The sequence below is a fragment of the Pseudomonas saudimassiliensis genome (assembly GCF_000939975.1).
GTDB lineage: Bacteria > Pseudomonadota > Gammaproteobacteria > Pseudomonadales > Pseudomonadaceae > Halopseudomonas > Halopseudomonas saudimassiliensis.
The window spans coordinates 2,804,534-3,265,906 of record NZ_LK391969.1 but is presented as its reverse complement, the minus strand read 5'-3'; the positions used below and the strand labels follow the sequence as shown (position 1 = coordinate 3,265,906).

The window sequence follows — 461,373 nt, the reverse complement described above, 5'->3', positions numbered from 1 at the left end:
CTCGCGGATGTGATCCGCTATCAATCCCAGAGCAGTCTGTATCTGGTCAATGCCATCTTCAATCGCCAGTCCGTCAACGAGCTGCAGAGCCTGGTGCCGGATGTCCGGGCGACCTTCGTGCGCATGGTCGAGGATGACGCCAGCGCCCATATGATCGGCAGCGCCATGTCGAGCATTGGCCGCAGTTTCATCCAGCGCCTGGTGGACCTGGCCGAGGCGCAGCTGGGACCGCCGCCGGTGCCCTACTGTTTCATGGTGATGGGCTCCATGGCCCGGGACGAGCAGTTGATCGTCACCGATCAGGATAACGCGCTGATTCTGGACGACAGCTTCGACCCTGACGTCCATGACGACTACTTCCTGCGCCTGGCCACCTTCGTCACCGACGGCCTGGCCGCCTGCGGTTATAAATACTGCAAGGGAGACATCATGGCGACCAACCGGCGCTGGCGCCAGCCGCTGACCGTCTGGAAGAGTTATTTCAGCGACTGGATCGAGCGCCCCAATCCCGAGACCCTGCTCAACAGCAACATCTTCTTTGACCTGGAGGCGGCGAGCGGCCAGGCCGATTTCGTCGAGCAGCTACGGGAACTGATCGTGGCAAAAGCCAGCCGCAACCCCCGCTTTCTCGCCCTGATGTCACGGAACGCGGTCAATCGCACGCCGCCGCTGGGGTTCTTCCGCACCTTTGTCATGGAGCAGGACGGTCGGCAGAAGAACATCATCAACATCAAGGGGCGTGGAACGGCGCCGCTGACCGACCTGATCCGCATTCACGCCCTGGCCTGTGCTTCCACCGCCCAGAGCTCAGTCGACCGGCTGGACGATATCGCCAAGACGCGCCTGATGCCCCCCGAGTCCGTGGATCGATTGCGCTATGCGTTGGAGTTTTTGTCCCTGGCGCGGATCCGCCACCAGGCGCTGGACCTTCAAGAAGGGCGGGAGCCCGACAACTATATCGAGCCGGAAAACGTCTCCGCGGCGGAGCGGCACGGGTTGAAGGACGCCTTCCAGGTCCTCAGCAATGCGCAGAAATTCCTGCGTTACCGGTATCCTCCTGCCGGCGGCGGCAAGCCATGAAGCCAACTACTGCGCCACGCACGGGCGATTGGCCGGAATACCTGGCCAGCATGGCCGCCACCAGTGCACAGCCCGCCCTGCAGCGCTTCTACGCAGCCGACTGGCCAGCCGCCGATACGCCCCTGGCCGAGGTCGAATTCGTGGCGCTGGATATCGAGACAACCGGGCTCAACGCCAAGCGCCACTCCATCCTGAGCATTGGCGCCATTCCCTTCACCCTCCAGCGCATCCGCAGCAACCAGGCTTGGCAGCAGCTGGTTCGGCCGCAGGGGGACCTGATGCCCGAGTCGGTGGTCTTCCATCGCATCACCCATTCGGACATCCAGCAGGCGCCGCGCTTCGCCGAGATTCTCGACGACCTCGTGGACCAGCTAGCGGGCAAGGTGGCGGTGGTTCATTACCGCAATATCGAACGTAATTTCATTGACCAGGCGGTACACCAGGCCTGCGCAGAACGCCTGCTGTTTCCCATGATCGATACCATGCAGATCGAGGCCAACCAGTATCCACAGCGCCAGCCCGGCTGGCTGCGGCGACTGCTGGGGCGCGAGCCGATCTCCATTCGCCTGGCCGACAGTCGCAGCCGTTACGGCCTACCCCTGTACCAGGCGCACCATGCCCTGACCGATGCCCTGGGCACCGCCGAGCTGTTCCAGGCGCAGGTGGCGACGCATTTCTCGCCACAGCAGCGCCTGGGTGATTTCTGGTGCTGAGCCGCTAGCGCGGCTCGCTCATCAGTCCCTTCACTACCGCAACACAGCCGACCAACAACACCAGGGTAAACGGCAGGCCGGTGGACACGGCCATGGCCTGCAGGGCCACCAGGCCACCACCCAGCAACAGCGCAATGGCTAGCACCCCTTCGGTTATCGCCCAGAAGATGCGCTGCGACACCGGTGCGTTGATCTTGCCGCCGGCAGTGATGGCATCAATCACCAGCGAGCCTGAATCGGACGAGGTGATGAAGAACATGATCACCAGCACGATGCCGATGAACGAGGTAATCGCCGCCAGCGGCAGCTCGCCGAGCATGACAAACAGCTGCAGCTCCAGCGCCGCATCCTGCACCCCGGTAAAGCCATCACCCAGCACCTGGTCGATGGCCACGCCACCGAAGGAGGTCATCCACAGCACCGAGACCAGGGACGGTACCAGCAGTACCGCCGCCAGGAACTCGCGCACGCTGCGTCCGCGACTGACCCGGGCGATGAACATCCCGACGAAGGGTGACCAACTGATCCACCAGGCCCAGTAGAACCCGGTCCAGCCTTGGCTGAAGTTGGCATCGTCACGTCCCACCGGGTTGGATAGCGCTGGCAGGTAGCTGATATAGGCGCCCAGGTTGTTGAAGAAGCCCTTGAGGATCTCCAGGGTCGGACCGAAGACGATGACGAACAACAGCAGCGCCACCGCCAGCAGCAGGTTGATCTTGGATAGCTGTTGCACACCCTTGTCGACTCCGGCCACCACCGACCATAGCGCCACCACGGTGATGGCGATGATCAGCAACACCATGGTCAGGTTGCCGGTCGGGATGCCGAACAGGTGCTCCATACCCGCGCCAGCCTGCTGCGCGCCCAGGCCCAGCGAGGTCACCAGGCCGAACATGGTGGCGAACACTGCCAGAATGTCGATCACGTGACCAGGCCAGCCCCAGATGCGCTCGCCCAGCAGCGGATAGAAAATCGAGCGTACGCTCAGCGGCAGCCCCTTGTTGAAGGAAAAGATCGCCAGGGACAGGGCCACGATGGCGTAGATCGCCCAGGGGTGCAGGCCCCAGTGGAAGATGGTCGCCGCCATACCCAGGCGTACCGCCTCCTCCGCATTACCGGCAGCGCCACCAAGCGGCGCCCAATCGGTACGGACCCCATCAGCCCCAACTACCACGCCGTCAAACGCCGCGGTGAAATGCGACATCGGCTCAGCCACCCCATAGAACATCAACCCGATACCCATGCCGGCGGCGAACAGCATCGAGAACCACCCCAGGTAACTGTAGTCCGGCGTGGCGTCCTTGCCGCCAATGCGGACCTTGCCCAGGGGCGAGACAATCAGCGCCAGGCACAGCACCACGAAGATATTGGCCGCACCGATGAAGAACCAGGCCATTTTGCTCGTCAGCCAGCCCCGCAGGCCGGTAAACACCTCCGCGGCCTGTTCCTGCAGGGCCAGGGTCAATAGCACGAACAGCAGGATGGTGCCCGCCGAGATCAGGAAGACCTTGCTGTGTATATCCAGGTTGATGGTCAACTTCCCGGCGAAGTTATCCTGCCCCACAACATAATCGGTATCGATCAGGTTGGCGTCGCCGGATGGCGCGGGAATGCCATCCTCACTGTCCTTGATAGTCGGGTCGGTTTCATTCGTGGGCTGGGTTCCCATGGAGTTACTCCTTGCATGTCATACTCAGCAGCACACTGAGGAAGGGGCAATAGCTATTGCCGACGATGCCCGTAGGCATGAGTAGCAGACTCAGGTCTAACCTTAGTCGCTAGTAAGAAAAATTGCTGGCAAGCCAGCGCAAGCATGGCCTGTGACGATGGTTGCACGGGCCTGGGCGAGCATGCCCGTAGCTAAAACTGCCGGTCAAGCGGAAAGTGCAGCGGTGGGCGCGGTCAGGAGGCCGAGCGGATGATCCCCAGAACATCCGCTGCAGACAAGCGATAGTTTTTCATCAGTGTCTTGAGTTCATTGTTGAACGCCTGTTCTTCCGATATATGTTCAGCTTCTTTCTTTGCTTCAAGTTGCGCCAGACTTTCTGCCAGTTTGCGTTCGATTTCCCGAAACGTCGCGTTCTTGGTCATGATTAACCTATCAGGAATGGGAATTGAGCCCCGTTGCATATCGGGCAGCATCCAATGGACGATGCCGCGGTCAACGGCTAGCCTTGTCATACAGGTCAATGCTTGTTCAGGGTTGCACACGGAGGCGCCTACCCGAGGAGCGAAAACACCCCTCAGCTCCGCTTCATACGACACATGGAATTGACGATGCTGTTGTCGTGGCTGGAGTCGCTAGCGCAAGCTACCGCGGAAACTATGACAACCCAACCGGATGAAGTTCCGGACGAGACAGCCGGGACGCCGGACCGCCGGACCGCCAGAAACGGAGCAGAGCGATTCTATCACGCCGAACCTAACCTGGGACCAGCCTGAAAAATGCCGATATTAGCCGCGCCACCCGCACTGCCCACCCGCAGCCATACCGATCAGGGAATCATGCGCCGCGTTGGGGTGGAACTGGAAATGAACGGCCTGGACATCGACCGGCTTACCGCCATCTGCGGTCGCTATCTGCAGCTGGCGCACCAGATCACCGGCCGCTATGAACGACAGCTGGTGGGCGACCCCGCCGGCGACTGGCGCATCGAACTGGACTTCACGCTGCTGCGGGAGATGGGCCGGGAGCAACGCTCCGCCGACGATCTCGGCGATGACCTGCGCGCCTCGGTGGAGGAGCTGCTCAAATGGGTCACCAACGACCTGGTTCCCCTGGAGCTGATCAGCCCACCGCTACCCATGGACCGCCTGGGCGAGATCGACGGCCTGATCGAGCTGTTGCGCGCCGCCGGCGCCAAAGGCACCTCGGGCAGCCTCGTCAGCGCCTTCGGCATGCAGTTCAACCCCGATCTGCCCAACCTCCAACCCGCCACCATCACGGCCTACCTCAAAGCATTCGCCTGCCTGCACGACTGGCTGGCGCCGCGGGCGCGGTTCAGCCTGACCCGGCGGCTGTCGCCCTTCGCCGATCCCTTTCCCCCGGCCTATATCCGCCAATTGGTAGCGGTTGACTACTGGCCGGATCAGCACCAGTTGATCGCGGATTATCTGCAGGCCAACCCGACCCGCAACCGCGCCCTGGACATGCTGCCGCTGTTCAAGCATCTGGATGCCGAGCAGGTACAGGCGGCTACCGCCGACCCGCTGATCAAGGCCCGCCCTACCCTGCACTACCGGCTGCCGGACAGCCTGATCGATCAACCCGGTTGGGGAATAAGCGCCACCTGGCAGGATTGGCTGCAGGTGGAAGCCCTGGCCGCCGACCGGGCACGCCTCGATGCCTGCTGCCGCGCCTATGGCGACCATCTGGAGCAGGGGTTGGGGCGGCTACTGGACAGCTGGAAGGCACAAGTGGAGCGCCAATGGCTGAGCCGGACCTGAACAGGCCGCCGGTCATTGCGGTAACCGGGCCCACACGCGGCGCCTTCGGGCCGCGCTTTCTGGTCGGCTGTGCCATTCGCTGGTATGGCGGCAAACCCCTGCAGCTGCGCCCCGGCGACCCTTGGCAGGACTATCGTTACGATGGCGTGGTCATTACCGGCGGGCATGATATCGACCCGGTGCTCTATACCGCCGAACCGGAGGTCGTGCCCAAATACGACCCGGAGCGGGATGCGCTGGAAGCTGCGATCATCGATGATGCCCTGGCGCACCGGTTGCCCTTGCTGGGCATCTGCCGTGGCGCCCAGCTGCTCAACGCCCGTCGCGGCGGCAACCTCTACCAGGAGCTGCGCTCCCAGCGTCGCAAGACCTCCAACCGCCGCACTGTGCTGCCGCTCAAGACTCTGGATATCGTTCCCGGTAGCCGGCTCGCCGAGCTGTTCGGCACCGAACGGGCGCAGATCAACAGCCTGCATAACCAGGCCATCAACCAGCTCGGCCAGCAACTGCAGGTGAGCGGCAGGGACCTCGACGGCATCATCCAGTCGATCGAAGACCCGGACCACCCTTTCCTGCTCGGCGTACAATGGCACCCGGAATTCCTGCTGCTGGTGCGCCGCCAGCGCCGGCTGTTCCAGGCGCTGATCGAAGCAGCCATCCAGTTTGCGGCGCGCCGTTAATCCGCCGCCAGATCCAGCCCGCTCACGCGCCGCACCGGCTGCGCCACCGCCGCCTCGAACACTCCGGCGCGGGTCTCCAGCAACGTGAAGTCCCGGCTGGCACGGGTGATGGCGGTATAGACCAGCTCCTTGGTCAACAAGGGGCTGCGGCTTTCCGGCAAGACCAACAGCGCATGGGCAAACTCCGAGCCCTGGGATTTGTGCACCGTCATGGCAAACACCGTTTCCACGTCGGTCAGGCGGCTGGGCAGGACGAAGCGCAGCCGGCCCGTGCCGTCGTTGCGCGGGAACGCCACCCGCAGCACCATCCGCTCCGCCTCCCCGGCATGCAGCGGTCGGTCGCGGATCATCAGGGCGATGCCGATATCGCCGTTCATCAGGCCCAGCCCGTAGTCGTTACGGGTAACCAGTACCGGGCGTCCTTCATACCAGCCCTGGGCCGCCGAGAGCAGCCCCCGACGTTGCAAGAGCCCGGCCAGATGCCGGTTCAGCGACTCCACCCCCCAGGGGCCCTTGCGCACTGCACAGAGCACCTGGAAACGGTCAAAGGCCTCCAGCACCGCCTTGGCCCAGGCTTCCCAAGCCGGATCGTCGGCCGGCAGGTCCGCCGCCGGACGCTGCTGCGCCAGTACCTGGAGGTAGTCGCCGTACCCCGGCAGTTGTGCGGTCGTACCACCCCCGAGTACCAACGCGGCGAACCTGGCGTCATCCAGTCCGGAGGCCAGGTGATTGTGCAGATCGCGGTAGCCTGGCTGACCCAACGTCTGCCGCGCACCCTGGGCATCGCCCCGGTTGACGCAACGGGCCAATTCACCAATGCCGCTGTCAGCACCGAAACGGTGGGAATGGCGCAACATCACCGTCTGCTGGGCGAGGGGATGGCGGCGGGCGTCGCCCGGCTCCAGCCCGGTACCCTTGAGGGAATGACCACCGACCTGCTCCAGCCACTGGCGCGTGTCCTCATCATAACGACCAGCCTCGGCATCCCGGCACAGGTCACCCAGTACCGCACCGGCCTCCACCGAGGCCAACTGGTCCTTGTCGCCCAGCAACACCAGGCGCGCATGGGCGGGTAACGCCACCAGCAGACTGGCCATCATTTCCAGGTCGATCATCGAAGCTTCATCCACCACCAGCACATCCAGCGCCAGGGGATTACCCGCGTGGTGGCGAAAATGCCGGGTGTCCGGCCGGCTTCCCAACAGCCGGTGCAAGGTGGTGACCTGGGTCGGAATCTGCCCCCGCACCGCTTCGCTGACCTGCAGACCTCCGACCTGCCGGCCAATGGACTCGGTCAAGCGGGCCGCCGCCTTGCCAGTGGGCGCCGCCAGGCGGATACGCAGCGGCTGGCCGGCTTCAACCGCCGGCTCCTGCAATAGCGCCAGCAGGCGTACGACGGTGGTGGTCTTGCCGGTGCCGGGGCCACCAGTAATGATGCTGAAGGCGCCGCGGGCAGCCAGCGCGCAGGCGAGCTTCTGCCAGTCGGGCTGCTGACGGCTGTCGGCGAAGAGGCGCTCCAGCCCGGCGGTCAGCCCTCGCGGCAACGGCGGACGGGCCCGCAGTCGACGCCCCAGGGCCGCCACCACCTGGCGCTCGTGGCGCCAATAGCGCCGCAGATACAGCCGCTGCCCATGCAGTACCAGGGGCCGCTCGCAATGGTTGCTGTCCGGCGGCGTATCGACCAGGGGGCTGGTCGCCAAGGCCTGCCGCCAGGCTGCTGGTGTGATGCCCCGCAACAACTGTGAGGGCAGCAGGATGTCGCGCCCCGCCTCCTGGCCTTCGGGCGGCAGGGACAGGCTCAGGTCGGGCGCCGCCAGCGTCGCGTCCAGATCAAGGCAGACATGGCCATGCCCGAGCTGATGGCTGGCCAGCGCCGCGGCCAGCAGTACCAGCGGTTCGGTATCCGGTATCAAGTCCAGCAGGAAGGCCGCCAACGCCCGGTCCAGCGCGCGCAACCAGCCGACCGCCACCCACTGCTCCAGCTGGTGCAGTACATCCGGGGCCGCGGCCGGCTCGGGCTCGCGCTCCGGCAACTGCGCCAGCAGGTCCAGCTGTTCAATGCTCATGTGTCATCTCCCCGGCAAACAACTGGTCCAGCGATTCGATCAGCGCCCGCGGCGGGCGGTCGTGCCAGATTCCCGCGTTGTCCGCCTCGGCGCCGCGGATGAACCAGTACAGCGCTCCGCCCACGTGGCGGTCGTAGTCGTATCCGGGCAAGCGGGCGCGGAGCTGGCGATGCAGCGCCAGCACATAGAAAACGTATTGCAGGTCATAGCGGTGCTCCAGTACTGCCGCCTGCATGGCCGCGGTGGAGTAAGCCTCGGTATCAGCGCCCAGCCAATTGGACTTGTAGTCGATCACGTAGTAGCGCCCGTCCCACTCCAGGACCAGGTCCATATACCCCTTGAACAGGCCGTTCAGACGCTCCGGCGGCAATGGCGGTCGGGGCGCGCCCGGGATAATGGCACGCTGCACCAGCTCATCCAGGGCGCGAACATCCACGCCGCTGGCGGCGAACAGAAACTCCATTTCCGGCTGGTACTGCCCACGGGGCAATTGCGCCAGGCTGAACACCGCCTGACCCCCCGCCAGTGGCAGCGCTCGGGTGATCAGCGCGCCGAGCCACTCACTCAATGGCTTTACCCAATCGGCCAAGCCGCGGCGCAGGCAGCGGGGCCGCAGCCACTGAACACAAGCCTCCGCGCTGGCCAGCTGGGTAAAACCTTCATTGCCGGCCAGCTCCAGTAACCCATGCAGGAAGGTGCCCGGATTGGGGCCGCGGGGGAACCGATGGATGCTGGGTGTTTCGCCCGGCCGCAGCGGCTGGAAGACCGCCCGGCGATCATCATCCACCGCCTTTTGCGCGGCCGGGCTATCCGGTGCGGTGTCTTCGCTGCGGGTGCGCGGGATGGCAGTGTCGTCCGGGCGCAAAGCACTATAGGAGGCAATCCACCAGTGTTCGGCGGGCCGGCGCTGGGGCTGCCGCGCCTGGAGCTGCGGCTGCTCCCGCTGCGGCGCCGCGTAGCTTGTCTCGTCCTGCTCCGGTGCGGGCAATACGGCGATGCCGGGGGCCTGCCAGCGGGCCAACCAGGCGGCCAGATCCCCTGACGCAGATAATGCCTCGCCGCCGCCCAGCAACTGCCCGACCGCCGAGCGGTGCAGCACCGAGGTGCCCTTGTTGCCATAGCGCAAATCAGCCATGCCCAGCCAACAGGCATGTTGCGCCCGGGTCAGCGCCACGTAGAGCAGGCGCAGGTCTTCGGCCAGGCGCTCATCATCGGCACGCTGCACCTGCGCTTCACTGGGTTGCAGCACCACCTCGACGCCCCCCTCACCCTGGATCGCCAGGGGCTTGTCGCCCTGGGTGACCCGGGCATTGCAGATGAAAGGCAAGAACACCAGGGGATATTCCAGCCCCTTGGATTTATGGATGGTAACCACCTTGACCAGGGCGGCGTCGCTTTCCAATCGCAGCACCTGCTCATCCTGGGTGTTATCACCGGGGCGGATCACCAGCTCCTCGAAGTGGCGGATCAATGCCTGTTCACCATCCAGTTCCCGTGCGCCCTGTTGTAGCAGTTCGGCCAGGTGCAGCAAGTTGGTCAGCCGCCGTTCGCCATCGCTGCCGGCCAGCAACTGCGCCGGCAGATCGAAGTCGTGCAGCAGGCGGTGCAGCATCGGCAGTACGCCCTGCCGGAGCCAGATGCGCCGATAATCGCGGAACTGGAAGACCCGGTGCTCCCAGATGCGCTCATCCTGGTTGAGCGCATCCAGCACCTGCCAATCCAGATCCAGCGTGGGGCTGGCCAGCGCGGCCCGCAGCAGCCGGTCGTTGTCCGGCTCGGCGCAGGCACGCAGCCAACGCAGCACGTCGGCGGCTTCGGCGCTCGCGTAGACCGAGTCCTTGTCCGACAGGTAGACACTGCGCACCCCGCGTGCGACCAACTCGTCGCGGATGGCCTGGGCCTCGCGAAAATCCCTGACCAGCACCGCCATGTCCGCCGGGCACACCGGCTGCAAACCCTGCTCCGGGTGCAGGAAGCCGGCCTGCCCCTGCTGGCCGAGATTCAGCAACCGCACCATTTCCGTAGCGCAGCGCCCGGCCATTTCGGTGCGATAGCTGCCGCTGGGCAGTGGCTTGTCACTTTCCAGGTGCCAGGCGCTCAAGGCCGCCGGGGCCTGCCCCTCCACTACCCATTGTTCCCGCCGCCCGCGCGCGCCCACCTGAATGAACGGCAACGGGTTATCGCCGTCGCGGGCAAACAGGAAGGCGCCGCGCCCGGCAGGACGCTCCTCAGCCAGCCGGAACACATGGTTGACCGCGGCGACCATGGATTCGCTGGAGCGGAAGTTGGTATCCAGGTTGTCGTGCCGCCCGGCGGTGGCATGGCGGGCCTTGAGGTAGGTGAAGATATCCGCGCCGCGGAAGGCGTAGATCGCTTGTTTGGGATCACCGATCAGGAACAGGCCATGTTCCGGATCATTGGCCTCGACCCGGTAGATGCGGTCATAGATACGGTATTGCAGCGGGTCGGTATCCTGGAACTCGTCGATCATCGCCACCGGAAACTGCCGGCGGATGACCTCCGCCAGACGCTCGCCATTCACCCCCTGGAGGGCCTGGTCGAGCCGCTCGAGCATGTCGTCGAAGCCCATTTCCGCGCGCCGCCGTTTCTCCTGTTCGAAGCGCTGGCGAATCCACCAGGCGGCATGCCGCAACGCCTGCAGGCCGGGGTCTGGCAGGCAGGCCAGGGCCTCGCGCAACTCACCCATTGCATCCAGTGCCGGGTGGGTCGGCACCTCGCCGGTTTTCCAGCCTTCCGCCAGGCCATCGTAGCTGAGGCGGTGCCAGGCAGAGTCGGGAAGTTTGAGTTCGGTCAACGCCGGATCGGCCGCCCAGCTGCGCAGGATGTCGAACCAGGGGCGATAATAGCGGCCGTGGATTTTCTGCTTGTTCACCGCCCCGGCCTCGAATGCCTGATCGAGCAATTGCTCGAGCTCGTCGGCCCAGCTGGCCCAGGGCTGCTTGAGTTCGGCCAGCCGTTGGCTGCATTGTTCCAGCACCGGTTCGATCAGCTCCTGCAGCTGCTGCCCCGCCGCGTTGGGCTGTTCCCGAAACAGCGCCCGGGCCCGCGCCAGCAGGCTGTCCGGCTGCTGCCATTGCTCTACTACCCAATGCAGCGCTGGGCCTTGCAGGCTGTAGCATTGCTCGCGCCAGTAATCGCGGGCGACGTCCGCCAACAGCTCGCTGTGATCGGTCTCCAGCTGCTGGGCAAAGAGGCTGCCGCTGTCGAAGGCGTGCTCGCGGAGCATGCGCTGACACCAGCTGTGGATGGTCGATACCGCCGCCTGGTCCATCCACTGGGCGGCGATGTCCAACCGCCGGGCACAACCGGCATGCAGCTCTGCCGGGTATTCGTCCAGCAGTGCCTGCAGCAACGGATCCGGATCTGCCAACTCGCCGCGAAACGCCTGTGCCGCTTCCACCAGGCGAGCACGGATGCGGTCGCGCAATTCTCGAGTGGCCGCATCGGTAAAGGTGACCACGAGGATTTCCGGTGGCAGCAACTCGCGCTGGAAACGGGTTTCGTCGCTACCGTGGCCCAGCACCAGCCGCAGGTAGAGCGCCGAGATGGTGAAGGTCTTGCCGGTGCCGGCGCTGGCCTCGATCAGGCGGCTGCCGCGCAACGGGAAGCGCAGCGCCAAGGGCAGGGTCTGGTTGCTCATGCCGGTTCCTCCATGTCCTGTACCAGGGTCATCAACTGGTCACGCCAGGCCTCCAGCAGCGGAGCATAGAGCTGGTAGCTTAGCTCGGGGAACTCGCCCGATTGGCTGAGACTGGCGAAGTCCGGGTATTGCCGCCGCAGCGCTGCGCTTTTGTCGACCTCGCCGGTGGACTTGAACCCGCCTTCGTACACCGCTTGCGCGGCGCTGGTCGCTTTCGCCTCGTTATCCGCCGCCTCGAGCCAGGCGAAGGCGGTCTCCGGTGCGCACGGCAAGGGGCGGTGCAACCCTTCCAGCCAGGCCGCCAACCAGACTTCCATCAGGTTCTGGGCCTGGGGCATGGTCAACGGCTTGAGGTGCAGCGTCGCATCTGCGGCGACAATCCAACTGTGCAGCTGGTGACCACTGGCCGACGCCAACACGTGAATGACCCAGTCGGGTAGCAGCTGGCGCCAACGCAGCGAGCCGCGCTTGCCGAGCCGTTTGCCCGGCACCAGATTGATCCGCGCGAGATCCGCGCTTGCCTGCGCCTGGCGGACACCGCTCAGCCAACTGGTTAGTTGCACCTGATGCTGTCCGGCCTCGAGCGCCAGCGGGTGCTCCAGTATCTCGGGCCAGTCGGCAGCCAATCGGTGGAAGCGCCGCAGCTGATCGCCCAGCGGCAGAACCAGTTGCTCGCGAGCCAGTTCGCCGAAGCCGGCCAGCGGAAAGCAGCCCTGGCCCTGCAGGCGGGTGGCAAGCTGGGCCAGGGCCTGGTCGACATCCTGCTCCACCGGCAACGGCAGACAGGCTTCCAGCAGCCCCTGGCTGAGCTGGTGATGCTGCAGGGCGTCCAAGGCGAAGGGTTCGTGGTCATCGAGGCTGTCGTTGCGCTCATCCAGGAACACCTTGAGCCGGCCGGTGAAGAAATGCCCGGTCGGGTTGCGCAGAAAGCGCTGCAGCTGCTCCACCTCAAGCGGCGCATCGGGCAGCAGATCCGGCAAGCGCTGTTCGGTGGCCGCGGCAGCGGCGCCGGAATGCATGGGCAACCATTCCCGTGCATAGCTGAACAGCGCCTGCGTCCCGGTAAAGTAGGCCTTGCTGAAGGGTTGCAACGGATGCTCCAGGGTCAGCATCGACAGCAGCTCGCTACCATCGGCCGTGCGCCAGCCGCTGCTCAGGTGATCGCGCAACTGGCCCACCAGCACCGATGCGGGACGTTCGCTGTTATCACGGATGCTGCGCCCCACCCAGCTGATGTACAGACGTTCGCGGGCGGACAACAGGGCCTCCAGCAACAGATAGCGGTCGTCTTCACGGCGCGAGCGGTCACCGGGGCGGTAGTCCCGGGCCATCAGGTCGAAGTCCAGCGGCGGCTGGGCCCGTGGGTAATCACCGTCGTTCATGCCCAGCAGGCAGATACGGCGAAAGGGAATGGCGCGCATGGGCATCAAAGTGCAGACGTTGACCGCGCCGGCGAGAAACCGCTGGCCCAGCTGACTCTGCTCGACGCCTGACAGCCAGGCCTCACGGACCACATTGAGCGGCAAGGGGTCGTCCAATTCTACCGCCGCGCACAGCTCCAACCACTGATCCAGGGCGTCGTCCAGCTGGCCCAGCAGGCGCTCGTCGCGCTCATTGGCCGGCAGCAGGAAATCCGCCAGCAACATGCGCAGCCGCTCTCCCCAGGTGGCTATTGGCGCGGGGTCTGCCAATATAGCGCAGGCGTCGTCCAGCGCTTCCAGCAAGGCCACCAGCGGACCGATCAGCGCCGCATCCAGCCCACCCACTTCGTCGTAGGGTTCGATGCCGGAGCAGGCATCGCCCGCCCCGACCGCATAGCCCAACAGCATGCGCCGCAGGCCGAAACGCCAGGTATTGGCTTCCAGCCCCGCCGGCAAGCCCTGGGCGGCGCGGCGCTCGGCATCCATGCCCCAACGAATGCCAGCCCCTTCAATCCAGCGGCGTAGCGTCGGCAACTCGCTCTCCTGGATGCCGAAACGCGCGCGCAGCGCTGGCACATCCAGAAGGCTGAGCACCTCGCTCACCGGCAGCCGGCTGTCGGGCAGACGCAGCAGGGATTCCAGGGCGATCAACAGGGGCTCGATGCCGCGCTGGCCCTGATCGGCCAAGGTGAAGGGAATATGGCGCAGGTCATCCGGCGGGTATTGGCCGAACACCGCCTGCACCGAGGGGGCATAGGTATTGACGTCGGGGACCATGACGATGATATCCCGCGGCCTGAGGCTTGGATCCTCGTTGAACCAGGCCAGCAACTGGTCGTGGAGGATTTCCACTTCCCGCTGCGCACTGTGGGCGAGATGGAAGCGGATCGACTGATCGTCCACCGCAACGGCTGGCCACTGCTCGCGGGTTTCGGCCAGGGGCCGCAGGTCCAGGATATCGGACTGCAACTGACCGAGCAGGTGGCCGGTATCCGGTTCGTCGAACAGGTCGATGCGCCCGCCACTGATCGCCTGGAACTGGGCCTCGTAGCTGGCGCGGTCATCGTGGCTGTCGAGCAGGTTGATATAGTCGCGGCCCTGCTTGCCCCAGGCCGCGAGCAGTGGATGCGCGTGCTGGTGCAAACTGTCGTCATCCAGCTCCAGCGGCATGCCGGGGCGGCGCTGCTGGCGCTGATACTGGTGCCGCAGCAGGTCCTGGTCGCCGACGATATTGCCCCAGTGGTGCTGGCAGGGATTGAGCACGCAGAGCAGCACCTGGCTGAACCGGCCGATGGCGGCCAGCGCCTCCAGCATCTGCGCCGGCAGGGAGGAGATACCGAAGACGATGACCCGCCGCGGCAGGCCCGCGGGCCGCTCATCCAGCTCGGCGAGGCGCCGGATGAAGCGGGGATGGATACCGGCGCGGCTGTCTGCCAGTCGGGCCGCACCAACATCCTCCAGCAGGGCGCGCCACAGTGCCGGCTGCCAGCAATCGGCCCGCTCCAGGGTTTTGATGCCGTCGCGGGCGTGGCGAATCTGGTCACGCCCCTCGGCCCAGTCACCCAGCCAGTCGGCGCGGTATACCTGATACTGGTCAAACAGGTCAGCCAGTCGCTCGGCCAGTTGATAACGCTTGCGGCAATCCTGGTCGTCGGCCAGGAAGCGCTGCAGGGGTTCAAATACGGGCTCATCCATCACCGCTGGCAGCAGCCGCATCAACCGCCAGGTCAACGGGGCCTTGTCCAGAGGTGAGCTGACCGGCACGGTGTCGGCGCCAAGCACGCTACGGTAGGCATCCCAGAGAAAGCGTGCCGGCAGCGTCACGTCAACGGCCGCGGCAATGCCGCACCCGCTGGTCTCATCATCGGTGACGTCTGCCGCCAGCGCCTGCTTGAGCCATTGGGCGATACCGTTGCTCTGCACCAGTATCACGTCGTTTTCCAGCGGCCTGAGCGGGTAACGGGCGACCCAGTTGACCACCAGCTGGCGCAGGCTCTCCAGCCGGTTGCCGTGGATGATCATGAAACCCGGTGCGAGTGAATCAGCGTCGGCCATGCCAGCTCCTGTGCAACTATGGGCGGCCGGCAAGCGCTACCGGCCCGTCAGGGAGATAGTATCAGCCCGCCGCACCCGGCGCGTGGCCACGGAGCGGGAAACACGTGCCTGGTCAGATGACGCTGCCGAGGAAACGGCGCTCCCACGGACTGATCTCATCCATGAAGTTATCCAGTTCCATGCGCTTGCAGGCCAGGTAGCCCTCGATGAACTCCTCGGCGAACATTTCACGCGCCATACCGCTGCGCTCCAGCCGCCGGATAGCACGATGCAGCGTACAGCTCAGCCGCAGATCGTCCGGCACCTCGAACTCGCCCTGGGCCGGCAGATCCGGCTCCAGGCGGTGTTCAATGCCGTACAGCCCCGCAGCCAGGCTTGCGGCCACGGCCAGGTAAGGGTTGGCATCGGCGCCGGGCACGCGGTTCTCCACCCGCCGCGCATCCGGCTCGCTGGCCGGCACCCGCAGCCCGGTGCGACGGTTGTCATTGGACCAGCAGAGGTTGTTCGGCGAGGCGTAGACGTGGCAATAGCGCTGGTAGGAATTGATATTTGGGGCCAGCAACAGGATCAGGTCGCCCAGGTGGGCCTGGAGCCCGCCCAGGTAATGACGAAACTCTGCTGACGCTTCCTGGTTGGCTGCAGTAAAAATGTTGCGCCCTGCCTGATCCACGACGCTCTGATGGATATGCATCGACGAACCCGGCATGCGGGATAACGGCTTGGCCATGCAGACGGCAATCAGGCCGTGCTTGAGCGCGACTTCGTGCAGCAGGTACTTGAACAGGAAGGTCTGGTCGGCGATCAGCAGCGGATCATCATGGGTGAAATTCACCTCGTACTGGCTGAGCCCCATTTCATGCATCACCGCCTCGCAGGGAATACCCACTGCCGCCATGCTGCTCTTGAGTTCGGTGAAGAAGGGTTGCAGGCCGGTCACCGACCCCACCGCAAACGCCTGGTTACCCACTTCCCGGCGCCCATCCAACCCGACCGGCGGGCGAAACGGCTGCAGCACGTCGGCATTATGCTCGAACAGGTAGAACTCCATCTCGGTGGCCACCTTCGGCGACCAGCCACGGGCCTCATACCGCTCTACCACCTGCCGCAGCATGCTGCGCGATGACAGCCTGGCGGGGGTGCCATCCATCTCCACCGCTTCGCACAGGGCCAGCGCCCGTGGCGTCGCGCTCCAGGGCGTCCGGTGCAATTGGCCCGGGATCGGCCGGAGGATGAAATCGCTGTCATCGTAGCCGTAGTAACGGGGGTCGGGATACTCGCCGGTCAGGCACTGGGTCAATACCCCGTGGGCCATCTGCACCCGCCGCCCATTGATGACGTTGCGGGCATGGATGACTTTGCCGCGGGGGATTCCGTTCATATCGGGAATCACGAACTCGACCTCGCCAATACCGTCCAGGCGTTGGGCCAATGTGGGATCTGCGGATAGTGAGGTCATGGAAACGCCCTGTTGCGACAGCAGCCTGCCCGAAAAGGGGACGATATTACCCCATCGGCCCGGCGCTGAATAATCGTGCGGTCGATTGGCGAGGCCGCAGACAAAAAAATCCCCGGCCATGGCCGGGGACTGTCGGTGTCGACCCGCTGTCAGAAACTCAGCGGGTGGTCGCCCTGCTCGTCCTTGATCCGGGTCGGCAGACCCATCTCGTTGAGCAGATTGATAAAGGGCTTGCAGTCCAGCTCTTCGACGTTGACCATCTTCTGCACATCCCACTCGCCCTGGGCGATCAGAATGGCAGCGGCCACTGGCGGGACACCCGCCGTGTAGGAAATACCTTGGCTGCCGACTTCCTGGTAGGCCTCGGCATGGTCGGCGACGTTATAGATGAACACCTCCTTGTCCACGCCGTCCTTCTTGCCCTTGACCAGATCACCGATGCAGGTCTTGCCCTGGTAGTTCGGCGCCAGGGACGAAGGATCAGGCAGCACCGCCTTGACGACCTTCAGCGGCACCACTTCCAGTCCTTCAGCGGTAGTCACCGGTTTCTCGGACAGCAGCCCAAGGTTCTTCAGCACGGTGAAGACATTGATGTAATGCTCGCCAAAGCCCATCCAGAAGCGGATGTTGGGTACATCCAGATTCTTCGATAGCGAGTGCAATTCATCATGTCCGGTCATGTAGCTGGTCTGCTCACCGACGACCGGCAGGTCATCCGTGCGCTTGACCTCGAACATCTTGTTGCTGGTCCACTGACTGTTCTGCCAGGACCAGACCTGACCGGTGAATTCGCGGAAGTTGATTTCGGGATCGAAATTGGTCGCGAAATAGTGCCCGTGGCTACCGGCGTTGATATCGATGATGTCGATATCGCTGACGCTGTCGAAATACTCATTCACGGCGATGGCCGCGTAGGCATTGACCACGCCCGGGTCGAAGCCGACACCGAGAATCGCCGTGACGTTATTCGCCTCGCACAACTCGCGGCGCTTCCATTCGTAGTTGGCATACCACGGTGGCGTTTCGCAGATCTTGTCCGGGTCTTCGTGAATAGCGGTATCCAGGTAGGCGGCACCGGTCTCGATGCAAGCCTGCAGTACCGACATATTGATAAAAGCCGATCCGACATTGATGACCAGTTGCGACTGTGTCTTGGCAATCAGTGCCTTGGTTGCCTCGATATCAAGGGCATCCAGGGCATGGGCTTGCAATTCACCGGCAGTTTTCAGACTGCCCTTTTCCCGCACGCTGTCGACGATCTCCTGACACTTCTCGACAGTACGCGAGGCGATGTGGATGTTACCCAACACGTCGTTATGCTGCGCACATTTATGCGCGACGACCTGGGCCACCCCTCCGGCACCAACAATCAGAACGTTTCTCTTCATTTCTCTTCCTCTGAACGCCTCCTTGGGCTAATTCATGACCTCAGGAGAGGGCACTTACAAAATCGTCAAAGCCAAACTCGCGTACCAGTTCTACCTGGCCGTCGAGTTGACGCACCGCGATGGACGGCATCTTCACGCCGTTGAACCAGTTCTTCTTGACCATGGTGTAGCCCGCCGCGTCGATGAATGACAGACGATCACCTACCTGCAGGGGCTGGTCAAACTTGAACTCGCCGAAAATATCGCCGGCCAGACAGGACTTGCCGCAGACCATGTATTCATGGGGGCCATCGCACGGCTCCATCCGCGCTGATTGCCGGTAGATCAGCAAATCGAGCATGTGAGCTTCGATTGAGCTGTCGACCACCGCCAACTGTTTGCCGTTGTACAAGGTATCCAGCACCGACACTTCAAGCGAGGTGCTCATGGTAATGGCCGCTTCGCCTGGTTCCAGGTAAACCTGGACACCGTACTGCTCGGAGAACTGCTTGAGGCGCGCGCAGAACTCATCGAGGGGATAACCTTCGCCGGTGAAGTGGATACCACCACCCAGGCTGACCCACTCAACCTGCTTGAGCAGCTCGCCAAAGCGTTCCTCGATCTGCCGCAACATGCTGTCAAACAGGGCGAAATCACTGTTCTCGCAGTTGTTGTGGATCATGAAGCCGGAAATCTGGTCGATCACCTGCTCCACCTTCTGCGCATCCCATTCACCCAGACGGCTGAAAGGCCGCGCCGGATCAGCGATCAGCCAATCGGAGCTGCTGACCTGCGGATTGAGTCGCAGGCCGCGGGTGTGATTGGCCGAAGCATCGGCAAAACGCCGCAGCTGGCTGATGGAGTTGAAGATGATCTTGTCCGAGTGGGCCAGCACCTCGGCGATTTCGTCATCGGCGTAGGCCACGCTATAGGCATGGGTCTCGCCGCCGAACTTGAGGTGGCCCAGCTTGACTTCATACAGCGAGGAGGAGGTGGTGCCATCCATGTACTGCTGCATCAGGTCGAAAACCGACCAGGTCGCAAAGCACTTGAGCGCCAACAGCGCCTTGGCTCCGGAATGCTCGCGCACGTAGGCGATCTTTTCCATGTTGCGCTGCAGCTTGATCTTGTCGATCAGGTAATACGGCGTCTTGATCACGGTGTCATGGCCCTCGAATCCGCCCGGGGCAAACCGGGCAATACGCAAACGGGCGATTATAGTGCAAAGGGGTCGGTGCTTGGGGAAAATTTGGTGGGTCGCAGGCCTGGTTCACTACCAGGTGTTGCGAGCCCGCCCGGGCCTGGATAGCCCGGGCGGGATGTCTCAGAAGTTGTAGCGCAGGCCGATGGAGGCCAGATCAACGTCCGCCTCACCGGTGCTGTCTTCATCACCTACATCCTGATAGCGCTCGAACTCCGCAACCAGTTCAAATTGAGGCGTAAGCGCATACGTCGCGCCGATCGCGAATGAAGTGACATTACTGTCGTCATCACCCTTCGCGAAAGTGTCACCACCGAGCTTGACCCGCCAGTCAGATTCCATCTGGTGATAGCCTACCTTGCCGTATACCTTGAACCGGTCGAACGGCAAAGAGCCCACAAGGTTAGCGCCAAAGCCCTTGGCACCAATCTCTGCTTTCAGGCCGGGGACGTCGGCGCTGACTTCTCCCAGATCGACGTACTGAAATTCCACACCAATATGTCGGTTGAGCTGTACACCCGCCCCTACCTTGTAAGCCGTAGCCTTTTCATCGGTAGAAAGCCCCATATCTTCGAGATCGGAAAGATCGGTTTCCGATTGGCCAACATTACCAAACAGATAACCATTGATCTGACTATCCGCCGCCTGCACTCCGGTTACCATCAGACCGGACACCAGCACAGCCAAAAGCGATTTGCGCAACATGAAATATCTCCATCCTTTTTATAAGAGCCGCCGACCTGGCAGCCTCCCTTTGACTACATCCGTAGCTGCTGGATAGTAATCCAGGGCGCATTGCGCTGTCACGCTGATATCAGATCATCGCCGCGGGATCGTCCATTTCACCGCTCTGCCACCGAATCGCCCCCGGCGTCCGGTCATCTTTCTCGAATACGTGGGCGACCCCGGGCGCTGCATAACAGAGATCGCCCCGGGCCGGCTGCCAACTATTGAATTGCGCGTGGGTAATACCAACCTCCCAGTGCCCATCGGCATCCCAACCACGGGGAGACAATTCCAGTCGTACTTCGGCACCGACCAGGCTGATGGACTCGATGCACAGCGGCAGATGCGCATGAACCGCGGGGATGCTCTGCAACGCCACCTCGTGGGGGCGCATATAGAGTTGCGCCCGGCCGGTCTGCTCCCGGGAGCCGGGAGGCAGCTTCACCCAGGCGTCCCCCTGGCTCACCCGGGTGCCCTGCTGCTCGCCGGCGAAGACGTTCACGTGACCGAGAAAGTCGAACACGAAGCGACTGTTTGGTTCGGCATAGAGGTGCTGCGGGTTGTCCACCTGCTCGATGCGCCCGGCGCTCATCACCGCGACCTGGTCAGACAGCTCCAGCGCCTCTTCCTGATCATGGGTAACGAAGACACTGGTGAAATGAAACTCCGCATGCAGTGCCCGCAGCCAACGGCGCAGATCCTTGCGGACCTTGGCATCGAGTGCACCAAAAGGCTCATCCAGCAGCAGGATCTGCGGCTTCATGGACAGGGCACGGGCCAGCGCGATGCGCTGCTTCTGCCCACCGGACAGCTGGGCGGGGAAACGATTGGCCAGATGGCCGAGCTGCACCATTTCCAGCAGCATATCAACGCGCTTGCGGATCTCCGCCGCTGGCGGCCGTTCCCGGGCGGGCATGACCTCAAGCCCGAACGCGACGTTCTGCGCTACCGTCATATGGCGGAACAGGGCGTAATGCTGGAACACGAACCCGACCTTGCGCTCGCGCACGTGCAGATTGGTGACGTCTTCACCATGGAACAGGATGCGCCCCCGGTCGGCGGTTTCCAGCCCGGCGATGATCCGCAGCAAGGTGGTCTTGCCCGACCCTGACGGGCCAAGCAGGCCCACCAGCTGGCCATCCGGGATGTCCAGCGAAATGTCTTTCAGCGCCTCGAAGGAGCCGAAATGCTTGGTGATACCTTCGATGGAAATACTCATCAGCGACTATCCGATTGGTCATCGAGAGGGGCGCGTTGCCGGGCTTGGCGCCACTCCACAAAACTTTTCACCACGATGGTGATCAGGGCAATGCCCGCCAGCAGCGACGCACTGGCAAAGGCGCCCACGACGTTGTAATCCTGGTACAGCAGCTCGACATGCAATGACAGGGTATTGGTCTCGCCGCGGACGTTGCCCGAAACCACGGAGACCGCACCGAACTCGCCCACCGCGCGGGCGTTGGTCAGCACGACGCCATAGAGCAATGCCCATTGGATATTGGGCAGGGTAATTCGGCGAAACAACTGCCAGCCAGTCGCGCCCAGCACCACGCCGGCCTCCTCTTCCTCCCGACCTTGCTGCTGCATCAGCGGGATCAGCTCGCGCGCAACGAACGGGCAGGTCACAAAAACGGTCACCATGACGATGCCCGGCCAGGAGAACATCAACTGCACATCCTGGTCCCTCAGCCAACTGCCCAACCATCCATTACTGCCGTACAGCAGCAAATACAGCAGACCGGCAACGACGGGCGATACGGCGAAGGGAATGTCGATCAAGGTGATCAGCGCCTTGCGGCCGGGAAAGTCGAAGCGAGTCACCAGCCAGGCGAGCATGACGCCGAAGACCAGGTTGATGGGTACCGTCAAGGCGGCCACCAGCAGGGTCAGTCCAATGGCGTGTACCGTATAAGTATCCGTCAGGTTTTCCCAGTAATTGGCTCCGCCCGCGGAGAAGGCCTCCATGAAGATGATCACCAGCGGAATGACCAGCATCAAAGCAGTCACCAGCACCGCCAGGAGGATCAAGGACCATTTCACCCAGGGCTGGTCGCCGGCGCGCATTGTCTTGCGTTCGTGCATGGCGTTCACCGTCCGTGCAGGCGGCGCAGATAGCGCGCCTGCCACAGGTTGATGATCAGCAGCAGCGCCAGGGAGGCGATCAGAACCACAGAGGCGATCGCACTGGCGGCGGCATGGTCGAATTCCTGCAGGCGGACGAAGATCATCAAACTGATGATCTCGCTGACATAGGGCATGTTGCCGGCAATGAAGATCACCGCGCCAAACTCACCCAGGCTGCGAGTAAAGGACAGTGCCACACCGGTCATCAGCGCCGGCCACATCGCCGGGAACAGGATACGCCGGAAGACCGTCCAGTCGGAGGCGCCGAGACTGACCGCGGCCTCCTCGTCCTCTGGCGCCTGGTCTTCCAGTACGGGCTGCACAGTACGGACCACAAAAGGCAGGCTGGTGAAAGACATCGCCACGATGATGCCCAGCGGAGTGAAAGCGACCTTGATGCCAAACAGATCAAAGACCTGACCGTACCAGCCATCGGCGGCGAACAGCGCAGTCAGGGTAATGCCCGCCACCGCAGTCGGCAGGGCAAATGGTAAGTCGATCAGGGCATCCATGATGCGCTTGCCGGGAAAATCATAACGTACCAATACCCACGCCAGCAGGAGACCAACGACACCATTGATCAGCGAAGCGATGGCCGCGGCCCAGAGGGTGACCTTGTAGGAGGCGACAACCCGCTCGTCAGTAACGACCGCCCAATATTGCGACCACCCCATATCAGCGGTTTGCATGATCAAGCCGGTGAGGGGCAGCAGCAGGACGATACTGATGAAGAACAGCGAAACGCCAAGGCTCAAAGCAAAACCCGGCAAGACACGCTTGCCGGGTTGGCTGGAACGTCCCGGCTTGAGGCCGGAGAGTAATCGATTCATGTGAAGATGTTTTTACCGACGCTGGAGTTGATCCAGTTTACCACCACTGGCGAAATGTTCCTTCATGACATTCTCCCAGCTCCCGCCGATCTCCTCGACCGGCAGCAGCTCGACTTCCGGGAACTGGTCGGCAAATTCGGCTTTGACCTTCTCGTTGTGGACCCGGTTATAGAACCCGGCGATCAGACGCTGCGCATCTTCGGAGTACAACCCTTCGAGGTAGGCCTTGGCCAGCTCTTCGGTACCGTTGTGCTTCACGCTCTTGTCGATCCAGGTGACCGGGAACTCGGCAAGAAAGCTGATCTTCGGCACCACTACTTCATAACCTTCGTTCTGGGCAGCGATATTATTCACTTCGGACTCGAAGGTCAGCAGAACATCACCAATGCCCCGTTCAACGAAAGTAGTAGTCGCGCCGCGACCGCCGGTATCGAACACCGCCACGTTACCCAGGAAGGTGCGCAGGAAGTTGTCGATCGCCGCCTGGTCATTCCCATAGGTCTTCTGGGCGTAGCCCAGGGCAGCCAGATAGGTGTAACGGCCGTTACCTGAGGTCTTCGGGTTGGGCAGTACGGAACTCACGTCATCGCGCGCCAGGTCGTCCCAGTTCTGGATATTCTTGGGGTTGCCCTTGCGCACCAGAAAAGCCATGGTCGAGTAATAGGGCGAACTGGCGTTGGGCAGGCGGTCACGCCAGTTTTCCGGGATCAGGTTGCCGCGTTCATGCAGGATATCCACATCGGTCACCTGATTATAGGTAACCACATCGGCCCGCAATCCCTGGATGATGGCCTGCGCCTGACGTGAGGAGCCCGCATGTGACTGCTTGATCTCGACAGTCTTGCCCGTCTCCTTCTGCCACTGCTCGGTGAACAACTCGTTATAGGCCGAGAACAACTCCCGAGCGATATCGTAGGAGGAGTTGAGCAGCGTTTGATCTGCCGCCTGGGCATGCCCGAGGGACAAACCGGCACTCAACATCAATGCACCACCCCAACGGCTGGCTCTTTTGAACAGGGAACGGTGATTGGCCATACATCCTCCAGTAGTGGTACATCGCTAAATCGAGGAGAACAGAATAACGAAACCGGTTCTATATAACAATATTATAGTTATACCGATTTGCTTAGCACTCAAAACAATAAGGAATAAGCTGATCGCTGGAAGGCAACAGTAGAATGGAGTCGCAAGATTGAGTTAAGAAGAGTACGCCTTTTTAGTTTCCACGCGCCAAAAGAAACGCCCCGACCTGTTTCCAGATCGGGGCGTTTCGGTATAGCGCTTGACGATGACCTACTCTCACATGGGGAAACCCCACACTACCATCGGCGATGCATCGTTTCACTGCTGAGTTCGGAATGGGATCAGGTGGTTCCAATGCTCTATGGTCGTCAAGCAATTCGTTGCTATGCGGCTGTTAGTCCACACGGCGTAAAGGGTGGGAAAAGTGATAGTGTTGGGACAAGGGGTAACGGTAATCTCGTGCAGTTCCAGACTGTCGTTCAATGCGTCAAGCCATAGGCCCAAATTGTTTGGGTGTTATATGGTCAAGCCACACGGGCAATTAGTACTGGTTAGCTCAACGCCTCACAGCGCTTACACACCCAGCCTATCAACGTCGTAGTCTTCGACGGCCCTTCAGGGGGATCAAGTCCCCGGTGAGATCTCATCTTGAGGCAAGTTTCCCGCTTAGATGCTTTCAGCGGTTATCTTTTCCGAACGTAGCTACCCGGCAATGCCACTGGCGTGACAACCGGAACACCAGAGGTTCGTCCACTCCGGTCCTCTCGTACTAGGAGCAGCCCCTCTCAAATCTCAAACGTCCACGGCAGATAGGGACCGAACTGTCTCACGACGTTCTAAACCCAGCTCGCGTACCACTTTAAATGGCGAACAGCCATACCCTTGGGACCGGCTTCAGCCCCAGGATGTGATGAGCCGACATCGAGGTGCCAAACACCGCCGTCGATATGAACTCTTGGGCGGTATCAGCCTGTTATCCCCGGAGTACCTTTTATCCGTTGAGCGATGGCCCTTCCATACAGAACCACCGGATCACTAAGACCTACTTTCGTACCTGCTCGACGTGTTGGTCTCGCAGTCAAGCGCGCTTTTGCCTTTATACTCTACGCACGATTTCCGACCGTGCTGAGCGCACCTTCGTACTCCTCCGTTACTCTTTAGGAGGAGACCGCCCCAGTCAAACTACCCACCATACACTGTCCTCGATCCGGATAACGGACCAGAGTTAGAACCTCAAAGTTGCCAGGGTGGTATTTCAAGGTTGGCTCCACGCGAACTGGCGTCCACGCTTCACAGCCTCCCACCTATCCTACACAAGCAAATTCAAAGTCCAGTGCAAAGCTATAGTAAAGGTTCACGGGGTCTTTCCGTCTAGCCGCGGATACACTGCATCTTCACAGCGATTTCAATTTCACTGAGTCTCGGGTGGAGACAGCGCCGCCATCATTACGCCATTCGTGCAGGTCGGAACTTACCCGACAAGGAATTTCGCTACCTTAGGACCGTTATAGTTACGGCCGCCGTTTACCGGGGCTTCGATCAAGAGCTTCGCCGAAGCTAACCCCATCAATTAACCTTCCGGCACCGGGCAGGCGTCACACCCTATACGTCCACTTTCGTGTTTGCAGAGTGCTATGTTTTTAATAAACAGTTGCAGCGGCCTGGTATCTTCGACCGGCATGAGCTTACGGAGCAAGTCCTTCACCCTCACCGGCGCACCTTCTCCCGAAGTTACGGTGCCATTTTGCCTAGTTCCTTCACCCGAGTTCTCTCAAGCGCCTTGGTATTCTCTACCTGACCACCTGTGTCGGTTTGGGGTACGATTTCTAGTTACCTGAAGCTTAGAGGCTTTTCCTGGAAGCATGGCATCAACCACTTCATGTTCTAAAAGAACACTCGTCATCAGTTCTCGGCCTTGATTTCCCGGATTTACCTAAGAAATCAGCCTACCACCTTAAACACGGACAACCAACGCCGTGCTGGCCTAGCCTTCTCCGTCCCCCCATCGCAGTAACCAGAAGTACGGGAATATTAACCCGTTTCCCATCGACTACACCTTTCGGTCTCGCCTTAGGGGTCGACTCACCCTGCGTCGATTAACGTTGCGCAGGAACCCTTGGTCTTCCGGCGTGGGAGTTTTTCACTCCCATTGTCGTTACTCATGTCAGCATTCGCACTTCTGATACCTCCAGCCAACTTCTCAATTGACCTTCACAGGCTTACAGAACGCTCCTCTACCGCACATCTTACGATGCACCCGTAGCTTCGGTGTATGGTTTGAGCCCCGTTACATCTTCCGCGCAGGCCGACTCGACTAGTGAGCTATTACGCTTTCTTTAAAGGATGGCTGCTTCTAAGCCAACCTCCTAGCTGTCTAAGCCTTCCCACATCGTTTCCCACTTAACCATAACTTTGGGACCTTAGCTGACGGTCTGGGTTGTTTCCCTTTTCACGACGGACGTTAGCACCCGCCGTGTGTCTCCCGTGCTCGCACTCACTGGTATTCGGAGTTTGCATGGGGTTGGTAAGTCGGGATGACCCCCTAGCCCAAACAGTGCTCTACCCCCAGTGGTGATACACGAGGCGCTACCTAAATAGCTTTCGAGGAGAACCAGCTATCTCCGAGCTTGATTAGCCTTTCACTCCTATCCACAAGTCATCCGCTAACTTTTCAACGGTAGTCGGTTCGGTCCTCCAGTGCCTGTTACGGCACCTTCAACCTGCCCATGGATAGATCGCCCGGTTTCGGGTCTATACCCAGCGACTAAACGCCCTATTAAGACTCGGTTTCCCTACGCCTCCCCTAGACGGTTAAGCTCGCCACTGAATATAAGTCGCTGACCCATTATACAAAAGGTACGCAGTCACCGAACAAGTCGGCTCCCACTGCTTGTACGCATACGGTTTCAGGATCTATTTCACTCCCCTCACAGGGGTTCTTTTCGCCTTTCCCTCACGGTACTGGTTCACTATCGGTCAGTCAGGAGTATTTAGCCTTGGAGGATGGTCCCCCCATGTTCAGTCAACGTTTCACGTGCGCCGACCTACTCGATTTCACGGCAAAGAGTCTTTCGTGTACGGGGCTATCACCCACTATGGCCGCCATTTCCACAGCGTTCCACTAAACTCAATGCCGCTTAAGGGCTGCTCCCCGTTCGCTCGCCACTACTTGGGGAATCTCGGTTGATTTCTTTTCCTCCGGGTACTTAGATGTTTCAGTTCCCCGGGTTCGCCTCACACACCTATGTATTCAGTGTGTGATACCCAGCTTATGCTGGGTGGGTTTCCCCATTCAGAGATCTCCGGATCAAAGGTCGTTTGCCACCTCCCCGAAGCTTTTCGCAGGCTACCACGTCTTTCATCGCCTCTGACTGCCAAGGCATCCACCGTATGCGCTTATTCACTTGACCATATAACCCCAAACAATCTGCTTGCGCTGATTGCTGGCAGCCATAGGTCTTGACATGATTTCACGACAATCCGGAACTTGCACTTGAGATTACAAGTTACCTTAGCCATAACGTGTGCAGTGAAACACCCGTTATGTCTTGTCTACTTCTATCACTTTTCCACATTGTTAAAGAGCGACTGATCAAAGATCAGACATCAATCATCCCGCCTGGCGGAATCATTCATGTATGAACTCTTATCGAGTACTGGCGATGGTGCCCCTGGGCCGTCCTGGTGGAGCCAAGCGGGATCGAACCGCTGACCTCCTGCGTGCAAGGCAGGCGCTCTCCCAGCTGAGCTATGGCCCCGTTCAGACCTGACACCTCGACAATTGGTGGGTCTGGGCAGATTCGAACTGCCGACCTCACCCTTATCAGGGGTGCGCTCTAACCAACTGAGCTACAGACCCAATTATCTCGGCCTGCTACCTGTTGCTTAGTGCTACAGACCTAATCGCCTTTCTTTCGGAATCAAGTAATTCGTGTGAGTGCTTGAAGAATGTCGAGATCTGTCGATTAAGGAGGTGATCCAGCCGCAGGTTCCCCTACGGCTACCTTGTTACGACTTCACCCCAGTCATGAATCACACCGTGGTAACCGTCCTCCCGAAGGTTAGACTAGCTACTTCTGGTGCAACCCACACGAATTACTTGATTCCAATTTGTTAAAGAGCGATTCGGTCCGCGTTTCCGCTTAACCAAGGCCGCGCATTATACGCCAACCTTCTGATCCGTCAAGCTTTTTTGTGAGGCTTTTCAGCGCTGCACCGCTTGGCAAACCTGCCTGGAACGCTGCTGCTGTTCCGGGCCAGGGAGGCGCATTCTACAGGAGTCAAACCCCTTGTCAACGCCTTCCTGAAAATCCTTTCTCACCGTGAAGAAGCGATCTTGCCAGCCTCTTCAGTGAGCGGCGCATTCTACGCCGTTTCGCTTGCCTGTCAACCCCCAAGTTATCGCTAACCTATTGATTGGACGGGGCTTTTTGAAAAGCGCCGCGACGTGCGAGGGGCGCATTATAGGCCCCTCACATTTGCCGTCAAGGGGTTTTCAGGGTGATTCTGGCAAATTTCTTCTTCCCGGCCTGGCATACGTATACCGAGCCCACACGGAACATGAAATCCCGATCTACCACCTCACCATCCACCTTGACCGAGCCTGCACTCAACAGGTCCCGCGCCGCCGCCGCATTCTTGGTCATCCCCGCGCGATTCAGCACAGCTGACACCGGCAGATCAGCCTCTGCCTCAAGCTCGACTTCAGGCAGATCCTCCGGCAACTCCCCTTCCTTCAACCTGTTACCTGCCGAACGATGGGCGTTTGCCGCCGCCTCTTCACCATGGAAGCGCGCGACCAGCTCCTCGGCCAGCTTGATCTTGATATCCCGCGGATTGGCACCCGCCTCGACATCGGCGCGCAGCCCATCGATCTCTTCCATGCTGCGGAAACTCAGCAGCTCGAAGTAGCGCCACATCAGGGAATCTGGCATGGAAACGATCTTGTTGTACATCACGCCCGGCTGGTCGTTGATGCCGACATAGTTGCCAAGGGACTTGGACATCTTCATCTCGCCATCCAGGCCAACCAGCAGCGGCATGGACAGAGTGATCTGCGGCTCCTGCCCGTACTGACGCTGGAGCTCGCGCCCCATCAGCAGGTTGAATTTCTGGTCGGTGCCGCCCAGCTCGATATCCGCGCGCATTGCCACCGAGTCGTACCCCTGGATGAGCGGGTAGAGAAACTCATGGATGGCAATGGACTGATTGCCTTTATAGCGCTTGTCGAAGTCGTCCCGCTCGAGCATCCGCGCTACGGTGTACTTGCCGGCCAGCTGGATCATCTCGGCGGCGGAGAACTTGTCCATCCACTCGGAGTTGAACACCACCTTGGTCCGTTGCGGATCGAGAATCTTGAAGACCTGCTCTTTATAGGTTTCCGCATTGGCAAGGACCTGCTCGCGGGTGAGCGGTGGGCGGGTACTATTCTTGCCGCTGGGATCGCCGATCATCCCGGTGAAGTCACCAATCAGGAACAGCACCTCATGCCCCAGCTCCTGGAACTGGCGCAACTTGTTGATGAGCACGGTATGGCCCAGGTGCAGATCGGGTGCAGTGGGGTCAAAGCCGGCCTTGACGCGCAGCGGCGTGCCACGCTCCAACTTGGCGCGCAGCTCGGCTTCCACCAATATTTCGTCTGCCCCGCGCTTGATCAGCGCCAACTGTTCGTCAACCGGTTTCATGCGATTCCCGCCTATGAGGTTTGAGGAAAATCAAAGAATAAAAAGGGCGTCAACGATACAACATTGATGATCAAGATCAAGCATGGTTAGCCGACAGCGGGCCATATGCTACCTAGCACAGACTGAATAATGGCGCCGAAAACCTGACAAGCGGGCACGCAAAGGCTTGCCTTGAGGCACTTTCAGTTATAATTTAGCAAGTTACTTCACATTTCACAGAATCAACCAGAAGAGCGCACATGGGTCATCACAAGTCAAAGTCACCGCGCTACCCGAAAAGCCATCTGATGGCTGCCAGTGGTATCGCCGCCGCGCTGAGCATTTTCCTGCTCGTTATCCCCACAACCGAAGTTGAAGCCAAGCGAACTCTGGTTCAACTTGAGCTGCAAGAAGTGCAGCTCGACGATACAAAATCCGCACTCTCTGAAGAGTTGGATGCCCTGATCAGCGAAACGGTCACAATCAGCTCGCCGTTGGAAATGACCAGCACCGCCGAGTCCTTGCATACCGCAGCCTCGCCCGAAGTCGTGCAGGCCGGTATCAACCTGCAGCCGCTGGCCGCGGAAGCAGATGTTGCCGAGCCTGTGGCAACCGCTCCCGAATGGACCAGCGTGACTGTGGACAGCGGCCAGACCCTATCCATTCTGTTCCAGAATGCCGGTCTGTCGGCCAATACCCTGCATTCGGTACTCGACAGCAGCAAGGAGGCCAAGGCCTTTACGCGCCTGCGCGCTGGCCAGGAGCTGGAGTTCAAGCTTGACGAGCAGGGCGACCTGCTCGGCCTGCGCTCCAAGGTGAACAGTCTCGAGACCATCCATATCGAGCGCGACGGCGACAGCTATGTGTTCAGCAAGGACGTCATCGAGCCCGAAGTCAGCACCCGTTTCGCCAGCGGCAGCATCACCAGCTCGCTGTTCGTGGCCGCGCAGAATGCCGGCCTGTCACATAATCTGACCATGCAAATGGCCAATGTGTTCGGTTATGACGTGGATTTTGCTCGGGAAATTCGCCAGGGGGACAAGTTCGATGTGCTCTATGAGGAGAAGCACGTTGGCGATCAGCGCGTAGGGACCGGCAATATTCTCGCCGCCCGCTTCACCAACCGCGGCCGCATCTATACTGCGGTGCGCTACACCGACAGCCAGGGCAACAGCAGCTATTACCGCGCCGATGGCACCAGTATGCGCAAGGCGTTCATTCGCACGCCAGTGGAGTTTGCCCGGATCAGCTCCCGTTTCAACCCCGGCCGGCGCCACCCGGTACTGAACAAGATCCGTGCACATAAGGGTGTGGATTACGCCGCCGCTACGGGCACCCCCATCAAGGCGACCGGCGACGGGCGTGTCGTTCATGTAGGGCGCAAGGGCGGATACGGTAATACCGTGGTTATCAAGCACGGTCAGACCTACCAGACGCTGTATGCCCACATGAGCCGCTATGCCAGCGGCCTCCGCGTCGGGAGCAACGTTGCCCAGGGCCAGGTTATCGGCTATGTCGGCGCCACCGGCCTGGCTACCGGGCCGCACCTGCACTATGAATTCCAGGTCAGTGGCCGCCATGTCGATCCGCTCAGCGTCAAGCTGCCAGCATCGGACCCCATCGCACCGAGCGAACGGGCCCGCTTCCTGGCCTTGAGCAAGCAGATGATGGCCAGCCTGGATCAGCAGGGCGGTACCCAACTGGCCCAGCTGGACGACTGAGTGGAGCACCTGTATGTCGGTATCATGTCAGGCACCAGCCTGGATGGTATCGACATCGCCCTCACCTCCTTTTCCCCTTCCACCCCACGCGCCAGCATGATTGGCGCGCGGGGTGTGCCTTTCCCCCCTTCCCTGCGTGATGAACTGCTTGCCCTGTGCCAACCCGGTGCGGATGAAATTCGTCGCGCCGGCATCGCCGGTCAACACTGGGCCCGACTGGCAGCGCAAGGCGTCAACGAGCTGCTGCGCCAGCATGACCTCCACCCCAGCCAGGTGGCAGCGATTGGCAGCCACGGCCAGACCATCCGCCATCACCCCGAATCCGGCTTCAGCGTCCAGATCGGCGCACCCGCCCTGCTCGCGGAGCTCTGCGGCATCGATGTCATCTGCGACTTTCGCAATCGGGACCTGGCCGCTGGGGGCGAAGGTGCACCTTTGGTGCCGGCCTTCCACGCCTGGCTACTGGGCGACCAGCAACTGCGCGCCGTGGTGAATATTGGCGGCTTCGCCAACCTGACCTTGCTGGGCGAATGCGTCAGCGGCTTCGACAGCGGCCCTGGCAATGTCCTGCTGGATCATTGGATGCACCGGCATAACGGTCAACTGTTCGACGCCGACGGCGCCTGGGCGCGCTCGGGCAAGCCGATCCCCGAACTGCTGGGCGAGATGCTGGCCGATCCGTATTTCGGCCGCAGCGCGCCGAAGAGTACGGGCCGCGAGTATTTCCACCCGGCCTGGCTCGAGCAGCACTTGCGCGGGCGCCTTCATGATCCTGAAGATGTGCAAGCCACCCTGCTCGAACTCACCGCCCGGACCATCGCCGACGCCCTGGAGCGTAGCCAGCCACAGACCCAGGAGGTCTATATCTGTGGCGGCGGGGTACGTAACGGTCGGTTGATGGAGCGCCTGCAGCAGCTGCTGGCACCCCGGCAGGTAGTCAGCACCGCGGCGCTGGGTGTCGATCCGGACTGGATGGAGGCGATCGCCTTTGCCTGGCTGGCATGGCGCTGCCAGAGCCGCCAGCCAGGCAACCTGCCGGCGGTGACCGGTGCCCGCGGCGAACGCGTGCTAGGGGCAGTGTATCCGGCCTGAAGCGAGCAACGCCGCTTCAGCAAATGGAAGCCGCCGTGGCCAGGAGCCGCGGCGCTGAGTCAGATGGAAAACGATGAGCCGCAGCCACAGGTGGTGGCCGCGTTGGGGTTGTTGATGACGAAACGCGAGCCTTCCAGCCCTTCCAGATAGTCCACTTCCGAGCCCGCCAGATACTGGAAGCTCATCGGGTCAACCACCAGCCTGACACCACCACGTTCGATCACGGTGTCGTCTTCGGCCATTTCATCATCGAAGGTGAAACCGTACTGGAAACCGGAGCAGCCACCGCCTGTCACGAATACGCGCAGACTGAGACGCTCATTACCCTCTTCCTCGATCAGTGCGCGCACCTTCGCAACCGCACTATCGGAAAACTGCATCGCAGCAGGGGTGAAAACTTCAGCACTAGACATACAACCTCCGGCGGCAGTGCCGCAGCACAACAAGCCGGCTATTATCCGTTTATCCGACTCTTTTGGTCAACTACTCTTGAATTCGCGGGATGCGGCCTGGACGTCCAACCCCGTACCCGATCCCTCACCGAGGTAGTGGAGCTGCCCATTGATCTGGGCCCCGGACACCATCTCCAGGAAGCGATAGTAGAGATCACCATCCACCCGGGCGGCCGCATCCAGCTGCAGATGTTCGAAGGCGTGCACATCACCCACCACCACTCCGTTGATCACCACGCTGGGCGCCTTGATGATGCCCTCTACGTAACCTTCCTGGCCAACGCTGACCGCGCCTTCCTCGGTATTGATATTACCGATCACCCGACCTTCGATCTTCACCGCGCCACTGAAGCGCAGATCACCACGCAGCTCGGTGTCATCCGCAATGAGGGTGGTCTTGCCCGCAGGACGATTGACGCCCGGCTTCTTGCGCTTATCCATCTTGAACATCAGGATCTTACTCCCGTTTCGGTCCATTCCATGGTCTGTTCGAGTAGCAGCTTGCCATCCTGCTCGGCACGCAGGTGCACGGTCTCCGGCACGAAACCCACCGGCAACATCAACTCCGCTTCGCTGCCATTTTCCGGTACTACCTGAAAATAGCGGAAATTCAGCGCCAGACTGCGGGCGCGACCGCCGGTCATCTCGGCAAGCGATACGCTCGCTGGCTTGCCTGCCAGCTGTCCTCTCACCTCCAGACTCAAGTCCGCCTGCACGGTGTCGCTCTCATTGCCGACCCGACTCACCATGACCTTGTAGCGGTACACACCCGGTACGTCGGTACGCTGGACCTCAAAGGCCTGGAAGCGCACCCCGGGAGTAGTGGCGTCAGGCGCCAGGGCGCCCTGATACTGCACCAGATCCTGCTGCAGCTTGAACAGCTGCTGCTCCAGGTCGGTGATGGTGTCCTGACCATCTTCCACCGACTGGCGCGCCACCAGCAAATCCACCTCGAGCTGGTGATAACGCAGGCGGGTTTCCTCAAGCTCGGCCTGTATCCCGCTGCGCTCATCGCGCAGGCGCTGGTACTCATGCATCTGTTCGGACTGCATGGCGGCCGTCCAGCCCAGCCACCCGCATAACGGCAAGGCTGCGACCAGGCCCCAGATCAGCAGCCGCGGCGGCCGCGAAGCCGAGGCGGCGGGTAACAGGCTGAACGGGGCCTCGTCAGCGGGGCGATCGGGCTTTTCGCTCTCCATCAGGGCATGAGCGCCGGGTGCGCCAGCCCCATGTCTTCGGCGAGCCCCAGGGCAATGTTCATGTTCTGGATGGCTTGACCGGACGCGCCCTTGACCAGGTTATCGATGACCGACAGCACCACCACCAGGTCGCCGCCCTGGGGCCGGTGGACAGCCAGGCGGCAGACATTGGCACCGCGCACGCTGCGGGTTTCCGGGTGACTGCCGGCGGGCATCACGTCGACAAAAGGTTCATTGGCATAGCGCTCGGCGAACAGCTTCTGCAGATCAACGCTGTGGTCCGGCACCTGGGCGTACAGGGTGGAATGGATGCCACGGATCATCGGCGTCAGGTGCGGGACGAAGGTCAACCCCACCGCGCCGCCAGCCGCCCGCTGCAGGCCCTGGGTAATCTCCGGCAGATGCCGATGCCCCGCCACGCCGTAAGCCTTCATGCTTTCCGTCGTTTCGCCGAACAGCGACGCCACCTTGGCGCCCCGACCGGCGCCGCTGACGCCGGACTTGCAGTCGGCGATCAGGTTGTCGGTACGCGCCAGCCCGGCCTCGAGCAGGGGGATCAACCCCAGCTGGACGGAGGTCGGGTAGCAACCGGGCACGGCGATCAGCCGCGCGCCACGGATCGCTTCGCGGTTGACTTCCGGGAGGCCGTACACCGCTTCACCGAGGAGCTCGGGGGCGCCATGGGGCTGGCCGTACCACTCGGCCCAGACATCGGCATCGCGCAGCCGGAAGTCCGCCGACAGGTCGATGATGCGGGTGCCGGTGGCCAGCAGTTCGGCGGCCAGCGAATGGGCCACACCATGGGGCGTAGCAAAGAACACCACATCGCACTGGCCGAGGCTCGCGGTATCCGGCACGCTGAAAGCCAGGTCATCGTAATGGCCGCGCAGATTGGGATACATGTCCGCCACGCGAACGCCTTCCTCCGATCGGGACGTAATGATCTCGACATGCGCCTCCGGGTGCACTGCGAGCAAACGCAGCAATTCGACACCGGTATACCCGGTCCCCCCCACAATGCCTATCTTGATCATTTTGCGCCTCGAATCGATTAACATGGCTTACCAGCCCCCTATGATAAAAGCGCTGAGGGAAATTACCAGCATAACCCTGGGGCGGCCGCCGTTTCCTTCCCGATTTGAGGAGTCACCCGTGTATCTGTGGATCAAAGCCTTCCATATCATGGCCGTTGTCACCTGGTTCGCCGGGTTGTTCTACCTGCCGCGCCTGTTCGTTTACCACGCCATGAGCGAGGACCAGATCAGCCGCGATCGCTTCACGGTCATGGAGCGCAAGCTCTACCGCGGCATCATGACCCCGTCGATGCTGGTCACCGTCGGCCTCGGCATCTGGATGCTGATGCTGGCCCCCCATTGGCTGCAACAGGGCTGGCTGCACGCCAAGCTGACCCTGGTCGTGCTGTTGGTCATCTATCACTTTATCTGTGGCGCGCAGCTCAAGCGCTTCGCCAGCGGCAACAACCAGCGCTCCCACGTGTTCTATCGCTGGTTCAACGAGGCGCCCGTATTGGTGCTGGTCGGCGTCGTATTGCTGGTGGTCCTCAAGCCGTTCTGATCAATCCGCCATGACCGCACGGTGGCGGGCCCAGTCCCGCAGGGCCTGGATCCGCTCGGCCATGACCACCGACAGGGGTGAGGTCTGGTTCAGCGCTTCCACCAGGTGGGCGGTGTCCACCTCCTCCTGCCGGGCCGCGGCGCAGTACACCGCGGAGACCACCACCTGCTCGATCTCCGCCCCTGCAAAGCCGGCGCTGGCCTCGGCCAACAGCGGCAGGTCGAACCGCTCGACCGCCAGCTCGCGGTTACCCAGGTGAATGCGGAAGATCTCCTCACGCACCGCCGTATCCGGCAGGTCGACGAAGAACAGCTCATCCAGTCGACCCTTGCGGATCAGTTCCGGCGGCAGCTGCATCACATTGTTGGCGGTGGCGACCAGAAATACCCGACTGCGGCGCTCCGCCATCCAGGTCAGCAGGGTGCCCAATATCCGCCGCGACACGCCCTGGTCGGCGCTGTCTTCCCCGAGCCCCTTTTCGATCTCATCAATCCAGAGCACGCACGGCTCCATCGCATCGGCCATGGCCAGGGCATCGCGCAGGTTCTTTTCCGTTTCGCCAATGTACTTGTTGTAGAGCGTGCCAAAATCCAGCCGCAGCAGCGGTAGCCCCCACAGGCCAGCCACCGCCCGCGCCGCCAGGCTCTTGCCCGAACCCTGCACGCCGGCCAGCAGCACGCCCTTGGGCGTGTCGCCCTTGCTCGACGGCTGATGAAAGGCCGCCTGCCGGTCGGCCAGCCAACGCTTGAACTGGGCTAGGCCGCCGACATCGGCAAAACGTGCGGTGTCCTGCTCGAAACTCAGCACGCCCTGCATGTCCAGCAGGCTGAATTTGGCGCGGTTCAGGGCGGGCAGGTCCTCCTGGGTGATGGCACCATCGTCCACGATCAGCTTGCGCGCCAGCAGCCGGGCTTCGCCGAGGGTGACCCCGCGCAGATTGCGCACCACCTGCTGCAGGGTGCGGTTGTCGGTGCGCACCCGCTGCCCCTGGTTGCGCTCGGTCCAGCGCGCCGCCTCTTCGCGGATGATGGCGGCCAATTGCTCGTCCGACGGCATGCTCAAGCTGATACGCGCGGCCAGTCGCCGCAGCTCCGGCGCCAGCGTCAGCTCATGGCTGACCAGGAGCAAGGTCGGCGCGGCGTCTGCTGGGTCCATAGCCAGCATCTTCAGCAGGCGGATCAGCCGCGGGGAGTGCAGGAAGGGATGCAGATCGCAGAAGACATACAGCGCCGGCTCGCGGTGCTCGCGGATGTGCGCCAGCGCCACCTCCGGATCGGTGGTATCGGCGGCGTCACCTACCCCGCTGCCGAACCCGAGCCGCTGCAAGCCGTCGACCTGGTTCCAGGTGTACCAGGTCAGCCCCCGCTTTACCGCCAACGTCCCGATGGCTTCGAGTACGCGCAACTCTTCCCAGGACTCGATTACCACCAGGCGGACCCGGGAATCCAGCACCAGCCCCAGATCATGGATATCATTCTTCATCGCGCATCCCTCGCTGTTACATTGTGCCGGCGGTTGGTTACACTGGCGCTATCAATAGCCAAACCAGGAGCATGCCGTGGACTGTTTGTTCTGCAAGATTGCCGAAGGCAAGATCCCGTCAAAGACGATTTTCGAGGATGACCGCGTGCTGGCCTTCCACGACATCAATCCCCAGGCCCCGGTGCATTTTCTGGTGATCCCGAAAAAGCATATCGCTACTCTGAACGACATGACAGAGGAGGATCGTGAACTGGTTGGCCATATGACCTTCGTTGGCCAGCGGCTGGCCCTGGAGCTGGGCTGCGACGGCGGCTTCCGTACCGTCTTCAATTGCAAGGAAATGGGCAGCCAGACGGTCTATCACATTCACCTGCACGTCCTGGGGCAACGCCAGATGGGCTGGCCACCGGGCTGATCTGGGGCAAGGCCGGCCGCGGTAGCAGCCGCTATACTGAGGACAGTTTCAGGAGAAAGTTATGAGTACACGTCAATACAGCCTGCTTGACCGCCTGCTGAGCCAGTCCGATCAAGCCATGCGCACCCTGGTGCCCGGCGCCGCCCTGGCCGCCCGGCCCTCCCCCGCCCAGCACCTGCGTACCGATACGGTGGCCGACGCGCAGCGTCGGCATATCGCCGGGCTCATGCGCATCAACCATACCGGCGAAGTCTGCGCCCAGGCGCTGTACCAGGGCCAGGCGCTGACCGCCAAGTTGCCCGAAGTACGGGGCAAAATGGAGCAGGCCGCTGCCGAGGAAGTGGACCACCTGGCCTGGTGTGAACAACGCCTGCGTGAGCTGGACAGCCGCACCAGTGTCCTGAACCCGCTGTTCTACGGTCTTTCCTTCGGTCTCGGCGCGGCCGCCGGCCGGATCAGCGACCGCATCAGCCTCGGCTTTGTCGCCGCTACCGAGCAGTTGGTGGAACGGCACCTGGATGATCACCTGCGCCAGCTGCCCGAGGATGACCTGAAATCCCGGGCGATCCTCGAGCAGATGCGTGAGGACGAAATCGAGCACGGCAGCCAGGCCTTGCAGGCCGGCGGCGTGGTCTTCCCGCGGCCGGTGAAGGCGGCCATGAAATTGATGTCCAAGGTCATGACCTCGGCCACCTACCGCATCTGAGCAGCGCGGCCCGGCCCGGGCCGCACCTCAGTCGATCTCGACTATCTCGTAGTCGTGGGTGATCTCTACGCCGGCGCGGCCAAGCATGATCGAAGCTGAGCAGTATTTCTCCGCCGACAGCTCTACCGCCCGCTTGACCTGCGCTTCCTTCAGCTGTTTGCCCTTGACCACAAAGTGCACATGGATCTTGGTGAACACCTTGGGCTCGCTGTCGGCGCGCTCGGCTTCCAGTACGGTATGCACGTCGCGAATATCCTGGCGGCCCTTCTTGAGAATGCTCACCACATCGTAACTGGCGCAGCCGCCCAGGCCGATGAGCACGGTTTCCATGGGGCGCACGCCCATGTTGCGGCCTCCCGATTCCTCCGGCCCATCCATGACAATGGTGTGCCCGCTGCCCGACTCGCCGAGGAACATGGCACCGTCCACCCACTTGATATGCGCTTTCATCTGGCTCTCCTGCAAATGCGTTGATCTGGCGGCGGAGAATAGCACAGCGCCAAGGCGCCGCCGGCATGACTGGCCATTGCCCCTAAAACTGGACATAATCGAATTTGGTCTCGCATTGAGGCTGCAAGGATGCCATGTTTGCCATGGTCTGAACGATCATTTCTGCCAGGATGACAACAATGGATGCCAAATTGCCGACATTGAAAACAAAAAACCTCGAGGCGTTTCTGGAACACTGCGACCGCCGCCACTTCGCCCCGCGCAGCACCATCATCCATGCCGGGGACGCTTGCGACAGCCTCTTCTATATCGTCAAGGGCTCGGTCACCATATTGCTGCAGGATGCCCCAGGGCGCGACATGATCCTCGCCTATCTCAACCAGGGAGAATTCTTCGGCGAAATGGGGTTGTTTGACGAGGACCACACCGAGCAGGACCGCAGCGCCTGGGTAAAGGCCAGGACCGAATGCGAAGTAGCGGAGCTGCCCTATGCCGAATTCCGCGCCATTACCGCTCGGGACCCCGAATTGCTGTATGCGGTGGGCCGCCAGATGGCCGACCGCCTGCGCCGCACCACCCGCAAGGTCGGTAACCTGGCCTTCCTCGACGTGACCGGTCGCGTCGCCGCCACCCTGCTGGACCTGTGCAAGCAGCCCGACGCCATGACCCACCCCGATGGCATGCAGATCAAGATCACCCGCCAGGAAATCGGCCGCATCGTCGGCTGCTCCCGGGAGATGGTCGGGCGGGTACTGAAGATCCTCGAGGAACAGGGCCTGATCAGCGTCAAGGGCAAGACCATGGTGGTCTACGGCACCCGCTAGCGTTCTGCAGCCAGCACGCCGTAGGGTACAATCGCCGGATATCTTCTCCGGCGAGGTCATCATGAGCTTGAACAACAAATGGATGCAGCGGGACATTTCGGTACTCTGGCACCCCTGCACCCAGATGAAGGACCACGAGCACATGCCCATCATCCCGGTTCAGCGGGGTGAGGGTGTGTGGTTGTACGACTTTGACGGCAACCGTTACCTGGATGCCGTGAGCTCCTGGTGGGTCAATGCCTTCGGCCACGCCAACCCCTACATAAATCAGCGGATCAAGCAGCAGCTCGACACCCTCGAGCATGTGATACTGGGCGGCTTTTCCCACCCGCCGGTGATCGAGTTGTCCGAGCGCCTGGTCGCCATCACCCCGGCCCCGCTGACGCGCTGCTTCTACGCCGACAACGGCTCTTCCTGTATCGAGGTAGCGCTGAAGATGAGCTTTCACTACTGGCTCAACCTCGGCCAACCGGAGAAGAAGAAGTTCATCACCCTGTCCAACAGCTATCACGGGGAAACCCTGGCCGCGCTGGCCGTCGGTGACGTCGCACTGTACAAGGAGACCTACAAACCCCTGCTGATGGACGTGATCACCGTGCCCTCCCCCGACTGCTACGACCGCGAGCCGGGCAGCACCTGGGAAGAGCACAGCCGGCTGATGTTCGAGCATATGGAACGCGCCCTGGCAGAGAACCACGGCCAGGTTGCCGCCGTTATCATCGAGCCGCTGATCCAGTGCGCCGGTGGCATGCGCATGCACCATCCGGTGTATCTCAAACTGCTGCGTGAAGCCTGCGATCGCTACGGCGTCCACCTGATCCACGACGAAATCGCCGTCGGCTTCGGCCGCACCGGCACCATGTTCGCCTGCGAGCAGGCCGATATGAGCCCTGATTTCCTGTGCCTGTCCAAGGCCCTGACCGGGGGCTATCTGCCGATGTCCGTCTGCCTGACCACCGATGCGGTCTACCAGGCGTTCTACGATGATTACGACACCCTGCGCGCCTTTCTCCATTCCCACAGCTATACCGGCAACCCGCTGGCCTGCGCCGCCGCGCTGGCGACCCTGGATCTGTTCGAGCGTGACAATGTCATTGCCAACAACCGTTCCCTGGCAGCACACATGGCCCAGGCCACCGCCCATTTCGTCGATCACCCCCATGTCGCCGAGGTGCGCCAGACCGGCATGGTCCTGGCCATCGAGATGGTGCAGGACAAGGCCAGCCGCACGCCCTACCCCTGGCAGGAACGCCGCGGCATCCGCGTCTATGAATACGGGCTCAAGCACGAAGCGCTGTTGCGCCCGCTGGGCAGCGTGGTGTATTTCATGCCGCCCTATGTCATTACCCCTGACCAGATAGACCACCTTGCCAGTGTCGCCTGGGAAGGCATCGAACAGGCCACCAGGAACTGACCATGCGCGTTTCCCGTTTCTATCTGGACGCCGCGCTGGACCAAGGCGAACAGCTGCTCGAAGGCGATCTGGCCCACTATATAAGCCGGGTGCTGCGCCTGGGTCCCGGCGCACCGGTGCAGATCTTCAATGGCAGCGGCCAGGAATGGCCCGGCAGCGTGCTGGAGGCCGGCAAGCGCCAGGTGCGGATCGCCCTGGATGCGCCGATCGCTGGCCTAGCCGAGTCCCCGCTCAGGGTGCACCTGGGGCAAGCCATGTCGCGTGGGGAACGCATGGACTGGGCCATTCAGAAAGCCGTCGAGCTGGGGGTGGCCGAGATTACCCCGCTGTTCACCGAGCGTTGCGAAGTGCGCCTGCAGGGCGAACGGGCGGACAAGCGCCAGCAGCACTGGCAGCAGATCGCGGTCAGTGCCTGTGAACAGTGCGGGCGCAGCGTGGTGCCGGTGGTGCATCCGCCGCTGGCCCTGGCCGAATGGCTCGGCCAGCTCGATACCGATCTGAAACTGGTGTTGCATCACCGTACCACCCAGAGCCTGACCAGCCTGACGACGCCGCAGACGCTGGGCCTGCTGATCGGTCCGGAAGGCGGGCTCAGCGCCACGGAAATCGACCAGGCCGAGGCGTCCGGCTTCCACGCCGCACGGTTCGGCCCCCGCGTCTTGCGCACCGAAACCGCCCCGGTGGTAGCCCTGAGCATCGTCCAGCAGCTCTGGGGCGATCTCTGACCCCGGCGCCGAGCTGCAATTGACCGCACCCGCCGGCTTGGGTAATGTTCAGCGGTTTTCCCATCTTCATCGCAACCGAGGTAGCTGCCCCATGGCCCGAAAAAAAACTGCAGTCGATTTCGAGCAATCGCTGGGCGCCTTGCAAACCCTGGTTGAGCGGTTGGAAAGCGGCGACCTCAGCCTGGAGGAGTCGCTCAGCGCCTTCGAGCAGGGCGTGGCCCTGACCCGCGAGTGCCAGCAAGCGCTGACCCAGGCTGAACAGAAAGTTGCGCAACTGCTGGAGCAGGACGGCCAGCTCACCACCGCGCCTTTCGATGGAGAGGTGGAATGACTCCTTTCGAAGACTATCTCAAGGCCTGCCAGCAGCGCATCGACGCCTATCTGGAGCAGCAGTTCGACAACCAGCACCCGGGGCTGGAGCGGCTCTACGCCGCCATGCGCTACAGTGTCACCGGCGGCGGCAAGCGGGTACGCCCGATGCTGGCCTACGCCAGCTGCGAGGCCTTCGGTGTTACCGAGACGGCAGTAGACGTCGCCGCCGGGGCGGTAGAACTCATCCATGCCTATTCGCTGATCCACGATGACCTGCCGGCCATGGACGACGACGACTTGCGCCGCGGGCGCCCGACCTGCCATCGCGCCTTCGACGAGGCCACCGCCATCCTGGCGGGCGACGCCCTGCAGGCGCTGGCTTTCGAATGGATCAGCAGCGAAGGCAGCTGGCAGGCACAGACCCGTCTGCGCATGACCGCCTTGCTGGCGCGCGCCGCCGGCCCCCAGGGCATGGTCGGTGGTCAGGCCATCGACCTGGCCGCGGTGGGCACCCAGCTGGACCAGAGCGCCCTCGCGGATATGCACCAGCACAAGACCGGCGCCCTGATCCGCGCCGCGGTGCAACTGGGTGCCCTGGCCGCCGAACGCGCCGACGCCACCCAACTGGCCACCCTGGAACAATATGCCAGCTGCATCGGCCTGGCCTTCCAGGTGCAGGACGACATCATCGATGTCGAGAGCGATACCAGTGTGTCGGGCAAGCAGCAGGGCGCCGACAGCGCCCGGGACAAGCCGACCTACCCCGCCATCCTCGGGTTGGACGGTGCCCATGCCCTGGCCCGCTCCCTGTGTGACGAGGCGATCGCCACGCTGGAGCCCTTCGGGGCAGATGCCGAGCGCCTGCGCCAGGTGGCCCGCTATATAGTGGAACGGCAATTCTGAGCACCCGTTCCCACCGCGCGGCGCCACCGGAGTTGGGCTATCGACCCTCATCGGTTAAACTGCGCCCTTGTTTCCTGCCGCAGCCCTGCGGCACCCAGAGCCTTGTTTGATGCCTAGCACTTTCCACGACATACCCCGCGAGCGTCCCAGCACCCCGCTGCTGGACAGCATCGACACCATAGACAGGCTGCGCGAGCTTGACGAAGCACAGCTGCCTGACCTGGCGGACGAATTGCGCCTGTTCCTGTTGTGGACGGTCGGCCAGACCGGCGGTCACTTCGGTGCCGGGCTCGGCGTGATCGAGCTTACCGTTGCCTTGCACTACATCTACCAGACCCCGGAAGACCGGCTGCTCTGGGATGTGGGGCACCAGGCCTATCCGCACAAGATTCTCACCGGCCGCCGCGAGCAGATGGCTACCTTGCGCCAGAAGAATGGCCTCTCGGCCTTCCCGCGGCGCAGTGAAAGCCCCTTCGACACCTTCGGCGTCGGCCACTCCAGCACCACGATCAGTGCTGGCCTGGGCATGGCCATCGCCTCCCGCCTGCAGGGCCTGGACCGGCGTACGGTTGCCGTCATTGGCGATGGCGCCATGACCGCCGGCATGGCGTTCGAAGCACTCAACCATGCCGGCGAGGTCGATGCCGACATGCTGGTGGTGCTCAACGACAACGACATGTCGATTTCCCACAACGTCGGCGGACTGTCCAATTACCTGGCCAAGATCCTCTCCAGCCGCACCTATGCGCACATGCGCGAGGGCAGCAAGAAGGTCCTGTCGAAGATCCCGCCCGCCTGGGAACTGGCGCGCAAGACCGAAGAGACGGCCAAGGCCATGCTCGCCCCCGGCGTGCTGTTCGAAGAGCTGGGCTGGAACTACATCGGCCCGATCGACGGCCATGACCTGCCAACCCTGATTACCACGCTGCGCAACATGCGCCAGCTGAAGGGGCCGCAGTTCCTGCATGTGGTCACCCGCAAGGGCAAGGGCTTCTCCCCGGCCGAAGCCGATCCCATCGGCTACCACGCCATCACCAAGCTGGAACCCAAGCCCAGCAGCGGCGGCGCGAGCAAACCGAAATACTCCAACGTGTTCGGCCAGTGGCTGTGCGACATGGCCGAAGCCGATGCGCGGCTGGTGGGCATTACCCCGGCGATGAAGGAAGGCTCCGACCTGATCGCCTTCAGCGAGCGTTTCCCGCGGCGCTATTTCGATGTAGCCATCGCCGAGCAGCATGCGGTCACCCTGGCTGCAGGCATGGCCTGCGAAGGCGCCAAGCCGGTGGTGGCGATCTATTCGACTTTCCTGCAGCGCGCCTACGATCAGTTGATCCATGACGTTGCCGTCCAAGACCTGGATGTGCTGTTTGCCATCGATCGCGCCGGTCTGGTCGGCGAAGATGGCCCGACCCACGCCGGCAGCTTCGACCTGAGCTACCTGCGCTGCATCCCCAACATGCTGATCATGGCCCCGGCGGACGAAAACGAAACCCGGCAGATGCTCACCACCGGCTTTTTGCACAATGGCCCCGCCGCCGTGCGCTACCCCCGCGGCACCGGACCGGGTGTGCCGGTTGATCCGGTATTGGAACCACTCCCCATCGGCAAGGGCGTGATTACGCGCCAGGGCAGTCGGGTCGCCATCCTCAGTTTCGGCGCCCTGCACGCCAATGCCATGGCCGCCGCCGAGCAACTGGACGCCACGGTAGCCAACATGCGCTTCGTCAAACCGCTGGATACCGCACTGCTGCGACAATTGGCCGGCAATCACGAGCTGCTGGTCACCGTCGAGGAAAACGCCATCATGGGTGGCGCCGGCAGCGCGGTGAACGAATGGCTGCTGGCCCAGGGTATCCAGATTCCGGTACTCAACCTGGGGCTGCCCGACATCTATGTCGAACATGACAAGCCCGCCAATATGCTGGCCGAGTGCGGTCTGGATGCTGCCGGTATCGAGCACGCCATCCGCCAGCGACTGCCAGCCCAGTCCAGCCCTCAATAACGCGTCGGGAACTGCCCCTCGTCGGGCAGCTTCCCTTGACCGGCCCCCGATGAATCCTTAGAGTGCCTGCACCCAAACGTCCAGGGTACCCACAGCGCCAAGCGCCTGAGGGTGAAACGGGAAGTCGGTGCAAACCCGACGCTGCCCCCGCAACGGTAAGGAATCGCAGGCACCACGCCTGCAGGTAGGGTCATTGCCACTGTGCGCATGCATGGGAAGGCGACACTATCTGTATTCCGAGCCCGGAGACCGGCCCTGGACGCCAGCCTGACACTGCCCCGCAGTGCGGGCGAGCTGAGGTGTCGCGGAGGGCGTCACCGGTCAGCATGGCTGTCCGTGCCGTACCCGGACGCCATCCACTGACTCCCCGCCCTCCTCAAAAGAAGACTTTTGAGGATTTCCAGTAATGAAATTTACCCCCCTGGCCATCGCTGCCGGCCTGACCGTCGCCAGTCACAGCCTGGCGCAGACCTCCATCGAAGATTCGTTGCAGCTCGATGATCACGTCATCACCGGCTCACGTTTCGCCCAGCAGAGCGCCAGCGTCACCAACGCCCATACGGTCTTCACTCGCAGTGACATCGAGGGCCTGCAGGCCCGCAGCGTGCAGGACCTGTTGACCCGGGTACCCGGCGTCCAGGTGCGCATGAGCGGCGGTATCCCCACCTACAACCTGCGCGGCACCAACTCCAACCAGACCTTGGTGCTGGTGGATGGCCAGCGGCTGGCCGGCGCCAATGATGGTATTGCCCGCATCGACTTCCTGAATATCGACAATATCGAACGGGTGGAAGTGGTCCGGGGCCCCCGCGCCTCGGTGTACGGTGCCGACGCCCTCGGTGGCGTGATCCAGATCTTTACCCGCCAGGGCGAAGCCGGGCTGCACCCGGAAGTGCGCCTGGCGGCCGGCACCGATGACACCTTCGAGCGCCAGGCGCTGCTGCGCGGCGGCAATGAGGCAACCCGCTTCAGTCTCGGCGCCAGCCTCAACGAATCGGCGGCGGTCAACTACACCACCGATGGCGTGGGGCGCGACCGGGACGACGACCTGCAGCGCAGCAAGGGTCTGTTCCTGCGGGTCGATCACCGCTTCGATGAGCGCATCAAGGCCGGGCTCAACATCAATGACCAGCGCGGTGTCCAGCATTACGACGATGCCTATGACCTGCCCCCCGGCAATCCACGCAACCAGTTTCGCCAGAGCGCCTACAGCGCCTATTTGGAAGCGGCCGTGACCGACCGTTTGAGCAGCCGGCTGGAAGCCGGCCGAAGCTCGACGCGGATCAAGGCAATCGGTGCAGCGCAGCCCTGGAACCGCAACAGCAATGAAACCGAACGCGATTCGCTGTCCTGGCTCAACCTGTTCCGCCTGTCCGACAACCAGAGCCTGACACTGGCGGCCGACTGGTACGAGGACCAGCTGGAATCCGACCAGAGCTACACGGAAACCTCCCGGCACAATCGCGGCCTGTTTGCCCAGTACCAGACCCGCATCGACCAGTTCGGTATCGAGCTGGGCCTGCGGCATGACGACAACGAGCATTTCGGCCGCGAGAACAGCGGCAACCTGGCCCTGAGCTGGTTCCAGTCGCCCGCCAGCCAGTGGACCCTCAGCTACGCCCAGGCCTACCGGGCGCCCACCTTCAACGACCTGTATCACCTGGGCTGGGGCGGCAACCCCGAGCTGCAACCGGAAACCGCCCGCGCCGCCGAGCTGCAATGGCGCGGCCAGGTGGCTGATACCGAATTGCAACTGTCGGTCTACCGTAACGACATCGATGACATGATCGCCGCCGATAGTACGTGGACGCTGCAGAACGTCGACCAGGTGCGGATCCATGGTTTTGAAGCCAGCGCCCAGCAGCATTGGGGCAACCTCAGCGGCGCGGTGAATCTGAGCTTGCTGGATCCCCGGGACCGTGGCACCGGCAAGACCCTCAGCCACCGCGCCAAACGCCAGCTGAGTACGGACCTGGATTACCGCCGCGGCGATGTGAGCGTCGGCGCCACCTGGCGGGTACTCAGCCAGCGTTACGCCGATGCCAGCAATGACACCACCCTGGCCGGTTATGGCACCATCGACTTGCGCAGCAGCTGGTCCATCAGCCCCGAGCTGCGCCTGGAGCTGCAGCTCACCAACCTGCTCGATCGGGAATACCACACCGGCGCCTACCAACGCAGCTGGCCAACCAATGAGTTCTACGGTGAGATGGGGCGCCAGGCACTTGTCGCCGTCAGCTGGACCCCGCAGCTTTAGCACACTTGCGCCCTTGGACCGCTTGGGTCCAGGGGCGCAAGTGAACGTGGGCTAGCACTGTAAATCCGCACGACAACCGTCACATCACTCGGCAACAAAACGCCTTTCCCCCAGCGCATGCGGCATAATACCCGGCTGATTCACCAGCTCCGGACGCCCCATGTTCTTTACCGATCAGCGCCTGCAGTTCTTCAAGCCACTGACCAGCAAATACCGCGAACAGATCGTCGAATGCCTGCGCCTGCTGCACGAACGCCTGTACAGCGCCAGCGCCGATTACGGCGAGTCGCTCAAGCGCGAACAGGTGCTAGATATCTTCTGCGAGGCACTGGAGCGGGCGCCGCTGCTCGATGGCGACGACGATGAGCAGGGCCGCTTCCGCACTAACCGTGAACAGGCCGGCTGGGTTCTCACCAACCTGATCGATTACGGCTGGCTCGAGCGTCAGGTGGACCAGGCCACCTTCCAGTCCACCTACCCCTTCAGCCGCCTCGGCCGCCTGTTTACCCAATCGCTCACCGAAGCGGCCGGCCACAGCGTACGGACGCGGCATCGCAACACCCGCAATACCCTGAACGCCCTGACCGCCTTTGCCGAGCATGCCGAAGTCTATGATCTGCTCGATGCTTACGAGTATTCCGAGCGCATCATCGCCGACTTCACCGACATCATTGCCGAGCTGGAAGAGCGCAAGCGCCAGCTGGTGCGTGAGGTCGAAGCCCAGCAACTGGTGCAGCAGGCCAGCGACCAGTTCTTTGACTTCATGGAGCGGCGCTTCCAGCCCGACGTTTCCGTCCGGCTCTCCGCCGACAGCGTGGAGAAACACCGCGACCGCATCCACGAAGTACTACGGCGCATCCGGCATAAACCCCGGGAATGGAAGGCCCAGGCCGAACGGGAGCTGCGCCGCCTGGCGCCTGATCTGATTGTCGATGACCGCGCTTCGGTACTCTGGCAACTGCTCGACACCATCGACAACCGCCTGCGCAATGCCTCGGAAATCATGCTGCCGGCCCTGCGCCGCACCCTGCAGAGCTTTACCAAGCGCGCCGACATTCTCATTCGTCAATTGAGCTATCTGCAGAGCCAGCAGCACAACGATATGGTCGGCCTGTGCCGCGACCTCAGCCAGCTCGATGCAGCCGCCTATGAGCAGCGTCTGTCCGCTGCCGGCGAGGCCATGGCGCGTATCCGCCTGGAACTGATCGACCCCGCCCAGGTACGCCTGCGTGAACGCCAGCAGCGCCAGCCGGTACACAGCCAGATGGAAGACCCCGGCCAGCCGGATGACCAGACCCTGCGCTCGCTGGCCGTTACCCAACTGCTGGAGCGCGCCTTCCATATCAACGCCAGCGGTATGCGCGACTACCTGCGCAGCGCCCTGGGCGACGGCCGCCGCATTGACAGCCGCGACCTGCCGATCCGCGACGCCAGCGATCTGCTCGCCGTCAGCCATGTCATTGCCCTGGGCAGTGCCGACCAGGCCGCGGCCGGCTTTCGCGTGAAGATCGAGCCCACCGGCCAGCCGGTTACCGACGACACCTACTTCAACCGCCGCGACGGATTCATCATCGAATTGGAACAAGATAGCCATGCGTGACGCCCTGGAAAACCAACTGCAGCAATACGGCGTGAGCGCCGACGACTTTTCCGACCTGATGATCCGGCTGCTTGATCGTGGCGTGCTGTGCCGTGACGAAAGTAAACGCGAAACCGAACTCTATGACCGCTTCCTCCAGGTGCAACCGCTGGTCGAGGATTACCTGTGGGTGCTGCGCATTCGGCTGCTCCACGAGACCCGCTTCAATATGGTGCGCATCTTCCCGCCGGGCGCGGAAGTGCCTGGCCTGGCCGACAGCGATGAGAGCTTCAACAGCGGCCTGCGGGAACGCCTGAGCCAGCAGGAAGTTTCCCTGGTGCTGGTGCTGCGCGCCGAGTATGACAAGGCTCTGCGCGACGGGCAGGTGGATGAGCTGGGGCAGGTGATGCTGTCACTGGAAGCGCTAAGCCTGAGCCATCGCAACCTGCTGGGCCGCCCGCTGCCGGAACAGGCCAGTGAACGCGAAGCCCTGCTGCGGCGCATGCGCCAACTACGGCTGATCCGCAGCCCAGGCGAAGGCACCCTGGAGGACGGTGAAGGTTGGCTGATCATTCGCCCGGGCATCATCAGTCTGGTGACGGATGCCGCCCTCAGCCAACTGGCCGGCGGCGTGGCAATGGATAAAGCAGACCCTCTGGACGAACCCGTTGATCACCTCGAAGGAGGCCACTGAGCATGTACCTGAAACGCTCGATTACCGCCAATTGGGGCAACCTGCCCGTTGAAGAGATGGAGTACGGCCCGATCAACCTGTTCTCCGGCGGCAACGGCTCCGGCAAGACCACCGCCGCCGACGCATTGCAGACGCTGATGACTGCCGCCCACGATAACCTGTTCAACTACAACCCGGGCCAGGACGAAACCACCCAGCGCGGCCGCGGCGGCAAGCAGGTGCGCACCCTCGCCTCCTACGTGCTCGGGTGTGACGATGGCGCCTTCGCCCGTCCCTGGACCACCGATGGCTATATTGCCGGGGTCTTCCACCCGACCCTGGGGGAAACCGCCGAGCCCTTCACTGCCGTCATCGGCGTGCGCGCGCACCTGGACACCGCTGGCAGCAGCCGTCAGGCCCGCCAGGATGAACTGCTGTTGATGATTGTGCCCGGCGAAATGCTGTCGCTCAGCGACTTTGTCCGCGACGCGGAAGACGGTCGCCACGTCATCCCCTTGACCGAACTTCCCGCCCTGCTGCGCAAGCAGTTCGGCACTCAGGGAGTGGAGACCTACGACCGCAAGAGTGCCTACCTGGCTCGCCTGTATGGCGCCCTACGCGGCAAGGGTGAAGCGGTCTCGGTTCGTGAAGCGAAGAATGCGGCGCGCACCTTCGCCAACTTCATGGCCTACAAGCCGGTGCGCTCGATCGATCAGTTCGTCGCCGGTGAAGTACTGGAAGCCCGCGAGTTCGGCGATACCATCAAGCGCATCCGCGACCTGCTGCGGACCGTCCATGGCATGGAGCAGGAAGCGGCGCGGGTCCGTGGCGCTGTCGGCCTGCTGGAGCAAGCCCGCCAGCTGACCGAGGATTACCAGAACAGCTGGCTGGAACGCACCGGGCTGGACTACGCCGCTGCCGCACAGAACTGGCAGCAAAATCGCAAGCAATACGTGGTTGCCAAGAACCAGCAGCAGGAGCTGCAGGCGCGCATCGAAGACCTGAGCGCCGAACAGCAGCTCAACGATGAGCGCACCCAGCAGGCCCACCGCGACCTGGTCCAATTGGAGGCGCGCCGTCAGGGTATTCCCGCCTTGCAGGGCAAGGACGAGCTGGAAAGCCGTCAGCGGCAGCTCGGCACGCGGCTGCGCCAGGGTGTCGCACCACTGCTGGAACAGGCGCACCAGCGGGATGTAAACCTGGAAGCCGTGCGTACCATCCAGCATCTGGTCGCTACCGGCGTGGGCGGGGAAATCCCCGAACTGACTACCCATAACTGGAAGACCCTGGCTAACGAAGTGCTGGCCGCCGAGCAGCAGCCGGTGGCGGAACTGCACCAGTTGCTGTCCAACGACTGGATCGACCTGAGCCCGCTGCACAAGGGTTTGGACAATGTGCGCCAACAACAGCAAAGCCATAACCGGCTGGCTACCCTGCTCGCCCAACCCGGGACCGACGGCATCAGCCTGACCCAGCGGGTGGATCGGCTGAACCAGGAACGGGCTAACGCCCGGGCCAACCTCGAACGCCAGATCACCGCCAGCGAACGCCAGATCAGTGCCCTCCAGCAAAGCCGGGTAACCTACCCAGCCTATGTCGAGGAAGCGCTGGCAGCCATCCGCCAGCAATGCCCCGAAGCAGACCCACGGGTGCTGTGTGATCACGTGGAGGTCACCGACCCCGAATGGCAGATGTCCATCGAAGGTTACCTGGGCGGCTCTCGCTACGGCATTCTGGTGGAGCCGGACCATGAGGCCGAGGCTATCCGCATCGTTCGCCAGCTCAGCGCCCGGGACCGCAACCGGGCGCGGGTGATTCAGGGCAACAAGGCCCGGCAGGACGCCGAGCGAATCAGCCTGCCGCCGGATTCGGTGGTACATGTGCTGCGTTTCAGCCACCGGGTAGCCGAGCATTATGTACGCGCCTCCTATGCCAACCTGGTACGGGTCGACAGTGCCGAAGGTCTGCGTCAAACCCGGCGTGGCATCACCCGTGAGGGCATGGGCTCAGGCAACTATTCCATGTTCCGCTGTGATATTGATGACAGCCAGCTGGTCTTCGGCGCGGCAGCCCGCGAGCGCAGCCTGCGCGCCCAGCAGAAACAACTCGATGAGCTGTTGGCACAGCGCCATGCCCAGCGCCAGCTCGGTGAAAATCTGCAACACTTGGCAGCTGCATTCCAGCGCATCAAGCCGCTGGACTACGTTAACCAGGCCAGCCAACTACTGGAGCACCGCCAGCAGCTGCACGACATCGAGCAACAGTTGGCCAGCCTGGACCTGAGCGCCTTCCAGGATGTGGAGCAGGAGCTGCACCGGGTCACAGAACGCCACGCTGACTGGGTGACGCGCCAGAGTGAGCTGCAGAACGAGCTCGGCGGCCTGAACGTTCAGCTGAACCAGATCAATCAGCGCATCCGTACCCTCTCCGACCAGGGCGATACCCTCCAGGACCAGCGTGACGAGGCCGAGCAGTTCCTGCTCAACGCCGCCGCCCGGGTCAGTGGCCTGGATCCGCAGCAGCGGCTGACCCAGATTGATGAGATGCTGACCCGCGCCAGCGATGACTTCGACTTCGCCGCCGACGCCAAGAGTTTGACCGACAGCCTGTATCAACTGGCCGTGGCGCTGGACCGCAGCATCAAGGAGTACAATCAGCAGGCCCAGCCCGCCGACAACCTGCTGCACGACACCGGTGCCGCGGTGCATAGCCTGGACTTCTTCACCCATATCTGTAGCCTGCGCCTGCAGCTGGACAACCTGCACAACCGGCTACGCAATAACGTGCTGCTGGAAAAGCAGGAACAGTTGATCAAGCTGCGCGATAGCTTCAACACCACCTTCATCAGTGACCTCTGCCATGAGATCCACCAGGCCATCAATGACGGCGGGCGCACCCTGGACGGCTTGAACAGCGAGCTGCAGCACCACCGTTTCGGTGCTGACCGCGAAAGCTTCCAGTTCGAATGGAGCTGGGTACCGGAGTACAAGGAGTACTGGGAGTTCTTCCGCGAGGTGACCCAGATGCCCAATCTTGGCGATGGCGCCAGCTTGTTCGATGCCACCCTGTCAGGCAAGGGCGCTGCAATACGCGACCAATTGCTCGGGTTACTACTCGATGGCGACGAGCAACAGGCGTTACGGGAACTGGAGCGGATCAGCGATTACCGGCGTTACCGCCGCTATGACATCCTCAAGCATCCTGAAGGCAAGGCACCGATCCGGCTCAGTGAATACGGCACCGGCTCCGGCGGCCAGCTGGAAACCCCGGCCTACATCATTCGCGCCGCTGCCGTGACCAGCGCCTTCCGCTTCAATGAAGGCGACAGCCATCTGCGCATGGTCATCGTTGACGAAGCCTTCATGCACATGGACGAAACCCGCTCGCGGGAGGTGATCAACTACCTGACCGAAACCCTGGGCCTGCAGCTGATCTTCATCATGCCCACCAGCAAGGCCGGCCCGTTCCTGGAACTGATCAGCAACCAGTTCGTGTTCAGCAAGGTGCCCAGTGCCCGCCCGGTGGGCGAACTCAATACCCGGGTGTTGCTCGACCGCCAGCAGCTCAACCGCGAGCGCATCACCGAGCTGTGGGCCAACCACCGCCGGGTGATTCGCCAGCAGGGGGCGCTGGATTTCATGGAGATGGTGTAAGACGAGGCGCCGCTCCCGCAACGGGGCGGCGCATGGGGAGCCGGCTTAGGGTAGCGGCGTGGATCCGGCAGGAGCCCGCCTTGGGGCGATGCCGACCGAAGGTCGGCATGGACTTACCCCAAAACGCCTGACATCAACCGAAACGCGCGCTCGGTGGCCGATACAACAACATCGCCCCCTGGCTGGCCAACACCAGCAGAATCAGCGGAGTCAGCTCCAGGGTACAGACGTAGTGCAGCATGCCCACCCAGCCGGGCAGTTTGGCGTGGGTCAGGCCCAGCAGCTGCTGGTGGTGCAATCGGGTCCAGGCTTTTTCCGCATCGGGTGCCGCCTGCTGGGCATCGGCTTCGATGACCGCCTGGCGGAAGTGGCGAAAGCGCCAGACGCTCAGCAGCAGTGTCAGCAACCCGGCGATGAACAGCGGCAAGGCCACTTCCGGGTAGGCGCCCTGGCGATCATGGAAAAACCAGACCACTGCGATCGGCAGGATCAGCGACGCCAGACACTGCATCCGCCAGTTTCGCCGCATGGCCTGCCAATGGGGGCGGGTATCGAACATCATTCTGCCTCGGCCTGATGGATGGTGCCAAGCAGATGCCCGAGCTTGCCGGCCTTGGTGACCAGATAATTGCGGTTGTACGGGTTGAGGCCGGTTTTCAGCGGCAGGCGCTCGGCCACAGTGATGCCGAAATCTTCCAGCGCCTTGACCTTGCGCGGGTTGTTGGTCAGCAGCTTGAGACTGGAGATACCCAGGTGCGCCAGCATGGGTCGGCAGATGCCGTAGTCGCGCTGGTCCGCGCCGAAGCCGAGCAGTTCGTTGGCTTCCACGGTATCGGCGCCGCCGTCCTGCAGGTGGTAGGCACGGATCTTGTTCATCAGGCCGATACCCCGGCCCTCCTGCCGCAGATACAGCAGCGCGCCGCGGCCCTCTTCGGCGATCGCCTTGAGCGCCGCCTCCAACTGGAAGCCACAGTCGCAACGCAGGCTGAACAACGCGTCGCCGGTCAGGCATTCGGAGTGCAGACGCCCGAGCACCGGCTGGCCGTCGCTTACGTCGCCCATGGTCAGTACCACGTGCTCCTTGCCGGTACCGGGCTCAAGGAAGCCGTGCATGGTAAAAATGCCCCACTGGGTGGGCAATTGGGATGACGCAACAAAGGTGACTGGCACGCTGTCTCCTGTACGACCACGCTGATATGAAGGGCCGTTATCTTAACAGCACATGGGCCCTGCAGTCAGCGCCGATGTGCCTTCTCAGGTCAGACCGGGAATGGCCGCCAGTGCCAGCAGCACCAGCAGTGCCATGGCACCGGCGAGAATGTCGTCGAGCATGATGCCCAACCCGCCGCTGACCCGGCGATCCGCCCAGCCAATCGGCCAGGGCTTCCAGATATCAAACAGACGGAACAGGAGAAAGCCGATCACCAGCCACCACCAGCCGGGCGGCGCCAGCCAGAGGGTGATCCAGACGCCGACGAACTCATCCCAGACAATGCCGCCGTGGTCGTGCACACCGAGGTCCGCGGCGGTCCGATGACACAACCAGATACCCAGCAGGGTGCTGAAAACCAGCACCAGCGTATAACCGCCGGGGGGCAGTTGCTGCCAGAGCAGCACAAAGGGCAGCGCTACCAGCGAGCCCCAGGTACCCGGCGCCTTGGGCATGGCACCGCTGCCAAAGCCGAAGGCCAGAAAGTGGATGGGGTTGCGCCATACCGATGCCGGGGTGGGCTCGCGGGGTTCAGCCATGCTTGGATTCCTCGAAATGTTGATAGCCGCCAGCGCCGGTAACCGCCTGGCCGTCCAGCCAAACCCCGTCGCCGACGGTTATCTCGCCAATCACGCTGACCGACCAGCCCTGCTCCGCCCACTGCGGCAGCAAGGCGGCCTGCGCCGGCGGCAGGGTAAACAACAGTACGTAATCATCACCGCCGCTCAGCATCCAGTCCAGTTGCTGGGCCGCCGGCCAGGCTTGCAGGGCTGGCGAAGACGGCAGCGCGGCACGGCGCAGTTGCACGGCCACCCCGCTAGCGCGAGCAAGATGGGCAGCGTCCTGCAGCAGCCCATCGGATATATCCATCCCGGCAGTGGCAACCCCAGCCAGCGCCGCGCCCAGCTCACACTGGGCCCGGGGCCGCCAGAAACGGTTGAGCAGGTAGTTGCGCGCCGCCTCGGTCAGGCTCCCGGGCAGCTCCTGCCCAAGCACCACCGCCAGGCCCGCGGCCCCGTCGCCCAACGGGCCGCCGACACACAGCAGATCACCGGGGCGCGCACCGGCGCGGCGCAGTGCGCGCCCCGATACTGCCTCACCATAGACGGTAATGCCGATATTCAGCGGGCCGCGGGTGGTATCGCCGCCAATCAGGCTGATGCGATGATCGGCGGCGCAGGCGGCCAGTCCGTCGGAAAAACCCTGCAACCAGCCATCGTCCACCGCTGGCAAAGTCAACGCCAGGGTGAAGCCCACCGGGGTGGCCGCCATGGCCGCCAGATCACTCACGGCAACCGCCAGGGCACGATAGCCAAGGTCAGCGGGGGAATAGGGTTCGGGAAAGTGAACGCCCTGCACCAGACTGTCCGTGGAGATAACCCATTGACAGCCCGGCGTGGGGTCCAGCAGGGCGGCATCGTCACCGATGCCAAGGGCCACCTTCGCCTGCCCGCCCGCCCGTTCCAGCGCCTGGCGCTGAAAGTAACGGCCGATCAATCCGAATTCGCCCAGCGGCATGGCTGCCTCCTGCCGTGGCTCAGCGCCCCTGACGGGACGCATTCACCTCGACGCTGCGTAGGCGCGGCGCCAATTTATCGAGGATGCCATTGATGTACTTGTGTCCATCGGTGGCACCGAAGACCTTGGCCATCTCGATACCCTCGTTGATGACCACCTTGTAGGGCACATCAACACGCTGGGTCATCTCGAAGACGCCAATACGCAAAATGGCCAGCTCGATGGGATCAACTTCGGCTACCGAACGGTCGAGTACCTGCCGCAGCTGTTCGTCGATCTCGTCCAGATGGGCCGGCACGCCATGCAGCAGTTCCCGAAAATAGCCACTGTCGGCGCTATCGAAATCGTACTCGGGATCGCTGCGCAGTTGCGCTTCGATGTCGGTCAACGATTGACCGGCCATCTGCCAGGAGTACAGCGCCTGCAAGGCCAGGCTGCGCGCCTTGCGCCGCATGGCGCTGCGCGACTGGCCGCCGGAACGCTTGGGTTTTGCGTCGTGATCAGCCACTCAGGCCTCCAGCTGCTTGATGACGCTGACCATTTCGATTGCCGAGAGGGCGGCTTCCGCGCCCTTGTTACCTGCCTTGGTACCGGAACGTTCGATGGCCTGCTCGATGCTGTCGACAGTCAATACGCCAAATGCCACCGGAATACCCGACTCCAGCGATACTGCGCCGACGCCCTTGACGCATTCGCCAGCAACATATTCGAAGTGGGGAGTGCCGCCACGGATAACCGCACCCAGGGTGATGATGGCGTCGTATTGCTTGAGATCAGCAACCTTGCGCACCATCAGCGGAATTTCAAAGGCACCGGGAACCCGGACGATAGTGATGTCGGATTCCTTGACCCCGTGGCGCTTGAGGGTGTCGACAGCGCCGTCGACCAGGCTTTCAACGACAAAGCTGTTGAAGCGGCCGACAACCAGGGCGTAGCGACCCTGTGCAGCGACGAAGTCGCCTTCGATGGTACGGATAGCAGTCATATCAATCTCTCTTAAAGAACCGGCGGGGCTCGCTGGCGCCGCCGTCAATCCAATGCGTTTATTCGCAGGGCAGGTATTCTACTACTTCCAGGTCGAAGCCGGATATGGCATTGAACTTCATCGGCATCGACAGCAGGCGCATCTTGCGCACACCCAGGTCACGCAGGATCTGCGAACCGGCCCCTACGGTATTGTAGGTGGCGGGGCGGCGCGCTGCCGGCTCATCGCCGGTCATCTGCTGTACATGGCGTAGCAGCTCGTCGCCTTCCATCTGGTTGCCCAGCAGCAGCACCACGCCGTTGCCCTGTTCCGCCAGCTTGGCCATCGCGGCACGCAGGCTCCAGCGGCCCGGTTGCTTGACCATGAACAGGTCACGCAGCGGGTCCATGTTATGCACCCGCACCAGGGTCGGTTCTTCCGGCTCAATCTCGCCCAGGGTCAGGGCCAGATGCACGGCGTTTTCCAGACTGTCCTTGTAGGTCACCAGGTTGAAGGTGCCCAGCTCGGTATCCAGCGGCTGCTCGGACACCCGCTGCACGGTGCGTTCATTGAGCAGGCGGTAATGGATCAGGTCGGCAATGGTGCCGATCTTCAGGCCATGTTCTTCGGCGAAGGCTTCCAGTTCGGGGCGGCGGGCCATGCTGCCGTCCTCGTTCATGATTTCGCAGATCACCCCGGACTCGCCAAAGCCACCCATACGCGCCAGATCACAGGCGGCTTCGGTATGGCCGGCGCGGGCCAGTACGCCACCGGGCTGGGCCATCAGCGGGAAGATATGACCGGGGCTGACGATATCCTCGGCCACCGCATCCGGCGCGGCGGCCGCCTGCACGGTGCGCGCGCGGTCGGCGGCGGAGATGCCGGTGGAGACGCCTTCGGCGGCCTCGATGGACACGGTGAACTTGGTACCAAAACCCGAGCCGTTGCGCTGCACCATCAGCGGCAATTTCAAGCGCTCGCAGCGCTCCAGGCTCATCGGCATACAGATCAGGCCACGGCCATAACGGGCCATGAAGTTGATGTCCTCGGCGCGGCAGGCTTCCGCGGCCATGATCAGGTCGCCTTCGTTTTCGCGGTCTTCGTCATCCATGAGGATGACCATCTTGCCGGCGCGGATATCTTCAATCAGTTCTTCAACAGTATTCAGTTTCATGCGGCCCTCCCGGGCACGGAAATCAGGACTTCAAAAAGCCGTTTTCAGCGAGAAAGGCCATGCTGATGCCCGTGGCGGTACCGGGCTCGGCCGCCTTGTCACCCAGCAACAGGCGCTCCAGGTAGCGGGCGATGACATCGACCTCGAGATTCACCGGGCGGCCCGGTTGGTAGTCGCCCATCACGGTTTCCTGCAGGGTGTGGGGGACGATGTTCAGGTCGAAGATGGCGCCATCCACCCCGTTGACCGTCAGGCTGGTGCCGTCCACCGTGATCGAGCCCTTTTCAGCGATATAGCGGGCCAGCGCAGCGGGCGCCTCGATACGAAAGCGTACCGAGCGCGCTTCCTCGGTGCGGGACAGCACCTTGCCGACGCCGTCGACGTGGCCGCTGACCAGGTGGCCGCCCAGGCGCGTGGTGGCGGTCAGGGCCTTTTCCAGGTTCACCCGGCTGCCAACGGCCAGCTCGGTGAAGGCGCTACGGCGCATGGTTTCCTGGCTGACATCAGCCCAGAAGCCATCGCCCGGCAGCTCCACGACGGTCAGGCAGACGCCGTTGACGGCGATGCTGTCGCCCAGTTTGACGTCGGCCAGATCCAGCTTGCCGGTCTTCACCTGGACCCGCACATCACCGCTGCGCGGCTGCAGGTTGTGGATCTGTCCCACTGCTTCGATTATCCCGGTAAACATGATTGCCTCGATTACATGTGCATTGTGCCGCACCGGTCAGCCCTGGGGGCGGGATACCGACGGCGGACCAATTATAAGCAGGGAACCCCTCCCACCGACAGCACAAGTCGGCCCGACTGCCCGGTGACGGGAATTCTGGTATGGCTGGACGGCGGAGACGAAGACCAGCACGCCGGTGTTGGGCGCGCCTGTCAGCGCTGGGCGGGACGCGCGGTAATCCGCCAGTCGCGGCCGACCGCGCGCATGTCGGTCACGTCCAGATCCAGGGCTTCGGCCATCTGATCGAAGGGCAGCTCCAGTAACGGGCGCGCCCGGCTACCCAGCAGCCGCGGCGCCATATACAGGATCAGCTCATCCACCAGGCCAGCGCGCCAGAAGGCGCCGGCCAGCGCCGCGCCGGACTCGACCAGCACCTCATTGCAGCCGCGCCGACCAAGCTCCTGCAGCAGCGCGGCGAGATCGACCCGTCCCGCCTCGCCGGGCAGTGCCAGCAGCTCGACATTGCTCTGCAGGTACTGCGCGCGCTGCTGCTGCGGATCGGCGCACACCACCAGCACGGGGCCGGCTTCGCGGAACAGGCGCTGGTGCAGCGGCACCCGCAAGCGGCCATCGATCAGCACTCGCAGCGGCTGCCGGGCCGCCGCGGCCTCGGCCAGCGACGGTTCCAGGCCCAGCTCCGCCGGCCGCACCGTCAGTGCAGAATCGTCCAGCAGCACGCTGTCAGCACCGGTGATGACCGCCCCGCTACGCGCACGCCAGCGCTGCACATCAGCCCGCGCCTGGGGCCCGGTAATCCATTGGCTTTCGCCGCTGGCCATGGCGGTACGCCCATCCATGCTCATCGCCAGCTTCAGCCGCACCCAGGGCAGCCCCTGCTGCATGCGCTTGATGAAGCCCGGATTGAGCTCCCGCGCCTCGGCTTCCAGTATCCCGCAGTCCACCTCGATACCGGCAGCGCGCAGCCGCGCCAGCCCCTGGCCGGCGACCTGCGGGTTGGGGTCCTGCATGGCGGCCACCACCCGGCTGACGCCCGCATCGATCAGCGCGTTGGCGCAGGGCGGCGTCTTGCCGAAGTGGCTGCAAGGTTCCAGGGTGACATAGGCCGTGGCGCCGCGGGCTCGATTACCGGCCTGGGCCAGGGCATTCACTTCCGCATGCCCTTCGCCGGCGCGTATGTGCCAACCTTCCCCAACGATATCGCCGTCACGCACCAGCACGCAGCCCACCCGTGGGTTCGGCTCGGTCGTGTACAGGCCCCGGGCGGCCAGTTCGATGGCCCGCGCCATGAAGCCCCGGTCAAACCGCTGCTCAGGCATCCCCGGCTCCCGGCTCGCCCCGGGACAGCCGGTCAATCTCTTCCCGGAACTGATTGAGGTCCTGGAACCGCCGATACACCGAAGCGAAACGGATATAGGCCACTTCATCCAGCTGCTTGAGCTCATTCATGACCATCTCGCCCACGACCATGGCCTTGATCTCGCGCTCACCGGTGGCCCGCAGCTGGTGCTTGATACGGCCCAATGCCGCCTCGATCTGCTCGACGCTGACTGGCCGCTTCTCCAGCGCGCGCAGCAGGCCGGCTCGCAGCTTCTCTTCATCGAAGGGCTGGCGGCGGCCGTCCTGCTTGATGATGCGGGGTAGCACCAGCTCGGCGGTCTCGAAGGTGGTAAAACGTTCCTGACAGGCCAGGCACTCCCGACGGCGACGCACCTGGCCGCCATCCGCCACGAGTCTGGAGTCGATTACCTTGGTGTCATTGGCGCCACAAAAGGGACAATACATATGCGCATCCGATGCTGGTCTGATAGCCGCGGCACGCAGCCATGCTGGGTTGATCAAAGATCCCTAGCATACTCGCTGGTCCTGGGTTATTAAAGTAAGCCCGGATTCACCGGCACGGCGGATGCGGCTACAATCCAGGCCCTTCTTTGCCACGGTAATCCGCCATGCCTGTTCCTGGCTCCCTTGACGATCTGCACCGGTTTTTGCAGGAAACATTGTCGGACGCCCGACTGCTGGCCACGCCCCTGCCGGGGGTGCCCGAATTGCAACTGTGGCTACTCGATCCGGCCAATCTTGATCGCGCCTTTTCCAGTGACGAAACCCGCCGGCTACTGGAAACCCCGCCCTATTGGGGCTTCTGCTGGGGCAGCGGGCTGGCCCTGGCGCGCTGGGTGCTTGACCATCCGGAGCAGGTCCGGGGCAAGCGCGTGCTGGATTTCGGCGCTGGCTCGGGCGTGGTCGCGTTGGCCTGCAGTGCAGCAGGCGCCAGCCGCAGTATCGCCTGCGATCTCGACCATCCCGCGCGCCTGGCCAGCGCCCTGAATGCCGATCTCAATGGGCTGGCGGTGGAACTGGCAGCGGATTACTTTACGGTGACGGGCGAACTCGACCTGATCCTTGCCGCCGACGTGCTCTACGACCGCGACAACCACGGCTTTCTCGACCACTTCCTCGACCGCGCCGATCAAGTGCTGGTGGCCGACTCCCGGGTGCGCAACCTGCAGCATCCCCGCTATCCCAAGATCGCAACCCTCAGCGGGCAGACCTGCCCCGACCTGGGCGAACCATTGGACTTCAGACAAGTCTCGCTGTATCGGGCCACGACTTGATAAGCCCATCGCCCCGCCCTATATATGAGGCCATGCCAACCAATCGGGAGCGCCATGAACCAGCCAAGCATATTCGACGTCACGGCGGAGACCTTCGATCAGTTGGTGCGCGACGCATCGGCTGAGCGGCCGGTACTGGTGGATTTCTGGGCGCCCTGGTGCGCGCCGTGCAAGGCGCTGCTGCCGATGCTGACTGCCATCACCGAGAGCCACACAGGCCAAGTGCTGCTGGCCAAGGTCGATTGCGACGAGCAACCGGCCCTGGTGGAGCGCTTCGGTATCCGCAGCCTGCCGACGGTGGTGCTGTTTCGCCATGGCCAGCCGGTGGATGGCTTTGCCGGCATCCAGCCGGCGAGCATGATCAAGGACATGCTGGCACCTTATGTAGATGCACCAGCTAATTAGCGATTAACCACCCTCTCCTTCCTGCAATTCCCCCTGCGGGTCATCTGCTACGCCGCTTTTGGCCGTTATCCGCGCACCAACTTAGTGCACTTAAAAGAGCAAACATGCATGCTAGAGCCTTCGACTCCTTCCGCTAAATATTAATTCGAATTCTTGTCAATAAAAGTTTGACCATTCGGCAAAACATGACCTAATCTAATTTTACCGACTGGTAAAACCAGACCTAAAGACTCCACAAGAAAAATAACGGAGGCAGTGGTCAGCATGTTGACCCGTTCACAGGCACTAGCGCTTGAAAGAGCGCCCGACAGCGAATTCATTGAACTGTCCAAACAAGCAGCCAGCATTCGAGATTTACATTGGGGCCGTGCCTTAAGTTATTCGCGCGCTGTTTTCGTTCCGCTTACCAACATGTGCCGTGACGATTGCGGTTATTGCACTTTTGTACAAAAACCCGGGTCACCTAATGCGCGCCTGATGACTCCTGCTGAGGTCATGCAAATTGTTCGTGATGGCGAACGCATGGGGTGCAAGGAGGTGTTGTTCAGTTTGGGAGAAAAACCCGAACTACGTTATCCAGAGGCCCAGGCAGCGCTGGCCCGACAAGGGCATACCAGCATGATCAGCTATCTCGCTGAGATATGCGCCATGGTATTGAGTGAAAGCAACATGCTTCCCCATGTGAATGCGGGCACGCTCTCGGAGGCGGACATCAGGCTTCTCAAGCCCCATAGCGTAAGCATGGGCATGATGCTGGAAAATGTCAGCCGCCGTCTGATTGCCAAGGGTGGCGCCCATTATGCCTGTCCCGATAAGGTGCCGGTGCAGCGTATTCGAACCCTGGATCGGGCTGGCCGTCTCGGTGTTCCCTTCACTACTGGCATCCTGATCGGCATAGGTGAAACCTGGGCAGAACGCGTGGATAGCCTGTTGACGATCAATAATCTGCATCGTGAGCATGGCCATATTCAGGAAGTCATCGTACAGAACTTCCGGGCCAAGCCCGGCACTGCAATGGCCAACCATCCCGAGCCAAGCTTGGACGATATGGTCCGCACCCTGGTACTTGCACGGTTACTACTGGAGCCGTCCATCAGTTTGCAAGCGCCACCCAATCTGGAAGCCCGATTCGCCTCCTATATAGCAGCGGGGATTAACGATTGGGGCGGTGTCTCTCCCTTGACCATCGACCACATCAATCCGGAACGCGCCTGGCCCCAGATAGAAGCGCTGCGCCGTGCGACGGCAGAGTGTGGCTACGGCTTACAGGAGCGACTTGCGGTATATCCGAGCTACCTCGAACGCCCCCAGCATTTCTTTGCTGGCGATATTGCTCCCCGGTTATCTGCCATCGCCCGCCCCGACGGTCTGGCTTTACAACAGTGCCTGTCATGAGGAACTCCCAATGAACATACAAGTATCAGGGAAAATTGCATTACATGAGCCGGTTAAGGAACTGTATCAACCAGGCGTAGGCACAACAGTACGGCATATTCTTGAGAGTGTATTAGCGGGCCGGGAACTTGATGAAGCGGATGCCATTATCTTATTCGGGACCGAAGGTGCAGAGTTAAATGCATTAACCGCCTGCGCTGATCAACTCCGGCGTGCCACTGTCGGCGACACGGTGACCTTCGTAATCAACCGCAATATCAATTACACCAATGTATGTTACATGGGGTGCCGTTTCTGCAGCTTCGCCAAACGCAAAAATGATCCCGAGGCGGAGTTCTTTGATCTTGATGAAATTGTCGCCCGTGCTCAGGAAGCCTGGGACCGCGGCGCCACCGAGGTATGCATTCAGGGTGGACTGCATCCCGATATTCCCGGCCATTTCTACCGCGATATGCTCAAAGCGATCAAGGCCAGACTGCCGGACATGCACATCCATGCCTTCTCACCTTTTGAAGTCTGGTTCGGCGCCCGCAAAAGCAAAATGTCCTACGCCGACTTCATCCAAGACCTGATCGATCACGGGCTGGGCTCGATGCCGGGCACCGCAGCTGAGATCCTCGACACTACCATCCGCAAGCAACTGACCCGCGACAAGCTGACTACGGAACAATGGGTGGAGATTGTCAAAACGGCCCATCAGCTAGGCCTGCCTACTACCTCAACCATCATGTACGGCCATATTGATGGACCGGAACATTGGGCCGCCCATTTAGCCTTGCTACGCGATATTCAGAAAGAGACAGGCGGCTTCACCGAATTTGTGCCATTGGGGTTCATCCATCACAAGACGCCCCTTTATCTGGAGCAACCCGGAGTAAGGCCCGGCCCGACGCGGGCGGAGCATATCCGCATGCATGCCATCGCCAGGCTCATGCTCAATGGCTGGATTGATAACATCCAGGCGTCCTGGGTCAAGCTGGGGCCGGAGCTGGCTCAACAAATGCTCTCCGCGGGGGTGAATGACCTGGGCGGTACCCTCATGAACGAAAGTATCTCCCGGGCGGCCGGCGCTGAACATGGCCAGGAGATGCGTCCTGACAGCTTTATCCAGATCATGCGCAACATGGGGCGTCAGCCGGTCCGGCGCAACACGCTGTATCACCACCTTACCACCTATGACAGCCCCGAACTGGTCCCTGTCGTGCAGCTGCCCCTTGTCGCCGGAGGCCAGCAATGAGCAGCCTTTACCCGCGTATCACATTGCTCGCTGGCGGAGTCGGCGGCGCCAAGCTCGCGCTTGGCCTGGCGACTATTTGTGAGCCCGGTCAGCTCAGCATCATCGGTAATGTCGCTGATGACCAGGAGTTTCATGGGCTTTGGGTGTCCCCGGATATAGACACACTGACCTATACCCTGGCCGGTCAGATCGACACCGAAAAAGGCTGGGGGCTGGCAGATGAAAGCAACCGTGTACTGGATAATCTCAAACGCCTGGGCTGCGATAGCTGGATGTATCTGGGCGATCGAGATCTGGCCACCCATATCCTGCGCACCCAATTACGCCAGCAGGGTGTTCGGCCCAGCATTATTGCCCAGCGCATCGCGGAATCCTTTCGCGTGCACAGCAATATCATTCTGCCAACCGATGATCGCCTGCAAACCCGGATTAGAACGCCCCAGGGGTGGCTGTCATTCCAGGAATATTTTGTTCGCGAACAATGTCAGCCCGAGATCCTGGAGATCCAACTCGAGGGCCGGGAGCGTGCCAAGGCAACACCGGAGGCGCTCGCAGCCATTCGGGAGGCAGATATCCTGATCATTGCACCCAGCAATCCGATTGTCAGTATTGGCCCGATTCTGGCCGTGCCTGGGCTGGGCCAGGCATTTGCCCTGTCCAACGCCGTCAAAGTCGCCGTCTCACCGCTCATTGGGGGCGCCGCGGTCAAGGGCCCCGCCGCCCACATGCTGCGCGCCTGTGGTTATAGCTGCACCAATCTCGGCATTGCCGATTGTTATACCGACCTGATCGACGGGATGGTCATTGACCATCAAGACCAGTCAGAGGCCGAAGCCCTGAAACAGCTGGGTCTCAACGTCATGGTCACCCAGACCTTGATGCAGCATACCGCCGAGAAGGTACGCCTGGCTCGCGAACTGTTGCGCTTTGCCCAAGACCAGGCCACTGCGGAGAAATTGGCATGCTGATGAAAACTCTGGTGGTCATCCCAGTGAAGGATTTTGCTGACGCCAAGTCCCGGTTGGAGCCCGTGCTTGGGCGCCAGCGGCGGGCCGCGCTGGCTCGCTGGCTGTGCGAGCGCACCTTGAAGTTCTTCCGCGACCAGATGCCTGATCAGGATGTGCTGGTGGTCACGGCCTGCGAAACCATTGCCCAGCTGGCCAGCAGTTACGGTGCAACGGTGTTACGCGAATGTTATCCGAGGGGGCTGTCAGCAGCGGCGCAACTGGCAGCCGAGTGGAGCTACGCGCAGGGCTACGACTCGCAACTGCTGATCCCTGCAGATATCGCCGAACTGGATGAAACCGAACTACGTACATTGATCAATCACCCCCGGCCCGTGCCTTCGGTACTGATCAGCCCTGCACATGACCGCGGCACCAATGCCTTGCTGAGCACCCCGCCGAATGTCATGCCCTTTCATTTCGGTCCTCATTCAAGTGACCAGCATTGGCAAGCAGCGCACCGCAGAGGTATTACCTGCAGCCTGATACACCTGAGCAAGCTGCGCTTTGACATTGATACACCGGATGACTTTTCCAACCTGGTTATTCGGTCCAGCGAGCCGACCGGCGAAGCCTCCACCGCACGCCGGGAACTGCAATCAGGCTCGCTACTAGCGCTTCGGACGACGCACACTCAGGAGGCGGTATGTTAAACCACTCTCAACAACTCACCATGACCGCTCTGACCGGCATCGCCGATATCCGGCCCGGCGATGACCTGGCCGACATCTTGGTCAAGGCGATTAGCCACAACCATATCGCGCTGAATGATGGCGACATCTTGGTGATCGCCCACAAAGTGGTCTCCAAGGCAGAGGGTCAGGTGGTTTCCCTCGGGACGATTGAACCCCGCGAAGAAGCTCGAGAACTGGCGGCACAACTGAATAAGGATCCGCGCAAAATCGAAGTCATTCTGCGCGAGTCTCGCCGTCTGGTACGCACCTTCAAGCATCCCCAACAAGCCGAAGGCATTCTGATTGCCGAGCATCGCCTGGGCTTTATCTGCGCCAATGCGGCGGTAGATGAATCCAATGTGGGCGAGGAAAACACGGTCATTCTGCTCCCCAAGGATCCGGACTACAGTGCCCGAAAAATCTGCGCGGCGCTCGAGGAAGCTTTTGCAGTGCGCCTGGGCGTGGTGATCACCGACACCTTTGGCCGGCCTTGGCGCATGGGCTTGGTCAACGTCGCCATCGGGCTGGCCAATGTACCCGCCCAAGTCAGCCTGATCGGTGAGCACGACGCTTTCGGGCGAGCGCTCGCCGTTACCGTTCCAGCTCTGGCCGATGAAATAGCTGCCGCGTCGGGCTTGCTGATGAGCAAAAACGGCAAAACACCCGCGATTCTTTTTCAAGGCGTGGATTGGGAACCCGCCCCTAGCTCGGCAACTGACCTGATAAGACCACAAAAAGAGGACGTTTTCCGATGACAATTGCAATTCTAGGTGGTACCGGTCCGCAGGGCCGAGGACTGGCGTTACGTTGGGCTGGTGCTGGCGTGCCGGTGGTGATTGGCTCCCGCGATGCTGAGCGGGCCAACGCCGCAGCGCAAGAGCTCAAGACGCTACTGCCCGCCTCGGCCGCGCCTATTCGGGGTATGGATATCCGTGACGCCGTGGGTGCAGCCGACAAGACCGTCATTTTGGCCGTGCCCTATGCCGCCCATGACGCCACATTGGACTCCATTGCCGACTTGCTGCAAGACAAGATCCTGGTCGACATTGTTGTGCCCCTGGCGGAAGGTAACCCTCGTGCGATTGCCATGCCCCCAGCCGGTTCGGCTACGGAAGCAGCCCAGCAGTTGCTGGGGGAGGCTATTCCCGTTGTTGGCGCACTGCATAACGTGTCCGCGACAACCTTGAATAATCTCGACCACTCCATCAACTGCGACATATTGGTCTGCGGTGACAACGTGTCAGCCAAGGATCAAGTTATCGAACTCATCAGCAGGATGGGTGTAACCGCCTATGACTGCGGCCCGGCATCCAACGCCCGCTGTATCGAGGCCATCACCCCCATCTTGATCCGTTTGAATATCTCAAAGAAGGTCCCCTTCAGTCACGCGGGAATCCGCATCTGGGCGCCTGGCGCCTAACGTAGCAACAAGTACCTACCGACACAGGAGAATAACAATGGAATTCGGTATTTGCTTTAAAGGGTTCGTCAGCCCCGAACGGGCTCGTAATCTGGTCAAACAGGCCGAAGAGGCCGGCTTCGCCTATTGCTGGTTTTATGACTCGCATATTCTTTGGCGAGAATGTTACCCCGCGATCGCCATGTGCATGGAGCACACCAAGACAATGCGTTTTGCGCCGTGTGTCACCAACCCCAACGCCCGAGACTGGTCGTTGGCTGCCAGCCTGTTTGGCAGTCTCGCCAAGCAGAGCGGCGGCCGCTTTGATATCGGCCTGGGCCGCGGTGACAGTTCGGTAAGGGTAATGGGCAAGAAGCCCGCTTCGCTGGCTCGCGTGGCTGAATTCACCACCAAGGTCAAAGCCATGATCCGGGGTGAGGAAGTGATGTACGGCGAATGCCCTGAACCGGTCAAATTTCCCTGGGCCGATGGCTACGAATTGCCTGTCCACATCGGAGCATACGGTCCCATGGCGTTAAAAACCGCCGGGGAAGTGGGCGATGGCGTGATTTTGCAGATCGGCGAGCCGAGTATCGTCAAGTGGCTGGCCGAGCAAAGCATCACTGCGGGCAAAGAAGCCGGCCGCAACATGGACAATTACAAGGTGATCGTCGCTGCCCCCGCTTACTTCGGCAGTCGGGAGCAGTGTATCGAGGCCACCAAATGGTTCCCGGCCATGGTCGGCAACCACGTCGCCGACATCGTTGAAAAATATGGTACCGACAGCGGCACCGTGCCCTCCAGCCTGACCGACTATATCGAGAAGCGTAAGGGTTACGATTATTCCAAGCACGGCCAGAGCGATAATCCTTTCCTCGACTTCATCACCCCGGACATTGTGGAAAGCTTCTGCGTGCTCGGTGAAGCCGACCAACATGTCAGCAAGCTCAATGAGCTGAAAGCAGCCGGAACGACACAATTCAACATCTATCTCGACAATGGCGATGAGGAAAACATCATCGCGCAGTACGGCGAACACATCATCCCCAAATTCCGGACCTGAGCTGACACCGGTGGCGCCTGCGCCACCGGTTGGCAAAAACCTGCGCTCTCGGTCTAGCCGGGCGCCTGCAACCCGGTAAGGACTGGGGCAACCAAAACAATAAATGACCGAATGAGGCAATCACAATGCAGAAAACCATGATCAACCAGGCACGGCTGTGGCAGAGCTTGATGGAAATGGGCGAGATTGGCGGAACGGAAAAAGGGGGGGTCTGCCGATTGGCCTTGACCGATCTGGACAAGCAGGGCCGTGATTTGTTTGTGCGTTGGAGCAAAGAGGCGGGCTGCACCATTCGCATCGACAAGATGGGCAATATCTTCGCGCGCCGTGCCGGGCTCGATGATTCCTTGCCCCCTGTGGTAATGGGCAGCCACCTGGATACCCAACCTACTGGCGGTAAGTTTGATGGTATTTACGGCGTGTTGGCCGGCCTGGAGGTCATTCGCACACTGAATGACAACGGGATGGAAACCCGCGCGCCCATTGAAGCCTCGGTATGGACCAATGAGGAAGGCTCACGCTTCCCACCGGCCATGGTGGCGTCCGGCGTATTCGCCGGGGTGTTTGACCTGGATTACGGGTTGAGTCGCGCTGATCTGGACGGCAAGACCATGGGCGAGGAGCTGGCACGCATCGGTTATAACGGCACCGAAGACGTTGGTGGCCGTCCTTTCAAGGCGTTTTTTGAGGCGCATATCGAGCAGGGCCCGATTCTGGAAGATGAAAAGAAACAGATCGGTGTCGTGACTGACGCGCAAGGTCAACGCTGGTATGAAATCACCCTCACCGGCCAGGAATCCCATGCGGGGCCCACACCGATGAATCGTCGGCGAGACGCCTTGGTGGGTGCGGCTCGCTTGATTGACCAGGTCAACAAGATAGGCCTCGCCCATCAGCCTAATGCCTGCGCCACCGTAGGCCTGGTACAGGTCTTTCCCAATTCGCGGAATGTGATTCCGGGCGAGGTATTCTTTACCGTAGATTTTCGCCATCCGGATGCGGATGTCCTGCAAAAGATGGATCAGGCCCTGCGTGAGACAGCCGACTCGGTATCCACGGAGTTGGGGCTGGAAATGGCTTTCGAGCAGATCTGGTACTCCCCGCCGGTGCCTTTCGACCGTGACTGTGTCGAGCTGGTACGCCAGGCTGCAAAGGATTTTGGTTATAGCCACCGGGATATCGTCAGCGGAGCCGGACATGACGCCTGCTATATCTCTCGCGTAGCACCAACGGCCATGGTGTTTGTACCCTGCGAAAATGGTATTAGCCATAACGAAGCTGAAAATGCGACGCCGGAAGATCTGGCAGCCGGCTGCAACGTGCTGTTCCAGGCCGTAGTGGAGCGTGCCAATAGTTGATCTGAGCGGGCACCGCCGCCCTGAAGGAGCATGCACTGGCTCTCTTCAGGGCAACGGATAACGCGCTATTCGCTCAGCCCGACACCTTTGAGAATGATATGGGTGAGGAAGCGTCCGGCATCTTCATAGTCAGTAGTTTCCAGACTGTCCTTATGCATCACCAATGCAATCTGGGTCGAAAAATCAGCATAGGTCTGGGTCGTAGCCCAAATTGAAAAGAACAGATGGTAAGGATCTACCGGGTCCATCAGGCCATCGGTAATCCACTGTTTGACCAAGGCAATATCGGTGTCGAGTTTGGGCAATAGCTTCTGCTGCAGATATTCCTTGATGTGAGGCGCGCCATTGATTATCTCATTGGCAAATATTTTCGAACCATTTGGCCGCAAACGTGACAGTTCCAGTTTACCGAGAATATAGCTGCGCAACTTGCTGGCGGGGGTGTCCCCCGCTTGCTCAAATAGCGCCATCTTGTCGATCCAGAGATCGAGCACGTTTGTCAGCACATGGTGATACAGGTATTCCTTGGAAGGAAAATAATAAAGCATGTTTTGTTTGGAGAGGCCGGCTTGCTCAGCGATCGCCTCGATGGAGACCCCGTTATAGCCATATTGAGCGAACAGCATCTCAGCAGCTTCAAGGATGCGAGATTCCTGGGCTTTTCTCGCCATTGAACGCTTGCGGGGTTTAGCCGTATCGCCATCTGAGGAGGCCTTCATAGCTAAACGGTGAGTGTTTTCGTCCAAGGGGTACCCTCTTGGTTGGGTCATAAAACGGCGACAGCGCTCCAGCCCCGGCGACTGTGCGGTGCTGGAGCATGAGGCGCACAAGTATACACGTCGGCAATCCTGGCACCTAACGGGCCAGACAGGATTGTCTAGGCTTCGACCAACAGAGCGATGTGTGAGACAGAAATTAACAATAAGGAGCGCGAAATGAATACCCAAGCTCTATATACCAATGTGCAGATGGGGCAAGTACTGGTACATCAGGACGAAGTTTATCTGGCTGGCCGATTTGCCGATGCCACGCCAACCGGAAGTGATCTGCACATGCAAGCGAACAATACCCTGGCGGCCATTGAACAACTACTGGCGGACGCCGGTAGTGACAAGTCCAAACTGTTATCTGCAACCATATACCTCCAGAACCCCACCTCTGATTTTGAAACCATCGACAGGATATGGGAGCAATGGTTGCCCGAGGGGGCGGCGCCCGATCGCACCATGTTAAAGGCGGAATGGCTCACACCGGATGTCCTGGTGGAAATCGCCATCGTCGCCGCTCTCTAAATAGCCAACCCCGAGAATGAAACCCATGCGTCCAGCCCATGCATTGATCGATCTTGGCGCTTTGCGTCATAACTACCAATTGGCCAGGCAACTCTACGGCAACAAGGCGCTGGCAGTCATCAAAGCCAACGCCTACGGTCACGGCGCCATTCGTTGCGCCCAAACCCTGGCGGAGTCCGCAGACGGCTTTGCCGTCGCCTGTATTGAGGAAGCCCTGCTCCTGCGCCATGCCGGTATTCAAAAACCTATCTTGTTATTGGAGGGATGGTTTGACCCAACGGAATTGCCCTTGATTCAGCAATACGACCTCTGGGTCGTCATTCATCATCATGGACAGCTGCGCGATCTGGATGAAGCCCATATCGAGCACCCGCTCCAAGTCTGGCTAAAACTGGACACCGGCATGCATCGGGTGGGCTTCAAACCTGAAGAATACGGGGAGATCTGGCGCACATTGCAAGCCACGGACAAGGTTTCCAGCCTGGTAAAGATGACCCACTTCTCCCGCGCCGATGAACCGGACTGCGATACCACCATGCAGCAATTACTCTGCTTCAACGAGACCACGGCCCAGCTGCAAGGCCCATCCAGCTTGTGCAACTCCGCTGGCGCACTGGCCTGGCCCCAGGCTCAGGGTGACTGGTTGCGGCCGGGTATCATGTTATATGGCGCCTCCCCCTTCGCTCCTGGTCAAAAGAATGCCGCCAGGCTGAAACCCGTAATGCAACTGAACTCACGGGTCATTGCTGTGCACAACGTTAGCTGCGGCGAGTCGGTCGGCTATGGCGCACAGTTCATCAGCAGGCGTCCCACCCGCATCGGCGTGGTGGCCATGGGGTATGCGGACGGCTATCCCCGTCACGCCAAGAGCGGTACCCCAGTGCTGGTCGACAACCAGCGCACTGAGCTGATCGGTCGGGTCTCCATGGATATGCTGACAGTCGATCTCACCGACTTGCCGGCAGTTGGCTTGGGCAGTTCCGTGCAGCTATGGGGCGAAGGCGTGCTGGCCAGCGAGGTAGCCAACTGGGCTGACACCATTCCTTACCAGCTGTTCTGCAATCTGAACCGGGTGCCGCGGCATTATCTCAATTAGGCGTTACCACGGTTACATGCGAAAGGCCGGGGCAAATGATCCGGCCTTTTGCTTATGCCAGGTGTAGCTTGGATAGATATGAACGGAGACCAACCAAGGTCGCGTTTCAAAAAACGCCCGGTACTGTGCACCGGGCGCTCCGAAACAAATAGCTTCAACCTATGCCAAGCCCTTGTTCAAGAAGGGAAGGAAAATTGCGCTCCCTCCCGTACCCCGGCTGACGGCCAGCGCTGGGTAATCGTTTTGCGCTTGGTATAGAAGCGCACCGCATCAGGTCCATAGGCGTGCAGGTCACCAAACAGTGAACGCTTCCAGCCACCAAAGCTGTGATAGGCCACGGGTACCGGCAAGGGCACGTTGATGCCAACCATGCCCACCATGATGTTGTCGCTGAAATAACGCGCCGCTTCACCGTCACGGGTAAAGATACAGGTACCGTTGCCGTATTCATGATCGTTAATCAATTGCATGGCTTCCTCCATGCTGTTGACCCGCATGACCAAGAGTACCGGCCCAAAAATCTCTTCTTTATAACAGGTCATCTCAGCGGTCACGTTGTCAATCAAAGTGCCGCCGACATAAAACCCCTGTTCGTAACCCGTCACCGTCGGCTTACGACCATCGACCACCAGCGTGGCGCCTTGCTCCTCGGCGCTCCTGATATACCCACGGACCTTTTCCTGATGCGCACGGGTAATGAGCGGGCCAAAGTCGTTGCTCTTGTCGGAAAACGCCCCGACCTTGAGCTTTTTCATCTGCTCGGACATCTTGCTGATCAGCGCATCCGCCGCCTCGTCACCAACCGCCACGGCAACTGACAGCGCCATGCAACGCTCACCGGATGAACCGAAGGCAGCACCCACCAGTGCCGATACCGCGTTGTCCATATCAGCGTCCGGCATCACGATAGCATGGTTCTTCGCGCCACCCAGCGCCTGGCAGCGCTTACCATGGGCACTCGCCGTGGTGTAGATATATTCTGCAATGGGCGTCGAGCCTACGAAGCTCACTGCCTGCACGCGCGCATCGGATAGCAGTACATCCACTGCTTCCTTGTCGCCATTGACGACGTTGAGCACACCCGGCGGAAGACCAGCCTCATGCAGCAGTTCAGCAATAAAAAGCACCGCCGACGGGTTGCGCTCAGACGGCTTGAGTACGAAGGTATTGCCGCAGACAATTGCCATGGGGTACATCCACAGGGGTACCATGGCCGGGAAATTGAAGGGCGTGATACCCGCCACCACGCCCAGTGGCTGGAACTCGCTCCAGGAGTCGATCGCTGGACCGGCATTCTTACTGAATTCACCCTTTAACAATTCCGGGGCGCCACAGGCATATTCGACGTTTTCGATCCCCCGCTGCAGCTCTCCCATGGCGTCATGGGCAATCTTACCGTGCTCTTCACCAATCAAACGGCAGATCTCTTCGGCATTTCGCTCCAGCAACTCCTTGAAGCGGAACATCACCTTGGCGCGCTTGAGCGGCGGAGTATTGCGCCAGGCGGGGTAAGCGGCCTGGGCCGCTGCAATGGCCGCTTCCACAGTAGCCTTACTCGCCACCGCCAGATGTTTCGACACCTCGCCAGTGGACGGGTTGTACACCTCCTGGGTCCGGCTGGATTGCGTGTCGATAGCGCCGTTGATCAAGTGTCCGATTGTCTTCATCGTCTCTTCTCTCTGCCAGTTATTATTGGTAATTCAGTCCAGTTCGCTGATGGCGTCGCCGATCGCATTGACGACGCGATCAATCTCTTCCCGTTCCACGATGAAGGGCATACCCAACTGAATGGTGTCGCCGCCGTAGCGTACGTAAAAGCCTTTCTCCCAGCATTTCATGGCAATTTCATAAGGGCGGCGTGCCGGCTCCCCGGGGTAGCTTTCAATTTGCAAAGCGCCAGCCATTCCATAATTGCGGATATCCGTGACGTAACGACTACCCTTGAGCCCGTGCAGTGCATCCTCGAATACCGGGCTCATTTCCTTGACCCGATCAACCAGGCGGTCATTCTGCAGGATATCCAGGGAAGCCAGTGCTGCGGCGCAGGCTACCGGGTGGCCGGAGTACGTATAACCGTGGGGCAGTTCGATCGCATATTCCGGGCCGCCCTGCTCCATGAAGGTCTGATAGATCTCACGCTGCACAATCACCGCACCCATCGGCACAGCACCGTTGGTAAGCTGTTTGGCCACGTTCATCATGTCCGGGGTGACACCGAACTCTTCAGCGCCAGTATTTGAGCCTACTCGTCCAAAACCGGTTATGACCTCGTCAAATATCAGCAGAATCTCATGCTGATCGCAGATCTCCCGCAGACGTTGCAGATAACCTACCGGCGGCGGCAATACCCCCGCAGAGCCCGCTAACGGCTCGATAATGACCGCAGCAATATTGCATGCATCGTGCAGGGCGATCAGTTCAAGCAGATCTTCGGCGCGCTCGACGCCACGCTCGGGCATGCCGCGACTGAAGAGATTTTCCTTGAGCAGGGTATGCGGCAGGTGGTCGGCGTCAATCCCTTGCCCGAACAAAGTGCGGTTGGCGCCGATACCGCCGAGACTGATACCGCCGAAGTTAACGCCATGGTAGCCCTTGGCCCGCCCGATCAGCTTGGTTTTCGTTGGTTTGCCTTTCTTGCGCCAGTAGGCCCGGGCGATTTTCAGCGAGGTGTCCGCAGCTTCTGATCCCGAGTTGGTATAGAACACATGATCAAGGCCCCGCGGAGTCAGCTGGGTAATCCGTTCGGCCAATTCGAAGGCTTTGGGATGGGCGTACTGGAAGGCGGGAGCATAATCCAGCTCACGCAGTTGCTTGGCGACTGCCTCGGCAATTTCCGGACGATTATGGCCGGCACCGCAGCACCAGAGGCCAGACAGACCATCAAAGATCTTGCGACCATCAGCATCGAAATAGTAACTGCCTTCCGCTCCCACGATAATGCGCGGATCGGCTTTGAACTGGCGATTGGCAGAGTATGGAAGCCAGTAAGCGTCAAGCTGCTCGGGGGTCAGTCCGGCAGGGCGCTGAGTATTGAGATCAGACATTACATCACCCCTCACGGTTATCGGTAGCAGCCAGTCTCGTCAGTCCCACGTGAAAGTAAAACCCCAACTTATTTATCTTCAAGCAAGTGATTACTTAACATATCCAGCCTCCTCCGCTATCCTGCTAGCCGTTGATTCTCGTGAGATAGCAGATGAAAACCCGTAAGCTGGCCCTGCCTGGTCAAATCAGTGATACCGATCTGCGCTTGTTACGTATTTTTCGCAAGGTGGTCGAATGCGGCGGCTTTTCCGCAGCCGAAGTGGAGCTGAATATCAGCCGCGCCGCGATCAGCATTGCCATGAACGAGTTGGAGGGCCGTCTTGCATTGCGGCTTTGTCAGCGGGGACGTAGCGGCTTTTCTCTGACCCAGGAAGGCGGCGAGGTCTACCAGGCCACCCTGCAGATGCTAGCCGCCATCGAAGGCTTCCGCACCCATGTGAACAGCCTGCATGACCATCTGAAGGGCGAGCTGAATATCGGCATCACTGACAGCTTGGTCACCATGCCGCAGATGCTTATCACCCAGGCGTTAAGTGCGCTGAAGGATCGCGGGCCAGATGTGCGGATAAATATCCGGATGATTCCACCCAATGATATCGAACTGGGTGTGCTCGATGGCCGTTTGCATGTCGGTATCATCCCCGCGCTGAAGTCCCTGCCAGGACTGTATTACCGGCCGTTGTACGAGGAAGTGTCGCAGTTGTATTGCAGTTCGAGCCATCCGCTGTATCACCATACGGGTTCGGAGCCGGTAGAGCTCAGTGGCTGGGATGCCGTCCTGCCAGCCTATGCTCAGACCCCGGAAATCAAGGCATTGCACGAGCCGCTCAAAGCAGCCGCATCGGCAACGGACCGCGAGGGAATCGCCTTTCTCATCCTGACAGGCCGCTATATCGGCTATCTCCCCACCCACTATGCGCAACGCTGGGTGCGCGAAGAAGCCATGCGGGCGATCGATCCGCTAGCCAACCGATACGTCACCCATTACAGCGCCATTACCCGTAAAGCTGCGCCCCCTAATCTGGTGCTTGAAAGCTATCTCGAAGAGCTCGATCGGCTGGCGCAGTAGTTCTCGGGTGATAAGGCCCACCCGGATAGCCGAGCCGGCGTCTCCCCCTGATTATGCACATCACCTAGCGCCGGCAGCGGCCTGCGTTGCATGAAAAAACCAGGCTACTAGTAGATATAAATTTTTTACCTATTGGAAAAATAATGCTTGACCCCCTCAAAACTTGCTTGTAGGTTTGCGAATAACGGCACTTACATACGGTTACGTTACGCATTATCCCTATTACCAAAACATGGACGAACCGTTGTTAAGAACAACTAGCCGTTCTTGACGCAGTGAGCGCTGAATCGTTGTACTAGCATTCGATTTAAAATATCTCGACTCGAGACGGTGATAAGAGGATGAAATCATGTGCAGCAACTTTTCCAACTACTGCTTCCTCGATCCAGAGAGCACTGGTTTAGTAAACAGCTAACTAGCAGCTTACCCGGGTCTAGATACCCGGAACCAATTTAACCTACGCATGGAATAACCCCGTACTGCGCACCTCTTAGTGCAGGGAGTTGCTACACCTGTTTTTCGAACAAGATATCTGAGGCATTCACTAAGTAACATCCTGTGTGGCGCGGGATATAGAGACGTGCAAAATAAAAACAATAGATTAGAGGCACAGTTCAATGCAGACTCAAGCTGATTCACTCTTGTACGATGCCGCTGTGAGTACTACTCCCAGTGCAGATCTCTGGAATGAGGATCTCGCACCCGCAAAAGCAGAAGACAGGACCTGGTCCTGGCAAAGCATTTCCGGTTTGTGGGTCGGAATGGTCGTTTGTGTTCCCACTTATATGATGGCCGCGGGCCTGGTGGCAGAGGGAATGTCCTGGTGGCAGGCGGTCCTGACCGTTCTGGCCGGCAATATCATCGTGTTGATCCCGATGATTGCCATCGGCCATGCGGGCACCAAACATGGCATCCCGTTTCCCGTCTTGCTCCGTTCTTCCTTCGGTACTGCTGGAGCAAAGCTTCCCGCCATGCTGCGCGGCCTCGTGGCATGCGGTTGGTTCGGAATCCAAACCTGGGTAGGCGGCTCCGCAATCTACATCATCATCAACATAATGACCGATAACGCCATCAGCGGAAGCCTCATCAGCTTTCTGGGTATTGATTTAGGCCAACTGGTTTGTTTCCTGCTGTTTTGGGCCCTCCATGTATTTTTCATTGCTCGCGGCACTGAATCAATCCGCTGGCTGGAGACCTACGCAGCACCCTTTCTCATTGCCATGGGCCTTGCGTTGCTCGGCTGGGCTTACTTCAAGGCCGGGGGATTTGGCTCGATGCTGTCTACCCCATCGCAATTTGTTGCCGGAGGTCCACGTGAAGGCCAGTTCTGGTCAGTGTTCTGGCCAGGCCTTACGGCGATGGTGGGTTATTGGGCCACCATGGCGCTGAATATTCCCGACTTCACCCGTTTTGCCCGATCGCAAAAGGATCAGTTTATTGGCCAGGCTCTGGGGCTTCCATTGCCCATGGCGCTTTTTGCCTTTATCGGTGTCGCGGTCACATCGGCAACCGTGGTGATTTATGGCAAGGCTATCTGGGATCCCGTCGAGCTAACCAGTCACATGGGCGGGTTCGCCGTTATTGTTGCCTTGATCGCGTTGATCCTGGCTACGCTGACCACCAATCTCGCGGCTAATGTTGTCGCACCGGCGAACGGCTTCTCCAACCTCAGCCCCAGCAAAATATCCTTCAAGATGGGCGGCTATCTAACCGCGGGGTTGGGCATCGCGATCATGCCATGGAAGCTGCTCGAATCAACCAGTGCTTATATTTTCACCTGGTTGATTGGCTATTCTGCCCTGCTCGGCCCAGTCGCCGGCATTATGGTCGCCGACTATTTCGTCATCCGCAAAACCCGTCTGAATCATCGAGATCTTTTCCGAAATGATGGGGAATACAGCTATCGCAAGGGCTGGAATCCGGTTGCCCTGATCGCGCTGGTGATAGGTATTCTGCCCAATTTGCCAGGCTTCCTGCATGTCGCCGGTTTTATCGATACCGTGCCCTCTGTGTTCCAGCAAATCTATACCTATGCCTGGTTTGTCGGCCTGATAATCGCCAGCAGCATCTACCTGATCCTCATGCGCAACAGCTTGAAAAAACCAGCATGACTGACTCGGCCACCTATCAACCCGGAAAACAATTTCAAATACGACTCGCCAAGACCAGTAAGGAGAACCAGAAATGTCCGTACTCATAAAAAACGGTACCGTGGTCACAGCTGATAAGACTTATCGCGCCGACGTCTATTGTGACGAGGGAAAAATTATTGCGATCGGAGAGAATCTAGATGCCCCTGCTACCGCAGAGGTTATAGATGCCGGTGGCCAATATGTAATGCCCGGGGGCATTGACCCCCACACTCATATGCAGCTGCCTTTCATGGGGACTGTAGCCAGCGATGATTTCTATACTGGTACCGCCGCCGGGCTAGCAGGAGGCACCACCAGCATCATCGACTTCGTCATTCCATCGCCCCAGCAATCCCTGCTCGAGGCTTTCCATCAGTGGCGTGACTGGGCCGCCAAAGCGGCAGCGGACTATACTTTTCACGTGGCCATTACCTGGTGGGATGACTCGGTCCATGAGGAAATGGGCGAACTGGTGCGTGAACATGGAGTGAACAGTTTCAAACACTTCATGGCCTACAAGAACGCCATCATGGCTGATGATGAAACCCTGGTGAAGAGCTTCCGCCGCTCTGTCGAGCTAGGGGCGATGCCAACCGTCCACGCCGAGAACGGCGAGCTGGTTTTCCAGCTGCAGCAGGAATTGCTCGCCAAGGGCATGACCGGCCCCGAAGCACACCCGCTTTCCCGCCCACCGGTGGTTGAGGCCGAGGCAGCCAACCGGGCCATCCATATTGCGCAAGCTATGAACGTCCCAATTTATATCGTGCACGTGTCCTGCAAGGAGTCGCTGGAAGCGATTACCCGCGCCCGCAATAACGGCAACCGTGTATATGGCGAGGTGCTGGCAGGTCATCTGGCCATTGACGACAGTGTTTATCGACATCCTGATTTTGCCTTTGCCGCCGCCCATGTCATGAGCCCGCCGTTTCGCGCCAAAGAACACCAAGAAGCCCTCTGGCAGGGTCTGCGCGGAGGTAACCTGCAGACCACCGCAACCGATCATTGCTGTTTCTGCGCTGACCAGAAGGCCGCCGGTAAAGACGATTTCACGCGGATTCCCAACGGCACCGCCGGCATCGAGGATCGGCTGGCCATCATGTGGGATGAAGGCGTCAACAAGGGCCGCCTGACCATGAATGAGTTTGTTGCAGTGACCTCAACCAATACCGCCAAACTGTTCAATATGTACCCACGCAAAGGCTCTATCTCGGTAGGTGCCGATGCCGACCTGGTGGTATGGGATCCGACCGGTACGCGCACCATCTCTGCCAAGACCCACCACCAGAACATCGACTTCAATATTTTCGAAGGCCGCACGGTGACCGGTATTCCCAGCTACACGTTGAGCCGCGGGAAAATCGTCTGGCGCGAAGGGCAACTCCTCGCGGTAGAAGGCGCCGGACAATACATTCCGCGGCCAGCCTTCGGCCCGGTGTTTGATGCCATCGCCCGTGAAAACGAATTGAACGCACCCCAGCCGGTGGCGCGCCAAGGTTAGCAACAGCGAAAGACCACCTCTGCCCGGAGAAGCTAAACAGTGTGGATTTATATACTCATGGCGCTCGCGGCAGGGGCGGTCCTACCGCTGCAGGCGGGATTAAATTCGCAGTTGGCGCTGAGTGCAGGGAATGCGCTTTGGGCATCCTGTATTTCCTTCGCCATCGGCCTGCTGCTATTGATTCTGGTCTGCGTCGTTGTTCGCTTGCCCCGTCCGATCTGGGGTGATCTCGCGTCGATGCCCTTATGGCTGTGGAGCGGCGGTATCTTGGGCGCTTTCTTCGTCACGGCAATGGTCACGCTCAGCCCCCGGCTGGGTGCGGCCACCATGCTGGCCATGGTATTGGTCGGACAAATGACTGCCGCGGCCCTGATTGACCATTTTGGCTTGGCGGGATTTACCCCGCACTCCCTCAGTGTGGGGCGAGCTGTGGGTATCGCGTTGCTAATCGTCGGAGGCATCGTCGTCCGTTTGAACTGACACCCAGAAGCTCGCCGGCCATAAATGGAACCACCCCAACCGGGAGTGACAATTGTGTCCCGCCATACCCGTAGGGCCCAGTAAAACAACAACAATAATCAGGATTGAAGCATGAAAAACATAACCACATCTTGCCTTGCTCTTATTGCGGGCGGGGCGATCGCAAGTCCGACTTTCGCTGCTGATCTTGTGCAATGGCACACCAATAGCCTGACCTACCTATACGGCAAGGACTTCAAAATAGATCCGTCAATCCAGCAAACGCTCACGTTCGAACATGCTAGTGGCTGGGCTGTAGGCGATTTGTTTCTCTTCGTTGATCAAATCAACTTCAACGGCAAGGGAGCCAATGACGGTAATGATGACCGGACCCATTACGGCGAATTCTCTCCCCGTCTGTCTTATGCCAAACTCAGCGGCACCAATATTACTATCGGGCCCGTCATTGACATATTGCTATCCATGACCTATGAGTTTGGCAAAGGCGATACGGAAGCCTACCTCATCGGCCCCGCCATTGATCTGGCCATACCCGGATTTGATTTCTTTCAACTTAACACCTATTTACGCAAGAGCGATGGTGGACGGCCCGGTGACAATGTCTGGCAGATAACACCTGCGTGGAGCTATACGCTTCCGGTCGGTCGGTCGGAGCTGGTGATCGATGGATATATCGATTGGGTAGTGGATAACGATGAAAACAGTCAGGGCGAATATCACGCCAATGTGCATATCAACCCGCAGATCAAATATGACCTCGGCAAGGTGTTGGGCTGGAAGGAAAAGGTATATATCGGCATAGAGTACGATTATTGGAAGAACAAATTTGGTATTGAAGACGGCGGTTATGTCAGCACTGAACTTGTTGGATCCACGAACCAGAACACCGCCAGCCTGCTCTTAAAAGCCCACTTCTGACGGCAACCTACAAACAGAATCCACGGTACCACCGGGGGAGGCCGCTTGACCGCAGGAATAAGCGTTATAAGATAACGTTAAATTTCTGCTGGAACATCGCATGTCTACCCCTGTTATACAGCTGCACCATGTCAGCTTCGCCTGGCCCCGCCAGCCCACACTGCTGGATATCGCCAGCCTGACGCTGCAACCCGGCGAGCGGGTGTTCCTGAAAGGTCCCTCCGGTAGCGGCAAGACCACGCTGCTCAGCCTGATCGGCGGCGTCCAATTGCCAGACCATGGGCAGATCCGCTTGCTGGGGCAGGATCTCGCAAGGTTGTCCCGCTCGGCTCGGGATCAATTCCGCGCCGACCACAGCGGCTACATCTTCCAGATGTTCAACCTGCTGCCCTACCTGTCGGTGATTGAAAACATTGCGCTGCCTTGCCATTTCTCGCGCCTGCGCCGCCAGCGCGCGGCGGAGCGCTACGGCTCCGTTGCCGCCGCGGCCACCGCTCTGTTGGAGCAGTTGGGTTTGAGCCAAGCGGTAGTGGGTGAGCAACCGGTCGCCGAGCTATCCATCGGCCAGCAGCAGCGCGTCGCCGCGGCGCGGGCGCTGATTGGCAGTCCGGAACTGATCATCGCCGACGAGCCTACTTCGGCGCTAGACGCCGATACCCGCGAAGCTTTTCTGGAGTTGCTGTTTGCCGAATGCCAGGCTGCGGGCAGCGCTCTGCTGTTCGTCAGCCATGACGGTGCGCTGGAAGGGATGTTCGACCGTAGTCTGGCACTGGGCGATCTCAATCGCGCCGCCTCCCTGCAGGAGGCCAGCTGATGTTTCTGCTGCATCTGGCATGGCGCAGCCTGGCCAACCGGCGGTTCTCCGCCCTGCTGACCATCTTCGCTATCGCCCTGAGTGTGACCCTGTTGCTCGGTGTGGAAAAGGTCCGCACCGAGGCTCGCGCCAGCTTCGCCGGGACCATCGCCGGCACCGACCTGATCGTTGGTCCGCGCACGGGCTCGGTACAGCTGCTGTTGTATTCGGTGTTTCGCATCGGCAACCCGACCAGCAGCATGACCTGGGACAGTTTCCAGAAGGTGGCGGACCATCCGCGGGTGGCTTGGGCCATCCCGATTGCCCTGGGCGATTCGCACCGCGGGTATCCGGTGCTGGGCACTACCACCGATTACTTCGACCATTACCGCCATGGTCGTGACCGCGCACTGGCTTTTACCCAGGGGCAGGCCTTTGCTGGGCTCTACGATGCGGTGATCGGTGCCGACGTAGCCCGGGAGCAGAACTACCGCTTGGGGGATGAGCTGGTGCTAGGACACGGCACCGGTTCGGTGAGCTTCATCGATCATGCCGACCAACCTTTCCAGGTCAGCGGCATCCTGGCTCCTACCGGCACGCCGGTGGACCGCACCGTGCATATCAGCCTGGCGGGCCAGGAAGCGATCCATGCCCACTGGCACCACGGCATGCCGCCGCGTCCGCAAGCCCGTGGTCACGCCGGGCATGGCCATGATCACTCCCATGACCATGACCATGACCATCATCAGCCTGGCGCCGAACAACAGGATGTCACGCCAACCACCATCAACGCTGCGCTGCTGGGCTTGAACAGCCGGGTGGCCAGCTTCGCGGTGCAACGGGATATCGACCGCTTCCCCGATGAGCCTTTGATGGCAATTATTCCGGGCGTTGCGCTGCAGGAGCTCTGGAGCTTGCTCGGTGTGGCGGAACAGGCGCTGTTCATCGTCTCGGTGTTCGTCGTATTGACCGGGCTGATCGGCATGCTCACTGCCATCCTCAGCAGTCTCAACGAGCGACGCCGGGAGATGGCCATCCTGCGCTCGGTAGGCGCGCGGCCCCGCCATGTGTTCAGCTTGCTGCTACTGGAAGCCGCCAGCCTGTCCGGCCTGGGCATACTGTTGGGGTTGGCGCTGATGTACGGGGTGCTGTGGTTGGCGCAACCGCTGATTGTCGCCCGGTACGGCGTATTCATCCCGCTGACCACGCCGACTACCCGTGACTGGAGTCTGCTCGGCCTGATCCTGCTGGCGGGCGTCAGCATGGGCTGCGTGCCGGCCTGGCGCGCCTATCGGCAATCGCTGGTCGATGGGCTGTCGATACGTACCTGAGGCCGGCCGGCTGCCGTATCCAGCAAGCGGGCATCAGGCCCGGTTACCGAGCTCCTGGTGCAGCTAGCTGTTATCTTCCATCGCCAGGCGGGCATAGCCCTCCCACTGGCGAATCAGCTGCCGCTGCTGGCTGCTAGCACCGCTCTGCGCCCGCTTGAGGGTGGTCAGCAGGTCCGGCCACTGCCCGTCTTCCAATTGAATACTCGCCAGCCGCAGCCAGTGGTCAGCCCGGCCACTGCCGTTGGCCACGGCAATCCAGGCATCACGCGCCCGCGTGCGGTCGCGTGCCAGGGTCCAGAGTTGTGCCAGTCGCTCCTGGCGCGCCGCGTCGGTCGGCAGCAGCTTCTGCGCCATCAGCTCTTCCAGCAGCCGTGCTGCCTGCCAGGGCGCACCTGCATTCATCTGCAGGGCCACCAGATTATCCAGATCGGTCTGGGTCAGCCCCACCCCCGCTTCATGGGCCAGTCGCAGCGTGGCCGCCGCCGCGGGTTGTTCGCCGGCCTGGCTCTGCAGGCCCGCCAGTTGCCGCCAATGCTCACGATTCTGCGGGGCGCGCTTGAGCAGCACCTTCTGCCATTGGGCCGCGCTGCTATAGCGTTCCTGCTGGTAATTCATGCCGACCAGCAGTTGGTACCAGACATCGCCAACGCCAGGATCGGCGCGGACCACCTGTTCTGCCAGCGGAATGGCCTTGGCATAGTTCTGCGTCTGGCTATAGCACTGCACCAGCAACTGTTTCTGCTCCAACGTCAGGGCACCCTTCGCCTGCACGGTCTCCAATAGCCTGGCCGCGTCGCTGTACTGCCCCTCAGCCGCCAGCAGTTGCGCCAGATTCAACTGATCTTGGCGGGCGACGGTCGCGTCCAGCTTGCCGTGGGCCAGGGCCTTGCGCAGCCAGTCGATGGCCTGGCGGTTCTGCTGGGCGGCAATCGCCACATAGCCCAGCCGCTGCTGGATCAGCGCCAGCTCCAGGCTACCCGCTTCGACGTCGTCCAGCGCCTGGTTCAGGGCACTGCGTGCCTTGCCCAGGTCCCCGCCCTGCTGCGCCTTCTGCGCTGCCGTTAGGGCCTGGAATACCGCAGGGTTGATTGCCTGTTGCGCCATCACCAGGCCCGGCGCCAGCAGCAGCGTCAGCCCCAGTGCGGCGCTGCGATAGAGGTTTGCGACACACATGGTCATCTGTCCTCCAGACGGAAATACAAGGTTTTGGTTGCCTCACGGGCAACCGGCTGGCCATTCTCCCGGCGCGGTGCAAAACGCCAGCGACCGGCGGCACGGCGCGCCTCGCGCTCGAACACGCCCTTGGGTTTGGCCGAGGTCACCCGCAGATTGTCCACCCGCCCATCAGGGGTGATGGTGAACGCCAGGGTCACTTCACCTTCAATGCCCGCCGCCAATGCCCGTTGCGGATAATTGGGTGGAATATCCACCAGCGGGGTGACTTCCTCGGCGGTGCTGGGACTGCTCGAGGTGGCCGGTGCCGCTGGCGCTGCAGGTGCGGGAGTGGGCGCGGGGGCCGGCGCCTCTGCCGCGGTAATCCCGGCCAGCGTCGGCGTGACCGCCACGTTCACACCCGGAGTCGGCAGGTTCGGTACGCTGATGTTCAGCTGCACGTTGGTCGCGACCTGCGGCTGCGGCGGCGCCGGCTGGGGCGGCGGCACATCCGGCGGTTGCGGCTGCTCCGGCGGCTGGCGCGGTTGCCGCTGACGGCTGTCACTTGGGGTGTCCGCCACGCTGCGGACAAAACTGACCCGAGCCAGCTCCTCGCCCAGATCCCGGTTGTCCCGTGGCGGCATGACCATGATCATCATCAGGGCGAACAGCGCCAGCGTCACCAGCAAGGCGCCGGCAAAGCTGACCAGCAGGCGCATCAGTTGGCTCCCGCCGTGGCCGCCAGGGCCACATCCTGCACACCGGCCATGCGCACCTGGTCCATGACCTGAATCACCAGGCCACTGCGTGCGTCCTGGTCTGCCTGCACTACCACGGTGCTATCCGGTTGATCCACCCGCATGCGCTCCACCGCGGCGCGCACCGCCCGGATGTCGACCTGCTGGCGGTCGATCCAGATCTCACCGTTGGGGTCCACGGCGATCAGGATGTTGCCTTTGGGCTGCTGCTCGGAGCTGTCCGCCGTCGGGGTATTGACTTCGATACCGGTGGTCTTGATGAAGGTGCTGGTCACGATGAAGAAGATCAGCATGATGAACACCACGTCGAGCATGGGGGTCAGGTCGATGCCGGCTTCGTCGTCGTTGCCTGCCGAGTGTCTGCGCATGCGCATGATCAAGTATTCCTATTCGTGACGCAGGCGGTCGGTGAGCCGCTGCAGGGCCAGCCGCGACGCTGCATCGAGTCGCGCCAGGCAAAATAATCCGCTGATGGCGATGACCATGCCGGCCATGGTCGGCATGGTGGCGCGGGAGACGCCCGCCGCCATCGCCCGGGGGTTGCCGGTTCCGCTGATCGACAGCACGTCGAATACCTGGATCATGCCGCTGACAGTACCCAGCAGACCAAGCAAGGGACACAGGGCGATGAGCACCCGGATCATCGGCATGAAACGATTCAACCGCTGACGCGCCATCGACAACCAGGCCTCGCGGATATGGCGCGCCGCCCGGCTGCTATGGTCGCCGCGGCGCAGCCAGCGTTTTTCCAGACTGGCCGAACGCAGGGGAAAGATCCGCCACAGGTACCACAGGCGTTCGACCATCAAGGTCCACAGCACTATGGTGAAGCCCAGGATGGTCCACAGCACCCAGCCGCCGCTGTCGAGAAAATCCCTGAGCAACCAGAGGGCTTCACTCACCGCGCCGCTCTCCGGAATCCAGATGCAGCGCGATCAGGCCCGCGCTCTGCTGTTCCAGCACCTGGATGACCGCCTTGCTGCGCGACGCCAGCATGCCATGCAGGAACAACAACGGGATGGCGGCCACCAGTCCCTGCACCGTGGTAACCAGCGCCTGGGAAATGCCGCCGGCCATCAACTTGGGATCACCGGTACCGAACAGGGTGATGGCCTGGAAAGTAGCGATCATGCCGGTGACGGTACCCAGCAGGCCCAGCAGCGGCGCCACTGCCGCCAGCAATTTGATCAGGCCGTTGCCCCGCTCCAGGGCTGGGGTTTCCCGCAGGATGGCCTCATCCAGTTTCAGCTCCAGGGTGTCCAGCTCCTCCAGTCGAGGCTTGCTGCCGATCACGCCGAGAATACGGCCCAGGGGGTTGTCGTTACGCAATTGATCCAGACTGTTGGCCTGGCGCTCGACCTTGCGGGAAATACCCAGTAGCCAGACCAGTTTGGCCAGCGCCAGCAGGATGCCGATGATCCCCAGGGCGATGATCACATAGCCCACCAGGCCACCCTGGCGGACCCGATCCATGAAGGACGGCGTCAGCTGCATCTGCCCGATCACGGTGCCCCGCGTAGGATCGACCATCAGATCGGCCAGCTCCGTGCGCGGCGCCAGGAAATCACCGATCAGCGCGCGGCCTTCAGGTTGCTTGTCCGCTACCTGCAAGGTGCCGGCCTCGGCCTGATAGGTGAGGTACTCCTCTCCGGCGAGGGCGACAAAGGGCCCAACCAGCACGACCGGCGTGTCCTGCTGCTGGCCGTCGCGGCCAATGACCGACGCCGTCACCCGGCTGATCTTGCCGCTGGCGGTCATGTCTTCCTGCAGCATGAACCAGAACTGCTCCAGGGTCTCCACCGTTGGGATCTGGGCGGTAGCGGCCAGACGATCGAGCTGTGCCAGGCGCTGCGGGAATTGCACATTCAGCAGCGAATCCTGCCATTGACTGCGGGTGTCCCCCGCCATCTGCCGCACCACGCCAAACAGCTCACCGAGGTTGCCGCTGCGCTCGCGCATCTGCGTCTCGGTTGTCGCCAGCTGCTGCTCTAGTTCATCGAACTCGGCCTTGAGCCGATCGGCTTCGGCCTTGATTGGCGCCAGCTCGCGCTCGGCCTGGGTCAGCAGTGCCTCCTGGTTATCCCGCTCGCGCAGGAATTCTGCTTCGCGCTCGCGCATGGCCGCCTGCTCGCTGCTGCGGATCTCGCGAATATCCTGCAGCAATTGATCAAGCGAAGCGGGTTGGGCGAGAACGATCGGGCTGCTCAGGGTCACAGCCAGGGCAATCAAGAGGCGCTTCATTGGGCAGCTCCCTGTTCACTGACGGGCGGCAAGGGCAAACGCAGCATGACCGGCGTCTGCTGTTGGCGGGCAATCTTTAGGCCCTGCGCCAATGTGCGGTGATAGCCGGCCGGCAGCGGTTGCCACTGCCGGGCCTCGGCATTCCAGTAACCCTGGATATGACCGTCCAGGCTCTGGTAGAACAGCGCCAGCCGTCCCAGCCGCAGGAACTCGACCACTCGCTGGTTACCATCGACGTCCAACGTGCCGCGCCAGGCTTCCAGGGTGCGGCCATAATCGCTTTCGATCTGATAGGCCTCGAGTACGCGGCGGTATTTCTCGGCCACCGTCACTTCCGGGCGGATCATCAGCGCCTGCAGCTGCGCCAGACGGTCGGCCCGCTCATCTTCGAGAAACGGCAGGTCCAATTCGATGAACTGTTCCAGGGAGCGGACCATGCGTTGCAGCATGGGCACGACTTCAGCCTGGGTTTCCTCGATGGTGGACAGCTGCGCCTGCAGGTCTGCCAGCTCGCTGCGCTGGGATTCGACCATCTTGCTCAGCTGCTGGTTGTATTCGGCCAGTTGATCCTTCTGCTGGATTGCCTGGCGGTAGCGGTTCAGGGCATCCCGGGTGGCGTTGTCCAGCTGGTCAATACGCTGCTGGGAACGTTGCGCCTCGGTCATCAGCGCCTCCCCTTCCGCCAGCGCGCGCTCCGCTGCGCCCTGACCCAGCGCCATGGCTGGCAGCAGCCCTGCCATCAAGAATATCCAAACCGCTCTCATCCAGTTCCTCCCGGGGGGCACGGCGAGTCCTATCGAATTCGCCACAAAAGAGAAGCATTATCATCTCCTCACTCACATAATTCAACCGCGGCATCCTGTCGCGATACCTATTCCCAAACACTTGCTCCAGATCAATAAACGTCTTGCTCCACACGCCTACAGTAGAGCCATCAAGACACCAAGGAGACATTCAATGTCGCGCACTGTATCCAGAATTACCCTCGGCCTGCTGCTCGCTCCCGCTCTGCTGGCCGCCTCCATTGCCCAGGCCCACCAGGCTGGCGACATTATTGTGCGGGCCGGTGCGGTGACAGTGGATCCGCGTGAAGATAGTGGCCTGGTTGAAGCAGGTGGTGCCGCCCTAGCGGGGACTGGCGCCACGCTGGATAGCGATACCCAGCTGGGTCTGAACTTTGCCTATATGTTGAGTGACAAGGTTGGCGTCGAGCTGCTGGCAGCCACACCGTTCAGCCATGATGTTGGCGTAACCGGCGTAATCGACAAGCTAGGTAGCATCAAACATTTGCCCCCGACCGTTAGCTTGGTCTACTACCCGCTGGACAACGCCTCCGCCTTCCAGCCCTACGCTGGCGCCGGCGTCAACTTCACTTGGTTTTTTGATGAGTCTCTGAGCAGTGCCGCCAAAGGCGATTTCGATGGCTTTAGCCTGGAGAATTCCTGGGGGCTGGCAGCGCAAATCGGTGCAGACTATATGCTGGACGACAACTGGATGGTCAACGCACAGGTTCGTTATATCGATATCGAAACCACCGGCAAGACCAGCCTGAACGGCACTCCGGTCAAGGTCGACGTCGACGTCGATCCCTGGGTCTACATGGTTGGCCTGGGCTACAAGTTCTGAGCCCACCCGCAAACCAAACGGCCGCTTTCGCGGCCGTTTTTCATTCAGTGTCTCAGCCTCAGCCGGTCAGCTCATCCAACAACGCTGGTAACTGGCTGCGCCAGGACCGCGGCTTGATGCCAAACACCATCAGCAACTTGCGCCCCATCAGCGCCGCGTTCTGCGGCTGGCCCCGCAACTCTGGCCGGCTGGCAAAGCTCACCGGCTGGATGGCCACATCCCCGGTCAGCGTCCCGCGCCCGATCAACTCCTGGACCACGCAATGGGCGAAGCTGATCCAGGTGGTCGCCTCGCTGCTGCCGTAGTGATAGGTGCCGAACAGGGGCGCGGCACAATCCAACTGTTTGAGCACCGACAACAGTACTCGGGCCGCATCACCCACGGGCGTCGGGTTACCGCGCCACTCCTCAGCCAGTTCAAGGGGCGCATTCACCTGCAGGCCCGCTACCAGCCGTGCCAGCGGCGCCTCGGCGGCGCCGTCGAGCAGCCAGCCAAAACGCAGGATAAGGTGGCGTGGGCATTGGGTGCGCAAGCTCTGCTCCAACTGCGCCTGCAGGCGGCCGAGTGAGCCGGTGGGGTTCACTTCGTCCTTTTCGGTATAGGAGGAAGCCTTGTCGCCATCGAATACCCGCGCGCTGGACAGCATGACCAGGGTGACGGCGTTGGCGGCGCAACCATGGATCAGCCGCTCATCGAAGTTCTTCTGCTGCTGCAGCGTCGGCGTATCGGCCACCCCCAGCTGAAACTGTTCCCGATAGAACGCCAGATTCAACACCAGATCCGGCTTGGCGCCGGCCAGCAGCTGATCGGCCATCTCCGGCTGCCAGCCCTGGTCCGGGCGCTCCACGGCCTCGAGCTGGATGAACTCGGCGGCCGCCTGGGCCAACAGCGCCTGCCCCAGCGAACTCTCCGCACCGAGCAGTAATACCCGCATTCGCATTCACGTGAACCTGTTGATGATGTCGTCAGGCTGCATTGTGCAATGTTCAGCCGCTCACGTCATCAGCGCAGCGCATCGAAAAAAGCGCCCAATGCAACTGGCAACTGAGTAATCAGGTATAGGTAATCATCGCCTGCCGGTCGAGCCGATCCAGATGGGGCACGTTATTGAAGCTGCTCAGGCGCATGCTATGGCTATTGAACCGGCAGTGGGTCACGGCTGTGTTGCGAGTCTGCAGATTGAGATCGACCATGGTCGACTCCGGCGCCTGCAGCAATTGACGCACCAGCATGGCGATGGCCCCGCCGGAGCTGACCACCAGCAATCGCTCGCCGGCATGACGCTGCTGGACGCCCTCGCGGAAGGTGCTCAGTCGTTGTTCGAAGTTGGCCCAGGTTTCCGGTAGCTCACCTTCCAGCTCACCGGTTGACCACAGCAGGATGCCCTTTTTCAGACGCAGGAAGAAATCCTTGGCTACCGGTTTCTCCGGCAGCGCATGCTCGGGAAACTGCGTGGTGTAGGCGCGCAATACCGAGTGGAAGTCGAATTCGTTCAGCTCCGGGTACACTGCGAAATTGTGCTTGTCCAGCCCCAGGCCGTGGCAGATGCCTTCGGCGGTTTCCCGGTGGCGGACCATGTCACCGGTGATGATATGGTCGAAACGCATGTCCCGCTCGCGGAAATACTCCCCCAGCAAACGCGCTTGCTCATGCCCCAGCTCCGACAGCTGGTCGTAGTTGCTGGTGCCGAACGAGGCCTGGCCGTGACGTACAAAATAGATTTCCGACATGCAGGGTTCCACTTGTTGTTCTGGGTAGGCGGGCACGCACGGCCCGAAGATTCCTGATGCTAGCGGCAAGGCGTCGCTGCCGGCAACCGGGCACGGGTCGCATCACGCTGGCTGATGGGCAGGCATTGTCAGGCGGAAGGTTGTTGGCTGAAAGCCGGTGCGGGGACAAAAAAGAAACCCCCGACAGGGCGGGGGTTCCAGATGCAGCTTGCAGATTCACTATCCGTCAGAACGGGATGTCATCATCGAAGCTGTCGTAGTCAGGCATCTGCTGGGCCTGCGGCTGGGCCGGCTGCTGCTGTTGCTGCTGCGGTGCCGGGCGCTGGGGCGCGGGGCGTGACGGCTGCTGGGCACGCGGGGCCATACCCTCGCCACCGCCCTGACCACGGCTGTCGAGCAGCTGCATCTGCCCTTGCATATCCACTACGATTTCGGTGGTGTAGCGCTTGACGCCGTCCTTTTCCCACTCGCGGGTCTGCAGGCGGCCTTCGATGTAGAGCTTGGAGCCCTTGCGCACGTATTCACCGACGATTTCCGCCAGGCGACCGAAGAACACCACCCGGTGCCACTCGGTCCGTTCCTGCTGCTGACCGGTCTGCTTGTCCTTCCAGCTGTCGCTGGTCGCCAGGGTGACGTTGGCCACCGCATTGCCGTTGGGCAGGTAGCGCACTTCCGGGTCACCGCCCGCGTTACCGATCAGGATTACTTTGTTGATGCCTCTGGCCATTTCACTCTCCTCGGGTGTCTGGTGGGTTCAGACCGGGTTGACGACCCGCTCCAGTTGTTCGCGATCCAGCACCTGTGTATCGACTTTGATATAAGCGGCTGCTTCCTCAGCCACGATAACTGCCTCGGCCACTCCCGGTACGTCCAGAATTCTCCGGTGCAACGCCTCATCCCGAACCTGGGTCGGGGCCAACGCCAGGCGGAGGCTGGTGACGTACGGAGGCTCGGCCATGGTAACACCAATCAGGAGCCAGGACAGCGCCAGCATGGCGCAGCAGACGAACACCCCGACCAGGCCGAAGCTCCCGTAAACCGCGCCACCGAGCATGCCGCCGAGGGCCGCGCCAGCGAACTGGCTGGTGGAATAGATCCCCATTGCCGTGCCCTTGCTGCCGGGCGGGGCAATCTTGCTGAGCATGGACGGCATGGTCGCTTCCAGCACGTTGAAGGCGACGAAGAACAGCACTATCGCCAGCACCAGCCAGGGCAGCGATGCCATGCTCAGCCACATCATCGGCTGCACCAGCGCCAATAGGGCGACCGCGCCCAACACCACCCGCTTGATCCGGCGCTGGCGTTCGGCATAGATGATCAGCGGCACCATGCCGATGAAGGACAGCAGCAGGGCCGTCAGATAGACCCACCAATGGCTTTCCCGGGGCAGTCCAGCCTGCTCCTGCAGCGCCAGCGGGATCGCCACGAAGCAGGCCATCAGCAGCGCATGCAACACCGCGATGCCATAGTTCAGCCGCAGCAGATCCGGGTTGCGCAGCGCCGGCAAGAAGGCGCCCTTGGCCACCCCGGCGTCCCGGTGCTGCAGCGCTTGCGTGGGTGTCGGTACGACCAATGCCACCAGTGCAATCCCCACCAGCGCCAACACCGCCGTGGTATAGAAGACCCCCGGCAGCCCGGCGGCGCCGGCAATCAGCGGCCCCGCCACCATGGCGACGGCAAACGACAGCCCGATGCTCATGCCGATCATCGCCATCGCCTTGGTGCGGTGTTGATCCCGGGTCAGGTCGGCCACCAGCGCCATGATCGCCGCGGCGATGGCACCGGCGCCTTGCAGCACGCGCCCGGCGATCACGCCCATCATGCTGTCGGCCTGGGCTGCCACCAGCCCACCCAGGGCAAACAACAGCAGCCCGCCGATGATCACCGGCTTGCGGCCGATCCGGTCCGACAACATGCCGAAGGGGATCTGCAGGAAGGCCTGGGTAATGCCGTAGGCGCCAATGGCCATGCCGATCAACAGCGGCGTGGCGCCCTCCAAGTCCTGACCGTAGGTCGCCAACACCGGCAATACCATGAACAGACCGAGCATGCGGAAGGCGAACACCGCAGCCAGGGACGAGGCGGCGCGGCGCTCTTCGGACGACATGGTATCTGCCGGGTACATGAAATCTCCGCTGCGGGACAAAAGGCGGCATTTTAGCATGCTTGTACGGTCGAAACAGGAGTTCGACGCCGAACCGGCGTTGACTCCCATGGTGGACCCAGGCAGCCGCGCCAGCGCGACCTTTCGGCCGGCGTTTTTTGCGGGGACCACCCCGAAACACGTATACTGTCGAGCTTTGCTGGCTGCGGGTAATCTGCTGTGGATACAATTTCGATACGTGGGGCACGCACCCACAACCTGAAGAACATTGATCTGGATCTGCCCCGCGACAAGCTGATCGTCATCACCGGCCTGTCCGGCTCGGGCAAATCCTCCCTGGCCTTCGATACGCTGTACGCCGAGGGCCAGCGCCGCTACGTCGAGTCGCTGTCGGCCTATGCCCGGCAGTTCCTGTCAATGATGGAAAAGCCCGACGTCGACCACATCGAAGGGCTGTCACCAGCGATTTCCATCGAGCAGAAGTCCACCTCGCACAACCCGCGCTCCACCGTCGGCACCATTACCGAGATCTACGATTACCTGCGCCTGCTATTCGCCCGGGTCGGCGAGCCGCGCTGCCCGGACCATGATCTGCCGTTGGCCGCCCAGACCGTCAGCCAGATGGTCGACCAGGTGCTGGCCCGCCCCGAAGGCAGCAAGCTGATGCTGCTGGCTCCGGTGATGCGCGAGCGCAAGGGTGAACACCTGGCGCTGCTCGACGAGCTGCGGGCCCAGGGGTTCGTGCGCGCCCGGATCAATGGCCGCATCCATGACCTGGACGAGGCCCCGGCCCTGGAGAAGACCCGCAAGCACACCATCGAGGTGGTGGTCGACCGCTTCAAGGTCCGCGAAGATCTGCAGCTGCGCCTGGCCGAGTCCTTTGAAACCACGCTGAACCTGGCCGATGGCATCGCCATCGTAGCCCCCATGGAAGGCGAGGAAGGCGAGGAAGTGGTATTCAGCGCCCGCTTTGCCTGTCCGGCCTGTGGCCATTCGATCAGCGAGCTGGAACCGCGACTGTTCTCCTTCAACAACCCGGCCGGCGCCTGCAGCGGCTGCGACGGCCTGGGGGTGAAGCAGTTCTTCGATGCCCGCCGCCTGGTCAACGGCGAGTCGACCCTGGCCGAAGGGGCCATCCGCGGTTGGGATCGACGTAACGTCTACTATTTCCAGATGCTCAGTTCGCTGGCCAGTCATTACGGCATCGACCTGGACCAGCCCTTCGATGACCTCAACGAAAAACACCGCAAGCTGATTCTCCAGGGCACCGGCAGCGACAAGGTTCCCTTCCGCTACCTCAATGACCGCGGCGACATCGTCAAGCGTGAACACCCGTTCGAAGGCATCCTGCCCAACCTGGAGCGGCGCTATCGGGAGACGGAGTCCCAGAGCGTACGCGAGGAGCTGAGCAAGTACCTGAGCACCCAGCCCTGCCCGGACTGCCACGGCACCCGCCTGCGTCGCGAAGCACGCCATGTGTTCATCGACGGCCGCAACCTGTCCGGCATCACCACCATGCCGGTCGGCGCCGCCGCGGAATACTTCGAGCAGCTCAAGCTGCAGGGTAGCCGCGGCGAGATCGCCGAGAAGATCCTCAAGGAAATCCGCGCCCGGCTGATGTTCCTGGTCAACGTCGGCCTCGATTACCTGGCCCTGGACCGCAGCGCCGATACCCTGTCCGGCGGCGAAGCCCAGCGCATCCGCCTGGCCAGCCAGATCGGTGCCGGCCTGGTAGGCGTCATGTACATCCTGGACGAGCCGTCCATCGGCCTGCACCAGCGCGATAACGAGCGCCTGCTTAGCACCCTGGTGCATCTGCGGGACCTGGGCAATACGGTGATCGTCGTCGAGCATGACGAGGACGCCATCCGCCTGGCGGATTATGTGGTCGATATCGGCCCGGGTGCCGGCGTGCACGGCGGCCAGATTGTCTCCCACGGCACGCCGGAGCAGGTGATGAATGATCCGGCTTCGCTGACTGGCAAGTACCTGTCCGGCACGGTGAAGATTCCGGTGCCGGCCGAGCGTACACCGGTCCGCAAGGACCAGTGGCTGCGCCTCAAGGGTGCCTGCGGCAACAACCTGCAGAAGGTCAACCTGGAGATTCCGGTTGGCCTGTTTACCTGCGTCACCGGCGTATCCGGTTCGGGCAAATCGACCCTGATCAACAATACCCTGTATCCGATCACGGCCACCGCCCTGAACGGCGCAACCACGCTGGACCCGGCGCCCTATACCAGCTTCGATGGCCTGCAGCACCTGGACAAGGTGGTCGATATCGACCAGAGCCCGATCGGCCGCACGCCCCGCTCCAACCCGGCCACCTATACTGGCCTGTTCACGCCCATCCGCGAGCTGTTTGCCGGCACCCAGGAGGCCCGCTCCCGTGGCTACAAGGCGGGTCGCTTCTCCTTCAACGTCAAGGGCGGGCGTTGCGAAGCCTGCCAGGGTGACGGGTTGATCAAGGTAGAAATGCACTTTTTGCCCGACATCTACGTGCCCTGCGATGTGTGCAAGAGCAAGCGCTACAACCGCGAGACGCTGGAGATCAAGTACAAGGGCAAGAGCATCCATGAGGTATTGGAGATGACCATCGAGGAGGCCCGCGCCTTCTTCGATGCGGTGCCAGCCCTGGCGCGCAAGCTGCAGACGCTGATGGATGTGGGGCTGTCCTACGTGCGCCTCGGCCAGTCTGCCACCACCCTGTCCGGCGGCGAGGCCCAGCGGGTCAAACTGGCACGGGAGCTATCCAAGCGCGACACCGGCAAGACGCTCTATATCCTCGACGAGCCCACCACCGGCCTGCATTTTGCCGACATCCAGCAACTGCTGGACGTACTGCATCGCCTGCGCGACCACGGCAACACCCTGGTGGTCATCGAACACAACCTGGACGTGATCAAGACCGCGGACTGGATTGTCGACGTCGGCCCCGAGGGCGGCTCCAAAGGCGGCAAGATCATCGCCACCGGTACGCCCGAGCAGATTGCCGCTGCCCCGCACTCCCATACCGGGCGCTTCCTCGGGCCGCTGCTGGAGCGCGACCGGGCCAGCTGAGGACAGGGCCCGCTGGCCCTTGTCCGCTTTCATTTACCCCTATCAGCGAACAGAGACGTGATTGAATTTCAGCAGGTAACCAAGGCCTACCGGGTCGGCAACCAGGACATCCCCGCCCTGCATGCGACCGACCTGAGCATCGAGGCCGGTCAGGTTTTCGGTATTATCGGCCACTCGGGCGCGGGCAAGAGCACGCTGCTGCGGCTGATCAACCGCCTGGAGGAGCCCAGCAGCGGCCGGATCGTCGTCGCCGGGGAAGATATCACCGCCCTCGACGCCCCGGGCCTGCGGCGCTTTCGCCAGCGCGTGGGCATGATCTTCCAGCATTTCAACCTGCTGTCCTCCGCCACGGTGGCCGATAACGTCGCCCTGCCCCTGCGGCTGGCCGGTCTCGCCGACCGCGCGCAAATCGCCGCGCGAGTGGCCTCCCTGCTGGACCGGGTTGGCCTGAGCGAGCATGCCGACAAGTATCCGGCGCAGCTGTCCGGCGGCCAGAAACAGCGGGTCGGCATCGCCCGGGCGCTGGCCACCGAACCCAGCATCCTGCTGTGCGACGAGGCCACCAGCGCCCTCGATCCGCACACCACCCGCCAGGTGCTGCAACTACTGGCGGAGATCAACCAGGAGCTCAAGCTGACCATAGTGCTGATTACCCACGAGATGGACGTGATTCGCCGGGTCTGCGACCAGGTGGCGGTCATGGACGGCGGCCATATTGTCGAGCAGGGCAAGGTCAGCGAGGTGTTTCTGCATCCCCAGCATCCCACCACCCGCAGCTTCGTCTTCGATGATGAAAGCGATGAGGACCAGGCCGAGTACTTCGCCCATGTGCCCGGACGCATCCTGCGCCTGACCTTCCTCGGCGAAGCCACCTTCGCCCCGTTGCTGGGTCAGGTGGCCCGCGCCACCGGGGTGGATTACAGCATCCTTGCCGGACGCATCGACCGCATCCGCGACGAGCCCTGTGGCCAGCTGACCCTGGCACTGATTGGCGGCGATGTGGATGCCGCCATGCACCAATTGGCCGCAGCCGAAGTTCATGTTGAGGTACTCCGCGGATGAGCGAACTGTTCAGCAATATCGACTGGTATGACATCTGGATCGCCACCCTGGATACCCTGCTGATGCTGGGTGGCTCATTGTTCTTTACCGTACTGCTCGGCTTGCCACTGGGCATACTGCTGTTTCTGACCGGCCCCCGGCAGATGTTTCAGCGCAACGGCCTGTATGCGGCGCTGTCGCTGCTGGTCAACGCGCTGCGTTCCCTGCCCTTCATCATCCTGTTGATCGTGATGATTCCCTTCACCAAGCTGATCACCGGCACGTCCCTCGGCGTGGCCGGCGCGATCCCACCACTGGTGGTGGGTGCGACACCCTTCTTCGCCCGGCTGGTCGAGACCGCGCTGCGCGAGGTGGATCGCGGCATTATCGAAGCCACCCAGGCGATGGGCGCCAGTACCCGTCAGATCATCACCCGGGCCCTGTTGCCCGAGGCGCGGCCGGGCATCATTGCCGCGGTCACCGTGATCGCCATCACCCTGGTGTCCTATACTGCGATGGCCGGTGTGGTCGGCGGTGGCGGTCTGGGCGATCTCGCCATCCGCTATGGCTATCAGCGCTTCCAGACTGATGTCATGATAGTGACCGTCGTGCTGTTGCTGGTGCTGGTGCAGATTCTGCAAAGCGTCGGCGACCGCCTGGTTGTGCACTATTCACGCAAGTAAGCAGGACGATAACCTGCGTTCCCGTACATTCTGGAGTATTCAATGAAGAAGATTCTTGCTGTTCTGGCTCTGACCACTGCCTTTGGCGCCCATGCGGCAGACAAGCTGAGCATCGCCGCCACCGCTGTTCCCCATGCCGAGATTCTCGAGTTCATCAAACCAGCACTGGCCAACGATGGCGTGGAGCTGGATATCAAGGTTTTCAACGATTACGTACAGCCCAACCTGCAGGTTGCCGAAGGCCGCCTGGATGCCAACTTTTTCCAGCACAAGCCCTATCTGGATGAATTCAACAAGGGTCGCGGTACCGATCTGGTCAGCGTGGCGAATGTGCACGTGGAGCCCTTCGGCATCTATTCCAGCAAGCTGAAGTCGCTGGATGAGGTGACCAATCGCGCCACCGTGGCCATCCCCAACGACGCGACCAACGGCGGTCGCGCACTGCTGCTGCTGGACCGCGCCGGCGTCGTCACCCTGAAAGACAAGAGCAATATCCTCGCCACCGCCCGTGACATTGCCGAGAATCCGAACAAGGTCCGCATTCGCGAACTGGAAGCGGCCACCCTGCCTCGCGTGCTCGACCAGGTTGACCTGGCGCTGATCAACACCAACTACGCCCTGGAAGCCGGCCTCAACCCGACCAAGGACGCCCTGGCTATCGAAGGCGATGACTCGCCTTACGCCAATATCCTGGTGACCCGTGCGCAGGATGCCGAGGACGAAGCCGTACAGAAGCTGGTAAAGGCGCTGCAGAGCAATGAGGTGAAGGAATTCATCGAGGAGAAATATAAGGGCGCTGTTGTTCCGGCGTTCTGATTAATCGATAGCTGTTTAACAAGCCTCTGCCGCGGTGACGTGTCAGGGGCTTTTTTGTTGGTCGCACTCCATCGGGCAACGTTGCTGCCATGTAAGTGTCGGCGTTTTTGAATATCTGCAGGCCTCCTCGCTGGGACGCCCCTGCTACGACACGCCGTGAATACATCCCTGTAAGCTCGTTGATGTCATCCCTGACATCAAACGGTCGTATCAGGGGTGTCCCAACGCTGCGGCAGAAACTTTTTGGCGCTGAGGGTTCTCGAACAGCGGCGCGGAGATTGCCGGCGTGCTGGGGGTGCAGGGTTGCGCCGACCGTCGGTTTTCAGGGATGAAAACCGCGAGCCTACAGGGACGTATTCACGGCGTGTCGGCACGGCCCTGCACCGCCAGCGCTGCCTTGCACGGAAAGGAACGCACCACCGCAATGGCCTGCCTCAACCTCAGGCACTCACAAACCCCAGACACAAAAAACCCGCGACTAATACCACGTCGCGGGCTGTTTCCAACCACCGGTTCTTATCAGACCGGCACTTCCGACATCGATACACCCAGGGCAGCTGCCACACCTTTGCCGTAAGCCGGATCGGCCTTGTAGCAGTGGGTGATGTGGCGAATCATGATGTGTCGCTCAACCCCGTTCATTGCCCGCGCGGTGTTCTGGAACAGCCGCTGCTGCGCGTCTGCCGACATCAGGCGGAACAGGTTACCCGGCTGGGTGAAGTAGTCAGCATCGTCCGCACGGTAGTCGTAACGGGCTGCTGCACCTTCCAGAGCCAGCGGCGGCTCGCTGAAGTCGGGCTGTTCCTGCCACTCACCGTAGGTATTCGGCTCGTAGTGCAGCCGGCTGCCGTGGTTGCCATCGACCCGCATGGCGCCGTCACGATGGTAGCTGTGGACCGGGCAACGGGGCGCGTTGACCGGGATCTGATGATGGTTGACCCCCAGGCGGTAGCGCTGGGCATCGCCGTAGGAGAACAGCCGACCCTGCAGCATGCGGTCCGGCGAGAAGCTGATGCCAGGCACCACGTTGGCCGGGGTAAAGGCCGCTTGCTCCACATCCTGGAAATAGTTGTCCGGGTTGCGGTTCAGCTCCATGTAACCCACCTCGATCAGCGGGTAGTCCTGCTTCGACCAGACCTTGGTCAGATCGAACGGGTGGAAGCGGTAGGTGGCCGCATCGGTCTCCGGCATGATCTGCACATACATGGTCCAGCGCGGGAAGTCGCTATTCTCGATCGCCTCGTACAGATCCCGCTGGGAGCTCTCGCGGTCGCTGGCAATCAGCGCACCAGCTTGCTCATCGGTCAGGTTCTTGATGCCCTGCTGGGTCTTGAAGTGGAACTTGACCCAGTAACGCTGGTTGTCCGCGCTGATGAAGCTGTAGGTATGCGAGCCGAACAGGTGCATATGGCGGTAGCCAGCCGGGATACCCCGGTCGCCCATCACATAGGTAATCTGGTGCAGCGCTTCGGGCAGCCCGGTCCAGAAGTCCCAGTTGTTGTTGGCGTTGCGCATGTTGGTCCGCGGGTCACGCTTGACCGCATGGTTCAGGTCGGGGAATTTCAGCGGGTCGCGGAAGAAGAATACCGGCGTGTTATTACCCACCAGATCCCAGTTGCCCTGTTCGGTATAGAACTTCAGCGCAGCGCCGCGAATGTCGCGCTCGGCGTCAGCTCCGCCGCGCTCCCCGGCTACGGTAGAGAAGCGAGCGAACATCGGGGTCTTCTTGCCCACCTCGGCGAAGATACGCGCCTTGGTGTATTTGGTAATGTCATGGGTCACCACGAACTCACCGAAGGCGCCGGAGCCCTTGGCGTGCATGCGGCGCTCGGGGATCACTTCGCGGTCGAAGTGGGCAAGCTTCTCCAGGAACCAGACATCCTGCAGCAGCATCGGGCCACGGGGGCCTGCCGTCATCACATTCTGGTTCTCGGATACCGGCGCACCGGCCACTGTAGTGAGTCTGGGTTTATCGGTCATAGCGTACTCTCCTGGATCAATTCGGCGGCCAGCGGTATCGAACCGGTGGCGTTGGCGTAATGATAGAGAGTTGACGGGTATAGACCCAATGAGTTGACTCAAACCAAACGATAGGATTTACGTATAACGAGACGGATAATCAACCAGCCCCCCTGGCCCGCGTACGGACATAAAAAAACCGGGCCTAAGCCCGGTTTTTTCAGAACCGTCCGCTACTTACTCGTCGGCAGTAGCAGCCAGCTCAGGGCGGTCAACCAGTTCCACGTAAGCCATGGGAGCGGCATCACCAGCGCGGAAACCGCACTTCAGGATGCGCACATAGCCACCGGGACGGTCTGCATAGCGCTTGCCCAGGTCGTTGAACAGCTTGCCTACAGCTTCTTTGCTGCGGGTGCGGTCAAACGCCAAACGGCGGTTGGCTACGGTATCTTCTTTCGCCAGGGTGATCAGCGGCTCTGCAACACGGCGCAATTCCTTGGCCTTGGGCAGAGTGGTTTTGATCAGTTCATTCTCGAACAGCGACACCGCCATGTTCTGGAACATGGCCTTGCGGTGCGAGCTGGTCCGACTCAGGTGACGACCACTTTTACGATGACGCATCTCTCAATTCCTCGGTGTCAGACGATCAGGCCGTAACCTTGTCGTCCTTCTTCAAGCTAGCAGGCGGCCAGTTGTCCAGGCGCATACCCAGTGACAGACCACGAGAAGCCAGAACGTCCTTGATTTCAGTCAGGGATTTCTTGCCCAGGTTCGGGGTCTTCAGCAGTTCCACTTCGGTACGCTGGATCAGATCGCCAATATAGTAAATGTTTTCAGCCTTCAGACAGTTGGCCGAACGAACAGTCAGCTCCAGGTCGTCAACCGGGCGCAGCAGGATCGGATCGATCTCATCTTCCTGCTGTTCCACTACAGGCTCCTGGTCGCCCTTCAGATCAACGAAGGCGGCCAGCTGATGCTGCAGAATAGTTGCGGCGCGACGAATCGCCTCTTCCGGGTCCAGGGTACCGTTGGTTTCCAGGTCGATGACCAGTTTGTCCAGGTTGGTACGCTGCTCGACACGAGCGCTCTCGACCACATAAGCCACACGGCGAACCGGGGTGTAGGTGGCGTCGAGCTGCAGGCGACCGATCGAACGGCTTTCGTCTTCGTCCGACTGACGCGAATCGGCGGGCTCATAGCCACGGCCGCGCGCGATAGTCAGCTTCATGTTCAGGGCACCGTTGTCAGACAGCGTGGCGATGTGGTGATCAGGGTTGATGATCTCCACATCGTGATCCAGCTGGATGTCGCCAGCGGTGACCACACCCGGACCCTTCTTGGAAAGGGTCAGGGTGACGTGATCACGACCATGCATCTTGATCGCTACACCCTTGAGGTTTAGCAGGATCTCGATGACATCTTCCTGGACGCCTTCGATGGCGCTGTACTCATGCAAAACGCCATCGATTTCCGCCTCTACCACGGCACAACCGGGCATGGACGAGAGCAGAATGCGACGCAGCGCATTGCCCAGGGTATGACCAAAACCACGTTCCAGCGGCTCAAGAGTGATCTTGGCGCGTGTGGACGAGGTTTCTTGAACGTCGATATGACGTGGTGTAAGAAACTCGGCAACCGAATTTTGCATGAAAGGCACCTTTTGCTGACTATCGCTTACTTGGAGTAGAGCTCGACGATCAGGTTCTCGTTGATGTCGGCGTACAGATCACTCCGTGCGGGCAGGCTCTTGAAGACACCTTCCTTCTTGGCAGCGTCCACTTCCAGCCATTCTGCCTGGCCGCGTTGGGCTGCCAGTTCCAGCGAGCCATTGATGCGCAGCTGGTTCTTGGCCTTCTCGCGAACGGCAACCACATCACCCGGGGAAACCAGGTAGGACGCAATGTTCACGGTCTTGCCGTTGACACTGATGGCCTTGTGGGAAACCAACTGACGAGCTTCGGCACGCGTGGCACCAAAACCCATACGGTATACAACGTTATCCAGGCGACGCTCGAGCAGCTGCAGCAGGTTCTCACCGGTAGCGCCCTTCAGACGGGCAGCTTCCTTGTAGTAGTTGCTGAACTGACGTTCGAGGATGCCGTAGATACGACGAACTTTTTGCTTCTCGCGCAACTGAGTGCCGTACTCGGAGAGACGACCGCGACGCTGACCATGCACGCCAGGAGGGCTCTCCAGCTTGCACTTGGAATCAAGAGCGCGTACGCCGCTCTTGAGGAACAGATCAGTGCCTTCGCGACGAGACAGCTTACATTTGGGACCAATATATCTAGCCATTTAACCGTCTCCTGATTACACGCGGCGCTTTTTAGGCGGGCGACAACCGTTATGTGGGATGGGGGTGACATCGGTGATGCCGCTGATCTTGTAACCACAAGCATTCAGCGCGCGTATCGCAGACTCACGACCCGGGCCAGGGCCCTTCACATTAACGTCGAGGTTCTTCAGACCATATTCCAGGGCCGCTTGACCAGCGCGCTCGGCAGCCACCTGGGCAGCGAACGGCGTGCTTTTACGCGAACCACGGAAACCGGAACCACCGGAAGTCGCCCAGCTCAGAGCGTTGCCCTGACGGTCGGTAATGGTGATGATGGTGTTGTTGAAAGACGCGTGGACGTGGGCGATACCATCAACCACCGTCTTTTTGACTTTTTTACGAACACGAGCAGCAGGCTTAGCCATATCTGTATATTCCTTCGCGATTACTTACGGATCGGCTTGCGCGGACCCTTACGGGTACGAGCGTTGGTCTTGGTGCGCTGGCCGCGGACCGGAAGGCCACGACGATGACGCAGACCACGATAGCAGCCAAGATCCATGAGACGCTTGACGTTCATGTTGATCGCGCGGCGCAGGTCACCTTCGGTGTTACTCTTGGCAACCTCGTTACGCAGCAGATCAATCTGCTCCTCGCTCAGATCCTTGATTTTTGCACTGGGCTCAATGCCAGTGGCGGCACAGATCTGCTGTGCCTTGGTTTGACCGACACCAAAGATATAGGTCAAAGAGATAACAGTATGCTTGTTATCCGGGATGTTGACGCCTGCAATACGGGCCATCCAAATTACTCCGTCTGACAGCTACCTGACTCAACCCAAACGTAACAAGGTTGCGTGAAAAAGGGTGCAGTAGGGTAGCGCTAACATATAAAAAAATCAACCACCCGACCAATTAACTGGCCGGGCGGCGGTTATCCTGAGACGTAGTCTTCAATCAGAGCAGGTTGAAAGATCAACCTTGACGCTGTTTGTGACGGGGCTCAGCACTGCAGATAACCCGTACGCTGCCGTTGCGACGGATGATCTTGCAGTTACGGCAAAGCTTCTTGACTGATGCTGCAACTTTCATAACGTTCTCCAGAATCCTGAAATATCAGCGCAGCATGCCGCTGCCGTAGCCTTTCAGGTTCGATTTCTTCAAAAGAGACTCATACTGCTGAGAAACGAGGTGCGATTGTACTTGGGACATGAAGTCCATCACAACCACAACAACGATCAACAGCGAAGTCCCACCCAGGTAGAACGGCACGTTGGCCGACACCACCAGGAACTGCGGCAACAGGCAGACCGCAGTCATGTACAGGGCTCCGAACATGGTCAGGCGGGTCAGTACACCGTCGATATAGCGGGCGGACTGTTCACCCGGGCGGATACCCGGAATGAAAGCACCAGACTTCTTCAGATTGTCAGCCACATCCTTGGGATTGAACATCAGCGCTGTATAGAAGAAGCAGAAGAAAATGATCCCTGCACTGAACAGAATGATGTTCAACGGCTGACCCGGAGCGATAGCCTGGGACAGGCTCTGCAGCCAACCCATGCCGTCGCCCTGGCCGAACCAGGTCCCCAGCGAAGCCGGGAACAGCAGGATGCTGCTGGCGAAGATCGCTGGAATCACCCCAGCCATATTCACCTTCAACGGCAAATGGCTGGTCTGGGCAGCGAACACCTTGCGGCCCTGCTGCCGCTTGGCGTAGTTCACGGTAATGCGCCGCTGGCCACGCTCGACGAAGATCACGAACGCGATCATGGCCACCGCCAGCAAGGCAATGGCGATCAGGGCGAAGATATTGATATCACCCTGACGTGCCGCCTCGAAGGACTGCCCGACAGCGCCCGGCAACCCGGCAACGATACCGGCGAAGATCAGCATGGAGATACCGTTACCGATACCCCGCTCGGTGATCTGTTCGCCCAGCCACATCATGAACATCGCACCCGCCACGAAGGTGGTGACTGCTATGAAATAGAAGCCAAAACCGGTAGCGAAGGCCACGCCCTGGCTGGCCAGGCCAACCGACATCCCCACCGCCTGGATCAGGGCCAGTACCAGCGTCAGATAACGCGTGTACTGACTGATCTTGCGGCGTCCGGACTCGCCTTCCTTCTTCAACTGCTCCAGCGATGGGCTCACGGCCGTCATCAACTGCATGATGATCGATGCAGAGATATACGGCATGATCCCCAGAGCGAAGATACTCATCCGCTCCAGGGCACCACCGGAAAACATGTTGAACAGGCTAAGAATGGTCCCCTCATTCTGTCTGAACATATCCGCCAGGCGATCAGGGTTGATACCGGGCACCGGTATATGAGCACCGATTCGGTAAACGATGATTGCCAGGAACAGGAAGCGCAAGCGCCCCCATAGTTCCGTCAGGCCGCCTTGATTCATTCCAGAGAGAGCGCCTTGCTTAGCCATGTAGTCCTTATTCCTCGATCTTGCCGCCAGCTGCTTCGATCGCTGCACGAGCACCTTTGGTTGCCTTCAGGCCTTTGATAGTGACCGCTTTGGTCATATCGCCGGACAGAACAACCTTGGCCCGTACAAACTTTTCACCAATGATATTGGCGTCTTTCAGCGCTTGCAGGTCGATTACATCAACATCCAGCTTGTTCAGCTCGCTGGTGCGGATCTCAGCGGTCACCATTGCGATCTTGGAGGTGAAGCCGAACTTGGGCAGACGGCGGTGCAACGGCTGTTGACCACCCTCAAAACCCGGGGCGACTGTACCACCAGAGCGCGAGGTCAAACCTTTGTGGCCGCGGCCGGCAGTCTTGCCCAGGCCGCTACCGATACCACGACCGACGCGCAGCTTGGCTGGGCGTGAACCGGGCGCGGAACGCAGATCATTCAGTTTCATGTCTTAACCCTCAACCCGCACCATGTAGGCGACCTTGTTGATCATCCCACGAACAGCCGGAGTATCTTCGACTTCAACGGTATGACCGATACGACGCAGGCCCAGACCCTGGATGCAGGCCTTGTGGCTCGGCAGACGACCGATCACGCTCTTGTACTGGGTGACTTTGATTTTTGCATTAGCCATGTCAGCTTACCCCACGATGTCTTCAACGGTCTTGCCACGCTTGGCCGCCACGGAATCGGGAGACTGCATGGACTTCAGACCCTTGTAGGTAGCCTGAACGACGTTGACCGGGTTGGTGGAACCGTAACATTTGGCCAGTACGTTGTGGATGCCAGCGGCTTCCAGAACGGCGCGCATCGCGCCACCGGCAATAACACCGGTACCTTCGGAGGCCGGCATCATGAACACCTTGGAGGCGCCATGTGCAGCCCGCAGGGGGTACTGAATGGTGGTGCCATTCAGATCCACCTGGATCATGTTACGACGTGCGGCTTCCATGGCCTTCTGGATAGCGGCAGGCACTTCACGCGCCTTACCACGACCGAAGCCCACGCGACCGTTGCCGTCGCCAACTACTGTCAGCGCTGTGAAGGCAAAGATCCGACCGCCCTTAACTACTTTGGCGACGCGGTTAACCTGAACCAGTTTCTCGATGTAACCTTCGTCACGCTTTTGATCGAAATTAGCCATAGCTCTACCCTTAGAATTCCAGCCCGCCTTCACGAGCGGCGTCGGCCAGCGCTTTCACGCGGCCATGATACTTGAAGCCGGAACGGTCGAAGGAGACCTGAGTTACACCGGCGGCCTTGGCACGTTCGGCGACCAGAAGACCAACCTGTTTGGCGGCTTCGATGTTGCCGGTACTGCCACTGCGCAAGCTTGCGTCAAGGGTGGAGGCACTGGCCAGAACCTTGGAACCGTCGGCCGAGATCACTTGTGCGTACATGTGCTGCGAAGAACGGTACACGCACAGACGTACGGCTTCGAGCTCGCGCAGTTTCAGACGCGAACGACGAGCGCGACGGAGACGAATAACTTTTTTATCGCTCATTTTCTATGCCCTACTTCTTCTTGGCTTCTTTACGACGCACGATCTCATCGGCGTAGCGGACACCTTTGCCCTTGTAGGGCTCCGGACGACGGAAATCACGAATTTCCGCGGCTACCTGACCGACCAGTTGCTTGTCGATGCCTTTGATGACGATGTCAGTCTGGCTCGGGGTTTCCACGGAAACGCCCTCGGGCAGCTGATAGTCGATCGGGTGGGAGAAACCCAGGGCCAGGGACAGAACCTGTCCTTTGGCCTGAGCCCGGTATCCTACACCAACCAGCTGCAGCTTGCGCTCGAAACCTTGGCTGACGCCGACAACCATGTTGTTGACCAGTGCACGAGTAGTGCCGGCCATGGCTGCATTGACACTGCCAGGACGAGGAGCGAAACGCAGAACGCCCTCTTCCTGAGTAACTTCAACGGCCGGATGCAGGCTCAGTGCCAGGGCGCCCTTGGGGCCCTTGACGGAGACATCCAAACCATCGATCTTGACTTCTACACCCTGTGGCAAAGTGACAGGGTTCTTAGCGACGCGAGACATCGTAACCCCCTATCAGAATACGGTGCAGAGTACTTCACCGCCGATACCGGCAGCGCGAGCAGCGCGATCAGTCATGACACCTTTGTTGGTGGAGACGATCGAGACACCCAATCCACCCTTGACCTTGGGAAGCTGGTCAACGGACTTGTACTGACGCAGGCCGGGACGGCTGATGCGTTTCATTTCTTCGATAACCGGCTTGCCTTCGAAGTACTTGAGCTCGATAGACAGCACAGGCTTGGCATCGCCCTGCACTTCATAACCAGCTACATAGCCTTCTTCTTTAAGTACTTTGGCGACAGCCACCTTCAGCTTTGCCGAAGGCATGCTGACACTGGACTTTTCAGCCATCTGGGCATTACGGATACGGGTTAGCATATCGGCTAACGGGTCCTGCATACTCATGGGCTTTGTGCTCCTGAAACTGAGTAATTGAGGTCTTGTTTACCAGCTGGCCTTGACCAGACCGGGTACATCACCGCGCATAGCTGCTTCACGCAGCATGATGCGCGAAAGACCGAACTTGCGGTATACGCCGTGCGGACGGCCAGTGATACGGCAGCGGTTACGCTGACGAACCGGGCTCGCGTCACGCGGCAGTTTCTGCAGAGCGACCTGGGCGTTCCAACGATCTTCAACAGATGCATTGACGTTGCCAACGGTAGCCTTGAGCTCAGCACGCTTGGCAGCGTACTTGGCAACCAGACGAGTCCGTTTGGCCTCGCGGTTTTTCATGCTGATTTTAGCCATTGCCTGATTCCTAGTTGCGGAACGGGAAGTTGAACGCACGCAGCAGCGCGCGGCCTTCGTCGTCAGTCCGAGCGGTAGTGGTCAGGGTGATATCCAGACCGCGCAGAGCATCAATCTTGTCGTAATCGATTTCCGGGAAGATGATCTGCTCTTTCACGCCCATGCTGTAGTTGCCGCGACCGTCAAAGGACTTGGCATTCAGACCACGGAAGTCACGTACACGCGGCAGCGAGATCGACAGCAGACGATCCAGGAATTCGTACATCTGCTCACGACGCAGTGTCACCTTGACACCGATCGGCCAGCCGTCACGAATCTTGAAGCCGGCGATCGACTTGCGGGAGTAGGTCACGATGCCTTTACGGCCAGTGATCTTTTCCAGGTCAGCCAGTGCGTTCTCAATGACTTTCTTGTCACCTACTGCTTCACCAAGGCCCATGTTCAGGGTGATCTTGGTGATCTTCGGGACTTCCATCACGTTCTGCAGGCCAAGGCTTTCCTTGAGCTGCGGAACCAGGGTAGTCCGGTAATGTTCTTTCAATCTTGCCATGGTAAGCACCTAGATTCTCAAGCGTCGACCGCTTTTTGGGTCGACTTGAAAATACGAACCTTCTTACCTTCTTCGACCTTGAAGCCGATACGATCGGCCTTGCTGGTCTCAGGGTTGAAGATAGCCACGTTGGAGACGTGGATTGGCGCCTCCTTTTCAACAATACCGCCCTGCACACCAGCCATGGGGTTCGGCTTGGTGGCGCGCTTGATAATGTTGATACCGGTGATGACCAGGCGGTTGTCGGCCAGGACCTTACGGACCTTGCCACGCTTGCCTTTGTCTTTACCGGCGATGACGATTACGTCGTCGTCACGTTTGATCTTTTGCATGACCGGGCTCCTTACAGCACTTCGGGCGCGAGGGAAACGATCTTCATGAACTGCTCATTACGCAGTTCACGCGTCACTGGCCCAAAGATGCGGGTACCGATCGGCTCATTCTTGTTGTTGAGCAGAACAGCAGCGTTGCCATCGAAACGGATCAGCGAACCGTCGGTACGGCGAACGCCGTGACGGGTACGCACGATGACCGCAGTCAGCACCTGGCCTTTCTTTACTTTGCCGCGCGGAATCGCTTCCTTCACGGTCACTTTGATGATATCGCCAATGCCGGCGTAGCGACGGTGAGAACCGCCCAGAACCTTGATGCACATAACGCGGCGTGCACCACTGTTGTCAGCCACATCCAGCATGGATTGAGTCTGAATCATAACTTTCTCCGACCCTTGAAAATTCCGCTATAACAGCGCGGGGCTTATACTTGCGCCGCGCGCTCGTCGATCTGCACCAGGGTCCAGCTCTTGGTCTTGGCCAAGGGGCGGGTTTCCCGGATAGTAACCAGATCGCCGATGCGGCATTCGTTGTTCTCGTCGTGGGCGTGCAGCTTGGTAGAACGACGCATGTACTTACCGTACAGCGGATGCTTTACCTGACGCTCGACGAGCACAGTAACGGTTTTGTCCATCTTGTCGCTGACCACACGGCCAGTAACGGTACGAACTGTAATGTTCTCGGCCATGATCAGTTACCACCTTTCTGATTGAGCACGGTCTTGACTCGAGCGATGTCACGTTTGGTCTGCTTGAGCAGATGACTCTGACCGAGTTGACCGGTTGCCTTCTGCATGCGCAGATTGAACTGGTCCCGCAGCAGGGTGAGCAGCTGCTCGTTCAGCTGCTCGGCAGATTTTTCACGAAGTTCTGTCGCTTTCATCACATCACCGTCCGCTTAACAAAGGTGGTTGCGAGGGGCAGCTTGGCAGCGGCCAGGGCAAAAGCCTCACGCGCCAGCTCTTCGGAAACACCTTCAATCTCATACAGGACCTTGCCCGGCTGAATCTGGGCTACCCAGTATTCGACGTTACCCTTACCTTTACCCATCCGCACCTCGAGAGGCTTCTTGGAGATCGGCTTGTCAGGGAAGACACGGATCCAGATTTTACCGCCACGCTTCACGTGACGAGTCAGAGCACGACGAGCCGCTTCAATCTGACGGGCGGTCAAACGACCACGGCTGACGGATTTGAGTGCGTATTCGCCAAAGCTCACTTTACTGCCGCGATGGGCCAGACCACGGTTGTGGCCGGTCATCTGCTTGCGGAACTTCGTACGCTTGGGTTGTAACATGTGCGTACCCCTTACTTAGCAGCTTTTTTCTTGGTCGCGACGGTTTTGACTTCTTCAGGCTGACCACCAATGATCTCGCCTTTGAAAATCCAAACCTTCACACCGATCACACCGTACGTGGTGTGGGCTTCAGCCGTTGCGTAGTCGATGTCGGCACGCAGAGTGTGCAGCGGCACACGGCCTTCACGGTACCATTCGGTACGGGCGATCTCGGCGCCGCCAAGACGGCCGCTAACCTGGATCTTGATACCCTTGGCACCAATACGCATGGCGTTCTGTACAGCACGCTTCATCGCGCGGCGGAACATGACGCGACGCTCGAGCTGCTGGGCAACGCTCTGGGCAACCAGGGCACCGTCGAGCTCCGGCTTGCGGATCTCTTCGATGTTGATGTGCACCGGAACGCCCATCTGGCTGGTCAGTTCCTGACGCAGCTTCTCGACGTCTTCACCCTTCTTGCCAATCACGATGCCCGGACGGGCAGTGTGAATGGTGATACGGGCGGTCTGGGCCGGACGCTGAATATCAACGCGGCTGACAGAAGCGCTTTTCAATTTGTCCTGAATGTACGCGCGTACTTTCAGGTCAGTGTTCAGATAGTCCGCATAGGTGCGGCCATCTGCATACCACACCGAAGTGTGCTGTTTAACGATACCGAGGCGAATGCCTGTCGGATGTACTTTCTGACCCATGTGATCGACTCCTACTTGTCAGCAACCTTGACCGTGATATGGCAAGACCGCTTTACGATGCGATCAGCGCGGCCTTTGGCACGCGGCATGATGCGCTTCAGAGAGCGACCTTCGTTGACAAACACGGTGGAGACCTTCAGGTCATCCACGTCTGCGCCATCATTGTGCTCAGCGTTGGCAATTGCCGACTCCAGCACTTTCTTGATGACATCAGCGGCCTTCTTGTTGCTGAAAGTCAGCAGATTCAGGGCCTCGTCCACCTTCTTCCCGCGGATCTGATCGGCGACCAAGCGAGCTTTCTGGGCAGAGAGTCGGGCGCCCTTAACGGTAGCGGCTACTTCCATCTTCCTAACCCCTTAGCGCTTGGCTTTCTTGTCTGCCGCGTGACCGCGATAGGTACGCGTAGCAGAGAATTCGCCCAATTTGTGACCGACCATGTCTTCGGTAACGATAACCGGAACATGTTGACGACCGTTGTGTACTGCGATGGTCAGACCAACCATCTGCGGCAGAACCATTGAGCGGCGCGACCAGGTTTTAACCGGCTTGCGATCGTTCTTTTCTGCTGCAACTTCGACCTTCTTCAACAGGTGAAGATCGATAAAAGGACCTTTCTTCAGAGAACGCGGCACGTCGTTTCCCCTCTAATTACTTGCTGCGACGACGGACAATCATATTGTCAGTGCGCTTGTTGGACCGAGTCTTGGCACCCTTGGTGGGGAAGCCCCACGGCGACACCGGATGACGACCACCAGAAGTACGCCCTTCACCACCACCATGGGGGTGATCAACCGGGTTCATGGCAACACCACGAACGGTCGGACGTACGCCGCGCCAGCGAGTGGCACCGGCCTTGCCCAGGGAGCGCAGGCTGTGTTCACCGTTGGATACTTCACCCAGGGTGGCACGGCACTCGCCGAGGACCTTGCGCATTTCGCCGGAACGCAGGCGAACGGTTACGTAGGAACCTTCACGGGCAACCAGCTGCACGGAGGCGCCGGCGCTGCGAGCAACCTGAGCACCCTTGCCGGGCTTCAGTTCGATCGCGTGAATGGTGCTACCCACCGGAATATTGCGCAGCGGCAGACAGTTACCTGCCTTGATCGGCGCTTCAGCACCCGATACCAGCTGATCGCCAGCAGTCACGCCCTTCGGCGCGATGATGTAGCGACGCTCGCCATCGGCATACTTCAGCAGAGCAATATGAGCGGTACGGTTCGGATCGTATTCGATACGCTCAACGATGGCGGGAATGCCATCCTTGTTGCGACGAAAGTCGACCAGACGGTAGTGCTGCTTATGACCGCCCCCACGATGACGCGTGGTGATGCGACCATTGTTGTTACGTCCACCGGACTTGCCTTGCTTCTCGAGCAGGGGCGCATAAGGAGCACCCTTGTGCAGGTCCGAGCTAACGACCTTTACGACGAAGCGGCGGCCAGCGGAAGTAGGTTTACATTTAACAATTGCCATGATGTACCCCTTTCTTATTCAGCGCTGGCGAAGTCGATGTCCTGACCGGGCTGCAGGCTGACATAGGCCTTCTTCCAGTCATTACGCTTGCCCAGGCCGCGAACGGTTCGCTTGGTCTTGCCTTTGACATTCAGGGTCGACACGCTGTCAACCTTGACGTTGAACAGTTGCTCAACGGCTTTCTTGATTTCCAGCTTGGTCGCAGTGGTATCCACCTTGAACACAATCTGGCTATTGCTTTCAGCCAGCACGGTAGCCTTCTCGGATACATGCGGGCCAAGCAGTACTTTGAAAATGCGCTCTTGGTTCATCCCAGCATCTCCTCGAACTTCTTAACAGCAGGTACGGTGATCAGTACCTTGTCGTAAGCGATCAGGCTGACCGGGTCTGAACCCTGCACGTCCCGTACGTCGACGTGTGGCAGGTTGCGTGCAGCCAGATACAGGTTGGTATCCAGGCTGTCGGTAACGATCAGCACGTTTTCCAGGTTGAGCTCATTGAGCTTGCCAACCAGGGCCTTGGTCTTGGGCGCTTCAACGGAGAAGCTCTCAACCACGACCAGACGATCAAGGCGAACCAGCTCGGACAGGATCGAGCGCATGGCGCCACGATACATTTTCCGGTTCAGCTTCTGCTCGTGATCACGCGGACGGGCTGCAAAAGTGGTACCGCCCCCACGCCAGATCGGGCTGCGGATAGTACCAGCACGTGCACGGCCGGTACCCTTCTGACGCCAGGGCTTCTTGCCGCCACCGGACACTTCAGAACGGGTCTTCTGCTGCTTGGTGCCCTGACGACCGCCAGCCATGTAGGCGACAACGGCCTGGTGTACCAGGGTCTCGTTAAACTCGGTGGCAAAGGCCAGATCGGATACTTCGATCGCGTTTGCACCAGCTACATTCAGATTCATGCTAACTCCCCCTTAACCCTTGGCCTTGACTGCCGGGCGGACAACTACGTCACTGCCTGGCGCGCCGGGCACTGCACCCTTGATGAGCAGCAGATTACGTTCGGCGTCAACGCGTACGATTTCCAGGGTCTGCACAGTCACTTGTTCAGCGCCCATGTGACCGGACATCTTCTTGCCCTTGAATACGCGACCCGGGGTCTGGCACTGGCCAATGGAACCTGGAACACGGTGGGATACGGAGTTGCCGTGAGTGGCATCCTGTCCGCGGAAATTCCAGCGCTTGATGGTACCGGCAAAGCCCTTACCTTTGGACTGACCGGTAACGTCTACTTTCTGGCCCGCTTCGAAAATGCTTACGGTGATTTCTGCACCAGCTTCGAATTCAGCACCGTCTTCCAGGCGGAATTCGCATACGCTGCGGCCTGCAGCAGTATTGGCTTTGGCAAAATGCCCGGCCATCGGCTTGCTGACGCGACTGGCGCGACGCTCACCCACGGTGATCTGAATAGCTTGATAGCCGTCCGAATCAAGGGACTTTACTTGAGTGATACGGTTAGGTTCGACTTCAACCACCGTAACAGGAATGGAAACACCATCTTCAGTGAAAACGCGGGTCATACCGCATTTCCGGCCGACTACACCAATAGTCATGTTGTAAACCTCATGAGTGCACGGGGCTATTACCCGCTATGGCCGCCCATTTCAGGGCGTTACACGGCTGGATAGCCCCCGTCGTGTGGGGCTATCAGCCGAGGCTGATCTGAACCTCAACGCCAGCTGCAAGGTCCAGTTTCATCAGCGCATCGACAGTCTTGTCGGTAGGCTGAACGATATCCAGCACCCGCTTATGGGTACGGATTTCATATTGATCCCGGGCATCTTTGTTGACGTGCGGAGAAATCAGCACGGTAAAACGCTCTTTGCGTGTCGGCAAAGGAATTGGACCACGCACCTGAGCCCCAGTACGTTTCGCGGTATCCACGATTTCCTGGGTTGATTGATCTATCAGGCGATGGTCAAAAGCCTTTAACCGAATACGAATCTGTTGGTTCTGCATTTGACCAGAAACTCCAAGCTTCTATTCTTCCGAGCACACCCAAACGCGGGCACGCCCATCAAGGGAGGCGCAATTCTACTGATGCGCCAGTCCAGTGTCAACCATAATACAAAAGCCCCCGATCTCTCGGGGGCTTTTGCGTATGGCTCAGATCATCAAGCGATGATCTTGGCAACCACGCCGGCGCCAACGGTACGACCACCTTCGCGAATAGCGAAGCGCAGGCCGTCTTCCATGGCGATCGGAGCGATCAGGGTAACAACCAGTTTTACGTTGTCGTAGCCCTTGGAGGTGCCAGCGCTGCCGAATACTTCGGCGCAAACGCGGGTCAGAGCAGCGGTCAGAGTGGTCTTGCCATGGTCAACGTGACCGATGGTGCCCACGTTCAGGTGCGGTTTACTGCGTTCAAACTTTTCTTTTGCCACGATTAGTAACCTCTTCAATTAGCCAGGAAGCAATCAGCCTTGCTTCTTGATGATAGCGTCAACGATATTCGAGGGAGCCTCGGCGTATTTGGAGAACTCCATGGAGTAGCTGGCACGTCCCTGGGACATGGAGCGGACATCCGTGGCGTAACCAAACATTTCACCCAGCGGAACCTCAGCACGGATCACCTTCCCGGAGGGAGAGTCTTCCATACCCTGAACCAGACCACGACGACGGTTGAGGTCACCCATCACGTCACCCATGTAGTCTTCGGGCGTCACTACTTCAACTTTCATGATCGGCTCGAGCAGAACAGCACCGCCTTTCTGGGCCAACTGCTTGGTGGCCATGGAAGCGGCGATCTTGAACGCCATTTCGTTCGAGTCAACATCATGATAGGAACCATCAAAGATGGTTGCCTTGAGGCTGAGCAGCGGGTAGCCGGCGAGAACACCGTTCTTCATCTGCTCATCAATGCCCTTCTGTACCGCAGGGATGTATTCCTTGGGTACCACACCACCAACCACTTCGCTGGCGAAGACCAGACCTTCAGCGGCCTCATCAGCCGGCTCGAAGCGGATCCAGACGTGACCGAACTGGCCGCGACCACCGGACTGGCGCACGAACTTGCCTTCGATTTCGCAGGTGTTGCGGATGGCTTCACGGTAGGCCACCTGCGGCTTACCGATGTTGGCTTCAACATTGAACTCGCGCTTCATGCGGTCAACCAGAATGTCCAGGTGCAGCTCGCCCATACCACCAATGATGGTCTGGCCGGACTCTTCGTCGGTGCGCACACGGAAGGAGGGATCTTCCTGGGCCAACTTGCCCAGTGCAATACCCATTTTTTCCTGGTCAGCCTTGGTCTTCGGCTCAACGGCAACGTGGATTACCGGCTCCGGGAAGTCCATCCGCTCGAGCACGATCTGCTTGTCCAGATCACACAGGGTGTCACCGGTGGTGACGTCCTTCATGCCGATCAGGGCAGCGATATCGCCCGCGCGAACCTCCTTGATCTCTTCGCGGTTGTTGGCCTGCATCTGCACCATACGGCCGACGCGCTCCTTCTTGCCCTTGACCGAGTTCATCACCGAGTCACCGGAAGACAGCACGCCGGAGTACACGCGAACAAAGGTCAGGGTACCAACGAAGGGGTCGGTAGCAATCTTGAATGCCAGGGCAGCAAAGGGCTCGTCGTCGCTGGAGATACGCTGGTCGGTCTTCTCGTCGTCGTCCGGGTGCACGCCGTTGATAGCGGCCACTTCGTCCGGAGCCGGCAGGAAGTCGATAACAGCGTCCAGTACCAGCGGCACGCCCTTGTTCTTGAACGAAGAACCACAGACAGCAGGAACGATCTCACTGGCCAGGGTACGCTGACGCAGACCAGCCTTGATCTCTTCGAGAGTCAGCTCGCCCCCTTCCAGATACTTGTTCATCAGCTCTTCATTGGCTTCAGCGGCGGCCTCTACCAGCTTCTCACGGTATTCCGCAGCCAGCTCGGCCATATCCTCAGGGATCTCTTCCTCACGGAAAGTCATACCCATGTCGGCATCGTTCCAGTAGATCGCCTTCATGCGCAGCAGATCTACCTGGCCAACGAAGTTTTCTTCAGAGCCGATCGGCAGCTGAATTGCCACTGGCGTGTGGCCAAGGCGCTTCTTGATCTGCTCGACGACGCGTAGGAAGTTGGCACCCTGACGGTCCAGCTTATTCACGTAAACGATGCGCGGCACGCCGTACTTGTTGGCCTGACGCCATACGGTTTCGGACTGAGGCTCAACACCGGAGGTGCCGCAGAACACCACGACCGCGCCGTCGAGTACGCGCAGCGAGCGCTCTACTTCAATGGTGAAGTCTACGTGGCCGGGGGTGTCGATGACGTTGACCCGGTGCTGCTTGTACTGCTTCTCGGAACCCTGCCAGAAGGCGGTTACAGCAGCAGAGGTAATGGTAATACCACGCTCCTGCTCCTGAGCCATCCAGTCAGTGGTACTGGCGCCATCATGGGTCTCACCCATCTTGTGGTTGACGCCGGTGTAGAACAGGATCCGCTCCGTGGTTGTGGTTTTGCCCGCATCGACGTGCGCACAAATACCGATATTTCGGTACAGATTGATCGGGGTTGTACGAGCCACGATAGTCTCCTGAGTCGTTGTTTAGAAGCGATAGTGAGAAAAGGCTTTGTTGGCTTCAGCCATACGGTGCACGTCTTCACGCTTCTTGACCGCAGAACCTTTGCCTTCAGAGGCGTCAAGCAGTTCGCCGGCAAGGCGCAGATCCATCGACTTCTCGCCACGCTTACGGGCAGCATCTACCAGCCAGCGCATTGCCAGGGCATTGCGACGGGAGGGACGCACTTCAACCGGAACCTGATAGGTGGCACCACCAACACGGCGGGACTTGACCTCGACCAGGGGGGCAATGGCATCCAGCGCCTTTTCGAACAGCTCTACTGGATTATCAGTCTTGGTGCGCTCTTTGACCTTGTCCAGGGCGCCATACACGATGCGCTCTGCGGTCGACTTCTTGCCGCTTTCCATTACATGGTTCATGAATTTGGCGAGAATCTGGCTGCCATATTTAGGTTCTGGCAGGATCTCGCGTTTTGCCGCTACACGACGTCTTGGCATGATAAGCCCTCAAACGGTCTTCAGGTTAGCTCAGGACTGCAACACTTTCGTTACGCCTGACCTTACTCTTATCGACTCAGGTTAGATGAATTCAAATTTACTTAGGACGCTTGGCGCCATACTTGGAACGACCCTGCTTACGGTCTTTGACACCGGAGGTGTCCAGCGAACCGCGAACAGTGTGGTAACGCACACCCGGCAAGTCCTTCACACGGCCGCCGCGAATCAGAACGACGCTGTGCTCTTGCAGGTTGTGGCCTTCACCACCAATGTAGGAAGAAACTTCAAAGCCGTTGGTCAGGCGTACGCGGCAGACCTTACGCAGAGCCGAGTTCGGCTTCTTCGGCGTGGTGGTATATACGCGAGTACATACTCCACGACGCTGCGGGCAGTTCTGCAGCGCGGGCACGTCGCTTTTTTCAGCAACACGCTTGCGCGGCTTTTGAACCAGCTGGTTGATTGTTGCCATCTAGCAAAACTCCACTGATGTCCCTGGGACATATTAAATAAAACGGCAGGGCAAAATGCCCCGCCTATTTTAGGGGTACGGAATTCTATAGAGACCTCCCCCCATCGTCAAGCGCACCCGCCGTGGTCCACGACGGGTGACACTGATCAGTTACCGCTGGAATTCAGCGCATCCGACAGCGCCTGCTCCACTTCACTGGCGCTGACCTTGGTCGGCTTGTCAGCCATGCGCTGACGCTTACGCTCGGCATGGTAGGCCAAACCGGTACCCGCCGGAATCAGACGACCGACCACCACGTTCTCTTTCAGGCCACGCAGGTGATCGCGCTTGCCGGTAACGGCAGCCTCGGTCAATACCCGGGTGGTCTCCTGGAAGGAGGCCGCGGAGATGAACGACTCGGTCGACAGCGATGCCTTGGTGATACCCAGCAAGACGCGCTCGTACTTGGCCGGGAACTTGTCCTGGGCAGCCAGGGCTTCGTTCTCTTCCAGCACCTGGGTCAGCTCAACCTGGTCACCCTTGATGAAGCTGGAGTCGCCGGACTCGGTGATCTCGACCTTGCGCAGCATCTGGCGAATGGTCACCTCGATGTGCTTGTCGTTGATCTTCACACCCTGCAGGCGGTACACGTCCTGGATCTCGTTGACGATGTACTTGGCCAGCTCGCTGACACCCAGCAGACGCAGGATATCGTGCGGGTTGCTCGGACCGTCGGAGATAACTTCACCCTTGGTAACCTGTTCACCTTCGAACACGTTCAGGTGACGCCACTTCGGAATCAGCTCCTCGTACGGATCGCTGCCATCGACCGGGGTAATGACCAGGCGACGCTTGCCCTTGGTTTCCTTGCCGAAGGAGATGGTGCCGCTGACTTCTGCCAGAATCGACGGCTCCTTCGGACGACGCGCTTCGAACAGGTCGGCAACACGCGGCAGACCACCGGTGATGTCGCGGGTCTTGGACGTTTCCTGGGGAATACGTGCCAGCACGTCACCGATAGTCACTTGCGCGCCATCGGACAGGTTGACCTGGGTCTTCTCGGGCAGGAAGTACTGCGCCGGCACGTCAGTGCCCGGCAGCATCAGTTCCTTGCCGTCGGCGCCGACCAGCTTCATGGTCGGACGAATGTCCTTACCAGCGGACGGACGCTCATGCACCGCCATCACTTCGATGTTGCTCAGACCGGTCAGCTCGTCGGTCTGGCGGCGGATGGTGATCCCCTCCTCCATGCCCACAAACTGTACGGTACCGGCGATCTCGGTAACGATCGGGTGAGTGTGCGGGTCCCACTTGGCCACGACCTGACCGGCCTGGACCTGGTCGCCTTCGTGAATGGAGATCACCGCACCGTAGGGCAGCTTGTAACGCTCGCGCTCGCGACCGAATTCATCCGCCAGAGCCAGCTCACCGGAACGCGATACCGCGACCAGCTGACCGTCATCCCGAATCACGTGCTTCAGGTTATGCAGACGGATGGTACCAGCGCTCTTGACCTGGATGCTGTCCTGGGCCGCTGTCCGGCTTGCCGCACCCCCGATGTGGAAGGTACGCATGGTTAGCTGGGTACCCGGCTCACCGATCGACTGGGCTGCGATAACACCGACCGCCTCACCGATATTGATCTGGTGACCACGTGCCAGGTCGCGACCGTAGCAGGTGGAGCACACGCCGTAGCGGGTTTCACAGGTGATCGGCGAGCGGACAATCACTTCGTCGACACTGTTCATCTCGAGGAACTCGACACCCTGCTCGTCGATCAGCGTGCCGGCGTTGACGATGACATCATCGGTGCCAGGCTTGACCACGTCACGGGCGATCACTCGACCCAGTACGCGCTCACCCAGCGGCTCAACGATGTCGCCGCCTTCGATATGCGGCTTCATGACCAGACCCTGGTCGGTGCCGCAATCCACCTCGGTGATCACCAGATCCTGGGCCACGTCAACCAGACGACGGGTCAGGTAACCGGAGTTCGCCGTCTTCAGTGCGGTATCGGCCAGACCCTTACGGGCACCGTGGGTCGAGATGAAGTACTGGAGTACGTTCAGACCTTCACGGAAGTTGGCGATAATCGGCGTTTCGATGATCGAGCCGTCCGGCTTGGCCATCAGGCCACGCATACCTGCCAGCTGACGGATCTGGGCCGCGGAACCCCGGGCACCGGAGTCAGCCATCATGTACATGGAGTTGAAGGACTCCTGCTCGACCTCATTGCCATCGCGATCCAGCACGCGGGTGGACTTGAGGTTGTCCATCATCGCCTTGGAGATCTCGTCGTTGGCCTTGGACCACAAGTCGATAACCTTGTTGTACTTCTCGCCAGCGGTAACCAGACCGGAGGCGTACTGGTCCTCGATTTCCTTCACTTCAGCGGTAGCGCCTTCAATGATGTGCGCCTTCTCATCGGGGATGACGAAGTCGTTCACACCGATGGAAGTACCGGAAATGGTCGAGTAGGCAAAGCCGGTGTACATCAACTGGTCAGCGAAGATCACCGTCTCTTTCAGACCCACGACCCGGTAGCTGGTGTTGATCAGCTTGGAGATCGCCTTCTTCTTCAGCGGCTGGTCAACCAGCTCGAAGGGCAGGCCCTTGGGCAGGATCTGGAACAGCAACGCGCGGCCGACAGTGGTGTCGACGATGCGGGTTTCGGTGGTCCAGCTCTCGTCCTTGTGCTTGATGGTCTCTTCCAGGCGCACCTTGACCAGCGAGTGCAGCTCGACGTGGCCACTGCGGTAGGCCATTTCGACTTCGGCAATACTGGTGAAGCGCATGCCTTCGCCGCGGGCGTTGATCCGCGAACGGGTCATGTAATACAGACCCAGTACCACGTCCTGCGACGGCACGATAATCGGCTCACCGCTGGCGGGGGACAGGATGTTGTTGGTGGACATCATCAGCGCACGCGCTTCCAGCTGGGCTTCCAGCGTCAGCGGTACGTGCACGGCCATCTGGTCACCGTCAAAGTCGGCGTTGTAGGCAGCACAGACCAGCGGGTGCAGCTGGATGGCCTTACCTTCAATCAGGACCGGCTCGAACGCCTGGATACCCAGACGGTGCAGGGTCGGTGCACGGTTCAGCAGGACCGGGTGCTCGCGGATAACCTCGGCGAGGATGTCCCACACTTCCGGCAGCTCGCGCTCGACCATCTTCTTGGCGGCCTTGATGGTGGTCGCCAGGCCACGGTGCTCGAGCTTGCCGAAGATGAACGGCTTGAACAGCTCCAGCGCCATCTTCTTGGGCAGACCGCACTGGTGCAGACGCAGGGTCGGACCGACCACGATCACCGAACGACCGGAGTAGTCCACCCGCTTACCCAGCAGGTTCTGACGGAAACGACCCTGCTTACCCTTGATCATGTCAGCCAGGGATTTGAGCGGGCGCTTGTTGGTGCCGGTGATGGCACGGCCACGACGGCCGTTGTCCAGCAGCGCATCAACCGATTCCTGCAGCATGCGCTTTTCGTTGCGCACGATGATGTCCGGCGCCGACAGGTCGAGCAGGCGCTTGAGGCGGTTGTTACGGTTGATCACCCGGCGATACAGATCGTTCAGGTCGGAGGTCGCGAAACGGCCACCGTCCAGTGGTACCAGCGGACGCAGGTCCGGCGGCAGCACAGGCAGTACGGTCATGACCATCCATTCCGGCTTGTTGCCGGAACCCTGGAAGGCTTCCATCAGCTTCAGCCGCTTGGACAGCTTCTTGATCTTGGTTTCCGAGGTGGTCTGCGGAATCTCTTCGCGCAGGCGACTGATCTCGTGATCCAGATCCATGGCGGTCAGCAGTTCGAAGACCGCTTCGGCACCCATGCGGGCGTCAAACTCGTCACCGAATTCTTCCAGCGCTTCGAAGTATTGCTCGTCGTTCAGCAGCTGACCTTTCTCCAGCGTGGTCAGACCGGGCTCGATCACGACGTAGCTTTCGAAATACAGCACCCGCTCGATGTCGCGCAGGGTCATATCCAGCAGCAGACCGATCCGGGACGGCAGGGATTTCAGGAACCAGATGTGGGCAACCGGCGAGGCCAGTTCGATGTGGCCCATGCGCTCACGGCGCACCTTGGCCAGCGCGACTTCGACGCCGCACTTTTCACAGATGACGCCACGGTGCTTGAGGCGCTTGTACTTGCCGCACAGGCACTCGTAGTCCTTTACCGGGCCAAAGATCTTGGCGCAGAACAGGCCGTCACGCTCCGGTTTGAAGGTACGGTAGTTGATGGTTTCCGGCTTTTTCACTTCGCCGTAGGACCAGGACCGGATCATCTCCGGGGACGCCAAGCCGATTCGAATGGAATCGAACTCTTCAACTTGTCCCTGGGACTTGAGCAGGTTCAATAAGTCTTTCAAGGCCTATACTCCTCGCAGTGTCTCAAGGGCGGCGGATCACGCCGCCCGAGACGTGGGCAGTCGGGGGTTATTCGGATTCCAGGTCGATATCGATGGCCAGAGAACGAATCTCCTTGACCAGCACGTTGAAGGACTCGGGCATGCCGGCCTCCATGCGATGGTCACCGTCCACGATGTTCTTGTACATCTTGGTCCGGCCATTGACGTCATCCGATTTGACGGTAAGCATTTCCTGCAGGGTGTAGGCGGCACCATAGGCTTCCAGTGCCCAGACCTCCATCTCCCCGAAACGCTGACCGCCGAACTGAGCCTTACCACCCAGCGGCTGCTGTGTTACCAGGCTGTACGAACCGGTCGAACGGGCATGCATCTTGTCGTCGACCAGGTGGTTCAGCTTGAGCATGTACATGTAACCGACGGTGACCGGGCGATCGAAGGCATTGCCGGTACGACCATCGTACAGGCGCATCTGACCACTGTCCGGCAGGTCCGCCAGGCGCAGCATGTGCTTGATTTCGTGTTCCTCGGCACCGTCGAAGACGGCGGTAGCCATAGGTACACCGGCACGCAGGTTGTTCGCCAGGTCGATGATTTCCTGATCGCTCAGGGCATCCAGGTTTTCCTGACGGCCACCCACCTTGTTGTACACCTCGTCGAGGAACTCGCGCAGCTCGGCGATCTTGCGCTGCTCATCGAGCATGCGGTTGATCTTCTCGCCCAGACCCTTGGCCGCGAGGCCCAGGTGGGTTTCCAGAATCTGCCCGACGTTCATCCGCGACGGTACACCCAGCGGGTTGAGGACGATGTCCACCGGCGTGCCGTTCTCGTCATGGGGCATGTCTTCGATCGGCATGATGACCGAGATGACACCCTTGTTACCGTGACGACCCGCCATCTTGTCACCCGGCTGGATGCGACGCTTGATTGCCAGGTACACCTTGACGATCTTGAGTACGCCCGGCGCCAGGTCATCGCCCTGCTGCAGCTTGCGCTTCTTGTCTTCGAACTTCTCGTCGAGCAGCTTGCGGCGGTCGATCAGGTAGGCCTGGGCGAGCTCCAGCTGTTCGTTGAGATGATCTTCGCTCATGCGCAGCTTGAACCACTGGCCGCGCTCGATACCGGCGAGAATCTCGGCGGTCAGCTCGGTGCCCTTCTTGACGCCAGCACCGCCTTCGGCAGTGTGGCCGATCAGCGCAGCGCTGAGACGCTCGAAGGTCGCGGTTTCGACAATGCGGAACTCTTCCTGCAGGTCCTTGCGGATCTCGTCCAGCTGTTCCTTCTCGATGGCCAGGGCGCGGGAGTCGCGCTCGACGCCATCACGGGTGAACACCTGAACGTCGATGACCGTACCCTTGGTACCGGTCGGCACGCGCAGGGAGGTGTCCTTGACGTCAGACGCCTTCTCACCAAAGATCGCGCGCAGCAGCTTCTCTTCCGGGGTCAGCTGGGTTTCGCCCTTGGGCGTGACCTTGCCGACCAGAATGTCGCCGGTGCCGACTTCGGCGCCGACGTAGACGATACCCGCCTCGTCCAGCTTGCCCAGCGCGGCTTCACCGACGTTGGGGATATCGGAGGTGATTTCCTCTGGCCCCAGCTTGGTGTCACGGGAAACGCAGGTCAGTTCCTGGATGTGGATAGTAGTGAAACGGTCTTCCTGCACCACCCGCTCGGAAACGAGGATGGAGTCTTCGAAGTTGTAGCCGTTCCACGGCATGAAGGCCACACGCATATTCTGGCCCAGGGCCAGTTCGCCCATGTCCACGGAGGAACCATCAGCCAGGATGTCACGAGCAGCGATCACGTCACCTTTCTTCACCAGCGGACGCTGGTTGATGCAGGTGTTCTGGTTGGAACGGGTGTACTTGGTCAGGGTGTAGATATCCACACCGGCCTCGCCCGCTTCCACTTCGTCGTCGTTGACGCGGATAACGATACGGCTGGCATCGACCGAGTCGACCACACCACCACGACGGGCGGTGACGCAGACACCGGAGTCCAGTGCCACGTTGCGCTCCATGCCGGTACCTACCAGCGGCTTCTCGGCACGCAGGGTCGGCACGGCCTGGCGCTGCATGTTCGAACCCATGAGGGCGCGGTTGGCATCGTCATGCTCGAGGAACGGGATCAACGAGGCGGCGACCGACACGACCTGACGTGGTGATACGTCCATCAGGGTGACTTCTTCCGGCGCCTTGACGCTGAATTCGTTCATGTGACGCACGGCCACCAGCTCTTCAACCAGCTTGCCATCACGCACTTCGGCACTGGCCTGGGCGATGACATGGTCGGCTTCTTCGATGGCGGACAGGAACACGATCTCGTCGGTAACGACGGTATCCTTGACGCGGCGGTACGGGCTTTCCAGGAAGCCATACTCGTTGGTCCGCGCATAGGTCGCCAGGGAGTTGATCAGGCCGATGTTCGGACCTTCCGGCGTTTCGATCGGGCAGACGCGACCGTAGTGAGTCGGGTGCACGTCACGCACTTCGAAGCCGGCACGCTCACGGGTCAGACCGCCTGGCCCAAGCGCGGAGACGCGGCGCTTGTGGGTGATCTCGGACAGCGGGTTGTTCTGGTCCATGAACTGGGACAGCTGGCTGGAACCGAAGAATTCCTTCACCGCCGCCGCAACCGGCTTGGCGTTGATCAGATCCTGCGGCATCAGGCCTTCGCTTTCGGCCATGGACAGACGTTCTTTCACCGCGCGCTCGACTCGCACCAGACCTACGCGGAACTGGTTCTCGGCCATCTCGCCGACGGAGCGGATACGACGGTTACCCAGGTGGTCGATATCGTCAACCACGCCCTTGCCGTTACGGATATCAACCAGGGTCTTGAGAACCTCGATGATGTCTTCCTTGCTCAACACGCCAGGACCTTCGATCTCTTCACGACCGATGCGGCGGTTGAACTTCATGCGGCCAACGGCAGACAGATCGTAACGATCGCTGCTGAAGAACAGGTTGTTGAACAGGGTCTCGGCAGCATCCTTGGTCGGCGGCTCGCCGGGACGCATCATGCGATAGATTTCCACCAGGGCCTCGAGCTGGCTGGTGGTATTGTCGATGCGCAGGGTGTCGGAGATGAACGGACCACAGTCGATATCGTTGGTGTACAGCGTTTCGATATGATCGACCTGGGCCTTGACCAGCTTGTCGATAAGGTCAGCGGTCACTTCGACGTTGCACTCAACCAGAATCTCGCCGGTAGCCGGGTGCACCACAGCCTTGGCGATGGTACGGCCAATCAGGTAGTCGTAGGGGACTTCCAGGCTGGTGATGCCGGCCTTCTCGAGCTGGTTGATATGGCGCGCGGTGATCCGACGGCCTTTCTCGACAATGACCTTGCCCTTGCCATCGCTGATGTCAAAGGTTGCGATCTCGCCGCGCAGACGCTGGGGTACCAGCTCCAGCTGCAGGGTGTCGCCATGCACTTCGAACTTATTGGTGTCGTAGAAGATATCGAGGATTTCAGAGGTCTGATAACCCAGCGCGCGCAGCAGCACCGATGCCGGCAGCTTGCGGCGGCGGTCGATACGAACGAATACGGCGTCCTTGGGATCAAACTCGAAGTCCAGCCAGGACCCACGGTAAGGAATCACGCGGGCGGAGTACAGCAGCTTGCCGGAGCTGTGGGTCTTGCCACGATCGTGGTCGAAGAACACCCCCGGGCTGCGGTGCAGCTGGGATACGATTACGCGCTCGGTACCGTTGATGACGAAGGTACCGTTTTCAGTCATCAGGGGGATTTCACCCATGTAGACTTCCTGCTCCTTGATATCCTTGATCGCCTTGCTGGCCGATTCACGATCAAAGATGATCAGGCGCACTTTCACCCGCAGCGGGACCGCATAGGTCACGCCGCGCAGCACACATTCCTTGACATCGAAAGCCGGCTCACCTAACCGGTAACCGACATATTCGAGCGCCGCATTACCGGAATAGCTGATAATGGGGAAAACAGATTTGAAGGCCGCGTGCAGACCGATATCACGAACGTTGTCCTTATCCGTGCCGGCCTGCAGGAATTCCCGGTAGGAATCCAGCTGGATTGCCAGCAGATAAGGAACATCCATCACATGCGGCAGTTTGCCAAAGTCCTTGCGGATACGTTTTTTCTCAGTATATGAGTAAGCCATCAGCGTTCCCCAGCTTGGTCACCTGCTTGATTGGCTCCCCCTGACGGGACAGCCTGAAAATGCTTGCAAGACCTTGTCTTGCTCACTCTCTCGGAGTGGATCCGATCGGCCCGAGATCAGGCCGGAACGGAAAAAGGCCGGTGGCACACAGGCCACCAGCCATCAATCTGACCTGCGATCAGATTGTCGACGCAAGGTCGCGCAAGCTTACTTGAGCTCGACCGCTGCACCAGCCTCTTCCAGCGACTTCTTCGCGGCTTCGGCTTCGTCCTTGGAAACGCCTTCCTTGATGGTAGCCGGAGCGCCATCAACCATAGCCTTGGCTTCTTTCAGGCCCAGACCGGTCAGTTCACGTACTGCCTTGATCACGTTAACTTTCTTCTCGCCAGCGGCGGTCAGAATAACGTTGAACTCGGTCTGCTCTTCAACGGCAGCAGCGCCGCCGGCAGCCGGGCCAGCAGCAACAGCTGCAGCAGCGGATACGCCGAACTTCTCTTCCATTGCGCTGATCAGTTCAACGACCTGCATAACGGACATTTCGGATACTGCGTTGATGATATCTTCGTTGGTCAGAGCCATGACTCTATATTCCTGTATTGGGGGACGGCGTTCTGCGCCGTCAAAACATTAAAAGCAAACGAGTAAAGCGTCAGTCGACCAATCAGGCCGCCTCGGCTTCCTTCTGATCGCGGACAGCAGCCAAGGTACGAACGAACTTGCTGGTAGCGCCTTGAATCACGCTCATCAGCTGGCTGATCGCCTCGTCGTATGTTGGCAGTGTGGCCAGAATGTCGATCTGGTCAGCTGAAAGGTAGTTGCCTTCAAACGCAGCTGCCTTGATCTGGAACTTGTCCTGACCCTTTGCGAACTCCTTGAACAGACGGGCAGCGGCGCCCGGATGCTCGGTGGAGAATGCAATCAGAGTCGGACCGACAAAGACTTCGTTGAGGCAGTCATACTCGGTGCCTTCAACCGCACGGCGCAGCAGGGTGTTACGTACGACACGTACGTAAACGCCAGCTTCGCGTGCATCTTTGCGCAGACCAGTCATGGCAGATACGCTTACACCGCGGGCATCAGCCACAACGGCAGACAGCGCACCTTTGGCAGCTTCGTTGACTTCAGCGACGATGGCCTTTTTGTCTTCGAGCTTAATTGCCACGGGTTCTACTCCTGGATTTACCATTGATCGCCCTGGGGCGATATGTTTTGGTGTCTGATCCAGCCTGCACTGAATCGTGAGCACCATCTGCGTAGGCCCGGGGATCACTCCCCGATTTGAGGCTCGCGCCACCTACGGTCTTGGATAGCCCCCAACCGGCAGGGACCCCAATAAGTAGCGCGCTGCGGGCAGCGCGCCATTGAATCAGATATTCAGAGAAGCGTGGTCAACCTGAACGCCCGGACCCATGGTGGTGCTCAGGGATACGCGCTGCAGGTAGATACCCTTGGAGGTAGACGGCTTGGCCTTTTTCAGGTCAGCCAGCAGGGCCTCGACGTTCTCTTTCAGCTTGACCGGCTCGAAGCCGACCTTGCCGACGGAGCAATGAATGATGCCGTTCTTGTCGGTGCGGTAGCGAACCTGACCAGCCTTGGCATTCTTCACGGCAGTACCCACGTCAGCGGATACAGTGCCAACCTTCGGGTTCGGCATCAGGCCGCGCGGGCCCAGCAGCTGACCCAGCTGACCCACAACGCGCATGGCATCCGGAGAAGCGATGACAACGTCATAGTCCAGGTTGCCGGCTTTCATATCGGCAGCCAGGTCGTCCATACCAACCTTGTCAGCGCCGGCAGCCAGTGCGGCTTCAGCGTTGGCACCCTGGGTGAACACAGCAACGCGAACGGTCTTGCCAGTGCCGTGGGGCAGCAGGGTAGCGCCACGCACGACCTGGTCGGATTTGCGCGGGTCAACGCCGAGGTTGACGGCAACGTCAACGGACTCAACAAACTTGACGCTGGATACTTCAGCCAGCAGGGCTGCGGCTTCTTCGAAGCTGTAAACCTTGGTGCTATCAACTTTCTCGTTGATTGCCTTTTGACGCTTGGTGAGCTTAGCCATTTACACACCCTCCACGGTCAGGCCCATGCTACGGGCGGAACCCGCGATGGTGCGCACAGCAGCTTCCAGATCAGCAGCAGTCAGATCAGCTTCCTTGGTCTTGGCGATCTCTTCGATCTGGGCACGGGTAACAGTGCCAACCTTCTGGCTGTTGGGACGAGCGGAACCGCCCTTCACACCAGCAGCTTTCATCAGCAGAACGGCAGCAGGTGTACTTTTGGTTTCAAAAGTGAAGCTGCGGTCGCTGTATACAGTGATGATCACGGGAGTCGGCAGACCTGGCTCAACGCCCTGGGTCTTGGCGTTGAACGCCTTGCAGAATTCCATGATGTTCACGCCGTGCTGACCCAGGGCCGGACCTACCGGTGGACTCGGGTTAGCCTGACCGGCCTTGACTTGCAGCTTGATATAAGCCTGAATCTTCTTTGCCATCTGTTTTCTCCAATGGGTAATAGCGCCTTGCGGCTCCCCGACTTAACGTAGTGCCCACTGACAACAAAACCCCGCACTGCCTTCAGGCACTGCAGGGTTCAGGCGGGCGATGGAACTCAGCCTTTTTCGACCTGGCTGAATTCGAGCTCCACTGGCGTGGGGCGACCAAAGATGAGAACAGCCACCTGAACACGGCTTTTCTCATAATTAACTTCTTCAACAACACCATTGAAGTCGGCAAAGGGCCCGTCGGTAACCCGAACAACCTCACCCGGCTCAAACAGTGTCTTCGGCTTGGGCTTATCGCTGCCGTCGGCAACGCGGCGCAGGATGGCTTCAGCTTCGCGATCGGTGATGGGTGCCGGCTTGTCCGCCGTACCACCGATGAAGCCGAGTACGCGGGAGGTATCCTTGACCAGGTGCCAGGTGCCTTCGTTCATTTCCATCTGAACGAGCACGTAGCCCGGGAAGAATTTGCGCTCACTCTTGCGCTTCTGACCGTTGCGCATTTCCACCACTTCTTCGGTGGGCACAAGGATCTCACCAAACTGATCTTCCATTCCGGCCAGCTTGACCCGCTCCTGGAGCGAGCGCATCACGTGCTTCTCGAATCCGGAGTAGGCATGTATGACGTACCAACGCTTAGACACGGAGCACCTTTAGCCAATGAACTTAGAAATAATCCAACCCAGCAGGGTATCGAGCCCCCAGAGGATCAGGGCCATGACCAGCACAACGGCTACGACGATCAGCGTTGTCTGAGTGGTTTCCGTACGAGTTGGCCAGACGACCTTGCGGATCTCGATGCGTGCTTCTTTGAGCAGCGCCCAGAAGGCCTTGCCTTTTTCGGTCTGCAGGGCAACAAAGCCCGCCACCAGGCCGAGCGCAACCAGCGCTACGGCACGATACAAAACAGATTCGGCTGCGAAATAATGATTACCGTAAACGCCGACAAAAACGAGTATAGCCACGACGATCCACTTGAATACATCTAAGCGGCTATCGTGAGTTTCTGCCTTGGTGCTCATCAATCGTAAAATCCTGTTTTGTCTTTGCCAGATAATCTGGCAGGCCAGGAGGGAATCGAACCCCCAACCTGCGGTTTTGGAGACCGCCGCTCTGCCAATTGAGCTACTGGCCTGTAATCGCAGTTGAGCCGGCAATGATACCGGCTCAACAGTTCAAGATCAATTACTAATTAAGCGATGATCTTGGCAACCACGCCGGCGCCAACGGTACGACCACCTTCGCGAATAGCGAAGCGCAGGCCGTCTTCCATGGCGATCGGAGCGATCAGGGTAACAACCAGTTTTACGTTGTCGCCCGGCATAATTAAGCGATGATCTTGGCAACCACGCCGGCGCCAACGGTACGACCACCTTCGCGAATAGCGAAGCGCAGGCCGTCTTCCATGGCGATCGGAGCGATCAGGGTAACAACCAGTTTTACGTTGTCGCCCGGCATAACCATTTCCACGCCTTCCGGCAGTTCGCAGGAACCGGTCACGTCAGTAGTACGGAAGTAGAACTGCGGACGGTAGCCCTTGAAGAACGGAGTGTGACGGCCGCCTTCGTCCTTGCCCAGCACGTACACTTCAGCTTCGAACTGGGTGTGCGGCTTGATGGTGCCCGGCTTGGCCAGAACCTGACCACGCTCAACGTCTTCACGCTTGGTACCGCGCAGCAGTACACCGACGTTCTCACCGGCACGACCTTCGTCGAGCAGCTTGCGGAACATCTCGACACCAGTACAGGTAGTCTTGACGGTGTCCTTGATACCAACGATTTCCACTTCTTCCTGGACCTTGACGATACCGCGCTCAACACGACCAGTCACAACAGTACCGCGACCGGAAATGGAGAACACGTCCTCGATCGGCATCAGGAACGGCTTATCGATGGCACGCTCGGGCTCGGGGATGTACGCATCCAGAGTCTCGACCAGGGTCTTGACCGCAGTGGTACCCATGCCGTTGTCGTCACGACCTTCCAGCGCCATCAGCGCGGAACCGATGATGATCGGGGTGTCGTCGCCCGGGAAGTCGTAGGTGCTCAGCAGATCACGCACTTCCATCTCGACCAGTTCCAGCAGCTCTTCATCGTCAACCATGTCGGCCTTGTTCAGGAACACGACGATGTAAGGAACGCCAACCTGACGGGACAGCAGGATGTGCTCGCGGGTCTGCGGCATCGGGCCGTCAGCAGCGGAGCAGACCAGGATCGCGCCGTCCATCTGGGCAGCACCGGTGATCATGTTCTTGACGTAGTCAGCGTGACCGGGGCAGTCAACGTGCGCGTAGTGACGAGTCGGGGAATCATACTCAACGTGGGACGTGTTGATGGTGATACCACGAGCCTTCTCTTCCGGCGCGTTGTCGATCTGATCGTAGCCCTTGGAGGTGCCAGCGCTGCCGAATACTTCGGCGCAAACGCGGGTCAGAGCAGCGGTCAGAGTGGTCTTGCCATGGTCAACGTGACCGATGGTGCCCACGTTCAGGTGCGGTTTGCTGCGTTGTCGATCTGATCGTAGCCCTTGGAGGTGCCAGCGCTGCCGAATACTTCGGCGCAAACGCGGGTCAGAGCAGCGGTCAGAGTGGTCTTGCCATGGTCAACGTGACCGATGGTGCCCACGTTCAGGTGCGGTTTGCTGCGTTCGAACTTCTCTTTAGCCATCGAGAGATCCCCTCTGCTGAATGCAATGCGCGAGTCACGCGACCATTAAATAAAAGGCAGATATTTGCATATCTGCCTTGATATTGGAGCTCATGAGCGGATTTGAACCGCTGACCTCACCCTTACCAAGGGTGTGCTCTACCAACTGAGCTACATGAGCTTACACCGTCGCATTGCCGGACTGGAGCGGGTAGCGGGAATCGAACCCGCACCATCAGCTTGGAAGGCTGAGGTTCTACCGTTGAACTATACCCGCCAAGAGCACCGTGCCCGGCAATACTAAATCTGGTGGAGGGGGAAGGATTCGAACCTTCGAAGGCTAAGCCGTCAGATTTACAGTCTGATCCCTTTGACCGCTCGGGAACCCCTCCGTAAAAGAGGCGCCATTTTCTTCACTTGGCGCCACTCTGTCAACACTTTTCTTAGAAAAAACCGCAACTTGTGTTGGTTCAGAGCTTCGCTTCCGCGTGCCGGCCCGGTTTTTCACGGAGCCCCGACTGAAGCGGCCGCCATTCTAGGGGATACGCCAGCGATTGGCAACGCCTGACAGAGCTCATATTGGTGCTGCAGACCGGGAAAGTCAGCGCGCAGGCGGGTCAACATCGCCTGATCCACCAACCGCCGGGCCTTGCTGCCGACTTCCACGACATATTGCCGCTCTGTCTTGTTGAGCACATGCAGGCGAACATCAAGCCCCGCCTGCTGCAACTGCTCCTGCCTCACCTGGGCGTGGTCCTCCCGTGAAAACACACCCAGCGACAGACTGCCGGCCATCTCTCCCCGCGTGATCAGGAAACTGTCTATGCCCTGCTCCTGCAGCGCCGACAATTGGATTACCGCATGGCGCTCGCCGCCCACCACGGGCATCACCAGCCAGTAATCAGCACCGACCACCACCTCTCTGGTTTGCAGCCTCGACTCGATATCCAGGACCAGCAGGCGCTGACGCAGTTGCTCGGCCACCCCCTGATCGGTGAACTTGCCCAGGGTAACGCACAAGGCTGCGGCGTCGGGTTGTGTGGGCTCGCGCGAGGATGGAGGAGCAGCCGCCGGCGCGGGCGGCGGCTGGGGCCGAGCGGTATCGGTGACATCGAGCGTCGCATTGCCCTGCAGCTGCCATAGCCCATAGAGGATATTGAGCAACACCAACGACAGGAACAGGTATTTCACGGGCCGAACTCCATCGGACAGGCCAGGGCCAGACCGCGGAATACCAGATCGCCTACCACCTCGCAGCTCTCCGGTAGCACCGCGCTCATGCTGGCGGCATCGCCACCGGTGAGGATCACTGCCGGGTCGTCGCCCAGCAGCTGCCTGGCGATGCGCAACTGCTCCCGCACAAAGCCCGAGAGCATCAGCTCGCAACCGAACTCTACCGCCTCGGCCGTGGTGGTTCCCGGCTGCGGGGCGCGCAGGTCGCCCTGGACAGTTCCTTCATAGCGGATCAGGCGAGTATGACTGAGGAGGCTGCCCCGCAGCAGCTTGCTGCCTGGCGCAATGAAGCCACCTAGATGCCGCCCCTGAGCATCGACGAAGTCGGTGGTGACCGCCGTACCCAGATCGATCACCACGCAGGCGCGCTGACATAACTGGTATCCGGCCACCAGGGCCAGCCAGCGGTCCATACCCAGACGGGTGGCATCAGCATAACCATTCTGCACACCCGCGAGGTGGAGACCCGGACGGGCGAGCATAGGGTGCCGCTTGAGCCAACTGGTCAGCTGATCCACGATGACCTGGGTCTCGTCTGCCGACCGCACACTGACCAGCCGGCAACCGTGGATCTCACGCTCCTGGCCACCCAACAGACGCTGAAGCTCGACCAGATCCGGCGCCATATCGCCATCCCTGACCCGCCCTTCCCGGTCCAGCAAGCGCCATTTGATCAGGGTATTGCCGCAATCGAGTTCAAGAATCATGGTTTAGCCTCAAACTGACTTCACCACCGTTGAGTACCACCTGCCCGTGCATCGTATCCAGCCGCAACGCACCCCGGCTATCGACACCGCGCTCGATGCCCTCGGTAACGACTGCGCCCGAACGCACCACAACCGGCTTCCCATACCAGGCATCATGCTGCTGCCAGGCCTGTGCAAAAGGCGCAAACCCTTCTTCACGGAAAATGGCTATGGCTGCGAACAGCCGCTGAATGAACACGGCGATGAGGCTGTTACGATTCAGAATACCGTCCTGACGGGATAACAACAGGGAAGTCCAGGCCTGGTCGATCGCTGCGGCAGCATCATTCATCAACACATTGATACCTACACCGATGATCGCCACACAGTCGGATGTCAGATCTCCGCCCAGCTCGATCAGGATCCCGGCCAGCTTGCGATCATCCAGCAGCACATCGTTGGGCCACTTCAGACCACAGCCACGATAGCCGCTGCTCTCCAACGTCTGCACCAGGACCAGACCAACCAGCAGGCTCAGCCCTTCCAGCCGCTGCGCGCCCCCGGAGAACGGCAGGGCCAACGAAAGATAGACATTCTGGGCATAGGGGCTGACCCACTCGCGCCCACGGCGCCCCTTGCCCGCCAGCTGCTGCTCGGCCAGACATATCTGCGGTATGAGTTCCCGCATTGAAAGCTGCTTGAGCAACAAGGCGTTGGTGGAATCGACGGTATCCAGCAGCTGCCATTGGATCTGGCCTGCCAGCTCAGCGGGAAGCGCCGCAGTGATCTCCTCCAGGTCCAGCAGGGCAGCCCCACGGGGGATGCGATACCCTTTGCCACGCACACGCTGGATAGGGAACCCCTGGTCTTCCAGGCGCTTCAGCGACTTCCATACCGCCGCCCGGCTGACGCCCAGCGCCTTACCCAGCTCTTCACCAGAGTGGAACTGCCCATCGGACATCATCTTGAATAACGCAGCTAACATGAAATGTCGATCTTCGGAAATGAACTGCGCATGATAACGCGCCGCACCGGCTTTATGAATGAGAATGTAACGACGCCAGTGCAGTTGTGCGACAGGTTGCGCATGCACGCTGGGCAGATAGGTACGGGAGGTCTTTTGTGGGCAGACCGGAGTGCTGGGCCAGGAGCAATGCCGCAGCCCGAGGTTTTTCCCGCGCAAAGAGAAACGCCCCGACCTGTTTCCAGATCGGGGCGTTTCGATATAGCGCTTGACGATGACCTACTCTCACATGGGGAAACCCCACACTACCATCGGCGATGCATCGTTTCACTGCTGAGTTCGGAATGGGATCAGGTGGTTCCAATGCTCTATGGTCGTCAAGCAATTCGTTGCTATAGCGCTTGACGATGACCTACTCTCACATGGGGAAACCCCACACTACCATCGGCGATGCATCGTTTCACTGCTGAGTTCGGAATGGGATCAGGTGGTTCCAATGCTCTATGGTCGTCAAGCAATTCGTTGCTATGCGGCTGTTAGTCCACACGGCGTAAAGGGTGGGAAAAGTGATAGTGGTCGGACAAGGGGTAACTGTAATCCCATGCAGTTCCAGACTGTCGTTCAATGCGTCAAGCCATAGGCCCAAATTGTTTGGGTGTTATATGGTCAAGCCACACGGGCAATTAGTACTGGTTAGCTCAACGCCTCACAGCGCTTACACACCCAGCCTATCAACGTCGTAGTCTTCGACGGCCCTTCAGGGGGATCAAGTCCCCGGTGAGATCTCATCTTGAGGCAAGTTTCCCGCTTAGATGCTTTCAGCGGTTATCTTTTCCGAACGTAGCTACCCGGCAATGCCACTGGCGTGACAACCGGAACACCAGAGGTTCGTCCACTCCGGTCCTCTCGTACTAGGAGCAGCCCCTCTCAAATCTCAAACGTCCACGGCAGATAGGGACCGAACTGTCTCACGACGTTCTAAACCCAGCTCGCGTACCACTTTAAATGGCGAACAGCCATACCCTTGGGACCGGCTTCAGCCCCAGGATGTGATGAGCCGACATCGAGGTGCCAAACACCGCCGTCGATATGAACTCTTGGGCGGTATCAGCCTGTTATCCCCGGAGTACCTTTTATCCGTTGAGCGATGGCCCTTCCATACAGAACCACCGGATCACTAAGACCTACTTTCGTACCTGCTCGACGTGTTGGTCTCGCAGTCAAGCGCGCTTTTGCCTTTATACTCTACGCACGATTTCCGACCGTGCTGAGCGCACCTTCGTACTCCTCCGTTACTCTTTAGGAGGAGACCGCCCCAGTCAAACTACCCACCATACACTGTCCTCGATCCGGATAACGGACCAGAGTTAGAACCTCAAAGTTGCCAGGGTGGTATTTCAAGGTTGGCTCCACGCGAACTGGCGTCCACGCTTCACAGCCTCCCACCTATCCTACACAAGCAAATTCAAAGTCCAGTGCAAAGCTATAGTAAAGGTTCACGGGGTCTTTCCGTCTAGCCGCGGATACACTGCATCTTCACAGCGATTTCAATTTCACTGAGTCTCGGGTGGAGACAGCGCCGCCATCATTACGCCATTCGTGCAGGTCGGAACTTACCCGACAAGGAATTTCGCTACCTTAGGACCGTTATAGTTACGGCCGCCGTTTACCGGGGCTTCGATCAAGAGCTTCGCCGAAGCTAACCCCATCAATTAACCTTCCGGCACCGGGCAGGCGTCACACCCTATACGTCCACTTTCGTGTTTGCAGAGTGCTATGTTTTTAATAAACAGTTGCAGCGGCCTGGTATCTTCGACCGGCATGAGCTTACGGAGCAAGTCCTTCACCCTCACCGGCGCACCTTCTCCCGAAGTTACGGTGCCATTTTGCCTAGTTCCTTCACCCGAGTTCTCTCAAGCGCCTTGGTATTCTCTACCTGACCACCTGTGTCGGTTTGGGGTACGATTTCTAGTTACCTGAAGCTTAGAGGCTTTTCCTGGAAGCATGGCATCAACCACTTCATGTTCTAAAAGAACACTCGTCATCAGTTCTCGGCCTTGATTTCCCGGATTTACCTAAGAAATCAGCCTACCACCTTAAACACGGACAACCAACGCCGTGCTGGCCTAGCCTTCTCCGTCCCCCCATCGCAGTAACCAGAAGTACGGGAATATTAACCCGTTTCCCATCGACTACACCTTTCGGTCTCGCCTTAGGGGTCGACTCACCCTGCGTCGATTAACGTTGCGCAGGAACCCTTGGTCTTCCGGCGTGGGAGTTTTTCACTCCCATTGTCGTTACTCATGTCAGCATTCGCACTTCTGATACCTCCAGCCAACTTCTCAATTGACCTTCACAGGCTTACAGAACGCTCCTCTACCGCACATCTTACGATGCACCCGTAGCTTCGGTGTATGGTTTGAGCCCCGTTACATCTTCCGCGCAGGCCGACTCGACTAGTGAGCTATTACGCTTTCTTTAAAGGATGGCTGCTTCTAAGCCAACCTCCTAGCTGTCTAAGCCTTCCCACATCGTTTCCCACTTAACCATAACTTTGGGACCTTAGCTGACGGTCTGGGTTGTTTCCCTTTTCACGACGGACGTTAGCACCCGCCGTGTGTCTCCCGTGCTCGCACTCACTGGTATTCGGAGTTTGCATGGGGTTGGTAAGTCGGGATGACCCCCTAGCCCAAACAGTGCTCTACCCCCAGTGGTGATACACGAGGCGCTACCTAAATAGCTTTCGAGGAGAACCAGCTATCTCCGAGCTTGATTAGCCTTTCACTCCTATCCACAAGTCATCCGCTAACTTTTCAACGGTAGTCGGTTCGGTCCTCCAGTGCCTGTTACGGCACCTTCAACCTGCCCATGGATAGATCGCCCGGTTTCGGGTCTATACCCAGCGACTAAACGCCCTATTAAGACTCGGTTTCCCTACGCCTCCCCTAGACGGTTAAGCTCGCCACTGAATATAAGTCGCTGACCCATTATACAAAAGGTACGCAGTCACCGAACAAGTCGGCTCCCACTGCTTGTACGCATACGGTTTCAGGATCTATTTCACTCCCCTCACAGGGGTTCTTTTCGCCTTTCCCTCACGGTACTGGTTCACTATCGGTCAGTCAGGAGTATTTAGCCTTGGAGGATGGTCCCCCCATGTTCAGTCAACGTTTCACGTGCGCCGACCTACTCGATTTCACGGCAAAGAGTCTTTCGTGTACGGGGCTATCACCCACTATGGCCGCCATTTCCACAGCGTTCCACTAAACTCAATGCCGCTTAAGGGCTGCTCCCCGTTCGCTCGCCACTACTTGGGGAATCTCGGTTGATTTCTTTTCCTCCGGGTACTTAGATGTTTCAGTTCCCCGGGTTCGCCTCACACACCTATGTATTCAGTGTGTGATACCCAGCTTATGCTGGGTGGGTTTCCCCATTCAGAGATCTCCGGATCAAAGGTCGTTTGCCACCTCCCCGAAGCTTTTCGCAGGCTACCACGTCTTTCATCGCCTCTGACTGCCAAGGCATCCACCGTATGCGCTTATTCACTTGACCATATAACCCCAAACAATCTGCTTACGCTGATTGCTGGCAGCCATAGGTCTTGACATGATTTCACGACAATCCGGAACTTGCACTTGAGATTACAAGTTACCTTAGCCATAACGTGTGCAGTGAAACACCCGTTATGTCTTGTCTTACTTCTATCACTTTTCCACATTGTTAAAGAGCGACTGATCAAAGATCAGACATCAATCATCCCGCCTGGCGGAATCATTCATGTATGAACTCTTATCGAGTACTGGCGATGGTGCCCCTGGGCCGTCCTGGTGGAGCCAAGCGGGATCGAACCGCTGACCTCCTGCGTGCAAGGCAGGCGCTCTCCCAGCTGAGCTATGGCCCCGTTCAGACCTGACACCTCGACAATTGGTGGGTCTGGGCAGATTCGAACTGCCGACCTCACCCTTATCAGGGGTGCGCTCTAACCAACTGAGCTACAGACCCAATTATCTCGGTCTGTTACTTTGCTGCCCGGTCGCCTCGACCTCACCCTGCCCTTTATAACATCAGGGGGTGCGATCCAACCAACTGAGCTACAGACCCAATCGCCTTTCTTTCGGAATCAAGTAATTCGTGTGAGTGCTTGAAGAATGTCGAGATCTATCGATTAAGGAGGTGATCCAGCCGCAGGTTCCCCTACGGCTACCTTGTTACGACTTCACCCCAGTCATGAATCACACCGTGGTAACCGTCCTCCCGAAGGTTAGACTAGCTACTTCTGGTGCAACCCACTCCCATGGTGTGACGGGCGGTGTGTACAAGGCCCGGGAACGTATTCACCGTGGCATTCTGATCCACGATTACTAGCGATTCCGACTTCATGGAGTCGAGTTGCAGACTCCAATCCGGACTACGAGAGACTTTATGGGATTAGCTCCACCTCGCGGCTTGGCAACCCTTTGTATCCCCCATTGTGTTAGGCCTGCCGCCAGCGTTCAATCTGAGCCATGATCAAACTCTTCAGTTAAATACTGATCGGGTTTTGAGAAAACCCTAAACTTGGCTCAGCCGTACAAATAAACTCGATGAATTCACAGAGTAACTTGCTTTGGCTGATAATCTTGCGATCATCGCGCACCCAGCAAGCACCCACACGAATTACTTGATTCCAATTTGTTAAAGAGCGATTCGGTCCGCGTTTCCGCTTAACCAAGGCCGCGCATTATACGCCAACCTTCTGATCCGTCAAGCTTTTTTGTGAGGCTTTTCAGCGCTGCACTGCTTGACAAATCTGCCTGGAACGCTGCTGCTGTTCCGGGCCAGGGAGGCGCATTCTACAGGAGTCAAACCCCTTGTCAACGCCTTCCTGAAAATCCTTTCTCACCGTGAAGAAGCGATCCTGCCAGCCTCTTCAGTGAGCGGCGCATTCTACGCCGTTTCGCTTGGGTGTCAACACCTTGTACTCAAATTGATAACTCAATCCAAGTCGGCGCGTGATCACTGGCTTTTGGTTCATCGCGAACCCAGAGGTCCACTCCCCCACCCACCAGTTGTTTCGAAATCGATGGGCTCAGCAACAGGTGATCTATGCGCAATCCGGAGTTGGTTTGCCAATGCTGGCGGAAATAATCCCAGAAGGTATATACCGGCTTGTCCGGATACAACCGACGTATGGCATCGACCCATCCCTGCTCCAGCAATCGCTGAAAGCACTCCCGACTCTCGGGCTGGAGCAGCGCATCCTTTTTCCAGGAGCGCGTGCTATAGATATCTTCGTCAGTCGGCACCACATTATAGTCGCCAGCAAGCACCACCGGATGCCCCGCCTCCATCAGCGAGCCAGCATGGTCGATCAATTTTTCAAACCAGGCGAGCTTGTAATCAAACTTTGGCCCCGGCTGCGGATTGCCATTGGGCAGATAAAGACAGCCGATCACCACGCCCTGCACCACCGCTTCTATATAGCGACTCTGCTCCGGATGCGGCTCACCAGGCAGTCCGCGCCGACTCAGCAACGGTTCGGCATCCCGGGCTAATATCGCGACGCCGTTCCAACTTTTCTGACCATGCCAAACGGCGCCGTACCCCGCCTCCCTTAGCGCCTCGACAGGAAAGACATCATTCCCCGCTTTCAACTCCTGGAGACACGCCACATCCGGCTGCTCGCGCGCCAGCCACTCGAGCAAGGCTGGGAGACGGGAGCGGATTCCATTGATATTGAAGGTCGCGACTTTGAAGTTAGCCATGCAGCGTCTTCCATCTTGAGCACTCAAGGTTTATGAAAGAAAGGCAGTGGAATAGTTCAGCCCCAAAGCCCAGACCCGCGACCGTGGCTTGATGGCAATGGTGGGCCAGCTCTGCGGAACCAGAGCTTATATACGGCCTGGGGAGAATGCCCGAGTCTCAAACCGCAGGCATAAAAAAACCCAAGCATTTGACTGCTTGGGTTTTGGGGATTTTTGGTCGGGACGGAGTGATTCGAACACTCGACCCCTTGCACCCCATGCAAGTGCGCTACCAGGCTGCGCTACGCCCCGACTATGCTTTGCGGTTCCTGCCAAAGCGGGACGAACTATACATTAACTGACTGAAATGCGAAAGGTTTTTTTCATATTTCCATCAATTCGCCTTGAGCACCTGCAACACCTCCTCCAATTCGACAATCGTTTGGCGAATCAGCTGTTTGTAATGGCTGCCATCGTCCTTCGCCTCGTCGCCGGACAGACGCTGGCGGGCTCCGCCGATGGTAAAACCCTGGTCATACAGAAGAGAGCGAATCTGTCGGATCATCAGTACATCCTGACGCTGATAATAGCGGCGATTGCCGCGACGCTTCACCGGCGATAGCTGGGGAAATTCCTGCTCCCAATAGCGCAGCACGTGCGGCTTGACGGCGCACAGCTCGCTTACCTCACCAATGGTGAAGTAGCGTTTTCCGGGAATGGCCGGCAGTTCATTGTTATGGCTGGGTTCCAGCATAGGCTTCTACTCGCGCCTTGAGTTTCTGACCGGGGCGGAAGGTGACCACGCGCCGGGCCGTGATAGGTATCTCTTCGCCGGTCTTGGGATTGCGACCGGGGCGCTGACGCTTGTCGCGCAGGTCAAAATTGCCGAACCCGGACAATTTGACCTGCTCGTTATTCTCAAGCGCGTTGCGGATCTCTTCAAAAAACAGTTCTACCAGTTCCTTGGCTTCACGCTTGTTGAAGCCGAGTTCCTCGTAGAGACGTTCCGCCATTTCTGCTTTTGTCAGAGCCCCCATAGCATCCTATTTCCGTAGTGTGGCGTTGAACCCCTGCTCCAGCGAGCTGAGCACCTTGTCCATAACTGCGTTGACTTCATCATCAGTAAGAGTGCGCGATGAATGCTGTAAGGTCAAGCCGATCGCCAGGCTTTTGCTAAGGGGATCAATACCTTTCCCTTCATACACGTCAAACAGCCTGAGGTTCTTCAGCGCTTCGCCTGCCTGCTCGCGGATATCTGCGAGCAAATCCCCGGCCGCTACGCTCTTGTCGACCAGGACGGCGATGTCCCGTCGGACTTCAGGGAAACGGGAGAGTTCGCTAAACTGCGGCAACCGCCCTTCGGTGATCTCTGCCAGACTCAGCTCGAATACGAAAACCGGCCCCTGAAGATCCAGCTCGTTGACCAGTTGCGGATGCAGCGCACCCAGCCAGCCGACCAGCTTGCCGTCTCGCGTGATACGAGCGCACTGGCCCGGGTGGAGCGCAGGATGTTCCGCCGGCTCGAAGATAAAGGAGGCCAATGCACCGCCCTGCCCCAACACCGCCTCGACATCACCCTTCACATCATGAAAGTCGAGCTTGTCGTTGCCGTTAGCCCAACCCTCCGGCAGGCGCGTACCACAGGCGACGCCGGACAGCATCGGTTGTTGCAGCAGTTCACCGTCCGCCTGGGGCACAAACCGCAAGCCGCTTTCAAACAGCCGCACCCGCGCCTGCTGGCGGTTCTGGTTGTACTGCACCGCCTTGCTTAAACCCGGCCACAGGGAAGTACGCATGACCGCCATGTCGCTGGAGATGGGGTTAGCCAGTGCCAGGGGCTCGCTTTCAGGATCGAACAGTTTGTTCAGGCCCGGTTCGACGAAGCTGTAGGTGATCGCTTCCTGATAGCCACGGGCGACCAGCAGGCGACGCAGAATGGGCAGCTCGCCTCTGGTTTCGGGCTTGGGGGTGAGGCTCAGCGCCGCGGTCGGCGCGCTGACGGGAAGATGGTTATAGCCATACAGGCGGGCCAGCTCTTCAATCAGGTCGATCTCCAGGGTGATATCGAAGCGATGGCTGGGCACGTCTACCTGCCATTCGCCCGCACCCGTGGCGGCCACCTTCAACTCCAGCCCACGCAAATAAGCTTCGATGTCAGCGGCCGGGATATCCAGGCCGAGCATTTGCGCTACCCGCTCGCTACGCAGGGTGATACTCACCGGCTTGGGCAGGTGCGCAGAGTCGACCGCCTCGATGACCGGCCCCGCTTCACCGCCGACAATATCCAGCAGCAACGCCGTGGCACGTTCCGCCGCTTCGCGCTGCAACTGCCAGTCCACGCCCCGCTCGTAACGGTGCGATGCATCGGTATGCAGTCCATAATTACGCGCCTTGCCAGCGATAGCAATCTGGTCGAAGAAGGCGCTTTCCAGGAACAGGTCCGTGGTGCCTTCACTTACGCCACTATGCTCACCGCCCATGACGCCCGCCATCGCCAGAGGCCGTTCATGGTCGGTAATCACCAGTGTATCGCTGCGCAGAGTGATTTCCTGCCCATCGAGCAATACCAGTTTCTCGCCCTCTCCTGCCATACGGACGCGGATACCGCCACGAATCTGCGCCAGATCGAAGGCATGCAGCGGCTGGCCCAGCTCCAGCATGACGTAGTTGGTGATATCCACCACGGCGTCGATGCTGCGAATATCACTGCGGCGCAGGCGCTCTACCATCCATAGTGGCGTCGGCCGGGACAGGTCGACATTGCGAATGACCCGGCCGATGTAACGCGGACAGGCGGCGGGAGCCAGCAGCTCGACCGCGCGTGTATCGTCGTGGGTTGCCGCAACCGGCTCGATGACCGGCCGGGCAACCGGAGCAGCATAATTGGCGCCCACTTCACGGGCGAGGCCGGCAATCGACAGGCAGTCTCCCCGGTTGGGCGTCAGGTCCACTTCGATAATGGCGTCGTCCAGCCCCAAATACTCGCGCAGGCTCTGACCGGTCGGTGCATCTGCCGGCAGCTCGAACAGGCCGTCGTGATCATCGGACAGCTTCAGTTCCGAGGCCGAGCACAGCATGCCGAAGGATTCGACACCGCGCAGCTTGGCCTTCTTGATCTTGAAGTCATCGCCGAGTACGGCGCCAACCATGGCAAAGGGGATCTTGATCCCGGCACGGGCATTGGGCGCCCCACACACTACCTGGAACTCCTCGCTGCCATTGCTCACGCGGCACACCCGGAGCTTATCGGCATCCGGATGTTGCTCGGCGCTGAGAATCTCGCCCACCACCACACCGCTGAACTCACCGGCGGCCGGCGTTACGCTGTCTACCTCAAGGCCAGCCATGGACAGGCGCGCAACGAGGTCGTCCCGGGAAACCTCAGGGTTCACCCAACTGCGCAGCCACTGTTCACTGAATTTCATGTTCTCTTCCTGCTATCAAAGGGGTTTGCGGTTACGGTGTCAGCGAAACTGGGCAAGGAAGCGCAGATCGTTGTCGAAGAACAGGCGCAGATCGTTCACGCCGTAACGCAGCATGGCCAGACGCTCCACGCCCATGCCAAAGGCAAAGCCCTGAAACTGCTCGGGGTCGATGCCCGAGGAACGGAATACGTTCGGATGCACCATGCCGCACCCCATGACTTCCAGCCAGCCGGTCTGCTTGCATACCCGACAGCCGCAACCGCTACACATCACGCACTGAATATCCACCTCGGCGGACGGTTCCGTGAACGGGAAGAACGAGGGCCGGAAGCGCACCTGCAGGTCCTTCTCGAAGAACACCTGCAGGAACTCGGCGATGGTGCCCTTGAGATCAGCAAAACTGACCTGGCGATCCACCAGCAGCCCCTCGACCTGATGGAACATCGGTGAATGGGTCAGATCCGAGTCGCAGCGATAGACGCGACCAGGGCAGACGATACGAATCGGCGGCTCCTGGCTTTCCATGGTCCGCACCTGTACCGGCGAGGTGTGGGTGCGCAGCAAGGTGTTGGCGTTGAAATAGAAGGTGTCGTGCATCGCCCGGGCCGGATGGTGACCCGGAATATTGAGCGCCTCGAAGTTGTGGTAATCGTCCTCCACCTCGGGGCCTTCCGCCACGGCGTAGCCGATGCGGGAAAAGAATTCTTCAATCCGCTCCATGGTGCGCGTGACGGGATGCAGCCCGCCAGTAACTTGCCCGCGACCCGGCAGGGTGACGTCCACCCGCTCGGCAGCCAGCTTGGCATTCAGCGCCTGGGCTTCCATATCGGTCTTGCGAGCGTTCAGTGCTGTTTGCACCCGCTCCTTGGCCTCGTTGACCATGGCCCCGACCTTGGGCCGCTCCTCGGCAGGGATGTTGCCCAGGGTCTTCATCACCTGGGTAAGCTCGCCCTTCTTGCCAAGATACTGGACGCGAAGCTGCTCCAGCGCATTGACATCAGCCGCCTGCTGCACGGCCTCCAGGGCCTGGGAGACCAGCGCGTCTAGGTTTTCCATTTCACACTCCAGAAACAAAAATAGGGGAAGAGCGATGAGGCTCTTCCCCTATTAATGACGTTGCCAACTGGCGCCGGAGCGCCAGTGATTGTCGTAACGAGGGCTTAAGCCAGGCTAGCCTTTGCTTTTTCGACAATCGCAGTAAACGCCGCTTTTTCGTTCACAGCCAGATCGGCCAGAACCTTACGGTCGATTTCAACGGACGCCTTTTTCAGGCCAGCAATCAGACGGCTGTAGGACAGGCCATTCTGACGAGCACCGGCGTTGATACGGGCAATCCACAGAGCACGAAACTGACGCTTGCGCTGCTTGCGGTCACGATAGGCGTACTGACCTGCCTTGATGACCGCCTGCTTGGCAACCCGGAATACACGCGAGCGCGCACCGTAGTAACCTTTGGCGAGTTTCAGAATCTTCTTGTGACGCTTACGCGCCATTACACCACGCTTAACACGAGCCATTCTTTAAATCCTCAACCTTGATTAACGGAGGCGCAACATGCGTTCAACTTTCTGGACGTCTGCAGCATTGAGCTGAGAAGTACCACGCAGTTGGCGCTTACGCTTGGTGCTCATCTTGGTCAGGATGTGGCTTTTGAAAGCGTGCTTGTGCTTGATGCCACTGCCAGTCACTTTAAAGCGCTTGGCGGCACCGCTCTTGGTTTTCATCTTTGCCATGTTCAGGTACTCCAAATAGAGTGGATAAGATAATCACAAGGCCTGGCGTTGCCCTGGAGATTACTTTTTCTTCTTGGGTGCAAGGACCATCATCAATTGACGACCTTCCATCTTCGGGTGCTGTTCAACGGTGCCGTATTCGGCGAGGTCAGCTTCGACCCGCTTCAACAACTCCATGCCCAGCTCCTGATGGGCCATTTCGCGGCCACGGAATCGCAAGGACACCTTGGCTTTGTCACCCTCGTTGAGGAACTTGATAAGGTTGCGCAGCTTGACCTTATAGTCCCCTTCCTCCGTCCCTGGACGAAACTTGATTTCCTTGATCTGAATGATCTTCTGATTCTTCCGGGCAGCAGCCTGCTGCTTCTTCTTTTCGAAGATGTGCTTGCCGTAATCCATGATTCGGCAAACAGGCGGCTCTGCATCGGGGGAGATTTCAACCAGGTCGAGCTTGGCCTCCTCAGCGGCGGCCATGGCTTCCTGAATGGACACGATACCGATTTGTTCACCTTCGGCGCCGATCAGGCGCACTTCCCGCGCCGTGATGTTCTCGTTGATCGGCGGGCGTTGTGCGGCTCTTTTGTCTTGTCTCATCTCGCGTTTAATCTTTATTGCTCCGAATTCGGGCGGCCTCGTTGTGCGACGGCGCGGGCAAGAAACTCGGAGAACTCGGCAATTGTCATCGTACCCAGATCTTTACCCTCCCGCGTGCGCACGGCCACAGTGTGCGATTCGACTTCCCTATCCCCGATTACCAGCAGGTAGGGTGTCTTGTGCAAAGTATGCTCGCGGATTTTAAAGCCGATCTTCTCGTTTCTCAAGTCCGCAACAGCGCGATAACCCATTTCATTGAGAGATTTCTCGACTTCCTGACAAAAATCGGCTTGATTATCGGTGATATTCAGCACCGCCACCTGGGTGGGCGCCAACCAGGCCGGGAAATCCCCCGCGTAATGTTCGATCAGGATACCGATAAAGCGCTCGAAGGATCCGAGAATCGCGCGGTGCAGCATGACCGGCGTCTTCCGGGCGCCGTCTTCAGCCACGTATTGCGCACCCAGGCGGCCCGGCAGCATGAAGTCCAGCTGCAGAGTACCGCACTGCCAGACGCGACCCAGGCAATCACGCAGGGAAAATTCGATCTTCGGACCGTAGAAAGCGCCCTCACCCGGCTGCAGTTCCCACTTCAAGCCGGCTTCGTCCAGCGCCTCTTCCAGCCCGCGCTCGGCCTGATCCCAGTCGGCATCATCACCCATGCGATCTTCCGGACGAGTGGACAGCTTCAGCTCGACATCATCGAAGCCGAAGTCGCGGTAAACCTGCAGGGTCAGCGCGATAAAGTCAGCTGCTTCGGATTTCACCTGCTCATCGGTACAGAAGATGTGGGCGTCGTCCTGGGTAAAGCCACGTACACGCATCAGACCATGGAGCGAACCGGAGGGTTCGTTGCGATGGCAGGAGCCGAACTCGGCCAGGCGCAGCGGCAGCTCGCGGTAGCTCTTCAGCCCCTGGTTGAACACCTGAATATGGCACGGGCAGTTCATCGGCTTGATCGCGTAGTCACGACTTTCCGACTCGGTGGTGAACATGTTCGACGAATAGTGCTCCCAATGACCGGAGCGCTCCCAGAGTACCCGATCCACTACCTGCGGGGTGCGGATCTCGCGATAACCGGAACCCCGCTGCACCTGGCGCATGTACTGCTCCAGCACCTGATATACGGTCCAGCCGTTCGGGTGCCAGAACACCATGCCCGGGGCTTCTTCCTGGGTATGGAACAGGTTCAGACGCTTGCCGATCTTGCGATGGTCGCGCTTCTCGGCCTCTTCGATACGCTTGATATAGGCCGCCAGCTGCTTCTTGTCCGCCCAGGCGGTGCCATAGATGCGCTGCAGCTGCTCGTTCTTGGCATCACCGCGCCAGTAGGCACCGGAAATACGGGTCAGCTGGAAGGCCTTGAGAAAGCGGGTATTGGGCACGTGCGGGCCGCGGCACATGTCGACATATTCTTCGTGATAGTACAGCCCCATGGCTGTTTCATCGGGCATATCCTCGACCAGGCGCAGCTTGTACTCCTCGCCCCGCTCGGAAAACACCTTGATGACTTCGTCACGCGGCGTCATCTTCTTGATGACGTCGTACTCGGTGGCGATCAGCTCACGCATGCGCTTCTCGATGGCCGCCATATCTTCCGGCGTGAAGCTGCGCTCGTAAGCGATGTCGTAATAGAAGCCTTCATCAATGACCGGACCGATCACCATCTTTGCAGTGGGATACAACTGCTTGACGGCGTGCCCAACCAGGTGGGCGCAGGAATGGCGAATGATTTCGAGCCCTTCTTCATCCTTTGGCGTGATGATCTGCAGCTGGGCATCGCGATCGATGATGTCACAGGCATCAACCAGGCGACCGTCGATCTTGCCCGCCACGGTGGCTTTCGCCAGACCGGCACCGATAGACTGGGCCACCTCGGCAACGCTTACGGGATGATCAAAAGTGCGCTGACTGCCGTCAGGAAGAGTAACGATGGGCATGTGCCGCTCCTCTCAGTGGTGACCGCTACGTAAGGCCACGTGATGGAAATAGCCGGCGAGGCAACGACTGCTGCCCGCTCGGCGCAGAAAGAAAAAAAGCCCGATCACAGGGTGATCGGGCTTTAATTTGGTAGGCACGATTGGATTCGAACCAACGACCCCCACCATGTCAAGGTGGTGCTCTAACCAACTGAGCTACGTGCCTGCGATGGAGGCGAACTATACGGATCACCCCGGAACCCGTCAACCCCTAAGTCACTGAAAAAGTGCAAAATCTCCAGATTCCTTCAGACGTTGACCAGTTGCTTGCGCAGTTGCTGGATATCGTCGCGCAGCTGGGCCGCCGCTTCGAATTCCAGATCCCGGGCATGCTGGTACATCTTCTCTTCCAGCTGCCGAATACGCTTGGTGATTTCCGAGGGTGACCGCAGCTTCTCCACTGCGTACTCCCCTGCATCCTCCGCCGCCTTGAGTTGACGCCGCTTGTTCGAGCGGCTGCCGGGCACCACGGCGCCCTCGAGGATGTCCTGCACGCTTTTTACCACCCCTTTGGGCGTGATGCCATGCTCCAGGTTGAAGGCGATCTGCTTGGTGCGACGCCGTTCGGTTTCGCCGATGGCGCGCTCCATCGAGCCAGTCATCCGGTCCGCATAGAGGATGGCCTTGCCGTTCAGATTTCGGGCAGCGCGGCCGATGGTCTGGATCAGCGAGCGCTCCGAGCGCAGAAAGCCCTCCTTGTCGGCGTCAAGAATGGCCACAAGGGAAACTTCAGGCATATCAAGGCCTTCGCGCAACAAGTTAATACCCACTAGCACATCGAAACCGCCGATACGCAAGTCGCGGATGATTTCCACCCGCTCTACGGTATCGATATCCGAGTGCAGGTAGCGCACCCGCACGCCGTGGTCGGCCAGGTAGTCGGTGAGGTCCTCGGCCATGCGCTTGGTCAGCGTCGTCACCAATACCCGCTCGCCCTGGGCGACCCGCAGGCCGATTTCCGAGAGTAGATCGTCCACCTGTGTCGTCGCCGGACGCACTTCGATGAGCGGGTCCACCAGACCGGTCGGCCGCACTACCTGCTCCACCACCCGCCCGGCGTGAGTTTCTTCATAGGGGCCGGGCGTGGCCGAGACAAAGATCGTCTGGGGCGAGATGGCTTCCCACTCGTCAAAGCGCATGGGGCGGTTATCCAGTGCCGACGGCAACCGGAAGCCATATTCCACCAGCGTCTCCTTGCGTGAGCGGTCACCCTTGTACATGGCGCCGACCTGGGGCACCGAGACGTGGGACTCGTCGATGATCAGCAGGGCGTTCTGCGGCAGATAGTCGAACAGGGTCGGCGGCGCCTCACCCTGTGGCCGGCCGGACAGGTAGCGGGAGTAGTTCTCGATGCCGTTGCAGTATCCCAGCTCCATGATCATTTCCATATCGAAGCGGGTCCGCTGTTCGAGGCGCTGGGCTTCGAGCAGCTTGTTCTGGCTATTGAGCACCGCCAGGCGCTCCTTGAGCTCGACCTTGATTTCCTCTACCGCCTCCAGCAGTTTCTCTCGCGGCGTCACATAATGTGATTTGGGATAAATAGTTACGCGCGGAACCTTACGTAGCACTTCACCTGTTAACGGGTCGAAGAAGCTGATCGTTTCGACCGTTTCGTCGAACAGCTCGATGCGAATGGCTTCCAGGTCGGATTCAGCCGGATACACATCGATGACATCGCCGCGCACCCGGTAGGTCGCTCGAGACAATTCCATATCGTTGCGCGTGTACTGCAGCTCAGCCAACCGACGCAGCATGGTGCGCTGGTCGAGGATGTCGCCCCGGTCGATATGCAACACCATCCGCAGGTAGGACTGGGGATCACCCAGGCCGTAAATCGCCGATACCGTGGCGACAATGATTGCGTCCGGCCGCTCCATCAGCGCCTTGGTGGCGGATAGCCGCATCTGCTCGATGTGGTCGTTGATCGAGGCGTCCTTCTCGATAAAGGTGTCCGAGGCCGGTACGTAGGCCTCGGGCTGGTAGTAGTCGTAATAGGAGACAAAATATTCCACCGCGTTGTTCGGAAAGAACTCGCGAAACTCGCCGTACAACTGGGCGGCCAGGGTCTTGTTCGGCGCCATGATGATCGCCGGGCGCTGGACCCGCTGGATAACGTTGGCGATGGTAAAGGTCTTCCCTGAACCGGTAACCCCAAGCAGCGTCTGGTGGGACAGGCCGGCTTCCAGACCTTCCACCAGTTGCTCGATGGCAACTGGCTGGTCTCCGGCGGGTTGGAAACGGGTTTGCAGTTTGAACTGGGTCATGAGTCGACGGCACCGCGAATGGACAGACAGCCCTCATCATAGCATTGCTCGGCCCGGCGTCCGGTTCCGGCGGCATTTACTCGCCGCACCCCGGAGGGCAGACTCGCGCCGCGCGCCGGTCTCTGTTTATAATAGTCGGCCGCCCGCGGCACAGCCCGACACTTACATTCACCTGTTTCGAGTCTGCCCATATCATGAGTCTGTTTTCCCCCGTTGAAATGGCGCCACGCGATCCCATCCTTGGCTTGAACGAAGCCTTCAATGCCGATCCGCGTACCGCAAAAGTCAATCTGGGCGTTGGCGTCTATTACGACGAAAACGGCAAGGTTCCTCTGCTGCGCGCCGTTCAGGCAGCAGAAGACGCCCGCGTTGCCGAGCGCGCGGCGCGCACCTATCTGCCCATGGAAGGCCTGGCACCCTATGATCTGGCAGTGCAGAAGCTGCTGCTGGGCGCCGAGTCCGCGCTGCTGTCATCCGGCCGCCTGGTCACCGCGCAATCACTGGGCGGCACCGGTGCCCTCAAGCTGGGTGCGGACTTCCTCTACCGCCAGGCCGGCAAGCGCCTCGTAGCGATCAGCGATCCTAGCTGGGAGAACCACCGCTCGCTGTTCGAGACCGCGGGCTATGAGGTGGTGACCTACCCCTATTACGATCCGGCCACCCACGGGCTGAATCTGCAGGGCATGCTAAAGGGCATCGAAGCCCTGCCCGAAGGCAGCGTAGTGCTACTGCACGCCTGCTGCCACAACCCGACCGGCGTCGATCTGGATGCGCAGCAGTGGCAGCAGGTGATCGAGGTCGTGCGCAAGCGCAACCATGTGCCTTTCCTGGACATCGCCTACCAGGGTTTTGGCGATAATCTCGAAGACGATGCCTTCGCGGTGCGCCTGTTCGCCGAGGCGGGCCTGCCGTGCCTGATCGCTAGCTCCTTCTCCAAGTCCTTCTCGCTCTACGGCGAACGTGTCGGCGCCCTGACCCTGATCACCGAGACGCCTGAGGAAGGCGAGCGGGTCCTGTCCCAGCTCAAGCGGGTCATTCGCACCAACTATTCCAATCCGCCAACCCACGGCGCCAAGGTCGTTGCCGAGGTACTGAACAACGCCGAGCTGTACGCCATGTGGGTTGAAGAATTGGCGGAGATGCGGGTACGCATCAAGCAGATGCGCCAGGCCCTGGCAGAAAAGCTGCGCGCCGCTGGCGTGACCCAGGATGTCAGCTTCATCGAACAGCAGCGCGGGATGTTCTCCTACTCCGGCCTGAGCCGTCAGCAGGTAGCCCGACTGGCCGAAGAGTTTGCCATCTATGCCGTTGGCAGCGGTCGCATCTGCGTCGCGGCGCTCAACCAGAAGAATATCGATCTGGTCGCCGATGCCATGGCCAAGGTCATGCTCGAGGCGTGAGCTGGAACCTGCGCACACTTATTGAAAAGCGGTTCAAGGTATTGACTTGGATGAATTTTTTGGTAAAGTGCGCGCTATCCGATCCGCGATAGCTCAGTCGGTAGAGCAAATGACTGTTAATCATTGGGTCCCAGGTTCGAGTCCTGGTCGCGGAGCCAATATCGAGAAACCCGGCTATTGCCGGGTTTTTTGTGCCTGGAAGAAAGTCATTCGGGCGCGCAATCAATATTCACCCGAACGCGAATGATCTGCCGGGTAAACTCATGGGTCACTACCACCTCCTCCCCCGGCGCCAGGCGCAACCGTCTGGGCAGCGGCCGCTCCGGCCCGTTGACGAAGGTAGCCGCGCAGCGCAACGGCACCTGCGCATGGCTGGTCAGCTTGACCGCAGCGATATTGCTCAGATCGGTAGTGGTCGCCGACACCTCGGCAGCGCCGGGCTCCAGATGAATATCGATAGGGAACGGCGCCGCGAGTGCGGGCCCGGCCAGGGCTATCCCGACAGACAGTAAAAGTTGGTACATTGCACCCTCGGATCGGCAGTTCGGATCACTTAACGATAGGCCAGAGGCTCCCCCGATGAAAGCACCACGCGTCACCCTGGACCAATGGCGCACCCTGCAGGCCGTCGTCGACCATGGCGGCTTCGCCCAGGCGGCCGAGGCACTGCATCGTTCGCAGTCGTCGGTCAGTTACACCGTAGCCCGTATGCAGGAGCAGTTGGGCGTGCCGCTGCTGGAAATTGCCGGGCGCAAGGCGGTTCTGACCGAAGCAGGCGCCGCGCTGCTGCGTCGCTCCCGTCAGTTGGTCAAGGAAGCCAGCCAACTGGAAGAGCTGGCCTGGAACATGGACCAGGGCTGGGAGGCCGAGGTGCAGCTGGTCGTCGATGCCGCCTACCCTACCGAGCGATTGGCCCGCGCACTCCGGGCCTTCATCCCGGAAAGCAAGGGTTGCCGCGTGCAGCTTCGCGAAGAGGTGCTCTCAGGCGTGGAGGAATATTTGCATGACGGCACCGCCGACCTGGCGATTTCCGGCATCACCATTGCCGGCTACCTGCCCCAGCAACTCGACGACATCGAGTTCGTCGCCGTAGCGCACCCCGACCATCCGCTGCATCAGCTCAGCCGGGCATTGACCCACCATGACCTGCAGTCCCATCTGCAGGTGGTCATCCGGGATTCCGGGCGGCGCCAGCCCCGGGACGCAGGCTGGCTGGGCGCCGAACAGCGCTGGACGGTCACCAACCTGAACACCGCCACCAAGCTAGTCATGTGCGGGCTGGGCTTTGCCTGGCTTCCCGAGCACGAGATCGCGGAACGGTTGACCCGGGGCACCCTCAAGGCGCTGCCGCTGGCCCAGGGCGCCCGGCGCGCCGCCAACATGTTTCTCTATGCCAACAAGGACAAGCCCCTGGGCCCTGCAACCCAGATCCTGGCCGACCTTATCGTCGAGCACTCCCAGCGCTGATGCGCGTGCCACGACGGCGTTGTGCCCGCCCGCGGTTGTGCTTACACTCGATGCCCACCTGAATCTGCAACGGCGTTCCGCGCCCTGCCATGGAGACGAACATGCTGAAGAAACTGATCGGAACCTGTGCCCTGCTGCTGGCCAGTACCGCCGCGCTGGCGGACAACCCCCGCGTCCTGCTGAATACCAGCCATGGCGATATCGAGCTGGAGCTTAATGCGGAAGCCGCGCCGGTGTCCGTGGAAAACTTTCTGCGCTATGCCGACGCTGGTCATTATGACGGCTTGATCTTCCACCGCGTCATCCCGGGTTTCATGATCCAGGGTGGCGGCTTCGATGCGGACATGCGCCAGCGCGCCGTCGGCAAGCCGATCAAGAACGAAGCGGATAATGGCCTGAAGAACGATCGCTACACCGTTGCCATGGCACGTACCCAGGTACGCGACAGCGCCACCAGCCAGTTCTTCATCAACCTGGCCAACAATGACTTCCTCAATCACGGCAGCCGCGACTTCGGCTATGCAGTCTTTGGCAAGGTGGTCAGCGGCGAACATGTGGTGGAAACCATCGCCAAGGTGCCAACTGGCAGCCAGGGCGGCCATCAGGATGTGCCGCGCAATCCGGTCACCATCATCAGCGCCAAGCGGGTCGAAGCGGCCGAGTAAAATTCCCGGTCAGCCCCTCCTGCTTCCTACTCAGGGGCTGACTTCCTGGCGATAGGGCAGATAGCCCGCCGCCTCCTGCTGATAGGCCTGGATGTCGTCCCGCTCGTGGCCGAGAAAGTCCGCCACCGCCTCGTGCAGGCCGGGCTGCAGGCGGTGCCAGGACTGGGTCAATACCGGCTCGAACCCCCGCAGCAACTTCTGCTCCCCCTGGGCGCCGGCGTCAAAGCGGGCCAGCCCCTCGGCCATGCACCGCTCCATACCCTGGTAAAAGCACACCTCGAAGTGCAACCGGTCATATTCTTCCAGGCACCCCCAATAGCGACCGTAGAGGGTGCCAGCGTCAGCCAGAAACAGCGCGCCGGCCACATCGCGACCGGCTTGCCGGGCAAAGATCAGCCGCACGGCGTCGGCCATGCCTGTCGACAGCAGCTGGAAGAACGCCTCGTTGAGATAGGGGTGGCGGCCGCGCTTGAGATAGGTGGCAGCATAAAAGGGATAGAAGCGCTCCCAGTCGCCCATGCCAATCTCGCCACCCGCCAACCACTCGAACTCGATCCCCTGTCCGGCCACGCTCTGCCGCTCCTTGCGGAAGTTCTTGCGCTTGCGCGAGTTGCAGGCCGCGAGAAAGTCATCGAAGCAGCTGTAGCCCCGGTTGAACCAATGGAACTGGCAGCCGAACCGCTGCACCCAGCCGGCAGCAGCCAGCGCGTCATTCTCCCGGCCATCGTTGAATAGCAGGTGCGCGCCGCTGACCTGCCGTGTCGCCACCGCGCGGTTGAGCCAATCGATGATCAGCTGCCGGCTGCCGGCGCAGCGCGCCAGCAGGCGCGGCCCCTGTACCGGCGAGTAGGGAATCGCCGCCGTCAGCTTGGGATAGTACCGCTGCCCTGCCCGCTCCCAGGCGTCCGCCCACTGGAAGTCGAAGACGTACTCGCCCCAGGAATGCTGCTTGCGATACAGGGGTAACAGCGCCTGCAGGCTGCCGTCGGGGTTTTCCACCACCAGGTGGGCGGGCTGCCAGCCATGGGCCGGGCTCACCGAGCCACTGGACTCCAGGGCATTCAGAAAAGCGTGGCGGAGGAAGGGATAATCCGTCGCCAGCAGCCCGTCCCAGGCGGCGGCGGAGATGTCGTTGATGTGATTGAGTTGGCGTATCTGCATGGCGACAAGCATGCCACAGCGGACAGGCCGGCGGGAGGCTTGTCTGCCTCCCGTGGAGAGCAGAACCTTACTGCTGAGCCCACTCCAGGAAGGCAGCGCGGCTGTCCTCACCCAGCAACTGCCACATTTGTTGCAGCGTGCTCAGGGTTGCATCGTTATGGGGCAGGGTTGCCGCAGCCGCTGTGCCCGGCAACGGTGTAACACCTTGTGCCGGAACGGCCTGTGCGGCGGCTGGGGCAGCACCCAGCGGCGCCACGGTGGTTTGCTCGGCTACCGAATCGGTGCTGCCTCCAATCAGGTTGTTGATCAAAGAGTCGTTACGCTGACCAGCTACAGCGGACCGCCGCTCACCGGTACGGGCATTGACGGCCCAGGCCACAAACTCGGTTTCAAAGGCCTTGGCCTGCTGCAGATTCTCGGGGCGATCGAAGTCCAGTTGCCACAGTTCACCGGCCTGGCCATCGATAGTGAATACCGCCGTACGCCCACGCACGACCTCATGGCTTATACCGCCATCAATGTCGAAGCCGTTCTTGTAGAACGCGTTGATCTGGTAGGCCCCTGGCTGCAGTTCCAGGCGCTTGTCAGCGTTACCAAAACTCCAGTTGGCGGAGGGGATCTGCCGGCCGTTGATACTCTGCACTTCGAGTTCATTGGGCACCACCACGGTGAGCACCTGCGCGTCGGATAGCGGCGAACCAGGATAGAGCTGCACCTGGGATTGCTGAGCGCAGGCCGATAACAGGCAGGTAATGGCAATGACGAAAAGACTACGCATGGAAACTCCTTGATGCGGTTGGGCAGGCTGGGTGGTTGCGGCCACCCAGCAGGGTGGCAGGCGAAACAAGAATAAGAACAAATGATTTCAATTCGATGACACGCCAGGGGCGGTCGACCTGGAATCGCGCATCCGCGCGCCGCGAACAAAAAACCGGGTTGCTCGTGGCGAGCAACCCGGTTCGGCTATTCCGTTCCCATCAGAGGGATCAGAAGTCGTAGCGCAGACCTACGGTGAAACCAGTGGCCTTTTCACCCGATGCGTCAGCATCGTCCGGATCGGCACTACGCGCCTGGCTCCACGGTGTCAGGGCGACATTGTCGTCATTATCCACGACGGCATAGTTCGCATAGACTCGAACAGCCTTGTCCAGCTTGTGCTCCACACCCAGGACCCACATGTCGCTATCAGCGTTGTCAGCGTCGGCGTCACGGGTCATGTACATCGCCTTCAGTGCGGTATTGGGGGCAAATTTGAACTCACCACCCAGGCCAAACACGTCGGCAGTCCACAGGTCACGCTGCTCGGCCGTGGCATCGGCATCGTCGTATTCTGTAGTCTGGTAGAAACCGACCATCTTGAATGCATCAGTCAGCTTGTAGGCTGCCGCGGCACGAATACCGTCGCGCTCGCCGCGGCCGGTATCGGCTTCGGCAGTCTCATAGGCAAGGGAGCCTTCGAAAGGGCCGGAAGCATAGTTCAGCGAGGTGCTGAAGGCATCGGAGTCTTCGTCTTCAACTACCGACTGCCCTTCGTACACCGAATAAGCCAGCTTGATATTGAAGCCGCCAAGGCTCGGGGTGGTGTACTGCACGGTGTTGTCATAACGCTCATCGAAACGGGCGTTGCCGACACGCGTCAGGTTGCGCATATCGCCCACCTGGTCACCGAACAGGTTGGCCGGACCACGGGCTACCTTGAACGGGCTGTCGAAACGACCCAGCTGCACGGATCCCCAGTTGCTGCCCTCAAGACCAACGAAGGTGTCACGGGTAGCGAAATTGGTGCTGTCATCATCGCTGCTGCCGCTGGAGAAGTTGATCTGCTGCTCAATCTGGAAGAACGCTTTCAGGTTCGGGTTGATCTGGTGATCACCTTTGAAGCCCAAGCGTGAAGAGTTGCTGGAGATGTTGGTTTCGGAATAATCGGCGCCATCATCCAGGAAGTCGGTGGAAACGTGGGCACGACCGTAGATGCTCACGTCAGCCATGGCCAGGGCGGGCATGACAGCTGCAGCACCGACAACAATCGCAATCAACTTCTTCTTCATCGGGAAAAACTCCTTCGGGTTTGTAAAACGCCATCCTGCGTAACTGACGTTGTTTTGTTTCGACGGGAGCGATTATGGAAACCCGATGTGACAGGGAGCTTGCGGGAATATGAAGATTCGAAGTCAGGGGGAACTTTTTCAGATCGATTGCGACTAGGCCGCAGCAAGAGCACTGTTGCAGGAAGAAGTGCCGTGTTGGGGGAACTGCGCTGCCCCGCGGCAGGATTGCCGGGGGCAGCAGGACGGGCGTTATTACCGCTTGCGAACGATGACGCTACCGATGGAGTAACCAGCACCGAAGGAGCAGATAACCCCATGGCTGCCGGAGGGCAGATCGTCCTGATATTTGTGGAAGGCGATGATCGAGCCGGCAGAACTCGTGTTGGCGTATTCGTCCAGCACCACCGGGGCCTCTTTCTCCAGGTCCGGGTCGCGGCCCAGCAACTTGCGGGCGATCAGCATGTTCATGTTCAGGTTGGCCTGGTGCAGCCAGAACCGGCTCACGTCGGCAACCGAGAGCTTGACCTCCTCCAGATGCTTGCCGATCAGCTCGGCGACCATCGGGCACACTTCACGGAACACTTTGCGGCCTTCCTGGACGAACAGTTTGTCTGGATGATCAATACCGCTCTCATCGGCCCGGTTGAGGAAGCCGAAGTTGTTGCGGATGTTGTTGGAGAACTGGGTCAGTAGCTTGGTGCCGACGATCTCGAACTGATGCTCGGACACCGCGTCCTCGGCACGCTCGACAATCACCGCCGTGCAGGCATCGCCAAAGATGAAATGGCTGTCCCGGTCGCGGAAGTTCATATGCCCGGTGCAGATTTCCGGGTTGACCATGAGCACGGCACGGGCCTGGCCGGTACTGACGGTATTGGCCGCGGTCTGGATGCCAAAGGTGGCGGAAGAACAGGCCACGTTCATGTCGAAGCCGAACCCCTGGATACCCAGGGCAGCCTGCACCTCAACGGCAATCGCCGGGTAGGGACGCTGCAGGTTGGAGCAGGCGACAATCACGCCATCGATATCGGCAGCGGTGCGCCCGGCACGTTCCAGGGCTTCGGTGGCAGCCTTGACCGACATCTCGCAGAGAATCGACCACTCGTCGTTGCTGCGCTCGGGGATGTCCGGAACCATGCGGTCGATATCGAGAATACCGCTCTTGTTGATCACGTGGCGGCTCTTGATACCGGATGCCTTCTCGATGAACTCGCTGCTCGACAGGGGCGCAGGTGCCAACTCGCCGGCGGCGATGGCCTCGGCATTGTCCTGATTGAACCGCTCGGCCCAGGCATTGAAGCTGGCTACCAACTCGTCGTTGCTGATGCTGTTCGGGGGGGTGTACAAACCTGTGCCGCTGATGACTACTTTCTGCACGGTCGGACCTCTTCATATTCGATGTAATTGACTGCGTCGCGCGTAGGGGCGGCACGGCCTCTGGGTGGTTTTGCTATGGCGTCTGGACGTCCGTCTGGCGCGCCAGCCAGGACAATATCAGTGGAAAATGGTCATCCATGGCCTGGGGGTGCGTCAGCACATCACGGTGGCCATAATCACGGGAGCTGCCGGCGCCTCGCTGCAGCTTCAGCAACTGCGCGTCATGCCGCCCCAACTCCCGGGCAAATGCCTTGACGTCGGCAAAGTGCCCCATGCAATGATCCCCGCGGCCAGCCAGATACAGACTGCTCGGCCAGGTGATCCCGTCCAATGCCGCAGAATAATCGAAACCGTCCTGCGGATCCCGCCAATTGCCGCCATTTTGCCACAGTTGGGCATCAGCATGCAGCCTCAGGGATATATCGGCGGTGCCCAGGCCAAGTCGGCTCAGCGGTACATATCCGAGGCGCCGTCCCCACAGGGGCGCCAGCCGGTTCCATAACAGATCCAGCTGCAGCCAGCGCTGCCAATTGCGTTGTGCGCAGACGCGCCGCGCACCGATATGCACCACTCCCGCAACATGGTCCAGCCAGGTCGGCTCCCGGCACAGGGCACAGGCCAACAGCACGCCGCCCCACCCATGGGCGATGACGGCAAAACGCTCCGCGGGATGCTCCCCGGCGATCAGCTGGAACAGCGCCGGCAGATCCTCGCAGATCAATTGCGTCTGGGAAATATCGGGCAGCGGCGAGCTCTGGGTAGCGCGGTCGCGCAGGTCTGGTACATAGACGTCATACCCCACTTCGGCCAACCAGGGCGCCAGCCCGGCCCCGGCCGCGGGGCGGAACACCTCGCCCCGCTCGCCCAGGCCGTGCAGCAGCAGGATGGCGGGGCCGCCAGCCAGTGGAGTAAAGCGCCGTAACGCTATCGAGGCGTCCGCTGCCCCGGACACGGCGATGGAGACCATCCGCTCTTCAATCACCAGACAAGTCCTTTTTTATAAAAAACCGAGGGTCGGGCTCGCTGCTCAGGCAATAATTTCCTGCCAGAGCTTCTTCAGGCGTTTGTCCGATACCGGCACGCGAGTACCCAGCTGCTGGGCAAACAGGGACACCCGGTATTCTTCCAGCATCCAGCGCCACTGTTCAAGGCGGTCGTCCTGCCGCCCTTCCAGCCGGTAGCGCTCGGCCCGGGTACGGTACAGCTCGTTGAAATGCTGGATTTCCTCGGTCCATACCCGGTCACGCTGCACCTGTCCGGGCAGTTTGTCCAGCCGCTGTTCGATTGCTGTGAAGTAGCGCGGGTATTGCGCCAGCCATTCCGCCGGTACGCTGCGCACGAACCCCTTGAACACCAACCGACCGAGCTGGTCGCGGATATCATTCATGGCGATCGCACGGGACAGGTCGATCTTGCCCTTGAGGCGTTTTTGCAGACCATGCCAGCCCTTGAGGATGGCCAGCACCTGGGCGGCGAGCTGCTCGGCGTTCGGTACGAACTCCGCCCGCCCCGCTGCCGCCCGCGCCTGCAGCTCGGCGGGACTGCGCGGCAGCGGCTCGCCGGCCGGTAGACAGGCCCGGTCGACCGCCGCCAGCAACACATCGTCGGTCAATTGCTGCTGGTTACCCAGTTCGCGGTAGTAGATAGCCGCTTCCTTCACCGCGCCCAGCTTCTGCCGCAGGAATTTGGCCTGCTCGGACAACGCCTGCAGCAGCAGCCGTTGCACCCCGAGCCGATGGGCCTGCTGGGCCTGGGCCGGGTTGTCGAACAGCTGTTCCACCACCCCATCGCCCTGCTCCACCCAGGCTGGCCAGAAATCGACATCGATACCCGCCTGGCGTTGGCTGACCTTCTCCGGCAAGGCGGTCTGGCCGGCGGGCGTGGATGGGCTCACAGCGGGCGCGGCCTCAGCCGCCGGACGGTCCACCAACTGCCCGCTCAACTGGCTGCACAACGCACTGTAATCACGGCCCGCCGCTATAAGTTTACCATCCGCATCAACCACCTCGATACGCATCCGCAGATGCTCATCCAGGTTGATATCGGCCCAGTCGTCCTCGTTCAGCCGCACACCCGTCATGCGGGTAAGCTCGCGGCCCAGAGCCTGGGTCAACTTGCCTTCGCCAAAGGGCATGCGCTCCAGCGCCGCCCGGACAAAATCGGGCACCGGCACAAAGTTCTTGCGCAGCGCCTTGGGCAGACCGCGCACCAGGGCCACGCACTTGTCATACAACAGGCCCGGCACCAGCCACTCCAGACGCTCCTCTGGCAACTGGCGCAGCAATGCGGCAGGCACCTTCAGGGTCACCCCGTCGGCGGGATGGCCCGGCTCGAAATGATAGCTGAGCGGCAGGGCCACACGCTGCCAGCGCAGGGTATCGGGATACTGCTCGGCACTGACCTCATTGGCTTCACGCTGCAGCAGATCCTCCCGGGTCATGTGCAACAGGTTGGGCTGCTCCTGGCTGGTGCGCTTGAGCCAGCGTTCAAAGCTGGCCAGCTGATAGATGTGTTCCGGGATCCGTTGGTCGAAGAAACGGTACAGGGTCTCGTCATCGACCAGGATGTCACGCTTGCGCGCCTTGGCTTCGAGGGCGTCTAGCTCCTCCAGCAGCGCCTGGTTGGCGCGGTTGAACGCCGCCCGGCCATGCCAGTGGCCTTCAACCAGGGCGTGGCGAATGAACAGCTCGCGGGACACCACCGGATCGATCGGACCGAAGTGCACCTTGCGCCGCGGCACTATGATCAGCCCGTAGAGGGTGACCTGCTCGAAGGCCACCACCTGGCCGCGCTTTTTCTCCCAGTGGGGCTCGCTGTGACTGGTTTTGGTCAGATGGTCAGCCAGGGGTTCGACCCACAGCGGGTCGATCTTCGCGGCCAGGCGCCCGTAGAGTCGCCGGGTCTCGGTCAGCTCAGCGACCATCACCCATGGCGGGCGCTTCTTCGCCAGGGCGGAGGACGGATGCAGCATGAAGCGCCGCTGCCGGGCACCGAGGTAGTCGCCCTCCTCGGTGCGGTTACCCAGGTGGCTCAGCAGGCCGGCGAGCAGCGCCTTGTGCACGGGATCAGCCCCCGCCGGCTCGTTATTGATCTGCAGTCCCATATCCCGGCAGGTCAGCAGCAGTTGCCGGTGGGTCTCGCGCCATTCGCGCATGCGCAGGTAGTTCAGGAACTGGCGACGGCACCAGCTGCGCAGCTGGTTCTGCGACAACGCCTGGCGCTGCTCCTCGAAACCGCGCCACAGATTGACGAAGGCGGCGAAGTCGGATTGGTCATCACGCCACTGGGCATGGGCCTGGTCCGCCGCCTGCTGGCGTTCAATGGGCCGCTCGCGCGGGTCCTGCACCGCCAGCGCGCTGGCAATAATCAGTACTTCCTGCAGGCTACCCAGGCTCGCCGCTTCGATCAGCATGCGGCCAATACGCGGGTCCACCGGCAGGCGCGCCAATTGCCGGCCCACCTCAGTGATGCAGCCATCACGCTCGACCGCCCCCAGCTCCTGCAGCAGGTTGAAGCCATCGCTGATGGCGCGGCCATCCGGCGGCTCGATAAAGGGAAAGTCCTCGATCCGCCCCAGGCGCAGGTGCAGCATCTGCAGGATTACCGCGGCCAGGTTGGTGCGCAGGATTTCCGGATCGGTGAATGCCGGGCGGCTCAGAAAGTCCGCCTCGTCATACAGGCGCACGCAGATACCCGGCGCTACCCGGCCGCAGCGGCCCTTGCGCTGATTGGCACTGGCCTGGGAGACCGGCTCAATCGGCAGCCGCTGCACCTTGGAGCGCGGACTGTAGCGGCTGATCCGCACCTCACCGGGGTCGATCACATAGACGATACCGGGGACGGTGAGCGAGGTCTCGGCCACGTTGGTCGCCAGGATCACCCGGCGCCCGGCGTGGCTGGAGAAGATCTTCTGCTGCTCGGCCACCGACAACCTGGCGTACAGCGGCAGTATTTCGGTGTGGCGCAGATTGGCCTTGCGCAGGAAATCGGCGGTATCGCGAATCTCCCGCTCCCCCGGCAGAAACACCAGCGCGTCGCCTGGCGGCTTGCCGGAAGCCCGTTCGTGCGTCTCCAGCTCCCGCAGTGCCGCGAGGATCCCCTGATCGATACTCAGGTCTTCCTCGACCCGGTTGCCCTCCTCGTCCACTTCCGCCGACAAGGGCCGGTACCAGACATCCACTGGGAAGGTGCGCCCGGACACTTCGATGATGGGGGCATCGTCGAAATGGGCGGAGAAACGCTCCAGATCAATGGTGGCCGAGGTGATGATGACCTTCAGATCCGGTCGCTGCGGCAGGATGGTCTTCAGATAGCCGAGCAGGAAATCGATGTTGAGACTGCGCTCGTGGGCCTCGTCGATGATCAGGGTATCGTAGCGCGACAGGAATCGATCATTTTGGGTTTCCGCCAGCAGGATCCCGTCGGTCATCAGCTTGACCAGGGTGCGCTCGTTGCTCTGATCGGTAAAGCGCACCTGGAAGCCGACCAGCTCACCCAGGGGCGTGCCCAGCTCATCAGCCACCCGACTGGCGACGCTGCGGGCGGCCAGGCGCCGCGGCTGGGTATGGCCGATCAGGCCATGGGCACCCCGGCCCAGTTCCAGGCAGATCTTCGGCAACTGGGTGGTCTTGCCCGAGCCGGTTTCCCCGGCGATCACCACCACTTGGCTGCCGGCAATGGCGCGCTTGATCTCGTCGCGTTTGGCGGCAATCGGCAGGCTGTCATCATAGTGCACCTGCGGCACGCTCGCCCGCCGCGCGGTCATGCGGGCCGCGGACGCGGTCATCCGCGCCAGCCACTGGTCCAGCCGCGCCGGCTCCGGGTTACGCCCCAGCGATTGCAACTGACGTTGCAATTTGGCGCGGTCGGCGGACATGACGTGGTCAAGATTGGCGGCAAGGGTGTCGAGATCGGTCATGCGGTCCTGTCTGTCAGAGGTTTCATCACGCGGGGCACAAGCGCAGTACGAAAAAGCCCCGCCCGGAGACCCGGGCGGGGCTTATTGTCGCAAAGAATCGCGCGTTATGCTGCGCCGAGTTTCTTCAGCTCCTCGTCCCGCAGCTCGCGGCGCAGGATCTTGCCAACGTTGGTGGTCGGCAGGCTGTCACGGAACTCCACGTCCTTGGGCACCTTGTAGGCGGTCAGTTTCTCACGCATATGGCTCTTGACCTGCTCGGCCGTCAGCTGCGCGCCCGGCTCCTTGACCACGAATACCTTGATTGCCTCACCGGACTTGTCACTGGGCACGCCGATGGCGGCACACTGCAGCACACCCGGAATCGCCGCCATCACGTCTTCCAGCTCATTGGGATAGACGTTGAAGCCGGACACCACGATCATGTCCTTCTTGCGGTCGACGATGCGCATATAGCCGTCTTCCTGGATGATCGCGATATCACCCGTCTGCAGCCAGCCATCGGCACTTAATACTTCGTCGGTGGCGTCCTGGCGCTGCCAGTAGCCCTTCATCACCTGTGGGCCCTTGACGCACAGCTCGCCACGCTCGCCCACCGGCAACTCCTGGCCGTCCTCGTCGATCACCTTGCAGAGGGTCGAGGGCACCGGGATGCCGATGGTACCCAGCTGGGTAGCATCGGCCGGGTTGACCGAGACCACCGGACTGGTTTCAGTCATGCCGTAACCTTCGGACACTTCGCAGCCGGTGACCTTGTGCCAGCGCTCGGCGGTGGCCTGCTGCAACGCCATGCCGCCGGACAGGGTCAACTTCATACCGCTGAAGTCCAGCTTGCGGAACTGCTCGCTGTTGCACAGGGCGGCGAATAGTGTGTTCAACCCGACGAAGGCGCTGAACCGGTACTGGCTCATTTCCTTGACGGTGGCTGGAATGTCCCGCGGGTTGGTGATCAGGATGTTCTGGCCGCCCAGCAACATGACCGACATGCAATGGAAGGTGAAAGCGTAGATATGATAGAGCGGCAGCGGGCAGATGATGACCTCTTCACCGTCCTTCATGTTGGTCGGCATCATCACCTTGCACTGCAGCATGTTGGCGATCAGATTGCGGTGGGTCAGCATCGCACCCTTGGCCACACCGGTCGTCCCGCCGGTGTACTGCAGCACAGCGGTATCTTCGGCGCTGGGGTTGGCTTCCTTGAAACTGGCCTTGGCGCCCATCTTCATGGTTTTGGTGAAGGGGACCGACCCGGGAATAGACCAGGCAGGAACCATCTTCTTCACATGCTTGACCACGGCATTGACCAGCATCCGCTTGAGCGGCGGCAGCATGTCGCCGACCTCGGTGACGATGACATGCTTCACATCGGTCTTGGGTACGACTTCCTCGGCCAGATGCGCCATGTTGGCCAGGCACACGAGCGCCTTGGCGCCGGAATCCTTGAACTGGTGCTCCATCTCCCGCGCGGTATACAGCGGGTTGGTGTTGACGACCACATAGCCGGCGCGCATGGCGCCAAACACGACGATCGGATACTGCAGGACGTTGGGCAGCTGCACGGCGATGCGATCGCCCGGCTGCAAGCCGGCATGGTTCTGCAGGTAAGCGGCAAATTCGCCGGACAGGCGATACATCTCACCCCAGGTAATGGTCTTGCCCAGGTTGGTGAACGCCGGCTTGTCGGCAAAGCGTTCGCAGGAAGCCTTGAGTACCGCCAGGACGTTGGGGTATTGATCGGGATTGATTTCCGCTGGGATCCCTTCCGGATACTTATCGGTCCAAAAACTCGCGTGCATGTATACCCCCTGTAATGCGTCCGGTTGCAATTACCGCTGCTATTGTCTTGTGATTGTTCGGAACCCTGCTCTGCCCGACCTTGCGGTATCAGGCGACTCAGGCGCTCCTTTTTTAAGGCAGAATTGGTTCGACCTTTTGTGAATATTTCAGTGCTTCCGGTCGAAAAGTGGCTGAAGCCTAACAGCTTTTTCAAGCTCAGACCATAGGTCACAGGCACCTGGCAGAGAGAGGGGAAAGCGGTACGGAGGAGCCAGAAACCGACTGATCAGTCAGCCGGTTTCTGGCTCCTCACTCATCAGCTCATCACTGGTCGCGCAATTCCCGACGCAGGATCTTGCCAACCGGGCTCATCGGCAGGGAGTCGCGGATCTCATAGTACTTGGGCACCTTGTAGCCGGTGAAATTCGACCGGCAATAGGCTTTCAGCTCCTCTACCGTCAGGTCGGCTGCCGACGGCACGACGAAGAGTTTCACCGCTTCCCCGGAGCGCTCGTCCGGCACCCCGATGACCGCCGCGCTGGCCACCTTCGGATGGGCCGAGACCACATCTTCGATCTCGTTGGGATAGACGTTGAAACCAGAGACGATCACCAGATCCTTGATGCGGTCAACGATGCTGACAAAGCCATCCTCATCGATCACCGCCACGTCACCGGTGCGGAACCAGCCTTCGGCGTCCATGGCCTCCGCAGTCGCCTCGGCACGTTGCCAGTAGCCCTTCATTACCTGTGGGCCCTTGACGCACAACTCGCCCCGCTCGCCCAGCGGCAGCTCGACGCCATTTTCGTCAATCACCTTCAGCGCCGTTCCGGGCACCGGCAAGCCAACTGTCCCCAGCCGGGCCAGGCCGTCACCGGGGCTGGAGCAGACCACCGGAGAACACTCGGTAAGACCGTAGCCCTCGCCGATGCCGCTGCCGGTCCTGCCCTGCCACCGCTCGGCGGTCGCCTTGACCAGGGCAGTGCCACCCGAGGTGGTGCTCTTGAGTTTGGAGAAGTCCAGCTGGTCGAACTCCGGGTGATCCATCAGTGCGACGAACAGGGTGTTCAGCCCGACGATGGAGGAAAACTGCCACTTCTTGAGCTCCTTGATGAAGCCCGGAATATCCCGCGGGTTGGTGATCAACACGTTGTGGTGCCCAGCCAGCATCATGCACATGCAATTCACGGTAAAGGCAAAGATATGGTACAGCGGCAGCGGCGCGATGATCACTTCACCGCCGTCCGGCAGCAGCCGCTGCCCGTCCTGCCCCACCTGCTGGAGGTTGGCGTACACCTGCAGCATGTTGGCGACCAGATTACCGTGGGTCAGCATGGCGCCCTTGGCCACCCCGGTGGTGCCGCCGGTATATTGCAGCACCGCGAGGTCATCCAGGGTACGGGTAACCGGAATGGGGGCCATGCTCCGGCAACGCGCGAGGGCTTTATTGAAAGGAATCGCCTGGGGCAACCGGTAAGGCGGCACCATTTTCTTCAGGTGCTTGACCGCGGCATTGATGAGCAGTCCCTTGACCGGCGGCAGCATATCGCCCATGCGGGCTTCGAACAGATACTTGATCTCGGTATCGGGCAATACTTCCTGCACCAGGTGGCCGAACAGGTTCATATAGACCAATGCCCGGGCACCCGAGTCGGTGAACTGGTGGCGCATTTCCCGGGCGGTATACAGCGGGTTGGTATTGACGACCACCAGGCCAGCACGCATGGCGCCGAAGACGGCGATCGGGAACTGCAGGACGTTGGGCATCTGGATGGCGATGCGGTCACCGGGCTTGAGGTCGGTGTAGTTCTGGAGATAACTGGCGAAGGCTGCGGATTGCTGTTCCAGCTCGCCATAGGTCAGGGTCACGCCCATATTGGTGAAGGCAGGCGTGTCGGCGTACTTTGCACAGGATGATTCGAATACTTCGGTGATCGAGCTGAACTGGCTCAGGTCGATATCCGCAGCCACCCCCGGAGGGCGTTTGTCATTCCAGAACGATGCTTCCATTTTGATCCATCTCTCCCGTTGGGGCGCCAGCCTGTCGGCTCGAACACCTCCACTGTTATTATTCAGGGGTACCGCGTACTCGGGGCAAAATTACCAGTAATAGCGAAAAATACAAAATCGCGTTCTGTTTCATCAATTGTCTGAATACGGTTGCATGCCGACCCAGACACCAACGGAGTTTTCCCATGTCCATGCTAGAAAGCCGCACCTACGATGAAGTCAATGTAGGCGACACCGCCAGTGTCAGCCACAGTGTCAGCGAACGGGACCTGATCCTGTTCGCCACTGTATCCGGCGATGTCAATCCGGTGCACCTCGACGAGCAATTTGCCCAGACCACCCCCTTCAAGGGCCGCATCGCCCACGGCATGCTTTCGGGCGCGCTCATTTCTGCCGCCATCGCCTGCGAATTACCCGGGCCGGGGACTATCTATATCGGGCAGGAGCTGAGTTTTTTGCGGCCGGTGCGGCTGGGTGACGAGATTCGGATCGAGCTGGAGATCCTGGAGAAGCTACCGAAGAACCGGCTGAAGATTGCCACCCGGGTACTCAATCAGGACGGCAAGAAGGTGGTCGACGGCGCCGCCACGGTCATGGCCCCTACCGAGAAGGTGCGCCTGGAGCGTATCCAGCTACCTGAGGTCAACTATTGACCTGCCCTTAACGACAAAGCCGCCTTCAGCTGGGCTGAAGGCGGCTTTGCTCAGGAACTGCAACTGGTTCAGATGCGGTTCTTGGCCTCTCTGATCAACTCGTCAGCAGAGCGCTTGCGCGTACGGATCCAGCTCGCAGCGATGGCAATGATCAGCACCAACCCAACCACACCCAGCATCGGGTAGACAGTGCCCACCAGCTTGGTGAAGCCGACCTGACTCAAAGCCAGACCGACCACGGCGAATATCGCGCTCAGCACCTTGAAGCGAACGGTGTCAGGCACGGCGAAACGCGCGCTGAAGGCAAAGAACATTCCCACCGCCGTACTGTAGATCATGGCCACCAGCGCCAGCGACAGCAGCACCGCCAGCCATGGATGGATATCCTGCGCCAGCATCAGGGTGGGAATCTCGATACCCTGCAGCTTGTCCAGGTTGGCAAACAGACCGATGTTCAACAGGATGATCAGAAAGCCCAGACCCAGGCCACCTGCCACACCACCGCGCCCCGCTGCCCGCGGCGATGCAGTCAGACCGCCGATGACCGCCAGCATGGGGAAGCCCACGGCGATATTGAAGGAGGCATAGAGCAAGCCGCTCAAGGCCCAGTGAGGCACATCCGCGCCGAGGAAAGTAATGACCGGCACCTCCGCCGCTACCCGGTTCAGCTCGTCAACCGACCCGGTACTGGTGACGATGGAATAGACCATGATCGCCAGTACCATCACCAGTAGGAATGGCATGACGGAACTGATCAGGTTGATGATGCCCTTGACGTTGAGACACAGCGTCCCTATCACCAACACCGTCATCAGGATGGAGCCGATCAGTGGATCGAGTCCGAACTGCTGGGCCAGGGTCGACCCGGCGCCCGCCAGCATGACCACGCCGACACCGTAGAGGAAGAAGGACAGGATCAGATCGACCACAAATCCCGCTTGCTTGCCGAAGATGATATACAGCACCTGCTTGTGCGAGCCGGCCTGCATGATCGAGCTGATGCGGGCGATCTGCATGCCCAGGAAGGCAAACAATACCGCCGCCACCACGGAGCCGGCGATGCCGGCCAAGCCATAACCAGTGAAGAATTGCAGGACCTCGTTGCCGGAGGCAAAGCCACCGCCAATGACCACGGACATATAGGCCAGGGCTATCTGCAAGGAATGCTTGTTCATTTACTTATCTCAACTTGTTGGAGTTATAGGTTGTCGGGCCGCGTTATCTCAGGCAGTGCGGCAACTACTGACATTTCGACCAGAATGTCCGATTCGCACATTCCAGCTTCCACTGTGGCGCGCGCCGGGGCAACACCCTCGGGCAGCCAGCGATCCCACACGGCATTCATGCCGGCGAAATCGCGCGCGATATTCTTCAGGTAGATGGTTACCGAAAGTATATGCCTTTTATCACTGCCCGCCTGGGCAAGCAGCTTTTCTATTTCCTGCAGGGTTTCGAGGGTCTGTTGCTCGATACCCGCGTCCATGTTCTCACCCACCTGCCCCGCCAGATAGACGGTATCGCGGTGGATGACGATCTGACTCATGCGCTTATCAGTGTGCAGTCGCTGGATGGGCATCCCGAGTAACCTCCTGCTTGTCGCCGTAGCGCGAAATATCGAATCCGGCGGTGCTGATGGCGGAGGGTTTCTTCGCCATCAAGTCAGCCAGCAGGCGCGCCGAGCCACAGGACATGGTCCAGCCGAGGGTACCGTGCCCGGTATTGAGGAATAGATTGCGGTAGCGGGTCTTGCCGATGATCGGCGTGCCGTCCGGCGTCGCCGGGCGCAGGCCAGTCCATAGATCGATGGTGGACGTATCGGCCCCTTCCGGGAACAGGTCCTCGACAATCATCTTCAGCGTCTGCCCCTTGCGCGGATCGATCTTCAGATCGTAGCCACGGATTTCCGCCATGCCGCCGACCCGGATGCGGTTGTCGAAGCGGGTGATGGCCACCTTGTAGGTCTCATCCAGCATGGTGGAAACTGGCGCCATGTCCGGGTTGGTGATCGGCACAGTGATCGAGTAGCCCTTGAGCGGATAGATCGGTGCAGTAATCCCCAGCGGCGCCAGCAGGTGCGGGCTATAGCTGCCCAGCGCCATGACGTAGCTGTCAGCGGTTTCCAGCTTGCCGTCGATCCAGACGCCATTGAGACGGTCACCGGTGTAGTCCAGGCGCTCAATGGTCTGGTTGAAGCGGAACTCAACGCCCAGCTCGCGCGCCATCTCGGCGATGCGGCGGGTGAACATCAGGCAATCGCCGGTCTGGTCGTTGGGCAGACGCAGCCCGCCGGTCAGCTTGTGGGAGACCTTGGCTAGGGCCGGTTCGGCGGTCGCCAGGGTATTGCGATCCAGCAGTTCATAGGGCACGCCCATTTGCTCGAGCACGGCAATATCCTTGGCCGCGCTGTCCAGCTGGGCCTGGGTCCGGAACAGCTGGGTGGTCCCCCGCTGGCGGCCCTCATACTGGATACCGGTCTCCGCGCGCAGTTCGTCCAGGCAATCGCGGCTGTACTCGGACAGCCGGACCATGCGCTCCTTGTTCACGGCGTAACGGGCGGCAGTGCAATTACGCAGCATGCGGGCCATGAACAGGTACTGGTTGATGTCACCGGTCGGCTTGATGCTCAACGGGGCGTGCTTTTGCAGCATCCATTTGATGGCTTTCAACGGCACACCGGGAGCGGCCCAGGGCGACGCGTAGCCGGGGGAAATCTGCCCGGCGTTGGCATGACTCGTCTCTTCGGCCACGGCCGGCTGACGGTCGATCACCGTCACTTCGAATCCTTCCCTGGCCAGATAATACGCACTGGTAGTTCCGACAACACCACCACCAAGAACCAGAACACGCATGATTAATCTCCTCGCCGCTTCCGGGCTGATCGCTTTGCCCGGATTATAGGAGAGCCACTACAGTTGAATTCACTGTTTAATCCGCTATATTTGGCGTTAATTTCCGTTCAATTAGCCAAAGGTCTAGTGAGATCCTCCAATGAGAACCAAGCATCGCGCCCAGAGAGAACTCGATCGCATTGATCGTCAGATTCTCCGAGAGCTGCAACAGGAAGGCCGTCTGGCCTTCACCGAACTAGGCGAACGCGTCGGCCTGTCCACCACTCCCTGCACCGAACGGGTTCGCCGTCTGGAACGCGAGGGGGTGATCATGGGCTACAGCGCCCGCCTGAATCCTGCCCATCTGGAGGCCGGGCTGCTGGTCTTCGTCGAGATCAACCTGTCCTACAAATCCGGTGATATCTTCGAGGAGTTTCGCCGCGCCGTACTCAAATTGCCCCACGTCCTGGAATGCCACTTGGTGTCGGGCGATTTCGACTATCTGATCAAGGCTCGGATCAACGAGATGGCCTCCTACCGCAAACTGCTCGGCGACATCCTGTTGAAGTTGCCCCACGTCCGCGAATCGAAAAGCTACATCGTGATGGAAGAAGTGAAGGAATCACTGGCTCTGCCAGTGCCTGAACAATGAGGCCGCCGCGCGCGGCGACCTATATAGAGGAAGACCGGTAGGAACGGAAAATGTTCAGCCGGCTGGCTGCTCGATAATGCCCATTTCCTTCAGCCCCGCCAGTTGTTCAGCGGTCAGGCCCAGACGCTCCCGCAGCACCGCTTCGGTATCCTGACCCAGCATTGGCGCCGGGCGCTGGTATTCCACCGGCGTCTCGGACAGCTTGATCGGGCTGCCGACCATGGTGAACCCGGGATTCAGCGGATGCGGGATATTGACCAGCATGTCACGCGCCGCCACCTGCGGCTCCGCCAGCGCCTGGGCAATATTATTGATGGCACCCACCGGCACCTTGACCGCGTGAATCTTGCCGACCCACTCATCCGCCGTAGCGCCGAGAAAATGCGCCGACAGAATCGCGATGATCTGCTCTCGATGCTGAACCCGGTCGGCATTGCGCGCAAAACGCGGATCCGCCGGCAGGTCCGGTAGGCCGATAGCATTGCATAGCGCAACGAACTGGGAGTCGTTACCGCAGGCAATGATGAAGTCCCGGTCGGCGGCGCGGAAGACCTGATAGGGCACGATATTGGCGTGGGCATTACCATAACGTCCCGGCACCTTGCCGGACGCCAGGTAGTTCATGCTCTGGTTGGCCAAGGTAGCAATCTGTACATCCAGCAGCGCCATATCACAATGCTGGCCGCGGCCGGTCTTTTCACGGTTGATCAGCGCCGCCTGGATGGCGATGGTGGAATACAGGCCGGTCATCAGGTCGGAGAATGCCACACCGGTTTTCTGCGGGCCACCGCCCGGCAGGTCGTCACGCTCACCGGTAATGCTCATGAGCCCGCCCAGCCCCTGGATGATGAAGTCATAGCCCGGTTCGGCGGCCCGGGGGCCGGTCTGGCCGAAGCCGGTGATCGAGCAATACACCAGCCGCGGGTTGAGCTGCTCCAGGGTGGCATAATCCAGGCCGTACTTCTTGAGCGAACCGGCCTTGTAGTTCTCGATCAGCACGTCGCAATCCGCCACCAGTGCGCGGACCAGTTCCTGCCCCGCGGTGCTGGCCAGATCGATGGCGACCGACCGCTTGCCCCGGTTGGCCGACTGGTAATAGGACGCCTCGGCGGTCCACTCCCCTGCCGCATCCTTCATCCAGGGCGGCCCCCAGCCGCGGGTATCATCACCACTGCCAGGGCGCTCGACCTTGATCACCTCTGCCCCGAGATCGGCGAGGATCTGGCCACACCACGGCCCAGCTAAGACCCTGCTCAGATCCAGTACCCGAATTCCAGTCAGCGCACCCATTCAGTTTTCCTGTTGCATTGGAAGCCGACCAGCGGGCGGCCTCGTTCCAGCGATTATTCCACTGCCCAGCGGGTTGTTACCCAGCCGCGGCTCGGACCTTGTGATGTTCATCGACGTTACACTGCATCCAGTCGCACCATGACAAGAACACCTCGGTCCGCCCTACCGCGACCGACCAACCGGGCGTTGAATCATGTTCCACTATGCAGTATAAGATTCTGCAATATGCGGTCATCATAGTTATGTAGGAAATATGAGTAAAGCCTCGGCGCGTAAAACCGCCATATGGCGGATTAGCCGCCCTCCCAGGAGCGGAACATCCACCCGGCCATGAGCCGGGCGTTTCGCACAGCAGTATTGTATTTTGTTTTGTTGATATTTAATGAAAACTGGAGATACCATGCGTGCCAGTAACAACCCGCCGGCAGGCGATGCGATCGACCGGAAGGGCGATTCCGAGAGCTTCGACGCCCAGATGCTCGATCCGATGAGCGCCTTCGATGACGCGCCGAAGGACCGCCATTTTGTCACCGCCTTGGCGCGGGGCGTGGAAATCCTGCGGTGCTTCACCCCGCGGGACACTATGTTGGGCAACCAGGATCTGGCGACGAAAACCGGCCTGCCAAAAGCGACGGTAACGCGACTGACCCATACGCTGACCCGGCTGGGCTGCCTGAAACGTCAATCGCAGACCGGCAAGTATCAGCTGGATGTTGGCGTGATGGGCTTTGGTTATGCGCTGCTGTCGAATCTGTCGGTACGCGCCTCATCCCATCCCTTGATGGAAGAGATGGCCGCCTACGCCCAGGCGTCAGTGGCCATGGCAGCGCGGGATCGGCTGCAGATGGTTTATCTGGATGTGGCCTATGGCAAGGCCAATATGAGTACGCGCCGGCATATAGGGACCTATCTGCCGATGCACCTGACATCGGTAGGCCGGGCCTGTCTGGCGGCCATGCCGGAAGACGAACGGGAATTCATTCTCGATCACCTGCGGGCCACGTACCAGGATGACTGGCCGCTGATCCGCAGGGGGCTGGAGCGCGCGTTCAGGGATTACGCGGACTTCGGCTATTGCATGTCGATTGGGGAATGGCAGCGGGATATCAACTCCGTGGCCGTCCCCATGATCCATGCGCAACACGGCCTGCTGGCATTCAATTGTGGCGGCCCGAGCTTTCACCTGCCCCGGGAAAAGCTCGAAGACGACATCGGACCGCGTCTGGTGAACATGGTAAACAACATAGAGGCTGCCACCCGCTGACGCGTTCCGGGTGATGGATCTCTGGACAACCGGCCTGTCATCAGGCTACTCAGGAGAGCATATGATTCGTGATCCGGAAACACTGCAGATTCTGCTGGACTCCATCCATCAATTTGTCAGTCAGGAACTGATACCGCGCGAGCATGAAGTCGCCGAAACCGACAACATTCCTGCGGATATCGTCGAGCAGATGAAGGAAATGGGGTTGTTCGGCCTGACCATTCCCGAGGAATTCGGCGGGCTGGGCGTGACCATGGAAGAAGAGGTGAATATCGCCTTCGAACTGGGCCGCACCTCCCCCGCATTCCGCTCCTACATCGGTACCAACAACGGCATCGGCTCCATCGGCATCCTGCTGGATGGTACCGAAGAGCAAAAGGCTCACTACCTGCCCAAATTGGCCGCCGGTGAATTCCTCAGCTCCTTCTGCCTGACCGAGCCCGATTCCGGTTCCGATGCGGCCTCCCTGAAAACCACCGCGGTGCGCGATGGCGACGAGTACGTGATCAACGGTACCAAGCGTTTCATCACCAACGCCCCCCATGCAGGCATCTTCACCGTAATGGCCCGCACCAACCCCGAGATCAAGGGCGCGGGCGGCATCAGCTCCTTTATCGTCGAGCGCGGCACCCCGGGCCTGACCATCGGCAAGCCGGACCAGAAGATGGGCCAGAAAGGCGCACACACCGCCGACGTGATCTTCGAGAACGTCCGCGTACCGGCCGCCAACCTGATCGGTGGCAAGGAAGGGGTCGGCTTCAAGACCGCGATGAAGGTCCTCGACAAGGGCCGCCTGCACATCGCCGCCCTAGCCGTCGGCGCCGCCGAGCGCATGCTGGCCGATTCGCTGCAATACGCCGTCGAACGCAAGCAGTTCGGTCAGCGTATCGCCGACTTCCAGCTGATTCAGGGCATGCTCGCCGACAGCAAGGCGGAGATCTACGCCGCCCGCTGCATGGTACTGGACGCCGCACGCAAGCGTGACGAGGGGCTGAATATCAGCACCGAGGCCTCCTGCGCCAAGATGTTCTCCACCGAGATGTGTGGCCGGGTTGCTGACCGCGGCGTGCAGATCCATGGCGGCGCCGGCTACATCAGCGAATACGCCATCGAACGGTTCTACCGCGACGTGCGCCTGTTCCGTCTGTACGAAGGCACCACGCAGATCCAGCAGGTCATCATTGCCCGCAACATGATTCGCGAGATTCAGGACTGAGCCGCACTGGCCTCACATCACTAGATCAGAGGGGCCCCGCCCCTCTTCCACCAGGTAAGATTATGCATTCTACCGCTCAGGCTGGCGTGGTTGCGCCGGTCAAGAACAACATCTGGATCATTGTTTTCATCTTCTGCTTCCTCGGTCTGCTGATCGATGGCGCGGACCTGATGTTATTGTCCTACAGCCTCACCAGCCTCAAGCAGGAATTCGGCCTGACCAACATGCAGGCAGGCAGCCTGGGTAGCTTCACCCTGGCCGGCATGGCGATTGGCGGCATCTACGGCGGCTGGGCCTGTGATCGCTTCGGCCGGGTAAAGACCGTGGTCTGGACCATCGTCCTGTTTTCCATCGGCACCTGTGTCTTGGGCCTGACGCAGAACTACTGGCAGTTCGCGCTGTTCCGTTTCGTTTCATCCCTGGGCCTGGGCGCGCTCTATGTAGCCTGTAATACCCTCATGGCCGAATACGTGCCGACCAAATACCGTACCACGGTGCTGGGCACCCTCCAGGCCGGCTGGTCCGTGGGCTATATCGTCGCCACCCTGCTCGCCGGCTGGCTACTGCCGACCTACGGCTGGCGCTACCTGTTCTACGTCGCCATCATCCCGGTGGTGCTGGCAATACTCATGCAGCGCCTGGTTCCCGAGCCGCCTGCCTGGGTCAAGGCCAAGGCCGAGCGTGCCAGCAAGGCGGCCGCTGACCTGCGTGACAACATCAAGGCCCCGGAAAAGCGCGAGAGCGCCTACAAGATGATCTTTGGCGATCCCCGTGCCCGCAGCATGTTCATTTTCTGGTGCCTGACCGCAGGATTCCTGCAGTTCGGCTACTACGGGGTGAACAACTGGATGCCGGCGTACCTGGAAACCGAGCTGAACATGAACTTCAAGTCCATGACAGCCTATCTGGTGGGTACCTATACCGCGATGATCCTCGGGAAAGTGCTGGCCGGCATGGCGGCAGACCGCTTCGGACGTCGCGTTGTCTACGCCTTCGGCGCCCTGGGTACCGCCCTGTTCCTGCCGATCATCGTGCTGTTCCATAGTCCGGACCATATCCTCTGGATGCTGGTGGTATTCGGCTTCCTGTACGGGATTCCCTATGGCGTGAATGCCACCTACATGACCGAGAGCTTCGCCACTCAATACCGCGGCACGGCGGTGGGCGGGGCCTACAATATCGGTCGTATCGGTGCCGCCATCGCCCCGGCCGCCATTGGCTTCCTGGCTACGCAGTATTCCATCGGCCTGGGCTTCCTGGTCATGGGCGCGGCCTACTTCATCTGCGGTGTCATCCCTGCCCTGTTCATCAAGGACAAGCAGTACGACCCCCAGCAGCAGTAACCAAAGCGGCAATAAAAAACCGGAGCCTGGCTCCGGTTTTTTATTGCTGGTGGCGCTTCATTCCCTCGGCATGACCGCATTGATATCGACCAGCGCCAGGTGGCAACCGGACCTTGCCAGTTCAACCGCCAGGGCCCGTCCGATTCCGCTGCCCGCGCCGGTTAGTACGGCGACACGTCCACTGATATCCATGCCACCTCCCTGTTGCTATTTATGAAATTGCAGCACACCGTCGTCCAACCGCGCGTATTGAATGAGGTATTTGTCTTTCAGGTAATTCTGATGAACCTGCCATGGCGCTCGATCCCCCTGCTTGGGCAGCAGACCATGGGCGCGCTGCACGTATCCAGACGTAAAGCTCAGGAAGGGTCGCTCCCTGACCTCCGGGGCGCGACGCGCCACGGCCGTGCGATAGCCGTGGCGATCCATGTAGCGCAGCAGACGGCAGGTATAACGGCTGGTCAGATCGGCCTTGAGCGTCCAGGACGCGTTGGTGTAACCGAATGTCTGGATCATGTTGGGCACGTCGCTGAGCATCATTCCCTTATAGGACATGCAGTCGGCAGGCCGCACGGCCACGCCGTCCACGGACAGTTGCATGCCTCCCAGCACATTCAGCTGCAACCCGGTGGCGGTGACAATGATGTCGGCCTCCAGCTCCGCACCAGAACTCAGCCGAATCCCGCCCGGCGTGAAGCCTTCGATGGTATCGGTTACCAGCTCGACCCGCTTGGCGCGCAGCAGATGAAACAGGTCACCGTCAGGCACCGCGCAGATCCGCTGGTCCCAGGGGTTGTAACGGGGCGTGAAGTGTTTCATGTCGATGTCCGCCCCGACCTGCCGCCGGAGCAACTTCTGCAGGTGCTGGGCTACCTCTTTTGGTTTGCGGCGCGAGAGGCGATAGAGATATTGGCCAAGCAGCACGTTCTTCCACCGGGTCAGGTGATAGGCCAGCGGCATGGGCAAGCATTTCTGCAGGCCCTGGGCGAGACCGTCTACCGAGGGGCGTGCTGCCACATAGCTGGGTGAGCGCTGCAACATGGTTACCTGCGCCCCCTGGTTGGCAAGGGCCGGCACCAGGGTGACCGCGGTCGCCCCGCTGCCAATGACCACTACCCGCTTGCCCCGACAATCCAGGTCCTCCGGCCAGAACTGCGGATGAACGATGCGCCCGGCAAAGGCGGACTCGCCGGCAAACGCCGGACGGTAACCTTCGTCATAGCTGTAATAGCCCGAGCAGGAGGCAATAAAGCGCGTCTGGTAGCGCTCTTCCCGCTGGCCGCCGGCCCCATCTGCGGCCATGACGACCACCGTCCACAGCGCCTCATCGCCGGACCAGTTGGCGGATACCACGTGACGATCGAAGCGGATATGGTTATTGACCCCCGCCTCCTCCGCGGCCTCCTGGATGTAACGCTTGATATCCGCGCCGTCGGCGATGGCCTTGTGGCCGGTCCAGGGCTTGTCGCGATAGCCCAACGTATACATGTCCGAATCGGAGCGAATGCCCGGATAGCGGAACAGATCCCAGGTGCCACCGATGGCCTGGCGACGCTCCAGAATGAGATAACGCTGGTCAGGGCAATGCCGGGCCAATGCCCTGGCGGCACCGATACCCGACAGTCCCGCGCCGATGATCAGCACATCCAGAGGTGCGGGTCGATATTGTTGTTGTCCCTTGCCCATGCTTGCATCCCCGTAGTCGGCATTGGTGACAATCTAGATTGTCAGATAATATCTGACAACCGTTATTTTCAGAATCCGCCATGACCGATAAGACCATCTCACCCCGCGGCTACCGCGGCGCTTCCCTGGAACAGCGCCGCGCCCAGCGGCGCCAATGCCTGATCGATGCCGCCATTGAGGTATACGGGGGTGTGGGCTATCGCCACGCGGGGGTCAAGCAGGTATGCGAGGCGGCAGGACTGACCCAGCGCTATTTCTACGAATCCTTCAGTCACAGTGATGAGCTGCTGATCGCCTGCTACGAGCAGGCCACCCAGCGGGTGCGCGAGCACAACATGGCCGCTGCCGAGGCAGCCGGAAGCGATCCGGTGCGGCGTAGTCGCGCCATGCTGGACGCCTACTTCCAGCTGTTGAAAGACGAGCCCCACATGGCGCGATTACTGCTGGTGGAGATTCGCGGGATCAGTCCTGCCGTAGACCGGGCCATCGAAGCGGCCCTGCGCGCCAGCACCGCGGACATGACCCGCGCACTCGCCCTGTCCGGACGGCAGTTTGATGGAATGTTGCAGGCGGGAGTGCTGGGCGGAGTGATCCATATCGCCCTACACTGGATGGCAACAGGCTATGCGGCGCCGGTAGCGACAGTCACCGAGACCGCCTTGAAGCTGGGGGCAGCACTGTTGAATTGAAAAACCCGCCAACCACCGCTGCGTGAACAGCCGGATTGACGGGTTTTATTGGTCAGGCAGGCCGGAGCGGCAGCTCCGGCCCCGGTATCCGGGGGTTTATACCCGCTCGAATACCGTAGTGATGCCCTGACCCAGACCGATACACATGGTCGCAATACCGACAGTACCACCCTTCTGCTTCATCACGTTCAGCAGGGTGCCGGAGATCCGCGCGCCGGAACAACCGAAGGGGTGGCCCAGGGCAATGGCGCCGCCGTGCAGGTTGACCTTCTCGTCCATCTTGTCGAGCAGCTTGAGGTCCTTGAGCACAGGCAGGGCCTGGGCTGCGAAGGCTTCGTTCAGTTCGACATAATCGACGTCATCCATGGTCAAGCCGGCGCGCTTGAGCGCCTTCTTGGTGGACGGCACCGGACCGTAGCCCATGATCGACGGATCACAGCCGGCCACTGCCATGGAGCGGATCACCGCCAGGGGCTCCAGGCCCAGGGCCTGGGCGCGCTCGGCGGACATCACGATCATGCAGGAAGCACCATCGGTGATCTGCGAGGACGTACCCGCCGTCACGGTACCGCCCTTGGGGTTGAACGCCGGGCGCAGTGCGGCCAGGCTTTCCAGGGTGGTTTCCGGGCGGATGGTTTCATCCTCGGTGAACACGCGCAGGAAGCCGTTCTCGTCGTGGCCTTCCATCGGGATGATTTCATCCTTGAAGTTGCCTTCAACGGTGGCCTTGTGCGCCAGCTGGTGTGAACGCACACCGAACTGATCCTGCTGCTCGCGGGTGATGCCATGCATCTTGCCGAGCATTTCCGCGGTCAGGCCCATCATGCCGGCAGCCTTGGCGGCATACAGCGACAGCGCCGGGTTCGGATCCACACCGTGCATCATGCCGACGTGGCCCATGTGCTCGACACCACCAATGACGAACACATCACCGTTACCGGTCATGATCGCCTGGGCGGCAGTGTGCAGCGCGCTCATGGAGGAACCACACAGACGGCTGACGGTTTGCGCCGCGCTGGTGTGCGGGATCGGGGTCATCAAGGAGGCCATGCGGGCGATGTTCCAGCCCTGCTCCAGGGTCTGGTTCACACAGCCCCAGATGACATCTTCCACTTCTGCCGGATCGATCTTCGGGTTGCGCTCGAGCAGCCCGGTGATCAACTTGGCGGACAGGGTCTCGGCACGGACATTGCGGTACATCCCGCCCTTGGATCGGCCCATGGGGGTGCGGCCAAAGTCGACAATTACAACGTCTCTTGGATTGAGGCTCATAAATTCACTCTCGCTCTGTACGTTCCGCGGTTAACCGAAGAATTTCTTGCCGGCAGCCGCCATCTCACGCAACTTTTCAGTCGGGTGATACATCGGGCCAAACTCGGCGTATTTGTCTGCAATGGCCACGAATTCAGCCACCCCAATGGTGTCGATGTAGCGCAGCGCGCCGCCCCGGAAGGGAGGGAAACCGATACCGTAGATCAGACCCATGTCGGCGTCCGCGGCGGATTCGACGATGCCATCTTCCAGGCAGCGTACGGTTTCCAGGCACAGCGGTACCATCATGATCTCGATGATCTCTTCATCGGTCAGCTCGCGCTGCTCCTGCACGATCGGCTTGAGCAGTTCGTAGGCCTCGGCATCGACGACCTTCTTCGGCTTGCCCTTCCTGTCCACTTCATAGGCGTAGAAGCCCTTGCCGGTCTTCTGGCCCAGGCGGTTGGCTTCGTACATGACGTCGACCGCAGTCTTGGTCTTGTCGGCCATGCGGTCGGGGTAACCCTCAGCCATCACGTCACGACCGTGGTGGCCGGTGTCCATGCCCACTACGTCCATCAGGTAAGCCGGACCCATGGGCCAGCCGAACTTTTCCATGACCTTGTCGACGCGCTGGAAGTCGGCACCCATGCCGATCAGGCGGGCAAAGCCACCGAAGTAGGGGAACAGTACGCGGTTGACCAGGAAGCCCGGGCAGTCGTTGACCACGATCGGCGTCTTGCCCATCTTCTTGGCGTAGGCAACGGTAGTGGCCACGGCCTTCTCGCTGGACTTCTCGCCACGGATCACTTCCACCAGCGGCATCATGTGTACCGGGTTGAAGAAGTGCATGCCGACGAAGTTTTCCGGACGCTTGAGCGCCTGGGCCAGGTAGGTGATGGAGATGGTGGAGGTGTTGGACGCGATGATGGCGTCTTCCTTCACGTGCTGCTCCACTTCGGCCAGCACCGCGTGCTTGACCTTGGGATTCTCGACCACGGCTTCGACGACGATGTCGACGTTGCCGAAGTCGCCGTAGGACATGGTCGGGCGGATCGCATTCAGCGCCTTGGCCATATCGGCCGGCTTCATGCGGCCCTTCTCGACGCGCTTGCCGAGCAGCTTGGAGGCTTCGTCCAGACCCAGCTGGATACCCTCTTCGCGAATATCCTTCATCAGGATCGGCGTGCCCTTGGCGGCGGACTGGTAGGCAATACCCCCACCCATGATCCCCGCGCCCAGCACCGCAGCCAGTTTCACGTCACCGGCCTGCTTGTCATACTTCTTCGCCTTGTGCTTCAGGGCTTGGTCATTCAGGAACAGACCGACCAGCGAGGCGGCAACCGAGGTCTTGGCCAGCTTGGCGAAACCGGCGGCTTCGATTTCCAGCGCCTTGTCGCGGCCGTGGTTGGCGGCTTTCTGGATGGTCTTGATGGCTTCAACCGGGGCCGGGTAGTTCGGGCCAGCCTGGCCAGCGACGAAACCCTTGGTGGTTTCGAAGGCCATCATCTGCTCGATGGTGTTGAGCTTGATCTTTTCCAGCTTGGGCTGGCGCTTGGCGCGGAAGTCCAGCTCGCCGGCAATGGCGCGGCGCACCAGGTCCAGCGCGGCATCACGCAGCTTGTCGTCGGCGACGACGGCGTCAACGGCGCGGACTTTCAGGGCGTTGTCGGCACGCTGTTCAGCACCGCCGGCAATCCACTCGACCGCGTTGTCCACACCGATCAGGCGCGGCAGGCGCACGGTGCCACCGAAACCGGGATAGATACCCAGCTTGGTTTCCGGCAGGCCGATCTTGGTGCTCTGGGCCATGACGCGGAAATCGCAGGCCAGACACATCTCCAGACCGCCGCCCAGGGCCAGACCATTGATCGCGGCCACGGTGGGCACGTTCAGGTCTTCAAAGGCATTGAAGATGCGGTTGGTTTCCAGGTTGGCAGTGACCAGTTCCTCTTCGGACAGCTGGAATGCCTGGACGAATTCGGTGATGTCGGCACCCACGATGAACACATCCTTGCCACTGGTGACAATGACGCCGGTGATATCGCTGTTGGACTGGATGCTGTCGACGGCCGCCTTGAGCTCGGCGAGGGTGGCCTGATTGAACTTGTTGACCGACTCGCCCTGCAGATCGAACCGCAGTTCGGCGATGCCGTCGTCAAGGATTTGAACCGTGATGGCTTTACCTTCGTAAATCATCAACTGATCTCCACGCTGTGAAAGCAGATGAGAAAACACCGCCCGACCGTTCTGGCGGGTGGTGTCATGATAGTTCCCGACTACACTGGAATAATGCCTGGCCCGGCAAAATTCATACGCTCGTTTGATTCGGGTACGCACACCTTCATGGAAAAACGCGCCATTGTCAATCTGCCACCCTGGCGATAGCAGTAAAAAATGGCGCGGCTACCCGCACGCTCAGCTCAGGAAGCGGAATCTTTCAGCGGGGCCAGCGCCCGCGCCAATTGGGTCAGCACCGCCGGGTCGTCGGGCTCGCGCCAGTACACCACCGCCGACAGGCTCTGCCGATCAATGCCTCGGACCTCTGGCGGGAGCTGTGCCAACACGTCGCTGCAACCAGGGGTGGCAGCGGAGCCGATCAGCCAGGTCCATTCACCCTCGGGCTCCCGGCGGCAGCTGAACTCCCTCCCCAACGGCGCACGCTCCAGCGGCATGCGGTAGGCAATGCAACCGACCAGTTGGTTCACCCGTTGCGACTCGCGCAGCCACTCCACCGCAAAGCCATGGGTTCTGGCCAGCTCCCGTAGCCGATGCAAATGCCGCTCCCGCCCCCGCGGCATCAGCTTGGCCAGATTGGCGACCAGAATGGCTGCTACCACGCCGACTATTACCCAAGTGATCATCGAGGTCGTTCCCATTTGTGTGAAAAGTGGTGAATTTGATCGGCCTCCAGGCTTTCACTGTAGACCTCTTGCCAAAGACTGCTAAGATCAGCGAAAAGCAAGGAGAGAACCCACATGCTCTACTCACATGTGCTGGTCGCAGTCGACCTGATCGACGAATGTCGCGCCGTGGCGGACCACGCCCGGCGGCTGGCCCAGGCACTGGATGCCAAGCTGACCATTGTTCATGTCGTCGAACCCCTGGCCATGGCCTACGGCGGCGACGTTCCCATGGACCTGTCCATGTTGCAGCAACAGCAGTTCGAGCAGGCCCGCGAACGCATGCAGCTGTTTGCCGGCGACTTCGGCCTGCCCCAGGAACAGCTGCAGATCGCCTTCGGTCATCCCCGGCAGGAAATCCACCGCGTGGCAACCGAGTATGGCTGCGACCTGATCGTGGTGGGCAGTCATGGCCGGCACGGCCTGGCGCTGCTGCTTGGCTCCACCGCCAATGACCTGCTGCATGGCGCCCCGTGCGACGTCATCGCCGTGCGCTTGCACAAGAAAGAGGCCGGCTGACACCCAGGCTGTCCTCATCACCCGCATTCTTGGAAGCGGCGCCCCGCCGCGATAGCGTCCTGCAAGGACACTCCGCGGCAGCGCCAACCACAGCCTACCCCTGCATCTCTTCCAGCTCGGCCCAGCGCTCCAACGCCTGATCCAGCTCGGCCTGTTTGGCGTCCAGAGCCGCCAGTACCGGCGCGGTCTGCTCGTGGGGCTGAAGATAGAAGTCCGGATCACTCACCTGCTGTTGCAAGGCTTCCAGCTCGGCTTCCAGCTTTTCCAGCAACGCCGGCAGGGCGTCCAGTTCGCGCTGCAACTTGTAGCTGAGCTTGGCCTTGGACGCGCTCGGCGCTGCCTTGACCGGCTCCGGTTCCGGTTCCGGCTCGCGCGGCGCGGATGCCGGCTCGACAACATCATCGCCCCACTCCGCCAGCAGCTCCACCCTGCCACCCTGACGCAGCCAGTCGGCATAACCGCCCACGTACTCGCGAACATTGCCGTGCCCTTCGAATACCAGACTGCTGGTGACCACGTTATCCAGGAAGGCCCGGTCGTGGCTGACCAGCAGCACAGTGCCGTCGAAGCCGGCCAGCACTTCTTCCAGCAGCTCGAGGGTTTCCACGTCCAGGTCGTTGGTCGGCTCGTCCAGTACCAGCACGTTGGCCGGCTTGCTGAACAGCCGCGCCAGCAGCAGACGGGCGCGTTCGCCACCGGACAGGGCCTTGACCGGGGTGCGCGTGCGCTCGGGTGAAAACAGGAAGTCGCCCAGGTAGCTGATGACGTGCCGCCGCTCGCCGTTGATCTCGATGAAATCCCGACCCTCGGAGAGGTTGTCGATCACGGTCTTTTCCAGATCCAGCTGGCCGCGCAACTGGTCGAAGTACGCCACTTCCAGCTTGGTACCATGCTTGATGGTGCCGCTGGTGGGCTCAAGCTGACCGAGCATCAGCTTCAGCAGGGTACTCTTGCCGGAGCCGTTGTTGCCGATCAGGCCGATACGGTCTCCACGAATAACGTTGGTGGTGAGGCTGCGCACCAGCGGCCGCTGACCCGGCCAGGCAAAGCTGACCTTGTCCAGTTCTATAACGCGCTTGCCCGAGGCGTCGGCCGTTTCCATCTGGAAGCTGGCCTTGCCCTGCCGCTCGATACGCCGCGCGCGCTCGTCCCGCATCGCCTTGAGCGCACGGACCCGGCCTTCGTTACGGGTACGGCGGGCCTTGATGCCTTGGCGGATCCAGACCTCTTCCTGGGCCAGCTTCTTGTCGAACAGGGCGTTGGCCGTCGCTTCGGCGGCCAACTGCTGCTCCTTGTGTTCAAGGAAGCTGCGGTAGTCGCCCTGCCAGTCGATCAGCTGACCACGATCAAGCTCCATGATGCGGGTTGCCAATGCCTGCAGGAACTGGCGGTCGTGGGTAATGAACAGCACCGCACCGCGGAACTCCAGCAGCACCTGCTCCAGCCAGGCAATGGTATGGATGTCCAGGTGGTTGGTGGGCTCATCCAGCAGCAGCACATCCGGCTCGCCAACCAGCGCCTGGGCCAGTAGCACGCGCCGCCGCCAGCCGCCGGACAACTCGGCCATGGTCTTTTCCGCCGGCAGCCCCAGGCGGGTCAGGGTGGTCTCGACCAGCTGGTTCAGGCGCCAGCCGTCCTTGGACTCCAGCTGGCCTTGCACCTTCTCCAGTTGCGCCAGCTCGGCATCACCCATCTCGCCGTGCACCAGGCGGTGATATTCTGCCAGCAGCTCACCGACGCCTTCCAGGCCTGCGGCGACCACGTCATACACTGTCGCCTGCCCCGCTTCGGGCAGCTCCTGGGGCAACTGGCCGATCTTCAGCCCGGGCGCAAACCACAGCTCGCCCTCGTCCGCCGGCTGCTCGCCTGTGACCAGGCGGAACAGGCTGGACTTGCCGGTGCCGTTGCGGCCGATCAGACAGACCCGCTCGCCGCGGTCGAGCTGGAAGCTCACCTTGGCGAGCAGCGGGTTCAGGCCGTAGGCCAGGGAAACATCGGTAAAGGAAAGCAGCGCCATATCACACCTTTTGAGCAATCAGGCCGGCATTCTACCTGCCGCGGTCCGCACCTGCATGTTTATTGCGACTGATGACTTTGAAGCCGCGGGCCAAACGGCTAAGCTGGGGCGCAAGAGCCTAGGATGGGCATTGTCAGAAACACAGTCTTACGCCCAGCCGGGCAGGATGGTCAATGCGTTACCCCCTGAAACACTATCTCCTACGATCTGCGGGCTGGTTGTGCGGCGCTTTGCTGGTGGCCAGCCTGCCGGTGCAGGCTGATCGCCTCAGTGAACAGCGGCGCCACTACGACCAAGCCCAGAGTGCCCTGGCCAAGGGCGATCATGCCCGCTTCCAGCAGCTGAAAGCGGGGCTGGGCGACTATCCGCTCTACCCTTATCTGTTGCTGGAATCGCTGCGCAAGCGCGTCGACCATGCACCCCACAGGGAAATCGAGCAGTTTCTCAGTGCCCATGGCGACCTGCCCACCGCCAGTGGCTTGAAGCGCAGCTGGCTCGCGCGGCTGGCCAAGGAGCAGGATTGGGACCGGCTGCGCCGGCATCTGGATGAGGACTCCGCCACCGCAGAGCTGCAATGCCCACTGGTGCTGCAGATGTGGCGCGACGGGCAGACCGAGCAGGCGATGGCGCGGGCCCGGGAACTGTGGACGGTAGGCCAGTCGCAGCCCGCCGCCTGTGATCCGCTGTTCGAGCACTGGATGGCCGCCGGTGGCCTGACCGAAGATGTCGCCTGGGAGCGCATCCGCCTGGCCCTGCTCTACCGCCAGGATGGCCTGGCCAAGTACTTGACCCGTTACTTGCCGACCCAGGGCGCCTTGGCCGAGCGCTTTGTCGCCACCGCCGGTGATGCCAAGCGACTCAACCAGTTCAGCCAGTACCAACCGGGCGCCGGTCAGCCGCTGGACAAGCTCACCGACATCGTCACCGTCGCCCTGCGCCGGCTTGGCCGGGACGATCCCAACGCCGCACTCGCCCTGTGGCCGCATTACCAGCACCTGCCCTTCAGCGAAGAACAGCGCCTGGCCCTGACCCGGGACATAGGCGTGCGCCTGGCGCGGCGCCATCAGCCGGAAGCGCTGCCCTTCATGGCCGCCAATGATCCGCAGATGAAGGACGACACCATCACCGAGTGGCGCGGCCGCCTGGCGCTGCGCACCGGCCGTTGGCACACCGTACAGGAGCTGGTCGAGCACATGCCCGACCACCTGCAGCAGCAGAGCCGCTGGCGCTACTGGCAGCTGCGCAGTCGCCAACTCGCCGACTCGGCTACCGGCGACCTGCTTCCGGAATATGCCCAACTGGCGGGAGAACGCGACTTCTATGGCTTCCTGGCGGCCGAGCGCAGCCGCCAGCCCTACGCGACCAATCATCAACCGGTGCCGATCGACCCGCGTGCCGCCGCCCGGGTGCAGAACACCGCCGGCATCATCCGGGCCCGGGAGTTCTTCGCCCGCGGCGAATATGTCAATGCCCGCCGCGAGTGGTACCACGCCGAACGCCTGTTCAGCCGTGAAGAGCTGATCGCCCAGGCCGCCCTGGCGCGTCAGATGGAGTGGTACTTTCCGGCGATCCGCGGGATCAGCAAGGCGCAGCACTGGGATGATCTGGAGATTCGTTTCCCGCTGGCCTACCGCGAACCCATTCTCCAGCAGGCGCGACTTCGCCAGCTCAACTCGACCTGGGTCTATGCCATCACCCGCCAGGAAAGTGGTTTCATGACCGACGCCCGCTCCCACGCCGGCGCGCTGGGATTGATGCAATTGATGCCGGCCACCGCCCGGGAAACCGCGCGGCGCTACAGCATCCCGCTGGGTAACACCCATGAGGTATTGCAGCCCGAGCGCAACATCGCCCTGGGCACGGCCTATCTCTCCCAGTTGTACAGCCTGTTCGAAGGCAACCGGGTGCTCGCCTCGGCGGCCTACAACGCCGGCCCGGGTCGGGTGCGCCAATGGACCCGCGACATGCCGGCCATGCCCTCGGATATCTGGATCGAGACCATACCCTTCGACGAGACGCGCAACTACGTCCAGAGCGTATTGACCTATGGGGTGATCTACGGGGAAAAACTGGGGATACCGCAGCCGGTAATGGAGCAGAGCGAACGCTACGTGGAATAATGCGGCACAGACCAGGAGAAACGGCGCGGCAACCGCGCCTCGGGCTGGCCCGGCCGGGACCTTGGCCAGCCCCGGCCCTATCGTCGATCAGTAGTAGGCGTTTTCCTTGACCGTATGGTCGGTCACATCCCGCACACCGGTGAGCTCGGGGATCCGCGCCACCAGGGTTTTTTCCACGCCTTCCTTCAGGGTCACGTCAACCATGCCGCAGCCCTGGCAACCACCACCAAATTGCAGCACAGCGATACCACCATCGACTACGTCGATCAGCTTGATCTCGCCGCCATGACTGGCCAGACCCGGATTGATCTCGGTCTGCAACAGATAGTTGATGCGGTCGTTCAAGGGGCTGTCGTCATTGACCATGGGCACCTTGGCGTTCGGCGCCTTGATGGTCAACTGGCCACCCATGCGATCGGTGGCGTAATCGACTACAGCGTCTTCCAGGAAGGGTTCGCTGGTAGCGTCGACCCAGACGCGGAAAGCGTCCAGCGCGATAACGGTGTCTTCGGGCTTTTCTTCACCGGGCTTACAGTAGGCGATGCAGGTTTCCGCATAGGGCGTACCGGGCTGGGTGATGAACACCCGAATACCGATGCCGTCAGTGTCCTGCTTGGATAACAACTCCGCCAGATAGGTCTGGGCAGCCTCGGTAAGGTGTATGCCTGCCATGAAATGCCTCGTGTTCGATGACTTGATGCCGGCTATTGTACGGGATACGCGCCCCCGAATAAAGTCCCACCGTTTTACTTGGTTATTATCCGGCCGAGCGCAAAGCCGCTGCCCAGACGACTCGATTCCGCATGCAGGCGGCGTTTATCTGCAGCTGCTTGAATCAAATGAAAGATGCCCTTGAGTTCCTTTCATTCAGCCACCTCTCCGCTTCTGGTAGACTGACCGGCTTTATTTACCTTGATTCCGGAGTCTTCATGTCTGACCTGACCACCCGCCTGACCGCTCTGAATGATGCTCTGCGCCAGCGCATTCTGATACTCGACGGTGGCATGGGCACCATGATCCAGAGCTACCGACTGGAAGAAGCCGATTTTCGCGGCGAGCGCTTCGCCGACTGGCCGCGCGACCTCAAGGGCAACAACGACCTGCTGGTGCTGACCCGCCCCGATGCCATCGCAGCCATCGAGAAGGCCTACCTGGATGCCGGCGCCGACATCATCGAGACCAACACCTTCAACTCCACCCGCGTCTCCCAGTCCGACTATGGTATGGAAGAGCTGGCCTACGAGCTGAACCTGGAGGGCGCGCGCCTCGCCCGCCGCGTATGTGACGAGAAGACCGCTGAAACGCCGGATCGTCCGCGCTTCGTTGCCGGGGTACTCGGGCCAACCAGCCGCACCTGCTCGTTGTCGCCGGACGTGAACAATCCCGGCTACCGCAATATCACCTTCGATGCGCTGGTGGAAAACTACAGCGAAGCTACCCGCGGCCTGATCGACGGCGGCGCCGACCTGATCCTGATCGAGACCATTTTCGATACCCTCAACGCCAAGGCGGCGATCTTTGCCGTGCAGGGCGTGTTCGAAGAGCTGGGTGTCGAGCTGCCGATCATGATCTCGGGCACCATTACCGATGCCTCCGGCCGTACCCTGTCCGGCCAGACCACCGAAGCCTTCTGGAACTCGGTGCGCCACGCCAAGCCGATTTCCGTCGGTCTGAACTGCGCCCTGGGGCCCAAGGAACTGCGCCCCTACCTGGAAGAGCTGTCCGGCAAGGCCGATACCTATGTATCCGCCCACCCCAACGCCGGCCTGCCCAACGCCTTCGGTGAATATGACGAGTCGCCGGAAGACATGGCGGAGATCGTCGGCGAATTTGCCGCCTCCGGCTTCCTGAATATCGTCGGCGGCTGCTGTGGCACCACGCCGGCCCACATCGAAGCCATCGCCAACGCCGTGAGCAGCTACCCGCCGCGGCAGATCCCCGATATCCCCAAGGCCTGCCGGTTGTCCGGCCTGGAGCCATTCACCATCGACCGCAGCTCGCTGTTCGTCAACGTCGGTGAGCGCACCAACATTACCGGCAGCGCCAAGTTCGCCCGCCTGATCCGCGAGGACAACTACACCGAGGCGCTGGAGGTCGCCCTGCAGCAGGTCGAGGCCGGCGCCCAGGTGATCGACATCAACATGGACGAGGGCATGCTGGATTCGAAGAAGGCGATGGTGACCTTCCTCAATCTCATCGCCGGCGAGCCGGATATCTCCCGGGTGCCGATCATGATCGACTCCTCCAAGTGGGACATCATCGAGGCCGGCCTCAAGTGCATCCAGGGCAAGGGCATCGTCAACTCCATCTCCATGAAGGAAGGGGTCGAAGAATTCAAGAAGCACGCCCGCCTGTGCAAACGCTACGGCGCCGCCGTTGTAGTCATGGCCTTCGATGAGCAGGGCCAGGCCGATACCGCCGCGCGCAAGAAGGAAATCTGCCAGCGTTCCTACGACATCCTGGTCAACGAAGTCGGCTTCCCCCCGGAAGACATCATCTTCGACCCGAACATCTTTGCCGTGGCCACCGGCATCGAGGAGCACAACAACTACGCGGTGGATTTCATCGAGGCCTGCGCCTTTATCCGCGACCACCTGCCCCATGCCCTGACCTCGGGCGGCGTGTCCAATGTGTCCTTCTCGTTCCGCGGCAACAACCCGGTGCGCGAGGCGATCCATTCGGTGTTCCTCTACCACGCGATTAAGGCCGGCCTGACCATGGGTATCGTCAACGCCGGTCAGCTGGAGATCTACGATGCGATCCCCGCCGACCTGCGCAACAAGGTCGAGGACGTCATCCTCAACCGCCACCCGGGGGCGACCGAGGCGCTGCTCAATATCGCCGAGGACTACCGCGGCGACGGTTCGGTTAAGGAAGTGGAAAACGAGGAATGGCGCAGCCTGCCCGTCGACAAGCGCCTGGAGCACGCTCTGGTGAAGGGCATCACCGCCTTCATCGTCGAAGATACCGAAGAGGCGCGCCAGCAGGCTAACCGCCCCATCGAGGTCATCGAGGGTCCGCTGATGTCCGGCATGAACGTGGTCGGCGACCTGTTCGGTTCGGGCAAGATGTTCCTGCCCCAGGTGGTCAAATCCGCCCGGGTGATGAAGCAGGCGGTGGCGCACCTGATCCCCTTCATCGAGGCGGAAAAAGGCGACAAGCCGGAAGCCAAGGGCAAGATTCTCATGGCCACGGTAAAGGGCGACGTGCACGATATCGGCAAGAACATCGTCGCCGTGGTGCTCGGTTGCAACGGCTACGACATCGTCGACCTGGGCGTGATGGTGCCGGCGGACAAGATCCTCAAGACCGCCATCGAGGAAAAGTGCGACATCATTGGCCTGTCCGGGCTGATCACCCCCTCGCTGGACGAGATGGTCCACGTCGCCCGGGAAATGCAGCGCCAGGACTTCCACCTGCCGCTGATGATCGGTGGCGCGACCACCTCCAAGGCGCACACGGCAGTGAAGATTGACCCGCACTACAAGAACGACGCCGTGGTCTACGTCACCGATGCCTCCCGCGCCGTCGGCGTTGCCACCACGCTGCTGTCCAAGGAGATGAAGCCCGAGTACACCGGCAAGATTCGCGAGGAGTATGCGGTCATCCGCGAGCGTACCGCCAACCGCGCCTCGCGCACCGAGCGGCTGAGCTACGCCAAGGCCCTGGCCGCCGGGCCGCAATTCGACTGGTCGGAACACTCCCCGACCAAGCCGAGCTTCCTGGGCCGCAAGGTGCTGGAAGACATCGACCTGCGCGTGCTCGAGCAATACATCGACTGGACGCCTTTCTTCATCTCCTGGAACCTGGCCGGCAAGTATCCCCGCATCCTGGAAGACGAGGTGGTCGGCGAGGCTGCCACCTCCCTATTCAACGACGCCCAGGCGATCCTGCGCAAGCTGATCGACGAGAAACTGATCCGCGCCAAGGCGATCTTCGGCTTCTGGCCGGCCAACCAGGTCGACCATGACGACATCGAGCTGTATGACGAGCAGGGCCAGCCGATCAGCCGGTTGTTCCACCTGCGCCAGCAGACGGTCAAGACCGACGGCAAACCCAACTTCTGCCTGGCCGACTTCGTGGCGCCCAAGGACAGCGGCGTGACCGATTATGTCGGCGGCTTCATCACCACCGCCGGGATCGGCGCCGAAGAGGTGGCCAAGGCCTACCAGGAGGCGGGTGACGACTACAACTCAATCATGGTCAAGGCGCTGGCCGACCGCCTGGCCGAGGCCTGCGCCGAGTGGTTGCACCAGCAGGTGCGCCGTGAATACTGGGGTTACGACCCGGAGGAGCAGCTGAGCAACGATGAGCTGATCAAGGAAAAGTACAAGGGTATCCGCCCTGCCCCCGGCTACCCGGCCTGCCCGGACCACACCGAGAAGGGCACCCTGTTCGACTTGCTCGACCCCGAGGCCAACTCCGGCGTGACGCTCACCGAGCACTACGCCATGTTCCCCACCGCAGCGGTCAGCGGCTGGTACTTCGCCCATCCCAAGGCGCAGTACTTTGCCGTCGGCAAGATCGACAAGGACCAGGTGGAAAGCTACAGCAAGCGCAAAGGCCAGGATATCGAGACCACGGAGCGCTGGTTGATGCCGAACCTGGGTTACGACATCTGATCGACCGGCCGGTAGCTGCATGGATAACGCAGTTGCCGGCCTCCCCTTTCCCCCTGCCACTTCGGCTGCAATGACCCTATTCGAAACTATCGCTGCGTTGCTCGGCATCCTGTCGGTCTGGCTGACGGTGCGGCAGAACCCCCTGTGCTGGCCCGTCGGGCTCGGCATGGTGTCGATGTACGCCTGGTTCTTCCAGTCCACCGGACTCTATTCCCAGGTGTTGCTGCATCTCGTCTACGCGGCGGTGCAACTCTACGGATGGTGGCGCTGGACGCGCGGCGGCGACCAGCAGCCGCTGCGCGTGACATCGGTCTCCCGGGGCGAGCTATTGGTGAGTGGTGGCATTGCCTGCCTGATCAGCGTGGCGCTGGGCGCAGCCATGGCCGGCTTTACCGACGCGGTTTATCCGCGGCTGGACGCAACCCTGGTGGCCTTCAGCTTGCTGGCGCAACTCTGGATGGCGCTCAAGCGCCTACAGTGCTGGCCGCTGTGGCTGGTATTGGATATCGCCTACGTGGCGCTGTTTCTATACCAGGGCTATTACCCCACCGCCGCGTTGTATTGCGTGTTCGTGCTGCTGGCCGCGCTGGGTTGGCGGCAATGGCGCGCCGCACAGCAGGCGGCGGCACTGTGAAGGCCCTGGTGCTGACCGGTCCCGAGTCCACCGGGAAAAGCTGGCTGGCCGGCGAACTACAGCGGCATTTTGGTGGCCAGCTGGTCAGCGAGTACGTGCGCGAGTATATCGACCAGGTCCAGCGCGATACCTGCTATGACGATGTCCCGCTGATCGCCCGTGAGCAACTGCGCCGGGAGGATGCGGCTCGCCAGCAGCATCCGCCCTTGCTGATTCTCGACACCAACCTGTTGAGCAACCTGCTGTGGAGCCAGAGCCTGTTCGGTCGTGCGCCGGACTGGCTGCAAGCTGCCCTACTGACCCGCCACTACGACCGCTACCTGCTGCTGTCACCGGAGGGCGTGCCCTGGGTTGCGGATGGCCAGCGCTGCCAACCGGCACTGGACGAGCGGCTGGTGTTTCATGCGGCCTGCAAGCGCTGGTTGACCACGCATGATCAACCCATGGTGGAAATCGGTGGCGATTGGTCGGCGCGCCGCAGCACGGTCTTGTCCAGCGTGGGTCAACTGCTCGGCAACTAGTCACCCCGCCGCATCTGTTATAGTCAACCGCCTCGTCAGTAAAAGCCTGCCATCCAGGCCGCTATACAGTCACCTGCAACCGGTACCCCGATTCTTGAGTAAACGTCGATTCCACCTGCTGCCCAGCCCCGAGCGCTTCAAGAGCATTACCCTGCTGGGACTGCCGATCATGGGTGGCATGCTCAGCCAGAGCCTGCTGAACCTGGTGGATGCCGCCATGGTCGGCTCACTGGGCGAGGCCGCGCTGGCGGGCGTGGGATTGGGCGGCTACGCCAACTTCGTGGTCATTGCGCTGGTCATGGGGTTGGGCGTTGGGGTGCAGGCGACCGTGGCCCGCCGGCGCGGCGAAGGCCGTGACGACCAGTTGGCCGCCCCGCTCACCCACGGTCTGTTCATCGCCGCCCTGCTGGCGCTGCCGCTGAGCTTGCTATGCTGGCTCAACGCCGACGCCATCATTGGCTTCCTGAGCGACGACCCGGCAGTCGTCGCCATCGGCAGTGACTACTTCGGCTGGCGGATGCTGGCGGTCATCGCCGTGGGTTGCAACTTTGCCTTCCGCGGCTACTGGAACGGCATTCGCCAGACCGGGCGCTATCTGCAAGTGCTGGTGGCCATGCATGTGTTCAATGTCATCATCAGCTATGGCCTGATCTTCGGCCATTTCGGCCTGCCGGATATGGGCGCCGCCGGGTCCGGGCTGGGCACCACCATTGCCATGTTCCTCGGCACCGGCATGTATTTCCTGCTGACCTGGCGCACGGGCCGCAACCATGGCTTCCTGCGCAGCCTGCCGCGGCGGGCTGAGCTGCTTTTCATGTTGCGGCTGTCCATGCCCAACTCCCTGCAGCAATTCTTCTTCGCTACCGGCGTTACCGCCCTGTTCTGGATCATTGGCCAGATCGGCACCGCGGAACTGGCCATTGCCCATGTGCTGGTCAACCTGGCGCTGCTATTGATCCTGCCCGGCGTAGGTCTGGGCATGGCGGCCACGACGCTGGTCAGTCACAGTCTTGGCGAGCAGCGCCCCCATGAGGCCTATCGCTGGGGCTGGGACGTGGTGCGGGTCGCGGTGGTGGTGTTGTTCGTAATGGGCCTGCCCTTCTGGCTCGTGCCCGAACTGGTCCTGCAGCTGTTTACCCGGGACCCGGACCTCCTGGCCCTGGGTACCTGGCCTCTGCGCATCACCGGCCTGGGCATGACCCTGGACGCCATCGCCCTGGTGCTGACCCAGGCGCTGTTGGGTGCGGGCGCCAGCCGCACGGTCATGGGGGTGAACCTCGGCAGCCAGTGGCTGATATTCCTACCCTGCGCCTACCTTGCCGGCCCGGTCCTCGGAGGTGGGCTGCTGGCTGTCTGGCTGCTGCAGAGCCTGTATCGCACCATGACTTCTGTTATCTTTGCCATAATGTGGGAGCGCAAGCACTGGGCTGATATTCGAATATGATGATCGAGCCGGCTGACGGACCTGGTCCCAGCCGCGCCAGCGAGCGAGGCAGCGATGACCAATAACAAGAAAGATGAACAGCAGGGCCAACCGCGGATGCGCCGGCGGGACATGATCAGCACCGTTCTGTTCGGTGCCCTCGGGGTGCAGAGCAACAAGGCCAGGGAGCGGGATTTCACCCATGGCAAGCCTAGCCACTTCATCTACTTCGGGATTGGCTTCATGCTGGTGTTCGTGCTGGTGCTGGTGGGTATCGTCAAGCTGGTTACCCACCTGGCAGGTTAATGCTGGCTGATCCAGAACACCGCAGCAGCGACCGCGATCAAGATCAGCGCCACCGCCGCCAAGGCATCGAGGGCGCTGTTTTCGTCACCACCGGTGTGGATATCGTCATGGTCCATGTCTGTTCCTCTTGTTTTGAAATGGGAATCATCTGTCGGTACAGTTAAGTCCAGGTCGCCTAAATTCACAAGTTATACATCATCCAGCCCCTGTTATTCGATCTAAGCATATAAATAAACATTCCTTTTAAGCATAAAGAAAAACTGATATTGTCTGCGCGCTTCCTTGGGCCACGCCGGGTTGTGCATCCGTAGTCACGGGCAGTCATGCCCTACAACAGGTTGTCAGAATGTATATTTACGACGAGTACGATCAACGCATCGTCGAGGACCGCGCCAAGCAGTTCCGCGATCAGGTACGCCGCTACCTCGCCGGCGAATTTTCCGAAGCGGAGTTCCTGCCGCTTCGCCTGCAGAACGGTCTGTATGTCCAGCGCTACGCCCCGATGCTGCGTATTGCCGTTCCCTACGGCGTGCTGTCCGCTGAGCGCCTGCGCAAGCTGGCCTACATTACCCGTCACTATGACAAGGGTTACGCGCACATCACCACGCGCCAGAATATCCAGCTGAACTGGCCCAACCTGGAAGACGTGCCGGATATCCTGCAGGAGCTGGCATCGGTCCAGATGCACGCCATCCAGACCAGCGGCAACTGTATCCGCAACACCACCACCGACCAGTTCGCCGGCGTGGCTGCGGATGAGCTGATCGACCCGCGGCCCTGGTGCGAGATCGTCCGTCAGTGGTCGACGTTCCACCCGGAATTCGCCTTCCTGCCGCGCAAGTTCAAGATTGCCATCAACGGCGCCGAAGAAGATCGCGCCGCCATCGGCGTGCACGACATCGGCCTGAACGCCGTGCGCAATGAAGCCGGGGAGCTGGGCTTCCAGGTGCTGGTCGGTGGCGGCCTGGGCCGCACACCCATGGTCGGCGCGCAGATTCGCGCCTTCCTGCCCTGGCAGCACCTGCTGACCTACCTGGAAGCCATCCTGCGTGTGTACAACCGCTATGGCCGCCGGGACAACAAGTTCAAGGCCCGGATCAAGATCCTGGTCAAAGCACTGACGCCCGAGGTCTTCGGCGAGAAGGTCGAAGCCGAATGGCAGAACCTCAAGGATGGCACCGCCACCCTGACCGAGGCCGAACTGCAGCGCGTTGCCAAATACTTCGTCACCCCGGAACTGGAAAGCTTCCCGGGCGACGACGCCGGCTATCTGGACAAGCGTGGCAGTGACAAGGGTTTCAGCAACTGGGCCAGCCGCAACGTGCACCCGCACCGCGCGCCCGGCTACGCCGCCGTGACCCTGTCCCTGAAACCCAACGCCGTGGCGCCCGGTGACATCACCGCCGAGCAGCTGGATGCCGCAGCGGACCTGGCCGACCAGTACAGCCTGGGTGAGATCCGCTCCACCCACTACCAGAACCTGGTGTTGCCCTACGTGCGCCAGCAGGATCTGTTCGAGCTGTGGCAGAAAGCCAAGGAAATGGGCTTTGCCACCCCGAATATCGGCCTGCTGTCAGACATCATCTGCTGCCCGGGTGGCGACTTCTGTTCATTGGCCAACGCCAAGTCCATCCCGATCGCCGAATCCATCCAGGCCCAGTTCGATAACCTCGACTACCTGTACGACATCGGCGAACTGGAACTGAACATCTCCGGCTGCATGAACGCCTGTGGTCACCACCACATCGGTCACATCGGCATCCTCGGTGTGGACAAGAAAGGTGAGGAGTTCTACCAGGTGTCCCTGGGTGGCAAATCCGGCCGTGACGCGGCCATCGGCAAGATCCTCGGCCCCTCCTTCGCCGCCGACCAGATGCCGACCGTGGTGCAGAAGTTGATCGATGTTTACATCGAGAACCGCACCCCGGAAGAGCGCTTCATCGACACCTACGAGCGCATTGGTATAGCCCCGTTCAAGGAGCGTGTGTATGCGGCAGATAATTAAGAGCAATCAGGTCGTCCCGGATACCTGGGAGCTGCTGCCCAAGGACGCGACGCTGGAACAGTTGACCAACGCCGGGGACATCATCGTCCCGCTAGCCATGTGGCTGGAGCACGCCCACGCGCTGAAAGCCCGTGACGGGCGCCTGGGCGTCTGGCTGGATGCAGACGAGGAAGCAGAAAGCATCGCCGATGACCTCGAACATTTCGCGGTCATCGCCTTGAACTTCCCGGTCTTCAGTGACGGGCGCAATTACTCCAACGCCCGCCTGTTGCGCGACCGCTACCAGTACCAGGGCGAGCTGCGCGCCATCGGCGACGTGTTGCGCGACCAGCTGTTCTTCATGCGCCGCTGCGGCTTCGATGCCTACGCCCTGCGCGAAGACCACGACCCGCATGCCGCACTGGCCAGCCTGAACGACTTCTCCGAGGTCTATCAGGCGGCGACGGATCAGCCCCTGCCGCTGTTTCGGCGGCGTTGATCAGATAAAAAACCGGACGCTCAGGCGTCCGGTCTGCTTTTCACCCGATGACGCGCCTTGCGCAGCGTCAGATTGATCCGCTGCCGGCCGAGTTGCGGATGCGGCATATCCCCCACCGGCAACACCCCGTGAAACCGCATCCGGTCTACCCCGCCCCAGACCACCACGTCTCCATGATTGAGCACCGTCCTGGCCGGGCGGTCGGAGCGCTGGTAGCCACCGAACAGGAAAGTCGCGGACATGCCCAGGGACACCGAGACGATGGGCGCGGCCAGGTCGCTTTCATCCTTGTCCTGATGCAGGCCGAGCTTGGCACCAGGCAGGTAGCGGTTGATCAGGCAGGTGTCGGGGACAAAGTGGTCGAAGCCGGCCTCCGCGGCGGCACGCTGGGCCAGCTCGCGAAAGCTCTCAGGCATGGCGGGCCAGGGTTGGCCGCTGCCGGGGTCGATGGTGCTGTAGCGATAACCCTGTTCAGCGGCTATCCAGCCCAGGTCGCCACAGGTGGTGCTCTGCACGGACATCCGCCGCCCGCCCCGGGTGCTCATCTGTCGAAACGGTGCCTGGCGCTCGATGGCCTCCAGCGCCGGGAGTAACTGGTCGAGCCACGGCAGGGCGTAGCCGGGGAAGATGAACGCCTGCTCGCCCATGGCTATGCGCTGCCCCGGCTGCGCCTCGTTGAACAGATCGAGCGTGCTCATCGCCCGTCAGCCAAGATTGACCACGGCGCGGCCGACCATGCCGCCGGCAAGAATGGTCTCGATATAGTCCGGCAGCGCGTCCAGGGTAATTTCCTGCTCCAGCTGGCTCAGGTCGGTTTTCCACTGTAGCGACAGCCGATCCCACATGGAGGCCTTGGCGACCAGCGGTTGTTCCACCGAGTCGACGCCCAGCAGGTTGACGTTGCGCAGGATGAACGGGAATACACTGGCCTGGAACTGGCCGCCGGCGGTGAGACCACAACAGGCGACGCTGGCGTCATAGCGCAGGGACTTCACTACATTGAACAGGATATCCCCGCCGACGGTGTCCACCGCTCCCGCCCAGCGCTCGCCCAGGAGCACCTTGCCGGTGCCCGCCTGCAGCTCCTCCCGGCTGAGCACCTCCTTGGCACCCAGGCCGCGCAAAAAATCGACCCGGTCGGCCTTGCCGGTTACCGCGACCACCTCGTGTCCCTGGTGCGCGAGCATGGCGACGGCGATGCTGCCGACGCCACCGGTGGCGCCAGTAACCAATACCGGACCCGAGCCGGGCGTCAGGCCGGCCCGCTCCAGTTTGTCGATACAGAGCGCGGCGGTCAGGCCGGCGGTGCCCAGCACCATGCTCTCGCGCAGGGTCAGGCCAGCCGGACGCTTGAGCACCCAGGCAGCGGGCACCCGAATGTACTGACCAAAGCCGCCCGGGGTGTTCATGCCCAGGTCGTAGCCAGTCACGATAACCTCATCACCCACGGCCAGCTCCGCCACCGAACTGGATTCCACTACCCCGGCCGCGTCGATGCCGGGCGTGTGCGGGTAGCTGCGGGTAACGCCCTTGTTGCCGCTGGCGGACATGGCGTCCTTGTAGTTCAGCGACGACCAGTGCACGCGGATCAGCACCTCGCCAACCGGCAGCTCGGCCAACTGCCGGGTGACGACGCGACGGACGTAGTCACCCTGTTCCTCGGACACCAGTAACGCCTTGAATTCGGACATGACAGCCTCCTACCAGAAACGTTGATTATGCAGCCGGGACGCCCAGGTCAGCAGCACACGATCCAGTGCCGCCGACATGCTGGATGTCAGACGGTCCTGCAGGCGCTTGGGCCGAGCATAGTGCACCTCGAACACGTCAGCCTGACGGATGCGCCGGTTGACGTAGTCATCGCTGGTATTGACCTCGTCGGCCAGGCCGCGCTCCAGCGCTTCGGTGCCGAACCATACCTCGCCGGTAGCCACCGCATCCACATCCAGCACCGGGCGATAGCGGCCGACAAAACGCTTGAACAGATGATGGATATTCTCCAGGTCCTCCTGGAATTTCTCCCGGCCCTTGTCGGTGTTTTCACCGAACATCGTCAGGGTCCGCTTGTACTCGCCGGCGGTGAGCATCTCGTAGTCGACGTCATGCTTCTTCAACACCCGGTGGAAGTTCGGCAATTGGGCGACCACACCAATAGAACCGAGCATGGCGAACGGCGCCACCAGAATGCGATCGGCGATACAGGCCATCATGTAGCCGCCGCTGGCCGCCACCTTGTCGACGCACACGGTGAGCGGCACGCCGGCTTCGCGCACACGGGTAAGCTGCGCCGCCGCCAGCCCATAGGAGTGCACCATGCCGCCACCGCTCTCGAGCTTGACGATCACCTCGTCCTGCGGGGTCGCCAGTTCCAGCACGGCGGTTACCTCATGGCGCAGGTTCTCCAGGGCACTGGCCTTGATATCGCCATGGAAGTTCAGCACAAAGACCTTCTGCCGCTCGGCGCTCTGTTTGGCGCGCGTCTTGAGTTCCTGCTTGCGGGTTTTCTGCAGCGCCTTGAGCGCCGGCTTGTCCAGCACCGCCTGGCCCAGGCGTTCGGTCATACGGGCCAACTGATCGTTCAAGCGGGTCACGGTCAGCGCGCCTTCGCCCTTGCGCTGGCGACCCTTGAGCGAGGCGATCAACAGCAGCACGAACACCACCGCCAGCAGCACCGTCAGCGCCTTTGCGGCAAACATTCCAAACTCGGCCATCCACTCCACAGGCATCTCCAGATGATTCGATTCTATGACTGACCCAAGCATACAGGATCAGCCCGCAACCTAGACAGACGGGCAAGATTCAAACGACCGTATGATTTTTGTTGACAGCTTCCCTGGCCCACCCTACCCTCTGACCAGTTACATCATTCTTGCGTTGCAACGATTGCCGTTGCCCCTATGAAACATCCGATAAAGGAAGAATCCATGACTACCGTTGCTGACATCATCAATAACATGGAAGGCAAGTTCAATCCGGCCGCCGCAGCTGGCCTGGACCTGGTTTTTCAATTCAACATCGAGGATGATTCCAACTTCTACGCCGTCATCAAGGACGGCACCTGCAACGTGCAGCAAGGCGATGCGGAAGACCCGAACGTAACCCTGATCATGGACTCCGAAACGCTGAACGGTGTCATCACTGGCGAGACCGACGGCATGCAGGCGTTCATGGGCGGTAAACTGCGCGCTGAAGGCGACATGATGCTGGCCCTGAAGCTGGGCGAACTCTTCCCGGTCTGATCGCCGTACCCATGAGAAACCGGAGCCTGGCTCCGGTTTTTTTATGCCCGGCGCCGGGCCGGCCGGAATAACCCCTGTTGATTGACGCAACCAATCCACCAACAACACGCTGCCTGATAAGCAACGTCCGTGGTTGGCAGCCCTGGCGCCCTGCATTAGATTGACCCGGAATCGGTAACTTCACTCAAGGACAAGACCCATGCAGAAGACCCAACTGTTCGATCTAGACGGAAAAATTGCGCTGGTAACTGGCGCCAGCCGTGGTATCGGTGAAGCCATCGCCAAGCTGCTGGCCCAGCAAGGCGCCCACGTCATCGTCTCCAGCCGCAAGATCGACGGCTGCCAGGAAGTGGCCGATGCCATCGTCGCCGCGGGTGGCAAGGCTACCGCCCTGGCCTGCCATATCGGCGAGATGGATCAGATCAAGGCAACCATCGAGGCGATTCGTGGCCAGTTCGGCAAGCTGGACATCCTGGTCAACAACGCCGCCACCAACCCTTACTTCGGCAACGTGCTGGACACCGATCTGGATGCATTCCAGAAGACAGTCGACGTGAATATTCGCGGCTACTTCTTCATGTCGGTCGAAGCCGGCAAGCTGATGCGCGAGAACGGCGGCGGCGCGATCCTCAATGTGGCCTCGGTCAACGGCCTGGTTCCGGGGATGATGCAGGGCATCTATTCGATCACTAAGGCGGCGGTGATCAACATGACCAAGGTCTTTGCCAAGGAATGCGCCCAGTTCGGCATTCGTTGCAATGCGCTGCTGCCGGGCTTGACCGACACCAAGTTCGCCTCGGCGCTGGTGAAGAACGACAGCATCCTCAAGCCCGCGTTGCAGCGTATCCCGCTGGGCCGTCCGGCTGACCCGAGCGAGATGGCGGGCACCGTGCTGTATCTGGTGAGTGACGCATCAAGCTACACCACCGGTACCGCCATCAATGTGGACGGCGGCATGCTGTCCTGATGGGCAGGTCCCATCCGGTGCGCCGTGCACGCCCGGGTGGGACTACTCGAACCCCTTCAAGGCGGACAACGCCTGGGGACTCATCGCCACCGGCGATAGTCCGGTCGCACCGATCTCGATAGCGTAGCGGGCACCATCCACTGCGGGCATGAAGCGGATGGCGAAGGCATCGGCATAGAGCCAGTGCATATCCAGCCGGTCCAGCCAGACCCAGGCATCGCGCCATGGCGGCGTAGCATGCGGGGCCCTGCTCTGCGCTGCGGTCTCCCGCTGCTGTTCCAACGCGAGGTAACGCCCGCTGAGCCCGGTCAGGCGATAGCCGTCTTCCAGCCCAAGGGCATGGGCCAGTCCCTGCCAGCGCAGCACCTGCACTTCCAGCTCCCAGAGATCACCTTCGATCGACATCTGCTCGGTGCGGTCGGCGGCGCGCAGGACGGCGTTGTACTTCTGCGGCGCGCTTTCCCGCAGTTCCAGGATGGCGATCTGTTGACCGTCGATGATCGGCCGGAATTGATACAGCTCCCAGGCCACCAGTGCGATGGCCGCGCAGCCGCCCAGCATGGCCAACAGCAGCATGCCCTTGAGCCAGCCGAGCAGCCATTCCAGGCGCCAGCCCAGACGTGCCAGCAGAAACAGCAGCAAGAGTGCGAGGCAGCCCACGAGCACTGCCAGACCAGCGTATTGCATGACGACTCCTTGTCATTTCAAGCCGGGACGGGGGGCTGCGGCTGGCCGGCCAGCCGCGCCAGATAACAGTCGATCAGCCAACGGGAGATGGTGCCCGGGGGTGGTATGGCGGGCAGCTGATGGATGTTCCACCAGTGCGCCTCTTCGATCTCGCCCGGTTGGGGCACGATCTCGCCGCCGGTATAGGTGGCATGGAAACCCAGCATCAGGGAGTTGGGAAACGGCCAGTTCTGGCTACCCAGATATTCAATATGATCGACGGTGACCCCGACCTCTTCCATGACCTCGCGGCGCAGCGCCTCCTCCGCCGATTCGCCGGGCTCGATGAAGCCGGCCAGAGTGCTGAAGAACCCTGCGCGAAAATTCGCTGAGCGGGCCAGCAACACTTCCTCACCGCGGGTGACCAGCACGATGATGCAGGGCGCCAGCTTCGGATATTGCCGATTACCGCAGCCGCTGCACTCCATCGCCCGCTCATCCGCACGGACCTGGGTCGGCTGGCCGCAGCGGCCGCAGAACCGGTGGGTGTCGTGCCAGATATCCAGCTGCTGGGCCACCCCGAGCAGGCGAAAGGTGACATCATCCACCTGCCCCAGCAGGCTGCGCAGCCCATGCCAGGACAGCCCGGGCAGATCGATCTGCTCCCTCACCCGCACCAGCCGGCACGGCTGATCATCCACCAGCCCCAGGGTCAGCTGGTAATCCGCATCGCCGAGGTACCGCGCCATGTCTGGATCATGCAGCAGGTTGCCCTGATACATGGCAAAGGACTGTTCATGGCGGATGAGTACCCAGCCACCGTCCTGGGTTTCAGCGGTAAGCGAGGCGGTGAAGCGGGTGAATCTGTGCACGTTGTCAGGCTCCGACGCCGTAGCCGAGTTCAGCGAGACTGTCCTCGGCCAGACGCAGGACATCACCCGTCCCGACCGATGAGCGTTCTGCCGACTCGAGATAGAATTCGATGCTGGTCAAGGCATCCGCCAGCACCTCCAACTGTTGCGTGTCCGGGACAGCCTGCTGTTCGAGCATCGCTTCGCGGATGAAGCGCGACGCGCTGCGAATGATATTCGCCGCCCGGGTCATGCCCAGGAAGATCAGCCCGCCGCGCACGGCTTCCAGTGTCGCGGGTACATTCAGCAGGTGCATCCGGTCGCTGCCCGATTCGATATAGGCCGTGATGGCCCGCCGGGCCAGGGCCAACCCGGCCTGGGACTCTTCCACCAGGACGATATGTGCTTCCTTGAGTTCGACCGGCCCAGCGACGCGCTCGCCGTCGAGGGCAGCGACCACCTCGCCTTCACTTTCCAGGCGGTTGATCCTGAGCTCCGCATGCAGCACCGCGTCGGCGACCTGCTCAAGCACGCCATTATTGCCGGGCTGCCAACCCTGCAACTGGCCGGCTGCCTGCCGGATCCGCGCCGCGATCTCCTGCAGATCAAGCATCTCCAGCGTCTTCCACAGGCGCTGCAGCGCAGTATCCAAGGTGTCCAGGGACTGGTCCGCATCGCCCGCGTTGCGGGCCAGCAAGTCCAGCAGATCCTTCACGCCGGCGATTTCCTCGTGCAGCGCCTCGGCCACCGAGCGCATGACATCGGCGCCCGGCCCCTGCAGGGCGCCGAAGCTGCGCTCCAGAGTCGCCTCGGTATAGCCCGGGTCCGGCAGATCGAAGGCGCGGCGCACCTCCGCGCCCAGCACACCCCCGGCATCACCCAGGGCAATCAGATACAGCAGATCCCGATACAGCGCCGCACCTTCGGTGCCCTCCTGCCCGGCGACCAGCCGCTTGATCTCACGATCCAGCCGCGCATACAGGCGCTTGCGTTCCATGGTCAGTTGCAAGGGCGCGCCACTGATGGCTTCAAGGGAGGCAGCGGCCACCCAGCACAGGGTGGCCGGCCGATCAGCCAAGCTGGTTTCCAGACGCTGCAGGGCCCGTTGCATCAGGCTCATGCCTGCCGTCGGGCGCTCGTCGCGCAACATACCCAGCAAGCCGATCTGATACATCTGCCGCAAGCGGGAGAAGGTTCGCTTGTCCAGGGGTTCCTTTGCGCCGTCACGCAAGGCCAGGGGCACACGCTGCGGATCGAGCGGGTAGAAATGGCTTTCGGGCAGCGGCGGCGTGTCCGGGCGGTGGGCCCGCAGCTCATTGATGGTCGGCAGCAGCAACTCGGGGCGCTCGGCGCCCTGCTGGCGACACAGGTGCAGGTACCGCTGCAGCAGGAACAGGCTGTTGCACAGCGCCGACAGCGGCTCGTTGCGACTCTCACCCTCGTGCTCCGGAATATCGGTCGCCAGGGCGATCATTTCTTCCAGCAGCAGCGCCGCCCCGTCCAACTCGATCAGGTTGAGCGTACCCCGCAGTTGTTGCAGGCCTTCGATGGCCCGCTGCAGCAAGCTGCCGTTGTGTCTTTCCTCGAGAAATTGCTGTAGCAGATCCTCAACGCCAGCGACACTGGCGAAAAGTTCATCCTTGACAAGATCGAGTGATGTGGCACCAGTTAACATCGCTTCAGTCTCCTTCGTCCCTGCAGTCAGACTGGTACGCTCAATCGGCGAACTCGGCTGGTTTTCTGCTCATATGTGCCGCCATGGCCAGCTTGAGGTCTTCCGACTGGAGCATGGCCGCGTTCCAGGTGGCGATATAGTTCAGCCCATCTGCAACGCTGTGATCACGGCTGTAGCGAATCATTTCCTTGGTTCCGCGAATGGCCAGTGGGGACTTCGCGGCAATCTCGCCGGCAATGGCCATCACGCCTTCGATCAACTGCGCATGATCGGCATAGGTACGATTGACCAACCCCAGCTCCCGCGCCTCGTCACCCATGACAGCGCGACCGGTGTAGGCCAGTTCCCGCATCATGCCATCACCGATAATGTGCGGCAATCGTTGCAAGGTACCGACATCGGCCGCCATCCCCATATCGATCTCCTTGATCGAGAAATGGGCGCTGGCCGTAGCATAACGCATGTCACAGGCGCTGATCAGATCAATCGCACCGCCAATGCAGTAGCCGTGCACCGCGGCGATCACCGGCTTGCGGCATTCCTCGACCGCGTTGAAGGCGGCCTGCAGGCGCAGGATATTACGCCGGATGCGCTCGGCGTTGCGGCCGATGTCCTGCACCATTTCGCCCGCTGCCTGGGCGAGCATCGCCAGATCGATACCCGCGGAAAAATGCTCACCCGCTCCGGAAATGACCACAACGCGAATACTGTCGGTGCGGTCCACCCAATCGAACACCTCGACCATCTCGGTCCAGAATGCCTGGTCCATGGCGTTGGCCTTGGCCGGGCGATTGATCAATACGTGGGCAATGGCGCCCAACTGTTCGACTTTCAGCGACTGGTACTGATGCATCTGCTAGCTCCCTGATATTGTTCTTGATGCCTGCGCCGAGACAAGCTGACAACTATAACAAAGCCTGCTAGCCGCGGTATAACCGTAGCCAGCGCCGTGGCCCTTACAGGGTCTCCGCGACCACTTCCGCAGCCCGCGGCCAGGCGACAAACCCCGCCGCCTTCTCGATCGCCGCCAGACGTTCTTCATGGGCCTGCAGCTCGACAGCGCTGGCATGTATTACCGGCAACGGCGGGCGCGCCGGATCCAGCCGGCGAATTACCCCGATCTCGCCGCCGGCGGTATCGCTGCTGCCCTGGCTGGATAGCAGCAGCGCGGTCTGGCCACCGGTCATGATCAGGTAGACGTCTGCCAGGATCTCGGCGTCCAGCAGGGCGCCGTGCAGATCGCGCTGGGAGTTGTCTACGCCGTAGCGTTTGCACAGCGCATCGAGGCTGTTGCGCTGGCCGGGGTGCTTGTCCCGGGCGAGGCGCAGGGTATCGACGACCGAGCAATGATCCGTTACCTGCCCATGCCGCCCCCCCAGGCGCTGCAGTTCAGCATCAATGAAGCCGACGTCAAACGCTGCGTTGTGGATGACCAGGCGGGCGCCGCGGATGAATTCCATGAAATCATCCACCACCTCGGCAAATCGGGGTTTATCCGCGAGGAAGGCATCACTGATGCCGTGGACGGCGAAGGCGCCCTCTTCCACTTCACGCTCGGGATTGATATAGACGTGGAAGTGGCGCCCGGTCAGGCGCCGGTCCAGCAGCTCCACACAACCGATCTCGATGATCCGGTGGCCCTCACGGACCTCAATACCGGTTGTCTCGGTATCCAGTACGATTTCACGCATCCTGCACTGCCCCTCTGCCCAATACCTGATCCACACCCCGGTTGGCCAACGCGTCGGCCAGGTCGTTTTCCGGATGCCCGCTGTGCCCCTTGACCCAGCGCCATTCGACCTGATGCTGATTGACCAGGGCGTCCAGCTCCTGCCAGAGATCGGCATTCTTTACCGGCTGGCGGCTGGCGGTCTTCCAGCCGCGCTTCTTCCAGTTGGGCATCCACTCGCGGATGCCCTTCATGACGTATTCCGAGTCGGTGGTCAGGATCACCCTGGCCGGCTTCTTCAACGCTTCCAGCCCGCGGATGGCTGCGGTCAGTTCCATCCGATTGTTGGTGGTGTTGAGCTCTCCGCCAAACAACGTTTTCTGGTGCTCACCGAGGCGCAGCAACACGCCCCAGCCGCCCGGCCCCGGATTTCCCTTGCAGGCGCCGTCGGTAAAAATCTCGATTGTGTGACTCATTACTCATTCCGTTTATGTGCCCGCCGGTTGCCGGCAACCAGCGGCGGGAGATGCAGGGCCGGGAAAACGATTCCCCGCTGGCGTCGCGGAGTAAGGCCCAGCGCCTGGCGCCGCGCCAGCAGAAAGTAGAAGCCCCCGCCGGGCATGCGATGCCGCTGACCGAGGACGTCGAGGCGCTGGAGCCGTTCCAGCCAGGCTTGCGATTTGAGGGGCGGAAGATAACATCCATCCACGCGTTTCTCCACCGCAAAACCGAGCAGTTCCAGCCAGTCGGTCAAGCGGGCAGGACTGATGAACCCGGCCTCGCTGAACCAGTCGCGCCCGGCGAAATGGTTGAAGCCCCAACTGCTCCAGGGGTTGAAACCGAATACCAGCAAGTGGCCGCCGGCTCGCACCGCCTGGCCGGCCTCACGCAGCAGGCTGCGCGGCGACAGGCAGAAGTCCAGCCCGTGGTGGAGGATCACCGCATCCAGGGAATGGGGGGCGAAGGGCCACTGGGTTTCCTCCACCGGCAGCACGGCGGGGCCGGCCAACAAGTCCAGTTGCCAGTGATTGCGCAGCACCGAGCGCTGCTGGTCAAGCAGTTCGGCCGCCAGGCCATACTGCACCAGATGCTGACCGAAGCAGGCCGGCAATTCCCGGCGTATCACTTCCCGCTCGGTCTCCAGCAACCAGCGGCCCGGCGGGCTGGCCAGCCAGTCGCGGGCCACGCCCAATAGTCTGAGCAGGTCTTCCTGGCTGATGGAGCGTGACGACTCTGTAATCACCATGGGATCTCCGGGTTGGCCTGGGTCACATTACCTCCTATAAGATACTGACCACCATTCAAGGAAGGTACGATGCCCATGCCACAGTTCATTGCCTTGCCAGCATTCCAGGACAACTACATCTGGCTGCTGCTGGACGAAACCACGCTGCAGGTTGCGGCGGTCGATCCGGGTGATGCCCAGCCGGTGATCACCTGGCTGAGTCGCCATCCGGAATACCAGCTCAGCACCATTCTGCTGACCCATCACCACCGCGATCATACCGGCGGGGTACTGACCCTCAAAGCCGCCACCGGCTGCAAGGTCTGGGGGCCGACGAACGACAGCATCAAAGGCGTCGATCGCCAACTCGAAGACGGTTTCCAGCTGTGCCTGTTCGAACAGGAGATCCAGGTGCTGGCGGTACCGGGCCACACCCTGGATCACATCGCCTACTTCTGCGACCACCCCGAGAACCCCTGGCTGCTCAGTGGCGATACCCTGTTCGCTGGCGGCTGTGGCAGGTTGTTCGAGGGTTCTGCGGAGCAGATGTACGCTTCGCTGCAGCGCCTCGCCGGCCTGCCAGATCACACCACCATATATTGCACCCACGAATATACCCAGTCCAACCTGCAATTTGCCCGGGCGGTAGAACCGGAGAACCTGGATATAAAGGTGCGCCTCGAAGTCGTGGAAGACCTGCGCCGCGCCGGTCGTATCACCCTGCCCACTACCCTGGCCCTGGAGAAGCGCACCAACCCCTTCCTGCGCTGCGACGACGCCCATGTACGGGGCGCCGCGGCAGCCCACAGTGGCAGCATGCCAGACAGCCCGGCACAAACCTTCGCGGCAATCCGCGCTTGGAAAGACACATTCTGAAACAGTCTCTGTGCTAGTATCCGCGCGTGGCCGCAGGGGCATTCGCGCGGATTTCCCCAGCGGTGCGACATAAGGTCCGAGTGCCATTTCCTTGACCCTCCGGGAGAGGCTCCCTAGAATCGGGCAAATTTCAACGGACCCGCCCATGTTCATGTCGCCCAACGCTCTCAGAAACGGATTCCTGACGCTGTGGCTAGTCGTACTTGTCGGCTGTCAGACCACCACCGGCCCAGCCGGTCATTCCACCGTCACCAAATCGCCCCCAGCCCCTGCGGCGCAGACCTCGGCGGACGCCCGCTCCAACGCCAATTCACGCTGGCGCATACCCCAGCGGATCGACGAGCCACGCACGCTATGGACTCGTATCCGCGACGGCTTCCTGCTCGAGCCCGCCGTGGAGACCAACCCCCGGGTTGACCAGCAGCGGCTGTATTTCGCCTCCCAGCCCCGCTATTTCGAGATCACCTCCCGGCGCGCCCAGCGTTACCTGCATTATGTAGTTGAGGAGCTGGACAAGCGCGGCATGCCGCTCGAGCTGGCGTTGCTGCCCTTCGTGGAAAGTGGCTACAACCCCATGGCCTATTCCAAGTCGCATGCCGCCGGTATCTGGCAGTTCATCCCCTCCACCGGCCGGGTATTCGCCCTGCGCCAGGACGACTGGTATGACGGCCGCCGGGATATCACCGCCTCGACCGCCGCCGCTCTGGATTACCTGACCAAGCTCAACAACATGTTCGATGGCGACTGGCTGCTGGCCGTCGCCGCCTACAACTGTGGTGAAGGTTGCGTGGGGCGCGCCGTCAAGCGTAACCGCGAGCTGGGCCTGCCGGCCGACTACTGGAACCTGCAGCTGCCCAACGAAACCATGAACTACGTGCCCAAGCTGCTGGCCCTGGCGCAGATCATCAACAGCCCCGAGGAATACGGCACCGTGTTGCCGGTGTTGAATGACGAGCCCTACTTCGCCCAGATCACCATCAAGCGCCCGCTCGACCTGATCAAGGCTGCCGAGCTGGCCAGCATTTCCAGCGACGAGATGAAGTACCTGAACCCGGCCTTCAAGCACCGGGTAGCCTCGCCGGGCGGCCCGTATCAGTTGTTGATCCCCGTTGAACAGGCCGAACAGTTCAGCTCGGCACTGGCCAAGCTGCCGGATAACGAGCGGGTATCCTTCACCCGCTACACCGTACGCCGGGGCGACACCCTGACCCAGATTGCCCAGCGGCATAACCTGAGCGTGAACATGCTGCGCCAGGCCAATGAGATGCAGGGCAGCCTGATCAACGTCGGCCAGACCCTGATCGTACCCCATGGCCCCGCCACGCAGATGGCCCGCACGCCCAGCGCCCCGGCAAAGCGGACCTACACCGTGCAGTCCGGTGACTCGTTGTACAGCATCGCCCGCCGCTTCAATGTGGAGATCAAGCAGCTGCGCGCCTGGAACGGGGTCGACAGCAACCTGCGGCCGGGGCAGCAGCTGACCCTGCATGTGAAGTAACGCAGCAGGGCCTGCGCTTTCGCTTGGCGCCGGGGAATGTTAGCTTAGGGCCTTCCCCGGGTTGCGCGATAGTCCATGATCTTACCGCTGAAACTGTTCCATGCCCTGCTGTTGATCGCCCTGCTCTGCCCCGCAGCCAGTGCCGCCGTCGTCAAGCAACACGGCTACGCAGTGTTCGGCCAGCCCAAGTACAGCAAGGACTTCACCCATCTCGATTACGTGAACCCGGACGCCCCCAAGGGCGGCACCCTGCGGATCATGGGCAGCGGGACCTTCGACACCCTCAACCCTTATACACTCAAGGGCACCAGCCCGATCAGCACGGGTAATTTCTATCAGTACGGCATCAGCGAGTTGAACGAGCCGTTGATGGTGGGCAGTGGCCTGTATGACCCCTCGGGGGACGAACCCTACTCCGCCTACGGCCTGATTGCCGAGACCCTGGAGTTTTCCGACGACCGCAGCTGGGTGGTATTCAACCTGCGCCCCGAAGCCCGCTTCCATGATGGCCGGCCGATCACTGCCCACGACGTTGCCTTCAGTTACCGATTACTCAGCGAACAGGGCCATCCCAATTACCGGGCGATGCTCGGGGAGGTCGAACGTATCGACCTGCTTGGCACCCATCGCATCCGCTTTATCTTCAAGAGCAGCAACAACCCGCTGTTGATCCTGCGCCTGGGCGAGTTGCCGGTGCTGCCCGAGCATTACTGGCGCAACCGCAATTTTGCCGAGACGACTTTCGAGCCGGCCCTGAACAGCGGCCCCTACCGCATTACCCAGGTGGTGCCGGGGCGCCGGCTGGTCTTCGAGCGGGTCCGTGATTACTGGGGGCAGGACCTGCCGATCAACCGCGGCAAGTACAACGCCGATCGCATGGAAGTCGAGTTCTACCGCGACAACAACGTCGCCTTCGAGGCGTTCAAGGCCGGGGAGTTCGACATCTATCTGGAGCACAAGGCGAGCAACTGGGCCAACGCCTATGACTTCCCCGCGGTCCACAGCGGGGCCGTGGTCAAGCGCGCTATCGAGCACGAGATCCCGGCGTCCACTCAGGCGCTGTTCTTCAATACCCGGCGCAGCCCCTTCGACCAGCGTCTGGTGCGCAAGGCGCTGGGCATGCTGTTCGATTTCGAATGGACCAACCGGGTACTCTTCTACGACGCCTACCAACGCTCGCTCAGCTACTACCCCAACAGCCCCTTCAGCGCGACGGACCTGCCCGCGGGCCAGGAATTCCTCTACCTGGAGCAATACCGGGACCAACTGCCGCCGGAGCTGTTCCTCGAGCCTTTCAGCCTGCCGACCACCGATGGCCGAGGCATTCCCCGGGATACGCTGCGCCGCGCAGTCGAGCTGTTTGCCGAAGCCGGCTGGACCCTGCGCAACGGGCAACTGCAGAACGCCCAGGGTCGACGGCTCACCTTCGAGGTGTTGCTGGTCAACCCCAGCCTGGAGCGCATTCTGCTGCCCTGGAGTACCAACCTTGCCCGCCTGGGCATCGACCTGCGCATCCGTACGGTGGATCGCGCCCAGTACAAGGCCCGGCTCGATCAGTTCGATTACGACATGATCCTCACCACCCTGCCCCAGAGCCTGTCCCCCGGCCAGGAGCAGGCGATCTACTTCCACTCGGCCCAGCGCGACATCAAGGGCAGCCGCAACTACGCCGGGATCGCCCATCCGGTAGTGGATGCACTGCTGGACACGCTGCAGCGGGCGGACACCCGCACCAAGCAGATCGCCGCCGCCAAGGCGATCGATCGGGTGTTATTGTGGGAGCACTATACAATTCCAAACTGGTATATAAACTACCATCGCATTGCCCATCGCAATACGCTGCGGTCACTCACGACGCCGCCTTATTCATTGTCCATCCGCAGTTGGTGGATAGATAACAAGACCGACTGAACAGGAAGGCCACCGCGATGTTCGATACCGTCAAGACCTGTCTCGGATGCCTGCTGCTGGCAGCCTCGGCGTTTGCCGCCGCTGCGCCGGGCAGCCATGCGTTGACCCTCTACGGCGAGCCGCCGAAATACGCGCAAGACTTTGCCCATTTCGACTACGTCAATCCCACGGCACCCAAGGGCGGCACGCTGCGCCTGTCCGGGTTCGGCAGCTTCGACTCCTTCAACGGTTTCATCAGCCGGGGTACCGCAGCGGATGAGCTGGGGCTGATCTATGACACCCTCACCGTGCAGTCACTGGACGAGCCCTTTTCCGAGTACGGGCTGCTGGCCGAGCGCATCGAGCGCCCGGAGGACAACACCTGGGTGCGCTTTCACCTGCGCCCCGAGGCACGCTTTCATGATGGCGAACCGGTTACCGCCGCCGATGTGGTCTTCACCTTCAACATCCTGGTGGATCAGGGCGCGCCTTTCTACAAGGCCTATTACGCCGACGTGAAGGAAGTGGTGGCCGACAGTGAGCGCAGCGTGACCTTCCACTTCCACCATGGGCGCAACCGCGAACTGCCGCTGGTGCTGGGCCAGCTGCCGGTATTGCCCGAGCATTACTGGGCGGAGCGGGACTTCACCCGCAACGGTCTGGAGCCGCCGCTGGGCAGCGGCCCCTACCGCATCGGTCAGGTGCGGCCGGGGCGCTCGGTGGCCTTTGATCGCGTCAGCGATTACTGGGCGGCCGATCTGCCGGTACGCCGTGGCTTCTACAATTTCGACCGGGTGGTGGTGGATTACTACCGCGATACCGGGGTGGCACTGGAAGCCTTCAAGGCCGGACAGCTGGACTTCAACCTGGAGGTCAGTGCGAAGAACTGGGCCACGGGCTATGACAGCCCGGCCCTGAACGAAGGCCGCATCATCAAGGAAGAGATCGCCAACCATAATACCCAGGGTATGCAGGGCTTCATCTTCAATCTGCGCAAGCCCTACTTCCAGGACATCCGCGTGCGCCAGGCGATTGCCCTGCTGTTCGATTTCGAATGGGCCAACCAGCGCCTGTTCCACGGTGCCTACACCCGCAGCGTCAGTTACTTCGGCAACTCGGAACTGGCTGCCGAAGGCCTGCCCGGGGACGCCGAACTGGCGCTGCTGGAACCATTGCGCGAACAACTGTCCAAGTCCGTGTTCGACAGCGCCTACATTCCGCCCCAGAGCGACGGCAGCGGCAATATCCGCGAGCTGCGGCGCCAGGCCTATGAACTGTTGCAGGCGGCCGGCTGGCGGATCGAGAACGACCAGTTGATCAATGCCGAAGGCGTACCGCTGAGCTTCGAGTTCCTGCTGATCCAGGCGGATTTCGAGCGGGTACTGTTGCCCTTCAAGCGCAACCTGGCATCCCTGGGCATCGACATGCAGCTGCGCCGTATCGACGTTTCCCAGTACATCAACCGGCTGCGCTCGCGGGATTTCGACATGGTAGTAACCAGCTTTCCCCAGTCCAACTCACCCGGTAACGAGCAGCGTGAATATTGGCATTCCTCCAGCGCCGACAACCCCGGCAGCCGCAACCTGATCGGCCTGCGGGACCCGGCCATCGACCACCTGGTGGAGGGCCTGATCGTGGCTGACTCCCGGGCGGAGTTGATCACCCATACCCGCGCCCTGGACCGGGTGCTGCGCGCCGGCCACTTCATGGTGCCCAACTACCATACTCCGGTCTACCGGGTGGCCTACTGGGACAAGTTCGCCCATCCGGCGCAGCCGCCCAAGTACGATGTCGGCCTGTATACCTGGTGGGTCAAGCCCAATGCGCCGGACCCGCTCACCGTGCTGCCCACCGGGCAGGAGCCCTGATCCATGCTCGCTTACATCATTCGGCGCCTGCTGCTGATCATCCCTACCCTGTTCGGCATTCTGCTGATCAACTTCCTGATCATCCAGGCCGCGCCGGGCGGCCCGGTAGAGCAGATGATCGCCAACCTGGAAGGCTTTGAAGGGGCCACCAGCCGCATCGGCGGCAGTGTCCAGGGGGAAGTTTCCAGCGGCGGAAACTACCGCGGCGCCCAGGGCCTGGATCCGGAAATCATCGCCGAGATCGAGCGCATGTACGGCTTCGACAAGCCGGCCCATGAGCGTTTCTGGCTGATGATCAAGGGCTACATGACCTTCGACTTCGGCGACAGCTTCTTCCGTGATGCCAGCGTCATCGACCTGATCATCGAGAAGATGCCGGTGTCCATTTCCCTGGGGCTGTGGACCACCCTGCTGACCTACCTGATCTCGATCCCGCTGGGGATTCGCAAGGCCATCCGCCACGGCTCGGCCTTCGATGTCTGGACCAGTTCGCTGATCATTGTCGGCTACGCCATCCCCGGCTTCCTGCTGGCGATCCTGCTGATCGTGCTGTTCGCCGGTGGCAGCTATTTCGACTGGTTCCCCCTGCGCGGGCTGACCTCCAACAACTGGGAGGAACTGGATACCTGGGGCAAGATCACCGACTACCTCTGGCATCTGGTGCTGCCGATCTCCGCCATGGTGGTGGGCAGCTTCGCGACCCTGACCATGCTGACCAAGAACTGCTTCCTGGACGAGATCGGCAAGCAGTACGTGACCACCGCCCGGGCCAAGGGCCTGTCGGAGAACCGGGTGCTGTACGGCCACGTATTCCGTAACGCCATGCTGCTGATCATCGCCGGCTTCCCCTCGGCGCTGATCAGCGTGTTCTTTACCGGCGCCCTGCTGATCGAGGTGATCTTCTCCCTCGACGGCCTTGGCCTGCTGGGCTTCGAGGCGGCCATCAACCGGGACTACCCCCTGATGTTCGGGACCTTGTACATCTTTACCCTGCTCGGTCTGGTGGTAAAACTGATCGGCGATATCGCCTACACCCTGGTCGATCCGCGCATCGACTTCGAAAGCCGGGAGGGTTGAGCGATGCCGCGTTTTCAGTTGTCGCCCCTCAACCGCCGCCGCTTCGCCCGCTTCCGGGCCAACCGCCGGGGCTGGTGGTCGCTGTATATCTTCCTGGTGCTGTTCGTGCTCAGCCTGGGCGCCGAGTTCCTGGCCAATGACAAGCCGCTGCTGCTGAGCTACCAGGACGAGCTGTATGCTCCGGTGTTCAAGCGCTACGCGGAAACCGAGTTCGGCGGCGAGTTTCCCATCGAGGCCGACTACCGTAGCCCCTACGTACGCGAGCTGATCGAGGACGCCGGCGGCTGGATGCTGTGGCCGCCGATCCCCTACTACTACGACACCATCAACTATGACCTGCAGGTGCCGGCGCCGGCGCCGCCCTCGGCGGATAACTGGCTGGGTACCGATGACCAGGCGCGGGATGTCATGTCGCGGGTTATCTACGGCTTTCGCATCTCGGTGCTGTTCGCCCTGACGCTGACCATTCTCAGCTCGATCATCGGTGTCGTGGCCGGGGCCATCCAGGGGTTCTATGGTGGCCGGATCGACCTTTTCGGCCAGCGCTTCATTGAGGTCTGGTCGGGACTGCCGGTGCTCTACCTGCTGATCATCCTGGCCAGTTTCGTGCAGCCGAACTTCTGGTGGTTGCTGGGAATCATGCTGCTGTTTTCCTGGATGGCGCTGGTGGATGTCGTGCGCGCCGAGTTCCTGCGCGGGCGTAACCTGGAATACGTGCGGGCCGCGCGCGCCCTGGGCGCGGGTAACGGCACCATTATGTTCCGCCATATCCTGCCCAACGCCATGGTCGCCACCCTGACCTTCTTCCCCTTTATCCTCACCGGCGGGGTCATTACCCTGACGTCGCTGGACTTTCTCGGCTTCGGCCTGCCACCCGGCTCACCTTCGCTGGGCGAGCTGATTGCCCAGGGCAAGGCCAACCTGCAGGCGCCCTGGCTGGGGCTTACTGCCTTCGTGGTGTTGTCGGTGATGCTGTCGCTGCTGGTATTTATCGGCGAAGCCCTGCGCGATGCCTTCGACCCGAGGAAATGACATGACCGACCAGCCATTGATACGGATCGACAATCTCAGCGTGGCCTTTGCCAGCGAGCACCAGGAAATCCAGGCCGTGCGCGGCGTGAGCTTTGATATCCGCCCCGGCGAAACCCTGGCCCTGGTCGGGGAAAGCGGCTCGGGCAAGTCGGTAACGGCCCATTCGATCCTGCGCCTGCTGCCCTACCCCCAGGCCCGGCATCCCAGCGGCCGCATTCTCTACCAGGGCCAGGACCTGCTCAACGCACCGGAAAAACAGCTACGCAAGGTCCGCGGCAACCGTATCTCGATGATCTTCCAGGAGCCGATGAGCTCACTGAATCCGCTGCATACGGTGGAGCGGCAGATCAACGAGGTGCTATTCCTGCACAAGGGGCTCGACAAGAAAGCTGCCCGCGCGCGCACCCTGGAGTTGCTGGAGCTGGTCGGCATCCCCGATCCGGCCAGCCGCCTGAAGGCCTATCCCCATGAGTTGTCCGGCGGGCAACGCCAGCGGGTGATGATTGCCATGGCGCTGGCCAACGAGCCGGAGCTGCTGATCGCCGATGAGCCCACCACGGCGCTGGATGTGACGGTTCAGCTGAAGATCCTCGAACTGCTCAAGTCCCTGCAGCGCAAATTGGGCATGGCCCTGCTGCTGATCAGCCACGATCTGAACCTGGTGCGCAAAATAGCCCACCGGGTATGTGTCATGTACCAGGGTCAGGTCGTCGAAGAGAACGATTGTGCAGAACTCTTTGCCCGCCCCCAGCATGAATATACCCGCCAGTTGCTGGCGGCGGACCCGTCGGGGGAGCCGGTGCCGGCCGATCCGGCGGCGCCGGTGGTGATGCGCGCCGAGCAGTTGCGGGTGTGGTTTCCGATCCGCCAGGGCGTTTTCAAGCGTACCGTGGATCATGTAAAGGCGGTCACGGACGCCAGTTTCAGCCTGCAACGGGGGCAGACGCTGGGGATCGTCGGTGAAAGCGGCTCGGGCAAGACGACCCTCGGTATGGCCCTGCTACGCCTCACGGACAGCCAGGGCCTGATAGAATGCAACGGTCAGCGGCTGGATGGCCTCGACCAGCGGGCGGTTCGTCCGGTCCGACGACAGTTCCAGGTGGTGTTCCAGGACCCCTTCGGCAGCCTGAGTCCGCGCATGTCGATTGCGCAGATCATCAGCGAAGGCCTGGAGATCCACCAGATCGGTACGGTGGCGGAGCGCGAGCAGATGGTGATCCAGGCGATGCAGGAAGTAGGCCTGGATCCGGATGCGCGGCATCGCTATCCGCATGAGTTTTCCGGCGGCCAGCGCCAGCGCATCGCCATTGCCCGGGCGCTGGTACTGAAGCCGTCGCTGATTCTGCTGGACGAGCCGACCTCGGCGCTGGACCGGACGGTGCAGAGCCAGGTGGTCGAGTTGTTGCGCGAACTGCAGCGCAAGCACAATCTGAGTTATCTGTTTATCAGCCACGACCTGGCGGTGGTCAGGGCCCTCAGTCACCAACTGATGGTCATACGCCGGGGTGAAATCGTAGAACAGGGACCGGCCGAGCAGATTTTCGCCTCACCGCAGCATGACTATACCCGTCAGCTGCTCGAGGCGGCCTTCGCTCACCCGGTATCCGTTAAGTCGGCCTCGGTGTGAGGCCCTTTGCAAAACAGGAAATGAACATGGGATTTCTAAGCGGAAAACGCGTACTCATCGTTGGCGTCGCCAGCAAACTGTCCATCGCTTCGGGCATTGCCGCAGCGATGCACCGTGAGGGCGCTGAACTGGCCTTCACCTACCAGAACGACAAGCTCAAGGGCCGCGTTGAAGGTTTCGCCAGCGATTGGGGCTCCAGTGCCGATATGTGTTTCCCCTGTGATGTCGCCGATGATGCGCAGATCGAGCAGGTGTTCGCCGAGCTGAGCAAGAAGTGGCCCGACGGTATCGATTGCATCGTTCACTCGGTGGGCTTTGCACCGGGCGACCAGTTGGATGGCGACTTCACCGAGGTGACCACCCGCGACGGCTTCAAGATTGCCCACGATATCAGCGCCTACAGCTTCATCGCCCTGGCCAAGGCCGGCCGCGAGATGCTCAAGCAGCGCAACGGTAACCTGCTGACCCTGACCTATCTAGGCGCGGTGCGCACCATGCCCAACTACAACGTCATGGGCATGGCCAAGGCCAGCCTGGAAGCCGGTGTGCGCTACCTGGCCAACAGCCTGGGCGAAGACGGCATCCGTGTGAATGCCATTTCCGCCGGTCCGATCCGTACCCTGGCGGCCTCGGGCATCAAGAGCTTCCGCAAGATGCTGGCCTACAATGAGGCCCGCACCCCGCTGCGCCGCAACGTGACCATCGAGGAAGTCGGTAACGCCGGCGCGTTCCTCTCCTCCGACCTGGCTTCGGGCATTTCCGGTGAGATTCTCTACGTGGACGGTGGTTTCAACATCACGGCCATGGGTAGCATCGATCAGGAATAACCTGTAGCAGTCGCCCTGTCGGATGCTTCTGGCGGGGCGGACCTGACGGCTGGGAGGCGCGACCTTCCTGCGAGGAACAGGTTGATCATCAGGGCCGTGCCGACACGCCGTGAACCCGTCCCTGGGGGCTCGCGGCTGCCATCCCTGGCAACCGACGGTCGGCACAACCCTGATGACCAACCTGTCCTGCTCCTCCTATGCCGCTGAGGGTTTAGAACCCCTTAACAACTGTCTTCCCTGCCCCATCTGCGATTGTTGTAGTCAGCAAACATCCTTCATTGTTCGCCCGTCACCGACTGGATGACCGGGTCCTCCAGATCCCACCCGCCGCCGATGATTGCGGCCAACTGCACGGTAGCCGCCAAGCGCTCGGCCTGAAGATCCACCGCCACCCGCCGGGTGCTCAAGGTAATGTCCTGCGCTGTCGCCACTTCCAGGAAGGATACCTGTCCGGCCCGGTAGCGATTGGTGATAACCCGCTCGTTCTCCAGCGCCAGTTCCAGCAGCGCTTCCTGCTGCTGGGTCTTCTCGGCAAGAATCTGCAGGGTCGCCAGGGCGTCTTCCAGCTCCTGCAGGCTGTCGAGTACCGTCTGGCGATAGAAGGCCGCCTGCTCATCGTATTGGGCCACCGCCAGATCCCGGGTCGCCGCCCGCTGGCCGCCATCGAACAGCGTCAGGGCCAGGCTCGGGCCCAGTGACCAGACCCGGGCCGGGGCGTCGAACAGACCACTGAAACTGTCGCTCTGCACGCCGCCCCAGAGGTCCAGCGTCAGGTCCGGCAGCCAGGCGGTCTGGGCGACGCCGATCCGTGCGTTGGCGGCGGCGACCTGTCGCTCGGCCACCACCACATCGGGCCGGCGGGCGATCAGCACGGCTGGCAGGCTTTGTGGCAGCACCGGCACCGCTGGTAGCTGTCCGCTTTGCGCCTCCAGCACGAGCTCGGCAGGTGCCACTCCGAGGAGCGCAGCGAGGGCATTCTGCTCCCGCGCGCGGGCGGCCTCAAGGTCGTACATCTCGGTTCGAAGCGACTGGCGCTGGGTCTCGGCTTGGATGACATCGGAGCGGGACACGATCCCGGCTTCATACTGGTTGCGGGTTAGGCTCGTGGAGCGATCGAAGGTGGCCATGGTCTCGTTGAGAATCTCCTGTTGCCGATCCAGCGCACGGAGATTGATATAGGCGTTGGCCACCGCTACCTGCACCGCTAGCCGGGCGGCAGCCAGATCCGCGGCGCTGGCCTGCAGCCCGGCGCGGTCGGCCTCGATCTCCCGGCGCACTCGGCCCCAGAGATCGGGCGCCCAGCCGATCTGCAGGCGGGCGTCGTACTGTTCGGCGGCGTTGCGGCCGGTATCGCCACTGCCGCCGCTGCGGCTGCCGCCGACACTGGCACCCACCTGGGGGCTCAGCCCGCCGCGGGTGAGACGCCACTGGGCTTCGGCGGCGCGATAGCGGGCCTCGGCCTGGGCCAGGGTCTGGTTCGCCTGGATGCTCTGCTCCACCAGGGCGGTCAGGCGGTCATCTGCGAAGGCCAGCCACCAGGCGCCGCTGGCTGCCCAGCTCTGTGCCGGTACCGGTCGCCAACCGTCCTGGTGCCGGACGGTGCTGGTATTCACCGCGTCGGGCTGGACATAGTCCGGCCCTAGGGTGCAGGCGGAAAGGAGGACGGCAAGCAGCGGAATGGACAGGGAAGATATTTTCATGGCGATGGGTTCACTGATTCGACCGGTTGCTCCGGTTTACGCAGCACCCGCTGACGCAGGCGCTCCAGGTAAAGATAGATGACGGGGGTGGTATACAGGGTCAGCAGCTGGCTGACTGCCAGCCCACCGATGATGGTGATGCCCAGCGGCCTGCGCATTTCGGCGCCCTCGCCGAAGCCCAGCACCAGCGGCACTGCACCCAGCAGGCCGGCCAGGTTGGTCATCAGGATCGGTCGCAGGCGCAGCAGCGCCGCCCGGCGAATCGCTGCCGCCGGCAGCAGGCCGCCCCGCCGCTGCGCATCCAGGGCGAAGTCGATCATCATGATGGCGTTCTTCATTACCACGCCGATCAGCAGAAACAGCCCCAGCAGCGCGATCAGGCTGAAATTGGTGTTGCTCAGATTCAACGCCAGCAGCGCGCCGACGCCCGCCGATGGCAGGGTCGAGAGAATGGTCAGCGGGTGCAGGGTGCTTTCATAGAGCACGCCCAGCACCAGGTACACCGCCAATACTACCCACAGCAGTAGCCATGGCTGGCTGAGGTTGACGCTGAAGTCCGGGTTGCTGGATGAGGCCGGCACCGTATGGACGCTGGTGGGCAGCATGATCTCCGCGAGCATGCGCTCGATCGCCTGCTCCGCCTCCAGGGCGGTTACACCCGGTGCCAGTGCGTAGCCGACCCCGACCGAAGCAAACTGGCCGTCATGGCGCACCCGGTCGCTGGCCATGCCGTAGTCCCAGCTGGCAAAGGCCGACAGCGGCACGCGCGTCCCCGTGTCGGTGATCATCTCGATCTGCCCCAGCACCGCCGGATCCGCGGTGAACCGAGGATCGAGTTCCATGACCACCCGATACTGGTTCAACTCGTCGTAGAGGGTGGCGACCTGGCGCTGGGAAAAGGAGTTGTTGAGCACCGAGGCGATGGTGGCCATATCCACGCCCAGGCGGCGGGCCGCCTCGCGGTCGATATCGAGCATCACCTGGCGCGTCTCCTCACCCCCGGCGGCATCCACATCCACCAGCTCGGGCAGCTGCTGCATGGCCTCGGATACCCGCCGCGACCAGAGCTTCAATGCCTCCAGCGAATCGGAGCGCAACACCACTTCATGCTCGCTGCGGCGGAACGGTGAACCGAGGTAGATATCCTGGTCGACCATGAGGAACATGATCGCGCCGGGGATCTGCGGGGCGTTTTCTCTGAGCCGCTCGATCACCTGTTGCGCCGATACGCCCCGCTCTTCCAGCGGCTTGAGGTTGATCGACAGCTGGGCGTTGGTGGTGCCACCGGCACCCCCGCTGGTGCCGGTCAGGTCCTGCACCGCCGGGTCGGTGAGGATGTACTGCCGGTAGGCTTCGATCTTCGGCTGCATGACCTGGAAGGAGAAGCCATCATCCCCGCGGACAAAGCCCCGGATCTGGCCAGTGTCCTGTTGCGGCAGGGTTTCCTTGGTGATGCTGACGTACAGCCAGACGTTGCAGGCGATGACCGCTGTCAGCGCCAACAGCACCAGCACGCCATGGCGCAGCGCCCAGTCCAGGCTGTCCCGGTAGCCGTCACGCAGGGAGCCGAACAGGCTGTCGCTGTACCGGGCCAGTGCAGTAGGGGCCTTCTGCGCCCGTCCCTTGAGACACAGGGCACACAGGCTCGGCGTCAGGGTCAGAGACACCAGCAGGGAGATCAGCATGGCCGCCGCCAGGGTAATGGAGAACTCGCGGAACAGCCGCTCGACCACCCCGCCCATGAACAGGATCGAGACGAACACCACCACCAGCGCCACGTTCATCGCCAGCAGCGTGAAGCCCACCTCCCGGGTGCCTTGCAGGGCCGCCTGGAAGGGCGTCAGCCCGTCCTCGATATGCCGCTCGACGTTCTCCAGCACCACGATGGCGTCATCCACCACCAGGCCGGCGGCGACGATCAGCGCCATCAGCGACAGGTTGTTCAGGGAAAAACCGTAGAAATACATCACCACGAAGCTGCCCACCAGCGATACCGGCAGCGCCACCGAGGGGATCAGCGCGGTGCGGGCACTGCCGAGAAACAGCCAGACCACCAGTACCACCAGCAGCGACGCCAGGACCAGGGTGAACTGGGCTTCGTTGAGGGTCGCGCGGATCACCGGTGAGCGGTCCATCACCACGACCAGTTCGCTGTCGGTCGGCATCAGTGCCTGCAGTTGCGGTAACTGTTCGTGGATGGCATCGATGGTGCGTACTATGTTGGCGCCGCTCTGACGGCTGACCATCAGGATCACCGCCGGCCGGTCGTTGTGAAAACCGCTGGTGTAGCGGTTCTCCACCGAGTCGCTGACCTTGGCCAGGTCACCGAGTCTGACTACCGCGCCATTGTCATGGCGGATCACCAGTTGGCGGTACTGCTCCGCGGTGCGCAGGGAATCGCTGATGCCCACCCGCCAGCGGTGCCGGTCCTCCTCGACAAAGCCCAGGGGATACAGCGCGGTGCTCTGGGTAATGGCGTTGCGTACCTCATCCAGGGCGATGCCGTTGTGCAGTAGGGCGCCGGGGTCCAGCTGCACGCGCACGGCGGGCAACGAGGCACCGGTGACCGTGACCTCGCCCACCCCGGTGATCTGCGCCAGTTTCTGCGCCAGGATGGTCGAGGCCGCGTCGTAGAGCGCGCTGGAGTCCAGGTTGGCGGAGCTGAGGGCCAGGGCCATGATAGGTGCCTGGGACGGGTTGACCTTGCGGTACTCGGGGTTGCCGGGCATGCCGGCGGGCAATTCGCCGCGCACCGTATTGATCGCCGCCTGCACTTCCCGGGCCGCCTCGTCGATATTTCGGTCCAGCTCGAACTGCAGCATGATCTGGGTCGAGCCCTGGTTGCTGCTGGAGGTGATGGCGACCACGCCGGAAATACTGCCCAGGGCGCGCTCCAACGGGGTGGCGACGGTCGTCGCCATGCTTTCCGGGCTGGCGCCGGGCAGGTTGGCGGTGACGGTGATTACCGGGAAATCCACCTCCGGCAGCGGCGCCACCGGCAGCAGCCGCCAGGTCAGCAAACCGCACGCCAACAACGCCAGGGCCAGCAGGCAACTGGCGATGGGGCGACTGACGAACAGCTGCGCGGGATTCATCAACCCTGACTCGCCAGGTCCGTATCCGCTGCCCGGCGCCGGCTCAGTCGGTCAAAGAACAGATAGACCACCGGCGTGGTGAACAGCGTCAGCACCTGGCTGACCAGCAGCCCGCCCACCATGACCAGCCCCAGGGGCTGGCGCAGCTCGGCGCCCGAGCCGCTGGCGAGCATCAACGGCACCGCCCCGAACAGCGCCGCCAGCGTGGTCATCAGGATCGGCCGGAAACGCAGCATGGCCGCGCGGTGGATCGCCTGCCGCGGCGCCATGCCCTGGTGGCGCTGGGCCTCGAGGGCAAAGTCCACCATCATGATGCCGTTCTTCTTCACCAGGCCAATGAGCAGCACCACCCCGACCACGGCGATCATGTCCAGCGACCGGCCAGTGACCAGCAGGGCCAGCAGCGCACCGACCGTGGCCGAGGGCAGTGTGGAGAGAATGGTGACCGGGTGGATGGTGCTCTCGTAGAGCACCCCCAGTACGATGTACATGGTCAGGATCGCCGCGAGTATCAGCCACAGGCTATTGGCCAGCGAGGCCTGGAAGGCTTCGGCCGCCCCCTGAAAGCGGGTCTCGATCTCGGCCGGCATGGCCAGCTCCTGTTGCACTTGCTCGATCGCTGCCACCGCCTGGCCGAGGGAGGCGTCCCGCCCCAGGTTGAAGGACACCGTCGCCATCGGGAACTGGCCCTGATGATTGATCATCAAGGGCGTGGCGCGCTGGTGCAGCCGCGCCACGGTCGCCAGTGGCGCTTGACCGCCCGCCGCGGTGGGCACATAGAGGCTGCGCAACGCGTCCGGCCCCTGGGCCAGCGCCGGATCCATCTCCAGCACCACCCGATACTGGTTGGCCTGGGTAAACAGGGTGGAAATCTGCCGCTGGCCGAAGGCGTTCTGCAATACCTCGGCAATGGTCGATACGCTTACCCCGAGCCGGGCCGCGGCGTCACGATCGATCTCCAGATACAGCTCCTGGCCCCGCTGTTGCAGGTCCGATGCCACATCGGACAATTCCGGCCGCTGGCTCAGGGCGTCCACCAGGCGCGGCGCCCATTCGCCCAGGGTCTCGCTGTCGAGGCTGGTCAGGGTGAACTGGTACTGGGTGCGGGCCACCCGGTCCTCGATGCTCAGCTCCTGCACCGGCTGGAACCAGGCCTGGATGCCATCCACCTCGCCCGCCCGCTCCCGGAGCCGCTCGATGACGGCGAAAACCGTTTCGCTGCGCTCGCTGTGCGGCGGCAGGTTGATGAACATGCGGCCGTTGTTGAGGCTGGTGTTGGTGCCGTCCACTCCGATGAAGGAGGACAGGCTGACCACCCCGGCATCCTCCAGCAGCGCGGCGGCCAATGCCTGCTGCCGCTCACCCATGGCGCCAAAGGAGATATCCTGGGGCGCCTCGGTGACCACCTGGATCACGCCACTGTCCTGCACCGGGAAAAAGCCCTTGGGCACGGCAAGATACAGCAGTGCGGTCAGCGCGATGGTCGCCAGCATCACCAACAGCATCAACGGTTGACGGTCCAGTACCCAGTCGAGCAGCTCGCCATAGCGGCGGATGGTCCGGCTCATCAGGCTGCGGCCTTCGGCCTCCTCGTCGTGAACCAGCGGCTCGCGCAGCATGCGCGCGCACATCATCGGCGTCAGGGTCAGCGACACCACCAGGGAGATGGCGATGGCCACCGCCAGGGTCACGGCAAACTCGTGGAACAGGCGGCCGACCAGGTCCCCCATGAACAGCAGCGGGATCAGTACCGCGATCAGCGACAGAGTCAGTGAAATCAGGGTAAAACCGATCTGCGCTGCGCCCTTGAGTGCCGCCTCCAGCGGCGAAGCCCCCTGCTCCCGGTGCCTGGCGATGTTTTCCAGCATGACGATGGCATCATCGACCACAAAGCCGGTGGCGATGGTCAACGCCATCAGGGTCAGGTTGTTGATGGAGAAATCCATCACGTACATGAAGCCGAAAGTGCCCACCAGTGAAAGCGGCACGGCGATACTGGGGATGATGGTCGCCGGAATACTGCGCAGGAAGGCAAAGGTCACCAGCACCACCAGCAAGATGGCGAACAGCAGTTCATGCTGCACATCCCGGACCGAGGCGCGGATACTCTGGGTGCGGTCGGTGAGCACCATCACATCCACCGCTGCCGGCAGCGTCGCGGTCAGCTGCGGCAGCAGGGCCTGGACCCGGTCCGCCACCTCGATGACATTGGCGCCCGGCTGGCGCTGCACATTGAGCAGCACCGCCGGCTGGGTATCGGCCCAGGCTGCGAGGAAGCGGTCCTCCGCCCCATCGACGATGCTCGCCACATCACCGAGGCGCAGCGCTGCGCCATCCTGCCAGGTGAGTATGAGCTGACGGTAATCCTCGACCGAGCGGATCTGATCGTTGGCGTCGAGCATGGTGGTGCGGTGCGGGCCGTCGAAACTGCCCTTGGGCTGGTTGACGTTGGTCGCGGCAATGGCCGCGCGCACATCATCGAGACTCAAGCCATGGGACGCCAGCGCCGCCGGGTTGGCCTGCACCCGCAGCGCTGGGCGTTGGCCACCGGCCAGGCTCACCATGCCGACGCCGGACAGTTGGGCCAGCTTCTGCGCCATGCGCGTGTCCACCAGATCGTGGATCTGCGGTAGCGGCATGGCATCCGAGGTGATCGCCAGGGTGAGAATCGGCGCATCGGCCGGGTTGACCTTGCGATAGATCGGCGGTGCCGGCAGCTCATTGGGCAGCAGGCTGTCGGCAGTATTGATGGCCGCCTGCACCTCCTGCTCCGCCACCCCCAGGTCCACCTCCAGGCCAAACTGCAGGGTGATCACCGAGGCGCCGGCGGAACTGGTGGAGGACATCTGCTTGAGTCCGGGAATCTGCCCGAGATGCCGTTCCAGCGGCGCGGTAATGGTGCGGGCGGTGACCTTGGGCCCGGCGCCGGGCTGGAAGGTGAACACCTGGATGATCGGATAGTCGACCTGGGGCAGCGCTGCCACCGGCAGCAATCGCCAGGCAATGACCCCAGTAATCAGGAAGGCCAGCATCAGCAGCGAGGTGGCTACCGGCCGCAGGATAAAGGGACGTGACAGGCTGTTCATGCGTGCCGCGCCTCAGCCGCTTGCCCGTTGCGCAGCAGCACGGCCCGCCGGGTCCGGACCATCAGCCGGCGTCCTCGTCGCTGATAACCACGTCGCGGCCATCACGCAACCGGTCGAGACCTTCCAGCACGACCAGTTCCTGCTCCGCCAGCCCGTCGGTAACCGCTACCCGGCCATCGGCGGTGGCGCCGAGTGTGACCTGACGGGTGTAGGCCTTGCTCTCTTCCGCATTCACAACATAGACATAGGTGCCGCGGGAGCCGAACTGCACCGCATCCGAGGGAATAGTGACCACCGAAGGCAGGGTCTGCAGGCGCAGCCGCACGTTGACGAACTGGTTGGGGAACAGCTCGTCGTCCGCGTTATCGAACACCGCCTTGACCCGCAGGGTGCCGGTGGCAATGTCGATCTGGTTATCCAGAGTAAGCAACTCACCGGTGGCCAGCACCTGCTGTTCGCTGCGATCCAGCGCCTGTACCGCCAGGGTCTCACCGCTGTTCACCGCTCGGCGCAACGCGGGCACGTCCGGTTCCGCCACGGTGAACTCGACGGTAATCGGACGCATCTGGGTGATGGTCACCAGGCCCTCCGTATCACTACTGCTCACCAGGTTGCCGGCATCGACCCGGCGCAGCCCCAGTTTGCCCGCGATAGGCGCCGCGATACGCGTCCAGGACAATTGCAACCTGGCGTCCTCGACCTCGGCGGCGTTGGCCTTGAGGGTGCCGCGCAGCTCCTCCACCAGGGCGCGCTGGCTGGTCAGTTGCTGGCGGGCGATGGAATCCTGTTCATACAGCCCCTCATACAGCTCCAGGTCCGCCTGGGCATTGGCCAGTTGCGCCTGGTTCTGCTGCGCCAGGCCCTCGGCCTGGGCCAGCCGGGCCCGGTAGGGGGCCGGGTCGATCTCGGCCAACAGGGCGCCTTGCTCCACCTCGGCACCTTCGGTAAACAGCACGCGGGTTAGCTCACCGTCGACCCGGCTGCGGACCGTGACCGTGTTCAGCGGCGTGACGGTGCCGATGGATTTGATCTGCACGTCCAGACTGCCGCGCTCCACCGGAATCACCCGCACCGGGGTCGGCTGGTTCCATGCGCTGCGCTGGGGCGGCGGCACCGAGGCGGGGCTTCTGATCAGCAGATAGCCGATACCAATCAGGATCAACAGCAGAACCAGAACACCGATCAGACGTTTGTGGCGCACGGACAGGGACGGGGAATCGGTCATGTAGAAAGCAGAACCCGGAAATTGAGAAGGAAACGATCAGCGCCGGCCGGTCCAGATGGTCTCTTCCACCCGTGGTAAGCAGGCCGCGCCGGGCACCGGCAACAGTAAATGATCGCTATAGGGCATGCAAACGGTTCTTCTTACCGCGGCGCCGGGTGCGCGCTTTCGGTCAGGCATAAAAAAACCGCATAGCCGAAGCCATGCGGTTTCTGGTACTGCTCAGCGCGTCAGAAGCGTTCGATATCCGCCTCTTCCTCCAAGAGTTGCTGGACGCCGGCAAAGTCCTGCTCGCCCGTCTGCCCGGCGATGTAGGCGCCGTACATGGGAGAATCGGCTTCGGCCAGAGCTTCCTCGGGCGTGGATACCCCGCGCAGCTCTACCAGCCACTGGCTACCGTCGGGCTGGCGGAAGTGGCCATACACCGGCTTATCCTCAGGCTTGGGCATCGAAAACACACTGCGCAGCAATGCCGGTGGGATATCCCGATCGGAACGACCCACGGCCTCGTGTACCTGCCAGTCGCTGCCCAGTTCCGCCGCTACGGCCTGGCTGTCCACCTCACCCTGCTCCAGCTTGGCTGCCAGTTGCGCCGCACGCTCACCTGCCAGCTCGCTGGATTTGCGGAACTGCAGCAGATCGGCGATTTCGGCACGCACCTCATCCAACGGACGCTGCTCGGGCCGCAGATGCTCCTTGACTCGCACTACCGCGACGGTATCGGCATCCAACTCTATCAGCTGGCTGTTGCGCCGATCCAACAGCACATCGTCGCCAAAGGCGGCTGCCATGACCTTGGGATTGGCGGTCAACCCTTCGCCACCCGAGCGCTCGAGCGGACCATGGGTTTCCACTTCCAGGTCCAGCGCCCGCGCCGGCTCAGCCAGGTCTTCGGACTCATAGGCCAGGTTGGCCAGCTCGCGGGACGCCTCGACAAAACGACGCTCGACCTGCTCGGCCTTCAGTTCCTGCTCCAGGGTGGCCCGCATGGACTCCAGGGAAGGTACTTCCGGCGACTGCAGGTCGGTCAGCTTGATCAGGTGCACACCAAAGCGGCTGCGCACCGGTTCGGATACCTGGTTTTCTTCCAACGCAAACAGGGCATCGTCGAAGGCCGGGTCGAAGCTGCCGTGCTCGACATAACCCAGGTCGCCACCGTTATTCAGGGTGCCCGGATCCGCCGACAGCTCCTTGGCCACGGTGGCGAACTCTTCCCCGGCGTCGATCCGCGCCTTGGCGGCCGCTGCCTGCTCCAGGGCGGCAGCCTCGTCATCGCCTTCGACTTCAAACAGGATGTGCGAGGCCCGGCGCTGCTCGGTCAGGTTGCCGACCTCACGCTGATACAGCGACTCCAGCGCTGCCTCGTCCACCTCGGCATCGTCGAAGAAATCACTGCGCGACAGCGTCAGGGTTTCCAACACTACCTGTTCGGGAGTCAGGAAGTCCGCCTGGTTCTCGTTGTAATACTCCTCCACTTCCGCCTCATCCACCTCGACGCCGGCGACATCGGTATCCAGCTCAATCACCGCGAAATCACGGCTCTGGTTTTCCAGGCGGGCGAGCATCTGCCGCTCGGCCGGGGTGGCAAAGGCAGTGGCCTGATAGGCATTGCGCAGCTGCGCGAGCATCAGCTCCTGGCGGACCAGCTCACGGAAGGCCATGCGCGAGCTCAGGCCCATATTACGAATCACCACATCGAAGCGGTTGGCGTCGAACTGGCCATCGGTCTGGAAGTCTGGTGTATTGAGCAGCATCTGGTCGATCATCTGCTCAGAGATGCGCAGGTCGGCATCCTGGGCGCCCTCCAACAGCACGGCCCGTTGGATCAAGCCCTGCAGCACGGATTCGCGCAGCAACTGCTCATCGATCATGTCCGGATCGAACTGATCACCCAATTGCTGCAATTGCTGCGTCAGTTGGCGGCGCTGCAGGGAAACGGCCTGCTCCAATTCCGCCGTGCTGATGACGGTGCCGTTGACTTCGGCTGCCTTCTGGTCATTGCTGTTGAAACGGCTGATGGATTCCCAGCCGGTCATAGCGAAAACCAAAACAATGACGCCCACGATCACTTTCGCGACCCAGCTTTGCGCCTTGTCCCTCATGTTTTGCAGCATCGTGCCCCCAAATCTGCTTTTCAGTCGCCCGGACTACCGGGCGACAGGGCCAGCGCGGCTCGCGCCACGCAGCCCATCCTTATTCTGAACCACAAAAAAAGGCGCACCGGATTGATGCGCCTTTCGGGAACTGACTGAACCACTGTGTCTTTCCTGCTGACCAGGAGTCCGAAAGCATGCCGCGACTGGTGTCATGGCGGCATGTCCTGTCAGTTGCAGGACGCTATCAGTTGACGGCGTCCTTGAGTGCTTTACCAGCCTTGAAGCCAGGAATCTTGGCAGCGCTGATTTCAATCGGCTCGCCAGTTTGCGGGTTGCGGCCAGTACGGGCAGCGCGCTCTTTGACGGCAAAAGTGCCAAAGCCTACCAGAACAACCGAGTCGCCTTCTTTCAGAGCACCAGTAACGGACTCGATGACGGCGTCCAGAGCACGACCGGCGGCAGCTTTCGGAATATCGGCAGATGCGGCAATGGCATCGATCAATTCAGACTTGTTCACTCTAAGTCCCCTTATATATTTCAATGAGTTGTTTAGTCGTTATGTAAGCTTGTGGTTCTAGCAACGCTGTAGCCAGTCAGCATACCTGCTTGGGTCGAAGCACGCTTTATATCAAGCGCTCAAAAACCGTGTCAAGGAATGCTTGCCGTCTCGCCAGCATGCAGCTGGGCCGGGCTTGACCGCCCGGACCCAATGCCGGCTAGCTTAACATCAATGAGTGCTGATGCGCCCTTTCGCGTCAGCATTATGAGGCTCTTCCTTGGTGACGATTTCATTCCCTTGATCCTTCAGGGGCTCCGGCATGTATTGCAGCGCAATCTGCAGCACCTCGTCAATCCATTTCACCGGCACAACCTCGATATCCTGCTTGATGTTGTCGGGGATCTCCTTCAGATCCTTGATGTTGTCATGGGGGATCACCACGGTGCGGATACCGCCCCGGTGCGCTGCGAGCAGTTTCTCCTTCAACCCGCCAATCGGCAGCACCTGCCCGCGCAGGGTAATTTCCCCGGTCATGGCAACATCGGCGCGTACCGGAATCCGGCTCAGCGCAGACACCAGGGCCGTGCACATCCCGATCCCGGCACTGGGGCCATCCTTGGGCGTGGCGCCCTCGGGCACGTGAATGTGGACGTCATGCTTCTCATGGAAGTCGGCAGTGATACCCAGGCTCGCCGCCCGGCTGCGGACTACCGTCATGGCAGCACTGATGGATTCCTGCATCACATCGCCCAGCGAGCCGGTCTTGATCTGCCGGCCCTTGCCCGGCATGACGGCGGCCTCGATGCTCAACAGCTCACCACCGACCTGGGTCCAGGCCAGACCGGTGACCTGACCGATCTGGTCCGCCTCTTCGGCCAGGCCGTACTTGAACTTGTGCACGCCCAGGTGCTGCTCGAGCAGCGCACCGTCGACCACCACAGCCGCCTGGGTGCCCTTCTCGGCCTGCTCACGGACCACCTTGCGGCAGACCTTGGCGATTTGCCGTTCCAGCCCACGCACCCCTGCCTCGCGGGTGTAGTAGCGGATCAGGTCACGCAGTGACTCGGTGGTGAAGGTCAACTCGTCCTTCTTCAGACCATTGTTCTTGATCTGCTTGGGCACCAGGTAGCGCTGGGCGATATTGATCTTCTCATCCTCGGTGTAACCCGGGATGCGGATGACTTCCATGCGGTCGAGCAGCGGCGCGGGAATGTTCATCGAGTTGGATGTACAGATGAACATCACGTCCGACAGGTCGTAGTCCACCTCCAGGTAATGGTCGCTGAAGGCGTGGTTCTGTTCCGGGTCCAGCACCTCGAGCAGCGCCGACGACGGGTCGCCACGCATGTCCTGGCCCATCTTGTCGATCTCATCGAGCAGGAACAGCGGGTTCTTCACTCCCACCTTGCTCATCTTCTGGATCAGCTTGCCGGGCATGGAGCCGATATAGGTGCGACGATGGCCCCGGATTTCCGCCTCATCGCGCACGCCGCCCAGGGCCATGCGCACAAACTTGCGGTTGGTTGCCCGGGCGAGGGACTCACCCAGGGAGGTCTTGCCCACACCGGGCGGCCCTACCAGGCAGAGCACCGGCCCCTTGAGCTTGCGCACGCGCTTTTGCACGGCCAGGTACTCGAGAATCCGCTCCTTGACCTCTTCCAGGCCATAGTGGTCGTTCTCCAGTACCTTTTCCGCATGCTGCAGGTCGTGGCGAACACGGCTGGTCTTGGTCCAGGGCACGTTGCTCAGCCATTCGATGTAGGAGCGCACCACGGTGGCCTCGGCGGACATGGGCGACATCATCTTCAGCTTGTTCAGCTCCGCGTTGGCCTTGTCCAGCGCTTCCTGGGACATGCCGGAGGCGTCGATCTTGCGCTGCAGCTCATCCAGCTCACTGCTGCCCTCGTCGAGCCCACCCATTTCCTTCTGGATGGCCTTCATCTGTTCGTTCAGGTAGTACTCGCGCTGGCTGCGCTCCATCTGCTTCTTGACGCGGCCGCGGATCCGCTTCTCGACCTGCAGCAGATCGATCTCGGTATCCAGTACCCCCAGCACGTGCTCCACCCGCTCACGCACCGCCAGGATTTCCAGGATGGCCTGCTTCTGCTCGACCTTGAGGTTGAGCTGCGCCGCCATGGTGTCGACCAGACGACGGGGATCTTCGATGCCGGCCAGGGCGCTCACCGCTTCGGCCGGAATCTTCTTGCCGAGGTTGACGAACTGCTCGAACTGGCTCATCAGGCTGCGGACCAGCACCTGGGCCTCGCGCTCATCGAGCGTGTCCTCTTCCAGCAGGGTGACGCTTGCCAGTTGATAGCCGTCGAGCTCATCAATGTGCTCGACCCGGGCGCGCTGCTCGCCTTCCACCAGTACCTTCACGGTACCGTCGGGCAGTTTCAGCAGCTGCAGGATGGTGGCCACGGTGCCCAGTTCGTAGAGGGCATCGCGGCCCGGATCGTCGTCGGCCGGGTTGCGCTGGGCCAGCAGCAGCACCTGCTTGTCGCCGGCCATGGCCGCTTCCAGGGCCTCGATGGATTTGTCGCGGCCCACGAACAGCGGAATGACCATGTTGGGGTACACCACCACGTCACGCAGTGGCAATAACGGATAATCGCTGGGAGTCGTCATGACTTAGGCTCGCTCGCAGAGGGGTGAAGCCGCAGGCTTGCACCCGGAATTGAAATGTCCATGACACAAAGATGAGGGCGTATGGACCAGATTACAAGATGCAGTTACCGGCAAAATCGAAGGATGTGGATCAAGGCAACAACGGAAGGGAACCGCGCCGCCAGGACGGCGGCGCGGGTATCACTCAGTCTTCGGGCATGGCCTTGGGCGGCTGCTCGACCGACTCGTAGATCAACAGCGGCTTGGCATTACCGTTGATCACGTTTTCATCGATGACGACCTTGCTCACATGCTCGGCTGACGGGATCTCGTACATGGTATCCAGCAGCACGCTTTCCAGGATCGAACGCAGACCACGGGCACCGGTCTTGCGTGTCAGCGCACGCTGGGCGATCGCCTTGAGGGCGTCGGTACGGAACTCCAGCTCCACGTCTTCCATCTCGAACAACCGGCCGTACTGCTTGGTCAGCGAGTTCTTCGGCTCGGTCAGGATCTGGATCAGCGCTTGCTCATCCAGCTCGGTGAGCGTGGCGATGACCGGCAGACGACCGACAAACTCGGGAATCAGACCGAAACGCACCAGATCCTCGGGCTCGACCGCCATCAGGGTGTCGCCCACCTTCTTGCCTTCATCCTTGCTGCGCACACTGGCGTTGAAACCGATGCCGCTCTTCTCGGAACGGTCACGGATGACCTTCTCCAGACCGGCAAAGGCGCCACCACAGATGAACAGGATGTTGCGGGTGTCCACCTGCAGGAATTCCTGCTGCGGATGCTTGCGCCCACCCTGGGGCGGTACCGACGCAACGGTGCCTTCGATCAGCTTGAGCAGCGCCTGCTGCACGCCCTCACCCGAGACGTCACGGGTGATCGACGGGTTGTCGGACTTACGGGAAATCTTGTCGATCTCGTCGATGTAGACAATACCCATCTGGGCCTTTTCCACATCGTAATCGCACTTCTGCAGCAGCTTCTGGATGATGTTCTCGACATCCTCACCCACGTAGCCCGCTTCAGTCAGCGTGGTCGCATCGGCGATGGTGAACGGCACATTCAGCAGCCGCGCCAGGGTTTCCGCCAGCAGGGTCTTGCCCGAACCGGTAGGACCGATGACCAGGATATTACTCTTGCCCAGCTCGACCTCATCCTTGCCGTCACGCTGGTGCAGACGCTTGTAATGGTTGTATACCGCAACCGACAGCACCTTCTTGGCCTGTTGCTGGCCAATCACGTACTGGTCGAGGATGGCGCAGATCTCCATCGGCGACGGCAATTTCTGCTCGCCGTTGTCGTTCTGGCTTTCCTGCACTTCCTCACGAATGATGTCGTTGCACAGATCGACACACTCGTCACAAATAAATACGGAGGGGCCGGCAATCAGCTTGCGCACTTCATGCTGGCTTTTGCCACAGAAGGAGCAATACAGCAGCTTGCCGTTGTCGTCACCCTTCCCAGTCATATCTGTCATCTAAAACCCCTGCTTGCAGATCTCTCTTGAAAACAAAGATGAGGGCTGCCAAGCCTCTTTGCAAGTGCAATCCGATCACCCGTACCGGCAACGCGGTCAGGTAAGCGGAACATTGAGGAGCCCGGGGGCGAACCCGGGCGGTTAACCGACGTGCCGGCTGTCAATCGACAACGGGACGATTTTCCAGCATCTGATCGATCAGACCATACTCGACCGCCTCGGCGGCACTCATGAAACGGTCCCGATCGGTATCGCGGGCAATCACGTCCAGCGGCTGGCCGGTATGGTGCGCCAGCACCTTGTTCAGGCGCTCGCGGATATACAGGATTTCCCGGGCGTGGATCTCGATATCCGAGGCCTGACCCTGGAAGCCACCGAGCGGCTGGTGGATCATCACGCGCGAATGGGGCAATGCGAAGCGCTTGCCCTTGGCGCCACCGGCCAACAGGAAGGCGCCCATGCTGCAGGCCTGGCCAATACACAGGGTGCTGACATTCGGCTTGATGAATTGCATGGTGTCGTAGATCGCCATGCCCGCAGTTACCGACCCGCCGGGCGAGTTGATATACAGGTGGATATCCTTGTCGGGGTTTTCCGACTCAAGGAACAGCAGCTGAGCCACCACCAGGTTGGCCATGTAGTCTTCAACCTGACCGACCAGGAAAATCACCCGCTCCTTGAGCAGACGCGAATAGATGTCATAGGAACGTTCGCCCCGTGCCGACTGCTCGACAACCATGGGCACCAGACCGCCAGCGGCCTGAATTTCCGGCGGTAGCCCGGTATAGCTGTTATGAATCATGCTCTGGTGTCACTCCGATTTAGCCTGTCGCGTAAAACCCCGAACCCATGCCGCGGCAGAAGATTCGGGGTTTCCATAAGCATTGAGCCAGCCCGAAGGCTGGCTCAATGTGCTGCGCAAGATCAATGACGAAAATTATTCGTCAGAGCTGCTATCCGCTTCGTCGTCCTCAGCCTGGGCGGGCTGAGCCGGCTTGACGGCATCTTCGTAGGCAACCTGCTTGTCGGTTACCTTGGCCTTCTGCAGCACAGTATCCACGACTTGCTCTTCCAGCACAACAGACTGGATCTCGGCAAGCTGTTGCTCGTTCTGCATGTACCAGTTCACCACCTGCTCCGGTTCCTGGTAGGCAGAAGCCAGGTCTTCGACCATGGCGCGGACGCGGTCGTTGTCCGGCTTGATGTCGTTCTGCTTGACGATTTCGGCGACGATCAGGCCCAGGCTGACGCGGCGCTTGGCCTGTTCTTCGAACAGTTCGGCCGGCAGCTGGCTCGGATCGATGTTGGCACCGCCGAACTGCTGTACGGCCTGCTGACGCAGACGATCGATCTCGCTGCTGATCAGTGCCTTGGGCACTTCGATGTCATTGATCTTCAGCAGACCGTCCATGACCTGGTTCTTGGTCTTGGTCTTGATCGCCTGACGCAGTTCGCGCTCCATGTTCTTGCGCACTTCAGCGCGGAAACCGTCGATACCGCCTTCTTCCACGCCGAAACGGGCGAAGAACTCGTCATTCAGTTCCGGCAGGGCTGCTGCGGCAACGCTGTGCACGATGATTTCGAACTCGGCGGCCTTGCCGGCCAGATCCAGGTTCTGGTAATCCTCGGGGAAGGTCACGCTGATGGTGCGGGTTTCACCGGCCTTGGCGCCCACCAGGCCAGACTCGAAGCCCGGGATCATGCGGCCGGAACCCAGCACCAGGTTGGTGTTGGTGGCGGTGCCGCCCTGAAAGGCTTCACCGTCGATGCGACCGGTGAAATCGATGGTGACCTGGTCGCCATCTTCCGCCGCACGCTCAACCGCTTCGTAGCTGGTGTGCTGCTTGCGCAGGATTTCCAGCATGTTTTCCAGATCGGCGTCGGTCACTTCGGACTCGATACGCTCGACTTCGATTTCAGCGAAATCGCCCAGTGCTACCTCGGGGTAGACTTCGAAGGTGGCGATATATTCGAAATCCTTGCCTTCGTCCAGGGACTTGGGCTCAACGCTGGGCGCACCCGCCGGGTTGAGCTTCTCCTGGACAATGGCTTCATAGAAGGAGGACTGGATGACTTCGCCAATGACTTCCTGGCGTGCGGAGGCGCCGAAACGCTTGCGAATGACGCTCATCGGCACCTTGCCCGGCCGGAAACCATCAACACGGGCACGGCTAGCGGTCTGCTGCAGGCGCTTGTTGACTTCGTTTTCGATGCGCTCGGCAGGAATGCCAACAGTCATGCGGCGCTCAAGGCCGGAGATGGTTTCAACCGAAACTTGCATGTAGAGTCCTCGTTGAACAGACGTAATGATGAATGAATAAAAGGCGGACATTCTAGTCGCTTGTGCGGCAGAAGTCATCATTGCCGATGCATCCCGCAGCGCCATCCGACTGACCGGTGGCCGGGCAAGCGAGTCCGCCGCGCAGCATACGCCTACCGGTGGCCGCACACCACACCCCGGCCCGATCACAGGTCCCTCCGTCGGCTCGGGGCGTGATTTATTGAATCATTCCAACCGCACCGGCTCGAAATAATCAGCGAATGACATTTTCGAGGCGGATGATGCAGTACCGCAATCGTCCGTCGGCACTAGCCCTGAACAGGACAACGACATGCCAACGTTGAAGACACCGACTCGACAGACCTTGCCCACCCCATCGTCCCAGCGGATCAATCCAAGGACGCTCTATCATGGGCTGCTGCAGTCGCCTTCCGAGCACCTGGGTGCCGCCCGGGACTATCTCCAGGAAAATCTGCGCAGGGCGGCGGCCCTGCCCTGCGACCTGCCGGAAGACCCCAGTCAGCTCAGCCAATGGGTGCATGACAGCAGCGGCAAGGTCGCCGATGCCTATAATGCCTATCTGGCCGCCCGCAAACAGGGCCAACCCCGGCGTTTCTTCACCAACCGCGCCCACGCGCTGTATTTCCTGCGTGGTGTGGCACCCACCAAACTGGTGGACGGCGCCTGGCTCTACGGTATCGTCTCCCAATGGCAGGATTGGCGCTTCCATGGCCTGGTACGCACCTACCTGGAAGAGCTGGGCGATGGCGAACCCACACAGAACCACGTCGCGCTCTACAAGCAGCTGTTATACACCTACGATCTGAATGACACCGACAACCTGTCGCCCGATCACTACATCCAGGGCGCCCTGCAGCTGGCCCTCGCCCACCAGGCGCGCGACTTTCTTCCCGAGCTGATCGGCTACAACCTGGGCTATGAACAACTGCCCCTGCACCTGCTGATCAGCATCCGCGAGCTCAGCGAGCTGGGCATCGACCCGTATTATTTTCAGCTCCATGTCACCATCGATAACGCCGATACCGGCCATGCGCAGAAGGCCGTCGATGCGGTACTGAACAATCTGCCCACCAATGGCGACACCGATGCCTTCCTGCAACGGGTTCGCGCCGGCTATCTATTGAATGAACTGGGCACCTCCTCGATGGACGTCATCGAAGGCTTCCGCCTGGAGCATGAAGTGCAGAGCATGCTGGAACACAAAGCCGTGGTCGCCCGCAACATCCACTCGGACCGCTGCCGCATTGAGGGCCGTACCGTGAATGAATGGCTGGCTACGCCGGGGCAGATGGGCGCCATGCTGGCCGCACTGGAAAAACGGGGTTGGATCCGCCGCCACACGGATCCGGAAGAGAGCCGTTTCTGGCAACTGGTCCACGGCAACCGCGCCCCCATGTTCGGCGTGTTCAGCGGATATGAACTGCAGCTACTGCACGACTGGATCGCCGGCGAGTGGGCCGCCCCCACCAGCCCCCGACGCCCCCAACCGGCACCGCCCATGGCGACCACGGACGACTTTGCCGAGGAGCAGTCGCTGCTCCGCCAGCAACTGAACGCCCTGCCCGCCGAGGAACAGATGGCCGCACTGATCGAGCTGATGGGGCCAGCCACCCACTACACCCCTGCCGGCTTGCTGGCGACCCGACTGTTCACCCGTGGGATGGGCCACCCCAGCGGCTTCTAGCAGATTAGATCAACTGGGCGGTAGCAGCTACCAGCAAGAGATAGCGGCCGCCCTTGGCCAGGGTAACGATCAGCAGGAAACGCCAGAGCGGTTCACGGAGCACCCCTGCGATCAGCGTCAGCGGATCGCCAATAAAGGGGGCCCAGCTCAGCAGCAGTGACCAATAACCGTAACGCCGATATACCTTCTGCGCCCGCTCCAATTGCTCGGGCGACACCGGAAACCAGCGGCGATCACGCCAGCGTTCGATATAGCGGCCCAGCAGCCAGTTGATCAGTGAGCCGAGCACATTGCCAACGGTTGCCACCAGCAGTAGCAACGCCAGGGAATGCTGCCCGGCCAGTTGCAGCCCCACCAGGACCACTTCCGACTGCATCGGCAGGAACGTCGCGGCGACCAGCGCCGCCAGAAACAGCCCGAAATAGCCGGACAACTCCCACATCAGACGACCTCCACCTAAGCGCAATTCCGCAGGGCTTATCGACGAAGGGCCGGACCGGCTTCGCCATGACCTTCCACCTTAATACAGATGGCATCGCTGGCGGCGGCCGATAGGCCGGAAAAACACCCAGACACAAAAAAGCCCCGACAAGTCAGGGCTTTCAGCGCATCCACGGCTAACCGCAGAGCTAATCGATGGTGCGGACGGAGAGACTCGAACTCTCACACCTCGCGGCGCCAGAACCTAAATCTGGTGTGTCTACCAATTCCACCACGTCCGCAAACCGGTACAGATACAAAAACGCCAGACCGAAGCCTGGCGTTTTTGCTGAAATGGGGTGGACGATGGGGATCGAACCCACGACACCAGGAGCCACAATCCTGTGCTCTACCGACTGAGCTACGCCCACCATTACAGCTGCAACACTAACACGACTTCGCAGAACCATACCATATGCGCTTGGCGCGCCCGGCAGGATTCGAACCTGCGACCACCCGCTTAGAAGGCGGGTGCTCTATCCAACTGAGCTACGGGCGCCGTATGCACATTATCAATCCCGAAGGCCTGAAATGCTGGAGCCTGATTCGCCTTCCAAACCGACTTCGTTGTGTTTGTGAAGCGGGGCGAATAATACTCAGCCCTCACTCCCCCGTCAACGATGAATTCACATTTTTTTCAAATATTTGAGTAAGTTAAGAATCCGCAGCGCCCTGCCCTTTTGCCAGACCCCGCCCCATGCGACAATTGCCGCATTCTATGTACTCCCCCAGGAACGTCATGAAAGCCCAACTGATCGATGGCAAACAGATTGCCGCCAATCTCCGGCGCGAAATCGCCGACAAGGTCCAGCAGCGCAGCGAACAAGGCCTGCGCATCCCCGGCCTCGCTGTCATTCTGGTCGGCAGCGACCCCGCCTCCCAGGTGTATGTGGCGCACAAGCGCAAGGACTGTGAAGAAGTCGGTTTCATCTCCCACTCCCACGACCTGCCCGCCGAAACCGGTCAGGAAGAGCTATTGGGGCTGATCGACTCCCTCAATGAAGACCCCACCATCGACGGCATCCTGGTGCAGCTGCCCTTGCCGGCGCACCTGGACGCCTCCCTGCTGCTGGAGCGTATCCGGCCCGACAAGGACGTCGATGGCTTCCATCCCTACAACATTGGCCGCCTGGCCCAGCGTATGCCGCTGCTGCGCCCCTGCACCCCGCTCGGCATCATCCGGCTGCTGAAGAGCACCGGCGTCAGCCTCTACGGGCTCAATGCTACCGTGGTGGGCGCTTCCAATATCGTCGGCCGGCCGATGGCCCTGGAGCTGCTGCTGGCAGGCTGCACCACCACTGTGGCGCACCGCTTTACCCATGACCTGGAAGAGCATGTGCGCCGCTCGGACCTGGTGGTGGTTGCGGTTGGCAAGCCCGGACTGGTCAAGGGAGAGTGGATCAAACCCGGCGCCATCGTCATCGACGTGGGGATCAATCGCATGGAAGACGGCCGACTGCGCGGAGACGTCGACTTTGACGCGGCCGCCGAACGCGCCGCCTGGATTACCCCGGTACCCGGCGGCGTGGGCCCGATGACCCGCGCCTGCCTGCTGGAGAACACCCTCACCGCCTGCGAAAAGCTGCACAGCTGAGCAGGCGGCAGGGCGGTTACAGACTGGCGGTCGCGCCACCGTCCACCGGCAGGTTGGTGCCGTTGATATAGGCCGCTGCCGGTGCGGCAAGAAAGCCTACCGCATTGGCAAACTCCTCCGGCTCGGCGAAACGCCGGGCCGGGATGCCCGCCAGCAAGGCTTGCTCCATCTCCTGTTCGGTCTTGCCCGCCGCTTCCGCGCGGTAGGTCAACAACCCTTCCAGCCGCGCTGTACGGGTCAGCCCCGGCAAGACGTTGTTGACCGTCACCCCGTCCGCAGCGAGTTCCGTCGCCAGGGTCTTCGCCCAGTTGGCCATGGCGGCACGGATGGCGTTGGACACCCCCAGGTTGGGCAGCGGGGTTTTCACCGAGGTGGACAAGATATTGATGATCCGACCGTAGCCTTGTTCGCGCATGCCGGGCAGCAATAGCTGCAGCAGGGTCTGGCTGCTCAAGAGATGCTGATTGAACGCTGCAGCATACGCCTCGGACGCCGCCAGGTGCGCCGGTCCCGGAGCTGGACCGCCAGAGTTGTTGACCCAGATGCAGATCGGGCCCGCACGATCAATTTCCGCCTGAACCGCCACCGCCAGGGCTGGCAGATCACCGGAATCAACGCAGATATAGCCGTGCTGCTGTCCTTCGGCAGCAGGAAGCTCTCGTACTAACTCGGCGAGCTTGTCCTCGCTGCGCGCCATGACCAGCACCTCTGCGCCCTGCAGTGCGAGCTGCCGTGCACAGGCCGCACCGAGGCCCTGGCTGCCACCGCCGACCAGGGCGCGTTTCCCGGCAAGATTCAGATTCATCGTTCACTCCAATCCAGTTAGAAGACTATGGCACTGGAGGATATGCGATCGGGCAGCCGTCTTCCATGCCGAATGGTCACGTCGGCGCTGGTCAAAACGACAGAGCCCGCTGGGCAGCGGGCTCTGTTTTACTTCTCAAACCGGTGCGCAAACTTAGAGAATATCTCCCGGCACCCGCACCCAGCCCTCCATCAGAATGCGCGCGCTGCGGCTCATGATGGCCTTGGTGACCGTCCAGCTACCGCTCACCTGCTTGGCTTCCGCGCCAACGCGCAGCGTACCGGAGGGATGGCCGAAGCGCACTGCCTCCCGGTCACCACCGCCTGCGGCCAGGTTGACCAGCGTACCCGGCACTGCCGCAGCAGTGCCGATAGCTACCGCACAGGTGCCCATCATCGCGTGGTGCAGCTTGCCCATGGACAGCGCCCGGACCAACAGGTCAACGTCGGCGGCCATGATCGGCTTGCCGCTGGAGGCCAGATAATCCTTTGGCGGGGCCACGAAGGCGATCTTCGGGGTGTGTTGACGCTTGAGCGCTTCTTCCGGGGTCTTGATCAGTCCCATGCGCAGGGCGCCAGCCACCCGAATGGCCTCGAAACGCGCCAACGCCTCGGGATCGGAATTGATCTGCTCGCGCAGCTCGGTGCCCTGGTAGCCGATTTCCTCGGCGTTGACGAACACCGTGGGAATACCGGCGGCAATCATGGTCGCCTTGATGGTGCCGATACCCGGCACCTCCAGGTCATCAACCAGATTACCGGTGGGGAACATGCTGCCGCCCTCTTCCCCGTCATCGGACGGGTCCATGAACTCCAGCACGATCTCCGCCGCCGGAAAGGTGACCCCATCCAGCTCGAAATCTCCGAGCTCCTGGACCTGGCCGTTACTGACCGGCACATGGGCAATGATGGTCTTCTGGATATTGGCCTGCCAGATGCGCACCGTGCAGGTGCCGTTGTCCGGAATACGCGCCGGGTCCACCAGCCCCGCATGAATGGCGAATGCGCCCGCCGCGGTGGACAGGTTGCCACAATTGCCGCTCCAGTCGACGAAGGGACTGTCAATGGAGACCTGGCCGTAGAGATAGTCCACGTCATGGTCGGGCTGGCTGCTCTTCGACAGGATCACGCATTTACTGGTGCTGGAGGTTGCACCGCCCATGCCGTCGATGTGCGCCGAGTATGGATCGGGACTGCCGATCACCCGCATGAACAGCCGGTCCCGCGCCTCGCCCGGCACCTGGCAGGATGCGGGCAGGTCATCCAGGCGGAAGAACACGCCCTTGCTGGTACCGCCACGCATGTAGGTGGCGGGGATTTTGATTTGTGTTGCCTGGGTCATTGCGAATTCCTGATTGCTTGCCCCCCTGTCCTTTCGAAAAAGGACAGGGGGTAGGGTTTATACCTTCCCTTCCAAAAAATCCTGCGCAAACCGCTGCAACACCCCACCGGCCTCATACACAGTCACTTCCTCGTCACTGTCCAGTCGGCAGGTCATGGGTACTTCGACGCGTTCGCCGTTCTTCCGGTTGATCACCAGGGTCAGGTCAGCCCGGGCGGCGGGTGTACCCATGACGTCGTAGGTCTCGGTACCATCGAGTTCCAGGGTCTTGCGGGTGGTGCCCGGCTTGAATTCCAGCGGCAGCACGCCCATGCCGATCAGGTTGGTGCGGTGAATGCGCTCGAACCCTTCGGCGGCGATCACCTCCACCCCGGCCAGACGCACGCCCTTGGCCGCCCAGTCGCGGGACGAGCCCTGGCCGTAGTCGGCGCCGGCGATGATGATCAGCGGCTGCTTGCGGTTCATGTAGGTTTCGATGGCTTCCCACATGCGCATCACCTCGCCTTCCGGCTCGACCCGGGCCAGCGAACCCTGCTTCACGCTGCCGTCTTCGTTCAACACCATCTCGTTAAACAGTTTCGGGTTGGCGAAGGTGGCGCGCTGGGCGGTCAGGTGGTCGCCGCGGTGGGTGGCGTAGGAGTTGAAGTCCTCCTCCGGCAGGCCCATCTTGTGCAGGTATTCCCCGGCGGCGCTGTCCATCATGATGGCGTTGGACGGCGACAGGTGATCGGTGGTGATGTTGTCCGGCAGGATCGCCAGCGGGCGCATGCCTTTCATGGTGCGCTCACCAGCCAGCGCGCCTTCCCAGTACGGCGGGCGGCGGATATAGGTGGACATCGGCCGCCAATCGTACAGCGGGCTTGCCGCCTCGGTAATGGTGCCCAGGTCGAACATGGGGATGTACACCTGATTGAACTGCTCGGGCTTGACGCTAGACGCGACGATGCGGTCGATCTCCTCGTCGCTCGGCCACAGGTCCTTCAGGGTAATCGGCTGACCGTTCTGGTCATGTCCCAGCACATCCTGCTCGATATCAAAGCGCACGGTACCGGCAATCGCATAGGCCACCACCAGCGGCGGCGAGGCGAGGAAGGCCTGCTTGGCGTAGGGGTGGATGCGGCCGTCGAAGTTGCGGTTACCGGACAGTACCGCGGTGGCGTACAGGTCGCGGTCGATGATTTCCTGCTGGATCTTCGGGTCCAGCGCGCCGGACATGCCGTTACAGGTGGTACAGGCATAACCGACGATGCCAAAGCCCAGCTTCTCCAGCTCCGGCAGCAGGCCGGACTCTTCCAGGTACAGCTTGGCAACCTTGGAGCCTGGCGCAAAGGAGGTCTTCACCCAGGGTTTGCGGATCAGGCCCAGTTCGTTGGCCTTTTTTGCCACCAGACCGGCCGCCACCACGTTGCGCGGGTTGGAGGTGTTGGTGCAGCTGGTGATGGCGGCGATGATCACCGCGCCATCGGGCATCAGCCCCTCGGCTTCTTCGGCACGGGCCGCTTCCAGCTGCGCCGAACTGGCAATGCCCCGCTCCTGCAGCGCACTGGTGGGCAAGCGGCGATGCGGGTTGGACGGGCCCGCCATGTTGCGTACCACGCTGGACAGGTCGAACTCCAGCACCCGCTCGTACTCGGCGGTGGTCAGCGCACTGCTCCACAGACCCAGCTGCTTGGCATACTGCTCGACCAGCGCCACCTGCTCCGGCTCGCGACCGGTCAGTTTCAGGTAATCAATGGTCTGACTGTCGATGTAGAACATCGCCGCCGTGGCGCCGTACTCCGGACACATGTTGGAGATGGTCGCGCGGTCGCCGATGGTCAGGCTGTCGGCCCCTTCGCCGAAGAACTCGACATAGGCGCCCACCACCCGCTCCTTGCGCAGGAATTCGGTCAGGGCCAGGACGATATCGGTCGCGGTAATACCGGGTTGACGCTTGCCGGTCAGCTTGACGCCGACGATGTCGGGCAGGCGCATCATGGACGGGCGACCGAGCATCACGGTTTCCGCTTCCAGGCCGCCGACACCAATGGCGATCACGCCCAGCGCATCCACATGCGGGGTGTGCGAGTCAGTACCCACGCAGGTATCCGGGAAGGCGACGCCATCGCGGGCCTGGATCACCGGGCTCATCTTCTCCAGGTTGATCTGGTGCATGATGCCGTTACCGGCGGGGATCACGTCCACGTTCTTGAACGCGGTCTTGGTCCACTCGATAAAGTGGAAGCGATCCTCGTTGCGACGGTCCTCGATGGCGCGGTTCTTCTCGAACGCCTCGGGATCGAAACCGGGCGCTTCCACCGCCAGCGAGTGGTCGACGATCAGCTGGGTCGGTACCACCGGGTTGACCCGGGACGGATCACCACCGGCCTCGGCGATGGCATCGCGCAGGCCGGCCAGGTCGACCAGGGCGGTCTGGCCGAGGATGTCATGGCAGACCACGCGAGCCGGATACCAGGGGAAGTCCAGGTCGCGCTTGCGGTAGATCAGTTGCTCCAGCGCGGCGGTGAGCTGCGACGGCTCGCAGCGACGCACCAGCTGCTCGGCCAGTACCCGGGAGGTGTAGGGTAGCTTGGCCCAGGCGCCGGGCTCGATGGCGTCCACGGCGGCCGGGGCGTTGTAGTAGTCCAGGTCGGTGCCCTGGAGTCTTTCGCGGTACTTGGTGTTCATGGTTTTGCCTGTGTCTGGTTGCGCGTGGCTCACCCTCTCCCCAGCCCTCTCCCGTCAAGGGAGAGGGGGCAGCCCGTGCGGCAAATTCGCCCTGTGCACTTGCTGAAGCCCCTCTCCCCTCGCGGGAGAGGGGTTGGGGGCGCCCGGCGAGGGAGAGGGGGAGGCCCCAAAAACTTACTTACGATCCTTCAACGCCACAAACTCCAGATCCTCCGGCCCAACATAGTTGGCGCTCGGGCGGATGATCTTGCCGTCGATGCGTTGTTCAATCACGTGGGCGGACCAGCCGGCGGTGCGGGCGATCACGAACAGCGGGGTGAACATGGCCGTGGGTACGCCCATCATGTGGTAGCTCACCGCGCTGAACCAGTCGAGGTTGGGGAACATCTTCTTGACTTCCCACATGGTGCTTTCCAGGCGCTCGGCGATGTCGTACATCTTGCGGTTGCCCTGCTCGTCGGACAGCTCCAGCGCGACCTTCTTGATCACTTCGTTGCGCGGATCGGAGACGGTGTAAACCGGGTGGCCGAAGCCGATGACCACTTCCTTCTTCTCGACCCGGGCACGAATATCGGCCTCGGCCTCGTCCGGTGTGTCGTAGCGCTTCTGGATCTCGAAGGCGACTTCGTTGGCGCCGCCGTGCTTCGGCCCGCGCAGCGCGCCGATGGCACCGGCGATGGCGGAGAACATGTCGGAGCCGGTACCGGCGATGACGCGGCTGGTGAAGGTGGAGGCGTTGAACTCGTGCTCGGCATACAGGTTGAGCGAGGTATGCATGGCGCGCACCCAGGACTCGCGGGGCTTCTCGCCGTGCAGCAGGTGCAGGAAGTGGCCGCCGATGGAGTCATCATCGGTTTCCACGTCGATGCACTTGCCGTTGTGGCTGTAGTGGTACCAGTACAGCAGCATGGAACCCAGCGACGCCATCAGCTTGTCGGCGATGTCACGGGCACCCGGGTGGTTGTGGTCGTCCTTCTCGGGCGTCAGACAGCCCAGCACGGAAACGCCTGTGCGCATCACATCCATCGGGTGAGCGGACGGGGGGAGCTGCTCCAGAGCCGTCATCACGGCGGCGGGCAGGCCGCGCAGGGCCTTGAGCTTGGCCTTGTAGGCGCGCAATTCGGCTTCGGTCGGCAGCTTGCCATGGACCAGCAGGTGAGCGATTTCCTCGAATTCGCAGGTAGTGGCGATATCCAGGATGTCGTAGCCGCGGTAGTGCAGATCGTTACCGCTGCGGCCCACAGTACACAGGGCGGTATTGCCGGCGGCGGTGCCGCTCAGGGCAACGGATTTCTTCGGCTTGAAGGTCGGGGTGGTCGATTCGTTGGCGCTCATGGCGTTCTCCTCACTGGTACCCGTTCGGGTGCTTTATTGTCTTTGTGATCACTTCTTGCCGGCGGCAAACAGCGCGTCGAGCTTTTCTTCGAAGGCGTGGTAACCGATACGGTCATACAGCTCCATGCGGGTCTGCATGCTGTCGATGACATTCTTCTGATGGCCTTCGGTGCGAATGGCGTTGTAGACATTCTCCGCGGCCTTGTTGGCGGCGCGGAAGGCGGACAGCGGGTACAGCTGGATGGCCACGCCGACCGAGGCCAGCTCTTCGCGGGTGAACAGCGGCGTCGCACCAAACTCGGTGATGTTGGCCAGCACCGGTACGTTCAGCTCCTTGACGAAGCGCTCGTAGGTGGGCAGGTCGTAGGCGGCTTCGGCGAAGATGGCATCGGCGCCGGCTTCCACGTAGCGCTGGCAGCGTTCCAGGGCCGCGTCCACGCCTTCAGCCTGGATGGCATCGGTACGGGCGATCAGGAAGAAGTTCGGATCGGTTTTCGCATCGGCAGCGGCGCGCACACGATCCATCATTTCCTCGGTGGAAACGATTTCCTTGCCCGGGCGGTGACCGCAGCGCTTGGCGCCGACCTGGTCTTCGATATGGGCAGCGGCCGCGCCAGCCTTGATCAGACTCTTGACGGTACGCTCGATGTTGAAGGCGCTCGGGCCGAAACCGGTGTCGATGTCTACCAACAGCGGCAGGTCGCAGACGTCGGTGATGCGGCGCACGTCAATCAGCACGTCTTCGAGGGTGTTGATGCCCAGATCTGGCAAACCCAGGGAACCTGCGGCAACGCCGCCACCGGACAGATAGATAGCCTTAAAGCCGGCACGCTTGGCCAACAGCGCATGGTTGGCATTGATGGCACCGATTACCTGCAATGGGCTTTCTTCGGCGATGGCATCACGGAAACGCTGGCCTGGGGTCTTGTTCATTGGGTACTCCCTCCTGAGGATTGGATGGCGTCACGCTGTTCCAGCATGCGACGCTCGATATTGCGGCGAGATGCGCTGATATGACGACGCATCAGCATTTCCGCGAGTTCACCATCGCGATCAGCAATGGCTTCAATGATTCGGTGGTGTTCGGCAAAGGCTTGCTGGGGACGCTTGGGCGTCGAAGAAAACTTGTAGCGATACATGCGCACCAGGTGATAGAGGTCACCGCACAGCATGTTGCTGAGAGTCTGGTTCTTGCAGCCCTGGATGATCACGAAATGCAGGTCCAGGTCCCCTTCCTGCTGGTAATAGGATTCGTTGGCCTTGAGACCGGAGTGGCGCTCATGGGTGGCCAGCACATCGCGCAGGTTGGCCACTTCCTCGTCGGTCATGTTCTGCGCCGCCAGCCGACACGCCATCCCCTCCAGGGCTTCCCGCACATGGTAGAGCTCGATCAGCTCTTCATAGCTGAGCGATACCACCCGCACGCCCGCGTGGGGAATCCGCACGACCAGCCGCCGACCTTCCAGTCGACGGATAGCTTCGCGCAGCGGACCACGGCTGATACCGAAGGTCGTCGACAGGAATTGTTCACTGATCCGCGTGCCCGGCGGGATCTCGCCTTTGACAATGGCAGTCTGCAGGCGCTGGAAGGCACCATCAGAAAGCGTTGCAGCCGGAAGGGAGTGTTCTGAATCAGGCAATTGTTGACAACCTTATAAGTATTCGTGAACTAAATAGGGCTTTATGGGCCAGATGATGCCCTCCCCTCCACAGGATTGTCAACAATCCAATGAAACGGTGTTTTTGACAAGATAACCCAAGGGGAACTTAAGCCTCTGGGTGCCGGTCTGCTTGGCATGCTACTATTCCGCCTGCCTAACGCTGCCTTTTCCATCACACCCAGGGAACGGAGCAGCCGTCTGAAACTGCTGCTGAGAACACTATGCAATCTATCAACACGCATCTAAAAATCCTGATTGCCCTGATGGTCAGTCTGGGACTCCTGATTACCGGCTACCAGATATATGTACTCGACATCCCCGTGCGGGAGGATGAGACCGACGATATCTGGAGTCTGGATGCGAAAATCGATTTCCAGGCCAGCACTGGCGTACCGGTCAAGGCGCAGCTGTTCATCCCGCCGCTGAACCAGGAATTCATCAGCCTCAACGAAAGTTTCATCTCCAATAATTACGGTGTCAGTGTCAACCAGCAGGACGGCAATCGCCGGGTGACCTGGTCGGCCCGCCGCGCCGGTGGCTCCCAGACCCTCTACTATCGTCTGGTCCTGACCAAGCGTTACGGCACCGAGCCCGTCGAAGCACGGCCGCCGGCACCCCGCCAGCCGATCCCCCTGGACGGCCCCGAGCAGATCGCCGCCGACGCCCTGATCAACCCGATTCGCCAGCACTCGGCTGATATCGAGACCTTCATCAGCGAGACCATTCGCCGGGTCAATGACATCACCGACGACAATGTCCGCCTGCTGCTCGGCGGCCAGAGCACCCCGCTGAACAAGGCACGGGTGATCGACGTCCTGCTGTCCAACGCGCGCATCCCGCTGGAGCTGGTGCATACCATCCGTCTCGAGCCCACCCCGAACCAGGAGCCGGAACTCTGGCTGCGCAGCCACAACGGCGAGCGCTGGCTGTATTTCCATCCGGAAACCGGACAGCAGGGTATTCCTGAGAACCGACTGGTCTGGTGGACCGGCAATACGCCTTTGCTGCAGCTGGACGGCGGACGTAACGGTAATGTGAGCTTCACTATCAACAACAGTGAAATGAACGCCCTGCGCCTGGCCAAGATGACCACCGAGAACAGCCCCTCGGCCCTGCTGGAGTACTCCCTGTACGGCCTGCCGCTGCAGGCGCAGCAGGTATACCAGGTGATGATCATGATCCCGATCGGCGTCCTGGTGATCCTGGTACTGCGTAACCTGATCGGCATCCAGACCCTGGGCACCTTTACTCCGGTATTGATTGCACTGGCCTTCCGCGAGACCCAGGTAGGCTGGGGTATCGCCCTGTTCACGCTGATCACCGCCCTCGGCCTGTCGCTACGCTCCTACCTGGAACACCTGAAGCTGCAGATGCTGCCGCGGCTGTCGATCGTGCTGACCTTCGTGGTGATCATCATCGCCGTCATCAGCCTGTTCAGTCACAAGCTGGGTATCGAGCGGGCCCTGTCCGTGTCGCTGTTCCCGATGGTGATCCTGACCATGACCATTGAGCGCCTGTCCATCAACTGGGAAGAGCGCGGTGGCGGTCACTCCTTCAAGGTCGCCCTGGGTACGCTGATCGCAGCAACCCTGTCGCACCTGTTGATGACGATTCCGGAACTGACCTACTTCGTCTTCACCTTCCCGGCCGTGCTGCTGGTGCTGGTGGGCTTCATGCTGGCCATGGGTCGCTACCGCGGCTACCGCCTCACCGAACTGATGCGCTTCAAGGCGCTGACCAAGCAGGGCTGAGGAGACGTCATGTTCTGGAAGACCTGGAAAGCGCTCAGTGACTTTGGCGTCATGGGCATCAACCGACGCAACGCGGACTATGTACTCAAGTACAACAAGCGCCATCTGTACCCGGTCGTGGATGACAAGATCCTGACCAAGGAACGGGCGATTGCCGCGAACATCAATGTGCCGGAGCTGTACGGCATCATCGATACCGAGCGGGACATCAGCAAGTTCGATAAGCTGGTGGAAGGCCATAAGGACTTCGTCATCAAGCCGGCCCAGGGCGCCGGCGGTGACGGCATCATGGTCATCGGTGATCGCTACGAGGGCCGCTACCGGACGGTATCGGGCAAGATCGTCAGCCATGACGAGATCGAGCACCACCTGTCCAATATCATCTCCGGACTCTACTCACTGGGCGGCCACCGCGACCGAGCGCTGATCGAATATCGGGTCAAACCCGACCCGATATTCAAGAGCATCAGCTACGAGGGTGTGCCGGATATCCGCATCATCGTGCTGATGGGCTACCCGGTCATGGCCATGCTACGCCTGCCCACCCGGCAGTCCGGCGGCAAGGCCAACCTGCACCAGGGCGCTATCGGCGTCGGCGTGGACCTGACCACAGGCATCACCCTCAAGGGCACCTGGCTGAACAACAAGATCACCAAGCACCCCGACACTGCCAACCCGGTCGATGGCGTGCAGCTGCCTGACTGGGACGGTTTCATGCGTCTGGCCACCGCCTGCTACGAGTTGTCCGGGCTGGGTTATATCGGCGTGGACCTGGTGCTGGACGAGAAGAAGGGCCCGCTGATCCTGGAGCTCAACGCCCGCCCCGGCCTCAATATCCAGATCGCCAACGACGCCGGCCTGACCCACCGCTGCCATACGGTGGAGCGGCACCTCGCCGAACTGAAGAAAGCCGGCCGCACCGAAAGCGTTGACGAGCGCATGGCGTTTTCCCAGCAGCACTTCAGCAAGCCGGTGTTCCTCAGCGCCGACGAGGCGCCGGTGGAGCCCGACCCCGCCGCATGACCCCCTACCACATCACCGAACTGCCCTGGCATGCGGATCCGCTGCCGGGGTTGCTCGCCATTCGCGAGTTGGGCCAGCCGGTGCTGCTGGATTCGGCGGCCAGCGGTGATCCGCTGGGCCGCTACAGCATCCTCGCCGCAGACCCGATCACCACCATTACGCCTCAGCGCGATGAACCCGGTAGGCAGACCATCGCCCGCCTGCGCCAGGCAATACAGGCGCTGGGCCCGGCGAGCTGGCTGGACCAAGCATTGCCCTTTGGCGCCGGTGCCCTGGGCTATATCAGCTACGATTTCGGCCGCCACCTGGAAGACCTGCCTACGCTGGCCCGTGAGGATATTCACTTGCCGGCGCTGCAACTGGGCGTCTACCGCTGGAGCCTGATCAGCGACCAGCAACTGCAGCGCCGCTGGCTGGTCTGCCATCCCACGGTGGAAGAGGACTATCGCCACGCCCTGCTCGCCCGGCTGAGCGGGCCGACTCCCACGGTTGGCTCTTTCTCCCTGCAGCAGGCCTTTGCTGCCGAGCAGACCCGGGCGGCCTACCGCCAGTCCTTTGATCGGATCCAGCACTACATCAAGGCTGGCGACTGCTATCAGGTCAACCTGGCCCAGCGCTTCTCCGCGCCCTGCCAGGGCGACCCGCTCGCGGCCTACCAGCAACTGCGCGAGCGCTGCCCCACTCCCTTTGCCGCCTACCTGGAGTCAACGGATCACGCCATGCTGTGCCTGTCGCCGGAGCGCTTTCTTAAGGTGGCCGATGGCACTGTGGAAACCCGCCCGATCAAGGGCACCCGTCCCCGCGGCGCGACACCCGAGCAGGACGCGGCCCTGGCCGAGGAGCTGCGTAACAGCCCGAAGGACCAGGCGGAAAACCTGATGATTGTCGACCTGCTGCGCAACGACCTGGGCCGTAGCTGCGCCTTCGGCAGCGTCCGGGTGCCCGAGCTGTTCAGCATCGAAAGCTACCCCAACGTACACCATCTGGTCAGCAGCATCACCGGCACCCTCGCCCCCGATCAGGACGCCCTCAGCCTGCTGGCCGGTGCCTTCCCCGGGGGCTCCATTACCGGCGCCCCGAAGATTCGCGCCATGCAAATCATCGAAGAACTGGAACCGGTCAGGCGCAGCCTGTACTGCGGCAGCATCGGCTATATCGGCTGCGAGGGTCAGATGGACATGAACATCGCCATCCGCAGCCTGGTGCACCAGAACGACCGGCTTTATTGCTGGGGCGGCGGCGGCATAGTCGCCGACTCGGATGGGGAAGCGGAATATCAGGAAAGCCTGACCAAGGTGCGGGTGTTGATGGAGAGCCTGAGGTAGCTCGGTTTTAGTTGCTGGTTGCTGGTTGCTGGTAGATCGCGGTTGGGCTGGAGTGGGTATGACCCATTGCAGGACGCGCACCCCGCCATCCATGGCGCTCGTCTACGGCCGTCCCTGGCCGCAGACGGTCCCGCAATGGGTCATACCCACCCCTGCCTACTAACAATGGCGCCGTTGTCAGCTTGGGCTTTTCCCGCAGCAGCTCAGAAGCCGGCGGCGAAGCTTAGGGGGCGGGTTAGCTCGACCGTCGTGTCGCCAGGGATGGCGACCGCGAGCTTACAGGGATGTACTTGCAGCGTGTCGAGATAGCCCGCCCCCTAAGCGCAGTCCTTGCACAGGACACGCCAACCCAGCAACAACCATCCTTACAAACTCAAATTCCGATTCGACGCCTTGATGAATTCCTGCTTCAGCTCCTCGAAGGTATGCACCGCTGGGAACTGCGGGAACTCGGCGATCACGTTGTCCGGCGCGTGGAACAGGATGCCCGCATGGGCTTCGGAGAGCATGGTGGTGTCGTTGTAGGAGTCGCCGGCGGCAATAACCCGGTAGTACAGGCTCTTGAACGCCAGCACTGACTGACGCTTGGGGTCCTTCTGGCGCAGCTGATAATCCACTACCCGATCATTTTCGTCGGTGATCAACTTGTGGCACAGCAGCGTCGGGAAGCCCAGCTGGCGCATCAATGGCTGGGAGAACTCGTAGAAGGTGTCGGACAGGATCACCACCTGAAAACGCTCACGCAGCCAGTTGACGAACTCGACCGCGCCGTCCAGCGGCTTCAGGGTGCCGATGACTTCCTGGATGTCACCCAGCTTGAGGCCATGCTCGTCGAGAATACGCAGGCGCTGCTTCATGAGTACATCGTAATCCGGGATATCCCGGGTGGTCGCGCGCAGTTCGGCGATACCGGTTTTCTCGGCGAAGGCAATCCAGATTTCGGGGACCAGAACACCTTCGAGGTCAAGGCAGGCGATTTCCACAAATTACTCCTGAAGCAGTGATTGAACTGGCGGCACAATCTACCGGCTCCGCCTGATGGGCGCAACGCCGGGCTGATGGCCAGTACGTTATTGATAACCTAACGGCATAAAACTATAACGAAATAAAGGCAGAAGTACTAAGCGACCCTTGATAAAATGCCGCGATTCGAGATGGCCCGCATGACAGGGCCACATAGCGGGAGCGCCTGATGTCCACCAATCTGTTTGATGTAGCCACCCTGGCGGCGGAATACGCCGAAAAGTCGCCCCAGGAGATCCTCAAGCTGGCGATGCAGCATTTCGATGACCTCTGGCTGTCGTTCAGCGGCGCGGATGACATCGTCGTGCTGGACATGGCCTGGAAGATCAACCCGGGGATCAAGGTCTTCACCCTGGATACCGGTCGCCTGCATCCGGAAACCTATCGCTTTCTGGAAGAAGTGCGCAAGCACTACGGCATCAAGCTCGAGGTACTGTCCCCGGATCAGCGCACGCTCGAGGCCTACGTCAAGGAAAAGGGACTGTTCGACTTCTATGAGAGCGGCCATGGCGAGTGCTGCGGTATCCGCAAGATCGCCCCGCTGCGGCGTAAGCTCGCCACCGTGGACGCCTGGATCACCGGCCAGCGCCGCGACCAGAGCCCGGGCACCCGCAGCCATGTACCGGTGGTCGAAATCGACGGTGCCTTCTCCACGGCGGACAGGCAGCTCATCAAGTTCAACCCGCTGGCAAACTACAGCAGCGTCGATGTATGGAACTACATCCGCATGCTGGAGATTCCCTACAACAGCCTGCATGAACGGGGTTTTGTCAGCATCGGCTGCGAGCCCTGCACCCGCCCGGTGCTGCCCAACCAGCATGAACGCGAGGGGCGCTGGTGGTGGGAAGAAGCTACCCAGAAGGAATGCGGGCTGCATGCCGGCAACTTGATCGCCAAAAGCTGAGCCTCGCTATCGCGCCGAGGCGGCGCTCCTACGAAGGATGAGCTCCTCGGGCCGCCGTTTCCGAGGACTCGCTCCCTGGGAGCGTTCGAGCATCAGCTCGTACCAACGCGCTGGCGGCCCGCCCGCTCATCGAGCTGGTGCTCGACGTTCCCAGGACCAGCCCCTGAGAGTCAAACTGTAGGAGGCCCGCCTCGGGCCGATTGGCGTGCAGAGCACGCCTGGGTTTTCCGCACCACAGCCACTCAATAAACCGGCAACTCCACCGCTTCGAACAACGCTTCGATTTCCTGCCGGCTCTGACACTTCAGCACCTCTTCGATGCGCTCTCGGGTCAGGTGCGGGGCGAAGGCTTCGATGAAGTCGTACATGAAGCCCCGCAAAAAGGTGCCGCGGCGAAAGCCCAGGTGCGTCACGCTGGACTCGAACAGGTGGCTGGCGTCCAGCACCACCAGGTCATCATCCATCTCCGCATCCACGGCCATTCTGGCGACGATCCCCACACCCAGCCCCAGCCGGACATAGGTCTTGATCACGTCAGCGTCGGCCGCAGTGAAGACCACCTTGGGGGTCAGGCCGTGGTGACTGAAGGCGTCGTCCAGCTTGGAGCGCCCGGTGAAACCGAATACGTAGGTGACCAGCGGCTGTTCGGCGAGCAGTTCCAGCGTCAGCTTGCCGACGTCGGCCAAGGGGTGCCCCTTGGGCACGATCACGCAACGGTTCCAGCGGTAACAGGGCATCATCACCAGTTCGTTGAACAGCTCCATGCCTTCGGTGGCGATGGCAAAGTCGGCGGTGCCATTGACTGCCATTTCACTGATCTGCGTCGGCGTGCCCTGGTGCATGTGCAGCGAAACTTCCGGATAGCTCTGCATGAAGCGGCTGATAACCGGCGGCAAGGCGTAGCGCGCCTGGGTATGGGTGGTGGACAGGGTGAGTACGCCCTTGCGTTCATGGCTGAATTCCTGGGCGATCTGCTTGATGCTCTCACATTTGCGCAGTATCTCCCCCGCCGTCTCGATGATCCGTTCCCCCGCCGGCGTGATCCGGGTCAGATGCTTGCCGCTGCGGGAGAACACCTCTACCCCCAGCTCATCCTCGAGCAGGCGGATCTGTTTGCTGATGCCGGGCTGGGAGGTGTACAGGCTCTGGGCTGTCGCCGATACGTTGAGGTCGTGGTGTGCCACTTCCCATATATAGCGAAGCTGCTGCAATTTCATCGAGTTAGGCCTCCTGGATATCAAGCGGGGTATCATGAACCCTTTATAACCGGATTCATAGATACACGCCTGATGTTAGACCAGAAAAGCCAGAAGCGACGGATTTAGCGCGCCGCCGGTCGGGTAAGGGGCAAGGCCCCGCCACGGAGGATGGCGAGGCCGGTCCAGGCGCTTATTCGGCCAGGTAGCCTGCCTCGATAAACCGTAGCATCTGCAACAACGTCTCGGTGCGCGGCATGTTACAGCCAGCCGCAGCGGCCAGGCTTAACGCCTCGCCGTAGAGCGCGTCCAGCTCCATGGGCCGCTTGTGCAGCCAGTCGTGATACATGCTGGGCAGATAATCGGGAATCCGCTGGGTACCGGCCAGCAGCTTATCCGCCAGCGCCTCGGGCATGCGGTGCCCGCAGGCCTCGGCGGCATCCACGACCTCCTGCATCAGCTCGCGGATCAGCTGGCGACTGGCCTCGTTGGCCAGCAGCGCCTGGGTACCGGCGTTGAGCACCACCGAGACGCCATTGAAGGGCGCATTCCAGATCAGCTTCTGCCAGCGCGCCGTGTCCAGTTCCGCCATTTCCCGGGCCTTGATACCCGCCTCGCGAAACAGCGCCGCGCCGGCTGCGATGAGCTCCTGGCGTTGCTCCCCGGTCGCCGGGCCGGAGTGGTAGCCCAGGTCGATCATGCCGTTATCCTGGTGCACCACCACGCCCGGGGCCTTGCGATAGAGGCAGACATAGCAGAGCCCGCCGATAAGGTGCAGGTCCTCAGGCAGCCATTGGCGCAGCTGCTGCTCGTTGTTCAAGCCGTTCTGCAGCAGGATCACCCGGGCGCTAGGCGCTGCCGCCTGGGCGATCAAGGGTGCCAGGGACTCGTTAGATGTTGATTTGGCGCCTACCAGCAGCCAGTCACAGGGCGGCATGTCCGCAGCATCGGCGTAGGCCTGTACCGGGTGCAGGTTCAGTTCACCGTGCACCTGGCTCTCCACGGTGATGCCCTGCTCGCGGACCGCCGGGTATTCACTGCGCAGCAGAAAGTGCACGTCATGGCCGGCTCGCGCCAGCATCAGTCCATAGAAGCCACCGATGGCGCCGGTGCCGATGACGCCGATACGCGGTTTTACCTGTTGCATACCTACCCCTTGTGTCTGAACGATGCGCGAAACTGAAAAAGTATGCCGGCCATGGTAAACGCTGAATGCACCGGACAACAGTCAGCCGGGCGACAAACGCCGCTACCCTTGCCGCCTTCGTGGTTTTACCATCAATAGCGTCAATCCCCCGCCGACAGGGTAGCCGGAGCCGCGCTCCATGCTTTAAGCTGTCCCCCACACATCCAGAGGCCGACCGGTTGGTGGCCCGAAAGACTCGCTGGGAAGGAAGATGGCCGATTTACCTATCAATGATCTGAACGTTGCTTCCAACGAAGTAATGATTACCCCTGCCCAACTCAAGGCCAGGATTCCGATGAGCGACACCGCGCGGGCGACCATCGTCGAAAGCCGGCAGGTCATTCGCAATATTCTCGATGGCAAGGATCACCGCCTGTTCATCGTTATCGGCCCCTGCTCTATCCATGATGTTGAAGCTGCCAAGGATTACGCCCGGCGCCTGAAGGCCCTGGCCGAAGAAGTCAGCGATACCCTGTATCTGGTCATGCGGGTGTACTTCGAGAAGCCGCGCACCACCGTCGGCTGGAAGGGGCTGATCAACGACCCCTACCTGGACGACTCCTTCAAGATCGAAGATGGCCTGCACATCGGCCGTCAATTGCTGTGCGACCTGACCGACATGGGTCTGCCCACCGCCACCGAGGCGCTGGACCCGATTTCGCCCCAGTACCTGCAAGACCTGATCTCCTGGTCGGCCATTGGCGCGCGCACCACCGAATCCCAGACCCACCGGGAACTGGCCTCCGGCCTGTCCTCCGCGGTCGGCTTCAAGAACGGTACCGACGGCAACCTCGGCGTGGCGATCAATGCCCTGCAATCCACCGCCAGCCCGCACCGTTTCATGGGTATCAACCACGAGGGCCAGGTGTCCATCGTGACGACCCGCGGTAACCGCTATGGTCACGTGGTGCTGCGTGGCGGCAATGGCAAGCCCAACTACGACTCGGTCAGCGTCGCGCTGTGCGAGAAGGAACTGGAAAAGGCCGGCATCCAGCCCAACATCATGATCGACTGCAGCCACGCCAACTCCAACAAGGACCCGGCCCTGCAGCCGCTGGTGATGGACAACGTCGCGAACCAGATCGCGGAAGGCAACCGCTCCATCGTCGGCCTGATGGTGGAAAGTCATATCGGTTGGGGTAGCCAGGCAATCAACAAGGATCTGTCCCAGCTGGAATACGGCGTTTCCATTACCGATGCCTGCATCGACTGGGATACCACCGTTCAGGCGGTTCGCAGCATGCACAGCAAGATTGGCGACGCCCTGCGCACCCGCAAGCGCGGCTGATGATCTGACGATCACCGCAGATACGAAAAAACCGCTTCGGCGGTTTTTTCGTATCTGTTCAGCGGGTCAGGACTGATCAGGATGGCGCTGGATATAGCTTTCGACGTACGAGCAGGACGGAATGACCGTATAGCCCTCCTCCCGGGCAAATTTCAGCGCCTCGGCGGCCAGGCGGGCGGCGAGCCCCTGGCCCCGGAGGGTATCGGGCACATAGGTCCGGTAGATATCCAGCGTCTGCTTGCCCAGGTCCATATAGGCAAGGTAGGCACGCCCACCCTCAGCCTCGATGTAGAACTGCTTCTCTTGGGGGTCATGCTGGACCGGAGCAGCGGAGGTCATGGCGGTTTCCTTCTGGTGCATCGTGAATGTTCAGTAATTGACCTGCGGCAGCGGTAATTAATTCCACCGCTGCCGCCCTGGTCAGGCCGGCGGCGTTACACCCATTCCCAGGGCCATCAGCAAGCCGATGGCCAGCAGGCAGGCTACCACCGGCACTACCACGGTAACCACAAACATATCCTTGTAGGCTTCCTTGTGGGATAGCCCCATGATCATGAGGGTGGCAATGACGGCGCCGCAATGGGGCAGCGAATCCAGACCGCCGGCGGCGATAGCGGCAATGCGGTGGAGGATTTCCGGCTGGATACCCATTTCCAGATAGCTCGGCGCCAGGGTCTGCATGAAGATCTGCAGGCCGCCGGAGGAAGAACCGACGATCGCCGACAGGGTGCTGATCGAGGCGAACACGGACAGCAGCGGCGGCATCTCAACGCCCAGGATCCACTGGGCAAACTCACCGAAACCGGTCGTCTGGGTTACCACCCCGCCAAAACCGATCACCGCGGCGGTATTGAGCAGCGGCATGACCGAGTCTTCCGCGCCCTGGCCAAAGACCTGGCCCAGTTTGCGCCGGGCGCTGACAAAGAGCACGCCGCAGGACAGCGCCCCGATCACCAGCGCAATGCTGGGCCAGATGATCGGCTGGGCAGCGCTGAAGCGCAGGATGGCGGCGAACATGCCTTCGGTTTCCGACCAATCTGCCAGGCCCAGGATCAGCCGCGGCAGCATGATCACACCCAGCACCAGCAGCAGCGGCACCAGGGCCAGCCCCCAAGGCGGCGCGTCGTTCGGATCACCGATCAGTTGCTCCATCCGCAGGTCCTGGGCGTTCTCCACAAAGCCCTCGCCGTTGGCTCTGGCCAGCCGCCACTCGCGTTCGACATACCACATCCCCAGCCCGGCCATGATCGCGGCGGCGAACAGCCCGATCCAGCCACCGGCGAACAGATCGGTGCCCAGGGCACTGGCGGAAATCACGTTGTGGATGGACGGCGTGCCCGGCAAGGCAGTCATGGTGAAGGTACCGGCCCCGAGGGCCGTGGCCGCACACCAGATCCGCTTCGGCAGGTTGGCCTCGCGCATCAGGGTGATGCCCAGCGGGTACATGGTGAACACCACCACAAACACCACCACCCCGCCGTAGGTCAAGAGAGCGCAGACCACCATGCCCACCAGCAAGGTGTGCTTGACGCCCAGCCCGCGGGTAATGGCCACGGCGATACTCTTGGCCGCCTGGCTGGTGGCCATGGCCTTGCCGAAAATAGCGCCACAGAGGAACAGCAGGAAGAACTTGCCGGCGAAGGTAAAGGCGCCGAGCGCCCCGAAGGGATAATGTTCAAGCAGCGCCGCCGGCAACAGAATGCCATTGGGAATCGCCACCACCAGCGCGCAGATAATCGACGCCAGCAAGATATTCACGCCGCGGAGCGCGAACCAGATCAAGAGTACCAGCCCGCCAATCAATCCCAGATAACCCAGCATCAAATGCCATCCTTTTTTGTATTTATCGCGGGAATCACCTTAACCCAGACGGCCCCGGGAACAAACTGCGGACGCGCCCAGTCAATGAGCTGAATATCACCAAGCCGTCACCGTTTATGACGCTCGTCAATCTCCATTCGTCGGGATTACTGCTAAAATGAACCGGTCGGCAAAAACGACACTATCGTTAACCAAAGGGGTATCACGATGAACATTGCACTGAAACTTTCGGCCCTGTCTCTGGCTGGCCTGCTGGCAGTCGGCTGCAGCAGCAATCAGTATCAGGAAGAGACCAGCACCCGCCTGTCCGCCAACGAAAACGCCACCGCGCGCGCCCAGTCCACCGCTGACGAAGCGAACCGCAAGGCCGACGAGGCCCTGGCTGCGGCGCAGCGTGCCCAGCAGACTGCGGATGAAGCCAACGAGCGCGCCCTGCGCATGCTCGAACGAGCCAGCCGCAAGTAAGCTCGGGGCCGGCGTCCAACCTCGTGTTGGACGCCCACTCCCGCCCCGTCAGTAACCGCCGAAGGGTTCGCCGATCACCGCCGGAACACCCTCCTCGGCAAATACCATATCGCGGATCTTCTGCCAGTCCAGTCGGTATTGGCTGACCAACTCGTTGCGCGCCTGCAGCAATTCCTGAATCGCCGCCTGCTTGTCCAATGCCGATGGCAAGCCATGCTCATCCAGCGGCGTGTGCACCTCCAGATAGAGCTTGCCGTCCAGCACCCCCAGCTTGTAGGGCTGGTTGACGATAGTCACCGGGGTGCCCACGGGGACGCGGGGGAAGAGTTCGGTGACATCGGCATTGTTCATGCGAAAGCAGCCGTGACTGACCCGCATGCCGATGCCGAAGGATTTGTTGGTGCCATGGATCACATAGCCACTCATGGCCAGGTTCATCTTGTACGGCCCCATAGGGTTATCCGGCCCCGGCGGCACTACCGCCGGCAGCGGATCACCCGCAGCGGCGTGTTCCTCACGGATCGACTGGGGTGGATACCAGGCGGGGTTGGCCTCCTTGCGGGCGACCCGGGTCTGGCCGATGGGTGAGGACCAGCCTTCCCGACCGATGCCCACCGGCCAGGTGCTGACCATGGTGCCATCTGCCGGGTAATGGTAGAGCCGGTATTCGGGCAGGTTGATGACGATACCCTCGCGCGGCGCATCCGGCAGGATGTGCTGGCCGGGCAGCCGTATCGTCGTGCCTTCGCCGGGCAACCAGGGGTCGACCTCGGGGTTGGCCGCCTGCATTTCGAGAAAGCCGAAACCATGGGTGTCGGCCAGATCGGCAAAGGTGTCCTCGAACACCGCCGTCACCGAATGCACCGCGCCTACCACCTCCTGGCCGGGGACCAGGGGATAATCAGCCGCCCACACCCCGCCGGCCAGCGAGATGGCCAGCACCCCTACCGTGATCTTGTCTGCCAGGTATTTCACCCCTTCAACCTCCTGCCGGCGCGTACAGGTCGAATTGCTGGCCCATCACCGGCACCGGCGTTACCCGCCGGGTCGTCGCCTTGCGGCCAGCGCCCCGTAAGGTCTCTGCCGCGTCCCGGCAATGGGGACAAAGGCTTTTCAGCGATTGCCGGGTCAATTCCCGATAGACCGGCCGCGACGGCAGCAGGTCCCCACACAACGACCGCTCCAGCGGTGCGTCCAGACGCAGGTTGATATCAACCAGATGGAAATGCCAGGGATCGCCCACGAACAGATCCTGCTGCTCATCCTGCTCCACCACACACCACCGTCTGGAAATCCAGGACATCGTCACCCAAGCTGCTCCTCATACCGAATAAATGCCATCACTCCAGGGCCTGTTTGATGGCCGGCCAGGCATTATCCAGCAAAAGTGGCTGCGCTGCAGCGGTTGGGTGCACTCCATCGCTCTGCATCATGCCTTTCACCCCGCCGACACCCTCCAAAAGGAAGGGCACCAGGGGCACATCGTGCTCCTCGGCCACTGCCACGAAGGCCTGTTCGAAGGCCTTCGAGTAACGCGGGCCGTAATTCGGCGGAATGCGCATCCCCAACAGAATGACCTCGGCGCCGGCCTCACGGGACAGCGCCACCATCGCCGAAAGATTCTGTTGCATATTCGTTACCGGCAGCGCGCGCAGGCCATCGTTGCCGCCCAGCTCGATCACCACCAGCTCCGGCTTCACCTCGGCCAACAGCGCCGGGAGCCGGGCCAGGCCGCCTGCGGTGGTATCCCCGCTCACCGATGCATTGACCACCTCGTAGCGTAGATCTTCCTCAGCCAGGCGCTGTTCCAGCAGCCTGACCCAGCCCTGGTCGATTTCCAGACCGAAAGCGGCACTGATACTATCGCCGACCAGCAGGATATTCCGCGCCGAGGCCGGCATCGCCAGCAGGCACAACAAGATCAGAGCCGCGCTCTTCTTCCAGATATTCATCAAGGCCGATACCCATGTCAGACAGCGTTATCATTGCTCGCCACCTTAGCAAAGTCGTCGATGCCCCGGAAGCAACGCTGACCATCCTCGATGACGTCGGTCTCGGCATCCCGCGCGGCGCCAGCGTGGCCATCGTCGGCGCCTCCGGGTCGGGCAAATCGACCCTGTTGAGCCTGCTTGCCGGCCTCGACCTGCCGAGCAGCGGCGAGGTGCTGTTGGGAGGCGTAAATCTCAACAACCTGGATGAGGATCAGCGCGCAGCCCTGCGCGCCGAGCAGGTGGGCTTCGTGTTCCAGTCGTTCCAGCTGCTCGACAGTCTCAATGCCCAGGAGAACGTCATGCTGCCCCTGGAGCTGGAAGGCCGCCGCGACGCCGCCGCCCGGGCCCGCGAACTGCTGGAACGGGTGGGCCTGGGCCATCGCCTCACCCATTATCCGCGCCAGCTGTCCGGTGGCGAGCAACAGCGGGTGGCCATCGCCCGGGCCTTCGCCTGCACCCCGGCCATCCTGTTTGCCGATGAGCCCACCGGTAACCTCGACGCGGTCACCGGCGCGCGGATCACCGACCTGCTGTTCGAACTCAACCGCGAACAAGGTACCACCCTGGTGATGGTCACCCATGATGAGCGTCTGGCGCTGCGCTGTGACAGCGCCTTGCATCTGGAGGCCGGACGCCTCAAGGCGGACCAGGCATGAGCCGCGACCTGCCCTTAGCCTCGCGCCTGCTGCTGCGCGAATGGCGCGCCGGCGAGCTGCGCATCATGCTGTTGGCGCTGGTCATTGCGGTGCTGGTCAGCACCGCAATCAGCTTCTTTACCGATCGCCTGCAACGGGGCATGGCTACCCGCGCAGCGGAGTTCCTCGGCGCCGACATGCGCATCTCCTCCCGGGAGCCGTTACCGCAAGAGTTTCTTCAGGAAGCCATCAGGAACAACCTGCAACACACTGATCTGGTTGACTTTTCAAGCGTAACTTCAAGTGCTTCCGAGATGCAGCTGAGCAGCATCAAGGCGGTCGCGCCCGGTTACCCCCTGCGCGGCGAGGTACGCACCAGCCAGCAGCCCTTCGGCGCCGACCAGCTCGCCGAGGGCATTCCCGAGCGCGGTACGATCTGGATCGAGCCACGCTTGCTCAATGTGCTCGGCCTCAACATCGGCGACCCCCTCGAAATCGGTTACGCCGAGCTGCGCATTGCCGCCCTGCTCACCCACGAGCCAGATCGCGCCGGCGACTTCTACAGCCTCACGCCCCGGGTGCTGATGAACCTGGCTGACCTGGAGGCTACCCAGGTCGTGCAACCCGGTAGCCGGGTACGCTATCGCCTGCTGCTCAGTGGCAGCGAAGCCGACCTGCAGACCTACCGGCAATGGTTGGAGCCGCGCCTGGAGGCGCACCAGCGGCTGACCTCGGTCGCCGATGACAACCGCCAGATCGGCAGCGCCCTGGAGCGGGCCAACCAGTTCCTCGGGCTCGCCAGTATCGCCGCCGTGGTATTGGCGGGGGGCGCCGTGGCGCTGTCCGCCAGCCGCTTTGCCACCCGCCACTACGACACCAGCGCCCTGCTGCGTTGCCTGGGCGCCAGTCGCCAGCGCACCCTGCGGCTGTTCCTGATCCAGCTGTTGGGCCTGGGTCTGGTTGCCACCCTGATCGGTCTGCTGCTCGGCTGGTTCATGCAATGGGGGCTGGTATACCTGCTGCGCGAGCTGCTGCCGCCCGACCTGCCCCCGGCCGGCCCCAAGCCCCTGCTGGTCGGTGCGGCCACCGGCCTGATCGGCCTGTTCGGCTTTGCGCTGCCGCCATTGCTGCGCCTGGGGCGGGTGTCACCGCTAAGGGTACTGCGCCGCGAGCTCACGCCGCTGCCGGGCAGCGCCTGGCTGATCTACGGCCTGGCCTTGTCCGGCCTGAGCTTGCTGATGTGGCAGTTTACCGGCAACCTGCCCATGACCCTGGCGGTGATCTTTGGCGGCGCCCTGGCCGCATTGCTGCTCGGCAGCCTGGCCTGGTTGCTGCTGCGCGCCAGCGCCAATCGACTGCGTAATGCCGGGCTGGCCTGGCGCCTGGGCAGCGGTCAGCTGCTGAAACAACCCAGCGCCGCCGCCGGGCAGATTCTCGCCTTCGGCCTGATCCTGATGTCCATGGTGGTGATCTTCATCCTGCGCACCGAGTTGCTGGATAGCTGGCAGGCCCAGTTGCCGGACGATGCACCCAACCACTTCGCGCTGAATATCCTGCCGGAGGAAGAACCGGCGTTTCGCCAGGCCCTGGCGGACATCGGCGCGCGCAGCGCCCCCCTGTACCCGGTCACCCCGGGACGCCTGGCAACCATCAATGGCGAGCCCGTGCGCGAACACGTGACCAAGGACAGCCCCGGCGAGCGGGCAATCAACCGGGACCTGAGCCTGACCTGGGCGGCAGACCTGGCGGCGGACAATGTGCTGCGCGAAGGCCTCTGGTGGAGTCAACCGCCAAGCGGCGAGCAGCACCAGGTGTCCATCGAGGCAGAACTGGCTGATAGCCTAGGCGTGGCCCTGGGCGACCGGCTCGGCTTCCTGGTCGGCGGTCGCAGCCTGGACGCCGAGGTCACCAGCATCCGCGAGGTTAACTGGGACAACTTCACGCCCAACTTCTATATGGTGTTCTCGCCTGGCGCCCTGGACGGCGCGCCTACTACGCTGCTGACCAGCTTCCATCTGCCCCCTGAGCAGCGCGACGGCCTGCGCGAGCTGACCCGGGCCTTCCCCGCCATGACGCTGCTGGAGGTTGAAGCCATTCTCCAGCAACTGCGGGAGATCCTCGATCAGGTCACCCTGGCGGTGGAGTACGTACTGGTATTTGTTCTGCTGGCCGGCTTCACGGTGCTGTTCGCGTCATTGCAATCCACGCTGGACACCCGGCTCTACGAGGGCGCCCTGCTACGCACTCTTGGGGCTCGACGACAACTGCTGCGCCAGGCCAACCGGTTGGAATTCAGCCTGCTCGGCGCCCTGGCCGGCCTGTTGGCCATCGTTGCCGCCGAACTCATCACCTGGCTGCTCTATCGCTTTGCCCTGAATCTGGACTGGCAGCCGCACCTGCTGCTGTGGGTACTGGTGCCGCTGGCGGGGGCGCTGCTGATCGGCGTCACCGGTGCCCTCGGCACCCGCGCGGTGGTCAACCAGAGTCCGATGAAACTGCTCAACCGGGGTGGCTGAACGCTGGCTCAGAGAAAGCCACCGCTCCCTGGCCCGGCGCGGTGGTTCTCAGTTCGTCTCAGCCCTTCTCATATTCGATGGCGTTGATGTACCACACCGTGGTCCCCGCCTCGGTGGTCACCTCGGCCTCGTCATCCACTTCCTTCTTCAGCAGCGCCCGGGCCATCGGCGAGTCGATGGAGATGTAATCCCGGCGACCGAAGATCTCGTCGTAGCCGACAATGCGCAGTCGCAGCTGCTTACCCTCCTCGCTTTCGATATCCACCCAGGCGCCGAAGAACACCTTGCCCTCCTGCTCGGGCCGGTAGTCCACCACCTTGAGGTACTCCAGGCACTTGCGCAGATAGCGCACCCGACGGTCAATCTCGCGCAGGCGCTTCTTGTTGTACTGGTAGTCGGCATTCTCACTGCGGTCGCCCAGGCTCGCCGCCCAGGTGACCTTTTTGGTGATATCCGGGCGCTCGACCCGCCAGAGCTCATCCAGCTCCCGACGCAGGTTCTCGTAGCCCTGCCGGGTAATCAACGGCGTCTTCAATCCTTGCTCCTGATGTCAAAGTCCCAACCACGACGCCAGCGGCTCACCGCGGCCATGGGCGGCGGTCAGATCCTGACCTTCGCCCAGCGGTACGATGCGCGTGGGGTTGATGGTGTCGTGGCTGTAATAGTAGTGCTGTTTGATGTGCTCGAAGTTCACCGTCTCGGCAATGCCCGGCCACTGGTATAGCTCCCGCAGGTATCCGGAGAGCTGCGGGTAGTCCTGGATACGCCGGATATTGCACTTGAAATGCCCGTGATAGACCGGATCGAACCGCACCAGGGTGGTGAACAGCCGCCAGTCCGCCTCGGTAACCCGCTCCCCGGCCAGGTAACGCCGCTCGGCCAGCAGGCCATCGAGCCAGTCCAGGGCGGCGAAGAGGGTGGTGCATTCCTTTTCGTACACCTCCTGGGCGGTGGCGAACCCGGTCTTGTAGACGCCGTTGTTCACCTCGTCGTAGATGCGCGCATTCAAGCGGTCGATCTCCGGCCGCAGCACCTGGGGATAATAATCCTCGGTATTGCCGGTCAGCCCGTTGAAGGCGCTGTTGAAGATGCGCACGATATCTGCCGACTCGTTGTTGACTATGGTCTGCTCCTGCGTGTCCCACAGCACCGGTACCGTCACCCGGCCGGTGTAGTCCGGCTTGGCCAGGGTGTACAGCTGATGATGACACTCAAAGCCATACAGTGGCTCTGCCGGGTCATAGACCCAGCCCCGGTCGGGCATGTGCGGATGCACGGCGGTGACCCCGATATGGGTTTCCAGGCCCTTGAGCTTGCGCAGGATCAGCGTGCGGTGCGCCCAGGGGCAGGCCAGGGATACATACAGGTGATAGCGACCGCTCTCAGGCGGGAAGCGCCCGCCCTCCTCGATCTGCTGGCGAAACCCCGCGTCCTCGCGCACGAAGGCGCCGCCAGTGGCGCCCGTGTCGTACCATTCGTCATGCCAGATGCCATTTACCAAGCGTCCCATAGCGATGCTCCTGAGCGAAGTTGGCCTTGAGTGTGCCAGATAGAGGGACAGATAAAAAATCGATGCAGTAATTACGTGGCAATACAGGTATACTACGCGATCTTCAATCCCCCAAGGTTTACTCCAAGTATGTCCGATACCGCTCCGGCGGCACCGCAGTTTGCCGATCTCGGCTTGCCTGCACCGCTGCTTGAGGCTCTGAACAGCCTCGGCTATGAAACACCCTCCCCTATCCAGGCCGAGGCTATTCCGACTCTCCTTGCCGGCGATGACCTGCTGGGCCTCGCCCAGACCGGCACCGGCAAAACCGCTGCGTTTGCGCTGCCCGTACTGGCAGGCATCGACGTCAGCATCCGCGCCACCCAGGCGCTGATACTTACCCCTACCCGCGAACTGGCCCTGCAAGTGGCGGAAGCCCTGCAGCGCTACGCACAGAACATGCGCGGCTTTTCCGTGTTGGCCCTGTACGGCGGCTCCCCCTTCGCTCCGCAGTTCAAGGCGCTGGAGCGAGGCGCCCATGTCGTCGTCGCCACACCCGGCCGCCTGACCGACCATATGCGTCGCGGCAGCATCAAGTTCGAGAACATGCGTTTCCTGGTGCTCGACGAAGCCGATGAAATGCTCAAGATGGGCTTTGCCGACGACCTCGATGCCGTATTCGAGAAAGTACCGGAAAACACCCAGAAGGCCCTGTTCTCCGCCACCATGCCCGCCGGCGTGCGCACTGTCGCCCGCAAGCACATGCGTGACCCGAAGGAAATCCGCCTGCACAGCGGCAAGAGCAGCAGCCTGGACACCATTACCCAGAAAGTCTGGGAAGTGGCCAACCACCACAAGCTGGACGCCATGACGCGCCTGCTGGAAGTCGAGCCGGTGGAGGCGATGATCGTCTTCGTCCGCACCAAGACCGCCAGTTTGGAGCTGTCCGAGCGCCTGGAAGCCCGTGGCTTTGCTGCCGCAGCATTGAACGGCGACCTCAGCCAGCAACTGCGTGAGCAGGTGGTAGACCGCCTCAAGCGTGGCCTGCTGGACATCGTTGTCGCGACCGACGTGGCCGCCCGTGGTCTGGACGTGGAGCGTATCTCCCACGTACTCAACTACGATCTGCCCCACGACAGCGAGTCCTATGTTCACCGGATCGGCCGTACCGGCCGCGCTGGTCGCTCCGGCACCGCCATCCTGTTTGTCACCCCACGCGAACGGCGTATGCTCGGCATGCTCGAAAAGGCCACTGGCCAGAAGATCGAGCAACAGGCCCTGCCGACCGCCGATGCGGTACGCAGTGGTCGCCTGAGCAAGCTGGGTACTCGCCTGCAGACTGCCGCCGAGTCCACCGGCTCGCTGCATCAGCAACTGGTTGACGACCTGCTGCAGTTGACCAGCATGGAACCGCTGGAGCTGGCCGCTGCGCTGCTGGCTATCCTGCCCGGTGCCAAGACGCTGGTCGAGCCAGTCGCTGACCTGCCGGTCGCCCCGCCGCGCCGCGAGACCACCGATGACCGCGACAGCGGCCTGGTGCGCTACAAGGTGCAGGGCGGTCGCTCCAACAACCTGATGCCCAAGCCGCTGGTGGATGCACTGGTCAAGCACGGCGGCCTGCGCCGCCAGCAGATCGGCCATATCAAGATGTTCACCGAGCATACCGGTGTCTTCCTGCCGCAGCTGGATTCCTCGGTACTCAGCAAGCTGGCCGGCATCGAAGTCAATGGCGTCGCGCTGCAGATCCGCGAATGGCCGCTGCCGCCCGGTGAAAGCGAGCGTCCGCGCAGCCCGCGTCCGCCGCGCAAGGACTTCGCCAGCAAGCCCCGCGCAGCCAAGCCACCCCGGCAAGGCTGAGTAGGCGCGACTTCATGGAATGGGTCGATATCGGCGTCAACCTGCTTGACGCCGCCTTTGACAAGGACCGCGAAGCCGTTCTGGAACGGGCCTGGGCGGCCGGTATCAGCCAGATGATACTGACCGCCACCTCGGTGGATCATTGCGCTGCCATTCAGGCGCAATGCGCCGAGGACCCGCTCCGGCTGTTCTGCACCGCCGGTGTACACCCCCACGAAGCCCGTCACTGGACTGCCACCCAGGCAGCTGACCTGCGATTGCTGGCGGGGGCCGATTGCGTACGCGCCATTGGCGAGTGTGGCCTGGATTTCAACCGCGACTTCTCCCCCCGCCCGCAACAGATCAAAGCCCTTGAACAACAACTGGAACTGGCCGTCGAGCTGGGCTATCCGGTGTTTCTGCATGAGCGCGAGGCCAGCGACACCCTGGTAGGTATCCTGCGTGATTTCCGCGACCGGCTGCCGGCTGCGGTCGTGCACTGCTTCACGGCGGACAAGGCGTCTCTGTACGGCTATCTCGATCTGGACCTGCATATCGGCATCACCGGCTGGATCTGCGACGAACGCCGGGGCACTCACCTGCAGTCGCTGGTCGGGGATATTCCGAGCGGGCGGCTGATGCTGGAAACCGATGCCCCCTGGCTGCTGCCGCGGACCCTGTCACCCAAACCGAAGAACCGGCGCAATGAGCCATGCTGGCTGCCCGAGGTAGCGACCATGGTTGCGCAGTGCCGGGGTGAGACGCTGGCGCAGTTGGCGGAGCACACGACGGCGACGGCGCGGGGCTTTTTTCGGTTGGGTTGAGCCAACCATCAGTAGTTTTCCCCCACTTCCTTACGCTATCCTGTCACCAACCGGCTGTAACCCCGGGAATGGATGCTCTCCACACAGCCCACCACCCGCTTTTCCCTGGGAGTCGCGCTCAATGCTGCGTCTGAAAAAACTATCCCTGTATTGCCTGATTCCCCTTGCCGGCCTGTTTGCCGGCGGCGACCTGCTCGCCCAGAGCGATCGCGGCACACTGCCCGCCAAGGTGAGTTCGGCCCTGGCCGCGGCGAAGATTCCCGGCGATGCCATGGCCCTGGCGGTCATTCCCCTGGAAGGCCAGGGGCTGGCACAGTTCGTCAATGCCGACCAGCCGGTCAACCCGGCGTCCACCATGAAACTGGTCACCACCTACGCCGCCCTCGAACTGCTCGGCCCCAACTACCAATGGCAGACCGATCTCTATGGCACGGGCGCCATCAAGGGGGGCGAGTTGGAGGGCGACCTGATCTTCCGCAGCAGCGGCGATCCCAAGCTGACCATGGAGCGCGTCTGGTTGTTGTTGCGCGATCTGCGCGCCGCCGGGGTGCGGGAGGTACGTGGGGATCTGGTGCTGCAGCCGGCAGACCTGCGGGTGCCGCAGGATGCGGGGAGCTTTCAGGATGACGGCAACGACCCGAGCAAGCCCTTCCTGGTCGAGCCCGACCCGCTGCTGACCAATCTCAAGCTGCTGTCGCTGAAAACCTTCGCTGATGGCGATGGCATCCGCACCCACCTGGAACCGGCACTGCCGGAGGTGACCATCAACAATCAATTGACCACCCTGCCGGCGGTCAAGAGCTGCCCCTGGCCCAACGTGGCCTACAACATCCAGGACGATGGCAAGCGCGCGACCATCACCCTCACCGGCTCCCTGCACCAGGGCTGCCATGCCGAACGCTATCTCTCGGTGCTTGATGCCCCTGTCTATACCGCCAGCCTGATCCGCACCCTGTGGCACGAAATGGGTGGCCGAATCCACGGCGGCAACCGCATCGGCCATTCCTCGAGCAATGCCCGGCTACTGGCCCGCAATACCTCTCCGGACCTGGTCAGTGTCGTGCGCGACATCAACAAGTACAGCAACAACACCATGGCCCGGCAGCTGTTTCTGACCATAGGCCGGGAGCAGCGCAGCGCCGCGGACGCCGACGACCACAAGGCCGCCAATCGCATCATCAACCAGTGGCTGGCGGATAAGGATATTCAACCCAACGGGCTGGTGCTGGATAACGGGTCAGGCCTGTCCCGGCTGGAGCGGATGACCGCGCGGGACATGGCAAACCTGCTGGCCCAGGCCTGGCAGAGCCCCTACGCCGCGGAATTTGTCGCCTCCCTGCCCCTGGCAGCGATGGACGGCACCATGCGCCGGCGCATGCGCAACACCCCGGTCGCCGGCCAGGCGCATATCAAGACCGGCTCGCTGCGTAACGTCCGGGCCATTGCCGGTATCACCCGGGACAACAACGGCCAGAGCTGGGCCGTCGCCGCCATCGTCAACCACCCCGCCGCCGGCGCCAGCCGCCAGGCCTTGGACAACCTGCTCGGCGACGTCTACCGGCGTGGTCCGACGGATGTGGCCGACAGTCGCTGACGCGGAGCGTTAGCGATTATCGGCAGCTGGAAGCTAGAAGCCTGAAGCTGGAAGCTGCCCGCAGTCAGGCGGCTCACCCTGCGCGGGACGGTGCTTTTGCTTCTAGCTTCTAGCTTCCAACTCGCGCCGCTCAGCGGCGCGCCAACCTCCAAGTCCGGTGAATGCGGCTGTTGCGCTGGAAGTCTTTGTCCAAGGTCTGGGCTGAGATATCCTCCACCTGGTACTTCTCGGCCAGCGCCGGGTCCAGGCGGAAGCGGCGGAAGTTGTTGGAGAAATACAGCACGCCGCCCGGCGCCAGGCGCGCCATGGCCATGTCCAGCAGGCGTACATGGTCGCGCTGCACATCGAACACATCGTCCAGGCGCTTGGAGTTGGAAAAGGTCGGCGGGTCGATGAAGATCAGCTCGTACTCGCCACGATCCTGCTCCAGCCACTTCATCACATCGTCCTGCACCAGTTGGTGCAGGTCCGACAGCCCATTCAGCGACAGGTTGCGCCGCGCCCAGTCCAGGTAGGTTTTCGACAGATCGACGCTGGTGGTCTTGCGCGCGCCGCCCACCGCCGCGTGCACCGAGGCGCTGGCGGTATAGCAGAACAGGTTGAGGAAACGTTTGCCCCGGGCCTCGTCGGCGATGCGCAGGCGGATCGGCCGGTGGTCGAGGAACAGCCCGGTGTCCAGGTAGTCCGTCAGGTTGACCAGCAGCTTGACCTGGCCTTCGGTCACCGTCATGAACTCGCCGCGGCGGTCCATGCGCTGGTACTGCTGCTTGCCGGTCTGACGCTGGCGCTGCTTGAGCACTACCTGGCTGGCCGGAATCCCCAGCACCTGGGGTAGCGCCACCAGCACATCCTGCAAGCGGGCCTGGGCTTTCTCTTCACTGATACTGGACGGCGCGGCATATTCCTGCACGTGGGCCCAGTCGCCATAGAGGTCGATGGCCACGGCAAATTCGGGCATGTCGGCGTCATACAGCCGATAGCAGCTGATGTCCTGCTGACGTGCCCATTTGCCCAGGGTCTTGAGGTTCTTCTTCAGCCGGTTGGCAAACATCTGTGCCGACTCGCTGAGCCGCGCGGCGGACTCGACCGGGGCGCTGGGAGCGCGCCCCTGTTCGCTGCTCTCGGTCGCCTGGGGCGCGCCGCCGGTGATATAGCGTTCGGGCTGCAGGTCCATCATCAGCAGCTTGCAGGGCAAGGCACCATTGAACAGGGAATACTGCTTGTGGCTGCGGATACCCATGCGCCGACCCAGTTCGGGGTTGCCGGTAAAGATCGCCGCCTGCCAGCCGGTGCACTCATGGCGCAGCACATCGCCCAGTTTCTGGTAGAGATAGACCAGGCTCGCCGCATCGCCCAGACGCTCACCATAGGGCGGGTTGCAAACGATCAGCCCGGCCTGCCCCCGGTCCGGGTTGGGCGCAAAGGTCGCCAGCTCGCCCTGGTAGACCTTGATCGGCGGTAGCCCGTTGCTGCGCCTCGGCATGCAGCCGCTGCCACAGCGCCGGCACATGCTGCAGCCAGTGGCTGAAGCCCCAGTGCTGGCGATGCAGGTTCGGCGCAATGTCCGCGGCCATCAAGCCCGCTTCGACCAGGAAGGTGCCCGAGCCGCACATGGGATCGGCCAGCGCTGCGCCCTCGGCCGCCAATGCCGGCCAGTTGGCCCGGATCAGCACGGCGGCGGCGAGGTTTTCCTTGAGCGGTGCGGCGCCCTGCTGCAATCGATAACCACGCTGGTGCAGGCTGTTGCCAGACAGGTCCAGCGCCAGCTGCACTTCCCCGTTGCGGCAATGCACATTGACGCGCAAATGCGGGCTTACCTTGTCCACCGAAGGCCGGGTACCGTCGGCGGTGCGCAAGCGATCGACTATGGCGTCCTTGACCCGCAACGCGCCGAAGTGGGTATTGTCCACGCCCGCCAACTGGCCGGTGAAGTCCACCGCCAGGCTGCCATCCGCCGCCAGATGCTCCGCCCAGTCGATGCGCGCCACGCCGTCGTAGAGTCCCTGGGCATCGCTGGCAGGGAAGCGATCCAGCACCAACAGCACACGGTTGGCCAGACGCGACCACAGGCAGATCCGGTAGCCCAGCTCCAGGTCGCCCTGGGCGAAAACACCGGCTACGGTTTCCCGGGCCGATTCGGCACCCAGGCCGCGCAGCTCGTCGAGCAGCAGCCCCTCGATGCCCTTCGGGCAGGTGATAAAAAATTCAAGGGTGTCGCGCATCTGATTGATTTCCAGAACAGTATTACGTTTATGTTGCAACACGGCTTCTAAACAATGAAGCCGCTATGCCAATTTGATCTTTCTAACCCGGTACCAATAGGGTACAACGGGCCTCATGACTTTGCGTTGGTAACCGAATAAGGAATCCGCAAAACGCGGTTTCCGGGGTGCGGGGGCTGTTCCCCTGCACCAAATCCCGACCGGGAACGGAGGTCGGGTTGTCATACCACACGAGGGCTGTACTTTATGAGAAGACTAAAGCGTGATCCGATGGAACGAGCATACTTGCGCGGATATCAGAACGGCGTCCAAGGTAAGTCTCAAGACTCCTGCCCCTTCAACAGCATCAACGCCAGGCAGAACTGGATCAATGGCTGGCGTGAAGGCAGAGCCGATCACTGGGCAGGATTCACCGGTATTTCAGGCGTCCATCGACTCAACGAGATGCGCGCCGTAGGGTAATCCCCTCTTCACCCCTTTCTCCCAAGGCGCTTACTCCAAGCGTCGGGCCTGCGAGGCCCCAGGCCCCCGTTTACGGGGGCCATTCAATTCAGCTCCCGACCTGTTCCGCGGCGCCCGACTTCAGGGCGGCAATGGCGTCCACGCATTCGCGCACCAGATCCGGCCCCCGGTAGATGAAGCCGCTGTAGAGTTGCACCAGGCTGGCCCCGGCGGCGATCTTCTCTGCTGCGTGGGCGCCGGTCAGGATGCCGCCCACGCCGATGATCGGCATCGCGCCTTGCAGCTCACTGGCCAGCACCCGAATCACCTCGGTGGAGACATCGGTCAGCGGCCCGCCGGACAGCCCGCCGGCCTCGTCGGCATGCTGCAGGCCGGCAACCCGGGCGCGATCCAGGGTGGTATTGGTGGCAATCACCGCATCCATCCCCTGCTCCTTCAGGGTCCGGGCCACCATGGTCAGCTCCTCGGGGGTCATGTCCGGGGCGATCTTGATGGCAATGGGGACGTAGCGGTCATACAGGCTGGCCAGTTCCTGCTGGCAGGCCTTGATATCGGCGAGCAGCAGCTTCAGGGTGTCGCCGTACTGCAGCGTCCGCAGGCCAGGCGTATTCGGCGAGGACAGGTTCACCGTCACATAGCTGGCATGGCTGTAGACCTTGCGCAGGCAGTACAGGTAGTCGTCCACCGCCCGGATTACCGGCGTGTCGGCGTTCTTGCCGATGTTGATACCCAGCGGCCCCCGATAGCGCGTCCGGGCAAGACGCTCCATCATTGCCTCCACCCCCAGGTTGTTGAAGCCCATGCGGTTGATGATTGCATTGGCTTCCGGCAGGCGGAACAGCCGCGGCTTGGGGTTGCCCGCCTGCGGCCGGGGGGTCACCGTGCCGACTTCGAGAAAGCCGAAGCCCAGGCCCGCGAGTCCGTCGACCGCCACCGCGTTCTTGTCCAGCCCTGCGGCCAGCCCGACCGGGTTATCGAAGGTCATCCCCAGCAGTTTCACCGGATGGGATTGCACCGGCCGTGCCAGCCGGGACGCCAGATGCAGGCGGCCAGCGGCGCCGATCATGTCAAGTGCCAGATCGTGGGAGGTTTCTGCAGGCAGGCGAAACATCAGGGAACGCAGGTTGGAATACATGGAGAGGCCCCGGTAATGAATGGCTGCGCGGGAGTATACCGTAAAAGGCCCCGGATCATGCGCCGCAATCGGCCTGAATCGCCGGCGGGCCTGTTGCTGAGAATGCCACTCGGGATGCGGCGGTGATGCGCTGGATCAGACCAGCCGTTCCAGCGACACCAGCTTGCCCTGCGCGGTGAACCGCATGACAAAACTGCCGTACACCCCTTCATGGGTCAGGAAGGGGCGCAGGTGATGGGCCGGCAGGCTGATGCTGCGGCCATCACGGCTGCGCATCATTACTCGCCCGGCCTGGCCCCGGTACCAGGCCAGGTAGCGCTCGGCGGGCAGCGCCAGGTCAATGATCAGTTCCTGCATGTTGCTCCAGAGGGGGCGCTTGTCGGACGGTGCTGGCAAGATCGCCCAGTTCACGCATGGCCACCGCAATCATGGGGTAGTCGTTCTGACCGCTGTTGCGCAGATCGCCCAGCAAATCCTGCCAGCGACGTACCCGCGCCGCGTAGCGCTCCAGCCAGTCAGCCATCAGCAGCTCGGTAGCGATATCGCGCTCGCCGAGCTGCAGCACGGATATTGCCATGCTCCCCATCTGGTTTTCCAGCTCGTCGCGGTAGGCCTCCCGGGCCAGCGCCTGCCAATGGGACTCGACTGGCAGGGCATTGATCTGGCCGGCGAACCAGGGCATCTGCAGTTCGCTGCCCAGGGCGAAGAGTACCTCCGCCACCCGGCGCGGGGGCTGGCCGGTGGCATCCGCCGCTTCGATCACCCCCAGCATGGTATAGGAATGGGCCGCCCCGGCGACCCGCTGGGCGATCTCCATCGGAACGCCGGCTGCGGTGTAGTACTCGCAGCGCGCTTCCCAGAGCTGGCGCACCGAGCCATCGAATATCTCGTCGAAATGCTCATTGAGTGCCTGCAACTGCTTGCCGAAATGCTCCACCAGCTCGGCGGTGCGAGGCTGCTGCCCAATGGGCTGCTGGCCGCTGCGCCGGATAAACCAGCGGGTAGCCCGGCGTGCCAGGCGCATCAGCTCGTCCATCATCTCCAACTGGATATCCGCCGACACCTGATGGTCCAGGCGGGCGATGCCGTCGAACTGTTCCATCAGCCGGAACACGTCCCGCGCTACCACGTACGCCGCCATGATCTCGCCGGCCCCGGCACCGGTGGCCTGCTCCAGACGTCGCACAAAGGTCACCCCCATGTGGTTGACCAGGTTGTTGGCCAGTTGGGTGGCGATGATTTCCCGACGCAGCCGATGCCGGGCCAGTGCGGCGGTGTAGTCCCGGACCAGCTGCGGCGGGAAGGCCGTGGCCATTTCCCGGGCCAGCCAGGGATCTTCCGGTGCATCGGAGGCGACCAGCTTTTCCTTCAGATCCGCCTTGGCATAGGAAATCAGGATGGACATTTCCGGGCGCGTGAGGCCGAGGCCCTTGGCCGAGCGCTCCGCCAATTGGTCATCCTCGGGCAGGAACTCCAGGGCGCGATTCAAGCGGCCGCTGGCCTCCATGACCGTAATGAAACGGCGGTATTCGCCCATGGCCCGGTGCGCCTGGCGCTGCACCAGGCTGATGGCCTGGGTCTGCTGGTAGTTGTTCATCAGCACCAGCCCGGCCACGGCGTCGGTCATTTCTGCCAGCAGCTGGTTGCGCTGCTTGACGGTCATGTCGCCGGCCGCCACCACTTCGTTGAGCAGGATCTTGATATTCACCTCGTGGTCGGAGCAATCCACACCGCCGGCGTTGTCGATGAAGTCGGTGTTGGCCGCACCGCCGTTGAGGCAATATTCGACCCGACCCAGCTGGGTCATGCCGAGGTTGCCGCCCTCGCCTATCACCTTGCAGCGCAGCTCCCGACCATCTACCCGTACCGCATCATTGGCCTTGTCGCCGACATCGGCGTGGCTTTCGGTCGACGCCTTGACGTAGGTGCCGATGCCGCCATTCCACAACAGGTCCACCGGCGCCTTGAGCAGCCGATTGATCAGCTCCGCCGGAGTCAGCTGATCCTCGTCGATGGCGAACACCTCCTTCATCTGCGGCGTCAGGGTGATCTGCTTGAGACTGCGGGGGAACACGCCGCCGCCCGCGGAAATCAGCTGGGGATCGTAATCCTGCCAGCTTGACCGCGGCAGCTCGAACAGGCGTTGGCGCTCGGCAAAGCTGCGCTCCGGGTCCGGGTCGGGATCGATGAAGATATTCAGGTGGTTGAAGGCGGCCAGCAGCTTGACTGAGCGCGAACGCAGCAGGCCATTGCCGAACACGTCCCCGCTCATGTCGCCGATACCGATCACCGTGATCGGGTCCTCCTGCACGTTGATACCCAGCTCGCGGAAATGCCGCTGTACCGAAATCCAGGCGCCGCGCGCGGTAATGCCCATCGCCTTGTGGTCATAACCGGCGGAGCCGCCCGAGGCGAAGGCATCGCCCAGCCAGAAGCCATAATCAGCGGCGATGCCATTGGCGATATCGGAGAAGCTGGCGGTACCCTTGTCCGCCGCCACGACCAGGTAATAATCGTCCTCGTCGTGGCGAATGACCTGGGCCGGCGGCACCACCTGGCCGTCGACCAGGTTGTCAGTCAGATCCAGCAACCCCTGGATGAATAGGCGGTAGCAGGCAATGGCTTCCTGCTGGATCGCCTCTCGGCCGGCAGCCACCGGCAAGCGCCGCGGCACGAAACCGCCCTTGGCACCGACCGGCACGATCACCGCGTTCTTGACCTGCTGCGCCTTGACCAGACCGAGTACCTCGGTGCGGTAGTCCTCTTCCCGATCGGACCAGCGCAAGCCCCCGCGGGCCACCTTGCCGCCCCGCAGGTGCACCCCTTCGAAGCGGGGCGAATAGACGAAGATCTCGTACATCGGTCGGGGCAGGGGCAGTTCCGGAATGGCTGAAGGGTCGAACTTCAGGCTGATGTAGTCCTTGGGCTGGCCCTGGGCGTCGGGCTGATAGAAGTTGGTCCGCACGGTCGCCTTGATCAATGCCAGGAAGCGGCGCAGGATGCGGTCCTCGTTGAGCACCGCCACCTCCTCCAGCGCCGCGGTGATGGCCTGCTCCAGCTTGTCCTCCAACTCCCCGGCGGTGGCCTTGCGCGCCAGGAAGAAACGAGTCTTGAACAGGCGCGCTAGCTCCCGGGCAATGGGCGCGTGGTTGATCAGGGTGGCGGCAATGTAGGGCAGCTCGAAACCCATGCGGATCTGCTTGATATAACGCCCGTAGGCGCGCAGCATGGCGACTTCACGCCAGTGGATGCCCGCCAGCAGGATCAGTCGGTTGAAGCTGTCATTCTCCGCCTGGCCGCCCCAGATCGCGGCGAACGCCTCCCCGAACAGTTGGTTGACGTCCTGCATTTCCATGGCGGGGTCCAGCGTCGAGCTGAACACGAAATCGTGGATCCAGTAGCTCTGGCCGTCCTGGCTGCGCAGCTCGAAGGGGAACTCGCCCAGCACGCGCAGGCCTAGATTTTCCAGCACCGGCATGACATCCGACAGCGGCAGCGGCTCGCCCAGGTGATACAACTTGCAGTGCAGTTGCCCTGGCTTGTGTTGCAGCGGCTGGTAGAAACTCATCGCCAGGGGGTTGTCCTGATCCAGCGCTAGCAGATGGCGAATATCCACCACGCCCGTGGCCGGGTTGAAACGCTCGCTGTATCCCGGCGGAAAACCCGCGCCAAACCGGGCCAACGCCTCGCTGCCAGCGGCCTCGCCCAGCGTTGCGCGTACTTGTTCGTTGAAGTCATCGGCCCAGTTACGGCAGGCCTGGGTTACATCCCGTTCGATTTTCACGTAGTCAACTTCCAGATTGCGCCGCGGGTCCACACTGAGGATGAACTGGACCCGGATCAGCTGTGATTCGGAAAAGAGCGTCCAGAACTCACTGTCGGAGGCCTCCAGACGCGACATCAATACCTGCTGTATCTGCTGGCGGACGGCGGTGGAATAGATCTCCCGCGGCACGTAGACCAGGCAGTAGTAGAACTGGGCGTAATTGCCCCGGCGCAGGAACACCCGGACCCGATTGCGTTCCTGGATCTGCACGATGCCTAACGCCGTCTCGCCGAGTTGCTGCTGCGAGACCTGGAACAGGTCGTCCCGGGGCAATTCCTGCAGCACCTGCTCCAGTTCCTTGCCCAGATGGCTGCCCGGCTCGAAGCCGGCCTGACGGCGCACCTCGGCCACCTTGCGGCGTAACCAGGGGATGCTGGTGACGTCCGCATTGGCCACGCGGGAGGTAAACAGCCCGGCAAAGCGGTGTTCCAGCACCACCTCACCATCACCGTTTATTTCACGGATGGACACGTAGTCGGGATAGGCCGGCCGGTGTACGCGGCTTTTCTGCGCACCCTTGGCGAAGGACAGCAATTTGGGCGACTGCAGGTACTCCAGCACCTGCGCCGGCATATCCGCAATATTCTCGTCCGGCGGGTCCAGCGCGGCGATGCCCAGACTGTGTTCCGGTTGGATCCCGAGACGCCCCTCCTGCTTGCCCTCGCGCAGGGCAAAGCGGGTGTAGCCCAGCAACACGAAATGCTCCTGCAGCCAGTCGAGAAACAGCGCCGCCTCCTCACGGTCATCGGCGTCGAACCAGCCGATATCCCCTTCCCGCAGGCGCGTGCCCAGCTCCCGCGCCCGTCCCCGCATCGGCTCGAAGGCGGCCACTGCCGCCTCCACATGGCCCAGCGCCTCCTTCAGTCCCGCTTGCAGAGCCAGCAGATCGGTCGGCGTCGCGCAGCGGCTCACCTCGATATGCATGACCGACTCACCGCGCAGCCCCTCGCCCCGGGCCGCAGCCGGATGCAAGGCGCGCAGCTGTCCGCCGGCATCGCGGTCGACCATGAAGGTACTGTTATACAGCGCATGGATCGCATGCCCCTGCCGGCTCAACTCAATTCGCACCGAGTCCACCAGGAAGGGCGAATCCAGATGCAGCAGCTGCACCACCGTGTGGGGCGAGTGCCAACCGTGGTTCTGCACCTGGGGATTGAACACATGGACACTGCCCCGATCCCCGTCAAACTGCTGCAGCATCCGCCAGCCCGACAACAGGGCGCCCAGCAGGTCGGTGTCCTGCCGGGTAAGCAGCTCGTCGAGGGTGGCAATACCGAAGAAGGATCGGGCAAACAGGGCCAGGGGCTCGCGCTCCGCCGGCTCGACCAGCGCCTGCAGGCGCTGATCGATGATCTGCAGAAACTCGTTCCGGTCGCTGGCAACAATAAACGCCATGGCACCTCCTGGCAGGCCGTGGATCAAAGGACAACTCACCCTAGTCTAGACCACGGCCTTTTCGGTAAAGTGGCAGCCATTGCAGGAAGTACCGATCAGCCAAGGAATTCGCTACATGTCCCATCGCCAGTCACTGCTCCAGCTGAAAGCTTTCATGGCCCAGCAGATCTTCGGTCAGGAGCAGCTTATCGACCGCATGCTGATCTGCCTGCTTGCCGGCGGCCATGTGCTGGTGGAAGGCGCGCCGGGGCTGGCCAAGACCAAGGCGATCAAGGTGCTGTCCGAGGGGATCGAAGCGGACTTCCACCGCATCCAGTTCACCCCGGACCTGTTGCCGGCGGACATCACCGGCACCGAGATCTACCGGCCGGAGACGGCCAGCTTCAGCTTTCAGCAGGGGCCGATCTTCCATCACCTGGTGCTGGCGGACGAAATCAACCGGGCGCCGGCCAAGGTGCAGTCCGCCCTGCTTGAGGCCATGGCCGAGAGGCAGGTGAGCATCGGTCGGGAGACCTGGCCGCTGCCGGAACTGTTCATGGTGATGGCGACCCAGAACCCCATCGAGCAAGAGGGCACCTATCCCCTGCCCGAAGCCCAGCTGGACCGCTTCCTGATGCACGTGCGCATCGGCTTTCCCGATGCGGCCCTGGAACGCGAGATCCTCCACCTGGCCCGGGGCGAAGCCAAGGGTTTCGAGCCGCGCATTGGCGAACGGGTCAGCCAGGCGTCCATTCTTGCCGCCCGCCAGGAGGTGCTGGGGCTGTTCATGGCCGATGCCGTGGAGGAATACCTGATTCAACTGATCATGGCCACCCGGCGCCCCGAGCTGTACAACCCGCAGCTGGCCGAGTGGCTGCAGATGGGCGCCAGCCCGCGGGGCACCATCGCCCTGGATCGCTGCGCCCGCGCCCACGCCTGGCTGGCCGGCCGCGACTTCGTCAGCCCCGAGGATGTCCAGGCCATTGTCCATGATGTGCTGCGGCACCGGTTGATGCTCAGCTTCGAGGCCGAAGCAGCGGGTATCGATGCCGACCGGGCAATCACCTTGCTGGTCGAATCCGTTGCCGTGGTCTAGGGCCGGCGGCCAGCATGACTGACTCGGTGTACGTCACCCTCGACGCCCTGCTGGAGGCGCGGCGGCACTGCCGCGAGCTGCCCCTGGCGGGTCGCCCGCTGCATCCGGGGCGCCAGGCGGGCCAGCAGCTGTCACGGTTGCGCGGGCGGGGTATCGATTTCGACCAGGTGCGCCTGTATCAACCCGGCGACGACATCCGCAACATCGATTGGCGGGTCACCGCGCGCACCCGCAAGGCCCACACCAAGGTGTTCAACGAGGAACGCGAGCGGCCGGTATTTGTCATTTGCGAACAGAGCGCCCGGCTGTTCTTCGGCACCCAGCTGCGCTTCAAATCGGTGCTCGCGGCGGAGGCCTGCGCCTTGATCGCCTGGATGGCCCTGGCCCATAACGACCGCATCGGCGGTATGGTCTTCGATGCCAGCCAGTGTCACGAGGTGCGCCCGCGCCGCAGCCGCCGGGCGATCCTGCAGCTGTTCAGCGAGGTGCTCAAGGGCAATCATGCATTGCAGCCGGGCGCGCTGCCACCGGACCACGAGCCGCTGAACCTGGCCTTGCGCCACAGCCGCGAGGTGGTCCGCCCCGGGAGCATTCTCTATCTGTTATGTGATCACGCGGCCATCGACCGGCTGAGCCAGCCATTGCTCAATGCCCTGGGCGCCCACAATGACCTGGTGCTGCTGCCGATCTTCGATCCGCTGGAGGCCAGCCTGCCCAGCAGCCCCGGGCTGGAGTTCATCCAGGGTGAGCAACGGCTGACCCTCAACACCACCAGCCCACAGCTGCGCGAGGCCTGGGCCGCACAGTTCCTCACCCGGCAACAGGGCTGGCAGCGACTGGCCAGCCGTTCCCGTTGCGGACTGCTGCCGCTGGATACCAGCCGTAGCGCGATCGATCAACTGCAATTGCTGCTCAGCATGCATGCCCGGCGGAAACACTGATGGAACAGACCCTGCAGGCGCAACTGACGCACCCCGCCGCCCCGCCGCCGATCTCCTGGTGGCCGCCGGCGCCCGGCTGGTGGTTGCTGGCCATCGCCCTGCTGCTGCTTGCCCTGGTACTGCCCTGGGCGGTGCGCCGTGTGCGGCGACGCCAGCGCCGGCAGCGGCGCCCGGGGTGGCGGGTGTTGGCCGATGTGCCGGCCAATTTGCCGGATGCCCTGTGGCTGGCGGCGATCAACACCCGGCTCAAGCAACTGCTGAAGCAGCGTGGTGAAATTGAGGCCACCCGGCTGTTCGGCGAAGCCTGGCTCGATTACCTGTGCCAGCGCTATCCGCAGGCCCAGCGCCAGGCGCTGCAGCCCCTGGCCGCCGATCTGTATCGACCGCAGGTTGAACTCAGCCCGGCCCAGCGCCAGGCACTGGTCGGCGAACTGCGCCGCTGGATGCGTCACCATGATGTTTGAATTCCACTGGCCGCTGTGCTTTTTGCTGCTGCCGCTGCCCTGGCTATATCGCCGTTGGTTGCCGCCGGCGCAGAATCGCTCCGCCGCCCTCCAGGTCGGCTTCATGGAACGGCTGCAAGCCCTGCAGCCCCTGGCCGATCAGCCTGCGAGTGCCGGGCGCAAATGGCCTTTTGTCGTGGTGTGGTTGCTGCTGCTGTGCGCTGCGGCGCGCCCGCAGCTGCTGGGCGAAAGTCTGCCCACCGCAGTCACCGGGCGGGACATGATGCTGGCCCTGGATCTGTCCGGCAGCATGGAGTTTCGTGACATGCAGCTCGCGGGCGAAGCGGTCGACCGGCTGACGCTGGTCAAGCACCTGCTCGGCGAGTTCATCGACCGGCGCCGGGGGGACCGCCTGGGCCTGATCCTGTTTGGCTCGCAGGCCTACGTCCAGGCGCCCCTGACCCATGACCGCCAGGCGATCGGCGACTGGCTGGAGGAAAGCTTCATCGGTCTGGCCGGTCGCGAAACCGCCATCGGCGATGCCATCGGGCTGGCGATCAAGCGCCTGCTCGACGAGCCGGCAGCCAGTCGCGTGTTGATCCTGATCACCGATGGCGCCAACACCGCGGGTACCGTCAGCCCGCTGCGGGCGGCCCGGCTGGCGGCGGACCACGGTATTCGCATCTTCACCATCGGCGTGGGCGCCGATACCCAGGCCCAGGACGGCGTGAGCGTCAGCCTCCGGGGGCTGCAGTTCGATCCCTCCATCGAGCTGGATGAAGGCAGTCTCCAGGAAATTGCCCTGCTCACCGGCGGCAGCTACTTCCGCGCACGCAGCGAGGCTGATCTGCAGGCGATCTATGCACAGCTGGACCAGTTGGAGCCGGCACTGCGTGACGGCCTGCCCGACCGCCAAGCCACCCCGCTGTATCCCTGGCCGCTGGCCCTGGCACTGCTGCTGAGCCTGTCGCTGTCGGCCAATATGGTCCGCCGGAGCCGCGCCCATGCTTGAGTTTTCCAGCCTGTCCTTCGCCCGGCCCGTTTGGCTGCTTGCACTGCTGCCCGCTGCAGTTGTGCTGGTGCTGCTATACCGGCGCGGCTGGCGACTATCGGGCTGGGAGCCACTGCTGCCCGCCGCGCTGCGCCCCTGGCTGCTGCAGCAGCATGCCGGCGGCACCCATGCGCTGCGCTTCGCCATCCTCGGGCTGGTCTGGACACTGGCTATCCTCGCCCTCGCCGGGCCGCTGGTGCACAGCAACGCCCAACCCCACCGGCTATCCGACAACGCCGTGGTGATCGTGCTGGAGGTGTCGCGCAACATGCTGTCCGATGATCTGGCACCCAACCGGCTGCAGCGCAGCAAGCACAAGATCCGCGCGTTGATGCAGGACTACCCCGACAGCCAGTTGGCCCTGGTCGCCTACGCCGGCAGTGCGCATCGGGTCAGCCCCCTGAGCCGCGACCGTAATACCCTGCGCAGCCTTTTGACCGCGCTGGAGCCCGAGATCATGCCGGTCGATGGCCAGAACCTCGATCAGGCCATGACCCTGGCGCGGCAGATGCTCGATGGCCAGCCCCAGAGCGCCTCCCGCATCCTCCTGGTGACCAGTGGACTGGACGGCGAGCAGCGCAAGATACTGGACGGCCACGCCCGGGAGCTGGGCGCCCAACTGGCGATTCTGGGTGTCGGCACCAGCGCCGGCGCCCCGGTGCCGCTGGCCGAAGGCGGCTTCATGCGCGACAGCGAGGGACGTATCCTGCTGCCGCGGCTCAATGGCCAGCAATTGGCAGCGGTAGCTCGCCAGCATGGCAGCCGCTATCACGGCATTACCGTCGGCAACCGGGATCTGGATTACCTGCTGCAACCCATGCGCACAGTCGCCACCGACCCCGGTGAAGGGCGCCTGCCGCTGGATCAGGGGCACTGGCTGGTGCTGCTGTTGCTGCCACTGGCAGCGCTGGGTGCCCGCCGGGGCTGGCTCGGCGTGCTGCTGGTCGCTGCCCTGCTGCCGCCCCCCGCCCAGGCCCTGAGCTGGGCCGACCTGTGGCAGCGCCCCGATCAGCAGGCCATGCAATTACTGGAGCAACAGCAACCCGGCGCCGCCGCGGAGCGGTTTGTCGACCCGCAGTGGCAGGCCTGGGCGCTGTACCAGGCCGGCGACTATGAACAGGCCGCGGCGCGCTGGGCCGAGCTGTTGGCTGCAGCACCGGACAACCCCGAATATCATTTCAACCTGGGCACCGCCCAAGCCATGGCCGGTCACCTGCCCGAGGCGCTCGAGGCCTATGAGCAGGCCCTGACCCGCGACCCCGATCACACCGCCGCCCGACACAACCGCGGGGTGATCGAAGCCCTGCTCGAACAACTCCGCCAGCAGCAGGAGCAGCAAGCCGCCGGGGCAGACGAGGCCGCCGACGGGGCTACCCCGGAGGTACCCGGCGGCGCCACTCCTGCCGATACCAGTCCGCCGGGCAACGGCAATGGCGACACTGGCGCAAGCACCCCACCGCCTGCCGACGAGGGGGCCACGGCGGGCGGTCCATCGGCGGCGACCGACCCGGCCCCGGCCGGCGGCACCGCTGGCCAGGCGCAGGATCTAGCCGCAGGCAAGCTGGGCGAAGCTGGTGGCGAATCCTCAGCCGGTAGCGCTCCCGCCCAGCCCAGCGGGGCCGCCCTGGAACAACGCCAGGCATTGCAGCAGTGGCTCATGGAAATCCCGGACGATCCGGCGGAGCTGCTGCGCCGCAAGTTTCTTTACCAACATCTGCAGCAACAGGAACCGCCGCGATGATCAGATGGATACTACTGTGCCTGCTGGCGCTGCTCAGCCCCCTGGCGCAGGCCGCCCTCGACGCCAGCGTTGACCGCACGCGCCTGGTGGAAGGCGAAGCCCTGGAGCTGACCCTGGAGACCCCCACCGCCAGTCGCCTCAGCGACCTGGACCTCGCCCCGCTGGAAGAGAACTTCGAGGTGCAGCGCACCCGGCAGCTCAGCCTGGTCAGCCAGGTCGGCGGCAAGACCACGCCCGTCACCCGCTGGGTCATCACCCTCCTGCCGCTGCGGACCGGCTTCGTGGTGATCCCGCCTTTGCAACTGGCCGGGGCCAGCAGCCAGCCGATCACCCTGCAGGTGCTGTCGGCCGCCCAGGCCGCCAACGACAGCAGTGCGCAACTGGCGCCGGTGTTCATCGACAGCGAAGTGGACATCGAAACGCCCTACGTGCAGGCCCAGGTGTTGCTGACGCTGCGCATTTACCACTCGGTCTCGCTGTTCGATGATTCCAGCCTGAGCGGACTGGACATTCCCAACGCGCGGGTGGAAAGCCTGGGGCCGCCACGGCACTTCGAGCGCACCATGAATGGCGTGCGCCACGGCGTGATCGAAATGCGCTACGCCATCTTCGCCCAGCAGAGCGGCGAGCTGGATATCCCCTCCCAGCTGTTCAGCGCTACCGTGTTGCAGCCGACCAGCAACGAACGCTTCTCGGCGCGCACCGGCAGGCTGGTCCAGGTGCGCTCACCCAGTATCCGCCTGCAGGTGCAGCCGGTACCGGACAGCTATCCCCCGGGCGCGCCCTGGATCCCCGCCGCGGCCCTGAGCCTTGGCCAGACCTGGCAACCCGACCCGGGCATTGACCTGCTCAGCGGCGAGCCCCTCACCCGGACCCTGATCCTCGAGGCCGAGGGCCTCAACGCCAGCCAGTTGCCCGCATTGCAAAGCCTGGTGGGCGAGCCGATTGATGAGCTGCGCCAGTACGCCGACCAGCCGCGGTTGGAAAACCGCACCAGTGACACCGGCGTCAGCAGCGTGCGTCACGACAGCGCCGCCCTGGTGGCCCTGCAGGAAGGCTCCTACACCTTGCCGCCCGTCGTGGTGAATTGGTGGAATACCCGGGAAGACCGGCTGGAAACCGCCACCCTGGAGGCCGTCACCCTGAACGTCAGCCGCAGCGGCGACTTCGCCACCAGCGGCGGGCCCCTCGCCTTCCCCACCGGCGAGCCCAGCGTGCTCTGGCCCTGGCAGCTGGCTACGGCACTGCTGGCGCTGGCCCTGGCGGTGAGCCTGTATTTCCTGCGCCGGGCGCGACTGGCGCTGGTGGACTTCAGCCTGCCGGAGGCCCAGGAGGACCTGGGGGACGAGGACCAGGGCAACCCCCTGGCGGACCTGCAGGCCGCCTGCCGCACCAACCAGCCGGCAGAAGCCCGCAAGGCGCTGGAAGCCTGGGCGCGTCAGCAGCACAGCGAAGGCCTGATCGGTCTGGCGCACAACTACCTGGAACTGGAAGAAGCCCTGGACGACCTCAATGCCTGCCTGTTCGGCCGCGCCCACCATACCTGGCGCGGCAAACCCCTGTGGCGCGCGGTGCGCATGGTCATCCAGAGCCGCCGCCGGGAGGCCGAGGAAGACCAGGCCGCCAAGCCTGAGGGGCTGTACCCGGACGTGTAAGGGTCGGCTAACGCCCCAACAAGGCCCCTGCCCCGGCTCCACCACCAATACCCGACAATGAAAAAGGCCGCTCGGTTACCCGAGCGGCCTTCTGGTCGTGCTCCAGCTATCAGCTGCGCATCTTCTCCGGACGGATCAGGAAGCGCGCCAGGGCCGGCAGCAGCCACAGGGCACCGAACATGTTCCACAGGAACATGAAGGTCAGCAGAATACCCATATCAGCCTGGAACTTGATTGCCGAGAAGATCCAGGTCGCCACGCCAATGGCCAGGGTGAAGCCGGTAAAGGTCACCGCCTTACCCGTGGTCTTCAGCGTTTCGTAGTAGGCCTCCTGCAGCGGCAGTCCTTGACGCAGATAGGTTTCCAGACGGCTGTAGATATAGATACCGTAGTCGACCCCGATGCCCACACCCAGGGCGATAACCGGCAGAGTCGCCACCTTCACGCCGATGCCCAGGAAGGCCATCAGAGCGTTGGCCAGGACCGAGGTCAGCGCCAGCGGGATGATGATGCAGAGCACCGCACGGATCGAGCGGAAGGTGATCAGACACATCAGGATCACCACCGCATAGACGGTCAGCAGCATCTTGGTCTGGGACTTCTCGATCACGACGTTGGTCGCCGCCTCGATGCCGGCGTTACCCGCTGCCAGCTTGAAGGTGATGTTCTCGGTGTTGTATTCCTCGGCAAACTCTTCCACCGCAGCGGTAGCGCGGCTCAGGGTGTCAGCCTTGTGGTCATTGAGGAAGATCATCACCGGCGCCAGCGAACAGCTGGCATTGAACATGCCTTCCGGCGCCCGGCTGATGGCGGTGTTGAGGTTGTCCTGGTTACGCGACAGCGCCTGCCATTTCAGGCTGCCCTCGTTGTTCCCCATGATCACCTGCTTGGCGACGGTCACCAGCGACATCGCCGACTGTACGCCCGCCAGGTTGCTCATGCGCCATTCCAACTGGTCGATCGCTTCCATGGTCTCGTAGGCCGAGCACATTTCCGGCGGCGTGCTGACCATGACCACCAGCACGTCGGAACTGGTCGAGTAGTTGCGAATGATGAAGTCGTTATCCAGGTTATAGCGCGAGTCGGCACGCAGCTCCGGTGCACCCGGGTCCAGATCGCCGATCTCGACGTTCTTGCCGTAGTAGATACCAAAGCCGAAGGCCAGGATCGCCAGCACCACGGAAATCGGTGCTACCGCGGGGTGGGCAAAACCGGAGATGGTTTGCCACAGCTTCTGCGGACGGGAGGCCAGGTCGCGGTTGCGATCAACGGCGCGCTTGCTGATACCGATGTAGGACATCAGGATCGGCAGCAGCATCAGGTTGGTCAGGATAATCACGCCCACACCCACCGAGGCCGCAATACCCAGCTCACGGATTACTTCGATCTCGATCAACAGCAGGGTCACAAACCCCACGCCATCCGAGACCAGGGCGACGATACCAGGGATGTACAGCGAGCGGAACGCACGGCGGGCCGCAGTGTAGGCATCATCCGCACCGGCGTACTCGATCGCCATGGCGTTGATGATCTGCACCCCGTGGGAGATACCGATGGCAAAGACCAGGAAGGGCACCAGGATCGAATAGGGATCCAGGCCGAAACCCATGGTCCGCAGCAGTCCGAGCTGCCAGATCACCGCAATGACCGAACATACCAGGGTGGTCAGCGAGCTTTTCAGACAGCGGGTGAAGATCAGCAGCAAGACAAAGGTGATCAGCAAGGCGCCGGCGAAGAACATCACCACCTTGATGATCCCGTCGATCAGGTCACCCACCTTCTTGGCAAAGCCAATGATGTGGACGCTGATATTCGGGTTTTCACTCTGGAACTCGTTGCGGATCTTCTCCTCGAGCAGCCGGGAGAATTCACCGTAATCCAGGCGGATCTGCTCCGACTGGTTTTCCGGGTTGGGATAGGACTCCTGCAGCGGCACGTCAATGATGGTGGACTTGAAGTTGTTCGCCACCAACCGACCGATCTCCCCGGACTTGAGGATGTTGATGCGCAGCTCTTCCAGGTCCTCCTCGGTCAGGTAGGCCGGGCGACTGGCCACCGGACCGCCGTCGAAACCGTATTCGGTTACTTCGGTCCAGCGCACGTTGGGCGTCCATAGCGAACGCAGGTTGGCGCGATCCACACCGGGCAGGAAGAACACCTCATCGTTGATACGCTTGAGGGTCTCCATGTACTCGGTGGAGAAGATGTCGCCGTCCTTGATGGCAACGGCAATCCGGATCGAGTTGCCGAGATTGCCCATATCGTCCTGGTGTTCCAGCATGTTGACGATATAGGGGTGCTCGAGAGGAATCATCTTCTCGAAACTGGTGACGGGGCGTACCTGGGTCGCCTGATAACCGAAAAACAGCGTCAGCGCTGCGAAAATCAGCAGCATGATCAATCGGTTGTTGAAGATGATCCGCTCCACAAGCGGACCGGTCTCCTGATGGTGTCTGGACATCCAGATTCTCCTGCCTTCAATTCTTCTTATGCGCAAACGTCACCGAATGCTGCGAATTATTCTTCTTCTGCCGTTGGCACGGGCAAGGTAAGGGCGGTTCCACCCGCCGCCGACAGGCCTTTCTCGTCGGCTTTCATGACGCCTCGCTGACCCACCAGCAGGACACCGCCATCAGCCAGGCCGGTGGCATTGGCCAATGCCACCCGATCCGGACGCACCGTGACCTCGAAACTGCGGCCACGGTCTTTGCTGATGGCAACCACGCCACCTGCCCCGACCACGATGATCCGGCCGTCTGCGGTCAACTGGCCACCGGCCAGGGTCGCTTCCAGCTCACCATTGTTCGGGCTCTGCAACGTGACCTGTTCCCAGGTATCGCCGAAGTCGGTCGAACGGAACATGTTGCCACGCAGCCCCCAGGCCAGCACGCCGCCGGGTTCACCGGTACCGGTGACGCCGAACCAGGAACCGTCATAGGGCATGTCGGTCAGGGTTTCCCAGGTGTCGCCGAAATCGGGCGAACGGTACATGGTGCCCATCTCGCCAACCAGGAACAGGCCGGTGTCCTTGACCATGGTCAGGGCGTTGTAGTGGAAACCGTCGGGGTTATCGATGTCGAAGGACACGTCTTCCCAGGTCTTGCCGCCGTCCTCGGTGCGCAGGAACAGGCCGTAGGCGCCCACGGCAAAGCCGGTGCGGGCATCGCGGAACCAGACGTCCATCAGGGGTTTTTCAAGGAAGTCGAAGCCTTCTGCGGAGGCATCGATCTCGGGATCGCGGTACTGGACCGACCAGCTTTCACCGCCATCGGCGGAATGCAGGATCAGCGAATCATGACCGACGGCCCAGCCGTGGCGCTCATCGACAAAATCCACCGCGGTCAGCAGCTGCCGAACCGGGGCCGGCGCCTGCAGCCAGTTGCCGCCCTGGTCATCGGAATAGACTATATGCCCACGGGACCCGACCGCGATCAGGCGCTCGCCGGCCTGCTCGACATCGAGCAACAGGGTCTTGCTCGCCTTGAGCGAAATGATCGACGGTTTCAGCTCTTCTTTGGCAACATCCTGTGCCATGGCCAGCGATGCGCTGCCCATCAACGCGCCAGACAACCCCAGCGTCATGATGATGCGACGCGACAACGCCGTTATGTTCCCTCTGCCGGGCTGTGTTGCTCCAGCCGCTCCAAAGGATGAAACGCGCCAGGAATTTGGCTCGTGCATAGTCCTTCCCCTTGTTTTTATAGATACTCTGCCAATTGGCATGCCTGCCGATATTATCGGGCTTTACCGAGGCGCGCCAACCGGGCTTGGTTATCTTTTGTTAATCATGAAAGTGATGATGATCCCGGCTCATCATCACTGCAGATGAGCCAGGATCAGTGTTTTCTCGTATTTCCTTCAATGCTGCAGAAAGGAATCCTTCTTGTTGCGGATCTTTTCGGGATTGATGAGAAAGCGCGCCAGGGCGGGCAACAGCAGCATGGCACCGAACATGTTGACGATGAACATGAAGGTCAGCATCAGCCCCATATCCGCCTGGAACTTGATCGCCGAGAAGATCCAGGTCGCCACGCCGATGGCCAGGCACAGGCCGGTGAACAGTACGGCCTTACCGGTCGAGCGCAGGGTCTGGTAGTAGGCTTCCTGCAGCGGCATGCCGGTTTTCAGAAAGCTTTCCAGGCGACTGTAGATATAGATGCCGTAGTCCACGCCGATGCCGACACCCAGGGCGATGACCGGCAGCGTGGCCACTTTCATGCCGATCCCCAGGAACGCCATCAGCGCATTACCCAGCACCGAGGTGAGGATCAGCGGCAGCACGATGCAGATGGTCGCCGGAATGGAGCGGAAGGTGAACAGGCACATGGCGCCTACCCAGAGGTAAACCAGCACCAGGATGGTCAGCTCGGAGCTGGCGATGATCTCGTTGGTCGCCGCCTCGATGCCGGCATTACCCGCCGCCAGCTTGAACTTCAGCGTATCGGTATCGTATTCCTCGGCAAAGGCCTTGACCTCATCGGTCGCGCGTTCGAGGGTCTCGGCCTTGTGGTCGTTGAGATAGACCAGCACTGGCGCCAGCGAGCAGCCACTGTTGAACATGCCCTCTGGCGCGCGGCTGATGGCGGTATTGAGGTTATCCTGGTTGCGCGACAGGCTCTGCCACTTCAGGTTGCCCTCGTTGTTGCCCATGATCACCTGCTTGGCCACGGTCACCAGCGACACCGTCGACTGCACGCCGGGCACGTTGTTCATGCGCCACTCGAGCTGGTCGATGGCTTCCATGGTCGGGTAGGCCGAACACATTTCCGGCGCGGTTTCGACCATCACCACCAGGATATCGGAGCTGGTGGAATAGTTGCTGATGATGAAGTCGTTATCCAGGTTGTAGCGGGAGTCGGCACGCAGTTCCGGCGCGCCGGGGTCCAGGTCACCGATCTGCAGGTTGGCCTTCTGGTACAGGAAGCTGCCCACCCCGGCCACCAGGCCCAGTACCACGATCACCGGGGCCAGACGGGGATGGGCAACATTGGACAGGGCCCGCCAGAACGGGTGCTCGCGCACCGCATCGCGCTTGCTGCGCTCAACGGCCCGCTTGCTGATACCCATGTAGGAGATCGCCACCGGCAGCATGATCAGGTTGGTGAACACAATCACCGCCACACCCACGGAGGCGCCGATCGCCAGCTCGTGGATCACGCCGATATCCAGGATCAGCAGCGCGATGAAACCCACCGCGTCGGCCAGGATGGCAATCATGCCGGGCAGGAACAGCTGGCGGAAGGTACGCCGCGCCGCCATCAGCGCGTTGTCGGCGCCGCTGGACTGCAGCGCGATCCCGTTGATCTTCTGCACACCGTGGGAAATACCGATGGCGAAGATCAAAAAGGGCACCAGCATCGAATAGGGATCCAGCCCGAAGCCGATCAGGTGGATCAGCCCCAGCTGCCAGACCACTGCGATCAGGGTGGTCACCAGTACCGACAGGGTGCTGCGGATACACCAGGTGAACCAGTACAGCAGGCAGAAGGTGATACCCACCGCCACCGCAAAGAACAGCATGACCGCCATCAGGCCATCGATCAGGTCGCCGACCTTCTTGGCGAAGCCGACGATATGGATCTGGATGTTCGGGTTCTCGTTCTGGAACTCGCTGCGGATCTTCTCCTCCAGCAGGTCGGAAAACTGACCGTAATCCAGGCGCAGCAGCTCGGACTGGTTGTCCGGGTTGGGATAGTATTCCTGCAGCGGCACTTCAATGATGGTCGATTTGAAGTTGTTCGCCACCAGCCGGCCGATCTCGCCGGACTTGAGCACGTTGATCCGCAGCTCGTTGAGATCGCCCTCGGTTTCGTAGGCCGGCCGGCTGGCGACCGGACCGCCGTCGAAGCCGTATTCGGTCACCTCGGTCCAGCGCACGTTCGGCGTCCACAACGAACGCAACCCCGCCCGGTTCACGCCCGGGAGGAAGAACACCTCGTCGTTGACGCGCTTGAGGGTTTCCATGTACTCGCTGGAGAAGATATCGCCGTCCTTGATCGACACGGCGATACGGATCGAGTTACCCAGGCTGGCGAGGTCGTCCTGATGCTCGATCATGTTGACGATATAGGGGTGCTCGAGGGGGATCATCTTCTCGAAGCTGGTATCGGGTCTGACCTTGGTCGCCTGATAGCCGAGAAAGAGGGTAACCAGCGCGAACAGCACCACGACCGTCAACCGATGGTTGAAAACCAGACGCTCCATGAAGGTAGCTTGTTCCTGATCATTCTGGGACATCCAGACTCTCCTGGTTGTAATTGTTTTTGGGTCAGATCAAAGAAAGGTGGGCGCTGCAGAGCCCGTCAGGCGGTCAGGACTCGGTACGGACACGGCCAGACAGCCGCATGCCGAGACCGGATACGGGCCCGACCCAAGAATGCAGGACGAACAAGGACAAGAAAGGAGATCGGCTCCGCTGGAGCGAGATGGATAGCCGTCATCGACAGCGCCGCGCACACCTGTTCCTTCAGGACATTACGCATGGGAACCCCTTGTTGTTATTGATCACCCTGGATGGTCGGGTGATTCATATTAGAGCGAATCCGGCAAGGCACCAATGCCGGATCGGTAATCTTTTGTAATCAGTTTACCGAGCCGGACAAAGAGGCATTCTGTATCAATACCGGGTGCCAGGCAACCGCTCCGAAGCGGGCTGCAAGCGCCGCCCGGAGCCGCCTCGCTCAGGCCAGCGACTTGCTGACCACCTCGTACACATCTGGCGATAGTGCGTCGGTTGCCATGATCCGCGCCAGCTCCGCTTTCATCAGTTCCTGGCGAGCACCATCGAACTTGCGCCAGCGGGTCAAGGGCGTCAGCATCCGCGAGGCGATCTGCGGGTTGAGCTTGTTCAACTCGATGATCCGATCGGCAACAAACCGGTAGCCGGCACCGTCGGCGCGGTGGAAGTTGGCCAGGTTCTGGTTGGCAAAGGCACCGATCAATGCCCGCACCTTGTTCGGGTTGCGGATGTTGAAGGCGGGATGCTCCATCAGCTTCTGCACCCGCTCCAGCCCACCGGGCAGCGGGCTGGCCGCCTGGATGCTGAACCACTGGTCCATGACCAGCGGATAGGCGCTCCAGCGCTGGGCGAACTCCTCCAGGGCAGCCTGCTTCTGCTGCTCATGGGACGAGTTGACCAAGGCCACCAGCGCCGCCTGGCGATCGGTCATGTTACCCGCCTCGACAAACTGCTGGACGCAGGCCGACAGGGCTGCGGACGACTCGGTCAGCATCAGGTAGCCCAGCAGCGTGTTGCGCAGGCTGCGCCGGGCCATGGACGCTGCATCGGCACTGTAGGCGCCACGGGGCTCGGCCAGTTGACGGAAGCGCGCCCACATCGGTTCGGCCAGGGCGGTGGCCAACTCTTGGCGCACCCAGTCACGCACATGGTGGATGGCGTCGACATCGGCGACCTCGGCCAGCTCGACCAGGTAGGCCTCCGATGGCAACCGCAGGATCTCGGCCACCATCGCCGGGTCCAGTGTCAGGTCTTCCAGTACCGTGCGCTGCACCTCCAGCAGACGCTGGTCGAGCAGCAGCGGCCGGCCGGCCTGGTGGATCTCGATCAGGCCCTGGAGCACGTCCACGGCCAGGGACTGGGCCGCTTCCCAGCGGTTGAAACCGTCCGGATCGTGCTTGGCGAGAAACACCCGGTCATCCCGGGAATAAGGGTAGACCAGCTTCACCGGGGCGGAAAAACCGCGCAACAGCGACGGCATCGGCGCCTCGCTGATGTCCTCGAACACAAACAGCTGTTCGGCCTCGGTCACCGCCAGCACGGTCTCGGTGCCGCGGCCCTGCTGCTCGCCCGCCAGCTGCAGCGGCATTTCCCGGCCTTCGCCATCCAGCAACGCCAGGCGCAGGGGAATCACGAAGGGCAGCTTTTCCGCCTGCCCGGGGGTGGCCGGGCAGCTCTGGCGGCACAGCAGCTGGAAGGTCGAGGTAGCCGCGTCATAGCGGCCATCGACCTGCAGCACCGGGGTGCCGGCCTGGCTGTACCAGCGCTTGAACTGGGTGAAATCCACGCCGTTGGCATCTTCCAGCGCAGCGATGAAGTCGTCGCAGGTAACCGCCTGGCCATCATGGCGCTCGAAGTACAGATCGGTCCCCTTGCGGAAGCCCTCGGGCCCCAGCAGGGTGTGCAGCATGCGCACCACTTCGGCACCCTTCTCGTAGATGGTCAGGGTGTAGAAGTTGGAGATCTCCATATAGGAGTCCGGCCGTACCGGGTGCGCCATGGGGCCCGCATCTTCGGCGAACTGGTTGGCCCGCAGGAAGGTGACATCCTCGATGCGCTTGACCGTGCGCGAGTTCATGTCGGCGCTGAACTCGGCATCACGAAATACCGTGAAGCCCTCCTTCAGCGACAGTTGGAACCAGTCGCGGCAGGTCACCCGGTTGCCGGACCAGTTATGGAAGTACTCGTGGGCGACCACCGCCTCCACCCGCTGGAAGGCCATATCGGTGGCGGTGTCCGGATGGGCCAGCACACAACTGGAGTTGAAGATGTTCAGCCCCTTGTTCTCCATGGCGCCCATGTTGAAATCGTTCACCGCCACGATCATGAAGATGTCCAGATCGTACTCGCGGCCGTAGACCTCCTCGTCCCAGCGCATGGAGCGCTTGAGGCTGTCCATGGCGTGCCCGCACTGCTCACGGTTCTCCGGCTCGACATAGATGCGCAGCTCGACATTGCGGCCGCTCATGGTGGTGAAGCTGTCATCGATGCGGTACAGGTCCCCGGCGACCAGGGCGAACAGGTAGGCCGGCTTGGGGAAGGGATCTTCCCAGGTCGCCCAGTGCCGGCCGCCCTCGTGCTCGCCACTGGCGATCAGGTTGCCGTTGGACAGCAGCACCGGATAGGCGCCCCGCTCCGCCATCACCGTGGTGGTGAAGCGGCTCATCACATCGGGGCGGTCCAGGTAGTAGGTGATCTTGCGAAAGCCCTCGGCCTCGCACTGGGTACAGAACATGCCGCCGGACTTGTACAGGCCCTCCAGGGCCGTATTGTTCTGGGGCTCGATGCGGGTGGTGATGGCCAGCTCGAACTCAGCGGCCAGCGGCTGCAGCGTCAGGCTATGCTCGTCCACCTGCCAATCGGCGCTGGCCAGGGCCTGCTCATCCAGCGCGACGCTCACCAGGGTCAGCTCCTGGCCATCCAGCACCAGCGGCGGCAACCCGCTCTCCCCTGCCTCGGCATTGCGCCGCATCGCCAGGCGGCTGTGCACCAGCGCGTGGTCCTCGAACAGCTCGAAGGTCAGGTGGGTCTCGTCGATCAGGTAATCGGGCTTCCGGTAATCCGTGAGGCGAATGGTCTGGGGTTGTTCTGTACGCATGGGGACTCCTCAGGAAGCACTGAAAGCCAGAGTGTAGGCGGTGTACTTGCGAATATTGATGACAGCGGTATCCAGCAACAGATATTGACCCTTGATGCCGAGCAAGGTGCCTTCCAGCACCGGCTCCTTGTCGAGGTTCGCCGATTGCGGCTTGGGGCTGTATTCCAGCACTGGGTAGCGGATGTCCTGCACCTGGGCAGCGGGCAGCGGCTGGATCGCCTGCAGGCCGAAGCGGGCTTGCAGCGCTTCGAGTCCTTCCCGGGCACCGGCCAGCAGCCGGTCACGCTCGGCCAGCAGATCGATCGGCTCAGGCTCGCCGCGCAGCAATGCGCGCCAGTTGGTCTTGTCCGCCACCTGGCTACGCAGCAGGTCTTCCACCAGCCCCGACTGCTGCCGGGTCGCTACCCGCAGGATCGGTAACGCCTGGCTGGCACCCTGGTCGATCCAGCGGGTGGGAATCTGGGTGGCACGGGTAATACCGACCTTCAGGCCCGAAGAGTTGGCCAGGTAAACGATATGGTCAGTCATGCAGAACTGCTCACCCCAGGCCGGCTCGCGGCAGGTATTGTGCTCGAAGTGGCAGCGCTCGGGGCTGACGATACAGACGTCGCAGCGCGCGAGCTTGGTCATGCAGGGGTAGCAGTAGCCCTGGCTGTAGCTTTTCTTGGTGCGCCTGCCGCAGTGCATGCAGTGGATTTCACCCAGTGCCTGGAGGCGTACCGTGCGCCCCAGCAGGGCGTTGAGCGGCACTTGCTGCTCGCCCAGGGGCAGACTGTAATCGACCACCGGCTCACCGAGGTTGCCCAGCAGCTTGCGGACGCTGCCTTCACCAATGACCAACGACATCAGTGCAGGGTGCCCTTGGCCGGTGCGAACAGCGATTCATCCAGATTGGTCGGGGCCTTTGCCTGGTTCTTGCAGGTCTGGCCGATATAGCCGGTGCGCTGCTCCTCCGGCAGGTTATCCGTCTCCCAGGCGATGATCGCCTGCAGGCAGAGTTCCTTCTGCTCCTGGGTCAGCTTGCGACCGTCGGACCACTTGCCCAGCTCGATGGCCTGCTTGAGGCTCTCATACACCTCGGGAGAGATATTGCGCAACATGTCGATAAAGGTATTCATGGGTTCTCCGCAGCATGATTCGGGATTAGCCGGCTATTGTACCCTGCGCTGCAGCCCCCCGGCGATTGCACCGCACAGGCAGCCGATGACCAGCCCGCCGACGTGGGCCGCGTTGGCGATAGCACCAAAGCCGAGCATGGTCACCAGCCCGGTCAGACAGAGCACTAGCCAGCCAAGCATCATGACCACCACGCCCCGGGGCAGATCAAAATGCACGTTCGGCGCCAGCAGCTGGTATAGCCAGCAATAGCCCAGCAACCCATAGAGCACGCCGGACAGCCCGCCAAACACACCCGGCCCGCCGAACAGCCACTGGGCGGTATTGGAGATCAGCGCAAACAGCAAGGTCAGCCCCAGCAGCCAAACACTGCCTGAACGCAGTTCGATACGCCGGCCCAGCTCCCAGTACCAGAGCGCATTGAAGGCCAGGTGCAACCAGCCAAAATGCAGCAGCATCGGCGCCACCAGACGCCACCACTGCTGCATATCCGGCGCCGCGGCGATGTAGCCGTTCGCCGTCACCGGGGTGAAGGTGAACAGGGCGATGGCCTGCACGTCGGTACCCAGCCGGGTAACCAGTGCCACCAGCGCCGTCACCAACAGCACCAGCATGGTCACCGGGATCAGGCGCAACATGCGCCGCCAGTCCAGCTGTGGCGTCGCCCGCCGCGGGCTTGGCCCGGCCAGCGGCTCGGGCACGCCCTGGGCGTACAGCTCGCGCACCACCTTGGCTGCGGTTTCATCCCGGGTCCACACCACCTGCTGCCCGCGCTCCTCGGTAATCCGGTGGGGCACTCCGTGGCTACGCAGGAACCGGGTCAGGTTGGTCAGGTCTTCATCCAGCCCGCATTGCAGCGCCCGGCATTTGCTCATCGTACATTCACCCAGACGAAGTGATCCCGCAGCAGCCGCGACTCACCGCTCCAGCGGTAGGCCGCCAGCTTGCCGAACTTGACCGCGCTGTAGTCGAGGCAGGCCAGGTTGCCCCGGATCGCCCGCGGCTCGCCCTCCTGCCAGTAATGCCCGACGAACAGGGGTGGTTCATCAGCACCGTAGACCAGCAGCTCGGACTTCTGCCGGTCGGTCAGCGGCCGGATCGCGATGTGTTCCGGTAGGCCATCGGGCTGGAAGACGATATCGCCGTAGGTTTCCGGGTCCTCTTCCCAGAACTTGGTGCGGAACATGGCCCGGGTGAAGCCATCGCGGCCGGTCATGGTCAGCCCGTGGGGCAAGGGCATGCCGGTACCGCGCAACAGGCGATCGAACACCTGGTCGGCGAACCCGTCCCGCTCCACCGAGGCCTGGACGAATTCGATATCCGGGCAACCATCCGGATACTGCGACTGGAAGGACTCGATCAGCCCCTCATCCCAGCAGGCATGCACCAGGCGAAAATCGCCCATGTCGAGATACAGCGGCAGGGTCCAGAACCAGTCGATGAAGTCATCCCATTCGGCCTGCCGGGAGGCGAACTGGTCCAGGGTGGCCTGGATCTGCCGGCGGTTGCGATCGGTGTGCTCGCGCACGTATTGGCGGCCGCTGCCGGCGGGGGCCGGGGTCACCCAGCCCAGGGCGTTGAATTCGTGGTTGCCCATGATGCAGCGGGCCGCGCCCGCCTCGACCATGTCCCGCACCATGTGCAGCGCCTCGCGGATGCGCGGTCCGCGGTCGATGATGTCGCCCAGGAACAGCGCCTGACGCTGCCGATGCCGCCACACGCCGCCGATGCGCGCATAACCCATCTGCTCCAGCAGGGCTTCCAGCGTGCGGGCACAGCCATGCACGTCGCCGATGATGTCGTACCCCTGCCACTGATCCGCCATAGTCATCGCTCCGTCAGGCGGCTGCTCCAGCCCAGTTTGCTACGGCAGATGGCGTAAAAGTTGTGGTCCAGCGGGTGGATCAGGCGCAGTTTCTGCGGCTTCTTGCGGATCACCAGGGTGTCCCCCGGCGCGCAGGCGATGTGTACCTGCCCATCGCAGCTGACCTGGGGATAGATACCATTCTGCTTGGAAATGCGCACCCGCAGCTCGCTGTTACCGTCCACCACGATCGGCCGGCTCGACAGGGTATGGGGGAACATCGGTACCAGCACCACGGCGTCGAGCTTGGGATGCATGATCGGCCCGCCGGCGGACAGGGAATAGGCGGTGGAACCGGTCGGCGTGGCGACAATCAGGCCATCGGACTTCTGGCTGTAGACGAACTGGCCATCCACATGCAGCTCGAATTCGATCATCCGGGCCGACTTGCCCGGATGCAGCACCACATCGTTGAGCGCCTCGCTGGTGCCGAGCTGCTCCTCGTCGCGGCGGACGAAGGCGTCCAGCAGGAAGCGCGACTCGACCAGGTACTTGCCGTCGAGCACTTCGCCGACCCGCTCTTCCAGCTCGTCAGGGGAAATGTCGGTCAGAAAGCCCAGACCGCCGCGGTTGACGCCGAGCACCGGCACGTCGAAGCGACACAGCGCCCGCGCCGCGCCCAGCAGGCTGCCGTCCCCGCCCACCACAATCACCAGATCGCATACCTCACCCATCATCTTGCGGGTACAGACCTGCTGCTGATGGCCGGGTAGCAGATCTGCCACGGCATCTTCCAGAATGACGGTATGGCCTCGGTCCAGCAGGAAGCGCTTGAGCCGTCGCACGGTATCCACGACCTGGCCACTGCCCAGACGCCCGATCAAGCCGATGTTGCGGAATTGCTCCATAACCACTCGCTAATGTTGGCTGAGAAAATCCGCGCAAGTGTTCAGGAGTTGACCCGCTGCCGCAGCGGCTCCTCGAAGCACGGAGAGTGCTTCAATTATCCGCAGCCTGTCGGGTTCTGGCAAATCAGCCGGTATCGGCCGCGGTGCGGTTCTGCAATCGGCTCAGTTCACGGCGCATCAGCGCGTTGAGCCGCTGCTGCTCGGCAAGCTCCTGCTTGATATCCAGCAACTCGCCCTGCCCCACCGCCAGCTGTTCGGCATGCTCCTCGCGCAGCGCCGCCAATTGCTGCCGGTGAATCTGTTCCTGGACGCTCAGGCGACTGTTCAGCTCCATGATCTGCCCCAGATACTCGGCGACCTCCCCGGCGTGGGCCGCTTTCAGTGCGTCCAGCTCGGCTGTCGGGTCCGCCACTGTGGCCGCAGCCTCGCCCACCGGCACCGGGTTGCCACCGTACCAGGCATCCTCGGCGGCCATCTGCAGCTTGTCGGATTCCAGCACCGCCCGCGCCTCCTCATCCTCACCGAGGATCCCCAAGGCGTTGCGGGTGACCGCCTGCTTGATCAGGCTCAGGTCCGCCTTGCCGCCGCGCTGGCCCGGCTTCCACATGCCGGGGAGATAGGCGCTGGCCGTGCAGAAGCCGAGGCAGGCCAGGCGAATCGGGCCGCCGCCCATGTCCGGCCCGCGCCCAGCCTTCTCCGCCAATTGGCGCAACGGCATGTTCCACAGCCGGTTGACGTAGCCATCCATGTCGAAATCGAGGGTAAAAAACACCGCAGCGCGCACATGCAGCCGGTGATTGATCTGCAGGAAGACTGCCTCGATGGTCTCATCGGCGCATTCAGGCGCGGCGACCAGGCCATCGAGCAGCGCTTCGAACTCAGGGAACAGCATTTCCCGCGAGATGCCCTGATCAGAAAAGAACATCACCGCCTCGGTCAATAGCGGTTGCTGTGTTCTGCCCGTCTCGCCTGCGCTCATCGGTCCGTCCCCTGGATTATTGTGATTCCGCCAACTTTGCCCTTTTTTTCGACCGATTGCATCAGCCCAGGCCTACCGGCGGGATCACGAATTACTACCCTGTGACGTATTTGGCAGTTACAGGGCAGCTGCCAGCCGCGAGCCCTGGTCTATGGCGCGCTTGGCATCAAGCTCGCTCGCCACGTCTGCCCCGCCGATCAGGTGCACCGGCTTGCCCATCGCCTCCAGTCCCGCCTGCAACTCCCGCAGCGGCTCCTGGCCGGCGCAGAGAATGATGGTATCGACCGGCAGCACGCTGACCTCGTCACCCCGGCGGATATGCAGGCCCTGGTCGTCGATCTGCAGATAGTCGACGCCATTGAGCATCCGCACCTGCTTGCTGGCCAGGCCGGCGCGGTGGATCCAGCCGGTGGTCTTGCCCAGCCCGGCGCCCACCTTGCTGGCCTTGCGCTGCAGCAGGTAGACCTCCCGTGCCGGCGGGTGCGGCTGCGGCTGGACCCCGGCAATGCCGCCGCGGGCCTGCAGCTGCGGATCGATACCCCACTCCTTCCAGAACAGACCGGTATCGGTACTGGCGCTCGCGCCGGCATGACAGATGAATTCGGATACATCGAAACCGATACCGCCGGCACCGATGACCGCAACCTTCTGCCCCACCGGCTTGCGCTGCAGGATGGCGTCGAGATAGCCGATCACCTTCGGATGCTCCACACCGGGGATCGCCGGCACCCGCGGCACGATGCCGGTGGCCAGGATCACCTCGTCGAACTCTGCCAGATCGCTGGCCGCGACCCGGGTATTGAGCTGCAGCCGCACGCCGGTGGCCTCGATGCGCTTGGCAAAATAGCGCAGGGTTTCGTAGAACTCTTCCTTGCCGGGGATCAGCTTGGCCACGTTGAACTGGCCGCCGATCTGCGCCGCCGCATCGAACAGGGTCACCTCGTGGCCCCGCTCGGCCGCCACGGTCGCCGCCGCCAGACCCGCCGGACCGGCACCGACCACGGCGATCCGCTTGCCGCTGGCCACTGGGATATAGTTCAGCTCGGTCTCATGACAGGCGCGCGGGTTGACCAGGCAACTGGTCAGCCGGCCGCTGAAGGTGTGGTCGAGACAGGCTTGGTTGCAGCCGATACAGGTATTGATCTCATCTGCCCGGCCAGCCGCGGCCTTGTTGATGAACTCCGGGTCGGCCAGGAACGGGCGGGCCATGGACACCATGTCCGCATCCCCTTCGGCCAGCACCTGCTCGGCCACCTCCGGCGTGTTGATGCGGTTGGTGGTGATCAACGGGATGCTGACCTCACCCTTGAGCCGCGCAGTCACCTTGGTGAAGGCGGCCCGGGGGACCTTGGTGGCGATGGTGGGAATACGCGCCTCGTGCCAACCGATACCGGTATTGATGATGGTCGCCCCGGCCTTCTCGATCTCCTTGGCCAGCAACACCACCTCGTCCCAGCTGCTGCCGTCTTCCACCAGGTCGAGCATCGACAGGCGATAGATGATGATGAACTCGGGGCCGACCGCGGCGCGCACCCGGCGGACGATTTCCAACGGCAAGCTCATCCGATTTTCATAACTGCCGCCCCAGCGGTCGGTGCGCTTGTTGACCCGCTCGACCAGGAACTGGTTGATGAAATAGCCCTCGGACCCCATGATCTCGACGCCGTCGTAGCCGGCCACCTGGGCGAGCGAGGCGCAATTGACGAAATCGCTGATCTGCTTCTCGATCCCCGCCTCGTCCAGCTCCCTGGGCGTGAACGGGTTGATCGGTGACTGCACCGGGCTGGCCGATACCTGCTCCGGAGTAAAGGCGTAGCGGCCCGCATGGAGAATCTGCAGGCAGATCTTGCCACCCGCCTCGTGCACCGCCTGAGTCACCACCTGGTGCTGCTGGGCCTCCTCAGGCGTACTCAGCTTGGCGGCGCCCTTGCCCACGCTGCCCTCGGTATTGGGCCCGAAGCCCCCGGTCACGATCAGCCCCACCCCACCACGGGCACGCTCGGCGAAGAACGCGGCCATGCGCTCGAAGCCCTGCGGGCGCTCTTCCAGCCCGGTATGCATCGAGCCCATCAGCACACGGTTGCGCAGGGTGGTGAAGCCAAGGTCCAGGGGGGCCAGCAGGTGGGGGTAAAGGGTTGCGGTGGTCATGCTCATGCTCCAGGGATCATCATCAGGTCGTCGGCTCATGGGGCGACGTTGGTATGGAGCTGACAATAGGCGGGTCTCCCACCCCACTCAATCACCCTAAATGACATTTTCATAACCCTGGGTTACATTCTGCTTCCCTTGGCCCCGGCTCCATGACGATGAAACTTGGTGATCTCTCGGTAGGATTTCTCTACAGCCTGCAGGCGACCCTGCGCAGCCTCGGCCATGACCCGGACCCGTTGCTGCAGCGCTACCGCATCACCCCCGCGCTGCTGAACCAGGCCGGCGCACGCATCAGCATCCCGCGCTTCATGCGCCTGGGCCATGCCGCCATCCAGCTCAGCGGCCGGGCCGACTTCGGCCTGCTCATGGGCCTGCATAGCCAGCCGGCCCACCTCGGGTTGCCGGGCATCACCGCCCAGTGCGCGCCCAGCCTGGGGCAGGCCTTCGACGTCCTGGTGCGCTTCGAGCGGCTGATCAGCCAGAACTACCGGGGCCATTCCAGCTTTCTCCCCCCGGCGACCCGCTTCTATTCGATCAGCCCCTATAACGCCTTCAACCTGTTCGTGGTGGACTCGGCCCTGGCCTCCCGCCTGCAACTGGCCCGGCAACTGACCGTCGGCGCAGCAAGGGTGAGAGAGGTCCACATCGAGTTCCCCGCGCCGGATTACGCCGACCGGTACGAAGCGCTGTTCGGCTGTCCGGTATTGTTCGAGCAGGAGCACAATCAACTACTGTGGGAGCCGGCCAGCCTGGAACTGCCACCGGTGCAGCAGGCGGCGACCACCCACGCCCAGCTGCTGGAGTTATGCCACGGGCAACTGCAGGAACTGACCCGCCACCGCCGGCTGCGGGAACGGGTGGAAGAAATAGTCTCGCCGCAGCTGCATAGCCGCCTGCCGACCCTGGATGAGGTAGCCCGCCAACTCGGCCTGCCCGGCTGGACCCTGCGCAGGCGGCTGAAGATCGAAGACGGCACGCGGTTTCAGGACATTATTGATGACATCAGGCGGGATCTGGCGCTGAGCTATATCCGCGATACGGAAACAGCCTTAGGGGAGGTGTCGTTCCTGCTGGGGTTCTCGTCCCCCGCAGCCTTTCAGCGCGCCTTCAAACGCTGGACCGGCGTGGCGCCAGGGCAGTTTCGGCGGCAAGGTCGGGAGGGGCATCGAGTACCATGAGTGGACCGCTGCTCCCTCCGTCAGCAGACAGCTACATCTCCTGCGCGTCTTCTACCTCGTGATCCCAATCCTGGGCACGCTGCTCCAGCAATTCTTCTTCGTAGTCGTTCATCTTGTTTTCCTCCGTTTCCCTTAAGCAGGGGTGACGTGCATAAAATCACCCTATGCCCCCTGCATTACAATCAGATGAAGGCCCCGGGAAAAAGTTCAGGCTAGCGTGCCGGCCATCTGCATGCGAGCCCTCGGCAGTGCGGTTTCCACCCGCTTGGCAGAGCTTTGATAACCAGCTAACCAAGAGGTAAAAAGCCGATTGACCTTGCCATGGTGTCAGGGTTGAAACTGCATCTGACCCAACATTTCAGGAGCAAAGCACCATGAGTTCCATCCAGTTGAACGTGCAGGACATGACCTGCGAAAAATGCGTCACCCACGTTACCGAGGCCCTCTCCGCCGTTGCTGGCGTGTCTGACGTCAAGGTCAACCTGGAAAAAGGTAAAGTCAGCGTCACCGGCAATGCCGACAGCAAGGCACTGGTTGCCGCCCTGGACGCGGCAGGCTACCCCGCCGCACCGGCGCCGGCCCACGATGGCCACACCACCTGCTGCGGCGGTTGCAGCTGATTTTGGGCCTGACGAGGAAACCTGGTATGCGCAAGAGTGTACGCTTCATCGCCCTGGCCGCCCTGCTGGCGGGCGGCATGGCCCAGGCGGCGGACAGCCTGGTGATCGACGTCCATCGCGACGCCAACTGTGGGTGCTGCAAGGACTGGATCAAGCATCTGGAAAGCAACGGCTTTACCGTCAATGATCACGTCGAAGCCAACATGGCCGAGCTGAAACAGGAGGTCGGCGTGCCCCCGCGCCTGGGTTCCTGCCACACCGCGTTGATCAACGGCCAGTTCGTTGAAGGCCACGTACCCGCCGCCCAGGTAATGGAGCTCAAGGAGCGCCCCGACCTGCTGGGTATCGCCGTACCGGGCATGCCGGTGGGCTCGCCGGGCATGGAATACGGTGACCGCCAGGATCCCTACCAGGTGGTCGGCCTGACCAAAGCCGGTGAGCTGGAAGTGGTTGCAGAGTATCCCGGTAACTGAGCTAGGCCCCTGGCGGCTGAGTCGCCAGGGGAACGATGCTTATGCCGCAGCAATAAGGCTCCGTAGGGAGTCTGTCTTTTCCGCGTGAACAACTCGGCCCAGTCCCTTCCAATACTCCGTTGTTATCATCAGACTCGACGATAGCGAGTCACTTGGTTAAGAGGCTCTGCGGCTGGCTGATAGCTATTTGTGGCACACCGTCACGCATCTGTACCGTGCCTATAACGCAAACCTGACGATTCACGAGATTGCTCGTCAACGCATCACCGAAATTGCTTCTGTCGTCTCCCCAGACCACTACCGCCAAGCGATTTTTCTGCGGGTACTTTGTGCCCAGATTAATCCAGGTTGGCGAGCCATTCACGTTTGGCATGTAACGATATTCTGCTACCGGCCCTACTACGGCGACCTCCTGATCAGCAAAATCTCGTGCGTTGCGCCAATCGATCGGCGCAGCGCACGACTGGCCAGCCTGGACCGCAGATACCGTTGAAGCAGACGAAGCTGCGATCTGCTGAGGCCGGGCAGCAACAGGCGCAGACTGAGCTGCTAACACCGCAGTTTGGGGCGGGGCAACCGAGACATTGGCGGTAACCGGCACGCTGTTATTTCTCCCACCTAATACATAAGCCCCCGCCGCTATTAGAAAACCGATAATCAGCGTAAATGCCCAAACGGTTGTTTTCATGGTCGAATTCTCACCACCCAATATCTGTGATTGTTTTTCCAGCTTGTTTTTTTCATGTTTCAGCTCGCGGTTTTCTTCCTCAAGCCGAGTTACCAGTTGTTCCATTTCCCGTCTGTCACGCTCAGTCAGGGGCTGAGCGCTTTGCGCTATCAGCAACTGGTTTTTCAATAGATTGATCTGTCGAGTGAGACGGCCCACCTGGTCTGCGGTACCCGCCTTGCGCTGGGCCGCTTCCAGCTCCCTACTCATTTGGGCAATGGCTGATTCAAGGCTACTCTGGTGCTGGCTTTTGCTGCGCTGATCCCTGAGCAGGAGTTCAATGTAGCGTTTACAGCGACCAGGGTGATTACATACATCGCGGTTGGCAAAGCGCAGTACATGCCAGCCAGCTGAAGTCAGCGCAGCCTGACGACGCTGCCAATCGACAAACTCCTCATGAGTCATGCCACTTCCGCGGTTTTTCTTGTCGTAACCATCAACCTCGATGGCGATACGAATGGAGCCTTCCTGGATGACGAAGTCGCAATAGCGGGTCTTGTTGTCCAGATCCCTGAACTGATACTGGGTTGCAACCGTACTCAGATCCAGCCCATCCACCCCCACCAGCACACGCTCTGCGAACATTTGCTCATAAGGGCTATCAAACCTCTCTTTGTTTAATGCAATCCAATGCCGTATATCCATTACGCTTTACTTCCCGCTAAGGCTGCCGTTTCCCCATCAGATAGATACTACTCTGCCACCACCTCAAAGCCACGCTTCACACAACGTCTCCGCCTGCGCCAGGACCAATTGCGCTGCTTCTTCCTGCTGATCCGGCGGGTACTTGTACTTGCGCAGTATGCGCTTGACCATCAAGCGCAGTCTGGCGCGAACGCTTTCGCGGTTGTTCCAGTCGACGGTGACGTTCTGCCGCAGGCTGGACGTCAACTCGTGGGCAATCTTCGCCAGAATCTCATCACCCAGCTCGCGCACTGACGCCTCGTTATTGGCCAGAGCATCATAAAAGGCCAGCTCATCGTCGTTCAGGCCCAACAGATCGCCGCGCTTGCTGGCTGCAGCGAATTTCTTCGCCATTTCGATGAGTTCTTCGATGACCTGAGCGGTTTCGATGGAGCGGTTCTGATAGCGTTTGATCACACTGTCCAGAAGCTCGGAAAACTTCTTCTCCTGAGCCAGGTTGCTGGAAAACCGGCTCTTGATCTCCCCTTCCAGCAGCCGCTCCAACAGTTCTACCGCCAGGTTCTTCTCCGGCAGGTTGCGCACCTCGGCGAGAAACTCATCATCCAGCAGGCCGATATTGGGCTTATCCAGTCCGACCGCCTCGAAAACATCCACCACCTCACCGGACACCACAGCATTACCTATGATCTGGCGGATAGCGAGCTCACGTTCTTCATCGGTCTTCTTCCGCGCGCTGATCTCACGCTTGGTCAATAACACCTTGATGGCCTGCATGAAAGCCACCTCCTCGCGCACGGCCCTGGCTTCATCCAGGGTGCAGCACAGGGTAAAGGCCTTGCTCATCGCCAGGGCGTTGTCAGCGAAGCGCTTCTTGCCATCGTCCAGCCCCAATACATGGTTCGCCGCTCCAGCCAGCAGCTTGTGCCCACCCGCCAGGTAGTCGCCGTAATCAAAGCCGTGTAACAGACTCCGCAGCACATCCAGCTTTTCCTCCAGCACGGCGTAGGCCTCATGGGCATCAACCGTCGGCCGCCCTCTGCCCTTGCTGGCGGTGTATTCCTTCAGCGCCGCCTTCAATTCGTTGGCGATGCCGATGTAATCCACCACCAGACCACCCTGCTTGTCCTTGAACACCCGGTTCACCCGGGCGATGGCCTGCATCAGGTTGTGGCCTTTCATGGGTTTGTCTACGTACATGGTATGTACTGAAGGCGCATCAAAGCCGGTAAGCCACATATCCCGCACAATCACCAGCCGCAACGGGTCATGGGGATCCTTGAAGCGCTTCTCCAGGCGTTTCTTGACCTGGCTCGGGTAGATATGCGGTTGCAGCAGCGCCTTGTCCGACGCGCTGCCGGTCATGACGACCTTGATCGCCCCCTTGTCAGCATCATCGTCGTGCCACGCCGGACGCAGCGCCACAATCTCGTTGTACAGGTGCACACAGATTTCGCGACTCATCGCGACAATCATCGCCTTGCCAGGCTGGGCGTGATTGCGCTCCTCAAAATGCGCGACCAGATCCGCCGCCACGCTTCTGATCCGCGGCTCGGCACCGACGACCTTCTCCAGTGCCGCCCAGCGCGATTTGAGTCGCGACTGCTGGTCTTCCTCTTCATCCTCGGCCAGCTCGTCGACCTCGTCATCCAGCTGTTCCAGACCGACGTCCTTCAGCGACAGCTTGGCCAGCCGAGATTCGTAGTAGATGGCAACCGTCGCGCCATCTTCCTTGGCCTGCTGCATGTCATAGACGTGGATATAGTCGCCGAATACGGCGCGGGTATCGCGATCCTCACTGGATACCGGGGTGCCGGTAAAAGCCACGAAAGTGGCGTTAGGCAGAGCATCGCGCAGATGCTGGGCATAGCCGACCTGATAACGTGCGCTGGGCTCAGCTGCCTGCAGGCCCGGCGCTTTCAAGGTGGCGCTGAAACCATACTGGGTGCGGTGCGCCTCATCAGCCACCACCACGATATTGGAGCGTGTGGACAGGATCGGGAAGCTGTCTTCATCCTCCCCCGGCATGAACTTCTGGATGGTCGCGAAAACGATGCCACCGCTGGGCCGGTTGCCGAGTTTCTCGCGCAGATCACCGCGCGTTACAGCCTGTACCGGCTGCTCGCGCAACAGATCCTGGGATAGTGAAAACACCCCGAACAACTGGCCGTCCAGATCGTTGCGGTCGGTGATCACCACAATGGTCGGGTTCTCCATCGCCGCTTCCTGCATCACCCGCGCTGCAAAGCAGGTCATGGTGATGCTCTTGCCCGAGCCCTGGGTATGCCAGACCACCCCGCCCTTCTGCGAGCCACCGGGGCGCGAGGCATGCACCACCTGTTCAATCGCAGCCCGCACCGCATGAAACTGGTGATAACCAGCGATTTTCTTCACCAGCCTGCCGTCGTCCTCGAACAGCACGAAGTAACGCAGGTAATCCAGCAGCATCGTCGGCTGCAGCACACCCCGTATCAGCGTCTCCAGCTCATTGAACTCACCCAGCGGATCGACCGTAACCCCATCGATGGTGCGCCAGCGCGAGAAGCGCTCAATGTCCGCCGACAACGAACCCATCCGCGCCTCGCTGCCATCGGTGATGATCAGGATCTCGTTGTAGTTGAATACATCGGGGATCACATCCTTGTAGGTCTGGAGCTGGTTGAAAGCCTTGCCCAGATCCGCATTCAGATCAGCCGGGTTCTTCAGCTCGAGCAGTACCAGCGGCAAACCGTTGACGAACAGGATGATATCCGGCCGGCAGGTACGCTTCGGCCCCTGGATACTGAACTGATTGACCGCCAGCCACTCATTGGCGCCTTGATCGACCCAGTCAATCAAGCGCACGAAATCACCGCGGGTTTCACCATCCTTCTGGTATTCCACCGGCACGCCGCCGACCAACAGTCGATGGAACAGGCGATTGGCAGACAACTGCACAGGCAAGCCCAGATCCAGCACCTGCCTGACTGCGTCCTCCCGGGCCGCAGCTGGAATCTGCGGATTCAGCCTGGCCACCGCCGAGCGCAAGCGCATGCTCAGCAGCACATCGCGGTAACTCTCACGCTCCGGATCGGCCCCATCATGGGCGATATCCGGGCCATAGAGGTGCCTGTATCCCAGCTCACCCAGCCAGCCGAGGGTTTCCTGTTCCAGTTGGTCTTCAGTCATTCTTATCGGCCTTATCTGGCAATTGCTGCTGCATATGCTTGATCGCTTACTTGTACGGTTACTTGATCGGTGTGCTTACCGGCCAACGGAATATCGGCAACATCTGCATCCAACAGTCGATCACTGTCTAGGTCAAAAGGTAAAGCCCACAGGCTCATCCCCTGCCCGTAATCAAACGTGGGCAGCGCCTTTGTCAGGCCTGACCAATAGGGATAAATCAGCACCAGCTTCGGCGTACCCCTGTTGATGCGGTATTTATGACCATAGGCAAACAGCTGATAGAAGTCGCTCTGGCTGAGGTCGTAATTCTTCTCGGGTTTTCCTGTGTCCACCCGCTTCCACTTGGTATCAAGAATCCAGCGCTGCTCAGCAGTATCGATCAGCAGATCCGGCTTCAGGCAGAACATCCGCCCCTGGCCATGCTCACACAAGTAAGCGCGGCTGGCCTGGCTGGTTAACCGCGCAGCAGGTGCTAACTGCTTACGCAACCAGCCTTCCACATAGCACTCGAACAGCCTTTCCATGGGGAACAGCATACTCATGCCGCGCCACTCGCCAGTCACTGCAATGGGCATCTGTTGATTGAGGATCAACTCACACCAGGGTTTGACCGCCTGGTAATGCGCCATTAACCGATCGCGGCTCCATGCCCGCAAGTCCTGACTCACCTGCCGGCTGGCTGGCAACTCCGCGAGCATCGCCCGCAACTCGTTGGCCAGACGCCAGTTGGCGGCATCCTGAGTGGCTTTGGCTACGTGCTCCAGCGCCAGCTTGAGCAAGCGGTTTTCGGGGCGGTCCGGCAGAAACACATCGTGGCGGATCTGAAAGTGATGCTGCCGCCCCGGTGGCTGACGCATCTGCGCCACCACGTTGAGCTGGCCGCGCAGGAACCGCTTTTCCTCCTCGATACGCTGATAGTCGAAGCGCACCCCACGTTTCACCAGCAGATCCAGCTCCGTCAGAAACTGCCCCATCACCCACTCACTGAGCGGGGCGTCAAACAATTCGAGGCTTGCCACCGACGCCTCGCGTGGTTTGAGTTGCAAGCCGTGCTGAATTAGCTTGCGCAGCAAACGCCGGCTTTTCAGCACGCAATCATCCTGCTCATGGTGCTTGGGCAGAATCTCCAGACGCGTACCGCAGGGTGTTTCCAGCACACCCACGTAGGAGTCCCACCTTAACGAACGGCGTCCTTCCAGCTGCAGCAGCGTGGCACCGTTGCGATTGAAGCTGGCGCTCAGCTCACATAACCACTCGAAGGCACTTTCGGTAATTTGCGCGCAATCAAGGTTGCCGGGCGCGACAGCGGCCGTTGTCAGGCGAGCATACTCACGAACGCTAACGAGTGCGCTCAAGCACCCGTCTCCTCAAGCACGGCGGGAATGTCGTCTGAGGAAGGCACCCCGAGAACCCCCCTATACGCAGAAATCCGTTTGAACGCCGCATCATTGATCCGCCATACCCCTCCCTGCGCAGGCACGCTGATATCACCGAACAATCCCGCCAGATCCTGGGTATCCTGTTGCACGAAGCGATCAATCACTGGCTTACGGTGATCATTGAGAACCCACTGAATGCGCTGCCAGTCGTCAAAGAAATATTCCTGCAACAGCGGCAAAATCTCGTTGCGCAAGATACCCTCCAGACGCGCCAGCGAGGCGTCCTCTTTCAACGGCATGAAGTAGGCGTGCCCCAGACAATGCTCTCGGTCAAATAGCACCTCAATGCGCTGATTCATCACCCGCAACAGCTGGCCGATGTTGAGCCCCTGCACCTCCACGCTATCCAGCAACTCTGGCTTTGGCGGCATTTCACGGAATACGAAGCGCCGGCGCAGGGCAATATCCAGCCCTGCCAGCGAACGGTCGGCGGTGTTCATGGTGCCAATGAGATAGACATTGTCTGGCACACTGAACCGCTCCTTGGAATACGGCAGCACCACCGACAACGCTTCATCAGCACCCGCCCGCTTGGACCGCTCGATCAGAGTGATCAGCTCGCCGAAGATGCGGGAAATATTACCGCGGTTGATTTCATCGATGATCAGCACGCGCGAATCAGGCGCAGTACTGACTTCAGTTCCAGCGGCCAACAGCGCTTGCAGCTTGTCCTTGTTCAAGGTTGGGCTGCGCAGCTCATACAAGGTCATCTGACTGAACTGGGCATTGAGCAATTCAGTATGGGGCAACGACGGTTGATATTGGCGCAACCACTTGACCGGTCGCAGTTGAGCGTAACCATCTTCAAATTCAGCGTGGGGCTTGAACTGGTAATCACCCATCACCTCGCCAATGGCGCGAAACTTGAAGTTGCCATCGGACACTACAATCAGATCGCCCACCCTCATCTTCGCGACGAAGGCCGTCACGCTGGTAATGCCGTAATCCGTAGCAGGGTTCTCCGGCACCACGCCAGCATCAGCAAAGCGCGCCTGTACCTGCTGGCGATTGGTGCAACCGGCGAAATCGACGCTTCCACCATAACCCAACAAAACATAACCACCGGCCACACATTCCTGGTAAATGCTGGCATCCTCGCCCAGAGTATTACCCAGCGACATTTTCCAGACGCGGCGCTGGTCCAGCTCGTTCGGCGCGGCGGCCTGCTGTGTAACCTTGACTGCTGCAGCATCGCACAACGACTTGAAAACCCCATCCACCACTTCATAACGCAGCTGCCCGCTGGCGTCGTCAGTGGTCGCGCGTAGCCCTTCGACAAAGTCCTCGTAACTGAAGCTCTGGTGAAAGGTCACAAAGCGAATGCGGTCTTGTTGTACCAACTCATCGAAGCGCTGCTTCAACTCGCTGCGGTGACGCAACGGCTCGCGGAGATAATCGGGATCGAGTACTTCAAGCGCCGCCTCGACAGTGGCATACGTCTTACCTGTGCCGGGCGGGCCAAACAGAATCTGGTTAAGCGGCACGAGAGAACTGTCCATGCTCGGACTCTCCTTGAGTGGTTTTACCGTATGCGCCTTCATCGCCAGCCGCTCCAGACCGGCAGCAAACGTCAGCACGTCCCGCTCGCCACGTTGACTTAACAAACGCTCCTGTAACGCCAGAGGGCTACCTGATGCATCAGCACCCGCAACCCACTTCAACCGCTTGACTGTGTAGAACGGCAGAACCTGTGGGCGGGCCTCGTCCTGATAAAGAAACATCAACTTCCAGACCAACGCGCCCGGTGCAGTCTTGCGCCCAACTATCGAACTCAACTCGCCACTGCGCACAGCCTCTACAGCTATCAACAATTCCTGCTTGAGGTGCTCAAAAGCTTCTTGCGCGCTATTGCCCAGAATGGTGTACCAGATATACCGCTCATCGGCCTGCATCCCTGCCCCCGGCTCGCCAATGGCATTGCGGCCACGCGGGCGCACACCAGCACTCAAAATACCCTCCTTGAAGTGCCCCAGCTTGGCCGTATGGTCACGAAGCCAGCTATAAAAACTATCATCGCCTTCGGCGCCGTAGTATTGGTCCAGCGTCAAAGCCCGCAGCTGGTCCACGGGCCAGCGCGCCAGAAAAGCCTGCCACTGCTGGCGGCCCTCCACCGGGTCAATACTGGGGTCTTCTTCGGCTTGCCACAGTCGCTGATATTCCAGCCACTGCCTGAGCCCGCTGTGCACATTACCGCTGTTGCTGGTGCCGACCTCTGCATGTTCACCCTTCGGGCCATACTGTCGGTAGAGTCGCTCCAGTTCATGAAGATCTTCAATCTGGAACACATCACGCCCGCAATGCTTCGAGACAATATTCACCCCGGTAAAGTAGTTGCTGGCGGTGTTTTTGGATTTGCCCGTGGCAATCATCCAGTCCTTGAATAATTGGCTGATGGTGTCGCTCACAGAGCCTTCTCCAATATGGTTTCGGCTTCCGGCAAGCGCAGCTTGCCGGAGATCAGGCGGGGTAAGAGAGTGTCGCGGAGCTGGGTTAGGGTTTGGGCTTGTTCATGACTTTCAGTAAGCCGCACAAATAGTGTTTTAGCAATCTCATGGAATGCCATAAGGATCTGAATAGGTGGTAGCACCGTACTCAATCCAGCTACTACCTCTGGCCGTACAGCCGGATAGGCACCCCCATCGGCGATGTGAGTTAAGTGATCAATACTGGCGTCTAAAGTTGCCGCCAAGTAGACAAACTCTGTGTTCTCGGTGCATTTCGGACGTAAAACTGCGAAACCGGTACTGCCTGTCAGATTCTCAGCCGCGTTCGCAATAAAAGCGAATGACCTATTACCAGGACGAACGGTGCCAACTATCGTGTCACCATCACGCAAAACCCGACGCGCCCGGCTTGGGGCATCATCAAACGGGTAGTCTGTAATCTCTGCGATCACATTTTCCTTAGCATTTGCCAAATCAATATATGCCACTGTTTCAGGCCGACGCTTGGCCGACCAGGACTCAGGGTTAAGATCAGCAAGGTCGCCCAATACTCCGAAGCCCCACCCTTTCGGCACCAAGGCCAGTTCGGACTCTTCGAAGCTATCGGGAAACAGGGCAGCAGTGGCAGCGTCCATGCCTTCAGGCTGGCGGCCTTCGGCCTTGGCGCGCACGGGGTCGAAATCAACGAACCAGGATTTGAACAGTGCCTGGGCGATGGCTTCCAGGGTGGCGTTGGTTTCGCGTAGCAGGGTGATGCGGTCGTCGAGAGCGCCAAGCAAAGAGACTATCGCCCACTGAGTTTTAAGTGGAGGAAGAAAAAACTTTGCCTTCCTCAACTCCCCAAGGCTGAAATTCGCCTGTACAGACTGGACAGTCTTACTTTGTGCGTTCCGCGTGAAAGATGGATTACTAAATACATATCGCAGAAACTTCGGAATTATTATATCCGTAACCGGCCGAACTATCGCGACTGCCTGATTCGTATTCGCAGGCAAGTACCTAGAACCCACAATCCCTGTGCGACCGATCGTGCCCGCAATAGTAAACAAAACGTCATTCTCTCGAAGTTGCGAGCGAGATAATATCGAATGGGCTTGTTCAGAAATATATGCGAACTTGTCATCAATGAATCTGCCTTCATCAGTCAATGTCTCGACTTTAACGAACCTCACCCCTGCATCTTTAAAAGAGTGGCCAACAGTCGTCGGCGTTGTACCTTTTGTAATAACTAATGACACTTCACCGACAGTTATCTCCTTCCACTCAGAACTCATACCCCAGCCCCCCCAGCTTCTGCCGGATCAACTGATCGAGTTCCGCGCCTTTCTGCATCTGCTCGCCCAGTTTTTCGGCGAGCTTCTGCATCTTCTCGGCAAAAACTTCGTCGTCATCTTCCACCGCTTCGGCACCAACATAACGGCCCGGTGTAAGTACATGGCCGTGCTCTGCGATTTCCGCGAATTTGACGCTGCGGCAGAAGCCGGGGATGTCCTGGTATTCGGCGATCTCGCCACCGACATCCAGCGGCTCGCCGCGCCAGCTGGCGACGGTCTGGGCAATGCGTTCGATATCGGCGTCGGTCAGTTCGATCTGCACTCGGCTGACGTTGGTGCCGAGTTTACGCGCGTCGATAAACAGCACTTCGCCGGGGCGGGCGGTTTTCTGTTTGGTGAGGAACCACAGGCAGGCGGGAATCTGGGTGTTGAAGAACAGCTGGCCGGGCAGTGCGACCATCACCTCCACCACGTCGGCCTCGACCATGGCTTTACGAATCTCGCCTTCGCTGTTCTGACTGGAACTCATGGAGCCGTTAGCCAGCACGATGCCGGCGCGGCCGTTGGGTTTCAGGTGGTAAAGCATGTGTTGCAGCCAGGCATAGTTGGCGTTGCCTTGTGGCGGCGTGCCATATACCCAGCGCGGGTCGCCTTCCAGGCTGCCGTGCCACCAGTCGCTGATATTGAACGGCGGGTTGGCCAGTACAAAGTCAGCACGCAGGTCTGCGTGCTGGTTGCGTATAAAGGTATCCGCCGGCTCCTTGCCGAGGTTGAAGTCGATGCCGCGAATGGCCAGGTTCATCGCCGCCAGGCGCCAGGTGGTGGGGTTGGATTCCTGGCCGTAGATGGACACGTCGCCCAGCTTGCCGCCGTGGGCTTCGATGAATTTCTCTGATTGCACAAACATGCCGCCGCTGCCGCAGCATGGGTCATATACCTTGCCGTGGTGCGGGTTGAGCACCGCTACCAGGGTTTTGACGATGCTGGCCGGCGTGTAAAACTGGCCGCCCTTCTTGCCTTCGGCGCTGGCGAACTGGCCAAGAAAGTATTCATAGACCTGGCCAAGCAGGTCGCGGGCTTTACTGGTGTCATCGCCAAAGCCGATGGTGGAGATAAGGTCTACCAGTTCGCCCAGCTTGCCGTCCGGCAATTGAGCGCGGGCGTAGCGCTTGTCGAGGATGTTCTTCAAGCGTGGGTTTTCTGCCTCGATGGCGGCCAGGGCGTCGTCGATGCGCTTGCCGATATCCACCTGCTTGGCGGCGGCGCGGATCGACTCCCAACGCGCTACCTCCGGCACCCAAAACACGTTCACTTCGCGGTAATAGTCGCGGTCTTCCAGCTCGGCATTGAGCACTTCCGGATCATCGTCGCCCAGATAGTAGTCGTCGCTCTCATCCAGCAACTTGCCTTTCAGCTCGGTGCGACGGCCGGCGAAGCTGTCGGAAATGTATTTGAGGAAGATCAGCCCGAGCACAATGTGCTTATACTCGGCGGCGTCCATATTGGCGCGCAACTTGTCGGCGGTGGCCCAGAGGGTCTTCTGCATGTCCTCGATGCTGGTGGCCGGTTGAGTCTTGCTGGGCTTGGCCTTGACGGCGCGGACGGCCTCGGCCAGATAACCTGCCGACACCTCCTTGACCAGCGCGGCAGCGGCCGGCGCAGCGGGTGTAAGATGCATCGCAGTATTCTGGGCACGCAGCACCGAACCACCGCGCCCGCGCCCCTTGACCAGCACACCCTGCTCGACCAAGGCATCGCGCGCTGCCCACAGCTGTTCGCCCGTCACTTCAGGAAAGCGCGCTCTCAAACGCTCAAACAAGGTCTGATTACCAATACTGCTGCCATCAACCGGCACCTCGGCCAGCACAGCACTGCCGAGTTCAGCCAAATCAGTCATCCAACACTCCTCACGCGCACAAAGAATGGCTGTGCGCAACCGCATTCGGGGATGGCAGCCGCTGGATGAGAGGGACGTGGGGTGACTGGCAGAGCAGATCTGCCGATATCTTGAAGCGCCGTCCCTGGGATGCCGCGAACTGCCATTACATGATGTTGTTCACATTATCCATTGGCCGCCGGGGAGTAAAGCTCGGCACGCGCCTGTCAGGGTGACATCCGCGCGGTCAGACGCCGGAACTCTTCCTTCATATGCTCGCTCTGGAATTGACGTACGTCAGGCATCTGCAGGGAGATGAGCTGTTCGAAGGTATTGGCACCCTCGCGAATCATGCCCACCACTGCCGAGCTGAGAGACACCGTGTTGTAGGTGTTGCTGGCAACCCGGATTTCCTTCTCGGTTACTTGCAGCGCCTTGCCCACCTTGTCCTTTTGGTCATTCAGAAGCTTCTCGTAAAGTTTGACGACCCGAATGGTCATTTCGTTGGCTTCGATATTGCTTCTCATCATCTCGCGATTGGCCCCAGCAGCCATCAGGGCTTGGGCCTCTTTCAGGTTGTCATTGGCAGTGACGCGGAATTCCGCCAGCTTGGGCAGATAGTTGCCATTCACCTCGGTCAGAAACTGCTTCTGCATGGTTCCGGTGAGACGGTGCAGGACTACCACCATGCCGTAGTATCGCTTGGCGTGCTCCAGATCTTCCCCGGACTCTTGGGTGAGTACGCTGAGCTGTACGGTCAGATCCTTGATGGCACTGAAAACCACCGCCATGCTCATGATGTCGTTCCCGGTGACGGATGACATCATGGTGTCGAGCTGTTCGCTCGTGAGATTCACATCAATGGCGGCCAGCGCAGCAGTCATTTCATCCAGGGTGCGTGTCTTCTCTTCTTCGTAGCTCTCGATATTGCTCGCGGTCGCCTCAATCAACAGATCGTAGTCTGCCCGCGTAGAAGCCACCCATTGCTTCAAGGTCTCACCGGGCATGATATTGATGCTCAAGCTGCGCCCATCGCTGGGTGCCAGCACCCGTTCCCGTCGCAACTGGGTAAGACGCCGCTTCTCGGTTGCAATCCGGTCTTCCAAGCGTTGATACTGGCTTCTCAACTGGTTGATGCCATCGGATTCAAGGAGTCCGATGGCCTCCTGAATGAGCTCGTCGAGGTCGCTTTCTGCCGACTTCTGGTCGCGGCCCAGGAGCCTGGACTTCTCCAGTGTAGGGATCTCGTCTTGCACAGCGAGGGCCTTTTGAAGCTGGCCAAGCACCTTGCGCGTATCAAAGGAAAGCACCCTCTCACGAGACCACTCCTCGGCATAAGCGGACATGCTGATCAAGGTGGAGATCAGCAATAAACCAACTAGAAACTTGTTCTTCATATTCACAACACTGTTAGCCAAAAAAATACTGGCCCGATGATGCGACAGTTTGGCGTCCAGGGGAAGGGTTATCGGGCTGGCTTAAAACCCATCTTCAGAAACGAAAAAACCCTCGCATCTTTCGATGCAAGGGTTTTGGATATGGCGCAGTGGACGGGACTCGAACCCGCGACCCCCGGCGTGACAGGCCGGTATTCTAACCAACTGAACTACCACTGCGCATCTACCTGATAACAGCGTTGTTACCGAAGCAGGCGCGCATTTTAATCGTTTGCACACCCAAGTCAAGCCATAAGCTGCTCACAATTTCAAACGCAGCTGACCGCTGCAATTGCCTTCCCGCCAACTCTTGGCCATCCTCTCTGTACGAACCCATCGCCATGGAGCACTCCCTATGTCCCCTTTCGGCTGGATTTTCCTGTTGATCATCATTGCCACTGTCATCGGCGGGCTCTATATGCTGCGCAAGACCGCCAACAAGATGCCCATTGGCGACGAGCAGATGAAGCGCATCAAGGAGCGGCAGGCGGAACTGGAGGCCGAGGATCGGCGGCGAGAGCGGTGAGCGATCGCCGGAAAGGCCCGAGACGCAGATAAGACAGCAGATAAGCCCCCTTTGGTCCCGGGTTGCGTTGCTGAAAACAGGAACCGCCCCTAGAATGCGCTTTCCATTTCTCGCTGTCACAGGTAGCCCAACGCATGGTCAATTCACTACAAGCCCAGTTGCTCAAGGCTGGACTGGTTGATGAAAAGAAACTCAAACAGGCTCAGCGGGCCAAGAAAAAGGCCGTAAAGAATACCCCCGAGAAGGTGCATGACACCGCGGCGGCGGTAGAAAAGGCCCGTGCCGAGAAGGCCGAGCGTGACCGTCAGTTGAACCTGCAACGCCAGGAAGAAGCGGCCCGTAAGGAACGCGAAGCCCAGGCCAAGCAGCTGATCGAACAGGCCAAGCTGGACCGTACCGGTGGCGAGACCGCGTACCAGTTTGTCGCCAAGAACAAGATCAAGAAAATCTATGTCACGGCCGAGCAGTTCGACAAGCTCAGCCGCGGCAAGCTGGGTATCGTGCGGTTGTCGGGCCATTTCGAGGTGATCCCGCTGGAAGTGGCGGAAAAGGTCGCCGAGCGCGCCCCGCACTGGCCGGTGATCATTGCCAAGGTGGAAGCCGCCCAGCCCGATGAAGACGATCCCTACGCCGACTTCAAGGTACCCGACGACCTGATGTGGTAACTCCCCTGATGGACCCGAGGGCCGCGCCATGAAGCCAGCCGTTTCCCCGGTCGATTCTGCAGCCGGCAACCGTCCCTGGTCCGTCTTTCTGATCTTTTTGCGTTTGGGCCTGACTTCCTTTGGCGGGCCCGTGGCGCACCTTGGCTACTTCCGTGACGAGTTTGTCGTCCGCCGCCGCTGGCTGTCCGAGCGCAGTTACGCCGATCTGGTCGCCCTCTGCCAATTCCTGCCCGGTCCAGCCAGCAGCCAAGTCGGACTGGCGCTCGGGTTGTCCCGGGCCGGCTACCGGGGCGCTTTCGCCGCCTGGGCTGGCTTTACCCTGCCGTCCGCACTGATCCTCATCCTGTTTGCTACCTCGCTGGCGTTCCAGGGCTCCCTACATGCAGGCGTATTGCAGGGCTTGAAGGTAGTGGCCGTGGCGGTGGTGGCCCAGGCCGTCTGGGGCATGGCGCGCACCCTCTGCCCCGATCGTCTGCGAGTCACCTTGATGGCCGCCAGTGCGGTGCTGGTATTGCTGCTGCCCTTCATCTGGAGCCAACCCTTGGTATTGCTGGGCGCGGGCCTGCTTGGTGTGCTGCTGATCAAGCCGACTACCGAAGAACAACAGGATGACCTGCCCGTGCGGGTCAGCCGCCGGGCAGGCAGTCTGGCGCTTGGCCTGTTCCTGGTGCTGCTGGTGGGTCTGCCGTTGCTGGCCAGTCTGTTCCCCAGTCAACTGCTGAGTATCGTAGATAGCTTCTACCGGGTCGGCGCCCTGGTATTTGGCGGGGGTCACGTCATGCTGCCGCTGCTGGAGGCCGAGACGGTCCAAGCCGGGCTGCTCGATATCGATACCTTCCTCGCCGGTTATGGTGCGACCCAAGCCATACCCGGCCCGTTGTTCACCTTCGCCGCCTTCCTCGGCACGGCAATAAATACCGGCCTGCCGAGCTGGCTCACCGGGCTGGTCTGCCTGGCCGCCATTTTCCTGCCGTCCTTCCTGCTGGTGGTGGGTGCCCTGCCGTTCTGGGCACAGCTACGCCACAGCCCACGGACCCAGGCGGCCCTGGCGGGCATCAACGCGGCGGTGGTGGGGTTGTTGCTGGCGGCGCTGTATCAGCCGGTATGGTCCAGCGCCATCAAGAGTTCGCAGGATTTTGCCCTGGGGCTGGCGGCGTTGATTGCGCTGGTATTCTGGAAGCTGCCGCCATGGCTGGTGGTACTGGCCACGGCGGCGCTGGGCTGGCTGGCAGCCTGACTCGGCGCGGGGGTAATTACTCCCCGGATTCCTGCTCGTCGTCTTCCTCTTCAGGCTCGGACGGCACGTCCATCTGGCTGTCGTCGACCAGCTCGGCATCGTCCTTCATCTGTTGCTGCCGATCACGCTCTTCCTCGCTGGCCGCATCCGGGCACTCCAGCGGCAGCATGAAGGTGTTGGATACATCGATCAGGCCGATATGCTCGATGGTGCGACGGCCCAGCAGTACCGGATAGGTCATGTCGCTGCGGTCGCGCAGGGAGAACTGTTCTTCGAAGATGCGATTGCCGATGCACATGCGCATCTTCACTACCGGCCGGTAATCCTCACCACCGGCGCCGCGTACGGTCATCTGGCGGTACACCGGACGTTCGAACTGCAGGGTGACCTTGTTCCCGGTCTCGGCATCGGTCACCGGCACGTCATAACGCACCCAGCGCTTGCCCTTGCGGGTAAAGCGCTCCATGTTCACCGCGTGCATGGATGAGGTCAGGGCGCCGGAATCGACCTTGACCTTGACCACCGCCTCTTCCGGGAGGATCAGGCCCTTCTCGACCCAGCCCACCACCACCTTGCCAGCGACGTCTTCGGTAAGAACGGCATTTTCCGACGGCTCGATTGCTTCCTTGCCATCGGCCATGAGGCCAGGGGATACCACGGCTGCACTCAGCAGGGCCGCAAGGGACAGGCTCTTGATAGATAACTGCATAAAATATCCTTTGGGAAACAAACAGATAGACCGGAGCGCCGGCGGAAAGTGCCATCCCTGCCGAATTGCGGCGGCAATTTAGCACGCGTTGGGTATTGCCGGAAGGGGCCAACCCCCCTGAAACACCGCCTCTGGTCTATATCCGAGATTCAGCTGACCAATAGTGGCGACCAGCCACTGACACCGGGAAAAAAGTCCTTCAGTATCGGCGGGCTCGACCGATACAGCACTAGGTAGTCTGGTTTGACCAGACCGCAGTTACCAGAAAGACAGTTGTCGGAGAGGGAATAATGGACCTGTTGCGCAAAATAAGAATCAACCAACGGATGTGGCTTATCCTCATCGTCTCGCTCGCCAGCCTGTTGGCGCTCACCTTCATCTCGCTCAATCATCTGCGCAATGAAATCCACAGCGCCCAGGTCACCAAGGCGACCCACCTGGTAGAAACCGCCCATGGTTTGCTCGCCCACTTCCATGCCCGCGAGCTCAAGGGCGAGCTGACCGGCGAGGAGGCTCGCCGGCAGGCCCTGGAGGCCCTGCGCGGCCTGCGCTATGCCGGCAACGAATATTTCTGGGTCAATGACATGAACTACGTCATGCGCATGCACCCCTTCGCCCCGGAAACCGAAGGCGTGGACCTCAGCACCCTGAGCACGGCCAATGGCCCCAACGTCATCAAGGAAATGGTCGACATGGCCCGCACCCAGGGCACCGGCTTCCACGAATACCTGTGGGTCAAGCCCGGCGGCGTGGTCGGTGAAGGCGACGGGGTACGACGCCTGGCAGCCTTCACCCATTTCAAGCCCTGGGATTACATGGTCGGCACCGGCGTATTCCTCGCCGATGTGGAGAGCCGCTTCCGCAGTCAGGTCATCTGGGCCCTGTCGGTGGTCGCGGTCATCATCCTCATCATGTTCGCCAGCCTTTACCTGATCGGGCGCAGCATCACCCGCCCACTGAATCAGGTGGTACGCGCCCTGGGCGACATCGCCCACGGTGAAGGCGACCTGACCCACACCCTGGATGCCAACGGTCAGGATGAGCTTGCGCAGCTGGCTCGGCATTTCAATACCTTTACCGGCACCTTGCGCACCCTCATCCAGCAGCTGGGTGATGGCGCCAACCAGATGATCAGCGCCAGCCAGCAACTGGACCAGATCAGCACCGCCAGCCTGCACGGCATGACCCGCCAATCCGAGCGCATGGAGCTGATGGCCACCGCGGTGAACGAGATCACCTACGGCGTACAGGACGTGGCGCAGAATGCCAACGCCGCCGCCCAGGAAGTGGAGAACGCCAACGAAGGGGCGGATGTCGGCCGCAACCAGGTCAAGCGCACCATCGAGCAGATCGAGCACCTGTCCAGCAGCGTCAGCACCGCCGTCAGCCACATGCACACCCTCTCCAGCGACGCCAAGGACATCGCCACCGTACTGGATGTGATCCGCGCCATCGCCGAGCAGACCAACCTGCTGGCGTTGAACGCCGCCATCGAAGCCGCCCGCGCCGGCGAAATGGGCCGCGGCTTCGCTGTGGTGGCGGATGAAGTGCGCAACCTGGCCCAGCGCACCCAGAAATCCACCGAAGAAATCCACAGCATGATCACCCGGCTGCAGACCAACACCGAGTCGGCGGTGAATGTGATCAATGAAAGCAGCCGCTATTCAGAGCTCAGTGTCGAGCAGGTCAACGCCGCCGGCCAGGCACTGGAGCAGATCGCCAACTCCATGGCCCACCTGGTCAGTCTCAACGCCTCGATCGCCAGCGCCACCACCCAGCAGTCGACCGTGGTCGAGGACGTGAACCGCAACGTCACCGAGGCGGCCGAATTGGCCCGGGAAACTACCGAAGGTGCCCAGCAGACCGCCGAGGCCAGCCAGCACCTGGCGCGCATCGGCCAGCAGATCAGCGGCTTGATCGGCCGGTTCCGGATCTAGCCAGCTGTAGAGAGGTCGGCCTGACGGCCGGCCTCGCCCCACTCATGCCGACTACCGCCATGCTGGCAATTTCATCCAGAACTTTTGACAGCACCCAGGCCATCCGGCAGAGTACGCGCCCTCCCCCTTGTGAATGATTTATCGAACAGGACGTAACCATGAACGCAGTGGTCGTTGCAGTTGCAGTAATGCTCATCCTGAGCCTGTGCCGCGTGCACGTAGTTGTGGCGTTGATCATCGGCGCCGTCACCGGCGGTCTGCTCGGCGGGCTGAGCCTGGACGACACGCTGCAGGCGTTCCAGAGCGGGTTGGGCAAGGGGGCGAACGTCGCCCTGAGCTATGCGTTGCTGGGCGCCTTTGCGGTGGCCATCGCCAAGTCCGGCACCGCCCACGCCCTGGCTGACCGCGCCCTGCGCCTGATCAACGGCCAGCGTGGCGGCGGCACCGGCAAACTGCGGGCCACGCTGCTCATCATGCTGCTGGCCGTGGCCATGGCTTCGCAGAACATCCTGCCAATCCACATCGCGTTCATCCCGCTGCTGATTCCGCCGCTGCTGTTTGTCATGGCCAAGCTGCATCTTGATCGCCGGCTGGTCGCCTGCGTACTCACCTTCGGCCTGATCACGCCCTACATGTTCCTGCCGGTCGGTTTCGGCGGCATCTTCCTCAACGACATCCTGCTGGCCAACGTGCAGGACGGCGGGCTGGATGTGGCCGGCCTGAGCGTCATGCACGCCATGGCGTTGCCCGCGCTGGGTATGCTGTGCGGCCTGCTGGTGGCCTTCTTCAGCTACCGCAAGCGTCGCGACTACGCGGCAGTGGCCGTGGGCGATAGCGGCAAACCCGCCGACGCGGACGAGGCTGGCTACACCCCGAAGACGCTGCTGGTGGCGCTGGTTGCCGTGATTGCCGCCTTCGCTGTCCAGCTGTGGCTGGACTCGATGATCATGGGCGCGCTGGTCGGCTTCGTGGTGTTCTCCGTCTCGGGGGTGGTGCGCTGGCGGGAAGCGGATGACCTCTTTACCGAGGGCATGAAGATGATGGCCATGATCGGCTTCATCATGATCACCGCCAACGGCTTTGCCTCGGTGATGCAGGCTACTGGCGACATCGAAGCCATGGTAACCAGTTCCGCCGCCGCCATCGGCGACAACAAGCCCCTGGCAGCCCTGCTCATGCTGCTGGTCGGTCTGCTGATCACCCTGGGGATTGGCTCGTCCTTCTCCACCATCCCGATCATCGCCGCCATCTACGTGCCGCTGGCCATGCAGCTGGGCTTCAGCCCGCTGGCGATCATTTCCCTGGTGGGTACCGCCGCGGCCCTGGGTGATGCCGGCTCCCCCGCTTCGGACTCCACTCTCGGGCCAACCGCTGGGCTCAACGCCGACGGTCAGCACAATCACATCTGGGATACCGTGGTGCCGACCTTCCTGCACTACAACCTGCCGCTGATTGCCTTCGGCTGGTTCGCGGCCATGGTGCTCTGATCCCGACCGGCTTGCCTGCCCTCCAGGCGGGCAAGCCGAACGTCAGTCAGCCAGGGTTATCGGCGCGCCACCGGCAGCACCACCCACACCGCCAACCCACCCAACTCGCTGTCGCCCAACGTCAGCTCACCGCCATATACCTCCACCAGATCGCCCACGATTGCCAGCCCCAGGCCATGCCCGGTCACGCTCTCATCCAGTCGGCTACCCCGGCGCAGCACGTGATCACGGTGCTGCTGGTCGATGCCCGGACCGTCATCCTCCACCTGCAACAGCAATGAATCCGCCGCCAACTGCCACTCCAGGCGCACGGCGGTGCGCGACCATTTACAGGCGTTATCCAGCAGATTGCCTAGCAATTCCAGCATGTCTTCGCGCTCGAACGGCCATTCCTGCAGCGATTCACGGGGATAGTCGATGGCGAGCCCAGCCCCGTGGATCTGCCGCAGTGAATCGATCAGCCAGGGCAAATCCTGGGCTGGATTGAAGCGGCTGCCCGCCTGGCTTTCCGGCGCCAGGCGCGAACGCTGCAAGGCGCGCTCCAGCTGCCGACGCATCTCTTCCAGTTGGGCGGTGATCGCCTGCTCGCTCTGCTGATCCAGTGCCGCCTGCCTAACCAGGCTTTCGGTCACCGCCAGCGGGGTTTTCAGGGCGTGCCCCAGATCGCCGACGCCCTTGCGCGACCGCTGGATGATCTGGTCCACCTGGCTGCCCAGGTGATTGATCTCACCCACCAACGGTAATAATTCCTGGGGAACGTCGGCACTGAGCACCAGGCGCTGGCCGCTGCGCCATTCGGCGAGCTCCCGGCGGGCCCGGTGCAAGGGCCGCAGGGCGCGCCGCAGCAGCCCCTGCTGGATCAACAGGGCAAGCACCACGGCCAGGCCGCCCAGCCCCCAGATCCACAACCGGGCCCGGCCAAAGGCGGCCAGCAGCGGTTGATAGTCCATCGCCACGCTGATGGTGACCGACTGGCCGAGCTTGTTGAAACGACCTGAGCGCACCAGCAGCTGCTGCCCAGCGGGCCCCGGCACCAGGCTGTTGTCCAGCCCCTCGGCATCCAGCGGCAGGCGCTGGTCCCATAGCGAGCGGGAGCGCCAGCGCTCGGTGGTCTGCACCACGAAGTAACGTCCCGAAAAAGGCCGCTGGTAGTCGGGGCTAACGCGCTGCAGGTCCAGGTAAAGCCCTTCCGGGCCGGGCGTCAGGGCGGCCAGCAGCGCATCGGTTTCACGCTGCAGGTCGGTGCTCAGGTAGTCGCGCAGGGCCCGGTCGAACAGCCAGACGCTGCCCTGCCCCACCAGCATGACGGTCAGCAGTAGCACCAGCAGCAGGCCCGCGCCCAGTTGGCCGCCAATGGACCTCACGCCTGCCGCCCCACCAGCACATAACCCTGGCCCCGGCGGGTCTCGATCGTCTGTTTGCCAAGCTTGCGGCGCAGGTGATTGATCTGCACCTCGATGACGTTGGAATCTCTTTCGGCTTCGTAGTCGTAGAGGTGCTCGGCCAGGCGACTCTTGGAGACCAGTTGTCCCGCATGCAGCATGAAACAGCGCAGCAGGCGAAATTCACTGGCCGACAACTGGACCGCGTCCAGGCCCGGCCCGGACACCTGCTGGCTGGCCTCGTCCAACACCAGGCCAACGGCGCGCAACTGATTCTGCGGTTCGCGGCCGTGGCTGCGGCGCAGCAGCCCCTGGATGCGCAACAGCAGCTCCTCGGGGTGAAAGGGCTTGGTCAGGTAATCATCGGCACCGGCGCGCAGCCCTTCGACCCGCTCCGTCCAGCTGCCGCGGGCAGTGAGCACCAGCACCGGCAGGGCCAGCCCCTGCTCGCGCCAGGCCTGCAAAACCTCCAAGCCACTGCGCCCGGGCAGGCCCAGGTCGAGAATACACAGGTCGTAGGGTTCCTGCTCACCGAGCAGCTGCACATCGCGCCCATCGGTCCGCCAGTCCACCGCGTAACCGGCCTGGCGCAGGCTGGCACACAGGCTATCGGCCAGCGCCACGTTATCCTCAGCGAGCAGCAGCCGCATCAATCATCCTCATCCACATCGAGCAATGCGCCGGTGACGGCGTCATATTCCAGTTCCAGCACCCGCCGGTCGCGGGTGACGATTTCCATCTCATAGATATAGCGCCCGTCATCGCGCTCCAGGTCGGCCTCGAGAAAGCGCCCCGGGTAACGCCCCAGCGCGTCCTGGATCAGGGTCTGCAACGGCAGGATTACACCTTGCTCGGCCAACTCCAGCGCTTCATCGTGATCAATGTCCTCGGCAATGACCGTCCAGGGCCACCCGATCAGCATGCCAAAACACAACCAGCCGCACAGGGCGGCTGGTTGCAGTACCGACAAGCGTTTAGTCATCCTGTTCGGTTTTGAGGACTTCACCACTGGTGGCGTCCAGATCGATGTCCCATTCGGTACCGTCTTCCTGGCGAATATCCAGCTTGTAGATGTAGCGGCCATATTCATGCTCCAGATCGCGGTCGGTGATCTCACCGGCCTTGACTGACAGGGCCTTTTCCTCGAGGCTATCCAGCGCCTTGATCTTGCCCTCTTCGACCAGTTTCGCTGCCTCAGCAGAGCTCACATCGTCATCGGCGAACACTGCAGCTGAACCCAGACCCAGGAAAGCTGCGCAAGACAGTGCAATAAGTTTTTTCATATCATGTCGCTCCGTTGTTTGAACACAACTGAATAATAGACCGACATCCTGAATTGAACCTTAAAACATACCAATGAGCCGAACCGCGCAGGGAATCGCATGACCGCCATCCATATTTCCGCACCCGCCCTCTGCCTGCGAGCCGGTCAGCGCGCCCTGCAGCATATCCGCGACCAGGGGCTGCGGCCGGCGGATGTGCACCTGGTGCCCGGCGCCGCCGGTGGGCCCAAGGCGCTGGGCATCCAGGGGCTGGACATGGCGATCTTCGGTGACTGGCTGCCCCGCGCCGTGCAACCGCGCAGCCTGGTCGGCGCCTCGATCGGCAGTTGGCGCTTCGCCAGCATCTGCCTGCCAGACCCGGTTGCCGGTCTGCGCCGCCTGGGCGAACTCTATACCGCGCAGCGCTTCCCCAAGGGCATCAGCGTGGCCGAGATCAGCCGCCGCTGCGCCCGGATGCTGGACGAGCTGCTGGCGGACCAGGACCAGAGCATCCTCGACAACCCGCATTACCATCTGAACATCGTTGCGGTGAAAAGCCTGCGGCTACTGCAGCATGACCGGCCAACGCACCTGGGCCTGGGGCTCGGCGGCGTTATCGGGGCCAACCTGCTCGGACGTCGCCACCTGCGTCGCTGGTTCGAACGCGTTATTCTGCATGACCAGCGCCTGCTGCCACCGCTGGCCGACCTGGACGACTTCGTCACCAGCTTCGTCGCGCTCAGTCGGGACAACCTGCGCCCCGCCCTGCTCGCCTCGGGGTCCATACCCATGGTCATGGAGGCGGTACGGGACATTCCCGGCGCCAGCCAGGGGGTGTATCGCGACGGGGGCTTGCTGGATTACCACCTGGACCTGCCCTGGCGCGCACCGGGCGTGGTGTTGTATCCGCACTTTCTCGATCGGGTGGTGCCTGGCTGGTTCGACAAGGGCCTGCCCTGGCGCCGGGCCAATGCGCAGCAGATGGGCGATGTACTGCTGGTCGCGCCGTCCCCGGTGTACCTGGCCAGCCTGCCCTACGGCAAACTGCCGGACCGGCGCGACTACCGCCGTTTTCTCGGGGATGACGCCGGCCGCGAGCAATACTGGCGGCGGGCAATGGATGAGAGCCAGCGCCTGGGTGACGAATTTCTCGAACTGATGGAAAAGGATCGGCTCATCGACCGGATCAAGCCGCTCTAGGCGTCAGTCCAGCACCCGCCGCGCGCTGGCATAGGCGCGCTGCCAGTAGCTGGCATCCAGGGCGTCCACCCGCACCCGGCCGCCGCTGCTGGGCGCATGCAGGAAGCGGCCCTCACCGATATAGATACCCGCGTGGTCGACCCGCTTGCCGCGGGTAGCGAACAGCACCAGATCGCCGGGTTTGAGGGCGTCGACCGCGGTAGTACCCGGCAACGCGTTCAGCCCCGCCGTGGTGCGCGGCAGGGTCAGCCCAGCGGATTCACGAAACACGTAATTGATCAGGCCACTGCAGTCGAAACCGGTATCCGGCGAACTGCCGCCGTAACGGTAGGGCGTGCCCACCAGGCTGAAGGCGTGGAACAGCAGCTCGTCATGGCCCGCAGCGGGTACCGGCGCCGGCGGCGCGATGACTGCGGTGGGAGCCGGTGGCGGAGGCGCACTGGCGCAGCCGGCCAATACCGCCAATGACAGTACCATAAGCAAATGACTGACGCGCATGACCTGACCTCACCCCGAACAGGAGAATACCTTGCCCGTACAGGGACTTGAGGTCAAGTATCTCGACGTAGGATCATGATCTGCGTGTAACTCAATGATTCACCGTGAAGGCCAGCATCGCCGACAGCTGGCCCAGCGAGCGACCACTCTCCTGCGCCAGCTGGTTGAACGCGCCCTGCACCAACGCCAGGTCCCGCTGGCTGGTCGCCTTCGCCTGGTCCAGCACGCCCATGCCCTTGAGCGCGGTCAGCACATCGTCGGTGGTAACGAAGGTGTCCTTGCCCACCATCCGCAGAAAGCGCGGCACCGATAGCCCACCCAGCTGGTTGCCCCGCTTGGCCAGCAGTCGCCACAGCCCGACGATATCGTCACCCGGCCAATCGGCAATCAACTGGCCCATGCTGCCATATTCCCGGCTGAGATCCAGCACCATCTGCGCATTGCGCGGCACGCTGCGCAGCTTGGCCAGGTGGCGGATCAGCAGCGTGTTCTGCATCAGCCGTTCGATATGTTCGGCGCTCATCAGCACCACCTTGTGCGGGTCGAAGCCGAAGAAGGCCTCCTCGAAGGCCGGCCAGCGTGCATCCACCACGCTGTGCTTGAGCCCGGCGCGGAACACCCGCAGGGCGATGGTCGACAGGTACCTGTCATCGCTCAGCTCGCGCAATTGCTCGACGGGGCGCGGTACCGGCAGCCGGGCCTCCAGCGCCGCCCGTGAGCCGAAGCGGTTCAGGCAGTATTCTTCCAGCCATCGGTAATCGCGCATGGGTATCCGGGTCAGAGGTTCATGAGATCGACAAAGCGCGGCGCGGCACTGGTATCGATCGTCAGACTGGCGAAGTCGAACAGCTTGGCATCCGCCAGCTGCGAGGGCTGCACATGGCGCAGCGCGCGGAAGATATTCTCGACCCGGCCGGGGGTTTCCCGATCCCAGGTTTGCAGCATGTCCTTGACCACCTGGCGCTGCAGGTTTTCCTGGGAGCCGCACAGGTTGCAGGGGATGATCGGGAATTCACGCAGCTGGGCGTAGACCTCGATGTCCTTCTCGCTGCAATAGGCCAACGGCCGGATCACCACGTTGCGGCCGTCATCCGAGCGCAGCTTCGGCGGCATCGCCTTGAGGTTGCCACCGTAGAACATGTTGAGGAAGAAGGTCTCGACGATATCGTCCCGGTGATGCCCCAGCGCCATCTTGGTCGCGCCGATCTCGTCGGCGAAGGTATACAGGTTGCCCCGACGCAGCCGCGAACACAGCGAGCAGGTGGTCTTGCCCTCCGGCACCTTTTCCTTCACTACCGAATAGGTGTCACGCTCGAGGATGTGATAGTCGATACCCAGTTCATCGAGATAGGCCGGCAGCACATGCTCCGGAAAGCCCGGCTGCTTCTGGTCCAGGTTCACCGCCACGATATCGAACCGGATCGGCGCCACCTTCTGCAGATGCAGCAGCATATCCAGCAGGGTGTAGCTGTCCTTGCCGCCCGACAGGCACACCATGACCTTGTCGCCATCCTCGATCATGTTGTAATCGGTGACAGCTTCCGCGGTCAGGCGGCGCAGACGCTTCTGCAACTTGTTCTGGTTGACACTCAGACTGGACATGGAGGAGACCCGGCTATCAAAACCCGGCATTTTACCTTTAAACCGCCGCCAGGCAACGGCGCCAGGGGCAGATCAGGGAGATTCCGATGGACCGGCGAACAACCCGTAAACGAAAGGGGCACCGCAGCTAGCGGCGCCCCGTGGAACTTGCTCCCAGCGCAGATGGAGTTAGCGAAGATAGATGGGCCCGATGCCCAGCCCCCAGAAGATCACGGCCGTGGCCATCATGCCGACCAGGACCACCAGGCCTACCGCCAGGATTGAGCTGGCGAACAGGAAGCCCTCTTCCTCGGGAATCTCCATGAAGATCGGGATGCCCTGGTACAGCAGATAGACGGTGTAGCAGATCGCCGCCGTACCGACAAACATCGCCAGCCAGAGGTTGGGATACAGCGCCGCCAGGCCCGCCAGGAACAGCGGTGTCGCCGTGTAGGCCGCAAATACCACGCAGTCGCCGATGGTCGGGTTGGAGTCATAGGTGCGCGACATCCAGTGGATGAAGGCGCCCATGATCGCCACGCCGGCCAGCATGGCCAGCCAGGTCAGGGCAGTCATCTGCAGCGCACTGGCCTGGGTCAGGCGCACGGGCTCCAGCGTGCCTATGGTCCAACCGACCTGGGTGGTGCCGATGTAGGCGGATACGGCGGGAATGGCAGCGAGCACCAGCACGTGGACCAGATAGAGCGGCCCGATAACAGTCTCCTCGCCCTTGATGGTGCGCCAGGCGCGGTCGGGATTGGTGAACAGCCCCAGTACGTTATGGATCATTGTCTGACCTCCTGATTATTATCGTCCCGCAGCGCTGACCAAGGAGTCCGCTGCGGCAGAGAGGTGCGACATCCTGCCGCATCTATCGTGCCTTGACTATAGTCAAATCCGGATGAAATTTAACCAGGCCCATTAGAGTGTTTGGCGACTTCGGGGCTCGCGGTAATAGCGATTCAGAATTAGGTAGGCTTGGTTGATTTCGCTGCCCCGCTCACCATCGCCGCCCCGGTCGGGGTGATGCAGCATCATCAGCCGGCGGTAGCGCCGCTTGATGGCCAGCATATCCTCCCCTTGGCCTACCCCGATTACCTCCCGCGCCCACTGTAGCTGCCGGTTCGTCACCGGCGCTGCCCGGTGGCGCCAGAACTCATCAAGCAGCCGGCGCACATCATCGGCGCTGGTTTGCAGCCACTGGTTCCAGTCGAGGTAGTAGGCGCGCAGCGGATCGACCACGGCCAGGTCGGGCCTTAGGGTTTGCCGGGGCAACAGACGGATGCATAGCGCATGGATGGCCAGTTCGCGCCGGGACCCGGCCAGGTGATCGGAGAGCGCGTACAACCGGTGAAACAGTAGAAAATGCAGCTGGAACAATTGCAACGGCTCCCCCAGCGCCCCAGGCGTGGCGAACAGGGAGTCGGGAAAGGCGTGCGCCAGGTGCTTCAACAGGGCGAACTCACTCACGCCTTCGGGGTTGGCTTCGAGCACCTGCAGCACACAATCATCAAACCCCGGCGGCAACAGATCCTCTGCGGTTGGCTTGTCCATGGTCCGAGTGTAGCCATCCCCGGCGTCATAAAACAGCCATCAGGTTGCCATGGAATTGCAACACGTCAGGCGTATGACTATCTGGCCATTCACCAACCCTGGAACCCGACAATGAACAGATGGACCCTGACCGTTGTGGCCACCGCCGTGGCCGTGAGCCTGACCGGCTGCCTGGACAGCAGCAGCGACAATGATCGCGATGACAACGGTGTCAGCGCACCGATCGCCGTCGAGCTGACGCGACTGGGCGGCTACGCCACCGGCGAGTTTGGCAAGAGCGCAGCGGAGATCCCCGCCTTCGATCCGGTCAACCAGCAGATCTTCGTGGTCAACGCCCTGTCTGGCGCAGTGGACGTGCTCGACGCAGCCGATCCGGCCAACCCGGTATACCTGCGCTCCCTGGTGGCCAGGGTCGATAACGCCACCGTCAACAGCGTTGCCTGGCATGACGGGCTGCTCGCGGTCGCCGTCGAAGCCACGCCCAAGACCAGCCCCGGCACCGTGGAGCTGTACGACGCAACCACTCTGGAGCTGTTGGACAGCGCCCCGGTCGGCGCCCTGCCAGACATGGTCACCTTTACCCCGGACGGCCGCCATGTGCTGGTCGCCAACGAGGGCGAGCCCAATCACGACTATTCGCAGGACCCTGAAGGCTCCATCACCCTGGTCGAGATCCTGGCTGATGCCAACCGCTTCGGCGCCATACGCACCGCCGGCTTCGCCCAGTTCGACGACCAGCGCGACGCCCTGCTCACCGCCGGCGTGCGCCTGTTCGGGCCGGCCGACAATACCCGCCCCTACGGGCCGGACAATATCGCCAGCGTCGCCCGGGACCTGGAGCCGGAATACATCACCGTATCGGCCGACAGCCGCACCGCCTGGGTTGCGCTACAGGAGAACAACGCCCTGGCCAGACTGGACATCGCCAGCGCCACCGTCACCGATATCCTGCCCCTCGGCTTCAAGGACTATGGCGCGGAAGGCAACGGCATTGATGCCAGTGACGAGGAGGATGGCCTGATCCGCATCGAACCCCGTCCCGGTGTGGTCGGCATCTACCATCCTGATGCCATCAGCAGCTACAACGTCGACGGCAAGACCTATATCGTCTCGGCCAACGAAGGCGACGCCCGCGCCTGGGGTGAGGATGACGATGCCTACTGGGCCGGGGATGCCAGCAAGGGCTTCGTCGAGGAATTCCGCGTCAAGCATCTGGTCCACAGCAGCGGCTTCGGCAGACGCGCCGGTGACGACCTACCGCCGCAACTGGCCGCCCTGGCAGACGGCGCCCTGCTCAACCCGGACACCTTCAGCTACTGCGGCGCCACGGTCGCCGACCCGGGCGCCTGCCGGGACGATGATGAACTGGGCCGGTTGAACATCAGCTGGGTCAATGGCTATCGCCAGAATGCCGACGGCAGTCCGTTGCTGTTCGATGCCAGCGGCGTCGCCAACCCCGCCGGGAATCTGCTGATGTATGACCAGCTGTATTCCTACGGCGCGCGCTCCTTCTCGATCTGGGACGAGGACGGCGCACTGGTGTGGGATTCAGGGGATTTCTTCGAGCGTTTCCTGGCCAACCAGACCGAGCATGACTGTCAATTGCGCGCCGCCCGGGACATTCCCTGCGACCTGTATTTCAACAGCGGTCACGACGAGCCCGGCAACCTCGACAGCCGCAGCGACGCCAAGGGCCCCGAGCCGGAAGGCATTGCCCTGGGGCGCATCAATGACCAGACCTTTGCCTTCATCGGGCTGGAACGCATGGGCGGCGTCATGGTATTCGACATCACCGACCCCACCGCTCCCCGGTTCCAGGATTACCTGAATACCCGGGAGGATTGGGAGGTGGACCTGGAAGTCAACCCCGAGCTGCTCGCCCAGGCGGGTGACCTGGGCCCGGAAGGCCTGGTGTTCGTCGCTGCCGGGGACTCGCCCAACGGCGAGCCCCTGCTGATCGTCGGCAACGAGGTCAGCGGCACCACGGCCATCTATCAGGTCAACCGCCGCTGAGCCTGTCAGCGGGCGATGTCTCATCGCCCGCGCCAGTGGCTGCCGGCTCGGCACCAGCCTCGGCCGAGCCCGGCACCGCGTCCGCCTCGGCCATCGCCGTCTCGTCCGGCTTCTGCTCATCCACCACCATTTCCAGCGCCTCGGGGGATGTACCGACCATGCTCACGTGGCGGGCCGGCTCATCGACGATGCGGTCGCGGCGATCGCGCCAGCGCAGCATGGCAAACAGGGCCGCAGCGGCGAACATCATGGCGAAATACAGCGGCAACATCAGCGTCGAGGTCACACCCATCAACCAACCGGCCAGCGCCGGGCCCATCGCCGAGCCGGTGCCATGCAGCATCAGCATGCCGGCGTTACCGGACAACACCTCTTCCTTGCGCAAGTGGTCGATAAGGTGTGCCACCACCGTCGGATAGACCGAAAACGACCCAGCCCCGAAAATGGCCGCGCCGATCAGCAACCCGGTCGCCGAGCCGCTCAGCAGCGCCATCAGCACACCGCCCACGGCCGCGACCCCACAGACAATCGCCAGCGCCAGGCGCCGGTCGATGCGATCGGAAACCACCCCCATGGGCCACTGGAACACCGCCCCGGCGATAATGATCAGGGACATGAAGCTGGCGACCTGGCTGGTATCCATGCCCACCCGACCGGCAAAGAGCGCGCCCAGCCCCCAGAAGGCGCCCATTGCCAGGCCGGCGAGCATCGCGCCGGCACAGGCCACCGGCGCCGCGCGCCAGAGCGCCTTGAGCGACAGCGTCGTTGTTTCGACCATCTCCGGCTGCGGCAAGCGCGTCGCCACCACCGGCATGATGGCGATGATGACAAAGAACGCCGCGATACCGAAGGTCAGGTTGGCGAGCGGATTCTCCATCTGCAGCAACTGCTGGGCCAGGGCCAGCGCGCCGAGGTTGACCACCATGTACACGGCAAACACCCGCCCCCGCTGTTCCTTTGGCGCGCCGGTATTCAGCCAGCTTTCAATGGAGGTATAGACCCCGACCAGCACCGTCCCGGTGGCCAGGCGCAGCAGCAACCAGAACAGCATATCGATATGGATCACATGGAGGATGATGCAGGCCGCCGCGGCCGAGGCAAAGAAGGCAAAGGCACGTATATGCCCCATGCGCCGGATCAGCTTGGGACACAGCCAGGTGCCCAGCATGAAACCGGCAAAATACGCTGAGCCGAACAGGCCGAGCGTCTGGTCGGAAAACCCCTCCACCGCCCCGCGTAGGGGCAACAGTGTATTGAGCAAGCCGGAGCCCACCAACAACAGGGCAATACCGGCCAACAGCGCACTGATGGTTGTAACAATCCGCAGCATGCAAGCCTCTGATTCTGATTGGGATTTTGAAAGCTTCCTAACCAACCTATATCAGGATCGCGCATCTCGCCAATCGGGCGCCCCGCCGTCTACACTGGGCCCCATCTCTACTTGCCGCGTCGGAAGGAGAATCTACGATGCCGAAAAAACGCCTGCTGATCGTCGCCCACGCCCCCTCGGACAACACCCGCAAACTAGCGGAAGCCGCGCTGCGCGGTGCCTCCAGCCCCGATATCGAGAACGTCGATACCCGCTGGGTCGCCCCCCTCGATGCCACCCCTGCGGATGTACTACAGGCCGATGGCATCCTCCTTGGCACCACGGAAAACCTCGGCTACATGAGCGGCGCGCTGAAGGACTTCTTCGACCGCTGCTACTACCCGGTACTGGAAAAGAAACAGGGCCTGCCCTGCGCGCTCTACATCCGCGCCGGCATGGACGGCACCGGCACCCGCCGCGCCATCGAAAGCATCGTCACCGGTCTACGCTGGACCTGGGCCCGCGACCCGCTGGTGCTGCGCGGCGAATGGCAGGAGCGTTTTATTGATGATGCGGAAGAACTCGGCCTGTATATGGCCGCAGGGTTGGATAGCGGGATTTTTTGAGTTTAGGTGCCGCGCCGGCTAACAACGTGCCTGCTGATATTGGCTGTCCTGCGGCCAGCATCGCCGCGGGCGATGCGGCGATCCGATCGCGCCTCCTACAACACCTCGTGCAGCGGGCAAGGTTTTGGTAGGAGGGGCGCCGGATCGCCGGACCGCCTCGCCGCGATCGGCGCCCATCGGGCGCCCTGGGGTTAGAATACCAACCGCCATCTCCACACTCCCAACCTTACCGCCACCCATCAATCCCCCTATAATGCCCCCCATGGATCAGATACTGCACCGCCTGGAACACTGCTACCAGCTCGCCGAACAACGTTTCTCCCGCCCCTTCGACCGCCCCGAGGTAACACTGGACCTGCGCGGCCAGAAGGCCGGGGTGGCTTATCTGAATCGCAACCTCCTGCGCTTCAATGCCCAGCTGTACCGGGAAAACCACGACGACTTCCTGCACCAGACCGTGCCCCACGAAGCGGCCCACCTGATCGCCCACGCGCTCTATGGCGGCCAGATCCGTGCCCACGGCCGGGAATGGCAGGCACTGATGACCGATCTCTACGGCCTGCCCGCCCACCGCTGTCATAACTATGCGGTTCTCCCTAGACGCGGCACGCGTTACCTCTACCGTTGTGGCTGCCCGGAACGCATGCCCTTCACGCCCCAACGCCATGCCCTGGTGCGCCGGGGCCGGCGCTACCAGTGTCGGCGCTGCGGCGACCTGTTGCATTTCACCGGGCAGCAGCACGCCATCGGCTGAGCCTAGGGGCCGGGGTTATCCCCGGCGCGGCGCAGCTCATTGATATAGGGCATCAACGAGTACCCCAGGGCCGGCTCCAGCCCGGCCGCCCACTCGACCATGGCCGCGCGATCCGTCGCCAGGGGCGGGTCGCCCAGCGCCGGGACAAACAGGATGATGTTGCCCTCCTCCACCTGCACCTGCAGATACTGATCGCCAAACAGATCGCGCAGCAGCGGCGCCGCATAGGGCAATCCGGTTTCGCCCATCTGCCACTGGTTGATCACCAGCACGCCACCGGGGCGCAGCGCCCGTTGGCAGTCGAGGAAGAACTCCCGCTGCATCTGCAACCGGGACAACCCGCCCTCCATGTACAGGTCCACACCCAACAGATCGCAGCTGCCTGGCGCAGCGGCCACATGCTTCTCGGCGCCGCCGATATCCACCTGCAGCCGCGGATCGGTCGACAGCGCCAGCCATTCCCGCGCCAGCGCCAGCACCTCCCCGCGCAGCTCCACCACCCGCACCCCGGCCGGGGCAAAGTGCCGCACCAGACAGTTGGCCAGCGCGCCGCCGCCCAGCCCGAGCAAGGTGATTTCCGGCTCCGGTCGGCACCAGAACGCCCCCAGCAGCATCGCCCGGGTATAGTCGTATTCCAACCAGGCGGGATCGGCCATGAAAATGCAGCTCTGCTCGGTCTGCTCGCCGAAATAGAGGAAGCGATAGCCCTCCCGGTTCTCGGTGATGCGCAGCGTGCCGTAATCGTCACGGCGCTTTTCCAGCAGGGTTTCTCGATCAATCATCAACAACATTCCCAACAACGTGTTCCACCAGGACATGGCTCACCTATGACCTGAATCATTCAGGGCATTGTGGAGCACCGCCCGGCAAAAGTCTCCCGGCCGGCGCCGCGCCGCCTGCTCCGTCACTTGAGCCAAACGCCCCTTGGCGCGCATAATGCCCAGCCTTTGCTGGTTCCCACAGGCTGCTTCCATGTTCCGCTGGTTTGAACGACGTCTCGACCCCTTCCCCGCTGAAGAACCCACCCAACCGCCGCGCACCTTGCTGGCCTTCTGTCTGCATTACACCCGCGGCTCCTGGCCCTTCCTGATCACCGCCGCGGTGCTGATGGCCGCCATCGCCATCACCGAGGTCTGGCTGTTCAGCTTTCTCGGCAATATCGTCGACTGGCTGTCGAACCAGGACCGCAGCACCTTCCTGCAGAACGAGGGGCTCAAGCTCACCGGCATGTTCCTGGTAGTGATGGGCCTGTTGCCGCTGCTGATCCTGGTCAACTCCCTGTTCAGCTACCAGACGCTCATGGGCAACTACCCGATGCGCATCCGCTGGCTGGTCCACCGCTACCTGCTCCGGCAGTCGATGGCCTTCTACCAGGACGAATTTGCGGGCCGAATCGCCACCAAGATGATGCAGACCGCCCTGGCGGTACGCGAGTGCGTCATCAAGCTGATCGACGTGCTCAACTACGTGGTGGTGTACTTCCTGGGTACCCTGCTGGTGGTGGGCCTGGCCGATTGGCGGCTGATCATTCCCCTGGTGGCCTGGGTGATCGGCTATGGGCTGATGATGCGTTTCTTCATTCCCCGCCTGGGCAAGGTCGCTGAAGTGCAGGCCGACGCCCGCTCGGTGATGACCGGCAGCGTGGTCGACAGCTACACCAATATCCAGACGGTGAAACTCTTCTCCCATGCCCGCCGCGAAGCCACCCATGCCCGGGAAGGCATGACCGATTTCATGGACACGGTCTACCGGCAGATGCGGCTGGTGACACTGGTCAACCTGTCGCTCTACCTGCTCAACGGCATGCTGCTGGCGAGCGCCACCGGCATGGCGCTGTGGTTGTGGGTGCAGGGCGAGATCAGCGTCGGCGCCGTGGCGGTGGCCGTAGGCCTGGTGCTGCGCCTGTGGGGCATGTCCCAGTGGATCATGTGGGAGATCTCCGCGCTGTTCGAGAACGTCGGCACCGTGCAGGACGGCATCAACTCCATCTCCCGTCCGCAGCTGATCACCGACCGGCCCGATGCCAAGCGCCTGGAAGTTACCCAGGGCGAGATCCGCTTCGACCATGTGCAGTTCCATTACGGCAAGGGCCATGGGGTGATGGATGACCTGCATTTGCATATCCGCCCCGGTGAACGTATCGGCCTGGTCGGCCGTTCCGGCGCCGGCAAGTCAACCCTGGTGAATCTGCTGCTGCGCTTCTACGACGTGGAAGGCGGCCGCATCCTGATCGACGGGCAGAATATCGCCGAGGTCAGCCAGGACTCCCTGCGTGAACACATCGGCATGGTGACCCAGGACACCTCCCTGCTGCACCGCTCCGTACGGGACAACATCCTCTACGGCCGCCCCGATGCCACTGAGGACATGTTGCTGCAAGCCGCCCGCGACGCCCATGCCGACGGCTTCATACCGGACCTGAGCGACGCCAAGGGCCGCCGCGGCTTCGATGCCCATGTGGGCGAGCGCGGCGTGAAACTGTCCGGCGGCCAGCGCCAGCGCATCGCCATCGCCCGCGTCATGCTCAAGGATGCCCCCATCCTGATCCTCGACGAAGCCACCTCGGCACTGGACTCTGAAGTCGAAGCCGCAATCCAGGAGAACCTCAACAAGCTGATGCAGGGCAAGACCGTGATCGCCATCGCCCACCGCCTGTCCACCATCGCCGAAATGGACCGCCTGATCGTCATGGACCAGGGGCGCATCATTGAAGATGGCAGCCATGCGGAATTGATCAGCCGGGGCGGGTTGTATGCCCAGTTGTGGGCACGGCAGTCGGGTGGGTTTTTGGGGGAGGATTTGTAGCTTTTCAAACTGCCTTTCAACCGGCAAAGAGGTTTCCGCTCAGCCCCACCAGGATCACCAGCCGGTAGTGGGCCGTGGCCCTTGGCGAACCGTGTGCGGCCAGGGACGGCCGCACACGAGCGCCACGGACGGCACGGGTGCGTGTTCGCCAAGGGCCACGGCCCAGTACCGGCAGACTCGCCGCTCTCAGCACGCTAAACACGCCAGCGCACCTGCAAGCGCCCAACCCCACCCAAGCGACGAACTACCCTCACCCCTCCGCCAGCAAATCGCGCAACACATAATGCAGAATCCCACCCGCCTTGAAGTAGTCCACCTCATTGCTGGTATCAATCCGGCACAGCACTTCAAATTCCATCTGGCTGCCGTCCGGCCGGTGCGCAATTACCTTGAGCATCTGGCCGGGCCGCAGGTTGTCGTCGATCCCGGGGATATCCAGCACCTCATGCCCATCCAGCTGCAGTGTGGGGGCATTCTGGCCGTTGATGAATTGCAGCGGCAGTACGCCCATGCCCACCAGGTTGGAGCGGTGGATACGCTCGAAGCTCTCGGCAATGACCGCTTTCACCCCCAACAGGTTGGTGCCCTTGGCCGCCCAGTCGCGGCTGGAGCCGGTGCCGTATTCCTTGCCAGCCAGCACCACCAGCGGCGTACCCTCGGACTGGTAACGCATGGCCGCGTCGTAGATGGACATCCGCTCGCCACTGGGCGCATGGATGGTCAGCCCGCCCTCCTCGCCACCGAGCATGCGGTTACGGATACGGATGTTGGCAAAGGTGCCGCGCATCATCACTTCATGGTTGCCGCGGCGCGACCCGTAGGAGTTGAAGTCTTCCGGCCGCACACCCAGCCCCTGCAGGTATTCCCCTGCAGGGGAACTGGATTTGATATTGCCCGCCGGGGAAATGTGGTCGGTGGTGATGGAGTCGCCAAACACCGCTAGCACCCGCGCCTGGTGGATGGGTTGCAGGGGCTCCAGCGGCTGATCGATACGGTCGAAGTAAGGCGGGTTCTGCACATAGGTCGACTGGCTGTCCCAGGCATAGGTATCGCCGCCCGACACATTGATCGACTGCCAATGCTCATCGCCGGAGAACACGTCGGCGTAGCGGCTGCGGAACATGCTGTCCTCGACCAGCGCCACCGCCTCGGCGATTTCCGCGTTGCTTGGCCAGATGTCGCGCAGGTACACCGGGTTATTATCCGCATCCAGTCCCAGGGGCTCTTCCTGCAGGTTCAGTCGGCTATCCCCGGCCAGGGCATAGGCCACCACCAGGGGCGGCGACGCCAGCCAGTTGGCCTTGACCTGCTGATGCACCCGGCCTTCGAAGTTGCGGTTACCCGAGAGCACCGCAGACACCACCAGATCATGCTCGCTGATGGCCTGGGCGATAGGCTCGGGCAGCGGCCCCGAGTTGCCGATGCAGGTGGTGCAGCCATAGCCGACCAGATGGAACCCCAACTGATCGAGATGATCGATCAGCCCGGCCCGCTCCAGGTAATCGGTCACCACCTTGGAGCCCGGCGCCAGCGACGACTTGACCCAGGGCTTGCGTTGCAGCCCCCGCTCCACCGCTTTCTTCGCCAGCAATCCGGCGGCCATCATCACGTTGGGGTTGGAGGTGTTGGTGCAGGAGGTGATGGCTGCAATCACCACCGCGCCGTTTTTCAGCACATGCTCCTCACCATCAAGAGTCACGGTTACCTCGCCGCTCGGGCCGCCCACGGCGGTACCGCCACCGCCCTCGTCTTCCAGACGCTCGACGTCGGTAGCAATGGTCTTGGTCTGCAGCGACATCAGCTCCTCGAACACACGGGGGACCTGGCCCAGCGGCACCCGGTCCTGGGGCCGGCGCGGCCCGGCAAGGCTGGGCTCGACTTCGCCCATGTCCAGGTGCAGGGTGTCGGTGAACACCGGCTCGTGGCCGGGCTCGCGCCACAGCCCCTGGGCCCGGCTGTAGGCCTCCACCCGCTCGATCACCTCCTGCGGGCGACCGGTCAGGCGCAGGTAGCCGATGGTTACCTCATCAATGGGGAAGAAACCGCAGGTCGCGCCATACTCCGGCGCCATGTTGGCGATGGTGGCGCGGTCAGCCAGCGGCAGGTCCGCCAGGCCGTCACCGTAGAACTCAACGAACTTGCCGACCACCCCGTGGGCACGCAGCATCTGGGTGACCGTCAATACGAGGTCGGTAGCGGTCATGCCTTCGCGCAGCTTGCCGGTCAGCTTGAAACCCACCACCTCGGGGATCAGCATGGATACCGGTTGCCCGAGCATGGCGGCCTCGGCCTCGATGCCGCCCACGCCCCAGCCCAGTACCCCCAGACCGTTGACCATGGTGGTATGCGAGTCCGTCCCGACCAGAGTGTCGGGGTAGGCCCACCACTGGCCGTCGATTTCCGAGGCCCAGACGCTCTGGGCCAGGTATTCCAGGTTCACCTGGTGGCAGATACCGGTGCCCGGCGGCACCACACGGAAGTTGTCGAACGCCTTCTGCCCCCAGCGCAGGAAGGCATAGCGCTCGCCGTTGCGCTCCATTTCCATCTGCACGTTGTCATGGAAGGCCGAGGGGTCGCCAAAGCGGTCCACCATCACCGAGTGGTCGATCACCAGGTCCACTGGCGACAGCGGGTTGATCCGCTGCGGGTCAGCCCCGGCCCGGGCCACGGCGTCACGCATGGCCGCCAGATCCACCACCGCCGGCACGCCGGTAAAATCCTGCATCAGCACCCGGGCGGGCCGATACTGGATCTCCCGGTCCGAGCGGCGATGAATCAGCCAGTCGGCCATCGCCTGGATATCATCGCGGGTGACCGTCTCGCCATCTTCATGGCGCAGCAGGTTCTCCAGCAGGACTTTCAGGGACATGGGCAGCCGGTTAATCTCGCCCAGGAGTTCGCCAGCCTTGGGCAGAGAATGGTACTGATAGGTTCTGCCGCCCACCGGCAGGCTGCTCAAGGTGTGCAAACTGTCAATCGACATCAGGTGTCTCCTCTTTTCCAGCGAGATGCCGGCGGGGCATTCAAGATGCCCACCCGCCGGCCGATACCCTTCAGAGTAGTTCAGATACGAAAAAATTCAGAATCGGCCCCACCGCCTCAGGATCACAATGCGCAAAAACCTGCCCGTCACCCAGCGGGAAAAAACCTTTCACCGCGATCAGCGACTGATCTCCACCACCTCCGTTAAAGGAGTGATCACCTACTGCAACGATGCCTTTGTCGAGGTATCCGGGTTCAGTCGCGAGGAGTTGATGGGCCAGGCCCATAACCTGGTACGTCATCCGGACGTGCCCCCGGCGGTCTTTGCCCATCTGTGGGCCGACCTCAAGCAGGGCCGCAACTGGATGGGCGTGGTCAAGAACCGCTGCAAGAATGGCGACCATTACTGGGTCAATGCCTTTATTGCGCCGATTCGCGAAGAGGGTCAGGTGGTGGGCTTCGAGTCGGTGCGCACCTACGCCTCCCCGGAGCAGGTAGCCCGGGCGACGCGGCTCTACGCGCGCCTGAATGCCGGCAAGGCGGTGCTGGGTACCGACTGGGCGGGGCTGGCGCAGGCAACACTTCCGATTGCGCTGCTGGCAGCGCTTGGCGGTCTGGCCGGTCAATTGCTGGGCCCCTGGGGCTTGCTGGTAGCTGCGCTGGTGGGCGCCGGCGCTGGCCTGCTGCTGAAGCAGTTACGCGACCGCAGCCTGCTGCGGGTGCTGGCCGACAGCACCGAGACCAGCATCACCGATCCGCTGCTGGCCCGCATGTACAGTGATGACCGCGGCCCCCTCGGGCGGCTGGCCATGGCGCTGCACAGCCAGCAGGCGCAACTGCGCACCTGCATCACCCGGGTCGCCGACAGCACCGACCAGCTTCGCCGACAGGCCGAAGAACTCAGCCAGCTGTCGCGCAACAGCAGTGAGCAACTGGACCGCCAGCGCAATGAAACCGACATGGTGGCGACCGCGGTCAACCAGATGGCAGCCGCCACCCAGGAAGTGGCCAGCAACGTACACCGCGCCGCAGATGCCGCCCAGAGCGCTCACCAGCAGGCTGAACAAGGTAAGCGCCTCGCCGGGAAAACCCGTGAGTCCATTGAACTGCTGTCCGCCTCGGTCAGCTCCGCCGCCACGGTCGCCAGCCAGTTGGCCACCGATGCCAGTGACATCGGCAGCGTGGTGGATGTCATCCAGAGCATTGCCGAGCAGACCAACCTGCTGGCGCTGAACGCCGCCATCGAAGCGGCCCGCGCCGGTGATCAGGGCCGCGGCTTCGCCGTGGTGGCCGACGAGGTGCGCGCCCTGGCCAAGCGCACCGCCGACTCCACCGGGCAGATCCATACGCTGATCGCCAACCTGCAACAGGCCACCAGTCGCGCAGTGGCGACCATGCATGCCGGGCAGGAGCAGGCCGACCTCGGCGTGGCCCAGGTGATTCAGGCCGATGAGGCGCTGGATCGCATCCGCCAGGCCATCGAGCAGGTCAACGACATGACCGGCCAGATTGCCAGCGCAGCGGAGGAACAGAGCGCTGTGGTGGAGGAAATCAACCACAACGTCAACAACATCGCCCTGCTGTCTGACCAGACCGCCACCCAGGCGCGGCGCAGCAGCGAGCTCAACCTGGAACTGGCGGCCACCGCCAATCACCAGAACGATCTGGTGCAGCGTTTCAACCGACGTTAATGGATGGGTGCTGGGCAGCCGGGTTGACCGGCGGGCTCACACCCGGAAGATAATGTGCTCTTCCCAGTCGTCCTCGGGCACGCTGCCCTCGGCGAGCATCCGCCCGGCCTGGGAAATGCGCGCATGGTGCACCCCCTTGGGGTCGCCCGAGATCAGGTGATGCCACGGCGGCAGATCCTCGCCCTCCGCCACCAGTCGGTAGGCGCAGGTGGGCGGCAGCCAGGCGAACGCCTCGGCGGTGGCCGGGGTCAGCTGCACGCAGTCAGGCACAAGCTGGCGACGGTTGGAATAATCGCTGCACCGGCAGGTATTCAGGTCCAGCAGCTTACAGGCCACCCGCGTGTAGTAGATCGACGCCGCGTCATCCTCGTCCTCCAGCTTCTGCAGGCAGCACAGGCCGCAGCCGTCGCACAGCGACTCCCACTCCTGCTGGTCCATCTGTTCCAGGGTCTTGCGCTTCCAGAACGCTGTCACACGCTGTGCCATATCAGGCCTCCTCGCCCAGGGCGTCCGCCAGCCAGTCGAGCAGCTGCCCGAGACTGAACGGCCAGTCCAGTTCCGCCCCGGTGTCCTCGCGGCGCAGCACCGGAATACGCAGCTCATAGCGCGCCAGCAACTCGGGCGATTCAGTGATATCCACCTGCCGCACGACAATGCCGTTGCCCTCCAGCGGACGGGTCAGGTGCAGGCATTCCTCGCACAGGTGGCAGGCAGTGGTTCCAAACAGGGTCAGGACAGTCATGGTCTTTCCGAAAACAGGCGGGACAGCGCGCATTCTACCCCGGAACCGCCCCCGGCTGAATCGCCGGCCGCCCTTGGCAGCCCGACGGCGTTGTCACATACTCGACGGCTCTGATTGGAGGCTCTATGGATTGGCAAACATTGTTGTGCCGTGAGCGACTGGGCAAACCCGTCGCCAGCGCCGAGGAACTCGGCCGTACCCCTTTCCACAAGGACCATGACCGGGTCATCTTCTCCGGCGCCTTCCGCCGGCTGGGCAAGAAGACCCAGGTCCATCCGGTATCCAGCAACGACCACATCCACACCCGTCTCACCCACAGCCTGGAGGTAAGCTGCGTCGGCCGCTCCCTGGGCATGCGCGTCGGCGAGATGCTGCGCAGCGAACTGCCCGACTGGTGCGCTCCGGCTGACCTCGGGGTAATCATCCAGGCCGCCTGCCTGGCCCACGATATCGGCAACCCGCCCTACGGGCATTCCGGCGAAGACGCCATCCGCCACTGGTTCCACAAGGCCGCCCGGGATGGCTGGCTCGACCCGTTGACCGATGCCCAGCGCCTGGACTTTCTCAATTTCGAAGGCAACGCCCAGGGCTTCCGGGTGCTGACCGAACTGGAATACCATCAGTTCGACGGCGGCATGCGGCTGACCTACGCCACCCTGGGTGCCTACCTGAAATATCCCTGGACCTCCCAGCACGCTGCCAGCCAGGGTTACAAGAAACACAAGTTCGGCTGCTACCAGGCCGAATACCCGCGGCTGCTGCAGATCACCAACAAGCTCGGTATGCCGCTGCAAAGTGACCAATGCTGGGCCCGTAGCCCGCTGGTCTACCTGGTCGAGGCCGCGGACGATATCTGCTATGCGCTGATCGATCTGGAAGATGGCATGGAGATGGAGCTGCTGAGCTACAGCGAGGTGGAGCGGCTGCTGCTGGATCTGGTGGGGGACGACTTGCCGGAGACCTATCGCCAGCTCGGCCCGCGGGACTCAACCCGGCGCAAACTGGCTATTCTGCGCGGCAAGGCCATCGAGCACCTGGTCAACGCCGCCGCCGAAACTTTTATCGCACAGCAACCCGCGCTGCTGGCGGGTACGCTGTCGGGCGATCTGGTCAGCCATATGCCCCACGCCGCCCAACGCTGCGTACTGGAAGCCAAGAGCATCGCCCGCGACCGGATCTTCCAGGACAAGCGCAAGACCCTGCACGAGATCGGCGCCTACAGCACCCTGGAAACCCTGCTGGAAGCCTTCTGCGGCGCGGTGAACGAACAGCAGTCCGGGCAGAACCTGAGCTTCAAGCACCGCCGGATCCTGGACCTGCTGGGCAACAACGCCCCGCGGGAGGACTGGGGGCTATACGCCAGCTACATGCGCGTGATCGACTTCATCGCCGGCATGACCGACCTCTACGCCGCCGACATGGCTGCTAGGATCAGGGGCATCAATCCAAGCTAAGCAGGCTCCTGGAAGGGCCGGGTTCCATCCCGGCCTGCGTGTCTCAGGGCAGCACCTCATGTCGAGATGGAACTCGTCCGGGTCGCGCTCGACCGGGTCGCGGTCGACAATCCCAGGAGCCAGCCCCCTGGGAGTGTCAAGCACCAGCTTGACACAGGCGTATCCGGCAGATCCGCAGTCGAGCTGGTGCTCGACCATCCCAGAGATCAATCCCCGCGGCTGGGCGAGAGCAGTTCGATCTTGTACCCATCCGGGTCTTCCACGAAGGCCAGGATGCTCGCCCCGTGCAGCATGGGGCCTGCTTCGCGCACTACCTTGCCGCCACTGGCCTTGATCTGCTCACAGGCCTTGTACACGTCATTCACTTCGATCGCGATGTGGCCATAGCCATTGCCCAGGTCGTAGCTCGGGGTGTCCCAGTTGTGGGTCAACTCCAACACCGAGTTCTCCGCTTCATTGCCGTAGCCAACAAAGGCCAGGGTAAAACGCCCATCGGGATAATCCTTGCGACGCAGCAGGGTCATGCCCAGTACGTCGGTGTAGAAGGCGATGGACTTTTCCAGATCACCCACACGCAGCATGGTATGTAAAAGACGCATATTCAGCTCCTCACAATCTAAAAAAACAGCCCCGGCACGAACCGGGGCTTTTCTCTTCCAGCTTCCAGCTTCAAGCTCACAGCTGCTTCAGATCAGCTTACGACCTTTGTTGGCCGCGATACGCAGGCGCAGAGCATTGAGCTTGATAAAGCCCGCTGCATCGGCCTGATCGTAGGCGCCAGCATCATCTTCGAAGGTAGCAATATTGGCGTCGAACAGCGAATCGTCGGACTTGCGGCCGACCACGATGACGTTGCCCTTGTACAGCTTCAGGCGCACCACACCGTTCACGTTCAGCTGGGAGGCATCGATCATTTCCTGCAGCATGACGCGCTCCGGGCTCCACCAGAAGCCGTTGTAGATAAGCTCGGCGTACTTGGGCATCAGGCTGTCTTTCAGGTGCGCGACTTCGCGGTCCAGGGTGATGGACTCGATGGCGCGGTGACCCTTGAGCATGATGGTGCCGCCGGGGGTCTCGTAGCAGCCGCGGGACTTCATGCCCACGAAGCGGTTCTCGACGATGTCAGTACGGCCAATGCCGTTCTCACCGCCGACCTTATTCAAGTACGCCAGCACCTCGGCCGGAGTCATCTCCTTGCCGTCGATGGCAACGATGTCACCCTTGCGGTAGCTCAGCTCGATATAGGTGGGCACATCAGGCGCCGCTTCCGGCGACTTGGTCCAGCGCCACATGTCTTCTTCGTGCTCGGCCCAGGTGTCTTCCAGCACGCCGCCTTCATAGGAGATGTGCAGCAGGTTGGCGTCCATGGAGTACGGCGACTTCTTCTTGCCGTGGCGCTCGATCGGAATATTGTGCTTCTCGGCATAATCCATCAGCTTCTCGCGGGACAGCAGGTCCCACTCGCGCCAGGGCGCAATCACCTTCACACCCGGCTTGAGCGCATAGGCACCCAGCTCGAAACGTACCTGGTCGTTACCCTTGCCGGTCGCGCCATGGGAGATGGCGTCGGCACCGGTTTCATTGGCGATCTCGATCAGGCGCTTGGCGATCAGCGGACGGGCAATGGAGGTACCGAGCAGGTATTCGCCTTCATAGACGGTGTTGGCGCGGAACATCGGGAACACGAAATCACGCACGAACTCTTCGCGCAGGTCGTCGATGTAGATTTCCTTCACGCCCATCGCCTGGGCCTTGGCGCGCGCCGGTTCGACTTCCTCGCCCTGCCCCAGATCAGCGGTGAAGGTCACCACTTCGCAGCCGTAGGTATCTTCCAGCCACTTGAGGATTACCGAGGTATCCAGACCGCCGGAATAGGCCAGGACGACTTTTTTCACATCAGTCATTACGCGCTCCATTGATGAAGGTTACCGGCGCAGCGAAGGGCACCAGCCAAAGGCAGTCATTCTACCGCCCGGGCCGAAGTAATTACAGGGGGGAGTTCGTTACTCGCGCTCAAGGCGCAGGGTCACCCGGCGATTCTTGGCCCGGCCGGCGGCGCTGTTGTTCGCCGCCACCGGATAACGCTCCCCGTGGAAGCGGGTGCTGATCAGTTCCGGGTCTACCCCGCGCTCGGTCAGGTACGCCTGCACCGCCAACACCCGCTGGCGGGACAGCTCGCGGTTGCGCAGGCGGTCGCCCACATTGTCCGAATGGCCGTCCAGTTGAATCCGACCTACCGCAGGGTCCGCCTCGATATAGGCCAGCGCCACGTCCAGCATGCGCTGCGCCTGGGCATCCAGCTCGGCACCGCCGGAGGGAAAGCCGATGGCGCTGCGGCTGATCTGGTCGATATTCATCGGCAGCAAGCCATTGGCGCAGGTCTGGAACTCGTCCCAGGCCTGACGGTAGCCGACGCTGGACACCACCACGGTGACCGGGCCCGCATCGCTCAGGCTGCTGCGCTGGATGGTGGGCTGCAGCCCTGCCGAGAGGCCGGCCAACATCTGCCCCGCCTGTTGATAGGGCAGCTGCAGCGCCTTCGCGCCACTGGCGACCGTGCCCGCCCCCACCACCTGGGGCCGCAGCTCCGGGCGCCAGGGCGGTGCGGTATTGAACACCTGCGCCGGGCCCGGCCGCATCAGATTGCTCCAGGCCGACAGCTCGAAAACCGGCCGCTCCCCCGCCCGGCGCACGAACATGGCCTCGCCATAGCCGTCGATCTGCTGGCTGAGCCGGCATTCAAACTGGTCGCCGGCCACCGTCCACTGCACCTTTTCCATCCGGGTCTGGAAAGTGAGGGCCTGGGCAGGCGCAGCCAGGGCCAGCAGCAGGATCAGGAACAGGCGCACGGGTTACTCCGCAGATGAGGGTGACAGCAAACGGATCGGCGGGAACAGGGGAAACTTTAGAGTCAAGCCGCCCGATATACGACCATGGTCGCCTGTGATCGCCTGGCCACTGCTCTAGAGTGCCCATAACAGAGCGTATACAACAGGAATAACAAGATGCTCGAACTGCATAACGTGCGTGCCCTACCGGCTCGCCGCGGGCCCCGGCATGGGCGCCTGGTATGGATCTGTACCCTGGGCCTCGGCGCCCTGTACCTCATCTTTCTGCTGCTGGTCGCCTTTCGCCCGGCCAGCCTTGGCACTGCCCTCCCGGACCCGGACCTCGTCCTCTGGGCCGGTGGACTGCTGCTGCTATCCCTGACCTTTACTCTGGCTACCCTCCACTTCCGGCAGGCCAGTCACGAGTTTGCCCAAGCAACTAGCGGGTCCATGGCAATGACAAAACCAACAAAAAACCAGCAACAGGGGGAATAACAATGAAAAAAGACATAGTGGCCGAGGTGCTCAAGCACCCCAAGTACCAGGAACTGGTGCGGCGACGTACCCGAGTGAGCATGGGCTTCTTCGGGATAACGTTGTTGATCTACGCCAGCTTCATCCTGACCATGGCCTACCTGCCCGAGGTATTCGCCCAGCCCCTGGGCGGAAACTGGACCATGAGCGTCGGGCTCTTCGTGGGCCTGCTCGTGGTGTGCAGCGCGGTGCTGCTGATTGCCCTCTACACCTACTTCTCCAACAAGGTGTTCGACCCCCTGCTGGAAGCCATCATGAGGGACGTGGAATGAACAAGTATCTCGTAGGTGCCCTGCTGGCCCTGGCAGCCCCAGCGGCCCTGGCCGAAACCGGCCAGGGTGCGAACACCGAAGCCATCATCATGTTCCTGCTGTTCATTGCCGGCACCATGGCGATTACCTGGTGGGCGGCGCGCAAGACCCAGACCACCTCCGACTTCTATACCGCCGGCGGCGGCATTACCGGGTTCCAGAACGGCCTGGCCATTGCCGGGGACTATATCTCCGCGGCCTCGTTCCTGGGCATCGCCGGCATGGTCTATGTGTCTGGCTACTATGGTGTGATCTACGCCATCGGTTTCCTGTTCGGCTGGCCGGTGGTGATGTTCCTGGTGGCCGAGCGCCTGCGTAACCTGGGGCGTTTCAACTTTGCCGACGTCACCGCGTTTCGCCTGGAGCAGACACCGGTACGCATCCTCGCGGCCAGCGCCTCGCTGCTGATCATCGCGCTCTATCTGATCGCGCAGATGGTCGGCGCCGGCAAGCTGATCGTGCTGCTGTTCGGTATCGAGTACAAGTTCGCCGTGGTGATCATCGGCGCGCTGATGATGATCTATGTGTTCTTCGGCGGCATGACGGCCACCACCTGGGTGCAGATCATCAAGGCCGTGCTGATGCTGTCCGGCGGCACCCTGTTGTCGGGGCTGGTGCTCTACGCCTTCAACTTCAGCCCCGATGCCATGCTCGCCGAAGCAGTCACCGTCCACCCCTATGCCGAGCAGCTGATGGCCCCCGGTGAAGCGGTGACCAACAATCCGTTAAACGCCCTGTCCCTGGGGCTCGCCCTGGCCTTCGGTACCGCCGGCCTGCCGCACATCCTGATGCGCTTCTTTACCGTCTCCAGCGCCCAGGAAGCGCGTAAATCGGTGATCTGGGCCAGCAGCTTTATCGGCTACTTCTATGTTCTGACCTTCATCATCGGCTTCGGCGCCATTGCGCTGCTGGTGCGTCATCCGGAGTTCTTCCACCTCGGTGCCGACGGCAGCTTCAATATGCTCACGGACCTGATCGGCGGCACCAATATGGCGGCGGTGCATCTGTCCAACGCCGTGGGCGGCAGTTTGCTGCTGGGCTTCCTGGCGGCGGTGACCTTCGCCACCATTGTCGCGGTGGTGGCAGGGCTGGCCCTGGCCGGCGCGGCCTCGATTGCCCATGACCTCTACGCCAACGTGATTGCCCGGGGCCGCTCCACCGAGAAGCAGGAGATGCGCATCTCCAAGATCTCGATCCTGGTGCTGGGGGTATTGGCGATCCTGCTGGGTATCGTCTTCGAAGACCAGAACGTGGCCTTCATGGTCGGCCTGGCCTTCGCTATCGCCGCCAGTGCCAACTTCCCGGTGCTGGTGCTGTCGATCTCCTGGCGCGGCTGTACTACCCGGGGTGCGGTGTTCGGCGGCTTTATCGGCCTGCTGGTGGCCACCGTCTGGGTAGTCCTGAGCAAGACGGTATGGGTGGACGTGTTCGGCAATGCCGAGCCGATTATCCCCTTCCCCAACCCGGGTATCGTCTCCATCCCACTGGCATTCCTCTCCATCTGGTTCTTCTCGGTCACCGACCGGACCGCCCGAGCCGACCGCGAGCGTGATGCCTTTGATGCCCTGACCGTACGCAGCCAGACCGGTATCGGTCGCAGCGGCGCCGCTGTGCACTGATCCACCTGGCCTTGACCCATCCCCCGCCAGCCGCTGCGCTGCCGGGGGGTTTTTGCTGATACAGCGATGGCAGGCCTGCAACACCGCCAATCCCGCGTCGATCGGTCACGTTCGACTATCGCCAGCCGGTTAGCTGCGTGTAAAGCCACGGCGTTTCCGGTAGCATGACGCCATTGCAATAGCCTGGAATTTCACCCATGACCGATCGTATTACCCTGGTCCGCCCCGACGACTGGCATATCCACCTGCGTGACGGGGCAGCCCTGCCGCACACGGTCGCCGACGCGGGGCGCCATTTCGCCCGCGCCATCATCATGCCCAACCTGGTGCCGCCGGTGCGCGACGGTCAGCAGGCGGACGAATACAAGGCGCGCATCCTGGCCGCCCGCCCGCAGGGCAACGGGTTCGATCCGCTGATGGTGCTGTACCTCACTGACCAGACCTCCCCCGAGATCATCCGCCAGGCCTGGCAACAGCGCCAGGCGATCGCCGCCAAGCTGTATCCGGCGGGCGCCACCACCAACTCCGATTCCGGCGTCACCGCGCTGGAGAAGATCTATCCGGCGCTGGAAACCATGGCCGAGGTGGGTATGCCCTTGCTGGTGCATGGCGAAGTCACCCATGCCGAGGTCGACATCTTCGACCGCGAGAAGGCCTTTATCGACCAGCAATTGGTGGCGCTGACCGAGCGCTTCCCGACCTTGAAGGTGGTGTTCGAGCACATCACCACGGCCGACGCAGTAGACTTTGTGCGCAGCGCCTCCGATCGCATCGGCGCGACCATCACCGCCCATCACCTGCTGTACAACCGCAACCATATGCTGGTGGGTGGCATCCGGCCGCACTTCTTCTGCCTGCCGATTCTCAAGCGCCAGCGCCACCAGCAGGCGCTGGGCGATGCGGTGCTGTCCGGGTCGACCAAATTCTTCCTCGGCACCGACTCGGCGCCCCATGCCCGCCATGCCAAGGAGGCGGCCTGCGGCTGCGCCGGTTGCTACAGCGCCCATGCGGCTATCGAGTTGTACGCGGAGGCCTTCGAGGCGCTTGGCGCGCTGGATCGACTGGAGGGCTTTGCCAGCCTGCACGGTCCCGACTTCTATGGTCTGCCGCGCAATACCGACCACATTACCCTGGTGCGCGAGCCCTGGACCGTACCTGCCACCCTGCAACTGGGCGAGCAGGAACTGGTGCCCCTGCGCGCTGGCGAAACCATCAATTGGCGGGTCGTCTGATCCCTCTACCATTAAGGACGCTGTGTGAGCGAGTTTGACTACGACGAAAACGATGCGCTGGACGGGCCCGGCCCGGCCGGTGGCCACAAGCCCCCAATGGCCTACCGATTCCGCGGGTTCCTGCCCGTGGTGGTGGATGTGGAGACCGGCGGTTTCAACTCGGCGACCGATGCGCTGCTGGAAATTGCCGCCACGCCCATCCTGATGGATGACGATGGCCAGGTCTATCCGGACCAGACCCACTTCTTCCGGGTCGAGCCGTTCGAAGGGGCCAATGTCGAGCCGGCCGCGCTGGAGTTTACCGGCATCAAGCTGGATCATCCGCTGCGCATGGCCGTGAGCGAAACCCATGCGCTGACCGAAATCTTCAAGCATGTGCGCAAGGCGGTGAAATCCGCCGGCTGCAAGCGCGCCGTGCTGGTGGGCCACAATGCCTTCTTCGACCTGGGCTTTCTCAACGCCGCGGTCGAGCGCACCGAGATCAAGCGCAACCCCTTCCACCCCTTCTCCTGCTTCGATACCGCCACCCTGGGCGGCCTCGCCTATGGCCAGACCGTATTGGCCAAGGCCTGTGCTGCGGCCGATATCGAGTTCGACGGGCGTGAAGCGCATTCCGCCCGTTACGACACGGAAAAGACCGCTGAACTCTTCTGCACCATCGTCAATCGGTGGCGCGATATGGGCGGCTGGCCCCCGGTCTGAACCACCCCCGTTGCCAGCCGGATAATTTCATTCCGGTCGGCTACACTTGACGGCGGTACACCAACTCTGCCGACAACGCGATGCCGGCGCCCATAAGGCGTGCCGGCGGGACCAAGAAGAAGGAATCAATCCCATGAAATTCAGAGCTCTCCCGTATATCTTTTCCGCAGCGCTGGGCTTCGCAGCCGTAGCCGCTACCCCTGCGGTGGCCCAGCAGAACTTCATCACCATAGGTACCGGTGGCCAGACGGGCGTTTATTACGTGGTCGGCCAGTCCATGTGCCGCCTGGTCAACCGCAACACCAACGACCACGGCATCCGCTGTAATGCCCCTTCCAGCGGCGGCTCGGTCGCCAACGTCAACGCCATCCGCGGTGGTGAGATGGACATGGGCGTGGTGCAGTCGGACATCCAGTACAAGGCCTATGAAGGCCTGGAGAACTTTGCCGACGCCGGCGCCTTCAAGGAAATGCGCGCCGTGTTCGCCCTCCATGGCGAGCCGCTGACCATCGTTGCCCGCCGTGACGCGAACATCAAGCACGTCAAGGATCTGAAGGGCAAGCGCTTCAATATCGGCAACCCCGGCTCAGGCCAGCGCGACACCATGGACGTGGTCATGGACGCACTCGGCTGGACCATCAAGGACTTTGCCCTGGCATCCCAGCTCTCCGCTGCCGAGCAGGCCGCCGCCCTGGGCGACAACAATATCGACGCGATGGTCTACGTCGCCGGTCACCCCAACGGCTCCATCCAGGAAGCGACCACCACGGTGGACTCGGTCATCGTTGAGGTCAACGGCGAGGAAATCGACGGCATCATGGCCGCCCAGCCCTACTACGCCAAGGCCGTCATCCCCGGCGGCATGTACCGCGGCAATGACCAGGATGTCGAAACCTTCGGTGTGCGCGCCACCATGGTGACCTCGACCAAGGTGTCGGAAGAGACCGTGTACCAGACCGTGAAGGCGGTGTTCGACAACTTCGATCGCTTCAAGCGCCTGCACCCGGCCTTCGCCAACCTGACCGAGCAGGAAATGATCAAGGAGGGGCTGTCCATTCCCCTGCATGACGGAGCCGTACGCTACTACAAGGAACGCGGCTGGATGTAATCTCTGGGGCGCGGGCCACCCACAGGTGGCCCGGGCTCGTCTCCGTACCACACAGGGAATAGTCAATGACCGACTCTGCCAAGCGCGAAGATCTGCTTACCGAACTGGATGACCTGGTCGCCACAAGCGACACCGGCGCGCGCAAACCCCACGGCCTGACTGGCAAACTGCTCCTCGCGGTTGCCGCCTTCTGGTCGCTCTTTCAACTCTGGATCGCCTCTCCGCTGCCCTACATAGTCGGATTTGGCGTCTTCAACAGCACCGAAGCCCGCTCCATTCACCTGGCGCTGGCGGTATTTCTCGGCTTCATGGCCTTCCCGGCATTTCGCCGCTCCCCCCGCGAACACGTGCCGCTGGCGGACTGGATCATGGCCCTGGCTGGCGCCTTCTGTGCCGCCTACATCTACCTGTTCTATGCAGCCCTGGCCGAGCGCCCCGGCAACCCGACGACGATGGACGTTGCCGTCGCCCTGGTCGGCCTGCTGTTGCTGCTGGAAGCGACCCGTCGCGCATTGGGGCCGCCCCTGATGATTGTGGCGCTGGTCTTCATCATCTATTCCATTGCCGGCCCCTATATGCCCGGCATGCTGGCCCACCGCGGCGTCAGTCTGACGTCCCTGGCCAACCACCAATGGCTCAGCACCCAGGGGGTGTTCGGCATCGCTCTGGGCGTGTCCACCAGCTTCGTGTTCCTGTTCGTTTTGTTCGGCTCGCTGCTCGACAAGGCTGGCGCCGGCAACTATTTCATCAAGCTCGCGTTTTCCCTGCTGGGTCATTACCGGGGCGGCCCGGCCAAGGCGGCCGTAGCAGCCTCCGGCATGACCGGGCTGATTTCCGGCTCCTCCATCGCCAATACCGTGACCACCGGTACCTTCACCATCCCGATGATGAAGCGCGTTGGCTATACCGCCGAGCAGGCCGGTGCAGTGGAAGTGTCCGCCTCGGTCAATGGCCAGATCATGCCGCCAGTGATGGGCGCCGCGGCGTTCCTGATGGTCGAGTACGTCGGCATCTCCTACACCGAAGTCATCAAGCATGCCTTCCTGCCGGCGATGATTTCCTATATCGCGCTGTTCTACATTGTCCACCTGGCCGCCCTGAAGGCCGGGATGCAGGGGCTGCAGAGCAGCAACCCGCACCGCCCGCTGGCGCGCAAGCTGCTGGGCTTTCTCACCGGCCTGCTGCTGATCATGGGGCTCTCGCTGGCCGTCTACTACGGGCTTGGCTGGCTTAAACCGCTGCTGGGTGACTACGCCGCCTGGGTCATCGCCGCCGGCCTCGGCATTGCCTATATCGCCCTGATCCGGGTCGGCTCAAGCTATCCCGATCTGGAGCTGGATGACCCCAACTCCCCGGTCGTGAGCATGCCGCAGACCCGGCCCACCCTGATGACCGGCCTACATTACATCCTGCCGGTTATCGTGCTGGTCTGGTGCTTGATGGTGGAACGCCTCTCGCCCGGCCTGTCGGCGTTCTGGGCGACGGTCTTCATGATCGTGATCATCATCACCCAGCATCCGCTCATGGCGCTGTTTCGCAAGGAGCAGGACATTACCGGCAAGATCCGCCGCGGTTTCAATGATCTTTGGGACGGACTGGTTGCCGGCGCGCGCAACATGATCGGCATCGGCATCGCTACGGCCACCGCCGGGATCATCGTCGGCGCCGTATCGCAGACCGGTGTCGGCCTGGTCCTGGCGGACCTGGTCGAAGTGCTATCCATGGGCAACCTGCTGCTGATGCTGGCCCTCACTGCCGTACTCAGCCTGATCCTGGGCATGGGGCTACCGACGACGGCCAACTACATCGTGGTATCGGCTCTGCTTGCCCCGGTGATCGTGACCCTGGGCCAGCAGAACGGCCTGATCGTGCCCTTGATCGCGGTACACCTGTTCGTGTTCTATTTCGGGATCATGGCGGATGTGACGCCGCCGGTGGGCCTGGCCTCCTTTGCTGCCGCGGCGATTTCCGGCGGCGATCCGATCCGTACCGGCTTCCAGGCGTTCTACTACAGCCTGCGCACCGCCGCCCTGCCCTTCCTGTTCATCTTCAACACCGACCTGTTGCTGATCGATGTCAGCTTTGTCTATGGTCTGATCATATTCGTGGTCGCCACTGTGGCGATGCTGATCTTCGCTGCCGCCACCCAGGGTTGGATGATTACTCGTAGCCGCTGGTATGAAAGCCTGCTGTTGCTGCTGGTGGCCTTCACCCTGTTCCGCCCCGGGTTCTGGATGGACATCGTGCACGATCCCTACCAGAGCATCCCGCCGGCGGAAATTACCCAGGCACTGGACCGGATGGATGAGGACAGCAACCTGCGCATGCAGATCAGCGGCGTGGATGATATCGGCAACCCCACCACCTTCTATCTGCTGGTGCCGATCCCCAACGGCCTGAACGGTGAAGAAAAGCTGGAGAACCTCGGCCTGACGCTGATGCAGGAAGGCGATCGCACCCTGGTGGACATGGTCACCTACGGCAGCCTGGCCTCGGAGCTGGGCTTCGACTTCGACCAGGAGATCCTCGAGGTCATGGCGCCGGTTGATCGTTACCGCAAGGAATGGATGTGGATACCAGCGTTACTGGTCTTCGCCCTGGTTGTGGCACTGCAGTGGCGTCGTCGCCCTGCGGTGGCCACCGCTTCGTCCTGAGTGCTAGAAGGAGCTAACGCATGTACAAGGTAATACTGGTACCGGTCGACCTCAATCACAAAGCGTCCTGGGCCAAGTCGCTGCCCACCGCGATCCAGCTGTGCCAGACCTACGGCGCCTCGCTGCACCTGGTAAGCATCCTGCCCAGTATCGGCATGTCGATGGTGGACGGCTTCTTTCCCAAGGAGTTTGCCGCTACGGCAAAGAAGAGCCTGAAACAGGCATTGCGGGACTTTGCCGCCAAGCAGGTGCCTGCCGACATGAAGGCACAGCTGATCGTGGCGGACGGCAAGGCCTATGAAGGGATCCTGCGGGTAGCCAAGAAGATCAATGCCGATCTGATCGTCATGTCCACCCACAAGCGCAAGCGTATCGAGGACTACCTGGTCGGCACCAACGCCATGCGCGTGCTGCAGCAGTCCAAGGTGTCGGTGCTGGTAGTGCGGTGATTGAGGTCGGGGCGATGCTGGCCGCCAGGCCAGCTGCCCCGCTATCCTCAGGTGCGCCGCTTCGGCGGCGTCAGCCCATCTGAGCTGGTGATGACCTCGCCCTTGGGCACGGATGGCTTGCGGCGCGCGGCGGGTTTGGGGGTCTTGGGCCGTTTGATCTTCTTCTTGTCGTCCTTTTTCTTCTTCGCGCCCACCGGCTTGCCGGAGGCCTTCGTCTTCTTCGGCCCCTTGAAGCTGCCGGCCAGCTCCTTGATCACCCGGCGCTCGAACTGACGGCGCAAATAGCGCTCGATGCTCGACATCAAACTCCATTCGTGGGGCGCGACCAGGGAGATGGCAACCCCCTCGGCGCCGGCCCGGCCGGTGCGGCCTACCCGGTGCAGGTAATCATCGCCGCTGCGCGGCATATCGAAGTTGATCACCAGGTCCAGCTCGCTGATATCCAGTCCACGGGCAGCCACGTCGGTGGCCACCAGCACGCCGCTGCCGCCCTGCTTGAACCGCTCGATGGCCAGCTTGCGGTCCTTCTGGTCCTTCTCGCCGTGCAGCACATAGACGCGGAGCCCTTCCACCGCCCGCAGCACGCCGTTCAGGCGGTCAGCCATGACGCGGGTGTTGGTAAAGACGATCGCCTTGCCCGGGCACTCGTTGAGCAGCAGCCATTTGACCAGCGCTTCGCGGTGCGCGTTGTCATCCACCGCGATCACCTGCTGGCGAATGGCGGGAGTATCGTCACGCACGCTATCGAGCTCCAGCCAGCGCGGTTCAGTCAGCACCTGCTCGATGATGCGGCGGAGCCCGGCGTTACCGGTGGTGGCGGAGAACAGCATGGTCTGGCGCTCCTCCGGGCAGGCCTGGGCAATGCTCAGCACATCCTCGGCAAAACCCATGTCCAGCATGCGGTCGGCTTCATCGATCACCAGCGTCTGGATGGTCGACAGATCCAGCCCGCCTGAGGCCAACTGCTCCAGGCAACGCCCCGGTGTAGCGACAATGATGTCGGGGTTCTTGCGTAGCTTGGCCGCCTGGACCTTGAAGTCCTCACCGCCCATCACCAGCTCGGACTTGAGGAAGGTAAAGGCCGCCAAACTCTGGATATCCTTGTGAATCTGCTGGGCCAGCTCCCGGGTCGGCGACATGATCAGCGCGCGCGGCGCCATCGGCTTGCTGTCATCGTCGAGCAGCCGCTGCAGGATCGGCAAGACATAGGCAGCGGTCTTGCCACTGCCGGTCTGCGCGATGATGTACAGGTCTTCGCCGGCGATCGCATGGGGAATCGCCGCTGCCTGGACCGGCGTCGGCTTTTCGAAGGACAGGGCCGAGAGAGCCTTGAGCAGGCGTTCGTGCAGGGATAGTTCGGTAAACACGGGCTTTCCTTCTGGAAACAAGAACAACAATGGGGATGGCAATGGCGCTAGTGTATCACCGCTTGCCGAAAACCCAGGCAAGGAGATGCACCGCTATCCCCGCTTCAGGCCACAGCAAGAAACGGGGATAGCTATGCGATTTACTCTGGTGACCGCTGCAATACCTCCCGCCCCTTGACGACATAAGCCTCCATTTCATCCTCGGGCACCATGCTGCCGCCGGTAGCCCAGGCCAGGTGGGTGGCGTTGTCCAGTTGCTCGGGGGTGATTTGCAGGCGCTGCAAGTAGCTCGCGTTGGCTTCTGCCACAATACGCCCCACACCAGCGACACCCGCCAGCGCCGAGGGCTCCAGGCGGATGCCTTCCTGCTGCTCAAGCAGCGCGAGCAGCGCATACAGCTCTTCATCCCGAATCGTGTAATACCCGTCGATCAGCCGCTGCATGGCCTTGCCCACAAAGCCGGACGGCCGGCCGACCGCCAGACCATCAGCCGCCGTGACGTTGTCGATCCCAAAATCCTGCACGCAGACCTGATCATGCAGCCCGGTATATACGCCCAGCAACATGCAGGGTGAATGCGTCGGCTCGGCAAACAGGCAGTGCACATGATCGCCAAACACCAGCTTCAGGCCGAAGGCCACGCCCCCAGGCCCACCACCGACGCCGCAGGGCAGGTAGACGAACAACGGATGATCCGCATCCACCACCACCCCGGCTTCCTCGAGCTGGGGCTTGAGGCGCAGGGCAGCGACGGCGTAGCCGAGGAACAGGCTGGTAGAGTTCTCGTCATCAATAAAATGACAGCCAGGGTCCGCCTCCGCCTGCTTGCGCCCTTCGGCCACCGCCACACTGAAATCCGCTTCGTACTCCACCACCGTCACGCCGTGGCTGCGTAACTTTTCCTTCTTCCATTCCCGCGCATCGGCTGACATATGCACGGTCACATCGAAGCCCAGGGTCGCGCTCATGATGCCTATCGACAGACCCAGGTTGCCGGTCGAGCCCACCGCGATGCGGTGTTGGCGGAAGAACGCCCGGAAATCATCACTGTCGAGCTTGGCGTAGTCGTCAGCCAGGCTCAGCAGCCCGGCCTCGATGGCCAGGTCCTCGGCGTGCTTGAGCACTTCGTAGATCCCGCCACGGGCCTTGATCGACCCGGAAATAGGCAGCTGGCTATCCAGTTTCAGCCACAGCTGACCCGGCAGCGGTAGTCCGTAGCGCTCACTCAGCGCCTGCTGCATGTTCGGCACGGCCTGGATGGGTGACTCGATGATGCCGCCAGCCTCCTCGGTCTGGGGAAAGACCCGGCGAATATAGGAAGCAAAGCGGCCAAGCCGCGCGCTGGCGTCCTGCACATCCTCGAGGGTCAGGCCCACATCACCCAACGCGACCTTGGCCTCCTGCACCGCCGGGTTGAACCAGGCCGTTTCCTTCAGGGCGACCAGATCCTGTATCAGCGGGTGGCCTTGTAGCCAGCGGTCAATCGTAACTGCGGTCATGGGCGAATCCTCATGGGGAATGGGCGGTATCGTCTGCATGAAGTGTATCAGCCAGAACGCCGGCCAATAAAAAAGGGGCGCCAAAGGCGCCCCTCAAACCCAAACGTCCAAACGTACTACAGCACAACTACATCAATCAGCGTACCCCTGAGGCCCGCAACGCAGCCGGGGTGAACTGGTTGTAGGTTGGCGGGGTACCGCCATATTGCGGAGCGGATGCCTCCTCGGTGTACATCCCCAGGGCGATGTAACGACCGGCCAACAGGTCATACAGCGTCTCCAGGGCATAACCGGGGATCTTGTGCTTGTAGTTGAAGGCGATATGGCCCTCACCTACGCGCCACAGCGTGCCACGACCGTCGTAATGGTCCGCCAGGCCGATCTGCCAGGAGTCCTCATCCACGAAGAAGTTACGCTGCGCATAGATATGCCGCTGGCCCTGTTTCACGTCGCCCTGCACTTCCCACACGCGGTGCAGTTCGAAGCGCGTGTGTTCCGGGTTCACGTGGCCGGCTTTCAGCACGTCCGCATACTTCAGACCCTGTTCCGTCAGCTTGCCGGAGTTGTACGGCAGGAAGACTTCCTTCTTGCCGACCAGCTTCCAGTTATAGCGGTCAGGTGCGCCGTTATACATGGAGAAGTTGTCCGACGTCCGCATACCGTCCGACGCGGTACCCGGGCCGTCGTAGGCCACCTGGGGCGCACGGCGCACGCGGCGCTGACCGGCGTTGTATACCCACGCCATCCGCGGTTCTTTCAACTGGTCCAGGCTGTCGTGCACCAGCAGCACGTTACCGGCCAGACGGGCGGGCGCGTTCACCCGCTGCTTGAAGAACAGCAGCGTGTTGGGCATGGATGCCGGATCGATATCGGGCATCAGGTTCGGGTAACCCACCTCCTCTTCCAGCTTGATCAGAGTGAAGGAGCCATTGGTCTGCGGCATCGCCTGCATGTACCAGCGGTGCACGTTCAGGCGGTAGCGCGTCATGTGGTTCCAGATAACCTCAGCACCCGACTTGGGCACCGGGAACACAAAGGACGCGCCCGGAGTAACGTTCTCGATCCCGTCGCCACCGTTGACCAGCTTGGCCTGGCCAGCGGTCCGCTTGACCTGGTCGTATATCTCCTGGGGATAGCCCACGGTACGCTGGGTCTGGTAGACCGGCATACGGAAGGTCTCAGGGTAGCGTTCGAACATGGCTACCTGGCCAGGCGTCAGATTCTCCCGGTACTGCTGGTAGTTCTGCGCCGTGATCACGAACTCCGGCTGGGCCCCCTTGAAGGGGTTCTCCAGGAAGTGGTTATCCATGCTTTTCCCGGCGTCGGTCGGCAGGCCGCCGGTCCACTCGGGAATGGTACCCGCAGCGTTACCCGCCTTTTCAGCGCCGATCGGCGTCAGGGTGGTGCCCAGCTGATCAATTTCAGACTGGGAAAGACTCTGCGCTGCAACACTGGAGGCGATCAAACTGAGCGCCAAACCACAGGCACCTATTATTGTTTTCTGCATATGCATTTTTTTCTCCTAGCCTGCTTAGAAACTTACGCCGAAGCTGATAGCGGCAAAGTCGCGATCAACCAGGGTGTTGTACTTGCCGTCAAAGAAGTTGGTGTAGCTGAGGCTGGCGTTGTATTTGTTGGCGTAATCGGCGTTGACCCCCAAGCTGACTGACTTGGCGTTTTCCACGAAGTTGGGGCTGTAACCCTTAACGTCATGGGACCAGGCGACGTTCGGGCTCAGGTTGACGCCCGCGAACACGTTGCTGTAGTCCAGCGACGCACGTACACGATAGCCCCAGGAGAAGTCGGTGAAGAAGCCGTCGTTTTCACACCAGCTGCCGGCACGGGGAGATTCCCCGGCAGCGCCGGAGTTGGAGGAGCAGGTGCCATCAGCAAATGGGCTTTGACCGAACAGTGAGTCTCGACCGAACTTCGTTTCGCCGTCACCACTGCCGATTCCGCTGATATAGTTCGCACCGACTTCACCTACCAGCGCTAGACGGCTCGCGCCCATCACCCGGTCAATGAAGTGCACGGCACTCATAGACGCCTGCCAGAACTCCTTGCGCTCGTAACCCTGCATGTAATCGCCGGGCGCCCATGGGTTACCTCGGTGCGTGTTGTCTCCCGGTGCAAGCGTATCGGCAAGCGCGGAACGACTCATGTCACCGCTGTTGATCTGTAACGGCATGTTCGGTCGATAGCTCAGTTCACCTGCTACCGACATACCGCCGATATCAGTACCGAAGCTGATACCGTACAGCCGGATATCCTCTGGATATTCAAAGAAATAGCCGGCAGCCCCAAGCGCGCCATCGATACCGATAACTTCAGGCTGACCCACAGCAGCCAAGCCGCCTTTGATGTTCGAATAAAGGGGGTTACGGCTGTGATAGTTCAGTGCATAGAAACCGAACTCGGTATTATTCAGCTCAGGCACGAACCAGCGGAAAGCGACACCAAACTGACCGCTATCGCTCGCTTCCTTATCTTTTCTTGCTCGAACGATATAACTGGCATACGTACCGAGCGCCGGATGCACGAAACCGTCTCTCAGGTCTGGGTCACCCTGGGGCAAGTCCAGGCCTGACCACACCAGCCGGTCCACACACCCGCGTCCAACCACATCGGAGGACGAGAAGAAGGTACCGCAGTTATCCGCGATGGTTCCATGCCACTTCAGCTGGTAGAACGCCTCCATGGTCAGGTTCTCGGACAACCCCTGCGACAGATACAGCATCTCAACCGGCTGCAGACCTTCCTTCAGTTCCGCACCAGGACGGCGGAAAGCGGAAGCATCGATCGGGTTGATAGAGTTGATACCGTTCTGGATGAAGACACCCTCACCCCAGCTGACGACCTGGCGGCCGAGGCGCACGTTGCCTGGGTTATTGCCAATGGAATAGTTGTGGTAGACGAAAGCGTCGAGCAGCTGGATACCGGCGCCCTTTTGCAGGGGGTGGCGGCCGGAATCATCGATATCGTAGAAGTCCTGGCTGCCGTCCTTGGTCTCGAAGTCGTACCAATAGTTGCCGCGGATGAAGGCGCCGGAGTTACCGTAGCGCAGTTCCAGATCGTGGGAGCCCTTGAAAATCTTGGAAAACACATCTCCTTTTTCGTAATTCAGACGTCCGTCGTCCGATGTCCGAGCTGCCGCCTCACCGCCCTGATTCTCGCCGTCGATTTCGGTCAGGGTATGGATGAAACGCTTGTCCGGATTGGCTGTTGACATGCTGGCGCCGATGGAAAGCTGGGAATCCAGCTGAGCTTCTACTGCACCGATATTGAAAGTGACTGCATTTGCCGAGCCTGTAACACTTGCGAGCCCGATTGCCAGGGGCAATGCGGCCAACGCCCAAGCATGCTTTGTTTTTGTCATTGTGCTGCTCCGTTAGATTGGATCCATACCCCCAGGCCTCCTGAGAGCCCAAGGGTCGGATTCAAGTCTGTCACGGCTCGCTGGAAGGATTTGCCCGATTCGGACCAATACGTTGGCCCCGCAGGACATTCATCAACTGAATGGGCACTATTTCCGGTTCGCAATGGTCTGTTGCGTTTTTTTGCACAATCGCCGGGATTACTCTATGTTATGTCTCAGCGATAGGAATCGTTACAAAATAAAAAAAAGAATGAGGGTCCGGTATGAATCAGATCCATCCCCCGCTGCCCTGCGCCCGCTTGCAGGAGCGCGCATTGTGGGCCAAGGGCATAACGCAGGCACTTCTCAGCTACGGCAAACAGACCCGCGATCTTCCCGAAGATCTGCGTGCATACAATGCCTCGGATGATATGAGCCTTGAGCAAGTCAGCCAAACTGACATGAACCGACTCTGGCATGCCGCCGCCACGCTCAGCCGCGACGACTGCTTTGCCCTGCGCATGGGCCACGCCTTTTCCACCCCTACCTGCGAACTCCTTATCCTCGCCGCGCGCTCCAGCGAGACAGCCGGCGCTGCTGTCCAGCGGATGGTGCGTTTTATCCAGGTGTTCAGCACGCAGATTCAGCTGTATACCGTCGAAGACGAGTTCCACCTGACGGTGTATTTCGAAGCCAAGGGCGCCGCCCATCCATTGCAGATAGAGGCACTGGTGTCGCGCTGTGTGGCGAATTTCAAGGAGTTGGATACCGGCAACCTGCCGCTGATCATCGAAGTACGCCTGGCCGACGACATGGACAAACGCCGCGCCGAATGCGAACACATCCTCGGCACGCGGGTGCGCCTGGGCTGCAAGCGCACCGCCATCCGCCTCAACCGCCGCGCCCTGGAAGTCGCGCTGCCGAGCCGGGATGCGTTCTTGCTGAAGCGCCTCGACGCATCCCTGGCAGACATGCTCGAAGACCTGCCCAATGTGGATTTTGCCGAGCAGGTGAAACAGCGGATTCGCGTATTGCTGTCCGAACGGGAAGTCTCCGAAGACCTGGTCGCCATGCCCTTCAACGTCAGCCCACGGCATCTGCGGCGTAAGCTCAGCGAATCCTGCACCACCTATGAAAAGCTGCTGGATGAAGTGCGCATGGAACTGGCCATCAAACTGATCCAGGAACACCGCCTCAACCTCGGCCGCATCGCCTTCGAACTAGGCTTCCTCGACCCCAGCAGCTTCACCCGCGCCTTCCGCCGCTGGACCGGCATGAGCCCCACGGCCTTCCGCGATCAAAACCAGGAAACAGCAGTGCCTTTGGCGTAAGGCAGTCGCGGGGTGACGGGATTGGCAAGCCTCTCGGCCTGCAGCGCCGCGAGCGATGCGGCGATCCGATCGCGCCTCCTACAAACCGAAGGGCATGCACGCCCTACTGTAGGAGGGGCGACCTCGCCGCGAATGGCGTCCAAAGGACGCCCCGGGTTTGGTGGCTAGACGGCAACATCGTGTTCGCTGATACCGGCAGGCCTTTGCGGCCTGCAATCGCCGCGGGGTCGCGCCTCCTACAATTCGTGCAATGCGGGGTGTTGGTGTTAAAGGCAACCGTGGGACATGCACGGCCCGTTGTAGGAGGGGCGCCGGATCGCCGGACCGCCCCGCCGCGAATGGCGTCCAAAGGACGCCCCGGGTTTGGGTCGCTAACCGGCAACATTGTGCTGGCTGATACCAGCAGGCCTCTCCGGCCTGCAATCGCCGCGGGGTCGCGCCTCCTACGGTTTGTGCAACATGCGGGGTATTGGTGCACGATCCGTTGTAGGAGGGGCGACCTCGCCGCGAATGGCGGCCGAAGGACGCCCCGGGTTTGGGTGAATTGCCGGCGACATCGTGCTCGCTGATACCAGCAGGCCTTTCCGGCCTGCAATCGCCGCGAGCGATGCGGCGATCCGATCGCGCCTCCTACAGTTTGCACAACATGCACGGCCTATAGCATGGACGGTTACCGCGGAACATGCCCAATCAAACCCAAACCGCATCCCAATGGGAATACTCACCAATCGACTCTACTAAACCAGCGCGCAAAGGATTGGCAATGACATAGCGAGCCATGGCTTTCAGGTCGTCTTCTTCCCGCACCGCTCGATCGTGAAAACCGTCTTGCCATAGGGAATGGCCAAGCTGCCGCGAGCTGAGGCTCTTCACCCTGCCCACCACCTTGGACAGGGTCTCGTCGTTAAGCTGTAGCAACCAATGGAAATGGTCCGGCATGACAACGTAGGCCCAGGTCTGCACCTGATTGCGCCGATCCTCGTTGCGCAGGATATTGATAAGCGCGCGGGCTGATTGCAAGTCAGCGAAGACTGGTCGGCGACCACGGGTAACAGCGGTGACCAGGTATAAGCGGCTGGGCTCAGAGTATCGGCCCTTTCGCAGGTTATGTGCGCGGGGAGGTTGTTGGGTCATTGTTGGACCTCTGTTGGGAGGTCGGGGTATTAAAGCCAGCGGTAGCCCATTAGGGAAGCAACGTTCGGTGGAGTTGTGACGTGGGTCGGCTTACGGCTCGATTAGTCTAGGCCTGCGATCGCCGCGGGGTCGCGCCTCCTACGGTTTGTGCGACATGCTCGGTCTTTGGTATGGACGGTCACCGTGGGGCATACACGGCCCGTTGTAGGAGGGGCGCCGGATCGCCGGACCGCCCCGCCGCGAATGGCGTCCGAAGGACGCCCCGGGGTTGGGTGGCTAGCCGGCGATATGGTGCTGGCTCATACCGGCAGGCCTTTCGGCCTGCGATCGCCGCGGGGTCGCGCCTCCTACGGTTTGTGTAACACGCGAAGGTTGGTATTAACGGTTACCTTGGGCATGCACGATCCGTTGTAGGAGGGGCGCCGGATCGCCGGACCGCCCCGCCGCGAATGGCGGCCGAAGGACGCCCGGGGTTGGGTGGCTAGCAGGCAACATCGTGCTGGCTGATAACGGCAGGCCTTTCGGCCTGCGATCGCCGCGGGGTCGCGCCTCCTACGGTTTGTGGAACATGCTCGGTCTTTCGTATGGACGGTCACCGTGGGGCATGCACGATCCGTTGTAGGAGGGGCGCCGGATCGCCGGACCGCCCCGCCGCGAATGGCGGCCGGAGGACGCCCGGGGTTGGGGGGCTAGCCGGCAACATCGTGCTGGCTGATACCGGCAGGCCTTGCGGCCTGCAATCGCCGCGAGGTCGCGCCTCCTACGGTTTGTGCAACACGCGAAGGTAGGTATTAACGGTTACCTTGCCGCACGCACGACCCGTTGTAGGAGGGGCGACCTCGCCGCGAATGGCGGCCGAAGGACGCCCCGGGTTTGGGCCTGAGGACGCCCTTGCCGAGCCTTGCTCAAAAACTCACCCCGAAACTCAGCGCAGCAAAGTCCCGGTCGGTCATGACGTTGTATTTGCCGTCGAAGAAGTTGGTGTAGCTGATGCTCGCTTGGTAGCGGTTGGCGTAGTCGGCGTTGAGGCCGAGGCTGATGGATTTGGCGTTTTCGATGAAGTTGGGGCCGTAGCCGTTGACGTCGTGGGACCAGGCCACGTTGGGGCTGAGATTGATGCCGGCGATGACGTTGCTGTAGTCCAACCCAGCCCTTACCCGGTACCCCCAGGACGAGCGGGTGACATAGCCGTCGTCCTCGCACCAGCGGTCATTTTCCGGACGTTGGCCGTAGCAGACGCCATCCACCGCTGGACCCTGGCCGAACAACGGATCGCGACCATAGCGGGTGCTGCCAGCGCCGCTTTCCAGGCCGCCGATGTAGTTGATGCCCACCTCCCCCGCGATATTCAACCGACTCGCGCCCAGCACGCGGTCAATCAGGTGCACCACGGACACCTGCGCCTGCCACAGCTCCTTGCGCCGATAGCCGTTTATCTCATCCAGCGGCCCCAGCGCGACGTCGTCGCCGTTATACACCGGCGTCGGGTACAGATACCCCAGCACCCCGGCCGGAATTGCCGTCAGACTCAGGTCCGAGGTATTGATCTGCAGGTTGTAGTTAGGCCGATAGCTGATTTCCCCGGCCACTGTCGAGCCGGCCACGCTGGTCTGGAAGCTCAGCCCATACAGCCGCACATCCTCCGGATACTCGAGAAAATACCCCGCCGGCCCGCTCACGCCGTTGATCCCCGGCACGCCCGGCACCACGGTGTCGTAGCCGCGCACCACCGAGAACGCCGGCGCCCGGCTGTGGTAGTTCATCGCGTACAGGCCGAACTCGGTGTCGTTCAGGGCCGGCACAAACCAGCGCAGCGCGACGCCGTATTGCCCGCTATCACTCGCGTCACGGTCCTTGTCGTAGCGCACGTTGTAGTCGGTGGTCAGGTTGGTGGGCGGGTACATGATGCTCGGTGTGCTGCCGTGCGGGTTGTCCGCCGCCACGCCGAGCCGGTCGTCGCAGCCCTTGGCCAGGGTATCGCTGGTGGAGAAGAAGGCGCCGCAGTTGTCCACCACGCTCGGTGCCCATTTCAGCTGGTAGAACACCTCCGCGGTCAGGTTCTGGGTCAGCCCCTGGGACAGGTAGAGCATCTCCACCGGGATCAGCCCTTCCTTGATCTCCGCGCCGGGGCGGCGGAAGGCGGACACGTCGATCGGGTTGATGCTGTTGATCGAGTTGCCGATGAACATGCTCTCGCCCCAGCTGACGACCTGGCGACCCAGGCGGACGTTGCCGGGGTTATTGCCGATGAAGTAGTTGTGGTAGACGAAGGCATCCATCAGGGCGATGCCCGAGCCCTTTTGCAGCGGGTCGCGGCCGTCGTCGTTGATGTCGTAGAAGTGCTGGCTGCCGTCCTTGGTCTCGAAGTCGTACCAATACCGACCGCGGATGAACGCGCCGGAGTCCCCGTACCGCAGCTCCAGGTCATGGGAGCCCTTGAAGATCTTCGAGAACGCATCGCCCTTGTCGAAGTTGAGCCGGCCATCATCGGTCGTCTTGGCCGCCGCCCGGCCGCCGTTGTAGGGGTCGATAAAATCCTTGTCGGGGTCCGCCGTTGCCCAGCTCGCGCCGATGGACAGCTCACTATCGAACTGCCCCTCAATCTCGCCCCAGGTAAAGGACACCGCCTGCGCCAGGGGAGTGAAAGCCAAGCCGGTTGCCAGTGCAGCGAGAACCAGCGGCCGAGGATCGTTTTTTCTTGTCATTGTGCTAATCCCTTTATTCGTCCATTGGGCTCCTTGGAGCGCCAATTAGAGATTAGCAGCGAATGAATGGTTGTTCAGTTTTTTATTGGAGGTAGGTCACAGAACAGAAAACTGATAAGACAAGCCCGCCCCCTGGAAGTGTCAAGCGCCAGCTTGACACAGGCGTACCCCCGCACCTCCGAGGTCGAGCTGGTGCTCGACCATCCCAGGGGCCAGTCCCCGTCATCCCGAAGCCACCCCCTGGGAGTGTCAAGCACCAGCTTGACACAGCGCACTCGCCGCCTCCGCGGTCGAGCTGGTGCTCGACCATCCCAGCAGCCAGTCCCACCATCCGCGAATCACCTCCTGGGAGTGTCAAGCGCCAGCTTGACACAGGCGTACCCCCGCACCACCGCGGTCGAGCTGGTGCTCGACCATCCCAGGAGCCAGTCCCACCATCCGCGAATCACCTCCTGGGAGTGTCAAGCACCAGCTTGACACAAGCGTACCCCGCACCTCCGCGGTCGAGCTGGTGCTCGACCATCCCAGGAGCCAGTCCCACCATCCGCGAATCACCTCCTGGGAGTGTCAAGCACCAGCTTGACACAAGCGCACCCCGCACCACCGCGGTCGAGCTGGTGCTCGACCATCCCAGGGCCAGCCCCGAACACCCCGAATCACCCCCTGGGAGGGTCAAGCACCAGCTTGACACAAGCGTACCCCGCACCCCCGCGGTCGAGCTGGGGCTCGACCATCCCAGGAGCCCCAAAAACAAAAACCGGAGCACAAGCTCCGGTTTTCAAGTAACTAGCCATTAGTGAAGTCAGCTACCGAGCTTCAAATGCTGCTCATACAACAGATCCACAATGCCATTGCTCGGCGCATATCCCTGCACAGTCGCCAGCAGCGTCTCGCGGACCATGTTGTAGTCATCGTCGCGCACGGCCTGGCGCAGGTTGTTCAGGATCGGCAACAGCTGATTCCAGGAGATGAACACCTCGTTGGCCCGGTGGATCTTGCTGTGGGCGGTGGCTTCGGGGTTGTCGCCGATCAGCAGTTCTTCATACAGCTTCTCGCCGGGGCGCAGGCCGCTGAAGGTGATGGGGATATCCCCTGCTGGGTTGGCTTCGTCACGCACCGTCAGGCCCGAGAGCATGATCATCTTGCGCGCCAACTCGACAATGGTCACCGGCTCGCCCATATCCAGTACGAACACGTCACCGCCCTGCCCCATGGCACCCGCCTGGATCACCAGCTGCGCGGCCTCGGGGATGGTCATGAAGTAGCGGGTGATGCTCGGATGGGTCACAGTGACCGGGCCGCCCCGGCGAATCTGCTCGCGGAAGCGCGGGATCACCGAGCCCGACGAGCCCAGCACGTTACCGAAGCGCACCATGGTAAAGCGGGTACGGTTGACGCGGCTGACCGACTCCTCGCCCCACAGGCGCGGTGCCTGCTCGGCGCTCAGGGCCTGCAGCACCAGTTCGGCCAGACGCTTGGTGGAGCCCATCACGTTGGTGGGGCGCACCGCCTTGTCGGTGGAGATCAACACAAAGTTCTCCACCTGGCACTTGATCGCCGCCTGGGCGGTATTCAGCGTGCCAAACACGTTGTTCATGATGCCTTCGGCGATGTTGTGCTCCACCATGGGCACGTGCTTATAGGCCGCGGCGTGGTAGATGGTGTTGATCTTCCAGGCGTTGATCACATCCTGCAGGCGGCCGAAGTTACGGATCGACCCCATGATCGGCACCAGCTGCACTTCCAGCTTGCGGCTGCGAATCCAGCCCTCCAGCTCGCTGTGAATTTCATACAGAGCAAACTCGCTGTGCTCGAACAGCACCAGGGTAGTCGGCTCGGACAGCATGATCTGACGGCACAGTTCGCTACCGATGGAGCCACCCGCGCCGGTCACCATCACCGCCTGGCCCTTGATGCAACGCTGGAACAGCGACGGATCCGGCGGCACCGGGTCGCGGCCCAGCAGGTCGGCAATGTCCACTTCCTGCAGGTCGTCTACCTTCACCTTGCCGCAGGCCAGGTCCATGATGCCGGGGATGGTCCGCACGTGCAGGCCGTGGCCTTGCAGCTTGGTGAGAATTTCCTGACGGCGGGCGCGAGTGGCCGACGGCAGCGCCAGCAGCATTTCTGCGGCACCGGTCTCGTGAATCATGCTGCCCACCTGGTCACCGGAGTACACCGGCAAGCCAGCGATGGTGCGGCCGATCAGCTGGGGATCGTCATCCACAAAGGCCACCGCCTTGTACATGCGCCCTACCTTCAACGAGGCCAGCAGTTGCGTGCCCGCGGCACCGGCGCCATAGATCGCCACCGGTTGCCCGGACACCTCGCCATCGCGGGCGCGGATGGCCGGCAGGCCGGCGGTCAGCCAGTCGCCCATGAAGTATTCCCGGGCCAGCAGCCGCAGGCCGCCAATAAAGATCAGGCTCAATGCCCAGTAGGAAAAATACACCGAACGGGGAAATTCCACCGCCCAGCCCAGATCCTTGGCCACGATGACGATAGCGGCAAAGGCCAGGAAGCCGAAGGTAACCGCCTTGCCAATGCAGAACAGCGCGACGTTACCGAAATGGCGCATCACCGCGCGGTACATGCCCATGCGCACATAGAGCGGCAACGCCAGCAGCGGCGCCAGCAGGAACAACAGGCCCTGCCCGTTCTCCGGCTTGCGCCAGCCGCTATCGCCCAGGCTCAGGAACAGCGCCAGCCACAGGGCCAGCGACAACAGGATGACATCAGCTACGATCTGAATGGAGCGTTTCTGGTTATGGTTGAGTTCAATCAGTCGTTCTTTCACAGCAGAAAAACCTCTGTTTTAAATAGCAGGCCCGCGCCCGGTTAGATCACCGTGCGGCTGCGGCCTGACAAAGGTGCGACAGCGAGTGTAACAGAATGTTCAGAATTTACCGGTAGCCGTCAGGGTTCTGCGACTGCCAGCGCCAAGCGTCGGCGCACATGGCGTCCAGCTCCAGCGTCGCACTCCAACCCAGCTCCTGCTGCGCGAGCGTAGGGTCGGCATAACAGCTGGCGACATCGCCGGGGCGGCGGTCGGTGAGCACATAGGGGAGCTCGTGGCCACAGGCCCGCTCGAAGGCACGGACCATATCCAGTACCGAATAGCCCTTGCCGGTACCCAGGTTGAAGGCCTTGACGCCCAACCCACGCTCCAGCCACTGCAGTGCCTTGACGTGCCCCTCGGCCAGATCCATCACATGGATGTAGTCGCGCACGCCGGTGCCGTCATGGGTCGGGTAATCGCTGCCGTACACGCTCAACCGCTCACGCCGGCCCACCGCCACCTGGGCGATATAGGGCATCAGGTTATTGGGGATATCCGCCGGGTCTTCGCCGATACGCCCGCACGGGTGCGCGCCCACCGGGTTGAAGTAGCGCAGCAGCGCCAGGTTCCAGCTCGGATCGGACACATGCAGGTCGCCCAGCATCTCCTCGATCATCAGTTTGGAGCGGCCATAGGGGTTGGTCGCACTGGTCGGGAAGTCTTCGCGGATGGGCAGCGACGCCGGGTCGCCATACACCGTTGCCGAGGAGCTGAACACCATGTTCTTGACGCCGGCCCGCTGCATCGCCTGGCACAGCACCACCGTCCCGCTGACGTTGTTGTGGTAGTAGCGCAGCGGCTGCGCCACCGACTCGCCCACCGCCTTGAGGCCGGCAAAGTGAATCACCGCGTCGATCGCATGCTCCTGGAACAGCTGATCGAGCAAGGGCGCATCGTTGATGTCGCCCTCGATCAAGGTCACGGCATGGCGGGCGATGTCTTCCACCCGCCGCACGGCTTCCCGACTGCTGTTGCTGAAGTTATCCAGCACCACCACCCGGTAGCCCGACTCCAGCAATCTGATGCAGGTGTGCGAACCGATATAGCCCGCGCCACCCGTCACCAAGATGGTCTTGCTCATACATTCTGTCCCTGATCTATAGCGCGAATCGCTTCCACTAGTCTGTCTGTCTCGCGCTGCATAAGGTCGGCATCGCCACGGCTCTCCACGTTCAGGCGGATCACCGGCTCGGTGTTGGAGGCCCGCAGGTTGAAGCGCCAGTCGGCGAAACAGACACTGAGGCCGTCAGTGTAATCGATATCCAGCGCGCCTGTTGCATACCGGGCTTCGATCGCCTTGAGCATCGCCGGGGCATCGTTCACCGTCAGGTTAATCTCTCCAGATGACGGATAAGCTGCAATGCGCTCACCCACCAGCTCGGACAACGGCTTGCCCTTACGGCACACCAGTTCCGCCACCAGCAACCAGGGGATCATGCCGCTGTCGCAATAGGCGAAATCGCGGAAGTAATGGTGGGCGCTCATCTCGCCACCGTAGGCCGCGTCTTCAGCGCGCATGCGCTCCTTGATGAAAGCGTGCCCGGCCTTGGTCTGCACCGCAGTACCACCGTTCTGCTCCACCTGCTCTACGGTATTCCACACCAGCCGCGGGTCATGGATGATGCGCGCGCCCGGCTCCTTCTGCAGGAAGGCCTCGGCCAGCAGCCCGACGATGTAATAACCCTCGATAAAGCGGCCCTGCTCGTCGAACAGGAAGCAGCGGTCGAAGTCACCATCCCAGGCGATACCCATGTCGGCGCGGTACTCCAGCACCGCATCCCGGGTAAGACCGCGGTTCTCGGTCAGCAGCGGGTTGGGAATGCCATTGGGGAAGGTCGCATCCGGCTCATGGCAGATTTTCACCATCTCCACCGGCATATGCAGCTCGGCAAAGGCCTTCTCCAGCGCATCCACCACCGGGCCAGCCGCACCGTTACCGGCGTTGACCACCAGGCGCAGGGGTGTGAAGGCCGCCGGGTCGATATAACCGAGCAGGTGCTCGATATAGTCAGCGCGGATGTCGACCAGCTCATAGCTGCCGCGGGACTCTTCCGGCACCGTCGGGTCACGGCCATCGACCAGCTCATAGACATTGGCCTCGGCCAGCTTGCGCACATCCGCCAGCCCGGTATCAGCCGAAATCGGGCGCGAGCCCTCGCGTACCAGCTTGAAACCGTTGTAATCGATGGGGTTGTGCGAGGCTGTCACCTCGATCCCGCCGTCCACCCCCAGATGGAAAGTAGCGAAATACACTTCCTCGGTGCCGACCATACCCAGGTCCAGCACATCCACGCCTTCGTCGCGCAGCCCGTTGGCCAGGGCCGCCTTCAACACCGCCGACGTCTCCCGCACATCCCCCCCCAGCACCACCCGCTTGGGCTTGAGCCACTGGGCAAAACCCCGGGCAATGCGATAGGCGATGGACTCATCCAACTGGGTGCCCAACTGGCCGCGAATATCGTAGGCCTTGAAGCAAGTGATCTCAGACATAGAGGTTCCTTTGGTTAAATCTTTATTAGTGAAGATGAGGTCTAGTCCCTCCCCCTACCCCAAAATCCGCGCCAACAACCCCGCCGTCGACGAATCCGCCCCTTCCATCTCATCCGTCTCCCGCCGAATACACGCCAGCGTATCCACCGCCAGACGCTTACCCATCTCCACGCCCCACTGGTCAAAGGGGTTAATACCCCAAATCACCGACTGCACAAACACCTTGTGCTCATACATGGCAATCAGCGCGCCCATACTGTAGGGCGTCAGTTCGTTCATCAGCAGGGTCGAGCTGGGTTGGTTGCCGCGGTAGCGTTTGTAGCTGGGCATGTCTTCCGGGTTTTTCAGCGCGGCATCGCCCAGCGCCAGCAGGCGTGACTGGGCCAGGCAGTTAGCCAAGGCCAGTTCGTGCTGGGCGGCCAATTCTTCCATGGGTTGATCATGGGCTTCATGGTAGCGGCGCGCCGGCATGATGAAGTCGCAGGTCACCGCCTCGGTGCCCTGGTGCAGCAATTGGTAGAAGGCATGCTGCGCGTTGGGGCCGACGTCGCCCCAGATGATCGGGCAGGTATTGTGCTCCACCGGCTGACCATCGCGGGTCACGCTCTTGCCGTTGGACTCCATCTCCAGCTGTTCCAGGTACATCGGCAAATGGTTCATGCGCCCGTCATAGGGCAGGATCGCCTGGGCATTGATGCCCAGCACGTTGGTGTTCCATATGCCGATCATCGCCATCAGTACCGGCAGGTTGGATTCCCAGGGCGCGGTACGGAAGTGTTCATCCATCAGGTGCGCACCCGCCAGCATATGGCGGAAGCCGTCCATGCCCACCGTCAGCGCAATCGGCAAACCGATCGCCGACCACAGGGAATAGCGCCCACCCACCCAGTCCCAGATCTGCAGCTGGTTCTCTTCACTGATGCCCCACTCGGTCATCTTCGCCGCGGCCGACGACACGCCCAGGAAGTGACAATGCAGCACGCCACTGCGGTTACCCAGGGTACGCTGCAGCCACTGGCGCGCCGTCTCGGCGTTACTCAGGGTATCGATGGTAGTAAAGGACTTTGACGAGATGATGAACAGCGTCGAATGCGGGTTCAGCTCGCGCAGCAACTGCGACAGCTGGCTGCCATCCATGGTCGAGGCAAAGTGTACCGTCAGGCGTGATGAGGTCGGGATGGCGCTGTCGCACAGGGCATCACTGACCATCAAGGGCCCAAGATCGGACCCGCCCACGCCGATATTGACCACATCGGTCACCACCTCGCCCGTCACCCCGCGCCACTGGCCGGCGTGAATCTTGCCGACGATGCGGTCCATGCGGCGCAACTGCTCCTGCACCTGGGCATTGATGTCCTGCCCATCCACCACACAGCTGGCCTCGGCGGGCAGGCGCAGGGCCCAGTGCATGGCCGGGCGTTGTTCAGTGCAGTTGACCGTCTCCCCGGCAAACAGCCGGTTGATCCAGTCATCCAGCTTGCTCTGTCGCGCCAGCTCAAACAGGTTGGTCAGCGTCTGACTGGTCAGGCGCTGCTTGGAATAATCGAACAGCAACGGGCCGCATTCGCAGTGCAGCTTGTTGAAGCGCTGCGGGTCTTTTGCGAACAGCTCGGCCAGATGCTCGTCCTTCATGGTGTCGGCATGGTCCGCCAATACGCGCCAGATCATAGTGTGCCTCCCATCAACGCCGCCCTATCCCGTAATACACAAAGCCACTGCGCTTCATGTAGGCCGGGTCCCACACGTTGCGGCCATCCAGCAGCAACGGCTTGGCCATCTCCGCCTTAAGGCGCTTGAAGTCGGGGCTCCAGTACGGCTTCCACTCGGTTACCAGCATCAGGGCATCGGCCCCGGCGGCGGCTTCGTAGGGGTCATCGTGCAGCACCAGGTCGTCCCGATCGCGGCCCGCCCACTGTGCCAGCGCCGGCAAGGCGCGGGGATCGTGGACGTGCACCTGCACGCCCTGGGCCCACAGCGCCTCGATCAGCTTGAGCGCCGGCGCGTTGTCAATCCGGGACGACTCGGGCTTGAACGCCACCCCCCAGATCGCCACCTTGCGCCCTTCCAGCTGGGTGTCGTAGTACTGCCACAGCTTGCGGAACAGGGTCTCCTTCTGACGCTCGTTGATCTGCAGCACCTCCTCGATCAACTGCGCCTGCAAGCCGCTGTGCTGCAAGGTGCTAGCCAGGCTCATCACGTCACGGGAAAAGCTCAACCCACCAAAACCGCAACCCGGGTACAGGTAGGCCTCACCGATACGGCTATCGGCCCCCATCCCCTTGCGCACACATTCGATGTCCACGTTCAGGCTGTCGGCCAGGTTGGCCATATCATTCATATAGCTCAAGCGGGTCGCCAACATGCCGTTGATCGCCAGCTTGGTAAATTCGGCCTCACGCGGACGCATATGCATGATGCCGTCACGCCGGCGATTGAACGGCCGCAGCAGTTCGGCCACCAGGCGGCTGGCCCAGGGCATGTCGGCCCCCACCAGCCAATGGGTGGGCCGGATAAAGCCGGTCAGCGCGGCGCCTTCGGTCAACAGGTCCGGCACGCTCACCACCGCGCCAAAGCGCGAATCGGCACCGGGGCGATTGAGCAAGGTCTTCTGCAGTGCTTCGGTCGTGCCCACCGGGAAGGTGGACTGGTTGACGATCAGGAACTCGGGGTCGATATCCGCCGGCAAGCCTTCCACCAGCCGGTGCGCCAGGGGCAAGGAGTCCGGCGACAGTGCCAGCCACAGCACCGTGCAACTGGAGTCGGGCACCTGGCTGAGAGGCGCGATGTTCAGGCGACCGGCCCGCTTCTGTTCCAGCATCAAGGGTGCGAGGCCGGGCTCGCGCAGGGTGAACTCGTCGTGTTCGAGGGTATTGGCCACCGAATCGGCCGATACATGCAGGGTTACCTGATGGCCCGTAGAGGCCAGCGCCGTTGCACTCACCAACGCGCACAGCGTATCGCCATACACTTCCAGGTTCATGAATCAGCCCTCAGCCGTTGTATCGAGCCAGCAGCGCGCGGAAGTCCGCCCCCAGCTGCGGGTGCTGCAGACCATAGGCCAGGGTTGCTTCAAGATAGCCCAGCTTGCTGCCGCAGTCATAGGAGCGCCCCGCAATGTGCCAGGCCTCAACGCCCTCGGTCTTCATCAATTCGGCAATCGCATCGGTCAGTTGAATCTCGCCACCGGCGCCCGGCTTGGTCTTGGCCAGCAGATCGAAGATGCCCGCCGGCAGCACATAGCGCCCGACAATCGCCAGGTTGGACGGCGCCTCTTCCCGTGGCGGCTTCTCCACCACGCGGGTCATGCGGGCGTGGCCGGCCGGTTGCAGGTCCGCACCGTTCAGGTCCACCACACCGTATTGATGCACCAGCTCCTGGGGCACCGGCTCCACCATGATCTGCGCGTGACCGGTCTCGGCAAAGCGCTGGGTCATCAGCCCCAGGTCCGCCTGGGCGCCAGCCTGCTCCACCAGCACGTCGGGCAACATCACTGCAAAGGGCGCATCGCCTACCACCGGGCGGGCGCAATACACCGCATGGCCCAGGCCCAGCGCGCGGCCCTGGCGCACCACGGTCACCTTCAGCTCGGGTGGCGCGATATCGCGCAGCACCTGCAGCAACTCATGCTTGCCACGGCGCTCCAGCTCCGCCTCCAACTCATAGTTCACATCAAAGTGGTCTTCAATCGCCTTCTTGCTGGAGTGGGTCACCAGCACAATTTCATTAATACCCGCCGCCAGTGCCTCTTCCACCACATACTGGATCACGGGCCTGTCTACCACCGTGACCATCTCCTTTGGAATCGCCTTGCTGGCCGGCAAGAAACGCGTACCCAGTCCAGCGACCGGTAAAACAGCCTTGGTAACCTTCACGGTAACTCCTGAATATTCAACGGGATTCTCAAAAACTAGAAAGCGAAGCGCAAAAAGAGTTCCAAATATAAATGCGCCCGGAAGAGGTTTACCGCAACAGCCAGCAAATTACTGCACTGAAGCCTAACGCTTACCTATCTTCCTTGGGGAAGGTCGTGGTCATCCCCCTGGGAGTGTCGAGGACCACCTCGACACAAAACCAACAGCAACCCCAAAAGCCCCAAAACAACCCCAACCCCCGCCGCCCCTAAGCCCCCTTCACAACTTCGGGTGATACCCCCACTCCCCCCAACACGCTATACCCCCCACATCACCCCCAACGACAAGGACCCGTCATGCCCCAACGCCGGTTAATCCTGTGCCTGGACGGCACCTGGAACTCCAACGACAAAAGCACCAAAGTCACCAACGTCGTCAAACTGCTGCGCTCCATAGTACCCGTTGCAACCGACGGCACCAGCCAGATCCTCTACTACGGCCGCGGCGTCGGCACCGCCAAGGGCGACAAGGTCCGCGGTGGCTTCAGCGGCGCCGGGCTCGATAGCAACGTCATCGACGGCTACCGCTTCCTCGGCAACAACTACCAACCCGGCGACGAGATCTACCTCTTCGGCTTCTCCCGCGGCGCCTACACCGCACGCAGCCTGGCGGGCCTGATCAACCTGGCCGGCATCTTCGACGCATCCTGCCTAGGCGCACCGCTAGACCAGCTGCTGGATATCTGGCGCTGTGACAGCTACCCAGACGACGCCGCCCGCGCCGAGGCCATCGCCGCCATCGAGCACCTCAAGCGCTTCGAGCAGGCGCGCATCCGCTGCGTCGGCGTCTGGGATACCGTCGGCTCCCTGGGCATCCCCGGCGATTGGGCCAGGACGCTGTCCTTCGCCTCGCGCTGGTACTTTCATGACGTGCACCTGGGGCCGCATATCGACGTGGCGCTGCACGCCTTGGCCATCGATGAAAAGCGCGCCGCCTTCCCGCCTACCCTATGGGAGAAGCCCAAAGGCCAACCGCTGCCGCCGGGCCAGGTCGTCGAACAGGTCTGGTTCCCCGGCGTGCATTCCAACATCGGCGGCTCCTACCCCGACAGCGACCTCTCGGACATCACCCTCGACTGGATGATCAAACGCCTGCGCGCCCACACCCGACTGGACATCAAGGTGCCGGACCTCATCATGGACTCCCGCCGCCCGATGCCCGAGCGCATTCACGGCAAGGGCGTCGAAAGCCGCACCCTGCTCTACCGCGCCATGCTCAGCCACAGCTACCCCTACCTGCGCACCCTGTGCAACGTGCTCACCCCGCCCACCGGCACACTCGATGGCCTGATCCGCAACCAGGTCAACCCGGCCCACAGCCGGCGCAATGTACCCAAGCCAGGGGAGGAAACCGTGAACGAACGCCTGCACATCTCCGCCCTGCAGCGTTGGCAGCTGGAGCATGTGCAACATGACGCGCCGGTGGACAAGGACATCGCCCCAACGGCATACCGACCGCCCAACCTGGCTGCATTGATCAAGCGGGCGACAGGGCAAGAGGCAGCGACAATCCAAGTGGTGGGCTGGGATGGAGAAGTGATACCGCCAGGCGAGGTACCCTGGCCGCGTACCTGAAACAAAGAGGCCGCTACCTGCACAGCAAGCAGCGGCCCCGGACTGCAGGCAAAGGCTTATCGAGCCGCTTCGCCCATCACCGCATCGATCACAGCGCAGGTCTTGCTGATTTCATCGTCAGTCAAGGTCGGATGCACCAGGAACATCAGGCTAGTCTCCCCCAGCTCCTGGGCCACCGGCAAACGCTCACTCGGGCGCCAAGCGGTATTGTCGAAGGCCTTCTCCAGATACACCTCGGAGCAGGAGCCCTGGAAACAAGGCACACCGCGAGCGACAATCGCTTCAATGACCCGATCCCGCGTCCAACCCTCGGCCAACTGCTCCGGCCGCACCTGCACATAGCACTTGTAATGGGCATGCACATACTCCGCTGGCACCACCGGTACCCGCAGCGCCGCGTGCTGGCGGCTGGTATTCCAGATCTGCTCCGCATTGCGCGTGCGCGCCGCAGTCCAATCCGCCATATGCTTGAGCTGGATACGCCCGATCACCGCTTGCACCTCGGTCATCCGCCAGTTGGTACCAAAGCTCTCATGCAACCAGCGAAATCCCGGCGGGTGCTGCTTCTCGTATACCGCATCCCAGGACTTGCCGTGATCCTTATACGCCCACATGCGTTTCCACAGCTCGCGGTCATTGGTAGTCACCATGCCACCCTCACCGCCCGTGGTCATGATCTTGTCCTGGCAGAACGACCAGGCGCTCACATGGCCGATGGAGCCGACCGAGCGACCCTTGTAGCGCGCACCATGGGCCTGGGCGCAATCTTCGATCACATACAACCCGCGCTCCTCTGCCAGCTGCATGATGGGGTCCATATCACAGGGCCAACCCGCCAGATGCACACAGATCACCGCCTTGGTGCGTTCGGTCAGCACCGCGCGCACGGTCTCGGCCGTAATGTTCTGCGAATCCGCGTCCACATCCGCAAACACCGGCACGGCCCCAGCGGTCACAATGCTGGAGGCGGAAGCCAGGAAGGTACGCGAGGTCACCACCACCTCATCACCCGGCCCGATACCCAGCGCCTTCAACGCCAGATCCAGCGCCACGGTGCCGTTGGTCAGAGCAATGGCATATTCGGAATCAGCCCAGGCAGCAAACTCCTTCTCGAACTCACGGCCTTCCTGGCCCGTCCAGTAGTTGACCTTGTTGGAAAGCAGCACATCACGTGCCGCGTTGGCTTCTTCCTCAGTAAAGGAAGGCCAGGGGGAAAAGGGAGTGTTAAGCATGGAAAGCCTTTATGAAAGAAGAAAACCGGAAATAATCGAACTTTTACTGTCCCCGAGAACCAACGCACTCGTAGGAGGGGCGACCCCGCCGCGATGAGGTTCTGACTAGGCTTAAGCGGGCTTTAAGCTTTAACTAAGGGCTTGGCCGGATTACCAACAACCGTTACGCCAGGAGGCACGTCTTTAGTCACAACAGCACCCATTCCCACCACGGCTCCCTTACCAATCACCAGAGGTTTATCCGGCGTGCCTTGCTTGATAATAGCGCCAGTACCGATATAGGCGTGGTCTTCGATATGGATGTTCCCGTTACAACGCACACCCGGCGCGAAAGTAACGTAATCCCCGATAACGCAATCATGCGCAACGTAACTATAAATATTGGCATGGAACTGCTTGCCAATCTTGATATTAGAGGTCAACTGCGTGAAGTGACATAGAATGGCACCCTCCCCAACCTCCACCTCATCAAGCATGACGACATTATCTGCCGTCACTGACAAAACGTCGATTTCGTCAGACTCAAGCTTTCCAATTAGCTTTTCCCTGACTGCGCTATTAGCTATAGCTAACACCGCAAACTTATTAGTCGCGTTTACCTCTAGAAACTTCGAATAAGAAAGAATGGGGTAACCATTAAGGGAACCTGCATTCTCCCCATCATCAACAAAAATGAATCGCACATCCGAAAACATCGAACTGTACTGCGCTTTCACTAACGGCATGATTTCGCGACCGAAACCGCTAGCACCGTATACAGCAATAATCGTATTACTCATATTTATTCCCGTCACCCTCGAAACGCGTCATTGTGGCTTCGCCTTCGGCGCTGATTCCGTCCCGAATCAACACCTTTTTTACTGTTAGAAAAAGAATCTTTATATCCAACCAGAGAGATCTATTGTCTACATACCACACATCCAGCTTAAACTTCTCATCCCAGCTGAGCGAGTTACGCCCATTGATCTGAGCCCAGCCTGTAACACCGGGGCGAACTTCATGGCGGCGGTATTGTTCGGGGGAATATAGAGGCAAATATTCCATCAGCAGCGGACGCGGGCCAACCAGGCTCATATCGCCTTTGAGTACATTCCACAGTTCCGGCAACTCGTCCAGGCTGGTGGCGCGCAGAAAACTGCCGAACGGCGTCATGCGCTGGTCATCCGGAAGGGGGTTGCCGTGTTTGTCGGTGGCATCCCGCATGGTGCGGAATTTCACCATTGCGAACGGCTTGCCGTTAAGGCCAGGGCGAGTCTGGCGGAAGAATACGGGGGAGCCGAGTTTGCGGTGGATTAACACGGCAACGACAACAATCACAGGAGCCAATACCACCAACCCAATCAAAGAAACAATAAAATCAAAGCCCCGCTTCACTCGCAACCTCCTTGTAAAATTCAAGTAACTTGCGCCGGTAACCTGACTGCTCATATCTCTCAACAATCCTTGCCCGCGCATTGTTGCCCAACTTCGCGCGCTCATCAGGAGAACACGACATGACATGCGCCATGCGCTCAGCTAGGGCACTCGCATCGCGCGGTCGGACCAACCAACCATTAAAGCCGTTCTCGATAACCTCATTACAGCCATTAATATCTGAAGCAATCACAGGCTTCCCCATCGCTCCGGCCTGCAGGACCACATTGGGGAAGCCCTCCCGATAACTTGGCAGAACTAATACATCACACGCCTCAAGAGCGGGCCGGATGTCTTCAAGAAAACCGGTTGTTTGAATCCGTGGGTGGGACTGAATATGACCTAGCGTAACCTCGTCTACCGGTGCAGTAGCGTCCAATTCGCCCACCAGAAGCAGTGTCGACTCTCCCTCCAGGCTGGTAAAAGCAGAAACAAGCTCCTGAAGCCCTTTGTCACGATTCAGCCGCCCAACAAAACAAAATGTAAACGAACCACTCCCCCCATGTTGAAGCGGTAAGCATTTAGTTGGTTGAAAATACTGGGTATCAACTCCTGCAATATTGCCTTTACCAATCACCCTCAAAGGTTTGGAGGTAATACTGTCAGCCCTCAGGTCTGCCGCAACCCCTTCACCCTCCGGGACGACGTTAGTTGCGGCAGCACAAATCAACCGATCAATTGCAACAAGGAGCTTGCGTTTGAAACCATCAGATGTCGGAAACACCAACCCGGTAAAAGTGTGAATACGTACCGGAACGCCAGCCAGAAAAGCCGCCAGCATAGTCACCAACCCGGCCTTCGGTGTGTAAGAGTGCACAACATCCGGCTTAACGCGCCTGAGAACTTTCCACATTCGATAAATGGAAACCAGATCCTTAAAAGGACTGATGCCACGATTCATGGGAACCTCAAGAACCTTGACGCCTTCATGCTCCTTAACCCTCTCGAGCATTGGCCCAGGGGAAGTTACACAAACAACATTTGAATATTGCTCGAGCCAACCTGGCTGCCCTTGAAGAATAGTTGCAAACGTTTCCGGGACGGTAGTTACAATCGTGAGTTTCAAGCTAGACAACACCGCGGATATGGAAGAAATATAATCTGATCATAAGTAATCAGCAAACATCATTCAGTACACAACATTTTGACTGGATGACTCGAAGAACAGGTATAATTCCGAGCATCTATTTTGAAACATAGTCAAAAATATCATCAACCATAATCTCCCTTCTCGAAAAAACGGCTTCCATGTTCTTAGACAATTTATTAACGTAATCTTCCCTCCCATTCTCAATGGCAGAAAATGAGTCAATTAAAGCTTTCAGACTAACAGCATCAATAGGTACAGTCATATTTTCGACACCCAAATCCCCCATAATCCCGTTCGCCTTGTTGCCGCCATACCCAATTGCCAGAGCGGGAACCAGCGAGGTAATTGCAAAAATAACACTATGGAACCTAGTGCCGACTAAAGCATAAAAGTTTGAGTAAATCGCCTTTAGTTCTGTACATAAAAGATTTTCATTTATCCAGAATACATCGCCTCGCTCCTTTTCGTGCTCTAGTTTTGTGAGAATCTCATCAATTGCATTTCTATCATCTTCGTGCGCATTCGGGCCTATAGACTGGTTACAAAAAGCAACCTTATATCCTCTGGCAACCAGATGCTTCACAAATTCTGAAAGTGCACAAACGTACTTCTCATAGAGCTCATCAGGATTGTCCCGACCGGGGAACCGCCAAGGTCTAACCGTGACTCCTATCACCCTGGACTCACAAATACCATGTTCGTCCAAAATATCCCGAACTCTAGAGGAGTTATCCGCTTTCAAGAAAAATCCTAAGTCAGGATAAACTGGCACAGCCCTACCAAGAATTTCGGATAATGCCCTAGAGGAAACGTTTTCTCGAGCATAAATCAAACCGCACTTCCGCAAAACTCTTTTGACCTGCCATGAAACAGTTAAACCCTCGAAGGGTCCAAATGAGTTTGGCAGAATCACCACCTTTTTATTTAACCTAATTGCCAGCCTGATATAAAACAGAAAAAACCATATTATGTAAGGCGCCCTACGCTCGCCGTAGGAGTGAATAAAGCCCCCGCCTTTAACCGCGACCAAATCACAACTACCGATATAGCGCACGGTATCCACTACATCTTTGCTGTAGAACTTCTGGACTAAGTTTGGCTTATTGCAAACGAGCAAAAGAAACGAAAGCGAAACGAAATCCCATATTGCATTAAACGCCATTCTCAGAAAAGAAAAAAACGACTCCTTAACGTGCTCACCTTCGACATGTTTTCCGCGGCGAGGATGCTTAAGAATATTGTGACAGAAAGAAAATCCCGAAATTTTGGATTGTCCACAAAGCGCTTCTCGCTCCTGCTCCGTGTCCCCGTTCTCAAGAATTCGTATCTCATCAAAACAGCCACAGTCGTCTAAAATCCGATAACTCTCCCAGACCAAGCACTGGTCCCCTTTATTTAAGTCCGTTACACCAGGAATAATTATCGCTTTCATGCAGAGCACCTATTGCCTTTAAAAAAGTTCTGCCAAAACACCAGTCGCCTCTCCTCCAAAACAGGAGAGAGATAATCCTTAGATCTTACTATATTTCTAATAACATCGTCATTGAACGACTTCGGATTCTCGAGAAATTCCAGTAACTGCGCTTCTAGCGCCTTGTGATCTCCAGGAGAATGCAACCGGCACTGTGGCAGTAATTCAGGGATCCCACCAACAGAGGAAGCAAGTACCGGGCACCCCCTGCTCATTGCTTCAATTACGCTACGCGGTAAGCCCTCTGTCCTCGATGGATGCACTAACAAATCCAGAGATTCGTACCAAGTCATCATTTCGGCTCCCGGCTTTAGGCGACCAACAACTGTAACATTATCAGTCAGCCCATTGACGGAAATCATAGCGTGGATGCGATTGGCATCTCCGAGTCCAACAATATCAAGTTGGAATTTGTCTTTTGGCAGTTGGGACAATGATTTAAATAAAACATCATGCCCTTTATATGCCACATCCCAGCTTCCAACAATTCCAAATCTATACTTCACCTTTGACCATCTATCGTCAGCTTGAGCCTTATCACCCTTTGTAGAGTCTAATACTACGTTGGAAGCATTGACTGATTTCCCGGCAGTTGGATATCGGGTTTGGAGAAAACCTTCTGTGACGTAGACGACAGCCTGTGCTTGTCTAACCACATTTCTCATTAGAAAATAAGATGGAATCGCAGCCAACTTAGCCTTCAAACTACCATGATACCAAAGCGCATCAAAGGTACAGCCAACGACTTCCAATCCAACGAGAAGCGTTGTGTTCCTCAACAAATATCTACAGTATCGAGACGTTAAAGTCCCAGGGACTCTTGCTACAACACCATCACACCCCTCAATCTTTTTTAAAACGCGCTTTTTAAGAAAAATGCGATCTTTTAACTTGATACAGGTTCCGAAATCATTCAAAGACGAAAAACTCACTCGAGGATCATCAATTTCTGTCATGGAATTGATCGCACCAACATCGTCGACGTCAATCAAGTGAGAAAACACTGTAACTTTATCGGCAACCCCAAAAAATCTCGAAAAAACAGCACTAGACATAGTGCCAGCACTATAGACTTTGCCATTGCATCGATAATATTTATGGTCATGTATATAGGCGAGATTCATAAATTAACTCGCACCCATAAGTCCAAAATCACATTTAATCATAATCACCAAACCCCGTTAAAATATTTAAAATCTCCGTCGTAGGCAAAAACCACACGTTGCAATTTGGCCCTGCTCGTCATTCAAGCTACCTTTATCAATTTGTGAATTTCCATCAAATATTAATTTTTACCAACTGCACGCGCGTCCGCTTTCGTTACTAGAATTAAAAACAATATTGCAACCAAACCATTTTTGACCAAAAAGAAAATTGTATTATCGAAATCACTCATCAACATGATAAAAGATGCGTTGGCAATAAATGGGATAAGTAAACGACGCGCATCTATTTTAGAGAGTGAGCGCGCCCAAGCATCGAGCCAGCCTATCAAGAAGCCCGCACAAAGGAATAATATTAAGGGAATCACAGGACCGAAATTAAACAAACCCTCACCATACAAACCATATATTCGTGAGTTGTGATAGTGCGAGCTTCCTGGCTGCAAATTTGTCTGCCCATAAAACAACTCCGCCCCCGCCGTGCTTTTGTTATCGGGGGTAAATGGAGTACTTACCAATGGCATCATGGACAAGAAACTTGTTATATAGGTCCTACCCCACTTCAACTCATAATCGTTTCTATCAAAGTACTCATGCAGCAGGAGAGCATGTACTCCTGTCCTTGCAAAGTCTCCTTGCGCAACCACCAAGAGTGGATGCGCACCTTCAAATCTATTTGTATCTTCCAGGCTATACTCACCGGAAAACGACTCCACTCCATAAGTTTTATATAGCGAATATGAAACCATAAAAAAAGATAGGAAGCAGAGCCCGAATAAAAAATGAATAAGCTTTAACCGATAAAAATACAAATGGATCACGCCAGCAAACCAGAACAACCCCCATATAGTGTTACTTCTACTCCCTCTAAATCCGCCAAACAACATTTTTAAGACAAAAAAACCTAAAAACAATACGGTTACCAATAAGATGGATCTTCTTCGCTCGATTTCATTTTTGCCGTTGAACAGAATAAGCACAACAAACATAGCGATTATCGGGAAAGCTTCTGCCACCATAAAAACCAGACCCAATCCATCGAAAGATTCTTTGCTATCCGTCCATGTTCGCATATAGCCGACCAAACCGCCCATGGAAGCATATACGTATATTTGCAACAGGGCGGTAACTCCGAGAAATAAGGGGGCGTAAAATAACACTCTTGACCGTACAGGGCTCCTGATGTCATTTACCGCTGATTTTATTTTTGAACCGAGTAAAACCCCCAAAAACAGGAAGACCAATATAACTGTATAAATCCAAGATACGTACCAGATCCACTTTTCGTAATCTATTAGCTTTGGCGGTAATGCGAGGTAGTAATCCGTGTAAACGCTGACTACGGGCGAGAAAACAAAGGCCCAAAGCAGAATGATGCAGGTCAGAGGAACTGGGTGAAAAATCGTACCTCCCCTGTCGACAGACTCTTTAAGTAGCACCAATAACAAAGCCGTACCAATAGCGACTTGCACGAAATACAAAGGGGCTTCCTCTTGCAGCATTAAGCACAGCCCCAACAACGCCACCAAAACGAGGAATATAATTCGAGTATAAGTCAGCCTCATATTAATCGCGCCCCGGACATGTTTTATACTCAAAACGAGCCAGCATTACACCATACAAGGCCACGGTAATCATTGACGCGCCTAAACTTGCTAAAAAGCCTCCGGCCAACCCGAACCACCTAATAAAGATTAAGCTTGCTAGCGCAACCACACCCAACCCTAACAAGTTAATAGTGAACATGGAATTAAACAAGCGCTTACCCACACAAAGGGAGCTTAACGACACTTTCATGACTTGGGAAAAGCCTACCAACCCCACCAATAAATATATTAATAAGCTGTAACTCGCTTCAACACCGTATACGTTCGTTACAAACCAATCACCTGCAAAAATAACACCAAGCACGAAAGCCAACCCGTACAGAACAGACAGACAAATATACTGCTTAAATATTTTACTTACGAAAAGATGTCCAGGTGCAATCATTGCTATCCTAGGCAGTGCTACTTGAGTTAAAGACGTGGCTGGCAACAAAGCGACCGTAACAAAGTATATCAAAACTGCATACATAGCCACTGCTTCACTACTCAAGAAATGATCTATTGCCAACCGGGGGAGCGAAGATTGCGCAGCCACTAAGAAAGCGCTTGCAGCTAACGGCCAGTAAGTCTTGAGAAGCGCCATAGCGTTTATCGATACCACGCCAGATACTTTGTATTCAGCGCCTTTCAAATCGTATAGTACAAACACCGCAAGCATGGCCAACGGAAAAGAATATAGTAAAGTAGTTCCCCTAAAACCTAAAAAATATCCAGCACTTAATAACACAACAAACACTGCAAGCCGAAGCAACTGAGATACTCCATATCTACCGGCGCTCTTTTGGAGGATCCAGTAGCCGTATCGCAAATCGGCAAACCCATCAACTAATTTAATGCAGAGAACCAATAAACCTAAGCCAATGTCTTTTTCGCTATGCAATAAAAAGGCTGCCCCTAATATTGCAAAAATGGCCATTCCTATAAACTTTGCTTTAATATACTGCGCAATTTCAAATTGCCCCCCTACGTCGGATGCTATTCCATTGCGCAACCCAAAGTTAAGAAGTATAGAGACTGGCGTAAATATCGCCAGAAAATATACGTACTGCCCAGCAGAGTCTAGTGAGTCAAGCCTGATTAACAGTGTTAACACTAACCATTGGCTAAGTGCGTACGCTATGCTACCGACCAGATGCAAAATAGAATGGCTTTTTAGCAAGTACCATATTCTCAACAGCTTGTACCTCTAATACAATTTATATGCGCACTTACCGTTTTCATTACGGCCAGGACTTTTTCATCAGAAGTACCGCGAAGAGAAGTCTATGTACCAGGACACCGCTTCATTCATTCCAGCTTCAATATTATATGACGGTTGGTAGCCAAGCAGTCTCTCTGCTTTAGATATATCCGCTTGGGAGTGTCTTACATCACCTGCTCGGAATTCGACATAAACAGGCTTACTGCTATATTCCACACCTTCTTTCGCTAGGCACATTTTGAGCAAACGATGCAATTCATTTAGACTGGTCCTTTCACCTACCGCAACGTTATAAACCTGATTGGATGCAGATGTGTCCACTGTAGTTGCAGCGAGTATATTAGCCTGCACGGTATTTTCTATATAACAAAAATCCCTGCTAGTTTCTCCATCACCATTTATTAACACGTCCTTACCCTTAATCATCGCAGCCACCCATTTAGGTATTACCGCAGCATATGCCCCGTCTGGATCCTGCCTCCGGCCAAAAACATTAAAATAGCGTAAGCCAATAGTATTCAACCCATAGCTTCTAGCAAAAACCTCGGCGTAAAGCTCGTTCACGTATTTGGTTACCGCGTAGGGCGACAACGGCTTGCCGATTACATCTTCAACTTTGGGTAGGGCTGGATGATCCCCGTAAGTGGAACTGCTTGCTGCATAGGTAAAACTCGATACGTTAGCATCACGCGCCGCTACCAGCATATTGAGGAACCCGTCAATATTGGTGGCGTTAGTAGTTATAGGATCATTGATGGAGCGTGGTACCGAACCCAAAGCAGCTTGATGGAGTACGTAGTCAATCCCTGTGCAAGCATTTTGACAATCATCAAAATTGCGAATATCCCCGTCGATAAAGCGAAAACGTGCCCATTGCTCAGCTGTCACGAGGCTTTGCACTTCATCAAGGTTGCGCTGATGGCCCGTTGCAAAGTTATCAAGTCCTACGACCTTTTGATCAAGCTTGAGTAACTTTTCTAGCAGATTAGAACCGATGAAACCGGCGACACCTGTTATGAGCCAGGTTTTAGGATTGAGGGGGAGCTCTTTAATAATTTGTTCGTAACGGGTCATGAGTATAGACTCTTCATATATAAGATTGCTGCGAGACGTAAGCCGAGATAAAACTCGACCTTCCCAGATTAAAGGCGTAAATCGGATTCTTCCGCGGCTAACAAATATTTAAGGTCGTATAGCACGTGCTCTGCCTTACCAAAGTGGCGGATATTTGATGCTCCGAGTTTCTTAAACTGATTGTGTCCTACAGCAATTACGATACCGTCGTAGCTGCCGATTACAGGTTCTCTTACCGGGGTAATGCCATATTCCTGTTCAGCTTCTGCTACGGATACCCAGGGGTCGTAAACCTCAACCTCAATATTGTATTCACTCAATTCTTTGACGATATCTACCACTTTTGTGTTGCGCAGGTCTGGGCAGTTTTCTTTGAAAGTCAGACCCATGATCAGCACCTTAGCGCCATCTACATGGATGCGCTTCTTCATCATGCACTTCACGAGCTGAGACACAACGTAAGCGCCCATGCTGTCGTTCAGGCGGCGACCTGCGAGGATGATTTCTGGATGGTAGCCGATGGACTGGGCTTTATGCGTCAGGTAGTAGGGATCAACTCCGATACAGTGGCCCCCGACCAGGCCAGGACGGAACGGTAGGAAATTCCATTTGGTACCGGCAGCCTGAAGTACAGCTTCGGTATCAATGCCCATTTTGTTAAAGATCACTGCCAGCTCGTTGATTAGGGCGATGTTCAGATCGCGCTGGGTGTTCTCAATTACTTTGGCGGCTTCGGCTACCTTGATGCTGCTGGCCTTGTGGGTGCCAGCGGTGATGATTTCGTTGTATAAGGCGTCGACCAGGTCCGCTATTTCGGGGGTCGAACCGGCGGTTACCTTCTTGATATTGGTAACGCGGTGTTCCTTATCGCCGGGGTTAATACGCTCGGGGCTGTAACCGGCGAAAAAGTCAACGTTGAATTTCAGACCAGATACGCGCTCCAGCACTGGCACGCATTCTTCTTCTGTCGCACCTGGGTAAACGGTGGATTCATAAATGACGATGTCACCTTTTTTTAGCGTCTTGCCGATGGTTTCGGACGCCTTGCACAAGGGCGTTAGGTCAGGGCGTTTGTGTTCATCAATAGGCGTGGGGACGGTGACAATATAGACGTTAGCAGCTTCCAGGTCCGCGGGCGCAGCTGTATAGGAAAGGTGCTTCGCCTCCTTCATCTCCTCGTCATCAACTTCCAGAGTGCTGTCGTGGCCTTCATTTAGTGCATTGATCCGCGACTGATTGATGTCGAAGCCGATTACTGGGCGCTTTTTGCCGAACTCTACAGCGAGGGGCAGGCCGACGTAGCCGAGGCCGATGATGGCGAGTTTGATGTCTTCAAGTTTGAGCATTTTGGGAATGGCCCTGAGCGAATAAGTTGGTTAATTGCGATATCTGGTAGGAAAGGGCGTGCTGTGCACGCCGTCGCGGCGGGGTCGCCCCTCCTACCGTTTGCTGTGAGTCACTCTACGGTGACGGATTTGGCCAGGTTTCTTGGTTTATCTACGTCCGTCCCTTTTACCAGCGCCACGTGATAGCTGAGTAGTTGCAGCGGGATGGTGTAGGTGATTGGGGATACGCTTTCGTATACCCAAGGCATCTTGATATGAGTGATGCCATCGCCGCTGTCCAGATCTGCCCTTTCGCAGGCGAAGTTGATCAACTGGCCGCCGCGGGCGCGCACTTCCTGCAGGTTGGACTTGAGCTTTTCCAGCAGGCTGTCGCTGGGGGCGACGCTGACCACCGGCATGTCTTCATCCACCAGGGCCAGCGGGCCGTGTTTCAACTCACCAGCAGCGTAGGCTTCGGCGTGGATGTAGGAGATTTCCTTCAGCTTGAGCGCCCCTTCCATGGCGATGGGGTAATGGGTGCCGCGGCCTAGGAACAGGGCGTGGTGCTTATTGGCAAAGCTTGGGGCCAGGGCTTCGATCTCGTCGTTCAGCTCGAGTGTCTGGGCTATTAGTGCCGGCAGGCCACGCAACGCACGAACGTTGGCGGCGATTAGCTCGTTGGCGCGGCCGCGTTCCTGAGCCAGGGCGGTGGTTAGCCACAACAGGGCGACCAACTGGGTGGTGAAGGCTTTGGTGGAGGCAACGCCGATTTCCGGGCCGGCCTGGGTCAGCAAGCGCCAATCGGCCTCACGCACCAAGGAGCTGCCAGCCACGTTGCAGATGGCCAGGGTGCTCAGGTAACCCTGGGTTTTGGCGTGGCGCAGGGCGGCCAGGGTGTCGGCGGTTTCGCCGGACTGGGAGATGGTAATAAGTAGTGTGTTGGCAGGCACGGCCACCTGGCGATAACGGAATTCGCTGGCTACCTCCACCTGGCACGGCAGGCCAGCCTGCTCTTCAATCCAGTAACGAGCAACCATACCGGCGTGGTAGCTGGTGCCGCAGGCCACGATATGGATGTTCTCGATATCCTTCAAGCGAGTTTCTGCATCTGGGCCAAGCACGGCGGTCAATACATGGTCGTCACCCAGGGTGCCGCTCAGGGTGTTGGCGATGGCGGTGGGCTGCTCATGGATTTCCTTGAGCATGTAGTGGCGGTATTCGCCCTTGTCCAGGCTGTGCGCGGCGTGTTCGTAGCGCTGCGCTGCGTATTCCATCAGTTCGTTCTGCTTGTTCCAGACTTCCCGGCTCTCCTTGGTCAGGCGGGCGTGGTCGCCTTCGTCCAGGTAGATGAATTGGTCAGTAACCTGCAACAGGGCTAGGGGGTCGGAGGCGATGAAGTGTTCTTCACTGCCCTCGCCTATCACCAGCGGGCTGCCCATGCGGGCGCAGTAGAGGGTGTCGGGCTCGTCCTGGTGAATCATGCCCAGGGCGTAAGCGCCGTGCAGTTCAGCCAGGGTGGAGCGGAAAGCGCAGAGCAGGTCTTGCTTCTGGTTGTAGTTGTGCGCCAGCAGGTGGGCGACGACTTCGGTGTCGGTGTCGGAGGTGAAGACGTAGCCGAGGTCGGTCAGTTTTTTGCGCAGGATGCTGTGGTTTTCGATGATGCCGTTATGCACGATGGCCAGGCGCTCGGAGATGTGCGGGTGGGCATTGCGCTCGGCGGGCTTGCCGTGGGTGGCCCAGCGGGTGTGGGCGATGCCCAGGTGGCCGATGGCGGGGGCAAGTTCGAGGGCTTTTTCCAGTTCGGCGACCTTGCCAGCGGCGCGGACGCGCTTGATGCCATTGCCGGTGGCGAGGACGGCGACGCCGGCGGAGTCGTAGCCGCGGTATTCGAGGCGGCGTAGGCCTTCAATAAGGATGGGGGTGATGTTGCGTTTGGCTACTGCGCCGACGATTCCGCACATGGTTTTGAGTGGTCCTATTGTAGATTGTTCGTTGGGAGGTGGCTGCTTTTGCAGCTGGGTCCCTTTGGCGCGTGCTTTTGGCACGCTACCGCCCCAAGGTTTGATGTCTGTTCCTTGAGGACATACTTCTAAATTTTTGACGCCGGCGCATTGGCGCGGCGGGCCATATGACCCCTTTTATTTCAAAATGTTCAGGGTGACGATTTGAGCTGTTGCAGGGGGATACGGATCTGTTGTTGGCGGTGCAGCACGGTGAGCAGGATGATGGCGCGCTCGTTGCCGTCGGCTTTGCAGAAGATGGCGTCCAGGTCTTTGAAGGGGCCGTCGGTGATGGTCACTTTGCCGCCCTCTTCAAAGAGCGGTGTGTCACCAAGGCTTGCCAGACGCTGCTGGAGGTTATCAATGATATCGTCCGCCACTGCCAGGGGTTGGTTGGCGAAGGTCACCAGGCGTAGCACGCCGCGCGTCGAGCGGATGCTGTGCCAGTTGTCGGTGAGCTTGCACAGGTTGATGAAAAGATACCCGGGAAATAGTGGCTGTTGTGTGACAACCCGCTTACCGTGCTGGATTTTTTCTACTGTGTGGAAGGGGCAATAACAGGGGAAGTGCTGGTTGCGCAGGTTTTCCGCCGCGCGGGCTTCCTGCCGCGGTTTGCATTGGATCAGATACCATTGCGCTGTTGTGGTGTCGTTTGCCACTTTACTATCCCTTAGTAAACGCTTGCACGGCCCGTGGAAAAGGCATGTCTATGCCGCCATCCGTAAAGCAAGGGCGGGATATTACTCAGCCTTGGCCAATTATGACAAGTCTTGACTCGCTTCGGAGCGGCACTTTGTATATATAAGCTTATAAACCCAATGGCGCTACCACCTTTGCCCCACCAATACAACTCAACATTGGATTAGTTAGGTATGACAACTTCAAACAACTGTTTGGACTGCTGCGCTTTTGCCTTCAGTTTGTTTGCAAGAATCTGTTTAGCCTCGATATCACCATGCACCAGCCGCACCTCTGAGGGCCAATGGCGCATGCGGGTGACAAAGTTCACCAGCCCTTTCTGGTCGGCATGGGCGGAATAACCTCCCAGCGTAGTGACGCCGGCGCGGATGAGTAGCCGCTCTCCCTCCAAATCCACATAACCGCCCTGCGGGCCGTACTGCTGGATGGCGCGGCCGGGCGTGCCCCCCGCCTGGTATCCGGTAAAAATGATGTTGTGCCTGGGCTCTTCCAGCATGGCTTTCAGGTAATTGACAATGCGGCCCGCGCTGCACATGCCGTTACCGGTTATGACAATGGCAGGCTGGCGGGTCTGGGCCAGGCGGTTGACCATGGCCTGATGCTGGGCATGGGTGTTGACCGTTAACAACTGTTCAAAACCCAGCGGTTTGTGCCCCTTGGCGACACGGGCCAGGGCTTCCTTGGCCCAGTAGGGTTTGAGCTCCCGGTAGAGCTGAGTGAAACGGGTGGCCAAGGGCGCGTCGAGAATCACGGGCATCTGGCTCCAGTCGCCCTTCTGGCTGGAGATGATGCTTTCCAGCTCATATAACAGCTCCTGGGTGCGGCCAATGCTGAAGGCAGGTATCAGTACGGTGCCGCCGTCGACCAAGGCTTGCTCCAATGCCGCCTGGAAGCGTTGCCGACGGGTACGGCGATCCTCATGCAGGCGATCGCCATAGGTACTTTCCAGCACCACCACATCTGCCCGGTACGGAGTATCCGGCGGCGGCAGTAGCGGGGCATGGGGCGCGCCCAGGTCGCCCGAGAAGATAATCCGCCGGCTACGGCCCTCCTCGGGGTAACGCACATCAAACTCCACCCAGGCAGAACCGAGGATATGGCCGGCCCGCTGGAAGCGCACCTTGCAATGCAAGTCTGGCTGCTCGATCACTGTGGTCCATTCCCGGTAGGGCTTGCCGTTGAGCATGGGCTCCACCAACTGGGTAAAGCGCTCAGCCAATTTAGCATCCCGCTGGATGCCAACCATAAACGCGTCCTCCAGCACGGTGGGTAGTAGCCTGGCTGAGGGCTCGGTGCAGTAGATCGGGCCTTTGAAGCCGGCGGCCAGCAGCCACGGCAACCGGCCCACATGGTCGATATGCACGTGAGTAAGGATCAGGGCGCGTACTGTATCCAGGGCGAACTCGATGCTCAAATCATTGGCCTTGGCACCGCGGCTGGATGCTTCAGCTCCCTGGAACAGTCCGCAATCGACCAGCACGCTGGAGGTGGGGCTCAGATGGAGCTGGTGACAGGAGCCGGTCACGCCGCTGGTGGCGCCGTGGTGTTCGATATAGGGGTAATTGGGCATGGGGAGATGAACCTTTTGCTGCACGGCAGCTCAAAGCGGCTTGGTGTTTACATCAATTTACTGGGTAAGCGTAGCGCAAGGGCGCTACACTCCGGGATGGCTGTTGCGCAGACTGTGGGCGAGTCGACACTTTGAAATAATGAGCTGCGTCATCAAACTGGCATATGCGCCGATCATTATTCAGCACTTCTTGACCGCCCTTGAGGTTCTATCTACAGTTGCGACCTGGATCGCCCGCATATACGGATGTCACGGTACTGCATGTTCAAATCTATCTTGGTTGTTTGTGTGGGCAATATTTGCCGCAGCCCCACGGGCGAAGCGCTGCTGAAGCAGAAGCTCGCGGGCAAAGACATAACCATCAGTTCCGCCGGGCTCGGCGCCCTCGTTGGCAAGCCGGTTGATCCGACCGCTGCCGAGTTTCTGAATCTGGCCGGCTGCCCTCTCCCCGATCATCAGGCGCGCCAATTGACACCCAAGATGCTGCGCGAGGCGGACCTGATCCTGGCGATGGAGCAGCGCCACCTGCAATCTATCCATTCCCTAGCGCCTGAAGCACGGGGCAAAACTTTCCTGTTCGCCAAGTGGTCAGATGGGCGAGATGTACCCGACCCTTACCGACAACAGCGTCCCGCCTTTGAGCATGTGTTCAAGATTCTTGATAACGCCGCCACCGCCTGGTTGCCTTATCTCAAGTGATGTTTTTTCAGTTATAGAGAGCCCCTGATGCAGAATACGCCTGCCGTTGCGCCACAAAAAACCAGTGATGAGATCGACCTATTGGCGCTGTTGGGCGCATTGCTGGATAACAAGGGCACTATCATTGCCTGCACCCTCGTCTTCGCCCTGTTCGGCATTGCCTATGCGCTGCTGAGCACACCGGTGTATCAGGCCAACGGCATGATACAGATTGAGGAGAAATCCTCTGGCGTGGGCAGTTTGCTGGGTGACAGCGAACTTTTTGCTACCGCTTCGCCAGCTGTCACTGAAATAGAGCTACTGAAGTCTCGCCAGGTGATCGGCCAAGCGGTGGATAACCTGAAGCTGACTATTGTTGCCCAGCCTAACCTGTTCCCGGTTATTGGTGCCTTCGTGAGCCGCCGCTTCCAGCCTGAGCCGGAGCAACCGGTAGCCGCCCCTTTCCTTGGTTTTGACCGCTTTGCCTGGGGTGGCGAGAAACTCGATATTTTCCAGCTGGAGGTTCCGGACGCCTATCTGGGCAAGCCGTTGGTACTGGTATCGGGAGAAAACGGTGCCTATCGCCTCCTCAATGAAGATGGCCAGGAGCTGGTGAACGGCACGGTGGGCGAGGCCGTAGACAGTGACGGCTTCAAGGTCCAGATTGCTGAACTGGTGGCGCGCCCCGGCACCGAATTCAATGTGGTCAAACGCGGTCGATTGAGCACCATTCTCGGTTTGCAGAGAAGCATCAGCGCCAGCGAGAAGGGCAAAGACTCCGGCATCATGTCCATTTCCATGCAGCATACTAAACCCGCTTATGCCATGGCTGTGTTGGATGAGGTCAGCCGCTTGTATGTTCGTCAGAACGTTGAGCGCAAATCTGCTGAAGCCCAGCAGAGCCTTGAATTTCTAACCGATCAGCTTCCCAAGGTGCGCAAGGACTTGGAGCAGGCCGAAAATGCACTTAACGCCTACCAGGCCACATCAGGCTCGGTAGATATTACGATAGAAACGCAATCCATCCTGGAACAGGTTGTAGAGTTGGAAGCAGCCATATCTGAACTTACGCTGAAACGTGAAGAGCTGCAGCGGCGCTTTACCCGTGACCACCCGAGCTACCAGGCGTTAATCAGCCAGATGGGCCAGCTGGAAGGTCGTCGTGATCGCTTGCTGGAAGAAGTTGGCGGGCTGCCAGAGACACAGCAGGAACTGCTGCGCCTCGCCCGCGACGTGCAGGTCAGCACGGAAATCTATACTCAGATGCTGAACAAGTCCCAGGAGCTGGACGTGATGCGTGCCGGCACTGTGGGTAATGTGCGCATCATCGATGAAGCAGCGGTGGATACCAGCCAACCGGTCAAACCGAAGAAGCCGCTGATCGTCGTGCTGGCCACATTGCTTGGCGGCATGTTGGGTGTGGCCATTGCCCTGCTGCGCCATGCGCTGAACCGCGGCATTGAGAACCCCGAACTGATCGAGCAGATTGGCCTGCCGGTATACGCCTCCGTTCCCTTCAGTAAGGACCAGGAAGTATTGGAGCGCACCTTCAAAGGCAAGCCTGGGCACGCCCAGAGCTCCAATCTGCTGGCCGCCACCAACCCGGCAGATTTGTCCATTGAAGCGCTGCGCAGCCTGCGCACCAGCCTGCACTTTGCAATGATGGAAGCGAAGAACAATATCATCATGATTTCCGGCCCCAGCCCGGGGGTCGGTAAATCCTTTGTGTCGGCCAACCTGGCGGCCATCATTGCCCAAACCGGTCAAAGGGTAGCTCTGATCGATGCTGATATGCGCAAGGGCTATCTGCACAAGCTCGTTAACATCAACCCCGAGCCGGGCCTGTCTGGCCTACTGGTGCATACCCATACCCTGGCCGACGTGGTACACAAGACCGAGGTGGAAAACCTGCACTTCATCAGCCGTGGCACCATTCCACCCAACCCCTCTGAACTGCTGATGCACTCCAACTTCCAGACCGTGCTGGATCAGCTCAGCAAGATGTATGACCTTGTGATTGTTGATACACCGCCTATCCTTGCTGTGACTGATGCAGCCCTGGTCGGTCGCCTGGCGGGCACCAGCCTGATCGTCACGCGCTTTGGCCTGAACCCGGTGAAGGAAGTGGAATTGACGCTCCAACGGTTCCGCAATAACGGTATCGAAATCAAGGGCGCCATCTTCAACGCGGTCGAGAAAAAGTCGGCGGCCTATGGTTATGGCGACTACGGTTATTATCAGTACGAATACAAATCGGACGCTAAATAACCGATTTGCAATAGTGAACCATTATGGTTTAGTGGGTTCCCATGGTTGACCAAGTCGGTATAATCCGACAACAAGGTATTTTTAAAGGAGTCGAGATATGAAAAAACAAGCAATCGCATTGGTGGCCAGTGGTCTTCTGCTCGCCTCCGGCATGACTTTCGCCCAGGAAGAAGCGGCAGCTGACGCTGGCGCAACTACCGGTGCAAGCTCCGGTACCGCTGCTGGTACTGGCGCAGGTGCTGGTGCCGGCGCAGGCGCCGCAGGCGGTCTGGGTGCCTATGGTGGTGTAGCCCTGGGTGTGGCTGCAGTTGGCGCAGCGGCAGCAGCAGCTTCCGACAGCGGCGACAGCGGTACCTCTACATCGACAACCACCGCTACCCAGACCAACTGATCCTTTGTAGCGGCTGGCAAGAGCCACCTGAAACCTCGTTTTAGGTGGCTTTTTTTTACTTGGAACCCCACGGAAGAAAACCAATCATGATCCGATTCCCGCTTGTCGCTCTGGGCGCCTCCACCCTCCTCCTGCAGGCCTGTATGTTTGCCCCCGGTATGCACATGGATACCGACCGCCTCGTCAGCCAGGACTCCGCTGAAAACAGCATGGTGGAAATGGTCCAGATCACGCCCAAGCTGCTCGCTCAGGATCAGGCTGTCGATGACAGGCTGGCAGTTCCCCAGGCATTGCTTGAATACACTCCAGAAAATTACCGCATCGGCGCCAACGACGCGCTCTTCATCACCGTTTGGGACCACCCCGAACTGACCATCCCCGGCGGCCAGCAGCAACCATCCAGCGCCAACGCGCGGGTAGTGCGGGACGACGGTACCCTGTTCTATCCCTTTATCGGCAACGTACACGTAGCCGGCAAGACGCTGGAAGAGCTGCGTGACATTATCGCCACACGCCTGTCTCGCTATATCGAACAACCCCAGGTCGACGTTAACGTCATTGAATACAACAGCCAGAAGATCTACTTCAGTGGTGCCTTCGAGAACGCCGGCATCATGCCCGTCAATGCCCAGCGCCTGACGCTGCTGCAAGCTGTTGGCCAGGCCGGTATCAACCAGGAAACGGCGGACCTGTCCAACCTGCAGATTATCCGTGACGGCGTTACTTACCGCCTGGACTATGACCGCCTGACCAGCGCACCCAGCCGCATTGGTGATATCTACCTGCGCCCCGGTGACAAGGTGCATATGGGCCTGAACGACGGTCGCAAGATCCTGGTCATGGGTGAAGTTACTCGTCCTGGCGCTTTGCCGTACCGCACCAGCAAGATGACCCTCAGCGAAGTGCTGGGTACCTTTGGCGGTCCATCGCCTCTCAGTGCCAGCGGCAAAGAGGTGTACGTGATCCGCGGTGTCGAGAATATCGAAACCGAGAAGGCCACTGTGTTCCAGCTGAACGCGCAATCGCCGTCGGCCTTTATTCTGGCGAACCAGTTTGAGATGCAGCCGCAGGATGTGGTGTTTGTTGGCGCTGCCGGCATCACCCGCTGGAACCGCTTTATCAGCCAGTTGCTGCCCACCGCCACCATTCTTTATACCGGTGCTCGTACAGAAGACGAAGTAAGAAGCAACAACTGAGGAATTCTCGGTGAAGACCATTTTACGTACGGTCGTACTGGGCATGGCCATGGCTGGCTTGACCGGATGCAACTCGCTCTCGGGCGATGCACTGGACACCATGAAGCTGGCCATCTCCGGGCCTGAATCGCCGGTGACCATCGACAAGGTGAATGCTGTTAACGGCCCCGCCTTGTCTGTCCGCCTCGGCGTTGCCGAGGCGCTATTGGTCACCAACGGCAGCGCTAGCGGCACGGTGGAATGGTACGGCATTACCGAGATGCTGCTGACGCAGCACGGTCGTGTCGTCCAGACCGCCGGTTTGCCGGCTGACTTCAACGCTCCCCTGACTACCAATGACCCCTTTCAACTGGGCTTGCTGAACGTGGCTGAGGGCACTGAAGTAACGCGCCAGGTAGATTACCCGGCCCGTTATCTGACTGGCCTGCGGCAGCATGCGCGGTATAAGCGTGGCCCGATGGAGGCGGTGGAATACATGGGCCAGCGCCACGAATTGCAACGGATTGACGAGCATATTCGCATGCCGGAGCTGGACTTCAAGGCCACCAACCATTACTGGGTTGACCCCGCCACTGGGCTGGTGCGCCGCAGCACCCAGCATATCGCGCCAGACCTGCCGCCGCTGCAGCTCACCTTGCTGAAAACCGCAGGAGGTCAGCCATGATCGCCCTGCGTATGTTGCGTCGCGCTGCCGTGGCGGCCTTGGCTGCCGGCGCGCTGGTGTCGACCGTCTCCGCCGATACCATTTATGTGGATGGCGCCGTGCTCAAGCCCGGGGAATACCAGTGGCAGCCCGGCGCGCGCCTGCATGATGCCGTAGTGGCCGGGCAAGTGAGTGCGCAAGCCTGGCCGCTCGGCGCTGCCCTGCTGCGCCAGAGCGCCATCGAGCCGCAACAGCGCTTGAAGGCTGGTGTGCTGTATGAGCTGCGGGCCAACAAGCTCCATGCCCGCGCGGAAAATAACCCCGAGCTGCAGCAGTTGCTGGAGCGCATGGAGAGCTTTGTCGAGCGTTTGCCCGTTACCGGCCGGGTGGTTGCCCAGCTGGACCCGTTCCAGTTGCTGATCGCCAGTAATAACGATCTGCTGGAGGCCGGCGATGAGCTGGTCTACCCACGCCGTCCGAGCACCATCCGGGTACTGGGTGCGGTGGCGAGCGATTGTCAGCTGGCCTTTGATGCCGCCTTGCGGCTCAAGGATTATCTGCGCCAGTGCCCCGCCCACCCAGCTGCCGATCGCAACGCTGTGCACGTGATCCAGCCCGACGGAACCCGGGAACGCATCGGCATTGCCCATTGGAATGAGCAGCAGGCCACACTCGCCGTTGGCGCGGTCATCTACGTGCCCGTGAACCCTGCCGCCCTGTCACCGGAAGCCAGGGAATTGAACGAAGACATGGCCGCCTTGCTCGCCACCCAGTACAGTCTGGGAGGCCGCTACAGTGAGTAAATCCTTCAAGAAGCAGGCATTGGTCTTTGTACCCGCGCTGCTGGCCTTGGCTATTGCGCCGTACAGCGCCTGGGCGGACCGTTATCGTACCACCCAGAACGACTTTGGCGGCGTCGGCCTGCTGCAGACGCCCACGGCGCGTTTTGCCGAGGACGGCGGCTTCAGCTTCAACGCCAATCGGGTGTCACCCTACAGCCGTTACAGCATTTCGGTTACCCCGTTGCCCTGGTTGGAAAGCACCCTGCGCTATACGGCGATGACCAACCTGACGTATGGCGGTGAAGATAGCGACTTCGGCGGAGGCCAGAGCAACAAGGATAAGGCGATTGATGCGAAGGTTCGGCTATGGGAAGAATCTTATTGGGCACCGCAGATTGCGCTTGGCTTTCGCGACATTGCCGGTACCGGGCTTTTCTCGAGTGAATATCTCGTTTTCAACAAAAGGTTTTTTGATCTAGACCTGAGTTTCGGGCTGGCTTGGGGTTATATCGGCAATCGAGGCGACATCAGCAACCCGCTGGGCATTGTGCGTGAAGATAACCGTCCCGGCTCATCTGGCCTAGGCGGCGATTTCAATACTGATAACTATTTCAGCGGCCCTGTGGGCTTTTTTGGTGGGGTTGAGTACCAAACCCCTTGGGACCGTCTGCGGCTGAAGTTGGAGTTTGATGGCAATGACTACGAGTCTGAGCCCGGATACGCCGGCCCCAATCTCGATTTCGGAGCAGAGTCTCCGGTAAACATAGGCGCCATTTTCAGGCTGAGCAAAGGCATCGATATCAGCGCAGGCTGGGAGCGCGGCGATACCGCGATGATCGGCATTTCCTTCAGCACCAACCTGAAAACCGCCCGTGGCCCGGAAAAGTATCTTGATCCGGCACCCGAACCCCGCCGCTCACTGCCTGCGGGTGTGGCTGGCGGGCAGGTGGATTGGGCGGATGTCAGCGCGCGCCTGAAAGACAATGCCGGCTTTGAGGTGGAAGAAATCGCCATCAAGGACCGGGAAGTTATCGTCACCGGCGAGCAGCGCACCTATCGCAACGAAGCCGAGGGCGTCACCCGCGCCTCCCGCGTGCTGGATAACAGCCTGGGTGAAGGCGCCTACGACTGGTATACCCTGGTCAACAAGCCCCGCGGCATGGCCGTCAGCGAGACCAGCATCAATCCCCAGCGGCTGCGTGAGTACGAGCAGAACGCGGCGGATACCCAGGACCTGCGCCGCGGTATCGTCAATGCCACGCCCAGCGTAGTGGCCAAGGATGTGGTGCATACCTCCGAGCTGGACAAGTTCGATTGGGGCCTGTCACTGGGCTACAAGCAGAACATGGGCGGCCCGGACGGGTTCATCCTCTATCAGTTCCTGGCGCGCGCAAATGCCGAGTACCGCTTCGATCGCAACAACTGGGTACGGGGTCAGCTGGGCGTCAATCTGATCAACAACTTCGACAAGTTTGAGCTGGAAGGCGTCAGTGAACTGCCACAGGTGCGCACCAACATCCGTGAATACCTGACCACGTCGGATGTGGTACTGGAGAACCTGCAGTACACCCACACCCGCCGCCTGGATCGTGATGTGTATGCCATGGGCTATATCGGCCTGCTGGAGAGCATGTTCGGCGGTATCGGTGGTGAGGTGCTGTACCGGCCCTTCGATGCCGGCTGGGCGATCGGTGTGGATGCCAACTGGGTGAAACAGCGCGGATTCCGTCAGGACTTCGATTTCCGCGATTATTCCACCTGGACCGGGCACGTGACGGGCTACTCGCAGACGCGCTTCTGGGACATCCTCGCCAAGGGTAGCGCTGGCCGTTACCTGGCCGGTGACTACGGCGCCACCCTGGATCTGTCCCGCCGGTTTGCCAACGGCGTGACCGTGGGTGCCTGGGCAACGCGCACCAACGTGTCGGCGGAGGAGTTTGGTGAAGGTAGCTTCGACAAGGGGATCTATTTCACCTTCCCGTTCGACGCCTTCTTCTCCCGCTCCACCACCTCCAGCGGCACCATCGCCTGGAACCCCCTCACCCGGGACGGCGGCGCACGGCTGGGCAGGCACTACGGTCTGTACAACATGACCAACGCCCGCAACATCGACCACTTCAACGATGGCTTCGGGTTGATGACGGAGTGAGACAACGGGCTTCGGTCATCACCCGGCCAACAAGACAGGCGCTACGCTTTAACCAGCGTAGCGCCTGGTTTGTTAGAGGCGGTGATGCCGGACGGGGTGCTGGCCTGATCGATGTGAATTTGCAGCCCGGCGCGGAACATCTCTCGCTCCGCTGCACTCCAACCTTGTCTGGGACGCCTGAGCGGTTAAACGCCCGGCCTCGTATTACCTCTTTTCCGGACCTTGAATCGCTCTCATGTGGATAACCCTGCTTCGCCACTGGGCTCGCTACCGCCTGCTCTATCGCATCCTGTTCTTCTCGGTCCTGGCCCTCGGCATGTACCTGGGCATGCGCCCCGGCCCGCCGCCCACACCGTTCAAGTTCAACATGATCGACTCGCTCTACCACGCCGGCGGCCTCTTCGTCTGCACTCTCCTGAGCTACCTGGCCTTTCCGCGCTGGCGCTGGTGGCTGCGCGGGGTGCTGATGTTTTCGGTCGGCGTGGCGGTGGAGTTCGTACAATCCTTTCACCCTACCCGCTCGGCGGATATCCATGATATCTATGCCAATAGCGTGGGGGTTGGGGCGGGGTTGGTGTTGATATTGGTGTGGCAGTGCATTTGGGGGCGGTGGCGCGGGGTGTAAGGGGTTTGGTGCCCGGCCTGCAACACCCTGCCTGCTGATAATGGCTGTCCTGCGGCCAGCAATCGCCGCGGGGTCGCGCCTCCTACAACGGATGGTGCAGCCAGCAAGGTTTTCGTACCGCCGCGACCGGCACCCGTGAGGCTGCCCCAATCGGTGGTCGCCTCCTACGGTTCGTGCGGCTGCCACATTTTGTTGTAGGAGGGGCGACCTCGCCGCGATTGGCGGCCGTTAGGACGCCCGGGGTTTAGCTCCCTATTACCACCCGCCTACAAAAAACACCTCCCCGTCTGCTAGACTCTCGCCCCTTATCACCCGGAGTCTGCCATGAACACCAATCTGCCCTACCACCGTTACCACCTGGCCCTGCTGATGAGCCTGTACGACACGCTGCGGGCCCAGTCGGTACTGATGGCACAGGTGCCCGAGGAGAGCAATGTGCTCTTCCTTGAGCGCTTCGAGGAGCTGGTGACGCAGCTGCAGGCGGGCGAGCAGGATGCGCTCTATGCCGGGCAGGAGATCATCAGCCAGATCATTACCCGCTACCCCCAGGTCGCCCACATGATCCCGCGGGATCTGCTGTGGTACTTCGGTGGGGATTGCCTGCATTTCATGCCCGATGAGGAAATCGCGCTCTATCAACTACTGGACGAGCACCAGGCCCAGGCCGAGGCCCGTGGAGAGGAGTTTGATTGGGAGCAGGCGCGGTTGCTGTTGATGAGTGAGCAGTTGCGCAATTCTTGAGGTGGGTCGGCGCTCTATGAGCGCCATCGCGGCGATGGTGTCGCTCCTACCCAACCTACGGCGCCGCCGCTCGATCTGTTTCTCATTGTTTACAAAACTGCTAAATCGACCACAACGAGAAACAGTTTTTGTAGCGGACCACGACCGTCGCCATGCCGACACGGAAGAACTCTGCTGTCGAAACCCAGCCCTGTAAGAGCCGCGCCCCGTGGCGATGGCTGGCCCGCAGGCCAGCCGCCTCTCTATCACCCTAACGCCGTATCCAGGAACATCATCACTCCAAACCCAACCATCAGGCCGATGGTAGCGTGGGTCTCGTGGCCGTGGCGGTGGGTTTCGGGGATGACTTCGTGGGAGACGACGAAGATCATCGCGCCCGCTGCCAGGCCCATGCTGACCGGGTAGGCCACGGCAAAGGCGCTGGACATGCCGATACCGATCAAGGCGCCCAGGGGCTCCATGAGGCCGGTGGCGGCTGCTACCAGGGTGGACCGCAGAGGTGACAGGCCGGTAGTACGCAGCGCCAGGGCGACGGCCAGGCCTTCGGGGATATCCTGGATCGAAATGGCTGAGGCCAGTGACAGGCCGACCGCCATATCCCCACCCGCAAAGCCCACCCCAATTGCCATCCCTTCCGGAATGTTGTGCAGGGTGATGGCCAGCACGAACAGCCAGACCCGGCTAATGCGGTCAAATTCAGGGCCATGTCGGCCGCTGATTTCATGGTGGTGCGGCGTGAAGTGGTCGAGCCCCAGCATCAACACCACGCCCAGGCCCAGGCCGATCACCACCGTTGCCGCAGCGGCCAGACTGTTGCCGAGGATATCCTCCGCCGCGGCGATCCCCGGGAGGATCAGCGAGAAGGCGCTGGCGGCGAGCATCATGCCGGCGGCAAAGCCGAGCATGCTGTCCTGGCGGCGCATGGTGATGGTCTTCATGGTGAGCCCGAGGAAGGCCCCCAGGGAGGTGGCGGCGAAGCCGGCGGTGCCGCCCAGCAGCGCATGGCGCAGGTTGAGGCTGTTGCCACCACTCACGGCGCTGATGATGCTGGCGGCGATCAGGACCATGATGATCAGCACGGCGCCGGCCAGGCCAAAGGAGATGTAGGGGCTGCGCTGCGCCTGGTCTACCCAGGCACTGCGCAATTCTGCTGCCAGAGAAATCGTTTTTTCCATGATCGCTACTTTCGCCAATGAGCTGCGGTATGCGTGAGTCTATCAGGTGACAACCGCTTGCCACGTTGATTCAGTGCAAGCGCATCATTGAGAAAATGTATCGAGGCGGCGAATGCCGAATTCAAGACACAAAAAAGCCGTCCAATGGACGGCTTTCCTGTATTTGGAGCGGGAAACGAGACTCGAACTCGCGACCCCGACCTTGGCAAGGTCGTGCTCTACCAACTGAGCTATTCCCGCAAATCTGACGCCGAAGTGGCGTCCCCTAGGGGACTCGAACCCCTGTTACCGCCGTGAAAGGGCGGTGTCCTAGGCCACTAGACGAAGGGGACGTATCCGGTCTTCACAGTGCCGAGGTATCAACCTTGGCTACTTGCTGCGTTCTCCGCGTTGCGTTGTTCGCTGCAAGTGGCGCGCATTTTAGGCATGGGCCTGGGGGTCGTCAACCCCTCAAACCAATCTTTTTTCAGGTTTTTTTCATATTTATCAGTACCCCCGCGAAATCCGCGGCCTGCAGCGCAGATGAGAGTCTGGTCACAGTATCGAAAGATCGCCAGGTCAACGGTCGTTCCAGCGGATTGTATTGGCGCAAGGGTTATGGCATAACGATATGCCTGTGTCCATGGAGCCCTCCCCGTGTCCCCCATGCTTATAGCTGCACTTGTAATCGGCGGCCTGATAATACTTGTCGGCATCGGCCTGCTTAACCAGGCCGTGGAACGCGCCCGCCTGGAACGTGCCCGTGCGGTAGCCGAGCTACAGGCCCGCTGGAAGCACATCTCAGCCGTTGCTGACGAGCTGCCCGGCCAGTTCATGACCATCGAGTTGAAGACGCTGCTGCTGCGCATCCAGGCGGCGCTGCTGGAACGCCTGGTGCGGCTGGACAGTAAACAGCCAGCCCACGCCGAACAGCTGCAGACCATCCGCCAGCAACTGGACAAGGGCGAGCTGCGCATCACCAACGCACCGGTGGTGATCACTGACGAGGCGACCGCGCAGCGGGCCAAGCAGACCCTGAGCGACCTGCTGCGGGTGCTGGAGCAGTCCCAGCAGGACGGCAGCCTGGACGGCCCCGCCTTCCATCGCTGGAGCCAGGTGCTGCGCCAGCACCTGCAGCAGACCACCCTGACCATGTTCCAGGCAATCGCCACTACGGCGCTGCAGATGGGCAAGCCGCGGGTAGCCAAGCTGCAGTATGAGCGCGCCATCGCCTTCCTGACCAAGGACCAGCAATCCGACAAAGGGCAGCTGGCAGTATTCCGGCAACTGCTGATCAATGCGGAGCAGGCGGTGCGGCAGCAGGAACAGGGTGCCCCCGGTGCCACCGAGCTGGATGCCGGCGTGCTGGCGCTGGAAGAAGATGACCAGGCCTGGAAGAAAAAAGCGCTGTACGATGACTGATTTACCGCTTACGGAACCCACTCCATGGCACTGACTCTCTACGGGGCGATCCTCTCGCCCTTCGTTCGCAAGATCCGCATTCTCCTGGCTGAGCAGAACATCGAGCATGAACTGGTCGACCAACCGCCCTTCAACCAGCCCGGCTGGTATTACGAGATCAGCCCGCTGGGCCGCATCCCCGCAATCAGGGACGGCGACCTGAGCCTGGCCGACTCCAGCGTGATTGCCCAGTATCTGCAGGAAACTCGCGAAGGTATCCGCCTGTATGGCAGCACCCCCGCGGAAGCTGCGCGGGTGCGGTGGCTGGAGAAGTATGCGGATTATGAGCTGGCGCCGGTGGCGACCTTTACTGTGTTCTTCAATCGCGTGGTACACCGCCTGATCGGCAAACCCGTCGACGAAGCGGCGGTGCAACAGGCCCTGCAGGACCGACTGCCGCCGCTGCTGGCGTATCTGGAAGCCCAGCTGGGGGACAAGCATTATTTTCTCGGCGAGCAGTTCAGCATGGCCGACATCGCCGTCTGCAGCCAACTGATCAACCTCGCCCACGCGGGGGAGTTGATTGATGAGCAGGCGTGGCCGGGGCTGTCTTCGCTGCTGAGCCGGGTGACTTCCCGTTCCAGTGTGAGTGCGTTGTTGCCGGCGGAGCATCAGATTGTGGGCATGGCCCATGCTCGCGAGCCCGTTGCGCAGTAAGTAAGGACCTGTGGCGGCGCCGGTTCAGATCGGCGCCAGTCTGAAACTTCGGATCGCCCCGAGGCGGGGCTCCTACAAAACCGGTCTCGGCGTCTCTACCAGCAACGGCACCCGTTGATCTTCAAATTGCAGGAGGAACGACTCCGTCGCGATGGCGCCCAATGGGTCCTGAGGTTGCGCCTGCCCTGCCCCGCTGCGCGCTGATAACGGCACATCGCCCCGAGGCGGGGCTCCTACCAAACCTGGGTCTGGGCTGTGCTCTGGGCTGAATTGCCCTCGCCAACGGCGACAACTAGCTCACCCCGCGCTACCCAACATCGCCTTCCCCACCCACGAACGCGCAAACTGCCACGCACATCGCCCATTACGATTCCCCCGCGCCTGGGCCCAGCGGATGGCTTCCTTCTGCAACTCCTCGGTCCATTCCCACTGCAGGCCATGCTCCGCCGCCATGACGGTCAACCAGTGCCGCACCACATCAAGGTAATGGTCCTGGCTGAACGGATAGAACGAGACCCACAACCCAAACCGGTCCGACAACGCGATCTTCTCCTCAATCGCCTCGCCCGGATGCAATTCGCCATCGACCATGCTGGCGCCAAGATTGTCGCTGCGCTGTTCCGGCAGCAGGTGGCGGCGGTTGGAGGTAGCGTAGAGCAGCAGGTTGTCGGGCGTGGCTTCCACCGAGCCATCCAGCACGGTTTTCAGCGTCTTGTAGGCGTTGTCGCCTGCCTCGAAGGCCAGGTCGTCGCAGAACAGCAGAAAGCGCCAGGGCTGGTCGGCTATTTGGGCCACCACCGCCGGCAGGTGCACCAGGTCGTCCTTGTCGATCTCGATCAAGCGCAACCCCTGGTCCGCCCAGGCGGCCAACAGCGCCCGCACCAGCGACGACTTGCCTGTCCCCCGCGCGCCCCAAAGCAGCGCGTTATTGGCTGGCAGCCCCTTGACGAACTGCTCGGTATTGGCGGCCAGCAAGGCTTTCTGCCGGTCTACACCGACCAGATCATCCAGCCCATGCCCGGCGGTGATCGCCAACGGCTTGAGCCACCCCCCATCCCCCTGCCCCACCCAACGCGCAGCCGGGGTGACCTGCCAATCGATCACCGGGGGCACCGGCGGCAGGCTCTGCTCGTATCGGTCGAGAAAGGAAACGATACGCTGCATGAAATCGGCGTTGGAGATGTCGGGCATGGGTGACTTTCCTGGCAAGTGAAGAGAGGCGATGTGCTTGCTATGGAAGAGGAAAAACGGGGATGGGTCAACAGCGGGGCTATAACTCGCTTGTGAGGGCCCCTGGGATTGTCGAGCACCAGCTCGACAGCGGGATATCCGGCTGCTCAGGCGTTTCCGGCTAGCTCGCATGGTACGAGCTGGTGCTCGAACCTCCCAGGGAGCTCGAGTTTGCCGGCCAGAGTCGGATCTACAGGAAGCGCGCCGTGCTTGGGAAGGTCGAGCGCGACCCGGTCGAGTTCCATCTCGACCAGCGGAGTCGCAGGAGAACTCGCAGGCCGGGATGGAACCCGGCCCTCCCAGGAAGCAGTCTGCCGGCCAGCGCTGCAACTCGCTGGGAGCCTCGCCCCTGGGATTGTCGAGCACCAGCTCGACAGCGTGATATCCGGCTGCTCAGGCGTTTCCGGCTGACTCCGCAATGGTACGAGCTGGTGCTCGAACCTCCCGGGGATCAAGCCGGTGCTGAAGCCTAGCGCGGCTCCAGCCGCAGGCACACGGAGTTGATGCAGTACCGCAACCCTGTCGGCGGTGGGCCGTCGGGGAAGACGTGGCCCAGGTGGGCGTCGCAGCGGGCGCAGAGGACTTCGGTGCGGTGCATGCCGTGGCTGTAGTCTTCGCTGGTGGTGACGGCGTCTTCGCTGACGGGGGCGTAGTAGCTGGGCCAGCCGCAGCCGGCGTCGAATTGGGTGTCGGTGTCGAACAGGGGCGCGTCGCAGCACACGCAGTGGTACTGGCCAGGCTCACCCTTGAGGTGATAGGCGCCGGAAAATGGCCGTTCGGTCCCCTTGAGTCGGCAAACCTGATACTGGGCGTCATCCAATTGGGCGCGCCAGGCGTCGTCCGACTTGATTACTTTGTCCATATTTCCTCCGCAAGATTGTGTGTTCGGGCTTTCTTCGCCTGAACCGCAGTCGTATGATGCTCGCTTTGCTTACGCGTTTACAGCCCCCACCCCACCCGATGATTTACAGGTAAGTATCATGCAGGTTAGCAAGTCCAATAAATTGGCCAATGTCTGCTATGACATTCGCGGGCCCGTCCTGCGCCATGCCAAACGCCTCGAAGAGGAAGGCCACCGGATTCTCAAGCTGAACATCGGCAACCCGGCGCCCTTCGGTTTCGAAGCGCCCGAGGAAATCCTCCAGGACGTGATTCTCAACCTGCCCACCGCACAGGGCTACAGTGATTCGAAGGGGCTGTTCTCGGCGCGCAAGGCGGTGATGCATTACTGCCAGACCAAGAATTTCCAGGGTGTGGGTATCGAGGACATCTACCTGGGTAACGGTGTGTCCGAGCTGATCGTGATGGCGATGCAGGCGCTGCTCAACAATGGCGATGAGGTGCTGATCCCGGCGCCGGACTACCCGCTGTGGACTGCCTCGGTGAGCCTGTCCGGCGGCAAGCCGGTGCATTACCTGTGCGATGAGCAGTCGGACTGGTTCCCGGATATCGACGACATCCGCAGCAAGATCACCCCCAAGACCAAGGCCCTGGTGCTGATCAACCCGAACAACCCGACCGGTGCAGTCTACCCGCGGGAAGTATTGGAGCAACTGGCCGAAGTGGCCCGCGAGCACAAGCTGCTGGTGCTGGCGGACGAGATCTACGACAAGATCCTGTATGACGATGCCGTGCATGACTCCTTTGCCGCTATCGCTCCCGATCTGCTGTGCCTGACCTTCAACGGGCTGTCGAAATCCTACCGCGTGGCGGGCTTTCGCTCGGGCTGGATGATCATCAGCGGGCCGAAGCAGAAGGCGGCCAGCTACATCGAGGGCCTGGAAATCCTGTCGTCGATGCGCCTGTGCGCCAACGTGCCGTCGCAGCATGCGATCCAGACGGCGCTGGGCGGGTATCAGAGCATCAACGACCTGGTCCTGCCTGGCGGCCGCCTGCTGGAGCAGCGCGACACTGCCTGGGAACTGCTCAACGCCATCCCCGGCGTGAGCTGCACCAAGCCCAAGGGCGCGCTGTACCTGTTCCCGAAACTGGACCCGAAGATGTACCCGATCCACAACGACGAAAAGATGGTGCTGGACCTGCTGCTGCAGGAAAAGATCCTCGTCGTGCAGGGCACCGCCTTCAACTGGCCCTGGCCGGATCACTTCCGCATCGTCTCCCTGCCCCGCAAGGATGATCTGGAAACGGCGATTGGGCGGATTGCCAATTTCTTGCATGGGTATAGGCAGTAGGCGGGGGATTGGTGCGGAGCAAGATGATCTTGGTAGGAGGGGCGACCTCGCCGCGACCGGCGGCCGAAGGACGCCCCGGGGTTTGGGGTTCATCCTGCAACACCGTGCCCGCTGATATTGGTTGTCCTAACGGCCAACGTCGCCGCGAGGTCGCGCCTCCTACGGTTGGGGTGCATTCCTGCGAGCAAGCGATACCGCCAACCAGTTCGCGCAGTCAGCAAGACCGTGTGAGCAGATCCCCTTCTGCCCCGCTTCCGCCCGACACGCTTTGATACAGAACGCCGATTGAATCCGCCTCGGCCAACCCCAAATATACGCCTAGCTGAATAGCCCTAGGAGTTTCACTTAAATGATGCGTATTGTGCTTTTTCTGGCAACCAACCTTGCCATCTTGCTGGTTGCCAGTGTCACCCTGAGCCTGTTGGGTGTGGGTAGTACCCATGATGGTCAGGGCGGGTTGAATCTGACCTCGTTGCTGATTTTCTGTGCGGTCTTTGGTTTTGCCGGTTCCTTTGTTTCCTTGTTCCTGTCCAAGTGGATGGCCAAGCGCAGCACGGGCACCCGGATCATCACCCAGCCGCAGACCCGCCAGGAGCAGTGGCTGGTCGATACCGTTGCCGAACTGGCGCGCGACGCCAACATCGGGATGCCGGAGGTGGGTATCTTCCCGTCGCGGGCGTCCAACGCCTTTGCCACCGGCTGGAACAAGAACGCGTCGCTGGTCGCGGTATCAGAGGGGATGCTGCAGCGCTTCAGTCCCAACGAGATCCGTGCGGTCATGGCCCACGAGATTGGCCACGTGGCCAACGGCGACATGGTGACCCTGACCCTGATCCAGGGCGTGGTAAACACCTTTGTCATGTTCTTTGCGCGGATCATCGGTAACTTTGTCGACCGCGCCGTGTTCCGTAACGAGGGCGATGGTCCGGGGATCGGGTATTTCATCTCGACCATCGTAGCCGAGCTGGTATTGGGCATCCTGGCGAGCATCATCGTGATGTGGTTCTCGCGCCAGCGCGAATTCCGCGCCGACGCGGCGGCGGCGCAGCTGACCGGCAGCGGCAACATGATCGCGGCGCTGGAGCGGCTGCGGGCGGAACAGGGTATTGCCGTGGAAATGCCCGGTGAGATGACTGCTTTCGGCATCAACGGCAACCTGAAGAACGGCCTTGCCGGCCTGCTGATGACCCACCCGCCGCTGGAAGAGCGCATTGCTGCGCTGCGGGCGGGTAACTACCGCTGATAGCCTGCCCGGAGCCTTGTGCTCCGGGTTTTTTTTGAGGTGGCGCCCAGGTCTACCTTTCGGCGCCACCCCTATCCTTTCGCTGCTCTCCGCTTTTCACCCCGCTTTTTTTGACCGCTCACGAATCACTCTCCAAAGGTTCTCGGGAAATATTCTGTCATCCCGTGGTCACAACTTTCGTCTATGCTTCGTTTATGTCAGACATCGCAGAGTTGTCGGCATTTACCCGATTAGAACTGATTTGGAGAAGATCATGAGTCTACAGGTACAGCAAAAGCCGCGTTCCCTTACCGAATTCCTGCCCCGCCCGTCTCTGCAGGCACGGGGATTTCTGGTGGACGAGAATGGCCGCGAGATCGCCATTACCGAACGCATGATTCAGCAGGCCTGTGAAGAACTTGATCAACAATGGGTCGCCCCGCAGGCGGCTAATGCGCGCTGAGGTTTTTTAGTTTTTTTGGTTTGGAGGCCGGGGTAGTTGCCCTGGCTTGGGGAGTTTAAGGCGGGATCGCTGTCGAGCTGGTGCTCGACAATCCCAGGGACACGCCGGACTGCACCCTGGGAGGTTCGAGCACCAGCTCGTATCACAGGGGGTGCAGCATCCTGGGAGGGCCGGGTTCCATCCCGGCCCAGCGGAGTAGCCAGCTAGGCCGCTGTCGAGCTGGTGCTCGACAATCCCAGGGACACGCCGGACTGTGCTCTGGGAGGTTCGAGCACCCAGCTCGTATCACCGGGGGTGCAGCATCCTGGGAGGGCCGGGTTCCATCCCGGCCCAGCGGAGTAGCCGGCTAGGCCGCTGTCGAGCTGGTGCTCGACAATCCCAGGGTCACGCTGGGCTATGCCTGGGATGTTCGAGCACCAGCTCGTACATTGCGCACTCGCTGGCAGCTCAAATCCTCACATCAAGTCTCATCATCCGCCGCAAACCCCGCCGCAATCAGCCGACGGATGATTTGGGGTTCGGATGCTGCTGTGTTGATGCGCAGCAGGTTGCATTCGCGGCGCAGGGGGTAGTCCTTGCGTAGTCGATCAAACCCTTCCCTACTGGCCTGGTCCGTTGCGGCCTGCGCGAGCATGGCGCGTAGGCGGGCGTCGTCGTCGCGGACGTCGTAGATGTAGCGCAGCGCTCGGGTCAGTAGCCAGTCGGCGGGTGTGCCGGGTTCCATGATCCACTGGCCGGCGCCAGTGCGCGGTGCCAGTTGCTCCAGGGTCAGGGTGGCCGGCAGGTCGAGGAACTGGCACAGCGCCTGGTAGATCTGCGCCGTGCCGCGCAGTTTGCCATCCAGGCTGTAACCGGCAATATGCGGTGTGGCCAGGGCGCAGCGGCTTGCCAGCTGCGGGTCGACCAGGGGTTCGGTTTCCCAGACGTCCAGCGCGACCAGCAGATCAGGACGATCCTGCAGTACGACCTTGAGCGCGGTATTGTCGATCACCGGGCCGCGGCTGCTGTTGATCAGCCAGGTACCGGGGCGCAGTGCCCGCAGGCGCTGTTCGTTGAACAGATGATAGGTCGCGTCTGGGCCTTCACGGGTCAGGGGCACATGGCAGCTTATGACGTCGCAGCGGCTGATCAGCTCATCCAGGGTGACCATTCCCTCTGCGCCCTGCGCCGCCCGGGGCGGATCGCAGCAGAGGGTGTCGATGCCCAGGGCGTGCAAGGTGGTTGCTAGGCGCGAGCCGACCTCCCCCACCCCGACAATCCCCACCAGCTTGTCCTGCCAGGCGCTGGCGCTGCGCTCGGCGAGCGCCAACAGGCAGCTCAGCACGTATTCCACCACCCCGCGGGCATTACAGCCCGGCGCACTGGCTGTGACGACACCCGCCGCGGCGAGCCCCGGCAGGTCCAGGTGGTCGGTGCCGATGGTGCAGGTACCGACGAACCGCACCGGGGTGCCGGCGAGCATGGCGGCATCGACCCGGGTGACCGAGCGGATCAGCAGCACATCGGCGTCCTTGACCGAGGTGTGGTCGATCAAACGCCCGGGCAGGCGGGTCAGACGGCCGAAGCCGCCGAGGAATTCGTCGAGCAGGGGGATGTTTTCGTCAGCGACTATATGCATGGTGCGGGTCCGTGATGGGCGATGTGTTCATTGTCGGAGTGGTTCCGCGCCCTGTCCAGCCGGCTGGCTTAGAGGTGGTCGAGGCTGAAGTCCGCTGCCTGCAGTGTGGCCTGCGGCCGATAGTGCATCAGCAGCGCATCGATAAAACGCGCCGGGCGCTCGGGTATGCCGTGGTGCAAATAGGCATGCACCTGCTCGACGACGCGGGTCTTGAAGGGCGTCGGGTCGGTGGCTTCGCCGCTGAGGTTGTCCAGACTGACGCGGAACGGATGGCCCGCCGCGGCGCAGAACAGCCATTCCAGCGCCTGGGGTTTGACCTCGACCTGCTCGAAGGCATGTTGCTGATCGGCGCTGCGGCCATCCGGTGCATACCAGTAGCCGAAGTCCACCTGCTGCCGCCGCGCCGCCCCGGCCACGCACCAATGGGCGATCTCGTGCAGTGCACTGCGGTAATAATCCTGGGTGAAGATGATGCGGTGCATGGGGTCGTCGGCGTCGGCCGGCAGGTAGATCGGCTCGGCCCCACCGCCCACCAGGCGGGTGTTGAAATCGGCGGCAAAACAGGCCGCAAACAGGCGGATCAGGTCCTGGCAATCGTGGGTCATGGATGATGGACAATATTCGGCAAGTTGATAGGATGGTCTGCTTTTTTCCAATGCCGCTTCACCAAGGCGTGAACCCCAAATGACTCGAAACACCCCATCCCGCTGGCGCCGCAGTGTAACAGAATTGCGCGCGCTGATCTGGCTTGCCCTGCCCATTGTCGCGGCGCAGATGTCGCATACCCTGCTCGGTTTTGTCGACACGGCCATGGCCGGGCGGGTGAGCGCTGTCGACCTGGCCGCGGTGGCGCTGGGCAACTCGTTCTGGGTGCCGACCTTCCTGTTTCTGACCGGTGTGTTGATGATCATCACCTCGAAGGTGGCCGCGAGCAACGGTGCCGGTCGCCTGGGGGAAACCGGGCCCCTGGTGCGCCAGGCGGTCTGGCTGGGGTTGTGGATCGGGGTACTCTGCGCGGTGGCGCTGTTCTCTGTCGAGCCGCTGCTGCATTGGGCAGGGGTGCAGGAGGAGCTGATTCCCAAGTCGGTGAACTATATCAAGGCCGTGGCGCTGGGCTTTCCGGCGGTGGGTATGTACCAGGCGCTGCGCGGACTGAGCGATGGGCTGTCGCGTACCAAGCCGACCATGATCATCGGCTTTCTCGGCCTGGTGCTGAACGTGCCGGCCAACTATGTGCTGGTCTATGGCAAGTTTGGTCTGCCGGCACTGGGTGGCGTAGGCTGCGGCGTGGCTACCACCCTGGTGATGTGGTTCATGCTGGGCTGCATGCTGGTCTATCTGAAGCGCTCGGCCCTGTACGATGCCTGCAAGTTGTTCGAGCGGTTCGAGTGGCCCAAGTGGCCGGTGCAGCGGCACCTGCTGGGGCTGGGCTTGCCGATTGGTATCTCGCTGTTCTCCGAAACCAGCATGTTTGCGCTGATCGCCCTGCTGATCGGCAGCCTGGGCGCGGTGGTGGTGGCCAGTCACCAGATTGCACTGAACCTGACGTCCATCGTCTTCATGGTGCCCTTCAGCCTGGGGCTGGCGATTACCGTGCGGGTGGGCCATAGCCTGGGCATGGACGGCGCCCGCGCTGGGCTGTTCGCGGCCAAGGTGGGGATTGCCGTGGCGCTGGGCTTTGCCTTCCTGGCGGCGACCAGCTTCTACCTCGCCGCCGAGCTGCTGCCGCGGCTGTATACCAACAACCCCGAAGTGCTTTCCCTGGCGACCGCCCTGCTGTTCTACGCAGCGCTGTACCAGTTCTCCGACTCCGTCCAGGTGGCCTGTGCGGGGGCGCTACGCGGGTACCAGGACACGCGCATTCCCATGGTGCTGACCATGGTCGCCTACTGGCTGATCGGCCTGCCCAGCGGCTACATCCTCGGTCTCACCGACCTGGCCGGCCCCGCCCAAGGCCCGGCCGGGTTCTGGAAGGGGCTGATCATCGGCTTGAGTGCAGCGGCGTTGTTCCTGTCGGTGCGGCTGGCGATTATTGGCGGGCGGCGGAAGAAGCGGTTTCCATTGGAGCGGAGTCATTTGGTGGGGTGATGGGAGGGCTCCGTGCCGGCTGCTCCGTGCTGGCTGATAGCAATCGCCGCGAGGGCGCGCCTCCTACAGGTCGTGCCATCAGCAAGTTTTTCTGTAGGAGGGGCGACCTCGCCGCGATTGGCGCCCACCGGGCGCCCCGGTTTGGTATGTGACTGGTACTTCTGCGATCACCCCTCGCCCTTGCGTATCACATACCAGAACTCGCCATCCCCCTCCCCCTGCTCCACCAGCTCGTGGCCAAGAAAACTGCAGAACCGCGGTATATCCCGCTGCGTTGAGGGGTCGGTGGCGAGCACCTGGAGGCATTCGCCGGCGGCGATGTCGCGCACCGCGTTATGCAGCAGCATTACCGGCTCGGGGCACATCAGGCCGCGGGTGTCGAGTTGGGTAGCAAATTCGTTGGGCATGGCAGACAGCTCTGAAACGTAAGGCTGAATTATCCGCAAAAGGCCAGGCACTTGCCAGTCGGCGCGTCCCGGTCAACACTGTGGTTACCATCCGCCATCAAGGAGCACCCATGATCAAGGTGTTGATCGAACGCGTCATTGCCGAAGGGCTGGAAGTACCCTACGAAGCGGCCGCCCGTAATATCCTGCAGCGGGCCATTCAGTCGCCGGGTTACCTGTTCGGGGAGTCGTTCATCGATATGCAGCGGCCCAATTACCGCTTCGTGATCGTCACCTGGCAGAACTATCATTCGTGGGAACGCTGGGAGCAGTCGCCGGAGCGGCGGGAGTGCCTGGACGCCTTCGCGCCGTTATTGCTGGAGGAAGAGAAGATCACCTTGCTGGAGCCCTTGTAGGCTCCTGACTGCGTGGCGGGCTGATGCCCGCGACGCGTTCGCACGGCTTGGGAATGGGCGATCAGTGATCGCTCATCACCCGATAACTCCCCGCATGCACGATCCGCACATGGCAGGTCACTTCTTCCCGATCGGTATACAGCTGCTTGCAGGCGATGGTCGCGCGGATGCCGGCTTCGTCCAGCGCGTCCTGGACATGCTCCAGACACTGCACCACTTCCCGGTAACGCTGTTTCATCGGCAGCTTGAAGTTGACGATGGCTTCACGGCACCAGCCGCGGGTCAGCCAGCGGGCGAGCATGGCGCTGCTGCGGGCGGGCTTGTCGACGATGTCACAGACCAGCCATTGCACCGGCTTCTTCGGCTTGAACATGTAGCCGTCGGCCTCCACGTGCTCGACCTGGCCGCTGTCCATCAGGCTCTTGGCCATGGGGCCGTTGTCCACCGCAGTGACTTTCATGTGGCGGTTGACCAACTGCCAGGTCCAGCCGCCGGGTGCCGCGCCGAGGTCGACAGCGGTCATGCCCGGGGCGAGTCGCTGGTCCCATTCTTCCCGGGGGATGAAGTGGTGCCAGGCTTCTTCGAGTTTGAGGGTCGAGCGGCTGGGCGCTTCGCGGGGGACCTTGAGGCGGGGAATGCCCATCGGCCAGGGTGCCGAATTACCAGCCCAGGACCAGCCGACAAAGAGCCGTTCGCCGCTTTCGAAGCAGACGTGCAGGCGCGGTGCGTCGCTCTTGTTCGGGCGCACGAAACGGGTCTTGGTGAGGGCGGTTTCCAGCGGGCGGCCAAGTTTCTTGGTCAGCGCGGCCAGGGCCTTGCCGTCGTTGGTATCGGCGGTTTCCAGCCAGACGCTGGACGCAATGGGGCCCTTGGAGCAGGCGGTGATGATCGGCGAGATGCGATCCTCAGCCGGCACGTCGAGCCAGGTGCCAACGGCCCACTGGCGAACGAAGATCAACTGGCGAAAGTCGAGCTTGCGCATCAAGCGTCCGGCATCGCCCTCTTCCGGGCAGACAAACCGCACCACCGCCGCGCCGTCGCGGGTGATGGGATAGCCGGCAATGCCCTTCTGCGCGGACAACTCCTGCATCTCGGCAGCGGCCTCACTTTCAAAGCCCGGACGGCAGTGCAACAACAATTCCTGCATGGCAAACCCCAAGGAAAGATCGGGCGCTACTTTAACGCCGCGGGGGCGGCTGTACCAGCGGCATTGGTCGCGGGGTGGCAGATAGTTGGCGGACCCCGCTCCCCCTCTCCCCCGGCCCCTCTCCCGCGAGGGGAGAGGGGTGACTATTGCTGAGAAGCCGCGGAAGTACTTCCAGCTCGCAGCATGCACAGACAAAACTCCCTCTCCCCTCGCGGGAGAGGGTTGGGGAGAGGGGGGAGCCCATCAGTCAGCCCCTCAGCCCGCGCACCGCCCGGCAATCTCTTCCGCCACTACCGCTACATAAGGCAACCGATCAAAGCCTGCAAGTAATGAATCATACTCATCATCTAAATGGTAAACTTCGATTTTACTCATGATGAGAGATCAGACATGCTCGAACTTCGCCATCTTCGGACATTGGCCACCCTGCGCGAGGCCGGCAGCCTGGTGGAAGCGTCGGAGCGGTTGCATTTGACGCAGTCGGCGCTATCCCACCAGCTGAAGGACCTGGAACAGCGCCTGGGCGCCAGTCTGTTTGTGCGCAAGACCAAGCCGATCCGCTTCACCACCGCCGGGCTGCGGTTGCTGCGGTTGGCGGACAATGTGCTGCCCCAGGTGCGCCAGGCGGAGCGGGATCTGCAGCGGTTGTCGGGTGGCCAGGCTGGCCGGCTGCATATGGCGATCGAGTGTCACAGCTGCTTCCAGTGGTTGATGCCGACCATCGACCAGTTCCGCAATGCCTGGCCCGAGGTGGAGGTGGACTTTGCTTCCGGGTTCTTCTTTGCGCCCCTCCCCGCCCTGGCGCGCGGCGAGCTGGACCTGGTGGTGACGTCCGATCCGCAGGACATTCCGGGGCTCAGTTATGTGCCGCTGTTTACCTACCAGGCGATGTTGGCGATCGGTAATCAGCATCGGCTGACCGAGCGCAGTTATATCGAACCGCAGGATCTGGCGGGTGAGACATTGATCTGCTATCCGGTGGAGCGTAACCGCCTGGATATCTTCACCCAGTTCCTGGAGCCTGCCGGCGTCGAGCCCGCGGATGTGCGCAATGCCGAGCTGACCATCATGATGATGCAGCTGGTGGCCTCCGGCCGCGGCGTGTGCTGCCTGCCGAATTGGGCGATCACCGAATATCTGCAGCGGGGCTACGTCAGCGCCCGGCCGTTGGGGCGCGACGGGCTGTTTGGCACGCTCTACGCGGCGGTGCGGGAGGATATGTTGGATATGTCCTATATGCAGGATTTCTTGTTGACCGCCAAAGACATCTCTTTTGCGACTCTGGAAGGGGTGACGGCGAAGACGGGGTGAGGGGGAGCTGATATGAAATGTCCTGCGCGCTGATGGTGGCGGTCCTGGCGGCCCGCATTCGCCGCGGGGTCGCGCCTCCTACGATTCGTGTTGCTTGCAGGATTGTAGACCGCCGCGCCGGTACCGGCGGGCTGAGGGCGCCTTGGGTTGTCTTCTAGAACTATCCGAGCACTCTGAATCAGAAAACCGTCTCGCATTAGCACTTTGCCATCATAATGAGACCGTTACGCTAAAAACGAGAAATACATCAACCTGTCTCACTTTTCACCCTTATAGGCGAGTGTCGTCTTTCGAACCAGAGTCTAGGGTTTGTCTCGGGCTGGCGAATGCTGGCCTGCTATCCCTAAAAACAAAACCAACAAGAGATCCCTCCTCATGAAAGCACCTGCACTCAAGTTGACCGGTCTGGCTCTGGGCATGTTGCTCTCCGCCGGTGCCATGGCGACCAACCCTGGCAACCCTGATCCTGATCCTGATCCAGGCACAGGTTCTGGCTTCCCCGGCGTGTCCGATTTCGCTGCCAGCGGTCCCTTTTCGGTTACCAACAGCAACGTCAACACCACTTGCGCCGTCTATCGGCCGCGCACCCTGGGCGAAAATGGTCTGCGCCATCCCATCATTCTCTGGGGCAATGGCACCGGTAGCTCACCCAGCACTTACGGTAGCCTGCTGGAGCATTGGGCCAGCCACGGGTTCGTGGTGGCTGCGGCGCGTACTTCCAACGCCGGCTCTGGCGAGGAAATGATCGACTGCCTCGATTACCTGGTCGACCAGAACGGCCGCAGCACCGGTACCTTCGCCGGCAAGCTGAACGTCAACCGCGTCGCCACGGCCGGTCACTCCCAGGGTGGTGGCGGCAGCATCATGGCGGGCCAGGACAGCCGCGTGACAGCGACTGCCCCCTTCCAGCCGTACACCATTGGCCTGGGCCATCGCAGCTCGTCCCAAAGCAACCAGAGTGGTCCGATGTTCCTGATGACCGGGGGCGGCGACACCATTGCCTCCCCTACCCTCAATGCGCGGCCGGTATTCAACCGGGCCAACGTGCCGGTGTTCTGGGGTGAGCGGCGTTCGGTCAGCCACTTCGAGCCGGTAGGCAACGGTGGCGATTATCGTGGGCCGTCCACCGCCTGGATGCGTTATCACCTGATGGATGACGAGACTGCAGAGAGCACCTTCTACGGCAGCAACTGCGGCCTGTGCCGCGACAGCCGCTGGGATGTTCAGCGCAAGGGCATCAATTGACGCCTTGAACTGAGCCAAGGGCAGCACAGGGCCGGTCGCTTACACGGGACCGGCCCTGTGCTTGACCTGCCGCCGGGGCTCTAAACCCGCCGCCTCGCTGCCCCACCATTTGTCTCGCGTCATTACTGACTTGCGGACCGCACGGTCGCATTCGGTTTTACCATGGACGGGACACTTTTATCCTTGGTATCATCCAGCCATTATTTTAGGCATACGACACCAAGGCGCACCCTATGAGTACCCCAGCCACACCCCTGTCACTGGCTCTGTCCCAACGCAAATCCGATGAGCGCGCGACGCCGCTCACTGCTTTTCGCATGGCCCGCCGTTGGTGGCTTGAAGGTCGGCGGCTGAACCTGTCGCTGCTCGCCGAGGAACTGGGCATCGGCCGTGCCACGCTGATGCGCTGGGTGGGTAACAAGGACCTGCTGATGGGTGAGATCCTCTGGTCCCTGTACAAGAGCATCTACGACCAGGCGATCGAGAAGGCCCGCACTGACCACCCCGAGAAGGGCATCGATTTCCTCCATCAGATCTATACCGATGTGAATATCGCGCTGATCAACGCCAAGCCGATGCATGACTTTTTGGCGAGCGAGCCCCAGTGGGGCCTGCAGTTACTGACGTCCAATGTCTCGGGCCTGCAGCAACGCCTGATCGATGAATGGCAGGCGCTGTTTGAGGAAGAAATCCAGGCCGGGCGGATCAACCCGGAGATGGACGCCGACAGCCTGGCCTACTACATCATCCGTATCGGGGAAGGCGCTATCTATTGTGACCTGATCTGCGGTCGCACACCGGATCCGGAGCGTGCTGGCCAGGCGTTCCGTCTGCTGGTCAACGGTCACACCCGTTAACGTCGCCGCAGCGGCCACTCGATGATAAAGCAGGCTCCGCCGAGGGCCTGCGATGATTCCGCCTTCGCCCGGCCACTGTGCCAGTACATGATCCGGCGCACGATGGACAAGCCCAGCCCGTAGCCGCCCGATGCACGCGTGCGGCTCAAATCCATGCGCATGAAGGGCGTGAAGATCTTCTCCCGGTAGGCTTCGGGAATACCCGGGCCGTCATCTTCGATGAATATTCGACACAGCCCGTGCTGCACCCGAGTGGTGATCTGGACCTTGCTCACCGCGTGGCGCATGCCGTTGCTGATCAGGTTGGTGATCGCCCGCTGGATGTAGCGCGGCTCGGCGTCCACATGGCGACCAAGCCCCCAGGAATTGTCGACGTGCTCCAGCTGAATGGTGGCATCCAGCGGCGCCAGCTCGGCGATCACCTGGTCCACCATGCGTGGGATGTTGGTGCCCTTCATGGTAATGGCGGGTGCGCCCTGCTCCAGTCGGGCGTAGGTGAGGATCTCGTCGACTAGGCGGTCCAGTTCGCTCAGGTCGCCATCCATGCCGTCGACGAAGCGTTTGCGATCTTCCGGGCTGTCGGCGGTTTCGAGCATCTCCAGGCCGAAGCGCAGGCGCGCCACCGGGGTGCGCAGCTCATGGGAGACGGCGCCGATGGTTTCCCGCTGGATGCGCATCAGCCGCTGCACATGCCCAGCCATTTCATTGAACGCCCGGGCCAGCCGGCCAACCGAGTCCTCGGTGTCGATATGCACCCGCACATCCAGATTGCCGCTGCTGATATGCACCGCGGCGGACTCCAGCTCGCGCAGTCGCTGCTCGAGCTGGCGCACCAGCAGGTAGATCAACAGACCAATCAGGCTCAGGCCCAACAACCCCATGATGATCAACAGCTCCGGCGGATACGGACTCAGCTGATACAGCGGCCCCAGGTGCAGAATCCATTGGGTGTCGGGAATCCGCAGATACAGCATGATGGAGTAGCCATCCGGCCCGAGCGTCATGACGGTGTCACTTTCGTCCAGGCGGCGCAGCTGATCCGGCTCGAGGTTGGATTCGTGGCGCCGGGTCAGTTGCAAAGGATAGCCAAAGCCCTTCTCCCGGCGTATTTCCTGCAGCCGGGCCGGCATGTCGGACTCGGGCCGACGGACCAGTTCGTCGGCGATGAGAAACAGCGTGGCGCGGCCCAGTTGCTCGGAGATGTGCTGGATGTCCGCAGTCAGCACCACCTCTCCGGTCATATCCACCAACGCCAGTACCTGCACCTCTTCCTGCTCGGCCGGCCGGACCAGCACCCGACCGCGGATCAGCTTGTTCCAGCTGGAGGCATCCAGCTGCAGATCCTCCAGGGTGTGCAGTTCCAGCGGCACGCCCATCAGCCGCTCCCACAGGTTCAACGCCTGCAGCCGCTCAGAGGCGTCCATTGGCTGGAGATTGTCGGCCATCAACCGGAAGGTGCCGCTGGCGATGCGCTCGCGGTAGTCCTCTACACGCACGCCATTGATCAGGTGGACACTCATCAGCGCGACCAGTGACACCGTGACCAGTACTAGCAGCATCCCGCCATAGACGCGGAAGAAGATCGAGTTCACGGCAGGTTCGGCTCGGGTGCAACGAACAGGTAACCCTTGCTGCGCACCGTCTTGATCAGGCGCGGCATGTCGGGATCATCGCCAATCTTGGGACGGATGCGGGAGATGCGCACATCGATGGAGCGGTCCTGGCCGTCGTATTCGATGCCGCGCAGGGCGACGAAGGTTTCTTCACGGCTGAGAATCCGCCCGGCGTTGCTCGCCAGCAGCCACAACAGATCGAATTCGGCGCCGGTCAGGTCGATCAGTTCCTCGTTCAGCCAGGCCTCGCGGCGGGTGTGGTCAATTACCAATGCGCCGAAGGTGAGCCGGGTCGGCGGCGCGGCGACGGTGTCGGCTTCGGCCCGGCGCAGTAATACGCGGATGCGCGCCAGCAGTACCTGCGGGCGCACTGGCTTGGCGACAAAGTCATCGGCGCCCTGCTCCAGGCCCTGGATATGGTCCTGATCATCACTGCGGGCGGTCAGCATCAGTATGGGCCGGGCAAAGCCGCCTTCGCGCAGGCGACGGCAAATGGATAGGCCATCCTCGCCCGGCAACATCAGGTCCAGCACTACCAGCGCGGGCGGATCGGCCAGAATACGTTCAACCGCCCCGGTGCCGTCCTCGATCAATTCGACGCGCATGCCCTGCGACTGGAGAAACTCGCCGATCAGCGCGGCGAGCTTGATGTCGTCTTCGACAATGACAATACGTTCTTTATCTGCCTGCATTCCCGCTACCTTGGGTTACATCCGGAAGTAGAGGCAGATTGTATCATCGGCAAACAAAAAGGCCGGCGAAATGCCGGCCTTTGTTCAAGCGGATGGTGATCAGGCTTTGTCGATCTGATCTTTCAGGGCGCCTTTGGCTTTCCCTTTCACTTGCTGGGCTTCGCCCTTGCGCTCCTGCATGCGACCTTCAGCCTTGGTGCTCGGCTTGTCGCTCGCCTGTTTGGTCTTGCCGACCACTTCATTGACCTTGCCCTTCACCTTGTCTTTGGTAGCACTCATAATCCAAAACCTCTTTCAGTGGGGTACATAGTCTCTGACCAGGCGAAGCGACCAGGGGTTCAGTTATTTAACCAAAAGGACCGGTACTTTCACGTCATGCACTACCCGAGTGGCGACCGAGCCCATAACCAGGTTGCCCAGGCTGCCCATGCCGCGCGTGCCCATGACCACGGTGTCGCAGTTGTATTTCTTCACGGCTGCGACCACTTCACTGACGACCTCACCCACCACCTCGTGGGTCTCATGGCGAACGGAGGCTGCCTGCAGCATCTGCACCGCTTCGGCGTTGACCTGTGCGGCATGCTTGAGCGCGCCCTGGCGCAGATCCTCGAGCATGCTGGCCGGCACGTAGTTGCCATAAAGGTTGGCTTCGCGCTGGACGTTGAGCACATGGACCAGCAGGTCCGGATAGGCCCGGGCGGCTTCTACCAGGTAGGCGACCGCGCGCTTGGCCGATGACGAGCCGTCAAATGGTAACAATACGTTCTGCATAGCTATCCCCTTTCGTTGTCTGTCCTGCATCAAGGATAGTCGGTTAATCACCCTGTGGCCGTGATCTGCATCAAGAATGGGCGTTGTAGCCGCCTGGCAGAATAAGCGCACCGGCAAGGTGCAGGGCCGCGTTCACCTACATTACCCACACAGCAATTTTTTTCATAACCTACTGATTAATATAGTTTTTATAACGTTGGCAAGGTATTTGCCAAGGAAGATTAGCCAACCGATCCATACCGGATCATAGATAGGGAGTAGTACTATGAAAAAGCTCAGCACCTGCATTGCCGCCCTCAGCACCCTGGCCGTGACGGGCCTGACCCATGGGGAGTCCTTCGATACCGCAGTGGGTAGGATCGACTCCAGCATGAGCGTCACCCTGGCATCGGACTATATTTGGCGCGGCCAATCCCAGACCGCCGGCAAGGGCGCCATCCAGGGATCGCTGGATATCAGTCATGAGAGCGGCCTGTTTATCGGCACCTGGGCATCGAACGTTGACGACGAAGCCTTCGGCGGCGCCAGTGTTGAATGGGACTACTACGCAGGCTACGCGGGCGACATTACCGACGCACTCAGCTACGACCTGACCTGGGCTGCATATGAATATCCAGGCGGCGATGGTGACACCACCTACGAGGTCATCGGCAGCCTGAGCTTCAATGACCTGACCGTGGGCACCAAATATGCCTACCACCCCAGTTCCGCTATCTACGGCTTCGTCGGGTACGACATTGCGCTGCCCTACGAAACGACGCTGGGCTTGCACTACGGTTATACCGATACCAAGGACAGCCTGAGCGATGTCGAAAGTGGCGAGAGTTACCAGGATTGGGCAGTGTCGCTGAGCAAGACCGTTATCGGTCTGGACCTGGCGTTGATGTATTCGGACACCAGTTTGAAAAACGGCACATGTGAAGAGTGGTACGGCAAGGCCACGTACTGCGATTCCAACGTTACTGTGTCGGTGGCACGTTCGTTCTGATTCTGACCGCAGTTGCAGTCACGCCCGCTGTCGAGCTGGTGCTCGACAATCCCAGGGGGAGCTGCCAGACCGGGGTCGGGATCGCCGGGTCGCGACAATCCCAGAAAAGGTCGAGGTAAAGCTCGACCTTTTTCCATGAAGGGTCAGGCGCGCGGCAGGGTGACGCCGCGCTGGCCCTGGTATTTGCCGCCCCGATCCTTGTAGGACACTTCACAGGCCTCGTCGGATTCGAAGAACAGCATCTGCGCCACGCCTTCATTGGCGTAGATCTTCGCCGGCAGGGTAGTCGTGTTGGAAAACTCCAGGGTTACGTGGCCTTCCCACTCCGGCTCCAGCGGCGTCACGTTGACGATGATGCCGCAGCGGGCGTAGGTGCTCTTGCCCAGGCAGATGGTCAGCACGTTGCGCGGGATGCGGAAGTATTCCACGGTACGCGCCAGGGCGAAGGAGTTCGGCGGAATGATGCACACGTCACTCTTGACGTCGACGAAGCTCTTCTCGTCAAAGTGCTTCGGATCGACGGTGGCCGAATGGATATTGGTGAATACCTTGAATTCGTCGGCGCAGCGCACGTCGTAGCCGTAGCTGGACACCCCATAGGAAATCACCCGCTCACCCTCCTCGCCACGCACCTGGCGCTCGACGAAGGGTTCGATCATCCCATGTTCCTGGGACATGCGGCGTATCCAACGGTCCGATTTGATGCTCATGGGTTTGTCCTGATCCAAGCGTTTAAAAAGAGGGCTGCATATTACCGGGTATTGTCCCGACACTAAAGCCTTGCGCAGTTGGCGGATGCCATCGCGGCGAGGCGGTCCGGCGACCCGGCGACCCGGCGATCGGCGCCCCTCCTACATGAAGGAGCCGCACCGGGCTCCCATGTTCCTGTAGGAGCCCCGCCTCGGGGCGATTGGGCGATTGGGCGATTGGGCGATTGGGCGATCAATCGTCGCTGATGCTGATGTCGGGCATGGCGTTCATGCCGGTGCGGGCGGCGATGCGGGCGCCGACGTGGCGGGCCATGTCCTGGTAGATCATGCTGATCTGGCTTTCGGGTTCGGCGATGACGGTGGGTTTGCCGCCGTCGGCCTGCTCGCGGATCATCATCGACAGCGGCATGGACGCCAGCAGGTCGACACCGTACTCGTCCGACAACCGCTCCCCGCCGCCTTCACCGAACAGGTGCTCGGCGTGACCGCAGTTGGAACAGATGTGCACGGCCATGTTCTCCACCACGCCCAGTACCGGAATATTCACCTTGCCGAACATCTCGATCCCCTTGCGGGCATCCAGCAGGGCGATGTCCTGGGGCGTGGTGACGATGACCGAACCGGTGACGGGCACTTTCTGCGCCAGGGTCAGCTGGATGTCGCCGGTGCCCGGCGGCATGTCGATGACCAGGTAATCCAGATCCTCCCAGGCGCTCTGGGTCAGCAGCTGCATCAGCGCGCCGGAGACCATGGGGCCGCGCCAGGCCATGGGGGTGTTGTCGTCGGCCAGGAAGGCCATGGTCATGACCTGCACGCCATGGGCCCGCGGGGGAATGAAGAACTTCTGGTCGCGCACCTGCGGCCGGGTGCCGGAAGGCACGCCGAGCATCATGCCCATGCTGGGGCCATAGATATCGGCGTCCAGCACCCCCACCCGCGCGCCCTCGGCGGACAGCGCCAGGGCCAGGTTGACCGCGGTAGTGGACTTGCCGACGCCGCCCTTGCCGGAGGCCACAGCGATGATGTTCTTCACGTTGGCCAGGCCGGGAATGCTGCCCTGGGCTGGAGCGGCGGCCACTTCCCAGCGCACCTTGATCTCCGCGGAGGCGACGCCGGGCACATTTTCCACGGCCACCTTGAGCATCTGACCAATGCCATTGATGATGTTGTTCGCCGCATAGCCCAGGACGAGCTCGGCGCGCACCCGGTCGCCGTCGATCTGCAACGACCGCAGACAGCCTGAGGTGATCAGGTCGGTCTTTAGATAGGGGTCCTGATAGCTGGCCAGGGCCTGTTCTACGGCGGTGCGGTCAATCTGCGTCATGGCGTACATCCTATGGGAGACAAGATGCTCCCATGCTACTGCCTGGGACGCCGATTGACCACGCCGGATCACTCGGAACGCGTACGCGACTCGGCAGCGTCATCCGTAGCGTTGTCGGTATGGTCCAGCTCAGGCTGGGTTGGCGACTCGCCAGGGGAGATGCTGTCATTGGTGTCGGTTACCGGCACCGGCTCACCCGCCGTTTCCGGCGCGCCCTCTTCGACCAGCTCGAGCAGGGTGTTCAGCAGGTTCTCGCCACGGTCACCCACCATCTCGACGAACACATCGCGCACCGGCAGGCTGCGCTCGCGGAATACCGCGCGCTCTTCCGGCGTCAGGCGGATGATCTCGATGTCGCTGTTCTCGGTGATGATATCCAGGCGCTCGCTGTTGAGGCGGGTCTGCACGTCGTGGATATAGGGCACCAGCTCGACCACGGCCTCCTCGATCATCTCCTCCTGGTCATCGGACAGGTTGTCGTACCAGTCGGCGTTGGCCATGACGGTGGCGACGAACTGCGCCTGGTTGGCGAAGATCATGTAGTCCTGCACCTGGTAGAAATCCATTTCCTGGTGGGCGAACACCGGCTGGATGTTGGCGTCGAGCTGGCCCAGCTGCAGGCCGCTGTAGAGCTCGCCGTATTCCATGGTGGTGGGGTTGGCGCCGTAGGCGCTGTAGGTTTCGCGCAGCAGGCGGTTATCCATCGTGCGGATGGACAGGCCAGCAAAGTCCTCGGGCTTGCGCACCGGCTTGTTGGCGGTCCAGACCTGCCAGCCCTCGGGCACGATGGCCAGCGGATGCAGGTTGCGTTCGCGGAAGGCGTCGACCAGGTCGTCGTGCTTGCGGAAGCGTTCATCGTTGAGCAGTTGGGTATTGAGCTGCTCATCGTCGGTGAGGACGAAGTTCAGGCTGAACAGCTGGGACTCCGGCACGGTGCCGCCGAGAAAGCCCGAGCCGAACGCCAGCTGAACCGATCCAGCCTGCACCTGGTCATAAATATCAGTCAGGCCACCGAGCTGGCCGTAGGGGAACAGGCGGACTTCGACTTGTCCGTCAGACTTTTCACTGATGATTTCCGCGAAGCGGTTGGCATATTCATATTGAACACTGCCCTCGATCTCTTCCAACCCGAAACGCCAGACCTCGACCTGGCCGGTGGCCGGCTGTTCATCCCGCGCAGACTGGGCTTTTTCCTGCTCATCGTCGCCGCCGCAGGCCGCAAGAATCAATGCCGCAGCACCTACCCATCCATTTCGCCATTTCATGGAACATTCCTCATGTATTGTTCTTCGAAGCACGGGAAACAGTACCACAGACGCTCCCGATGTCCATTTATGGACCGTGCAAATGAAAAAAGATGCTGTATTTTGAATAAAACAAGCGCAGCGGTGGTGATTACCCTTCGTACCCTAACGATACTCGCACCATTTGCCGAACCAGGAAGGATCATATGCCCAAGCCCGCGGATGCGCCGGCCAACCCACTGTTCCGAGCACTGATGGTGCTCGACCGCTTCACCGAAGGGCTGGAGAAACTGATTCTCGGCGCCAGCGTGCTGTTCATGACCGGCCTGCTGGTGGCGCACGTGCTGGCGCGGCAATTATTCGACAGCGGCGTACCCGGGCAGGTCGAGCTGACCCAGTTCAGCCTGATCATCATGACCTTTGCCGGGCTGGGCTATGCGGTGCGGCGGGCCCGCCATATCGCCATGTCGGCCTTCTACGACCAGCTGCGTGGCCGCGCGCGCAAGGCGCTGCTGGTGCTGATCTGCCTGGTATCCGGGGCGATGATGCTGTTTCTCGCCTGGCACGCCTGGGATTACGTCAGCAGCATCCGCAACGTGGGGCGCAGCTCGGCGGCGCTCGGCATTGCCCTGTGGATCCCCTACTCCATAGCGCCCATCGGCTTTGCCCTGGCCGGCATCCAATACTGGCTGACCGCCGCCCGCAACCTCACTTCGCGCCAGCTCTATCGCTCCTTCACCGAGCTTGAGCGTTATGACGAGGTGCCCGTCGACGCCGCCACCGAGACAGGAGCGCCCTGATGCTGGCCCTGACCCTGATCGTCACCGTGATCCTGCTGTTGATGGGCTTTCCGATGATGCTGCCGCTGCTGGCGGCCAGCCTGATGTTGCTGTTCCTGGTGCTGCAGATGGACAACGTGGGCCTGTTGATCGGCCAGATGATCAGCGGCGTCCAGACCTGGGCATTGGCGGCGGTACCGCTGTTCATCTTCGCCGCAGACGTGATGACCCGCGGCCACACGGCCAATCGCCTGCTGGATCTGGTGCAGAGCTTCGTCGGCCATTTGCGCGGCGGCCTGCCGATCACCACAGCGGTCAGTTGCACCCTGTTCGGCGCGGTGTCGGGCTCGACCCAGGCGACTGTGGTGGCCATGGGCGGGCCGATGCGGCCCAAGCTGCTGGAGAAGGGCTATTCGGACAAGTTCAGCATCGCCCTGATCATCAATGCCAGTGACATCGCCCTGCTGATCCCGCCCAGTATCGGGCTGATCATCTATGGCGTGGTGTCCGGCGCATCCATCGGCGATCTGTTTATCGCCGGTATCCTGCCCGGCTTGTTGCTGCTGGTGCTGTTTTCCCTCTACTGCTGGATCGCGTCGATCCGCATGGGCATCGAGCCCGAGCCCAAGGCCACCTGGCTGTACCGCTGGCGCGCACTGAAGAAGGCACTGCTGCCGCTGGGCTTTCCGGTAGTAGTGGTGGGCGGCATCTACGGCGGTTTCTTCAGCCCGACTGAGGCCGCCGCCATTGCGGTGCTCTACGCGGTGATACTGGAAGTGGCGATCCTGCGCTCGGTGAAAGTAACGCAATTGTGGGATGTGGCGCTGTCGACCGGACTGATCACGGCGGTGGTGTTCATCCTGGTGGCTGCGGGCAATGCGTTTACCTATACCATTTCCTTCGCGGGCATCCCCCAGGCCATCCTCAATCCGATCATCGCCGACATCGGCCATAGCCAGGTGCTGGTGCTGTCGCTGATTGCCGTGTCCTTTTTCATTGGCTGCATGTTCGTCGATCCCATCGTCGTGATCCTGATCCTCACACCGCTGTTCAAGCCCGCTGTCGCGGCCGCCGGGCTGGATCCGGTGCATGTGGGCATCATCGTGGCCCTGCAGGCGGCTATCGGCTCGGCCACCCCGCCCTTCGGCTGCGATATCTTCACGGCGATGGCAATTTTCCGCCGACCCTACTTCGACGTGATCCGTGGTACGCCGCCCTTTATCGCGCTGCTGGTACTGGCGACCGTCATCCTGATCCTGTTCCCCTCCATCTCCCTGTGGCTGCCCTCGCTGGCCAGTTAGCATTACAAAAAATTACTATTGTTTGAGACAGTTCTGCCGATAAGGTGACTAGTCGCACATTGAGACAGCTTTGTCTTGATGATGCCAAGGACGACGTATAACAACGCCCGGAAAGGGGCATCGGGGGATTCATGCAGGCCACTTCCATACCCAACGACACCCGTACCGCATTACCTTCTTCCCCTGCTAGCGCTACTACGGGCGCCGGCCTAGCCCTGGCGATCTGTATAGTCAGCCTCGGCGGTCTGCTGCTCTGGCTCGGGGACGGCATGATCCGCGCGCTGACACTGGTGCTTATTGCCGTCTCGCTGGGACTGACCTGGCAGATGTTGCGACAGCCTCCGCGCGCGGCGTCCCTGGCCGAGCGCCTGGATCAGGCCAATGCGCTGCAGATAGACCTGGCGGCGGCGACCATCGCCGATGACTCCGCGGCGGGCCACGCCTTTGAGCGATTCAGCGCCCGGCTGCGCAGCATGCTGGTGGAGCTACAGCAGCAGAGCATGAGCATCGCCCTGGCGTCGGCCCGCAACCGGGTGCTGACCGAGCGTACGGAAAGCGAGGCCAAGGCCCAGCAGCAGCTGTCCGAGCTGATCTTCCAGGCCAGTGACCAGACCAGCAGTGCGCTGCAGGACATCGCTGCGCGCACCAGCAACATCACCGGCATGACCGCCCGCAACCTGGACGGCGCCCGGGCCTCCCAGGCACAACTGAGCGCGGCCTGCGATCGCATGCAGCAGATCAGTGAGGCGATGACCGGCTTCAAGTCGAACATCGAGGCGCTGGATGCCAGCTCGGCGCAGATTCGCAAAATCCTGACCACGGTGCAGGACTTCTCCGCCCAGACCAATATGCTGGCACTGAACGCGGCCATTGAAGCGGCCCGGGCCGGCGAGCAGGGGCGCGGCTTTGCCGTGGTGGCCGACGAGGTGCGCAACCTGTCGATCCAGGTCGGCAATGCTGCGGATCAGATCAATCAGCTGATGGAGCAGATGCTCGGCGCGATGAACGGCGCCGAGGAGCAGACCCTGCACATGCAGCAGCAGTCGGACAGCGCTGGCGTGGCGGTGCAGGCGGCGGCCAACCAGTTCGGCCAGATGGTCGAGGACTTCCAGCTGACCAACGACGATCTGCTGATGGTCAGCAGCGCCCTGGAGGAGCTGGCGGTCGGCAACCAGGAAACGCACCAGCACAGCAGCGCCATCCGCGACAGTAGCCTGACCATTAGCCGGAATATGGAGCAGAGTTTTGTACTGGCCGACAGTCAGCGTGATCAAAGCAATAACGCTTTGCAGACCCTGAGCCTGATCCGCCTGGGTGAAGGCCGGCTGGAACAGGTCAGTGACAAGCTGCTGGAGCGGCGCGGCCGGCTGGAAGCGGTGCTGCGGGAGCTGGATGAACAGGGCGTGGACGTGTTCGATCGCAATTATCGCGCGCTCAAGGACCAGCCGGGCAAACATGATGTCAGCTGGGCAGCGCCCTTCCGCCAACGGGTTCAGCCGTTGCTGGATGAGTGGGACCGCGGCGGAGAGGACGGCGTGCTTTATATGACCGCGATCGATGATCGCAGTTATATGGCTGCAGCACGTACCGCCGCGTCCCAACCGCTCACTGGCGATCCACGCAAAGATGCGATGCGCAGCACCCATATGCGTTTCACGATCACCAATCCAGTGGAACTGGAGAACCTGCGCAAGTGTACCTACATCAGCATGGGCACCTTTATTCTGCCGGACGGCCGGCCAATTTTCGTACTGTTCGTACCGCTCATGCTCAAGGACCGGCGCTGGGGCACCCTGACTGCCGGCGTCCTGCCCGCGGCGCTGGGGTTGCAGTAACGAGGCGCGGCATCCGCGAGATGAAGGCTTATGGTTGATCAGCTTTGATGTCCTGTTGAGTTGAGTTGAGCGGCTGTAGGCGCGGGGTGGGCTCGGATGGGTATTACTCCACTTCAGAACTCGCACCCCGCCATCCCTGGCGCTCGTGTGCGTCCGTCCATGGACGCACACGGTTCTGAAGTGGAGTAATACCCACCCGACCTGTAAGTTTCTGTTTCGCTGCGGGATAAAAGCCTTGGCCGTAGGCTGTGGATGTGGCTTTGCCGCGCCTGCCTTTACTTGCAGGCTCTTCGTTCACTCCTCGTTTTTTCCCCCATCCACACCTAGCCTCGCAGGGTGTAGGGTGTTTCCCCCTTTTCAGAACCGTGTGCGGCCAGGGACGGCCGCACACGAGCGCCATGGACGGCGGGTTGCGAGTTCTGAAAAGGGGGAAACACCCTGCGCCCCACGCACGATCTATCCGGCCCAGAACCGAAGGGATGACTACGAACGGAGACAGCCGGAGACAGCGGTGATACCGGCTGGTTTGGGTACGAGCTGGTGCTCGCACCCTCCCAGGGGAAGGTGCCCGGGGTTAGTTGAGCATGAAGGCTGCTGCTTGCTCCGCTGCCTGGTTGATGAGGTCGGCCTGGCTCAGGCCGCTGCTTTTCAGGGGCTTGAGGTCGTGGTCGCCGGTTTCGAGCCAGCTGACTTGCACCTGCGGGGACAAGGCGTAGCTAGCCACTTCATCGGGCTTGCCGAAGGGATCTCGCGTGCCTTGCAGAATAAGGGCTCGAGTTCGCAGCTCGGCCAGGTGCTCGGTGCGGGTCTTTTCCGGTTTGCCGGGGGGATGGAAGGGGTAGCCGAAGCAGATCAGTCCGGCGGGCTGCAGTTCGTCGGCCAGCAGGCTCGCCACCCTTCCCCCCATGGATTTGCCTCCTATATAAAGAGGCGTTGGCGCGGCGGCAAAATGCGCGCGGAACGATTCCAGTAGCACCGGCATGGGATTGGGTGGGCGTTTGCCGCCGGTCTCCCGGCGACTGGCCATATAGGGAAACTCGAAGCGCAGCACCCGGATACCGCGAACGGCCAGGGCGTCGGCCAGTTGGTTGAGGTAGTCGCTGTCCATGGGGGCGCCGGCGCCGTGGGCCAGCAACAGGGTGGCGCGCGTTGCGCCAATGGCCGGGGTCTCGAGAAAGGACGGGGTCAAGGGCTGCTCCAGCTCATCAGAATAAAGCCCCAAGCATATCAGCGAACCGCCGGCCTTGATCCTGGTCATCTGCGACATCATGCCACAGCGCCCAGCCGGAACCATCCCTTCACAGGCCCAACCCTTGGGCTTATCCTAGCAAGCCCGGTCAAAAGCACATCGCTGAAGACCGCCCGGCCCCTGGGCAGGCGCCACGAAATGACGCGGTATGGCCTTCCCCAACCAGCATCGCCATACCACGCACATTACACCGCACCGACCCTGAAGCCGGGCCATTACATTGACATGCGTCATTGCAAACAGTAGGGGCATTCCTCATACTTGCCGCCGCTTTGTCCCCCTTTAACCATTGCTATCCGTGGAATCTCTCGCATGAGCACAGCTACCACTCCGACAGCCTATAACTACAAGGTGGTACGCCAGTTCGCCGTCATGACGGTGGTCTGGGGTATCGTAGGTATGGCATTAGGTGTCTTCATTGCGGCCCAACTGGTTTGGCCCGCACTCAACTTTGACCTGCCCTGGACCAGCTTCGGCCGCCTGCGCCCGCTGCACACCAACGCAGTGATCTTCGCCTTTGGCGGTTGTGCGCTGATGGGCACGTCTTTCTATGTGGTGCAGCGCACTACACAGGCGCGCCTGTGCTCCGACGCGATGGCTGCCTTCGTGTTCTGGGGATGGCAGGCAGTGATCCTGCTGGCCGTGATCACCCTGCCGCTGGGCTTCACTACCACCAAGGAATACGCTGAGCTGGAATGGCCCATCGACATCCTCATCACGGTGGTGTGGGTGGCCTATGCCATGGTGTTCTTCGGCACCATTGCCAAGCGCAAGATGAAGCACATCTACGTAGCCAACTGGTTCTACGGTGCCTTCATCATCACCATTGCCATCCTGCATATCATCAACAACCTGGAAATGCCGGTCAGCATGTGGAAGTCCTACTCCCTCTACTCTGGCGCGACTGACGCCATGGTGCAGTGGTGGTACGGCCACAACGCAGTAGGCTTCTTCCTGACTGCCGGCTTCCTCGGCATGATGTACTACTTCGTGCCCAAGCAGACCGAGCGTCCGGTGTACTCCTATCGCCTGTCCATCGTGCACTTCTGGGCACTGATCGGTCTGTACATCTGGGCTGGCCCGCACCACCTGCACTACACCGCGCTGCCTGACTGGGCGCAGACCCTGGGCATGGTGATGTCGCTGATCCTGCTGGCTCCGAGCTGGGGTGGCATGATCAACGGGATGATGACCCTGTCCGGTGCCTGGCACAAACTGCGCACCGACCCGATCCTGCGCTTCCTGGTGGTGTCCCTGGCGTTCTACGGCATGTCGACCTTCGAAGGCCCGATGATGGCGATCAAGACCGTCAACGCCCTGTCGCACTACACCGACTGGACCATCGGCCACGTACACGCCGGCGCTCTGGGCTGGGTTGCGATGATCTCTATTGGTGCCATCTACCACATGTTGCCGAAGGTGTTCGGTCGTAACGAGATGTACTCGATCGGCCTGATCAACGCCCACTTCTGGTTGGCGACCATCGGTACCGTACTGTACATCGTCTCCATGTGGGTCAACGGCATCACCCAGGGCCTGATGTGGCGCGCGGTGAACGTGGACGGCACCCTGACCTACTCCTTCGTCGAAGCGCTGGAAGCCAGCCATCCGGGCTTCATTGTCCGCTGGATTGGTGGTGTGTTCTTCCTGCTGGGCATGCTGCTGATGGCCTATAACAGCTGGCGCACCATCCGTGCTGCCAAGCCGGCCGATGCTCACGCCGCAGCACAGATCGCCTGAGGAATTGATTGATGAAACAGCATGAGATAGTTGAAAAGAACGTTGGTCTGCTGATCGTGCTGATTGTGATCGCAATCAGCTTCGGTGGCCTGACCCAGATCGTGCCGCTGTTCTTCCAGGACGAAACCACCCAGCCGGTGGAGGGCCTGCGGCCCTACACCGCGCTGGAGCTGGAAGGCCGCGACATCTACATCCGCGAAGGTTGCGTCAGCTGCCACTCGCAGATGATTCGTCCGTTCCGCTCCGAGACCGAGCGTTATGGTCATTACTCCGTCGCCGGTGAAAGCGTCTGGGAACACCCCTTCCTGTGGGGCTCCAAGCGTACCGGTCCGGACCTGGCCCGTGTCGGCGAGCGTTACTCCGACGACTGGCACCGCGCGCACCTGATCAACCCGCGTGACGTGGTGCCCGAGTCGAAGATGCCGTCGTACCCCTGGTTGCAGGAAAACATCCTGACTGGCAAGCACACTGCCCGGAAGATGGAAGTCATGCAGAAGCTGGGCGTTCCGTACACCGATGAAGACATCGCTGGTGCCGCTGAAGCAGTCAAGGGCGTAGCTGAAATGGATGCCCTGATTGCCTACCTGCAGCACCTGGGCACTGTCATCTCCGACCGCCGGTAACCCACAATGGATATCAACACTCTACGCGGCATCGCCACCATCTTCGCCATGGTGGCCTTTATTGGCATCGTGATATGGGCCTACAGCTCATACAAGAAGAAGGATTTTGATGAGGCCGCTCAGCTACCCTTCGCCGACGACGATGAAGACCAGAAGACGCGGGAGCAGCAAGACACCAGGAGTAATGAAAAATGAGTAATTTCTGGAGCGGGTATATCATTGCCCTCACCGTGGTCTTCCTTGTCCTGATCACCTGGCTGCTGTTCGCCACGCGCAAGGGCCAGCGGCCGGACCAGACCAACAGCACTACCGGTCACGAGTATGACGGCATCGCCGAACTGGATAACCCCCTGCCCCGCTGGTGGTTCATGCTGTTCGTGGCGACTCTGGTCTTCACCGTGATCTACCTGATCCTGTACCCCGGCATGGGCAAATGGCCGGGCGTACTGGGCTGGACCCAGGTCAACCAGTACGAGCGTGAAGTAGAGCGTGCCGAAGAGCAGTTTGCACCGATCTTCGCCCGTTACACCGACCTGTCGATCGCCGAAGTAGCCCGTGATGAAGAAGCGCGCCGTATCGGTCAGCGCCTGTTCGCCACCAACTGCTCGGTGTGCCACGGTTCCGACGCCCGGGGTGCCTTCGGCTTCCCGAACCTGACCGACAACGACTGGCTGTGGGGCGGCGAGCCCGAGCAGATCCTCACCACCCTGCAGCGCGGCCGTCAGGCTGCCATGCCGGCCTGGTTGGCGGTCGTTGGCGAGGAAGGTGTACGTAACGTGTCTGGCTATGTTCGTAGCCTGGCGGGCCTGGAATCCGAAGGTGTGGATATCGAAGCCGGCCAGAAGGTCTTCGCGGCCAACTGCGTGGCCTGCCACGGTCCGGACGGCAAGGGTAACCCGCTGCTGGGCGCGCCCAACCTGACCGATGATGTATGGCTGTACGGTTCCAGCATGCTGCAGGTGCAACACACCGTACGTGCCGGTCGTAACGGTAACATGCCGTCCCAGGCTCACCTGGGTGACGACAAGCTGCACATGCTGGCGTCCTACGTCTACGGCCTCTCGCTGGAAGACAAGTAACCCCCGCGCGACGCCCTGTCGCATGGTGTGATGCGCCCGACCCGGTTATTCTGGTCGGGCGCATTCGCGTATCCCTGACCAGCACTGCTCTGGCCAGGCGTCCCTCCTCTTAACGATATGGTCAGCCTGATATATGAGCGAGAAGATACCCGTTAAAGACATTTCCCCGGACAAGATAGAAACAGTCGACCTGTACGCCAAGCGCGAGAATATTCATACGCGCTCTTATAAGGGTTTTTTCAAGAACATCCGTCTGGCAGGTGTGGCGGCGCTGTTCCTGCTGTTCTTCGGTACCGCGTGGCTGAATGTCGACGGGCGCCAGGCCGTGCTGTGGGACCTGCCGGCACGCCAGTTCCATATCTTCGGCGCCACTTTCCAGCCGCAGGACTTCTTCCTGCTGTCCTTCCTGCTGATCATCTGCGCCTTCGGCCTGTTCTTCATCACTACCTTTGCCGGCCGTATCTGGTGTGGTTATACCTGTCCGCAAACCGTGTGGACCTGGATTTTCATGTGGGCCGAGCGCGTCACCGAGGGTGAGCGCAACGCCCGCATCAAGCTCGACGCTGCCCCCCTGAGCGCCAACAAGGTGCTGCGCCGCAGCGCCAAGCACACCTTGTGGGTGCTGGTCTCGCTCGTCACCGCGCTGACCTTTGTCGGTTATTTCACCCCCATCCGCGGGCTGCTGGTCGACCTGGTGACCTTCAACCTCAACGGCTGGGCGGCGTTCTGGATCTTCTTCTTCACCGCGGCGACCTACATCAACGCCGGCTGGCTGCGCGAGCAGGTGTGCTTCTACATGTGCCCCTATGCCCGCTTCCAGAGCGTGATGTTCGACAAGGACACCATGGTGGTGACCTATGACTATAACCGGGGCGAGGACCGCGGCCCGCGCAAGAAGGGCGTGGAGCCTGCCGAGCTGGGCCTGGGTGACTGCATCGATTGCACCATGTGCGTCCAGGTCTGCCCTACCGGCATCGACATTCGTGACGGCCTGCAGCATGAGTGCATCCAGTGCGCGGCCTGTATCGATGCCTGTGACGACGTCATGGACAAGATGGGCTACGAACGCGGCCTGATCCGCTACACCACCGAGCACAACATGGCCGGGCAGAAGACCCGCGTGTTGCGTCCGCGCCTGATCGGCTACGGCGCCGCCCTGCTGCTGATGATCGGCATGTTCGTCGTCACCGTCGGCAACATGGCCCAGGTGAACCTCGACGTGCAGCGCGACCGCAACGTCCTGTATCGGGAAGCGCGTGGCGGGGCCATTGAAAACGTGTACATAATCAAGGTCATGAACAAGGGCCAGGAAACCCGCACCTTCACCCTGGCAGTTGAAGGCCATCCGGAGCTGGATCTGGTCATGTCCGCCGACCGGCTCACCGTTGAGCCAAGCAGCCTGCTGCAAGTACCGGTGAACGTGCAACTGGAGCCCGAGTTCATGGAAGGCACCAATATGCCGATCACCTTCATTGTTACCGCCGCCGATGATGACAGCGTCTCGGCCACCTCCGAAAGCCGCTTCATGGGCCCGACAGTCAGGTAAACATATGCGCAACGACGACAATATTCCTCCGTGGTACAAGCAGTTCTGGCCCTGGTTCCTGATCAGCATCCTGGTGTTTGCCGTGGTCATCGGCATGGGCCTGCTGTATGTCTCCCAGCTCAATCCCGACAGCATGGTGCGTGACAACTATTACAAGGAAGGCCGCGCGATCAACATGCATATGGGCCGCGATCACCGCGCCAGCGAGCTCGGCCTGCACGCCGAGTTCAGCATCGACGAGGTGACCGGTGATGTCAGCCTGCGACTGGACGGCGAGCTCGACGCCCTGCCGCCCCAGCTGCTGCTGGAGCTCATGTCGCCGACCCATGCCGAGCGGGACCGCAGCCTGGTGTTGCAGCAGATTGCCGACAATCACTACACCGGCCAGCTGGAGCACAGTATCCAGGGCCGGCATTATGTCGACCTGAGCGACCCGGCCCAGCCGGGTGAAGACGGCTGGCGCCTGACCGGCGAGATCACCCTGGTCATGGGACAGCAGCACCAGCTCTCGGCAAAATGACCCAACCCACCCCCTGCTATCACTGCGGCGAACCGGTTCCGGCCGGCTCGTCGTGGTTCAGCACCATCCTCGGTGAACAGCGCGCCATGTGCTGTCCCGGTTGCCAGGCGGTGGCCGATGCCATCGTCGCCGGCGGCCTGGAGTCCTACTACACCCACCGTACGGAGAACTCCGCCAACCCCGAAGCCCTGCCCCAGGCGCTGCAGGATGAGCTGGAGATGCTGGATCGCAGTGACGTGCAACAACGCTATGTGCGCAGCGATGGTGACCAGCAGCAGATCGAACTGCTGATCGAGGGCATCAGCTGCGCCGCCTGCGGCTGGCTGATCGAGAAACGCCTGATGCAGATGCCCGGCGTGGTCGAGGCAACGCTGAACCTGGGCAACAACCGACTGAACCTGGCTTGGGATGCCACGCAGACCCGGCTGTCCGTGCTGCTTGGCGAGATCAAGCGTATCGGCTACGCCGCCCACCCCTACGAGCCGGACAAGGCCAGCGAACAGATCGCCCGGGAGAATCGCCAGTACCTGCGCCGCCTGGGCCTGGCCGGCCTGATGTTCATGCAGGTGATGATGGCCACAATGGCCCTGTGGGATGGGTTCAACCAGGACGTAACGCCGGCCATGGCAGTTACCCTGCGCTGGGCGGCGCTGATCCTGACCACCCCGGTGGTGCTCTACAGCTGCGCGCCCTTCTTCCGCGGCGCCTGGCGCGACCTGAAAAATCGCCGCCTGAGCATGGACGTGTCCGTCTCCATGGCCATCGGCAGCGCCTATGCTGCGGGCATCTGGGCGACCCTGACCAGCTCCGGGGAGATCTACTTCGATTCGGTGGTGATGTTCGCCTTCTTCCTGCTGGCGGGCCGCTACCTGGAACGCCGCGCCCGCCAGCGCACCGTGGAGAGCACCGCCAAGCTGGTCAACCTGCTGCCGCCCAGCACCCTGCGGGTCGATGCCGAGGGTCAGCCGCAGCGCATCATGCTCGAAGAGGTGCAGCCCGGTGATCTGCTGGAGATCAAGCCCGGGGAAAGCATTCCCGCCGACGGGGTGATTACCCGCGGCGTCAGCAGCATTGACGAATCGGCCCTGTCCGGTGAATACCTGCCCCTGGCCAAGCAGGTGGGCGACCGGGTAACCGCCGGTACCATGAACGTCGAGGGGCCGCTGCAGATCCAGGTCAGCGCCGTGGGCAGTGATACCCGGCTGTCGGCCATCGTCCGCCTGCTCGAACGCGCCCAGGCGGACAAGCCGCGCCTGGCCCGCCTTGCCGACCAGGTTGCGCAGTACTTCCTGATTACCGTGCTGATTTCCATCGTGGTGGTCGGCGGCGCCTGGTGGTGGCTGGTCAATGGCGAAACGGCCTTCTGGATCATCATCGCCATGCTGGTCGCCACCTGCCCCTGCGCCCTGTCGCTGGCCACCCCGACCGCCCTGACCACTGCCACCGGCAGTTTGCAGAAGCTCGGCCTGTTGATTACCCGCGGCCATGTGCTGGAAGGCCTGAACAAGATCGACACGGTGATTCTCGACAAGACCGGTACCCTGACCGAAGGGCGCATGACGCTGGAGCGGATTGTTGCCTTCCCCGGTCAGGACGGCGAGCGCGCCCTGCAACTGGCGCGGATGATCGAGTCCCGTTCCGAACACCCCATCGCCCGGGCCTTCGGGCGCAGCGCCAGCCAGGCCGAGAGCGTGACCAGCCACCCCGGCCAGGGCCTGGAAGGCCGTTGCGGCGGGCAATTGCTGCGCATCGGCAAGCCGGCCTATGTGGCCGAGCTGGGTGATTGGGCAGCGCCCGCGCTGCCTGACGAAGCCGGCCAGTGGTTGCTGATCGGCAATGCCAGCGGACCGCTGGCCTGGTTCGTGCTCAATGATCGCCTGCGCAGCGATACGGCTCAACTGATCAGCCAGCTCAAGGGCCGTGGGCTGCGCGTGGTACTGCTGTCGGGTGACCATGCTCCGGTGGTTGAGCGCATGGCCCGGCAGCTGGGTATTGCCGAGGCCATCGGCAACGCCACCCCGGCGGACAAACTGGCCTTCGTCCAGCAGCTGCAGCACGCGGGCGCCCAGGTGTTGATGCTGGGCGATGGCGTCAACGATGTGCCGGTGCTGGCCAGTGCCAATATCTCGGTGGCCATGGGCGAAGCCTCGGACCTGGCCAAGACCAGCGCCGACGCGGTGCTGCTCAGCAGCCGCCTGCAGGCCCTTGACGATACCTTCACCGTGGCTCGCCGCACGCGCCGAATCATGATCCAGAACCTGTTCTGGGCGGGCGCCTATAATGCCGGAATACTACCGCTGGCGGCGCTGGGCCTGGTGTCGCCTGCGCTGGCCGCGGCGGGAATGTCCGCCAGCTCGCTGCTGGTGGTGCTCAATGCCCTGCGGCTCAACCGCCTGCCCCGTAGCACGCGCCGCGGGCGCCAGGCCGCCATGCCATTACAGGAGCAGCTCGCATGACCATTCTCTATATCCTGGTGCCGGTCGCCATTGTCTTGGTGATCATTGCCATCTGCGTCTTCAACTGGGCAGTCAACAACGGGCAGTACGACGACCTCGACAGCCCGGCCCATAGCATCCTGTTCGACGAGGAAGACCCCGCGCACCTGTCCGCCGCCCAGAAGGCCCGGAAACAGGACGCGCCAGCCAAGGACGACAAGCCCCACGGGGATGACACCTGAGCATGGAGTTGCTGCCGCTGTTTCTTACCGCCCTCGCCCTCGGGCTGCTCGGCGGTGGCCATTGCATCGGCATGTGCGGCGGGCTGATGGGCGCCCTGACCCTGGCCATTCCCGCCGAGCAACGCCATGGCTGGCGGCTGTGGCGGGTGCTGCTGGGTTACAACTTCGGCCGCATCGCCAGCTATACCCTGGCCGGCGCGCTGATCGGCAGCCTCGGCTGGCTGATCCAGGATCTGGGCCTGGGCCAGGGCCTGCGGGTGGTGGCCGGACTGCTGATGATCGCCATGGGACTGTACCTGGCCAACTGGTGGGCCGGGCTGACGCGCATCGAGCGAGTCGGTCGTGGCCTCTGGCGGCATCTCGAGCCCCACGCACGCAAGCTGTTGCCGGTCAGTCGGTTGCCCCAGGCTATCCTGCTGGGCTCGCTGTGGGGCTGGCTGCCCTGTGGCCTGGTCTACAGCACCCTGGTCTGGGCCAGCAGCCAGGGCGATGCGGCGGTATCTGCCGGGCTGATGGCGACCTTCGGCCTGGGCACGCTGCCCACCCTGCTGGCGACCGGATTATTCGCCAGTCGCATGCTGGCGATCCTCAGGAAGCGTGCCGTACGCGTTACTGCGGGCCTGGTGATCATCCTGTTCGGTATCTGGACCATACCCGGGCCGCATACCGCCTGGCTCATGGGCGGGCACCATGGCAATGCGCACCATCACGCGCCCCATACCGGACATTGAGCCCCAAGCGATGATAGAATTCCCGCTGATCCGACAGAGCACGTTGGCCGTTCGGCTAGCGGCTGCAGAACAGGAGATCTGTCCGTAATGAACAGTGTCACGCCGTTGATCGCCCGCGAGGCCCACTGCAAGGATTGCAGTCTGGCCTGCATGTGCCTGCCCATCGCGCTGCATGCCGATGAAATGGATGCGCTTGACCGCATCGTCAAGCGCGGTCGTCCGCTGCGCCGGGGCGAGGTACTGTTCCGCCAGGGCGACGAGTTCAGCTCCATCTTTGCGCTGCGCAACGGGGCGATCAAGACCTACAGTCTGTCCGACGAGGGCGACGAGCAGATCACCGGCTGCCACCTGGCGGGCGAACTGATCGGCATGTCCGGCATGGATACCGGTCGCTATACGGTGACCGCCGTGGCGCTGGAAACCACTTCGGTGTGCGAGATCCCCTTCGAGACCCTCGACGAGCTGACCGCGGTCCTGCCGCAGCTGCGCAAGCAGTTGATGCGGTTGATGAGTCGGGAGTTGCGTGAGGACCAGGAAATGATGCTGCTGCTGTCGCGCAAGAATGCCGACCAGCGTATCGCCACCCTGCTGATCAACCTGTCGGCGCGTTTTCGCATGCGTGGCTACTCGGCCAAGGTGTTCCGCCTGGCCATGTCCCGCAGCGAAATCGGCAACTATCTGGGACTGGCGGTGGAAACCGTTTCCCGGGTATTCACCCGCTTCCAGCAGCAGGGGCTGATCACTGCTGAAGGCAAGCAGATCGAAATCCTCGACTATATTCAGCTCTGTGCTCTGGCCGGCGGCCAGAACGACTGAACCAGGACCGCTTATCCCATGATTTTTGACGAATTCACGATCAAATCCCTGATCCGCCCGGTGCCGGGCTTCCCCAAGGAAGGCGTCACCTTCCGTGACATTACGCCCCTGTACCAGTCGCCCCGCGCCATGCGCATGGTGGCCGACAGCATGATCCAGCGTTATGTGGAGTCGCCGGTGACCCACATTGGCGCCATTGATGCCCGGGGCTTCCTGCTGGGTGCGGTACTGGCCTATGAGCTCAACAAGCCGCTTATCCTGTTCCGCAAGGCCGGCAAGCTGCCCGCCGATTGCTTGCGCGAGGCCTACAGCACCGAGTACGGCGAGGCGCACCTGGAAATCCACCGTGACTCACTGACCGAGGGCGACCAGGTGCTGTTGCTGGATGACCTGATCGCCACCGGCGGTACCTTCCTGGCTGCAGCCCGGCTGGTGTCCCTGCTCGGCGCTGAAGTCTACGAAGCCGCTGCCATCATCGACCTGCCCGACCTGGGCGGCTCGCGGCTGATCCAGGATGCCGGCATCGCCACCTTTACCCTGTGCGCCTTCGAAGAGAACGAATAAGTCGATGCCCTCCGAGGCCAGTGCCCCCGCTCTGATCGAGCGGGGCACACCCGCTTTCCGCCGTGCCAGCCTGGCCTTGTTCATTTCCTCGCTGGTCGTCTTCGGTAACCTGTACGCCATCCACCCCTTGCTGCCGCTGATTTCCACGCAGTACGGTGTCAGCACGCTGCAAGCCAGTAATGCCTTTACCCTGACCAGCCTGACGTTGGGTCTGTCGCTGTTGGCCCACGGCCCGCTGTCCGATGCCTTCGGCCGCCGCGCGCCGCTGATCATCGGCCTGGTGGTGACGGCCTTGTTGACCCTGGGCATGGCGTTCAGTACCAGCTTCGACGCCCTGCTCTGGATGCGCATGGCCCAGGGCGTGGCGCTGGGCGTGTTGCCGGCCACGGCGGTGGCCTATCTCGGCGACAGCATGAACCGCCAGGCGCTGATCGCCGCCGTGGGCCTGTATATCGGTGGCAACACCCTGGGCGGGGCCGGTGGGCGGGTGCTGGGCGGCTTCATTGCAGACCACTTCGGCCTGCAGACGGTGTTCCTGACCCTCGGCAGCGCCAGCCTGCTGTGCGCCCTGGCCGTGGCTCTGCTGCTGCCGGCGCCGAGCGCGTTCCGGCCCCAGCGCCTGTCGCTGCGCGGCAGCCTCGGCACCTTCGCCAGCCATCTGCGTAACCGCGCCCTGCTGCCGGCGTACCTGGTGGGCGGCCTGGGCTTCATGGTGTTCATCAACCTCTATACCTTCACCACCTTCCGGCTCAGCGCGCCGCCCTGGTTGCTGGGCGCCAGCAGCCTCGGCCTGCTGTTCCTGACCTATATGGCCGGAACCCTGTCGGCCAGCCTGTCGGGGCGCATCAAGCCGGCCCAGGCTGCCCAGGGCATGGCGGTGGGCGTGGGGATCTTCATGGTGGGCTGCCTGATCACCCTGGCCGAGCCCCTGTGGCTGATCATTACCGGGTTGATCTTCAATGCCTTCGGCTTCTTCCTGACCCACTCGCTGGCCAACAGCTGGGTCAACCAGCACGCTGCCCATGGCAAGGCCAGTTCCTCGTCACTGTATTCGGTGTTCTATTACCTGGGCGCAGCGGTGGGGATCTATTACCTGGCGCCGTTCTGGCGTATCGCCGGCTGGCCCGCCGTGGTGGGTGGCAGCCTGCTGGTGCTGGTCATCAGCCTGCTGCTGATCCGCTACCTGCACCGGGGCCAGCAGCGCGCCTGACTGGACGTGCCGGGCGCGCTTGCCTATCATCAGGGCAGAACAAAAGCCACATCCTGTCTCAGGACAGGACAAGCCAGGGAACTGCCGGCATGCCTATAGCTACTCTCCCCCCCGATACCCGTTTGCTGCTGATTGACGATCACCAGATCTATCTTGATGGCCTGACGCTGACGCTCAACACCCTGTGCAAGGGCATCGTCCTGGACCACGCCCGCAACGCCGCCGAGGCGGAACAGCAGGTCCGCCAGCACACCTATGACCTTATCCTGCTGGACCTGCATCTACCCGACAGCAATGGACTCATCCTGCTTGAGAAGCTGCGCGCCATCGACCCCCTGACGCCGGTGGCGATGCTCACCGGCAGTACCAATCCGAGCGACATGGACGCGGCCCTGCGTCTGGGCGCAGCCGGCTTCATCAGCAAGACAGCCGACGGCCAGATGCTGGTCAGCGCCGCCCTGCGCCTGCTGTTCGGCGAGCAGGTGGTAATGGCCAGCGAACACCAGCCCCTGGACCGCCAGACCACCGCCCGGGAACAGGGCATCACCCCCCGGCAACTGGAAATCCTCGACCTGCTGGCCGAAGGACTGCCCAACAAGGTGATCTGCCAGCGACTGTCGCTGTCGGAGGACACGGTCAAGACCCACCTGAAAGCCGTCTTCTCCGCTCTCGGCTGTCATAACCGCACCGAATGCGTGAACGCCGCCCGGCGGCATGGGTTGATCAGCAGCTAAGCGTCAACCCGGCGGCCGCCCTTCGCGGCTGAACCTCAGCGCAGGAAGTTGAACAGGCTCAGGCCGCTGACCTTGACGAAGCTCTGCTGCGCCGCCTGCAGCACTATGCTCTCCATGCTCAGGCGGCTGAGGGCTTCGGCATAGTCCAGGTCTTCCAGGCCCGATTGCACCGTGGTGTTGATCAGGCTGGCTTCGTCGTTTTCCAGCTGGGTGGATTCGATTACATTCAGGCGCGCGCCGAGGGTCGTTTGAACGCCCAGCACCTGGTTCATAGCGGTATCGATATTCTTCAGGCTCGCGGCCAGTCTGCTGCTGCGCTGCTCGCTGTCCATAGTGCCGTCGGTATTTTCCAGCGTTTCACGCAGCAGCCGCACCGTATCGAGGACGACCCTCTCCGCCTCCCCTTGCCCCTCGGGGGTAACAGCGGTTGGCGCGACAAACAGGGATTTGCCGTTGTCGTTCATGGCGACCATCTTGGCGCTGCCGATCTGGATGAAGCGCTGCCCCTCATCCCCGGCATAGGTGTAGCTGCCATCCCCGTTCTTCACGAAAGGTTCGCTATCGCTCTGGTAACCACCAAACAGGTACTCACCCCGTGCGTTCTGGCTGTTGAGCAGGCCATGCAGCTCATCCTCGCGCTCGGTCAGCTCCTGGGCCAGGGCCTTGCGCGCCTGATCATCGAGCGCGCCGTTGCCCCCCTCCAACGCGAGCTCCCGGACCCGCTGCAGTACGTTGTTGACCGAGTTGAGGATGGCTTCTTCCTGGGTCAGGCTGTTGGTGGCTGCCGTCAGGTTATCCTTGTACTGCGCCAGTTTGCCGGCTTGCTGATCCAGTTGCAGCAGGCGCACCGAGGCCACCGGATCATCCGCCGGGGTCAGCAGACGCTTGCCGGAGGTGATCTGTTCCTGGGTCCGGGTCACGGCGGAATAGTTGTCCTGGATCCCGCGGACGCCGGTGTTGAAAGCCTGGATGGTCGAAATACGCATGAATTAGCCGTCCTGTCAGCGCATGGTGCTGATCAATGTATCGAACACGGTGCGCGCAACTTGAATGATCTGCGCCGAGGCGTTGTAGTACTGCTCGAACTGGATCAGATTGGCGGCTTCCTCATCGAGGTTCACCGCCGAGACCGAGTTGCGATTGTTAGTGGCCTGCACCAGCATCGACTGGTTGGCCTGCGCCTCGGTGCGGGACTGGGCAGTGAAGGTGGCCACCTTCTGTACCAGGTCCCCGTAGCCGTCGAGCAGCGAGAAGCCCCGGGCGTTCTCGCCCTTAGCCAACACCGCGCGATTCTGCAGTTCAGATAACGCCAGGGCGTTGCGGTTATCGGCGATCCCGGTCGAGAAGTCGATAGCGAAGGTATCTCCTGCTTTCGGTAATCCGGACAGGGTCATGCTGAACTCCTGGCCCTCGATGGTAACCTTGAACGGCTTACCCACCTCGAACTCTTCTACGGCAACGGCGTCATTACCGTCGACCGTGAAGGAAAGCACACCATCAGCGCCGTAGCTGAAACTGACAGACACATCCTTCAGCGCGGCGAGATCCAGTCGCGCCGGCGTCGTCAACGCCGGGGGCGAGAGAGTGCCGGTCCCTGTATTTCCCGCACCCGCGGAAGTAGCCCCGGCTACAGCAAAGGCCAGCTTGCGCGGATCGGTCATGTCTACTGTCAGGTCTTTGGCGGCAGAACGGGTGGGCGTGAGCAGGTAGCGATCGCCCTCCCGGTAGGGGCCAGCATTAAAACCCTTGCCCTCCCCACCTCGCGACAGATCAAGCCCGTCGAATACTGCATGGCCGGGCTGACCTTCCTCCGCAGTAAGGTCGAAGTGCCCGAGCACCCGGCCGTCACCCGCCCGGCGCACGGTGAACTCGGTATCGCTGGTAAAGGTCAGCTCGTAGTCGGAGGTAGTCAGTGCCGAGGTATCGCCGATGCGCACATCCAAGGTGGCCTCGGAACGGTTGCCTTCGCGCCCCCGACTGCGCTGCTCCAGGTATTCCGGGCCGTTGATATCGCCGAACAGGTCGGTCCCCACCTGCCCGTTCAGGTCCAGGCCCTTGCCCAACTGCTGGTTGAATTCGTTGGCGATGGACAGGGACATGCGGCCCAGGGCGTTGAACGCCAGGTCCAGCACGTCGCCCCGGTAGTTCAGCAGGCCGCCCAGTTCGCCACCATGGATCAGGCTGGTCACGTCCTGGGCGGTGCCGCCGCTGACCAGCTGGATATCCAGGCGCCCAGGATCGGCGCGGCCCGGGGCAGCCCGCAGCGCGGACGCCTCCTTGCCGACCACCAGGGGCTGGCCGGAGCCGATGAACAGGTTGACGCTGTTGTCATCCTGGGCGACCACGGTGACGCCCACGTATTCGCTGAGCTGGCGGATGGCTTCGTCGCGGGCATCGAGCAGGTCATTGGGCATGGCGCCGTTGGCGGCGGCCTTGCTGATGGCCTCGTTGAAGCCGGCCACGGATTGGGCCAGGCGGCTGACCTGCTCGGTGATGCCGGTCATCTGCTGGTTGAGAAAACGGTTCTGGGTATCCAGCTGCTGGTGCACCGAGTTGAACCGCCCCGCCAGCCCCTGGGCTTCGGACAGGAACAGCTGGCGGGCCGGCAGGCTGGCGGGGTCCTCGATGGCGGTCTGCAGCGCGTCGAAGTAGTTCTGCATGCCGGTGGTAATGCCGGATGCGGTACTGGACAGGGTGCTGTTCAGCTCCTCGATCTGGGTATTGTAGGCGGCCACCTCGGCAGCAGCCGAGGTGGTGGAACGCACCTGGTTGGTCAGGAACTGATTGTAGATGCGCTGGACATCCACCACCTTGGTGCCGGTGCCCATATAGCCGGCGCCGGTATAACCCGGCGGATTGGCGGTCTGGAGAGCGGTCTGCCGGCTGTAGCCGGGCGTGTTGACGTTGGTGATGTTCTGTCCGGTGACCGACAGGTTGGTCTGGGCGGCGCGCAGGCCACTCAGTCCGATATTGAACAGGTCTGCCATGGCTTATGCCCTGCCTTCGGTAGCGGGGTTGGCGACCGCGGCCACGCTGCTCTCGCCGATCAGCTTGCGGGCGATCTGCGAGACCTTGGCGGCGTAGCGCGGGTCGGTGGCGTAGCCCGCCTGCTGCAGCTCGCGGAAGAAGGCATCGGCGTCACCGGTGCGCGTCAGCGCCTGTTCATAACGGCCGTTGCTCTGCAGGAAGTCGACGTAATCATTGAAGCTCTGCTCGTAGGACTCGTAGCTGCGGAAGCTCGCCCGCTCCTGCTGCTTCACCCCACCACGGTATTCGCTGGTCAGCACATTGGCCGACTCGCCCTGCCACTGGCCGTGGGTCTTGATGCCGAACAGGTTATGGCTGCTGGAGCCGTCCTGCTGGCGGATGATCGACTTGCCCCAACCGGTTTCCAGTGCGGCCTGGGCCACCAGGTAGTGCGGGTCCACGCCCAGGCGCGCCGCGGCCTTCTCGGCCATGGGCAGCATCGCCCGGGTGAATTCCGCCGGGCTGTCGAACCGGGTCTTGGCGTTGGTGGCGGCGGCCACCGCCGGGCGCGCAGCGGCAACCAGTTGCTCGACGGCTCGGCCAGGGCACCCGGAGCGGCCGGTTCGGTGGTCCTGGTGGGCTTATCCGCCGCGGCCGTGGCTTGACCCAGGGTAACCTCACCCCAGCCTGCCCTCACGCCCAGCCGCCGCCGCGCCAGCAATGCCGAATGATCGGGCCGCTCGGCGCTGGCATTGGTCGCGACGCTGCTAACCGGCGCTGCCGGTGCCGCTTTCTCCGGCGACAGTTGCCGCAACATGACGTCCGCCAGGCCCATGCCCTGCTTTTCCGCCAGGTGCACCGACAGTTGGCTGTCGTACATGTCCTGGTAGAAACGGGTCTGGGGGGTATTGAGCGGGTTGCCTTCGGCGAACGCCTGGTTGGCGTCGCGCATGCTCTTGACCATCACATTCAGAAACAGCGACTCGAACTGGCTGGCGACCTGCTGCAGGTTTTCTGCGCTGTCGGCCTTGCTGCCGGCCTTGAGCTGGGCCATGGCATTCAGATCGGTATAGCTGATGCTGTTGCTGTGCATGTAAGTGTCCTCAGATGACAACCAGGTCGGCGTTCAGGGCGCCGGCCTGCTTCAGGGCTTCGAGAATGGCCATCAGGTCGCCCGGCGCGGCGCCTACCTGGTTTACCGCGCGCACGATTTCATCCAGCGACACGCCCGGATTGAACACGAACATGCGGCTGTCACCCTCTTCGATGCTGATCTGCGAGCTGGGTGTAATGACCGTCTGGCCGCCGCTGAAGGGCTCCGGCTGGCTGACCTGGTAGTTCTCGCTGATGGTTACGGTCAGCCCACCGTGGGTGACGGCGGCGGGCTGCACCCGCACGTCCTGGCCGATAACGATGGTGCCGGTGCGGGAGTTGATCACCACCTTGGCCGCGGCGTTGCCCTGCTTCACTTCCAGGTTCTCGACCATAGCCATGTAATCGACCCGCTGGTTCGGGTCCAGCGGCGCCCGTACGCGGATGGAACCACCATTGAGCGCCTGGGCCACGCCCGGGCCGAAGGTGTCGTTGATCTGGTCTACAACCCGCTTGGCGGTAGTGAAATCCGGCCGATTCAGGTTGAACACCAGGTGATCGCCGCTGGCGAAGGGGCTGGCAACGGCACGCTCGACCGTAGCGCCGCCGGGGATGCGGCCGACACTGGGCACGTTCACGGTAATCCGCGAGCCATCGGCGCCTTCAGCGCCGAAGCCGCCTACCACCAGGTTGCCCTGGGCGATGGCGTAGACCTGGCCGTCCAGGCCCTTGAGCGGGGTCATCAGCAGGCTGCCGCCGCGCAGGCTCTTGGCATTGCCGATGGAGGATACGGTGATGTCGATGGTCTGGCCGGGGCTGGCAAAGGGTGGCAGATCGGCGTGGATGGCCACCGCGGCCACGTTCTTCATCTGGATGCGGGTGCCCGGCGGCACCGTGATGCCGAACTCGGTGAGCATGTTGTTGAAGGTCTGCACGGTGAAGGGCGTCTGGGTGGTCTGGTCACCGGAGCCGTCCAGGCCGACCACCAGGCCATAGCCGATCAGCTGGTTACTGCGGATACCGGCAATGCTGGCGATGTCCTTGATGCGCTCGGCCTGGGCCAGCGGGCTGACCAGGGCCAGGCACAGGCAGATCAGAAAGGTACGCATGGGTCTGCTCCTAGAAGGGCCACACCGGGCTCATGAAGAACTGGCTCAGCCAGCCGGGTTTGCTAGCGTTGGCGAAGGCGCCGGTACCCGAGTAAGTAATGCGGGCATCGGCAACGCGGGTCGACAGCACGGAGTTGTCCGCGCCGACGTCATCCGGACGTACCAGGCCGGACAGGCGGATCAGTTCGTCGCCGTTATTCAGGGTGATCCACTTCTCGCCACGCACCGCCAGCAGGCCGTTGGGCAGCACATCGGCCACGGTCACGGTAATCGACCCGCTCAGGCTGTTGCTCTGGTTGGCGTCGGCCTCGCCATTGAAGTCGCGACCACCACCCAGCTCCACCCCGGTATTGATGCCGGCAATGCCGCTGCGGCCAAACAGCACCGGGTTGGCCAGGCTGACACTGCTGTCCTTGCTGATCTCGTTTTCCGCCTTTTTCTGCGCGGCCATGCGTTCGGTGAGCACCACGGTGATTACGTCGCCGATGCGGTTGGCCTTGCGATCCTCGTACAGGCTGATCTCGAACCCGGGCTGGTAGATGGCGCCGTTGTTCAGTTCCTGGGGCATGGGCGTACGCGGCATCACGGGTGCGTAGGCCGGGTCGTCGGGTTTCGGCGGCGTCTGGACACAGGCGGCCAGGGACGCGATACAGGAAACCACCAGGGTGGCGCGCAGGGCTTTCATCTTCATTCGCTCCGGGAACCCGTTACAGGTTCTGACTGATGTACTGCAGCATCTGGTCTGCGGTGGAAATGACCTTGGAATTCATTTCGTAGGCGCGCTGGGTGGTGATCATGTTCACCAGCTCCTCCACCACGCTGACGTTGGAATTCTCCAGGGTGTTCTGCAGCACGGTACCCAGGCCGTTCTCGCCGGGATTGCCGACCTGCGGCGCACCACTGGAAGCGGTCTCGAGGAACAGATTGCCGCCGATCGCCTGCAGGCCCGCCGGGTTGATGAAGTCGGCGGTCTGGACCACACCCAGTTCCTGGACGTTGGCCTCGCCAAACAGCGCGATGGTGACGGTGCCGTCTTCACCCACCGTGAAGCTCTGTACTTCCGGCGGCAGCTCGATGCCCGGCTCCAGCGGATAGCCGTTGGAGGTGACGATGCGGCCATCGGCGTCGAGGTGGAAGCTGCCGTCGCGGGTGTAGCCGATGTTGCCGTCGGGCATCAGGATCTGGAAGAACCCGCGACCGTTGATCGCCATATCCAGCGGCTGTTCGGTGGTCTGCAGCGTACCGGTAGTGAAGATCTTCTGGGTGCCCGCCACACGCACCCCGGTGCCCAGCTGCAGGCCCGACGGCAACTGGGTGTCCTGGGTGCTCTGAGCGCCGGGCTGACGCTTGATCTGGTACAGCAAGTCCTCGAACTCCGGCCGGTCGCGCTTGAAGCCAGTGGTCGAGACGTTGGCCAGGTTGTTGGAAATGGTGCTGAGCATGGTGTCCTGGGCGGACAGGCCGGTCTTGCTTACCCACAGTGCTGCGTGCATGTCGTGTCTCCTAGCTGGTCAGGTGCGATCAGCTGATTTGCAGAAGTTTGTTGGTGGCCTGGGCGTTCTCTTCGGCGGTGCGCATCATCTTGATGTGCAGCTCGAACTGTCGGGCCAGGGACAGCATGGCGGTCATCTCTTCCACCGCGTTGACGTTGCTGCCTTCGAGAAATCCGGTGACCAGGGTGACAGCGCCATCGGCGGGTTGCTCCAGGCCATCATTCATGCGCATCAGGCCGTCTTCGCCCTTGTGCATGGCGGCCTGGGCCGGCTTGACCAGCTTGATGCGGTCCACCTCGGCCAACACGTTCGGCGCTTCGCCCTGGGCGCGGAAACTGATGGTGCCGTCGGTGCCGATCTCCACCTTGTCCGCGGGCGGCAGGGCGATGGGCCCGGCGTTGCCCAGCACCGGCAGGCCGCCGCTGGTACGCAGCATGCCGAAACTGTCAATCTTCAGGTTGCCGGCGCGGGTATAGGCTTCGCCGCCGTCCGGTGCCTGCACCGCGATCCAGCCCTCGCCCTGCACCGCCACATCCAGGTCGCGACCGGTTTCCTGCAGGGTGCCGGCGGACATATCGGTGCCGGGGCGCTCGGTCATGGCGTAGGCCCGGGTCGCCAGCCCTTCGCCGAATACGGGCATTGAACGGGCCTGCTCAAAATCCCGGCGAAAACCCGTGGTACTGACGTTGGCCAGGTTGTTGGCATGGGCGCGCTGGGCCAGCATGTTCTGGCTGGCGCCGCTCATCGATAGAAAGAGGGATTTGTCCACGCTCTGCTCCACTGCACAAGGCGCCGGAAAATTGCCGCCTTGAATGATCTCTACTGAACAGGAAGCAGATATCGTGCCAAAGGGCTATTCGAGGGAAGTAAGCAGAAGAATCAATGACTTGCAAAAGAAAGACATAAAAAAGCGGCAACGGCGGCAATCTGCATTGCCGCCGTTGCCGCCTTGCCGAACCCGAAATATCAGCGCAGGTTGATGATGGTCTGGGTTACCGCATCTTCGGTCTGGATGGTTTTGGCGTTGGCTTGGTAGTTACGCTGGGCCACGATCAGGTTGATCAGCATTTCCGACAAATCCACGTTGGATTGCTCCAGGGCGCCGGATTGGATAAGACCCTGGGTGCCGGTGCCCGGGGCACCGATCACCGGCTCGCCAGAAGCGCTCGACTGGGCCCAGGCGGTATCGCCAAGCGGCTTCAGGCCCTGCTGATTGGCGAAGGTAGCGAGTGCCACTTGGCCCTGAGTCTTGGTCTGACCATTAGTGTAGCGGGCTATCAGCATGCCCTGATCATCAATTTCCAGACCGGCCAGCTCCCCGGTGGTGAAGCCGTCCTGGTTCACTGCAGTCACTGCAAAAGCAGCGGCGTACTGGGTAGAGCCTTTAAGATCCAAAAAGAACCCTGCCGGCGAAACAGCTCCATTCGGCTGCCCTGCTTTATCAAGGGGGCTCCAGTTCACTATTTCGATAGGCTTGTTTTTGCTCGTTAACTCGCCCGTAGACAAGAAGCTCAGCCTGATCGGGTTCGGAGTGGGCGGGTTATTAGGGTCCAGCTCGAAGCTCGGGTCGTCATTCAGCGCCACCCGCTTTCCATCAATCAGCACGTGCATATCCCATTCATTCTGGCCAGCTTTAACAAAATACTTAGTCATGACATGGGCATTGCCCTGACTATCGAATACGTTTACTGACGTGGAACTATTAAATGTTGACGAGTCAGCGGGATCAAAGCTTGCTGCAGCAGCTGCCTGACCGGCAACTTCGGCAGCAGCACGCTGCTCAGGGGATCGCGTTGATAGCAGTGCCGCCACACCGGCATCATAAGTATCCTGATAGGCTTTTTGTGCATCCGCCTTGGCAGTTGCAATTTCCGCCGGGGACGAGCTCGGATCAGAAATGATGCCGTCGAAAGCAGCACGAGCAGTCTCGCTGTCTGCTTTGATTAAGACAAGCTCTTCGTCAGAAGGCGCCAAGGCCGCATCATGTGCTTGTTTAAATGCGCTCTCCCACGCCGGCAATCTGGCACTGGCGGAGTTAAGGTTCAATGTCGAGGCTACCTTGCTGGTAGGATTCGGTTGGGCCGCCTGGGTATCCACTTTGAGATCTGTCTGGCGACCTGTATCTATCTCGCCTGTCTGAGTCAAACCAAATCCCTGCAGACGCTCGCCATTATTATTAACGATAAAACCTTCGCGATCGGTACCAAAATAACCGGCCCGGGTATAGCTCACGGCGCCATTGTTACTGGTGACGAAGAACCCATTGCCATTGATCGCCAGGTCCAAACTGTTCTGCGTATAGTTGATATTGCCCTGGGTAAAGATCTGCGCGACGTTATTCAGCACCACGCCACTGCCCTGGGCATTGCTGCCGGTGCCCAGAATGGATGCCGCATACACATCGCCGAACTCGGCGCGGCCACTCTTGAAGCCCACGGTACTGGCGTTGGCGATGTTGTTACCGGTGATATTCAGATCGGAAGATGCCGCCCGGATACCACTGAGACCGATATTGAAAGACATGACTTACTCCTTGCTGTCGGAGGACATTACTTACCGATTGAAAAAACTTCAGACAGGCCGATGCTGCCCAGGCCCGCCAGGTTGAGAACCATTTCACCGCCGTGGCCCACCCCCAGGGAGACGCTGTCCACGTTCGCCGGCAACAGCGTGGCCAGCTGCACGGTCTCGCCGTTGATATTGGCCTGCGCCTCGAAGCGGTATTTGCCGGCCGGCAAGACCTTGCCGCTGCTGTCGGTGCCGTCCCAGGCAAACTCGCGGATACCGGCTTCCTGGGCGCCCAGGTTGATGGTGGAGACGACGCTGCCCGCCTCGTCATAAACGTTGACCAGCACTGCGCCGCTAGCCTGGGGCAGGGCCAACTGGCCGCCAAAGCCGGCCTGGGGATCGACCATCGCCTGGTCAGTGGGGATGACCACGGTGCGTCCGACCAGGGACGAAGCCTGCAGCGCCTGGGACGACTGGAAACTGTTGGCCATGGCGTCGATGGTGCTGTTCATCTTCTCGATGCCTTCCACCGTGCTGAACTGCGCCAGCTGGGCGATGAATTCGCCGTTTTCCTGGGGCGACATCGGATCCTGGTTATTCAGCTGGGCTACCAGCAGTTCGAGAAACTCGTTCTTGCCCAGCTCGTCGCCCTTGGCGAAACGGCCCTGGTCAACCTGGTACTGATCCAGCAGGCTGTTGCCGACGCTGATATTGCTCATTTGCCTGCTCCCTTATTGGCCCAGCGTCAGCACGCGCTGCAGCATGGTCTTGGCGGTATTCATGATTTCCACGTTGGTCTGATAGGCGCGCGAGGCGGCCATCATGTTGGCCATCTCCTCCACCACATTGACGTTGGGGTAGAACACATAGCCCTCTTCATTGGCCATGGGATGGTCCGGCTCGTAGCGCGACTGCAGCTCCGCATCGGACTCGACCACGCCCAGCACCTGCACACCCTGCCCGGCCTGGTCGGTCGGTGCGAACAACGAACCGCCAGTTGCCTGCTGCTCGTTGAATACGGTGGCAAACACCGCCTGGCGCGCGCGGTAGGTCTGGTCGACGCTGCTGGAGACCGTCTCGGCGTTGGCCATGTTGCTGGCCACGGTATTGAGGCGCAGCGACTGGGCGTTCATGCCGGAGCCGGCAATATCGAATATCTGGTTAAGCGACATGATCAGTCCCCGCGCAGGGCGGTCATCAGCCCTTTGAATTTGCTGTTGAGAAAGGTGAAGCTGGCCTGGAAGTCGATGGCGTTCTGGGTATAGCGCGCCTGCTCGGCCTGCACCTCGACGGTGTTGCCGTCCACCGATGGCTGGTTGGGCAGGCGGTAACGCAGCCCCGCGGCCTGGTCGATGAAGCCCTCCACATCCAGATGCCGGGCATGGGTGCGGGCGGCCTGGAACGGGCGGTCGCCACCGGTCTGCTGGGCTTCCAGCACACTGGCGAAATCCAGATCCCGGGCCTGATAGTTCGGCGTATCGGCGTTGGCGATATTGTTGGCAAGCACCGCGGCGCGATCGGCGCGGAAGTTCAGTGCTTGTTCATGCAGCCCCAGGGCGCGGTCGAAACTCAGACTCATAACGGCAATCCTCACTGTGGCCCAGCGGCCAGAGTTCTATTGCCCTGTTATAAGCAATAGCCGTGCCTATTATGATATTTCGTTAATTATCAACGTGTTATGGGATTACGAGGAGGTCATGCGGCAAGATATTTCCGCATAGGGAGCGGTTGCCGCGGCAAAACGGCAACAGGAGGCAGGACTAGCGGGCCTGGTAGATGATGCCCGGATTGCACTGGACCATGCGATAGAGCTCGGGCAGCCCATTCAGCGCCTCGGAGGCGCCGAGCAGCAGATAGCCGCCGGGTTTGAGCGTGGCATGGATGCGCCGCAGGATGTCTTTCTTCACCTCGGCGGAGAAGTAGATCAATACGTTGCGGCAGAACACGATGTCGAACCGGCCAAGCGCGGCGTAACTGTCGAGCAGGTTGAGCTGGCGAAACTCGACACGGTTACGCACCGGCATCTTCACCGTCCAGCGGCCAGGTTCGTGCTGATCGAAATACCGCACCAGGCGATCCTGGGAGAGGCCCCGGGCGATGGCCAGGCTGTCGTACTGCGCCGCCCGCGCCGCCGCCAGCATGGTAGTGGCTATTTCGGTGGCCACAATTTGCGCGCCGCCGCGCAACTGGCCCGGATTGTTTCGCTCGAACTCGTCGATCGCCATGCTCAGGGAATAGGGCTCCTGCCCTGAGGAACAGGCGGCCGACCAGATGCGCAAGCGTTGCCCCGGCTGGTTGCGAATGAATTCGGGAATCAGCCGGGATTTGAGGATCTCGAAGGGGTAGCTGTCGCGGAACCACAGGGTTTCGTTGGTGGTCATGGCGTCGACCACCAACTCGCGCAATCCGGAACGCGGTTGCTGCTGGATATGCCGCATCAGCTCGCCCAGATCGCGGATGCCCCGTTGCTCGAGCAACCGGTTGAGCCGGCTGGCTACCAGGTACTGCTTGTTGTCACCCAGGACGATCCCGCAATTCTTTTCGAGATAGTCCCGGAACAGGTTGAAACTTTGATCGGCAGTGCTCACGCAATGTGCTCCAGGCGAGGGTCTGTTTCCGCTTCATCACCATCCCTTGATGCCCGGCAGATGCTATCACGCTTCATGCCTCAACGGTCTGCATACGCTGGACGACCCGCTCCGCCAGGTCATCCGGATTGAATTTGGCCAGGAAGTCGTCGGCACCTACCTTGCGCACCATGGCCTGGTTGAATACCCCGGACAGCGAGGTATGCAACATGACGTGCAGGTCCTTCAGGCGCGGGTCGCTCCTGATCTCTGCGGTCAGAGTGTAGCCGTCCATTTCCGGCATTTCGATATCCGAGATGAGCATCAGCAGCGAGTTGCCGACCGATACCCCGGCATCTGCCTCGGCCTTCAGCCAGTCGAGCGCCTGGCGCCCGTCGTTCAGCGCAGTCACCTCGATGTTCAATGCCTGGAGACAACGGGTGACCTGCTTGCGGGCCACCGAGGAGTCGTCCACCACAAGTACCTTGGGGCTGACACCGGCGGTGAGGGTACGCATCTGGGCGGCCTGCTGCGGCGCCGCCTCCTGCCCCGCCAGCACTTCGGCCAGGACCTTCTCGACATCGATGATCTCGACCATCTGGTCGTCGACCCGCGTTACTGCCGTCAGGTAGTGCTCGCGACCGGCGCCCCGGGGCGGCGCATGGACGTCGGACCAGTTGAGGTTGACGATGCGCTCGACCGCACGCACCAGGAAACCCTGCACCCGGCTGTTGTATTCGGTGATGATGACGAAGGCGGTGGACAGGTCTTCCAAGGCCCGGCCGCCAGTGGCCTTGCCCAGGTCAATGATCGGCAGGGTGCCGCCACGGATATGGGCCACGCCGCGCACCATGGGATTGAGCCTGGGCAATGAGGTCAGCTTGGGGCATTGCAGCACCTCCTTGACCTTGAAGACGTTGATCCCGTAGAGCTGCCGGCCACCGAGCCGGAACAGCAGGAGTTCCAACCGGTTCTGCCCCACCAGCTGGGTGCGCTTGTCTACCGAGTCCATAATGCCAGCCATCAACTATTCCTCTCAGATACAAACCAGGCATGGTCCTTGCAATCTTTGTCGCAGCAACCCTGCGGCGCCGATATATTGACGGTGCCGCCTCGAGCCAGGATCCAGAATCTCATGCAGTTACCGGCATTCTTCATCAAACTGATCGCGGCCATTGCGCTGCTGGGTTCCAGCAGTCTGAATGCCAGCCCACTTATTGATCAGCTTATCGGCACCACTACCAGCTATCTTGAGCAGAAAGTTGCCGAGCATCTGGCTGGCAGCACCGCCGACGCCCGCTTCGAGGTGACAGTCAGTCGCCTGGACCCGCGCCTGCGCCTGCCGCTGTGCCCGGCCGATGCGCTCCAGGCCAGCCTGGAAAGCCCGGCGGTACCGGTCGGCCGGGTGACGGTACGGGTCAGCTGCGACAGCGAGGTGCAGTGGCGGTTGTTCGTTCCGGCGACCGTGGATCTGTACCAGCCCGTGGTGGTGACGACCCGTCCCCTGCCCCGCCACGGCGTGATCAAGGCGGGCGATATCACCCTGCTGGAACGCAACCTGGGCAACCTCAGCGGCGGCTACCTGACCAGCACCGAGCAGGCTATCGGCCTGCGTACCCGCCGCGCGGTGGCGGCCGACACCGTGCTGGGCAGCAACCAGCTGGAGCAGGACGAAACGGTCAAGCGCGGGGACAAGGTAGTGATCAGTGCCGCCAACAGCCGGGTTGCGGTCCGCATGCCCGGCGAGGCCCTGGAG

399 protein-coding genes, 17 tRNA genes, 5 rRNA genes, 7 pseudogenes, 1 riboswitch and 2 other annotated features (2 of these 431 only partly in view) are annotated in these 461,373 nt (G+C 61.3%); of the genes and pseudogenes, 155 read left to right on the top strand and 273 right to left on the bottom strand.

The features are described 5' to 3' along the window. Positions 1-1,080, top strand: the 3' portion of a protein-coding gene (locus VG99_RS15035) for a DUF294 nucleotidyltransferase-like domain-containing protein (RefSeq protein WP_044501257.1). Its footprint begins 804 nt before the window's first position; the window shows 1,080 of its 1,884 coding nt (coding positions 805-1,884); its start codon lies beyond the left edge, outside the window; its stop codon occupies positions 1,078-1,080. Further along, positions 1,077-1,793: a 3'-5' exonuclease gene (locus VG99_RS15030; protein WP_044501256.1), complete on the top strand. Its 717-nt coding sequence runs from the start codon at positions 1,077-1,079 to the stop codon at positions 1,791-1,793. The genes VG99_RS15035 and VG99_RS15030 overlap by 4 nt, the downstream gene beginning before the upstream one ends. A gap of 4 nt (positions 1,794-1,797) precedes the next feature. Here VG99_RS15030 and VG99_RS15025 read toward each other — a convergent pair whose 3' ends face one another. Continuing rightward, the gene (locus tag VG99_RS15025; RefSeq protein ID WP_044501255.1) at positions 1,798-3,462 is read right to left on the bottom strand and encodes a BCCT family transporter; all 1,665 of its coding nucleotides are present in this window, start codon (positions 3,460-3,462) and stop codon (positions 1,798-1,800) included. A 233-nt stretch (positions 3,463-3,695) separates the two neighbouring features. Further along, positions 3,696-3,974: a hypothetical protein gene (locus VG99_RS15020; protein ID WP_044501254.1), complete on the bottom strand. Its 279-nt coding sequence runs from the start codon at positions 3,972-3,974 to the stop codon at positions 3,696-3,698. A gap of 264 nt (positions 3,975-4,238) precedes the next feature. Here VG99_RS15020 and VG99_RS15015 point away from each other — a divergent pair, with 264 nt between their 5' ends. Together VG99_RS15015 and VG99_RS15010 are read left to right on the top strand one after the other, a co-directional pair. After that, positions 4,239-5,240: an amidoligase family protein gene (locus VG99_RS15015; protein WP_044501253.1), complete on the top strand. Its 1,002-nt coding sequence runs from the start codon at positions 4,239-4,241 to the stop codon at positions 5,238-5,240. Further along, positions 5,222-5,920, top strand: coding sequence for a gamma-glutamyl-gamma-aminobutyrate hydrolase family protein (locus VG99_RS15010; RefSeq protein ID WP_044501252.1), 699 nt, complete (start codon positions 5,222-5,224; stop codon positions 5,918-5,920). The genes VG99_RS15015 and VG99_RS15010 overlap by 19 nt, the downstream gene beginning before the upstream one ends. On the opposite strand, the gene recD is transcribed toward VG99_RS15010, so the two are convergent. The 16 genes from recD to tyrS form a co-directional block, all read right to left on the bottom strand. After that, positions 5,917-7,986 carry an exodeoxyribonuclease V subunit alpha gene (recD, locus tag VG99_RS15005; RefSeq protein WP_044501251.1) on the bottom strand — a complete coding sequence of 690 codons (2,070 nt, stop codon included), beginning with the start codon at positions 7,984-7,986 and terminating at the stop codon, positions 5,917-5,919. The genes VG99_RS15010 and recD overlap by 4 nt on opposite strands. Continuing rightward, the gene (recB, locus tag VG99_RS15000) at positions 7,976-11,647 is read right to left on the bottom strand and encodes an exodeoxyribonuclease V subunit beta (protein ID WP_044501250.1); all 3,672 of its coding nucleotides are present in this window, start codon (positions 11,645-11,647) and stop codon (positions 7,976-7,978) included. The genes recD and recB overlap by 11 nt, the downstream gene beginning before the upstream one ends. Continuing rightward, the gene (gene recC / locus VG99_RS14995) at positions 11,644-15,123 is read right to left on the bottom strand and encodes an exodeoxyribonuclease V subunit gamma (RefSeq protein WP_044501249.1); all 3,480 of its coding nucleotides are present in this window, start codon (positions 15,121-15,123) and stop codon (positions 11,644-11,646) included. Before recC ends, recB begins: the two co-directional genes overlap by 4 nt. A gap of 112 nt (positions 15,124-15,235) precedes the next feature. Then, positions 15,236-16,579, bottom strand: a complete 1,344-nt coding sequence (locus tag VG99_RS14990; protein WP_044501248.1) for a glutamine synthetase family protein — start codon at positions 16,577-16,579, stop codon at positions 15,236-15,238. Between the two features lie 149 nt (positions 16,580-16,728). After that, entirely contained in the window at positions 16,729-17,967 is a 1,239-nt protein-coding gene (locus VG99_RS14985; RefSeq protein ID WP_044501247.1) for a saccharopine dehydrogenase family protein, read from the bottom strand. A 40-nt stretch (positions 17,968-18,007) separates the two neighbouring features. Next, the gene (gene nspC, locus VG99_RS14980) at positions 18,008-19,105 is read right to left on the bottom strand and encodes a carboxynorspermidine decarboxylase (RefSeq protein ID WP_044501690.1); all 1,098 of its coding nucleotides are present in this window, start codon (positions 19,103-19,105) and stop codon (positions 18,008-18,010) included. 165 nt (positions 19,106-19,270) lie between these two features. Further along, entirely contained in the window at positions 19,271-19,852 is a 582-nt protein-coding gene (locus tag VG99_RS14975; protein WP_044501246.1) for an outer membrane beta-barrel protein, read from the bottom strand. A 109-nt stretch (positions 19,853-19,961) separates the two neighbouring features. After that, complete coding sequence (locus tag VG99_RS14970) at positions 19,962-21,092, bottom strand: sulfate/molybdate ABC transporter ATP-binding protein (RefSeq protein WP_044501245.1); 1,131 nt, start codon at positions 21,090-21,092, stop codon at positions 19,962-19,964. After that, complete coding sequence (gene cysW / locus VG99_RS14965; protein ID WP_044501244.1) at positions 21,092-21,955, bottom strand: sulfate ABC transporter permease subunit CysW; 864 nt, start codon at positions 21,953-21,955, stop codon at positions 21,092-21,094. The genes VG99_RS14970 and cysW overlap by 1 nt, the downstream gene beginning before the upstream one ends. Positions 21,956-21,960: 5 nt before the next feature. Next, positions 21,961-22,827: a sulfate ABC transporter permease subunit CysT gene (gene cysT / locus VG99_RS14960; protein WP_044501243.1), complete on the bottom strand. Its 867-nt coding sequence runs from the start codon at positions 22,825-22,827 to the stop codon at positions 21,961-21,963. 12 nt (positions 22,828-22,839) lie between these two features. Beyond that, entirely contained in the window at positions 22,840-23,862 is a 1,023-nt protein-coding gene (gene cysP, locus VG99_RS14955; RefSeq protein ID WP_044501242.1) for a thiosulfate ABC transporter substrate-binding protein CysP, read from the bottom strand. Between the two features lie 245 nt (positions 23,863-24,107). Continuing rightward, a 5S ribosomal RNA gene (gene rrf, locus VG99_RS14950) occupies positions 24,108-24,223 on the bottom strand. 147 nt (positions 24,224-24,370) lie between these two features. Next, positions 24,371-27,260 (bottom strand): 23S ribosomal RNA (locus VG99_RS14945). A gap of 272 nt (positions 27,261-27,532) precedes the next feature. Further along, positions 27,533-27,608: transfer RNA gene (locus VG99_RS14940), tRNA-Ala, on the bottom strand. Positions 27,609-27,632: 24 nt separating this feature from the next. Continuing rightward, positions 27,633-27,709, bottom strand: a tRNA-Ile gene (locus VG99_RS14935). Between the two features lie 120 nt (positions 27,710-27,829). Beyond that, positions 27,830-27,960: a sequence feature (16S ribosomal RNA rRNA prediction is too short), on the bottom strand. A gap of 374 nt (positions 27,961-28,334) precedes the next feature. Continuing rightward, positions 28,335-29,534: a tyrosine--tRNA ligase gene (gene tyrS, locus VG99_RS14930; RefSeq protein ID WP_044501241.1), complete on the bottom strand. Its 1,200-nt coding sequence runs from the start codon at positions 29,532-29,534 to the stop codon at positions 28,335-28,337. Between the two features lie 239 nt (positions 29,535-29,773). Between tyrS and VG99_RS14925 the strand changes: the two genes are divergently transcribed. Both VG99_RS14925 and VG99_RS14920 read left to right on the top strand, forming a co-directional pair. Beyond that, the gene (locus VG99_RS14925; protein WP_044501240.1) at positions 29,774-31,234 is read left to right on the top strand and encodes an OapA family protein; all 1,461 of its coding nucleotides are present in this window, start codon (positions 29,774-29,776) and stop codon (positions 31,232-31,234) included. Next, on the top strand, positions 31,235-32,326 hold the full coding sequence (locus tag VG99_RS14920) for an anhydro-N-acetylmuramic acid kinase (protein ID WP_275425478.1): 1,092 nt from the start codon (positions 31,235-31,237) through the stop codon (positions 32,324-32,326). Positions 32,327-32,385: 59 nt separating this feature from the next. Here VG99_RS14920 and erpA read toward each other — a convergent pair whose 3' ends face one another. The 4 genes from erpA to argC form a co-directional block, all read right to left on the bottom strand. Continuing rightward, positions 32,386-32,739, bottom strand: a complete 354-nt coding sequence (gene erpA / locus VG99_RS14915; protein ID WP_044501239.1) for an iron-sulfur cluster insertion protein ErpA — start codon at positions 32,737-32,739, stop codon at positions 32,386-32,388. 66 nt (positions 32,740-32,805) lie between these two features. Then, a complete protein-coding gene (locus tag VG99_RS14910; protein ID WP_044501238.1) occupies positions 32,806-33,228 on the bottom strand; it encodes a bactofilin family protein in 423 nt (140 codons plus the stop codon). After that, positions 33,228-33,977 carry a DUF6776 family protein gene (locus VG99_RS14905; protein ID WP_052508828.1) on the bottom strand — a complete coding sequence of 250 codons (750 nt, stop codon included), beginning with the start codon at positions 33,975-33,977 and terminating at the stop codon, positions 33,228-33,230. Before VG99_RS14905 ends, VG99_RS14910 begins: the two co-directional genes overlap by 1 nt. Continuing rightward, positions 33,977-35,011 (bottom strand): N-acetyl-gamma-glutamyl-phosphate reductase, encoded by a 1,035-nt coding sequence (argC, locus tag VG99_RS14900; protein ID WP_044501237.1) that lies wholly within the window; start codon positions 35,009-35,011, stop codon positions 33,977-33,979. Before argC ends, VG99_RS14905 begins: the two co-directional genes overlap by 1 nt. Positions 35,012-35,129: 118 nt before the next feature. Here argC and hemJ point away from each other — a divergent pair, with 118 nt between their 5' ends. After that, the gene (gene hemJ / locus VG99_RS14895) at positions 35,130-35,552 is read left to right on the top strand and encodes a protoporphyrinogen oxidase HemJ (protein WP_076939770.1); all 423 of its coding nucleotides are present in this window, start codon (positions 35,130-35,132) and stop codon (positions 35,550-35,552) included. On the opposite strand, the gene VG99_RS14890 is transcribed toward hemJ, so the two are convergent. Continuing rightward, complete coding sequence (locus VG99_RS14890; RefSeq protein ID WP_044501236.1) at positions 35,553-37,034, bottom strand: AAA family ATPase; 1,482 nt, start codon at positions 37,032-37,034, stop codon at positions 35,553-35,555. A 76-nt stretch (positions 37,035-37,110) separates the two neighbouring features. Here VG99_RS14890 and VG99_RS14885 point away from each other — a divergent pair, with 76 nt between their 5' ends. Both VG99_RS14885 and coq7 read left to right on the top strand, forming a co-directional pair. After that, positions 37,111-37,449, top strand: coding sequence for a histidine triad nucleotide-binding protein (locus VG99_RS14885; RefSeq protein WP_044501235.1), 339 nt, complete (start codon positions 37,111-37,113; stop codon positions 37,447-37,449). A gap of 61 nt (positions 37,450-37,510) precedes the next feature. Then, positions 37,511-38,155 (top strand): 2-polyprenyl-3-methyl-6-methoxy-1,4-benzoquinone monooxygenase, encoded by a 645-nt coding sequence (gene coq7 / locus VG99_RS14880; RefSeq protein ID WP_044501234.1) that lies wholly within the window; start codon positions 37,511-37,513, stop codon positions 38,153-38,155. A 27-nt stretch (positions 38,156-38,182) separates the two neighbouring features. On the opposite strand, the gene VG99_RS14875 is transcribed toward coq7, so the two are convergent. Then, positions 38,183-38,605 carry an OsmC family protein gene (locus VG99_RS14875; protein ID WP_044501233.1) on the bottom strand — a complete coding sequence of 141 codons (423 nt, stop codon included), beginning with the start codon at positions 38,603-38,605 and terminating at the stop codon, positions 38,183-38,185. Between the two features lie 179 nt (positions 38,606-38,784). Between VG99_RS14875 and crp the strand changes: the two genes are divergently transcribed. The 10 genes from crp to VG99_RS14825 all read left to right on the top strand — a co-directional run bounded on the left by crp (position 38,785) and on the right by VG99_RS14825 (position 52,947). Beyond that, complete coding sequence (crp, locus tag VG99_RS14870; protein ID WP_044501232.1) at positions 38,785-39,429, top strand: cAMP-activated global transcriptional regulator CRP; 645 nt, start codon at positions 38,785-38,787, stop codon at positions 39,427-39,429. A gap of 61 nt (positions 39,430-39,490) precedes the next feature. After that, the gene (locus VG99_RS14865; RefSeq protein ID WP_044501231.1) at positions 39,491-40,843 is read left to right on the top strand and encodes an adenosylmethionine--8-amino-7-oxononanoate transaminase; all 1,353 of its coding nucleotides are present in this window, start codon (positions 39,491-39,493) and stop codon (positions 40,841-40,843) included. Positions 40,844-40,845: 2 nt separating this feature from the next. Next, a complete protein-coding gene (locus tag VG99_RS14860; RefSeq protein WP_044501230.1) occupies positions 40,846-41,568 on the top strand; it encodes a 16S rRNA (uracil(1498)-N(3))-methyltransferase in 723 nt (240 codons plus the stop codon). 91 nt (positions 41,569-41,659) lie between these two features. Continuing rightward, positions 41,660-41,899, top strand: a complete 240-nt coding sequence (locus tag VG99_RS14855; protein WP_044501229.1) for an exodeoxyribonuclease VII small subunit — start codon at positions 41,660-41,662, stop codon at positions 41,897-41,899. Continuing rightward, complete coding sequence (locus tag VG99_RS14850; protein ID WP_044501228.1) at positions 41,896-42,783, top strand: polyprenyl synthetase family protein; 888 nt, start codon at positions 41,896-41,898, stop codon at positions 42,781-42,783. The genes VG99_RS14855 and VG99_RS14850 overlap by 4 nt, the downstream gene beginning before the upstream one ends. 109 nt (positions 42,784-42,892) lie before the next feature. Next, a complete protein-coding gene (dxs, locus tag VG99_RS14845) occupies positions 42,893-44,785 on the top strand; it encodes a 1-deoxy-D-xylulose-5-phosphate synthase (protein ID WP_044501227.1) in 1,893 nt (630 codons plus the stop codon). Positions 44,786-44,851: 66 nt separating this feature from the next. Continuing rightward, positions 44,852-45,057: riboswitch (cobalamin riboswitch) on the top strand. A gap of 134 nt (positions 45,058-45,191) precedes the next feature. Beyond that, positions 45,192-47,042 (top strand): TonB-dependent receptor plug domain-containing protein, encoded by a 1,851-nt coding sequence (locus VG99_RS14840; RefSeq protein WP_044501226.1) that lies wholly within the window; start codon positions 45,192-45,194, stop codon positions 47,040-47,042. Between the two features lie 160 nt (positions 47,043-47,202). Next, entirely contained in the window at positions 47,203-48,642 is a 1,440-nt protein-coding gene (locus VG99_RS14835; protein WP_044501225.1) for a Wadjet anti-phage system protein JetA family protein, read from the top strand. Next, on the top strand, positions 48,635-49,315 hold the full coding sequence (locus VG99_RS14830; protein ID WP_044501224.1) for a DUF4194 domain-containing protein: 681 nt from the start codon (positions 48,635-48,637) through the stop codon (positions 49,313-49,315). The genes VG99_RS14835 and VG99_RS14830 overlap by 8 nt, the downstream gene beginning before the upstream one ends. Positions 49,316-49,317: 2 nt before the next feature. Beyond that, on the top strand, positions 49,318-52,947 hold the full coding sequence (locus tag VG99_RS14825) for an ATP-binding protein (RefSeq protein ID WP_044501223.1): 3,630 nt from the start codon (positions 49,318-49,320) through the stop codon (positions 52,945-52,947). Positions 52,948-53,080: 133 nt separating this feature from the next. On the opposite strand, the gene VG99_RS14820 is transcribed toward VG99_RS14825, so the two are convergent. The 10 genes from VG99_RS14820 to nrdR all read right to left on the bottom strand — a co-directional run bounded on the left by VG99_RS14820 (position 53,081) and on the right by nrdR (position 60,283). Continuing rightward, on the bottom strand, positions 53,081-53,506 hold the full coding sequence (locus VG99_RS14820; RefSeq protein WP_044501222.1) for a hypothetical protein: 426 nt from the start codon (positions 53,504-53,506) through the stop codon (positions 53,081-53,083). Further along, positions 53,506-54,117: a GTP cyclohydrolase II gene (gene ribA / locus VG99_RS14815; RefSeq protein WP_044501221.1), complete on the bottom strand. Its 612-nt coding sequence runs from the start codon at positions 54,115-54,117 to the stop codon at positions 53,506-53,508. The genes VG99_RS14820 and ribA overlap by 1 nt, the downstream gene beginning before the upstream one ends. A gap of 84 nt (positions 54,118-54,201) precedes the next feature. After that, entirely contained in the window at positions 54,202-54,696 is a 495-nt protein-coding gene (locus VG99_RS14810) for a phosphatidylglycerophosphatase A family protein (RefSeq protein ID WP_420848282.1), read from the bottom strand. Continuing rightward, complete coding sequence (gene thiL, locus VG99_RS14805) at positions 54,689-55,669, bottom strand: thiamine-phosphate kinase (RefSeq protein WP_044501686.1); 981 nt, start codon at positions 55,667-55,669, stop codon at positions 54,689-54,691. Before thiL ends, VG99_RS14810 begins: the two co-directional genes overlap by 8 nt. Before the next feature lie 25 nt (positions 55,670-55,694). After that, positions 55,695-56,129: a transcription antitermination factor NusB gene (gene nusB, locus VG99_RS14800; protein ID WP_082050106.1), complete on the bottom strand. Its 435-nt coding sequence runs from the start codon at positions 56,127-56,129 to the stop codon at positions 55,695-55,697. Positions 56,130-56,183: 54 nt separating this feature from the next. Further along, a complete protein-coding gene (gene ribH, locus VG99_RS14795; RefSeq protein WP_044501218.1) occupies positions 56,184-56,660 on the bottom strand; it encodes a 6,7-dimethyl-8-ribityllumazine synthase in 477 nt (158 codons plus the stop codon). A 58-nt stretch (positions 56,661-56,718) separates the two neighbouring features. After that, positions 56,719-57,813, bottom strand: coding sequence for a bifunctional 3,4-dihydroxy-2-butanone-4-phosphate synthase/GTP cyclohydrolase II (gene ribBA / locus VG99_RS14790; RefSeq protein ID WP_044501217.1), 1,095 nt, complete (start codon positions 57,811-57,813; stop codon positions 56,719-56,721). A gap of 22 nt (positions 57,814-57,835) precedes the next feature. After that, on the bottom strand, positions 57,836-58,501 hold the full coding sequence (locus tag VG99_RS14785) for a riboflavin synthase (RefSeq protein WP_044501216.1): 666 nt from the start codon (positions 58,499-58,501) through the stop codon (positions 57,836-57,838). A 191-nt stretch (positions 58,502-58,692) separates the two neighbouring features. Continuing rightward, on the bottom strand, positions 58,693-59,817 hold the full coding sequence (gene ribD, locus VG99_RS14780; protein ID WP_044501215.1) for a bifunctional diaminohydroxyphosphoribosylaminopyrimidine deaminase/5-amino-6-(5-phosphoribosylamino)uracil reductase RibD: 1,125 nt from the start codon (positions 59,815-59,817) through the stop codon (positions 58,693-58,695). Further along, positions 59,810-60,283, bottom strand: a complete 474-nt coding sequence (gene nrdR / locus VG99_RS14775; RefSeq protein ID WP_044501214.1) for a transcriptional regulator NrdR — start codon at positions 60,281-60,283, stop codon at positions 59,810-59,812. The genes ribD and nrdR overlap by 8 nt, the downstream gene beginning before the upstream one ends. Before the next feature lie 164 nt (positions 60,284-60,447). Between nrdR and VG99_RS14770 the strand changes: the two genes are divergently transcribed. The 10 genes and pseudogenes from VG99_RS14770 to VG99_RS14725 all read left to right on the top strand — a co-directional run bounded on the left by VG99_RS14770 (position 60,448) and on the right by VG99_RS14725 (position 69,648). Continuing rightward, on the top strand, positions 60,448-61,113 hold the full coding sequence (locus VG99_RS14770) for a class I SAM-dependent methyltransferase (RefSeq protein WP_044501213.1): 666 nt from the start codon (positions 60,448-60,450) through the stop codon (positions 61,111-61,113). 54 nt (positions 61,114-61,167) lie between these two features. Beyond that, a pseudogene (trxA, locus tag VG99_RS14765) lies at positions 61,168-61,512 on the top strand (thioredoxin); the annotation flags it as partial. Positions 61,513-61,782: 270 nt separating this feature from the next. Further along, complete coding sequence (cofG, locus tag VG99_RS14760) at positions 61,783-62,913, top strand: 7,8-didemethyl-8-hydroxy-5-deazariboflavin synthase CofG (protein ID WP_052508826.1); 1,131 nt, start codon at positions 61,783-61,785, stop codon at positions 62,911-62,913. Positions 62,914-62,923: 10 nt separating this feature from the next. Beyond that, complete coding sequence (gene cofH, locus VG99_RS14755; RefSeq protein ID WP_052508825.1) at positions 62,924-64,150, top strand: 5-amino-6-(D-ribitylamino)uracil--L-tyrosine 4-hydroxyphenyl transferase CofH; 1,227 nt, start codon at positions 62,924-62,926, stop codon at positions 64,148-64,150. After that, positions 64,147-65,118 carry a 2-phospho-L-lactate transferase gene (gene cofD, locus VG99_RS14750; RefSeq protein WP_044501212.1) on the top strand — a complete coding sequence of 324 codons (972 nt, stop codon included), beginning with the start codon at positions 64,147-64,149 and terminating at the stop codon, positions 65,116-65,118. The genes cofH and cofD overlap by 4 nt, the downstream gene beginning before the upstream one ends. Continuing rightward, on the top strand, positions 65,112-65,807 hold the full coding sequence (cofC, locus tag VG99_RS14745) for a 2-phospho-L-lactate guanylyltransferase (RefSeq protein ID WP_052508824.1): 696 nt from the start codon (positions 65,112-65,114) through the stop codon (positions 65,805-65,807). The genes cofD and cofC overlap by 7 nt, the downstream gene beginning before the upstream one ends. Next, complete coding sequence (cofE, locus tag VG99_RS14740) at positions 65,801-66,583, top strand: coenzyme F420-0:L-glutamate ligase (RefSeq protein ID WP_044501211.1); 783 nt, start codon at positions 65,801-65,803, stop codon at positions 66,581-66,583. The genes cofC and cofE overlap by 7 nt, the downstream gene beginning before the upstream one ends. Further along, entirely contained in the window at positions 66,580-67,248 is a 669-nt protein-coding gene (npdG, locus tag VG99_RS14735) for an NADPH-dependent F420 reductase (RefSeq protein WP_044501210.1), read from the top strand. The genes cofE and npdG overlap by 4 nt, the downstream gene beginning before the upstream one ends. A gap of 37 nt (positions 67,249-67,285) precedes the next feature. Then, positions 67,286-68,290, top strand: coding sequence for a TIGR03842 family LLM class F420-dependent oxidoreductase (locus VG99_RS14730; RefSeq protein ID WP_044501209.1), 1,005 nt, complete (start codon positions 67,286-67,288; stop codon positions 68,288-68,290). A 125-nt stretch (positions 68,291-68,415) separates the two neighbouring features. Beyond that, complete coding sequence (locus tag VG99_RS14725; RefSeq protein WP_044501208.1) at positions 68,416-69,648, top strand: Zn-dependent hydrolase; 1,233 nt, start codon at positions 68,416-68,418, stop codon at positions 69,646-69,648. A gap of 65 nt (positions 69,649-69,713) precedes the next feature. Here the strand turns inward: VG99_RS14725 and VG99_RS14720 are convergent, their stop codons facing one another. Beyond that, a complete protein-coding gene (locus tag VG99_RS14720; RefSeq protein WP_204216731.1) occupies positions 69,714-70,394 on the bottom strand; it encodes a TetR/AcrR family transcriptional regulator in 681 nt (226 codons plus the stop codon). A 189-nt stretch (positions 70,395-70,583) separates the two neighbouring features. Between VG99_RS14720 and VG99_RS14715 the strand changes: the two genes are divergently transcribed. Then, complete coding sequence (locus VG99_RS14715) at positions 70,584-70,940, top strand: Rid family hydrolase (protein ID WP_044501207.1); 357 nt, start codon at positions 70,584-70,586, stop codon at positions 70,938-70,940. Between the two features lie 25 nt (positions 70,941-70,965). Then, entirely contained in the window at positions 70,966-72,036 is a 1,071-nt protein-coding gene (alr, locus tag VG99_RS14710) for an alanine racemase (protein ID WP_044501206.1), read from the top strand. A gap of 176 nt (positions 72,037-72,212) precedes the next feature. Here the strand turns inward: alr and VG99_RS14705 are convergent, their stop codons facing one another. Both VG99_RS14705 and aptA read right to left on the bottom strand, forming a co-directional pair. Beyond that, positions 72,213-73,703: a CoA-acylating methylmalonate-semialdehyde dehydrogenase gene (locus VG99_RS14705; RefSeq protein ID WP_044501205.1), complete on the bottom strand. Its 1,491-nt coding sequence runs from the start codon at positions 73,701-73,703 to the stop codon at positions 72,213-72,215. Positions 73,704-73,736: 33 nt separating this feature from the next. Beyond that, on the bottom strand, positions 73,737-75,080 hold the full coding sequence (gene aptA / locus VG99_RS14700; RefSeq protein WP_044501204.1) for an omega-aminotransferase AptA: 1,344 nt from the start codon (positions 75,078-75,080) through the stop codon (positions 73,737-73,739). Between the two features lie 152 nt (positions 75,081-75,232). Here aptA and VG99_RS14695 point away from each other — a divergent pair, with 152 nt between their 5' ends. From VG99_RS14695 to VG99_RS14665, 7 genes are all read left to right on the top strand, one after another. Next, positions 75,233-76,150: a LysR family transcriptional regulator gene (locus VG99_RS14695; protein ID WP_044501203.1), complete on the top strand. Its 918-nt coding sequence runs from the start codon at positions 75,233-75,235 to the stop codon at positions 76,148-76,150. 617 nt (positions 76,151-76,767) lie between these two features. Continuing rightward, a complete protein-coding gene (locus VG99_RS14690) occupies positions 76,768-78,261 on the top strand; it encodes an NCS1 family nucleobase:cation symporter-1 (protein WP_052508823.1) in 1,494 nt (497 codons plus the stop codon). Positions 78,262-78,334: 73 nt separating this feature from the next. Further along, on the top strand, positions 78,335-79,780 hold the full coding sequence (gene hydA / locus VG99_RS14685; RefSeq protein WP_044501202.1) for a dihydropyrimidinase: 1,446 nt from the start codon (positions 78,335-78,337) through the stop codon (positions 79,778-79,780). Positions 79,781-79,837: 57 nt separating this feature from the next. Beyond that, positions 79,838-80,260, top strand: coding sequence for a DMT family transporter (locus VG99_RS14680; RefSeq protein WP_044501199.1), 423 nt, complete (start codon positions 79,838-79,840; stop codon positions 80,258-80,260). A gap of 111 nt (positions 80,261-80,371) precedes the next feature. Continuing rightward, on the top strand, positions 80,372-81,178 hold the full coding sequence (locus VG99_RS14675) for an outer membrane protein OmpK (RefSeq protein WP_044501196.1): 807 nt from the start codon (positions 80,372-80,374) through the stop codon (positions 81,176-81,178). A 100-nt stretch (positions 81,179-81,278) separates the two neighbouring features. Beyond that, complete coding sequence (locus tag VG99_RS14670; RefSeq protein WP_044501194.1) at positions 81,279-81,992, top strand: ABC transporter ATP-binding protein; 714 nt, start codon at positions 81,279-81,281, stop codon at positions 81,990-81,992. Next, positions 81,992-83,302 carry an ABC transporter permease gene (locus tag VG99_RS14665; protein ID WP_044501191.1) on the top strand — a complete coding sequence of 437 codons (1,311 nt, stop codon included), beginning with the start codon at positions 81,992-81,994 and terminating at the stop codon, positions 83,300-83,302. Before VG99_RS14670 ends, VG99_RS14665 begins: the two co-directional genes overlap by 1 nt. Positions 83,303-83,365: 63 nt before the next feature. Here VG99_RS14665 and VG99_RS14660 read toward each other — a convergent pair whose 3' ends face one another. From VG99_RS14660 to VG99_RS14635, 6 genes are read right to left on the bottom strand one after another with little or no spacing between them, the layout of a single operon-like run. Then, on the bottom strand, positions 83,366-84,475 hold the full coding sequence (locus VG99_RS14660) for a tetratricopeptide repeat protein (RefSeq protein ID WP_044501679.1): 1,110 nt from the start codon (positions 84,473-84,475) through the stop codon (positions 83,366-83,368). Positions 84,476-84,477: 2 nt separating this feature from the next. Next, complete coding sequence (locus VG99_RS14655; RefSeq protein ID WP_044501189.1) at positions 84,478-85,173, bottom strand: energy transducer TonB; 696 nt, start codon at positions 85,171-85,173, stop codon at positions 84,478-84,480. Then, positions 85,173-85,586: an ExbD/TolR family protein gene (locus VG99_RS14650; RefSeq protein ID WP_044501186.1), complete on the bottom strand. Its 414-nt coding sequence runs from the start codon at positions 85,584-85,586 to the stop codon at positions 85,173-85,175. The genes VG99_RS14655 and VG99_RS14650 overlap by 1 nt, the downstream gene beginning before the upstream one ends. 12 nt (positions 85,587-85,598) lie before the next feature. Beyond that, on the bottom strand, positions 85,599-86,114 hold the full coding sequence (locus VG99_RS14645) for a MotA/TolQ/ExbB proton channel family protein (RefSeq protein ID WP_239419924.1): 516 nt from the start codon (positions 86,112-86,114) through the stop codon (positions 85,599-85,601). Continuing rightward, positions 86,107-87,453 (bottom strand): MotA/TolQ/ExbB proton channel family protein, encoded by a 1,347-nt coding sequence (locus tag VG99_RS14640; RefSeq protein ID WP_044501180.1) that lies wholly within the window; start codon positions 87,451-87,453, stop codon positions 86,107-86,109. The genes VG99_RS14645 and VG99_RS14640 overlap by 8 nt, the downstream gene beginning before the upstream one ends. After that, positions 87,450-88,217 carry a DUF3450 domain-containing protein gene (locus tag VG99_RS14635; protein WP_052508821.1) on the bottom strand — a complete coding sequence of 256 codons (768 nt, stop codon included), beginning with the start codon at positions 88,215-88,217 and terminating at the stop codon, positions 87,450-87,452. Before VG99_RS14635 ends, VG99_RS14640 begins: the two co-directional genes overlap by 4 nt. Positions 88,218-88,410: 193 nt before the next feature. On the opposite strand from VG99_RS14635, the gene VG99_RS14630 reads away from it, so the two are divergent. After that, positions 88,411-89,079, top strand: coding sequence for an OmpW/AlkL family protein (locus VG99_RS14630; protein ID WP_044501175.1), 669 nt, complete (start codon positions 88,411-88,413; stop codon positions 89,077-89,079). Between the two features lie 58 nt (positions 89,080-89,137). On the opposite strand, the gene VG99_RS14625 is transcribed toward VG99_RS14630, so the two are convergent. The 4 genes from VG99_RS14625 to VG99_RS14610 form a co-directional block, all read right to left on the bottom strand. Further along, entirely contained in the window at positions 89,138-90,019 is an 882-nt protein-coding gene (locus tag VG99_RS14625; RefSeq protein ID WP_044501172.1) for a sugar nucleotide-binding protein, read from the bottom strand. 112 nt (positions 90,020-90,131) lie between these two features. Then, on the bottom strand, positions 90,132-90,809 hold the full coding sequence (locus VG99_RS14620; RefSeq protein WP_044501170.1) for a histidine phosphatase family protein: 678 nt from the start codon (positions 90,807-90,809) through the stop codon (positions 90,132-90,134). 226 nt (positions 90,810-91,035) lie between these two features. Continuing rightward, entirely contained in the window at positions 91,036-91,536 is a 501-nt protein-coding gene (gene ssb, locus VG99_RS14615; protein WP_044501167.1) for a single-stranded DNA-binding protein, read from the bottom strand. Positions 91,537-91,563: 27 nt separating this feature from the next. Beyond that, complete coding sequence (locus tag VG99_RS14610; RefSeq protein WP_044501165.1) at positions 91,564-92,934, bottom strand: MFS transporter; 1,371 nt, start codon at positions 92,932-92,934, stop codon at positions 91,564-91,566. 198 nt (positions 92,935-93,132) lie between these two features. Here VG99_RS14610 and uvrA point away from each other — a divergent pair, with 198 nt between their 5' ends. Genes uvrA through VG99_RS14590 form a run of 4 tightly spaced genes read left to right on the top strand, consistent with a single transcriptional unit; the run spans position 93,133 to position 98,510 of the window. Continuing rightward, on the top strand, positions 93,133-95,970 hold the full coding sequence (gene uvrA, locus VG99_RS14605) for an excinuclease ABC subunit UvrA (RefSeq protein WP_044501163.1): 2,838 nt from the start codon (positions 93,133-93,135) through the stop codon (positions 95,968-95,970). Positions 95,971-96,027: 57 nt separating this feature from the next. After that, entirely contained in the window at positions 96,028-97,032 is a 1,005-nt protein-coding gene (locus VG99_RS14600; protein WP_044501162.1) for a methionine ABC transporter ATP-binding protein, read from the top strand. Beyond that, complete coding sequence (locus tag VG99_RS14595) at positions 97,029-97,694, top strand: methionine ABC transporter permease (protein ID WP_044501160.1); 666 nt, start codon at positions 97,029-97,031, stop codon at positions 97,692-97,694. Before VG99_RS14600 ends, VG99_RS14595 begins: the two co-directional genes overlap by 4 nt. 42 nt (positions 97,695-97,736) lie before the next feature. Further along, positions 97,737-98,510: a MetQ/NlpA family ABC transporter substrate-binding protein gene (locus VG99_RS14590; protein ID WP_044501157.1), complete on the top strand. Its 774-nt coding sequence runs from the start codon at positions 97,737-97,739 to the stop codon at positions 98,508-98,510. 519 nt (positions 98,511-99,029) lie between these two features. Here VG99_RS14590 and VG99_RS14585 read toward each other — a convergent pair. The 69 genes and pseudogenes from VG99_RS14585 to uvrB form a co-directional block, all read right to left on the bottom strand. After that, a complete protein-coding gene (locus VG99_RS14585; RefSeq protein WP_044501155.1) occupies positions 99,030-100,490 on the bottom strand; it encodes a catalase in 1,461 nt (486 codons plus the stop codon). A 216-nt stretch (positions 100,491-100,706) separates the two neighbouring features. After that, positions 100,707-101,090 carry a 50S ribosomal protein L17 gene (gene rplQ, locus VG99_RS14580; RefSeq protein WP_044501152.1) on the bottom strand — a complete coding sequence of 128 codons (384 nt, stop codon included), beginning with the start codon at positions 101,088-101,090 and terminating at the stop codon, positions 100,707-100,709. A 25-nt stretch (positions 101,091-101,115) separates the two neighbouring features. Next, positions 101,116-102,117 carry a DNA-directed RNA polymerase subunit alpha gene (locus VG99_RS14575; protein WP_044501150.1) on the bottom strand — a complete coding sequence of 334 codons (1,002 nt, stop codon included), beginning with the start codon at positions 102,115-102,117 and terminating at the stop codon, positions 101,116-101,118. 26 nt (positions 102,118-102,143) lie between these two features. Next, positions 102,144-102,764 (bottom strand): 30S ribosomal protein S4, encoded by a 621-nt coding sequence (gene rpsD, locus VG99_RS14570; RefSeq protein WP_044501148.1) that lies wholly within the window; start codon positions 102,762-102,764, stop codon positions 102,144-102,146. A gap of 15 nt (positions 102,765-102,779) precedes the next feature. Further along, positions 102,780-103,169 (bottom strand): 30S ribosomal protein S11, encoded by a 390-nt coding sequence (gene rpsK, locus VG99_RS14565; RefSeq protein ID WP_044501146.1) that lies wholly within the window; start codon positions 103,167-103,169, stop codon positions 102,780-102,782. 20 nt (positions 103,170-103,189) lie between these two features. Then, on the bottom strand, positions 103,190-103,546 hold the full coding sequence (gene rpsM, locus VG99_RS14560) for a 30S ribosomal protein S13 (protein WP_044501144.1): 357 nt from the start codon (positions 103,544-103,546) through the stop codon (positions 103,190-103,192). A 172-nt stretch (positions 103,547-103,718) separates the two neighbouring features. Then, positions 103,719-103,835: a 50S ribosomal protein L36 gene (rpmJ, locus tag VG99_RS15850; RefSeq protein ID WP_076939769.1), complete on the bottom strand. Its 117-nt coding sequence runs from the start codon at positions 103,833-103,835 to the stop codon at positions 103,719-103,721. A 24-nt stretch (positions 103,836-103,859) separates the two neighbouring features. Then, positions 103,860-105,188: a preprotein translocase subunit SecY gene (gene secY / locus VG99_RS14555; RefSeq protein WP_044501142.1), complete on the bottom strand. Its 1,329-nt coding sequence runs from the start codon at positions 105,186-105,188 to the stop codon at positions 103,860-103,862. A gap of 7 nt (positions 105,189-105,195) precedes the next feature. Further along, the gene (gene rplO, locus VG99_RS14550; RefSeq protein WP_044501140.1) at positions 105,196-105,630 is read right to left on the bottom strand and encodes a 50S ribosomal protein L15; all 435 of its coding nucleotides are present in this window, start codon (positions 105,628-105,630) and stop codon (positions 105,196-105,198) included. A gap of 3 nt (positions 105,631-105,633) precedes the next feature. Beyond that, a complete protein-coding gene (rpmD, locus tag VG99_RS14545) occupies positions 105,634-105,816 on the bottom strand; it encodes a 50S ribosomal protein L30 (protein ID WP_044501138.1) in 183 nt (60 codons plus the stop codon). A gap of 6 nt (positions 105,817-105,822) precedes the next feature. Next, on the bottom strand, positions 105,823-106,326 hold the full coding sequence (gene rpsE / locus VG99_RS14540; RefSeq protein ID WP_036993694.1) for a 30S ribosomal protein S5: 504 nt from the start codon (positions 106,324-106,326) through the stop codon (positions 105,823-105,825). A 10-nt stretch (positions 106,327-106,336) separates the two neighbouring features. Further along, the gene (rplR, locus tag VG99_RS14535) at positions 106,337-106,687 is read right to left on the bottom strand and encodes a 50S ribosomal protein L18 (RefSeq protein ID WP_044501136.1); all 351 of its coding nucleotides are present in this window, start codon (positions 106,685-106,687) and stop codon (positions 106,337-106,339) included. 10 nt (positions 106,688-106,697) lie between these two features. Beyond that, the gene (gene rplF, locus VG99_RS14530; protein WP_044501134.1) at positions 106,698-107,228 is read right to left on the bottom strand and encodes a 50S ribosomal protein L6; all 531 of its coding nucleotides are present in this window, start codon (positions 107,226-107,228) and stop codon (positions 106,698-106,700) included. Between the two features lie 12 nt (positions 107,229-107,240). Further along, the gene (rpsH, locus tag VG99_RS14525) at positions 107,241-107,633 is read right to left on the bottom strand and encodes a 30S ribosomal protein S8 (RefSeq protein ID WP_036993701.1); all 393 of its coding nucleotides are present in this window, start codon (positions 107,631-107,633) and stop codon (positions 107,241-107,243) included. Positions 107,634-107,672: 39 nt separating this feature from the next. Then, complete coding sequence (rpsN, locus tag VG99_RS14520; RefSeq protein WP_044501129.1) at positions 107,673-107,978, bottom strand: 30S ribosomal protein S14; 306 nt, start codon at positions 107,976-107,978, stop codon at positions 107,673-107,675. 10 nt (positions 107,979-107,988) lie between these two features. After that, positions 107,989-108,528, bottom strand: coding sequence for a 50S ribosomal protein L5 (rplE, locus tag VG99_RS14515; RefSeq protein ID WP_044501126.1), 540 nt, complete (start codon positions 108,526-108,528; stop codon positions 107,989-107,991). A gap of 17 nt (positions 108,529-108,545) precedes the next feature. Then, complete coding sequence (gene rplX, locus VG99_RS14510) at positions 108,546-108,860, bottom strand: 50S ribosomal protein L24 (protein ID WP_044501124.1); 315 nt, start codon at positions 108,858-108,860, stop codon at positions 108,546-108,548. 11 nt (positions 108,861-108,871) lie between these two features. Beyond that, on the bottom strand, positions 108,872-109,240 hold the full coding sequence (rplN, locus tag VG99_RS14505) for a 50S ribosomal protein L14 (protein WP_036993708.1): 369 nt from the start codon (positions 109,238-109,240) through the stop codon (positions 108,872-108,874). A gap of 44 nt (positions 109,241-109,284) precedes the next feature. After that, positions 109,285-109,548, bottom strand: coding sequence for a 30S ribosomal protein S17 (gene rpsQ, locus VG99_RS14500; RefSeq protein ID WP_044501122.1), 264 nt, complete (start codon positions 109,546-109,548; stop codon positions 109,285-109,287). Positions 109,549-109,550: 2 nt separating this feature from the next. Then, positions 109,551-109,742 carry a 50S ribosomal protein L29 gene (rpmC, locus tag VG99_RS14495; protein WP_036993711.1) on the bottom strand — a complete coding sequence of 64 codons (192 nt, stop codon included), beginning with the start codon at positions 109,740-109,742 and terminating at the stop codon, positions 109,551-109,553. Further along, a complete protein-coding gene (rplP, locus tag VG99_RS14490; protein WP_036993714.1) occupies positions 109,742-110,155 on the bottom strand; it encodes a 50S ribosomal protein L16 in 414 nt (137 codons plus the stop codon). The genes rpmC and rplP overlap by 1 nt, the downstream gene beginning before the upstream one ends. 11 nt (positions 110,156-110,166) lie before the next feature. Beyond that, positions 110,167-110,847 (bottom strand): 30S ribosomal protein S3, encoded by a 681-nt coding sequence (gene rpsC, locus VG99_RS14485; protein ID WP_044501119.1) that lies wholly within the window; start codon positions 110,845-110,847, stop codon positions 110,167-110,169. 11 nt (positions 110,848-110,858) lie between these two features. Beyond that, positions 110,859-111,191 (bottom strand): 50S ribosomal protein L22, encoded by a 333-nt coding sequence (gene rplV / locus VG99_RS14480; protein ID WP_044501115.1) that lies wholly within the window; start codon positions 111,189-111,191, stop codon positions 110,859-110,861. A 12-nt stretch (positions 111,192-111,203) separates the two neighbouring features. Further along, on the bottom strand, positions 111,204-111,479 hold the full coding sequence (gene rpsS, locus VG99_RS14475) for a 30S ribosomal protein S19 (RefSeq protein WP_036993720.1): 276 nt from the start codon (positions 111,477-111,479) through the stop codon (positions 111,204-111,206). 16 nt (positions 111,480-111,495) lie between these two features. Further along, positions 111,496-112,320 (bottom strand): 50S ribosomal protein L2, encoded by an 825-nt coding sequence (gene rplB, locus VG99_RS14470; RefSeq protein ID WP_044501112.1) that lies wholly within the window; start codon positions 112,318-112,320, stop codon positions 111,496-111,498. Positions 112,321-112,334: 14 nt separating this feature from the next. Beyond that, positions 112,335-112,631: a 50S ribosomal protein L23 gene (rplW, locus tag VG99_RS14465; RefSeq protein WP_044501110.1), complete on the bottom strand. Its 297-nt coding sequence runs from the start codon at positions 112,629-112,631 to the stop codon at positions 112,335-112,337. Next, the gene (gene rplD / locus VG99_RS14460) at positions 112,628-113,230 is read right to left on the bottom strand and encodes a 50S ribosomal protein L4 (protein WP_044501108.1); all 603 of its coding nucleotides are present in this window, start codon (positions 113,228-113,230) and stop codon (positions 112,628-112,630) included. The genes rplW and rplD overlap by 4 nt, the downstream gene beginning before the upstream one ends. 12 nt (positions 113,231-113,242) lie before the next feature. Continuing rightward, positions 113,243-113,881, bottom strand: coding sequence for a 50S ribosomal protein L3 (rplC, locus tag VG99_RS14455; RefSeq protein ID WP_044501105.1), 639 nt, complete (start codon positions 113,879-113,881; stop codon positions 113,243-113,245). Between the two features lie 94 nt (positions 113,882-113,975). Further along, positions 113,976-114,287: a 30S ribosomal protein S10 gene (gene rpsJ / locus VG99_RS14450; protein WP_044501102.1), complete on the bottom strand. Its 312-nt coding sequence runs from the start codon at positions 114,285-114,287 to the stop codon at positions 113,976-113,978. Between the two features lie 155 nt (positions 114,288-114,442). Continuing rightward, a pseudogene (locus VG99_RS16240) lies at positions 114,443-114,565 on the bottom strand (EF-Tu C-terminal domain-related protein); the annotation flags it as partial. Between the two features lie 18 nt (positions 114,566-114,583). Continuing rightward, positions 114,584-114,712, bottom strand: a pseudogene (locus tag VG99_RS16235) (GTP-binding protein); the annotation flags it as partial. A gap of 33 nt (positions 114,713-114,745) precedes the next feature. Further along, a complete protein-coding gene (gene fusA, locus VG99_RS14440; RefSeq protein WP_044501098.1) occupies positions 114,746-116,848 on the bottom strand; it encodes an elongation factor G in 2,103 nt (700 codons plus the stop codon). A gap of 21 nt (positions 116,849-116,869) precedes the next feature. Then, positions 116,870-117,343: a 30S ribosomal protein S7 gene (gene rpsG, locus VG99_RS14435; protein WP_044501096.1), complete on the bottom strand. Its 474-nt coding sequence runs from the start codon at positions 117,341-117,343 to the stop codon at positions 116,870-116,872. A gap of 97 nt (positions 117,344-117,440) precedes the next feature. Further along, positions 117,441-117,812, bottom strand: coding sequence for a 30S ribosomal protein S12 (gene rpsL, locus VG99_RS14430; RefSeq protein WP_036993737.1), 372 nt, complete (start codon positions 117,810-117,812; stop codon positions 117,441-117,443). A 146-nt stretch (positions 117,813-117,958) separates the two neighbouring features. Beyond that, the gene (gene rpoC / locus VG99_RS14425) at positions 117,959-122,158 is read right to left on the bottom strand and encodes a DNA-directed RNA polymerase subunit beta' (protein ID WP_044501094.1); all 4,200 of its coding nucleotides are present in this window, start codon (positions 122,156-122,158) and stop codon (positions 117,959-117,961) included. Between the two features lie 67 nt (positions 122,159-122,225). Then, the gene (rpoB, locus tag VG99_RS14420; protein WP_044501092.1) at positions 122,226-126,296 is read right to left on the bottom strand and encodes a DNA-directed RNA polymerase subunit beta; all 4,071 of its coding nucleotides are present in this window, start codon (positions 126,294-126,296) and stop codon (positions 122,226-122,228) included. A gap of 207 nt (positions 126,297-126,503) precedes the next feature. Continuing rightward, entirely contained in the window at positions 126,504-126,875 is a 372-nt protein-coding gene (gene rplL / locus VG99_RS14415) for a 50S ribosomal protein L7/L12 (RefSeq protein ID WP_044501090.1), read from the bottom strand. Positions 126,876-126,957: 82 nt separating this feature from the next. After that, positions 126,958-127,458, bottom strand: coding sequence for a 50S ribosomal protein L10 (rplJ, locus tag VG99_RS14410; protein ID WP_044501088.1), 501 nt, complete (start codon positions 127,456-127,458; stop codon positions 126,958-126,960). Between the two features lie 204 nt (positions 127,459-127,662). Continuing rightward, positions 127,663-128,358 (bottom strand): 50S ribosomal protein L1, encoded by a 696-nt coding sequence (gene rplA / locus VG99_RS14405; protein ID WP_044501086.1) that lies wholly within the window; start codon positions 128,356-128,358, stop codon positions 127,663-127,665. Next, a complete protein-coding gene (gene rplK / locus VG99_RS14400; RefSeq protein WP_044501084.1) occupies positions 128,359-128,790 on the bottom strand; it encodes a 50S ribosomal protein L11 in 432 nt (143 codons plus the stop codon). Positions 128,791-128,906: 116 nt separating this feature from the next. Continuing rightward, a complete protein-coding gene (gene nusG, locus VG99_RS14395; RefSeq protein WP_036993755.1) occupies positions 128,907-129,440 on the bottom strand; it encodes a transcription termination/antitermination protein NusG in 534 nt (177 codons plus the stop codon). A gap of 9 nt (positions 129,441-129,449) precedes the next feature. Then, entirely contained in the window at positions 129,450-129,818 is a 369-nt protein-coding gene (gene secE / locus VG99_RS14390; RefSeq protein WP_044501678.1) for a preprotein translocase subunit SecE, read from the bottom strand. Positions 129,819-129,855: 37 nt separating this feature from the next. Then, positions 129,856-129,931 (bottom strand) — tRNA-Trp (locus VG99_RS14385). Between the two features lie 57 nt (positions 129,932-129,988). After that, complete coding sequence (locus VG99_RS16390; RefSeq protein ID WP_076939768.1) at positions 129,989-130,120, bottom strand: EF-Tu C-terminal domain-related protein; 132 nt, start codon at positions 130,118-130,120, stop codon at positions 129,989-129,991. A gap of 2 nt (positions 130,121-130,122) precedes the next feature. After that, positions 130,123-131,346, bottom strand: a complete 1,224-nt coding sequence (gene tuf, locus VG99_RS14380) for an elongation factor Tu (RefSeq protein ID WP_044501677.1) — start codon at positions 131,344-131,346, stop codon at positions 130,123-130,125. Further along, positions 131,283-131,462: a GTP-binding protein gene (locus VG99_RS14375; protein WP_076939767.1), complete on the bottom strand. Its 180-nt coding sequence runs from the start codon at positions 131,460-131,462 to the stop codon at positions 131,283-131,285. Before VG99_RS14375 ends, tuf begins: the two co-directional genes overlap by 64 nt. Before the next feature lie 84 nt (positions 131,463-131,546). Next, positions 131,547-131,622 (bottom strand) — tRNA-Thr (locus tag VG99_RS14370). Between the two features lie 22 nt (positions 131,623-131,644). Further along, positions 131,645-131,718: transfer RNA gene (locus VG99_RS14365), tRNA-Gly, on the bottom strand. 30 nt (positions 131,719-131,748) lie between these two features. Next, a tRNA-Tyr gene (locus tag VG99_RS14360) sits at positions 131,749-131,833 on the bottom strand. Between the two features lie 112 nt (positions 131,834-131,945). Continuing rightward, the gene (locus VG99_RS14355; RefSeq protein ID WP_052508819.1) at positions 131,946-132,632 is read right to left on the bottom strand and encodes an SPOR domain-containing protein; all 687 of its coding nucleotides are present in this window, start codon (positions 132,630-132,632) and stop codon (positions 131,946-131,948) included. Further along, positions 132,629-133,381, bottom strand: coding sequence for a type III pantothenate kinase (locus VG99_RS14350; protein WP_044501079.1), 753 nt, complete (start codon positions 133,379-133,381; stop codon positions 132,629-132,631). Before VG99_RS14350 ends, VG99_RS14355 begins: the two co-directional genes overlap by 4 nt. Further along, the gene (gene birA, locus VG99_RS14345) at positions 133,371-134,345 is read right to left on the bottom strand and encodes a bifunctional biotin--[acetyl-CoA-carboxylase] ligase/biotin operon repressor BirA (RefSeq protein WP_044501674.1); all 975 of its coding nucleotides are present in this window, start codon (positions 134,343-134,345) and stop codon (positions 133,371-133,373) included. The genes VG99_RS14350 and birA overlap by 11 nt, the downstream gene beginning before the upstream one ends. A gap of 245 nt (positions 134,346-134,590) precedes the next feature. After that, a 5S ribosomal RNA gene (rrf, locus tag VG99_RS14340) occupies positions 134,591-134,706 on the bottom strand. Positions 134,707-134,723: 17 nt separating this feature from the next. Further along, positions 134,724-134,839 (bottom strand): 5S ribosomal RNA (rrf, locus tag VG99_RS14335). Positions 134,840-134,986: 147 nt separating this feature from the next. Further along, positions 134,987-137,876 (bottom strand): 23S ribosomal RNA (locus VG99_RS14330). Positions 137,877-138,149: 273 nt separating this feature from the next. Next, a tRNA-Ala gene (locus VG99_RS14325) sits at positions 138,150-138,225 on the bottom strand. Between the two features lie 24 nt (positions 138,226-138,249). After that, positions 138,250-138,326: transfer RNA gene (locus tag VG99_RS14320), tRNA-Ile, on the bottom strand. 177 nt (positions 138,327-138,503) lie between these two features. Further along, positions 138,504-138,857, bottom strand: a sequence feature (16S ribosomal RNA rRNA prediction is too short). Positions 138,858-139,285: 428 nt separating this feature from the next. After that, the gene (locus VG99_RS14315) at positions 139,286-140,068 is read right to left on the bottom strand and encodes an exodeoxyribonuclease III (protein ID WP_044501076.1); all 783 of its coding nucleotides are present in this window, start codon (positions 140,066-140,068) and stop codon (positions 139,286-139,288) included. A 214-nt stretch (positions 140,069-140,282) separates the two neighbouring features. Continuing rightward, a tRNA-Pro gene (locus VG99_RS14310) sits at positions 140,283-140,359 on the bottom strand. Positions 140,360-140,441: 82 nt separating this feature from the next. After that, entirely contained in the window at positions 140,442-140,801 is a 360-nt protein-coding gene (locus tag VG99_RS14305) for a MerR family transcriptional regulator (RefSeq protein ID WP_044501074.1), read from the bottom strand. Beyond that, a complete protein-coding gene (gene ihfA / locus VG99_RS14300; protein ID WP_044501071.1) occupies positions 140,782-141,084 on the bottom strand; it encodes an integration host factor subunit alpha in 303 nt (100 codons plus the stop codon). The genes VG99_RS14305 and ihfA overlap by 20 nt, the downstream gene beginning before the upstream one ends. 6 nt (positions 141,085-141,090) lie before the next feature. Then, positions 141,091-143,472: a phenylalanine--tRNA ligase subunit beta gene (gene pheT / locus VG99_RS14295; protein WP_044501069.1), complete on the bottom strand. Its 2,382-nt coding sequence runs from the start codon at positions 143,470-143,472 to the stop codon at positions 141,091-141,093. Between the two features lie 39 nt (positions 143,473-143,511). Further along, complete coding sequence (gene pheS, locus VG99_RS14290; RefSeq protein ID WP_044501065.1) at positions 143,512-144,528, bottom strand: phenylalanine--tRNA ligase subunit alpha; 1,017 nt, start codon at positions 144,526-144,528, stop codon at positions 143,512-143,514. Between the two features lie 104 nt (positions 144,529-144,632). Further along, the gene (gene rplT / locus VG99_RS14285) at positions 144,633-144,989 is read right to left on the bottom strand and encodes a 50S ribosomal protein L20 (RefSeq protein ID WP_044501062.1); all 357 of its coding nucleotides are present in this window, start codon (positions 144,987-144,989) and stop codon (positions 144,633-144,635) included. A gap of 21 nt (positions 144,990-145,010) precedes the next feature. Further along, entirely contained in the window at positions 145,011-145,205 is a 195-nt protein-coding gene (rpmI, locus tag VG99_RS14280) for a 50S ribosomal protein L35 (protein ID WP_036992255.1), read from the bottom strand. A gap of 60 nt (positions 145,206-145,265) precedes the next feature. Next, complete coding sequence (gene infC, locus VG99_RS14275; protein WP_204216768.1) at positions 145,266-145,817, bottom strand: translation initiation factor IF-3; 552 nt, start codon at positions 145,815-145,817, stop codon at positions 145,266-145,268. Beyond that, on the bottom strand, positions 145,814-147,739 hold the full coding sequence (gene thrS / locus VG99_RS14270) for a threonine--tRNA ligase (protein WP_044501056.1): 1,926 nt from the start codon (positions 147,737-147,739) through the stop codon (positions 145,814-145,816). Before thrS ends, infC begins: the two co-directional genes overlap by 4 nt. Before the next feature lie 128 nt (positions 147,740-147,867). Then, a tRNA-Val gene (locus VG99_RS14265) sits at positions 147,868-147,944 on the bottom strand. Positions 147,945-148,026: 82 nt separating this feature from the next. After that, positions 148,027-150,042 carry an excinuclease ABC subunit UvrB gene (uvrB, locus tag VG99_RS14260; protein ID WP_044501054.1) on the bottom strand — a complete coding sequence of 672 codons (2,016 nt, stop codon included), beginning with the start codon at positions 150,040-150,042 and terminating at the stop codon, positions 148,027-148,029. 194 nt (positions 150,043-150,236) lie between these two features. On the opposite strand from uvrB, the gene VG99_RS14255 reads away from it, so the two are divergent. Both VG99_RS14255 and VG99_RS14250 read left to right on the top strand, forming a co-directional pair. Then, positions 150,237-151,442: an amino acid aminotransferase gene (locus tag VG99_RS14255; RefSeq protein ID WP_044501052.1), complete on the top strand. Its 1,206-nt coding sequence runs from the start codon at positions 150,237-150,239 to the stop codon at positions 151,440-151,442. 82 nt (positions 151,443-151,524) lie between these two features. Further along, a tRNA-Asn gene (locus VG99_RS14250) sits at positions 151,525-151,600 on the top strand. Between the two features lie 48 nt (positions 151,601-151,648). On the opposite strand, the gene VG99_RS14245 is transcribed toward VG99_RS14250, so the two are convergent. Then, on the bottom strand, positions 151,649-151,966 hold the full coding sequence (locus VG99_RS14245) for a hypothetical protein (protein ID WP_044501049.1): 318 nt from the start codon (positions 151,964-151,966) through the stop codon (positions 151,649-151,651). A 55-nt stretch (positions 151,967-152,021) separates the two neighbouring features. On the opposite strand from VG99_RS14245, the gene VG99_RS14240 reads away from it, so the two are divergent. Further along, entirely contained in the window at positions 152,022-152,909 is an 888-nt protein-coding gene (locus tag VG99_RS14240) for a LysR family transcriptional regulator (RefSeq protein ID WP_044501046.1), read from the top strand. 101 nt (positions 152,910-153,010) lie between these two features. After that, positions 153,011-153,574: a peptidylprolyl isomerase gene (locus VG99_RS14235; RefSeq protein WP_044501044.1), complete on the top strand. Its 564-nt coding sequence runs from the start codon at positions 153,011-153,013 to the stop codon at positions 153,572-153,574. A 30-nt stretch (positions 153,575-153,604) separates the two neighbouring features. On the opposite strand, the gene VG99_RS14230 is transcribed toward VG99_RS14235, so the two are convergent. From VG99_RS14230 to VG99_RS14195, 8 genes are all read right to left on the bottom strand, one after another. After that, positions 153,605-154,735, bottom strand: coding sequence for a GNAT family N-acetyltransferase (locus VG99_RS14230; RefSeq protein ID WP_044501673.1), 1,131 nt, complete (start codon positions 154,733-154,735; stop codon positions 153,605-153,607). Between the two features lie 67 nt (positions 154,736-154,802). After that, positions 154,803-155,513: a DUF2057 family protein gene (locus VG99_RS14225; protein WP_044501042.1), complete on the bottom strand. Its 711-nt coding sequence runs from the start codon at positions 155,511-155,513 to the stop codon at positions 154,803-154,805. Between the two features lie 208 nt (positions 155,514-155,721). Further along, positions 155,722-156,783, bottom strand: a complete 1,062-nt coding sequence (locus VG99_RS14220) for a porin (protein ID WP_044501040.1) — start codon at positions 156,781-156,783, stop codon at positions 155,722-155,724. A 252-nt stretch (positions 156,784-157,035) separates the two neighbouring features. Continuing rightward, positions 157,036-158,160: a beta-ketoacyl-ACP synthase III gene (locus VG99_RS14215; protein WP_044501038.1), complete on the bottom strand. Its 1,125-nt coding sequence runs from the start codon at positions 158,158-158,160 to the stop codon at positions 157,036-157,038. Positions 158,161-158,233: 73 nt separating this feature from the next. Further along, entirely contained in the window at positions 158,234-159,142 is a 909-nt protein-coding gene (locus VG99_RS14210; RefSeq protein ID WP_052508817.1) for an alpha/beta fold hydrolase, read from the bottom strand. Between the two features lie 45 nt (positions 159,143-159,187). Next, on the bottom strand, positions 159,188-163,078 hold the full coding sequence (hrpA, locus tag VG99_RS14205; protein ID WP_044501035.1) for an ATP-dependent RNA helicase HrpA: 3,891 nt from the start codon (positions 163,076-163,078) through the stop codon (positions 159,188-159,190). 104 nt (positions 163,079-163,182) lie between these two features. Beyond that, on the bottom strand, positions 163,183-164,871 hold the full coding sequence (gene fadD1, locus VG99_RS14200; RefSeq protein WP_044501031.1) for a long-chain-fatty-acid--CoA ligase FadD1: 1,689 nt from the start codon (positions 164,869-164,871) through the stop codon (positions 163,183-163,185). 304 nt (positions 164,872-165,175) lie between these two features. Then, positions 165,176-166,861, bottom strand: coding sequence for a long-chain-fatty-acid--CoA ligase (locus VG99_RS14195; protein ID WP_044501029.1), 1,686 nt, complete (start codon positions 166,859-166,861; stop codon positions 165,176-165,178). 185 nt (positions 166,862-167,046) lie between these two features. Between VG99_RS14195 and VG99_RS14190 the strand changes: the two genes are divergently transcribed. Then, complete coding sequence (locus VG99_RS14190) at positions 167,047-167,514, top strand: MaoC/PaaZ C-terminal domain-containing protein (RefSeq protein ID WP_044501027.1); 468 nt, start codon at positions 167,047-167,049, stop codon at positions 167,512-167,514. 68 nt (positions 167,515-167,582) lie between these two features. On the opposite strand, the gene VG99_RS14185 is transcribed toward VG99_RS14190, so the two are convergent. From VG99_RS14185 to VG99_RS14175, 3 genes are read right to left on the bottom strand one after another with little or no spacing between them, the layout of a single operon-like run. Beyond that, positions 167,583-168,689: a YkvI family membrane protein gene (locus tag VG99_RS14185; protein ID WP_044501025.1), complete on the bottom strand. Its 1,107-nt coding sequence runs from the start codon at positions 168,687-168,689 to the stop codon at positions 167,583-167,585. A 23-nt stretch (positions 168,690-168,712) separates the two neighbouring features. After that, complete coding sequence (locus VG99_RS14180; RefSeq protein ID WP_044501023.1) at positions 168,713-169,090, bottom strand: RidA family protein; 378 nt, start codon at positions 169,088-169,090, stop codon at positions 168,713-168,715. Next, entirely contained in the window at positions 169,065-170,363 is a 1,299-nt protein-coding gene (locus VG99_RS14175; RefSeq protein WP_044501021.1) for a D-amino acid dehydrogenase, read from the bottom strand. Before VG99_RS14175 ends, VG99_RS14180 begins: the two co-directional genes overlap by 26 nt. A gap of 139 nt (positions 170,364-170,502) precedes the next feature. Between VG99_RS14175 and VG99_RS14170 the strand changes: the two genes are divergently transcribed. Beyond that, positions 170,503-170,994, top strand: coding sequence for an Lrp/AsnC ligand binding domain-containing protein (locus VG99_RS14170; RefSeq protein ID WP_044501018.1), 492 nt, complete (start codon positions 170,503-170,505; stop codon positions 170,992-170,994). Between the two features lie 54 nt (positions 170,995-171,048). Here VG99_RS14170 and VG99_RS14165 read toward each other — a convergent pair whose 3' ends face one another. Beyond that, positions 171,049-172,284, bottom strand: coding sequence for a CaiB/BaiF CoA transferase family protein (locus VG99_RS14165; protein ID WP_044501016.1), 1,236 nt, complete (start codon positions 172,282-172,284; stop codon positions 171,049-171,051). Positions 172,285-172,759: 475 nt separating this feature from the next. On the opposite strand from VG99_RS14165, the gene VG99_RS14160 reads away from it, so the two are divergent. From VG99_RS14160 to VG99_RS14150, 3 genes are all read left to right on the top strand, one after another. After that, positions 172,760-173,548: an IclR family transcriptional regulator gene (locus tag VG99_RS14160; protein WP_420848305.1), complete on the top strand. Its 789-nt coding sequence runs from the start codon at positions 172,760-172,762 to the stop codon at positions 173,546-173,548. A 61-nt stretch (positions 173,549-173,609) separates the two neighbouring features. Then, on the top strand, positions 173,610-174,764 hold the full coding sequence (locus VG99_RS14155; protein ID WP_044501012.1) for an acyl-CoA dehydrogenase family protein: 1,155 nt from the start codon (positions 173,610-173,612) through the stop codon (positions 174,762-174,764). A gap of 62 nt (positions 174,765-174,826) precedes the next feature. After that, positions 174,827-176,107, top strand: coding sequence for an MFS transporter (locus VG99_RS14150; protein ID WP_044501010.1), 1,281 nt, complete (start codon positions 174,827-174,829; stop codon positions 176,105-176,107). Between the two features lie 75 nt (positions 176,108-176,182). Here the strand turns inward: VG99_RS14150 and VG99_RS15830 are convergent. Continuing rightward, positions 176,183-176,299 (bottom strand): annotated as a pseudogene (locus tag VG99_RS15830) (SDR family NAD(P)-dependent oxidoreductase); the annotation flags it as partial. A gap of 15 nt (positions 176,300-176,314) precedes the next feature. Continuing rightward, the gene (locus VG99_RS14145) at positions 176,315-177,793 is read right to left on the bottom strand and encodes a flavin-containing monooxygenase (protein WP_044501008.1); all 1,479 of its coding nucleotides are present in this window, start codon (positions 177,791-177,793) and stop codon (positions 176,315-176,317) included. A gap of 80 nt (positions 177,794-177,873) precedes the next feature. On the opposite strand from VG99_RS14145, the gene VG99_RS14140 reads away from it, so the two are divergent. After that, positions 177,874-178,482, top strand: coding sequence for a TetR/AcrR family transcriptional regulator (locus VG99_RS14140; RefSeq protein ID WP_044501006.1), 609 nt, complete (start codon positions 177,874-177,876; stop codon positions 178,480-178,482). Between the two features lie 96 nt (positions 178,483-178,578). On the opposite strand, the gene fadA is transcribed toward VG99_RS14140, so the two are convergent. From fadA to VG99_RS14125, 3 genes are all read right to left on the bottom strand, one after another. Next, complete coding sequence (gene fadA / locus VG99_RS14135) at positions 178,579-179,754, bottom strand: acetyl-CoA C-acyltransferase FadA (protein ID WP_044501004.1); 1,176 nt, start codon at positions 179,752-179,754, stop codon at positions 178,579-178,581. Positions 179,755-179,784: 30 nt separating this feature from the next. Next, entirely contained in the window at positions 179,785-181,932 is a 2,148-nt protein-coding gene (gene fadB, locus VG99_RS14130) for a fatty acid oxidation complex subunit alpha FadB (RefSeq protein ID WP_044501002.1), read from the bottom strand. Between the two features lie 224 nt (positions 181,933-182,156). Continuing rightward, positions 182,157-182,597 carry a hypothetical protein gene (locus VG99_RS14125; protein ID WP_044501000.1) on the bottom strand — a complete coding sequence of 147 codons (441 nt, stop codon included), beginning with the start codon at positions 182,595-182,597 and terminating at the stop codon, positions 182,157-182,159. A gap of 114 nt (positions 182,598-182,711) precedes the next feature. On the opposite strand from VG99_RS14125, the gene VG99_RS14120 reads away from it, so the two are divergent. Then, a complete protein-coding gene (locus VG99_RS14120) occupies positions 182,712-183,155 on the top strand; it encodes a universal stress protein (RefSeq protein WP_044500998.1) in 444 nt (147 codons plus the stop codon). 94 nt (positions 183,156-183,249) lie between these two features. Here VG99_RS14120 and VG99_RS14115 read toward each other — a convergent pair whose 3' ends face one another. After that, positions 183,250-185,172 (bottom strand): ATP-binding cassette domain-containing protein, encoded by a 1,923-nt coding sequence (locus VG99_RS14115; protein WP_044500996.1) that lies wholly within the window; start codon positions 185,170-185,172, stop codon positions 183,250-183,252. A 173-nt stretch (positions 185,173-185,345) separates the two neighbouring features. Here VG99_RS14115 and VG99_RS14110 point away from each other — a divergent pair, with 173 nt between their 5' ends. Then, complete coding sequence (locus VG99_RS14110; RefSeq protein ID WP_044500993.1) at positions 185,346-187,292, top strand: transglycosylase SLT domain-containing protein; 1,947 nt, start codon at positions 185,346-185,348, stop codon at positions 187,290-187,292. Positions 187,293-187,379: 87 nt separating this feature from the next. Here VG99_RS14110 and nfuA read toward each other — a convergent pair whose 3' ends face one another. Beyond that, positions 187,380-187,964: a Fe-S biogenesis protein NfuA gene (gene nfuA / locus VG99_RS14105; protein ID WP_044500991.1), complete on the bottom strand. Its 585-nt coding sequence runs from the start codon at positions 187,962-187,964 to the stop codon at positions 187,380-187,382. A gap of 257 nt (positions 187,965-188,221) precedes the next feature. Here nfuA and metH point away from each other — a divergent pair, with 257 nt between their 5' ends. The 7 genes from metH (at position 188,222) to VG99_RS14070 (ending at position 197,281) form a co-directional block, all read left to right on the top strand. Further along, a complete protein-coding gene (gene metH, locus VG99_RS14100) occupies positions 188,222-191,914 on the top strand; it encodes a methionine synthase (protein ID WP_044500989.1) in 3,693 nt (1,230 codons plus the stop codon). A gap of 70 nt (positions 191,915-191,984) precedes the next feature. Further along, the gene (gene pnuC / locus VG99_RS14095) at positions 191,985-192,548 is read left to right on the top strand and encodes a nicotinamide riboside transporter PnuC (protein WP_044500987.1); all 564 of its coding nucleotides are present in this window, start codon (positions 191,985-191,987) and stop codon (positions 192,546-192,548) included. Then, the gene (locus VG99_RS14090; RefSeq protein WP_044500985.1) at positions 192,545-193,069 is read left to right on the top strand and encodes an AAA family ATPase; all 525 of its coding nucleotides are present in this window, start codon (positions 192,545-192,547) and stop codon (positions 193,067-193,069) included. The genes pnuC and VG99_RS14090 overlap by 4 nt, the downstream gene beginning before the upstream one ends. 94 nt (positions 193,070-193,163) lie before the next feature. Beyond that, positions 193,164-194,513, top strand: coding sequence for an MATE family efflux transporter (locus VG99_RS14085; protein WP_239419921.1), 1,350 nt, complete (start codon positions 193,164-193,166; stop codon positions 194,511-194,513). A 54-nt stretch (positions 194,514-194,567) separates the two neighbouring features. Further along, on the top strand, positions 194,568-194,798 hold the full coding sequence (locus VG99_RS14080) for a DUF2970 domain-containing protein (protein WP_044500982.1): 231 nt from the start codon (positions 194,568-194,570) through the stop codon (positions 194,796-194,798). Positions 194,799-195,144: 346 nt separating this feature from the next. Beyond that, entirely contained in the window at positions 195,145-196,803 is a 1,659-nt protein-coding gene (locus VG99_RS14075) for a nitrite/sulfite reductase (protein ID WP_044500980.1), read from the top strand. After that, positions 196,787-197,281 carry a DUF934 domain-containing protein gene (locus VG99_RS14070; protein WP_044500978.1) on the top strand — a complete coding sequence of 165 codons (495 nt, stop codon included), beginning with the start codon at positions 196,787-196,789 and terminating at the stop codon, positions 197,279-197,281. The genes VG99_RS14075 and VG99_RS14070 overlap by 17 nt, the downstream gene beginning before the upstream one ends. 20 nt (positions 197,282-197,301) lie before the next feature. Here VG99_RS14070 and alkB read toward each other — a convergent pair whose 3' ends face one another. The 3 genes from alkB to sohB are packed head-to-tail and all read right to left on the bottom strand — an operon-like array spanning position 197,302 to position 200,001. Then, on the bottom strand, positions 197,302-197,979 hold the full coding sequence (gene alkB / locus VG99_RS14065) for a DNA oxidative demethylase AlkB (protein ID WP_044500976.1): 678 nt from the start codon (positions 197,977-197,979) through the stop codon (positions 197,302-197,304). A 6-nt stretch (positions 197,980-197,985) separates the two neighbouring features. Continuing rightward, the gene (locus VG99_RS14060; RefSeq protein WP_044500974.1) at positions 197,986-198,972 is read right to left on the bottom strand and encodes a YhdH/YhfP family quinone oxidoreductase; all 987 of its coding nucleotides are present in this window, start codon (positions 198,970-198,972) and stop codon (positions 197,986-197,988) included. Positions 198,973-198,981: 9 nt separating this feature from the next. Further along, positions 198,982-200,001: a protease SohB gene (gene sohB / locus VG99_RS14055; protein ID WP_044500971.1), complete on the bottom strand. Its 1,020-nt coding sequence runs from the start codon at positions 199,999-200,001 to the stop codon at positions 198,982-198,984. Between the two features lie 204 nt (positions 200,002-200,205). Between sohB and VG99_RS14050 the strand changes: the two genes are divergently transcribed. Both VG99_RS14050 and VG99_RS14045 read left to right on the top strand, forming a co-directional pair. After that, positions 200,206-200,520 carry an SCP2 sterol-binding domain-containing protein gene (locus VG99_RS14050; protein WP_044500969.1) on the top strand — a complete coding sequence of 105 codons (315 nt, stop codon included), beginning with the start codon at positions 200,206-200,208 and terminating at the stop codon, positions 200,518-200,520. A 199-nt stretch (positions 200,521-200,719) separates the two neighbouring features. Next, positions 200,720-201,487, top strand: coding sequence for an SDR family oxidoreductase (locus tag VG99_RS14045; RefSeq protein WP_044500967.1), 768 nt, complete (start codon positions 200,720-200,722; stop codon positions 201,485-201,487). A gap of 42 nt (positions 201,488-201,529) precedes the next feature. Here VG99_RS14045 and VG99_RS14040 read toward each other — a convergent pair whose 3' ends face one another. The 7 genes from VG99_RS14040 to VG99_RS14010 form a co-directional block, all read right to left on the bottom strand. Next, a complete protein-coding gene (locus VG99_RS14040) occupies positions 201,530-202,174 on the bottom strand; it encodes a hypothetical protein (protein WP_044500966.1) in 645 nt (214 codons plus the stop codon). 17 nt (positions 202,175-202,191) lie between these two features. Continuing rightward, a complete protein-coding gene (nudC, locus tag VG99_RS14035; protein ID WP_044500964.1) occupies positions 202,192-203,025 on the bottom strand; it encodes an NAD(+) diphosphatase in 834 nt (277 codons plus the stop codon). 4 nt (positions 203,026-203,029) lie between these two features. After that, complete coding sequence (locus VG99_RS14030; protein WP_044500962.1) at positions 203,030-204,679, bottom strand: FimL-related protein; 1,650 nt, start codon at positions 204,677-204,679, stop codon at positions 203,030-203,032. Positions 204,680-204,719: 40 nt separating this feature from the next. Next, complete coding sequence (locus VG99_RS14025; protein ID WP_044500960.1) at positions 204,720-205,532, bottom strand: crotonase/enoyl-CoA hydratase family protein; 813 nt, start codon at positions 205,530-205,532, stop codon at positions 204,720-204,722. Between the two features lie 103 nt (positions 205,533-205,635). Then, a complete protein-coding gene (dnaQ, locus tag VG99_RS14020) occupies positions 205,636-206,370 on the bottom strand; it encodes a DNA polymerase III subunit epsilon (protein WP_044500957.1) in 735 nt (244 codons plus the stop codon). Then, entirely contained in the window at positions 206,363-206,824 is a 462-nt protein-coding gene (gene rnhA / locus VG99_RS14015; RefSeq protein ID WP_044500955.1) for a ribonuclease HI, read from the bottom strand. The genes dnaQ and rnhA overlap by 8 nt, the downstream gene beginning before the upstream one ends. Next, the gene (locus tag VG99_RS14010) at positions 206,824-207,594 is read right to left on the bottom strand and encodes a class I SAM-dependent methyltransferase (protein WP_052508816.1); all 771 of its coding nucleotides are present in this window, start codon (positions 207,592-207,594) and stop codon (positions 206,824-206,826) included. The genes rnhA and VG99_RS14010 overlap by 1 nt, the downstream gene beginning before the upstream one ends. Before the next feature lie 75 nt (positions 207,595-207,669). Between VG99_RS14010 and gloB the strand changes: the two genes are divergently transcribed. From gloB to fabI, 8 genes are all read left to right on the top strand, one after another. Then, complete coding sequence (gloB, locus tag VG99_RS14005; RefSeq protein ID WP_044501669.1) at positions 207,670-208,449, top strand: hydroxyacylglutathione hydrolase; 780 nt, start codon at positions 207,670-207,672, stop codon at positions 208,447-208,449. Between the two features lie 145 nt (positions 208,450-208,594). Then, the gene (locus VG99_RS14000; RefSeq protein ID WP_052508815.1) at positions 208,595-209,947 is read left to right on the top strand and encodes a LysM peptidoglycan-binding domain-containing protein; all 1,353 of its coding nucleotides are present in this window, start codon (positions 208,595-208,597) and stop codon (positions 209,945-209,947) included. A 75-nt stretch (positions 209,948-210,022) separates the two neighbouring features. Continuing rightward, complete coding sequence (locus VG99_RS13995) at positions 210,023-211,858, top strand: extracellular solute-binding protein (RefSeq protein ID WP_044500953.1); 1,836 nt, start codon at positions 210,023-210,025, stop codon at positions 211,856-211,858. A 17-nt stretch (positions 211,859-211,875) separates the two neighbouring features. After that, positions 211,876-213,705 carry an extracellular solute-binding protein gene (locus VG99_RS13990; protein WP_044500951.1) on the top strand — a complete coding sequence of 610 codons (1,830 nt, stop codon included), beginning with the start codon at positions 211,876-211,878 and terminating at the stop codon, positions 213,703-213,705. A 3-nt stretch (positions 213,706-213,708) separates the two neighbouring features. Then, on the top strand, positions 213,709-214,782 hold the full coding sequence (locus VG99_RS13985; protein WP_044500949.1) for a microcin C ABC transporter permease YejB: 1,074 nt from the start codon (positions 213,709-213,711) through the stop codon (positions 214,780-214,782). 3 nt (positions 214,783-214,785) lie between these two features. Next, the gene (locus VG99_RS13980; protein ID WP_044500947.1) at positions 214,786-215,814 is read left to right on the top strand and encodes an ABC transporter permease; all 1,029 of its coding nucleotides are present in this window, start codon (positions 214,786-214,788) and stop codon (positions 215,812-215,814) included. A 1-nt stretch (position 215,815) separates the two neighbouring features. Next, on the top strand, positions 215,816-217,441 hold the full coding sequence (locus VG99_RS13975) for an ABC transporter ATP-binding protein (RefSeq protein WP_044500945.1): 1,626 nt from the start codon (positions 215,816-215,818) through the stop codon (positions 217,439-217,441). Between the two features lie 26 nt (positions 217,442-217,467). Then, entirely contained in the window at positions 217,468-218,268 is an 801-nt protein-coding gene (fabI, locus tag VG99_RS13970) for an enoyl-ACP reductase FabI (protein WP_044500943.1), read from the top strand. 275 nt (positions 218,269-218,543) lie between these two features. On the opposite strand, the gene VG99_RS13965 is transcribed toward fabI, so the two are convergent. From VG99_RS13965 to tig, 10 genes are all read right to left on the bottom strand, one after another. After that, positions 218,544-219,968, bottom strand: a complete 1,425-nt coding sequence (locus VG99_RS13965; RefSeq protein ID WP_044500941.1) for an efflux transporter outer membrane subunit — start codon at positions 219,966-219,968, stop codon at positions 218,544-218,546. After that, positions 219,965-223,063, bottom strand: a complete 3,099-nt coding sequence (locus VG99_RS13960; protein ID WP_044500939.1) for an efflux RND transporter permease subunit — start codon at positions 223,061-223,063, stop codon at positions 219,965-219,967. Before VG99_RS13960 ends, VG99_RS13965 begins: the two co-directional genes overlap by 4 nt. After that, entirely contained in the window at positions 223,063-226,149 is a 3,087-nt protein-coding gene (locus tag VG99_RS13955) for a multidrug efflux RND transporter permease subunit (protein ID WP_044500938.1), read from the bottom strand. Before VG99_RS13955 ends, VG99_RS13960 begins: the two co-directional genes overlap by 1 nt. Positions 226,150-226,210: 61 nt before the next feature. Next, positions 226,211-227,374, bottom strand: coding sequence for an efflux RND transporter periplasmic adaptor subunit (locus VG99_RS13950; RefSeq protein ID WP_044500936.1), 1,164 nt, complete (start codon positions 227,372-227,374; stop codon positions 226,211-226,213). Positions 227,375-227,601: 227 nt separating this feature from the next. Continuing rightward, on the bottom strand, positions 227,602-229,473 hold the full coding sequence (locus VG99_RS13945; RefSeq protein WP_239419996.1) for a SurA N-terminal domain-containing protein: 1,872 nt from the start codon (positions 229,471-229,473) through the stop codon (positions 227,602-227,604). 238 nt (positions 229,474-229,711) lie between these two features. Continuing rightward, positions 229,712-229,984, bottom strand: coding sequence for a nucleoid-associated protein HU-beta (hupB, locus tag VG99_RS13940; protein ID WP_036992334.1), 273 nt, complete (start codon positions 229,982-229,984; stop codon positions 229,712-229,714). Positions 229,985-230,194: 210 nt separating this feature from the next. Then, complete coding sequence (gene lon, locus VG99_RS13935; protein WP_044500928.1) at positions 230,195-232,594, bottom strand: endopeptidase La; 2,400 nt, start codon at positions 232,592-232,594, stop codon at positions 230,195-230,197. A 184-nt stretch (positions 232,595-232,778) separates the two neighbouring features. Continuing rightward, complete coding sequence (clpX, locus tag VG99_RS13930) at positions 232,779-234,062, bottom strand: ATP-dependent Clp protease ATP-binding subunit ClpX (RefSeq protein ID WP_044500927.1); 1,284 nt, start codon at positions 234,060-234,062, stop codon at positions 232,779-232,781. A 160-nt stretch (positions 234,063-234,222) separates the two neighbouring features. After that, the gene (gene clpP / locus VG99_RS13925; protein ID WP_044500925.1) at positions 234,223-234,864 is read right to left on the bottom strand and encodes an ATP-dependent Clp endopeptidase proteolytic subunit ClpP; all 642 of its coding nucleotides are present in this window, start codon (positions 234,862-234,864) and stop codon (positions 234,223-234,225) included. A gap of 135 nt (positions 234,865-234,999) precedes the next feature. After that, positions 235,000-236,343, bottom strand: coding sequence for a trigger factor (tig, locus tag VG99_RS13920; protein ID WP_044500923.1), 1,344 nt, complete (start codon positions 236,341-236,343; stop codon positions 235,000-235,002). Positions 236,344-236,674: 331 nt separating this feature from the next. Between tig and VG99_RS13915 the strand changes: the two genes are divergently transcribed. Then, a complete protein-coding gene (locus tag VG99_RS13915) occupies positions 236,675-238,048 on the top strand; it encodes an iron-containing redox enzyme family protein (RefSeq protein WP_044500921.1) in 1,374 nt (457 codons plus the stop codon). Positions 238,049-238,052: 4 nt separating this feature from the next. On the opposite strand, the gene VG99_RS13910 is transcribed toward VG99_RS13915, so the two are convergent. From VG99_RS13910 to VG99_RS13895, 4 genes are all read right to left on the bottom strand, one after another. Beyond that, complete coding sequence (locus tag VG99_RS13910) at positions 238,053-238,490, bottom strand: YqaA family protein (RefSeq protein ID WP_044500919.1); 438 nt, start codon at positions 238,488-238,490, stop codon at positions 238,053-238,055. Between the two features lie 195 nt (positions 238,491-238,685). After that, positions 238,686-238,770 (bottom strand) — tRNA-Leu (locus VG99_RS13905). 53 nt (positions 238,771-238,823) lie between these two features. Next, positions 238,824-238,899: transfer RNA gene (locus VG99_RS13900), tRNA-His, on the bottom strand. Between the two features lie 51 nt (positions 238,900-238,950). After that, positions 238,951-239,027: transfer RNA gene (locus VG99_RS13895), tRNA-Arg, on the bottom strand. 240 nt (positions 239,028-239,267) lie between these two features. Between VG99_RS13895 and folD the strand changes: the two genes are divergently transcribed. After that, positions 239,268-240,122, top strand: coding sequence for a bifunctional methylenetetrahydrofolate dehydrogenase/methenyltetrahydrofolate cyclohydrolase FolD (gene folD, locus VG99_RS13890; protein WP_044500917.1), 855 nt, complete (start codon positions 239,268-239,270; stop codon positions 240,120-240,122). Between the two features lie 16 nt (positions 240,123-240,138). Here the strand turns inward: folD and VG99_RS13885 are convergent, their stop codons facing one another. The 6 genes from VG99_RS13885 to VG99_RS13860 form a co-directional block, all read right to left on the bottom strand. After that, positions 240,139-240,927, bottom strand: a complete 789-nt coding sequence (locus VG99_RS13885) for an SDR family oxidoreductase (RefSeq protein ID WP_044500915.1) — start codon at positions 240,925-240,927, stop codon at positions 240,139-240,141. A 153-nt stretch (positions 240,928-241,080) separates the two neighbouring features. After that, positions 241,081-242,268, bottom strand: a complete 1,188-nt coding sequence (gene prpF, locus VG99_RS13880; protein ID WP_044500912.1) for a 2-methylaconitate cis-trans isomerase PrpF — start codon at positions 242,266-242,268, stop codon at positions 241,081-241,083. Positions 242,269-242,325: 57 nt separating this feature from the next. After that, on the bottom strand, positions 242,326-244,935 hold the full coding sequence (gene acnD / locus VG99_RS13875; RefSeq protein WP_044500910.1) for a Fe/S-dependent 2-methylisocitrate dehydratase AcnD: 2,610 nt from the start codon (positions 244,933-244,935) through the stop codon (positions 242,326-242,328). A gap of 174 nt (positions 244,936-245,109) precedes the next feature. After that, a complete protein-coding gene (gene prpC / locus VG99_RS13870) occupies positions 245,110-246,270 on the bottom strand; it encodes a bifunctional 2-methylcitrate synthase/citrate synthase (RefSeq protein WP_044500908.1) in 1,161 nt (386 codons plus the stop codon). Between the two features lie 48 nt (positions 246,271-246,318). Beyond that, positions 246,319-247,203 carry a methylisocitrate lyase gene (gene prpB / locus VG99_RS13865; protein WP_044500906.1) on the bottom strand — a complete coding sequence of 295 codons (885 nt, stop codon included), beginning with the start codon at positions 247,201-247,203 and terminating at the stop codon, positions 246,319-246,321. Beyond that, positions 247,200-247,910 carry a GntR family transcriptional regulator gene (locus VG99_RS13860; protein ID WP_044500903.1) on the bottom strand — a complete coding sequence of 237 codons (711 nt, stop codon included), beginning with the start codon at positions 247,908-247,910 and terminating at the stop codon, positions 247,200-247,202. The genes prpB and VG99_RS13860 overlap by 4 nt, the downstream gene beginning before the upstream one ends. A gap of 242 nt (positions 247,911-248,152) precedes the next feature. Here VG99_RS13860 and rloB point away from each other — a divergent pair, with 242 nt between their 5' ends. Genes rloB through pabB form a run of 3 tightly spaced genes read left to right on the top strand, consistent with a single transcriptional unit; the run spans position 248,153 to position 252,030 of the window. Then, entirely contained in the window at positions 248,153-249,682 is a 1,530-nt protein-coding gene (gene rloB, locus VG99_RS13855) for an osmotic stress tolerance membrane protein RloB (protein WP_044500901.1), read from the top strand. A gap of 9 nt (positions 249,683-249,691) precedes the next feature. Then, positions 249,692-250,705 carry an alpha-L-glutamate ligase-like protein gene (locus VG99_RS13850; protein WP_044500899.1) on the top strand — a complete coding sequence of 338 codons (1,014 nt, stop codon included), beginning with the start codon at positions 249,692-249,694 and terminating at the stop codon, positions 250,703-250,705. After that, the gene (pabB, locus tag VG99_RS13845) at positions 250,702-252,030 is read left to right on the top strand and encodes an aminodeoxychorismate synthase component I (protein ID WP_044500897.1); all 1,329 of its coding nucleotides are present in this window, start codon (positions 250,702-250,704) and stop codon (positions 252,028-252,030) included. The genes VG99_RS13850 and pabB overlap by 4 nt, the downstream gene beginning before the upstream one ends. A 365-nt stretch (positions 252,031-252,395) precedes the next feature. Here pabB and thrH read toward each other — a convergent pair whose 3' ends face one another. Next, the gene (thrH, locus tag VG99_RS13840) at positions 252,396-253,013 is read right to left on the bottom strand and encodes a bifunctional phosphoserine phosphatase/homoserine phosphotransferase ThrH (protein WP_044500895.1); all 618 of its coding nucleotides are present in this window, start codon (positions 253,011-253,013) and stop codon (positions 252,396-252,398) included. Positions 253,014-253,222: 209 nt separating this feature from the next. Here thrH and VG99_RS13835 point away from each other — a divergent pair, with 209 nt between their 5' ends. Beyond that, entirely contained in the window at positions 253,223-253,957 is a 735-nt protein-coding gene (locus VG99_RS13835) for a phosphoadenylyl-sulfate reductase (protein ID WP_044500893.1), read from the top strand. Positions 253,958-254,199: 242 nt separating this feature from the next. On the opposite strand, the gene cysB is transcribed toward VG99_RS13835, so the two are convergent. Continuing rightward, complete coding sequence (gene cysB, locus VG99_RS13830; RefSeq protein WP_044500891.1) at positions 254,200-255,174, bottom strand: HTH-type transcriptional regulator CysB; 975 nt, start codon at positions 255,172-255,174, stop codon at positions 254,200-254,202. 172 nt (positions 255,175-255,346) lie between these two features. Beyond that, positions 255,347-256,300: a putative 2-dehydropantoate 2-reductase gene (locus tag VG99_RS13825; protein ID WP_044500889.1), complete on the bottom strand. Its 954-nt coding sequence runs from the start codon at positions 256,298-256,300 to the stop codon at positions 255,347-255,349. Between the two features lie 250 nt (positions 256,301-256,550). Here VG99_RS13825 and VG99_RS13820 point away from each other — a divergent pair, with 250 nt between their 5' ends. Further along, positions 256,551-257,627, top strand: coding sequence for a 3-deoxy-7-phosphoheptulonate synthase (locus VG99_RS13820; RefSeq protein WP_044500888.1), 1,077 nt, complete (start codon positions 256,551-256,553; stop codon positions 257,625-257,627). Positions 257,628-257,693: 66 nt separating this feature from the next. Here the strand turns inward: VG99_RS13820 and VG99_RS13815 are convergent, their stop codons facing one another. Together VG99_RS13815 and VG99_RS13810 are read right to left on the bottom strand one after the other, a co-directional pair. Continuing rightward, complete coding sequence (locus VG99_RS13815) at positions 257,694-257,966, bottom strand: GNAT family N-acetyltransferase (protein WP_044500886.1); 273 nt, start codon at positions 257,964-257,966, stop codon at positions 257,694-257,696. Between the two features lie 81 nt (positions 257,967-258,047). Beyond that, positions 258,048-259,448, bottom strand: coding sequence for a GntP family permease (locus VG99_RS13810; RefSeq protein WP_044500884.1), 1,401 nt, complete (start codon positions 259,446-259,448; stop codon positions 258,048-258,050). Between the two features lie 207 nt (positions 259,449-259,655). On the opposite strand from VG99_RS13810, the gene VG99_RS13805 reads away from it, so the two are divergent. Beyond that, on the top strand, positions 259,656-259,913 hold the full coding sequence (locus VG99_RS13805) for an Lpp/OprI family alanine-zipper lipoprotein (RefSeq protein WP_044500881.1): 258 nt from the start codon (positions 259,656-259,658) through the stop codon (positions 259,911-259,913). A gap of 48 nt (positions 259,914-259,961) precedes the next feature. Here the strand turns inward: VG99_RS13805 and VG99_RS13800 are convergent, their stop codons facing one another. The 3 genes from VG99_RS13800 to VG99_RS13790 are packed head-to-tail and all read right to left on the bottom strand — an operon-like array spanning position 259,962 to position 261,865. After that, entirely contained in the window at positions 259,962-260,888 is a 927-nt protein-coding gene (locus VG99_RS13800) for a L,D-transpeptidase family protein (RefSeq protein ID WP_044500878.1), read from the bottom strand. Positions 260,889-260,892: 4 nt separating this feature from the next. Continuing rightward, positions 260,893-261,222 (bottom strand): hypothetical protein, encoded by a 330-nt coding sequence (locus VG99_RS15570; RefSeq protein ID WP_158023936.1) that lies wholly within the window; start codon positions 261,220-261,222, stop codon positions 260,893-260,895. Between the two features lie 31 nt (positions 261,223-261,253). Next, complete coding sequence (locus tag VG99_RS13790) at positions 261,254-261,865, bottom strand: arylesterase (protein WP_044500876.1); 612 nt, start codon at positions 261,863-261,865, stop codon at positions 261,254-261,256. 14 nt (positions 261,866-261,879) lie between these two features. Between VG99_RS13790 and VG99_RS13785 the strand changes: the two genes are divergently transcribed. Both VG99_RS13785 and VG99_RS13780 read left to right on the top strand, forming a co-directional pair. Further along, positions 261,880-262,560, top strand: coding sequence for an ABC transporter ATP-binding protein (locus VG99_RS13785; RefSeq protein WP_044500874.1), 681 nt, complete (start codon positions 261,880-261,882; stop codon positions 262,558-262,560). Next, positions 262,557-265,055: an ABC transporter permease gene (locus VG99_RS13780; protein WP_044500871.1), complete on the top strand. Its 2,499-nt coding sequence runs from the start codon at positions 262,557-262,559 to the stop codon at positions 265,053-265,055. The genes VG99_RS13785 and VG99_RS13780 overlap by 4 nt, the downstream gene beginning before the upstream one ends. A 58-nt stretch (positions 265,056-265,113) precedes the next feature. Here VG99_RS13780 and greB read toward each other — a convergent pair whose 3' ends face one another. Both greB and VG99_RS13770 read right to left on the bottom strand, forming a co-directional pair. After that, positions 265,114-265,590, bottom strand: a complete 477-nt coding sequence (gene greB / locus VG99_RS13775) for a transcription elongation factor GreB (RefSeq protein WP_044500870.1) — start codon at positions 265,588-265,590, stop codon at positions 265,114-265,116. Between the two features lie 15 nt (positions 265,591-265,605). Then, the gene (locus VG99_RS13770; RefSeq protein ID WP_044500868.1) at positions 265,606-266,565 is read right to left on the bottom strand and encodes a glutathione S-transferase family protein; all 960 of its coding nucleotides are present in this window, start codon (positions 266,563-266,565) and stop codon (positions 265,606-265,608) included. 129 nt (positions 266,566-266,694) lie between these two features. Between VG99_RS13770 and VG99_RS13765 the strand changes: the two genes are divergently transcribed. The 3 genes from VG99_RS13765 to dacB all read left to right on the top strand — a co-directional run bounded on the left by VG99_RS13765 (position 266,695) and on the right by dacB (position 270,798). Beyond that, positions 266,695-268,401: a DEAD/DEAH box helicase gene (locus VG99_RS13765; protein ID WP_076939766.1), complete on the top strand. Its 1,707-nt coding sequence runs from the start codon at positions 266,695-266,697 to the stop codon at positions 268,399-268,401. A gap of 14 nt (positions 268,402-268,415) precedes the next feature. Then, positions 268,416-269,204 (top strand): TatD family hydrolase, encoded by a 789-nt coding sequence (locus VG99_RS13760; protein WP_044500866.1) that lies wholly within the window; start codon positions 268,416-268,418, stop codon positions 269,202-269,204. Between the two features lie 121 nt (positions 269,205-269,325). After that, the gene (gene dacB, locus VG99_RS13755) at positions 269,326-270,798 is read left to right on the top strand and encodes a D-alanyl-D-alanine carboxypeptidase/D-alanyl-D-alanine endopeptidase (RefSeq protein WP_044500865.1); all 1,473 of its coding nucleotides are present in this window, start codon (positions 269,326-269,328) and stop codon (positions 270,796-270,798) included. Positions 270,799-270,928: 130 nt separating this feature from the next. Here dacB and rlmKL read toward each other — a convergent pair. Further along, positions 270,929-273,020, bottom strand: a pseudogene (rlmKL, locus tag VG99_RS13750) (bifunctional 23S rRNA (guanine(2069)-N(7))-methyltransferase RlmK/23S rRNA (guanine(2445)-N(2))-methyltransferase RlmL). A 246-nt stretch (positions 273,021-273,266) separates the two neighbouring features. Between rlmKL and rmf the strand changes: the two are divergent. After that, positions 273,267-273,482: a ribosome modulation factor gene (gene rmf / locus VG99_RS15825; RefSeq protein WP_076939765.1), complete on the top strand. Its 216-nt coding sequence runs from the start codon at positions 273,267-273,269 to the stop codon at positions 273,480-273,482. A gap of 88 nt (positions 273,483-273,570) precedes the next feature. Here the strand turns inward: rmf and VG99_RS13745 are convergent, their stop codons facing one another. From VG99_RS13745 to VG99_RS13735, 3 genes are all read right to left on the bottom strand, one after another. Then, positions 273,571-274,617 (bottom strand): quinone-dependent dihydroorotate dehydrogenase, encoded by a 1,047-nt coding sequence (locus VG99_RS13745; RefSeq protein ID WP_044500863.1) that lies wholly within the window; start codon positions 274,615-274,617, stop codon positions 273,571-273,573. A gap of 135 nt (positions 274,618-274,752) precedes the next feature. Next, entirely contained in the window at positions 274,753-274,974 is a 222-nt protein-coding gene (locus VG99_RS13740; protein WP_044500861.1) for a DUF2835 domain-containing protein, read from the bottom strand. After that, positions 274,955-279,838, bottom strand: coding sequence for an NAD-glutamate dehydrogenase (locus tag VG99_RS13735; protein ID WP_044500860.1), 4,884 nt, complete (start codon positions 279,836-279,838; stop codon positions 274,955-274,957). Before VG99_RS13735 ends, VG99_RS13740 begins: the two co-directional genes overlap by 20 nt. A gap of 115 nt (positions 279,839-279,953) precedes the next feature. Between VG99_RS13735 and VG99_RS13730 the strand changes: the two genes are divergently transcribed. The 6 genes from VG99_RS13730 to VG99_RS13705 are packed head-to-tail and all read left to right on the top strand — an operon-like array spanning position 279,954 to position 286,744. Then, positions 279,954-280,913, top strand: a complete 960-nt coding sequence (locus VG99_RS13730; RefSeq protein WP_044500858.1) for an AAA family ATPase — start codon at positions 279,954-279,956, stop codon at positions 280,911-280,913. 14 nt (positions 280,914-280,927) lie between these two features. Then, positions 280,928-281,854, top strand: a complete 927-nt coding sequence (locus tag VG99_RS13725) for a DUF58 domain-containing protein (protein WP_044500855.1) — start codon at positions 280,928-280,930, stop codon at positions 281,852-281,854. Then, complete coding sequence (locus VG99_RS15565) at positions 281,854-282,318, top strand: DUF4381 domain-containing protein (RefSeq protein WP_052508813.1); 465 nt, start codon at positions 281,854-281,856, stop codon at positions 282,316-282,318. Before VG99_RS13725 ends, VG99_RS15565 begins: the two co-directional genes overlap by 1 nt. Next, the gene (locus tag VG99_RS13715) at positions 282,308-283,309 is read left to right on the top strand and encodes a vWA domain-containing protein (RefSeq protein WP_239419916.1); all 1,002 of its coding nucleotides are present in this window, start codon (positions 282,308-282,310) and stop codon (positions 283,307-283,309) included. Before VG99_RS15565 ends, VG99_RS13715 begins: the two co-directional genes overlap by 11 nt. Next, positions 283,302-285,089, top strand: a complete 1,788-nt coding sequence (locus VG99_RS13710) for a vWA domain-containing protein (protein ID WP_044500853.1) — start codon at positions 283,302-283,304, stop codon at positions 285,087-285,089. Before VG99_RS13715 ends, VG99_RS13710 begins: the two co-directional genes overlap by 8 nt. Next, positions 285,086-286,744: a BatD family protein gene (locus tag VG99_RS13705; protein WP_044500851.1), complete on the top strand. Its 1,659-nt coding sequence runs from the start codon at positions 285,086-285,088 to the stop codon at positions 286,742-286,744. The genes VG99_RS13710 and VG99_RS13705 overlap by 4 nt, the downstream gene beginning before the upstream one ends. A gap of 109 nt (positions 286,745-286,853) precedes the next feature. Here VG99_RS13705 and VG99_RS13700 read toward each other — a convergent pair whose 3' ends face one another. The 11 genes from VG99_RS13700 to VG99_RS13650 form a co-directional block, all read right to left on the bottom strand. Continuing rightward, on the bottom strand, positions 286,854-289,205 hold the full coding sequence (locus VG99_RS13700; protein ID WP_044500850.1) for an efflux RND transporter permease subunit: 2,352 nt from the start codon (positions 289,203-289,205) through the stop codon (positions 286,854-286,856). 56 nt (positions 289,206-289,261) lie between these two features. Further along, entirely contained in the window at positions 289,262-290,425 is a 1,164-nt protein-coding gene (locus VG99_RS13695; protein WP_082050055.1) for a WD40/YVTN/BNR-like repeat-containing protein, read from the bottom strand. 177 nt (positions 290,426-290,602) lie between these two features. Further along, entirely contained in the window at positions 290,603-292,981 is a 2,379-nt protein-coding gene (locus VG99_RS13690; protein ID WP_044500848.1) for an efflux RND transporter permease subunit, read from the bottom strand. 443 nt (positions 292,982-293,424) lie between these two features. Then, positions 293,425-296,079 (bottom strand): aminopeptidase N, encoded by a 2,655-nt coding sequence (pepN, locus tag VG99_RS13685; protein WP_044500846.1) that lies wholly within the window; start codon positions 296,077-296,079, stop codon positions 293,425-293,427. 9 nt (positions 296,080-296,088) lie between these two features. Further along, positions 296,089-296,925, bottom strand: a complete 837-nt coding sequence (locus VG99_RS13680) for a DUF2797 domain-containing protein (protein ID WP_044500844.1) — start codon at positions 296,923-296,925, stop codon at positions 296,089-296,091. Further along, a complete protein-coding gene (locus VG99_RS13675; protein WP_044500843.1) occupies positions 296,925-297,197 on the bottom strand; it encodes a YeaC family protein in 273 nt (90 codons plus the stop codon). The genes VG99_RS13680 and VG99_RS13675 overlap by 1 nt, the downstream gene beginning before the upstream one ends. A 33-nt stretch (positions 297,198-297,230) precedes the next feature. Next, positions 297,231-298,070 carry a rhomboid family intramembrane serine protease gene (locus tag VG99_RS13670; protein ID WP_044500841.1) on the bottom strand — a complete coding sequence of 280 codons (840 nt, stop codon included), beginning with the start codon at positions 298,068-298,070 and terminating at the stop codon, positions 297,231-297,233. Continuing rightward, positions 298,067-299,020, bottom strand: coding sequence for a metallophosphoesterase (locus tag VG99_RS13665; protein WP_044500839.1), 954 nt, complete (start codon positions 299,018-299,020; stop codon positions 298,067-298,069). Before VG99_RS13665 ends, VG99_RS13670 begins: the two co-directional genes overlap by 4 nt. A 2-nt stretch (positions 299,021-299,022) precedes the next feature. Continuing rightward, positions 299,023-299,907 carry an NAD(+) kinase gene (locus VG99_RS13660; RefSeq protein WP_044500836.1) on the bottom strand — a complete coding sequence of 295 codons (885 nt, stop codon included), beginning with the start codon at positions 299,905-299,907 and terminating at the stop codon, positions 299,023-299,025. Positions 299,908-300,031: 124 nt separating this feature from the next. Further along, on the bottom strand, positions 300,032-300,886 hold the full coding sequence (locus VG99_RS13655) for a hypothetical protein (RefSeq protein ID WP_158023935.1): 855 nt from the start codon (positions 300,884-300,886) through the stop codon (positions 300,032-300,034). A gap of 117 nt (positions 300,887-301,003) precedes the next feature. Beyond that, positions 301,004-303,034: an NADPH-dependent 2,4-dienoyl-CoA reductase gene (locus VG99_RS13650; RefSeq protein WP_044500834.1), complete on the bottom strand. Its 2,031-nt coding sequence runs from the start codon at positions 303,032-303,034 to the stop codon at positions 301,004-301,006. Between the two features lie 158 nt (positions 303,035-303,192). Between VG99_RS13650 and VG99_RS13645 the strand changes: the two genes are divergently transcribed. The 3 genes from VG99_RS13645 to VG99_RS13635 all read left to right on the top strand — a co-directional run bounded on the left by VG99_RS13645 (position 303,193) and on the right by VG99_RS13635 (position 305,308). Continuing rightward, a complete protein-coding gene (locus VG99_RS13645) occupies positions 303,193-304,215 on the top strand; it encodes an AraC family transcriptional regulator (protein ID WP_044500832.1) in 1,023 nt (340 codons plus the stop codon). A gap of 374 nt (positions 304,216-304,589) precedes the next feature. Next, positions 304,590-304,835, top strand: coding sequence for a heavy-metal-associated domain-containing protein (locus VG99_RS13640; RefSeq protein ID WP_044500829.1), 246 nt, complete (start codon positions 304,590-304,592; stop codon positions 304,833-304,835). A gap of 26 nt (positions 304,836-304,861) precedes the next feature. Beyond that, positions 304,862-305,308 carry a DUF411 domain-containing protein gene (locus VG99_RS13635; RefSeq protein WP_044500827.1) on the top strand — a complete coding sequence of 149 codons (447 nt, stop codon included), beginning with the start codon at positions 304,862-304,864 and terminating at the stop codon, positions 305,306-305,308. A gap of 148 nt (positions 305,309-305,456) precedes the next feature. On the opposite strand, the gene VG99_RS13630 is transcribed toward VG99_RS13635, so the two are convergent. The 8 genes from VG99_RS13630 to VG99_RS13595 all read right to left on the bottom strand — a co-directional run bounded on the left by VG99_RS13630 (position 305,457) and on the right by VG99_RS13595 (position 318,494). Continuing rightward, positions 305,457-306,680 carry a DUF559 domain-containing protein gene (locus VG99_RS13630; protein ID WP_044500825.1) on the bottom strand — a complete coding sequence of 408 codons (1,224 nt, stop codon included), beginning with the start codon at positions 306,678-306,680 and terminating at the stop codon, positions 305,457-305,459. 63 nt (positions 306,681-306,743) lie between these two features. Next, positions 306,744-309,845, bottom strand: a complete 3,102-nt coding sequence (locus tag VG99_RS13625) for a type I restriction endonuclease subunit R (RefSeq protein ID WP_044500823.1) — start codon at positions 309,843-309,845, stop codon at positions 306,744-306,746. Between the two features lie 11 nt (positions 309,846-309,856). After that, entirely contained in the window at positions 309,857-311,200 is a 1,344-nt protein-coding gene (locus tag VG99_RS13620) for an McrC family protein (RefSeq protein WP_082050054.1), read from the bottom strand. Then, a complete protein-coding gene (locus tag VG99_RS15560) occupies positions 311,197-313,005 on the bottom strand; it encodes an AAA family ATPase (RefSeq protein WP_420848304.1) in 1,809 nt (602 codons plus the stop codon). Before VG99_RS15560 ends, VG99_RS13620 begins: the two co-directional genes overlap by 4 nt. A 680-nt stretch (positions 313,006-313,685) precedes the next feature. Further along, positions 313,686-315,002, bottom strand: a complete 1,317-nt coding sequence (locus tag VG99_RS13610; RefSeq protein ID WP_044500821.1) for a restriction endonuclease subunit S — start codon at positions 315,000-315,002, stop codon at positions 313,686-313,688. After that, positions 314,992-316,899 carry a class I SAM-dependent DNA methyltransferase gene (locus VG99_RS13605; protein ID WP_044500818.1) on the bottom strand — a complete coding sequence of 636 codons (1,908 nt, stop codon included), beginning with the start codon at positions 316,897-316,899 and terminating at the stop codon, positions 314,992-314,994. Before VG99_RS13605 ends, VG99_RS13610 begins: the two co-directional genes overlap by 11 nt. Positions 316,900-317,105: 206 nt before the next feature. Next, entirely contained in the window at positions 317,106-318,275 is a 1,170-nt protein-coding gene (locus tag VG99_RS13600) for a hypothetical protein (protein WP_158023934.1), read from the bottom strand. A 142-nt stretch (positions 318,276-318,417) separates the two neighbouring features. After that, positions 318,418-318,494, bottom strand: a tRNA-Asp gene (locus VG99_RS13595). A 175-nt stretch (positions 318,495-318,669) separates the two neighbouring features. Here VG99_RS13595 and VG99_RS15815 point away from each other — a divergent pair. The 3 genes from VG99_RS15815 to chrA all read left to right on the top strand — a co-directional run bounded on the left by VG99_RS15815 (position 318,670) and on the right by chrA (position 320,742). After that, complete coding sequence (locus tag VG99_RS15815; protein ID WP_076939762.1) at positions 318,670-318,840, top strand: DUF2897 family protein; 171 nt, start codon at positions 318,670-318,672, stop codon at positions 318,838-318,840. A gap of 134 nt (positions 318,841-318,974) precedes the next feature. Next, positions 318,975-319,505 (top strand): DUF2058 domain-containing protein, encoded by a 531-nt coding sequence (locus tag VG99_RS13590; protein WP_044500812.1) that lies wholly within the window; start codon positions 318,975-318,977, stop codon positions 319,503-319,505. A gap of 28 nt (positions 319,506-319,533) precedes the next feature. Further along, on the top strand, positions 319,534-320,742 hold the full coding sequence (gene chrA, locus VG99_RS13585) for a chromate efflux transporter (protein ID WP_044500809.1): 1,209 nt from the start codon (positions 319,534-319,536) through the stop codon (positions 320,740-320,742). Positions 320,743-320,758: 16 nt separating this feature from the next. On the opposite strand, the gene rloA3 is transcribed toward chrA, so the two are convergent. Beyond that, positions 320,759-321,451: a retropepsin-like aspartic peptidase RloA3 gene (gene rloA3 / locus VG99_RS13580; protein ID WP_076939761.1), complete on the bottom strand. Its 693-nt coding sequence runs from the start codon at positions 321,449-321,451 to the stop codon at positions 320,759-320,761. 290 nt (positions 321,452-321,741) lie between these two features. Here rloA3 and VG99_RS16505 point away from each other — a divergent pair. The 3 genes and pseudogenes from VG99_RS16505 to VG99_RS13570 all read left to right on the top strand — a co-directional run. Further along, a pseudogene (locus VG99_RS16505) lies at positions 321,742-322,530 on the top strand (cache domain-containing protein); the annotation flags it as partial. 48 nt (positions 322,531-322,578) lie between these two features. Further along, the gene (locus tag VG99_RS16500; protein WP_420848303.1) at positions 322,579-323,388 is read left to right on the top strand and encodes a methyl-accepting chemotaxis protein; all 810 of its coding nucleotides are present in this window, start codon (positions 322,579-322,581) and stop codon (positions 323,386-323,388) included. Positions 323,389-323,546: 158 nt separating this feature from the next. Next, positions 323,547-324,875: a Na+/H+ antiporter family protein gene (locus tag VG99_RS13570; RefSeq protein WP_044500804.1), complete on the top strand. Its 1,329-nt coding sequence runs from the start codon at positions 323,547-323,549 to the stop codon at positions 324,873-324,875. Positions 324,876-324,931: 56 nt separating this feature from the next. Here the strand turns inward: VG99_RS13570 and VG99_RS13565 are convergent, their stop codons facing one another. From VG99_RS13565 to VG99_RS13550, 4 genes are read right to left on the bottom strand one after another with little or no spacing between them, the layout of a single operon-like run. After that, entirely contained in the window at positions 324,932-326,239 is a 1,308-nt protein-coding gene (locus VG99_RS13565) for an ATP-binding protein (RefSeq protein WP_044500802.1), read from the bottom strand. Further along, positions 326,236-326,907, bottom strand: coding sequence for a response regulator transcription factor (locus tag VG99_RS13560; RefSeq protein ID WP_044500800.1), 672 nt, complete (start codon positions 326,905-326,907; stop codon positions 326,236-326,238). The genes VG99_RS13565 and VG99_RS13560 overlap by 4 nt, the downstream gene beginning before the upstream one ends. Then, positions 326,907-327,239 (bottom strand): PepSY domain-containing protein, encoded by a 333-nt coding sequence (locus tag VG99_RS13555; protein WP_239419910.1) that lies wholly within the window; start codon positions 327,237-327,239, stop codon positions 326,907-326,909. The genes VG99_RS13560 and VG99_RS13555 overlap by 1 nt, the downstream gene beginning before the upstream one ends. After that, positions 327,232-327,540: a PepSY domain-containing protein gene (locus VG99_RS13550; protein WP_044500798.1), complete on the bottom strand. Its 309-nt coding sequence runs from the start codon at positions 327,538-327,540 to the stop codon at positions 327,232-327,234. Before VG99_RS13550 ends, VG99_RS13555 begins: the two co-directional genes overlap by 8 nt. A gap of 99 nt (positions 327,541-327,639) precedes the next feature. Here VG99_RS13550 and VG99_RS13545 point away from each other — a divergent pair, with 99 nt between their 5' ends. Then, the gene (locus VG99_RS13545; RefSeq protein WP_044500797.1) at positions 327,640-328,719 is read left to right on the top strand and encodes a patatin-like phospholipase domain-containing protein; all 1,080 of its coding nucleotides are present in this window, start codon (positions 327,640-327,642) and stop codon (positions 328,717-328,719) included. A gap of 3 nt (positions 328,720-328,722) precedes the next feature. Here the strand turns inward: VG99_RS13545 and VG99_RS13540 are convergent, their stop codons facing one another. The 5 genes from VG99_RS13540 to VG99_RS13520 all read right to left on the bottom strand — a co-directional run bounded on the left by VG99_RS13540 (position 328,723) and on the right by VG99_RS13520 (position 332,352). Further along, complete coding sequence (locus tag VG99_RS13540) at positions 328,723-329,217, bottom strand: C40 family peptidase (protein WP_044500795.1); 495 nt, start codon at positions 329,215-329,217, stop codon at positions 328,723-328,725. Positions 329,218-329,308: 91 nt separating this feature from the next. Continuing rightward, positions 329,309-329,983, bottom strand: a complete 675-nt coding sequence (locus tag VG99_RS13535; protein WP_044500793.1) for a DNA-3-methyladenine glycosylase I — start codon at positions 329,981-329,983, stop codon at positions 329,309-329,311. Positions 329,984-329,994: 11 nt separating this feature from the next. Further along, on the bottom strand, positions 329,995-330,819 hold the full coding sequence (ttcA, locus tag VG99_RS13530; protein WP_044500790.1) for a tRNA 2-thiocytidine(32) synthetase TtcA: 825 nt from the start codon (positions 330,817-330,819) through the stop codon (positions 329,995-329,997). A gap of 168 nt (positions 330,820-330,987) precedes the next feature. Continuing rightward, on the bottom strand, positions 330,988-331,587 hold the full coding sequence (locus VG99_RS13525; protein WP_044500787.1) for a Yip1 family protein: 600 nt from the start codon (positions 331,585-331,587) through the stop codon (positions 330,988-330,990). 132 nt (positions 331,588-331,719) lie between these two features. Then, positions 331,720-332,352 carry a DNA-J related domain-containing protein gene (locus tag VG99_RS13520; RefSeq protein WP_044500785.1) on the bottom strand — a complete coding sequence of 211 codons (633 nt, stop codon included), beginning with the start codon at positions 332,350-332,352 and terminating at the stop codon, positions 331,720-331,722. 111 nt (positions 332,353-332,463) lie between these two features. Here VG99_RS13520 and VG99_RS13515 point away from each other — a divergent pair, with 111 nt between their 5' ends. Then, a complete protein-coding gene (locus VG99_RS13515) occupies positions 332,464-334,365 on the top strand; it encodes a choice-of-anchor I family protein (RefSeq protein WP_044500783.1) in 1,902 nt (633 codons plus the stop codon). Here VG99_RS13515 and VG99_RS13510 read toward each other — a convergent pair. Then, complete coding sequence (locus VG99_RS13510; RefSeq protein ID WP_044500781.1) at positions 334,352-335,695, bottom strand: MFS transporter; 1,344 nt, start codon at positions 335,693-335,695, stop codon at positions 334,352-334,354. The two genes, VG99_RS13515 and VG99_RS13510, sit on opposite strands and share 14 nt — an antisense overlap. Positions 335,696-335,832: 137 nt before the next feature. Here VG99_RS13510 and VG99_RS13505 point away from each other — a divergent pair, with 137 nt between their 5' ends. Together VG99_RS13505 and VG99_RS13500 are read left to right on the top strand one after the other, a co-directional pair. Further along, positions 335,833-336,300 carry a flavodoxin family protein gene (locus tag VG99_RS13505; RefSeq protein ID WP_044500779.1) on the top strand — a complete coding sequence of 156 codons (468 nt, stop codon included), beginning with the start codon at positions 335,833-335,835 and terminating at the stop codon, positions 336,298-336,300. Positions 336,301-336,553: 253 nt separating this feature from the next. Next, positions 336,554-337,054, top strand: coding sequence for a SprT family zinc-dependent metalloprotease (locus VG99_RS13500; RefSeq protein WP_044500776.1), 501 nt, complete (start codon positions 336,554-336,556; stop codon positions 337,052-337,054). Between the two features lie 2 nt (positions 337,055-337,056). Here VG99_RS13500 and VG99_RS13495 read toward each other — a convergent pair whose 3' ends face one another. Then, complete coding sequence (locus tag VG99_RS13495; RefSeq protein ID WP_044501657.1) at positions 337,057-337,836, bottom strand: spermidine synthase; 780 nt, start codon at positions 337,834-337,836, stop codon at positions 337,057-337,059. A 190-nt stretch (positions 337,837-338,026) separates the two neighbouring features. Between VG99_RS13495 and VG99_RS13490 the strand changes: the two genes are divergently transcribed. Then, positions 338,027-339,859 (top strand): ABC transporter ATP-binding protein, encoded by a 1,833-nt coding sequence (locus VG99_RS13490; protein WP_044500774.1) that lies wholly within the window; start codon positions 338,027-338,029, stop codon positions 339,857-339,859. Between the two features lie 250 nt (positions 339,860-340,109). On the opposite strand, the gene acnA is transcribed toward VG99_RS13490, so the two are convergent. Continuing rightward, the gene (acnA, locus tag VG99_RS13485) at positions 340,110-342,845 is read right to left on the bottom strand and encodes an aconitate hydratase AcnA (RefSeq protein ID WP_044500772.1); all 2,736 of its coding nucleotides are present in this window, start codon (positions 342,843-342,845) and stop codon (positions 340,110-340,112) included. Between the two features lie 124 nt (positions 342,846-342,969). Here acnA and VG99_RS13480 point away from each other — a divergent pair, with 124 nt between their 5' ends. Then, entirely contained in the window at positions 342,970-344,532 is a 1,563-nt protein-coding gene (locus VG99_RS13480; protein WP_044500771.1) for a methyl-accepting chemotaxis protein, read from the top strand. 36 nt (positions 344,533-344,568) lie between these two features. On the opposite strand, the gene VG99_RS13475 is transcribed toward VG99_RS13480, so the two are convergent. Continuing rightward, positions 344,569-345,018 carry a YcgN family cysteine cluster protein gene (locus VG99_RS13475; RefSeq protein WP_044500768.1) on the bottom strand — a complete coding sequence of 150 codons (450 nt, stop codon included), beginning with the start codon at positions 345,016-345,018 and terminating at the stop codon, positions 344,569-344,571. A 1-nt stretch (position 345,019) separates the two neighbouring features. Then, positions 345,020-345,274 (bottom strand): glutaredoxin family protein, encoded by a 255-nt coding sequence (locus VG99_RS13470; RefSeq protein WP_044500766.1) that lies wholly within the window; start codon positions 345,272-345,274, stop codon positions 345,020-345,022. 125 nt (positions 345,275-345,399) lie between these two features. On the opposite strand from VG99_RS13470, the gene VG99_RS13465 reads away from it, so the two are divergent. After that, complete coding sequence (locus VG99_RS13465) at positions 345,400-346,728, top strand: deoxyguanosinetriphosphate triphosphohydrolase (protein ID WP_044500763.1); 1,329 nt, start codon at positions 345,400-345,402, stop codon at positions 346,726-346,728. A 206-nt stretch (positions 346,729-346,934) separates the two neighbouring features. On the opposite strand, the gene gloA is transcribed toward VG99_RS13465, so the two are convergent. From gloA to VG99_RS13450, 3 genes are all read right to left on the bottom strand, one after another. Then, positions 346,935-347,327 carry a lactoylglutathione lyase gene (gene gloA, locus VG99_RS13460; protein WP_044500760.1) on the bottom strand — a complete coding sequence of 131 codons (393 nt, stop codon included), beginning with the start codon at positions 347,325-347,327 and terminating at the stop codon, positions 346,935-346,937. A gap of 87 nt (positions 347,328-347,414) precedes the next feature. Continuing rightward, positions 347,415-348,632 (bottom strand): argininosuccinate synthase, encoded by a 1,218-nt coding sequence (locus tag VG99_RS13455; RefSeq protein ID WP_044500758.1) that lies wholly within the window; start codon positions 348,630-348,632, stop codon positions 347,415-347,417. 99 nt (positions 348,633-348,731) lie between these two features. After that, entirely contained in the window at positions 348,732-349,577 is an 846-nt protein-coding gene (locus tag VG99_RS13450) for a flagellar protein MotY (RefSeq protein ID WP_044500755.1), read from the bottom strand. A gap of 156 nt (positions 349,578-349,733) precedes the next feature. Between VG99_RS13450 and VG99_RS13445 the strand changes: the two genes are divergently transcribed. From VG99_RS13445 to VG99_RS13410, 8 genes are all read left to right on the top strand, one after another. Further along, positions 349,734-350,051 carry a DUF485 domain-containing protein gene (locus VG99_RS13445; protein ID WP_044500751.1) on the top strand — a complete coding sequence of 106 codons (318 nt, stop codon included), beginning with the start codon at positions 349,734-349,736 and terminating at the stop codon, positions 350,049-350,051. A gap of 2 nt (positions 350,052-350,053) precedes the next feature. Further along, positions 350,054-350,362, top strand: a complete 309-nt coding sequence (locus tag VG99_RS13440) for a DUF485 domain-containing protein (RefSeq protein ID WP_044500749.1) — start codon at positions 350,054-350,056, stop codon at positions 350,360-350,362. After that, a complete protein-coding gene (actP, locus tag VG99_RS13435) occupies positions 350,359-352,020 on the top strand; it encodes a cation/acetate symporter ActP (RefSeq protein WP_044500745.1) in 1,662 nt (553 codons plus the stop codon). The genes VG99_RS13440 and actP overlap by 4 nt, the downstream gene beginning before the upstream one ends. A 197-nt stretch (positions 352,021-352,217) precedes the next feature. Further along, positions 352,218-353,252, top strand: a complete 1,035-nt coding sequence (gene pyrC, locus VG99_RS13430) for a dihydroorotase (RefSeq protein ID WP_044500743.1) — start codon at positions 352,218-352,220, stop codon at positions 353,250-353,252. 96 nt (positions 353,253-353,348) lie between these two features. Further along, on the top strand, positions 353,349-353,954 hold the full coding sequence (gene rnt / locus VG99_RS13425; protein ID WP_420848302.1) for a ribonuclease T: 606 nt from the start codon (positions 353,349-353,351) through the stop codon (positions 353,952-353,954). Positions 353,955-354,087: 133 nt separating this feature from the next. Then, positions 354,088-355,062, top strand: a complete 975-nt coding sequence (locus VG99_RS13420; protein ID WP_044500738.1) for a TAXI family TRAP transporter solute-binding subunit — start codon at positions 354,088-354,090, stop codon at positions 355,060-355,062. Between the two features lie 65 nt (positions 355,063-355,127). Next, positions 355,128-357,716, top strand: coding sequence for a TRAP transporter permease (locus VG99_RS13415; RefSeq protein WP_044500736.1), 2,589 nt, complete (start codon positions 355,128-355,130; stop codon positions 357,714-357,716). A gap of 20 nt (positions 357,717-357,736) precedes the next feature. Further along, a complete protein-coding gene (locus VG99_RS13410; RefSeq protein WP_044500733.1) occupies positions 357,737-358,165 on the top strand; it encodes a universal stress protein in 429 nt (142 codons plus the stop codon). 47 nt (positions 358,166-358,212) lie between these two features. On the opposite strand, the gene VG99_RS13405 is transcribed toward VG99_RS13410, so the two are convergent. From VG99_RS13405 to VG99_RS13390, 4 genes are all read right to left on the bottom strand, one after another. After that, complete coding sequence (locus VG99_RS13405) at positions 358,213-359,532, bottom strand: DEAD/DEAH box helicase (RefSeq protein WP_044500730.1); 1,320 nt, start codon at positions 359,530-359,532, stop codon at positions 358,213-358,215. A 140-nt stretch (positions 359,533-359,672) separates the two neighbouring features. Next, positions 359,673-361,031: a D-serine ammonia-lyase gene (gene dsdA, locus VG99_RS13400; protein ID WP_044500728.1), complete on the bottom strand. Its 1,359-nt coding sequence runs from the start codon at positions 361,029-361,031 to the stop codon at positions 359,673-359,675. Positions 361,032-361,167: 136 nt separating this feature from the next. Continuing rightward, complete coding sequence (locus VG99_RS13395; RefSeq protein WP_044501656.1) at positions 361,168-362,538, bottom strand: DUF1329 domain-containing protein; 1,371 nt, start codon at positions 362,536-362,538, stop codon at positions 361,168-361,170. A 24-nt stretch (positions 362,539-362,562) separates the two neighbouring features. Then, entirely contained in the window at positions 362,563-364,407 is a 1,845-nt protein-coding gene (locus VG99_RS13390; protein WP_044500726.1) for a DUF1302 domain-containing protein, read from the bottom strand. A gap of 263 nt (positions 364,408-364,670) precedes the next feature. Here VG99_RS13390 and VG99_RS13385 point away from each other — a divergent pair, with 263 nt between their 5' ends. Continuing rightward, the gene (locus tag VG99_RS13385) at positions 364,671-365,717 is read left to right on the top strand and encodes a helix-turn-helix domain-containing protein (protein ID WP_044500724.1); all 1,047 of its coding nucleotides are present in this window, start codon (positions 364,671-364,673) and stop codon (positions 365,715-365,717) included. 690 nt (positions 365,718-366,407) lie between these two features. Here VG99_RS13385 and VG99_RS13380 read toward each other — a convergent pair. The 8 genes from VG99_RS13380 to galU form a co-directional block, all read right to left on the bottom strand. Continuing rightward, complete coding sequence (locus tag VG99_RS13380; RefSeq protein ID WP_044500721.1) at positions 366,408-366,851, bottom strand: REP-associated tyrosine transposase; 444 nt, start codon at positions 366,849-366,851, stop codon at positions 366,408-366,410. Between the two features lie 905 nt (positions 366,852-367,756). Continuing rightward, positions 367,757-369,556, bottom strand: coding sequence for a DUF1302 domain-containing protein (locus tag VG99_RS13375; protein WP_044500719.1), 1,800 nt, complete (start codon positions 369,554-369,556; stop codon positions 367,757-367,759). An 802-nt stretch (positions 369,557-370,358) separates the two neighbouring features. Next, positions 370,359-372,353, bottom strand: coding sequence for a polysaccharide biosynthesis protein (locus VG99_RS13370; RefSeq protein ID WP_044500717.1), 1,995 nt, complete (start codon positions 372,351-372,353; stop codon positions 370,359-370,361). Positions 372,354-372,459: 106 nt separating this feature from the next. After that, the gene (gene galE, locus VG99_RS13365) at positions 372,460-373,476 is read right to left on the bottom strand and encodes a UDP-glucose 4-epimerase GalE (RefSeq protein WP_044500714.1); all 1,017 of its coding nucleotides are present in this window, start codon (positions 373,474-373,476) and stop codon (positions 372,460-372,462) included. Continuing rightward, positions 373,473-374,885 (bottom strand): phosphohexomutase domain-containing protein, encoded by a 1,413-nt coding sequence (locus VG99_RS13360; protein WP_044500712.1) that lies wholly within the window; start codon positions 374,883-374,885, stop codon positions 373,473-373,475. Before VG99_RS13360 ends, galE begins: the two co-directional genes overlap by 4 nt. Before the next feature lie 54 nt (positions 374,886-374,939). Beyond that, positions 374,940-376,553 (bottom strand): glucose-6-phosphate isomerase, encoded by a 1,614-nt coding sequence (pgi, locus tag VG99_RS13355; RefSeq protein WP_044500710.1) that lies wholly within the window; start codon positions 376,551-376,553, stop codon positions 374,940-374,942. 13 nt (positions 376,554-376,566) lie between these two features. After that, positions 376,567-377,865 (bottom strand): UDP-glucose dehydrogenase family protein, encoded by a 1,299-nt coding sequence (locus VG99_RS13350; protein WP_044500708.1) that lies wholly within the window; start codon positions 377,863-377,865, stop codon positions 376,567-376,569. 10 nt (positions 377,866-377,875) lie between these two features. Then, positions 377,876-378,757, bottom strand: a complete 882-nt coding sequence (galU, locus tag VG99_RS13345; protein ID WP_044500706.1) for a UTP--glucose-1-phosphate uridylyltransferase GalU — start codon at positions 378,755-378,757, stop codon at positions 377,876-377,878. Positions 378,758-379,092: 335 nt separating this feature from the next. Here galU and VG99_RS13340 point away from each other — a divergent pair, with 335 nt between their 5' ends. Next, a complete protein-coding gene (locus tag VG99_RS13340) occupies positions 379,093-380,370 on the top strand; it encodes a DUF2235 domain-containing protein (RefSeq protein ID WP_044500704.1) in 1,278 nt (425 codons plus the stop codon). 56 nt (positions 380,371-380,426) lie between these two features. Here VG99_RS13340 and VG99_RS13335 read toward each other — a convergent pair whose 3' ends face one another. The 13 genes from VG99_RS13335 to VG99_RS13280 form a co-directional block, all read right to left on the bottom strand. Next, complete coding sequence (locus VG99_RS13335; protein WP_044500702.1) at positions 380,427-381,602, bottom strand: DegT/DnrJ/EryC1/StrS family aminotransferase; 1,176 nt, start codon at positions 381,600-381,602, stop codon at positions 380,427-380,429. A gap of 122 nt (positions 381,603-381,724) precedes the next feature. After that, complete coding sequence (locus VG99_RS13330; RefSeq protein ID WP_044500700.1) at positions 381,725-382,381, bottom strand: NeuD/PglB/VioB family sugar acetyltransferase; 657 nt, start codon at positions 382,379-382,381, stop codon at positions 381,725-381,727. Continuing rightward, positions 382,374-383,030 carry a sugar transferase gene (locus VG99_RS13325; RefSeq protein WP_044500698.1) on the bottom strand — a complete coding sequence of 219 codons (657 nt, stop codon included), beginning with the start codon at positions 383,028-383,030 and terminating at the stop codon, positions 382,374-382,376. Before VG99_RS13325 ends, VG99_RS13330 begins: the two co-directional genes overlap by 8 nt. After that, the gene (locus VG99_RS13320; RefSeq protein WP_044500696.1) at positions 382,960-384,081 is read right to left on the bottom strand and encodes a glycosyltransferase family 4 protein; all 1,122 of its coding nucleotides are present in this window, start codon (positions 384,079-384,081) and stop codon (positions 382,960-382,962) included. Before VG99_RS13320 ends, VG99_RS13325 begins: the two co-directional genes overlap by 71 nt. 118 nt (positions 384,082-384,199) lie before the next feature. After that, positions 384,200-385,537, bottom strand: coding sequence for a polysaccharide pyruvyl transferase family protein (locus tag VG99_RS13315; RefSeq protein ID WP_076939760.1), 1,338 nt, complete (start codon positions 385,535-385,537; stop codon positions 384,200-384,202). Beyond that, positions 385,534-386,700 carry a glycosyltransferase gene (locus VG99_RS15965; RefSeq protein ID WP_082050053.1) on the bottom strand — a complete coding sequence of 389 codons (1,167 nt, stop codon included), beginning with the start codon at positions 386,698-386,700 and terminating at the stop codon, positions 385,534-385,536. The genes VG99_RS13315 and VG99_RS15965 overlap by 4 nt, the downstream gene beginning before the upstream one ends. 161 nt (positions 386,701-386,861) lie before the next feature. Further along, entirely contained in the window at positions 386,862-388,304 is a 1,443-nt protein-coding gene (locus VG99_RS13310; RefSeq protein WP_052508808.1) for a hypothetical protein, read from the bottom strand. A gap of 1 nt (position 388,305) precedes the next feature. Next, positions 388,306-389,520 carry a lipopolysaccharide biosynthesis protein gene (locus VG99_RS13305; protein WP_044500692.1) on the bottom strand — a complete coding sequence of 405 codons (1,215 nt, stop codon included), beginning with the start codon at positions 389,518-389,520 and terminating at the stop codon, positions 388,306-388,308. A gap of 66 nt (positions 389,521-389,586) precedes the next feature. Then, a complete protein-coding gene (locus VG99_RS15805) occupies positions 389,587-390,621 on the bottom strand; it encodes an NAD-dependent epimerase/dehydratase family protein (RefSeq protein ID WP_076939758.1) in 1,035 nt (344 codons plus the stop codon). Between the two features lie 68 nt (positions 390,622-390,689). Further along, positions 390,690-391,967 carry a Vi polysaccharide biosynthesis UDP-N-acetylglucosamine C-6 dehydrogenase TviB gene (gene tviB, locus VG99_RS13295; RefSeq protein ID WP_044500687.1) on the bottom strand — a complete coding sequence of 426 codons (1,278 nt, stop codon included), beginning with the start codon at positions 391,965-391,967 and terminating at the stop codon, positions 390,690-390,692. 110 nt (positions 391,968-392,077) lie between these two features. Continuing rightward, positions 392,078-393,907 (bottom strand): glutamine--fructose-6-phosphate transaminase (isomerizing), encoded by a 1,830-nt coding sequence (glmS, locus tag VG99_RS13290; protein ID WP_044500685.1) that lies wholly within the window; start codon positions 393,905-393,907, stop codon positions 392,078-392,080. Positions 393,908-394,098: 191 nt separating this feature from the next. Then, entirely contained in the window at positions 394,099-394,605 is a 507-nt protein-coding gene (gene rfaH, locus VG99_RS13285) for a transcription/translation regulatory transformer protein RfaH (protein WP_044500683.1), read from the bottom strand. A 203-nt stretch (positions 394,606-394,808) separates the two neighbouring features. Further along, entirely contained in the window at positions 394,809-396,215 is a 1,407-nt protein-coding gene (locus VG99_RS13280) for an MBL fold metallo-hydrolase (RefSeq protein WP_044500680.1), read from the bottom strand. Positions 396,216-396,476: 261 nt separating this feature from the next. On the opposite strand from VG99_RS13280, the gene VG99_RS13275 reads away from it, so the two are divergent. The 9 genes from VG99_RS13275 (at position 396,477) to VG99_RS13240 (ending at position 405,688) form a co-directional block, all read left to right on the top strand. Further along, entirely contained in the window at positions 396,477-396,914 is a 438-nt protein-coding gene (locus VG99_RS13275) for a low molecular weight protein-tyrosine-phosphatase (protein ID WP_044500677.1), read from the top strand. 27 nt (positions 396,915-396,941) lie between these two features. Beyond that, positions 396,942-399,161 carry a polysaccharide biosynthesis tyrosine autokinase gene (locus VG99_RS13270; RefSeq protein ID WP_044500675.1) on the top strand — a complete coding sequence of 740 codons (2,220 nt, stop codon included), beginning with the start codon at positions 396,942-396,944 and terminating at the stop codon, positions 399,159-399,161. Positions 399,162-399,258: 97 nt separating this feature from the next. Beyond that, positions 399,259-399,552 (top strand): hypothetical protein, encoded by a 294-nt coding sequence (locus VG99_RS15800; RefSeq protein ID WP_076939757.1) that lies wholly within the window; start codon positions 399,259-399,261, stop codon positions 399,550-399,552. Positions 399,553-399,710: 158 nt separating this feature from the next. Continuing rightward, positions 399,711-400,748 (top strand): polysaccharide biosynthesis/export family protein, encoded by a 1,038-nt coding sequence (locus VG99_RS13265; protein ID WP_420848301.1) that lies wholly within the window; start codon positions 399,711-399,713, stop codon positions 400,746-400,748. A gap of 10 nt (positions 400,749-400,758) precedes the next feature. Beyond that, a complete protein-coding gene (locus VG99_RS13260; protein WP_044500670.1) occupies positions 400,759-401,412 on the top strand; it encodes a YjbF family lipoprotein in 654 nt (217 codons plus the stop codon). After that, positions 401,409-402,194, top strand: coding sequence for a capsule biosynthesis GfcC family protein (locus tag VG99_RS13255; protein ID WP_052508807.1), 786 nt, complete (start codon positions 401,409-401,411; stop codon positions 402,192-402,194). Before VG99_RS13260 ends, VG99_RS13255 begins: the two co-directional genes overlap by 4 nt. A 37-nt stretch (positions 402,195-402,231) precedes the next feature. Then, positions 402,232-404,322 (top strand): YjbH domain-containing protein, encoded by a 2,091-nt coding sequence (locus VG99_RS13250; RefSeq protein ID WP_044501653.1) that lies wholly within the window; start codon positions 402,232-402,234, stop codon positions 404,320-404,322. Positions 404,323-404,557: 235 nt separating this feature from the next. Then, complete coding sequence (locus VG99_RS15555) at positions 404,558-404,947, top strand: VanZ family protein (RefSeq protein WP_052508806.1); 390 nt, start codon at positions 404,558-404,560, stop codon at positions 404,945-404,947. Between the two features lie 324 nt (positions 404,948-405,271). Next, the gene (locus VG99_RS13240; protein ID WP_044500668.1) at positions 405,272-405,688 is read left to right on the top strand and encodes a PA2817 family protein; all 417 of its coding nucleotides are present in this window, start codon (positions 405,272-405,274) and stop codon (positions 405,686-405,688) included. 245 nt (positions 405,689-405,933) lie between these two features. Here VG99_RS13240 and VG99_RS13235 read toward each other — a convergent pair whose 3' ends face one another. From VG99_RS13235 to VG99_RS13225, 3 genes are all read right to left on the bottom strand, one after another. Then, complete coding sequence (locus VG99_RS13235; RefSeq protein WP_044500666.1) at positions 405,934-406,863, bottom strand: ZIP family metal transporter; 930 nt, start codon at positions 406,861-406,863, stop codon at positions 405,934-405,936. Positions 406,864-407,027: 164 nt separating this feature from the next. Next, a tRNA-Gly gene (locus VG99_RS13230) sits at positions 407,028-407,103 on the bottom strand. A gap of 16 nt (positions 407,104-407,119) precedes the next feature. Then, positions 407,120-407,195 (bottom strand) — tRNA-Glu (locus VG99_RS13225). 304 nt (positions 407,196-407,499) lie between these two features. Here VG99_RS13225 and VG99_RS13220 point away from each other — a divergent pair. Then, positions 407,500-408,264, top strand: coding sequence for a hypothetical protein (locus VG99_RS13220; protein WP_158023932.1), 765 nt, complete (start codon positions 407,500-407,502; stop codon positions 408,262-408,264). A gap of 24 nt (positions 408,265-408,288) precedes the next feature. Continuing rightward, positions 408,289-408,960: a glutathione S-transferase family protein gene (locus VG99_RS13215; protein ID WP_044500663.1), complete on the top strand. Its 672-nt coding sequence runs from the start codon at positions 408,289-408,291 to the stop codon at positions 408,958-408,960. A gap of 297 nt (positions 408,961-409,257) precedes the next feature. On the opposite strand, the gene VG99_RS13210 is transcribed toward VG99_RS13215, so the two are convergent. Next, entirely contained in the window at positions 409,258-410,151 is an 894-nt protein-coding gene (locus VG99_RS13210; protein WP_044500661.1) for an ATP-binding protein, read from the bottom strand. Positions 410,152-410,659: 508 nt separating this feature from the next. Next, positions 410,660-411,052 (bottom strand): peptide-methionine (R)-S-oxide reductase MsrB, encoded by a 393-nt coding sequence (gene msrB, locus VG99_RS13205; RefSeq protein ID WP_044500659.1) that lies wholly within the window; start codon positions 411,050-411,052, stop codon positions 410,660-410,662. Between the two features lie 118 nt (positions 411,053-411,170). On the opposite strand from msrB, the gene VG99_RS13200 reads away from it, so the two are divergent. The 3 genes from VG99_RS13200 to VG99_RS13190 all read left to right on the top strand — a co-directional run bounded on the left by VG99_RS13200 (position 411,171) and on the right by VG99_RS13190 (position 414,067). Continuing rightward, positions 411,171-412,382 carry a pyridoxal phosphate-dependent aminotransferase gene (locus tag VG99_RS13200; protein ID WP_044500657.1) on the top strand — a complete coding sequence of 404 codons (1,212 nt, stop codon included), beginning with the start codon at positions 411,171-411,173 and terminating at the stop codon, positions 412,380-412,382. 349 nt (positions 412,383-412,731) lie between these two features. Beyond that, positions 412,732-413,625 (top strand): protease HtpX, encoded by an 894-nt coding sequence (htpX, locus tag VG99_RS13195; protein WP_044500655.1) that lies wholly within the window; start codon positions 412,732-412,734, stop codon positions 413,623-413,625. A gap of 253 nt (positions 413,626-413,878) precedes the next feature. After that, the gene (locus VG99_RS13190; protein WP_044500653.1) at positions 413,879-414,067 is read left to right on the top strand and encodes a PA1571 family protein; all 189 of its coding nucleotides are present in this window, start codon (positions 413,879-413,881) and stop codon (positions 414,065-414,067) included. A gap of 460 nt (positions 414,068-414,527) precedes the next feature. Here VG99_RS13190 and pdxB read toward each other — a convergent pair whose 3' ends face one another. Together pdxB and VG99_RS13180 are read right to left on the bottom strand one after the other, a co-directional pair. Beyond that, the gene (gene pdxB / locus VG99_RS13185; protein ID WP_044500651.1) at positions 414,528-415,685 is read right to left on the bottom strand and encodes a 4-phosphoerythronate dehydrogenase PdxB; all 1,158 of its coding nucleotides are present in this window, start codon (positions 415,683-415,685) and stop codon (positions 414,528-414,530) included. Between the two features lie 68 nt (positions 415,686-415,753). Then, complete coding sequence (locus VG99_RS13180) at positions 415,754-416,290, bottom strand: elongation factor P hydroxylase (RefSeq protein ID WP_044500649.1); 537 nt, start codon at positions 416,288-416,290, stop codon at positions 415,754-415,756. A gap of 79 nt (positions 416,291-416,369) precedes the next feature. On the opposite strand from VG99_RS13180, the gene VG99_RS13175 reads away from it, so the two are divergent. Next, positions 416,370-417,773 (top strand): MATE family efflux transporter, encoded by a 1,404-nt coding sequence (locus VG99_RS13175; protein WP_044500647.1) that lies wholly within the window; start codon positions 416,370-416,372, stop codon positions 417,771-417,773. Positions 417,774-417,940: 167 nt separating this feature from the next. On the opposite strand, the gene tusA is transcribed toward VG99_RS13175, so the two are convergent. Beyond that, complete coding sequence (tusA, locus tag VG99_RS13170; RefSeq protein ID WP_044500645.1) at positions 417,941-418,180, bottom strand: sulfurtransferase TusA; 240 nt, start codon at positions 418,178-418,180, stop codon at positions 417,941-417,943. Between the two features lie 110 nt (positions 418,181-418,290). Between tusA and VG99_RS13165 the strand changes: the two genes are divergently transcribed. Beyond that, positions 418,291-418,575, top strand: coding sequence for an antibiotic biosynthesis monooxygenase family protein (locus tag VG99_RS13165; RefSeq protein ID WP_044500644.1), 285 nt, complete (start codon positions 418,291-418,293; stop codon positions 418,573-418,575). A 61-nt stretch (positions 418,576-418,636) separates the two neighbouring features. Here VG99_RS13165 and rlmM read toward each other — a convergent pair whose 3' ends face one another. Continuing rightward, on the bottom strand, positions 418,637-419,722 hold the full coding sequence (gene rlmM / locus VG99_RS13160) for a 23S rRNA (cytidine(2498)-2'-O)-methyltransferase RlmM (RefSeq protein WP_044500642.1): 1,086 nt from the start codon (positions 419,720-419,722) through the stop codon (positions 418,637-418,639). A 390-nt stretch (positions 419,723-420,112) separates the two neighbouring features. On the opposite strand from rlmM, the gene VG99_RS13155 reads away from it, so the two are divergent. The 3 genes from VG99_RS13155 to VG99_RS13145 all read left to right on the top strand — a co-directional run bounded on the left by VG99_RS13155 (position 420,113) and on the right by VG99_RS13145 (position 423,135). Continuing rightward, the gene (locus VG99_RS13155) at positions 420,113-421,033 is read left to right on the top strand and encodes a LysR family transcriptional regulator (protein WP_044500640.1); all 921 of its coding nucleotides are present in this window, start codon (positions 420,113-420,115) and stop codon (positions 421,031-421,033) included. Between the two features lie 375 nt (positions 421,034-421,408). After that, positions 421,409-422,278, top strand: a complete 870-nt coding sequence (locus VG99_RS13150; protein WP_044500638.1) for a poly(ethylene terephthalate) hydrolase family protein — start codon at positions 421,409-421,411, stop codon at positions 422,276-422,278. 233 nt (positions 422,279-422,511) lie between these two features. Continuing rightward, positions 422,512-423,135, top strand: a complete 624-nt coding sequence (locus VG99_RS13145; protein WP_052508805.1) for a QsdR family transcriptional regulator — start codon at positions 422,512-422,514, stop codon at positions 423,133-423,135. Here the strand turns inward: VG99_RS13145 and VG99_RS13140 are convergent. From VG99_RS13140 to VG99_RS13125, 4 genes are all read right to left on the bottom strand, one after another. Beyond that, positions 423,132-424,727: an ATP-binding protein gene (locus VG99_RS13140; RefSeq protein WP_044500636.1), complete on the bottom strand. Its 1,596-nt coding sequence runs from the start codon at positions 424,725-424,727 to the stop codon at positions 423,132-423,134. The genes VG99_RS13145 and VG99_RS13140 overlap by 4 nt on opposite strands. Further along, positions 424,724-425,440 carry a response regulator gene (locus VG99_RS13135; RefSeq protein ID WP_044500634.1) on the bottom strand — a complete coding sequence of 239 codons (717 nt, stop codon included), beginning with the start codon at positions 425,438-425,440 and terminating at the stop codon, positions 424,724-424,726. The genes VG99_RS13140 and VG99_RS13135 overlap by 4 nt, the downstream gene beginning before the upstream one ends. Before the next feature lie 99 nt (positions 425,441-425,539). Next, positions 425,540-425,719, bottom strand: coding sequence for a CsbD family protein (locus tag VG99_RS13130; RefSeq protein ID WP_044500632.1), 180 nt, complete (start codon positions 425,717-425,719; stop codon positions 425,540-425,542). 63 nt (positions 425,720-425,782) lie between these two features. Continuing rightward, positions 425,783-426,211, bottom strand: a complete 429-nt coding sequence (locus tag VG99_RS13125; protein ID WP_044500630.1) for a universal stress protein — start codon at positions 426,209-426,211, stop codon at positions 425,783-425,785. Between the two features lie 265 nt (positions 426,212-426,476). On the opposite strand from VG99_RS13125, the gene VG99_RS13120 reads away from it, so the two are divergent. Next, on the top strand, positions 426,477-427,199 hold the full coding sequence (locus tag VG99_RS13120; RefSeq protein ID WP_044500628.1) for a TorF family putative porin: 723 nt from the start codon (positions 426,477-426,479) through the stop codon (positions 427,197-427,199). Between the two features lie 143 nt (positions 427,200-427,342). Here VG99_RS13120 and dcd read toward each other — a convergent pair whose 3' ends face one another. From dcd to VG99_RS13105, 3 genes are all read right to left on the bottom strand, one after another. Continuing rightward, positions 427,343-427,909, bottom strand: coding sequence for a dCTP deaminase (dcd, locus tag VG99_RS13115; protein WP_044500626.1), 567 nt, complete (start codon positions 427,907-427,909; stop codon positions 427,343-427,345). 232 nt (positions 427,910-428,141) lie between these two features. Continuing rightward, complete coding sequence (apbC, locus tag VG99_RS13110; RefSeq protein WP_044500624.1) at positions 428,142-429,233, bottom strand: iron-sulfur cluster carrier protein ApbC; 1,092 nt, start codon at positions 429,231-429,233, stop codon at positions 428,142-428,144. 68 nt (positions 429,234-429,301) lie between these two features. Beyond that, positions 429,302-430,498 (bottom strand): TRAP transporter substrate-binding protein, encoded by a 1,197-nt coding sequence (locus tag VG99_RS13105; protein ID WP_082050051.1) that lies wholly within the window; start codon positions 430,496-430,498, stop codon positions 429,302-429,304. Between the two features lie 185 nt (positions 430,499-430,683). Here VG99_RS13105 and VG99_RS13100 point away from each other — a divergent pair, with 185 nt between their 5' ends. From VG99_RS13100 to VG99_RS13090, 3 genes are all read left to right on the top strand, one after another. After that, positions 430,684-431,277 (top strand): TRAP transporter small permease, encoded by a 594-nt coding sequence (locus VG99_RS13100; protein WP_076939755.1) that lies wholly within the window; start codon positions 430,684-430,686, stop codon positions 431,275-431,277. Then, positions 431,277-432,557: a TRAP transporter large permease gene (locus VG99_RS13095; protein ID WP_044500622.1), complete on the top strand. Its 1,281-nt coding sequence runs from the start codon at positions 431,277-431,279 to the stop codon at positions 432,555-432,557. Before VG99_RS13100 ends, VG99_RS13095 begins: the two co-directional genes overlap by 1 nt. Before the next feature lie 131 nt (positions 432,558-432,688). Continuing rightward, a complete protein-coding gene (locus VG99_RS13090; RefSeq protein ID WP_082050050.1) occupies positions 432,689-434,392 on the top strand; it encodes a methyl-accepting chemotaxis protein in 1,704 nt (567 codons plus the stop codon). 574 nt (positions 434,393-434,966) lie between these two features. Here the strand turns inward: VG99_RS13090 and VG99_RS13085 are convergent. Beyond that, the gene (locus tag VG99_RS13085) at positions 434,967-435,581 is read right to left on the bottom strand and encodes an alpha/beta family hydrolase (RefSeq protein WP_239419904.1); all 615 of its coding nucleotides are present in this window, start codon (positions 435,579-435,581) and stop codon (positions 434,967-434,969) included. Positions 435,582-435,953: 372 nt separating this feature from the next. Here VG99_RS13085 and ccoN point away from each other — a divergent pair, with 372 nt between their 5' ends. The 13 genes from ccoN (at position 435,954) to VG99_RS13020 (ending at position 447,881) form a co-directional block, all read left to right on the top strand. After that, positions 435,954-437,381: a cytochrome-c oxidase, cbb3-type subunit I gene (gene ccoN / locus VG99_RS13080; RefSeq protein ID WP_044500619.1), complete on the top strand. Its 1,428-nt coding sequence runs from the start codon at positions 435,954-435,956 to the stop codon at positions 437,379-437,381. Between the two features lie 11 nt (positions 437,382-437,392). Further along, positions 437,393-438,004: a cytochrome-c oxidase, cbb3-type subunit II gene (gene ccoO, locus VG99_RS13075; protein ID WP_044500618.1), complete on the top strand. Its 612-nt coding sequence runs from the start codon at positions 437,393-437,395 to the stop codon at positions 438,002-438,004. A 6-nt stretch (positions 438,005-438,010) separates the two neighbouring features. Next, entirely contained in the window at positions 438,011-438,199 is a 189-nt protein-coding gene (locus tag VG99_RS13070; protein ID WP_044500616.1) for a CcoQ/FixQ family Cbb3-type cytochrome c oxidase assembly chaperone, read from the top strand. Then, positions 438,196-439,083: a cytochrome-c oxidase, cbb3-type subunit III gene (gene ccoP, locus VG99_RS13065; RefSeq protein WP_044500614.1), complete on the top strand. Its 888-nt coding sequence runs from the start codon at positions 438,196-438,198 to the stop codon at positions 439,081-439,083. The genes VG99_RS13070 and ccoP overlap by 4 nt, the downstream gene beginning before the upstream one ends. A gap of 133 nt (positions 439,084-439,216) precedes the next feature. Beyond that, positions 439,217-440,629 carry a cytochrome c oxidase accessory protein CcoG gene (ccoG, locus tag VG99_RS13060; RefSeq protein ID WP_044500612.1) on the top strand — a complete coding sequence of 471 codons (1,413 nt, stop codon included), beginning with the start codon at positions 439,217-439,219 and terminating at the stop codon, positions 440,627-440,629. Between the two features lie 4 nt (positions 440,630-440,633). Further along, positions 440,634-441,149 (top strand): FixH family protein, encoded by a 516-nt coding sequence (locus VG99_RS13055; RefSeq protein WP_044500610.1) that lies wholly within the window; start codon positions 440,634-440,636, stop codon positions 441,147-441,149. Then, positions 441,146-443,605 carry a heavy metal translocating P-type ATPase gene (locus tag VG99_RS13050; protein ID WP_044500608.1) on the top strand — a complete coding sequence of 820 codons (2,460 nt, stop codon included), beginning with the start codon at positions 441,146-441,148 and terminating at the stop codon, positions 443,603-443,605. Before VG99_RS13055 ends, VG99_RS13050 begins: the two co-directional genes overlap by 4 nt. Then, positions 443,602-443,826, top strand: a complete 225-nt coding sequence (gene ccoS / locus VG99_RS13045) for a cbb3-type cytochrome oxidase assembly protein CcoS (RefSeq protein WP_044500606.1) — start codon at positions 443,602-443,604, stop codon at positions 443,824-443,826. Before VG99_RS13050 ends, ccoS begins: the two co-directional genes overlap by 4 nt. Positions 443,827-443,828: 2 nt before the next feature. After that, entirely contained in the window at positions 443,829-444,557 is a 729-nt protein-coding gene (locus tag VG99_RS13040; RefSeq protein WP_044500604.1) for a sulfite exporter TauE/SafE family protein, read from the top strand. Between the two features lie 87 nt (positions 444,558-444,644). Continuing rightward, positions 444,645-445,373: a fumarate/nitrate reduction transcriptional regulator Fnr gene (gene fnr, locus VG99_RS13035; RefSeq protein WP_044500602.1), complete on the top strand. Its 729-nt coding sequence runs from the start codon at positions 444,645-444,647 to the stop codon at positions 445,371-445,373. 18 nt (positions 445,374-445,391) lie between these two features. After that, positions 445,392-445,937 (top strand): adenine phosphoribosyltransferase, encoded by a 546-nt coding sequence (locus VG99_RS13030; protein WP_044500601.1) that lies wholly within the window; start codon positions 445,392-445,394, stop codon positions 445,935-445,937. A 4-nt stretch (positions 445,938-445,941) separates the two neighbouring features. Then, complete coding sequence (locus tag VG99_RS13025) at positions 445,942-447,147, top strand: MFS transporter (protein WP_204216728.1); 1,206 nt, start codon at positions 445,942-445,944, stop codon at positions 447,145-447,147. A gap of 89 nt (positions 447,148-447,236) precedes the next feature. Next, positions 447,237-447,881, top strand: coding sequence for a response regulator (locus tag VG99_RS13020; RefSeq protein ID WP_044500599.1), 645 nt, complete (start codon positions 447,237-447,239; stop codon positions 447,879-447,881). 35 nt (positions 447,882-447,916) lie between these two features. Here the strand turns inward: VG99_RS13020 and flgL are convergent, their stop codons facing one another. The 14 genes and pseudogenes from flgL to VG99_RS12955 form a co-directional block, all read right to left on the bottom strand. Continuing rightward, positions 447,917-448,867, bottom strand: coding sequence for a flagellar hook-associated protein FlgL (gene flgL, locus VG99_RS13015; protein ID WP_044500597.1), 951 nt, complete (start codon positions 448,865-448,867; stop codon positions 447,917-447,919). A gap of 15 nt (positions 448,868-448,882) precedes the next feature. Beyond that, positions 448,883-450,868 carry a flagellar hook-associated protein FlgK gene (gene flgK, locus VG99_RS13010; protein ID WP_044500595.1) on the bottom strand — a complete coding sequence of 662 codons (1,986 nt, stop codon included), beginning with the start codon at positions 450,866-450,868 and terminating at the stop codon, positions 448,883-448,885. A 3-nt stretch (positions 450,869-450,871) separates the two neighbouring features. Further along, complete coding sequence (flgJ, locus tag VG99_RS16495; protein WP_420848281.1) at positions 450,872-451,408, bottom strand: flagellar assembly peptidoglycan hydrolase FlgJ; 537 nt, start codon at positions 451,406-451,408, stop codon at positions 450,872-450,874. A gap of 305 nt (positions 451,409-451,713) precedes the next feature. After that, positions 451,714-451,800 (bottom strand): annotated as a pseudogene (locus tag VG99_RS16490) (hypothetical protein); the annotation flags it as partial. 151 nt (positions 451,801-451,951) lie between these two features. Then, positions 451,952-453,049 (bottom strand): flagellar basal body P-ring protein FlgI, encoded by a 1,098-nt coding sequence (locus VG99_RS13000; protein WP_044500593.1) that lies wholly within the window; start codon positions 453,047-453,049, stop codon positions 451,952-451,954. A 10-nt stretch (positions 453,050-453,059) separates the two neighbouring features. After that, complete coding sequence (gene flgH / locus VG99_RS12995) at positions 453,060-453,734, bottom strand: flagellar basal body L-ring protein FlgH (protein WP_044501646.1); 675 nt, start codon at positions 453,732-453,734, stop codon at positions 453,060-453,062. Positions 453,735-453,756: 22 nt separating this feature from the next. Beyond that, positions 453,757-454,542: a flagellar basal-body rod protein FlgG gene (gene flgG, locus VG99_RS12990; protein WP_044500591.1), complete on the bottom strand. Its 786-nt coding sequence runs from the start codon at positions 454,540-454,542 to the stop codon at positions 453,757-453,759. 28 nt (positions 454,543-454,570) lie between these two features. Then, positions 454,571-455,311, bottom strand: coding sequence for a flagellar basal-body rod protein FlgF (gene flgF / locus VG99_RS12985; protein ID WP_044500590.1), 741 nt, complete (start codon positions 455,309-455,311; stop codon positions 454,571-454,573). Between the two features lie 197 nt (positions 455,312-455,508). Beyond that, the gene (locus VG99_RS12980) at positions 455,509-457,065 is read right to left on the bottom strand and encodes a flagellar hook protein FlgE (RefSeq protein ID WP_044500588.1); all 1,557 of its coding nucleotides are present in this window, start codon (positions 457,063-457,065) and stop codon (positions 455,509-455,511) included. Positions 457,066-457,091: 26 nt separating this feature from the next. Continuing rightward, on the bottom strand, positions 457,092-457,769 hold the full coding sequence (gene flgD, locus VG99_RS12975; protein ID WP_044500586.1) for a flagellar hook assembly protein FlgD: 678 nt from the start codon (positions 457,767-457,769) through the stop codon (positions 457,092-457,094). A 12-nt stretch (positions 457,770-457,781) separates the two neighbouring features. Continuing rightward, complete coding sequence (gene flgC / locus VG99_RS12970) at positions 457,782-458,222, bottom strand: flagellar basal body rod protein FlgC (RefSeq protein ID WP_044500584.1); 441 nt, start codon at positions 458,220-458,222, stop codon at positions 457,782-457,784. Positions 458,223-458,224: 2 nt separating this feature from the next. Then, on the bottom strand, positions 458,225-458,629 hold the full coding sequence (gene flgB / locus VG99_RS12965; protein ID WP_044500583.1) for a flagellar basal body rod protein FlgB: 405 nt from the start codon (positions 458,627-458,629) through the stop codon (positions 458,225-458,227). 181 nt (positions 458,630-458,810) lie between these two features. Then, complete coding sequence (locus tag VG99_RS12960; protein ID WP_044500581.1) at positions 458,811-459,638, bottom strand: CheR family methyltransferase; 828 nt, start codon at positions 459,636-459,638, stop codon at positions 458,811-458,813. A 73-nt stretch (positions 459,639-459,711) separates the two neighbouring features. Continuing rightward, a complete protein-coding gene (locus tag VG99_RS12955; protein WP_044500579.1) occupies positions 459,712-460,641 on the bottom strand; it encodes a chemotaxis protein CheV in 930 nt (309 codons plus the stop codon). 111 nt (positions 460,642-460,752) lie between these two features. On the opposite strand from VG99_RS12955, the gene flgA reads away from it, so the two are divergent. Then, a protein-coding gene (gene flgA / locus VG99_RS12950) for a flagellar basal body P-ring formation chaperone FlgA (protein WP_044500577.1) crosses the window boundary here: on the top strand, positions 460,753-461,373 show its 5' portion. It continues 102 nt past the right edge of the window; the window shows 621 of its 723 coding nt (coding positions 1-621); it begins with the start codon at positions 460,753-460,755; its stop codon lies beyond the right edge, outside the window.

Excerpts from the sequence above, each read along its gene's own strand:
- VG99_RS14145 (WP_044501008.1), bottom strand. The coding sequence starts at position 177,793 with ATGGGCAAGGGACAACAACAATATCGACCCGCACCTCTGGATGTGCTG.
- VG99_RS14855 (WP_044501229.1), top strand. The coding sequence starts at position 41,660 with ATGGCCCGAAAAAAAACTGCAGTCGATTTCGAGCAATCGCTGGGCGCC.
- VG99_RS13715 (WP_239419916.1), top strand. The coding sequence starts at position 282,308 with ATGATGTTTGAATTCCACTGGCCGCTGTGCTTTTTGCTGCTGCCGCTG.
- VG99_RS13550 (WP_044500798.1), bottom strand. The coding sequence starts at position 327,540 with ATGAAAAAACTTATTGCACTGTCTTGCGCAGCTTTCCTGGGTCTGGGT.
- VG99_RS14150 (WP_044501010.1), top strand. The coding sequence starts at position 174,827 with ATGCATTCTACCGCTCAGGCTGGCGTGGTTGCGCCGGTCAAGAACAAC.
- VG99_RS13950 (WP_044500936.1), bottom strand. The coding sequence starts at position 227,374 with ATGACCGATTCCCCGTCCCTGTCCGTGCGCCACAAACGTCTGATCGGT.
- flgB (WP_044500583.1), bottom strand. The coding sequence starts at position 458,629 with ATGAGTCTGAGTTTCGACCGCGCCCTGGGGCTGCATGAACAAGCACTG.
- VG99_RS14155 (WP_044501012.1), top strand. The coding sequence starts at position 173,610 with ATGATTCGTGATCCGGAAACACTGCAGATTCTGCTGGACTCCATCCAT.
- hydA (WP_044501202.1), top strand. The coding sequence starts at position 78,335 with ATGTCCGTACTCATAAAAAACGGTACCGTGGTCACAGCTGATAAGACT.
- VG99_RS13545 (WP_044500797.1), top strand. The coding sequence starts at position 327,640 with ATGACCGCCATCCATATTTCCGCACCCGCCCTCTGCCTGCGAGCCGGT.
- prpC (WP_044500908.1), bottom strand. The coding sequence starts at position 246,270 with ATGAGCGCCAACGAATCGACCACCCCGACCTTCAAGCCGAAGAAATCC.
- apbC (WP_044500624.1), bottom strand. The coding sequence starts at position 429,233 with ATGACGCAGATTGACCGCACCGCCGTAGAACAGGCCCTGGCCAGCTAT.
- cofD (WP_044501212.1), top strand. The coding sequence starts at position 64,147 with ATGAGCAGCCTTTACCCGCGTATCACATTGCTCGCTGGCGGAGTCGGC.
- ribBA (WP_044501217.1), bottom strand. The coding sequence starts at position 57,813 with ATGAAACTGAATACTGTTGAAGAACTGATTGAAGATATCCGCGCCGGC.
- VG99_RS14910 (WP_044501238.1), bottom strand. The coding sequence starts at position 33,228 with ATGTTCAAGATGGATAAGCGCAAGAAGCCGGGCGTCAATCGTCCTGCG.
- gloA (WP_044500760.1), bottom strand. The coding sequence starts at position 347,327 with ATGCGTCTTTTACATACCATGCTGCGTGTGGGTGATCTGGAAAAGTCC.
- dacB (WP_044500865.1), top strand. The coding sequence starts at position 269,326 with ATGCTGCGTCTGAAAAAACTATCCCTGTATTGCCTGATTCCCCTTGCC.
- VG99_RS13255 (WP_052508807.1), top strand. The coding sequence starts at position 401,409 with ATGATCGCCCTGCGTATGTTGCGTCGCGCTGCCGTGGCGGCCTTGGCT.
- VG99_RS14660 (WP_044501679.1), bottom strand. The coding sequence starts at position 84,475 with ATGTGTGTCGCAAACCTCTATCGCAGCGCCGCACTGGGGCTGACGCTG.
- VG99_RS13535 (WP_044500793.1), bottom strand. The coding sequence starts at position 329,983 with ATGCGCGATTACCGATGGCTGGAAGAATACTGCCTGAACCGCTTCGGC.
- VG99_RS13640 (WP_044500829.1), top strand. The coding sequence starts at position 304,590 with ATGAGTTCCATCCAGTTGAACGTGCAGGACATGACCTGCGAAAAATGC.
- VG99_RS14375 (WP_076939767.1), bottom strand. The coding sequence starts at position 131,462 with ATGGCTAAAGAGAAGTTCGAACGCAGCAAACCGCACCTGAACGTGGGC.
- VG99_RS14180 (WP_044501023.1), bottom strand. The coding sequence starts at position 169,090 with ATGCCCATCCAGCGACTGCACACTGATAAGCGCATGAGTCAGATCGTC.
- VG99_RS14185 (WP_044501025.1), bottom strand. The coding sequence starts at position 168,689 with ATGAACAAGCATTCCTTGCAGATAGCCCTGGCCTATATGTCCGTGGTC.
- VG99_RS13145 (WP_052508805.1), top strand. The coding sequence starts at position 422,512 with ATGAGTACCCCAGCCACACCCCTGTCACTGGCTCTGTCCCAACGCAAA.
- VG99_RS14220 (WP_044501040.1), bottom strand. The coding sequence starts at position 156,783 with ATGAAGAAGAAGTTGATTGCGATTGTTGTCGGTGCTGCAGCTGTCATG.
- VG99_RS14990 (WP_044501248.1), bottom strand. The coding sequence starts at position 16,579 with ATGACCTCACTATCCGCAGATCCCACATTGGCCCAACGCCTGGACGGT.
- VG99_RS13175 (WP_044500647.1), top strand. The coding sequence starts at position 416,370 with ATGACTCGAAACACCCCATCCCGCTGGCGCCGCAGTGTAACAGAATTG.
- VG99_RS15560 (WP_420848304.1), bottom strand. The coding sequence starts at position 313,005 with ATGTTTCTTTATCAGGACGAGGCCCGCCCACAGGTTCTGCCGTTCTAC.
- rplC (WP_044501105.1), bottom strand. The coding sequence starts at position 113,881 with ATGACTATTGGTGTAGTCGGCCGGAAATGCGGTATGACCCGCGTTTTC.
- VG99_RS14725 (WP_044501208.1), top strand. The coding sequence starts at position 68,416 with ATGCAGAAAACCATGATCAACCAGGCACGGCTGTGGCAGAGCTTGATG.
- cysW (WP_044501244.1), bottom strand. The coding sequence starts at position 21,955 with ATGCACGAACGCAAGACAATGCGCGCCGGCGACCAGCCCTGGGTGAAA.
- VG99_RS13650 (WP_044500834.1), bottom strand. The coding sequence starts at position 303,034 with ATGACCACCGCAACCCTTTACCCCCACCTGCTGGCCCCCCTGGACCTT.
- VG99_RS13275 (WP_044500677.1), top strand. The coding sequence starts at position 396,477 with ATGTTCAAATCTATCTTGGTTGTTTGTGTGGGCAATATTTGCCGCAGC.
- rplP (WP_036993714.1), bottom strand. The coding sequence starts at position 110,155 with ATGTTACAACCCAAGCGTACGAAGTTCCGCAAGCAGATGACCGGCCAC.
- rpmD (WP_044501138.1), bottom strand. The coding sequence starts at position 105,816 with ATGGCTAATGCAAAAATCAAAGTCACCCAGTACAAGAGCGTGATCGGT.
- fadD1 (WP_044501031.1), bottom strand. The coding sequence starts at position 164,871 with ATGCACGCGAGTTTTTGGACCGATAAGTATCCGGAAGGGATCCCAGCG.
- VG99_RS14650 (WP_044501186.1), bottom strand. The coding sequence starts at position 85,586 with ATGCGCATGCGCAGACACTCGGCAGGCAACGACGACGAAGCCGGCATC.
- acnD (WP_044500910.1), bottom strand. The coding sequence starts at position 244,935 with ATGAACACCAAGTACCGCGAAAGACTCCAGGGCACCGACCTGGACTAC.
- VG99_RS13850 (WP_044500899.1), top strand. The coding sequence starts at position 249,692 with ATGTTCTGGAAGACCTGGAAAGCGCTCAGTGACTTTGGCGTCATGGGC.
- VG99_RS13945 (WP_239419996.1), bottom strand. The coding sequence starts at position 229,473 with ATGAGGGACAAGGCGCAAAGCTGGGTCGCGAAAGTGATCGTGGGCGTC.
- VG99_RS13670 (WP_044500841.1), bottom strand. The coding sequence starts at position 298,070 with ATGAGCAAATGCCGGGCGCTGCAATGCGGGCTGGATGAAGACCTGACC.
- VG99_RS14230 (WP_044501673.1), bottom strand. The coding sequence starts at position 154,735 with ATGCAGATACGCCAACTCAATCACATCAACGACATCTCCGCCGCCGCC.
- VG99_RS13660 (WP_044500836.1), bottom strand. The coding sequence starts at position 299,907 with ATGGAGCAATTCCGCAACATCGGCTTGATCGGGCGTCTGGGCAGTGGC.
- flgK (WP_044500595.1), bottom strand. The coding sequence starts at position 450,868 with ATGGCAGACCTGTTCAATATCGGACTGAGTGGCCTGCGCGCCGCCCAG.
- pheS (WP_044501065.1), bottom strand. The coding sequence starts at position 144,528 with ATGGAAAACCTAGACGCGCTGGTCTCCCAGGCCCTGGAGGCCGTGCAG.
- VG99_RS14620 (WP_044501170.1), bottom strand. The coding sequence starts at position 90,809 with ATGTCGGAAATCTATTTTGTACGTCACGGCCAGGCCTCGTTCGGCACC.
- VG99_RS13155 (WP_044500640.1), top strand. The coding sequence starts at position 420,113 with ATGCTCGAACTTCGCCATCTTCGGACATTGGCCACCCTGCGCGAGGCC.
- rpsL (WP_036993737.1), bottom strand. The coding sequence starts at position 117,812 with ATGGCAACAATCAACCAGCTGGTTCAAAAGCCGCGCAAGCGTGTTGCT.
- VG99_RS13675 (WP_044500843.1), bottom strand. The coding sequence starts at position 297,197 with ATGAATACCTTTATCGACATGTTGCGCAATATCTCTCCCGAGGTGTAT.
- VG99_RS15555 (WP_052508806.1), top strand. The coding sequence starts at position 404,558 with ATGTGGATAACCCTGCTTCGCCACTGGGCTCGCTACCGCCTGCTCTAT.
- VG99_RS13325 (WP_044500698.1), bottom strand. The coding sequence starts at position 383,030 with ATGAGCAGTCAGGTTACCGGCGCAAGTTACTTGAATTTTACAAGGAGG.
- VG99_RS13490 (WP_044500774.1), top strand. The coding sequence starts at position 338,027 with ATGTTCCGCTGGTTTGAACGACGTCTCGACCCCTTCCCCGCTGAAGAA.
- dnaQ (WP_044500957.1), bottom strand. The coding sequence starts at position 206,370 with ATGCGTGAAATCGTACTGGATACCGAGACAACCGGTATTGAGGTCCGT.
- VG99_RS15800 (WP_076939757.1), top strand. The coding sequence starts at position 399,259 with ATGAAAAAACAAGCAATCGCATTGGTGGCCAGTGGTCTTCTGCTCGCC.
- VG99_RS13955 (WP_044500938.1), bottom strand. The coding sequence starts at position 226,149 with ATGAACAGCCTGTCACGTCCCTTTATCCTGCGGCCGGTAGCCACCTCG.
- VG99_RS15805 (WP_076939758.1), bottom strand. The coding sequence starts at position 390,621 with ATGACCCGTTACGAACAAATTATTAAAGAGCTCCCCCTCAATCCTAAA.
- VG99_RS14000 (WP_052508815.1), top strand. The coding sequence starts at position 208,595 with ATGTTCATGTCGCCCAACGCTCTCAGAAACGGATTCCTGACGCTGTGG.
- rpsD (WP_044501148.1), bottom strand. The coding sequence starts at position 102,764 with ATGGCTAGATATATTGGTCCCAAATGTAAGCTGTCTCGTCGCGAAGGC.
- VG99_RS14305 (WP_044501074.1), bottom strand. The coding sequence starts at position 140,801 with ATGCTGGAACCCAGCCATAACAATGAACTGCCGGCCATTCCCGGAAAA.
- VG99_RS13030 (WP_044500601.1), top strand. The coding sequence starts at position 445,392 with ATGATTTTTGACGAATTCACGATCAAATCCCTGATCCGCCCGGTGCCG.
- prpB (WP_044500906.1), bottom strand. The coding sequence starts at position 247,203 with ATGAACAAGACCCCAGGCCAGCGTTTCCGTGATGCCATCGCCGAAGAA.
- flgD (WP_044500586.1), bottom strand. The coding sequence starts at position 457,769 with ATGAGCAATATCAGCGTCGGCAACAGCCTGCTGGATCAGTACCAGGTT.
- VG99_RS14070 (WP_044500978.1), top strand. The coding sequence starts at position 196,787 with ATGCGGCAGATAATTAAGAGCAATCAGGTCGTCCCGGATACCTGGGAG.
- rplR (WP_044501136.1), bottom strand. The coding sequence starts at position 106,687 with ATGAGCGATAAAAAAGTTATTCGTCTCCGTCGCGCTCGTCGTTCGCGT.
- rplX (WP_044501124.1), bottom strand. The coding sequence starts at position 108,860 with ATGCAAAAGATCAAACGTGACGACGACGTAATCGTCATCGCCGGTAAA.
- VG99_RS13570 (WP_044500804.1), top strand. The coding sequence starts at position 323,547 with ATGAACGCAGTGGTCGTTGCAGTTGCAGTAATGCTCATCCTGAGCCTG.
- VG99_RS14080 (WP_044500982.1), top strand. The coding sequence starts at position 194,568 with ATGACCAATAACAAGAAAGATGAACAGCAGGGCCAACCGCGGATGCGC.
- galE (WP_044500714.1), bottom strand. The coding sequence starts at position 373,476 with ATGAGCAAGACCATCTTGGTGACGGGTGGCGCGGGCTATATCGGTTCG.
- VG99_RS14865 (WP_044501231.1), top strand. The coding sequence starts at position 39,491 with ATGAGCTTGAACAACAAATGGATGCAGCGGGACATTTCGGTACTCTGG.
- VG99_RS13055 (WP_044500610.1), top strand. The coding sequence starts at position 440,634 with ATGCGCAACGACGACAATATTCCTCCGTGGTACAAGCAGTTCTGGCCC.
- VG99_RS14970 (WP_044501245.1), bottom strand. The coding sequence starts at position 21,092 with ATGAGTATTTCCATCGAAGGTATCACCAAGCATTTCGGCTCCTTCGAG.
- VG99_RS13070 (WP_044500616.1), top strand. The coding sequence starts at position 438,011 with ATGGATATCAACACTCTACGCGGCATCGCCACCATCTTCGCCATGGTG.
- rplD (WP_044501108.1), bottom strand. The coding sequence starts at position 113,230 with ATGAATCTGAATGTAGCTGGTGCAAACGCGATCGAAGTATCCGATCTG.
- VG99_RS14315 (WP_044501076.1), bottom strand. The coding sequence starts at position 140,068 with ATGGCTAACTTCAAAGTCGCGACCTTCAATATCAATGGAATCCGCTCC.
- VG99_RS14985 (WP_044501247.1), bottom strand. The coding sequence starts at position 17,967 with ATGAAGAGAAACGTTCTGATTGTTGGTGCCGGAGGGGTGGCCCAGGTC.
- VG99_RS13965 (WP_044500941.1), bottom strand. The coding sequence starts at position 219,968 with ATGAAAATATCTTCCCTGTCCATTCCGCTGCTTGCCGTCCTCCTTTCC.
- ccoS (WP_044500606.1), top strand. The coding sequence starts at position 443,602 with ATGACCATTCTCTATATCCTGGTGCCGGTCGCCATTGTCTTGGTGATC.
- VG99_RS14630 (WP_044501175.1), top strand. The coding sequence starts at position 88,411 with ATGTCGCGCACTGTATCCAGAATTACCCTCGGCCTGCTGCTCGCTCCC.
- VG99_RS13520 (WP_044500785.1), bottom strand. The coding sequence starts at position 332,352 with ATGGACAAGCCAACCGCAGAGGATCTGTTGCCGCCGGGGTTTGATGAT.
- VG99_RS13605 (WP_044500818.1), bottom strand. The coding sequence starts at position 316,899 with ATGACTGATTTGGCTGAACTCGGCAGTGCTGTGCTGGCCGAGGTGCCG.
- rpsE (WP_036993694.1), bottom strand. The coding sequence starts at position 106,326 with ATGGCTAATTTCGATCAAAAGCGTGACGAAGGTTACATCGAGAAACTG.
- cofE (WP_044501211.1), top strand. The coding sequence starts at position 65,801 with ATGTTAAACCACTCTCAACAACTCACCATGACCGCTCTGACCGGCATC.
- VG99_RS13995 (WP_044500953.1), top strand. The coding sequence starts at position 210,023 with ATGATCTTACCGCTGAAACTGTTCCATGCCCTGCTGTTGATCGCCCTG.
- ccoN (WP_044500619.1), top strand. The coding sequence starts at position 435,954 with ATGAGCACAGCTACCACTCCGACAGCCTATAACTACAAGGTGGTACGC.
- VG99_RS13235 (WP_044500666.1), bottom strand. The coding sequence starts at position 406,863 with ATGGAAAAAACGATTTCTCTGGCAGCAGAATTGCGCAGTGCCTGGGTA.
- VG99_RS13340 (WP_044500704.1), top strand. The coding sequence starts at position 379,093 with ATGCCCCAACGCCGGTTAATCCTGTGCCTGGACGGCACCTGGAACTCC.
- VG99_RS14165 (WP_044501016.1), bottom strand. The coding sequence starts at position 172,284 with ATGGGTGCGCTGACTGGAATTCGGGTACTGGATCTGAGCAGGGTCTTA.
- VG99_RS13805 (WP_044500881.1), top strand. The coding sequence starts at position 259,656 with ATGAACATTGCACTGAAACTTTCGGCCCTGTCTCTGGCTGGCCTGCTG.
- VG99_RS14060 (WP_044500974.1), bottom strand. The coding sequence starts at position 198,972 with ATGTCCGAATTCAAGGCGTTACTGGTGTCCGAGGAACAGGGTGACTAC.
- cysT (WP_044501243.1), bottom strand. The coding sequence starts at position 22,827 with ATGAATCGATTACTCTCCGGCCTCAAGCCGGGACGTTCCAGCCAACCC.
- ccoO (WP_044500618.1), top strand. The coding sequence starts at position 437,393 with ATGAAACAGCATGAGATAGTTGAAAAGAACGTTGGTCTGCTGATCGTG.
- hrpA (WP_044501035.1), bottom strand. The coding sequence starts at position 163,078 with ATGACCGATCTCGACACCCTTGCCGCCAATCTTGACCACGTCATGTCC.
- VG99_RS14025 (WP_044500960.1), bottom strand. The coding sequence starts at position 205,532 with ATGCATCAGTACCAGTCGCTGAAAGTCGAACAGTTGGGCGCCATTGCC.
- VG99_RS13665 (WP_044500839.1), bottom strand. The coding sequence starts at position 299,020 with ATGGCGGATCAGTGGCAGGGGTACGACATCATCGGCGACGTGCATGGC.
- VG99_RS13690 (WP_044500848.1), bottom strand. The coding sequence starts at position 292,981 with ATGTCCCAGAATGATCAGGAACAAGCTACCTTCATGGAGCGTCTGGTT.
- secE (WP_044501678.1), bottom strand. The coding sequence starts at position 129,818 with ATGAGCACCAAGGCAGAAACTCACGATAGCCGCTTAGATGTATTCAAG.
- VG99_RS14975 (WP_044501246.1), bottom strand. The coding sequence starts at position 19,852 with ATGTTGCGCAAATCGCTTTTGGCTGTGCTGGTGTCCGGTCTGATGGTA.
- VG99_RS13380 (WP_044500721.1), bottom strand. The coding sequence starts at position 366,851 with ATGACCCAACAACCTCCCCGCGCACATAACCTGCGAAAGGGCCGATAC.
- VG99_RS13695 (WP_082050055.1), bottom strand. The coding sequence starts at position 290,425 with ATGCACGAGCCAAATTCCTGGCGCGTTTCATCCTTTGGAGCGGCTGGA.
- alkB (WP_044500976.1), bottom strand. The coding sequence starts at position 197,979 with ATGAGCACGCTCGATCTGTTCAACGAGGCGCAGCCGGGGCAGCGCATA.
- cysP (WP_044501242.1), bottom strand. The coding sequence starts at position 23,862 with ATGGCCAATCACCGTTCCCTGTTCAAAAGAGCCAGCCGTTGGGGTGGT.
- prpF (WP_044500912.1), bottom strand. The coding sequence starts at position 242,268 with ATGACCCAGGCAACACAAATCAAAATCCCCGCCACCTACATGCGTGGC.
- rplO (WP_044501140.1), bottom strand. The coding sequence starts at position 105,630 with ATGAAACTGAATGATCTGCGTTCCGCGCCCGGTTCACGCCCAGCCAAG.
- VG99_RS13335 (WP_044500702.1), bottom strand. The coding sequence starts at position 381,602 with ATGCTTAACACTCCCTTTTCCCCCTGGCCTTCCTTTACTGAGGAAGAA.
- VG99_RS13180 (WP_044500649.1), bottom strand. The coding sequence starts at position 416,290 with ATGACCCACGATTGCCAGGACCTGATCCGCCTGTTTGCGGCCTGTTTT.
- VG99_RS14825 (WP_044501223.1), top strand. The coding sequence starts at position 49,318 with ATGTACCTGAAACGCTCGATTACCGCCAATTGGGGCAACCTGCCCGTT.
- rpsJ (WP_044501102.1), bottom strand. The coding sequence starts at position 114,287 with ATGCAGAACCAACAGATTCGTATTCGGTTAAAGGCTTTTGACCATCGC.
- uvrB (WP_044501054.1), bottom strand. The coding sequence starts at position 150,042 with ATGACCCAGTTCAAACTGCAAACCCGTTTCCAACCCGCCGGAGACCAG.
- VG99_RS14670 (WP_044501194.1), top strand. The coding sequence starts at position 81,279 with ATGTCTACCCCTGTTATACAGCTGCACCATGTCAGCTTCGCCTGGCCC.
- VG99_RS14820 (WP_044501222.1), bottom strand. The coding sequence starts at position 53,506 with ATGTTCGATACCCGCCCCCATTGGCAGGCCATGCGGCGAAACTGGCGG.
- rplK (WP_044501084.1), bottom strand. The coding sequence starts at position 128,790 with ATGGCAAAGAAGATTCAGGCTTATATCAAGCTGCAAGTCAAGGCCGGT.
- VG99_RS14625 (WP_044501172.1), bottom strand. The coding sequence starts at position 90,019 with ATGCGAATGCGGGTATTACTGCTCGGTGCGGAGAGTTCGCTGGGGCAG.
- VG99_RS13215 (WP_044500663.1), top strand. The coding sequence starts at position 408,289 with ATGGCACTGACTCTCTACGGGGCGATCCTCTCGCCCTTCGTTCGCAAG.
- alr (WP_044501206.1), top strand. The coding sequence starts at position 70,966 with ATGCGTCCAGCCCATGCATTGATCGATCTTGGCGCTTTGCGTCATAAC.
- VG99_RS14175 (WP_044501021.1), bottom strand. The coding sequence starts at position 170,363 with ATGCGTGTTCTGGTTCTTGGTGGTGGTGTTGTCGGAACTACCAGTGCG.
- VG99_RS13410 (WP_044500733.1), top strand. The coding sequence starts at position 357,737 with ATGTACAAGGTAATACTGGTACCGGTCGACCTCAATCACAAAGCGTCC.
- VG99_RS14590 (WP_044501157.1), top strand. The coding sequence starts at position 97,737 with ATGAAGAAGATTCTTGCTGTTCTGGCTCTGACCACTGCCTTTGGCGCC.
- rplN (WP_036993708.1), bottom strand. The coding sequence starts at position 109,240 with ATGATTCAGACTCAATCCATGCTGGATGTGGCTGACAACAGTGGTGCA.
- VG99_RS13100 (WP_076939755.1), top strand. The coding sequence starts at position 430,684 with ATGCCCAAGCCCGCGGATGCGCCGGCCAACCCACTGTTCCGAGCACTG.
- VG99_RS14115 (WP_044500996.1), bottom strand. The coding sequence starts at position 185,172 with ATGGCGCTGCTTTCCTTTACCGATGTTTCCCTGGCCTACGGCCTGAAC.
- VG99_RS13785 (WP_044500874.1), top strand. The coding sequence starts at position 261,880 with ATGTCAGACAGCGTTATCATTGCTCGCCACCTTAGCAAAGTCGTCGAT.
- VG99_RS14225 (WP_044501042.1), bottom strand. The coding sequence starts at position 155,513 with ATGCGTAGTCTTTTCGTCATTGCCATTACCTGCCTGTTATCGGCCTGC.
- metH (WP_044500989.1), top strand. The coding sequence starts at position 188,222 with ATGTCTGACCTGACCACCCGCCTGACCGCTCTGAATGATGCTCTGCGC.
- VG99_RS13525 (WP_044500787.1), bottom strand. The coding sequence starts at position 331,587 with ATGATCCATAACGTACTGGGGCTGTTCACCAATCCCGACCGCGCCTGG.
- secY (WP_044501142.1), bottom strand. The coding sequence starts at position 105,188 with ATGGCTAAGCAAGGCGCTCTCTCTGGAATGAATCAAGGCGGCCTGACG.
- flgC (WP_044500584.1), bottom strand. The coding sequence starts at position 458,222 with ATGTCGCTTAACCAGATATTCGATATTGCCGGCTCCGGCATGAACGCC.
- VG99_RS14235 (WP_044501044.1), top strand. The coding sequence starts at position 153,011 with ATGCTGAAGAAACTGATCGGAACCTGTGCCCTGCTGCTGGCCAGTACC.
- rplQ (WP_044501152.1), bottom strand. The coding sequence starts at position 101,090 with ATGCGTCATCGTAAAAGTGGTCGTCACCTGAGTCGGACCAGCTCGCAC.
- VG99_RS13315 (WP_076939760.1), bottom strand. The coding sequence starts at position 385,537 with ATGAAAGCGATAATTATTCCTGGTGTAACGGACTTAAATAAAGGGGAC.
- VG99_RS13475 (WP_044500768.1), bottom strand. The coding sequence starts at position 345,018 with ATGGCACAGCGTGTGACAGCGTTCTGGAAGCGCAAGACCCTGGAACAG.
- VG99_RS13330 (WP_044500700.1), bottom strand. The coding sequence starts at position 382,381 with ATGAGTAATACGATTATTGCTGTATACGGTGCTAGCGGTTTCGGTCGC.
- VG99_RS13915 (WP_044500921.1), top strand. The coding sequence starts at position 236,675 with ATGCCAACGTTGAAGACACCGACTCGACAGACCTTGCCCACCCCATCG.
- VG99_RS13810 (WP_044500884.1), bottom strand. The coding sequence starts at position 259,448 with ATGCTGGGTTATCTGGGATTGATTGGCGGGCTGGTACTCTTGATCTGG.
- VG99_RS14040 (WP_044500966.1), bottom strand. The coding sequence starts at position 202,174 with ATGCAATACGCTGGTCTGGCAGTGCTCGTGGGCTGCCTCGCACTCTTG.
- rpsM (WP_044501144.1), bottom strand. The coding sequence starts at position 103,546 with ATGGCCCGTATTGCAGGCGTCAACATCCCGGATAACAAGCATACTGTT.
- VG99_RS14890 (WP_044501236.1), bottom strand. The coding sequence starts at position 37,034 with ATGAAGAATGATATCCATGATCTGGGGCTGGTGCTGGATTCCCGGGTC.
- VG99_RS14675 (WP_044501196.1), top strand. The coding sequence starts at position 80,372 with ATGAAAAACATAACCACATCTTGCCTTGCTCTTATTGCGGGCGGGGCG.
- VG99_RS13240 (WP_044500668.1), top strand. The coding sequence starts at position 405,272 with ATGAACACCAATCTGCCCTACCACCGTTACCACCTGGCCCTGCTGATG.
- flgL (WP_044500597.1), bottom strand. The coding sequence starts at position 448,867 with ATGCGTATTTCGACCATCCAGGCTTTCAACACCGGCGTCCGCGGGATC.
- dsdA (WP_044500728.1), bottom strand. The coding sequence starts at position 361,031 with ATGACCGCAGTTACGATTGACCGCTGGCTACAAGGCCACCCGCTGATA.
- VG99_RS13745 (WP_044500863.1), bottom strand. The coding sequence starts at position 274,617 with ATGTATTCCAACCTGCGTTCCCTGATGTTTCGCCTGCCTGCAGAAACC.
- VG99_RS13515 (WP_044500783.1), top strand. The coding sequence starts at position 332,464 with ATGAACAGATGGACCCTGACCGTTGTGGCCACCGCCGTGGCCGTGAGC.
- rpmC (WP_036993711.1), bottom strand. The coding sequence starts at position 109,742 with ATGAAAGCGACAGAACTTCGTGAAAAATCTGCCGAGCAGCTGAACGAG.
- lon (WP_044500928.1), bottom strand. The coding sequence starts at position 232,594 with ATGACGACTCCCAGCGATTATCCGTTATTGCCACTGCGTGACGTGGTG.
- VG99_RS13265 (WP_420848301.1), top strand. The coding sequence starts at position 399,711 with ATGCACATGGATACCGACCGCCTCGTCAGCCAGGACTCCGCTGAAAAC.
- VG99_RS14640 (WP_044501180.1), bottom strand. The coding sequence starts at position 87,453 with ATGAAGCGCCTCTTGATTGCCCTGGCTGTGACCCTGAGCAGCCCGATC.
- VG99_RS14595 (WP_044501160.1), top strand. The coding sequence starts at position 97,029 with ATGAGCGAACTGTTCAGCAATATCGACTGGTATGACATCTGGATCGCC.
- VG99_RS13765 (WP_076939766.1), top strand. The coding sequence starts at position 266,695 with ATGTCCGATACCGCTCCGGCGGCACCGCAGTTTGCCGATCTCGGCTTG.
- VG99_RS15815 (WP_076939762.1), top strand. The coding sequence starts at position 318,670 with ATGTCCCCTTTCGGCTGGATTTTCCTGTTGATCATCATTGCCACTGTC.
- VG99_RS13590 (WP_044500812.1), top strand. The coding sequence starts at position 318,975 with ATGGTCAATTCACTACAAGCCCAGTTGCTCAAGGCTGGACTGGTTGAT.
- thrS (WP_044501056.1), bottom strand. The coding sequence starts at position 147,739 with ATGCCCATCGTTACTCTTCCTGACGGCAGTCAGCGCACTTTTGATCAT.
- nusB (WP_082050106.1), bottom strand. The coding sequence starts at position 56,129 with ATGCGGCGCAAGGCGCGCAGCCTGGCCTTGCAGGCGCTGTACTCCTGG.
- rplA (WP_044501086.1), bottom strand. The coding sequence starts at position 128,358 with ATGGCTAAGCTCACCAAGCGTCAAAAGGCAATCAACGAGAAAGTTGAT.
- rpsN (WP_044501129.1), bottom strand. The coding sequence starts at position 107,978 with ATGGCTAAAATCAGCATGAAAAACCGCGAGGCCAAACGGACTCGTCTG.
- rplB (WP_044501112.1), bottom strand. The coding sequence starts at position 112,320 with ATGGCAATTGTTAAATGTAAACCTACTTCCGCTGGCCGCCGCTTCGTC.
- VG99_RS13625 (WP_044500823.1), bottom strand. The coding sequence starts at position 309,845 with ATGACTGAAGACCAACTGGAACAGGAAACCCTCGGCTGGCTGGGTGAG.
- clpP (WP_044500925.1), bottom strand. The coding sequence starts at position 234,864 with ATGATTCATAACAGCTATACCGGGCTACCGCCGGAAATTCAGGCCGCT.
- VG99_RS14160 (WP_420848305.1), top strand. The coding sequence starts at position 172,760 with ATGCTCGATCCGATGAGCGCCTTCGATGACGCGCCGAAGGACCGCCAT.
- VG99_RS14840 (WP_044501226.1), top strand. The coding sequence starts at position 45,192 with ATGAAATTTACCCCCCTGGCCATCGCTGCCGGCCTGACCGTCGCCAGT.
- VG99_RS13360 (WP_044500712.1), bottom strand. The coding sequence starts at position 374,885 with ATGTCTGAGATCACTTGCTTCAAGGCCTACGATATTCGCGGCCAGTTG.
- VG99_RS14190 (WP_044501027.1), top strand. The coding sequence starts at position 167,047 with ATGTCCATGCTAGAAAGCCGCACCTACGATGAAGTCAATGTAGGCGAC.
- VG99_RS13395 (WP_044501656.1), bottom strand. The coding sequence starts at position 362,538 with ATGCAGAAAACAATAATAGGTGCCTGTGGTTTGGCGCTCAGTTTGATC.
- VG99_RS13540 (WP_044500795.1), bottom strand. The coding sequence starts at position 329,217 with ATGCGCGTCAGTCATTTGCTTATGGTACTGTCATTGGCGGTATTGGCC.
- VG99_RS13555 (WP_239419910.1), bottom strand. The coding sequence starts at position 327,239 with ATGACTAAACGCTTGTCGGTACTGCAACCAGCCGCCCTGTGCGGCTGG.
- VG99_RS14635 (WP_052508821.1), bottom strand. The coding sequence starts at position 88,217 with ATGAGAGCGGTTTGGATATTCTTGATGGCAGGGCTGCTGCCAGCCATG.
- VG99_RS15565 (WP_052508813.1), top strand. The coding sequence starts at position 281,854 with ATGGAACAGACCCTGCAGGCGCAACTGACGCACCCCGCCGCCCCGCCG.
- VG99_RS13500 (WP_044500776.1), top strand. The coding sequence starts at position 336,554 with ATGCCCCCCATGGATCAGATACTGCACCGCCTGGAACACTGCTACCAG.
- actP (WP_044500745.1), top strand. The coding sequence starts at position 350,359 with ATGAACAAGTATCTCGTAGGTGCCCTGCTGGCCCTGGCAGCCCCAGCG.
- VG99_RS13735 (WP_044500860.1), bottom strand. The coding sequence starts at position 279,838 with ATGGCGTTTATTGTTGCCAGCGACCGGAACGAGTTTCTGCAGATCATC.
- fadA (WP_044501004.1), bottom strand. The coding sequence starts at position 179,754 with ATGAGCCTCAATCCAAGAGACGTTGTAATTGTCGACTTTGGCCGCACC.
- VG99_RS14140 (WP_044501006.1), top strand. The coding sequence starts at position 177,874 with ATGACCGATAAGACCATCTCACCCCGCGGCTACCGCGGCGCTTCCCTG.
- pepN (WP_044500846.1), bottom strand. The coding sequence starts at position 296,079 with ATGCGTACAGAACAACCCCAGACCATTCGCCTCACGGATTACCGGAAG.
- dxs (WP_044501227.1), top strand. The coding sequence starts at position 42,893 with ATGCCTAGCACTTTCCACGACATACCCCGCGAGCGTCCCAGCACCCCG.
- VG99_RS13020 (WP_044500599.1), top strand. The coding sequence starts at position 447,237 with ATGCCTATAGCTACTCTCCCCCCCGATACCCGTTTGCTGCTGATTGAC.
- VG99_RS14170 (WP_044501018.1), top strand. The coding sequence starts at position 170,503 with ATGAGAACCAAGCATCGCGCCCAGAGAGAACTCGATCGCATTGATCGT.
- VG99_RS13740 (WP_044500861.1), bottom strand. The coding sequence starts at position 274,974 with ATGCAGGAACTGATCATTGACCTGGCGCTGCCCGCCGAGCGCTACCTG.
- VG99_RS13700 (WP_044500850.1), bottom strand. The coding sequence starts at position 289,205 with ATGTCCAGACACCATCAGGAGACCGGTCCGCTTGTGGAGCGGATCATC.
- VG99_RS13280 (WP_044500680.1), bottom strand. The coding sequence starts at position 396,215 with ATGCCCAATTACCCCTATATCGAACACCACGGCGCCACCAGCGGCGTG.
- VG99_RS13445 (WP_044500751.1), top strand. The coding sequence starts at position 349,734 with ATGCTCGAACTGCATAACGTGCGTGCCCTACCGGCTCGCCGCGGGCCC.
- cofC (WP_052508824.1), top strand. The coding sequence starts at position 65,112 with ATGCTGATGAAAACTCTGGTGGTCATCCCAGTGAAGGATTTTGCTGAC.
- VG99_RS14830 (WP_044501224.1), top strand. The coding sequence starts at position 48,635 with ATGCGTGACGCCCTGGAAAACCAACTGCAGCAATACGGCGTGAGCGCC.
- VG99_RS14030 (WP_044500962.1), bottom strand. The coding sequence starts at position 204,679 with ATGTTAACTGGTGCCACATCACTCGATCTTGTCAAGGATGAACTTTTC.
- VG99_RS16390 (WP_076939768.1), bottom strand. The coding sequence starts at position 130,120 with ATGCCGGGCGACAACGTAAAACTGGTTGTTACCCTGATCGCTCCGATC.
- htpX (WP_044500655.1), top strand. The coding sequence starts at position 412,732 with ATGATGCGTATTGTGCTTTTTCTGGCAACCAACCTTGCCATCTTGCTG.
- coq7 (WP_044501234.1), top strand. The coding sequence starts at position 37,511 with ATGAGTACACGTCAATACAGCCTGCTTGACCGCCTGCTGAGCCAGTCC.
- VG99_RS14785 (WP_044501216.1), bottom strand. The coding sequence starts at position 58,501 with ATGTTTACCGGGATAATCGAAGCAGTGGGACAGATCCACAACCTGCAG.
- rplT (WP_044501062.1), bottom strand. The coding sequence starts at position 144,989 with ATGGCTCGTGTTAAGCGTGGTGTAATGGCGCGTAAGCGTCACAAGAAG.
- VG99_RS13990 (WP_044500951.1), top strand. The coding sequence starts at position 211,876 with ATGTTCGATACCGTCAAGACCTGTCTCGGATGCCTGCTGCTGGCAGCC.
- VG99_RS13825 (WP_044500889.1), bottom strand. The coding sequence starts at position 256,300 with ATGCAACAGGTAAAACCGCGTATCGGCGTCATCGGCACCGGCGCCATC.
- msrB (WP_044500659.1), bottom strand. The coding sequence starts at position 411,052 with ATGGACAAAGTAATCAAGTCGGACGACGCCTGGCGCGCCCAATTGGAT.
- cysB (WP_044500891.1), bottom strand. The coding sequence starts at position 255,174 with ATGAAATTGCAGCAGCTTCGCTATATATGGGAAGTGGCACACCACGAC.
- VG99_RS13350 (WP_044500708.1), bottom strand. The coding sequence starts at position 377,865 with ATGAACCTGGAAGTGTATGGCGATACGCTGTGCGCGTTGGTGAGTGCA.
- VG99_RS13505 (WP_044500779.1), top strand. The coding sequence starts at position 335,833 with ATGCCGAAAAAACGCCTGCTGATCGTCGCCCACGCCCCCTCGGACAAC.
- rpsK (WP_044501146.1), bottom strand. The coding sequence starts at position 103,169 with ATGGCTAAGCCTGCTGCTCGTGTTCGTAAAAAAGTCAAAAAGACGGTG.
- VG99_RS14695 (WP_044501203.1), top strand. The coding sequence starts at position 75,233 with ATGAAAACCCGTAAGCTGGCCCTGCCTGGTCAAATCAGTGATACCGAT.
- VG99_RS13040 (WP_044500604.1), top strand. The coding sequence starts at position 443,829 with ATGGAGTTGCTGCCGCTGTTTCTTACCGCCCTCGCCCTCGGGCTGCTC.
- argC (WP_044501237.1), bottom strand. The coding sequence starts at position 35,011 with ATGATCAAGATAGGCATTGTGGGGGGGACCGGGTATACCGGTGTCGAA.
- VG99_RS13150 (WP_044500638.1), top strand. The coding sequence starts at position 421,409 with ATGAAAGCACCTGCACTCAAGTTGACCGGTCTGGCTCTGGGCATGTTG.
- ihfA (WP_044501071.1), bottom strand. The coding sequence starts at position 141,084 with ATGGGGGCTCTGACAAAAGCAGAAATGGCGGAACGTCTCTACGAGGAA.
- VG99_RS13135 (WP_044500634.1), bottom strand. The coding sequence starts at position 425,440 with ATGCAGGCAGATAAAGAACGTATTGTCATTGTCGAAGACGACATCAAG.
- recC (WP_044501249.1), bottom strand. The coding sequence starts at position 15,123 with ATGGCCGACGCTGATTCACTCGCACCGGGTTTCATGATCATCCACGGC.
- VG99_RS14850 (WP_044501228.1), top strand. The coding sequence starts at position 41,896 with ATGACTCCTTTCGAAGACTATCTCAAGGCCTGCCAGCAGCGCATCGAC.
- VG99_RS13050 (WP_044500608.1), top strand. The coding sequence starts at position 441,146 with ATGACCCAACCCACCCCCTGCTATCACTGCGGCGAACCGGTTCCGGCC.
- VG99_RS13465 (WP_044500763.1), top strand. The coding sequence starts at position 345,400 with ATGGATTGGCAAACATTGTTGTGCCGTGAGCGACTGGGCAAACCCGTC.
- ribH (WP_044501218.1), bottom strand. The coding sequence starts at position 56,660 with ATGACTGCTATCCGTACCATCGAAGGCGACTTCGTCGCTGCACAGGGT.
- rpsQ (WP_044501122.1), bottom strand. The coding sequence starts at position 109,548 with ATGGCCGAGAACATTACAGTTCGTACCGTTACTGGCCGTGTGGTCAGC.
- VG99_RS14810 (WP_420848282.1), bottom strand. The coding sequence starts at position 54,696 with ATGGCTGAACCCCGCGAGCCCACCCCGGCATCGGTATGGCGCAACCCC.
- rplW (WP_044501110.1), bottom strand. The coding sequence starts at position 112,631 with ATGAACCAAGAGCGCATTTTCAAAGTACTGCTTGGCCCGCATGTATCC.
- pheT (WP_044501069.1), bottom strand. The coding sequence starts at position 143,472 with ATGAAATTCAGTGAACAGTGGCTGCGCAGTTGGGTGAACCCTGAGGTT.
- pgi (WP_044500710.1), bottom strand. The coding sequence starts at position 376,553 with ATGATCTGGCGCGTATTGGCGGACCATGCCGACACCATGAAGGACGAG.
- VG99_RS14050 (WP_044500969.1), top strand. The coding sequence starts at position 200,206 with ATGACTACCGTTGCTGACATCATCAATAACATGGAAGGCAAGTTCAAT.
- VG99_RS14875 (WP_044501233.1), bottom strand. The coding sequence starts at position 38,605 with ATGAAAGCGCATATCAAGTGGGTGGACGGTGCCATGTTCCTCGGCGAG.
- pyrC (WP_044500743.1), top strand. The coding sequence starts at position 352,218 with ATGACCGATCGTATTACCCTGGTCCGCCCCGACGACTGGCATATCCAC.
- clpX (WP_044500927.1), bottom strand. The coding sequence starts at position 234,062 with ATGACAGATATGACTGGGAAGGGTGACGACAACGGCAAGCTGCTGTAT.
- VG99_RS13820 (WP_044500888.1), top strand. The coding sequence starts at position 256,551 with ATGGCCGATTTACCTATCAATGATCTGAACGTTGCTTCCAACGAAGTA.
- VG99_RS13385 (WP_044500724.1), top strand. The coding sequence starts at position 364,671 with ATGAATCAGATCCATCCCCCGCTGCCCTGCGCCCGCTTGCAGGAGCGC.
- ttcA (WP_044500790.1), bottom strand. The coding sequence starts at position 330,819 with ATGTCCAGTCTGAGTGTCAACCAGAACAAGTTGCAGAAGCGTCTGCGC.
- rpmI (WP_036992255.1), bottom strand. The coding sequence starts at position 145,205 with ATGGCAAAGATGAAAACCAAGAGCGGTGCCGCCAAGCGCTTTAAAGTG.
- VG99_RS13610 (WP_044500821.1), bottom strand. The coding sequence starts at position 315,002 with ATGAGTTCTGAGTGGAAGGAGATAACTGTCGGTGAAGTGTCATTAGTT.
- aptA (WP_044501204.1), bottom strand. The coding sequence starts at position 75,080 with ATGTCTGATCTCAATACTCAGCGCCCTGCCGGACTGACCCCCGAGCAG.
- VG99_RS13655 (WP_158023935.1), bottom strand. The coding sequence starts at position 300,886 with ATGAGCGCAGGCGAGACGGGCAGAACACAGCAACCGCTATTGACCGAG.
- birA (WP_044501674.1), bottom strand. The coding sequence starts at position 134,345 with ATGTTAGCTGCGTTATTCAAGATGATGTCCGATGGGCAGTTCCACTCT.
- VG99_RS13910 (WP_044500919.1), bottom strand. The coding sequence starts at position 238,490 with ATGTGGGAGTTGTCCGGCTATTTCGGGCTGTTTCTGGCGGCGCTGGTC.
- VG99_RS14770 (WP_044501213.1), top strand. The coding sequence starts at position 60,448 with ATGCCTGTTCCTGGCTCCCTTGACGATCTGCACCGGTTTTTGCAGGAA.
- VG99_RS13790 (WP_044500876.1), bottom strand. The coding sequence starts at position 261,865 with ATGAATATCTGGAAGAAGAGCGCGGCTCTGATCTTGTTGTGCCTGCTG.
- VG99_RS13190 (WP_044500653.1), top strand. The coding sequence starts at position 413,879 with ATGAGTCTACAGGTACAGCAAAAGCCGCGTTCCCTTACCGAATTCCTG.
- rnhA (WP_044500955.1), bottom strand. The coding sequence starts at position 206,824 with ATGAGTCACACAATCGAGATTTTTACCGACGGCGCCTGCAAGGGAAAT.
- VG99_RS13780 (WP_044500871.1), top strand. The coding sequence starts at position 262,557 with ATGAGCCGCGACCTGCCCTTAGCCTCGCGCCTGCTGCTGCGCGAATGG.
- VG99_RS14045 (WP_044500967.1), top strand. The coding sequence starts at position 200,720 with ATGCAGAAGACCCAACTGTTCGATCTAGACGGAAAAATTGCGCTGGTA.
- VG99_RS13560 (WP_044500800.1), bottom strand. The coding sequence starts at position 326,907 with ATGCGGCTGCTGCTCGCTGAGGATAACGTGGCGCTGGCCGATAGCCTG.
- VG99_RS14010 (WP_052508816.1), bottom strand. The coding sequence starts at position 207,594 with ATGGTGATTACAGAGTCGTCACGCTCCATCAGCCAGGAAGACCTGCTC.
- rnt (WP_420848302.1), top strand. The coding sequence starts at position 353,349 with ATGGCCTACCGATTCCGCGGGTTCCTGCCCGTGGTGGTGGATGTGGAG.
- cofG (WP_052508826.1), top strand. The coding sequence starts at position 61,783 with ATGTTGACCCGTTCACAGGCACTAGCGCTTGAAAGAGCGCCCGACAGC.
- VG99_RS13200 (WP_044500657.1), top strand. The coding sequence starts at position 411,171 with ATGCAGGTTAGCAAGTCCAATAAATTGGCCAATGTCTGCTATGACATT.
- VG99_RS13310 (WP_052508808.1), bottom strand. The coding sequence starts at position 388,304 with ATGAGGCTGACTTATACTCGAATTATATTCCTCGTTTTGGTGGCGTTG.
- VG99_RS12980 (WP_044500588.1), bottom strand. The coding sequence starts at position 457,065 with ATGTCTTTCAATATCGGTCTCAGTGGTATCCGGGCGGCATCTTCCGAT.
- VG99_RS13630 (WP_044500825.1), bottom strand. The coding sequence starts at position 306,680 with ATGGATATACGGCATTGGATTGCATTAAACAAAGAGAGGTTTGATAGC.
- tig (WP_044500923.1), bottom strand. The coding sequence starts at position 236,343 with ATGCAAGTTTCGGTTGAAACCATCTCCGGCCTTGAGCGCCGCATGACT.
- rpsG (WP_044501096.1), bottom strand. The coding sequence starts at position 117,343 with ATGCCAAGACGTCGTGTAGCGGCAAAACGCGAGATCCTGCCAGAACCT.
- VG99_RS14585 (WP_044501155.1), bottom strand. The coding sequence starts at position 100,490 with ATGACCGATAAACCCAGACTCACTACAGTGGCCGGTGCGCCGGTATCC.
- VG99_RS14705 (WP_044501205.1), bottom strand. The coding sequence starts at position 73,703 with ATGAAGACAATCGGACACTTGATCAACGGCGCTATCGACACGCAATCC.
- ssb (WP_044501167.1), bottom strand. The coding sequence starts at position 91,536 with ATGGCCAGAGGCATCAACAAAGTAATCCTGATCGGTAACGCGGGCGGT.
- VG99_RS13975 (WP_044500945.1), top strand. The coding sequence starts at position 215,816 with ATGACCGACCAGCCATTGATACGGATCGACAATCTCAGCGTGGCCTTT.
- rpsH (WP_036993701.1), bottom strand. The coding sequence starts at position 107,633 with ATGAGTATGCAGGACCCGTTAGCCGATATGCTAACCCGTATCCGTAAT.
- VG99_RS14240 (WP_044501046.1), top strand. The coding sequence starts at position 152,022 with ATGAAAGCACCACGCGTCACCCTGGACCAATGGCGCACCCTGCAGGCC.
- VG99_RS13760 (WP_044500866.1), top strand. The coding sequence starts at position 268,416 with ATGGAATGGGTCGATATCGGCGTCAACCTGCTTGACGCCGCCTTTGAC.
- pnuC (WP_044500987.1), top strand. The coding sequence starts at position 191,985 with ATGACCCTATTCGAAACTATCGCTGCGTTGCTCGGCATCCTGTCGGTC.
- gloB (WP_044501669.1), top strand. The coding sequence starts at position 207,670 with ATGCCACAGTTCATTGCCTTGCCAGCATTCCAGGACAACTACATCTGG.
- VG99_RS14350 (WP_044501079.1), bottom strand. The coding sequence starts at position 133,381 with ATGATTCTTGAACTCGATTGCGGCAATACCCTGATCAAATGGCGCTTG.
- rplE (WP_044501126.1), bottom strand. The coding sequence starts at position 108,528 with ATGGCAAGATTGAAAGAACATTACCGGACTACCCTGGTTCCGCAGCTC.
- VG99_RS13730 (WP_044500858.1), top strand. The coding sequence starts at position 279,954 with ATGTCCCATCGCCAGTCACTGCTCCAGCTGAAAGCTTTCATGGCCCAG.
- VG99_RS13495 (WP_044501657.1), bottom strand. The coding sequence starts at position 337,836 with ATGATTGATCGAGAAACCCTGCTGGAAAAGCGCCGTGACGATTACGGC.
- rplV (WP_044501115.1), bottom strand. The coding sequence starts at position 111,191 with ATGGAAGTAGCCGCTACCGTTAAGGGCGCCCGACTCTCTGCCCAGAAA.
- pabB (WP_044500897.1), top strand. The coding sequence starts at position 250,702 with ATGACCCCCTACCACATCACCGAACTGCCCTGGCATGCGGATCCGCTG.
- crp (WP_044501232.1), top strand. The coding sequence starts at position 38,785 with ATGGATGCCAAATTGCCGACATTGAAAACAAAAAACCTCGAGGCGTTT.
- rloA3 (WP_076939761.1), bottom strand. The coding sequence starts at position 321,451 with ATGCAGTTATCTATCAAGAGCCTGTCCCTTGCGGCCCTGCTGAGTGCA.
- VG99_RS13885 (WP_044500915.1), bottom strand. The coding sequence starts at position 240,927 with ATGAATCTGAATCTTGCCGGGAAACGCGCCCTGGTCGGCGGTGGCAGC.
- pdxB (WP_044500651.1), bottom strand. The coding sequence starts at position 415,685 with ATGCATATAGTCGCTGACGAAAACATCCCCCTGCTCGACGAATTCCTC.
- VG99_RS13470 (WP_044500766.1), bottom strand. The coding sequence starts at position 345,274 with ATGACTGTCCTGACCCTGTTTGGAACCACTGCCTGCCACCTGTGCGAG.
- glmS (WP_044500685.1), bottom strand. The coding sequence starts at position 393,907 with ATGTGCGGAATCGTCGGCGCAGTAGCCAAACGCAACATCACCCCCATC.
- rloB (WP_044500901.1), top strand. The coding sequence starts at position 248,153 with ATGCAATCTATCAACACGCATCTAAAAATCCTGATTGCCCTGATGGTC.
- VG99_RS13455 (WP_044500758.1), bottom strand. The coding sequence starts at position 348,632 with ATGACTGATGTGAAAAAAGTCGTCCTGGCCTATTCCGGCGGTCTGGAT.
- fnr (WP_044500602.1), top strand. The coding sequence starts at position 444,645 with ATGAACAGTGTCACGCCGTTGATCGCCCGCGAGGCCCACTGCAAGGAT.
- tyrS (WP_044501241.1), bottom strand. The coding sequence starts at position 29,534 with ATGAAACCGGTTGACGAACAGTTGGCGCTGATCAAGCGCGGGGCAGAC.
- fabI (WP_044500943.1), top strand. The coding sequence starts at position 217,468 with ATGGGATTTCTAAGCGGAAAACGCGTACTCATCGTTGGCGTCGCCAGC.
- VG99_RS14125 (WP_044501000.1), bottom strand. The coding sequence starts at position 182,597 with ATGATCACTTGGGTAATAGTCGGCGTGGTAGCAGCCATTCTGGTCGCC.
- recB (WP_044501250.1), bottom strand. The coding sequence starts at position 11,647 with ATGAGCAACCAGACCCTGCCCTTGGCGCTGCGCTTCCCGTTGCGCGGC.
- ribD (WP_044501215.1), bottom strand. The coding sequence starts at position 59,817 with ATGCCTGAGCAGCGGTTTGACCGGGGCTTCATGGCGCGGGCCATCGAA.
- VG99_RS15025 (WP_044501255.1), bottom strand. The coding sequence starts at position 3,462 with ATGGGAACCCAGCCCACGAATGAAACCGACCCGACTATCAAGGACAGT.
- VG99_RS14715 (WP_044501207.1), top strand. The coding sequence starts at position 70,584 with ATGAATACCCAAGCTCTATATACCAATGTGCAGATGGGGCAAGTACTG.
- VG99_RS13725 (WP_044500855.1), top strand. The coding sequence starts at position 280,928 with ATGACTGACTCGGTGTACGTCACCCTCGACGCCCTGCTGGAGGCGCGG.
- VG99_RS13375 (WP_044500719.1), bottom strand. The coding sequence starts at position 369,556 with ATGACAAGAAAAAACGATCCTCGGCCGCTGGTTCTCGCTGCACTGGCA.
- VG99_RS13680 (WP_044500844.1), bottom strand. The coding sequence starts at position 296,925 with ATGTCGTTGGTCATTGGTGAAGGCAGCGTCCGCAAGCTGCTGGGCAAC.
- VG99_RS15015 (WP_044501253.1), top strand. The coding sequence starts at position 4,239 with ATGCCGATATTAGCCGCGCCACCCGCACTGCCCACCCGCAGCCATACC.
- VG99_RS13980 (WP_044500947.1), top strand. The coding sequence starts at position 214,786 with ATGCCGCGTTTTCAGTTGTCGCCCCTCAACCGCCGCCGCTTCGCCCGC.
- rpoB (WP_044501092.1), bottom strand. The coding sequence starts at position 126,296 with ATGGCTTACTCATATACTGAGAAAAAACGTATCCGCAAGGACTTTGGC.
- VG99_RS13025 (WP_204216728.1), top strand. The coding sequence starts at position 445,942 with ATGCCCTCCGAGGCCAGTGCCCCCGCTCTGATCGAGCGGGGCACACCC.
- VG99_RS13390 (WP_044500726.1), bottom strand. The coding sequence starts at position 364,407 with ATGACAAAAACAAAGCATGCTTGGGCGTTGGCCGCATTGCCCCTGGCA.
- VG99_RS13600 (WP_158023934.1), bottom strand. The coding sequence starts at position 318,275 with ATGAAGAACAAGTTTCTAGTTGGTTTATTGCTGATCTCCACCTTGATC.
- VG99_RS13415 (WP_044500736.1), top strand. The coding sequence starts at position 355,128 with ATGACCGACTCTGCCAAGCGCGAAGATCTGCTTACCGAACTGGATGAC.
- VG99_RS14730 (WP_044501209.1), top strand. The coding sequence starts at position 67,286 with ATGGAATTCGGTATTTGCTTTAAAGGGTTCGTCAGCCCCGAACGGGCT.
- ccoG (WP_044500612.1), top strand. The coding sequence starts at position 439,217 with ATGAGCGAGAAGATACCCGTTAAAGACATTTCCCCGGACAAGATAGAA.
- VG99_RS13270 (WP_044500675.1), top strand. The coding sequence starts at position 396,942 with ATGCAGAATACGCCTGCCGTTGCGCCACAAAAAACCAGTGATGAGATC.
- VG99_RS13960 (WP_044500939.1), bottom strand. The coding sequence starts at position 223,063 with ATGAATCCCGCGCAGCTGTTCGTCAGTCGCCCCATCGCCAGTTGCCTG.
- VG99_RS13770 (WP_044500868.1), bottom strand. The coding sequence starts at position 266,565 with ATGGGACGCTTGGTAAATGGCATCTGGCATGACGAATGGTACGACACG.
- VG99_RS15020 (WP_044501254.1), bottom strand. The coding sequence starts at position 3,974 with ATGACAAGGCTAGCCGTTGACCGCGGCATCGTCCATTGGATGCTGCCC.
- VG99_RS13985 (WP_044500949.1), top strand. The coding sequence starts at position 213,709 with ATGCTCGCTTACATCATTCGGCGCCTGCTGCTGATCATCCCTACCCTG.
- VG99_RS14925 (WP_044501240.1), top strand. The coding sequence starts at position 29,774 with ATGGGTCATCACAAGTCAAAGTCACCGCGCTACCCGAAAAGCCATCTG.
- VG99_RS14680 (WP_044501199.1), top strand. The coding sequence starts at position 79,838 with ATGGCGCTCGCGGCAGGGGCGGTCCTACCGCTGCAGGCGGGATTAAAT.
- VG99_RS13645 (WP_044500832.1), top strand. The coding sequence starts at position 303,193 with ATGAAACTTGGTGATCTCTCGGTAGGATTTCTCTACAGCCTGCAGGCG.
- VG99_RS14905 (WP_052508828.1), bottom strand. The coding sequence starts at position 33,977 with ATGGAGAGCGAAAAGCCCGATCGCCCCGCTGACGAGGCCCCGTTCAGC.
- VG99_RS13815 (WP_044500886.1), bottom strand. The coding sequence starts at position 257,966 with ATGACCTCCGCTGCTCCGGTCCAGCATGACCCCCAAGAGAAGCAGTTC.
- VG99_RS14835 (WP_044501225.1), top strand. The coding sequence starts at position 47,203 with ATGTTCTTTACCGATCAGCGCCTGCAGTTCTTCAAGCCACTGACCAGC.
- tusA (WP_044500645.1), bottom strand. The coding sequence starts at position 418,180 with ATGCCCAACGAATTTGCTACCCAACTCGACACCCGCGGCCTGATGTGC.
- dcd (WP_044500626.1), bottom strand. The coding sequence starts at position 427,909 with ATGAGCATCAAATCGGACCGTTGGATACGCCGCATGTCCCAGGAACAT.
- npdG (WP_044501210.1), top strand. The coding sequence starts at position 66,580 with ATGACAATTGCAATTCTAGGTGGTACCGGTCCGCAGGGCCGAGGACTG.
- VG99_RS13420 (WP_044500738.1), top strand. The coding sequence starts at position 354,088 with ATGAAATTCAGAGCTCTCCCGTATATCTTTTCCGCAGCGCTGGGCTTC.
- VG99_RS13130 (WP_044500632.1), bottom strand. The coding sequence starts at position 425,719 with ATGAGTGCTACCAAAGACAAGGTGAAGGGCAAGGTCAATGAAGTGGTC.
- VG99_RS14690 (WP_052508823.1), top strand. The coding sequence starts at position 76,768 with ATGCAGACTCAAGCTGATTCACTCTTGTACGATGCCGCTGTGAGTACT.
- VG99_RS13105 (WP_082050051.1), bottom strand. The coding sequence starts at position 430,498 with ATGAAATGGCGAAATGGATGGGTAGGTGCTGCGGCATTGATTCTTGCG.
- VG99_RS14120 (WP_044500998.1), top strand. The coding sequence starts at position 182,712 with ATGCTCTACTCACATGTGCTGGTCGCAGTCGACCTGATCGACGAATGT.
- VG99_RS13480 (WP_044500771.1), top strand. The coding sequence starts at position 342,970 with ATGCGCAAAAACCTGCCCGTCACCCAGCGGGAAAAAACCTTTCACCGC.
- rplF (WP_044501134.1), bottom strand. The coding sequence starts at position 107,228 with ATGTCTCGCGTCGCTAAGAACCCTGTCACTTTGCCACAGGGTGTAGAA.
- VG99_RS14195 (WP_044501029.1), bottom strand. The coding sequence starts at position 166,861 with ATGGAAGCATCGTTCTGGAATGACAAACGCCCTCCGGGGGTGGCTGCG.
- VG99_RS13090 (WP_082050050.1), top strand. The coding sequence starts at position 432,689 with ATGCAGGCCACTTCCATACCCAACGACACCCGTACCGCATTACCTTCT.
- VG99_RS13635 (WP_044500827.1), top strand. The coding sequence starts at position 304,862 with ATGCGCAAGAGTGTACGCTTCATCGCCCTGGCCGCCCTGCTGGCGGGC.
- rpmJ (WP_076939769.1), bottom strand. The coding sequence starts at position 103,835 with ATGAAAGTTGCAGCATCAGTCAAGAAGCTTTGCCGTAACTGCAAGATC.
- VG99_RS15030 (WP_044501256.1), top strand. The coding sequence starts at position 1,077 with ATGAAGCCAACTACTGCGCCACGCACGGGCGATTGGCCGGAATACCTG.
- VG99_RS14575 (WP_044501150.1), bottom strand. The coding sequence starts at position 102,117 with ATGCAAAATTCGGTTGCCGAGTTTCTTACACCACGTCATATCGACGTT.
- VG99_RS14610 (WP_044501165.1), bottom strand. The coding sequence starts at position 92,934 with ATGTACCCGGCAGATACCATGTCGTCCGAAGAGCGCCGCGCCGCCTCG.
- VG99_RS15965 (WP_082050053.1), bottom strand. The coding sequence starts at position 386,700 with ATGAATCTCGCCTATATACATGACCATAAATATTATCGATGCAATGGC.
- rplL (WP_044501090.1), bottom strand. The coding sequence starts at position 126,875 with ATGGCTCTGACCAACGAAGATATCATCAACGCAGTATCCGAAATGTCC.
- VG99_RS13120 (WP_044500628.1), top strand. The coding sequence starts at position 426,477 with ATGAAAAAGCTCAGCACCTGCATTGCCGCCCTCAGCACCCTGGCCGTG.
- tviB (WP_044500687.1), bottom strand. The coding sequence starts at position 391,967 with ATGCTCAAACTTGAAGACATCAAACTCGCCATCATCGGCCTCGGCTAC.
- flgH (WP_044501646.1), bottom strand. The coding sequence starts at position 453,734 with ATGAAAGCCCTGCGCGCCACCCTGGTGGTTTCCTGTATCGCGTCCCTG.
- folD (WP_044500917.1), top strand. The coding sequence starts at position 239,268 with ATGAAAGCCCAACTGATCGATGGCAAACAGATTGCCGCCAATCTCCGG.
- flgG (WP_044500591.1), bottom strand. The coding sequence starts at position 454,542 with ATGCACGCAGCACTGTGGGTAAGCAAGACCGGCCTGTCCGCCCAGGAC.
- VG99_RS13000 (WP_044500593.1), bottom strand. The coding sequence starts at position 453,049 with ATGCGTACCTTTCTGATCTGCCTGTGCCTGGCCCTGGTCAGCCCGCTG.
- VG99_RS13440 (WP_044500749.1), top strand. The coding sequence starts at position 350,054 with ATGAAAAAAGACATAGTGGCCGAGGTGCTCAAGCACCCCAAGTACCAG.
- chrA (WP_044500809.1), top strand. The coding sequence starts at position 319,534 with ATGAAGCCAGCCGTTTCCCCGGTCGATTCTGCAGCCGGCAACCGTCCC.
- VG99_RS13125 (WP_044500630.1), bottom strand. The coding sequence starts at position 426,211 with ATGCAGAACGTATTGTTACCATTTGACGGCTCGTCATCGGCCAAGCGC.
- rlmM (WP_044500642.1), bottom strand. The coding sequence starts at position 419,722 with ATGCAGGAATTGTTGTTGCACTGCCGTCCGGGCTTTGAAAGTGAGGCC.
- VG99_RS14665 (WP_044501191.1), top strand. The coding sequence starts at position 81,992 with ATGTTTCTGCTGCATCTGGCATGGCGCAGCCTGGCCAACCGGCGGTTC.
- VG99_RS14255 (WP_044501052.1), top strand. The coding sequence starts at position 150,237 with ATGAGTCTGTTTTCCCCCGTTGAAATGGCGCCACGCGATCCCATCCTT.
- VG99_RS12955 (WP_044500579.1), bottom strand. The coding sequence starts at position 460,641 with ATGGCTGGCATTATGGACTCGGTAGACAAGCGCACCCAGCTGGTGGGG.
- VG99_RS14860 (WP_044501230.1), top strand. The coding sequence starts at position 40,846 with ATGCGCGTTTCCCGTTTCTATCTGGACGCCGCGCTGGACCAAGGCGAA.
- VG99_RS13095 (WP_044500622.1), top strand. The coding sequence starts at position 431,277 with ATGCTGGCCCTGACCCTGATCGTCACCGTGATCCTGCTGTTGATGGGC.
- VG99_RS14110 (WP_044500993.1), top strand. The coding sequence starts at position 185,346 with ATGCGTTACCCCCTGAAACACTATCTCCTACGATCTGCGGGCTGGTTG.
- cofH (WP_052508825.1), top strand. The coding sequence starts at position 62,924 with ATGAACATACAAGTATCAGGGAAAATTGCATTACATGAGCCGGTTAAG.
- nrdR (WP_044501214.1), bottom strand. The coding sequence starts at position 60,283 with ATGTATTGTCCCTTTTGTGGCGCCAATGACACCAAGGTAATCGACTCC.
- VG99_RS14075 (WP_044500980.1), top strand. The coding sequence starts at position 195,145 with ATGTATATTTACGACGAGTACGATCAACGCATCGTCGAGGACCGCGCC.
- fadB (WP_044501002.1), bottom strand. The coding sequence starts at position 181,932 with ATGATTTACGAAGGTAAAGCCATCACGGTTCAAATCCTTGACGACGGC.
- rmf (WP_076939765.1), top strand. The coding sequence starts at position 273,267 with ATGAGAAGACTAAAGCGTGATCCGATGGAACGAGCATACTTGCGCGGA.
- recD (WP_044501251.1), bottom strand. The coding sequence starts at position 7,986 with ATGAGCATTGAACAGCTGGACCTGCTGGCGCAGTTGCCGGAGCGCGAG.
- VG99_RS14245 (WP_044501049.1), bottom strand. The coding sequence starts at position 151,966 with ATGTACCAACTTTTACTGTCTGTCGGGATAGCCCTGGCCGGGCCCGCA.
- VG99_RS13710 (WP_044500853.1), top strand. The coding sequence starts at position 283,302 with ATGCTTGAGTTTTCCAGCCTGTCCTTCGCCCGGCCCGTTTGGCTGCTT.
- erpA (WP_044501239.1), bottom strand. The coding sequence starts at position 32,739 with ATGTCTAGTGCTGAAGTTTTCACCCCTGCTGCGATGCAGTTTTCCGAT.
- VG99_RS15010 (WP_044501252.1), top strand. The coding sequence starts at position 5,222 with ATGGCTGAGCCGGACCTGAACAGGCCGCCGGTCATTGCGGTAACCGGG.
- VG99_RS14655 (WP_044501189.1), bottom strand. The coding sequence starts at position 85,173 with ATGCGCCTGCTGGTCAGCTTTGCCGGCGCCTTGCTGGTGACGCTGGCG.
- nfuA (WP_044500991.1), bottom strand. The coding sequence starts at position 187,964 with ATGGCAGGCATACACCTTACCGAGGCTGCCCAGACCTATCTGGCGGAG.
- ccoP (WP_044500614.1), top strand. The coding sequence starts at position 438,196 with ATGAGTAATTTCTGGAGCGGGTATATCATTGCCCTCACCGTGGTCTTC.
- VG99_RS13705 (WP_044500851.1), top strand. The coding sequence starts at position 285,086 with ATGATCAGATGGATACTACTGTGCCTGCTGGCGCTGCTCAGCCCCCTG.
- VG99_RS13165 (WP_044500644.1), top strand. The coding sequence starts at position 418,291 with ATGATCAAGGTGTTGATCGAACGCGTCATTGCCGAAGGGCTGGAAGTA.
- VG99_RS13835 (WP_044500893.1), top strand. The coding sequence starts at position 253,223 with ATGTCCACCAATCTGTTTGATGTAGCCACCCTGGCGGCGGAATACGCC.
- VG99_RS13510 (WP_044500781.1), bottom strand. The coding sequence starts at position 335,695 with ATGCTGCGGATTGTTACAACCATCAGTGCGCTGTTGGCCGGTATTGCC.
- rpsC (WP_044501119.1), bottom strand. The coding sequence starts at position 110,847 with ATGGGTCAGAAAGTACATCCGACAGGCATTCGCCTCGGTATCGTTAAA.
- VG99_RS13210 (WP_044500661.1), bottom strand. The coding sequence starts at position 410,151 with ATGCCCGACATCTCCAACGCCGATTTCATGCAGCGTATCGTTTCCTTT.
- VG99_RS16500 (WP_420848303.1), top strand. The coding sequence starts at position 322,579 with ATGATCAGCGCCAGCCAGCAACTGGACCAGATCAGCACCGCCAGCCTG.